A 452,349-nucleotide genomic window follows, 5' to 3' on the forward strand; every position below is an offset into this window, starting at 1 on the left:
CACCCTGGTGATGGCGGTGAAGGATAAAAGCAGTGACATAGCGGTGCTGCGCACGCTGGGCGCGAAAGATGGTCTGATTCGTGCTGTGTTTGTTTGGTATGGGCTGCTGGCAGGGCTGCTGGGTAGCGTGATTGGCGTGGTGATTGGCGTGGTTGCGGCACTGCAGCTGACGCCCATTATTACGCTGATTGAAAAGATGACCGGGCATCAGTTCCTGTCAGGGGATATCTACTTTATTGATTTCCTGCCGTCGGAATTGCATGTGCTGGACGTGGTGTATGTGCTGGTAACGGCACTGCTTCTCAGTCTGGTGGCGAGCTGGTACCCGGCGCGCCGTGCGAGCAATATCGATCCGGCGAGGGTGTTGAGCGGACAGTAAACAGGTTAACAAGGAGAGGCGATGTATTACGGATTTGATATCGGCGGCAGCAAAATCGCGCTGGGGGTGTTTGATGATACCCGACGTTTACAATGGGAAACGCGGGTCGCCACCCCTAAGGATAGCTACGAAACCTTTTTACAGACAATTGCGCAGATGGTTGCGCAGGCGGATGCCCGATGTGGTAGTCAGGGCAGCGTCGGCATTGGTATTCCCGGGATGCCTGAAACTGCCGATGGCACACTCTATGCCGCCAATGTCCCCGCTGCCAGCGGAAAACCACTGCGTCACGATCTGAGCGCGCTGCTCAACCGTGACGTGCGCCTCGACAATGACGCTAACTGCTTTGCGCTTTCTGAAGCCTGGGACGACGAGTTCCGGCAGTATCCGTTGGTGATGGGGCTGATTCTGGGCACCGGCGTGGGCGGGGGGCTGGTGGTTAACGGCAAATCGATCACCGGGCGCAGTTACATCACCGGGGAATTTGGTCATATTCGCCTGCCGGTGGATGCCCTGACGTTAATGGGTTTTGATTTCCCCTTGACGCGCTGCGGCTGCGGTAAGCTCGGCTGCATCGAAAATTACCTTTCCGGGCGAGGTTTCGCCTGGCTTTATCATCATCTGTACGGTGAATCGCTGACCGCCCCGGAAATTATTGTCCGTTGGACGCAACATGACGTGCGCGCAAGAAATCACGTCGACCGCTACGCTGATCTGCTGGCCGTCTGTCTGGGCAATATATTGACCATCGTGGATCCGGATTTAGTGGTCATCGGTGGCGGTTTGTCGAATTTCTCCGCATTGACTACCCTGTTAGCACAACGGCTACCGCAACATCTGCTGCCTGTTGCCCGTGTGCCACGCATTGAATGTGCCCGCCACGGTGATGCGGGTGGGATGCGCGGTGCGGCTTTCCTTCATCTTACTGATTAGTCCTGAGAGGATGTTATGCAGTCTCGTCGGTCACATCGTCTCAGCTGTTTTCGCCGTAATAAACGCCGCCTGCGTGAGCGCTTACGCCAGCGGATCTTTTTTCGAGACAGCGTGGTGCCCCAAGTGATGGATAAACCGAGAGTAGTGGTACTGACCGGGGCTGGCATTTCAGCCGAGTCCGGTATTAGAACATTTCGCGCGGCAGACGGCCTGTGGGAAGAACACCATGTGGAAGATGTGGCTACGCCAGAAGGTTTTGCCCGTAATCCTGCGCTGGTTCAGTCGTTTTACAATGCCCGTCGACGCCAGTTGCAACAACCGGAGATAACACCTAATGCCGCGCATCTGGCGCTGGCAGCACTGGAAGCAGCGCTGGGTGACCGCTTTTTGCTGATCACCCAAAACATTGACAATCTGCATGAGCGTGCGGGTAATAAGCAGATAATTCATATGCATGGCGAACTGCTTAAGGTGCGTTGTTCGCAAAGCGGTCAGGTGCTGGAGTGGACTCAGGACGTTACGCCGGAAGATAAGTGCCACTGCTGCCAGTTCCCCGCGCCGTTGCGCCCTCACGTGGTATGGTTTGGCGAAATGCCGCTCGGTATGGACGACATTTACCATGCCCTCTCTATGGCGGATGTCTTTATTGCTATTGGTACGTCAGGACATGTTTACCCTGCGGCAGGGTTTGTTCATGAGGCAAAACTGCAGGGTGCGCATACCGTCGAGTTAAACCTTGAACCAAGCCAGGTGGGCAGTGAGTTTGAAGAGAAGCACTATGGTCTGGCAAGCGCCGTGGTGCCGGCATTTGTCGATAAGCTCTTAAAAGGTCTTTAGCTGAGCGTAACGAAGCGCCATCAGGCGCTTCGTTTATGCGGGCTTAGCGGCCAGCCTTCAGCTTCTGGTAATACTCTTCATAAATTGCACTCGCATTACCCACATCGTTCTGCCATTCGCCTTTGCTGATGGTCTCAGCATCCGGGTAGAGCGATTTGTCGTTAGCCACCTCGGGACTGAGCAGTTTACGCGCAGCGAGGTTAGGCGTCGGATAACCGATAGTTTCCGCTACCTGTTTTGCCACATCCGGGCGCAGCAGAAAATTAATCAGCTTCAGTGCACCCTCTTTGTTTTTGGCGTTAGCCGGAATGGCCAGACTGTCCATCCAGAAAATCCCCCCTTCCTCGGGCCAGATAACCTCCAGCGGCGTGCCATTCTGCCGTGCAACCCAGGCCGAGCCGTTCCAGACCATGCCAAGGTTTACCTCGCCTTCCATATAGGGGTTAGCCGGATTATCGGAGTTAAAGGCTGCCACATTAGGCATCAGCTTTTTCAACTCGTTATAGGCCGCTTCTATCTCTTTTGGATCGGTCGTGTTACCGGACAGGCCAAGTTTACGCAGCGCCATCTGGAACACTTCACGGGCGTCATCGGTCAGCAGCAGGCTGCTCTTGTATTCCGGTTTCCATAAATCAGCCCAACGGGTCACCGACTTCGGATCCACTTCATCACCGTTGATCCCAATCGCCGTTGCTCCCCAGATATAAGGGATAGAGTAGTCGTTATTGGGATCAAACGGCTTGTTGAGCATCGCCGGATCGAGGTTATGGAAGTTGGTAAGCGTCGTTTTATCGATTTTCTGAATCATGCCTTCTTTGCGCATTTTATCGACAAAGTAGGTGGACGGAACAACAAGATCGTAAGCCCCGTCTTTGTAGGTTTTCAGCTTGGCATACATCGTTTCATTCGATTCGTAGGTCGAATAAATAACCTTGATGCCCGTCTCTTTGGTGAACTGTTCCAGCAGCCCAGGCGGCACATACTCTGTCCAGTTGTAGAAGTAGAGTGTTTTGCTATCGTCCGCATGCGCAGTACTCATTCCTAAAGCCAGAGCGCCCGCCGCGAGCAGGTGGCGTGACCATTTCATCATTTTACGTCCCCTGTGTTTACGCCTGGCGAGCCAGGCTTTTCGTTTTATCACGCGCTATCCACTGGCTGGCAACTACCAGCACCAGTGACAGCACCAACAGAATGGTCGCCAGCGCGTTCACCTCAGGTGAGACGCCGACCTTGACCATCGAATAAATTTTTAACGGCAGAATTTCATACCCCGGCCCTGTCACAAACGACGACACGACCACATCATCCATCGACAGGGTAAAGCTGAGCAGCCAGCCTGCGGCAACAGCGGGCATCGCCAGCGGAAGAATAATTTTGCGCAAAATGGTGATTTCACCGGCACCTAAATCTTTCGCCGCTTCCAGCATTCGGACATCAAAGCCTTTGAGCCGTGAATAGACGGTCACTACCACAAAAGGCAGACAGAAGGTGATGTGCGAGAACAAGAGCGACCAGAAGCCCAGTTGAATGCCTGCCAGCATAAAGAGAACCAGCAGGGAAATTGCCATCACAATGTCCGGCGACATCATCACCACAAACAGCATACCGCTGACAAACGGCTTCCCACGAAAACGATAACGGTATAGCGCCACCGCCGTCAGTGAACCAACAAGGGTTGCAAAGGTTGCGGAGAGGACGGCCATGGTCAGTGAATGCCTGGCTGCCTGGATAAGACTGTCATTGTTCAACAGCAGGCTGTACCAGTCGGTGGTGAAGCCTTGCCAGTTGATACCAAACCGCGAGCGATTAAAGGAGTTCACAATCAGAATGATGATTGGAATATAAAGGTAAGCATAAATAGCGGTCATAAAGCCACCGCGCAGCAGTCGGCCTGTCATTCCAGCTCCACCTTTTTATTCAGTAAACGCGATGCTCGCCAGTAAACCAGCAGCATGCCACCCATGATTACCGTCAGCGTAATGCTGGTGGCAGCACCGAAGGGCCAGTCGCGAATATTAAGAAACTGGCTCTTAATCACATTGCCAATCAGCAGGTTTTTCGCACCACCCATCAGATCCGACACGTAAAACAACCCCATAGCGGGCAGCAAAACCAGCAGGCAGCCGGCAATGATACCTGGCATGGTGAGGGGAATAATAATGCGCAGGAAGGTCTGTAATTTACTCGCACCCAGATCTTTTGCTGCTTCCAGTAGCGGCTTATCCAGCTTTTCAATGCTGGAATAGAGCGGCATGACCATAAAAGGCAGCAGGATATAGACCAGACCAATGATCACGGCAACGGGGGTGAACATCACGCGTATCGGTTCATCAATGACCCCCAGCCAGAGTAAAAAGGTATTGAGATACCCTTTGGTGCTGAGGAAAATTTTTAGTCCGTAAATACGTATCAGTGAATTGGTCCAGAAAGGAACAATCAACAGAAAAAGTAGAAGAGGGCGCACGCGAGCAGGCAGTTTTGCTAAAAACCAGGCAAACGGATAACCCAGCGCCAGGCAGGCGAGGGTTGCCAGCACCGCCATATTCAACGAGTGCAGCAGCACGTCAAAGTAGAGCGGATCCAGCAGGCGCGCGTAGTTGTCCAGTGAGAAAACCATCGCCACAAAGTGTGCATCGTCACGGGTTAAAAAGCTGGTGACAATAATCATCAGGTTGGGCAGAAAGACAAACAGCACAAGCCAACCGACGACAGTGGCAATCACCACATTCTGGAATTTACTTGTGCTCTTCATCAGCCAGTACGACCTCCCAACTTTCAACCCAGGTAATGGCCATTTTCTGATCCAGCGAGTGGTCAAAATCCGGATCATCTTCGTTGAAGAATTCGCTGACCAGTACCACCTTGCCGTTCTCCAGCTCGACCACTGACTCAAGGGTCATGCCTTTGTAATTTCGTTCGCGCACATATCCGATCAGCCCATCGACAGGGGCCGCATCATTTATCTCTTCGACGCGTAAATCTTCCGGGCGCAGCAAAACATGAAGGGATTGATCTTTTTCAACGGCAAAATTGACGTAAATAACACATTCCCGACCTTCGACATTCGCCCTGACGCGCCTGTCATCAAGCCGTTCAATCACGGTGGCGGAAAAATTATTAATCTCGCCGATAAAACTGGCGACAAAGAGGTTTTTAGGCTCTTCATAGATTTCGCGGGGCGTGCCGTCTTGCTCAATTTTGCCGTCACGCATGACCACTATACGGTCAGACATGGTCAACGCCTCTTCCTGATCGTGGGTGACGAAAACAAAGGTGATCCCAAGCTTACGCTGTAGCGCTTTAAGCTCATTCTGCATCTGCTTACGTAACTTGTAATCCAGCGCGGAGAGAGATTCATCAAGCAGCAGCAAACGGGGTTTATTCACCACCGCACGGGCGATGGCCACGCGCTGCTGCTGGCCGCCAGAAAGCTGGTGGGGTTTACGCTGCGCAAAGGTTTCAAGTTGCACCATCTTCAGCGCATCGGTAACGCGCGGCGCAATGTCGGCGGCTGGCGTTTTTTGCATCCGCAGACCAAATGCCACGTTTTCAAACACGGTCATATGAGGGAAGAGAGCATAGCTCTGAAAGACGGTATTAACGTGGCGGTGCTCGGCAGGCACATCGGTGATATCCCGGTCATCAAGACGAATATGGCCGACATCGACACTTTCCAGCCCGGCGATCAGGCGTAAAACCGTGGTTTTACCGCAACCGGAGGGACCCAGCAGCGTAATAAATTCGCCGTTATTAATGGTGAGGTTGAAATCAGAAATGACAGTTTTGCCGTCAAAGCCTTTGCCTATCCCGGCCAGTTGAACCAGCGGGGCGTGCGAACGCGAATGTGTAGTCAATTTTTTACGCTGTCCCATATAAACGCACCGGATGACGCTCCGGATGCGGGGTTTGTGATTAACCACCTTAGGGTCTGACACATTGATAGAGGCCTGGCATTCTACGGCAAACCATTGAAATCGCCAATTGTTGATGCATTTTTGCAGCGCAAAAGCTGAGGTATTCGCTACCCTTACAAAGCAGGACAAAATGAAAATATTCTCGTTAACGGGATAAAAGTGACCTGACGCAATATTTGTCTTTTCGGGCTTACTGATAATGTTGTCACATTAAGTGAGGGTGGCTACATGGAAAAATTATTAGAGCGTTTTTTACAGTACGTCGCGCTGGACACGCAATCGAAGCCCGGTGTCCGCCAGGTTCCCAGTACCGACGGTCAATGGAAGCTCCTGAACTTGCTCCGGCAACAGCTTGAAGAGATGGGACTCGTGAGCGTCACCTTGAGTGAGAAAGGCACGGTCATGGCCAGGCTCCCGTCTAATGTGGATAAGCCGGTTCCGGCGATTGGATTTATTTCCCATGTTGATACTTCCCCTGACTGCAGCGGGAAAAACGTCAATCCACAGATTCTGGAAAACTACCGCGGTGGTGATATCGCGCTCGGCGTGGGCGATGAAATACTCTCGCCGGTGATGTTTCCGGTGCTGCATCAGCTGCTTGGTCAGACGCTGATTACTACCGACGGCAAAACGCTGCTGGGGGCGGACGACAAAGCTGGCGTGGCGGAGATCATGACGGCTCTCGCCGTACTGATTAAGAACAACGTCCCTCATGGCGATATCTGCGTGGCGTTTACCCCTGATGAAGAAGTGGGCAAGGGGGCGAAATTCTTCGATGTGGCGGCCTTTGGCGCACAGTGGGCCTATACCGTCGACGGCGGCGGCGTGGGCGAACTGGAGTTAGAAAACTTCAACGCGGCTTCATTAACCATCAAAATAGTCGGTAACAATGTGCACCCTGGCACCGCCAAAGGCGTAATGGTCAACGCCCTGACGCTGGCAAGCCGCATTCATGCCCTGGTACCAGAGGAGGAGAGCCCGGAGCAAACGGAAGGGTACGAAGGGTTCTATCACCTCACCAGTATTAAGGGCACCGTTGAGCGTGCTGAGATGCACTACATTATTCGCGATTTTGACCGTAAAGCCTTTGAAGGTCGCAAACGTAAGATGATGGAGATTGCAAAAAAAGTCGGCAAAGGACTTCATCCGGACTGCTATATCGAGCTCATTATGGAAGACAGCTATTACAATATGCGCGAGAAGATTGTTGAACATCCGCATATTATCGAGATAGCGCACCAGGCGATGCGGGATTGCGATATTGAACCGCAAATGAAGGCTATCCGCGGCGGCACCGATGGCGCGCAGCTCTCCTTTATGGGATTACCCTGCCCCAATATCTTCACCGGCGGCTATAACTACCACGGCAAGCATGAATTTGTCACCCTGGAAGGCATGGAGAAAGCCGTGCAGGTAATTGTGCGAATTGCAGAGTTAACGGCGAAATAATTGCCAGAAACCCCGGAGGTTGACTCCTCCGGGGTGGGTATATTAATCCTCGAAGAACCAGTAGCCGCAGTTCACCAGAGCGGCGAGCATCGCCAGAAACGAAGGGTCTTCCAGGGCATCGCCCAGGCTTTCGTCGCTGAGGACGATATGATTTGCCAGCGCGTCCAGGGCTGGCTGATGGGGAGAGTTAACACGCTCGCCATTAACAAACACTTCACCCCCAACACGCAACACCCGCAGACCACCCAGACGCACCAGTTTATCTCCCTGGCGGAGCGCATCATAAATTTCATCAGGCTGATAGGGCGGTTCGGGCGGCGTGATATCCAGTTCATGGCGCGACTGGGTGAGGAACTCGCCGATCCATTCGTTGAAATGCTCTGGCTGATTAACCAGATCCAGCATCATCTGGCGCAGGCCGTCCAGCTCCTCTGGTAGGACATCCGCCGGATGTTCACGGGAAGGCATTTGCGGGTCTGAGTAACGCTGGCTGCCGAGTTCGCGTTGCAGGATATAATCAGCGAAACCACTGATAAGCTCCCGGCCGCTTGGTGCACGATAACCTACCGAATAGTTCATCGAATTTTCCAGCGAGTAGCCTTCGTGAGGGAATCCGGGCGGAATATAGAGAATGTCGCCAGGTTCCATCTCTTCGTCGATGATGGCATCAAACGGGTCAACCTGCAGAAGATCCGGGTGAGGGCAGTGCTGCTTCATTGGCGTTTTCTCGCCCACCCGCCAGCGACGGCGTCCGGTACCCTGAATAATAAAGACATCGTACTGGTCAAGATGGGGACCTACGCCACCGCCGGGCACCGAAAAGGAGATCATCAGATCGTCCGTACGCCAGTCAGGCAGCGTGCGGAAGGGGCGCATCAACGCCGCGGTGGGTTCGTGCCAGTGGTTAACCGCCTGCACCAGCAGCGACCAGTTGTTTTCACCCAGATGATCGTAACTTTCGAACGGTCCGTGGCTGACCTGCCATTTGCCATAGAGATGGCTGACCAGGCGGCTGTCGACTTCATCTTCCATAGCCAGCCCGGCCAGTTCGTCAGGGGAAATAGGATCGATAAATTGCGTAAAACCGCGTTTTAACAGTACCGGGCGTTTTTGCCAGTAGCGTTCGATAAACTCCGGCCAGTTAAGATTGACGTTATAGTCCATGTTGGTTCCCCAAACGTTTGTTTGAGTCGCAGTATAACGGATGCATTACAGACTGCGTGCGCGATGTAACCTAATTTTAACTGAATGGCTTAATTATCGCCGTTAAACGGCTGCTGACGGCCAAATACGGCTTCCATCTTCGCCCCGCCGAGCAAGCTTTCCCGCGTAATGATTTGCCCGTCATACTGTTCGACAATTTCACGCGCCACGGTTAACCCTACGCCCTGGCCCGGTCGAAGCGTGTCGGCACGCTGACCCCTGTCAAAGACGGCTTCCCGCATCGCGTGCGGAATACCCGGCCCATCATCTTCAATGAGAATATGCAGCCTGTCATCCGTCTGCCGGACTGAAACTTCGACGAACTCAAGGCAATATTTACAGGCGTTGTCCAGCAGGTTTCCCACCACTTCCATAAAGTCATTTTTCTCACCAACAAAACTGATTTCAGGAGAGATATCGAGGCTGATATCGACCCCCTTGCGTTGGTAGACTTTGTTCAGTGCCGAGGCGAGGCTGTCCAAAAGCGGCGCTACGGGATGCAGTTCCCGACTGAGCAGGCCGCTGCTGCCACGCATGCTGGCGCGATGGAGATAGTAGCCCATCTGCTGAGAAATGCGGCTGATCTGTTCTAGCATGACCGGTTCGGCCTCACTCACGCTCAGCTTCTCGCTGCGTAAAGAACGCAGCGTACTTTGCAACACGGCGAGGGGGGTTTTCAGGCTATGGGTCAGGTCGGTCAGTGTGGTGCGGTATTTGTCATAGCGCTCACGTTCGCTGCGTAACAGGCGATTGAGATTGCGCACCAGACTGGTCAGTTCGCGGGTAGTGGCCGGATTAAGGTTCTCGCGGTGATGTTCTTCCAGCTCACGAACCTCTTTTGCCAGCGCTTCGATAGGGCGCAGACTCCAGCGTGCTGCCAGCCACAGCAGGGGGATAACCAGTAACAGATTGGCGGCCAGTACATACACAAACCAGCTCCATACCATCCACGAGCGCTTAAGTTCAATAGGGATGGTGTCGATGACCACAATAGTAAGCTGCGGCATTTGCGCTGTCGCAGGATAGAGGTTAACGGCCACCGAGTGTGTCATCTCGGAGTTGTCGTCATCCTCGCGGATGGCATTGAACTGCTCTTTTACGGATTCATCGTTATGCACCAGTGTGCTTGAATCGTCGACATCTGCTTCTATCTCCTGAAAACCATCAGCTTTCAGCCAGGAGGGATCGACACGCTTGACCAGCCAGGGAACGTCACGCTGAGCCCAGAGCAGGTTGCCCTGTTTGTCATATATCAGCGCGATGGTGGGGCTTTGCAGATTAAGGTTTTCTGGCAGGTCCACGCTTAAGCGGTTGTTCTCCCACTTTGCCAGGGTATAGAACAGATTGCTTTCACCACGCAGCAGCCGGAAGGTGGTTTTGTCAAAACTGACGCTGTAGCCCACCAGTGCCACCATACCGTAGGCCAGTGATAACACCAGCACCACGGCGGCGGTGGCCAGCAGAAAACGAACGCGCAGTGAAAGGGGAAAAAAATGGCGCAGCAGCCGCTTCATTTTTCTCATTTTGGCAATTCGAAGAGATAGCCCTGACCACGCACCGTGGTTATCACGTCGCCTGGGTACTGCGCCTGAATTTTTTTGCGCAGGCGGCCCATCAGAACATCAATGGTGTGGCTTTCACGTAACTCGGCATCCGGGTACAGCTGGAGCATCAGCGAATCTTTACTGACCACTTTGCCGTTATTACGGATAAGCGTCTCCATGATGGTGTATTCAAAGGCCGTCAGTTTGACCGCTTCGTCGTTAATCGTCATTTCACGACGGGAGAGATCAACCTGGAAAGGGGGCATGGAGATAACCTGCGATGCCAGTCCACTGTTTCGACGCATCAGCGCCTGCATCCTGGCTACCACTTCTTCAATATGAAAAGGTTTGGTGACATAGTCGTCAGCACCGGCACTGAGCACTTCCACTTTATCCTGCCAGCCTTCACGGGCGGTCAGGACCAGTACCGGCAGGGACACATCATGCGAACGCCAGCGGCGAATCAGCGAAAGGCCATCTTCATCCGGCAGACCAAGATCCACCAGAGCAATATCGGGCAGATGTTCATTAAGAAAATAATCGGCTTCTTTAGCATCCTCTGCGGCATCCACCTGATGACCTGAATCCTGAAGCTGAACTTTTAAATGGTGACGTAAAAGAGCATTGTCCTCCACAACGAGTACGCGCATCGTATGCCTTCTCCTGACTTTTTTAATACATTGAGTGTAACGCTGATTGTCTTCGGTCAGGGATAAACATTTATTAAACCGCGGGAAGGAAGCCCTCTTTTCGGCACAAAAGAGGGCAGATGCTGAAGGGATTATTTCAGTTCATCAACCATTGTCACCGCGCGGCCCAGATAATTGGCCGGGGTCATTGCTTTCAGACGCACTTTTTCATCTTCCGGCAGGGCCAGGCTATCGATAAAGTCTTTCATACCCTGTGCATCAACACGCTTGCCGCGGGTCAGCTCTTTAAGCTTTTCATAGGGCTTTTCGATGCCATAACGACGCATGACGGTCTGAATAGGTTCAGCCAGCACTTCCCAGTTATGATCCAGCTCGTCCAGCAGGCGTTCGCGGTTCACCTCCAGTTTGCTCACCCCTTTGAGGGTTGACTGGTAGGCAATCAGCGCATAGCCCACGCCGACGCCCAGGTTGCGCAGCACGGTAGAGTCGGTCAAATCACGCTGCCAGCGGGATACCGGCAGTTTGCTCGCCAGGTGTTGCAACACGGCATTGGAGAGTCCCAGGTTACCCTCTGAGTTTTCAAAATCAATGGGGTTAACTTTATGCGGCATGGTGGAGGAGCCGATTTCGCCCGCAATGGTTTTCTGCTTGAAGTGGTTAAGCGCCACGTAGCCCCAGATATCGCGATCGAAATCGATGAGGATGGTGTTAAAGCGCGCCATGCAGTCAAAGAGCTCGGCGATATAATCATGCGGTTCAATCTGCGTGGTATAGGGGTTCCACTGGATGCCCAGCGACGTCACGAACGTTTCGCTGAACGCATGCCAGTCGACTTCCGGGTAGGCAGCGATGTGGGCATTGTAGTTACCAACCGCACCGTTGATTTTGCCGAGAATTTCAACCTGGTTCAGCTGACGGAACTGGCGCTCCATACGGTAAGCGACGTTGGCCATCTCTTTACCCATAGTCGATGGCGTGGCCGGCTGACCATGAGTGCGTGAAAGCAGAGGAATGTCACGATACTGGACAGCAAGATCTTTCACCGCATCAATCAGTTGGCGCCAGTAAGGCAGAATCACTTCATCACGGGCTGTTTTCAGCATCAGCGCATGAGAAAGGTTATTGATGTCTTCCGAAGTACAGGCGAAATGGATAAATTCGGACACCGCGTGCAGCTCAGGCACATCAGCGACTTTTTCTTTCAGAAAATACTCCACCGCTTTTACGTCATGGTTGGTGGTGCGCTCGATCGTTTTAATACGCGCAGCGTCTTCTTCGTTGAAATCGGTAACAATTTTATCAAGGAAACCGTTTGCGTGATCGGCAAAAGCTGGAACTTCCTTTACAGCTGTGTGCGAGGCCAGTTTCTGTAACCAGCGTACTTCGACTTGTACACGAAATTTCAGCAAACCAAATTCGCTGAAAATGCCGCGCAGCGCGCTGACTTTATCGCCGTAGCGTCCATCGACAGGGGAAACGGCGGTCAGTGAGGATAATTCCATAGTTCAGAACTCCGGGAGGTTAACAATGAGCAAGAATTTGTTTAGCCTGAGTCGTCAGGCGATTACGGGAAAACATAAGTTGCAGGCGACCACCGCCTACCTGGTGCCACAACACGGCAGCACGAATGCCGGCGAGCAGTGAGGCACGCACTTTAGCCTGCACCTGCGAGCTTTGCAGTACCGCAGGGGAGCCGGTAACCTGAATACGCGGCCCCAGGGGGCTAATCACATCCACATAGATAGCGGCCATTGCGCTCAGCAGTGTTTCGGACTGCAGGTCAAAGTGTTCAAGCTGGCGTTGCAGACCCGAGATGCGATCTCCCAGCGTATCCATCGCCCCTTTTTGGGCGGCGAGTTTGCGCTCCAGTACCATCAGGCTGAGCGTGTAGCGGGTCAGTTCGGCATTCAGACCCTGGCGGCTACTGGCATTCAGTACGCCAAGCAGCGTCTCCAGCCCAGGGCGCAGGTTAGCTTCACTGCCGCCGAAGACGCTGAGTGTCGAGTCGGGGTTTAAATCAATCACACTGTTCAGTGAGACATGGAGCGCATCGGCATCACAGTGTCCCTGATGCGCCAGTTGCTGAACCAGACGGGCCGACTGGCAGATACCGGCCAGCGCCAGGGTGATATCATAGTAGTTCTTCGCCACACTCGCTCCTTGATTTGCTTTCTGCTTGTCGGTTAAACCGGCAAGGGTAAACGCTGTTCGATGATGCCGCCACCGAGGCAGATTTCACCGCTGTAGAAGACAGCGGACTGTCCTGGGGTAACGGCAGCCACAGGCTCATCAAAACGGACTTCAATACGATCTGCATCCAGAGCGGTCACGGTACAGGGAATGTCCGTCTGACGATAGCGGGTTTTCACCGTGCAACGCAGCGTGCCAACCACTGGCGCGCGGTCAACCCAGTGCAACTGCTGTGCAATCAGCCCGACAGACATCAGTCGCGGGTGCTCATGCCCCTGGGCAACAATCAAAATGTTATTTTCAACGTCTTTATCAACGACGTACCACGGATCTTCAGAACCCTCTTTGGTGCCACCAATACCCAGCCCTTTACGCTGGCCGAGAGTGTGGTACATCAGGCCCTGATGCTGACCAATCTCTTCACCGTCCACGGTAAGGATTTTCCCCGGCTGAGCCGGCAGGTAGCGGCCTAAAAATTCGCGGAATTTACGCTCGCCAATAAAACAGATACCGGTCGAGTCTTTTTTCTTCGCGGTGATGAGATCAAGTTCTTCAGCAATTTTACGCACCTGCGGCTTTTCCAGTTCACCTACCGGGAAAAGGCTCTGGGCGATTTGCTCCGAACTTAACGTGTAAAGGAAGTAGCTCTGGTCTTTGTTGCCATCCAGCCCGCGCAGTAACTGGCTTTTGCCATCGACATCCGCGCGACGCACGTAGTGACCGGTCGCGATGTAGTCAGCGCCCAGATCTTCAGCAGCAAATTCGAGGAAGGCTTTAAATTTGATCTCTTTGTTGCACAGAATGTCCGGGTTGGGCGTGCGTCCGGCTTTGTACTCTTCCAGGAACAGTTCAAACACGTTGTCCCAGTATTCTGCGGCAAAGTTAACGGTGTGCAGGGTGATGCCGAGCTTATCGCAGACGGCCTGCGCGTCAGCAAGATCAGCCGCAGCGGTGCAGTATTCCTCGCCATCGTCTTCTTCCCAGTTCTTCATGAACAGGCCTTCGACCTGATAACCCTGTTGCAGTAACAGCCAGGCAGAAACGGAAGAATCGACACCGCCGGACATGCCAACGATCACTTTTTTTGGGCTAGCAGACATAGAATACTCACGACATTGAACTTCAAGGCGGCGTATTCTATCACGCACTCGCCGCGCAGGCACCCCCCGTGCGATACCCTGTTAAAAAGCGGGAGCCTGCCTTGCAGACTCCCGCCCGTCCACCTTACGCCGCGCTTTCTTCGAGGCTGAATTGCTCCACGCTCTGGGCAAGCTGCTGCGCCTGCTCTTCAAGAGAGCTTGCTGCCGCCGCCATCTCCTGCACCAGCGAGGCGTTCTGCTGGGTCACCCCATCCATCTCGTTTACCGCGATGGTCACCTGACCGATGCCTTTTGCCTGCTCATCGGAGGCACTGACGATTTCATTAATGATAGTCTGTACCGAGTTGACGGCCTGGGTCATCTCCTGCATGGTTTTCCCGGCATCATTCACCAACTGGACACCGCTTTCAACGCGCTGACTGGACTCTTCGATCAGTGCGGCAATCTCTTTAACCGCATTGGCGCTGCGCTGAGCCAGGTTACGCACTTCTGATGCCACCACGGCGAACCCGCGACCCTGTTCCCCTGCGCGCGCCGCTTCTACCGCCGCGTTAAGGGCCAGGATGTTGGTCTGGAAGGCGATGCTGTTGATCATGGTGGTAATGTCGCTGATCTTCTTCGAGCTGTCATCAATCTGCGACATGGTTTTCACCACCTGACTGACCAACGCTTCACCGCGGCTGGCGATTTGCGTGGCGTTAGCGGTAAGCTCGGTAGCATGGTGCGCGTTGCTGGCGTTGTGTTTCACGGTCGCACTGAACTGCTCCATGCTGGCAGCGGTCTGTTCGAGAGCTGCTGCCTGCTGTTCGGTACGCGAAGAGAGGTTAATGTTGCCACTGACAATCTCTCCCGCGCCCTGACGTACCGAGTCGCTGGCGTCTTTAATCTGGCTGACAATGTGTCGCAGTTGCTCCTGCATGGTATGCAGAGCATAGAACAGGCTCTTGCGGTCACCGGCTTTCACGTCAATAACGTTATCGAGTTTTCCGTCTGCAACGGCCAGGGCGATGGTCGCAGCTTCCAGCGGTTCCCCGCCAATAGGTTTGAGCACTTTACGGCTAAAGACGATCCCCAGTAAGGCGCTCACCAACAGAATACTCACCACCATCAGTATGATGGCATTCATCAACTGGCGATTTGCTGCCGCCATGACCTGGCTTACCGGTGCGACAATACCGAGATACCACTTATCCGGGCTGTTACCGATGGTGACCGGTTGCCAGGTGACCAGCGCGTCTTCCCCCAGTACGGCGTCCGGTTGTTCCATTACGCTGGTACTGTAATTGTGGGTTTCGCCCGGGTACGCCTTGCTGGTCAAGTTTTTATCCGGGTAAGAGATAACCTTGCCCGCAGAGGAGATGAGCATCGCGTAGCCAACGCCTTCCCAGGGTTTAATCTGGTTCACCTTCGCCTGCAGGGAGGCGAGAGAAATATCGGAGGTCACAACGGCATGCAATTTTCCATCGCTAATAATAGGGGCCGCGACAGAGGTCAGCAGGGTAGGGACACCATTGTAGGCGTAGGTATAGGGTTCAATCAGCGTATCTTTCTGCGACTTTTGCGGCACCAGATAGTAATCTCCCTGACCTGGCGTAAGGAAGGAGAGCAGCGGATGAAGCTTGAAGTTACCGGACTGATCTTTATCAACAAAGAATGCATAGCGACCCTGCGGTGCCTGGTCAGGTTTGCCGACAAAGTCTGCGTCACGCCCGTCAAAGGCGTTTTCTTCGAAGGTCACAGAGACTGACAGATAATCGGGGTTATCCCGAACAGCATACTCCAGTAGTTTATCGGCCACGCGTCGATCGGTCACTCCCGCATTGGGTAATGCCACAAGACTGTGTCCAAGGTTATGTGCTACGTCACGGGCATAGTTTAGCTCTTGCTGAACCTTAAGTGCTTCCGTCTGGGCGATCTGCTGCAGGTAGTTTTCAGCCAGCGCTTTTTGTTCATTGCTGGACTGCCAGCTCAAAACACCAATGGTCACCACAAACCCGAGCGTGATAGTTAATGCACCCGTTAACAGCATTTGCGCACGGGTACTCATTTTTTTTTGAACGAATTGTCTGGCCATGCCGGCTCCTGTGGATTCAACCTAAAACGTCATTCGTCCCTGTGATTATTCCCTCCTTTCAGTGACGTTATCGGCGTATAGATTTTGAACTTTAATGTGTGTACCAGACGGGCAATGGGTGAAAAACAGGCAATTCTGCGTACCGGTAGAGGATAAGCGGCCTTAACCGGAAGGAGTCCAGATTTCCTGCTCACTTAAGCACGATAAACTGGTTTGTTAAGCTTAAGTTAAATCTTTTTAACTCAAGCTTAATATGTGAGGAATGTCGCTACGAATGATGAAAAGGAGGAATCAGATCACCGCCTGAGGCTGGCGGCGTCACATCTAAAAGGGCCAGTTGAATTCGCCGATGACGGACAGGGGGTAATGTTCCCCGCGTTGCCAACTGCGGATGCTCTCCGCAACCAGCGGTGAACGCAGATTCGACGCCGTCAGGATTGCCTCAGCGCTGACCCACAGGCAGCGGTCGATATCGCTATCGTGCGGTTCGGTAGCGCAGATCTCATCAAGCTCAATGCAGAACAAAAAACGCAGGAAGGGAGTTTTATCAGGGGCTATCCACTGATGCATCCGGATAAAGGTCTGGGGCTGGGCACGAATACCGGTCTCTTCCCACAACTCTCGTTGTGCCGCCTCAACCAGGGTTTCGTTGGCTTCAAGATGACCCGCAGGCTGATTCCAGAGCGCTTTCCCTCCAATGGTCTCTTCCACGACCAAAAACTTACCTTGCGCATGCACAATGCAGGCGACGGTGACATGGGGTTTAAACATGGTTGCTTGTCCTTAAATCAGAGAAGGTCACGCCATTCACCGCTGGCTAACGTTCCCAGGGTGTATTCACCCATAGCGTAGCGGATAAGACGCAGGGTCGGAAAGCCAACGTGGGCAGTCATACGCCTTACCTGGCGATTACGCCCTTCATACAGGGTGATTTTCAACCAGCTGGTGGGTATGGTCTTGCGTTCGCGAACCGGGGGAGTGCGCGCCCAGAGCCACTCTGGTTCAGGCACCCGCTCAACCCCGGCGGGTAGCGTCGGGCCATCATTAAGAACGACACCCTGACGAAGCGCCTGCAGGGCATCCTCACCGGGTTCACCCTCGACCTGCACGTAATAGATTTTACCGGTGCGTTTTCCGGGTTGCGTGAGCATTGCCTGCAATGCTCCGTCGTTGGTAAGCACCAGCAACCCCTCGCTGTCACGATCCAGACGCCCCGCTGCGTATACATTCTGTACAGTTATATAATCTTTCAGGGTGCGCCGACCCGCTTCATCGGTAAACTGGGGCAAGACATCATAGGGTTTATTAAACAAAATCACCCGTTTCGGCCCGCTTTTAGGGCGAGGCTTAGTCGCTTGTCGTGAGCTGAATCGCTTAAGGTGGTGATTTCTATCAGAAGTTTTCTTCATGGTATTTTCAGTAGTTATCATTTGCCGCATTATAACTGAATGATGATGGTCTTTCATGGCACCCAACTATCGGGTAGTATTGACGGGCTAATTACAATTCATTAACAAAAATCAGTAACAACCAGAAGCGCTCGAAGGAGAGGTGAATGGAAAGCAAAGTAGTTGTTCCGGCGGAAGGTAAAAAGATCACCCTGCAAAACGGCAAGCTGAACGTTCCGAATAACCCGATTATCCCGTTCATTGAAGGCGACGGAATCGGTATCGACGTGACCCCTGCGATGCTGAAAGTGGTTGATGCCGCTGTGGAGAAAGCCTATAAAGGCGAGCGTAAAATTTCCTGGATGGAAATTTACACCGGTGAGAAATCTACCCAGGTTTACGGCCAGGATGTCTGGCTGCCAGCTGAAACCCTCGATCTTATCCGTGAATACCGTGTTGCTATTAAAGGCCCACTGACGACGCCCGTTGGCGGCGGTATTCGTTCACTGAACGTGGCGCTGCGCCAGGAGCTGGACCTTTACGTCTGCCTGCGTCCGGTTCGTTATTACCAGGGCACGCCTAGCCCGGTAAAACACCCGGAACTGACCGATATGGTTATTTTCCGCGAAAACTCCGAAGACATTTATGCCGGTATCGAGTGGAAAGCGGACTCTGCTGAAGCAGAAAAAGTCATCAAATTCCTGCGCGAAGAGATGGGCGTGAAGAAGATTCGCTTCCCGGAACATTGCGGTATCGGTATCAAACCGTGCTCCGAAGAAGGGACCAAACGTCTGGTGCGTGCAGCGATTGAGTATGCCATCACCAACGACCGTGACTCCCTTACGCTTGTCCATAAAGGCAACATCATGAAGTTCACCGAAGGCGCGTTCAAAGACTGGGGTTACCAGTTAATTCGCGAAGAATTCGGCGGTGAACTGATCGACGGCGGCCCGTGGCAGAAGATCAAAAACCCGAACACCGGCAAAGAGATCATCATTAAGGATGTGATTGCTGATGCATTCCTCCAGCAGATCCTGCTGCGTCCGGCTGAGTATGACGTTATCGCCTGTATGAACCTGAACGGTGACTACATCTCCGACGCCCTGGCAGCCCAGGTTGGCGGTATTGGTATTGCCCCAGGTGCTAACATCGGTGATGAATGTGCCCTGTTCGAAGCCACCCACGGCACCGCACCGAAATACGCGGGTCAGGATAAAGTGAACCCAGGTTCTGTTATCCTCTCCGCTGAGATGATGCTGCGTCATTTGCAGTGGTTCGAAGCGGCTGACCTGATCGTGAAAGGCGTTGAAGGCGCAATCGCGGCTAAAACCGTGACCTACGATTTCGAACGTCTGATGGAAGGCGCTAAACTGCTGAAATGTTCAGAGTTTGGTGACGCGATCATCGCAAACATGTAATCCAGTTTTCCTGGTTTGCAACAACGGGAGCCTGCGGGTTCCCGTTTTTTTACCTTTCTGATAAACGATACTGAGACGCATCTCCAGGTTCGCAACGACGTGGCGTTTTACCCTGCTGACAGGTTTGCGCATATCTGAGGTAGCGATGAACTGGATTTTTTATCTTGGCCGCTGGTATCAAATCAGCCCTGTCATGCTAAGCGGTGACTACAAGCTCTCCATTCCGGGGGAAAGAGGCTATATAGTCTTAACCCGCCAGAAACTTGAGCGAGCCAGTCGCGCTTACTTTGGCCTGAAACCGCCTGAACATCTGCTTATTAGCCGTTAATACCGGTGCTGAAAAGTAAAATCCCGCTGAATCAGAAGATTGCAGCGGGAGGGAAGTGCTATTCCTGGTTAAAAAAGTAACATTAATAGTCGTTATCAATATCCTGAATCGAAGAACGGGAAACGAGAAACGCAACAGCGTTCACGGCAAAAATGCCAGCTACAGTCAGTGTAATCATAGACTTATCCCCGCTAGTAGGGCGTGTTATCACGCCTGTCTTGATTATCGACCTCGCCGCAATAAACTCCATAGCGCTTTACCGACTTGCCTTAAAAATAGTTAAAAATGCTCGCAACCTCTCAAAATGTAAATTTCCTGGAAGGTTCTTATTTGTATAAGTGCGCGAAACCTTAAGCAAAAAATAATGTCTATCTTTCAGAATGGCATTTACGGAGTAATCCGCAGGCTAAACTTCAGAACCTGGATAATGCTTATGTCACAGACTCTGGCTACATTTACCTGAGAGCTCTCAAATTTTAGCGTTTTCATACTGTAACGTTGATGATGGCAGGATAAATGATGAGTAAAATACCTAAAAAAATTCATCAGATTTACACCAAAGGGGCACAGGCGCTACCTGAAGAAATTCATGCATCCATTGCGGAGTTAAAAAAAAGAAACCCCGACTGGGAATATCATTTCTACGATAATGATTGCATTATTGATTATATTGCAAAGAATTATGATCACGAGATTCTTACTCTTTATTGCCAGATTAATCCTCGATATGGTGCCGCCCGTGCGGATTTTTTTCGTTATCTCGTGATGTATAAAGAAGGCGGCGTTTATCTTGATATCAAAAGCTCCTGCCAGCTTCCGCTAAATGAGATTATCTCACCTGAGTGTGAAATCATGGTGTGTAACTGGGATAACCGGCCCGGCGGGAGTGACAATGAGATGGGCAAACATGAAGCACTCAGCTTTCTGAAAAACGGTGAGTATCAGCAGTGGAACATTATCGCCGCACCGCATTCGCCCTATCTTAAAGCCGTGATTGACGAGGTTGTCTCGCGTTTAAAGAATTACAAGCCCTGGCGTTATGGCGTAGGGATGCAGGGCGTGCTCCACACCACGGGACCGGTGCCGTTTTCGCTGGGTATTGAGAAAGTCGATAAGTGCTGTGGTTTTCACCATCAGGAAAATCATCGTAATGTCGGATTAATATACAGAAATGTGAATTCCAGAGTAATGAAATTGATAAGCCGCGACCATTACAGCAGATTACGCGACTCACTTATGCTCCTGGAAGGCGCAGATAAAATTTATTATAAATTATGGCTCTATTTTGTCTTTCCCTTCTGGCGTTTGCGAAAAAACACGGTTAACGAAACCAGGAAAGTGGTGAAAAGGATGAAAGCCTGGACAGCTTAGGAAAGGGGAAATAAAGACGGGCAGTTTCGACACCAAAACTGCCCTGAATGTGGTACTTAATGTTAAATCGTATATCCATCACTTGATGTACTTTATAACGTTATTGTGAACTTAAGACAAATTGAACTTTAACCCGTAAGGATTGAAAAAATTGATGAGCAGGGTAGTAATCTTATCCGCCATTAATTCATGCGGCTGCCCCATAAATAAACAGCGCTGCCTGTCTCTGCCACAGTAGCGCTGTAATTTGTAATTGTTGAGAATGCGATGAGCTGGTGTGATGGCAGACTATAAACTCTGGTCGACGCTGATGCGTGATAACACGCGATAAGGTTTACACTCCGCCAGCCAGCCGGGAATATCGCCAGGGGGAAGCGGCTTTGAGAAATAGTAGCCCTGGGCTTCATCACAGCCATACTCATTGAGCATGTGTGCCGTCTCCTGGTCTTCCACCCCTTCCGCAAGCACGACATAGTGTAGCTCTTTGAGCATCATAATGACGTTGCGTGCAATGATGCGGCTACCCGTGTCGGTCGTAATCTGACTGATAAGCGAGCGATCCAGTTTGATAACATCAATGGGAATACGACGCAGATAGCTGATATTGCTGTAGCCTGCGCCAAAATCATCCAGCAAAATTTGAAAGCCCAGTAGTTTAAGCCTGTCGAGCTCCTCCAGCGCGAGCTCGCTCTCCAGCACTTTTTCTGTTTCAAGGCATTCGATTCGCACATCGGCCGGAGATAACCCGGCACGTAACACACTATTTTCCAGCTCGTCGGCAAAGCCTTTACGGGAAAAATCACTGACGGTTACGTTGATGGAGATGGGGAGCTTAATCCCTGCGGCGCGCCAGGTTTTCAGCTGCAAAATGACGGCCTTAATAACCCACTGGGTGATTTCAGGCATCAGGCTGGTTTTCTCGGCAAGGGCGACGATGGTGGTCGGCGGGATATTCCCAAGCTGTGGATGACGCCAGCGTAATAATGCCTCCACGCCTTCCGTTTTGCCTGAACGCAGGGACACCTTAGGCTGATACACGAGATAAAGCTGGCTTTTTGATTTGATGGCCTCACTCAGGTCATAGAGCAATTTAAAGTCTTTGTTTCTTTTATGATCAAGAATGGGGTTGAACTGCAGCACCGGAATATTCTGGCGAATTGACTCATGCAGGGCGCTGATGGCCTGACGGACGATTTCATGGGCATCATCGTCCTGTGGTGAGAATTTCACATAGCCGGTGTGAATGGTCAGGGTGATATCGATGTCCTGCGCCATTTGTGCCTGGGTGCCAGGCAGTGTCTCGGCACGCTTTACCAGCGCCAGGGCTTGTTCAATATCCACCAGTACGGCAAAGCGGGCCGGCGCGAAAGAGTAGAGCGGAACACTCTCTTTTAAGCGAAGCCGCAAGCGTAGCAGGGGAATAAAGCTACGCAGCATGTTATCGACGGCGGGAAGCCCAAGATAGCGGGTGAGTTCGTAGGCGCGCGGCATATCAATGCAGTCGAAAATCACCAGACCGTATGTATTGCGATCTTTATTGAGGGTTTTTTGCTCCATTTCACGAATCAGGAACTGGCGATTCGGCAGGCCGGTTAAGGTATCGACGCGGCCAATAGCGTACCGGGCCTCCAGGTAAATCGCAGAGAGTTCAGCAATACGGTTAAAACTCTCAATCTGCTGCGCGCTGGGGCTGAATATGGAGGCGCTGCTGACGCACAGCGTACCCAGCACCATTCCCTCTTTCGTCATCATCGGGGCTGAAGCATAAAACATAATATCGCCATTCTTTACCAGTGGCTGATGCGAGAAACGGTTATCAAGGCGAGTGTCAGGACAGACAATGGTTTGACCACTGTCGCGCGAGTACTGACACATGGTTTTTTCTATCGGGACTTTGAAATGTTCCAGCGGGACATTTTTCACATATTTGATGTATTGGTAATCATCATCAAATACGGTGATAAAACATCCTTCAACACCCATTACCTCACAGGCGAGGCAGGCATATTCGGTGAGGGCAGCGTCGCGGGTCTTATCTTCCTTACGCAATAATTCCAGCGCTGCGAGTCTTTTACTTTCGCTTTTTTTAAGTCCGGTGAACATTGCGAGCTCCTGCTCAAAAAAGAGGCTAATGGGATCTGCTACACCGACAACATCAATGGTCCGGATGAAAATCTGCTAAAAACGTTTTTTTAGCTCATCGATTACCACCAGCCGAGCTGCGTGCCAGCCACAGCAACTATTGCCACGATAAGCATTATGATGGTCGTTTTTTTCATGGAAATACTCCTCGGCAGGGAACCGTTTTAGGCGCCATGCTTACATAAATTAAATAGAAGAAGATGAGATAATTCTCAAGCCAAAAACTACGTTTTGATACGATTAATTGAGCCTGAGAAAGGGTTTTTTCTCTTTGCCATTTTTATCCTGATACATAGCCTGGTCCGCTATGCGCAGGGCGTTGTCTGCATCAACCTCCTCCGGATTTATTTCCACTACACCAATACTTGCGCCGGGATAAAATATCCTGACGTCGCTCAGTTGATATTCCCCGGTCAGACACTTCTGCAAATTTTGCTTAAGGGCAATTAATCGTTTAGTTTGCGTTTTACCCACCGGGGCGCCCGGACAGGCGATTAAAAATTCATCTCCACCGAGTCGTCCCACCACATCATCTTTGTCGCACGCGTCCATAAGCCGGTGCCCAATCTGAATTAGGAACTGATCGCCAGATTCATGTCCGAGTTCATCATTAATTTTCTTGAAATTATCAAGATCAATAAACCCAATGATTATCTGGGATTTCACATGGCGGGCAAAGGAAAAAAGGGTAATAAGATTATCAAAAATAGCGCGACGATTGGGTAAACCGGTCAGCGCATCCGTGTAGGAATGGCTTATCAGTGCGGCATTGGCTGCGCGCAGTTGATTAACCAGATGATCTTTTTCAATGGAGCGGGCTATCAGGCCAGCAAAAAGCGTCAGTACCTGTTCGCCGCGGATGCTCAGCGTATGTCGCTCTGAGCTGGCCGCGCAGAGCGTTCCATACAGTGACCCATCGGCCAAATGTACAGGCGTGCTTAAATAGGTGGTGATGCCCAGCGCTTTTGCCGCTTCACAATCCGCCCAGTGAGTCGCCACGTCATTGCTGAACGGACAGCCTTCGTCCAGCGCGCGTTTGCACAGACTGTCACCCCAGGGGAGTGAAAAACCCTCTGGAATATCAAGCTGTTTGCTGTTTCTGGCATAAAGAATATGTTGATAACGTCCGTCGTCATCGATTTTAGTGAGGTAGGTGGATTCCATTTCGGTGACCATCTCCAGCATTTCAAGGAGTTGTCGTACAAGGCTTTCAAGAGAGTGATCTTGTGAGAGAGTTTCGGAGACCCGGGCCAGGATGAAATCGGACATTACGCTTGTTTACCTCTGTCGACTGCGCGCGATACATGCACTTAATGCTGAAATTTTAGGCTCGACATATTAAAGCATGGCTTAAATGAATTTCATATATCGTCATCTTTTCACCGGCAGTGTTGAGAAGGCAAAAAAAGCCCCGTTGTTGAGACGGGGCAAAAAACTCATTGATTACGGAATGATGTTCTCTGGTCATGGGTGAGAACAGGAGTCAATATAGCGGGCGAAGGTGATGTAAAGATGGAGAAATCGTGGAGTTGTTGCCAGTAACACATTAAGCTAAATTTCTGGCTGATTATCTCAAAATGGACAATTTGATGAACAAGACGCTGTTAATGCTTATTTTTACCCTGACGGCCTGCGCGGCAGAAAAAGAGGCCCCCCCACCGCCACAGGTCGGCATGGCAAACCCTGCAGCAGAATACTGCCTGCAAAAAGGCGGAGAGCGGGTACCGGTACAAAGTCCACAGGGGGTGCGAACGGCGTGTAAATTATCCAACGGCACGGTTGTAGATGAATGGGAGCTGTGGCGACAGGATCATCCGCAATCCGGATCGTGACACCAGCATCAGCGTCAGGTTACACTAGCGATTAAGAATTATCCTGGTGTTCCTGTATTTTGCGCGAGATGACTATGTTTCAATTACGTCCGGGCGGCCTGGCAATGATAACAGGCGCTCAAACCCCCCTCGGAAGAGGCAATATCGGTAAGGCCGTCGAGCTTTTCGGCCTCTTCGAACCGGGTCAAACCTTCCTCAATCCAGTTAACGGGGTCATGACCCGTATGCCTTTGAACATGCCACAGGCGCTCTGGCTGGTAACCGGTGATGTCGTTGCCTTTGATGGTCAGCATGGCTTCGCCTTTGTTCGCGCCGGGCACTTAATGCCACTGCAACCGGACGCGCTGCCGCAAGAAGCTGTGACCCGCGAAATTATAAACGGTTAAGCCACTCAGCAAGAATAACGGCATGATTTTGCTGGCTGTCTTTCGCCGCATAGAGCAGCGTCAGCGGCTGTTTTTTTAACCGTGCCGTTAGTTTGCGCCCCTCCTCCTTGTGCGCGTCTAACTCCTGCAGATAGGCGTCACGAAAGGCGTTGAAATCAAGAATGTCAGCATGAAAGTCTTTGCGCAACGCCGTTGAAGGGGCGAGGTCTTTGCACCATTCATCCGGTTTAAGTTCGCTTTTTTTAATTCCTCGTGGCCACAGTCTGTCGACCAGAACCCGGTAGCCATCCCCGGCGGATGCCGCCTCGTAGACCCGTTTACAGTGAATTTTCATCATTATCTCTCGCGTTGACCCACTCGATGAGCTCTGCAATATCGTCATGTGAGAAAACCTTTATGCCGTGCGCCTCAAGTAGCGCGCTCGCCACCCCTTTGCCGCTGATTTGTGTACCGCTGAAGGTTCCATCGTAAATGTGCTGACTTCCACACGTCGGGCTGCCGTCGGTCAGTAACGCGGCACAACAGTTCTCCTTTTGTGCCGCTTCTAACGCCAGCCAGGCGGCCAGTTGATAATGCGCGGTCACATCCTGACCGGTGCGCTCCAGAATCCGCGCTTTACCCTGCATAACAGCGCTCCCGTCACCCGATATAATTTCCGCAGCTGGTCGTGGCGTGCGCAGACCTGCCGCCAGCTCCGGGCAATGCACAACCAGGCGTTTTTCCTTCTCCCAGCGTTCAAGGGTCTGTTGCAGCGCCGCTTTTGCGCTGGCGTTATAACGAACGTTAAAGCCCATCAGGCAGGCGCTTACCAGAATTTTGCTTTGCATAGGATTTCCAAAACGGTGGACGACCATTGTTATCCGAACGCGCCAGATGACGAACTACCAGCTTTAAGAGATTGTGATAAAGGCAAAAGTTCGTTAATGTGAGGTTCCTTATGTTGTCCGTTATCTGCCTGAACGTAAGGAACCCTTCATGACCCATATTCCCGTTAAAGATACGCTACGTATTGCCCTGGTCGGCGATTATAACCACGATGTTGTTGCCCATCAGGCTATCCCTCTGGCTATCGATGACGCAGCCGCTGTTCTCGACATCACCGCAGATTACGACTGGCTGGCGACCTCTGAGATTACCAGTAGCGACGATCTCGTCGGCTACGATGCAGTCTGGGTCGTACCGGCAAGCCCTTACAAAAACCCTGAGGGCGCTTTTATTGCTATTAAATATGCCCGCGAAAACGCCATTCCTTTCCTTGGCACCTGCGGTGGGTTCCAGCATGCCATTATTGAATACGCCCGCCACGTGCTGGGTTATGAAAATGCCGCGCATCAGGAGACGGACAGCGAAGGCAAAATGGTGATTGTACCGCTGGCCTGCTCGCTGGTGGATCAGCGCGCGGCTATCGAACTGCGCCCGAATACCCTGATTGCGAAAGCGTACGGTCAGGTTGAGATTGAAGAGGCATATCGTTGCAGCTACGGCATCGCGGATGATTTTGCCGCTGAGCTGGAAAAAGGCGATCTGCGGGTTACCGGCTGGGATGAAGAGGGCGAAATCCGCGCGGTTGAGCTGGTAAGCCATCCGTTCTTTGTGGCAACGCTTTTCCAGCATGAGCGCAATGCGCTGGCTGGGCATCCGGTTCCGCTGGTGCAGGCAATGCTGCGTGCAGCCTGCGATTAAAAACAGGCCCTGCGGGGCCTGCTTTTTTATCTGTTCTCGCTTTCTCTGTCCCGCCCGGCAAACGCGCCCGATACCGCCATCACCACTGACAGCGCCGCACAGGTCAGCAGCGGAATATGCCAGCTTCCGCTGACGTCATGAATTTTCCCCATCAGTGGCGGGCCGCAGGCCGCCAGCAGATATCCTACCGACTGTGCCATGCCCGATAACGCCGCGGCCTGATGTGCGCTAAGCGCGCGCAGGCCTATGAACGTCAGGCCAAGGATCATGGTGCCGCCAGAGCCAAAGCCGAATATCAGCGTCCAGGCTACTGCCTGTTCAGGCCAGATAACAAAACCGGCTGCACTGAGCGCACACAGCAGGGCGATGATGACCGCCACCCCACGATGATCGCGCAGGCGATGCAGTATCAGCGGCACGATAACCCCCGGCGAGGCCGTCGCCAGTTGCAACAGTCCGTGCAGTGAACCGGCACCCGCTTCGCTGTAGCCATAACTCAGCAGAATCGCAGGCAGCCAGCCAATGACCACGTAATAGATTAAAGAGTTGATACCAAGAAAGAGGGTCAGTTGCCAGGCGAGCGCCGAGCGCCAGATCCCCCGGTCCTGCGTGAGCGGCGCGGCAGACAGAGGTGTCGGTTGCTGTCGTTGAAGCTGGGGTAACCACAACAGCAGCGCCAGGAGCGGGAAAACCATCAGCGTCAGCAGCGCCCCACGCCATCCTGCCCCCATCATGGCGACAGGCACCACCACCGCAGAGCCCAGCGCTGCCGCGGCCCCCATTGTCAGAGAGTAGGCACCGGTCAGTTTAGCGACCTCACCGGGAAAATCGCGTCTGAGGATCCCCGGCAGCAGCACATTCCCTAATGCGATACCGCAGCCGACTATCGCCGTGCCAGTAAATAACAGGGCAGTCGAGGGCAGGGAGCGTACGGCAACGCCGGCGCAAATAAGGAGCATTGCAAGCAACAGGCTGCGTTCCATTCCCCTGCGCCGGGCGATACCCGCCGCCAGAGGCGAGACAAAAGCAAATGCCAGCAGAGGAAGGGTGGTCAGCATCCCGGCCACGGCAGTGGATAAACCATAATCGTCGCGAATGGTATCCAGCAGGGGAGCCGCACCGGTAAAGGTGACGCGCAGGGTGGTGGCGATCGTCAGAATGCCCGCAATCAGCAGCACACGTTGCCTGCCACAGGGATGGAGCGCTAGGGTCATTGTATTCTCAGGAAAAATATCAGACGCACACCTTACCTCGTTTTGTTGCTGTTTGAATCAAGCTAAAATGACACACTATCGCTAAAAACGGACATTCGTATGCAGCACGGTCTTGGACTTGAGGGGTTCAACCCTGACAGCCAGCAGGAAGCGGCGCTGGCTTTCGGTATTCAGGTTAACGCCGACGAACAGCAGATCCCGGAACACCGCCATCGCAAAGGGCAGTTGATTCTGGCGCTTACCGGTGCCATTACCAGCGAAGTGGAGCATGCACGCTGGATGGTGCCGCCTCATCATGCGGTCTGGCTTCCGGGCAGGGTTGCCCACAGCAATCGTGCGACGCCCGGGGCGCAGCTGTACTTTTTATTTATTGAACCAGGTCGGGTCACGATGCCGGACACCTGCTGCACGCTTAAAATCTCTACGCTGGTGCGTGAGCTGATTATGACGCTTGCCACCCGCAGTCACCTTGAGCGCCAGCAGCCCGCAACGCAGCGCCTGGTTCAGGTACTTTTCGATGAGCTTCCACGTCAACCACAGATGCAGTTTCAGTTGCCCGTCTCGCCGCACCCGAAAATTCGTCAGATGGTGGAGAGCATGGAAAGGGCGCCTGAGCAGCGGCAAACGCTCACCGAGTGGGCGCACATTTTTGCCATGAGCGAACGTAATCTCGCACGGCTGGTGGTGAGGGAGACGGGATTGAGCTTTCGCCGCTGGCGGCATCAGTTACAACTGATTCTGGCGGTAAGGTTACTGATTGGCGGAAATGGGGTGCAGCAGGTCGCGCAGGCGCTGGGCTATGACTCCACTACGGCCTTTATCACTATGTTTAAAAAAGGGCTGGGACAGACGCCGGGTCGCTACCTTGCTGCGTTAGGGGCAGGGTGATTATTTTATGCTGCAAAACCCTTTTTCTAATCATGGGCATAGCAACTTCTGGCTGCGTTTCACTTTCGAATAAGCGTTTCGTATGGTCGCCGGAGTTTCAATAACTTTTTTAGCTAATCTATGCACTTTTTGATATTTGTCTGATGTTAGCGGGTATGTGAATTTAGCCATGAATTCTGACTAAAAACAGGGCGTAAGAATTAGCATGGCAACCTCAGCACAATATAAAAAAATCGGTGCGCTGACCGCACTGGCACTTCTTTCTTTCTCTTTTGCCGCTCATGCGGACAAACTGGCGGATATCAAAGCCGCTGGCGTCGTAAAAGTCGCGACCTTTGATGCCAACCCGCCATTTGGTGCCATCGACCCACAAAGCCATGAAATTGTTGGCTATGATGTCGATTTTGCTAAAGCACTGGCCAAAAGCCTGGGCGTGAAGCTGGAGCTGGTGGCAACCAACCCGGCGAACCGTATTCCATTGCTGCAGTCGGGCAAAGTGGATCTGATTGTGGCAGACATCACTATTACCCCAGAGCGTGCGCAGGTCATTGATTTTTCAACACCCTATTTCGTGACCGGGCAGCAGTTCCTGGTATCGGCCACTGGTTCAGATAAGCTTGACAGCTACAGCAAAGCCCGCATCGGTGCAGTAAAAGGCACCACCGGCGAGCAGGCGCTGCACCAGCGTTTCCCGCAGGCCCGCGTGCTGGCGTATGACGACATCCCGCTGGCGCTGACGGCACTGCGTAACGGCAATGTGCAGGCAATCACCCAGGACAGCACTATCCTCGCAGGGCTGCTGGCGGAAGCGCCGGATAAGGCAAAATTCAAAATCCTGCCGGATCTGCTCTCAAAAGAGGAGATTGGGGTCGGGGTCACCAAAGGCGAAACGGCGCTGTTAAACGCGGTTAATGACGAACTCGTTAAGCTTGAGCAGAACGGCGAAGCCGCAAAAATCTACGACGCCTGGTTTGGACCGCAAACCAAAGCTCCGGCTCCGCGCAGCTTTAAAATAGAAGCGAAGTAATATGCTGGCAGGTCTCTTCTCCTCCTCCGTGGCCCAGGCCCCGGAGGTTTTTCCCGTGCAAAAAGGCACGGTGGAATTTCGTGGTGCCAGTAAAAGCTACGGCGACCATCGGGTGCTGAATAACATCAATTTACAGGTCGCGGCCGGCGAGGTGGTGGCAGTCTGTGGGCCGTCAGGTTCCGGTAAATCGACCCTGATTCGTCTGATTAACCAACTGGAAACGCTGACTGACGGCGAGATTCTGGTGGACGGAAAACCCACACGGCAGCTTAAAGGCCGGGAATTGCGCGCCCTGCGCCGCCACGTGGGGTTTGTCTTCCAGCAGTTTAACCTCTATGCGCATCTGACCGCGCTGGACAACATCACCCTGGCGCTAACCAAAATTCACGGTAAATCGGCGGCGCAGGCCAGAGCGATAGCGCTGGCGTTGCTTGAGCGCGTCGGGCTGAAAGAGAAAGCGGAGCACTATCCCTCACAACTGTCCGGTGGGCAGCAACAGCGCGTGGCGATTGCCCGCACGCTGGCAGCCGATCCGCATATCATTCTGTTTGATGAGCCTACTTCAGCGCTGGATCCTGAGATGATAGGCGAAGTACTGCAGGTGATGAAATCCCTTGCCCATAGTGGGATCACGCTGATTGTGGTGACCCATGAAATGCAGTTCGCCCGGGAGATTGCCGACCGCGTAGTGTTTATTGACGGTGGGGAGATCCTCGAAGAAGCGGCGCCTGACCTCTTTTTCACCGCACCCCGCCATCCACGGGCGCAACGCTTCCTGCAAAAAGTCCTTAACCCACTGCATGCCGACAGCAAGGAGTTGTAATGGGGATCCATCTCGACTGGGCAGGGGTCTTCACCGGCCAGCCAGCGCAATGGCTTATTTCCGGTTTTCTGACCACTGTCTGGGTCACGGTAGCGGGTGTGTTACTTGCCACGCTACTCACCGTACTTCTTCTCGCGCTCCGTCTGGCGGGGGGCAGACCCGGAAGGATTGTCGTTGCCTGCTGGGTCTCGCTGTTTCGTAACACCCCGTTGCTGGTGCAGATCCTCTTCTGGTACTTCGCCGCCTGGAATGTTCTGCCCGAAGGCTTTCGCCAGTATGTCAATGACGACCACGCCTTCAGCATTCTGCCGGGCGACGTCTGGTGGTTTACGCCGGAATTTCTTTCGTCCGCCTGGGCGCTGGGGCTGTTTACCGCAGCGTTCCTCGTAGAAGAGATTCAGGCAGGGCTAGGGGCCGTACCGGCCGGGCAAATTGAAGCCGCAAAAGCGCAAGGGTTCAGCGATCTGGCGCTGTTTCGTTGGATTTTGCTGCCGCAGGGGCTGGAAAATGCCTGGCAACCGGTGGTGGGGCAGTATCTCAATCTGATGAAACTTTCGTCGCTGGCGACCGGGATTGGGTTTGCAGAGCTGACCTACCAGACCCGGCAGATAGAGAGTTTCAATGCTCATGCGCTGGAAGCCTTCACCGTAGGGAGCGTGCTGTATCTGGCGCTGGGGTTGATGATGAGCCTGTTGTTCAATCTGCCGCGTGGCTGGCGCGGGTTAAGCCGCAAGGAGGCGTACCGTGATCGCTAATATCACTGTTATCACCGATAACCTCAGCTATCTGTTGTTGGGACGGGCGTTACAGGGCGAGCCGGGCGGAGTGCTGCTGTCGGTGCTGATGACGCTGGGGGCCGGAGTGCTGGCTTTTCCTGGCGGTATTCTGCTGGCCTGCCTGGCGTGGCGGTATCCTGGCTTGCCGCGAAAAGTGCTGTTTGCCTGGGCGGAGCTGATCCGCGGGATCCCGCTGATCTTTGTCATCTTCTGGATGTGGTTTTTGCTGCCCTGGATAACCGGTGCGGATCTGCCAGGGGCCGTTACGGTGACGCTGGCGCTGGCCTGGTTCACCTCGGCCTCGGTAATGTACTCCACGCTCGCCGCGCTGAATGCGTTACCCGCAGGGCAATATGAAGCGGCAGTAAGTAGCGGATTTGGTGCCTGGCACATTTTGCAACTGGTGCTGCTGCCTCAGGCGCTGCGCAATGCGATACCATCGTTTATTGGCCTGCTCATTGCTTTACTCAAAGACACGTCGCTGGCATTTATTGTCAACGTACCGGAGCTGACCACCGTAGCCGGGCAGGTTAATAACCGGGTACAGGTATATCCGGCCGCGTTGTTCATCTTTACCGGTCTGGTGTACTACCTGCTGTGCAGCCTGTTAGAACTGAGCGTGAAGCGCTGGCAGCGCCGGCATCTACTGCCGACCAATTAACAATGAGACCAGCCCTGCCGCAATCAGTGGCCCTACCGGTACGCCCCGGAACAGGGCCACACCCAGCACCGTACCCACCAGTAATCCTGCTACCAACGAAGGCTGTGAACTCATCAGCGTGACGCCGCGACCGCCCAGCCACGAGACGAACACGCCAACCGCAATTGCCACCAGCGACTTCCAGTTCAAAAAGGAACTCATCAGCGTGGAAGGTGGCAGGGTACCGCTGGCAATGGGCGCCATCACGCCAATGGTCAGGATGACAATCCCGATAGTCAGCCCCTGTTTTTCAATCCAGGGAAAATAGGCATTGAGTGGCGTAATCCGCACGATGATGAGGACCATGACGGCAACAGCAACGGTGGTGTTATGGCTGAAAAAGCTCAGCGCCACCAGTCCAAGAAGAATAAAGAGAGTGGTATCAAACATGGAGAGGGTTTCGTTCCTTGTCAGAATAAAAGAAGCCTGCTTACCGTACTTTACGCGTAAGCGCATTGATAAGCAGGCTTTTTATACCGAAAGGCGCATTTTCGGGCAATCGCATTAACCCGTGATTAACAAGGCTTCCAGCGGGCTACCCTCCCGGATAAACACGGGTATTGTCTCAAGCCCGGCGGCCACCTGAATGCGCTGCCGGCCCTGATAACGCTCGCCATTAAGCGCCACCCAGCCGTGGTCCCCCGGCAGCCAGACGTCACGTTCGCGTGCCCCCGCCTGTAACACCGGAGCCACCAGCAAATCATCACCAAACAGATACTGGTCTTCTACCTGCCAGCTCTCGGCGTCGTCGGGGTAGTGCCAGAACAGGGGACGCATCAGCGGATCACCGTGCTGGTGGGCCGTATCAAACAGCGCATCCACATAGGGACGTAGTTTCTCGCGCACCCCAAGCCAGTGTTGCATGATGGCGAAATTCTCCTCGCCATAGCTCCATAATTCATTAGGCGAACCGCTGTTACATTGCGGGATGCCGTTACGGTAACTTTCCGGTGGCTGGATCTGCGGTTCACGGTAGCCGTGCATGCGCAGCACCGGGCAGAAGACTGCCCACTGGAACCAGCGGATCAGCAGCTCGTGGAAGGCGGGATCGTTGACGTTGCCCCCCTGGAAACCGCCAATGTCGGTCGTCCACCAGGGTATACCTGCCATCCCCATGTTCAGCCCGGCAGCCAGTTGGTTTCTGAACGCATGAAAAGAGGAGTGCACATCGCCAGACCACGCCAGCACGCCAAAGCGCTGGCTGCCCGCCCAGGAGCAACGCACCAGATTAACAATCTCCTTCTCGCCACTCGCAACAAGCCCGTCATAAAAGCCCTGGGCAAAATCGCGCGGGTACTGGTTCCCTGTCTCCAGAACCGGCCCGGCGTGATAGCGGTAGTTATCGAAGTCATAGGCGCGATATTCCGGCTCGGCTTCGTCCAGCCAGAAAAGTTTGATACCGAGATCGTAGTAATTTTTCTTTACCGTCTCCCAGACAAATTCGCGCGCCTGCGGATGGGTGGCATCAAAAAAGGTGGTATTACCCATAAAGTCGAGATTGACCTGTACGCCCCGATCGCTGGTGACCAGGTAACCTTTGGCTTTCATCACCGGGAACAGAGGACTTCGGGCCTCTACCGTCGGCCAGACGGAGACCATCAGCTCGATGCCCAGCGCTTTCAGCTCATCCACCATCGCTTTGGGATCGGGCCAGTCCACTGGGTCAAAGCACCAGGTGCCCTGATTCGGCCAGTGGAAGAAGTCGATGACCATCACCGAAAGCGGCAAGTGACGACGGCGATACTCGCGTGCGACTTCCAGCACCTCCTGCTGGGTGCGGTAGCGTAGTTTGCACTGCCATAGTCCGCTGGTGAAGCCGGGAGCAGGGGGCGGCGTGCCGGTGGCTTTCGCGTATTGACGGGTAATGGTCTGAATGCTGTCGGCGGCGGTTATCCAGTAGTCCATCTCCTGGGTCACTTTTGCCTGCCACTGAGTCTGGTTTTTGGCAAAGCTGGCTTCGCCGATGGCCGGGTTGTTCCACAGCAGACCATAGCCAAGGCTGGACTGCATAAAAGGCACGCTGGCCTGGGAGTTACGCTGCGCCAGCTCCAGCACACAGCCTTTCAGATCCAGCCACGGCTGCTGGTACTGTCCCATACCGTAGATGCGCTCATCGGCACGGGATTCAAAACGCACGGTCAACTGGTACTTGCCGCCAGGCAGGGGTTTAAATTCGCGCCCGTCCAGTTTAAGGGCGCTGATGTATTTGTCCTGACTCTTTTCGCTGGCACCAATGCCGACGGTGGAGCGCTGTCGCCACATCTCTTCCAGCAGCAGTTCGCCGCGCTGGTTATAAAAGGCCAGTTGGCCTTTCAGGTTGAGGACGGCGGTAATGTTGCCGTTACGCAGGGTCAGTTGCTCTGGCTGGGCGCTGACCTTCGGCTGACTGGCCGCTGGCGCTAACAGCGCATGCAGGTTATCGCTGAATTGTGGGGCGCAGGTGGCCCGCACGCGCAGGCTGTTTACGCCCCAGGGCTCAATGCGCAGGATCTGACGCTCAAAACGCCATTCAATGCTGTCAGGGTGTTGGATCAGTTCGCTCATAATGAATACGTCCTTTTACGAAAGACTTTGACGGGCAAGGTTTATGGATTTCATGGTGCTGTCGTCGAGTTTGTACCAGCGCAGCGTGGCGAAGGCCGCCAGCGACAGCAGGCCGGGCACGACGGTAAACAGGGCAACGATGCAGTACATTGCCGTTGAAGTTTGTTCCGGCGCGTTAGCCACGTAACCACTCAGACTCAGCGTCCAGCCTACGATCGCACCGCTGATGGCCATACCCAGCTTCAGCACCGCAAGGAAAGTAGAGAAAATCACACCGTCCATGCGTTTCTTCTGCAACCATTCGCCGTAGTCTGCCACGTCCGCCATCATCACCCACATCAGGGTGGTGGTGGACTGATACAGCGTTGAAACGATAAACGTGAGAGGCACCAGCACAAAAATGGATTTCGGGGCAAAGAACAAGGCGATGCTGAGGACGCCAGCCAGTACCGAGCAGTAACCAAACATCTGGACTTTGCTGAAGTTACGGGTCAGGCGTTTTGCCAGTGCACTGCCTGCCGCTTTACCCAGAATATGCGCGCCGAGCATCCACATAAAATAGCTGGCACTGCCAAGATAATAGGTCACGAAATACATCATGGCACCGAGACGAATAACCCCAAAGCCAATATTGGTTATCACCAGCATGGCAACCACGCGCCATTGATCGTTACGTAACAAATCACGTAGTTCAGCAAGGTAATTATTATGTGTGGCCGGCGCTTTAATGCGTTCGCGAGTATTTGCAAAACAGATCCAGAACATAATCACCGCTGCGCTTGCCATTATGGCCATCGCCCAGCGGTAACCCAATAATTTGTCATCACCGCCAAGATATTGAGCCAGAGGCATCATAAAGAAGGTCGACATTGCGCCACCAAGGGTCGCTAAAAAGAAGCGATAGGATTGCAATGAAATACGATCCTCATTATTAGGCGTGATGACAGCACCCATTGAGCAGTAAGGAATATTAATCGCGGTATACATCAGCATCATCAGCGTATAACTGATGGTAGCGAAAATCATCTTACCGGAAAGGGTCAGCGATTCAGGCACGGCGTAGGTCAGCAGGCAGCTGGCCCCGAAGGGAAGTGCAAGCCAGAGCATCCAGGGACGGAATTTTCCCCAGCGGGTTTTGGTACGATCCGCAAGATAACCCATCGCCGGGTCGATAATAGCGTCAGCGGTACGCGCGAGTAAAAACATGGTGCCCACGAAGGCGGCGGGTAATCCTACAACGTCCGTATAATAAAAGGTCAGAAAGATAATGACGTTATCCAGCCCGACGTGGCTTGCCATGTCGCCCAGTCCATAACTGATTTTTTCTTTACGGGTGATCGTTAAATTCATTGTATTCACCAGACTCTGTAAGGTTATTTCAGGGGGGTACTGAATATATGGTGTGTCAATATTGGATGGTTAACAATTACGAGATCTGCCTTCGGAATTATGGAAACTGCTTTTCGTGATACCGGTAACAATTTATTTATGCATACTGCAAATAATAAATAACCCGCTTTTAAGGCGAAAAGAAAGAGATATTAGGGCAGGAATCGTTTCAGCCGCAATTGACATCAGGATAATCTGGTCCTGTCATTAAATCGTCACCTTAAGTGATTATTACTACCTTCATCTGGACAAAAAACAGGCATAAAAGATGAACGATCCGATGCAATATGAAGTGCTTCTCATCACGTTATCTTTTATTACCATGATGGTGGTGCTGGTTCTGGCGGTACTGATGCTGGAAAAAGCGGGCTGGCCATAACGCCACGCCCTGTTGCCTCACGGCAGGCGATGAAAACTGACCTGTTGCGGGCGCGCGATGCGCAGGTAATCCTCGGTGTTGAGAATAATAGACTTCTCCAGAAGTCCGGCGTTAAAAGCTATCTCCTCAACGCGTTCAAACAGGAGCGGGTCGGCGACCAGTTTCAGGTCCGGATGAAAACTAAAGGGAGGGATGGCACCAAATACACAGGCCGTTAAGCTTTCAACTTCCGCCGGGCTTGCCAGCGAGGCTTTAGTGCCGCCAAAAAAGGATGCCAGTTGCGATAAGTCTGCCTGCAGATCAGCGGCCAAAATCGCCAGGACATGTCGTTTTACCCCGTTGCCTTTAATTTTACAGACCAGCGCTTTGGCGCCCTGGGCCAGGGCCGTTTTACGTATTTCACTCACCGCTTCGCATTTACCAGAGGCTTCGTGTTCAACCACACGATAGCGTGCATGGTGCGCATCAAGGGTTTCTATAAGATGCTGATGGATATCAAGACTGGCAATGGTGGACATTATCGCTCCCGGATGAATAGCGTAAAACCCAAGAGTAATGCAGCGCGACGGGGATGAAAATAAAAAAGCCGCCTGAGAAGAAGGCGGCTTAAAAAGCACTCATTTCAACAACGCTGTTATGTGTACTATTTTCAAAGGCCAGACGCTAATGGCGCGAATGGAAAATCGAGTTTGTCCGGAAGTAATATGCCATATCGACGGCGGGGCAAGAGGGGAAATAGCTGCATTTTTGTACCGCAATTTGCCCCTTAGGGTATTGTGCGCGAAAAACAGCCAGCGGGGGATCGCTGGCTGCCGGTTCGATTAACTGCCGGAGGTGGCAGCCTGTTTATGAAAAAGCTCGCGGAACACAGGATAAATATCTTCCTGGTCGCGGATGTGCTGGATAGCGAAGTTGTCGAACATCGTTTGCAGATGCTCGTACTCCCGCCAGAGCGTCTGATGCGCACGACGGGTGATTTCAATGTAACTGTAGTAACGCACCACCGGGAGGATCTTTTTCGCCAGAATCTCGTGACACAACGGCGAGTCGTCTGCCCAGTTATCACCATCCGAGGCCTGCGCGGCGTAAATATTCCATTGGGTAGGATCGTAACGTGCCTTCACCACTTCATCCATTAGCTTCAGCGCACTCGACACGATGGTGCCGCCTGTCTCCTGCGAGTAAAAGAACTCATGCTCGTCCACCTCTTTTGCCTGGGTATGGTGGCGAATATAGACGACCTCGACGTTTTTATAGGTCCGACTCAGGAAGAGATAGAGCAGGATGTAAAAGCGCTTGGCCATATCCTTGGTGGCTTGATCCATTGAGCCTGATACGTCCATCAGGCAGAACATTACGGCCTGGCTCGATGGCTCCGGGCGCTTTTCATAATTTTTGTAGCGTAAATCAAAGGTGTCGATAAAAGGTACGCGTTCAATCTTCGCACGCAGCTCCGCAATCTCTTTACGCAGACGCTCCTCTTCCAGTAGCTGGGCAGGTTCACTTCTGGCTACGTTGTCCAGATCCTCTTCAAGTGCGCGTAGTTCGCGTCGCTTACCGGCAGTCATCGCCGTGCGTCGCGCCAGCGAGTTCTGCAGAGAGCGCACGACGCTGATGTTGGCAGGCACGCCGTTTGCCGTATATCCCGCCCGGTGGGTTTTATACTCATTGAGCTGTCGGTGCTGATTTTTCTTCAGATTAGGCAGCGCCAGATCTTCGAAAAGCAGGTCCAGATATTCGTCTTTCGAAATCTGGAAGACAAATTCATCCTGACCTTCGCCGTCGGCGCTGGCTTCTCCCTGACCACTCCCACCGCCGCCACCGCCACCCTGAGGGCGCTCGATACGGTCATTCTGTACAAAGTGATCGTTACCAGGGTGGACACGATGGCGTAAGCCGCCGCGTCCCTGATGGAACATCGGTTCGCTGATGTCATCAATGGGAATTGAGACGGACTCACCGGTCTCAACGTCGGTGACGGAGCGTTTGTTAATCGCTTCGGAAATCGACTGCTTTATTTGCGCTTTATAACGGCGTAAAAATCGCTGGCGGTTAACCGTGCTCTTATTTTTACCGTTAAGTCTTCGGTCAATGAACCAGGTCATAGGCCCTCCGGTACTGCATTTGCCAACTTCTTATGGCGTTGTAATGCCGGACGGCATACCGCCCGTCCGGCCTACAGTTCTCATTGTTCTGGCCCGATACCGCGTACCGGGCAGGCATGACGTTAAGACGATTTGCGCACGCGCAGATACCATTCGCAAAGCAGACGAACCTGTTTGCGGGTGTACCCTTTTTCCATCATGCGGTCGACAAAATCGTCGTGCTTTTTCTGCTCATCGGTAGAGGTTTTGGCGTTGAACGAGATAACCGGCAGTAGCTCCTCGGTATTGGAGAACATTTTCTTCTCAATAACCGTGCGCAGTTTTTCGTAACTGGTCCAGTTCGGGTTGCGGCCACTGTTATTTGCCCGGGCGCGCAGCACGAAATTTACTATCTCATTGCGGAAATCTTTCGGATTGCTGATCCCCGCCGGTTTTTCGATTTTTTCCAGTTCTGCATTCAACGACTCACGGTCAAACAGCTGGCCGGTATCCGGGTCGCGGTACTCCTGATCCTGGATCCAGAAATCGGCATAGGTGACATAGCGGTCAAAAATGTTTTGCCCGTACTCGGAATAGGATTCCAGATAGGCCGTCTGGATCTCTTTGCCAATAAACTCAGCGTATTTCGGGATCAGATAACCTTTGAGGAATTCAAGATAACGTTCGGCCTGTTCCTGCGGAAACTGCTCGCGTTCAATTTGCTGTTCGAGCACATAGAAAAGGTGCACCGGGTTTGCCGCCACTTCGACATGATCAAAGTTAAACACGCGGGAGAGGATTTTAAAGGCGAAACGGGTCGACAGGCCGTTCATCCCCTCATCCACACCGGCATAATCACGGTACTCCTGATAGGACTTGGCTTTCGGGTCGGTATCTTTCAGGCTTTCACCGTCATACACGCGCATTTTCGAGTACACGCTGGAGTTTTCTGGCTCTTTCAGGCGCGACAGAATAGAGAATCGCGCGAGGGTTTCCAGCGTACCGGGCGCGCAGGGCGCATGGGTCAACTCACTGTGGTTAAGCAGTTTTTCGTAAATCTTGATCTCTTCGGAGATACGCAGGCAATAAGGCACCTTGACGATATAAACGCGGTCAAGGAAGGCCTCATTGTTTTTATTGTTACGGAAACTCACCCATTCTGATTCGTTAGAGTGCGCAAGAATAATACCGTTAAAAGGCAGCGCGGAGATGCCTTCCGTACCGTTGTAGTTCCCCTCCTGCGTAGCGGTTAACAGAGGGTGCAGCACCTTAATGGGTGCCTTGAACATCTCCACGAACTCCATAATGCCCTGGTTGGCCCGGCACAGCGCGCCTGAGTAACCATAGGCATCCGGATCGTTTTGAGCATGGTTTTCCAGTTTACGGATATCAACTTTACCCACCAGCGCCGAGATGTCCTGGTTGTTCTCATCACCAGGCTCAGTTTTGGCAATCGCAATCTGCTCAAGGATGGAGGGCCAGACTTTGACGACGCGGAATTTAGAGATGTCGCCGCCAAAATCATGCAGACGTTTTGCCGCCCACGGAGACATGATAGTGCCAAGGTAACGACGGGGTACGCCGTACTCTTTTTCCAGAATCTGCGCATCTTCCTGCGGGTTAAACAGGCACAACGGGTGATCGTTGACCGGGCTGCGTTCGCCGTTGGCGCTCAGTACGTAAATAGGGACACGCTGCATTAAGGCTTTCAGCCGCTCTGCCAGCGAAGATTTACCGCCACCGACCGGGCCGAGCAGATACAGGATCTGTTTCTTCTCTTCCAGCCCCTGGGCGGCGTGTTTGAGATAGGAGACAATCTGCTCAATAGCCTCTTCCATACCATAAAACTCTTCGAACGCCGGGTAGCGTCCGATAACCCTATTCGAAAAGAGACGGGAAAGCCGTGGCTCTAGCGCAGTGTCCACCATTACTGGCTCCCCAATAGCCATCAATAGTCTTTCAGCTGCGTTAGCATAGGCACTGCGATCCTGCTTACAAATAGCAAGAAACTCCTGCAGTGTGAACTCTTCGTCCTTGGCAGCTTCATAGCGCTGGCGGTAGTGATCGAATATATTCATGGCATGCCGTCCTATTGTAATCGATGGGAACATTTTAAAAGTACGGGCAATTTTTACTTTTAGCGTCGTAAACCAACAGGATAAAAAATGACTTATCGTCCTATTTGTTATGAGCGTGTATCGAGTTTTGATCAAGTCGTAAGCGGAGCGGGTCTGGATGATCGGCGTTCAATTATTGAACAATCTTTAGATGATAATTCTGAAAAATTTAGTGATGATAGGATTTATATAATAGATGAGGGCGTTTCTGCGTTTAAAAATGCCAACATTTCACCCGGCTCGAATTTAGGTAAATTTTTACAGTATGTGCGTAATCGCAAGTCTGGGACTGCCGATGCATTAATAGTCACATCATAAGATCGCTTGAGTCGTCGTTCGTCGTAGGCGGAAAATACTATTCAATTCATCGTTGTTAGTGGCATTGTCGTACATCATATCAGTACGGGTTTAGTGTTAAAAAACGATGACAGTTTCTCAAAAATACTCATGGAAATTATCCTACAGTGTTCGCATAACGAATCGCTGATGAAGTCAGTACGTGCGAAGGTGGTATGGCAGAACAAGGTGCAAAGAGCGGCAGCTAATGGTGAGGTAGTATCCAACCGTATGCCATTCTGGTTAGAAAACATTGATAACAAGTACTCGATCATTCAGGAACAGGCTGTACTCATTGTGCAGTGTTTTGAATGGTACAGGCAGGGGTTTAGTACTGGTGAAATTGTTAAACGGCTTGATAATCCTAAGTGGCAGATGGTTAGGGTATCGAGGCTCATTCGTGACCGCAGATTGTTAGGGAACATAAGCGGCACAACGATGAGGTGATCTCGAATGTGTACCCAAAAATCATTGATGATGCACTATTCCTAACTGCTAACCGTATGATGGATACGGTTATGACTGATAAGAAAAAGCCTGCTGGGGATCTTCTTCTTGAGCCATCTGTAGTTAAACAAATATTCTCATTGTCAGAAAGTGGGCTTGGATCTGGAGCCATAGTAAAGCGATTACCAAAAGGCTGGAGTACGGTAAACGTATTAAGAGTACTTAGAGATAAAAAAGTTGTTGAAATGATAATTATCGACAACCTTACATTTGAACGAGTAAATACAAAACTCACTGCAAATGGTGTTGCAAACTGTATAAGAAAAGATGTAACCCTTGCACAAGATGATTACATTACAAACCTTTTCTCAAGAATTCTAAAGTGTGGTTGTTGTGGTGGCAATATTGCAATCCATTACAACCATGTAAGAACGAAGTATGTAATTTGTAGAACGAGGGAAGAGAAGAAAAGATGTGCTGCTAAATCTATTCAACTGTAATAGCAGGTTTATCACCCATCAGTCCTTTATATAATTGCTTAAGTCTGGTATGAACTTTAGTTTGTTTGCTATCGAGTTTTGCTAATTTATTAATGACATCATCGATGGTTTTCGATAATTTCCATTTTGGAATGGCATTGGTCTTTTTTACACGCTCCGAAAAATAACATGTAAAAATCTCACTTGCTATCTTGTATTTTTGAGATGATATGAAAAAGTACAGAGTGTGTAATTTAAATATTTCTTCTATTATGGTTTTTTTTGTTTTCTTTTAGAGAATAACCATACCACATTAGCTCTGATTTTTCTGAGTCAAACTTCAACTTATAGCCAGAGTTATACGGATCTTTTATGTCTTTGAGTTCAGAGAAGTGAGTTTTCAATTTATTATATCTAGGAAGTACTTCTTCTCGATGACTCTTAACAACGATTTCAAGAACCTTTACCAACTCAATGAAACTCCCATCAATTGAGTCACTCACAACTCAACTCAGCATTGTTTTTACATTGTTTTTAAGGAATTTAATTGCATCAGGTAAACCATTTTGATTTAGTTTTGGTTTAAGCCACTTCTTTGTTTGTAATACTGCGTAAACTGCAGCACTTGCAATAGCAATGATACATAAAGCACTTACCCAATCCGTTACAGAACCCCACTCGAAACCTTTCGAACCAGCGAAAAGTACTTTTATAAAAAACAGAATTTCTAAGGAAGCAATAATCCCTATCATAATAAAGAAAGGTGTAGAATATTTTTTAATGTCCATATCAAGCCTTAATCAAAATCAGTTGCAACACATCACCACCACTGAAACTTATATAAATATTTTTTAAGATAAATCCCAATATTATGTTACTACTTTAACGACAAAGACCGTCTTATTATTGCTGTCGTTCAGACAATGCCAGAGGCTGATGATGGATACAGTAGAGCAGTTGAACGGAACGTACTTCTATGCTGGTAAATCTAATTTAAGTGCTGCTGAATTGTTCTTCATGGTGTTTTGTGAGAAGACTGTAGAACAGTTTGGATGAGGTGTTGCCGATTTCGCGGCAGTTATTGCAATAGTTTCAGGCCGAAACGATCTACCTACTCGCACCAAACCTGGTGGGTCTATTACTGGTACGTCGTATGCGTCGAAAGCATCCCGAGCGGTATTTAAAAAGGCAAAGTTCCCATTCGGTTTGTCGCTTCCAACTTGGTTAGGTGGGTACACTCCCTGGACCGCAAGAAAACAAATGGTACGTAACATCGCTCCATTCGTTGGACGTACTATACCGCTAATCGGTGTATTGATACTTGCGAATGACGTATCTCAAATTGTCTATCGTACCATCAGCGAGTACAACGCTATTGCAAGGGGAAATGACAAGCTATGGTAGATAACATTGAGGAACGAGTTTATGAAATCGTTCGCCCATATGCAGGGACATATGTATTGTCTGATAAACCAGTTCTATTGACTCCAGTGACAGATCTCGATAGTGATCTGTCTATCGATGAACTGGAGGCTGAGGATCTGATGGAGCGGTACTTCAACGAACTACATGTAGACAGAGGGGATTTTAATATCAAAACATATTTTCCCGACACTCCGGTTTCATGGAATCCATTTAAAAAAACAGAGCCAGTACCAGTACCCGATTTTACTATAAGTATGTTAATCGAGTCAGCTAAAGCCGGACGATGGTTATATGACTAATTTATCTATAAAAATATTGATACGTCTGAAATTTTGAATCGCCACGGATAATCTAGACACTCCTGAGCCGTCGATAATATTGATTTTCATATTCCGTCGGCGGCATCTGATCACTCGAACCATGCCGACGCTTACTGTTATAAAGCATTTCGATGTAATCAAAAATATCGCTGCGGGCTTCTTCCCGCGTTCCATAGATCTTTTTCTTTATCCGTTTACGCTTCAGCAACTGGAAAAGCTTTCTGCAACCGCATTATCGTGGCAGTTACCGCGACGGCTCATGCTGCCTTCCAGACCGTGTGATTTCAGGAACGACTGCCACTCATGGCTTGCGTACTGACTGCCCTGATCAGAGTGAACCAGCACCTGTTTTTGGGGATTACGCCGCCATACAGCCATCAGCAGTGCGTTCAGGACATTGTCCTTTGTCATCCGGGATTGCATTGACCAGCCGATAATTTTGCGTGAGAACAGATCAACCACCACGGCAAGATACAGCCAGCCTTCGTGGGTCCTGATATAAGTGATGTCCGTTACTCAACGCTCATGCGGAGCATCCGGATTGACCTGTCGCTGGGGCCTGTTGGGTGTCACGATGCAGGCCTCGCCTTTACGTGCCCGCGGGCTCCGGTATCCGACCTGAGCTTTTATTCCGGCACGCTTCATCAGCCGCCAGACACGGTTCACTCCGCACTGCTGTCCGGTATCACGCAGATCGAGATGGATCTTGCGATAACCATAAACGCATCCCGACTCCAGCCAGAACTGTTTGATCTGTCCTGTCAGTCTCAGGACTGTCTGATGGCGTTGTGAATGCGGCTGCTGAAGCCAGGCGTAAAAGCCACTGGGATGAACATCCAGCACCCTGCAGAGCAGACGAACAGGCCAGCAACGGGAATTGTCACGAATAAAGGCGTACCTCAGTCGGACAGCTTTGCGAAGTACGCCGCGGCTTTTTTAATATGTCCCGTTCGTCGGTAACCCGCTTCAGCTCTTTCTGAAGACGGCGTATCCCGACCTGAGCATCTGCCTTTTCTTTATTAGTGTTAGGATACGGACCGTACTTCGTTATCCAGGCGTAAAGGCTGTGGGTGGTGATATCGAGACGTGTTGCAACACTGGAAACAGAATGACCATGATAAAAAACCTGTTTGACTGCTTCAATTTTAAACTCTTCGGGATAACGTTTACCGCTCATGGGCACCTCTCTTTAAGTCATCTTAAATGACTCCGAGGTGTCTGTTAAACCCGTGGCGATTCATATCAGTACGACATGCTACTGCGTTGCCTTTTGTAATGCATAAGTAAAATAATTTGGGATGAATGAGGAGGGCGGTTACACTTCTTACGCCGATTATTGACAACAGGAAAGAAAGGACTGTGACCAAATTCAAACTCCTGGCACTGGGTGTGCTAATCGCGACTTCAACCTTTGCTGCCAGTGCCGAAAACAACTTTTCGCTCGGTGCGGGCGTGGGCGTGGTGGAGTCTCCTTATAAACAGTACGACAACAAAGCCTATCCGGTGCCGGTTATCACCTACGAGAGCGATGACTTCTGGTTCCGTGGATTAGGTGGCGGGTACTACCTGTGGAACGATCAGGCAGACCAGCTCTCGGTCTTTGCAGCCTACTCCCCCTGGAGCTTCAAGCCTGGTGACAGCGACAATAATCAGTTGCGTCAGTTGAATAAGCGTAAATCAACCGCGGTGGCGGGCCTCTCTTACATTCATAATACCGAGTACGGTTTCCTGCGTACTGCGATTGCAGGGGATATACTGGATAACAGCAATGGTGTGACCTGGGACCTGGCGTGGCTTTATCGCTACACCAACGGTGGTCTGACCCTGACGCCAGGGATTGGGGTTGAGTGGAGCAGCGACAACCAGAATGAATACTACTACGGCGTGTCCCGTTCTGAATCCCGCCGTAGTGGCCTCGACAGCTACGATCCGGACAACGGCTGGAGCCCGTATCTCGAACTGACCGCCAGCTATCGTCTGACTGATAACTGGAGCGTTTACGGCACCGGTCGTTATACGCACTTGTCTGACGATATCAAAGACAGTCCGATGGTTGATAAATCCTGGGCCGGGCTGCTATCGGCAGGTGTGACCTATCGCTTCTGATTGTGCTTTTTGATAGTGCAATTTGTGCACGCAAACAGGGCCTTTGGCCCTGTTTTACTTTACGGTGGTGCATTATTAAAAGGAGGACGAAATGACAGAGAAACATGTTCTGTTTGCCGGCACCCATACGCTGCCTGCTATCGGCCAGGGGACCTGGTACATGGGTGAAAATGAACGACAGCGGTCGCAGGAAGTTGATGCACTGCGTGCGGGCATTGACCTTGGACTCGGAGTGATCGACACCGCAGAAATGTACGCCGATGGGGGAGCGGAAGAGGTCGTGGGCGAGGCACTGCGCGGAGGCTTGCGCGATAAAGTCTACCTCGTTTCTAAAGTCTACCCGTGGAATGCCGGGGGTAAGAAAGCCATCGCCGCCTGTGAAGCCAGCCTGCGTCGCCTGAACACTGATTATCTGGATTTATACCTGCTGCACTGGCGCGGTAACTTCTCCCTTGCCGAAACCGTAGAGGTGATGGAAACCCTCATTGAGCAGGGCAAAATTCGCCGCTGGGGCGTATCCAACCTTGATTACAGCGACATGCAGGCATTGTGGCAGGTCCAGGGCGGCAACGCCTGTGTGACCGACCAGGTGCTTTACCATCTCGGTTCACGGGGTATCGAATATGATCTGCTGCCCTGGTGCCAGCAGCAACAGATGCCAGTCATGGCCTACTGTCCATTAGCCCAGGCGGGACGTTTGCGTGACGGCTTAATGCACAACCGCGTCGTGGAGGAGGTTGCGGCGGCGCATCAGGCTACTGCAGCGCAAATTTTGCTCGCCTGGGTTATCAGCCATCAGGGTGTGATGGCGATTCCCAAAGCGGCAAGCGTGGCGCATGTGGAAGAGAATGCAGCAGCGCTAAGGATTACGCTGAGTGAAGAGGAGTTATCCCGGCTGGATAAAGCGTTTCCTGCACCGGGAAGGAAAACGCCGCTCGATGTCGTATAGCGGTGAGATAACGCCCTTCCCTGGCGGGAAGGGCGTGAAAGGATTAACGTTTCACAACCTTGATTGTCTGCGCGAGGCGTGACGGGTTTTCTTCAGTTGTCTTCTGCGCTTTCGTAGCACAGGCAGACTCCACGCACACGAAGTTTTTATAGCCGTCATCGGGCATATCGGCCATGCTCTTAGCCAGTGCCGGGCCAGGGTTCCAGCCGACCACATTATAGTGATGGTGATGGACCACTTCGATAGCGCGATTGAGAGCGCCGTCATGAATGATGCTACAGGCTTCCGGGTTCAGGTAGACGCGGTCGGTACGATCCGGGAAGGTTTGCACGCCATCGGTTAAGGCGTCTTCTTTTGCATCATTGACCTTATCAATAAAACGGTCGCCCAGGCCGCTGACTTTCACGGCATGGATATCCCCTACGTTGAAGTAGGTGTGCAGCGCAGAGTGGGTTTCAAACTCGCCGTGCGCTTCCAGTTCGATTTCACAGGTTTTGCCGAGCTTAAAGCGCGCAAGCAGAGTGAAGTCGTGTTCCCAGTACTGACGGGACGCGTCGCTGCTTTGAAGTTCAAAGGTCAGCACCACGCCGTTATCGTCTTCATTATGGGCTTTCAGTGTCCACGGCAGATTACGGGCAAAACCGTGAGCCGGCAGTCCCTGCTTCGCTGCCGGACCGAACCACGGCCAGCAGATAGGCACGCCGCCACGCAGGGCGACGCCAGGTTTAAAAGGCGTGTTGTCGCTTAACCACAGAACCTCATCTTCACCCTGCGGCTTCCAGGAGAGAAGATGTGCGCCGTTGAGTGCGACGGATGCTTTCACCATCGGATGATCGACAACAATAATATCAAGTTCGTCATTTAAGCGGCGGGAGAGGGTAGGGGTAATTTGTTCGACAACCGGGAGAGCAAAAATTGTGTTTATCATGGTGCAATCCTTCGTTAGCGTGACACTAAAACAAAAAAAGGCGACCGAGGTCGCCTTTATAGATCAGAATCTCATCTCACTTATTTGGAGATGTGAGCGATCAGGTCCAGAACTTTGTTGGAGTAACCGGTTTCGTTGTCGTACCAGGAAACCAGTTTCACGAAGTTGTCGTTCAGCGCGATACCCGCTTTAGCATCGAACACGGAAGTGCAAACTTCACCGTTGAAATCGGTAGAAACCACGTCATCTTCGGTGTAACCCAGAACGCCTTTCATTGCGCCTTCAGAAGCCGCTTTGATCGCTTTCTTGATTTCTTCGTAAGACGCTGCTTTTTCCAGACGAACGGTCAGGTCAACAACAGAAACGTTCGGAGTAGGAACGCGGAACGCCATACCAGTCAGTTTGCCGTTCAGTTCTGGCAGAACTTTACCAACAGCTTTCGCTGCACCGGTAGAAGACGGGATGATGTTCTGGGATGCGCCACGACCGCCACGCCAGTCTTTATGAGACGGGCCATCAACGGTTTTCTGGGTTGCAGTGGTCGCGTGAACTGTAGTCATCAGACCTTCGATGATGCCGAAGTTGTCGTTGATAACTTTAGCCAGCGGTGCCAGGCAGTTGGTGGTGCAGGATGCGTTAGAAACGATGTCCTGGCCTTCGTATTTGTCAAAGTTAGCGCCTTTAACAAACATCGGGGTGTTGTCTTTAGAAGGACCAGTCAGAACCACTTTTTTCGCGCCAGCAGTGATGTGCTTACGAGCAGTTTCGTCGGTCAGGAAGATACCGGTAGCTTCAGCAACAACGTCAACGCCGATTTCGTTCCACTTCAGGTTAGCCGGATCTTTTTCAGCAGTTACACGGATGGTTTTGCCGTTAACAACCAGGTGGCCGTCTTTCACTTCTACGGTGCCGTTGAAGCGGCCGTGAGTGGAGTCATATTTCAGCATGTACGCCATGTACTCTGCGTCTAACAGATCGTTGATACCAACGATTTCGATGTCAGAACGTTCCTGAGCAGCACGGAAAACAATGCGACCGATACGGCCAAAACCGTTGATACCTACTTTGATAGTCATATATTCCACCAGCTATTTGTTAGTGAATAAAAGGTTGGCTGTAAAATTACAAAAACCTTACGCAGCGTCAAGCGGAATCGTGTCAATCATTGCGACAAATCATATTCCGCCTAACCTTTGTTCGACTGATTCGTCCCACTCTTCCCATGAGCATTCTCCCCTAATGGGGACGCCGCCCCGAATTTTAAAGGTCACGCAGGATAAAAATGTGAGCAACATCACAATTACCCCTCCGGGTGCCAGGCGCGCTTAAGTTTAGAACAAAAGTTAGTTCTTCATTGTTAATGTTTTGTTAGAATCTACAGAGTGTAATATGCGTTCTTATTGCGAGATGTGAGCCTATGACGACGAATTCTTCTCAGGACGAACTGAAAAAAAATCTTACAGAAATGCAGTTCTACGTGACGCAAAATCACGGCACCGAACCCCCTTTCACCGGGCGGTTACTGCATAACAAGCGGGAAGGGGTTTACCACTGTTTAGTCTGTGACGCCGCACTGTTTCAGTCCCAAAGCAAATTTGATTCTGGCTGCGGCTGGCCCAGCTTTTACGAGCCGGTTGCCGACGGTGCTATCCGTTACATTAACGATTACTCTCACGGTATGCAGCGCATCGAAATTCGCTGTGGAAAATGCGATGCCCACCTGGGGCATGTTTTCCCCGATGGCCCGCAACCTACCGGGGAACGTTACTGCGTTAACTCCGCTTCCCTGAGCTTTTCTGACGATGAGAATGGCGAACAGATCAAAGGTTAACGAATCGATTCAGCAATTATTCCACTGGAGCTAATTAATTATGGATCTTGATCACGTCATTAACAGCATGACGCCGGAAATTTATCAGCGTCTCGTTACGGCAGTGGAGTTGGGAAAATGGCCCGATGGCGTCGCGCTGACGCCTGAGCAAAAAGAGAACAGCCTGCAGCTGGTGATGCTCTGGCAGGCAAAAAACAACACACAGGCACAACACATGACCATCGACACGCAGGGTCAGATGGTGATGAAAACCAAACAGCAGCTCAAGGAAGAGTTTGGGATTGGTTCGAAGCCCATCGCCACTCTCAAGATCCAATAACGCGTGTGAAAACGGTCCGGCCAGAAGGCCGGACGCGAAGATTACGCCTGGGTTTCCAGCCAGTCCGCCAGTGTGTATAAGGTCGCGCCTTCGGCGGCCATATCCATAAAGGCCTGTGCGCTGTCGCGTGCGTTCAGATTCACACCACGGCAGCCATCGGTTATCACATTGACCTGGTAACCCAGTTTTAGCGCATCCAGCACCGTGTATTTCACGCAGTAGTCGGTGGCCAGACCGAGCACGGTGAGCACACTGATAGCATGCGCACGCAACCAGTCATCCAGTGCCGTTTTTTGCCGATGCCCGTTATCGAAAAACGCGCTGTAGCTGTCGATAGCCGGGTTCTCACCCTTATGAATGATTTCACTGATGTCTGCACGGTTGAGCAGGGGGTGCAATTGCGCCCCTTCGCTATGCTGGACGCAATGATCCGGCCAGAAGGTTTGTGGCAAACCCTCTAGCTGCCCCTGCGTAAAAGGCTCAACGCCATGCTGACTGGCGAAGCTGCCGTGGTTTGCCGGGTGCCAGTCCTGGGTTGCAATAACCGGCTCATGTCGGGCGTGGCTCCAGTCAATCAATTGGTTTGCCACATCCACCGTGCTGTCGCCTTCCGCTACGGCCAGCGCCCCTCCGGCGCAGAAATCATTTTGCAAATCCACAAGCAGTAACGCACGTTGTTTCATGTCGCCTTCCTTACTCATCAGGGGTCAGTTCGCCCCGCAGATTCTGACTCATGGCTTTACGGATAGCCGCTGCATCCAGATTCTGACTCAGCAGATAATGCAGTTTCGTCAGGGTCGCCTCGACGGTCATATCGGCACCACCAATCACACCGGCATGCGCCAGTGCGTTGCCAGTGGCGTAGCCGCCCATGTTGACCTTACCGGACATACACTGGGTGAGGTTTACCACCACGATGCCGCGATCGCTGGCTTCCTGCAACTCCTTGAGGAACTCACGGTTCTGTGGAGCATTTCCAACGCCGTATGAGCGCAGGATCAGGGCCTTGACCGGCTGGCGTAAAAAGTTGCGCACCACATCGGCAGAGATACCTGGATAGAGGGTCACCACGCCAATCGGCTGGGGTGTTATCGGATGCACACTCAGCGCCCCCTCGCCATGAGGAGCGGGCGGAGTATTAAGACGACGAATGTGGATGCCGGCTTCAAGCAGGGGCGCAAGATTAGGTGAAGCAAAGGCATCAAAACCGTCTGCGTGGGCTTTGGTGGTGCGATTGCCGCGATACAAACGATTATTGAAAAATAACGTCACTTCGCTGATCGGGAAGTTAGCCGCCACGTACAGTGCATTCAGCAGATTAATCTGCCCATCGGAACGTAGCTCGGCCAGCGGGATTTGCGAACCGGTGACGATAACAGGCTTGCTGAGGTTTTCCAGCATAAATGAGAGCGCCGAGGCGGTGTAGGCCATGGTGTCGGTGCCATGCAGGATCACGAAGCCATCGTAGTCGTCGTAGTGGGCCTTGATATCGTCCGCAATATGCAGCCAGTCTTCGGGGGTCATATCCGAAGAGTCCATCAGCGGATCATATTCGTGAATAGTGAAATCCGGCATTTCCGGACGATGGAATTCAGGCATCAGGGCCAGCTGGCGCTGTAAATGGCCGGAAACCGGAACATAGCCGTGTTCAGAACGTTGCATACCGATAGTCCCGCCGGTATACGCCACATAAATTGATTTTTTCTGCATGGTAGAGGATGTATTAGCACAACGTGGGGGGAGTATATACACAGTGAATGATTGATGCAGCGAAAGCCAACAGAAAAGGCGGAGGCTTTCGCCACCGCCCTGGGAGGAATTAGACCGTAAGCGTTATTTGATATTGGCGCAGGTCAGGCAGAACGCATAACGGTTCTGTGGATCGTTAAACGCGGCCAGTTTGTCAGTTTCGGCTTTCACCTGTACGGCTGCGCTGGCCAGCGGTGCAGGAAGATAGGCCTGCAATGCCTGCGGTAACATGGCGCGAACGGAGCCAGACATGCTGTCCATCATCCGGTCAAAGAACGAAGGTTCGTCCTCATACCACTCCACATGCCACTGTTTAAGCTTCGCCAGTTCAGCCGCTTTATTCAGCGCATCATCAAAATCACCTAATCCATCAACCAGTCCGTTTGCTTTCGCGTCCTGGCCGGTCCATACATGGCCCTGGGCGATTTTATCGATCTGCTCCGGGGTGCTGTTACGTGACTTCGCCACCAGACCGATAAAACGTTTATAGCCATTCTCAATACTGATTTGCATCATCTGTGAGACTTCTGGCGTCAGCGCTTTGGTGACACTCATGTCGGCCAGCGGCGAGGTGGCGACGCCGTCAGTGTGCACGCCAATAGCGTCAAGGCTGTTTTCCAGCGTGTTGATTACGCCGAATATGCCAATAGATCCCGTCAGCGTGCTGGCGTTGGCCACAATGTAGTTAGCAGGGGTTGAGATCCAGTAACCCCCGGACGCAGCCATACCGCCCATGGAAACCACCACCGGTTTACCTGCCGCTTTCGCTGCGGCCAGCTCGGCGCGAATCACTTCCGAAGCGCTTACGCTGCCGCCTGGACTGTTAACACGCAGCACAATGGCTTTCACTTTCGGATCCAGACGAGCATCGCGGATTTGTGAGGCGGTGGTATCTCCGCCCACATTGCCAGCCGTTTCCTGCCCGTCCATGATAGCCCCATTAGCAAAGATGACGGCCACCGAATCACCCACATCGCTTCGTGCTTTAAGGGGGTAATCGTAGTAGCTGATGGCACGGAAATGTTTATCTTTGTCATCCCAGCCGAACTGTTTGGTCAACGCTTTTTCAGCGTCAGCACTGGAGCCCAGCTCATCCACTAACTTGTTATTCAGCGCATATTTTGCCGTATCACCATCAACCTTGCGCAACCCATCCAGAATCGCCTGCGCGCCAGGGAAGATCTGTTGCGCAGTGACCTTACGGTTAGCGGCGACTGTATTGAGATAATTTTGCCAGAGTTCGCCAATCCAGCGACTGTCAGCCTCACGCGCCGGCGCAGACATATCGTCACGAATAAACGGCTCAACCGCCGATTTATAGGTGCCAACACGGAAGACATGGGTGGTCACTTTCAGTTTATCGAGCAGCGATTTGTAGTAGAGCCCATTGGTTGCGAAGCCATGCAGATCCACTACCCCTTGCGGAGAGAGCCAAATCTTACTGGCGAAGCTGGCAAGGTAATACTGGCCCTGGCTGTAGTTATCACTCACCGCGTAGACAGGTTTGCCGCTGTCGCGGAATTCACGTAACGCCTTGCCGATGTACTGCATGGAGGGTTGGTCTGCGCCGGCGAAATTTTTCAGGTCTAACACAATACCGGTGATATTGCGGTCGGCCTGCGCCTGGCGAATCGTATCGACGACATCGAACAGTGAGTTTTCCTGTAAAGGATCTGAACCGGCCCCGAAGAACTGACGACCCAGCGTCCCCAGGCGGTTACTGGCGGTCGGTTTGTCCACCACCACGCCGGTAATGTCCATCAGCAACGCGCCACGGCTACTATGCTCCGATTTGCTGTCACTGAACTGCATCCAGACACCCGCCACGACCAGCACCAGCAGAATGAAAATTACGTTGAGTACCAGATTGCGGATAAAATTCAGCAATCGCCAGGTCCACTTGAAAAAACCGGCAATAATGCGCCAAAGGGTTCGCATGCTTTCTCCCTGATAAGTAAGGTCACCCGCTGCCCTGAGCGGGAAGTGTCGTTATCCTAATTACCCTGCAGCGTAATGTCAGCAGGAATCGCCGTCGGTGCTGTAACAAATTCTATGCACGTGTTAATTTTAGGAACAAAATTCACAACAGGAGCTTAACTAATGGATGCACTTGAACTGCTCGTCAACCGCCGCAGTGCTTCCCGCCTGGCCGAGCCTGCGCCGGTGGGTGAACAACTGCAGAACATCCTTCGTGCAGGCATGCGCGCGCCGGACCACGGTACGCTGCAACCCTGGCAGTTTTTCCTGATTGAAGGTGAAGGCCGTGAGCGCTTTAGCCAGACGCTGGAAAAAGCGGCGGTGGATGCGGGGCTGGATGAGAAAGCGCAGGAGAAATCCCGCACCTCACCGTTCCGCGCGCCCCTCATTATAGCCGTCGTCGCGAAATGCGTAGAGCACCATAAAGTGCCCGAATGGGAGCAGTTACTCTCTGCCGGATGTGCAGTCATGGCGATGCAGATGGCTGCGCTCGCCCAGGGGTTTAATGGAATCTGGCGTACCGGCCCGCTTACCGACAGCCCCATTGTGCGCGACGCCTTCGACTGTCGGGCGCAGGATCAAATCGTCGGTTTTCTTTATCTCGGTACCCCGCAGTTGAAAGCCGCTACCACGGTCAGCGTGCCCGATACCACCCCGTTCGTGCGTCATTTCTGAACCCACGTTGTAAATCTGTCTGGATTGTGAGCGAACTGCCGCAATTCAGACAGTCTCGCTTACCACAATGTACTTTGAGCGTTACCATAGCCGGATTGTCCTGACAGGAGATGTCCATGAACGAAAACGGTATTCGTCTGACCCAGTACAGCCACGGAGCAGGTTGTGGCTGTAAAATTTCCCCCAGGGTGCTTGATACCATTCTGCACAGTGAACAGGCGAAGTTTCTCGACCCGAATCTGCTTGTGGGTAACGAAACCCGCGATGACGCCGCCGTCTACGATTTAGGTAATGGCACCTGTGTTATCAGCACCACCGACTTTTTTATGCCAATCGTTGATAACCCCTTTGATTTTGGTCGCATTGCGGCGACCAACGCCATCAGCGATATTTTCGCCATGGGCGGAAAACCGGTTATGGCGATTGCCATTCTGGGCTGGCCTGTTAACACGCTGGCCCCGGAAATTGCCCGTCAGGTGATTGAAGGTGGGCGTCATGCCTGTCAGCTGGCCGGTATTGCGCTGGCGGGCGGTCACTCTATCGACGCACCAGAACCTATTTTTGGCCTGGCGGTGACCGGCGTTGTACCCACCGAGCGGGTGAAGAAAAACAGTACCGCGCAGGCAGGTTGCCAGCTTTTCCTGACCAAACCATTAGGCATTGGCGTGCTCACTACGGCGGAGAAAAAGTCGTTGCTCAAGCCTGAACATCAGGGACTTGCTACCGAGGTCATGTGCCAGATGAACCTCGCGGGCGCAGCGTTCGCGGGTATTGAAGGGGTCAAAGCCATGACCGACGTGACGGGCTTTGGGCTGTTGGGCCATCTCAGTGAGATGTGTCAGGGCGCGGGCGTCCAGGCGCAGGTGTGGTATCAGGAGGTACCTAAGCTGCCGGGCGTGGAAGAGTACATCGCGCTTGGGGCGGTGCCGGGAGGCACGCAACGTAACTTCGCCAGTTACGGTCATTTGATGGGAGAGATGCCGACTGCGGTCCGGGATCTGTTATGCGATCCCCAGACGTCCGGTGGTCTGCTACTGGCCGTGACCCCGGATGCGGTAAATGAGGTTCTCGCCACTGGCGCAGAATGTGGCGTTACCCTCACGCAGGTAGGTGAGCTGGTCAGCGCCCGTGCCGGTCGTCCGATGATTGAGATCCGTTAAACCGATGCGGTTGTTTATTGCAGAAAAACCGAGTCTTGGCCGTGCCATTGCCGATGTGCTGCCTAAGCCCCATCGCAAAGGCGACGGCTATATTGAGTGCGGAAATGGGCAGGTCGTGACCTGGTGCATTGGCCACCTGCTCGAACAGGCGCAGCCGGATGTCTATGACAGCCGCTACGCCCGCTGGAATCTCGCGGATTTGCCCATCGTGCCGGAAAAATGGCGTCTTCAGCCCCGACCTTCGGTGACGAAGCAGATTAACGTCATTAAGCGTCTGCTGGCTGAGGCCACGGAAGTGGTTCACGCAGGCGATCCGGACAGGGAAGGGCAACTGCTGGTGGACGAGGTAATTGATTATCTTGATCTTCCGCCCGCAAAACGTCAGCAGGTGCAGCGCTGCCTGATAAACGATCTTAACCCGCAGGCCGTTGAGCGCGCGATATCTCGCTTACGTTCCAACAGTGAGTTCGTGCCGCTATGCGTTTCTGCCCTGGCCCGCGCCCGCGCGGACTGGTTGTATGGCATTAATATGACCCGCGCTTACACGCTCCTGGGACGTAATGCCGGTTATCAGGGGGTGTTATCCGTGGGGCGCGTCCAGACGCCATTGCTTGGCCTTGTGGTACGGCGCGACGAAGAGATAGAAAACTTCGTGGCGAAGGATTTCTTTGAGGTCAAAGCCCATATCGTTACGCCTGCCGGAGAGCGCTTTACCGCGCTCTGGCAGCCCAGTGAAGCCTGCGAGCCGTATCAGGATGAAGAGGGCCGTCTGCTTCATCGCCCACTTGCCGATCATGTGGTTAATCGCATTGCCGGGCAGCCTGCCCGGGTCACCGGATATAATGATAAACGGGAATCAGAACCGGCACCGCTGCCGTTTTCACTCTCGGCATTACAGATTGAAGCTGCCAAACGCTATGGGCTCAGTGCGCAAAACGTCCTGGATATCTGTCAGAAACTGTATGAAACCCACAAGCTGATTACCTACCCGCGATCGGACTGCCGCTACTTGCCAGAAGAACACTATGCCGGGCGCCATGCGGTGATGAATGCGATAAGCGTACATGCCCAGGGCTTACTGCCGCAGCCTGTCGTTAACCCGGATTTGCGCAACCGAAGCTGGGACGACAAAAAGGTCGATGCCCACCATGCGATTATCCCGACCGCACGGGCATCAAAGGTCAATCTGACCCACAGCGAAGCCGATGTTTATAACCTCATCGCTCGCCAGTATCTCTTGCAGTTCTGCCCTGATGCCGTCTTCCGCAAATGCCAGATTGATCTGGATATCGCTAACGGTAAGTTCATTGCTAAGGCGCGTTTTCTGGCAGAGGCGGGCTGGCGTGCTTTGCTGGGCGGCAAAGAGCGTGATGAAGAGAACGACGGGACGCCGCTGCCGGTGGTCGCCAAAGGCGATGAACTGCTATGTGAGAAGGGGGAGGTGGTTGAGCGTCAAACCCAGCCGCCGCGCCATTTCACAGATGCCACTTTGCTCTCGGCAATGACCGGGATTGCGCGTTTCGTGCAGGATAAAGAGCTGAAGAAAATCCTGCGCGCCACGGACGGTCTCGGAACGGAAGCAACCCGTGCCGGCATCATTGAGTTGTTGTTTAAGCGTGGTTTTCTTAATAAGAAAGGGCGTTACATCCTCTCAACCGATGCGGGAAGAGCGCTAATACACTCGCTACCTGAGATGGCGGCCAGGCCCGACATGACCGCACACTGGGAGTCGGTACTCACGCAAATCAGTGAAAAGCAGTGCCGGTATCAGGATTTTATGCAGCCGCTGGTTGGCACATTGCACGAGCTTATTCAGCAGGCGCGTAACACCCCAGCGCAACGTTTCAAGGGGATAGTGGCCCCAGGCGGCGGGAAGAAAAGGGCCGCCGGCAAGCGTACCGGGCGAAAATCTCGTGGAGATGACACCCCGGCGCCATCGCCTGCTGGGTGATGCGGATGTGGCGTTCACTTCCGTGGAATTGCCCAAAAATGGCGTAAAATTGCCCAATTTGCAGGAAGACGTGATCCTTGCGTCTTCCTGTCACTAAAAAACAGGATTATGATGCGCGCGAACACAGACCATTTAGTAGCAGGACTGGAAAATGAGCGAGCAAAAACCCGTAGAAAATAGCGTAGTAAAAATCCCCACCACGTTGCGCAACGCACGAGCCGAAAGTCACGACAGGCTCTTTAACGAACTCACCGCCGATGAGCAAATCGCCATCATTCTTAAACGCCATCGGGAAATCGTCTCCTCGCTGGTTGCGCGAGCGTGAAATAAAAAGGCCCGGTGCGCAATGCACACCAGGCCTGATATTGTCTGGCCGGGAAGCGTCGAGCCACCCGGCTTAAATAGTTAAATCAGCCCCTGACCAATCATCGCATCGGCCACTTTCACGAAGCCGGCCACGTTTGCGCCCTGAACGTAGTTCGTCTGTTTCGCTTCGCCACCGTACTCCACGCAGGAATGATGAATATCCAGCATGATGTGGTGCAGACGCGCATCCACTTTTTCCGCTTTCCAGCCAAAACGGGCGGCATTTTGCGCCATTTCGAGGCCGGATGTGGCGACACCACCAGCGTTCGCTGCCTTACCCGGTGCGAAGAGAACACCGGCCTCCAGGAACAGATCGGTCGCGGCGATGGTGGTTGGCATGTTCGCCCCTTCGGCAACCGCTTTTACGCCGTTGGCGATAAGCTGACGGGCCGCCTCCTCATCGAGCTCATTTTGCGTTGCGCACGGCAGCGCAACGTCAACCGGAACGGACCACGGCTGCTGGCCTTCAAGATAGTGCAGGCCAAATTCCCGGGCGTAATCTGCTACGCGACCGTGCTGCTGTTCTTTAATCTCAATCAGGCGTGCCAGCTTCTCTTTAGTAAAGCCGGCTTCATCGACCACTGTACCGTTGGAGTCGGAGGCGGTAATCACGCGTGCCCCCAGTTCCAGCGCTTTTTCAATAGCATATTGTGCCACGTTACCGGAACCGGAAACCGCAACACGCAGGCCTTCAAAACTCAGACCGTGGCGTTTTAACATCGCTTCGGTGAAGTAGACCAGGCCATAGCCGGTGGCTTCCGGGCGAATCAGGCTGCCGCCGAAAGAGAGCCCCTTACCGGTGAAGACACAGGCTGTGTTGTTAGACAGCTTTTTCATCATGCCGGCCATAAAGCCAACTTCACGCGCACCAACGCCCATGTCACCTGCGGGCACGTCAGTATCCGCGCCAAGATGGCGGTAGAGTTCCGTCATCAGAGACTGACAGAAGCGCATCACCTCAGCATCACTTTTCCCTTTTGGATCGAAATCACTTCCGCCTTTACCACCGCCCATTGGCAGGGTGGTCAGGGCATTTTTAAAGGTTTGTTCGAAGCCGAGGAATTTAAGAATAGAAAGGTTAACGGAGGGATGGAAGCGCATGCCACCTTTGTAAGGGCCAATGGCGGAGCTGAACTGGACACGCCATGCACGGTTAACCTGCACCTGATTTTTATCATCTACCCACACTACGCGAAACTGGATCACACGCTCAGGCTCTACCAGTCTCTCCAGCAGGGAGAGCTGTCGGTAACGCGGGTTTTGATCAAGGAAAGGCCACAGAGTGGTCATGACTTCACGAACGGCTTGAGCGAATTCGGTCTGGTGCGGATCGCGCTTTTGAACGTGGGAAAGGAACGATTCAAGAGTGCATGTCTGTTCCATAGATATAAGAGCCTCTTATGTCAGATGTCGGATGTTATGTTTTTTATAGCTGCCAAAATTTCAGCGTTTTTCGACTATAACATCTGCAATATGACGTTAAGCAAGCAAAAATCCGCCTATGTGACGAAATTAATGAAAGGTCGAGGGTCATAATTAAAAGCGATGACAGAAGAAATAGCTGCTTTGAAATAGAGATCCGTTATAGTTATTAAAGAATCAATTCAGGAAGAAAATATCATGAAGCCAATGCAGTGGGTGATAAGTGGTTTATTAATAATCGCATCCTTTGGCGTGCAGGCTGAACGACGTCTCTCACCGGATGTGGAAGTCAACGTTCCGCCCCAGGTGTTCAGCTCGGGCGGTCAACAGAATGCTCAGCCCTGTAATCAGTGCTGTATTTATGAGGGGCAAACCTATTCTGAAGGTGCGGTCATCAAAACCGAAGGCATATTGCTGCAATGCCAGCGTGATGAACGCACTATCTCAACTAATCCTTTGGTCTGGCGGCGTGTAAAACCTTAAATGCCTCAAGCAGGGGGATATCTGCCGGAGCCAGGGGCCAGTTGCGCGCCTCATCCGGTGAGCACCAGACCAGCGCGGCGTGATGATGACGGGTGAGGGTGCCGGTAAAGACCGGCACGTGCCAGGCATGCAGAGTAATGATGCGCCCGGAAACCTCACGCTGGTGGCTTGCAATATAATCACCAACGGTGGCCTCAATACCCAGCTCTTCACCTAGCTCGCGAACCAGCGCCTGCGGCTGCGTTTCACCGGGCTCTACTTTACCGCCGGCAAATTCCCATAAGCCTGGCTGATCGCCCTGTTCAGGGCGCTGTGCCAGCAGAATGCTGCCGTCACGCTCAATGATTGCGGCGACGACGTCGATTGTCTTTAGCATGTTGCTCCGTTTTTATTCTTTTGACTCCACTCGTACCAGCCGCCGTCATATACGGCGATACGCGACCAGCCCATCGCGCGGGCACATAAAAACGCCAGCGAGGCCCGCCAGCCAGTGCCACAATAAAAGGCGACGTGCTGATCGGAGGTGATGTGATAAGCCGCCCACATGGCGGTTATTTCCTCTGCGCTTCGCAATGTGCCATCCGGGTTTAAAAAATCGCCCATGCCATCTTTGCCCTCTCCCGCGTGTCCCCAGCGGGCGCCGGGAATGTCCCCTTTTTCTGCGATGTAATCATAGCCGCTGATCTGCCCGGTATGCTCCTGCCAGCTTCTGACGCTCACCAGCGAGGCATCCTGACGATGTAAGAGCGCTCGCGCCTGCGCCATTGTCACCATCAGTTGCGGACACCGCGGCACGCCCAGAGCAGCGTCAAGGTTATGGCTGGTAGTCATGGGGGGTACGGTTGCCCGAGGAAACGCCTGCGCAAATGCGTCTCCTTCAAGCAATCGCACGTCGGCCACGCCAGCATACAGCAGGATCTGCGCCGCGCGCGCCGCCGCCAGCAGATGGCGGCTATAGAGTATCACGGTAGTATCACCGCCAATGCCGTGACGGGTGAGCACCCTGGAAAGTTGGTTCGCTGGCACGACGTTCCAGAAAGGCCCGCCTTCAAGTTTGCCAATATCAAGACAGGCAGCCCCGGGAATGTGAGCATGACGTGGTAACGGCGTTCCATCCGAGATTATCTCCAGCACCCGCCACGCGCCAGCGGGTCTCTCTGCTACAGGTTTGCCCTGCAAAAGCTGGTGGAGCCACTGGGGGCAGGGGCGTTGCGCAAAGCCTGGCAATCGGCGAAGGCGGGCCGGATCGGTGAGGGCGTCAGCGAGCGTTGACACGGCCTGAAATCCGATTCTGCGAAGACGATAACTGAGCGCGTGATGCTCACCACCATAGAGCGCCAGTGGCATCGCAGGAGTGAGCGCATGCCTGCTGAGCCAGCCACTTAAAACCTCATCATCCATTATATCAAGCCAGCGCGTGGCAAGGTTAAGGGCGCCGGGTTCATGACCTGAGGTACCGTGTACCTCATCAGGCCAGCCGTTAAAAATGGCGGCCGGGCGAGTGTCGATAATGGCCCCGTGCTGCTGCTGAATCTGTAAACAGGTAAGGAAGTGCTGCATGGCGGCATCTCGTAAGAAGCGGCAATCCTCTGACTGCCGCTATAGAGAGGGGGATTACTCGACCTTGAATGTCGCCCACACCGGCGCATGGTCAGAGGGTTTTTCCATACCACGGATGTCGTAGTCAATACCGGTTTCAATGCAACGTTCTGCCAGCGGCCCACTGGCCAGTAGTACGTCTATACGCAGGCCGCGGTTATCGTCAAAGCCTCTGGAGCGGTAGTCGAACCATGAGAAGCGTTCGTTATTGTCCGGGTTAGCCGCGCGCCAGGTGTCCACCAGACCCCAATTGAGCAGTCGGTCCATCCATTCACGCTCCTCCGGCAGGAAGGAGCATTTGCCGGTACGCAGCCAGCGTTTGCGGCTCTCTTCGCCGATGCCGATATCCAAATCAGTGGGGCTGATATTAACGTCACCCATGATCAGCACCGGATTCTCTTTTTTCAGCTCTGTTTCCAGATAGTGTTGCAGGTTCTGGTAAAACTTCTCTTTAGCCGGAAATTTCACCGGATGGTCGCGACTTTCCCCCTGGGGGAAGTAACCATTAATGACAGTAATATTTCCCAGCGGGGAGGGGATCTCCGCCATGATGATTCGACGCTGGGCTCCTTCGTCATCCTCCGGAAACCCACGACGCACGGAAACCGGCGTGGCCTTGGTCAACAATGCCACTCCATAATGCCCTTTTTGCCCGTGATAGAAGACGTTATAGCCGAGCCTGGCTACCTCTTCGAGCGGGAACATATCGTCGTGGACTTTCGTCTCCTGCAGGCCAATGACATCAGGTTGATGCTGCTCGACTATCGCTTCAAGTTGATGAGGACGGGCTCGCAGGCCGTTGATATTAAAAGAGACAAATTTCATGGTCGCCGCCAGAATGCAGAAAGAATGTGGCGGGGATGTTAGCAGAAAAGGAAAAAAAATGCCTGTGTGTTGTCCGTGCCGGTGGTATCACCACGGGTTAGTAGATGGTTGGCGTTAAAAATTAATTTACTGAATATGTCGAATACGAATATCGCTCCCGCCTGTTCACGCACATCGCCTCAGGGCAAACGAACCTGCAAGTCATTTATTACGCATAATGCTGTCCGGTCTTTGGTTTTTATGACCATTTAACTGAGCAGGCACGTACCCTTGCCATCTGAACCTTTGATGCCCGGCTAACCGCAAACCGCACCCAAAATGGGCAGCCTGCTCCAGATCGATGCAGGGCCGCAATATTAATTTCGCTGATGATCACACTTCCACAATTAATTTTTCTGATGCATAAATTTGCTCTTTTCCGCGGCTGTTAATCACTCCCGACTTCAATTATGCAATTTTTATGCATTTTAAATGCATAAAATGAGATCGTAACCTGTTGATATTTAGCTATTACGCTCCTTTTATGCATTTTAACCGCTAGCTGGCATGTCCTGTGCAATATACATTTACAGCGTGAATGCTCATATTTATTAACAAATCCACAACCAACCATTTACCGGAAGAAGAGGTCGCTATGTCTCACTCAATTACGCGTGAAAATTTTGATGAATGGATGATGCCTGTTTACGCGCCAGCGCCTTTTATTCCCGTACGTGGTGAAGGCTCGCGTTTGTGGGATCAGCAGGGCACGGAGTATATCGATTTTGCCGGGGGGATTGCCGTGAATGCCCTGGGGCATGCGCATCCGGCATTGTGTCAGGCACTCAGCGATCAGGCCGCCCGGTTCTGGCATACCGGCAACGGCTACACCAACGAACCCGCGCTGCGGCTGGCAAAGCAGTTAATCGATGCGACCTTTGCTGAGCGCGTGTTTTTCTGCAACTCGGGAGCGGAGGCCAATGAAGCTGCGCTCAAACTGGCCCGTAAATATGCTCACGATAAGTTTGGTAGCCATAAAAGCGGTATTGTGGCCTTTAAAAATGCATTTCATGGTCGCACCCTTTTTACCGTCAGCACGGGAGGCCAACCGGCCTATTCGCAGGATTTTGCCCCCCTGCCGCCGGATATACAGCACGCCATCTACAACGACCTGGAGTCGGCCCGCTCGCTTATCAGCGACAGCACCTGTGCTGTGATTGTGGAGCCGATGCAGGGGGAAGGGGGCGTCGTCCCTGCGACTAAGGCGTTTTTGCAGGGATTACGTGACCTGTGCGACCAGCATCATGCGCTGCTGATTTTTGATGAGGTGCAAACCGGCGTCGGGCGCACGGGTGAACTCTACGCCTATATGCATTATGGTGTGACGCCGGATGTCCTGAGCACGGCGAAAGCGCTCGGTGGCGGCTTCCCGGTAGCGGCCATGCTGGCCACGGAAAACTGCGCCAGCGTAATGACTGTCGGCACCCACGGCACCACCTGGGGCGGTAACCCGTTAGGCGCTGCGGTGGCAGGCACGGTGCTGGGCATCGTCAACACCCGCGAGACGCTGGACGGCGTAAAACAGCGTAACCAGTGGTTTAACGAGCAGTTGCAGGCGATGAACAACCAACTGAAGTTGTTTCGCGACATTCGCGGAATGGGCCTTCTTATCGGCTGTGAACTGCACCCTGACTATGCTGGTAAAGCGAAAGCTATTTCTCAACTTGCTGCCGCCGAAGGGGTGATGGTGCTGATTGCGGGTGGCAACGTTGTGCGTTTCGCGCCAGCACTGAATATTACCCAGGATGAAATCTCCCGTGGTCTTGACCGCTTCGCCACGGCCTGTGACACCTTCCTTAAGGGGTGCACATCATGATGGTCATCCGTCCTGTTGAACGCAGCGATTTGCCTGCACTGATGGCGCTCGCAGGCAAGACCGGTGGAGGGTTAACCTCTTTGCCGGTTGATGAGGCAACCCTTTCTGACCGTATTGAGCGGGCATTAAAGACCTGGCGCGGTGAATTACCAAAAGCCGATCAGGGGTACGTGTTTGTGCTCACGTCTACCGACACCGGGGAGGTGGCAGGAATATGCGCCATCGAAGTGGCTGTAGGACTTAACGAACCCTGGTACAACTACCGGGTCGGCACACTTGTCCACGCCTCGAAGGAGCTGAATGTTTACAACGCGTTACCCACGCTCTTTTTAAGTAACGATCACACTGGCAGCAGTGAGTTATGTACGCTTTTTCTGGATCCGGCGTGGCGCAAAGAGGGCAACGGCTATCTGCTTTCAAAATCCCGCTTTCTCTTCATGGCTGCATTTCGCGATCGCTTTAATGAAAAGGTAGTCGCAGAAATGCGCGGCGTTATCGATGAAACCGGTTTTTCACCTTTCTGGGACAGCCTCGGTAAACGTTTTTTCTCGATGGAATTCAGCCGTGCAGATTACCTTTGCGGGACCGGACAAAAGGCCTTTATCGCCGAGTTGATGCCTAAACATCCTATTTATACCGATTTTCTCTCTGCCGATGCGCAGGCGGTGATTGGTCAGGTCCATCCACAAACCGCTCCCGCCCGAGCCGTCCTCGAAAAAGAGGGGTTCCGCTATTGTAACTATGTTGACATCTTTGACGGTGGCCCAACGCTTGAATGCGATATCGACAGCGTCAGGGCGGTTCGTAAAAGTCGCCTTGTCGAAGTGGTCGAAGGAGATTGTGCTGCCGGTGAATGGCCTGCCTGCCTCGTATCCAACGAGCAGTACCACCAGTTCAGGGCCATGCTTATTCATGTGGATCCCCATACCGAGCGGCTGGTACTGAACGCCGCGCAATGTGACGCCCTGCAATGCAGAGCTGGCGACTTCGTACGTCTGGTGCGCCTGTGCGCCGAGGAGAAAAAATCATGAACCAATGGATCAATGGCGAATGGGTTGCCGGCCAGGGCGGGCAGCGGGTCAAAACTAACCCCGTAACTCAAGAGGTGTTGTGGCATGGGTGCGATGCCGACGCTGACCAGGTTGCGGCCGCGTATCAGGCGGCCCGTGCGGCATTCCCGACATGGGCAAAAGGCGAGTTTACCCAGCGCCAACGTATTGTTGAGAAATTTGCAGCGTTACTGGAAACCAACAAAGCCGCTCTTGGCGAAGTGATTGCGCGCGAAACCGGCAAACCTCGTTGGGAGGCGGCCACCGAAGTGGCGGCGATGATCAACAAAGCGGCCATCTCGGTGAAGGCATATCATGCCCGCACCGGGGCGCATCACACCGAGATGCCGGACGGAGCGGCTACCCTGCGCCACCGTCCTCATGGCGTACTCGCCGTGTTTGGCCCCTACAATTTTCCAGGCCATCTGCCCAATGGACACATTATCCCCGCACTGCTTGCCGGTAACACGCTCATCTTCAAGCCGAGCGAGTTAACCCCCTGGACCGGCGAAAGCGTGATGAAATTATGGGAGCAAGCGGGTCTGCCCGCAGGCGTCATCAACCTGGTACAGGGCGGGCGGGAGACCGGTCAGGCACTGAGCACTCTGCCGGGTCTGGATGGTTTACTGTTCACCGGCAGTGCCGCAACGGGATACCAGCTGCATCGCCAGCTGGCGGGGCAGCCGGAAAAAATTCTCGCGCTGGAGATGGGGGGGAATAATCCCCTGATCGTGGATGATCCTGCTGACATCGACGCGGCGGTACACCTGACTATACAGTCCGCCTTTATCACAGCCGGGCAGCGGTGTACCTGCGCACGTCGGTTACTGGTCAAACGGGGGGAGGCCGGAGATGCCTTTCTTGCCCGCCTGACGGCATTATCAGCCAGACTGACCCCCGGAAACTGGAATGCCGACCCCCAGCCGTTTTTGGGAGGCTTAATTTCCGAGCAGGCAGCCCTGCACGTCCATGAAGCCTGGCAGGCGCATGTGAACCGAGGCGGGAAAACCTTACTGGAGCCGCGTTTAGTAGAGGCCGGCACCTCACTGCTAACGCCTGGCATTATTGATACGACCGGGGTCAGCGATGTACCTGATGAAGAGGTGTTCGGACCTTTACTTTGCGTCTGGCGGTATGACGATTTTGATGACGCAATAGCACGCGCAAACGAGACGCGCTATGGGCTTGCCTGCGGGCTGATCTCCCCGGACCGGGCACGTTTTGAACAACTGCTGCTTGAAGCACGGGCGGGAATTGTAAACTGGAATAAACCGCTAACCGGTGCCGCCAGCACCGCACCCTTTGGCGGAACAGGGGCCTCCGGCAACCATCGCCCCAGTGCCTGGTATGCGGCAGACTATTGCGCATGGCCGATGGCAAGCCTGGAGACGCCAGATCTGGTGCTACCGACAACGCTCAGCCCAGGGCTTGATTTTACGTCGGAGAACGAACGATGAAAGCGCGGGAGGTCAATTTTGACGGTCTGGTGGGACCGACGCATCACTATGCCGGGCTGTCGTTTGGTAATGAGGCATCGACGAAACACCGGGATCGACTTTCTAATCCACGACTGGCGGCCAGACAGGGCCTGCTGAAAATGAAAGCGCTCTCCGACGCCGGTTTTGCGCAGGCGGTGATCCCGCCCCAGGAGCGCCCGCATCTGCCTGTTTTACGCCAGTTAGGCTTCAGCGGAAGCGATGAGCAGATAATCGGGCGAGTGGCAACGCAGGCCCCGCGTCTACTTTCCGCCGTCAGCTCCGCTTCCGCAATGTGGGTCGCCAACGCGGCAACCGTCTGCCCTTCCGCGGATTCGCTGGACGGGAAAGTGCATCTGACCGTGGCTAACCTGAACAACAAGTTTCATCGTGCGATTGAAGCGCCCACGACCGAAGCAGTACTGCGGGCGATATTTCGTGATGAAAATACCTTTGCCGTACATGCCGCGTTGCCGCAGGTGGCGATGCTGGGGGATGAAGGGGCGGCAAACCATAACCGGTTTGGCGGTCAGTACGGTGAACCGGGTGTTCAGATGTTTGTCTATGGCCGGGAAGAGGGGGGAAGCACGGCACCGGCGCGCTATCCCGCACGTCAGACGCTGGAAGCCAGCCAGGCCGTCGCGCGGCTAAATCAGGTTAATCCCCGTCAGGCCGTCTTTGCCATGCAAAACCCGGCGGTCATCGATCAGGGCGTATTTCACAATGACGTCATTGCTGTCTCTAACCATCAGTTGCTCTTTTGCCATCAACATGCTTTTGTGCAGCAATCCGGCTTACTGGCAAATTTGCGTGCGCGGGTGCCCGGATTTATGGCCCTTGAAGTGCCGAATGCAGAGGTTTCGGTCGCCGATGCGGTACAAACCTACCTCTTCAATAGCCAGCTACTCAGCCGGGATGATGGCAGCATGATACTGGTGCTGCCTCAGGAGTCCCATGACCACCCTGGCGTGTGGCGTTACCTGTGTAAACTGCTGGAGCAGGAGAATCCTGTTAGCGAGCTCAAGGTGTTTGATTTAAGGGAGAGCATGGCTAACGGGGGCGGCCCGGCGTGTTTACGTCTGAGAGTGGTGCTCACTGAGGCGGAACTGCAGGCGGTAAACCCGGCGGTTATCCTGAATGAAGATCTCTTCCATGCACTGAATAACTGGATTGACCGCTACTATCGGGACCAGTTGCGGCAGTCGGATCTGGCGGATCCTTTGCTGTTACGCGAAGGGCGGGAAGCACTGGATGCCCTGACCCGGATCTTGCGGCTGGGTTCCGTGTATCCCTTCCAGTTATAACCGGAGGTCTTATGGATAATTTTCTTGCAATGACACTGTCGGGTGATATGCCGCGTAAAACCGCAGGCGAAGCGGCAGGATTCCATTGGTTATGGCACGAGCAGGGGATACTGGAACTCATTCCCGCCGAGCCAGCACAACGCGCTCTGGTTCTCTCATGTGCTGTTCACGGTAACGAGACCGCTCCTGTTGAAATGGTGGATGCCCTGCTGGAGAGGCTGCTGAACGGGACCCTAAAGCTGCGCTGGCGGTTACTGGTGATTATCGGTAATCCGCAGGCGCTGGCACGCAATAAGCGTTATCAGCATAGCGATCTTAATCGCATGTTTGGCGGGCGCTGGCAGCAGTTTGCCGCCAGTGATGAAACGATACGTGCCGCACAACTGGAACGTGCCGTGACCCATTTTTTTAGTGAAAGCGATGAGGAGCGCTGGCATCTGGATATGCATACGGCCATCCGGGAATCATTACATGTGCGATTCGGAGTCTTACCAGCACGCCCGGAACCCTGGGATGAACGGTTTCTTCAGTGGCTGGAGGATGCCGGTCTGGAAGCGCTGGTCTTTCATCAGACACCTGCCGGCACTTTCACCCATTACACCTGTGAACAGTTCGGCGGGCAGGCCTGTACCCTTGAGCTGGGCAAAGCACTGCCGTTTGGGGCCAACGATCTGAGCCAGTTTTCGCGTACGGCCGAGGCGCTGGCGGCACTGATTGGCGGCGATACACTACCAGAGCGTGAGTCACCTGCGCTTCGTTACCGCGTGGTACAGCAACTTACACGGCATACTGAGGCGTTTGTCCTGCATCTCTCGCCCGAGACGCCAAACTTCACGGCGATTGGGCAGGGCACGCTGTTGGCCGAAGACAGTGGCGAGCGTTATGTTGTGCAGCGGGAACAGGAATACATTCTTTTTCCAAATCCAAATGTAGCGCGAGGGATGAGAGCGGGTCTCTTGCTGGAACGTATCAATTAAGGTAATGCCCCGGATGACCGGGGCTAAATTATTTCTTCGGCAAGTGCAGATTAATCCTGGTAAATTGATTTATTTATAATCGATATTGATTTAGAATCTCCATCATTCCTTTTAAAATCATCGATTTGTGTATTTTATTTTCCACTCTCCATGATTTATTCATATTTCCTCCACAATCGGCGAAAAAATGTTTTTTACACTTTCATTGTTTTACTGATGCTCTAATTTATTGACGCTGAAGGGGCTAAAGTGAATATCGTTAATCCGGCACTCGCCGCATAAATAAACATGAATATAAGGAATCACATTATGCGTAAACTGACCGCTCTGTTTGTTGCTTCTACCCTGGCGTTTGGCGCAGCGAATATCGCTCATGCTGCAGATACGGCTGCCACGGCCACAGACAGCAAGCCAATGATGCACCATAAAGGCCCACGAGGTCCTCACCATGACATGATGTTCCAGGGGCTGAACCTGACTGATGCGCAAAAAGAGCAAATCCGCGAAATCAGAAAAACGGAGCGCGAGAAGATGCAACAGGATCGCCGCAGCATGCACGAACTGATTGCCAGCGATACCTTCGACAAAGCAAAAGCTGAAGCGCAGATTGCCAAAATGGATGAGCAGCGTAAGGCCCATATGCTGGCGCATCTGGAAACACAGAACAAGATTTACAATGTGTTAACGCCGGAACAGAAAAAGCAGTTTAATGCCAATTTTGAGAAGCGTCTGACAGAACGCGCGGCCCCGGAAGGTAAAATGCCTGAATCTGCCGAGTAACTCCGCAGCCCTTATCAAGACCGCCGGACCTGTCCACAGCACGCCTTAGCGTTGTGGCCAGACCCGGCGGTTTTTTCTTTCGCTCCCCTCTTGTCAGCCGCCCCCAGCGCGGTATTCTCCTTAAGCCAGTCTTCAACGTATTTTCTAGCTATTTAAACGTTAATATTTTTTTACATGTCGACTCGCGACATGATTAAGGAAATGCCTTTTCCCTGCCGATAACGCGTTTACAGCAGGGTGGGTGATAGCAAACAGCAATGCACGCTGCCTGCAGAAGCAGCGGCGCAGAAGGTTTCTGCGCCTTTCAGGAGTGACAATGGAATTCTTTGATATCCGCAAAATGCCGGTCAATCTCTGGCGTAATGGTGCGGGCGAAACCCGTGAAATTTGTTGTTTCCCCGAGGCGACACGGGATTTTAGCTGGCGCGCCAGCATTGCTTCGCTGGCCAGCAATGGCGATTTTCCTCAATTCCCGGGTGTGGACCGGGTGATGACCTTAATCGAAGGCGGAGAAATTACACTGGATGCAGGCACCGCCTTTTGCCATACGCTAAAACGCTTTCAGCCGTTCAGCTTTGCTGGTGAACAGCATGTGCGCGCCCAGTTGCATGATGGTCAGATGTCGATGGATTTTAATATCATGACACGTCGCGATCGCTGTCAGGCACATGTTCGTATCGCCGATCGCACCTTTACCACTTTTGGCTCCCGGGGCGGGGTGATTTTTGTGCTGAGCGGTGCCTGGCAAATGGGTGACAAGTTGCTTACGCCCGACCAGGGGGCATGCTGGGATGAGGGGCGTCATACGGTGCGTTTGCTGAAATCAGAAGGCCAGTTGCTGTTCAGCGAGATCAACTGGCTTCCGGGTCACTAATTTAGCTCGATGATGTCATACACGCCTGACATCATCGGCTTACATAAAATCTTGTAACCATCCTGATCGAAACCGCCTGGGGTGCGGATAAGCGCTGCCGCCTCCTCCAGCGTGTCGACCGCCCCTAACCAGAGCCAGTTGTGAATGATATGGTATTGGGTCATTGCACCGCCGGTTTCGCGTAATCCTACCGCGCCTTTCCACGGCCAGCATACCAGCTGCATGCGTTCCATTGCGGCAAGAAAACGGGCGTCATGCGCTTCAGGCGACTCTTTACCACAACAGGCTCCCGCGCAGCGTTTCAGAGCTGAGCGAAAACACCCCCGGCCACGGGTCAGAGACTCAAGTCCTAACAGGCCGTAGCAAAGTTTTTCTTCGTCGGCGATGGACTGGAGGGTTTGTAAGGCGGCGCGGCGATTGGCAAACAGACCAAACAGCCCCGGTTCGCAAGAGAAATCCACTTCACGCGCGTAAACCACCTGCGGTTTACCGCCTCGTAGCAACAGCGAACATAACTGGCGATTGCGACGCAGCCGTTTATTGAACAGCGGTTGCTGCTCTTTGATAAGACGGGCTTCCAGCAACAAGGCGCCCAGCTCACCGGCAGTGCAAATCCAGGTAATCCGCCTCGACTGGCGCAACATGGCGGCTTCATCCGGCGTTCGCAGGTGCGACAACACGCGGCTGCGAATATTGACGCTTTTGCCGATGTACAACGGCATAGCATCGCTGTCGCCATGAAAGAAGTAGACGCCCGGCTGTTTGGGTAATGCCTCAAGCCACGGGCGAAGATGTTCGGGGTATTCGTAGATGGCCGCCGCTTCGAATTCCAGACGCGGGGCAGATTGACGCCTGCTCACTGTCACTCCTGATACTGGTTACCTGTACAGTGTAGCAGACTCTTTTTGCACAAAAAAGAGGCTGTTTTTACTGCCTGCCTGCGGTCAGGGTGAGGTGATGAGCGTCGCCTTATCCTCTGGCGTGTAAAGACAGGCTGCCAGTAAACCGTTGCCAGGCTCGCAGGCTGGTGTAAATATCTGCGCGTTACGCCCGTCTGCGGTTAACATGGCACGGAGACATTCAACGTCTGGTTTATCTAAAGGAGGCCTGCATGCTAAAAATATTACGCACCCCTGAGGGGAAAAAATTTCTTATTGCGGTCGCGGTTGTGTTCACGATAGCCGTGTCTGTTATATCCAGCGTTACCTTTCAGGGGGTAGAGGATCAGTACAATCTGCCTATGGAGCAGTGGAGCGTTTCGCTGTTTATTATTCAGGGGGCGTGGGCTGCCATCTACAGCATCATGTTTACTGTTATCGGTTCGCTCCCCTTTGGATTCTACTTCCTGGGGCCAAAAGACGATCGGGGATAAACTGCACGCGGGTGAGACCAACGGCACTCACGCGACCTGATAAAAAAGGCGGCAAATGCCGCCTGAATATTTACTGTTTTTTCCAGAAATCATCAAAAACCGTAATGGGTGGCCGACGTTTGTGTTCCGTTTTCACATACCAGCCTTCAATGATGTGCGCCGTTCCGGCATCCAGCGTTTTGCCTTCCAGATAATCATCAATGTTGTCGTAGGTGACCCCCAGCGCGGCTTCGTCCGGCAGGGAGGGGCGATCGTCTTCAAGATCGGCAGTTGGCGCTTTGTTGTACAGATGCTCCGGACAGTCCAGAAATGCGAGGCACTGTCTACCCTGGCGCTTGTTCAGTCGGAACAGAGGGTTAATATCAGTGCCACCATCACCATATTTGGTAAAGAAGCCGGTAACCGCCTCTGCGGCATGATCGGTGCCGATAACTACGCCTTTGGTCATACCGGCGATGCTGTACTGCGCTTTCATGCGCTCGCGCGCTTTTTCGTTGCCGCGAACAAAATCGCTAAGCTCAATGCCTGCGTCACGTAATGCCTGTTCACTGGCGAGCACGGCGGCTTTGATATTAACGGTCAGAACCCGGTCGGGCTGAATATAGGCGATTGCGTCCTGGCAATCTTGTTCGTCAGCCTGCACCCCATGCGGTAAACGAACAGCGATAAACTGGTAGCTATTATCGCCGGTCTCCTCGCGCAGTTCAGTGATGGCCAACTGGCTGATTTTGCCTGCCAGCGTAGAGTCCTGACCGCCGCTAATCCCCAACACCAGCGTTTTTATAAAGGGGTAGGTTTGCAGATAGGTTTTCAGAAAATCGATACTACGGCGTACTTCTTCTTCTGGCTGGATGGTCGGTTTGACACCCAGTGCCTGAATAATCTCTTGTTGCAGAGTCATTGAACCCCTCCGTAAGTAAACCTGTTAACAGTGACAATAGTATTGATAAGGTCAACTTAAACCCTAAGCCCTAAAACGACAAGGTGCGCGCTTTCGAGTGGCGCAATTTACGACGTTTTAGCAGCATATCTCAATTTTATTAGAATTTTCCGAAAGTTATGCCGAACCTGAACCAGAGTTGAAAAATGTAATTTTATATTCCAGGCTTAGATAACGCGCTGATACAGAAGCGGATAACAAGAGGAAGGAATATGAAAAAGAATATTGCAGGAATGTTAGGTGCAGCGGCGGTTCTGACGATGTTGGCGGGCTGTACGGCTTACGATCGTACCAAAGATCAGTTCACTACGCCGGTGGTGAAGGACATCAAGAAAGGCATGACGCGTCAGCAGGTAAACCAGATTGCTGGTCGTCCGTCGTCAGAAGTATCAATGATTCATGCACGCGGGACTTGCCAGACCTATATCCTGGGCCAGCGTGATGGTAAGACCGAAACCTACTTCGTTGCGCTGGATGAAACTGGTCACGTAATGAATTCGGGTTATCAGACTTGTGCGGAATACGATACCGATCCGCAGGCTGCGAAGAAATAATTTCGACTTCTTGCCTGAGTTAACGAAAACCGCCTGCGGGCGGTTTTTTTGTGCCCCTCACTTTTTTATCGACGCGAATTATTTAGCTGGAATGTGAAGGGAATCATCATGCCTGGTCAAGGAGAGACAATCGAGGTTTGTGGCGAATTATCCCGTCATATACCGACGACGTATACTGAAACCCTCGTAACGATATCAACCAATCGATATCACATTTCATGCCAGTCGCCGTTTTTTTACCGCTGGCGAAGGTCACACACAAGAGGTTTCTCATGGATAAAAAGCGCATCTACTTATTCTGCTCAGCAGGGATGTCGACGTCGCTGCTGGTGACAAAAATGCGAGCTCAGGCTGAAAAATACGATGTCCCGGTGATTATCGATGCTTTCCCGGAGACGCTGGCCGCAGAAAAGGGCCCTCATGCCGACGTGGTGCTTCTGGGGCCACAAATTGCTTACCTGCTTCCGGAAATTCAACGCCTTCTTCCCACTAAACCCGTGGAAGTTATAGATTCGGTGCTCTACGGCAAGAACGATGGTCTGGCCGTACTTAAAAGTGCTGTTGCTGCCATTAAAAAAGCGGCCATTTAGTAGTTATTTTCCCGTCAAAGAGTTATTTCACACATGACTGCCGCAATCATTATTGCGGCCTTCTGGGGCATATTTATATGAATAGTGTTATTGGTTCTCTTGAAAAAGTACTTCTGCCATTTGCAGTAAAAATAGGAAAACAACCCCATGTAAATGCAATTAAAAATGGCTTTATTAAATTAATGCCATTAACGCTCGCAGGGGCCATGTTTGTTCTGATAAATAATGTTTTTCTGAGTTTCGGTGAAGGTTCGTTTTTTTATTCCCTTGGTATCCGCCTGGATGCCTCTACTATATCTACTCTTAACGGCCTAAAAGCCATTGGTGGCAATGTCTATAACGGTACACTAGGCATTATGTCGCTGGTGGCTCCTTTTTTTATTGGGATGGCTTTAGCGGAAGAGCGGAAAGTTGATTCACTGGCAGCAGGGTTATTATCAATTGCGGCATTTATGACGCTCACCCCTTTTAGCGTTGGGGAGGCTTATGCCGTTGATGCAAACTGGCTTGGCGGATCAAATATTATTTCCGGGATGCTTATTGGTTTAATTGTGGCAGAAATGTTCACGTTTATTGTCAGACGTAATTGGGTCATCAAACTACCCGACAGCGTTCCGGCTTCGGTTTCGCGCTCATTTTCAGCCTTAATTCCAGGATTTTTAATTCTGTCGGTAATGGGTATCGTGGCCTGGGGACTGGCAGGTGCCGGGACTACCTTCCATCAAATCATTATGGACTCCATCTCCCGACCGCTTGCGGCGATGGGAAGCGTGGTGGGCTGGGCTTACGTTATCTTTACCTCACTGCTATGGTTTTTTGGCGTACACGGTTCGCTGGCCCTGGCAGCCCTCGACAGTGGCATCATGACGCCGTGGGCGCTGGAAAACGTAGCGCTTTATACCGAATATGGTTCGGTTGATGCTGCCCTGGCGGCAGGGAAGACGTTCCATGTCTGGGCTAAGCCTATGCTGGATTCCTATATTTTCCTCGGCGGTACCGGCGCGACGTTAGGATTGATTATCGCCATTTTTATCGCCTCACGCCGTGCCGATCATCGTCAGGTTGCTAAGCTGGCGCTGCCGTCGGGCATTTTCCAGATTAACGAGCCTATCCTCTTTGGCCTGCCCATCATCATGAACCCGGTGATGTTCATTCCTTTTATCCTGGTGCAACCGGTGCTGGCCGCTATCACGCTGGCGGCGTACTACACGGGCATCATTCCACCTATTACTAACATCGCGCCCTGGACAATGCCGACCGGCCTTGGTGCATTCTTTAATACCAACGGTAGCATCGCCGCACTGCTGTTAGCGCTGTTCAACCTGGGGGTAGCAACCATTATCTACCTGCCTTTCGTGGTCATCTCGAATAAGGCGCAAAGCACCATTGAGGAAGAAGAGAGTGAAGAGGCGATCGCCGACGCCCTGAAATTTTAACCTATTACACGGGCGGTGAGTTCTGCACCGCCCTGCCATGAAAGGAGGATTACATGCTGGATTTAGAGACTATTGATGAGACAGACGCCCCTGCCGATGCGCTTGAAGAGATTGTCATGGGATTGATTATTAACGCCGGTCAGGCGCGTAGCCTGGCCTGGACCGCGCTCAAACATGCCAAGGCCGGGGATGTGGAAACCGCCAGAACCCTGATGGCGGAGTCTCATGCCGCGCTTAACAGCGCCCATCGGGTACAGACGCAATTGATTGAAAGCGATGCCGGTGAAGGTAAGATGAAAGTCAGCCTGGTGCTGGTACATGCTCAGGATCACCTGATGACGGCGATGCTGGCGCGTGAGCTTATCGCTGAACTGATTGAACTGTACGAAAAAGAGTGAAAAACAGGGGAGGCCCGATATGTTGCCAGCGGTAAACAACACGGAAGTCAGACTGGTTAAAGAGCAGCAGCTGTTTAATGGCAGATCCTTTCATGTGTTTATTTACAATAAAGTGGAGAGCATAAGCGGGCTTCACCAGCATGATTACTACGAATTTACCCTGGTGCTGACCGGGCGTTATTATCAGGTTATTAATGGCAAACGCGTATTGCTCGAAAGAGGGGATTTTGTTTTTATCCCGGTGGGATCTTCCCATCAAAGTTTTTACGAGTTTGGCGCAACACGCATTCTCAATGTGGGCATCAGCAAGCCATTTTTTGATGAACATTACCTGTCACTGGTGCCTTTTTGTTATGTTGCCTCGCAGGTGCATACGGTTCAGTCGGCTTTCCTTACCTATATTGAATCCATTATTGCATCGCTTAATTTCCGTGACAGCGAATTTGACGAATTTATTGAGCATGTTAGTTTTTATGTCATCAACCGATTACGCCATTTTCGTGAGCAACAGACTGAAAATGTTATACCGCAATGGTTAAAATTCACCATTGAGAGGATGCATGATAAAAGTCAGTTCTCTGAAAACGCCCTGGAAAACATGGTCAAGCTCTCCGGTAAGTCGCAAGAGTATTTAACCCGGGCGACCCAGCGTTATTATCAAAAAACGCCAGTGCAAATTATTAATGAGATCCGCATTAACTTTGCCTGTAAGCAGCTGGAAATCACGAATTTCTCCATTACCGACATTGCATGGGAATCGGGTTACAGCAGCGCCAGTTTATTTATTAAAACGTTCAAGAAATTAACGTCTTTTACACCGGGTAATTATCGAAAGCAGTTAACCAGTATTTCCTGAATGACGGGGCGTCCCCGTTAAATGTCTGGATTATTCTATACTTATCGCATATTGCGATAGCGGTATGGCTTGTCCTAAAAAGCCTGAAGGGAGCAGATATGAGCCATAAGTTAAAAGTTGTCACTATCGGTGGCGGCAGTAGCTATACCCCTGAATTACTTGAAGGATTTCTTCTTCGTTATCAAGAACTGCCGGTCACTGAATTGTGGCTGGTGGATGTGGAAGAAGGGAAACACAAGCTCGATATTATCTATGATCTGTGCTGTCGGATGGTAAAAAAAGCGGGTGTGCCGCTTAAGGTGATGAAAACCCTGGACCGTCGGGAAGCACTTACTGATGCCGATTTCGTAACTACCCAGTTCCGTATCGGTCAGTTAAAAGCGCGTGAGCAGGACGAGCGTATCCCGCTGAGTCATGGCTATCTTGGCCAGGAAACCAATGGTGCTGGCGGTCTTTTTAAAGGGCTTCGCACTATTCCTGTTATTTTCGACATCATTAAGGATGTGGAAGAACTCTGCCCTGAGGCGTGGATTATTAACTTTACTAACCCGGCAGGTATGGTCACCGAGGCCGTTTACCGTCACACCGGTTTTCGCCGTTTTATTGGTGTGTGCAATGTCCCCGTCGGTATGAAAATGTTCGTCCGTGATGTTTTGCAGCTAGCCCCTGCGGATGATCTCTCCTTAGATCTGTTCGGCCTTAATCATCTGGTGTTTATTAGTGATGTGCTGGTCAATGGTAAATCACGGTTTGCCGAATTGATGGACGGGGTGGCATCAGGGCGATTCGCGAAATCTTCGGTGAAAAATATTTTTGATTTGCCCTTTTCCGAAGGCCTGTTGCGTTCGTTGAATTTATTGCCGTGTTCGTATTTGCAGTATTACTTCAAATCCAAAGAGATGCTCGGTATTGAGCTGGGGGAATATTATAAGGGCGGTACGCGAGCGCAGGTAGTACAGGGCGTCGAGAAGAACCTTTTTGATATGTACAAAAACCCCGGTCTGGATGTGAAACCCAAAGAGCTGGAGTTGCGCGGTGGGGCGTACTATTCCGATGCCGCCTGCGAAGTAATCAATGCGATTTACAACGACAAGCAGGCCGAGCATTACGTCAACGTGCCGCATATCGGTAGCGTGGATAATATTCCCGCTGACTGGGCGGTGGAGATGACCTGTCTGCTGGGTAAAAATGGCGCAATACCCCATCCTCGTATCACCCATTTCAATGAGAATGTGCTTGGGCTGATTTATACCATCAAAGGCTTTGAAATCGCGGCCAGCAACGCAGCGTTAAGCGGCAGGCTCAATGACGTTCTTCTGGCGCTGAACCTTAATCCGCTTATTCATTCGGATAAAGATGCAGAAAAACTGGCCTGCGAAATGATTCTTGCGAATCAGCAATGGCTGCCACGCTTTGCCGAAACGGTCGCTGACATCAAGCAGTGAGGACGTATGAGCAACCTGTTGATTGTCAACGCAGACGACTTCGGCCTGAGTCGTGGCCAGAACTATGGCATTATCGAAGCCTGCCGTCACGGAGTGGTGCTGTCGACCACGGCGCTGGTTAACGGTGCGGCGATTGAGCACGCAGTTGAACTGCGTCGCCTGGTGCCCGAGCTGGGGGTAGGGTTGCATTTTAACCTGACGCTCGGCAAGCCACTTGGTGTACTTCCGTCGCTGACCCGCGACGGGGTGCTCGGTAAATGGCTTTGGGAGCAGGCGGAGAGAGGTGCACTGGCATTAGATGAAATTGCGGAGGAGCTGGAACGCCAGTATGGCCGTTTTCTCGCACTCTTTGGCGGCCCGCCCAGCCATATAGACAGTCATCATCACGTGCACATGATGTCCGACCTTTTTCCCCTGGTGGCGGATTTTGCGAAGGCGAAAGATGTGCCGATCCGGATTGACCGTGAAGTGGTGCAACGTCATGCGCTGCGGGTTGATGGTCTGCGCAGTACTGACGGGTACTCCAGTGGTTTTTATGGAGAATCCATCACCGCATCCTTATTCACTGCGCTTCTTGATGAATCTTTGCTACGCAAAGACAACTCATTTGAGATGATGTGCCATCCGGCCTTTGTGGATAAAGGCGTACTGGCAAGCCATTACTGCTACCCCAGGCTCGATGAGCTGGAACTCCTGACGCAACCCGCGCTGAAAAGGGCAATTGCCGGGCGTGGTTTCCGGCCGGGAAATTTCCGCTCGCTGTAAAAACGACACCGCAGCAGTAGCCTGCTGCGGTGCGGTCGTTATGCCGGGATCGTTTCGATTTTGCCGATGCGCGACCATACGCGGTGCGCTGCCAGCAAGGTTAAAAAGGTATTCATCGAGCTGTCTGACGCCTTCTCTGCCAGCACCACGCCCTCTTCTCCCTCCGGGGCGACCTGCAAATCCGTCACCAACTGACGAGCATCACCCATCAGCGCAATGACTTTAAGGTGTTTATACGCCTCCATCAGGTAGTAGCGTGCATCCCCATTTTTAAGCAGGCTGCTAAGATTGCCATCCGGCACAATCACCCCGTCAACGGTAAGAGAAGGGGCGCCTGCAAAGGTTCCCGCTATCGTTAGCGTTGTGCCGTCGTCAGCCGTTATCTCGCCCATACGCGAATAGAGTAATTTGGCGTGTACGCCCTGGGCTTTAAGCGTCTGTAAAATCGTTAACAGACTGCCAGCACAGGTGCTGTCATTCAGCAATATGGCTACCACGCGGCCTTTAATGGTCCCGTCAGGTTGCGCATAAAGACTGAGGGTGGGGTCTTTGTCCAGACCGTTAACCGGTGCCGGCGGCGTCAGCTGTCGCTGCTCCTCTGTCAGCGTGATGCCAAGGTTTTTTGCCACAGCATCGGCCAGTTGCAGATCAATGTGTGCCAGCTGGTCAACCACGCGTTCACGAATATACGGACGGACCACTTTGCCCAGTTCAAAACTGTAAGCATCAATAATATGACGTTGTTCAAATGGGGTCTGGCTCAGCCAGAACAGGCGAGGTTGGGAGTAATACTCGCCAAATGAAGGGCTGCGCTCGCGCACCTTATGACCATCGACGCGCTCCTGGTAAGAGGTAAAGCCGCCACGTTTCGGCGCCGGAGGCGTTTCACGTGGCCAGTTGTCGTTGATTGAATTGGGCTCATAGTTAGCCGGGTTGGTATCAATATCCATGCGATGCATCCCGTCCCGCTGGAAATTATGGTAGGGGCATGTCGGGCGATTAATAGGGATTTCATGGAAATTCGGCCCACCGAGGCGGCTGATTTGCGTATCCGTGTAGGAGAACAAGCGGCCCTGCAACAGCGGGTCGTTGGTGAAGTCCAGACCGGGGACGATATGGCCTGGATGAAACGCCACTTGTTCATTTTCGGTAAAGAAATTATCCGGATTTCGGTTCAACACCATTCTGCCCACACGTTTAACTGGCACCAGCGCTTCAGGGATCAGTTTGGTGGGGTCGAGAAGATCAAAATCAAATTTGAATTCATCTTCTTCGGGGATCAGTTGCAGCCCCAGCTCATATTCCGGGTAATCACCTGCTTCAATGGCTTCCCATAATTCACGGCGGTGAAAGTCCGGATCGCGTCCGGTGAGTTTTTGCGATTCGTCCCAGACCAGAGAGGCTTTGCCTGCGACAGGTTTCCAGTGAAACCGGACGAAAGTCGATTTTCCTTCGGCGTTTATCAAACGGAAGGTATGGATACCAAACCCTTCCATGGTGCGGTAGCTGCGCGGGATCCCGCGATCGGACATCGCCCACATCACATTGTGCAGGGTTTCAGGTTGCAGTGAGACGTAATCCCAGAAGGTGTCGTGGGCACTCTGTCCCTGCGGAATGGCCCAGTGGGGTTCCGGCTTCACCGCATGTACAAAATCGGGGAACTTATGCGCTTCCTGAATAAAAAATACCGGCGTGTTATTGCCAACTAAATCAAAAATGCCTTCATCTGTGTAAAATTTGACGGCGAATCCACGGATGTCACGCACGGTGTCGGCAGATCCGGCACCACCCTGAACGGTAGAGAAGCGGACGAATACCGGCGTGATTTTATCAGGGTCGGAGAGAAAATCGGCTTTGGTTATATCGCTTAAGTTTTCATAAGGCTGGAAATAGCCGTGTGCGGCCGAGCCACGCGCATGGACGATACGTTCAGGGATACGTTCATGGTCAAAATGGGTGATTTTCTCCCGCAGGATAAAATCTTCCAGCAGGGTGGGGCCACGTGCGCCTGCGCGTAACGAATTCTGATCGTCGGCGATGCGTACACCCTGGTTAGTCGTCAGCGGCACCGCTTCACTCTCTTTACGGAACGCCCCAAGGGCGGTGAGTTTTTCGTTTGCAGTATCCGGGGATTTCAAACTCCCCGGCGCGGTGGGCTGTTCGCCGGGAGGCGTTGGCTGGGGTGTCGGGCGATGGGAGTTGTCGTCGGGAGCCAGCGAGTCGAGCCCTGGTCTGGATTCGCTTGCGTCATGTACGGGGGACTGATGGGGGTGTGGGTTTTTTTCGTTTTGCGACATTGAACTCAGCTCCTGTTTTCATTACTGAAAAATGGTCGTTGTCATGGAAAAACCCTTCTAACTATAGAACAACTCCCCGCAGCCTCTGGCGCAGTGGAGTAAAGTGGGGAGGAATTTTCTACTACGCTGAACTGAAACGCAGTCGGAACGCGACGGACATGGGCACTTTCAGCTATCATAGAAATTTCGTGTTAGTAGAATTCGTCCTGGTAACCTCTTCGCCTATGAAACCTATGCGTCAGCAAAACCGCCGTATTATCAGCTATGTTCCCCGAATCGAACCCGCTCCGCCTGAACATGCCATGAAAGTGGATGGCTTTCGCGACGTCTGGTTGTTACGGGGTAAATACGTGGCTTTTGTGCTGATGGGCGAGCGTTTTCAGCGCTCTCCGGTCTTTAACGTTCCTGAAGCGGCCCAGCGCTGGGCAACACAGATTCGTCAGGAGGGGGAAATTGAAGAGTAACAGACATAAAAAAACCGCCTGAGGTGACAGGCGGTTATACGAGATGCCGCTTAGCGGTGCGCCAGTTCGGCGTCGTCTTTGCTATCCATAATGGTTTTATCAGTCTGCCTGAGCCACTGGCTGGCAAGCGTACCGGCAGTCATGGAACCATTAACGTTCAGGGCAGTACGTCCCATATCGATCAAGGGTTCGACGGAAATCAGCAGCGCCACCAGCGTCACCGGAAGTCCCATCGCTGGCAGTACAATCAGCGCGGCAAAGGTTGCCCCGCCACCCACACCAGCCACACCGGCTGAACTCACGGTAACAATACCCACCAGGGTGGCAATCCATACCGGATCCAGCGGATTAATCCCCACGGTAGGGGCGACCATAACGGCCAGCATTGCCGGGTAAAGCCCCGCACAACCATTCTGACCAATCGTTGCGCCGAAGGAGGCCGAAAAACTGGCGATGGATTCGGGTACGCCCAGGCGACGGGTCTGCGCTTCAACGTTCAGCGGTATTGAGGCTGCACTGGAGCGGCTGGTAAAGGCAAACGTCAGTACAGGCCAAACCTTACGGAAGAATTTCAGCGGACTGACACCGCTCACGCCGAGCAGAATAGCGTGTACCACAAACATGATGGCAAGCCCCAGATAAGAGGCGATAACAAAGCTCCCCAGTTTGATAATGTCCTGAATGTTTGAGCCAGCGACCACTTTGGTCATCAGTGCCAGTACGCCATAGGGCGTCAGTTGCATTACCAGACGCACCAGCTTCATTACCCAGCTTTGCAGGGTATCAATTGCAGTGATGACGCGTTCACCTTTTGGGGCGTCGTCTTTAAGGAGCTTGAGTGCCGCCACGCCAAGGAACGCGGCAAAAATCACCACGCTGATGATCGATGTCGGACTGGCACCCGTCAGATCGGCAAACGGATTTTTAGGAACAAAAGAGAGCAGCAGTTGCGGGACGCTGAGGTCAGCAACTTTTCCGACATAGTTGGTCTGAATGGCAGTAAGGCGCGCCGTCTCTGCGGTTCCCTGGACCAGCCCTTCTGCAGTTAAACCGAATAAAGTGGTGACCAGTACCCCCACTAATGCTGAAATCAGGGTGGTAAAGAGCAGTGTTCCGATGGTTAAAACGCTGATCTTCCCAAGCTGCGAGGCGTTATGCAGGCGTGCTACGGCGCTCAGTATGGAAGCAAAAACCAATGGCATAACAATCATTTGCAGCAATTGTACATAGCCGTTACCGACCACGTTAAACCACTGAATAGACGCTTTTAGTACCGGGCTCTCCGCACCATAGATAGCCTGCAGCGCAAGACCAAAGAGTACGCCCAGAGCCAGACCTGCCAGCACTTTTTTCGCCAGGCTCCACTGTTTATGGCGGCTTTGCGCCAGCAGCAGTAAGAGGGCGACGAAAACCACGACGTTCGCGATTAAAGGAAAGTTCATTCCCGTTCTCCTGATGTAATTATGTGATCGGCGTAACGATACCAATCGTTGGCGGAAGGGTAGCAGAACTGGGGTGCAGGGCTTATATCCAAATGGAATGATTTATGACGTAATCATCATTTTCGCGCGATTACTGACCAATCTGTTGATGAATGAAGCGATTGAACTGGCTTTGCAGGGTGTTGATTATCTGTGACGACCAGCGAACTGCACTGTTATCGGGCACCGACTGCGGCATCCATAAGGCCCAGGTGAACAGCGCCATGCACAGCGCGCGCTCCAGCTGGTTCCCTTTTTGTGCTGCCAGCAGCGGGAGACGGAAGCGCCAGCGGCATGGCCAGAGCAGAGGAACCCCCGCAGGTGTAAGCATATCGGCCAGAATATGGCTCAAATAGCCCAGCACCATCCCCTGAAGTGCATCAGTAGGGATAATCCAGCTTTCCGGTACTTTCAGATAAAAAAGGGTAAGGGCGATAAAAACCGCCAGCAGACTATGCGTAAACCCGCGGTGCCCGAACATACGGGCCACAGGCTTAGAGATCCACTTTAATCGCTGCCCCAGGAGAGATTTCGGATGGTCAATATCCGGCAGCAGGCAGGTCAGAATGGCAGACGGCACAATATGCCACCAGTCCCCTTGTGCCAGCACAGGGGTTAATTCGGCATTCTTGGCAAACACCGCACAGGCAATTGAAAAAAGCAGGTGTCCTTCCGCCGTCATGATAAAACTCACCAAACTGTCGATGTATACAGTATAGGGTTTTTATACAGTAGGCGGAAGAGGTGACGGTGTAACTCTTTGTCACAAAGATGACATTAACGCGCCAGCCAGCCTCCGTCTACGGCAAGTGTAAACCCGTTGATATAATCGGAAGCGGCAGAAGCCAGAAATATCGCAGGACCCTGCAGGTCGTCCGGCGTTCCCCAGCGCTGGGCAGGGATCCTCTCGAGGATCTGTTTATTACGTTCTTCATCGTCCCGCAGCGCCTGAGTGTTATTGGTGGCCATGTAACCGGGAGCAATAGCATTCACATTAATATTATAAGCAGCCCATTCGTTTGCCAGGGCGCGTGTCAGGCCCATGATGCCGCTTTTCGAGGCGGTGTAGGAAGGTACGCGGATGCCACCCTGAAAAGAGAGCATGGAGGCAATATTAATAATTTTGCCGCCGCCACCCTGGGCAATAAACTGCCTGGCTACGGCCTGCGAGAGAAAAAAGGCTGTTTTCAGATTCAGACTCATTACCTCATCCCAGTCTTTTTCACTGAAATCAAGGGCATCACAGCGGCGAATAGTTCCGGCATTATTGAGCAGAATATCTATCCGCCCCATCTGCGACACGCTTTCAGTCACAATATCGTCAATGCCATCCTGCTTACTGAGATCGGCCTGAAGCGCTATAAAACGGCGACCAAGTTGCGTGACCCGTGCTGCCGTGTCGTGCGGCGTTTTTCTGCCTACCCCCACAATGTCGCACCCGGCTTCAGCCAGGCCGAGCGCCATACCTTGCCCCAGCCCGGTATCACAGCCGGTGACGATGGCGACTTTATTTGCCAGATGAAAAGCGTCAAGAATCATTGTTCCCCCGTTGAGGTTCTTGCATGGTCTGAGAAAAGCTTAGAGGGGGAAAAGGAGAATGACAAATTAAATGAAACGAGGTTTCAAAAAATGAGGGGCACTTTACCCCTCATGGATTCTATTACCCAAGTAAATGGGTGAGAGTCAGCGCTTCAAGCGAATTAAGCTTAACGTCAGCTAAGGCATAACGCGGGTCGTGGCGGTTTTCTTCAGCGGGAACCACGATGGAACGCATACGTGCCGCTTTACTGGCAATCATGCCATTGGTCGAATCCTCCAGCGCAACGCAGGTGAGAGGATCCACCCCCAGCTTCGCGGCACAATCCAGGTAGACCTGCGGGTGCGGTTTACTGTAGGGAAGTTTCTCTGCCGAAGCCAGGGCATCAAAGCTTTCCCGCAGACCGAACAGGGTAAGCACTTTTTCAAGCATATGCAGCGGGGAGGCTGAGGCGAGTCCCACCTTCAACCCGTTTGCTTTGCACAAAGCGACAGCTTCACGGGCGCCAGGTAGTAACGGGCGGGCCTCTTCAACCAGAGAAATAGCGCGACTGATGATGCGGGCGGTGACCTCTTCACAGCCCGGACCATTCCAGGGCTGCTGCGCATACCAGAGACCGACCACCACATCAATGCGCAGGCCCAGCAGATCCGGCAGTTCATCGCGTCGGGTAATATCCACACCCAAACTTGCCATGACGTCCAGTTCAGCCCGGTCCCAGAGTGGCTCTGAGTCCATTATCAATCCATCCATATCGAAAATAGCAGCAAGAATTTGTCGTGGGGCAGACATAGTACCTCTCTTTGACGTTGAATCGGGGGGTAAATGTTCACAATGGTTAAGATGCCATCATACCGTCTTTAAAGAACAGGCGAAAATGAATCTGAGCAGGTAGACTTAGGCGCAAACAGAACGTCTGAAAAGGGGAATCCATGACGTATCAGCAAGCTGGACGCATAGCAGTGCTCAAACGCGTTCTGGGGTGGGTTATTTTTATCCCATCGGTCATATCGACCATCATTTCCGTACTGAAATTTATGTACGAACATAGCGAGAAGCAGGCGGGTATTAATGCCGTCATGCTGGATTTTGCTCATGTAATCATTGAAATGGTGCGTTTTAATACGCCCTTTCTTAATCTTTTCTGGTTCAACTCGCCAACACCCGATTTTCACCAGCAAATGAATATTACGTTCTGGGTCATCTTTGCGCTGATTTTCGTTGGCCTTGCATTGCAGGCCTCGGGCGCCAGAATGAGTCGTCAGACGCGTTTTCTGCGTGAAAATGTCGAAGATCAGATGATCCTGGAGAAAGCGAAGGGCGAGCAGGGGTTGTCTCGTGCCCGGATAGAGGAGCGCATTGTGGTGCCACACCACACGATTTTCCTGCAAATTTTCCCGCTCTATGTGCTGCCAGTCATTATTATCGTGGCCGGCTATTTCTTCTTTTCGTTACTCGGATTTTTGTAAAAAGAAGGCCACCGTTCAGGTGGCCTTTTTGCTCAGGATGCCAGCACGCGTTCCAGCGCCTGCTGCGCCGTAACGAGGTGTTGCCCGCCAAACAAAATTGCCCGGTTGAACAGTGTGTAGAGCTGGTAAATGGGCTGGCGGTCAGGAAAATCACCCGGTAAAGGACTGACGGACTGGTAACCATCATACAGCTGTGGAGGCTGATCGCTGTGTAACGGCAGCATGGCCAGGTCGCACTCCCTGTCACCCCAGTAGCAGGCGGGATCGTAAATATAAGGACCGTCCGGGCCAAGGGCGCAATTTGATGACCATAAATCCCCATGCAGAAGAGAGGGCTGAGGCTGGTGTGCCGAGAGCCGCTGCTGCACATGTTCAACAATGGCATCGATGTTACCAAACGCCAGCCCTTTTTCGGCCGCCAGCTCCAGCTGCCAGCCTATACGCTGTTCAGCAAAAAAGGTTGACCAGCGGCGTTGCCAGGTATTGGGCTGGGGCGTGGTAGAGAGGTCGTTATCAAAATCGAGTCCGAACTGAGGCTGATCGCTCCATGCGTGCAGACGCGCAAGCTGCTGCCCGAGCAAGAACGCATTGTGGGCATCAAGGGGGCGAGGAGGAAGATACTCCATAACTAAAAAACTGTAGTCGCGATCGGCACCAACGGCCCAGACTTCAGGCACCCGCACGGTATGGCTACGGGACAGCAGTTCCAGCTGATCGGCTTCTGCGGTGAAAATCGGCAACAGCTCACGGTCATCGCATTTGACGAAGAGTTCTCGCCCGGCATAACGCAAATGCCATGCAGCGTGGATCTCTCCACCTGGCAACTCGTCACGCTGTTCGATGACGCCTTCACCGAGTTGTTCGCTTAACAAACGACTAATTGCTTGCCACATGATTTGTCTCCCATGTTATCAGCCAGATCATTAGGTTAGCGCACTACAGCGATAAAAAAATTCGAACTCACGCACACCTGTGCAGGAGAGGTGTGATCGGGCACTTATTATTGAAGCTCTTTGTGCCAGGATTCCCAGGTGGTGACATGTATCTCAGGCGTTTCATTAACGGCGCTGTCTGCCAGCCCGCTCGCCAGTTCCTGCACCTCCTGCTCGCTCAGCGGGCTGATAAGGCCAAAGGTGTTGGTTCCGAGATCGTGCACCTTTCCCTCGTCATCGGTTAATGTCAGTAGAAAACCTGCCCGGGTAAACTGGTTATTCAGCTCGTTAATTTCCGTCAGACTCTGTTCATGAAAAGAAACTGTGACGACATAGCGCGAAATATCACCGCTGCTCATAATTCACCTCGTTGTTATCGTGAGTGTTTTCAGCATAGTCGGCGAGGGGGATTTGTCGACTTTCGCGCCAGGAGACAGACCCCTTCGCCCGGCAGGCGAAGGGTAAAGATTAACTACGTGAGAGGTAATCGTAAATTTTTTGGGTGTCATCATGAGCACAAAGGCGGGTACCTTTGTTGATGGTTGCTGCGCTCCCGGCTGCAACGCCATAGCGGACCATCTCCTGTAGACTGGCACCCTGGGCCAGTTTTAAGGTCATGGCTCCCACCATGCTGTCACCTGCGCCCACGGTACTTTGGCTTTTCATCGGCGGAGGCACGACCTGCACGCAGTGATCGGCGTCAACACCAAGCGCACCCTGAGGCCCCAGAGAAACCACAACCCGCATCGCTTTGCCGCTACGGACAATCTCCTGCGCAGCTTGACGTACATCGTCCGGTTGCGTCAGCTCACGACCCACAAGGGCACTCAGCTCTTTCTGGTTAGGCTTCACCAGCTCAATGCCTCCTATCTCGAGGGCCGCCGTCAGGGCATCGCCGGAACTGTCAACGACGCATCGGATGCCTGCGTCCTGCGCGGCAGTGATGAGTTGCGTCAATTTTCCAACCTCCACACCCGGGGGAAGACTGCCACTAATCACCAGTAACGCTCCCTTTTCGATAGCCAGAATGTGCGCTTCAAGCTGGCGGAACTCATCGTCGCTTAACGCAGCACCAGGCATCACAAACCTGTACTGCTCGCCGCTGGCTTCGACATGAACATGCAGGTTTTGCCGGGTCCAGTCACGGGTTGCTATGCAATGGGTGGGGACGTTTTCATCTGCCAGCAGGGACTGAAGATGCTCTCCTGTTGCACCACCGGCCGGAAAAATAGCCGTGGCTTTTCCGCCGAGATGAGCAATGGCGCGGGCAACATTTATGCCGCCTCCACCAGGTTCAAAGACGGGGGCCGTGCAGCGTAACTTACCCTCCGGGTAAATCTGCGGGGTCAGGGTGGCGCTGTCGAGTGACGGGGCAAGCGTCAGAGTGTAAACATTGACCATTTTTATCTCCTTATGCAGTAGGTTTCTTAAGTCTGGCACTCTGTGGGCAGAAGGCAAAATGCGCAAAATCATGAACATTCCGACTTCATTCTCAAAGGAGGACCGACAGCCGTGTACAGGGGAAATAAAGCACCGGGAGGCGGTTAAATTTCATCGTTTTTATCGCAGGATAGTATTAACATTGGCGCGCGCGAAACAGCGCCTAACCTTGTATATGTATTTTTAGAGACACCTAATGAAGCTTTTAAAGACAGTACCCGCGCTGGTTCTTCTCGCGGGGGGCGTGCTTGCGTCAATGAATGCTGCCGCTGATGACACCGTATTTACTGTCATGGATGACCCATCTACCGCTAAAAAACCGTTTGAAGGCATTTTGAACGGGGGCTATATGGCCCAGTCCGGAAACACCACGAGTTCTTCTTTAACAGCCGACTCTACGTTGACCTGGTACGGCTCCTCGACCGCGTGGTCATTGTGGGGGACGGCGAGTAATACTTCCGCCAATGATGAGCGTTCGTCAGAGAAATACTCTGCGGGTGGCCGTAGCCGTTATAACCTGACGGATTATGACTATATTTTCGGTCAGGCAAGCTGGTTGACAGACAGATACAACGGCTACCATCAGCGTGATATTTTCACGGCCGGTTATGGTCGTCAGTTCCTTAACGGGCCGGTGCACAGTTTCCGTTTTGAATTCGGTCCGGGTGTTCGTTACGACGAATACACGGATGGTGATACGGATACGCAGGGACTGGGTTATGCGTCAGGAACTTACATGTGGCAAATGACCGATACCACCAAATTCACCCAGGGTGTGTCTGTGTTTGGTTCTGATGACACCACCGTGAACTCCGAGACGGCACTTAACGTGGCCATCAATGATCATTTCGGGCTTAAGGTTGCTTATAACCTGACCTGGAACTCTGAGCCGCCTGCTTCCGCGCCAGAGCACACCGATCGCAGAACAACGGTTACGCTTGGCTATAAAATGTAATCGCACAGGGCCGGTTTGCCGGCCCTTAATTGTGCCGGACCCTTACGATGACCCCGTTCGGGCGAGCGCAACAGCATTTTGAATCGCCGCCTTTGCCTGCGGACTGTTTTTCCAGCATGTTGAACCTACCAGCGCCGCGCCCTGAGTCAGAATCTCCTCCACCCCTGCCTGCCCTAACTGATCCAGTGAGCTAAACCCCATTTGTTCGAGTCTTTCGATGACTTTTGGCCCTACGCCTTTGCATTCAAGTAGCGCCTCGCGTTCTTTTTGTGTAAATGGCATGGTGATGTCCTTATAGTAATTAGCGGTGCTTTCGCTCATTTTCATTATGAACGCGGCGTGAGAAGCCAACAATCCCCCTGAATTAGCGATGGTCCTACAGGAAGAGATGAATGGGTAAATCCAAAGACGCCGAGTTATATGAAGAAATGTGCCGGGTGGTGGGCAAAATTGTGCTTGAGATGCGTGATTTAGGTCAGGAGCCCAAACACATCGTGATCGCCGGAATGGTAAGAACGATGCTGGCCAACCAGAAGGTTCAGCGTACCGCGCTCACGCGTCAGGCCATGTCGGAGGTCATTAAAGCGCTGGGTTATGATGCATGAGCGCAAATCCGCCGGTTTATGAAATCCGAAATGAATCAATCTTGCGCTGAGTGGTGCACTCCCGCTTTTAATAGTGTTACCATCCCCGAACCAAATGTAAAAATCGCTCTCGGGGCAGACATTTGCGTAAACCATTACGCGCCAATTTAACAATTGTTGGTTAGATGGCGGCGTAATTGAATGTAAACACCTAAATATTTACTTCGTATGTGATCTTACGTGCGGGTCACCACTGCGAAATAAGGATATGAAATGCCAGTAATTACTCTTCCTGATGGCAGTCAACGCCATTTCGATCATGCTGTTAGCCCAATGGATGTTGCGCTCGACATTGGTCCGGGGCTTGCTAAAGCCACAATCGCGGGTCGCGTTAACGGCGAACTGGTTGATGCCTCTGATCTGATTGAACAGGACGCGACCTTGTCGCTCATCACCGCCAAAGACGAAGATGGTCTTGAAATCATTCGTCACTCCTGTGCGCACCTGTTAGGGCATGCAATTAAACAGCTATGGCCCAATACCAAAATGGCGATCGGGCCGGTCATCGACAATGGCTTCTACTATGACGTTGACCTTGACCATACCCTGACCCAGGAAGATATCGACGCGCTCGAAAAACGTATGCATGAGCTCGCCGAGAAAAATTATGATGTCATCAAGAAGAAAGTAAGCTGGCACGAGGCGCGTGAAGCCTTTGCTAAGCGTGGTGAGAGCTACAAGGTTTCCATTCTTGATGAAAATATTGCTCATGATGACAAGCCCGGCTTGTATCATCATGAAGAATATATCGATATGTGCCGTGGCCCGCACGTGCCGAATATGCGTTTCTGTCACCACTTCAAACTGATGAAAATAGCCGGTGCTTACTGGCGTGGCGACAGCAATAATAAAATGCTGCAGCGTATATACGGTACTGCATGGGCTGACAAAAAAGCACTTAATGCCTATCTGCTGCGCCTTGAAGAGGCGGCGAAACGCGACCACCGTAAAATTGGCAAACAACTCGACCTGTATCATATGCAGGAAGAGGCGCCGGGAATGGTGTTCTGGCACAACGATGGCTGGACTATCTTCCGTGAACTGGAAACGTTCGTACGGTCTAAACTGAAAGAGTATCAGTATCAGGAAGTGAAAGGCCCCTTTATGATGGACCGTGTGCTGTGGGAAAAAACCGGCCACTGGGACAATTATAAAGATGCGATGTTTACTACATCGTCTGAAAATCGCGAATACTGCATTAAGCCGATGAACTGCCCGGGACACGTACAGATCTTCAACCAGGGGCTGAAATCTTACCGTGATCTGCCGCTGCGCATGGCGGAATTTGGCAGTTGCCACCGTAATGAGCCGTCAGGTGCGCTGCACGGTCTGATGCGCGTTCGCGGCTTTACCCAGGATGATGCACACATCTTCTGTACCGAAGAACAGGTACGTGATGAAGTGAACGCTTGTATCCGACTGGTCTATGATATGTATAGCACCTTTGGCTTCGAGAAGATCGTCGTCAAATTATCCACTCGTCCTGAAAAACGTATTGGCAGTGACGAAATGTGGGATCGTGCTGAGGCGGATCTGGCAGTTGCGCTGGAAGAAAACAATATCCCGTTTGAGTATCAACTGGGTGAAGGCGCATTCTACGGTCCGAAAATTGAATTTACGTTATATGACTGTCTCGATAGAGCTTGGCAGTGCGGAACGGTACAGCTGGACTTCTCTTTACCACAGCGCTTGAATGCCTCCTACGTAGGTGAAAGTAACGAGCGCCAGGTACCGGTGATGATCCACCGAGCAATTCTGGGGTCGCTGGAGCGCTTTATTGGCATCCTGACTGAAGAATTTGCTGGCTTCTTCCCAACCTGGCTTGCACCAGTTCAGGTTGTAGTGATGAATATCACTGATTCTCAAGCCGAATATGTCAACGAATTGACACGAAAATTGCAAAATGCAGGTATTCGTGTAAAAGCGGACTTGAGAAACGAGAAGATTGGCTTTAAAATCCGCGAGCACACTTTACGTCGTGTCCCTTATATGTTGGTCTGTGGTGATAAAGAGGTGGAAGCAGGCAAAGTGGCCGTTCGCACCCGCCGCGGTAAAGACCTGGGCAGCCTGGACGTAAGTGAAGTGATTGAGAAGCTGCAACAAGAGATTCGCAGCCGCAGTCTTCAACAACTGGAGGAATAAGGTATTAAAGGCGGAAAACGAGTTCAAACGGCACGTCCGAATCGTATCAATGGCGAGATTCGCGCCCAGGAAGTTCGCTTAACGGGTCTGGAAGGCGAGCAGCTGGGTATTGTGAGTCTGAGAGAAGCTATCGAAAAGGCTGAAGAAGCCGGAGTAGATTTAGTTGAGATCAGCCCTAACGCCGAACCGCCAGTTTGTCGTATCATGGACTACGGCAAGTTCCTTTATGAAAAGAGTAAGTCTTCTAAGGAACAGAAGAAAAAACAAAAAGTTATTCAGGTCAAGGAAATCAAATTCCGACCTGGCACCGACGATGGCGACTACCAGGTAAAACTCCGCAGCCTGGTACGCTTTCTGGAAGAGGGTGATAAAGCTAAGATCACGCTGCGTTTCCGCGGTCGTGAGATGGCTCACCAGCAGATCGGTATGGAAGTGCTTAATCGCGTCCGTGACGATCTGAGTGAACTGGCAGTGGTCGAATCCTTCCCATCGAAGATCGAAGGCCGCCAGATGATCATGGTGCTCGCTCCTAAGAAGAAACAGTAAGGCCTTCAAGTAGCGATTCCTGTGAAGCGATAGCTTCGCAGGATTTGCTCGCCTTTGTTTCGTTTATTAACAATGCGAAGTGGAAGTTATTAAAATGCCAAAAATTAAGACCGTACGCGGTGCTGCTAAGCGCTTCAAAAAAACCGGTAAAGGTGGTTTTAAGCACAAGCACGCTAACCTGCGTCACATTCTGACCAAAAAAGCTACCAAGCGTAAACGTCACCTGCGTCCGAAAGCCATGGTTTCCAAAGGCGATCTGGGCCTGGTAATCGCGTGCCTGCCGTACGCATAAGTCGTTTAACCTTTTAACTTTTTAATTAGAATAGATACAGGAGAGCACATATGGCTCGCGTAAAACGTGGTGTAGTTGCCCGTGCACGTCACAAGAAAATTTTGAAACAAGCTAAAGGCTACTACGGTGCGCGTTCTCGCGTATACCGCGTTGCCTTCCAGGCTGTTATCAAAGCAGGTCAGTACGCTTACCGTGACCGTCGTCAACGTAAACGTCAGTTCCGTCAACTGTGGATTGCGCGTATCAACGCAGCAGCACGTCAGAACGGTATTTCTTACAGCAAATTCATCAACGGCCTGAAAAAAGCCTCTGTTGAAATCGACCGTAAGATTCTGGCTGACATCGCCGTATTCGACAAAGTAGCGTTCACCGCTCTGGTCGAAAAAGCGAAAGCAGCACTGGCATAAGCCAGTTAAAAGAGGGAGCTTGTCTCCCTCTTTTTCGTTCCACACTATCATTACATTGACATTTATTCGGTGTGCCTTTTCAATAAGGTTTCCCGGTCTTTATCAGACAAGGTAACGCAAGCATGAATGCTGCTATTTTCCGCTTCTTTTTTTACTTTAGCACCTGAATCCAGGAGGCGAGAGCGTGAGAGAAGAAACGGAAAATTAACGCCAAAAGCCTCCAACAGGAGGCTTTTTTTGTGTCCGAATTTTAAGTAAAAAGTCCAATAACAAGGACATAACGAGGAAAATTATGTCACATCTCGCAGAGCTGGTTGCCAGTGCACGGGCAGCCATTAATGATGCCTCAGATGTCGCCACGTTAGATAACGTACGCGTTGAATATCTGGGTAAGAAAGGGCATTTGACCCTTCAGATGACCACCCTGCGTGAGCTGCCGCCAGAAGAGCGCCCGGCTGCCGGAGCGGTGATTAATGACGCGAAAGAGCAGGTTCAACAGGCATTAAATGCGCGCAAATACGATTTAGAAAACGCCGCGCTGAATGCCCGTCTGGCTGCAGAAACTATTGACGTTTCCCTGCCGGGCCGTCGTATTGAAAATGGCGGTTTACACCCGGTAACCCGCACTATTGACCGTATTGAACACTTCTTTGGTGAGCTTGGCTTTACCGTGGCGACAGGCCCGGAAATCGAAGATGACTACCATAACTTCGATGCGCTGAATATTCCCGGTCACCATCCTGCGCGTGCCGATCATGACACTTTCTGGTTTGATGCGACCCGCCTGCTGCGTACGCAGACGTCCGGTGTGCAAATCCGTACCATGAAAGACAAACAGCCGCCGATTCGCATTATCGCGCCGGGTCGCGTTTATCGTAACGATTACGATCAGACGCACACGCCGATGTTCCACCAGATGGAAGGCCTGATTGTTGATACCAACATCAGCTTTACCAACCTGAAGGGCACGCTGCACGATTTTTTGAGCAACTTCTTTGAAGAAGATCTGCAGATTCGCTTCCGTCCCTCCTACTTCCCGTTCACGGAACCTTCTGCTGAAGTCGACGTAATGGGCAAAAACGGCAAATGGCTTGAAGTCCTGGGCTGCGGTATGGTGCACCCCAACGTGTTGCGCAACGTCGGCATCGATCCAGAAGTTTACTCCGGTTTTGCGTTCGGCATGGGGATGGAACGCCTGACCATGTTGCGTTACGGCGTAACCGATTTACGCGCCTTCTTCGAAAACGATTTGCGTTTCCTCAAACAGTTTAAATAAGGGCAGGACAGAATAATGAAATTTAGTGAACTGTGGTTACGCGAGTGGGTAAACCCGGCTGTCGATAGCGAAGCGCTTTCGGATCAGATCACCATGGCTGGCCTCGAAGTCGATGGCGTTGAACCTGTTGCTGGTGCCTTTAATGGCGTGGTCGTGGGGGAAGTGGTTGAATGTGGTCAGCACCCTAATGCTGACAAACTGCGCGTGACGAAAGTCAATGTGGGCGGAGAACGTCTGCTGGATATCGTGTGTGGCGCGCCAAACTGCCGTCAGGGTCTGAAAGTGGCCGTCGCGACCATCGGTGCCGTGCTGCCGGGTGATTTCAAAATCAAAGCGGCGAAACTGCGTGGCGAGCCCTCAGAAGGGATGCTTTGTTCGTTCTCGGAGCTGGGTATTTCCGACGATCACAGCGGGATTATTGAACTGCCTGCTGATGCGCCCATTGGCACCGATATTCGTGAATACCTGAAGCTTGACGACAACACGATTGAAATCAGTGTGACGCCAAACCGCGCAGATTGCCTGGGTATTATCGGGATTGCCCGGGATGTGGCCGCCCTGAACAAGTTGCCGCTGGTTGCGCCTGAAATCACCCCGGTACCCGCAACGCTCACGGAGACTTTCCCGATCCGCGTTGAGGCCACTGAAGCCTGCCCGCGCTATTTAGGCCGCGTGGTAAAAGGTATCAATGTCAAAGCACCGACCCCGCTGTGGATGAAAGAGAAGCTGCGTCGTTGCGGCATCCGTTCCATCGATGCCGTGGTTGACGTGACCAATTTCGTGTTGCTTGAACTGGGTCAGCCGATGCATGCCTTCGATAAAGATCGCATTGAAGGCGGCATTGTCGTTCGTATGGCGCAGGAGGGCGAAACGCTGGTGCTGCTGGACGGCACACAAGCGAAACTGAAATCCGATACGCTGGTGATTGCCGATCATAACAAAGCGCTGGCAATGGGCGGTATTTTCGGTGGCGAGCATTCAGGCGTCAACGATGAAACCGAGAACGTGCTGCTTGAGTGCGCATTCTTCAGCCCGCTCTCCATTACTGGCCGTGCGCGTCGCCACGGCCTTCACACGGACGCCTCTCATCGTTACGAGCGTGGTGTGGATCCGCAGCTGCAGTATAAAGCAATGGAGCGCGCAACCCGTCTGCTGATGGATATCTGTGGCGGTGAGCCGGGTCCGATTATCGATGTCACCAACGAAGCTACGCTGCCAGAACGTGCGACCATTCGCCTGCGCCGCAGCAAACTGGATCGTCTGATTGGCCATCATATTGCCGATGACCTGGTGAGCGACATTCTCACGCGTCTGGGCTGCGAGGTTACCGAAGGCCAGGATGAGTGGCTGGCTGTCGCCCCTGGCTGGCGTTTTGATATGGAAATCGAAGAAGACCTGGTGGAAGAAGTTGCCCGTCTGTACGGCTACAACAACATTCCGGATGCGCCGGTTCAGGCGGGTCTGGTAATGGGCTCTCACCGTGAAGCGGACCTGTCGCTCAAGCGCGTTAAAACGCTGCTCAACGATAAGGGTTACCAGGAAGTGATCACCTACAGCTTCGTGGATCCGAAAGTTCAGCAGTGGATCCACCCGGGTGAAGAAGCACTGATCCTGCCAAGCCCGATTTCCAGTGAAATGTCTGCAATGCGTCTCTCTTTATTGACCGGACTGCTGGGCACTGTTGTCTACAACCAGAATCGTCAACAGAGCCGGGTACGCATTTTTGAAACCGGTCTGCGCTTCGTACCGGACACCCAGGCTCCGCTGGGTATTCGTCAGGACGTGATGCTGGCTGGCGCGATTTGCGGCAACCGCTACGAAGAACACTGGGATCTGGCGAAAGGTAGCGTTGATTTCTTTGATCTGAAAGGTGACCTGGAGTCCTTACTCGATCTGACCGGTAAGCTCTCAGCCATTGAATTCCGCAAAGCCGGGAACCCTGCGCTTCATCCTGGCCAATCCGCCGAGATTTATCTGAAAGATGAATACGTTGGTTTCATCGGCGTGGTGCATCCGGAGCTTGAACGTAAACTGGATCTCAATGGTCGCACGCTAGTGTTTGAACTGTTATGGAACAAGGTCGCAGACCGCGTGATTCCTCAGGCTCAGGACATTTCACGCTTCCCGGCTAACCGCCGTGATATTGCCGTTGTAGTGGCTGAAAATGTTCCTGCGGCGGATATTTTGAATGAATGTAAGAAAGTTGGCGTAAATCAGGTAGTTGGCGTAAACTTATTTGACGTGTACCGCGGTAAGGGTGTTGCGGAAGGGTATAAGAGCCTTGCCATCAGCCTGATCCTTCAGGATACCAGCCGTACACTCGAAGAAGAGGAGATTGCCGCTACCGTTGCCAGATGTGTAGAGGCATTAAAAGAGCGATTCCAGGCATCATTGAGGGATTGAACCTATGGCGCTTACAAAAGCTGAAATGTCAGAATATCTGTTTGATAAGCTAGGGCTTAGCAAGCGGGATGCCAAAGAACTGGTAGAGCTGTTTTTCGAAGAGATCCGTCGCGCTCTTGAAAACGGTGAGCAGGTAAAACTCTCCGGTTTTGGTAACTTCGATCTGCGTGATAAGAATCAACGCCCGGGTCGTAACCCGAAAACGGGCGAGGATATTCCCATTACAGCGCGGCGTGTGGTGACCTTCAGACCCGGCCAGAAGTTAAAAAGCCGTGTCGAAAACGCTTCGCCTAAAGAAGAGTAATCTGATCTAACTAAAAAGGCCGCTATGCGGCCTTTTTTCTTTCCTGCTTATTCTATTATCTTTAAAATCAATGACCTTCACGATTGGCTGACGACAAACCATGCAGAACTACGCTCAACGCCAGCGACAGCGCAATGGACGATGGCTGGCAGCCCTTGCGCTGCTACTGCTGCTGACCATGATGATAAGTCTGTGCGCCGGCGACCAGTGGATAGCGCCCGGAGAGTGGCTCAACGCCAATGGTCGCCTGTTTGTCGGACAAATACGCTTACCACGAACGCTCGCCGTCATGCTGGTGGGCGCGGCGCTGGCACTCTCAGGTGCCATCATGCAGGCTTTATTCGATAACCCCCTCGCCGAGCCGGGGCTACTCGGTGTCTCTAATGGCGCTGGCGTAGGGTTAATCGCCGCAGTGTTACTCGGAAACGGAATACTTCCGGACTGGTCGTTGGGAATGTGCGCCATCGCCGGTGCGCTGATTGTGACCCTCATTTTGCTCCGGTTTGCCAGGCGTCAGCTCTCTACCAGTCGCTTGCTACTGGCGGGAGTGGCGTTAGGCATCATCTGCAGTGCACTAATGACCTGGGCTATTTACTTTTCAACATCCTTTGATCTGCGCCAGTTGATGTACTGGATGATGGGAGGATTTGGCGGCGTTGACTGGCGACAAAGCTGGTTGATGCTGGCTTTGCTGCCCGTCATGATGTGGGTCTGTTTTCAGTCCCGACCATTAAATATGCTGGCACTGGGTGAAACATCGGCCCGACAGCTGGGTTTGCCAGTATGGCTGTGGCGTAATTTACTGGTTGTGGCGACCGGCTGGCTGGTCGGCGTGAGCGTTGCGCTTGCTGGTTCCATCGGTTTTATTGGTTTGGTGATTCCCCATATTCTGCGACTCTGTGGCCTGACGGATCACCGGGTGCTGTTGCCTGCGGGCGCACTGGCGGGGGGGATAGCCCTGCTCTTTGCGGATATTGTGGCCCGCCTGGCGCTCAGCGCCGCAGAATTACCCGTTGGCGTCGTGACGGCAACGCTGGGCGCACCTGTTTTTATCTGGCTATTATTAATGTCCAGGGTCGGGCGATAAGATCCGAAACCTGTCTTTTAACTGAGAGGATGCTATGCACCAGGATATTCTGAACACAGAGATCACAACGATTGATGGCGAAAACATTTCGCTGGAACAGTATCGCGGTAAAGTGCTGCTTATCGTCAATGTCGCCTCAAAATGCGGGCTGACACCGCAATATGAGCAACTGGAAAATATCCACAAGGCGTGGGAAAAAGATGGCTTTAGCGTGCTGGGCTTCCCGTGCAATCAGTTCCTTGGCCAGGAACCTGGCAGCGAAGAGGAGATTAAAACCTTCTGCAGCACGACTTATGGCGTGACCTTCCCCTTGTCGGCCAAAATTGATGTTAACGGTGAAAACCGTCACCCGCTCTACAGCAAACTGATTGCCGCGGCACCGAAAGCCGTCGCACCTGAAGAGAGCGGATTTTATGAACGTATGGCGAGCAAAGGCCGTGCGCCGCTCTATCCGGATGATATTTTGTGGAATTTCGAAAAATTCCTCATCGGGCGTGATGGTCAGGTGGTGCAGCGTTTCTCACCGGATATGACGCCGGAAGATCCTATTCTGATGGAAGCAATCAAACTGGCACTGGCTAAATAATGGCAATACTGCAACTTCACAACGTTGAGGATGCAGGCAGGCTGGGGCCGGTAACGGCCTCGGTCTCTACAGGGGAAATGTTGCACCTTGTCGGCCCTAACGGCGCAGGAAAGAGCACCTTGCTGGCACGGATGGCCGGGATCACCGTGGGTAAGGGGGAGATCTTTTTTAACGGCACAGATATCAAAACCTTTGATGCCCCCCAGCTTGCACGTCAGCGCGCCTATCTGGCGCAACAGCAGATACCGCCGTTCGCCATGCCTGTCTGGCACTATCTTTCTTTGCACCAGCACGGCAATGCCCAGGGCGAACTGAGCACCCGCATTGCCTGTAGGCTGGGTCTTGAGGACAAACTCGGACGGACGGTAAATCAACTTTCCGGCGGGGAGTGGCAGCGGGTTCGTCTGGCTGCGGTCATACTGCAAATCCACCCGGCCGCCAATCCTGACGGTCAACTACTGCTGCTGGATGAGCCAATGAACAGTCTTGACGTTGCGCAACAGGCGGCACTGGATCATCTCTTACGTGAGCTGACTCACGACGGGATAACGGTCATTATGAGCAGCCATGATCTTAACCACACGTTGCGACAGGCTCACCAGACCTGGCTTCTCTGCGCGGGAACCTTACTAGCGGCAGGGGAGAGGGACAGCGTAATGACACCGCAAAATCTGTCCCGCGCATATGGCATTCCGTTTCGTCGGCTCGACATGGCGGGGCACAGAATGCTCATCCCGGAGGTATAAGCTCATCCGGACTTGCAGGATCGTTGATTCACGCGCTAAATTATTCCCGCATAACAATAAAAGAGGTTTCCCAGAATGCGCATCTGGTTTGTTCTGGTGGCGACGTTAATTCTTGCTGGCTGTAGCAGCCATCGCGCCCCGCCACCTAACGCACGGCTTTCAGACGCTATTACGGTTATCGCAGGGTTAAACGATCAGCTTCGTGACTGGCGCGGAACGCCTTACCGTTATGGGGGGATGAGTCGTAACGGGGTGGACTGTTCCGGGTTCGTGATGATGACTTTCCGTGATAAATTCGATCTGGTATTGCCACGGGATACTCGTTCGCAGGCGGATGTGGGGACGCGTATAGATAAAGACGACTTATTACCCGGGGATTTAGTGTTCTTCAAAACGGGCTCGGGCGAAAACGGCCTGCATGTGGGCATCTACGATACCGATAATGCCTTTATTCACGCCTCAACAAGCCAGGGCGTAATACGGTCATCGCTGAACAACGTTTACTGGCGTAAAAATTTCTGGCAGGCACGTCGCATATAACTCCTTCCTGGCAGGGTTGCTAAGGCGGGTGCCTCGCCCGCCTTAGCAACCCTGACTAAACGCAAATTCAGGTTGCCGTTGCGTGTAAAATCCATCATTCCTCCATGATTTCTTATTTAACTATCGGTTAGCGAAAAGTGGCTCGTTCTCAGACGAATGGCGATGGCAGGAACAATATAGTCAGGATAAGCTGACGAAAGTCGTAGGGAAGTGTGAAGAGAATGATGGAAAATCATGAAGCCTGGCTTATTGAAATTAACTACGTTGAGTGTATTCGCATTAGGTTTTCAATGCCGGATATCACTCACAATGCAGGGCTGGCGCAATGATCGTATCGTTAGATGACACATATTGCTCAGAACTCTCCTTTCTGCCTGCCCGTAGCGGCTTTGGCATGCTGGTGGGGCTTGAGATAATTGTCAATTTTGTTGGGGTGTCGAGCAACGTCCGGGCACCTGCAGAACTCATTTTACCGCGTCTGAGTGCCGCGGATGCACTGACATTATTCAAAGAGCAGCTGGCGCTGGCTGAATCCTGCAAACTGTTCTTTATCCAGCATCAATTAACCGCATGGATAACCCTCTCGCCTGAAATCGTGACCGCGCTTATCAGTGATGAAGACCTCGCCGCAACCATTGCAAGGCTTCCTTTTCTTGAACTGTGCATCAATGAAAGTTTTCCCGGTTTAAACCACGGGCGTGACAATCCGGAACTTGCACAGCTCTGTGAACGTTATCCGGTGGTGCTGACGAATTATGGTGCGGGGAATATCACCTCAAAAGCCATTTTTGATGGTCTTTTTAAGCGGGTCATGCTGGATAAAAATTTTGTTCATCAACGGCTCACCTCCCGTTCTTTTGAGCCGTTTATGCGCGCTATTGTCTCGCAAATTGCGCCGTACTGCCGCACCGTCATGATTGCAGGTATTGATGATGAGAAAACCCTGAAGCGGGTCGCACCCTATCAGTTTGGTGCGATGCAGGGGAATCTGTGGCCTGCGGTATCCGTGCCGATGATTACTACGCTGGTGCATGTGTAAAAAAGTAACCGCTGTTTAACATTCATTAAACATACTACAATAAAAGACAGGAGGAACCATGACCCTGTCTTTTATTTCCCGCTGGCACGATGAACTGCCAGAATTTTATACCGCGCTTTCACCCACGCCACTGCACAATGCCCGGTTAATCTGGCATAACGCCCCCCTGGCGCAAGCAATGGGCCTCGCGCCGTCGCTGTTTGAACCCACCCGCGGAGCGGGCGTCTGGGGTGGAGAGGTGCTACTGCCCGGGATGTCCCCCCTTGCTCAGGTCTATAGCGGACACCAGTTTGGCGTCTGGGCCGGTCAGTTGGGTGACGGGCGCGGCATTCTGCTGGGTGAGCAACAGCTTGCGGACGGCACAACCCTGGACTGGCATCTGAAGGGAGCCGGGCTTACGCCCTATTCGCGCATGGGCGATGGCCGCGCCGTTCTGCGTTCGACGCTGCGTGAAAGTCTGGCCTCTGAAGCGATGCATGCGCTGGGGATCCCGACCACCAGAGCGTTGTCTGTGGTAACCAGTGACACCCCGGTACAGCGAGAGCGTACCGAGGCTGGCGCGATGATGATGCGTATTGCCCCAAGCCACGTTCGCTTCGGTCATTTCGAGCATTTCTATTATCGGCGTGAACCGCAACAGGTCCGTAAGCTTGCGGATTTTGTTATCCGTCATCACTGGTCACATTTACAGGACGAGGCTGACCGGTATGTGCTCTGGTTTAACGACGTCATCAAACGTACCGCACAGCTTATTGCCCACTGGCAGGCCGTCGGTTTTGCCCACGGGGTAATGAATACCGACAACATGTCGATTCTCGGTCTGACAATGGATTATGGCCCCTTTGGCTTCCTTGATGACTATAAGCCTGACTTTATTTGTAACCATTCCGATTATCAGGGGCGCTATAGCTTTGAAAATCAACCGACGATAGCCCTCTGGAACTTGCAGCGTCTCGCGCAGACGCTTTCGCCTTTTATCAGTGTCGATGCGCTTAATACGGCGCTGGATGGCTACCAGCAGGTGCTGTTAACCGAATACGGAAGGTTAATGCGCGAGAAACTCGGTTTCTTTACCCGGCAGAAAGCTGACAATGACCTGTTAAGCGAACTCTTTGCGCTGATGGCCCGCGAAGGAAGCGATTACACGCGTACCTTCCGTCTGTTAAGCCACGTTAACCAGCAGGAGCTCCGTTCGCCGCTGCGGGATGAGTTTATCGATCGCGAGGCTTTTGACAACTGGTATGGCCGCTATCGTCTGCGTTTGCAGGAAGAACAGATTGATGATGCGCAACGTCAACAGGCGATGCAAAGCGTTAACCCGGCGGTCGTGTTACGCAACTGGCTGGCGCAGCGCGCTATTGAGCAGGCCGAACAGGGTGATACCGACGAGCTGCATCGCCTGCATGCGATATTACGTGAACCTTACCGCGAGCGGGACGATGATTACAGCAAACGTCCCCCTGACTGGGGCAAGCGACTTGAGGTGAGTTGTTCAAGTTGAACATCATTTCGTAAGGATCAGTTTACCTGCCTGCGTCTGGCGCAGCAGGTACTCCTGACCCTGATGAATGATAACGATGCGTGCCTCCTCGCCGAGCAACGCCTGGCTTGTGATGCGACGATCCTCTGGCAAAATGCTGGCGGGGTTTGTTCCGACAGAAGGTTGCTCAGCCTGAGCAGCATTTTTTTCCCTGTTCACCATAATCATTGCAATGAGAGTCAAGTTGAATTGATAATCATTATCAGAAATTCGCTGCGTATCAGCAAGTATTATTCAAAGAAATGATGAGGTTAGTCGACAGGTACGAAACGCCTGCCAGGCGGCTGGCAGGCGGAAAGGGGACTAACGGGTAGCGACAGCTGCGGCCAGCCGTGCTAACAGCGTTTCGCTGTCTTCCCAGTTCAGGCAAGGGTCAGTGATAGACTGACCGTAAGTCAGAGGCTGACCGGGGAGAATTTTTTGTGTCCCTTCCTGGAGAAAACTCTCCACCATCACGCCCGCGATAGCCGTGGAGCCCGCGCGGATCTGCTGACAGATGTCATCACACACCTCCATCTGGCGACGATGCTGTTTCTGGCAGTTGCCATGACTAAAGTCGATGACCAGTTGCTCAGGGAGCATGAACTCTCGCAACGTTTCACACGCGCTGGCAATATCTTCAGCATAATAATTGGGACGTTTACCCCCGCGCATAATGATGTGGCCGTACGGGTTGCCACTGGTCTGGTAGATGGTCATCTGTCCTGATTTATCAGGCGATAAAAACATATGGCTGGCACGGGAGGCGCGAATGGCGTCGACTGCGATGCGGGTATTGCCGTCCGTTCCGTTCTTAAAGCCTACCGGGCAGGAGAGGGCGGAGGCCATCTCACGGTGAATCTGGCTTTCCGTGGTGCGCGCGCCAATGGCGCCCCAGCTTATCAAATCGGCAATAAATTGCCCGGTGACCATATCCAGGAATTCCGTTGCCGTCGGCACACCCAACTCATTCACGTCCAGCAAAAGTCGGCGCGCGAGTTCAATACCATGATTCACGCGATAACTGCCGTTGAGATCCGGATCGGAAATCAGCCCCTTCCAGCCCACAACCGTGCGCGGTTTTTCAAAATAGGTACGCATGACGATTTCAAGATGCTCGCCATAGTTTTCACGCGCGGTTTGGAGCCGGCGTGCGTAATCCATGGCGGCATCAGGATCGTGGATGGAGCAGGGGCCTATTACCACCAGTAAACGTTTGTCTTCACCATTAAGGATTTTTTCAATACGGCGTCGTGACTGCGTGACATGCTCCGCTACCTCCAGGGTAACGGGGTGACGTTGCGCCAGTTCCGCCGGGGTCACCAGGCTTTCCATGCGCGCCGTGCGGAGTTCATCGGTTCTGTTCATCGAAATTCTCAAAATTTTTTGCTCATACGGCCAAATGCCGGAGGCGATGCCACACCTTAAACCAATCCCTGCTGAATTCAATAGCAGGTTGTGAGGGGCATCACATTCAGGTAGCGCATGATAACAAAAACATTACTCATGTACTAGCCTGTTAGTACATGCGGCGACTGAGACCCATAATGTCGAGAATTTTGGTGGCCATCTCCTCTACGGAGTAATTGGTACTGTTCAGACAGGGGATCTGATTTTTTCGATAAAGCGCTTCTACCTCGGTCACCTCCATGCGGCACTGGCGAAGAGAGGCATAACGGCTGTTCTCACGTCGCTCTTCGCGGATAGCGGCTAAACGTTCGGGATTAATGGTCAGACCAAATAATTTATGCTGAAGCGGTTTCAGGGAAGGGGGTAACACCAAATTATCCATGTCATCGGCAATAAAGGGATAATTCGCTGCCCGAATACCAAATTGCATCGCCAGATAAAGGCTGGTGGGTGTTTTACCACAGCGCGAAACACCTAACAAAATCACCTGGGCCTGATCGAGGTTGCGCAACGAAATACCGTCGTCATGCGCAAGGGTATAATCAATGGCGGCAATACGCGCATCGTATTTAATGAGGTTCCCTGGATTTAACCCATGCGTCCGGTGCGCAATTGGGGTCGGGTCGAGTTTTAATTCTTGTTGCAAAGGCGCAACCAGTGCCTGAACGATATCCTGACAAAAACCCTCGCTCTGTAAAATAATGGTGCGGATCTCGGGAAGAACAATCGAATAAAAGACCAGTGGACGGATACCGGATTGCTGATAGATGGCATCTATCTGTTCCTTGACAGCTCTGGCGCGGCTTTCATTCTCCACGAACGGGAGTGTGATGCTGTTTATAGCAACCGGGAATTGCGACATGACGGCATGGCCTAATACTTCGGCGGTGATAGCGGTTCCATCAGAAATATAAAACACGTGCCTGTCTACCGTACTGTCCATTTTTACCCTACCTGGTTGTCATGAGGATGAGCTAAAAGCATAAATTAAAGTCCGGTATCTGCGTAGAGACTTTTTTCTATTTTTAAAATGAAACGCTATTTTTATTTTTAATGAAAAGGATAGTTCATTTTTATTAAGGGCTTAACAAGAGAATGGTTTTATCGCCGCGATGACAATCAGTAGCCTGAGAATCGGCGTTAAACTGTCCGAAAAGATAAAAAATAAATTTGCTTGAACGATTCACCGTTTTTTTCAACCGCGCAATTATGTCAGGATGCCTTCGTACTCCGAGCGTTAATTATCCATTCAATATCACAAAAGGATTGTTTCGATGTCCAATAATGGCTCGTCTCCACTGGTGCTTTGGTATGACCAACTCGGCATGAATGATGTTGACAGAGTGGGGGGCAAAAATGCCTCTCTTGGTGAAATGATCACCCATCTTTCAGGTATGGGCGTTTCCGTACCTAATGGCTTTGCTACTACTGCCGATGCTTTTAATCAGTTTCTTGAGCAAAGTGGTCTGAATCAGCGCATCTATGACCTGCTGGATAAAACGGACATCGACGATGTGACCGCACTGGCGCAAGCCGGTACGCAGATCCGTCAGTGGATTGTTGATACCCCGTTCCAGCCAGAATTTGAAGAGGCTATTCACAAGGCTTATGCCACATTATCCGCTGATGATGAAATGGCCTCCTTCGCGGTGCGCTCCTCCGCCACCGCTGAAGATATGCCGGATGCCTCTTTTGCAGGTCAGCAGGAAACTTTCCTGAACGTGCAGGGTTATGACGCCGTTCTGGTAGCGGTAAAACATGTTTTTGCCTCGCTGTTTAACGACAGGGCCATCTCGTACCGGGTACATCAGGGGTACGATCATCGTGGTGTGGCTCTCTCAGCCGGCGTTCAGCGTATGGTCCGCTCAGACATCGGCGCGGCGGGAGTGATGTTCTCTATTGATACCGAGTCCGGCTTTGACCAGGTGGTCTTTATCACCTCAGCCTTTGGTTTAGGTGAAATGGTCGTGCAGGGGGCCGTTAACCCGGATGAGTTTTATGTTCACAAGCCGACGCTTGCGGCCAACCGCCCGGCCATTGTGCGCCGCACCATGGGGTCTAAAAAAATCCGTATGGTCTATGCGCCAACCCAGGAGCACGGTAAACAGGTTCGCATTGAGGATGTGGAGCAGGCCGATCGTGACCGCTTCTCTTTGACCGACAGCGAAGTCCAGGAGCTGGCGAAGCAGGCGGTCGAAATTGAGAAACATTACCAGCGTCCGATGGATATCGAATGGGCGAAGGATGGTCATACCGGCAAGCTGTTTATTGTCCAGGCTCGTCCGGAAACGGTTCGCTCTCGCGGCAAGGTCATGGAACGTTATACGTTACACGCCCAGGGCAAGATTATTGCCGAAGGGCGTGCTATCGGCCATCGCATTGGCGCGGGGCCGGTAAAGGTTATCCATGACATCAGTGAAATGAACCGGATTGAACCCGGCGATGTACTGGTGACGGACATGACTGACCCTGACTGGGAACCGATCATGAAAAAGGCCTCGGCGATTGTGACTAACCGGGGCGGTCGAACCTGCCATGCGGCGATTATTGCCCGTGAACTGGGGATCCCGGCGGTGGTGGGCTGTGGCGATGCAACGGATCGCATCAAAGAGGGTGAAAACGTCACCGTCTCTTGCGCTGAAGGCGATACCGGTTACGTCTATGCCGATATGCTGGATTTCAGCGTAAAAAGTTCAAGTATTGATGAAATGCCACCGCTACCGCTGAAGATCATGATGAACGTCGGCAACCCGGACAGGGCATTTGATTTTGCCTGCCTGCCAAACGAAGGAGTGGGCCTGGCTCGCCTGGAGTTCATTATCAACAGGATGATCGGCGTCCACCCACGTGCGCTGCTGGAGTTCGATGCTCAGGACGCGAAACTGCAGAATGAAATCCGGGAGCTGATGAAAGGCTACGATTCGCCGAAGGAGTTTTATGTCGGCAGACTGACTGAGGGCATTTCAACCCTGGGGGCGGCGTTTTACCCGAAACGGGTAATTGTGCGGTTGTCTGACTTTAAGTCCAACGAATACGCCAACCTGGTAGGTGGCGAGCGCTATGAGCCTGAGGAAGAGAACCCGATGCTGGGCTTCCGCGGGGCAGGCCGTTACGTGGCCGAAAGCTTCCGAGACTGCTTTGCGCTGGAGTGTGAGGCGGTGAAACGCGTGCGCAACGAGATGGGCCTGACTAACGTCGAGATTATGGTGCCCTTTGTGCGTACCGTAGAGCAGGCAAAAGCGGTGGTGGAGGAGCTGGCGCGTCAGGGACTTAAGCGAGGCGAGAATGGCCTGAAGATAATCATGATGTGCGAAATCCCCTCGAACGCCCTGCTGGCCGACCAGTTCCTCGAATATTTCGACGGCTTCTCTATCGGTTCGAATGATATGACGCAGCTTGCGCTTGGTCTGGATCGTGACTCTGGTGTTGTGTCTGAATTGTTCGACGAACGTAACGATGCGGTGAAAGCGCTGCTCTCAATGGCAATTCGTGCCGCCAAAAAACAGGGTAAATATGTAGGTATCTGCGGGCAGGGTCCTTCTGACCATGAGGACTTTGCGGCATGGCTGATGGAAGAGGGGATAGACAGCCTCTCCCTGAACCCGGATACCGTCGTGCAAACCTGGTTAAGTCTTGCTGAACTGAAGAAATAATTCAGCTCAGGCAAACCCCGTCACCTCTGGTGATGGGGTTTTTTTATGGGCGAAATCCATTCGGGGATGAAACAAAATGTTTTTCAGCACGTGTTACTTAAAATATTGCACGTGAGCAGATTAGAATTCGCGAACTTTATTGAGATTCTTCTTAATTAAAGCAGGCGCGATATTCTTGCCACATTTGTTAATGAAGTGTGGAATTCACTGTTAATTAAAAGAGTACGAATTATGAAACGGCAATTGTTGTTGCTCGTCCTGGTGGGCTGCCTTGGACTTAATGGGTGTGCATCGTATAACGAGCATATTAAAGCCTGCCACGGGCAGGAGACCTCCACGGCGCATCTGGTTCTGGATTACCTGCCCATTGGTGCCATTGTGGACAACGGCTATTGTGCCGCGAAAGCGAGTTCCAGTTAAAATAACTGTCGGAACGCAGGATCTGAAATTGCAGGGAGCAAATAATGTATTTTTATCAGAGAGATACTCTTCACGCCCTTATTGCGCGGCTGGCGGAAGTGGGCGCGTCAGATTCGCGCTATGCCGCTGAAATCGAAAAACTATGTAAATCCGGTGAGCATGTTTTTCTTCAGCCTTCGCAAGCGGCGTATAACCGTTTCATGGATGAGTGCGAAATAACCCTCAATAAGTTACATATTACGATTTAAATTCCGCTGACTGAATGAGTGATGCAAAACAGTATTATTTTTATCCCCTGAGCCTGGCGCTGAAATCCTATGCCGGGGTAAAAATGAAATCCATGTCCGAAACGGCAGTGAGGACGGTTACGTATACAGAATTCATAATGATAATTGAGGCAAATATCATACCCGAAGCGCAGTGCTGCACACCCGAAAAATTCGGGCAGGATAATGCCTGGTTTGCTGGAAGTCTTATGCAGTATTTCGCGCAGGCGTGATAACAGGGCGAATATGCTTGAGATATGACCCGCGAAAGTTAACGTGCCGCGTGACGTTGAGAAAGCATAAGGATGGGAACGGGCACAGGGTGGGCGAAGATGACGATGTGGGGTGAAATGAGGTGCTTAATGGAAAAACGCATTGTTTTTGAATATATTTTTGGCAGCGAAATTCTTTTTTTGTATGAAGTTCGCACAGCGCACGTACCCGACACGCACTTCTGGTCAGGCTTATGATTCCAGTTCGCTAATTTTACATAAAAAAAAGCCCATCGTGGGAGATGGGCAAAGACTACACACAGCAATTCGTTGTTTCACTCAGGGGATTTCCATGCTTATAAATCAATGCGTTGATTTATAACCGTGAGCTAATAGTAGGCATCTCGATTTTTTGCGTCGATCAGATTCGTCTCATTAGTTTAACGTCCGTAACGAATTTGCGGCGAAGAAAGCGAATTAAGGCACACAGGCGGCATGAATCGGCATAACGGTTAAAATAATTGATTAGCAGTGCTTAATAGTAAAACCAAAAAGGCGGGTTTCCCCGCCGGATATTACTGAGGGAGTTTATTATTTTCGACAGGGGCGCTGAGCACTTCACTGCTGACAGGACCCGGAGCCGGCACTTCATTGACCCAGGCCGAAAACAGGCGCCAGCTTACCGCAAGTAATACCGGGCCAATAAACAGGCCAATCATACCGAAGGCGACCAGCCCGCCAATGACCCCCGAAAGAATCAGGATTAACGGAAGATCGGCACCCATACGAATCAGTAGCGGCCGTATAAAATTGTCAAGGGTGCCGACCACGCAGCTCCAGACCAGCAGTACTGTCCCCCATGTTGAATCCCCGCTCCAGTAAAGCCAGATAACCGCCGGAACCAGCACAATGAGCGGCCCGAGCTGGATAAGACAGGTCATCAACATAATTACCGTAAAGAGGGTGGCATAGGGGATGCCGCTGACCGCAAGGCCGATCCCGCCAAGCACCGCCTGCACCAGCGCCGTGACCACCACGCCGAGTGCAACCGCGCGGATGGCCTGACCGGCGAGCAGGACAGCCGCATCGCCGCGGTGGGCGGCAAGGCGGAAAGCAAAGTGACGAATACCTTCTGCCACGCGCTCACCACGCCAGTAGAGCAGGGCGCTGAAGACTAACATCAGACCACAATGGAGCAAAAAACGCCCAATATGCGCGGCCTGACCAACGAACCATGTGGTGGTCGTTCCTACATAAGGCCGGACTTTGGCAAGGATTGCGCTGCCACCCATATCCAGAAGGCTGTGCCAGCCGTTGTATAACTTATCGCCAAAAAGAGGAATGCTGTTTAACCAGTCGAGGTCAGGCGGGGTGAGTTCTCCTGAGGTCACAGCACCGATAACCGGGCCGCTGGAGTCCACCAGACTGTTTACCAGAAGCGCCACCGGAATGATAAACAGCAGCGTTAAGATGAGTGTCATGGCAATGACCGCCAGCGAGCGGCGTCCAAAAAGGATCCGTTGCAGGCGGATAAGTACGGGCCAGGTTGCAATGACCACTGTTCCGGCCCAGGCGAAGCCCAGCACAAAAGGACGAACTACCCACAAACAGGCGACGATCATAAGGGCCAGGAACAGTACCGACAGCATGACCTGCGGTACATCCCTGGATTGCGTTTGAAAGGCCATAAGACGTATTTACCTTTGAAGGGTGATGAAAAAGCGCGAAAGACTATGATTGATGATTTCAGCGCGTTTGGACAGAGCGATTCTGCCCGTAATTCTGGTGGGCGCATAAGAAAAAAATGTGATACAACGTGGGATGCTGCAAGCAAACGATTAACTATTCACAACTCTAACAGTCAGGCAGGGTCAAGAGTAATGATCCCACAGATTTCTCAGGCACCAGGCGTCGTTCAATTGGTGCTGAATTTTTTACAGGCACTGGAGCAACAAGGTTTTACAGGCGATACCGCGACAAGTTATGCCGACAGGCTGACGATGGCGACGGACAACAGTATTTACCAGTTGTTACCCGATGCGGTCGTTTTTCCCCGTTCCACTTCTGATGTCGCTTTGATAGCCCGTCTGGCAACAGATGCGCGCTTTCAGTCTCTGGTTTTTACCCCTCGTGGCGGCGGGACCGGCACCAATGGTCAGGCATTAAACCAGGGCATCATCGTTGATATGTCGCGCTATATGAACCGCATTATTGAGATAAACCCGGAAGAAGGGTGGGTGCGGGTCGAAGCGGGCGTGATTAAAGATCAGCTCAACCAATACCTTAAACCCTATGGTTTCTTTTTTGCCCCGGAGTTATCCACCAGTAACCGCGCCACTCTCGGTGGCATGATTAACACCGATGCTTCTGGACAGGGGTCGCTGGTATATGGCAAAACCTCAGACCATGTTCTTGGCGTGCGTGCAGTGCTGCTGGGGGGGGATATTCTTGATACCCAGGCGATGCCGGTTGAGCTGGCGAAAACCCTTGGCCGTGCGAATACCACGGTGGGAAGAATTTATCGGACGGTGTTTGAGCGCTGTCTCGAAAATCGTGAACTGATTATTGAAAAATTCCCTAAGCTAAACCGCTTTCTGACAGGTTATGACCTGCGTCACGTCTTCAATGATGAGATGACCGAATTCGATTTGACCCGTGTGCTTACCGGCTCTGAAGGGACGCTCGCGTTGATCACCGAGGCCCGTCTGGATATTACGCCTCTGCCGAAAGTTCGCCGTCTGGTTAACGTCAAATATGACTCTTTTGATTCTGCGCTGCGCAATGCGCCTTTTATGGTGGATGCCCGTGCGTTGTCGGTTGAAACCGTCGATTCAAAAGTGCTCAATCTTGCCCGCGAAGATATCGTCTGGCATTCGGTGAAGGATCTTATTACTGATGTACCGGATAAGACGTTGCTGGGCCTCAACATCGTGGAATTCGCCGGCGATGATGAAGCGCTTATTGAAAACCAGGTAACTTCGCTTTGTCAGCGGCTTAATGCGTTGATGGAAGAGGGTGAAGGGGGCGTGATTGGCTGGCAGCGCTGCGACGACCTGGCGGGTATCGAGCGAATTTATGCTATGCGTAAGAAAGCGGTGGGTCTGCTGGGGAATGCGAAAGGGGCCGCCAAACCTATTCCCTTTGCGGAAGACACCTGCGTGCCCCCGGAGCAACTGGCCGATTATATCGTTGAGTTTCGCGCACTGCTGGATAGCCACGGCCTCAGCTATGGCATGTTCGGCCATGTGGATGCGGGCGTATTACATGTGCGTCCGGCACTGGATATGTGCGATCCGCAACAGGAGATACTCATGAAGTCTATCTCCGACGATGTTGTGGCTCTGACCGCCAGATATGGCGGTTTGTTGTGGGGTGAGCACGGTAAAGGTTTTCGCGCAGAGTACAGCCCGGCGTTTTTTGGCGAGCAACTCTATGCCGAGCTGCGAAAAGTAAAAGCAGCATTCGATCCGCATAACCGCCTTAACCCGGGTAAAATATGTCCCCCTGAAGGGGTTGATGCGCCGATGAAGCAGGTGGACGACGTGAAACGTGGCCACTTTGATCGGCAAATCCCTATCTCGGTGCGGACCACCTGGCGCGGCGCGATGGAGTGTAACGGTAACGGGTTGTGCTTTAACTTTGATGCAAAAAGCCCGATGTGTCCGTCAATGAAAATTACGGGCAACCGCATCCACTCGCCAAAAGGGCGTGCCACCCTGGTGCGCGAATGGCTCCGTTTGCTCGCCGATCGCGGTGTCGATCCTGTTAAACTCGAAAAAGAGATACCGGAAAAACGTGCCAGCCTGCGACTGCTGATTGAACGTACCCGTAACAGCTGGCATGCCCGTAAAGGGGAATACGATTTTTCTCACGAAGTGAAAGAGGCGATGTCCGGATGTCTCGCCTGTAAGGCCTGTTCAACGCAGTGCCCTATCAAAATCGACGTTCCCGATTTCCGCTCCCGTTTTTTGCAGCTTTATCACACGCGTTACCTGCGTCCGGTGCGCGATCATCTGGTGGCTACGGTTGAAAGCTATGCACCCTTGATGGCGAGAGCCCCGAAGACGTTCAACTTCTTCCTGAGCCAGCCGTGGGTGCGTTCACTGTCGAAAAAACATATCGGGATGGTGGACCTGCCGCTGTTATCTGCCCCTTCCTTACAACGCCAGATGGTGGGTCATGCTTCCGCTAATCTGACGCTTGAAGATCTGGAGCGGCTCAGTGATGAACAGAAGATGAAAACCGTGCTGGTGGTGCAGGATCCTTTCACCAGCTATTACGATGCGCAGGTGGTGGCCGATTTTGTCCGCCTGATTGAAAAACTGGGTCTGCAACCTGTTGTACTGCCTTTCTCGCCCAATGGAAAGGCGCAGCACATCAAAGGCTTCCTGCATCGTTTTGCCAGAACCGCGCAAAAAACCTCAGATTTTCTCAATCGGGTCGCGCAGTTGGGTATGCCAATGGTCGGCGTCGATCCGGCGCTGGTGCTCTGTTACCGCGATGAGTATAAACAGGTGTTAGGTGATAAACGGGGTGATTTCCACGTAATGCTGGTACACGAATGGTTGCCCCAGGTGCTGGACAAAAACACGCCTCGTGCGGTGAGCGGGGAGTCCTGGTACTTATTTGGCCACTGTACCGAGGTGACAGCATTGCCGGCGTCTACGGGGCAGTGGGCAGCTATTTTCGCCCGGTTAGGGGCAAAACTGGAAAACGTCAGCGTCGGGTGTTGTGGCATGGCGGGTACCTACGGGCATGAAGTGAAAAACCATGCTAATTCGCTCGGAATTTATGAGCTTTCATGGCATCAGGCAATGCAGCGTCTTCCCCGCAGCCGTTGTCTCGCGACGGGATACTCCTGCCGTAGCCAGGTTAAGCGGGTGGAAGGCAGCGGGGTACGTCACCCTCTGCAGGCCTTACTGGAGATAATAGGATGATCTGGAAACGTGCGGTCACGCTTGAAGCTCTCAACGGCATGCGGGAGGGCAACATGGTTGGCCTGCTGGATATCCGCTTCGAGCGCATCACTGATGATACCCTGGAAGCAACGATGCCCGTGGATAATCGTACCCGTCAGCCCTTTGGCCTGTTGCATGGCGGCGCATCCGTGGTGCTGGCGGAAACCCTGGGATCGGTGGCAGGCTATCTTTGTACCGAAGGCGATAAAAACGTGGTGGGCCTTGAGGTCAACGCCAACCACGTTCGTGCCGTGAAAAGTGGACGTGTACGTGGCGTGTGCCGCGCGCTTCATACCGGAGGGCGGCATCAGGTCTGGCAGATTGATGTTTACGATGATCAAGGCAAGCTGTGCTGCTCATCGCGCCTGACGACGGCGGTGATCGAGTAATTGCGGGACAGCGAGGAGTGCGCAGAGTATATCCAGCCTGTTGTCATGGCTTGATGACAGGGCGCCATGCGAGCAACCCAGGCGAAGGCCTGGGTTTTTTTCGCAAAGTACAATCCAGCGTAAAACAGGTATATCCGTTTTATTAATATTAATAAAAGTATTATCACCAAAATCTATAATATTATTGCCAGCGTCATTTACTGTATAATCTTCCTCCTGGAATTAAAAAAGAGAGGATTTTATTATCAGCGTCGGTACTGAGGTGATAATATAAAAATACTATTTTTATTTGGGTGGGGATTACGACCCGTCATGAAGAGAATAGTAAATCTCATAAACTTTAAAACATGCTCAGTTATCAACAGGTATCAGCATTTATTTGCGCGGACAACGTTATTCGTCATTTAACAATGAAGGGTAAACCTTTACGCTTGATGTGTAACCCCGTTCAATGATGTGGCGCAGGTGCAATAAAAGTAGTCGTTGCAAACTGCACCACCCCGGCGGTGGGGATGGCTGAATGCTGTCCGGCCTGTTATTCCGGTGGCGTCAAACAATGTAGCCGGGTGCGAGATAAAAAAGGGAGGTGAGAATTCACATATATTCATTTTGATAAACGTGTGTTAATAATTTTTTAAATGAATCTATTACATTACTGCGTTACAGGTATTCCTGATTTGACGTAAATGTTCATATTTTATTCATCATTCTTTACATCTTTTCCTCGACCCTCATGGTATAGTGTGTGCGGTTTAACTCACCATCTCGGTGTCAGAAAAAGCCAAATGCTGTAACGCATAAAGACTGGATGAAGTGATTCATTTTTTTTCCTTAAGCGCTACATCCTCATGTATTAAGGTAAATATTATGCGTAGTTCATTCAAACTGGCGTTCTTGCACCCGCGTCATTGGGTAACCTGGGCCGGGTTAGGTCTGCTCTGGTTGCTCGTGCAACTGCCTTATCCGGTTTTATCCCGTCTGGGAGAAACCATCGGTAAATTTTCCCGCCGCTTTCTGAAACGCCGTGAGCGTATTGCCCGCCGTAACCTCGAGTTATGTTTCCCGGATATGACACCGGAAATACGGGAAGCGATGATTGAAAAAAACTTCATGTCGCTGGGCATGGGGTTATTTGAAACGGGTATGGCCTGGTTCTGGCCCGACAGCCGTGTGCGTCGCTGGTTTGATGTTGAGGGCTATCAGAATCTGGTGCAGGCGCAGGCGAGCCATAAAGGGGTCATGGTCGTTGGCGTGCACTTCATGTCTCTTGAGCTGGGCGGACGGGTGATGGGGCTCTGCCAGCCTATGATGGCGACCTACCGACCACACAACAATCCTCTGATGGAGTGGGTTCAGACCCGGGGGCGTATGCGCTCGAACAAGTCGATGATTGACCGCCGTAATCTTAAGGGCCTGGTGAATGAACTGAAAAAAGGGGAAGCCGTCTGGTTTGCGCCGGATCAGGACTATGGTCGTAAGGGCAGTACATTTGCACCGTTCTTTTCCGTACCTGACGCCGCCACCACTAACGGTACCTATGTCCTGTCGCGCCTCTCAGGTGCGAGCATGTTGACCGTGACGATGATTCGTAAGGCCGATCGCTCCGGCTACCAGTTGCATATCGGCAGAGCCCTGACCGACTATCCCGCACGGGATGAGCACGAAGCCGCCCGGTACATAAATAAGATCATTGAACGAGAAATTCTGCGAGCCCCTGAACAGTACCTCTGGATCCATCGCCGCTTCAAAACCCGTCCCCTGGGTGAAGTGTCTTTGTACCTCTGAATGACGCCATCCAGTCCGCAGAGGCGGACTGGACAGGCCAGGAAACCACTTCATCGCTCCACTGCGTAATGCGCTGCCAGCAGCGCCGGTCAGGTTTCCCTCAGACCTGGCAGCGCATTATCGCTAACCTGCGTACAACCGCCAGTCTGAATACATCGGCCCCTGGCCGCTGCTACTAGTCGAGCGCGGGGATCGCCAGCCCTTTACGCCGGATAACGAAATGGTTGTCGTGGCGGGTGATTTTCGCACCCTGCTCGCAATATTCAGCGGAAAGCTGAAAAAAGGTATCCGCATCAACATCAAATGCCAGTTCTACTTCTCTTTGCTTACCAGAATTTAGCAGTTGATACGCCTGATTTAAGCTATGGGCTTTTGCAATAGACATGTAATAGGCCTCTTGGGAATGGCTGCGTTGGTTAAAACATGACCATCTGGTTATAGCATGAATCACTTCTCTTGCCAGTCAGACATCACTCATATAAATGCCTTGTAACAAGATATTGATCATTGAAATGTTATAATATAACATTCTGCTCTCATTTCTCGGGAAGAGGGTTTTATCTTGGTACGTCATTTCGGAAAATTAGCCATCGCATTGAGTGCACTTCTGGTAAGTGGTCAGGCACTTTCTCACGGACATCATTCGCATGGTGTGCCGCTAACTGAGAAAGAGCTGAAAGCCTCAGAAGGGGAGTTTGATAATGCGGATGTGAAGGATCGCAAACTGTCCGACTGGGACGGTGTATGGCAGTCCGTCTATCCGTATCTGGTAAGCGGCGACCTCGATCCGGTCTTTAAAAAGAAAGCGGAGAAAGACAAAAGTAAATCCTTTGATGCAATCAAAGCCTACTATCGCAAAGGGTATGCCACTGAGGTGGATACCATTGGCATTGAGAATGGGATAATGGAATTCCATGTTGGCGAGAACGTCAGCAGCTGTAAGTACGATTATGCCGGTTATAAAATTTTGACCTATACCTCCGGTAAGAAGGGGGTTCGTTACCTGTTCGAATGTAAGGATGCAAACAGTAAAGCACCAAAATTCGTGCAGTTCAGCGATCACACCATCGCGCCACGTAAATCGGCCCACTACCATATTTTCATGGGTAGCACCTCTCAGGCTGCACTGCTTGAAGAGATGGACAACTGGCCAACGTACTACCCTTACCAGTTAAAAAAAGAGGATGTCGTAGACGAGATGCTCCATCACTAATCTCCCGATGGTCATTGTCCATAAAGCTCGCTGCGGCGGGCTTTTTTATTGCTCTGGCTTTATGTAGCATAGGCGCGCCGTTAAAACCCTGAAGGTTGTTCAAGGAGGAAAAGTGTTTGCCGAATATGGTGTGATTAGCTTCTGGTCCTATTTCATTGGCGCCATCTTTATTATTCTGGTGCCCGGCCCTAATACCTTTTTTGTGCTTAAAACCAGCATCGCGGGTGGGCTTAAACATGGCTATGTTGCGGCGACAGGGGTTTTTCTTGGCGACGCTATTTTGATGTTTCTCGCTTATGCCGGAGTCGCTACGCTGATTAAGACAACGCCGGTACTGTTTAATATTGTCCGCTATCTTGGCGCTATCTATCTGCTCTGGCTCGGGCTGAAAATGCTCTACAGTACGCTGTTTCGTCGGGCCGCAGCCGGCGAGGAGCACGAGATCCAGAAGGGAGACATCTTCAGACGCTCTCTGATTCTGAGTCTCACAAACCCGAAAGCCATCCTGTTTTACGTCTCTTTTTTTGTACAGTTCATTGATATTCATTACGTAAACCCCGGGATGTCCTTTTTTATTCTCGGCGTAACGCTTGAGATGATTAGCATCTGTTATTTCAGCTTTTTGATCGTATCAGGCTCCTACGTTACCCAACTGGTGAAGACGAAAAAGCGTCTGGCAAAACTGGGCAATTCGCTCATTGGTTTATTGTTTGTCGGCTTCGCTGCCCGTCTGGCAACGCTGCAATCCTGACCACGGGGGAGAGGAGAAAATTCTCTGGCGCAACTCAGCGTTGGGGCAGGTCGGATTTCGCTTCTCGCATGGGAATAAATCTGCTATTTCTTTTGCTGCCCCTTCTCATACCAACCTTGAGGTGCAGACGATGCTCGAATTAAGACCGGGATGTGAATGCTGCGATACCGATTTACCGGGCGACTGTGAAGATGCCGTCATCTGCTCATTTGAATGCACATTTTGCCGCGAATGTGCCTCAGGACTCGGGATGCAGTGCCCAAATTGTGGCGGTGAGTTAGTCAGTCGTCCGCGACGTGCTATTGAAAAGTTAGTGCATAACCCCGCCTCAACGACGCGAATTTTTAAGCCGCTTGGCTGCAAGAAATCCCACTAAATACGCTGCGTTACGCTTATCCCCTTCGTCCAGAAGGGGTTCCGGCGCGCTCCACACACTCTCAGAGTGTGATCCAGTTCTCCTTTATCTGCGCTGACGCTCTTCCCACCCGCTATTTTTATCTGCCTATTCTAAAAATAGGTATTGCCTATACATCTTCACTTGTTTTTGCTTTTTGCCCGCCCCATTAATGATTAGCTATTAATTATCAGTCTGTTAAACAATTCTTCACATGTCTGTTAAGCCTCACCGGAGGGTCTATGCTTAATACAGAGGTTTAAATTACGGGCAAAGCATGAATAACCCTTCGGAATAGAGGTTGAAGTGAGAATCATTATCACTAACATAGTGTTATGCCTTTCAGGCTTTATGACATGAGGTAGTCCCATGGTAACGCAATCAGAAACTTTTAATCCGGCCGACTTTAGCTGGCGTGGCCTCACCATGACGCCAGCGGCGGCTGAACATATTCGCGCACTGATGCAAAAGCAGCCCGAACTGCTTGGCGTAAGACTGGGTATCAAGCAAACCGGTTGTGCAGGCTTTGGTTACGTGCTGGATACGGTCAGTGAACCTGCAAAAGATGATCTGCTCTTTGAAAATGAGGGCGCCCGGCTCTATGTGCCGCTTCAGGCTATGCCGTTTATCGACGGCACCGAAGTGGATTACGTGCGGGAAGGGTTAAACCAGCTGTTCAAATTCAATAACCCTAAAGCGCAGAACGAATGTGGCTGCGGCGAAAGCTTTGGGGTATAGGCGGTACTATGTCTCGTAATACTGAAGCAACTGACGATGTCAAAACCTGGACCGGGAACCTCAACTATAAAGAGGGTTTTTTCACCCGGCTGAACACTGATGAACTGGCGAAAGGCATTAACGAAGAGGTTGTGCGCGCCATATCAGCTAAACGTAATGAACCTGAATGGATGCTGGAGTTCCGCCTTAACGCCTTCCGCGCCTGGCTTGAAATGGACGAACCGCACTGGCTTAAAGCCCACTACGACAAGCTGGACTATCAGGATTACAGTTACTACTCCGCACCCTCCTGCGGCAGTTGCGATGATTCCTGCGCCTCGCAGCCTGGCGCTGTGCAGCAAACCAATGCCAATGCCTGGCTTACAGAAGAGGTGGAAGAGGCCTTTAATCAGCTCGGCGTGCCGGTACGTGAAGGGAGAGAAGTGGCGGTTGACGCTATTTTTGACTCGGTTTCTGTGGCGACAACATACCGGGAAAAACTGTCTGAGCAGGGGATTATTTTCTGCTCGTTCGGCGAAGCCATCCACGATCATCCGGAACTGGTGAAGAAATATCTGGGTACGGTTGTTCCCTCAAACGACAACTTCTTCGCCGCCCTGAACGCTGCCGTGGCGTCTGATGGCACATTTATTTACATACCCAAGGGAGTACGGTGCCCGATGGAACTGTCCACCTATTTTCGCATCAATGCGGAAAAAACCGGGCAGTTTGAGCGCACCATACTGGTGGCCGATGAAGGCAGCTACGTAAGCTATATCGAAGGCTGTTCTGCGCCCGTACGAGACAGTTATCAGCTCCATGCGGCGGTGGTGGAAGTGATCATCCATCGCGACGCGGAGGTGAAATATTCAACCGTGCAAAACTGGTTCCCGGGTGATAACAACACCGGCGGCATTCTGAACTTCGTTACCAAGCGTGCGCTTTGCGAAGGTGAAAACAGCAAAATGTCGTGGACTCAGTCGGAAACCGGCTCGGCTATCACGTGGAAGTACCCCAGCTGTATCCTTCGGGGCGATAACTCCATCGGTGAATTTTTCTCGGTTGCGCTGACCAGTGGTCACCAGCAGGCGGATACCGGGACCAAAATGATCCACATTGGTAAAAATACCAAATCGACCATCATCTCCAAGGGGATCTCTGCCGGTAAGAGCCAGAACAGCTACCGTGGCCTGGTGAAAATCATGCCTGGTGCCACCAATGCCCGTAACTTTACCCAGTGTGACTCAATGCTGATAGGCCCGGATTGTGGCGCACATACCTTCCCCTACGTTGAGTGTCGGAACAATACGGCCCAACTGGAGCACGAAGCAACCACATCACGTATTGGGGAAGACCAGCTGTTCTACTGCCTGCAGCGTGGCATCAGTGAGGACGACGCCATTTCGATGATCGTCAATGGCTTCTGTAAGGACGTATTCTCCGAGCTGCCACTGGAGTTTGCCGTTGAAGCGCAAAAACTGCTGGCTATCAGCCTTGAACACAGCGTCGGTTAAGGATTAAGGAACAAACATGTTAAGTATTAAAGACCTGCAGGTTAGCGTTGAAGATAAAGAGATTCTGCGGGGCCTGAGCCTGGAGGTTCGCCCGGGGGAAGTGCACGCCATCATGGGGCCAAATGGCTCTGGTAAAAGTACGCTGTCGGCCACGCTTGCCGGTCGTGAAGATTACGAAGTCACCGGCGGAAGCGTGGAGTACCACGGTAAAGATTTACTGGCGCTCTCCCCTGAAGAGAGAGCCGGTGAAGGGGTATTCATGGCCTTCCAGTACCCGGTGGAGATCCCTGGTGTCAGTAATCAGTTTTTCCTGCAAACCGCGCTTAATGCCGTGCGCAAATACCGTAATCAGGATGAACTGGATCGGTTCGACTTCCAGGATTTGATGGAAGAGAAAATCAAGCTGCTTAAAATGCCGGAAGATTTGCTGACCCGCTCGGTCAACGTGGGTTTTTCGGGCGGCGAGAAAAAGCGTAACGACATCCTGCAGATGGCGGTGCTGGAGCCGAATCTGTGCATCCTTGATGAAACTGACTCGGGTCTGGACATTGATGCGTTGAAAATCGTGGCTGATGGGGTGAACTCGCTTCGCGATGCGCAGCGCTCATTTATCATTGTCACCCACTATCAGCGTATTCTGGACTACATCAAGCCAGACTTCGTGCACGTGTTGTATCAGGGCCGTATCGTCAAATCCGGTGATTTCACGCTGGTTAAGCAACTGGAGGAGCAGGGGTATGGCTGGCTTACCGAACAGCAGTAACGCACTGCAACAGTGGCACCACCTCTTTGAAGCGCAGGGTGGCGCGCGGTCTGAAGAGGCTTCGCAGCATTTTCAACAGCTCTTGCGCCTGGGCTTGCCGACCCGCAAGCATGAAAACTGGAAATATACCCCACTCGACGGGCTACTCAATCACGCCTTTGTGAGCCGCAGCGGATCGCTGACGGAGGCTGAATGCTCCGCGCTGGCTCTGCCAGTGGAGGCGTTGCGGCTGGTCTTTGTTGATGGTTATTTCAATGCTGAGCTGAGCGATGACACTTCTGGCTCAGGCTTTGAGATAGCCATTAACGAGGACCGTCAGCCGCTTGCTGCACCCGTTCAGCCGGATGTTTTCCTGCACCTGACAGAGAGTCTGGCGCAGACGGTGACCCATATCCGGGTAGCGCGCAACCAGCGTCCGGCTAAAACCTTATTGCTGATGCATATAACGCAAGGGGTGGATGGCGAAGAGATGAACACTGCGCACTACCGTCACCACATTTCGCTGGCGGAAGGGGCAGAGGCGACCGTGTACGAACATTACGTCAGTCTTAACCCTCAGCGCCACTTTACCGGAGCCCGCTTTACGATGGACGTGGCGGCGAACGCGCAGTTGCACCATTTTAAAATGGCGTTTGAGAACCCGCAAAGCTACCACTTTGCCCATAACGACATTCGTCTGGCAGAGGATGCATCAGCGGACAGCCACAGTTTTCTGCTGGGCAGTGCGGTGCTGCGTCACAACACCAGCACTCAGCTCAATGGCGAAAAACACCACGCTGCGCATGAACAGTCTGGCAATGCCCGTCAAATCCGAAGTATGCGATACCCGCACCTGGCTTGAGCATAACAAGGGGTATTGCAACAGTCGCCAGCTTCACAAAACTATCGTGAATGATAAGGGCCGTGCGGTCTTTAATGGTCTCATTAACGTAGCGCAGCATGCGCTGAAAACTGACGGGCAGATGACCAACAACAATCTGCTGCTGGGCCGTCTTTCAGAAGTCGATACCAAGCCGCAGCTTGAAATTTATGCGGATGATGTGAAATGCAGTCACGGGGCGACCATCGGCCGCATTGATGATGAGCAGATGTTCTATCTGCGCTCACGCGGTATTGATGCGCAGGCCGCTCAACAGATGATTATTTACGCCTTTGCCGCTGAGCTTACCGAAGCCGTCAGCGATGAGGTGCTCAGGCAGCAGGTGCTGGCCCGTATCGGGCAACGCCTTGCGGGAGGCATAGCATGAGTATTTCCGTTGACAGCGTACGCGCCGACTTTCCAGTTCTGACGCGTGAGGTTAATGGCGTGCCGCTGGCGTACCTTGACAGCGCCGCAAGTGCGCAAAAACCTGCGCAGGTCATTGATGCCGAAGCGGAGTTTTACCGCCAGGGCTATGCTGCTGTTCACCGGGGCATCCATACGCTCAGCGCTGAAGCCACCCAGCGTATGGAAAAGGTGCGTGAACAGATTGCGGCCTTCGTCAATGCGCGGTTGCCGGAAGAGCTGGTGTTTGTCCGTGGTACTACCGAAGGGATAAACCTGGTAGCCAATAGCTGGGGTGAGAGCCAGGTCGGGGCCGGCGATAACATCATCATCAGCGCCATGGAGCATCACGCGAATATTGTGCCGTGGCAGATGTTGTGTGAGCGCGTGGGCGCACAACTGCGCGTCATCCCCCTTAACCAGGACGGCACGCTGCAACTGGATACTCTGCGAGGTCTCTTTGATGAGCGTACCCGGCTGCTGGCAATCACGCAGGTTTCAAACGTGCTTGGCACGGAGAACCCGGTTGCTGAAATGACTGCCCTTGCCCATGAGTATGGCGCGAAAGTGCTGGTGGATGGCGCCCAGGCGGTAATGCATCACCAGATTGATGTTCAGGCCCTGGATTGCGACTTTTACGTCTTCTCCGGGCATAAACTGTACGGGCCTACCGGCATTGGCGTTTTGTATGTTAAGGACGCTATCCTGCAGGCTATGCCACCGTGGGAAGGTGGCGGGGCGATGATCGCAACCGTCAGCCTTACCAAAGGGACGACCTACGCTAAAGCGCCGTGGCGTTTTGAAGCCGGAACCCCCAATACCGCCGGGATTATTGGACTGGGTGCCGCTATTGAGTATGTCAGCGCACTGGGTCTGGAGAATATCGCCCGTTACGAGCAATCGCTGATGGATTATGCGTTAAAGGCACTCCAGGAGGTACCAGACCTTAAGGTGTACGGTCCCGCGCACCGGCTGGGGGTAATTGCGTTCAATCTTGGCAAACACCACGCTTATGATGTCGGGAGTTTCCTGGATAATTATGGTGTTGCCGTGCGTACAGGACACCATTGTGCGATGCCGTTGATGGACTTTTACAACGTACCGGCGATGTGCCGCGCATCGCTTGTGATGTACAACACGGAAGAAGAGGTGGATCGTCTGGTGGCTGGCCTGAAACGTATTCATCAGTTGCTGGGCTAAGAGAGGCGAAAATGGCTGTATTACCGGACAGAGAAAAGCTCCTGCGAAATTTTGGGCGTTGCGCCAACTGGGAAGAGAAGTATCTTTATATTATTGAACTGGGCCAACGATTAGCCCCCCTGGAAGAAAGCGCACATAACCCGGAAAACATTATTCAGGGTTGTCAAAGCCAGGTGTGGATTGTGATGCACCGTAATGAGAATGGTGTCATTGAACTGGCCGGAGACAGCGACGCGGCCATTGTAAAAGGGCTGATAGCGGTCGTGTTCATTCTTTATCAACAGATGACGCCGCAGGATATTCAGGCCTTTGATGTGCGTCCCTGGTTTGAACAAATGTCCCTGACTCAACACCTCACGCCTTCGCGTTCGCAAGGGCTTGAAGCAATGATTCGCGCGATACGCAACAAAGCGGCCAACATTAGCTAAACTTCAAAGACAGCTTTCATCCTGTGACGCGAGGTGGTTTAACTGCCTCGCTGGTTTTTCAGCATTCGGCCTCTGCCGTGAATACAGGAGTATTAGCATGAAACGCGCGTCTCTACTCATAATAAGTCTTATCGGCGCGTACAGCGCCATTCAGAACGCCTGGGCCGTAGATTATCCCCTTCCTCCTGAAGGCAGTCGACTCATCGGGCAAAACCAGACCTACACCGTGCAGGCAGGAGATAAAAATCTTCAGGCTATCGCTCGTCGCTTTGATACCGGGGCGATGCTGATACTGGCCGCCAATAACACTATTGCGCCGGTTCCGGGGCCGGGTACGGTGGTGACTATACCTTCGCAGATGCTCCTGCCGGATACACCGCGGGACGGGATAGTCGTAAACCTTGCTGAACTGCGGCTCTATTACTATCCACCGGGTAAGAACATTGTACAGGTCTTCCCGTTGGGCATCGGGCAGCAGGGGCTTGAAACCCCCGTCAGCATCACGCGTGTGAGCCAGAAGATCCCGAATCCTACCTGGACCCCAACGGCCGGAATCCGGGCGCGTTCACTGGCCAACGGCATCACGCTGCCACCGGTTGTGCCAGCCGGGCCAAACAACCCGCTGGGACGCTTTGCGTTGCGCCTGGGTATCGGAAATGGTGAGTACCTGATTCATGGCACCAATGCGCCGGACAGCATTGGGCTGCGCGCAAGCTCGGGTTGTATGCGAATGAATGCGGCAGACATCGAAACCCTGTTTTCGCAGGTTTCAACGGGCACGCGTGTCGCTATCGTCAATGAGCCGGTGAAATATGCCGTGGAGCCGGACGGTCGTCACTACATTGAAGTTCACCGGCCACTGTCGCAGACGCTGGAAGAGGATCCGCAGACGCTGCCTATCGCGTTCTCTGCCACGCTTAGTGGGGCTATTGAACAGGGAGGGGCAGACAGAGCATCAATTGAGAAGGCGCTTAATCGCCGTGCGGGTTACCCGGTCGCTATTCCGGTTACTAAAAATGAACAGGTTGTTAGCCAGGGTGTTGTCTCTGTACAGAACAGCGCGACAAAAGCGGTCAGTGATGAAGATGAGGGTGCAATGGCTACGCAATGAGTTGAAAAGGCAGAAGAGAGATAAAAAAAATGGCGCACAAAGTGCGCCATTTCAACACAGGTACTATTACTTACGGTATTTAGTAGCCTGGTTGTCCAAACGCTGGTTAGCGCGTGCTGCGTCGTCTTTAGCAGCCTGAACGTCGGAACGGATTGCGTTCACGTCGTTGCTCAGCTGGTCAACTTTAGCGTTCAGAGTCTGAACGTCAGAAGACAGCTGATCGATTTTTGCATTGCTGGAGCAACCAGCCAGCAGAGTAGAAGCCAGGATTACCGCGCCCAGTACCAGTTTAGTACGATTCATTATAAATACCCTCTAGATTGAGTTAATCTCCATGTAGCGTTACAAGTATTACACAAAGTTTTTTATGTTGAGAATATTTTTTTGATGGGAATCCACTTAATTTTGATCGTTCGCTCAAAGAACCACCTACTTTGAATAAAACGTTAAAAAAAGTGTGATAAAACAGCAAGCTTCCATCGGATTCATCTTAGATAATACCTGGTTTAAATAGTGAAATCCGATTTGCAATTTATTCATACCCGAGGCACGAAAATAAAAAAAGCGCCCTCAGGCGCTTTTTTAATCACGGAAAATCGTCCAGGAATTATTACAGAACGTGGACGGATGCGGTATTGGTGGTGCCGCTGGAAACCAGTGCGCCGGAAACCATCACCACCACGTCTCCTTTCTGCGCCAGACCGCTCTGTACGGCCAGCTCTTTGCCCAGACGATAGAAGTCATCCGTAGAGGCGATTTCTTCCACCAGCTGCGCTACCACGCCTTTGCTTAGCACAAGCTGGCGAGCGGTGGTCTCGTTAGTGGTCAGGGCCAGAATGGTAGCATCCGGGAAGTATTTACGTACCGCACGGGCTGATTTACCACCCTGGGTCGCAACAACGATCAGCGGAGCATCCAGTTTTTCAGCGGTTTCAACTGCGCCACGGCACACGGCTTCAGTGATGCGAAGTTTGCGGCTGTCATTGTTGAAGTCCAGACGGCTGGTCATCACGCGGTCAGTACGTTCGCAGATGGTTGCCATAATGGAGACGGCTTCCAGCGGATATTTACCTTTCGCGGATTCCCCGGAGAGCATAACGGCATCGGTGCCGTCCAGGATGGCGTTGGCAACGTCACCGGCTTCTGCGCGGGTAGGGCGCGGGTTTTTGATCATTGAGTCAAGCATCTGCGTGGCGGTGATAACCACTTTGCGCGCGCGGATGCATTTTTCGATCATCATTTTCTGCGCGAAAATGACTTCCTCAACCGGGATTTCAACGCCCAGGTCACCACGCGCAACCATGATGCCATCAGACGCTTCGAGGATATCGTCAAAGTTGTTGAGGCCTTCCTGGTTTTCAATTTTGGAGATGATCTGAATGTTTTCACCGCCATGCGCTTTAAGATGCTGACGAATTTCTTCTACGTCAGAACGTTTACGGATGAAGGATGCTGCAACGAAATCCACGCCTTGCTCGCAACCGAAGATAAGGTCTTGCTTATCTTTTTCAGCCAGCGCCGGCAGCGCAATAGAAACGCCTGGCAGGTTAACACCTTTGTTTTCGCCCAGATCGCCGTTGTTCAGGACCTTACAGATAACCTTGTTACCTTCGATGGCGGTCACTTCCATGCCGATCAGACCATCGTCGACCAGAACCGTGTTGCCAACCTGCAGATCTTCAGTGAAGCCTGCATAAGTCACGGCTACGGTTTCGTTGTTACCCACAACGGTTTTATCGGTGGTGAAGGTGAAGGTCTGGCCTGCTTTCAGCGCGACGTCATTACCGCCTTCCAGCTTGATGGTGCGGATTTCCGGACCTTTAGTGTCCAGCAGAATCGCCGCTTTTTTACCGGTTTTGCTCATCACGTTGCGCAGGTTCTGGATGCGCTGACCGTGTTCAGCATAGTCGCCGTGAGAGAAGTTCAGACGCATTACGTTCATGCCAGCGTCCAGCATTTTGGTCAACATCTCTTCGGATTCGGTTTTCGGACCGATGGTGCAAACAATTTTGGTCTTTTTCATGACAGTTTTAATCTTTAAGTTGAGAGAGGGATTTAGAAATTATGTTCCGGTGAGCGTTACGCGCCGGAGTAAAGCCTGTAGTGCGAAAATTGCGATGCCACTGGTTAAGAATAGGTGACATCAAAAAAGCGTGCAGAGTAATAAAGTGTGCGTCTGTTTCAGCCCAACCGGATAGACAGCGATGTGATGAGAGATATTTACAGTTCAATGAGCTGAAACCATTCAAGAGTGAATAGGGCCCCATTATACGACGAAAAAGAGGTAAAAGGAAAATGAAAACGCTGTTTCAAAACGCTTCTGTGCAGTTTCACAACGATGTGTTATCAACGTGTTAAGTTAGCACAAATTTAAATTCAGGGGATTGACGGGATTCCCTGGCTTCTGCCTGTGAAACAGGGCCTTCATCGACATAAGCCTGGTATAAATAACGGTTTTAACCGATTGTGCTGGCAAAACCGTCCTCAGGGCTTACAAAAAAAACCTAATGCGCTTAACCGATTTAGCTGTTGAGGATGCGCAGAGCTTCCTCATGCAGACGGGGGCAACCAGAGGCAAGAATAGTTCCACCCAGCTCAGGACGGCCACCGCTTAATGTGGTGACGATGCCGCCTGCCTGCTCGATAACGGGGATCAACGCCACAATATCGTAAGGTTGCAGGGAGTACTCCAGACACAGGTCTATCTGCCCTGCAGCCAGCATGGCCATGGCGTAACATTCGCCACCATAGCGCGTCATCAGGGCTCGCTCGTCGAGTTCAGCAAAGTTGACGTCGGGCGTTTTACTGATGGGTTCCGGGGAAGTCGTGTGTAAAATGGCCTGATGAAGCGGGATCTCCTTTCGGGAATGCAGTTGCGCAAGTCCCTGCGGTCCGTTGCGCCATGACGTTTTACCATCTGCCCAGAACCGCTCACCGGTAAAAGGTTGCCCCATCATACCGAGCGTGCCGTGTCCCTCAACGGTCAGACCAATCAAGGTTCCCCAGACCGGCAGCCCACAGAGAAATGGCCGCGTGCCGTCCACTGGATCGAGCACCCATTGCAGCGGGCCGGTGCCCGTTGTACCGAACTCTTCTCCCATAATGGAATGTTCCGGGTAGCATCGGGTAATGATGTCGCGCATTGCCCGTTCGGCTTCACGATCGGCATCGGTTACCGGGTCGAAACGGTAACCTTCCTTCGGTTTGCTGCCGACGTGCAGATTCATTTGCGAGCGAAAACGTGGCAGGGTTTGTTTGTCAGCGGCATCAGCAAGTTCATGCAGAAAGCTCACTGTAGGCAGAGGCAGGGTCATAAACATATCCTTATTGAATGTACCGGTGAGCGTGAATGTGCTCGATCATGCTCGATATTGCATTTTTCCCTGCACGTGTTCAACCCCGGCGCGTTTCATTCGCCGACAAACAGAGTGGGCGGTGCGCAAAAGGGCGCGCTGGTGCACACGTTCGATAACATGGTTGGGTGTACTTAAGCGGCTGAGCGTAAACGGGCAGTAGAGGGGAGTAGCGGCCTGGATAAGGAATACGGGCATCAAGCGTGTAAGGCTTTCTGATTAATAAAAGAAGAGGGTGGGCATTCGCCGGAATTTTCAGAAAATAACTAAGAGTACTACATGAAATGGTGCGTCCGAGTGGACTCGAACCACCGACCCCCACCATGTCAAGGTGGTGCTCTAACCAACTGAGCTACGGACGCACTGAGGAATGGTGCGTTCAATTGGACTCGAACCAACGACCCCCACCATGTCAAGGTGGTGCTCTAACCAACTGAGCTATGAACGCATTGTTGTGCCTGACAACGGGGACGAATATTAGCGGCAGGGCGCAGATGTGGCAAGCAGAAAATGGCAATTTTCTTCCTGATTTCACGCGATTGCGGAACAACTGCGCAAAGTGGAGAGAAAGTAGCCGCCACCGGGCGGCCACAAAGGGTTTAGCGTGCAGCGCGTTGTAATATCGTCGCCGATGGCTGACGTTGCAGGAAGCGCATTCGAAGCATCATCATAATGGCCGCAGAGGTCAGCCCAATGATGAAGCCCATCCAGAAACCCGCAGGTCCCATGCGGTGGACGACCAGATCAGTTAACGCCAGTACGTAGCCAGAGGGTAATCCCAACACCCAATAGGCGATAAACGTAATAAAAAAGATGGAACGGGTATCTTTATAGCCACGTAAAATGCCGCTACCTATCACCTGAATAGAATCAGAGATCTGATAAATGGCCGCCAGCATCATCAGTTGCGAGGCAAGCGTAATCACCGCAGGGTTATCGTTATAGAGCAGGGCGATATGTTCTCGCAGCGACACGGTAAAGATGGCTGTGATGACCGCAAGACAAACCCCGACACCAAGGCCAGTTCGGGCCGCTGTTTGCGCATCAAGCGTTGAACCCTGGCCAAGGCGATACCCCACCCGGATAGTCACCGAGGCGGCAAGTGATAACGGCAGAACAAACATCAAGGAACTGAAATTAAGGGCAATCTGATGCCCTGCCACGTCAACGATGCCAAGCGGGGATACCAGAAGTGCCACCACCGCAAACAAGGTGACTTCAAAAAACAGTGCCAGTGCAATAGGCAGCCCCAGTTGCACCAGGCGGGTTAATACAGTGAGGTCAGGCTTGCCGAAAGACGCTTCATTACGAATGTCCCGCATTGATCCGGCGCGCTTAACATACGAGAGCATACAAGCGAACATCACCCAGTACACTGCTGCCGTTGCCACACCGCACCCGACGCCCCCCAGTTCAGGCATGCCGAAGTGCCCATAGATAAATACATAATTAACAGGAATGTTAACCAGCAGGCCGAGAAAACCAATCACCATACCCGGTTTGGTTTTTGCGAGCCCTTCACACTGGTTACGGGCAACCTGGAAAAAGAGATAGCCTGGTGTACCCCAGAGCAACGCGCGAAGATAACCAACCGCTTTCTCCGCAAGCAGAGGATCGATGTTATGCATGGCGTGAATGATATGCCCGGCGTTCCATAGCACTATCATGATCAGCACCGACACCAGTCCGGCGAGCCAGAAACCCTGTCGCACCTGATGAGCGATACGCTCGCGTCGTCCGGAGCCGTTCAGTTGCGCAATCACCGGAGTGAGCGCCAGTAAAAGGCCATGACCAAAGAGAATTGCCGGAAGCCAGATGGAGGTCCCGATAGCGACGGCGGCCATATCGGTGGCGCTGTAGCCACCAGCCATTACGGTATCGACGAATCCCATCGCGGTTTGGGCGATTTGCGCAATCATCACCGGGATAGCCAGTGCTAATAACTGGCGCGCTTCTGTGAAGTACTTCTGCACTGCGAACACCTATATATTGTTGTTATTGGAGAGATAAAAAACGCCGCCTTAACTGGCAGCAAGAGGAGGAGCAGGGGAATTAGCCAGACTATTGTAGCGGGGATTGGCTAATTATCTAGTGAAAAAACAGTTGGCGAGGTGCCGGGACTGGCAACATGAATTTTCACCTGTTATTGTGCATCGAGCAACGGCTAAGGCCGTGAATATGAAATACAGGAGTGGTGGCATGTTTACTGGTATTGTACAGGGCACGGCAAAACTGGTGTCTGTCGATGATAAACCGAATTTTCGCACGCACGTTGTCGAATTACCTGAGCATATGCTGGAAGGAATTGAGACGGGGGCGTCAATTGCTAACAATGGCTGTTGCCTGACCGTGACGGATATTAATGGTAGCCATATTAGTTTCGATTTAATGAAAGAGACGCTACGTATTACTAACCTGGGCGAACTGGCGGTGGGTGACGTAGTGAATGTAGAGCGCGCCGCGAAATTCAGTGATGAAATCGGTGGACACCTGATGTCGGGTCATATTATGACGACCGCTGAAATCTCCAAAATTCTCACCTCAGAAAATAATCGTCAGATCTGGTTCAAAGTCCAGGATCCTACCTTGATGAAGTACATCCTTTATAAAGGGTTTATCGGTATTGACGGTATCAGCCTGACGGTGGGAGAGGTGACCGCAACACGGTTTTGTGTCTACCTGATCCCCGAGACGCTGCAACGCACTACCCTGGGGGCCAAGAAGTTAGGGCATCGGGTAAATATTGAGATCGACCCGCAGACGCAAGCGGTGGTGGATACGGTTGAACGTGTATTGGCTGCTAAAGAAGCGGCGGCGGTTCGGGCCATGACTACCGAAGAGTGAAAAAATAATAAACCCCGAAAATTCGGGGTTTATTTTTAATTACCGTGCTACGCGTAAGCCATTGGCGATGCCCCGACTAAAGACAACCTGCCAGAGCTGAATATCCCGCGCGCGAAATGCACCGGCGCAGGCATTAAGATAGTAACTAAACATACGTTTAAAGCGTTCAGAGTAGTTATCTGCTATTTCAGGCCAGCTATTCAGGAAGCGCTCATACCACGCCATCAGGGTCTTATCGTAATCCGCGCCAAAATTGTGCCAGTCTTCCATAATAAAATGTGACTCACTGGCCGTGGCAATTTGACGTACTGACGGCAGGCAGCCGTTGGGAAAAATATACCGGTCTATCCAGGGGTCAACACTAAGGTCGGTTTTTTTCGAGCCGATGGTATGCAGAAGAAATAAACCATCGGGCTTAAGATTACTGTCCACCACGGCAAAAAAGGTGGCGTAGTTTTTAGGGCCAACATGTTCAAACATGCCCACGGAGACGATGCGATCAAACTGTTCATTAAGATCACGATAATCCTGAAGGCGGATATCCACATCAAGTCCTGCACAGCGCGCCTGCGCCATTTTCTGCTGTTCTGCTGAAATGGTTACGCCCACCACGCTTACGCCGTACCGCTGTGCCATAAATTGCGCCAGTCCACCCCAGCCACAACCGATATCCAGTACACGCATGCCGGGCGCAAGCGCGAGTTTTTCACAAATCAGGGTCAGTTTGGCGATTTGCGCCTCCTCAAGAGAGGTGGCATCTTTCCAGTAGGCGCAAGAGTATTGCATCTGCGGGTCCAGCATGCGGGTAAAAAGATCGTTACCCAGATCGTAATGCTCTTTACCTACAATCCATGCCCGTTTTTTGGTTTGCAGATTAAATAATCTTGCCCCGGCAATACGTAACGTATCTTTCAGATGGTGCGGTAGTTGATTTTCAAGCCCGGCACGCAGTACTTTGGTGAAAAAAGTGTCCAGCCGGTCACACTCCCACCAGCCGTCCATATAACTTTCCCCAAGCCCAAGCGACCCCTCCTGTAACACACGTTTAAAAAAATCCGGATGCTTGACCTGGATATCTGATGCCGCTGAGCCGTTAACCTGAACACCAGCACGACTCAATAGCTCGCTTGCTATACGGAACCAGTTATCATCCCGTACGCCAATTTCTTCTATACACGATGAACTCATAACTTCTCCATCACCTGCAAGTGAATTCCGCCAGAAGCGTTGCCGCTTATGGGGTATGAGAAATATCACGGTTAAACCGTGAGGCTGAAATCCGACGTAGAACAGAGGAAGGGAGATAACCCTTGCCAGAAAGGCCATCCATGGTGAAACGGGAGCAATCCGGCTCCCGTTAACGCTTGCATAATTTTATTTTAGTACAGCCGAAAATGAGTATAGGCCTCAACATCGGCTGATTCAACCAAAAATCCTTAGCAAACTAATCACATAGTTTTCACATAGTCGCGGCAGTTATCAGGCCTGCGTTGAGGTTTTCAGACCGTCAGTATGATGACGTTGCGCCCCAGCCTGACGTTGCATGACAAACCCCAGCGCCGCCAGTAAAACCGTGGCTAACATCACGCTGGTGGTCGCCAGAAGCGGAAACGCAATAAGTGCCGACACCACCAGACTTGCAACAAAACACAATCCCAGCTGGAGCGTATTTTGCAGCGCGGCGGCGCGCCCCGTGGCGTGCGGGAAAGGGCGCAACGCCTGTGCCACAACGATGGGGTAAATCGCTCCGTTCGCGACGGCCATCAGACAGAAGGGGACCAACAACGCAGTAAGTGACGCTTCAGGGAACAAGCCAACAGCCCAGGTCGCCGTCACACTGAAGGCAAAGACCCAGAGCAACCACGGCAGCAGACGCGCGCCCGACCATTTTTGCAGCGCCCAGCGGCAACTGTATCCGCCAACCAGAAAGGCGATGGTTTGCGGGACATAGCTCAGGCCAATAATGGCAGGACCGTAACCCATTTCGTGAAGGATAAAAGGTGAACCTGTCAGCCATGCAAAAAAGCTGGCGGAGCAGGCCGCATAAATAAGCACATTGCCACGGTATGCTTTGTCACGCAGCAGTGTGACGAAGGTGACGGGACTGGCATCCACGGCTACCTTCTGCGTAACGGAACGCAGACGCAGCGCAGGCAGCATCAGCAAAACAGTAATGGCGAAGAGGGTAGCAAAAATTGCCTGCCAGGAAAAATGTGCAAGGATCCAGCTTCCTACCAGGGGGGCCAGGGCGGGAGATAACCCAACCAGGGGCATAATGGTCGCAAAAATGCGGTTAGTGCGCTGCGCCGGATAGTGGTCGGTCACCAGCGCTTGCCAGGTCACTGCAGCAGCACAGACGCCGATGGCCTGTATGAAACGCAGTGCCAGCAGCCAGCGGGCATCCTCAACCCAGATCATGCCCAGACAGCCAAAGGCAAAAATGGTAAGGCCACTGAGCAGAATGGGTTTGCGCCCGTAGCGATCGGATAACGGCCCCCAGACAAGCTGAGCCACGGCAAAGCCTGCAAGGAACAGGCTCAGCGTCGCGCTGACCACTGCTGCCGACGTGTTTAAATCTTGCTGAATATCAGCGAAAGCAGGGAGGTACATGTCTGTAGCAAGAAAGCCCAGTACGCTTAATCCCGCCAGCCAGACTAAAAATCCTTTTCCTGGTTGCATGGCACTATCTCTTTTTATGCAGGTAAACAGGGAAACAGAGTCTAGGGAGTGAAAGTCAGCTTGTGAAACGCTAATATTTGCGCACTGGTTTCAAATTTTTTGCAGGCAGACTATGTGGTCAGAATATTCACTTGAAGTCGTTGATGCGGTGGCACGTAATGGCAGTTTTAGTGGTGCAGCGCAGGAACTGCATCGGGTACCGTCGGCGGTGAGCTATACCGTACGTCAGCTGGAGGAATGGCTCGCCGTTGAGCTGTTTCAGCGTCGTCATCGGGATGTCGAATTAACCCCCGCTGGCGCGTTATTTCTCAAAGAAGGGCGTTCTGTTATCAAAAAAATGCAGATCACCCGACAACAGTGTCAGCAAATTGCCAACGGCTGGCGCGGGCAGCTGGCTATTGCGGTGGATAATATCGTTAAGCCGGAGCGGACCCGCCAGATGATAGTCGACTTCTACCGCCATTTTTGCGATGTTGAGCTGATCGTCTTTCAGGAGGTCTTTAATGGGGTCTGGGATGCCCTGGCAGACGGGAGGGTGGAACTGGCGATCGGCGCGACCCAGGCGATCCCGGTCGGAGGGCGTTACGCGTTTCGTGATATGGGCATGCTGAGCTGGAAGTGTGTGGTGGCAAGCCACCATCCCCTGGTGCAGATGGCCGCACCGCTGAGTGACGAGACATTGCGCAACTGGCCTTCCCTGGTGCGTGAAGACACGTCCCGTTCCCTGCCCAAGCGCATAACCTGGCTTCTGGACAACCAGAAACGGGTGGTGGCGCCGGACTGGGAGTCTTCTGCGGCGTGTCTTTCCGCCGGTCTGTGTGTTGGCATGGTGCCAGCGCATTTTGCGCGCCCGTGGCTCGATAAAGGAGAGTGGGTGGCGCTTACGCTCGAAAATCCATTCCCCGATGCTGCCTGCTGCCTGACCTGGCAGCAAAACGATGCCTCGCCGGCACTGGACTGGCTGCTGAATTACCTGGGAGACAGTGAAACGCTAAACCGGGAATGGCTGTGGGAGCAGGATTAACCGGCCCCCACGGAGGGGATTAACGGCGGTAGTCGCGGAACGGACCGTCAGCGACCGAACGACGTTCTATCAGACGCGGGTGAACTTCAATGGACTGAGAAACTTCGCGTTTATTCACAATACGATCGAGCAGCATATTGAATGCGGTCTCTCCGAGCGAATCCTTCGGCTGATGGATAGTGGTGAGCGAGGGGGTAAAATACCGTGAGTTACGCACATTATCATAACCGATCACCGAAATATCCTGCGGCACCCGCAGCCCCATTTCATCCGCCGCGCAGAGTGCCCCCATCGCCATAATGTCACCGCCGCAGAATACCGCCGTAGGGCGTGAAGACTGGGTGAGGATTTGCTGCATGGCGCGATAGCCCGATTCCGGTTCAAAATCACCCTGGACAATCCAGTGTTCCGGTACGCTGATGTGCGCTTCTTCCATTGCCTTCATGAAACCCGCCAGGCGGCCCGCGCCCGTATTGCGCTCAAGTGGCCCTGGGATGACGCCAATATCACGATGACCACGTTCAACCAGATAACGACCGGCCATGTAGCCGCCTTCGAACGCGTTATCGATAACGGTATCCGTGAAGTCGGCTTTTGCTTCACCCCAGTCCATCACCACCATTGGGATGTGACGATATTCGCCGAGCATCGTAAGCAGGGATTCCGGGTATTCAGAACACATGACCAGCAAACCGTCGACACGCTTTTGCGCCATCATCGACAGGTAAGCCCCTTGCTTTTCAAAGTTATTCCACGCATTGCCGAGGATAAGGGTATACCCTTTCTGGAAGCAATTTTTCTCAACGGCTTCAATAATCTCGGCAAAATAGGCCGCTTCACTGCTGGTCGCCAGCAGACCAATGGATTTGGTGTGATTCACTTTCAGGCTACGGGCGACGGCACTCGGCGAGTAGTGAAGCTCTTTAATTGCAGCCCACACGGCATTTCGTGTCTCTTCAGCCACGAAACGCGTCTTGTTAATTACATGTGATACGGTTGTGGTGGAAACGTTTGCTCGCTTCGCTACGTCTTTAATCGTTGCCATCAGATGTCACTCCATGCCATATCATAAGCTCCTGAAAATACATAAGGTAAACGTTTGCCTGCCTTCACCCTTTCGCCGCGCGAGGGGAAACTTACGCCGGGAAAAAGACACTGAACGTCAGGAGGGGAGTCAATGGCCGGTACGCTAATAAATTTAGCGTCGAATTTTGTCTTATCTTGAACAAAAGGGGAAGAGGTAAAACGTATATCAATCTAATTCCTGCAAGATTTTTACGTTTATTTATGCAAAAATGCGCTATCTCACTTTTTGTGGGGATTTAAAAAAGGAGAAAAATTGATGAGTACCGACCTGAAGTTTTCTTTAATGACTACCGTTGTTGTCCTTGCTCTGATTGTTGCAGGCGCAATGACTGCCGCTCTGAACTGATTTACCCCGAGGGAGCGCGAGCTCCCTCGCTGTTTCCCCTTCGATTATTCCCTCCCCAGCAATTCTCTTTTCGCGATTCATTGACTGCTGTTTTTTGTGATTAATGTCATACTTTTGCCTTCTGTGACGGTGTCGCCCGACGACACGGCATTTCCGGAGCGTATAAAACATGAAAATTAATTATCCACTGCTTGCCCTGGCGATTGGCGCTTTCGGCATCGGTACGACGGAATTCTCCCCGATGGGACTTCTGCCCGTCATTGCCCGTGGTGTCGATGTGTCGATTCCAGCGGCAGGGATGCTGATAAGCGCCTATGCAATAGGGGTAATGGTGGGGGCGCCGCTAATGACGCTGCTGCTTTCGCATCGCGCGCGTCGTAATGCGTTAATCTTTCTGATGGCAATCTTCACGCTGGGCAATGTGTTATCCGCCATTGCGCCCGATTACACCACGTTGATGCTCTCGCGAATTATTACCAGCCTCAACCACGGCGCCTTTTTCGGGCTTGGGTCGGTGGTGGCGGCGAGCGTGGTGGCAAAGGAGAAGCAGGCCAGCGCGGTTGCCACCATGTTTATGGGACTGACCATTGCCAATATTGGCGGTGTCCCTGCGGCCACCTGGCTTGGTGAAACCATTGGCTGGCGTATGTCATTCCTCGCCACGGCGGGACTTGGCATTGTTGCCATGGTCAGTTTGTATTTCTCTTTGCCAAAAGGCACTGCCGGTGAGCGACCTGACGTGCGCAAAGAGCTGGCGGTTCTGATGCGCCCGCAGGTGGTATCGGCACTGCTTACGACCGTGCTTGGTGCGGGAGCAATGTTCACCCTCTATACCTACATCTCCCCGGTGCTTCACAGTATTGCTGGCGCCGGGCCCGCCTTCATTACCGCGATGCTGGTGCTGATTGGTATTGGCTTTTCGCTGGGCAACTATCTCGGCGGCAGGCTGGCTGACCGGTCGGTAACCGGTACGCTGAAAGGCTTCCTGATGCTGCTTATCGCCATTATGGTTGCCATTCCGTGGCTGGCACGCAGCGAAGTTGGTGCCGCTATCAGTATGGTCGTGTGGGGAGCGGCGACCTTTGCGATTGTGCCGCCGCTGCAAATGCGGGTGATGCGTGTCGCCCATGAGGCGCCGGGCCTTTCATCCTCGGTGAATATTGGTGCCTTCAATTTAGGTAACGCACTCGGTGCGGCCGCTGGCGGTGGGGTTATTTCAGCGGGCGCAGGTTATGCGTTTGTACCAGTGGCCGGCGCGGTGATTGCGGGTCTGGCCTTATTACTGGTGTGGTTATCAGGCAGGAATTCGCCGCGTCGCACCTGCGTTGCTGTGGAGTAATAAAAAAGCAGGCGGAGTGTCCGCCTGCTTTTTTTGTCATGGATGGAAAGACCTTTACCGCGCAGATGATGCGCTAGCGAATAGTCTTGGGTGTGACAACGCGGCGTGCGCCAACGTAATGGCGTTGCCAGTAATCCTCGCTGAGCGAGGTTATCTGGATGTCCTGACCGCTGCGTGGAGACTGGATGAACTTGCCGTTACCTACGTAAACACCAACATGATCGGCCGTACCACGGCCCTGGGTGCGGAAAAATACGAGGTCGCCACTTTCGAGTTCTGCAACGTTAACCGGTGAAGCATCGCGCAGGTGATACATTTCATTGGCAGTGCGAGGGATGCGGAACTTAACCAGATCTTTATAGGCGTAATAAACCAACCCGCTGCAATCAAATCCGGTCATCGGGGAGGTGCCGCCCCAGTGATAAGGCTTGCCAATCTGATTCATCAGTTTTGACATTGCTGTTTTCTGAACTTTCTGGACACGGACTTTATGTGCTTCTGAAAGGGTGAGAGGTTTACTGCCTTTGACTTTTACGCACTGCGCTTTGTGTCCTTTACGCTTCGTGCATTTTTCCGTCATAGCGACAACGGTGGCTGGAGCCTTGCTGGATTTACTATGGCGGGAAGTATTCTTGCTGGTCTTAGTGCTGACGTTCTTTTTGCCGGACGACGGTGTTTTCCTGGCTGTTGCTGATTTTTTGTTTTCGGCTTTTGCCGTTACCCTGGAAGTCGTGCCACTGCTTTTCTTTGTCGTCTTTTCTTTCGGGCTATTTTTCTTACGTTCGGATGCTTTCACCACGTGTGTTTTGTGTACAGCCGAGCCTCGGGTCTGCTCGGAAGCAGTGGCAAGCGGTGTAAACGTGAGCGTGGCGAACAACAAAGCACAGAGCGTGATTGAAGCTGTGTTAATTCGCGCCACTGAGCAATCCCCTGAAAAGTGCAGGCATGCAATCATGCTTGCGTGTGATTTAGAACCGCGTCGATTCTAATCTATAAAAAGCACAAAAGTTAATAGGGTTTTTGCATCTAAACTCTGTTTCGTTAGCAAGCGCAAAAAAAATCACCAGTTATGCTGCTATGTCGCTCAATTGTTAAACTGATGCAGCGCTAAAACAGGCGATAAATGCTCTTAACCCTGCATCTTTTACCATCAGACGATAAAATAATGACTGGTGAACAAAATGTTATTTTCTGTTGCTTGTCCGAACCGTTACAATGACAGTTATCTGCCGAGAAGTTGAAGGAAGCAAGACAATGAGCACTACCCTTGAAAAAATCCAGACCCAAATTGGTGAGAATCCCATTCTGTTGTACATGAAAGGTTCTCCGAAGCTGCCTAGCTGCGGTTTCTCCGCACAGGCTGTTCAGGCGCTTTCCGCCTGTGGTGAACGCTTTGCTTACGTGGATATCCTGCAGAATCCGGATATTCGTGCTGAACTGCCGAAATACGCTAACTGGCCGACATTCCCTCAGCTGTGGGTTGACGGTGAGCTGGTTGGTGGTTGCGACATCATCATCGAAATGTATCAACGCGGCGAGCTGCAGCAGTTGATCAAAGAAACGGCTGCGAAGTACAAATCTGAAGAGCCGGGCGCAGAGTAATTTCCGCGCACAAAAAAAAAGCGACCCGAGGGTCGCTTTTTTTATGCCGGTACGTCGACGGACGGAAGTGGCCAGCCGCCGAGTCGCTTCCAGCGATTCACTATTTCGCAAAAAAGCAGCGCGGTCTGTTCAGTGTCGTAGCGTGCCGAGTGGGCCTGAGCCGTATCAAAATCAAGACCGGCAGCACCACATGCCTTAGACAGTACGGTCTGTCCCAGTGCCAGCCCGCTGAGAGAGGCGGTATCAAAAGTCACAAAGGGGTGAAACGGGTTACGTTTAAGCGAGGCGCGCTCAGCGGCAGCCATCATAAAGCTATGATCAAAGGTAGCATTGTGCGCCACCATAATGGCACGGTTGCAGTGAGTCTCTTTTATCCCCTTACGCACCATTTTGAAAATGGCATGCAGCGCGTCGTACTCGCTTATCGCACCCCGCAATGGGTTGGCCGGGTCAATACCGTTAAAGGCCAGCGCTTCAGGCTGCAGATTGGCCCCTTCAAAAGGCTCAACGTGAAAGTGCAGGGTCTCGTCAGGCAGTAACCAACCTTCTGCATCCATTTTCAGGGTAATCGCCGCGACTTCCAGCAACGCATCCGTTCTGGCGTTAAACCCGGCGGTTTCAACATCGATAACTACAGGGTAAAAACCGCGAAAACGGTCGCACAGACCGGTGAGTTGAGCATTGTCGGACATCTGAGTCTCTTGGTGTGGAAAAATGGCAGCGCATTATGGCAAATTTTAGGAAGGGATGTAAAACAACGGGCGCCGTTGCGCCCGTTAAGATCAATGACCCAGACCGCGTCCGGTATCTTTGGCTTCGATCAGCTCTACCTTGTAGCCATCAGGATCTTCGATAAAGGCGATAACCGTGGTGCCACCTTTTACCGGTCCGGCTTCGCGGGTCACATTGCCGCCATTCTGACGAATACGCTCGCAGGCCTCGGCCGCATTATCGACCTCCAGCGCGATGTGACCATAGGCGGTACCCAGCTCATAGCTGTCGACGCCCCAGTTATAAGTCAGTTCCAGCACTGCGGTTTCCGATTCCGGGCCGTAACCCACAAAGGCCAGCGAGTATTTGTATTCCGGATTTTCACTGGTGCGCAGCAGGGACATGCCCATCACTTTGGTATAAAAATCAATGGAACGCTGCAGGTCGCTGACGCGAAGCATGGTATGGAGAAAGCGCATAATATCCTCTTTTGTGTAGGTGAATTCTCATTCGAAACAGAGTTTTAGTATAGCGGCGGATCCTCGCCGCTATCAATCGAGGGATTATAAAGAGGGGTAATCGGTATAACCTTCCGCGCCACCGCCATAAAAGGTTTCCGGGCGCTGCGGGTTAAGTTCAGCTTTATGTTTCAGTCGTTCAACCAGATCGGGGTTAGCGATATAGTCGCGTCCGAATGCCACGGCATCGATCAATCCTTTGCTAATCAGGTCCTCGGCTTTTTCCAGCGTATAGGCACCGGCACCGATAATGGGGCCCTTAAAACGCGCACGAACTTTCTCGCGGAAGGCGTCGCTGTAAGGCTGACCGCCAGCCCAGTCTGGCTCGGACATATGCAGATAGGCAATGCCGCGCTTACCTAACTCTTCAATCAGATAGAGCGCATCGGCTTCTTCATCAGGACCATTGTCCGTGTTCTGGAAGGTACCAATCGGCGAGACACGAATCCCGATACGATCGGCACTCCACGCTTTACTCACCGCATCCACTACTTCCAGCACCAGACGGGCACGATTTTCAACGCTGCCGCCATACTGATCGGTACGCTGGTTGGCCGACGGGGAGAGGAACTGGTGAAGCAGGTAGCCATGAGCAGAGTGCAGTTCGACGAGGTCGAAACCGGCTTCACGTGCATTAACGACGGCCTGACGGAAATCATCAACAATGCCTGGGATCTCGCGGGTCTCCAGCGCGCGTGGTACTGACGTCTCTTCGCGGGTCGGGTTGCCATTAGCATCGCGCAGAGAGGTACGAGTCCCTGCCGCGATGGCAGAAGGCGCAACGGGTGCCTGGCCACCAGGCTGAAGCGTGTGGTGGGAAATACGGCCAGTGTGCCAGAGCTGCACCGCGATACGGCCATTCTCAGCATGGACGCCGGCGGTGATTTTTTTCCATGCGGCGATCTGCTCCGGACTATGCAGACCAGGCGCACCCGCATACCCTTTCGCCTGGGCTGAAATCTGGGTCGCTTCGCTGATGATTAAGCCGGAGCTGGCGCGTTGACGATAGTATTCCGCCATGAGAGGAGTAGGAATATCGCCCGGCTCAATGCTGCGCAAGCGCGTCAGGGGCGCCATAAACACGCGGTTTGGCGTGGTAATAGCGCCAACTTTTAACGGGGTAAACACGTTACTGGACATATGTTCTCCTGAATAGACCGGTCGACTAGTAAAAGTTTAAATAAAAACGCCTGTCACACAGGCGCTGCAATAATGGTCTGCGCATGGTCCAGCGCGCTTTCCAGCGGCACTGCACTGCGCGAAATCTTGGCCTGTAAATTTGCGCCAAGCCACAGCGAATAGAGCACCTGCCCCTGGGTTTGCGCGTCGCCTGAAAACGCCAGGCATTTTTCCTCGCGCCCTTTCTCCAGTGCGCTTGCCAGCAGAGCGATAATCTGGCTTGCCCCTTTATCCATCGCCGAGCGCATGGTTTCGGAGAGATCGCACACCTCGGCGGACAGTTTTACAGTCAGGCAACCGCTGATAATGCCCTGCGAGCAGAACTGCACCAGCGTGTGACGATAATAGGCCAGAAGACGATCGCGATAATTCCCCTCACCGTGGGCAAAATGGTCTGCCAGTCGTTGATGGTAAGCCGCATAGTGACGTTCAAGCAACGCCACGCCAAACGCCTCTTTTGAGCGAAAATAGTGGTAGAAAGAGCCCTTAGGCACCTCCGCCGTTTTCAGTAATTCGCTCAACCCCATCCCGGTAAATCCCCGGTGCATACAAAGTTGCTCGCCGGTGGCAAGGAGGTGTTCGCGGGTATCATGTTCGCTGTTTCTGCTCATAGGAAGGCACTCTACTAGACCGATCGGTCTGGTGCAAGTAGCAATAGTTGCCCTTATGGCCTTGCAGGTTAGCAGCAGGGGGTCTTCAATAAGGGTAAGCGAGCAAAATGAGAGGTGAGTGGTGGCAGAGCAACTGGAGTTTTTCCCCGTTCAAAGCCCGTGCCGGGGAATATGCCAGTCGGACGAACGGGGATTTTGCCGTGGCTGTATGCGCAGCCGCGATGAGCGCTTTAACTGGCAAAGCATGAGTGACGCCCAAAAGCAGGAGGTTCTGCGGCTGTGTCGCCAACGTCTGCTGCGCAAATTGCGTGCGAACAAAACCCCACCTCCTGAAGATCCTGAGCAGCCTTCACTGTTTTAACCTCAGAAATGCGTATACTCAGCTGAAATTATTGTTGAGGAAGTGGTTATGGTTCAGCGAATTACCCTTGCACCCCAAGGTCCTACCTTCTCCCGTTTCGTGATGGGCTACTGGCGGTTGATGGACTGGAATATGTCAGCACGCCAGCTGGTGAGTTTTATTGAAGCGCATCTGGACACAGGCGTCACGACCGTCGATCATGCCGACATTTATGGCGGCTATCAGTGCGAAGCGGCCTTTGGCGAGGCGCTGAAACTCGCGCCACACCTGCGCAGCCGCATGGAGATTGTCACCAAATGCGGCATAGCAACGACCGCCCGTAAAGAAAATACCATCGGTCATTACATCACCGATCGTGACCACATTATTGCCAGCGCCGAGCAGTCCCTCACGCATCTGGCAACCGATAATCTGGATTTACTGCTTATTCATCGCCCGGATCCCCTGATGGATGCTGACGAGGTGGCGGAAGCGTTCCTTCATCTCCATCAGAGCGGCAAAGTGAGTCACTTCGGGGTATCAAACTTTACCCCGGCTCAGTTCGCGCTGTTGCAGTCACGGCTGCCGTTTACCCTGACCACTAATCAGGTAGAGATCTCGCCGGTGCATCAGCCACTGTTACTGGACGGCACCCTCGACCAGCTTCAACAATTACGTATTCGCCCTATGGCCTGGTCCTGCCTTGGCGGGGGCCGTTTGTTCAATGATGCACAATTCCAGCCGCTTCGGGATGAGCTGGCGCAGGTGGCGCAGGAGCTCAATGCAGGAAGCATTGAGCAGGTGGTGTACGCCTGGGTGATGCGCCTGCCGTCACAACCGCTGCCCATTATCGGCTCCGGCAAAATTGAACGTGTGCACGCCGCGCTGGTGGCAGAGAGCCTCAACATGACACGTCAGCAGTGGTTCCGCATTCGCAAAGCCGCGCTGGGTTATGATGTGCCTTAACTGCCGAACAGGCTAACGCTCCGGTGAATATTTTCTCTTGCGTTAAACTTACAGGGGAAAAGTGAAAACCGGAGGTTTTATGAAGCGTTTTAGTCTGGCAATGCTCACGCTGGTCGTTTGCGCAGGGGCGCAGGCGGCCAGTGAAAAAGTTGACATGCACCTTGTGACCGATAAGGGAACCGGCCAGTCCATCGGGACCGTCTCCATCGCTGAAACAGACAAAGGGCTGGAGTTCACGCCCGATCTTAACGGGCTTCCGCCTGGGGAACATGGCTTTCATGTTCATGCAAAGGGAAGCTGCGAGCCGGCCCTGAAGAATGGAAAGCCCTCTGCAGCTGAGGCGGCAGGCGGTCATCTGGATCCGGACGCTACCGGCAAACATGAGGGCCCGGAAGGTATGGGGCATCTCGGCGACCTGCCGGTACTCGTGGTGAATAACGACGGTAAAGCGACCGACGCCGTTGTTGCTCCGCGACTGAAAACACTCACCGAAGTGAAAGATAAAGCGCTGATGATCCACGTTGGCGGCGATAACATGTCCGACTCGCCAGAACCGCTGGGGGGAGGCGGTGAGCGTTACGCCTGCGGCGTCATCAGGTAGCCATACTCTCGATAGAACCCGCTGCCGGTGCCAGCTCCAGTTGTGAGAGAGAGCAGTGCAGTCGCCAGACGATGGCAGCGAGTTCATGGGCGGCAGGCTGAGGGTGCCGGGCAAGCGTATCGCATATCCGCTGCAGTTCAGCCAGCATAACGGTGAGTGGACGTTGCCGAACGCCTCGTTCACTCATCACATCGCGCAGCAGCCCCAGACAGCGATCGCGCACCTGGCGCAATGGATCCGATCGGGTCTCCCATTCCCTCAATTGCCAGACCACATGAGAGCAGTTAAGTAGCACCACGCCCCAGCGCAGCAGCCAGCGTCGGGCCTGAGCATCCTGGCTGTTACTCAGCAGACTGATATGGTGGTACACCACCGATTCGAACTCATGTTCATTACGCGATGGCATACGGCCAAGCTGATCGACAAACTCCCGACGCAGGGCACGGATTTGCCGACGGCTTTTACGTGCGTCTGACCCCGGTCGCAGTACGGCAAATGCCAGCCAGGACAGGGCCACGCCGAGAATTTTCGCCAGGTCATCATTAAGGAAATCTGCAAGATCATAGACCGGCGGGTTGGTCACCGAGATAAAAGATCCCATGAACACGATCAGTTGTCCCCACAGGCCGGCCTGACCGGGCATCTGCAATTTTAAAAGTTGCATGGTTGCCAGCAGAGGAAACAGGAAAAGCAGAAAGACCGCCAGTTCACTGATTTGCACCATCAGACCAAACTTCACTATAAAGCTGAACAGCGTCAGTAACATCAGCGTTCGCAATAACAGCGTTAACGAGCGGAAGGGGGCCGGTGAGACAGAATAGAGTACGCAGCTGATGGCGGCTAAGGTTAGTGCAGCCGACCCGGACTCCCACTGGCTGGTAATGGTCCACGCCCCCACCAGGCTCAGGGCACAGAAGCTTCGTAGTCCGCTCCACAGCGCTTCGATGTCGTCGGTATAACGGGTGAGACTGGCGCGGTGAGGTAAAACGTATTCCGTCACCGGCGTGGCATTCTCCACGCGCGCCAGCCAGCGGCTACTGTTAAGGTAAAGGCGACAGAAATAGCGTAATCGCTGCCAGAATGCCTGGTGTCGGTAGTCGTTATCGTCCGTCGGGGCAAGCGGGGCAATAAGGCGTGCTACGGTATAGTAATCCGTGCGGGGCTTTGCCAGTTCGGCAACCAGCGACGCGATAACCGCACTGGTGTTTGACGGGGCATCAGGCCAGTTGACCCGCAGCCTTCGCAGGCTGGAGATGACGCTGGTCAGGCGTAACTGCTGATGGAGTAAATAGTTGAGTAAGGCATTCTGACGACGAAAACGGTAGTGGCTCCAGAAAGCCTGAATGCGCAGGAGGTTCATTGTCAGGATCTGACCAATAACGCTTTCATGTGCGCTCCGAATGGCATCCGAGGCGTCCGGTTGCCATAGCAAACTCGCATGTTCCAGCAGGCGCACATGCATTTTCTTCAACGCAGACAGCAGCGTGGTGCCATCGGACGTGCTGGGCAGGATCATCATCATCATGCCACCACATAAAATCCCCAGCATGACTTCACAGACGCGCGCCTGGGCGATATCCCAGAGTTCCGTTGGATCGATAATGTTGATGACCGGGAAAGCGATAATTGCGGCCGTGTAACCAGCAAGCTGAAAAGCATAGGCCACATTGTTACTGAACTGCGCACATGCCCAGGTACACAGACCAGTCCATCCGGCCATCGCAAAAAGGAACAGCCAGGGGTCGTTGAGCGTGTGCCCGGCAATGAGCAGCGCCGCACAGGCCCCCAGCAGGCTGCCCGCAACGCGTCCGAGACTTTTACTGATGACGCCGCCGACGGTTGGAAAACTTACCACTGCCGCAGAGGTCATTGCCCAGTAGGGTTCATCAAGGTTGAGGTAGTAAGCAATCGCCAGTGCAAGGCACATAGCCACACTGTTGCGTATGGCATACCGCCACTGACCAGCGCTGGCGGTGGCCCAGGGGAAGGGGACAGGCCCTTTCACAATTAATGGCCCACTGACACGGTGCAGGTGGTGCCGGATATTAACGTGACCCCCGACGGAACAGCATCAAAATGAATGCGCACCGGGACACGTTGTGCGAGGCGAACCCACGGTACATTAGGTTTGATATCCGGCAGCAGGCCACTGTCGGTCTCAACGCTCTGATCGTAGATGGCTCGGCCAATACTGGAAACGTGACCCTGTAACGTAACGTTGCCGCTGTATAATACAATGCTTGCCGCATCTCCTTCATGAATATGCCGAAGCTTCGTCTCTTCAAAATAGCCCACCACGTAAAAAGAATGGCTGTCCACCAGGGCAAATACGGGCTGGCCGGCAGTGGCATAATTACCAGTGCGGGTCGAGAGGTTGGCAACCCAGCCATCAACGGGGGCTTTCACCGTGGTTTGCTCCCGTTGCCACTGGGCCTGCTCCAGCTGCGCCTGGGCTACCGCAACGCTTGCCTGCATCGCTTTGACATTGATATTGGCGGTATCCAGATCTTCAGCAGAAATATAGCCTTGTGAGAGATGACGGCGGCGATTGGCTTCGTTACTGGCTTTAGAAAGGTCCGCCTGTGCGCGTGCAAGCTGAGCCCGTGCATTTAATATTGCAATGTCGTAAGGCGTCTCATCGATGCGGAATAAGACCTCACCCGCGCTGACAAACTGATTATCTTTGACATACAGCGCCTTGATACTCCCTGACACCTGGGGCGTGATACTGACCTGTTCAGCACGCACTTTTCCATCCCGCGTCCAGGGCGACTGCATATAAAAAGTCCATAACCACCACCCGGCAATAACAGCAACCGCCAGGACCAGCAACGTTGAGAAATACTTAAAAGATTTCAGATGCATAATCAAAACGCCATTAACAGAGCAAGCGACAGGCCGATGGCAATCACAAACAGGGAAAGGTCCATGAGAATGGGGTGCCAGATATCCCCTGCATACATCCAGTCACGCAGGAGTCGGTGAACGACCAGCCAGAGTAAAAAACCCAGCGCGACGGCTTTGAAGAGGGGAGGGAAGTAAAGCGATGCCCCAAAGATCACGTCTTGTAAAGGAAGCGCAGGGGTATGAAGGGGTAACGTCACGAGTTTCATCCTTATAACGCGCCGCAGAGTCGTTTTCAAAGCATAGATTCATTGCGCGAATGAGAAAAGGGAGCGGTACCGGTGCGGACGGCGCAATGCATTTGTTTTAGAAATATAAATGCTGCACACTAGTCTAAAATCAGTATAATAACTTAGCAAGCTAATTATAAGGAGATGAAATTGGAATCGCCATTAGGTTCTGATCTGGCACGCTTAGTGCGCATCTGGCGTGCATTAATTGACCATCGCCTGAAACCTCTGGAATTGACGCAAACGCATTGGGTAACGCTGCATAACATTCATCAGCTGCCTCCCGATCAGTCGCAAATTCAACTGGCAAAAGCGATCGGCATTGAGCAGCCTTCGCTGGTGCGCACTTTGGACCAACTGGAAGAGAAAGGTCTCATCTCTCGCCAGACGTGTGCCAACGATCGCCGTGCAAAACGGATCAAATTGACAGCAAAAGCCGATCCCATCATTGAAGAGATGGAAACGGTCATCAAGCAAACCCGTGGGGAGATTCTGTCAGGGATCTCTGCGCAGGAGCTGGAACTGTTGATTGCTCTGATTTCGCGGCTGGAACAAAATATCATTGAACTGCAGTCGAAAGACTAAATAACAAAAAGCCTTGTGGATACAAGGCTTTTTTTATGCATGAGGCAGTGTCCGTTAATGGTCGAAACGCGCCTGTTAACGCGGAGAGACGGTAACCTGACGGCCATTGGTTGCCAGTGCAACGCGCTGGCCAGCGGCGAAGCGAGAATTGCCCTGTTTCTGCACGACCATGATGCTGCTGCCATCATCTTTACGAATTTCGAGTTCTACACCCTGGGATTTATTCATCGCTCCCTGCACACCCTGACCAGCCACACCGCCTGCGACAGCGCCTGCTGCTGTGGCGAGTGAACGCCCGGTACCGCCACCCACGGTGTTACCCAGGAAACCACCCAGTACAGCACCACCCAACGCACCAATCACATTGCTATCATCGCCGCCCTGAATCTGTACCGGACGAACATTGACAATGGTACCGTAAGTGACATTTTGCACCTGTTTGGCTTCTGAGGCGGTGTAAACGTCACCGGAAAGGGAGTTGTCGTTAACACAGCCAGCCAGAGTAAAACCAACCAGCGTAACTGCCAGTGCACGTAACATCATTTATGAATCTCCTGTTCACCAAAACGCGCTCGGATGAGCATCCGTCATGAGTAAATTATATGGCATCTCGTCATTCATGGTCATGTCTTCTGCCAAAACATGGCAAAAATATTACCTGTAGCGGATTTAACCATCTTTAAACGAGCCGATTATAGGTCAGAGTGAGCCATTTGCATCGGGACAACCCCTAAGTCGATTGTTAAAAAGTATTTGTAATCGATAGTCATGCGCATCGTTTTATGTTGGAGTGATATCCCTCAGTTTCGCAACGAAGGAAAGCGTATGAAATCGGGTCGCTACATTGGCGTGATGTCGGGGACGAGTCTGGATGGCGTAGACGTCGTGTTAGCCGCCATTGATGACAGAATGGTTGCGCAGCAGGCCAGCTTAACGTGGCCAATGCCTGTTTCGCTAAAGGAGGCGATTCTGAGCGTATGTCAGGGGCAACCTGTCACGCTGTCGCAGCTTGGTCGTCTGGACAGCCAACTGGGCAAACTTTTTGCCGACGCGGTGCAGGCGTTACTCTCGCAGGAACGCCTCCTGGCCAAAGATATCGTGGCGATAGGCTGTCATGGGCAGACGGTCTGGCATGAACCTGTTGGCGACGAACCGCATACGCTGCAAATCGGTGACAATAACCAGATAGCTGCCCGCACCGGCATTACCGTCGTCGGGGATTTTCGCCGTCGGGACATCGCGCTCGGTGGGCAGGGCGCCCCCCTGGTTCCCGCGTTTCACCATGCGCTGCTCGCGCACCCAACCGAGCGCCGGATGGTGTTAAATATTGGCGGTATTGCCAATGTCTCGGTCCTTTTTCCCGACTCGCCGGTAAAAGGGCATGACACCGGGCCTGGCAATATGTTGATGGATGCCTGGATCTGGCGGCAGCTTGGTAAACCCTATGATAAAGACGGGCAGTGGGCGAGCGGGGGCAAAGTGATTCTTCCCCTCCTGCAGCGCATGCTGAGCGATCCCTATTTTGCTGCGGCCGCGCCGAAAAGCACGGGTCGGGAGTATTTCAACTACAGCTGGCTTGAGCGGCAGCTTGCGGGCTTCCCGGCGCAGGCACCACAGGATGTGGAAAGAACGCTGGTTGAGCTGACAGCGGTGACGATCTCCGAACAGGTGCTGCTCGCTGGTGGCTGCGATCGATTGTTGGTTTGCGGCGGCGGCAGTCGTAATCCGTTGGTCATGGCGCGGTTATCATCGCTCCTCCCAGGCACTGAAGTGACCACCACCGATGAGGCGGGGATCAGTGGGGATGATATGGAAGCACTGGCCTTTGCATGGCTTGCCTGGCGTACGCTGGCAGGTTTGCCGGGAAATCTTCCCTCCGTTACCGGTGCCGCTTACCCTACGGTTCTTGGGGCCATTTATCCGGCTAATCCACGCCAGAATCAGAGTTAACTGACTTTCTCGCCGCCAGCGTACCGTTAGACTCCGGGTTTTGGGAGCGTGCAGTCAGCACTCTCCAGGACCCGGACCGTCGTGGAAGCACTCATGAAAAAAATCCTCATCGTCTGCTTACCCGCCCTTCTGGCGGGATGTAGCTATTACAACCAGTTCGTTGAAAAGATGAATACCGATACGCTGGAGTACCAGTGCGAAGAGAAACCCCTTAGCGTAAAGTTAAATAAAACCCGTCAGGAGGCGCGTTTCGTCTATGACGACAAACACCTTAGCCTGGCACAGGGGCTGTCTGCCTCGGGTGCACGTTACACCGATGGCGTCTACGTCTTCTGGTCTAAAGGAGACACCGCAACTGTCTACAAGCGTGACCGCATCGTACTGAACAACTGCCAGCTACAGCATCCGCAGCGTTGAGATTTTTGCAGGGGGGGCGCACAATAGCCCCACCTAATGACTCATTTCGCTAACGCCATGTCTGATAACGATCAATTGCAGCAAATCGCGCATCTGCGCCGTGAATATACCAGGGGCGGGCTACGCCGCAACGACCTGCCCGCCGAACCTTTACCGCTGTTTGAACGCTGGTTGGGCCAGGCCTGCGATGCCAGGCTTGCCGATCCTACAGCGATGGTGGTCGCGACTGTAGATGAAAGCGGCCAGCCTTATCAGCGAATCGTGCTGCTTAAGCACTATGACGAGCGCGGACTGGTGTTTTACACCAACCTCGGCAGCCGCAAAGCGCAGCAAATTGAAAAGAACCCGGCCATTAGTTTGCTCTTTCCCTGGCACATGCTTGAACGTCAGGTCATGGTCATCGGTAAGGCGGAGCGCCTCTCTACACTGGATGTGGTGAAGTATTTTCATAGTCGGCCGCGCGACAGCCAGATTGGCGCCTGGGTTTCTCAGCAATCCAGCCGAATCTCCGCCCGCGGCATTCTGGAAAGTAAGTTCCTCGAACTCAAGCAAAAATTCCAGCAGGGCGAGGTACCCTTACCCAGTTTCTGGGGCGGATTCCGCGTCAGTATTGAGCAAATGGAATTCTGGCAGGGCGGTGCCAACCGTCTGCACGATCGTTTTTTGTATCAACGCGAAAACGACGCCTGGAAAATTGACCGCCTCGCACCCTAATCCCTAAAAAATGTTGTGCTAAGCGCTGGTGCTACTGCATCCGGCGCTTTATTCTATGTAGCTTTCGTAACTGGCGAAAAGTCGTGTACCGACAGAGGTGCAGTCGTTTTAAATGGAGAATTTGATGGCAAGCAGTAACTTGATTAAACAATTGCAAGAGCGCGGGCTGGTAGCCCAGGTGACGGACGAGGAAGCGTTAGCAGAGCGACTGGCGCAAGGCCCGATCGCGCTCTATTGCGGCTTCGATCCCACCGCCGACAGCTTGCATTTGGGGCATCTTGTTCCTTTGTTATGCCTGAAACGCTTCCAGCAGGCAGGTCATAAACCTGTTGCCCTGGTCGGCGGCGCAACGGGTCTGATTGGTGACCCGAGTTTTAAAGCCGCAGAGCGTAAACTTAACACCGAAGACACCGTGCAGGAGTGGGTAGACAAAATCCGTAAACAGGTGGCTCCGTTCCTCGACTTTGATTGTGGTGAAAACTCAGCGATTGCGGCCAATAACTATGACTGGTTTGGCGGCATGAATGTGCTTACCTTCCTGCGTGACATCGGTAAGCACTTCTCGGTTAACCAGATGATAAATAAAGAAGCGGTGAAACAGCGTCTGAACCGTGACGATCAAGGGATCTCGTTTACCGAGTTTTCCTACAACCTGCTGCAGGGCTATGACTTCGCCTGTCTGAATAATCTGCACGGCGTTTCACTGCAAATTGGTGGTTCCGATCAGTGGGGTAACATCACATCCGGTATCGATCTGACCCGTCGCCTGCATCAGAATCAGGTCTTCGGTCTGACCGTTCCGCTGATTACGAAAGCCGATGGCACCAAATTTGGTAAAACTGAGGGTGGCGCGGTCTGGCTGGATCCGAAGAAAACCAGTCCATACAAGTTCTACCAGTTCTGGATCAACACGGCCGATGCTGACGTTTACCGCTTCCTGAAATTCTTCACCTTTATGGACATTGAAGAGATCAATGCGCTGGAAGAAGAGGATAAAAACAGCGGTAAAGCGCCGCGTGCTCAGTACGTTCTGGCCGAGCTGGTAACGAAACTGGTGCATGGTGAAGAGGGGCTGGCGGCGGCAAAACGCATCACGGAAAGTCTCTTTAACGGTACCTTAAGCGATTTGAGCGAAGCGGATTTTGCACAGCTTGCCCAGGATGGCGTGCCGATGATCGAAATGGAGAAAGGGGCGGACCTGATGCAGGCGCTGGTGGATTCCGATCTGCAGCCCTCACGCGGTCAGGCACGTAAAACCATCGCCTCTAACGCTGTTACCATTAACGGCGCGAAACAGGCCGATCCGGAATACTTTTTCGCGGACAGCGACCGCCTGTTTGGCCGCTACACGCTGCTGCGTCGTGGTAAAAAGAACTACTGCCTGATCTGCTGGAAATAAGCGGGCGGGAGTGAAATAAAAGGGAGTGAGCTATCACTCCCTTTTTTTATGTGGTGGTTAAATCCCTTCTGCCGCCATCGCCGCGGCTACTGCCGGTCGTGCTGCCACGCGCTGCATGTAAGCCGCGATATTTCCCGCTGCTGGCATGGCAAGTTTCACCGCGACGGCCCAGCGCAGCACCGTGAACAGATAGCCATCGGCAATGGAGAAGTGCTGCCCATTGATCCACTCACGATCGGCCAGGGTGTCATCAACATACTGCAGTTTCTTCTCAAGCAGAGCACGGGCTGTAGGTTTGAAATCCTCCGGGGTATCCGGGCGGAAAAGGGGGGTAAAACCTTTATGCAGTTCAGTGGCGATGAAATTCAGCCATTCCAGCGTCTTATAACGCTCCAGGTCGCCGACGGGGGCCAGTAAATGATTTTGCGGAGCTGTATCAGCAACGTATTGCATGATGGCCACACCCTCAGTTAACAGGGTACCGGCATCTGTCTGAAGTGCGGGAACCTGTCCTTTCGGGTTAATAGCAAAAAAATCATCCCCATTTTCCAGGCGTTTTTTCATTAAATCCACACCTGCCAGTTCAACCTCTTTTCCCGCTTCACGCAGGGCGATATGGGAAGCCAGTGAGCAGGCACCTGGTTTGTAAAACAGTTTCATTCGTCACTCCTTTTAGCTGAATTCCGACTTAGATTATTCCCCTCAGGCATAAAAAAAAAGCCGTTAACGTAAAGTTAACGGCTCTGTTCACACTCGGTTACGCAAAAGTCATACTTTCGCCGTTTCCGCTTTCGCTATATCGTCGGCGTCATTGAGCGTCATACGATTGAGTTTCGGCGCGGCAATCACCATCAGGGCGGCGATCACTGCGGTTACAATACCGATTTGCAGGAAGACGTGACCGTAGACATTCAGCGACATCAGCGGGTCAGTTACGTTCTCAGGAATAGCCATCTGATTAGCAACATAACCGGCAATGATGTTTGCCCCAGCGGTGGTCAGGAACCAGCTGCCCATAATGAAGCCCATCAGGCGCTGAGGTACAAGCTGTGCGACCATCGCCAGACCCAGACCGGAGATCATCAGTTCACCGATGCTCTGCAGGCCATAGCTTGCAACCAGCCAGCTCACGGAGACGATACCGGCTTCAGAGGCAAATTTAGTGCCGAGCGGCAGCACCAGGAACGCGCCGGAGCACAGCACCATACCAATGGCGAATTTGTGCGGCATCGGCAGGGTATCGCCCATCTTATTGTAGATAGCGGCCAGGATCGGGCTGCCAACAATAATCCAGAACGGGTTCAATGCCTGGAACTGTTCCGGCTCGAAGGTCAGGCCCAGCAGGGTATGCTCTACGTTACGGATAGCAAAGAAGTTCAGGGAGGTCGGCATCTGGCTGTAGAGTACGAAGAAAACGATAGCCTGCAGCATCAGAATAAAGGCAACAATCATCTTACGACGTGCAGCACCCTGCAGAGCAAAGGTCTCTTTAGCAAAGATGCAAATGATACACAGCGCAACTACGCCCAGCACCATGCGCGCAATACCCTGATTGTGTAGCAGCCAGGTGGCAACAGTCACCAGTACCACAACCCCGACAATAGTCGCCAGCAGGTAGCCGACACGCAATGGCTCAAAGTCAGGACGGGAGCCATAGTCTTTGACCCAACGTTTGCAGAAAGCAAAGTTAACAATGGTGATCACCAGACCGACAACGCTCAGTGCGAAGGCAACGCTCCAGCCAAATTGCGCAGCCAGCCACGGCGTGGCGAGCATCGAGAAGAAGGAGCCAACGTTAACGGCCATGTAGTACATGGTAAATGCGCCGTCCAGACGAGGATCGTCCTTTGCATAGCAGGTAGACAGCAACGAAGAGGGGTTAGCCTTGAAGAGCCCGTTACCTACGGCAATGGCTGCCATTCCCATGTAGACGATACCGGCATCGTGACCCGACCACGCGACTAACGCGTAGCCAATCGCCAGCACAATAGCGCCAAGCATAATAACGCGTTTGGTTCCCAGGACTTTATCGCCCAGCCAGCCACCGATGGCGACTAACCCATACACCAGGGCGCTAAAAGAAGAGAACAGGGTGATTGAATCGGCTTCTGACATACCCAGCTGCTTAACCAGGTAGACTGCCATAATACCCTGCAGGCCATAAAAGCCGAACCGCTCCCATAACTCGATTGAGAAGATGAGATAAAACGCTTTCGGTTGATTGAAAGCGTTAAGACTTACGCTTTCGGTTGATTTGTTGTTTGCTGTTGACACAAAGACCTCTTTTTTTACATCCCATATTAACGGGGCGACTCGGCACACGATGCCCAGTTTTCATCGTGTTTATAATAATTGCGGGAAGGAAAACGGCGGGTAATGTTCCTTATCCTGGCACGAGAGGCAAGAGCTTTGTAATGAACTGTTACATTTAACCTGAGCGATATTATAAACCGCAGAGATAAATGTTATTTAGCGTTAAATTTTGCCGCCAGAATAATGGCAGTTTTTTCCACTACCAGAGAGGGGTGATAACCCGCGTGCGGGTATATCTTCTGCTATTTAGCGCGCCATGCAGTTAATCGGGCTGGAAGTGCGCATTTTACTGGTCTTATATGTTGATTATTGATTTTTTCGCAGGTTGTGCATAGCAAACGTTATCGTCAAAACGATCCAGGAATTAACCATCTCGTAGCAAAGTTGCAATAATCACCTCAGGGTAGAATTTTTTTGGCATAAAAAAACTTTTCATCAACAGAAAAGCTAATAAGCAATATATAAAAGGATGAAAATGGCTTGTTGCAGAACAATTGACGCAAAGCTAACAAGTTTGAACAGGGCACGCTGTTTACGACCGGTTCATCACAACCCTTGAAAACTCTCGCGTGGTGATATGGATATAGGCGCAGATCAATGTTTTCAGGTTTTTTTCAGGGAATTACGCCCCAGGGAATGACAGGGCGCTGACACACTGTCAGACTTAGCCCTTCGCATATAATTCGGAGTTTACCCCATGAATTTTCACCCATGGCTTAATGCTGTGCACATCATTGCGGCCATCATCTGGCTTGGCGGCATGCTGGTAATGGCGGTTGTGGTTGGCTGGTCAGGTTATCAGATAAGACAACAAGGGGCTGTGCCTGCCTCGCTGCTGGAATTCGTACGGACCTGGAGTCGTAAAATCACCTCGCCTGCGATGATATTGTTGTGGGTAGTGGGAATAGCGATGATTGTGCTGCACGGCAGGATGCCGCACCTTTGGTTAGTACTTAAGATAGTCATCATCATTGGGCTCTCCGGCATTCACGGCGTGCTCACCGGCACTTTACGCCGCCTGGCCGCAGGTAGCGCTACCCGTGTCCCTGGCATCGTTTTTCAGGCCACGCCGATTATCCTTGTGGCCGTTGCGCTGGTTATTCTGCTTGCCGTGTTCAGGCCGTTTTAACGCAAGCGGTTTCAGCTATCGGTTTTGTTCTCGAACTCACACAGGTCTTCGATGATACAAGAGCCGCAGCGGGGTTTACGGGCGATACAGGTATAGCGTCCATGCAGGATAAACCAGTGGTGGCAATCAACTTTAAATTCCGTCGGTACGACGCTTAGTAGTTTCTCTTCAACCTGTTCGACGTTCTTGCCCGGTGCGAAGTGGGTGCGATTGCAGACCCGGAATATATGGGTGTCCACCGCGATGGTAGGCCAGCCAAACGCGGTATTAAGCACCACATTCGCTGTTTTTCGGCCCACGCCGGGAAGCGCTTCCAGCGCGGCCCGGTCTTCCGGAACTTCCCCTGCATGACGTTCCAGCAGAATGCGACAGGTCTTAATCACGTTCTCAGCTTTGGTATTAAAGAGCCCGATGGTTTTAATATAGCTTTTCAGCCCTTCGACGCCGAGCTCGAGTATCGCCTGCGGGGTATTCGCAACAGGGTAGAGCAGGGCGGTGGCTTTGTTGACACTGACATCGGTAGCCTGTGCGGAGAGCAGAACGGCGATAAGCAGCTCAAAAGGAGAGGTAAAGTTCAGCTCCGTGGTCGGATGCGGATTGTTGTCGCGCAGGCGGGTGAGAATTTCCCGCCTTTTCAGTTTATTCATTACGCCTTCCCGGGCACTGAATGAGAGGGTTCACTCGCCGGCACAGCGGCACGACGCTTTTTCGAACGCTCATCGATGAGATATTTAATGGCCAGCAGCATTCCCAGGCCAATAAAGGCACCGGGCGGCAGCATAGCCAGCAGAAAAGAGGAGTCGGTATGGAACACCTCGATCCGCAGTACTTTCGCCCAACTGCCTAACAGACTGTCTGCACCGTCAAACAGCGTACCGTTACCGAGTATCTCGCGAAGAGAACCCAGCGTAAACATGGTACAGGTTGCCCCCATGCCAATGGAGAAGCCATCGAGAGCTGACAACCCGGGCCCCTTTTTAGCGGCGAAGGCCTCAGCACGGCCAACCACGATACAGTTAGTCACGATAAGCGGGATAAAAATCCCCAGCGACTGATACAGCCCGTAAGCATAGGCATTGATCAGCATCTGCACGATGCTCACCACGGAGGCGATAATCATCACGTAAATCGGAATGCGGATTTCGGATGGCGTCCAGCGGCGCACCAGCGAGATAGTAAAGTTTGTCAGGGTCAGCACCAGCGTCGTCGCCAGCCCAAGGCCGAGGGCATTGGTTGCAGTCGACGTGACGGCCAGAAGCGGACACATCCCCAACAGCTGCACTAATGCCGAGTTATTTTTCCACAATCCCTGGACAATAATTTCTTTAATTTCACTCATGATTACTCTCCACAGGTCTGTAAGCCAGAAAGTTGGCCGGGCAGCGTCTGCGCATAGAGTCCAGCCCGCCTGACGGCATTCACGACGGCACGCGGGGTGATGGTCGCACCGGTAAACTGATCAAAATCGCCGCCGTCTTTCTTCACGGCCCAGTGTGTGTCGTTCGCACCTTCGATTTTCTTACCGGCAAAACCGGTGATCCAGTCTGAAATACGCAGCTCTATTTTGTCGCCAAGGCCCGGCGTTTCATGATGTTCAGTGACGCGTGTGCCAAGCACGGTGCCGTTGAAATCCGTGCCCACAAGCAGTTGAATGGCGCCGGAATAGCCGTCAGGCGCGGTCGCTTCAATCACCGCCCCGACCGGAGTATTATCCTGGCGTGCGATATATACCTTATGTCTGCCTTTTCCAAGCTCAGGCGCATCCACCAGATAACAGCTGGACTGCAGCGCATTATTATAGCTGTCAGAGGGTAAAACCTGACTGAACAACGCTTTTTGCTGCATCACGGCCTGATCGGCAATGGTGGATTTTGTCAGTTGGTTAATCGCTGCGGTCATGCCGGTTGAAGCCGCCGCGAACAGCGTCAACGTCATGCCGTACTTACGCATGGTATCTAGCATGGCGACTCCTTAACGATGGCCGTAAACGCGCGGACGCGTGAAATAATCAATCAGCGGCACGGTGATGTTAGCCAGTAACACCGCAAAGGCCACCCCGTCCGGATAGCCACCAAAGCTTCGGATAAGCCAAACCAGCAACCCTGCCAGAGCACCAAAAATCAGGCGGCCCTTGTTGGTGGTTGAGGCAGTAACCGGATCGGTCAGAATGAAAAAGGCCCCAAGCATGGTGGCGCCGGATAACAGATGCACCTGCGGCGAGGCCAGACTTTGCGGTGAAAAAAGCCAGCCCAGCGTCGAACAGACCGTAAGAGAGAGCAGGAAACTAACGGGAATATGCCAACGGATGGTCTTTTTCCCTAACAGGAAAAGGCCGCCTGCCAGATAACCCGCGTTCACCCACTGCCAGCCGGCGCCCGCCAGCATGCCGCTAAAGAGAGGATAATTGAGAATTTCAGTGACGCTATGACCGGCGTGCAACGACGTTTTGAAGGTATCAAGGGGTGTTGCCTGACTGATACCATCTACGCCCATACGCAAACTCTCCATGCTGTGCCCGGTCGCGGCATGGCCGGTAAAGATAATCTGTAGCGCGTCCGTGAAGCCCGGGACGGTTTTCGCCATCTCATACGGGGGCAGCCAGCTGGTCATCTGCACCGGAAAAGAGATGAGCAGCACCACGTAACCAATCATCGCCGGATTAAAAGGATTGTGACCTAAGCCGCCGTAGAGCTGCTTGGCGATAATCACCGCGAAGAGAGTGCCTAAGACCACCATCCACCAGGGGGCAAAAGGGGGAATACTGATTGCCAGCAGCAGCCCGGTGAGCAGGGCCGCGTTATCGGCCAGTATCCCTTTCACATTTTGCTTACGCAACTGGAGAACCAGCGCCTCCGCAGCAAGGGCGGTCGCGACGGCAATAACGATTTGGATGAGGGTACCCCAGCCAAAGAACCACCATTGTGCCGCGATGCCTGGCAGCGTCGCGAGCACAACCAGCATCATAATGCGAGATGTCTGGCGCTGATTATGGGTATAAGGGGAACTTGCAATTCGGAATACCATTTAATCCTCGTTTACAGCATGCTGTGCGGCTTTTTTTGCCTGAACCCGGGCGATAGCAGCGGCAACGGCGGCTTTTCGGGGATCGTCATTGGCTGCCTCGGTCGTGGCCGTTTGTTGTTGTAATTTTTTCGCTTTGGCGCGTGCGATGGCGGCTTCCACCGCCGCTTTGCGCGGGTCAACCGGTTCGCTGACCGGCGCAGGCGGTTGCGCGCCAGCAGGTTCAGCAGCCTGTTTGCGGGCTTTGGCGCGCGCGATGGCGGCTTCGACCGCCGCTTTGCGCGGGTCAACCGGTTCGCTGACCGGCGCAGGCGGTTGCGCGCCAGCAGGTTCTGCGGCCTGTTTACGGGCTTTGGCGCGCGCGATGGCGGCTTCGACCGCCGCTTTGCGCGGGTCAACCGGTTCGCTGACCGGCGCAGGCGGTTGCGCGCCAGCAGGTTCAGCAGCCTGTTTGCGGGCTTTGGCGCGCGCGATGGCGGCTTCGACCGCCGCTTTGCGCGGGTCAACCGGTTCGCTGACCGGCGCAGGCGGTTGCGCGCCAGCAGGTTCTGCGGCCTGTTTACGGGCTTTGGCGCGCGCGATGGCGGCTTCGACCGCCGCTTTGCGCGGATCTGTCTCTGCGTCTGGCGCTGGTGGAGATGCGTCGCGATGCAATGCTTTCTTAGCCTGACGCGCGCGCGCCTGCGCTTTTCTGGCCTCACGCGCGGCAATCACTTCGCTGTTATCCGGTGTGCTGCCCGCCTGAACAACAACAGGTTCGATGGCAGCGCTCTGTTTCTCACGAACCCTGGCCAGCGCGGCGTCAATAGCCTGCTGATCGTTAGCAGTCGGTTGCACGGCGGCCTGTTTATGACGCTGTGCACGCGCGGCTTTTTCACGCTCAAGGCGTGCCTGTCGAGCTTCAAAGCGCGCTTTAGCTTCGGCGTTGCGTTTTTCTTCCTGAGCGATGGCGTAAATTTCCGCTTTTTCCTGACGGAAATACTGCACCAGTGGGATGCTGCTTGGGCAGACCCAGGCACAGGCGCCACACTCAATGCAGTCCGAGAGATGATGGGCGGTGGCTTTATCGTGCTGCTGACCTTTACTGAACCAGTACAGCTGTTGGGGGAGTAAATCTGCCGGGCAGGCATCGGCGCAGGCGCTGCAGCGAATGCAACCTTGCTCTTCCGGCTGCTCACCCATTTCACTGGCGGAAGGGGCAAGCAGGCAGTTGGTAATTTTTACCACCGGTACGTCAAGCCAGGGCAGCGTGAAGCCCATCAGCGGCCCGCCCATGATAACCATCTGGTCACTGGAAGGGCAGAATCCGGCATGTTCAAGCAGATGGCGAACCGGGGTGCCCAGCCGCGCCCAGACGTTACCTGGTCGGGTGACGCTCTCGCCTGTCAGCGTTACCACGCGCTCGGTCAGGGGTTCGCCATCAACGATGGCGCGTTTCACCGCATACGCCGTCCCCACGTTTTGCATCAGAACGCCAATGTCAGAAGAGCGGCCGCCATGCGGAACCTGTTTACCTGTCAGGATCTGAGTGAGCTGTTTTGCGCCACCGGAGGGGTATTTGGTCGGCACGACACGCAACTGGATATCATGCGAACCGGCCAGTACCGCACGCAGCATCGAAATTGCCTGAGGTTTATTATCCTCAATGCCGATGAGAACCTTACGCGGCTGCAGGATGTGCATCAGAATGCGCACGCCTTCAATGATCTGTGCGGCGCAATCCTGCATCAGACGATCGTCGGCGGTGATGTAAGGTTCGCATTCGGCGGCATTGATAATCAGCGTATCAATAAGATCGCCGCCGCCCTTGAGTTTGGCTCCGGTCGGGAAACCTGCACCACCTAACCCTGCGACCCCAAACTGATGGATTCGCTCGATCAATGCTGCCCGCTCATGGGCGCGGTAGTCACTCCAGCCGTCACGCTCAATCCATTTGTCTTCGCCATCGGCATCAATAATGACGCTCAGTTCCGGCAGGGCGGAAGGGTGTGCAGTGGAGTGAGGCGCGATGGCGGTAATGGTGCCCGACGTTGGCGCATGTACCGGCAGCATTCGCCCGCGCCCACGGGTGAGTGGCTGACCGCGCAGAACATGATCGCCCACGCTGACACAGAGCTCACCTTCTGCGCCAATGTGCTGTTTCAGAGGCATCACAAACCGTGTCGCCAGCGGTAGCTGACGCAGAGGTGTGCCGGATGACTGGGTTTTCATTTCCGGTGGATGGATGCCACCGTGAAAATCCCAGAGTTTATCTTTACGAAAAGCAGAGAATAACTTAAGCATGTTGTTCCACGGGAATTGTACGCACGGGGATAGTGTGCAGGTCCCATTTCCAGCTGGCGGGGGTCGTTTCAACCGGACGCAGTTCAATACATTTCGTCGGGCACGGATCCACGCAGAGATTACAACCCGTACACAGATCGCTCATGACCGTGTGCATCGCGCGGGTTGCGCCAACAATGGCATCGACGGGACAAGCCTGAATACATTTGGTGCAGCCGATGCAGTTAGCCTCATCAATGATGGCAAGCATGCGCACGGGCTCAGACGGTATCTCATCACCGTCAATCGGCTGCGGCTCCACGTTCAACGTTTCGGCAATTTTTAACATTACCGCTTCGCCACCCGGCGCACAGCGGTTGATTTTTTCACCCTGCAGGCCCACCGCCTCGGCATAAGGTCGGCAACCAGGGTAACCGCACTGACCGCACTGGCTTTGTGGCAGCAGGTCATCAATTTTTTCGACGACCGGATCGTCCTCAACGGCGAAACGGCGCGAGGCATAGCCAAGAATGACGCCAAACAGCAGCCCGAGTACGCTCAGAACGACAATGGCAATCCAGATTGCATTCATTACAGCTTCACCAGACCACTAAAGCCCATAAAGGCCAGAGACATCAGACCCGCGGTAATAAGAGCAATAGCGTTACCGCGAAACGGTGCAGGCACATCAGCGACGACCAGGCGTTCGCGAATGGCGGCAAAGAGCACCATAACCAGAGAGAATCCGACGGCGGCTGAAAAGCCATATAACGCGGATTGCAGGAAATTGTGCCCAAGGTTGATATTAAGCAACGGCACGCCGAGCACGGCACAGTTGGTGGTGATAAGCGGCAGAAAAATCCCCAGTAAACGATAGAGCGCCGGGCTGGTCTTACGCACTACCATTTCGGTGAACTGCACCACCACGGCGATAACAAGGATAAACGCCAGCGTGCGCAGGTAGACCAAATCCAGCGGGATCAGTAACCAGGTGTCAATTATCCATGCGCAAATGGAAGCCAGCGTGATAACAAAGGTGGTGGCAAGCCCCATCCCCATAGCGGCTTCAAGCTTTTTGGACACACCCATAAACGGGCATAAGCCAAGAAACTTCACGAGCACGAAATTATTGACCAGAACGGTTCCGATAAAAAGCAGCAGATAGTCTGTCATTAGATGGCCTAGAATAAAAAAAGCCGCCTATTATCCGTCAAACGACAGCAGGCGACAACTGAATAACTGTAAGGTTATTACGGATTCACGAAAGTGTTTTTCACACGTTCAGCGCGCTTGAGATAAGGCACAATGAGTGCAGTGGCGGCCAGCGCAAAGAGCAGATCCCGTACGGCTATCTCATCGGATACGGGTAAAAAAGCAAAAGACTTCAGGGCCAATAGCAGGGTGATCAGCAGCCAGATAATCATCTGCTTTGGTACGCTGCGGCGGCGTTTAAAGAAAGCAATCACCAGCCACAACGTGTAAAACCAGATGCCAGAGGCAAAGGCGAATGAGAGAGACCAGATGACCAGATTCACCGCTGGCACATTTCCAACAGCAGCAATAACCTGAGGAAATTGCAATCGGATGGTATACGCCAGACTGAGTGTCTGGCCAGATATTGAGACCAGCAACCAGGCCAGAGGCGCGAGAAGCCAGCCGCCGATTCGCTCTGCATGTTGTGTTGTCATACTCTTTCCTCGTAGGCCATTCTCATTACCGGCCAGGAGTATAAAGCATTATTCACTGAATTCCACAAAGGCTACTGAACATAATGCCAGACAGACTTTGGCACGCGGCCAATGTCAAACAGCCGACCGCCAGAGACCAGTTCAGCACGGCGATGATCGGCGGCACGGTACATGTTAATGATTTCTTCGTTGTCGGTCAGGGTGTAGTTGAGGTGATCAAAAAGTTTTTCCAGACTTTCAAGAGAACTGATTTTGCGAAATTTTAATAAATAGTCCTGAACGGTCATGACAAGCGTTATCCCTATTTTAGAAAGACAATAAAACATTCGCGGATAATTCGGCCGAATAATAAACGGGCTTCTCAGGACGTCATTGTCACCGAGTGCACAGCCCGCACTAATTTAGACTTTTCTTTAAAGGTTAAAGCAGACACCAGAACAGTGTCTGGTGGTGAAGATTAGCGCTCTTCGTCACGCCTGGCAATATGCAACTGTATATCAGTATTAGGGGGACGTTTACGTTGTGCGTTATTTTTTCTGCGCGACAGCGCTCGGCTCAGGTGGCTGGTAATTATCAATATGACTGGCAAAAACTAAAAGTATGGTTGATACGCCAAGCACAACCCAGCCCATTAATTCAATGATGCGGTTAAACATTGAAAACATCTTTTACTGCTCCCTGATGCCACTCCCTGATTCGATTTTTCGGATGTTACCGGGGTGTAGCAACAACAACAAGACAGGGTCGATATTTTTAAGGAAATTCTGTATTTAAACCCCTTTTCTTACAGGGGTAATAGACGACGCAGGTACTGAAGATCGCAGTGGCGGTGGTGACACAAAGCCAGATAGTATGAAACAGCGATTCCAACGAAAAGAGGCCGCTATATGAATGAGAATATCCGTGTCGGACTAATAGGCTATGGTTATGCCAGCAAAACCTTCCATGCGCCGCTTATCGCGGGCACGCCAGGGCTTGAACTGGCGGCCATTTCCAGTAGTAATGCTGCAAAAGTCAAAGCTGACTGGCCTAACGTGCCGGTAGTGTCCGAACCGAAACACCTCTTTAACGATCCCAAAATTGACCTGATAGTGATTCCTACCCCGAATGATACCCACTTCCCTCTGGCGCGAGCGGCGCTGGAAGCGGGAAAACATGTGGTGGTGGATAAACCTTTCACCGTTACTCTGTCGCAGGCGAGGGAACTGGAGGCGCTGGCAAAAAATCTCGGTCGCGTGTTGTCGGTCTTCCATAACCGGCGCTGGGACAGTGATTTCTTAACCCTGAAAGGTATCCTGGCAGACGGCGCACTGGGCGAAGTGACTTACTTTGAGTCACATTTTGATCGTTATCGCCCTGAGATCCGCAATCGCTGGCGTGAACAGGCAGGCCCAGGCAGCGGTATCTGGTACGATCTGGCTCCGCACCTTCTCGATCAGGCGGTGAATCTTTTTGGCTTACCGGTTTCTATGACGGTGGATCTCGCGCAGCTGCGTCCGGGCTCCCAGGCCACCGATTATTTCCACGCGGTCCTCTCCTATCCGCAGCGCAGAGTGGTTTTACATGGCACGATGCTGGCAGCAGCAGAATCCGCACGTTATATCGTGCACGGCACGCGCGGAAGCTTTGTGAAATTCGGTCTCGACCCGCAGGAGGAGCGGCTGAAAAGTGGTGCGCGACTTCCGCAGGAGGACTGGGGCTACGACATGCGCGATGGCGTACTGACGCGGGTGGAAGGGGAAGAGCGCGTGGAGGAAACCTGGCTGACCGTACCGGGTAACTATCCGGCGTATTACGCGGGCATTCGTGATGCACTTAATGGTGTCGGTGAAAACCCGGTCCCCGCCAGTCAGGCCATTAAAATTATGGAACTGATTGAGCTTGGCATTGAGTCGGCAAAACACCGCGCCACCCTCAGTCTGACCTGATAAGACGCCGCTCACGTGAGCGGCGTGCTGCTTTCGCTATCAGACGCGCTGCTGCACTTTCATTCTGAGCGCCTGCTTTTCACTGTCACTGAGGAAAGCCATTTCCAGGCCGTTAATTTGAGCCTGGCGGATCTGGTCGCGGGTCAGTCCGGCCGCCGGTGCGGCAGTCTCATATTCATGTCCGATATCGATGCCCTGAACGGCAGGATCATCCGTGTTAATAGAAGCCAGCACGCCTGCTTCGAGGAAGGTTTTCAAAGGGTGGCGTGCCAGCGCGGCGACGGTACTGGTCTGAATGTTCGAGGTCAGGCAGGATTCAATGCCAATCCGCTGTCCGGCAAGGAACGCCATCAGCGCCGGATCCTCTATGGCTTTCACCCCATGTCCAATACGCTCTGCCCCCAGCTCGCGAATCGCCTGCCAGATGCTTTCCGGGCCTGCAGCCTCGCCTGCGTGGACGGTAATATGCCAGCCGGCATCACGGGCGCGGTTGAAGTGAGGCAGGAAAAGACTACCGGGGAAGCCCAGCTCATCCCCTGCAAGATCGAGGGCGGTAATGCTTTCACGATAAGCCAACAGTGCTTCCAGCTCCTGAAGGCAGGCAGACTCGCCGAAGGTGCGACTCATAATACCAATCAGACGTACTTCCACGCCAAAATCTCTGCTGCCTTCGCGTACACCGGCAATCACGGCTTCGACAACACCTGCTACCGGCAGGTTATGCGTCATCGCCATATAACCTGGGGAGAAGCGCAGCTCAACGTAATGCAGGCCGTTTCGGGCCGCATCTTCCATGTTCTCAAAGGCTACACGGCGGCAGGCATCGAGCGAGGCCAGCACTTTTACTCCCCAATCCAGTTTCGACAGAAAGCTGACCAGATCCGGTTCATTGGTCGAGACCTGAACGTGGGGAAGGAGAGTATCGAGCGTGTCTGCGGGAAGGGGCAGGTTAAACTCCCGGCCAAGATCGAGAATGGTTTGTGCCCGAATATTGCCGTCCAGGTGGCGATGAACATCGGTTAAAGGCAGGTTAGTATCAATCATGGTCGCACTCTTAATTCAGGTAAAGTGCGATCCATTATAAAAAGAATCAACGCAAAAAAGCCATGTTGCGCAAAAACAATGTTATTTGCGCAATATGAATCAACGTAGCGCGCGAAGCCCGGCGATGAGTTTAGCCACCCCTTGTTCAAGTTTTGCGCGAGGGCAACCCGCGTTCAGGCGAACAAAGTGTTGATAATCGGCACCGTAAGTTGACCCCGGCATGATAGCCACCTTCTGCCGGGTGATGAGTTCCTGTTGTAAGGCGATATCGCTGATGCCCAACGCTGAGAGATCGATCCAGGCAAGGTAAGTCGCTTCCGGGACCTGCCAGGTGAGCTGGGGAAAGGCGCGCCGGAGCTCGTCAGCAATAAAGTGCAGATTGGCTTGCAAATAACCCCGTAGCGCATCAAGCCAGGGTGCTCCTTCTGTGTAAGCTGCAATATGGGCAACCAGGGCGAGTACCGCCGGAGAAGAGAGACCGTCCCTGTTTTTGAGCGCAGAAAGCCAGGCCGTACGTGCAGATTCATCAGCAATAAAACCGTAAGCACCCGTCAGCGCAGGAATATTGAAACTCTTGGAGGCGGAGGTAAAAAGTGCCCAGTTGCCGCGAGCCACCTGATACCAGGGCGTGTGCCGGGTATCGCCCCAGACCATATCCATATGAATTTCGTCGCTAATGACGCAGACGTTATGGCGTTCGCTTAGCTCAGCCATCATGCGCAGCTCATGAAGTGACCAGACTTTCCCGGTGGGATTGTGGGGACTGCACAGCAGCAAAATTTTATTTTCCGGCCTCGAAAGCGCAGCCTCAAGACGCTGCATATCGCAGTGCCACTTGCCTTCGTCATGCTCCAGTGCAACGGGAACCAGCTTGCGCTGATTGGCAGCGATGGTTTTATAGAAGGCGTCATAAGCCGGCGTATGCACCACCACGCCATCGCCCGGCTGCGACCACTGACGAATCATCTCCGCAATCATATAGATGACCGAGGGGCCATACACCAGCGTACCCGGGTCGGTTACCGTATTGAAACGATGGGTAAACCAGTGCTGTATGGCCTGAGTAAACGCCTCGTTTTGCCAGCGACTGTAACCCAGCACGCCGTGCGCAAGCCGTTGCTGTAGCGCAGAAAGCACGCAGGGGGCGGTAGCGAAGTCCATATCGGAAATGGTGAAGGGGAGCAGATCCGCTTCGCCAAAACGGTCGGCAACATAATCCCACTGGGTACACCAGGTACCGTGCCGATCGATCGTCTTTGAAAAATCAAACATATAACGTCCTTCTTGCCTGATGCCCTCACCGGGGTGAGGGCGGCTGGGTTAGGCGTGCACGGAATTCATCAAGGCAGTCATTTCATCTTTTACCGACTGCACCTGCGGTCCGATAACTACCTGCAGGTTATGCTGATTGAGCTGGATTACGCCGATTGCCCGGTTAGCTTTGAGGGCCTCGCTGTTGACAAGGGACATGTCTTTGACGGAAAGACGCAGGCGGGTAATACAATTATCCAGCGTGCTGATGTTGTCACTGCCACCCAGCGCGGCGAGGATAGCGGGTACGTTATAGCCGGATTTGCCGGTCGCGCCACTGACCCCTTTCTCGGTGTAACTGGCTGTTTCTGACTCACGCCCCGGCGTTTTAATGTTGAATCGCAGGATGGCAAAACGGAAGAGAAGGTAGTAGGTCATAAACCAGACTGCCGCAACAACAGGAACCATATACCATTTGGTTGCCAGCCCGTGCAGAATGCCGAACACCACAAAGTCAATTACGTTGCCGTCAGTATTGCCGATAGTGACCCCCAGTACGGCCATCACGGTAAAGCCCAGTCCGGTTAACAGGGCATGAATGGCATAGAGCGCTGGCGCAACAAAAAGGAAGAGGAACTCCAGCGGTTCGGTTGTACCACCCACTACGCAGGCGATGACCCCTGAAATCAACAGCCCCTTAATTTTGTGGCGGTTTTCCGGTCTGGCGCAATGGTACATCGCCAGTGCAGCGCCGGGTAAACCCCCGAGGAAGGCAGGCATTTTCCCCTGAGACAGGAAGCGGGTAGCACTCTCGGAAAAGCCCTGCGTAGAAGGGCAGCTCAACTGGGCCTGGAAAATGGTCAGCGCACCGCTGACGCTATGACCACACACCTCCATCGTTCCGCCTGCTTCCGTAAAGCGAATGATTGCCACCAGAATATGTTGCAGACCAAAGGGGAGCAGGAGACGTTCGCCGGTGCCAAAAATCATCGGACCAAAATTTCCGGCGCCATTGATCATTTGACCGAGACCTGCGATGCCCATTGCGAAATAGGGCCATACCAGCGGGATAACCAGCCCGACAAGCCCCATCACCATACTGGTTACGATCGGTACAAAGCGGGTGCCGCCAAAAAAGGCCAGCGCATCGGGAAGCCGGATGGTGTTAAAGCGCTCATGCAAATTCCAGATGATAATCCCCGCGATCACCGCCCCCAGAATGCCGGTATCAATGGACTGGATCCCCAGTACGTTCTGGATATTGCTAGCTTTAAGCACCGCCGCATCGCTGGTGGGGAGTATGCCTTTCGCCGTAAGCCAGAAATTCACCGCCAGGTTCATCACGGCATAACCGACAAAACCGGCAAACGCCGCCACGCCTTTATTTTCCCGCGCCAGTCCGAGCGGGATGGCAATACAAAACATGACGGGCAGGAAACTAAAGGCAAAAGAGCCGACTTTCCCCATCCAGATAAAAACGGCCTGCAGTACCGGATGACCCAGGGCCGGGAGTAACGTGATGACGCTCTGGCTACTCAGTGAACTGCCGATCCCCAGCATGATCCCGCAGAACGAGAGCAGGGCGACCGGCAACATAAAGGTTTTACCTAATTGCTGAAAAAACTCCCAAAGCGAAACTTTCTGTCTTTTTCTGCCAGACATACGTGCTCCTGATATGAAGGGTGAGGGTAGCTGCAGCAAAAAGATAAAACGTTTTACCTAATTTTAGTGCGAAAGAAATCACATAATCTGCTCATCCTATAGTTTATAACTGTCATCATTGATAAATCGTTTTATCTCATCGACGTTATATGCAATGTCTATCGTAAAAAAAATCACTATTCATGATGTGGCGCTGGCAGCAGGTGTGTCAGTTACGACGGTGTCGCTGGTGCTCAGTGGCAAAGGACGGATATCCGCCCGAACCGGGCAGCGCGTACATGACGCCATTGAGGAGTTAGGGTTTGTACGTAACCGCCAGGCTTCTGCCCTCCGGGGAGGTCAAACGGGTGTGATTGGCCTGATCGTCTGCGATCTGGCCCTGACGTTTTATGCCGAGGCCACGTCAGGTCTGAGCGAAGCGCTTGAAAGTGAAGGCCGTATGGTTTTCCTGCTGCACGGCGGACGTGACGGCGAGCATCTCCTGGCCCGACTGAATACCCTGCTTACCCAGGGGGTCGACGGGGTCATTGTGGCAGGGATTCCCGGCGAGCAGGGCGCTGCGATGCGCGCATGCGCTCAGGAGGCGGGGGTGCCGCTCATCTTCGCCTCACGTTCTAACTACCCTGATGATGCCGATACCGTTCGTCCCGATAATACGCTCGCCGCGCAACGGGTTACCGAGCACCTTATCCAGCAAGGGCATCAGCGTATCGCCTGGCTGGGTGGAGAAAGCGCATCCCTGATCCGGGCTGAGCGTGTGGGGGGATATTGCGCGACGCTGCTGAAATATGGTTTGCCGTTTAACAGCGACTGGGTGGTAGAGTGCGACGCCAGCCAGAAACAGGCGGCGGAAGCCGTACAGCAATTACTGAGCCGTAACCCCACTCTGGATGCCATCGTCTGTTACAACGGCCCAACGGCAATGGGCGCCTGGTTTGGTCTGCTGCGTGCAGGCTGGCAGGCGGGTTCGGGGCTTGACCGATATTTTGAGCAACAGGTCTCGCTGGCGGCATTTGCTGACGCGTGGGAGCAGGGGCAGTATGACATCCCGGTCGCCTGGGCGACGCTTTCTGGAAGAGAGATGGGTTACCTGCTGGCAGAGCGGATACTGCAACGCATTGACGAGCCTGAGCGCACCTTACACCAGGCGGTGCTCACTCCCGGGCTCGTGGTGAACAGATAAAACCCCCTCCGCAGAGGGGGAGTGCAGTTACTTCTGCGGCACAACCGGAAGTGCCGGGGTGGCCGGTGCCGGTGACTGCGGTGCGCCCAGACCCGGTTGCCCCAGCGCAGGCATACCAAACATGCCAACAAACTCATCGAGAGACATTTTCTCACCGTTCAGCGTGACCTGACCATTGGCATACTGGAGGCTGGCACCGATAGTGTTGTTCTCAAGCGTGGTAATACGGAACATCTGCCCCATAGCAGCCAGCCCTTTCACCTGTTGGTTAGCCAGTTTTTCGGCTTCTGCCTGCTGATATCCCTCAAGTTTCGCTATCTGAGTCATAAACTCCACTGCCATATCCATAGGAATGGTCAGTTTGCTCTCCAGCGACTTAACGTTGCGATCGACCTCTTCCGTCAGCGTCCGGGCAGGTGTCGTGGCTTTTGAAGGATCTTTCAGGAAAAGGGAGAGATTAAACGCCGTTTCGCCTTTGGCGTTTTTCCAGCTCAGAGGCGCGATGGTAATGACGGGTTCGCCTTTAAGCAAAAGCGGTACGGCGTTGAGGAACGCTTCGGTGGCTTTTTGCTGATACAGCACAGGATCCTTCATCACCTCAGGCTGCGCCATCAGTGCCTGCGACTGGGCATTGTATTGCTGACTGAACTGATGCCAGGATTCGCCGTCAATCTGACCCACTTTCAGCGTCAGCTTGCCGCTGCCCATATCCTGACCCTGAATTTTCAGGCTACCAATGGTGTACTCGACCTGACTGTCGATATTTTTTTTGTCGGTAGACACGTCGGATTTAGCATTCAGGTTCATGCCTTCCAGCACGGCCATCTCTTTATTTTCAACGGCGATAGCCAGCTTATCGAGGGTAAGTTTTTGATTACCGATACGTTCATTAAAGCTGGACAGCTGGGTCGTGCCTTCCGTTTTCAGGTTATTAAAGGAGAGCTGAACGCGCTGGTTATACTCATTTACTGCATCAACCAGTGCGCTTTGTGCCTGACCGCTTAAGGCAACAACATTGCCGTCTTTGTCGGCACTGAGACGGAATTCCCCGCCGCTAAAGGCGACTTTTTCACCCTCTTTTTCGGAACTAAGCGGACGCAAAGAGATGTCGCTGCGCGAGTCGCCGCCATAACCAATACGGGTTTCGACCACAAAGGGTGATTCGCCTTTGGCGATATCGAACAGGGGTTTAGTCACCTCATTATTCACAAGCGTTGAGTGAACGGAGGCCATTGAGGGGATCAGATTAAACGATTTCAGCTGGGCCAGCGGGAATGGTCCATGATCCACATTCTCATGCAGCACAATGCTTTGACCCGGTTTGAGCCACGGATTCTCTTTACCCTCAACCGGTTGTACCACCAGCTCCAGCTGACTGCTGAACAGACCACGCTGATAATGTTGCGTGGAGAGCACCACGCTGGCTTCAGGGGCAACACGGGCAATCTGACTATTCGCTTCAGTGACCATCTGCGCAAGACGGCCTTCAAGTTGTTTTCCTGTGTACCAGGCTCCCCCGGTCCAGACTACGCCAAGAGCAATAATAACGCCTGCAGCAACCAGCGATTTTTTCATTTGGTTTATCCCTAAAAATGAAATCAGGCGGAACAGGCCGCCTGGATAGATGAAAAGGCTGAGTAAATCTTAGCAACGCTTGCTAAAAAGTTCAGTAACTTAGTTCAGCTTATTATAAACCCGCGCCACACGACCAACGCCGCTTACGCTGACCGGGGAGTCACTGGCGCTGATAAAGGCGGACTCGCCCGGTTTGAGTACCAGCCGTTCGTCATCTTTGCTTAATACGGCTTCACCTTCTACGCAGAACACAATGGCTGCGCTCTGCTGCGCCAGCGTATCGGGGCGAACGCCGATGTCATGCAGTGAAAAAGCGAAGTCATCAACAGGGATGGGGAATTCGAGCGTTGCCCCGCGCTGCTCAGGCAGGGTTAGCAAGGTATCCGCCGGTTTTGGGGTGAAGGCGACGTTCGCCACCAGCTCAGGAATATCAATGTATTTAGGCGTTAACCCCGCGCGTAGCACGTTGTCAGAGTTCGCCATCACCTCAAGAGCAACCCCTTTAAGGTAGGCATGCGGGGTCTCCGCGAACAGGAACATCGCTTCGCCTGGCTCCAGTTTCACGACATTGAGCATCAGGGGGGAGAATAGACCACTGTCGTCCGGGTAAAACTCAGCGATGAAGCGGATGGTCTCCCAGGGTTCGCCCTGCTGGCTGTTAAGCGCCGCTTTCAATACCGCCAGAGCGCGGGATTTTTCCTCGCCCTGCATATTGAGCAGGGCGGCAAAGAGTTGACTGAGCCGTTCACCGTCAGGCGCCTCAAGAAAATGGGCGATGGCCGTGTGCGCTCCCGCGACGGGTTGAAGCAGCGAGACGATTTCCATAAAAGGACGAAATGCATTCATTGCCAGAAAGGGGGTCAGCGCAAAAACCAGCTCAGGTTTGTGGTTAGGGTCTTTGTAATTGCGCTCGGCGGCATCGAGAGGAATACCCGCCGCATTCTCTTTCGCAAAGCCAGCCTCAGAATTCTGTTTGTTCGGATGGACCTGAATGGACAACGGCTGGTCGGCGCAGAGAACCTTAAACAGGAAGGGCAGCTCACCAAAACGGTCGGCAACCGCTGTGCCCAGTAGCGTGGATTTGTCCTGTTCAATCACCTGACGCAAGGAGTGCGGATGACCCGCTGCATCCTGCACTTTTGAGCTGCTTTTCGGGTGCGCGCCCATCCACAATTCTGCCATCGGTTTACCGTCAGGATTGTCGATGCCATAGAGTTCCGTTAACGCAGTTTTGCTTCCCCAGGCATAGTTTTGCACTGAGTTGATGAGTTTTTGCATGCTCCTGCCCTTAATGATGTTCAACATAAGTGCGGGTATTAAAGCAATAAACCCGCCTGAAGTAATCAGCACATGTAAAAAGTCGTACTAGTCTCAGTTTTTGTTAAATAATTGTGTAGGATAGGCGGACTCGCTTTTTTGTGGCAGATGGATGTCCTGCCGAATAATAACCAGATCGTGCAGTAAGTGAGAGAACAATGTCGACAAAACCCTTTACTTATCAAGATCCTTTTCCGTTGAAAAAGGACGATACCGAATATTATCTGCTCAGCAGCGACTATGTTTCCGTGGCGGAGTTTGAAGGCCAGGAGATCCTCAAGGTTGACCCTAAAGCCCTGACGCTTCTCGCCCAGCATGCGTTTCATGATGCCTCCTTCCTTCTGCGCCCCGCGCATCAGCAGCAGGTGGCGGATATTCTGAGCGACCCTGAAGCCAGCGAAAATGACAAATATGTCGCGCTGCAGTTTCTGCGAAATTCCGACATCGCCGCCAAAGGCATTCTGCCTACCTGCCAGGATACCGGCACGGCGATCATTATGGGCAAAAAAGGCCAACGCGTCTGGACCGGTGGCGGCGATGCAGCCGCACTGTCGCAGGGCGTCTATAACACTTACATCGAAGATAATCTGCGTTACTCCCAAAACGCTGCATTAGATATGTACAACGAGGTGAATACCGGCACCAATTTGCCAGCGCAGATTGATTTGTACAGCGTGGACGGGGATGAGTATAAATTTCTGTGCATTGCCAAGGGCGGTGGTTCAGCAAATAAAACCTATCTCTACCAGGAGACTAAAGCTCTGCTCAGTCCCGGTAAGCTGAAAAGTTATCTGGTCGATAAAATGCGCACTCTGGGTACGGCGGCCTGTCCGCCGTACCATATCGCTTTCGTAATAGGTGGAACCAGTGCGGAAGCGACGTTGAAAACCGTGAAGCTTGCCTCGACTAAATACTACGATGGTCTGCCAACAGAGGGGAATGAGCACGGTCAGGCCTTCCGCGATGTACAACTTGAGAACGAATTGCTAATTGAAGCCCAGCAGCTTGGCCTCGGTGCGCAGTTTGGTGGCAAATATTTCGCCCACGATATTCGCGTCGTGCGTTTACCGCGTCATGGCGCATCCTGCCCGGTTGGGATGGGCGTCTCCTGCTCTGCGGACCGCAACATCAAAGGGAAAATTAACCGTGAAGGCATCTGGCTGGAAAAGCTGGAGCAGAATCCGGGTAAATATATTCCTGAAACTTTGCGTGCAGCGGGCGAGGGGGAAGCCATTAAGGTTGATCTTAATCGTTCGATGGAAGAGATCCTCGGTCAGCTTAAGCAGTATCCGGTGTCCACGCGGCTCTCACTGACCGGCACGATTATCGTGGCGCGCGACATAGCCCATGCCAAACTGAAAGAGTTAATGGACGAAGGCAAACCGCTGCCTCAGTACGTGAAAGATCACCCCATCTATTATGCTGGCCCGGCAAAGACTCCGGAAGGTTATGCCTCCGGTTCGCTGGGGCCGACCACCGCAGGACGCATGGATTCCTATGTCGATCAGCTCCAGTCGCAGGGGGGGAGCATGGTCATGCTGGCTAAAGGGAACCGCAGTCAACAGGTGACGGATGCCTGCCATAAGCATGGTGGTTTTTATCTGGGCAGCATTGGCGGTCCGGCGGCGATACTTGCGCAAAACAGTATTAAAAGCCTTGAATGCGTGGCCTACCCGGAGCTGGGCATGGAGGCTATCTGGAAAATTGAGGTTGAAGATTTCCCCGCCTTTATTCTTGTAGATGATAAAGGAAATGACTTCTTCCAGCAGATTCAGGCGGGCCAGTGCGGACGCTGCGTGAAATAAGACCTGCCGCCCTTCGGGGCGGTTTTTTTACGCCTGAAAGCGCACGAAGCAATAAACATTCTTATAACTAGCATCAATACTTAAGCTTTGTTTGCAGGTGAGCAATGTCGGTACCCAACATCACTTTGTAACAGGGAGAAAGTAATGACTATGCATCGTAGTGAAAAAGACTCGATGGGCGCAATTGACGTCCCGGCAGACAAACTGTGGGGCGCACAGACCCAGCGATCCCTCGAACATTTCCGCATTTCGACAGAGAAAATGCCGGTCTCGCTTATTAACGCGCTGGCGCTGACCAAACGGGCGGCGGCGAAAGTTAACCATGATCTGGGGCTACTGGCGCAAGAAAAGGCGAACGCCATTATTGATGCCGCCGATGAAGTGCTTGCCGGTAAGCACGCTGATGAGTTTCCACTGGCAATCTGGCAAACCGGATCGGGTACCCAGAGCAACATGAACATGAATGAAGTGCTGGCGAACCGCGCCAGTGAGCTTCTGGGTGGCGAACGCGGGATGGCGCGCAAGGTCCATCCCAACGATGACGTCAATAAAAGCCAGAGTTCTAATGACGTTTTCCCGACGGCCATGCACGTCGCGGCCATCATCGCCCTGCGCGAACATTTGATCCCTGAGCTGCACGTCCTCAAAAAAACGCTCAATGAGAAAGCCATTGCTTTTGCGCATATTGTCAAAATCGGACGTACCCATTTGCAGGATGCGACCCCGCTTACGCTGGGCCAGGAGATCTCCGGTTGGGTGGCCATGCTTGAACATAATCTCAGGCATATTGAGCTGAGTCTGCCGCATCTGAGTGAACTGGCGCTCGGTGGAACGGCGGTGGGCACCGGGCTTAATACCCATCCTGAATATGCCAGACGGGTTGCTGACGAACTGGCATCCTTTACTCAGCAGCCATTTATTACCGCACCCAATAAGTTCGAGGCGCTGGCCACTTGCGATGCGCTGGTGCATGCGCACGGTGCGCTAAAAGGGCTGGCTGCCTCGCTGATGAAGATTGCTAACGATGTGCGCTGGCTTGCTTCTGGGCCGCGCTGCGGCATTGGCGAAATTTCGCTTCCGGAAAACGAACCAGGCAGCTCTATCATGCCGGGTAAAGTTAACCCGACGCAGTGTGAAGCGATGACCATGCTCTGCTGTCAGGTGCTCGGCAATGACGTGGCGGTCAACATGGGCGGCGCTTCGGGTAACTTTGAGCTGAATGTTTTTCGTCCGATGGTAATTCATAACTTCCTGCAGTCGGTGCGTCTGCTGGCGGATGGCATGGAAAGCTTTAACGAACACTGTGCTACTGGAATTGAACCGAACCGTGAGCGTATCGACCAGCTTCTTAATGAGTCCCTGATGCTGGTTACTGCCCTTAATACGCATATTGGCTATGACAAAGCCGCGGAGATTGCCAAAAAGGCGCATAAAGAAGGCCTGACCCTGAAAGCCTCTGCGCTGGCACTCGGCTACCTGACGGAGGCCGAGTTTGACAGCTGGGTGCGTCCAGAGTCGATGGTGGGCAGTATGAAGCCCGTTTAACCCGCAACATAGAGGTGCAGCCGGGGAATGATGAGCGTCAACGGCTGCGCTTGTGGCTTGTAACGATGCTGAACGCTGTCTGCCTGATAATTTAGCAAGCCGCCTATATCCGGTACTTTTCCACCGTGTTCTTCTGAAACCAGCGCAATCAAGGGGGTCGGGCAGGCATACTGCACCTGTTTTTGCGATCCCGAATACCAGACCCGTGCAATCGGCTGCACTTTTACCGGTCGTTTAATTTTGAGGCGCGCCTTCTGAGGCAGGGCGGCAATATCCTGATACTCCTGCTCCAGTCGCGCCTGCCACTGTTCCCGGGTCCAGGGCGCAACGGCGCGAGGGGATTTCCGGCTCTTATCGAGCATTGCGAGCACCTCGTCGCGGGTGAAATTCTTGATGATGTGCTTGTTTGCCCAACCAAAGCGCAGGGTGGCAGGGTCATGAATCAGGGTGAGGGTGCGGTAGGCGTTTAGCGTAATTAAGCCAGGCAGGTGGCGATGCACCCATTCAAAACGGGCGGTCGAGGGGAGGCCCGATTCCACGGTGACGATCCGCTCGAAGGTCATTTTCAGCGAATTTATGCTGTTGACCGCAGCGTCAAGTCGGTGCCGTTTGACGGCATCTGCCTGATAACAAATAACGCCCGGCAAACGCACGGCGGCTTTGCTGCTGCGCTTTTCCGATTGTTGCTGAATAAAAAGATGCCTGTAGTGTGTAAGGGCACGTTCGGCTGCGTCTTTACCCACATGCTGCTGCACCTCAATCGCTGGCAGGGGATCGTGCTCCGCCCCTTTTTCGATATCTGGCAGTGAAAATACCCGGCCCGCCAGCAGCCGGCACGCTTCCAGTTCGGTGTTAAACGCTGCCAGTTCCTGTTCAAGCTGGCGAAAGGTGCTGTTCAACCGTTCAATAAGATCGTAGCTTGCCATCCTGCCACTCCTTTAGTTACAACATGCTTTTTTATAGCACGCGGGTAGCCGCCTGACCAGCATGGCCAGCGGCTTTTCAGGGCAATTCAATCAAATGATAAACAGGCCAGCGAAAACTGAACTGCGCACCGCCGGACGATCCCTCGCCGCAGGTCACTTCACCGCCCATCGCCTGTGCGATGGAATGTACGATGGCAAGGCCCAGACCGCAGCCACCGGTTGCGCGATCCCGGCTGGGGTCAAGGCGAACAAAAGGTTCAAATACCCGCTCACGATCGTCGGTAGCAATGCCCGGCCCATCATCTTCGACGCTCAATATTGCATCGGTCCCGTCGCGGGTCAGATTTATGGTTACGGTACTTTCACAGTAGCGCAGGGCGTTATTTACCAGGTTATCGAGCACCCGCTCCATTAAACGCATATCCAGGGCGCCATAATCCGCCGCATCGTGGTGGAGCAGCAGCTGATGACCCGGATTCACTATCCGCAGGTCATCCATGTAGTTTGTCATCCACGCGGTAAAGTCCGGTGTGGTCAGTTTGAGCTCATTTTGCGGTCGATCAAGGCGGGCGTAGGTGAGCAGCTCTTCTATCAGGGATTCCAGTTGACCAATATCGCGATTCAGGGCGGCGCGTTCACCGTCGCTAAGATTATCGCTCATTTCAAGGCGGTAACGGAGCCTGACCAGAGGGGTACGTAACTCATGAGCGATGCCATCAATCAGCTGTTTTTTACTCGCGATCAGGGCATTAATGTTATCCGCCATTTGGTTAAAGGCGATCCCGAGGCGCTCAAAGCTTGAAGTGCTATCAAAATGGATACGTTCTTCAAGATGGCCTTCGCCAAAACGCAGAGCCGCTGACTCCAGCCTTAGCATCTCCTGCCAGTGGGGACGCATCCATATAAAAACCGGAAAAGCGAGTGAGATGGCGATAAACACCATCAGTGTGATATCCAGAATGCGCATTTCGTGCATATAGAATAAATAGGGCACGGGGCCTACGGCCAGGACATAGTGGCTACGCGGAATGCGCTGGATAAAGGTATATTCTGAATCCAGGGCCACAATGTCCCCCTCGCGCATCCGCTGTGCGGATGGGGGATCCAGGGTGTACTTACTCATCGGCTCAATACGCAGATTGAACGACAGATTTAAATCCAGATCTTTTAGCGTTTTGTTCCACTGATGAGGCGGTATCTCACGCAGTTCACTGCGCATGAGATACAACGAGCTTTTCATTAAATCATCCAGCGACTGTCGGCCTGCACGCTCGGCGGTAAATTTATAAACTAACCCTACCAGCATGGTCATAACCAGAAAGCAGACAAACAGCAGCAGATAAAACTGTACAAAAAGCTTTTTCATAAAGGCACCTGCGAATGAAACCGGACTCAGCTTTCCCAGGCGTGTGGGGCAAAAAGGTAGCCTTTATTGCGCACGGTTTTAATGCGATAGGGCTCGGTGGCGCTATCGAGTAGCTTTTTACGCAAGCGAGAGATGGCGACATCCACACTACGGTCCATTCCATCGTAGGTGACACCCCGCAGATTTTTAAGTAGCGCATCGCGATCCATTATCTGACCCGCGTGGGTCGCAAGCTCCCACAACAGATCGAAATCTGCTGTCGACAGTACAACCTGTTCGCCGCTGAGGGTGACCTGACGGTTGACGGGATCAATGGATAAGCTGCCAAAGCACAGTGCCTTATGCTGCCTGAGAGCAGGAGCAGGCTCCTGTTGGTTCACCTCCGCACGCTGGCGCAAATGCAGGCGCAGACGGGCAAGAAGCACGGCAGGGGGAGTGGTTTTAAGAATGTAATCGTTCGCCCCCATCTCAAGGGACAGAATATGGTTCATGTCGCTATCGAGCGAGGTGAGAAGGACGATAGGTCCACTCCACTGCTTACGCAAATCACGGCACAAGGTCATGCCATCCTTTCCGGGCAGCATGATATCAAGCAGTACCAGCTCAGGCTTCTCGCGCGTAATAACGTCTTCAGCACGGTCGCCACGCGGTTCAACAATGACATCCATATCGTGTTTTCCCAGATAAGCGGCAATCAACGCGCCCACTTCCGGGTCATCTTCCACAAAAACGATCTTATTCATATGTCATCGTGATGAGTCGAAAAGGCAAACATACACTGCCTCGTCTGAACCTTCCATTAATCTTTTCTAAACGAAGGGGGTTCCGTTATGCTGTAGGTTGTTGTTGTTAATGAAGTACAGGAAAAATATGGGATTAGTAATTAAAGCGGCGCTGGGTGCGCTGGTGGTACTGCTGATTGGCGTGCTGGCAAAAACAAAAAATTATTATATCGCTGGCTTAATACCCCTGTTTCCGACCTTTGCCCTCATTGCTCACTATATAGTGGCTAGCGAACGGGGAGTTGAAGCGCTGCGAACAACCATCGTGTTTGGCATGTGGTCGATTATTCCGTACTTTCTCTATCTTCTCTCACTCTGGTATTTCACCGGCTTTATGCGGGTGGGTCCTGCGCTGGGCGGTGCGGTGCTCTGCTGGTGCCTCAGCGCCTGGTTTCTCATTTTTTGCTGGAGCCGCATGCATTAACGAAGCGGCCGACCACCATCAACAGCAAAGCTGCGCCCCGTGACATAACAACTTGTCAGCAGATAATCTACAAGATCGATTATCTCTTTCTCGCCTGGCGCGATTTTCATGAGCGATTTACTTAGCGCCTGCTGGCGGTAAAGGGCATCATCGTTTTCGTTAAACAAAATTAATGACGGCGCAATAGCGTTGACCTTGACCTCAGGGGACAGCTTTTTCGCAAAAGAACGGGTCATATTATCCAGCGCGGCTTTACTCGCTGCGTAGGCAATGTGTTTATCACTTCCTCGTTCAACGACATAGTCAGTGAAATGAATGATATCGCTGGCTGCATGACCATAACCTCGCAAAGCGCCTTCCAGCAGGTGGTTCAGCAGGTAGGGGGCGTGGACATGGACCTGCAGCATACTCCTGAGGACATCACTAAGCGAGGTGTCACGCGTTTCCGCTTTCCAGTCGCTTGCGTTGTGAATCATTGCCCGCAATCCTGAGGTGTTCTCATTGACTGTCCGGGCAAAGGCCTGAATGCCTTCATCGGTACTGAAGTCAGCCTGAATGCACAGCGCGCCCTGGCTTTCCAGTTGATCGATAGCCGCATAACGCGTGCGATAGCTGACGATGACGGCATGACTCTGGTTAAGAAAATGGTGGGCAAGGGCGAGGCCAATGCGCCGGCCTCCTCCTGTAATTAAAATCGGTCGCTCATCTGGTCTTCCCATCAGCTCTCTCCTGTAATGACGGGGAAGACGCGCTTACCCCAATAACTTCCACGTGGCCGGAATGGCTGCCATCAGCAGTAAACCAATCAGCACTTTTTCCCGGCCTTTAAGGGGGCTACTGATTTCATGTGTGCGTCGGGCATACATAAATACCAGTAATCCTGGCGCATAAAGTACTACCGATAACAGTAAATGCAGGGGGCCAGAAGCATAAAGCAGCCACAGTCCGTAGAGACAAGCCCCCACAGAGACGGCCCTGTGCAGTGGACGACGTGCAATCCTGAACAGAAAGGCACCTACCAGAAAATAAGGAACCAGAATCATCTCTGAGGCAATAGTCAGCAGCGTGTTGTAATCAGAACCTGTGAGCCAGATCAGCACTAAACAGATCTGGACGCTGATATTAGTGAGCCAGAGCGACGCCGCCGGAGCGCTATTTTTATTTTGCCTGGTAAAGATACGAGGAAACGCTTGATGAGTGGCAGCCAGTAACGGCACCTCTGCGGCCATGATAGTCCAGCTCAAATAGGCGCCACATACGGAAATAATCAGCCCGGCGGCAATGACCACATCGCCCCAGGAGCCCATTAATTTGACCATCAGACCCGCCATTGACGGATTGCGCATTTCAGCCAGTTCCGGTCTGGAAATCACGCCTACAGAGAGCAGGGTGACCAGCAAATAGACCGAAAGGGCAGCCAGAACCGCCATTAACGTCGCTCGGCCAACGTCTTGCTTATTACGGGCTCGGGCTGAGACAACAACTGCCCCTTCAACGCCAATGAAGACCCAGAGCGTGATGAGCATCGTATTTTTCACCTGCTCCCAAACGGGAACCCCCAGCGCGACACCGGAAAAATCCAGGCGGAAGGTGTCCGCGTGGAAGGCAATGGCGGCCAGAACGATAAACAGGCCCAGCGGCACCAGTTTTGCCAGGGTCGCGGCAAGATTGATGCTGGCAGCCGTCTGCACGCCGCGCAAAATAAGCGCATGCACGACCCAAAGCAACACGGAGGCGCCCACAATGGATTGCCACGTATTGCCGTCACCAAACAGACGCCATTGCGGGGTATCAGTAAAGAAACTTAACGCTGAAAAAACGATAACCAGGTAAGAAACGTTGGCTATCACGGCGCATAACCAGTATCCCCAGGCAGAGCAAAAACCGATAAGCTCACCGAACCCCTCGCGGGCATAGGTAAAAATGCCACCATCCAGATCGGGGCGGATGCGGGTTAAAATCAGCATTGCAAACGCCAGCAACAGGATCCCGACTCCGGTAATACCCCAACCGATAAGCAACGCGGCGGGACTGGCAACATCCGCCATATTTTGTGGCAGGCTGAATACACCTGCGCCAAGCATTGAGCTAAGAACCAGCGCAGTTAAAGCGCTCAGGCCAAGTTTCTTTTCCATGGGTATCCTGTCAAGAATGGACTCAATCCAGAATAATTATTTTGCATGAGCGCATAAAAATGGTGGATCTCACTAAGGCGCGGGATTTTACGGAGTGTCGGAAAGGCATGCAATGCGAGTCTGCATAAATTTGCAGAAAAAATGAAAAAAGGCGACGTCGGCCGCCTTTAAGAAAGGATTATTTATAGAGGTCTGCGCTGATAGTGATGTTGCTACCGCTCTCCTGCCACTGGCGGGTGATATGGTAGTATTTGGCCCCTTTCTTCGCCGCACGTTTCGCAACCTGATAAGAAATTTCAGTCATATTGCCGTAGTTGCCGGTGAACTGAATGCTGTCGAAAGGAATCATCTGCGCGGCGGTAATTTTATTCACTTCTTCAATTTTGGTGCCATCCGGCAGATTAACCGTATAACGACCCGCTTTTGACGTCTGCGTTTCAAAGAAACGACCCACTTCGTAGCTTGGTGTGGCACTGGTGGCTACGCCTGGAATTTCTACCTTTTTAGCTTCTTCGCCGCCTTTAGCAAGGGCAGCACGACCCGCTTCAGAGTCACGAGGAATGGCATCCGGGCTTTGCAGAACACGTTTCTTAGCGTCCGCTTTATAGAGATACGCTGTAATAAGCTGGTTTCCACCCTGGTTAGCATCAACCTGACGCACAATATAGAAGGAAGCTGCACCTTTCTCTTTCGCCGCCTTAGTCACCGCATCGTTAACATCGGGCTGAGTACGGTAAAAACCCTGTACCGTGACGGTATCAAATGGTTCCAGCTCAATGGCTTTATCTTTAGGCAGTTCGGTAACGCCGTTAATAACACGGTATTTAATCGCATCGGCTTTTGGGGCATCTGCTTTGTAAAGGTCAGCGCTGACACGCTGGTTCCCGCTGTTACCAAAGTCGGACATATCCACAACGTAGAAAGAGGCTGCACCTTCTTTATCCGCACGGCTGGAAACAGCGTTCACGGCATCGCCAATGGAGTTATAACGACCATTTATCACAATGCGATCGTAGGGTTTTAACGCTGCTGCTTGCTCCGGGGTTAACTCTGTCGCGGCCTGGGCAGACAGGGTCGTTACAGACAGAAATGCTGACGCCAGGAGGGTAAACTTATGCTTCATAAAAATAATCCTTCGCCTTGCGCAAACCAGATACTGGTGTAGTTGTAGTCAAAAAACGTGGGTGATTATGGCATTTATTCGGCACGACTGTCTGCGTCATTTTTCACTGAGTGTGCTACCCGCCAGGCCATTGATAATAAGGATTAATGATATGTTGAAAAAACACGCGCTTGACCGGTAAAACAAATAAAGCCTACCCCTTTTCCAGGTTAATGTATTGTTAAAATCATGTTTCCTGCTGGAGATAAATTGTGTTTTGCCCGGCCTCATGAGCGGAATATCAGCCCTTTCTGACGATATAAAGGGAGATTCCCCTGTTTGCGCCGTTAACCGCCTCGTTTTCACAGATTAAAAAAGAATTTCTGGATCCCTGCGCTAGATCACAAGCGTAATTTTCAGTAGGTTATAGAAAGTTTGTTACGTTTTTAATTAGCGGGGCGCCGTTTGTCGCTATAAAAGGTGAGGGTGCTCCCCGGACATCACTGACAAACCATCATCTCAACTCGATGGAAGGGAAAACTATGCGTATTGGTGTACCAAAAGAACGGTTGGCCAATGAGACTCGTGTAGCGGCAACACCGAAAACGGTCGAGCAACTGCTTAAACTGGGTTTCACCGTCGCGATTGAAAGCGGCGCTGGTAAGCTGGCAAGTTTCGATGATCATGCGTTTACCCATGCAGGGGCAAGCGTTGTTGACAGCAATGAGGTCTGGCATTCAGATATCATTCTTAAGGTGAATGCGCCTGACGAGGATGAAATCGCGCTGCTTAATCCTGGTACGACATTAGTCAGTTTTATCTGGCCTGCACAAAATGCTGAACTGATGGAAAAACTGGCCGCGCGTAACGTAACCGTAATGGCAATGGATTCGGTGCCGCGTATTTCCCGCGCTCAGTCCCTGGACGCCCTGAGCTCCATGGCGAATATCGCGGGTTATCGTGCCATCGTTGAAGCAGCACATGAATTTGGCCGTTTCTTTACCGGACAAATTACCGCTGCCGGTAAAGTGCCGCCAGCTAAAGTGATGGTGATAGGTGCGGGCGTGGCAGGACTTGCCGCCATCGGGGCTGCAAACAGTCTCGGTGCGATTGTCCGCGCGTTTGATACGCGTCCGGAAGTGAAGGAACAGGTCCAGAGTATGGGCGCTGAATTTCTTGAACTGGACTTCAAAGAAGAAGCCGGTAGCGGCGACGGTTATGCGAAGGTCATGTCTGAGGCTTTCATTAAAGCTGAAATGGCGCTATTTGCCGCTCAGGCAAAAGATGTCGATATCATCGTTACTACCGCGCTTATCCCAGGTAAACCTGCGCCAACGTTAATCACCCGCGAAATGGTTGATTCCATGAAACCCGGAAGCGTAGTGGTTGATCTGGCTGCGCAAAACGGCGGTAACTGTGAATACACGGTGGCGAATGAGGTGGTAACCACCGCAAACGGCGTAAAAATCATTGGTTATACCGACCTGCCGGGCCGTCTGGCCGCTCAGTCTTCCCAGTTGTACGGTACCAACCTCGTGAACCTGCTGAAACTTCTCTGTAAAGAGAAGGACGGCAATGTGGTTATTGATTTTGACGATGTTGTAGTGCGTGGCGTCACGGTAATTCGTGATGGTGAAGTCACCTGGCCGGCGCCCCCCATTCAGGTTTCAGCACAGCCAAAAGCGGCGGCAAAAGCAGCTCCGGCTGAAAAGCCTGAGGCCCAACCCACCTCTCCCTGGTTTAAATATGGTGTGATGGCGCTGGTCATTGTGCTGTTTGGCTGGCTTGCTGATGTTGCGCCAAAAGAGTTCCTCGGTCACTTTACCGTCTTCGCGTTAGCCTGCGTCGTGGGTTACTACGTAGTATGGAACGTTTCCCATGCACTGCACACGCCGTTGATGTCAGTCACCAATGCTATCTCTGGCATTATTGTGGTCGGCGCACTCTTGCAGATTGGTCATGGTGGATGGGTCAGCTTCCTGAGCTTCATCGCTGTCCTCATCGCCAGCATTAATATTTTCGGTGGTTTCACCGTCACTCAGCGCATGCTGAAAATGTTCCGGAAGAACTAAGGGGTAGCACATGTCTGGAGGATTAGTTACTGCTGCATACATTGTTGCCGCGATCCTGTTTATTTTCAGTCTGGCCGGGCTTTCGAAACATGAGACCTCCCAGCAAGGGAACCGTTTCGGTGTGGCAGGGATGGCGATTGCGCTCATTGCCACCATTTTTGGCCCTGACACCGGAAACGTGGCATGGATCCTGGTGGCGATGATCATTGGTGGTGCGATTGGTATTCGTCTTGCCCGTAAAGTTGAAATGACCGAAATGCCTGAGCTGGTTGCCATCCTGCACAGCTTTGTCGGTCTTGCGGCTGTACTGGTGGGCTTTAACAGCTACCTGTATCACGAGCCAGGTCTGGAACCGATTCTGGTGAACATTCACCTGACCGAAGTTTTCCTCGGTATTTTTATTGGTGCCGTTACCTTTACCGGGTCGGTGGTTGCGTTTGGAAAATTGTGCGGCAAAATTTCATCGAAGCCTCTGATGTTGCCTCATCGACACAAGCTGAATCTGGCCGCGCTGGTGGTCTCTTTCCTGTTGCTGATGGCTTTTGTGCGCACCGAGAGCGTGGCGGTTCAGGTTCTGGCGCTGCTACTGATGACCGCGATTGCACTGGTCTTCGGCTGGCATCTGGTGGCTTCAATTGGTGGTGCGGATATGCCGGTTGTCGTCTCAATGCTCAACTCCTATTCCGGTTGGGCCGCGGCCGCTGCCGGCTTTATGTTGAGCAATGACCTGCTGATCGTTACCGGCGCGCTGGTGGGTTCCTCCGGGGCCATTCTCTCCTACATCATGTGCAAAGCCATGAACCGATCGTTCATCAGCGTTATTGCAGGTGGTTTTGGAACCGATGGTTCGTCTACCGGGGCATCTGAAGAAGTTGGCGAACACCGTGAGATCAACGCGGAAGAGACAGCAGAAATGCTGAAAAACTCTCACTCCGTTATCATCACTCCGGGCTATGGTATGGCCGTAGCACAGGCGCAGTACCCGGTAGCCGAGATCACGGAGAAACTGCGTGCCCGCGGGATTAAGGTTCGCTTTGGTATTCATCCGGTTGCAGGTCGCCTGCCCGGGCACATGAACGTACTTCTTGCCGAAGCCAAAGTGCCTTACGATATCGTGCTGGAAATGGATGAGATTAACGATGATTTCGCCGATACCGATACCGTACTGGTAATCGGTGCCAACGACACCGTTAACCCTGCGGCGCAGGATGATCCTGGCAGTCCTATTGCAGGCATGCCGGTACTTGAAGTCTGGAAAGCGCAGAATGTCATTGTGTTTAAGCGCTCAATGAACACCGGGTACGCTGGTGTGCAGAACCCGCTTTTCTTCAAAGAGAATACCCAAATGCTGTTTGGCGATGCGAAAGCCACGGTTGATGCCATTCTGAAAGCGTTGTAGTGCCCTGAACGATGACAGCCGCCCGTGTTTCGCGGGCGGCTTTTTTATGCCCACAATCCGGCATTGCAGCGCATCGCTTTTACTTAAACCCCGCCGACATTTAACAAAGTGTGGGGGGATTGATGCGTGTTTATTGATGTTGGGGGATTACTTAAGAGAGACAGCGCTGGGGGAAGGATGACTCATCGCATAGCGACTCGCCCTTCGGGTCGCTGCCTGCGGCAACGCTTTCTCGCGTCGCTCGAATTGAACCTTAATCAAAGCTTCTCATCCTTCCCCGCACGGGCAGAATATGAGGTAGAGAAATTTGATTTTTGCTGAGGTGCTGCAGGGAAGTGATGGTGGTGGGGGAAGGATGACTCGTCGCATAGCGACTCGCCCTTCGGGTCGTTGCCTGCGGCAACGCTTTCTCGCGTCGCTCGAATCGAACCTTAATCAAAGCTTCTCATCCTTCCCCGCCCGGGCAGAATATGAGGTAGAGAAAATTTATTTTTGCTGAGGTGCTGCAGGAAAGTGATGGTGGTGGGGGAAGGATGACTCGTCGCATAGCGACTCGCCCTTCGGGTCGTTGCCTGCGGCAACGCTTTCTCGCGTCGCTCGAATCGAACCTTAATCAAAGCTTCTCATCCTTCCCCGCCCGGGCAGAATATGAGGTAGAGAAATTTGATTTTTGCTGAGGTGCTGCAGGAAAGTGATGGTGGTGGGGGAAGGATTCGAACCTTCGAAGTCGATGACGGCAGATTTACAGTCTGCTCCCTTTGGCCGCTCGGGAACCCCACCAGGGGTAATTGATATTGCATGAAGTGAGATGGTGGTGGGGGAAGGATTCGAACCTTCGAAGTCGATGACGGCAGATTTACAGTCTGCTCCCTTTGGCCGCTCGGGAACCCCACCACGGGGTAATGCATAATACTACTGGCCTGCTTCCTTATCGGGAAGCGGGGCGCATCATATCAAATGACGCGCCGCTGTAAAGCTTTCCTTTGGCGGAAATGAACCGTTTGCGTACTTTTCATCCGTAACGCAGTAAACCTAATCAATTCATTTCATTAGCATCAAAGAATGATCGTTCTGTTGCCGTATACGAAAACACGCTGGGCGAGAACCTGGTAGAGGGCGCGGCTAAGCACGTTTTTCTCGACGTCGCGTCCTGCACGCATCATATCTTCCGCAGTGTAGGTGTGATCAACATGGATGACGTCCTGCATAATAATCGGACCCTCATCAAGATTATCATTAACATAATGCGCGGTAGCGCCAATAATCTTCACGCCACGCTCATAAGCCTGATGGTACGGTCGGGCACCGATAAAGGCCGGAAGGAAGGAGTGGTGAATATTAATAATTTTGTTCGGGAAGCGAGAGACGAAACCAGGCGTCAGAACGCGCATATATTTTGCCAGAACAACATAGTCGGGCTGATGCGCTTCGATGGCTTCCGCCATTTTGTTGTCATGCTCTTCGCGGGTCAGACCCTCGTGGCTCACCAGTTCAAAGGGAATATCGAAACGTTCGACCAGCGTGCGCAGCGTTTCATGATTACCAATCACCGCAGCGATATCAATATCCAGCCCACCGTAGTTGGCTTTCATTAACAGATCGCCCAGGCAATGCGCCTCTTTTGTCACCAGAATTACAACGCGACGCTGACCTGCCGGGTTTAATTCCCTCACGGATCCTTCGGGCAACGCGCTATCGAGATCGGCCAGCAGCGTGGCATCATTAAAGATGCCTTCAAGTTCGGTACGCATAAAGAAGCGCCCGGTTCGGTGATCGACAAACTCATTGTTTTGCACAATGTTCAGTTCGTGTTTGTAGCAGATGTTAGTAATTCGCGCGATAAGGCCTTTCTGGTCAGGGCAGATAGTGCGCAGTATTTTACGTTGTAGTGAATGCATTGCCGGGTAAATCCTGTTGATGATGTTTGCTATGGGGGTGACGCTGAGCTTATTGCCCGCAGCACTTCTTGAATTTCTTCTGTGAACCACAAGGACAAGGGTCATTGCGGCCTATGAGCGGTCGCTTGCCATCGATATAGTACCATCGACCGTTCTCTTTTAAGAATCGGGAGCGTTCAATTATGGCGCCAGGTCTATCATCCTCAATATAGCGAGCAACGAAGCTGACATAACCTTCGTTCTCATTTGTGCCGGGCGCAGTCTCAAATATCGTCAGCCCCAGCCATTGCGTACGGGCAAAACCTGATTCAATATCCTCGCGCAAAGCAGCGGCCTGACAAACCGGATGCCAGGTATTGATAAGATAATCCGCTTGCCTGAGCACAAATGCGGTATAGCGGGAGCGCATAAGTTGTGATGGATTCGGCGCAACCTGCGTACCAGACAGATAACGCTGGCAACATAGGCTATACTCCACTGCGCTACCGCAGGGACAACGTTGAGACACAATGAACTTCCTGAACAGATAGAATGGCATTGTAAGCCAGGGTAGTGGATATGTTAACTGAGCTGTGGCGTTGTGGCTATGCCAGTCGTTCCGGGGGAAAGACATCCAGGTAATGAGAAGCGTAAAAATTGGGCTGGCGTTGGGCTCTGGTTCTGCCAGAGGATGGTCGCATATTGGTGTGATCAATGCATTACAGCGAGCAGGAATACACATTGATGTTGTGGCAGGGTGCTCCATCGGTTCGCTGGTAGGTGCAGCCTTCGCGTGTGGTAAATTGCCTGAACTTGAAACCTGGGTGCGTGCCTTCAGCTACTGGGATGTCCTGAAGTTAATGGATGTCTCCTGGCGGCGTGGTGGATTCTTAAGGGGAGAGCGTGTATTCAAGCATTACCGGCAGATCCTTCCACAAACCTCTTTTGCTGAGAGCCAGCTAAAATTTGGCACGGTAGCAACCAACCTGAGTACAGGTCGTGAAATATGGTTTACAGAGGGCGACCTCCATCAGGCAGTGCGGGCCTCTTGCAGTATACCTGGCTTAATGGCACCCGTGTCCCACAATGGCTACTGGCTGGTGGATGGCGCGGTGGTCAATCCGGTGCCGGTCTCGCTAACGCGTGCATTAGGTGCGGATATCGTGATCGCGGTTGATTTGCAACATGATGCACATCTCATGCAACAGGATCTGTTTTCCGTTAATCTTGCAGCCCCTGAAGAGGCAGAGGGGGAGGGCGTCGCTGTTGCAACCCCGCGTTGGCATGAACGTTTGCGTGAGCGTTTAGGCACTATGACGGCGCGTCGAACGGTAATTGCGCCTACTGCAATGGAAATCATGACGACGTCCATTCAGGTCCTTGAGAACCGGCTTAAGCGCAATCGTATGGCCGGCGATCCTCCGGATATACTTATCCAGCCGTTGTGTCCTCAAATTTCAACGCTTGATTTCCATCGCGCTGAGGCAGCTATTCATGCTGGTCAGTTGGCGGTGGAAAAAAAGATAGATGAACTATTACCACTGGCGAGGACATCGTTATGAACCTCGTTTTTTTATGTGACTTAATCAAAATCTGACAGGCGATTGCTGATAAACATGCCACTATTTATTTATCGTAGGTCAGGGGAGAAATGATGACGCAGCCGTTAGCAGGAAAACAGATAATGATCGTTGAAGACGAGCCCGTCTTCCGCTCTCTGCTGGATTCCTGGCTCTCGTCTCTGGGCGCGGAAACCTTGCTGGCAGAAGATGGTCTCGTTGCGCTTGAGATTCTGGAAAGCGTGTCGCCAGATCTGATGATTTGTGATATTGCGATGCCACGAATGAACGGCCTGAAGCTGGTCGAGCAACTTCGTAATCAAGGGCAACAACTGCCCATCCTTGTCATTTCAGCAACGGATAACATGGCAGATATTGCTAAAGCGCTGAGGCTGGGTGTGCAGGATGTTCTGCTCAAACCGGTTAAAGACTTTAATCGCCTCAAGGAAACCGTTTTTGCCTGTATATACCCGAACATGTTTAATTCGCGGGTAGAAGAAGAAGAGCAATTGTTCCAGGACTGGGATGCCCTGGTGGAGAATCCGCAGGCGGCGGCAAAACTGTTGCAGGAGTTACAGCCGCCGGTTCAACAACAGATGTCAGGCTGTAGGGTCAATTACCGACAGCTTGTTTCAGCCGATAAACCTGGGCTCGTTCTGGATATTGCCCCCATTTCATCAAACGACATTGCATTTTATTGCCTGGACGTAACCCGTGCAGGAAATAACGGGGTACTGGCCGCGTTATTACTACGTGCACTGTTCAATGGGCTACTCCAGGAGCAGTTGTCGCACCAGCATCAACGGCTACCAGAAATGGGCAGTTTACTAAAACAGGTGAACCAACTGCTTCGGCAGGCAAATTTGCCGGGGCAATTTCCACTGTTGGTTGGTTATTACCATAGCGACTTAAAAAATCTTATTTTAGTTTCGGCAGGTCTTAATGCCACACTCAATACAGGTCAACACCAGGTTCAGATCAGTAGTGGAGTACCATTAGGTACATTAGGTAATACTTATCTGAACCAATTTAGTCAGCGTTGTGATGCATGGGAGTGCCAGGTCTGGGGCGCAGGCGGCCGTTTACGTTTAATGCTGTCTGCGGAATGAGCAATCGCAACGCAAATTGCAGATTGCTTTACCTGCGCGTTTCAACGAGTGCTACTATCGCCACAGTTTTGCGTATTAGTCCTAATTAAACGTTACCGCGCCCTTTTCAGACCAGTGTGATCCGGTGGTACTGATATACTCAGTCGCGTGTAATTACATGAACATGCTCAACGCGTGAACAGATCAGGAGATTTTAATGGCTGCCATAAATTCAAAAGTAACAAAAGCAGTTATCCCCGTCGCGGGATTGGGAACCAGGATGCTTCCAGCAACAAAGGCGATTCCTAAAGAGATGTTGCCGCTGGTGGATAAGCCATTAATTCAGTACGTCGTAAATGAGTGTATTGCTGCGGGTATTACTGAAATTGTTCTGGTTACGCATTCATCTAAAAACTCAATCGAAAACCACTTCGATACCAGTTTTGAACTTGAAGCCATGCTGGAAAAGCGCGTAAAACGCCAGCTGCTCGAAGAAGTTCAGTCTATTTGCCCACCGCACGTCACTATTATGCAGGTACGTCAGGGACTGGCTAAAGGCCTTGGTCACGCCGTGCTTTGTGCTCACCCTGTTGTAGGGAATGAACCTGTTGCCGTTATTCTGCCAGACGTCATTCTGGATGAGTTTGAGTCGGACCTCTCGCAGGATAACCTCGCAGAAATGATTAAACGCTTTGATGAGACCGGTGCCAGTCAAATCATGGTTGAACCGGTCGCAGATGTCACTGCTTATGGCGTTGTCGATTGCAAAGGCGCGGCCCTCAACCCAGGTGATAGCGTCCCGATGGTGGGTGTCGTTGAAAAGCCTAAGGCTGACGTTGCCCCTTCAAATCTGGCTGTAGTAGGTCGCTATGTCCTGAGCGAGCATATCTGGCCGTTGCTGGCGAAGACCCCTCCAGGCGCAGGTGATGAAATTCAGCTGACCGATGCCATCGATATGCTCATTGAGAAAGAAACCGTTGAAGCCTACCACATGAAAGGCAAAAGCCATGACTGCGGTAATAAACTGGGCTATATGCAGGCCTTCGTTGAATACGGGATTCGTCACAATACATTAGGTGAAGAATTTAAAGCATGGCTGGAAAGCCAATTAGGCGTCACCAAAGCCTGATCTGCGCTGTTTTAGCCTGAAAGCCGGGAATGCCTCCCGGCTTTTTTATTGCCTGTACGCATGACCAGAATAGCCTCTCATACATACAGGCATGATTAAAAAGCGCCATGCATGCACAGGAATCTTCAGCAGGTTTATATTTTGAACAATTATGGGCAAAAAAAATCCCGCCATTAGCGGGATTTTCGAAAAGGGGGTTATTACTCTTTAATCAGGAAGTCGTCCAGTTGCTTGCCTTGTTCATCCATGGCTTTTTTGATTACCGCTGGTGTACGGCCCTGGCCGGTCCAGGTTTTGGTTTCGCCATTTTCATCAACATAGCTATATTTAGCAGGGCGCGCAGCACGTTTAGCTTTAGTACCGGTTTTCGCAGTAACCATGCTATTCAGCAGTTCATTAGGATCAATACCGTCCGCAATCAGCATTTCGCGATACTGTTGCAGTTTACGAGTACGCTCTTCGATCTCAGCTGCTGCAGCGCTTTCTTCTTCACGACGTTCATTAACGACAACTTCTAATTTTTCCAGCATTTCTTCCAGGGTTTCGAGGGTGCATTCTCTTGCCTGTGCACGAAGAGTACGGATGTTGTTCAGAATTTTAAGTGCTTCGCTCATCTTTGTAATCTCAAACTTATATTGGGGTGGTTTGTTGGGCTAATAATAGAGCGTTAATTTCTCAGGTGCAATAGGTGAGAATGTAAGGAATTCAAATTTCCTCTTTATTTAGTTCATTTCTTAAATCCGTTAACTTAAATTTTTAGCGGTTAAAAGCACGAAAGGTGCATATAGAAAGAAAGATAAGCAGCAGGGCAACACTCATTTTTATCCGGGATAATCACGGTTTATCTCATGCACTGCAGGGGGTGTTATGGATAAATATCAACCTTTTTAATTGTTGTTGATAACGGGACCGTCTGCGATAAAACATTAATAGTTTCCGAAGCCTGGCGTTAATTTCCGGGCCTTAGAATAGGCCGTAAGCATGCGCCCGATTTATTGTATGTTTCTTTGGCAGCAACAGGGTTGTGAGCAAATAAGTAAAGCCTTAACCGTTATCGAAGGCTAATTCAGATGCTTTCCGCCGGGTAGGGGAGGCGAGGCATAACGTTAAAATATGATACAATCCTGCGCCGGGATATCACATTTTCACTGAGGTTTTGCGGGCAATGGCGCAACTTTATTTCTATTACTCTGCGATGAATGCCGGAAAGTCTACGGCCTTACTGCAGTCTTCCTATAACTATCAGGAGCGTGGTATGCGCACGCTCGTTTATACCGCAGAAATCGATGACAGATTTGGCGCAGGTAAAGTGAGTTCACGTATCGGGTTATCGTCCCCGGCCAGACTGTTTAATCAAACCAGCCAGCTCAGACAGGAAATCGGCGCTGAACATACCCGTGAGCCAATCCACTGTGTGCTTATTGATGAAAGCCAGTTCTTAACGCGTCAGCAAGTGTATGAGCTTTCTGATGTGGTCGACGATCTGGATATACCGGTACTCTGCTATGGGCTGAGAACCGATTTCAGAGGCGAGCTTTTCACTGGTAGCCAGTATTTACTTGCCTTGTCAGATAAGCTCGTGGAGCTTAAAACCATCTGTTTCTGTGGTCGTAAAGCAAGCATGGTCCTGAGACTTGACCATCAGGGTCGCCCTTATAACGAGGGTGAACAGGTGGTTATTGGTGGTAACGAGCGATATGTATCTGTTTGCCGTAAACACTATAAAGAGGCGCTTGCAGAGGGTTCTCTGCCTGCCATTCAGGCGAGGGTGAGAGGATAAGAATTCCTCTTCACATGAAGGTATAAAAAAACCCGCCATCAGGCGGGTTTTTATTTACAACGCTAAGTTAAGCAGTTTTTTTCGCTTTTTTGTCAGCTTTGTCTGTTTTAACCAGATCCGCTTTCACGTCAGCAACTTCACCTTCTTTGAATTCACGTCCGTAGAACGTATCCAGAAGGATCTGTTTCAGTTCAGAGATCAGCGGATAGCGTGGGTTAGCACCGGTACACTGATCGTCAAAGGCATCTTCGGAAAGCTTATCTACATGGGCCAGGAAGTCTGCTTCCTGAACGCCAGCTTCACGAATCGATTTCGGAATGCCAAGTTCAGCTTTGATGCTGTCCAGCCATGCCAGCAGTTTCTCGATTTTCGCTGCGGTACGGTCACCCGGGGAGGTTAAGCCAAGATGGTCAGCAATCTCAGCGTAGCGACGACGAGCCTGCGGACGGTCGTACTGGCTGAAGGCAGTCTGTTTGGTCGGGTTATCATTCGCGTTGTAGCGGATAACGTTACCAATCAGCAGGGCGTTAGCCAGACCGTGCGGAATGTGGAACTGAGAACCCAGTTTGTGCGCCATGGAGTGACACACACCGAGGAAGGCGTTAGCAAACGCGATACCAGCGATGGTGGCTGCACTATGTACACGCTCACGGGCAACCGGATTCCGGGACCCTTCATGGTAAGACGCTGGCAGGTTCTCTTTGAGCAATTTCAGAGCCTGCAGAGCCTGACCGTCAGAGAACTCAGAGGCCAGAACAGACACGTAGGCTTCGAGTGCGTGGGTAACCGCATCCAGCCCGCCAAAGGCGCACAGGGATTTCGGCATATCCATGACCAGGTTGGCATCAACAACGGCCATATCCGGGGTCAACGCGTAGTCAGCCAGCGGGTATTTCTGACCCGTTGCATCGTCAGTTACCACGGCGAACGGTGTCACTTCTGAACCCGTACCTGAGGTCGTGGTAACAGCCACCATTTTCGCTTTCACACCCATTTTCGGGAACTTATAGATACGTTTACGGATATCCATAAAGCGCAGCGCCAGTTCTTCGAAGTGGGTTTCCGGGTGTTCGTACATCACCCACATAATTTTCGCGGCGTCCATCGGGGAACCACCGCCCAGGGCGATAATGACGTCTGGTTTAAAGGAGTTAGCGAGCTCAGCGCCTTTACGCACAACGGTCAGGGTCGGATCGGCTTCAACTTCAAAGAAGACTTCTGTTTCCACACCCGCTGCTTTCAGAACAGAGGTGATCTGGTCAGCATAGCCATTGTTAAACAGGAAGCGGTCAGTCACGATCAGCGCGCGTTTGTGACCATCAGTAATCACTTCATCCAGCGCGATGGGCAGAGAGCCACGGCGGAAGTAGATAGATTTCGGAAGTTTATGCCACAACATGTTTTCAGCTCGCTTAGCAACGGTTTTTTTGTTGATCAGGTGTTTCGGACCAACGTTTTCAGAGATGGAGTTACCACCCCAGGAACCACAACCCAGTGTCAGGGAAGGTGCGAGTTTGAAGTTATAAAGGTCACCGATACCACCCTGAGAGGCAGGGGTGTTAATCAGGATACGTGCGGTTTTCATTTCCGCGCCGAATTTCTGTACACGTGCTGGCTGGTTATCCTGGTCGGTGTAAAGGCAGGATGTGTGACCGATACCGCCCATTGCAACCAGTTTTTCTGCTTTAACAACCGCGTCATCAAAATCTTTTGCACGGTACATAGCAAGCGTTGGCGACAGTTTTTCATGAGCAAAAGGCTCGCTCTCATCAACAACGGTGACTTCGCCAATTAAAATCTTGGTGGATGCTGGAACCGTAAAGCCTGCCAGTTCAGCAATTTTGTAGGCCGGTTGACCCACGATGGCGGCGTTCAGCGCACCATTTTTCAGGATAATGTCCTGAACTGCTTTCAACTCTTTACCCTGAAGCAGATAGCCACCGTGGCTGGCGAAACGTTCGCGAACTGCATCATACACCGCGTCAACAACCACGACAGACTGTTCAGACGCACAGATTACGCCGTTATCGAAAGTTTTTGACATCAGAACAGAGGCAACAGCGCGTTTGATATCTGCCGTTTCATCAATGACGACAGGGGTGTTACCAGCGCCTACACCGATAGCAGGCTTACCGGAACTGTATGCTGCCTTAACCATACCTGGACCACCGGTCGCAAGGATCAGGTTGATGTCAGGGTGATGCATCAATGCATTTGACAGCTCAACAGAGGGTTGGTCAATCCAGCCAATGAGATCTTTAGGCGCACCGGCCGCAATAGCAGCCTGCAGCACGATATCTGCTGCTTTGTTGGTCGCATCTTTAGCACGCGGATGCGGGGAGAAGATAATAGCGTTACGCGTCTTCAGGCTAATCAACGATTTGAAGATAGCGGTAGAGGTTGGGTTGGTGGTGGGAACAATACCGCAAATGATACCAATAGGTTCAGCGATGGTGATGGTACCAAAGGTGTCATCTTCGTCGAGGACGCCGCAGGTCTTCTCATCTTTATAGGCGTTATAGATATATTCTGAAGCGAAGTGGTTTTTAATCACTTTATCTTCAACGATACCCATGCCGGATTCGGCAACGGCCATTTTAGCGAGGGGGATGCGGGCATCAGCTGCTGCCAGAGCGGCGGCGCGGAAGATTTTGTCAACTTGTTCTTGAGTAAAGTTGGCATATTCACGCTGGGCTTTTTTTACGCGCTCTACGAGTGCGTTAAGTTCAGCGACATTAGTAACAGCCATAATGCTCTCCTGATAATGTTAAACTCTTCTAGTAAACCAGCTGGTGAATACGACAGTATAGTCAGGCTGGTTGCAGGTTGCGTAAATTACAGAAAAACAATAAGTTAACGCCTTCCTGCCCTACTGATTTACTGGGAGAGTTTTTCACGAAGCATCATTCTTAATGATGAGTCGTGTATCCCGATGACGTAACCCAAGGGTACTCACTTCTGAGTAGCGATTACGTGATCTAAATCAAGTTACAGCAAAGCTGACACCTTTCAGCAGGCTGTTTTTGGGCATATGTCTTAAATGTTAATCATAAAAGACCAGCGTTGAGTAAGATTATCATAATTAATACAAATGCATAACATGCCCATATGTCAGGATAAAGGCAGTATTTTTGATGAGCAAAGCGCTGAAAAGGCGTATATTCAGCGCGGTTTTATTGGCCGATTTTGACTTTTACCGTTGCGACATTACGGGAGCGCCCTGTGATTCAATCCGTTTTTGATTTTCCTACCTGGACGAAATTTTTTATCGGTCTGTTTGCGCTGGTTAACCCGATTGGCATTATTCCAGTTTTTATCAGCATGACCAGTTATCAGACGGCAGCGGCGAGAAATAAAACCAATCTCACGGCCAACCTCTCAGTTGCCATTATTCTGTGGACATCTCTGTTCCTGGGTGACGCTATCCTGCAATTGTTTGGTATCTCTATTGATTCCTTCCGTATCGCTGGCGGTATTCTGGTGGTCACCATCGCGATGTCGATGATCAGCGGCAAGCTGGGGGAGGATAAACAAAATAAACAAGAAAAATCAGAGTCAGCGATCAGAGAGAGCATAGGTGTCGTACCGCTGGCGTTGCCGCTGATGGCAGGGCCTGGTGCCATCAGCTCCACTATTGTCTGGGGAACTCGTTTTCATACCGTCGAATATTTGTTGGGTTTTTCTGTCGCCATCGCACTCTTCGCCACTTGCTCATGGGGTCTTTTTCGCATTGCGCCCTGGTTAGTCCGACTTCTGGGCCAGACAGGTATCAACGTGATTACACGTATCATGGGGTTGCTATTGATGGCATTGGGGATTGAATTCATTGTGGCGGGTGTAAAAGGGATTTTCCCGGGACTGCTAAATTGAGCCAACCGTAGCGGCTACCCTTTTCTCCCGCTACGTTTCAATTCCCGCATTATTAGTAAAACGTATAAATATTGCCGGAAAAAAACGTAAATATAATAAAACAGCCTGCTTTGAATTAATTATGCTATTTCAATGGATTACATTTTGTTGCAGTGTTTCTTGCTGCGAAATGCGCCCCTTAAGCTTGTTATTTTCTTCACATGATACTCTGGGGGTTGCTGTCAGATAATTGAAATGATATTAGTAATTTCCCCTTCAAGTCAGACAAATGTGCTAGATAATATTCAATTGTTGATTTTTTGTGTAGAAAATAACCAGTTTGATGCTAAGCGACATGTTTTGCGCTGAAAATTGCCTAACACATTGATTTTGTTTTGAATGAAGTAAAAATTGCAACGAGCGTTTCGGGTCAGCGTTAGTAACAGGTGCAAATAAAAGAGAATTGGTTAACAAATTTGCAAAATGTATTGGCGGCAAATAATTGCATTTGATACTTTCCGGCCCTAACTTTCGCCAAAAATAAACGCGGATGAGAATTATTTTCAATTAAGATTTCTCTTTCGTCTTGCAGAATCAACGGTAGGTCACGACAGGGTAATGTGCTCGATATCGACGAAAAGGTGCCGCACGAGCGCCTCGTAATAAAGAGAAGTCGGTGATAGCAAGAAGTAATGATGCCTGGCAGTAGCTAAAGCTCCTGCGCTGACCAGGTGCCCCGTAAGGGAACGAAACAGCTGGTATTCGTGCCAGTAATTATAATGAGTGGAGTATCAACACAATGTCCATCATCACAAAAAAAAGTCTGGTAGCGGCAGGGATTTTTACTGCGCTAATGGCAGGTAACGTGGCTATGGCAGCCGACGTTCCGGCAGATGTTAAACTGGCTGACACGCAAACGCTGGTCCGCAATAATGGCTCTGAAGTTCAGTCTCTTGACCCGCACAAAATTGAAGGGGTACCAGAGTCCAACGTGAGCCGCGATCTTTTTGAAGGATTGCTCATTTCTGACGTTCAGGGCCATCCGAGCGCGGGTGTGGCAGAAAAATGGGAAAACAAAGATTTTAAAGTCTGGACCTTCCATTTACGTAAAGATGCTAAATGGTCCGACGGTAGCCCGGTTACCGCACAAGATTTTGTTTATAGCTGGCAGCGTCTGGCAGATCCGAAAACCGCCTCTCCCTATGCAAGCTATCTGCAGTATGGTCATATCGCAAATATCGACCAAATTATCGAAGGCAAGAAACCCGTTACCGATCTCGGCGTAAAAGCTGTCGATGAAAATACCTTCGAAGTTACCCTGAGTGAACCCGTCCCTTATTTCTATAAACTGCTGGTACACCCGTCTGTTTCTCCAGTGCCTAAAGCCGTTGTCGAAAAATTCGGCGACAAATGGACCCAACCGGCGAACATCGTCTCCAACGGTGCTTACAAGCTAAAAAACTGGGTTGTCAACGAGCGTATCGTGCTTGAGCGTAATACGAATTACTGGGACAACGCTAAAACCGTCATCAATCAGGTTACCTACCTGCCGATTTCCTCAGAAGTCACAGACGTCAACCGCTACCGCAGCGGTGAAATCGACATGACCTATAACAACATGCCGATTGAACTGTTCCAGAAACTGAAAAAAGAGATCCCGGCTGAAGTTCACGTCGACCCGTACCTCTGCACCTATTACTACGAAATTAACAACCAGAAAGCCCCCTTCACCGATGTGCGCGTACGTACCGCTCTGAAACTGGCGCTTGATCGCGACATCATTGTTAACAAGGTGAAAAATCAGGGCGATCTACCTGCATATAGCTACACTCCGCCATATACCGATGGTGCAAAACTGGTTGAGCCAGAGTGGTTTAAGCTGTCTCAGGAAAAACGCAATGAAGAGGCGAAAAAATTGTTGGCAGAAGCAGGGTACAGCGCTGATAAACCGCTGACTTTCAGTCTGCTTTACAACACCTCAGATCTGCATAAAAAACTGGCTATCGCCGTCGCGTCCATCTGGAAGAAAAATCTGGGTGTAAATGTGAAGCTGGAAAACCAGGAGTGGAAAACCTTCCTCGACAGCCGTCATCAGGGTACGTTTGATGTGGCACGTGCTGGCTGGTGTGCGGACTACAATGAACCCACTTCGTTCCTGAATACCATGCTGTCTGACAGTTCAAACAACACGGCACACTATAAGAGTGCCGAGTTCGACAAGCTGGTTGGCGATACCTTGCAAGCGACCAGTGACGAACAGCGTGCGGAGCTCTACAGCAAAGCAGAACAACAGCTCGATAAAGATTCTGCCATTGTTCCGGTCTATTACTACGTGAATGCCCGTCTGGTGAAACCCTGGGTTGGTGGTTATACCGGTAAAGACCCGATGGATAATATTTACGTTAAAAACCTTTATATTATCAAGCATTAATGGCAATGAGTGGGGCAGGGTGAGCCTGCCCCACGGTGTCTTATTTCATCGCACTACAAAGGCACAGGCCAGAAGGTACGGGCAATGTTGAAATTTATCCTACGTCGCTGCTTAGAAGCGATTCCAACACTTTTTATTCTTATTACGATCTCCTTCTTTATGATGCGCCTCGCACCCGGCAGCCCTTTTACCGGTGAACGTACGCTGCCGCCTGAAGTTATGGCTAATATCGAAGCGAAATATCATCTGAACGATCCTATCCTGACGCAATACACCAGCTATCTGAAGCAGCTGGCGCATGGCGACTTTGGACCCTCGTTTAAATACAAAGACTACACGGTTAACGATCTGGTTGCTGCCAGCTTTCCCGTCTCTGCGAAACTCGGTGCGGCTGCTTTTTTAATGGCAGTGATTTTTGGCGTCGGGGCAGGGGTTATTGCCGCACTCAACCAGAACACGAAGTGGGATTACTCCGTGATGGGACTTGCAATGACGGGGGTGGTGATACCCAGTTTTGTCGTCGCCCCGTTACTGGTCATGATCTTCGCCATCACGCTTAAGTGGCTTCCTGCGGGTGGCTGGAACGGAGGCGCGCCGAAATTCATCATTCTGCCGATGGTGGCGCTCTCTTTGGCTTATATCGCCAGCATTGCGCGTATCACCCGCGGCTCGATGATTGAAATTCTGCATTCGAATTTTATTCGTACCGCTCGCGCGAAAGGGTTGCCGATGACGCGGATTATTTTCCGCCACGCGCTCAAGCCTGCTTTATTACCGGTACTCTCCTATATGGGCCCCGCCTTCGTCGGTATTATCACCGGCTCAATGGTCATTGAAACCATATATGGTCTGCCGGGTATTGGTCAGTTGTTCGTTAACGGCGCACTCAACCGTGACTACTCTCTGGTATTAAGTTTGACCATTCTGGTAGGCGCACTGACTATTTTATTTAACGCGATTGTAGATGTGCTTTATGCCGTTATCGATCCGAAGATTCGTTATTAACACTGGAGTACGCCATGATGTTAAGTAAGAAAAACAACGAGGCGCTGGAAAACTTCAGTGAAAAACTGGAAGTAGAAGGTCGTAGCCTCTGGCAGGATGCGCGACGTCGCTTTATGCACAACCGCGCCGCTGTCGCCAGCCTGTTCGTGTTGTTGCTAATTGCCCTGTTCGTAACCTTAGCCCCCATGCTCTCTCAGTTTGCCTATTTCGATACGGACTGGGGGATGATGTCCAGCGCGCCCGATACCGAATCCGGTCACTATTTTGGCACGGACTCTTCGGGTCGCGATTTATTAGTGCGCGTGGCGATTGGTGGACGAATTTCATTAATGGTTGGGATCGCGGCCGCGCTTGTCGCGGTGATTCTCGGTACGCTGTACGGATCGCTTTCAGGTTATCTCGGCGGCAAGATTGATTCAGTCATGATGCGTATCCTGGAAATCCTGAACTCCTTCCCGTTTATGTTCTTCGTTATCCTGCTGGTGACCTTCTTTGGGCAAAATATCCTGCTCATTTTTGTCGCCATCGGCATGGTCTCCTGGCTTGATATGGCACGTATCGTGCGTGGGCAGACTCTGAGCCTTAAGCGCAAAGAGTTTATTGAAGCAGCACAGGTAGGCGGCGTCTCCACGGGTAACATAGTGATTCGCCACATCGTCCCTAACGTATTGGGTGTGGTTGTGGTCTATGCTTCGCTATTGGTGCCCAGCATGATTTTGTTTGAATCCTTCCTGAGTTTCCTTGGCCTTGGTACGCAGGAGCCACTGAGCAGCTGGGGCGCACTCTTGAGTGACGGAGCAAACTCAATGGAAGTTTCTCCCTGGCTTCTGATGTTCCCGGCGGCCTTCCTCGTCGTGACGCTGTTCTGTTTCAACTTTATCGGCGATGGCCTGCGTGATGCCCTCGATCCGAAAGATCGTTAAGGAGTGCTGTAATGAGCATGCATGAAACCTCATCGGCGCCGCAGGCGCTACAGCAATCGGACATCCTGCTGGATGTAAACGATCTGCGTGTCACTTTTACCACCCCGGACGGTGACGTCACGGCGGTGAACGACCTGAATTTCAGCCTGCGTGCGGGCGAAACTCTGGGTATCGTTGGAGAGTCCGGTTCCGGTAAGTCCCAGACTGCGTTTGCGTTAATGGGGCTGCTGGCCTCAAATGGTATCATCGGTGGGTCGGCAAAATTCAACGGCAAGGAGATCCTGAATCTGCCGGAAAAGGCGCTCAATAAACTCCGTGCTGAACAGATTTCAATGATTTTCCAGGACCCCATGACCTCTCTGAACCCCTATATGCGGGTCGGAGAGCAGTTAATGGAAGTTCTGATGCTGCATAAAAGCATGACCAAAGCTGAAGCTTTTGAAGAGTCAGTGAAAATGCTCGATGCCGTCAAAATGCCGGAAGCCCGTAAGCGTATGCGTATGTACCCGCATGAATTTTCCGGCGGGATGCGTCAGCGTGTGATGATAGCGATGGCGCTGTTGTGCAGACCTAAGCTACTGATTGCTGATGAACCGACCACTGCGCTTGACGTAACCGTGCAGGCACAAATCATGACGCTCCTCAACGAACTGAAGAGCGAGTTCAACACGGCAATCATCATGATTACCCATGACCTGGGCGTCGTGGCGGGTATCTGTGACAAAGTCTTGGTGATGTACGCCGGGCGCACGATGGAGTACGGTAAAGCACGCGATGTGTTCTACCAGCCAGCGCACCCTTACTCCATCGGGCTGCTGAATGCGGTTCCGCGCCTTGATGCGGAAGGGGATTCACTCCTGACCATTCCGGGTAACCCACCAAATCTGCTGCGGCTACCGAAAGGGTGCCCGTTCCAGCCGCGTTGCCCCCACGCCATGGATATCTGTTCCAGTGCTCCCCCGTTAACGGAGTTCGCCCCAGGCCGCCTGCGTGCCTGCTTTAAGCCGGTGGAGGAGTTGGTATGAGTAACGTCGCCGAAGAGAGAAAAGTTCTGCTCGAAATTGCCGATTTAAAAGTGCATTTCGACATTAAAGACGGTAAACAGTGGTTCTGGCAGCCGTCGAAAACGCTCAAAGCCGTGGATGGCGTGACCCTGAGATTATACGAAGGCGAAACGCTTGGCGTGGTGGGCGAATCGGGCTGCGGGAAGTCGACATTTGCCCGTGCCATTATTGGTCTGGTGAAAGCAACTGACGGCAAAGTGGCCTGGCTGGGTAACGATCTGTTGGGCATGAAGCCGGATGAGTGGCGTCAGGTACGCAGTGATATCCAGATGATTTTCCAGGATCCGCTGGCCTCCCTGAACCCGCGTATGACCATCGGTGAAATCATTGCCGAGCCGCTGAGAACCTATCATCCTAAGATGTCTCGTCAGGATGTCCGCGATCGCGTTAAAGCAATGATGCTCAAGGTGGGGTTACTTCCCAATCTGATTAACCGTTATCCACATGAATTCTCGGGTGGACAGTGTCAGCGTATTGGGATTGCCCGTGCGTTGATCCTTGAACCCAAACTTATCATTTGTGATGAACCCGTCTCCGCGCTTGATGTGTCGATTCAGGCGCAGGTGGTCAATCTGCTGCAAAAACTGCAGCGCGAAATGGGACTCTCGCTGATCTTCATTGCCCACGATCTGGCGGTCGTGAAACACATCTCGGACAGGGTGCTGGTGATGTATCTGGGGCATGCGGTTGAACTGGGCACTTATGATGAGGTGTACCATAATCCTCAGCATCCTTATACCAAAGCCCTGATGTCAGCGGTGCCGATTCCCGATCCGGATCTGGAGAAGAACAAAACCATTCAGTTGCTGGAAGGGGAGCTGCCTTCGCCGATCAATCCACCCTCCGGCTGCGTGTTCCGCACTCGTTGCCCGATTGCCGGACCAGAATGTGCGAAAACGCGCCCGGTACTTGAGGGTAGTTTCCGCCATGCGGTCTCCTGCCTGAAGGTTGATCCGCTTTAAAGGGCATGCATAAAAAAGGCTGACGAGAGTCAGCCTTTTTTCTTACTCGCGCCAGAGAATATGGCAGAGTTTGTGGTCTTTTTCCCGGCACAGCAGCACGCGCGCGAAGATATCATTAATCTCGCCGCCGTCCGTATCCGCCAGTCCAATCACCACCTCAGCAAAGAAGTCCGGGTTCAGATCGAAATCGACATGCTCCTGCCAGTCTTCGCTGGGATCGAACAACTCTGCGCCACCACGCTCTTCGAACTGGAGGTTAAAGAGGATTACGTCTGCCGGGTCAAGATTATCGACCGCCAGTTCGAGAAAAATGTCGTAAGCCTGTTCCAGCGTTTCATCTTCGGTCAGGCGATTGTTCAGATCCATTTCCATAATAACTACCTGTTTAACGTCAGTTGGGCACGTTTTACAGCAACGGGCTGAAGAAGTAAAACAGTCGTTCAGCGATTCGGTGCCAGAACGGGCGTTTCACCCACAAGCGGGCGTCAAGCAATCTGGAGCGCGAGATATAATCATCCTGAACGGAGGCCAGATCGCCGCCAAACCCGGCGTCATCAATGACCAGCGTAATTTCGAAATTAAGCCACAGGCTGCGCATGTCGAGGTTCACAGTTCCGACAAGGCTGAGCTCCCCGTCAACAAGGACGCTTTTGGTATGCAGCAGTCCACCTTCGAACTGGTAAATTTTTACCCCCGCAGCCAGCAGTTCGGTGAAGAACGCCCGACTGGCCCAGCCGACCAGAACGGAATCGTTGTGTCGTGGTAAAATAATACTGACATCCACCCCGCGCTGAGCCGCCGTGCAGATCGCATGAAGCAGATCATCGCTCGGTACAAAGTAGGGAGTCGTCATGATGAGGTACTCCCGCGACGCGTACACCGCAGTAAGCAAGGCCTGATGGATCAAATCTTCAGGAAAACCCGGGCCGGAAGCAATGGTATGAATGGTATGACCGCTTGCCTGCTCGAAGGGCATAATGTTGGCATCCGGTGGCGGCGGTAAAATGCGCTTACCGGTTTCAATTTCCCAGTCACAGGAATAAACCACACCCATCGCCGTCGAAACCGGGCCTTCCATTCTCGCCATCAGATCGACCCATTGACCGACGCCCGCGTCCTGCTTGAAGTACCTGGGATCAACCATATTCATGCTGCCGGTGTAGGCAATATAATTGTCAATCAACACCATTTTCCGGTGCTGGCGTAGATCCATCCGGCGTAAAAAGACACGCATCAGATTGACCTTCAGCGCCTCCACCACCTCGATGCCGGCGTTACGCATCATATCGGCCCAGGGGCTGCGGAAAAAGGTCACACTGCCCGCTGAATCGAGGAGTAACCGGCAATGCACGCCGCGACGTGCTGCGGCCATTAAGGACTCCGCGACCTGATCGGCCATGCCCCCGGGGTGCCAGATATAAAACACCATCTCGATATTGTGCCGAGCCAGCTGAATATCGCGGATTAGCGCCTGCATGACATCATCTGATGCTGTCAGCAGCTGAAGCTGATTGCCTTTCACCCCGGCAATGCCCTGGCGATGCTCGCAAAGTTTGAACAACGATGACGCAACGCTACTGTTTTCCGTCGCAAAAATATGATGATGCGTTTTGAGATCTTTCAGCCATTTTGCTGTAGAAGGCCACATTGCTCTGGCCCGCTCGGCACGCCGTTTTCCAAGATGGAGTTCACCGAAGGAGAGATAGGCAATGATACCGACTAACGGAAGAATATAGATGATGAGAAGCCAGGCCATTGCGGAAGGAACGGCGCGGCGCTTCATGAGTATACGTAATGTCACCCCCGCGATAAGAAGCCAGTATCCCAGAATGACCAGCCAACTCACGACGGTGTAGAAGGTTGTCATAAAAAATCCTTTTTAACAGTGCTTAAGAGGAGTTTACGCATAAGGATTCATCTGGCAAATAAAAACGGTTCGCAAAAGGGCTGGTGCGGCGGCGGGCAGGGTCTATAATGGCGCGTCAGCACTAAAAAGAGTCGTAATAATGAAGCGTAGTAGAACGGAAGTGGGACGCTGGCGCATGGCGCGACAAACCAGCCGCCGCAAGGCACGTTGGCTGGAGGGTCAGTCACGACGCAATATGCGTATCCACTCAATAAGAAAGTGTATTCTTAACCGGCATCGTAATGCGTTAGTTTTTGATTTTTACGTGTTTTAATCAGGGGCACCTCAGGGTGCCCATTGTTTTATCTCTTTAAAATCCAGCGTTTCATTTTTATGCCACGTTTCTTCTTCAGCTTACACCCTGTATCTTAAGCAGCGCTTTAACCTTCGCACTGGAATCCCATGAATAAAGAAGCTTTAATCTTTCTGGCAGTGGCCATCATCGCCGAAGTGATCGCCACTACCGCCCTGAAATCCTCTGACAGTTTTTCGCGACTTTTCCCCTCGCTTATCAGCATAGCGGGCTATTGCATCGCTTTCTGGTGTTTGACCATTCCTATGCGCACCATACCCACCGGCATCATTTATGCTATCTGGTCCGGTGCTGGCATTGTGTTGATTGGTACTGTGGGATGGCTGGTGCATGGTCAGAAACTGGATATCCCGGCGATGGTGGGGATGGGGCTGATAATCGCCGGTGTCATTACCATTAATGTATTCTCAAAAAGCGTCACGCATTAATACAGTGCGTAAGGGCCAGCTATAAACACTCCTCCGGCCCCTGGGCGTTAAAATCAGAATACTTTTTTGAAAGGCTTAACCGTAACCCGATGATAAACGCCAGCGGCGACGTAAGGATCGGCCTGCGCCCATGCTTTCGCCTCTTCCAGTGAGTCGAACTCAGCGATGACGGTTGAGCCGGTAAATCCTGCGGCGCCCGGATCGTTACTGTCTACGGCAGGCATAGGGCCTGCGGTCAGCAGACGACCTTCATCCCGCAGCAACTGGAGGCGCGCCAGATGAGCCGGGCGGACGGATAAGCGTTTTTCCAGAGAGTCAGCGGTATCTTCAGCAAAAATAACGTAAAGCACAGGCATTGCTCCTTTCATCATAAAACCACTACGTTATGTGAATCATCCGGGCGTCGCAATGTAAAGATTGCACACCCTGGACCTCGCTCACCTGTCGCCTTGTTTTGTTCCTTGAGGATCGAAATCAAGGTTAGGTGAGATGCGTAGTTGAATATGATTGCTATTTGCATTTAAAATCATGGTTTGTTTTTTCAACTGAAATGATTATGACTGCGATGACCCTTGATTTACCTCGCCGCATCCCCTGGGCAACGATGCTCTCTGTCGGCATTCACGGCGCTGTGGTTGCGGGTTTGCTGTATATGTCGGTACATCAGGTTGTTGAGCTGCCTGCGCCCGCACAACCCATTTCTGTGACGATGGTATCTCCGGCTGAACTGGAGCCGCCTCAGACAGCTCAGCCGCAGCCTGAACCGGTGGTTGAACCTGAGCCAGTGCCTGAACCCGAGCCAGTCGTTGAACCTGAGCCGGTCCCGGAACCGCCTCAGGAGGCACCCGTGGTTATCCCAAAACCGGAACCCAAGCCGAAGCCGAAACCAAAGCCTAAACCGAAGCCGAAGCCAGAGAAAAAGGTGGAGCAGCCAAAACGGGAAGTTAAACCGGTTGAACCCCGCCGCACTGCACCAGTGGAAAACAGTGCGCCGACACGTCCGTTTACCACCAGTCAGCCCTCTGCTGCCAGCAAGCAGACACCGTCCGTCCCGGTCGGTCCGCGTGCTCTCAGCCGTGCTGAACCTCAATATCCGACACGTGCGAGGGCGCTGCGCATTGAAGGGCGTGTGCGGGTGAAATTTGATGTAATGCCAGATGGCCGTTTAGATAATATTCAAATCTTATCCGCTCAACCGTCCAATATGTTTGAACGTGAAGTGAAATCCGCGATGCGTAAATGGCGATATGAAGCGGGCAAACCCGGGACCGGTATTACCGTCAACATTGTGTTTAATATGAAAGGCACCTCTACGGTGCAATAATACTGAAAGCCTCCACAGCGGAGGCTTTTTTTATGGCTGTAAGGGGAGAGGGCGGGGCTTTCCCTCGCCGTCTACGGCGACATATATAAACAGGGCTTCGGTGGCTTTATAGCGCTGCCCGATAGGCTCGGACGCGACTTTTTTGATCCAGACTTCGACGTTGATAGTGACTGACGTATTTCCACGTTTTACGCAACGCGCGTAGCAACAGACCACGTCGCCAACTGCGACCGGTCGCAGAAAGGTCATACCGTCTACGCGAACCGTTACCACGCGCCCGTGGCCTATCTCTTTAGCGAGGATGGCCCCGCCCATATCCATCTGCGACATCAACCAGCCGCCAAAAATGTCGCCATTCGCATTGGTGTCAGCGGGCATGGCCAGGGTGCGTAGCACCAGTTCGCCCTGAGGTGTCTCCTGGGTGTTCGTCATTCTTATCTCAGTCATACAGTGGGAATATGGCGGGATGCTACTATGAATTTATTGCAGGTCACAACGAGATAACGCAGCGGCAGGAAAAAAAGCCAGGCGGACCTGGCTTGTTAACATCAGGACTGACCATCCTGCGGAATGTGACGATAAATATAGACGCCGCTGAGCACCGTAAAAAGAAGCGTCAGCGCAGTCAGGCCAAAAACTTTGAAATTGACCCAGATATTCTGCGGAAGCCAGAAAGCGATGTAGATATTCGCGAGCCCACACAGAATAAAAAAGAGGGCCCAGGCAAGATTAAGGCGTGACCAGACCGATTCTGGCAGCGTCAGCTCTTTGCCGAGCATCCGCTGAATCAACGGCTTTTTCATTACCCACTGACTGAAGAGTAACGCACCGGCAAACAGACCGTAAATCACCGTCACCTTCCATTTAATAAACTCATCATTATGGAAGAAAATGGTTAACCCACCGAAGACTGCTACCAGAATAAAGGTGATAAGCGCCATCTTTTCAACTTTACGATAGCGAACCCAGCTGTAAATAAGCACAACGGCGGTGGCAACAATCAGCGCAGTGGTGGCGGCATAAATGTCATAGAGTTTGTAAAACGCGAAAAAGACGACCAGCGGGAGAAAATCAAGAAACTGCTTCATTCTACGATTCCGTTACAGATTATCGCCTGCGGGAAGACCGCGCAGGCGGAAAAGTTACTGACGAATCAGCATGTACAGGCGGGACAGATAAATGAGCAAAGCTACAGATATCATGTTACTCACCATATTCGCGATGATCGTGCCCACTTCAGGCGTCAGGAACGCCAGCAGATGGGCATACCGCATCAGCAACACCTTGGCGAGGATCCAGCCAACCACTGCGGGTGCAACCACACGCATATTTGCCCGGCTTAAACGAAAGCTGGCACGCATCGCGCCAAATACGCCGAGACGATCCTGTACCAGCATGACAGGCGCGAAAGCATAAAAGATAGCTGCAAGAATACCCGGCACGACAAGCAGCAGGATCCCAAACTGAGTCATAAACATCATCAGCAACAGCAGAATAAACAGACCCGGCAGCACGGGCGCGCTGGCACCAATAGCCCGAAGCGCACTCACCCGATGACCTGCTGAAATCAACTGAATAAGCGCCAGCGTGCCGCCAGCCAGCAACGCACTGCCGATCAGGGAAGCAACGGTTGCCGCTGCGGAAGTATGCAACAGCACCTGCTGCTGCTCGGGCGTCATTTTCTGTACCATTTCAAATAAGCCCGTTTTGCCTGTCAGGTTAAGACCCTCTGCCATCATTGCGAGCTCGTCGTCACCCGGCATCAAAACACGACCAACAAGTACGCTAACCAAAGCGCACAATAATGTAATCAGCAAAATAGTAACAAACTGATTACGAAAAAAATTCCCCGTGTCACGGTAAACGGATTTCGCCGTGATAGACATGCACTCTCCTTGAGTTTTGCAATGTTAAATTCCGCGCAATTGTACCCTGGATGGCCCGTCGGTGGCAGCATCAGCACGCGTATGGAAAAGCATATCTTTGTAAAGAGGAGGTAATCCGTAGCTTGCCCGGGCGCGGTTACAGGCGTCATTGGGTTTTCCGTCCTCCCAGGCCCGAACGAATTCACGACACGTCGAGGGACGTTGTGGGTAAATGCTGCATGAGGTTGAGACCCCCGGCGTCCCCTTAAGGGCACCGCACCGGCAGGGTTTCTGCTGCGTACCTGTCATACAGCGCAGCAAAGGCGAAACGACTTCAGTCAGATGCGTGGGGACAAGACCACCAGCATCATCTGCTTCAGCCCAGTAAAAGGAGACACGAAAATAGGCACAACAGGCTCCGCACGACATGCACGGATTGCTTTCGTTCATGGCACACCTGCATTCATCACGTATCAAAATAAAGAATGAGTTGGTTAAATTATCCCCAGAGCAGAAGAAGAACAAGCAGGGGAATGTGATTTATTTTTTGCGGTTTTTCAGAAGGAAATTGAGGTAATTACAGAATTTCTTTTTTCATTTTGGCGACCAAAATTAATGTAGATCAATAAAGGTTAAATTCGCTGACGGAATGTGATCTATGTGGGATCACTTTATACCTAATAGTAGTTATATTCACGGCGCCTATAAAACCACATACATGGAGTGGACATGAAAAAAGTAGCCGTGGCAGCATTGATCCTGAGCAGCATTTCTACAGGGGTGATGGCACATGACGCCGGAGAGTTCTTCATTCGAGCGGGTTCAGCGACCGTCAGACCCAATGAAGGATCGGATAACGTGTTAGGAAGTCTGGGCGGATTTAACGTCAGTAACAACACGCAGCTCGGCCTGACCATGACGTACATGGCAACGGAAAATATCGGTATCGAACTTCTGGCGGCCTCACCGTTTCGCCATAAAGTAGGTACGGGCCCAACAGGCACCATTGCTACCGTTCATCATCTTCCCCCTTCGCTCGTCGCCCAGTGGTATTTTGGCGATGCAGAGAGCCGGTTTCGTCCCTATATCGGTGCCGGGATAAACTACACCATGTTCTTTGACGAAAAATTTAATGACACCGGCAAAGCGGCGGGGCTCTCCGATTTAAGCCTGAAAAACTCATGGGGCGCAGCAGGTGTGGCTGGCATGGATTATCTGATTAACCGCGACTGGCTCATCAACGCCTCGGTCTGGTATATGGATATCGATACTGACGTTCGGTTTAAAGCCGGCGGTGTACAGCAGAGCGTGAGCACCCGACTGGATCCCTGGGTATTTATGTTTTCGGCAGGGTATCGCTTCTGACGACGCCTCGCTGTCTGGCTGCAGCGCGTCGCGTCGTTTCACGGTTGCCGCCGGATAGCGCCTCCGGCGGCAACGCACGACATTACCGGCGGGTTGCCGCTTTCATTGCCCGCACAAAGAGGGCGAGTTCCTCAAGCATCAGGTCGGGTTTATCGAGGTTGTTCTCAATAATTTTCACAGTGGCGGAACCAGAGATAGCCCCCGCCGCGCCAGCACCAATCGCAGCCGTCACCTGATCAGGCGAAGAGATCCCGAATCCTTGTAACGCCGGCGCCGCATGGTACTCGGTCAATTTTTCCACCAGATGGAGCAACGGCAGCGCCGCACGATGTTCCGTACCCGTCACCCCCGCACGTGAAAGCAGATAGGTGTAACCGCGCCCGTAAGAGGCTATCTGGCGCAGGAGTTCATCATCCGCATTGGGTGGGCAGATAAATATTGGCGCAACGTTATGACGCAAAGCCGCCTGACGGAAGGGCGCGGACTCTTCAACCGGGACGTCGGCAATCAGCACCGAATCGACGCCGGCGCTGGCGCACTGCGCGTAAAACTCATCGATCCCACGAGAAAAGACCAGGTTGGCGTACATCAGCAACCCAATCGGTATGGTGGGATGCTTCTGACGGATTGTCGCCAGCATTTCAAAACACTGCGTCGGAGTGACACCCGCAGCAAACGCGCGCAGTGCCGCATTCTGAATGGTTGGGCCATCTGCCAGAGGATCTGAGAAGGGAATGCCGAGCTCCAGCGCATCCGCCCCTGCTTCAATCAGGGTATCAATGATTTTTAACGACTGTGCCGGAGAGGGGTCGCCCAGGGTGACAAAGGGAACAAAGGCGCCTTCCTTGCGTTCATGTAACTGTTTAAAAAGTTCTTCGTAGCGTTGCATCAGATTTCCCCTCGCGCTTTCAGAATGTCATGTACGGTGAAGATGTCTTTGTCTCCGCGGCCAGAAAGATTAACCACCAGCAGCTGCTCTTTCTCAGGGTTCTCTCTGACCATTTTCAACGCATGGGCGAGGGCGTGTGAGGACTCCAGCGCGGGGATAATGCCTTCGCTGCGACACAGGGCTTTAAAAGCCTCCAGCGCTTCATCATCGGTTATCGATACATAATCCGCACGACCAGTACTGTTGAGGTAGGCATGCTGAGGGCCAACGGACGGGAAATCCAGACCCGCTGAAATGGAGTAGGATTCTTCAATCTGTCCTTCATCGGTCTGCATCATCGGCGATTTCATGCCGAAGTAGATACCAACGCGCCCGTGTTTAAGCGGTGCGCCATGTTCACCGGTTTCAATGCCGTGACCGGCCGGCTCAACCCCGATAAGGCGCACGGAGGCCTCTTCAATAAAGTCAGCAAACATGCCGATGGCATTAGAACCGCCGCCCACGCAGGCAATCACGGCATCCGGCAGACGTCCTTCTTTTTCGAGGATTTGTGCTTTAGTCTCTTCGCCAATCATGCGCTGGAATTCACGCACGATGGTCGGGAACGGGTGCGGGCCAGCCGCTGTACCCAGCATATAGTGCGCCGTATCGTAGCTGCCTGACCAGTCGCGCAGCGCTTCGTTACAGGCATCCTTCAGAGTCGAGGAGCCGCTATGCACAGGGATCACCTCTGCGCCCATCAGACGCATACGAAAGACGTTGGGTGACTGGCGCTCAACGTCTTTAGCCCCCATGTAGATGCGGCATTTCAGGCCGAGCAGGGCGCTGGCGAGTGCGGAGGCAACCCCATGCTGGCCGGCACCGGTTTCGGCGATGATTTCGGTTTTGCCCATCCGTTTTGCCAGTAAAGCCTGGCCTAATACCTGGTTCGTCTTATGGGCACCGCCGTGTAGCAGATCTTCACGCTTCAGATAGAGTGTCGTTCTGGTGCCTTCTGTCAGATTCTGGCATTTGGTAAGTGCCGTTGGGCGGCCCGCATAGTTTTTCAATAAATCGGCAAACTGGGCCTGAAATTCCGGATCCTTCTGGGCGCTGACAAAGGCTTCTTCAAGCTGGCGAAGGGCGGGCATCAGAATTTGTGGAACGTACATGCCGCCAAATTCACCAAAAAAGGGATTTAATAACGTCGTCATTGTTGTTTCCTTAATAGGCTCGCAGCGTACGGAAGACCGAGGCCAGCTTCGAGGCATCTTTAATGCCTGGCTCCGACTCTACGCCTGAATTGAAATCAAGTCCGGAACACCCGGTTTTAGCCGCATCGACGCAGTTGTCCGCGCCAAGACCGCCGGCCAGCAGAACGTTATCCAGCGTCTGGCCTGCCAGTAGTGACCAGTCAAAACGTTGACCGGTTCCACCCTGACCGTTATCGAATACGTACTTGTCGACATGGTGTAAATCGCGTGCGGGGAGCGCGTCTTTTACGCTCAGCGCTTTCCAGATTTGAATTCCGGCTGGCAACACGCGGCGTAACCTGTCGATGTAACTCTGGTCTTCACTGCCATGAAGCTGAACGGCTATCAGTCCAAGTCGCGTCACAATGTCGACAACATTCTCAATATCGTTATCACGGAAAACGCCCACGTATTGCAGCGGTGCGGCGGCCATCACGGTTTTGGCCTGTTCAGTATTCACGGCACGGGGTGAGGAGGGCACAAAAATCAGTCCGCCAAAAATCGCCCCGGCTTCGTGCGCGGCCCGTGCATCCTGCGGGCGGGTCAGTCCACAGACTTTGTTCTCGCCAAGCAGTACCCGTTTTACCGCTGCATCAAGGTCGCCGTGAGACATCAGGGCTGACCCGATTAAAAAGCCATTGGCGAAATGACTCAGTTCACGCACCTGCGCGTAGGTATTGATCCCTGACTCACTGATAACCCTGACCCCCGCACCAAGACGAGGGGCCAACTGGCGAGTACGATTAAGATCGATAGAGAGATCGCGCAGATCACGGTTGTTGATGCCCACCACTCTGGCATTAAGGGCAATCGCGCGCTCCAGCTCTTCTTCATTACTGACTTCTGTCAGCACACCCATACTGAGACTATGCGCGACGGCAGAGAGCTGGCGATACTGTTCGTCATCCAGCACCGAGAGCATAAGCAGGCAGGCATCCGCCTGATAATAACGGGCGAGATAAATCTGGTAAGGGTCGATAATGAAGTCCTTACACAGAATCGGCTGGTGAGCGATACCGCTCACAATGGGCAGAAAATCGAAGCTGCCCTGGAAGTACTTCTCGTCGGTGAGTACCGAAATTGCCGAGGCATGATGCTTATAGACCTCAGCAATGCGCGCCGGGTCGAAATCATCGCGTATCACCCCTTTGGATGGAGACGCTTTTTTGCATTCAAGAATAAATGCCGTATGCGTTCCCTGCAGAGCATCATAGAAACGTCTCGTGCTCGGCACCACGTCGTTCTGAAAACTGGCCAGCGGTTGTTGTTCCTTACGGGCCGCCACCCAAATCGCCTTATCTGCGACGATTTTCGCTAAAACGGTCTGCATTAGTTATCCTCTTGCCGCCAGTTGGGCGACTTTGTCATACGCGGTACCGCTGTGGAGCACATCCAGTACCTTTTGCGCGTTAGCCTGCAAATCTTCTTCACCGTGTAAACGCATCAGCATGGCAACATTAGCGGCGACGGCGGCCTCATGGGCGGCTTCACCTTTACCTTGTAATAAGCGGGTCAGAATGTCACGGTTTTCTTCCGGCGTTCCCCCGGCCAGCGCCTCCTGATGATAAGGCGTCAGGCCAAAGTCCGCTGCGGTCAGCTGGTAACTCTTGATTTCGCCTTCGTGAAGTTCTGCCACCACGGTCGGCGCATGCAGGGAGACTTCATCCATGCCACCGCTATGCACCACGGCTGCACGCTGATACCCCAACACACGCAGCGTCTCGGCAATCGGCAGCACCAGTTCCGGGCTGTAAACACCAATCAGTGCGAGCGGCGGGTGCGCCGGATTGATGAGCGGACCGAGCACGTTAAACAGCGTGCGGGTTTTCAACTGCTGGCGTACCGGCATTGCATGGCGAAACCCGGTGTGATACTTCGGGGCAAACAGAAAGCAGACGCCCAGTTCATCAAGCGCCGTGCGTGACTTGTCGGCATTCATGTCCAGATTGATGCCAAATGCCGCCAGCAGGTCAGACGAGCCGGAGCGGCTGGAGACACTGCGGTTGCCGTGTTTGGCGACCTTCATTCCACAGGCGGCGGCAACAAATGCGCTGGCGGTGGAAATATTGATGCTGTTGCTACCGTCACCGCCGGTGCCCACAATATCCGCAAACGCATAATCAGGGCGTGGGAAGGGGGCTGCATTTTCCAGCAGGGCGGTTGCCGCGCCGGCGATCTCCTGAGGGTGTTCACCACGCACTTTCATGCTGACCAGCGCCGCGGCCAGCTGCTCAGGTTTCAGTTCGCCCCGTACAACCGCCGAGAAGAGCTGGTGGCTCTCCTGCTGGGTGAGGGTCTGCGCCTGGTAGAGTTTCTCCAGAATAGGTTGCAGGGTGTTGGTCTGCTCAAGTTTCTGTAACGCCCAGGCCAGAGTCTGCTCCAGCAAACGCGCCCCCTGTGCAGTCAGAATGGATTCCGGATGGAACTGGAAACCACATACCCGATCAGCGTCATGACGGACCGCCATCACCATGCCATCAAAATGGGCATTAATGGTTAATCCTGCTGGAATGTTGCTCCCCACAAGAGAGTGATAACGTGCCACCGGCAAAGGATTCGCCAGTCCGGCAAACATCGCCTGGTTGTCATGTTCAATGCTGGAAGCCTTGCCATGCAGAATTTCACCCGCCTGGCCTACGTAGCCGCCATAGGCCTCGACAATCGCCTGGTGACCGAGGCAAATACCGATAATCGGTAATTTGCCGCGCATACGGGTCAATAGCTCTGGCATACAGCCCGCTTCAGAGGGGGTTCCGGGGCCGGGAGACAACATCAGCACAGGATTTTGCATGGTGCCCAGGCGTTCAATTAATGTTTGAGCAGGGACATGATTACGATAAATCACCACGTTATGTCCACTTGCCCGCAGCTGGTCGGCAAGGTTGTAGGTAAAGGAATCGATATTATCGAGCAATAAAATGTCGGCCATCAGAACGTCTCCTCGGCGTTATGCGCTTTCGCAATGGCGCGCAATACCGCGCGGGCTTTATTACGGGTTTCATCCGCTTCAGACTGCGGAACGGAGTCCAGCACAACGCCCGCACCGGCTTGAACGGTGGCAATGCCATCCTCGACCCAGGCGGAACGAATCACGATGCAGGTATCCAGATCGCCGTGGGCGGTAAAATAGCCGACTGCGCCGCCATAACTGCCGCGACGCGTACCTTCGGCGTCCGCAATTAACTGCATGGCACGTACTTTTGGCGCCCCGCTGAGGGTTCCCATATTCATGCAGGCGCGATAAGCGTGCAGCACGTCCAGATCCCGGCGAAGTTCGCCTACCACGCGAGAAACCAGATGCATCACGAAGGAGTAACGATCCACCTTGGTAAGATCGGCAACGTAGCGGCTACCCGGGGTACAAATCCGCGCCAGATCGTTACGGGCCAAATCCACCAGCATCAAATGCTCGGACAGCTCTTTATGATCGGTACGCATTTCAAGCTCAATGCGGCTGTCAAGGTCACGATCCAGGGTGCCATCCGCATGGCGACCACGTGGACGCGTTCCGGCAATCGGGTAGATTTCTATCTGACGCGACGTCGCATCGTACTTGAGCGAGCTTTCAGGCGAGGCACCGAAGAGGGCAAAATCCTCGTCCTGCATGAAGAACATATAGGGGCTGGGGTTGCTCTTTTTCAGCACGTCATAGGCGGCGAGCGGCGAAGGGCACGGCAGCATAAAACGACGGGAGGGGACAACCTGGAAAATTTCGCCAGCGCGGATGGCTTTTTGCATCTGGCGCACAACGGCACCGTACTCGTCATCACTCTGGTTGCACTCCACGCGCATCCTCGGGACCGTCTCGACCGGCAACGGAACCGGTGGTTCATTGAGTTGCTGGCGCAGGCTTTCAACACGACGGGCGAGGCGGGATTTTTCAGCTGCATCTTCGCTAAAAACGCTGACCTGAATGCGCGTCTGCTGTAATTGATGATCGATGACCAGAAGACTTTCTGCCAGGTAGAAACAGTAGTCCGGGCAGCGTCGATCGTTTTCGAGCGCCGGTAAATCCTCAAACCCCGCGACCAGGTCATAGGCGAAGAGGCCGCCAAAGAACATGGCCTCACGTTCACCTTCCGGCACGTTCACCACCCCCTGTAGCAGGCGGAACGCGTCAAACACGCTGAGTGAACAAAGACGGGCATCTTCATCAAGCAGCGCACTTACCGGCGGAAAGCGCAGCTCACGACCTTCGGGCATGATGGTATTTTCAATACCAGCGGGAAGGGCCGCATCCAGCAACGTCAGCAGGGAAGCGCCATTGGCGGTTAACGCCTGAATAGTGACAGTGTCACCGTAGGCCGTAATGCGCAGCGCACTATCGACAAGGAGCAGACTTTTTAAATCGTTTTTACTGTCGATATCGGCTGATTCGAGCAGCAGCGTGGCAGGCCGGTTGCCACAAAGCTGATGAAATAACGCGGTCGGGTTCTCACGATAAAGGGCATTGCTGGTCAGCAGTTCGAGTGTCGGTTTTTGCGTTTGCATCGTCGCTCTCATCCATTATGTTCCATAAAAAAGCCCGCTCTGTGGGCGGGCCGGGTATCGGTGTGCTGAATACGCACGGAGACACTGCCCGTTTCAGGGAGTGCGCCACCAGCGGTTGTTAAGAGAATAGTGCGTATTCATGATGATACCTCATTGCGTGAACTTGTGTACTAGTTAACTAGTTCGATGGGCGAATGTCAACCCTGATTTCAGAAAATTGGCATGTAACGTTATGATAGCCCGCAAACTCTGTTTCATTCCGTCCTGGAGCCGCTTTTGAGCGACACGAATTACGCGATTATTTACGATCTTCACAGTCACACGCTTGCTTCTGATGGCCTGTTAAGCCCGGAAGAACTGGTGCACCGCGCCGTTGCAATGCGTATCGGCACTCTGGCCATTACTGATCATGACACCACCGAGGGTATTCCTGCCGCCCAGGCTGAAATTACCCGTGCGGGTTTACCGTTACGCCTTATCCCTGGCGTTGAAATTTCTACCGTCTGGGAAAATCATGAAATTCACATCGTGGGACTGAACGTTGATATTAACCATCCGGTTCTGTGCGAGTTTCTCCGCCAGCAGCATGAGCGCCGTCAGTTGCGCGCGCAACTCATTGCGGAACGCCTTGAGAAAGCCCACATTCCTGGGGCATGGGAGGGGGCGCAACGGCTGGCGAAAGGGGCGGCCATTACCCGTGGCCATTACGCCCGCTATTTAGTTGAGCAGGGGAAAGCGAATTCGGTAGCGAATGTGTTCAAAAAGTATCTTGCACGCGGGAAAACCGGCTACGTTCCTCCGCAGTGGTGTACAATAGAACACGCTATTGACGTGATTCACCAGTCTGGCGGAACAGCGGTCCTGGCCCATCCAGGACGCTACGATTTATCTGCTAAATGGTTGAAAAGACTGCTGGCGCATTTTGCACAACGCGGCGGTGAGGCAATGGAAGTTGCCCAATGCCAGCAGGCTCCTGACGAACGTAAGCAGCTTGGCGAGTACGCCCGCCTGTTTGGTTTGCTGGGCTCGCAAGGGTCTGACTTTCATCAGCCCTGCCCCTGGATTGAGCTGGGGCGCAAGCTCTGGTTGCCAGCGGATGTCGATGGCGTCTGGCTTAAATGGGAGCAGCCGCAACACAGTACAGAGAGGGAAGTATGAGTCAGTTTTTTTATATTCATCCGGAAAATCCGCAGCCACGTTTAATTAATCAGGCGGTGGAAATCGTTCGTAAAGGCGGGGTCATTGTGTACCCTACTGATTCCGGTTATGCACTGGGCTGTAAAATTGAAGATAAAGGGGCCATGGAGCGTATCTGCCGCATCCGTCAGCTCCCGGACGGTCATAATTTCACCCTGATGTGTCGGGATTTATCGGAACTGTCGACCTACGCCTTTGTGGATAACGTGGCGTTTCGCCTGATCAAAAATAACACCCCCGGCAATTACACCTTTATCCTTAAAGGCACTAAAGAGGTTCCGCGCCGTTTACTGCAGGAAAAGCGAAAAACCATTGGCCTTCGTGTGCCGTCGAATCCCATTGCCGTCGATTTGCTCGAAACCCTCGGTGAGCCGATGCTCTCAACATCGTTAATGCTCCCGGGAAGTGAATTTACCGAATCCGATCCGGACGAAATCAAAGATCGCCTTGAAAAAGTCGTAGAGCTGATTGTCCATGGTGGCTATCTGGGCCAGCAGCCGACGACGGTGGTCGATCTCACCGACGACGCGCCGGTGGTTATCCGTGAAGGCGTCGGCGACGTTAAGCCTTTCTTATAGGCATACAAGTCGGTATACTACGCGGCCATTTCACAGGCGCCACGGCGACCTGATGACCTTATTCGACGCCTGTGAAGGCGACACCCGAGGAAAGCTCTATGAGCGAGAAGTTACAGAAAGTGCTGGCGCGAGCCGGCCACGGTTCCCGCCGTGAAATCGAAACCATTATTGAAGCGGGCCGCGTGAGTGTTGATGGCAAAATTGCCACGCTCGGTGACCGCGTTGACGTGACCCCGGCCCTGAAAATTCGTATCGACGGACACCTCATTTCCATTAAAGAATCCGCTGAACAGATCTGTCGCGTCCTGGCGTACTACAAACCGGAAGGTGAATTGTGCACCCGTAACGATCCGGAAGGGCGTCCGACCGTATTTGACCGTCTGCCAAAACTGCGCGGCGCGCGCTGGATTGCCGTAGGCCGTCTGGACGTTAACACCTGCGGTCTGCTGCTCTTTACCACCGATGGTGAGCTCGCTAATCGCCTGATGCACCCAAGCCGTGAAGTCGAGCGCGAATACGCCGTGCGTGTTTTTGGGCAGATTGATGAAGCTAAACTGCGCGATCTTGGTCGGGGTGTGCAGCTTGAAGATGGCCCGGCTGCCTTTAAAACCATCAAATTCAGCGGTGGTGAAGGGATAAACCAGTGGTACAACGTCACCCTGACTGAAGGGCGTAACCGTGAGGTTCGTCGTCTGTGGGAAGCGGTAGGGGTGCAGGTAAGTCGCCTGATTCGCGTCCGTTATGGCGATATTCCGCTGCCGAAAGGGCTGCCCCGTGGCGGCTATACCGAGCTGGATCTGGCGCAAACCAACTACCTGCGCGAGCTGGTCGGGCTGACGCCGGAAACCACCTCGAAAGTGGCGGTTGAAAAAGATCGCCGTCGCATGAAGGCCAACCAGATTCGCCGCGCGGTGAAACGTCATACTCAGGTGACCAACAGCCGACAGGCGACGGGTGGACGCCGGTCGAGCAGTCGCAATAACAACGGTCAGTAAAAAAAGGGCGCAAGCCCTTTTTTATTGCGGTTGAGTAGTGAGCTGTCAGTAATCAATGCCGATTTGCGCTTTGATCCCTGCCTCAAAGGCATGTTTCACCGGGCGCAATTCACTGACCGTGTCGGCCAGTTCCAGTATATCCCGGTGGCAACCGCGGCCCGTAATGATTACCGTCTGGCTGGCGGGCCGACTTTTCAGCGCATCCAGCACCGACGCCAGTGGCAGATAGTCATAGGCCACCATGTAGGTCAGCTCATCGAGAAGCACCATATCGAGGGAGGGATCGGCCAGCATACGCTGCGCGTGTTCCCAGACGGCGAGACAGGCCGCCGTATCGCTCTCTTTATTCTGCGTGTCCCAGGTAAAACCGGTAGCCATAACCTGGAATTCCACCCCCAGGGGCTCAAGCAGATTTCGCTCGCCGTTAGGCCATGTCCCTTTAATAAACTGGATGACGCCAACCTTTTTATTATGTCCGACAGCGCGAGTGGCGGTACCAAAAGCGGCGGTGGTTTTACCTTTACCATTACCGGTAAAAACAATAATGATGCCGCGCTCATCCTGCGCGGCTGCCACGCGGGCGTCCACGCGTTCTTTTACACGTTGCTGGCGCTGCTGATAACGTTCTTCATTCATTGTGATATCCCCGGTTTTCGTCCTGGTTGCGCGTCAAAGGTCATGCCTGTTTTGCGGCGACTGTCATCACCCATCAACCACAGATAGAGTGGCATAATATCCGCTGGCGTCTTCAGTTTTTGCGGATCTTCCGACGGAAATGCGCTTGCCCGCATGCTGGTACGGGTACCGCCAGGGTTGATGCAATTTACCCGCAGCCGGTTCTGGTACTCCTCTGCCAGCACCTGCATCATTCCCTCTGTTGCAAACTTCGAAGCCGCGTAAGCCCCCCAGTTTGCCCGTCCCTGGCGGCCTACGCTTGAAGAGGTAAACACCAGCGAACCGTTTTCCGCCTTGAGTAATAAAGGAAGAAGCGCCTGGGTCAGATAAAAGGTGGCATTAACATTGACCTGCATTACCGCATTCCAGACGTCAGGTTTCTGTTCATCCATCGGGCAAACGTCGCCCAGTAAACCGGCATTGTGCAGCACGCCATCCAGTCGCGGGTAGCGGGTGGCAAGCTGATGGGCAAGGGCGTGGCAATCCTCAGGGGTGCAGGTGGCGAGGTTGAGCAGATAAATACTGGCGGCCTGCCCCCCGCGTTGCGAGATGCTGTCGGCAACGCGGCGAAGTTTCTCTTCGTTACGACCCAGCAAAATGACGCGGGCACCGTAAGCGGCGTAAGTGAGCGCGGCCTCTTTACCGATCCCATCGCTGGCACCGGTGACCAGGATGATATGGTTGCGTAGCAGGTCGCGTTGTGGCTGGTAATGCACACTGACTCCTTGGTCTGCGCAGGGTGAACTGATGTTGGCTTTATGCCTGAAATGACCGGCTATTTCAATCAGTCTGGGGGAGAGTCGTCGGTCAGCCGGTACAAAGGCGCTGGAAAAAGGGGGCATACCCGCCAGGAGGAGAGCGATGCAGTGCAGACGCGCACCAGCACCTCATGTACACTGGCTGTGAACGTTAAGTGGCTGAACCAAGGTGGAATACGTGGAATTACTGTCTGAATATGGTTTGTTTTTGGCCAAAGTTGCGACTCTGGTTGTCGCGATAGCCGTTGTAGCTATCCTCATCGTTAACCTGAGGCAGCGCAAGCGTCAGCGGGGGGAGCTTCGCATCACCCGCCTGAGTGAACATTATAAAGAGATGCAGGAGGAGATGGCGGTGGCGTTGCTTGACGAGCAGCAGCAAAAACTCTGGCATAAAGCGCAAAAGAAAAAAGCAAAGCTTGAGGCAAAGGAAGCCAAAGCCAAAGCAAAACGAGGCGAGACAGCCACAAGCTTAAGTCCGCGCATTTTTGTCCTGGATTTTAAAGGAAGTATGGACGCGCACGAAGTTGAATCATTACGTGAAGAGATAACGGCCGTTTTAACCCTGGCCCAACCCGAGGATCGGGTTGTCGTTCGACTGGAAAGTCCGGGCGGTGTGGTGCATGGCTACGGTCTGGCAGCCTCTCAGTTGCAACGTCTTCGTGATAAAAACATTCCACTGACGATAGCAGTGGACAAAGTCGCCGCCAGCGGCGGTTATATGATGGCCTGCGTGGCTGATACTATCGTTGCCGCGCCGTTCGCCATTATCGGTTCGATTGGTGTTGTCGCACAGATCCCCAACTTTAACCGTTTCCTGAAAGGCAAAGAGATCGACATCGAGCTGCACACCGCCGGGCAGTATAAACGTACGCTCACGCTCCTCGGAGAGAACACCGAAGAAGGTCGACAGAAATTCCGTGAAAGTCTTAATGAGACGCACGATCTGTTTAAAGAATTTGTTCATCAGATGCGCCCGCAACTGGATATCGATAGCGTGGCGACAGGCGAACACTGGTACGGCACCCAGGCGCTGGAAAAAGGTCTGGTCGATGCCGTAGGCACCAGCGATGAACTTTTGCTGGGCCTTTATGACAAACACGACGTCATTGGCGTGCGTTATCAGCAGCGTAAAAAATTGATGGAAAGGTTTACTGGCAGTGCGACTGAAAGCGTTGATAAGCTATTAATGCGCTGGTGGCAGCGAGGGCAGAAACCGATGATGTAAACGAAACGCGAGGTGTGAGCCTCGCGTTTTTCGTTAATCAATGAGCGTGTACTTTTCCGATAGCTCATGAGCCAGATATTTAAACATGTTAAAAACGGCCGTACTTTTCCCGGTTGGCAGCCCCTGGCTGTCGAGAAAATACTCACCGGTAAACACCAGAATGCCGTTACGTTGGCTCACGCCGGTCGCTTCGATACCTGACAGGGTATCTTCATGATCGCGGATCATTTGATTAGCCAGTTTCAGTAATGACTGGCGGTCAATAGGTTGCGCTGAATCGCTCATCTCGCTCCTCCTGAAAAATTTTACAAGTTTACGCCCCACACCGCGTGTGGGCAAATTTTCCCTGTCCAGGCAAGGGGTTTGCGTCCACGGTGAGGCTGGCGTGAATCTAAAATGCATGCTAATAAAGTTGCTTAACAAATTTTATCAGGTACAGTGTGACGCTTTCGTCAATCTGGCAACAGAATTGCTTGACATTCGACCGCAACATTGTCGTGCTGTATCGCGGGCAGGATAAACCCCCTGTTCATTCACTCACCTGATAGCGATATGTTTTGCTTATGGTTGTATAAACGGTTGATATCCATTGTCGCCGCCACTATATCGTTGGCTCGTCGCCTGTGGAAGGTGAAGCAACGTGCGACGAATTCCTGGAAGAATTTTATTAGGTAAAGGTGAATATGGGTAAAGCTCTCGTCATCGTTGAGTCCCCGGCAAAAGCCAAAACGATCAATAAGTATCTGGGTAACGACTTCGTGGTGAAATCCAGCGTAGGTCATATCCGCGATTTGCCGACAAGTGGCTCAGCACCTAAAAAGAGCGCGGAGTCTACGTCCGCCAAACCGGCTAAAAAGCCCAAAAAAGATGAGCGCGGTGCGCTTGTCAATCGCATGGGTATTGACCCGTGGCACGGCTGGGATGCCCATTACGAAGTGCTCCCCGGCAAAGAGAAAGTGGTTTCTGAGCTCAAATCTCTGGCTGAAAAAGCTGACCATATCTATCTCGCAACCGACCTTGACCGCGAAGGGGAGGCCATTGCATGGCACCTGCGGGAAGTGATCGGCGGTGATGACTCTCGCTACAGCCGCGTGGTCTTCAACGAAATTACTAAAAATGCGATTCGTCAGGCTTTTGAGAAGCCGGGCGAACTGAATATTGACCGGGTCAATGCTCAACAGGCGCGTCGCTTTATGGACCGCGTGGTGGGATATATGGTCTCGCCACTGCTGTGGAAGAAAATTGCCCGCGGTCTCTCCGCAGGCCGCGTGCAGTCCGTGGCGGTACGCCTGGTGGTAGAACGTGAACGCGAAATTAAAGCGTTTGTGCCGGAAGAGTACTGGGAAATTGACGCCAGCGCCGCTACGCCTGGTGGTGATTCGCTGCCGCTTGCCGTCACCCATGAAGGGGATAAACCTTTCCGTCCGGTTAACCGCGAGCAAACTATGGCGGCGGTCAGCCTGCTGGAGAAAGCTCGCTTTACGGTGGTTGATCGCGAAGATAAGCCGACCAGCAGCAAGCCCGGTGCACCTTTTATTACCTCAACGCTGCAACAGGCGGCGAGTACCCGTCTGGGCTTCGGCGTGAAGAAAACCATGATGATGGCGCAGCGTCTTTACGAAGCGGGCTACATTACCTACATGCGTACCGACTCGACCAATCTCAGTCAGGACGCGGTCAGCATGGTGCGTGGGTACATTGGCGAGACTTTCGGTAAGAAATACCTGCCGGAAAATGCTAATCAGTACGCCAGCAAAGAGAATTCCCAGGAAGCGCATGAGGCGATCCGCCCTTCCGATGTTGCCGTAGAAGCGGACGCGCTCAAAGATATGGAAACTGACGCGCAAAAACTGTATCAGCTGATCTGGCGTCAGTTTGTGGCCTGCCAGATGACGCCCGCACAGTATGATTCCACCACCATTACCGTGGGCGCGGCTGATTATCGTCTGAAAGCGCGCGGTCGCATTCTGCGCTTCGATGGCTGGACGAAGGTGATGCCAGCCCTGCGTAAAGGTGACGAAGACCGGACCCTGCCTGCGGTAAACACCGGCGATGTACTGTCCCTGACTGAACTGACGCCGGCGCAGCACTTCACCAAACCGCCGGCGCGTTTCAGTGAAGCTTCACTGGTTAAAGAGCTGGAAAAACGCGGTATTGGACGTCCGTCTACCTATGCGTCCATTATTTCGACGATTCAGGATCGCGGCTATGTACGTGTAGAAAACCGTCGCTTTTATGCCGAAAAGATGGGTGAAATCGTCACCGACAGACTGGAAGATAACTTCCGCGAGTTGATGAATTACGATTTTACCGCCCAGATGGAAGACCGTCTTGACCAAGTGGCTAACCACGAAGCCGAGTGGAAAAAGGTTCTGGACAGTTTCTTCGGTGATTTTTCTCGCCAGCTCGATCAGGCAGAGAAAGATCCGGAAGAAGGGGGGATGCGCCCGAATCAGATGGTGCTGACCAGCATCGACTGCCCGACCTGTGGCCGTAAGATGGGCATACGTACGGCAAGTACCGGGGTTTTCCTCGGTTGCTCAGGCTATGCGCTGCCGCCGAAAGAGCGCTGCAAGACCACCATTAATCTGGTGCCGGAAAACGAAGTGCTCAACGTCCTTGAAGGTGATGACGCTGAAACTAACGCCCTGCGTGCAAAACGTCGTTGCGGCAAATGCGGTACCGCTATGGACAGCTACCTCATTGATCCTAAGCGTAAACTGCACGTCTGTGGCAACAACCCCACCTGCGACGGCTACGAGATTGAAGAGGGTGAGTTCCGCATCAAAGGCTATGATGGCCCGATCGTTGAGTGTGAAAAATGTGGTTCTGAAATGCACCTGAAGATGGGGCGTTTTGGCAAGTACATGGCCTGTACTAACGATGAATGCAAAAACACGCGTAAGATCCTGCGCAATGGCGAAGTGGCTCCGCCTAAAGAAGATCCGGTGCCATTGCCGGAGCTGCCGTGTGAAAAGTCAGATGCCTATTTTGTCCTGCGTGACGGTGCTGCCGGGGTCTTCCTTGCCGCCAACACGTTCCCTAAATCGCGTGAAACGCGCGCGCCGCAGGTCGAAGAGTTATACCGCTTCCGCGATCGCCTGCCAGAAAAGCTCCGCTATCTGGCCGATGCGCCGCAGCAGGATCCCGAGGGGAACAAGACCATCGTGCGCTTTAGTCGCAAGACGAAACAGCAGTATGTAGCCTCTGAGAAAGAGGGTAAAGCCACGGGGTGGTCCGCCTTCTTTATTGAGGGTAAATGGACTGAAACAAAAAAATAAGCATTAGGTTTTAATAGCTTAAACAAAGGGTCGGATTTCCGACCCTTTTTTATTCATCACTTATTATTTTTGGTTCAAATCTATACATAGAAGATATAAATGATATAGTGGTTATAGTTAACCCACTTTTTATTATGAAATCGTCTTAAGCGATAGGCTGATTGCGCGAATTCGGATGGTCTTTCATGAAACTACAGCAGCTTCGTTATATCGTTGAGGTGGTCAATCACAATCTCAATGTCTCCTCTACCGCCGAAGGCCTTTATACCTCACAACCGGGCATCAGTAAGCAGGTTCGCATGCTGGAAGATGAACTTGGGATCCAGATTTTTGCCCGCAGCGGCAAGCATTTAACCCAGGTGACACCAGCAGGCCAAGAAATTATTCGCATAGCCCGGGAAGTCTTATCAAAAGTTGAAGCCATCAAGTCGGTGGCGGGTGAGCACACCTGGCCGGACAAAGGTTCGCTTTATGTCGCGACGACCCACACGCAGGCGCGTTATGCGCTGCCGAACGTCATCAAAGGATTTATTGAACGCTATCCGCGCGTCTCACTACATATGCATCAGGGTTCCCCGACACAGATCGCTGAAGCTGTCTCCAAAGGCAACGCCGATTTTGCCATTGCAACCGAAGCGCTGCACCTTTATGACGATCTGGTCATGCTCCCGTGCTACCACTGGAATCGTTCAATCGTTGTAACCCCCGATCATCCTCTTGCCTCAAAACAATCGGTCTCCATTGAAGAGCTCGCCCAGTACCCCTTAGTAACCTATACCTTCGGGTTTACAGGGCGCTCAGAACTGGATACCGCCTTTAACCGGGCAGGGCTCTCGCCACGCATTGTCTTCACCGCAACAGACGCCGATGTCATTAAGACCTATGTAAGACTGGGGCTGGGAGTGGGCGTAATTGCCAGCATGGCGGTTGATCCTGTCTCGGATCCAGACCTGGTGAAACTTGACGCGCAGGGCGTGTTCAGTCACAGCACGACGAAAATTGGTTTTCGTCGCAGCACCTTTTTGCGCAGTTATATGTATGATTTTATTCAGCGCTTTGCTCCGCATTTGACCCGCGACGTTGTTGATGCCGCTGTTGCCTTACGGTCTAATGAGGATATTGAAGCCATGTTTAAAGACATTAAGCTTCCCGAGAAATAATCGGCAATAGGGTATCCCTTGCACAGAGGGGGATACCTTTAACGCTTCCCTAAGTGCAATTTTCATTATCCCTCTCTTATTCTCTTTCTTATGTTCCCGCCATGACCGCCCATAAACTGCATAATCCGCACGCTTTTTGCGACAAACATAGAAACTAAATTGTCGCTTCGCAAATTTCCTGGTTCAATAATTTATTTCACGTCAAAAGATTAAATATTTCGTTAAAAACAGTACGTAAATTCACTAGCTTTTCGACTAAAGTTTCTTTAGGATTTGTCTCATCTCATGATTAATCGTACCTATTATTGGTGCCTAAAATGATAAGTGATGTCGATTGTACGAGGTTAGCAATGCCATCAGGAAGTGAAGAGCCACAAAGGGATCCGTCAGTGAAACGCAAAGCCTGGCTGGCGGTGTTTCTGGGCTCAGCCCTGTTCTGGGTGGTGGTGGCTTTCGTTATCTGGAAATTTTGGGGTTAAAATGGCGGTAACCGGTCAGGTAGCACCCGTTAAGCAACTGTGTCAGCGACATGACAAACCGCAACACACCAAACCGCAGAGTGATTCGCCGGTTCCGACGTCGTGGAAACTGACGCCGCAACAAAAAGCTTTTATTGATAGCTTCGCAGAAGACGACGCATCTAAACAATAATTATTCGCGGGAACAGGCAGGCTATTACCCTGTTATTCACGCTTGTACTTATGTACTGTTAAATAAATACACCTCAGCAAATAATGTCCCGCGTTATTACGCGGTGTTGATGAAATACCTTTTCTGGTGTGAACAAATGAATAACCGCTGCTCCCTCAAATACTGGTCGTGGATGAGTGTCTTTTCTGTCTCAGCCTTACTTTGGGGCGAAATTATCTGGATTCTGGCCCGCTAATTAATTGAAAAACCTCGCACATGCGGGGTTTTTTATTTCCCTCCTGCCGGGCGTGATGCGCCTGATGCCCATTGCCTGCTTTGTCGATTTGGGTTGTTATCAAAACGTTACGACATGTTTGTGTTATCTTTAATACAGACCCTAAAAACGATCAGGGTTTCGCTATCCCTGTGAATAAGGAGGAGCATATGTCGTTTACCCTACGCGAAGCCAGTAAGGACACATTGCAGGCTGAGAATAAAACCTATCACTATTACAGCCTGCCGCTGGCCGCTAAGGAACTTGGGGATATTTCACGGCTACCCAAGTCACTGAAAGTTTTACTGGAGAATCTCCTGCGCTGGCAGGACGACGAGTCCGTCACCGAGGAAGATATTCGTGCGCTGGCAGGCTGGATAACCTCAGCCCATGCCGACCGCGAAATTGCTTATCGTCCGGCCCGCGTATTGATGCAGGATTTTACCGGTGTGCCTGCGGTTGTTGACCTTGCCGCAATGCGAGAAGCGGTAAAACGCCTGGGTGGCGACACTGCCAAAGTCAATCCTCTCTCTCCGGTAGACCTGGTTATTGACCACTCCGTGACTGTCGATCATTTCGGTGATGATGACGCTTTCGAAGAGAACGTTCGCCTCGAAATGGAGCGTAATCATGAGCGCTATGTTTTCCTGCGCTGGGGGCAGCAAGCGTTCAGCCGCTTTAGCGTCGTGCCGCCAGGTACCGGGATCTGTCATCAGGTCAATCTGGAGTATCTGGGTAAAGCCGTCTGGAGCGAATTACAGGATAAAGAGTGGGTAGCCTACCCGGACACCCTGGTCGGTACGGACTCTCACACCACCATGATTAACGGCCTGGGTGTGCTGGGCTGGGGCGTGGGCGGTATAGAAGCAGAAGCCGCCATGCTTGGGCAACCCGTATCGATGCTTATTCCGGATGTAGTAGGGTTCAAGCTGACGGGCAAATTGCAGGAAGGGATCACGGCAACCGACCTGGTCCTGACCGTGACGCAAATGCTGCGTAAACACGGCGTGGTGGGTAAATTTGTTGAGTTTTACGGCGACGGGCTGGATTCGCTCCCGCTTGCCGACAGGGCTACGATCGCTAACATGGCGCCAGAGTATGGCGCAACCTGCGGCTTCTTCCCTATTGATGGCGTAACGCTGGAATATATGCGCCTTAGTGGACGCAGCGAAGAGCAGGTTGCCCTCGTGGAAGCCTATGCCAAAGCGCAGGGTATGTGGCGAAACGCGGGGGATGAGCCCGTCTTTACCAGTACGCTCGAACTGAATATGAATGATGTTGAGGCGAGCCTTGCCGGGCCCAAACGTCCCCAGGACCGTGTCGCACTCAGCGATGTGCCACAAGCCTTTGCAGCCAGTTCAGAGCTTGAACTTAACACGGCGCAAAAAGATCGCCAGCCTGTTGAATATGTCCTGAAAGGGCAGAAATACCAGTTGCCTGATGGTGCCGTCGTCATCTCTGCTATCACCTCCTGCACGAATACCTCTAACCCCAGCGTATTAATGGCCGCCGGGCTGTTGGCGAAAAATGCGGTCAAAGCAGGGTTAAAACGGCAGCCCTGGGTGAAAGCGTCCCTCGCGCCGGGATCGAAAGTAGTTTCTGATTATCTGGCACAGGCCAGGTTAACCCCTTATCTGGATGAGCTGGGCTTTAACCTGGTGGGCTATGGCTGTACTACCTGTATTGGTAACTCGGGTCCGCTGCCTGAACCTATCGAACAGGCTATTAAGCAGGGCGATCTCACCGTAGGCGCCGTGCTCTCCGGGAACCGAAACTTTGAAGGTCGAATCCACCCACTGGTAAAAACCAACTGGCTGGCCTCACCGCCGCTGGTGGTGGCTTACGCCCTGGCGGGTAACATGAACATCAATCTGGCGACCGATCCACTGGGTCACGATCGCAAAGGGGATCCTGTTTATCTGAAAGATATCTGGCCCTCCAGCCGGGAGATCGCCCGTGCGGTGGAGCAGGTCTCGACCGATATGTTCCGTAAAGAGTATGCCGAAGTGTTTGAGGGCACCGAGGAGTGGAAATCCATTCAGGTGGATCGTTCAGATACCTACGGCTGGCAAAACGACTCGACCTATATCCGGTTGTCACCTTTCTTTGATGAAATGGAAAAAACACCGGAACCGGTCAAGGATATTCATGGCGCGCGTATTCTGGCGATGCTCGGTGATTCGGTCACAACGGACCATATCTCTCCTGCGGGGAGCATTAAAGCCGACAGCCCGGCGGGCCGCTACCTGCAAAGTCATGGTGTTGAACGGGGCGACTTTAACTCCTACGGCTCGCGCCGCGGGAACCATGAAGTAATGATGCGTGGGACTTTTGCTAACATCCGCATCCGTAACGAAATGGTGCCGGGCGTGGAGGGCGGAATGACGCGTCATCTGCCGGGTGACGAAGTCATCTCCATTTATGACGCTGCGATGCGCTACCAGCAGCAGGGCGTGCCGCTTGCTGTTATTGCCGGTAAAGAATATGGCTCGGGCTCCAGCCGGGACTGGGCTGCGAAAGGGCCGCGTTTGCTGGGCGTGCGGGTAGTCCTTGCTGAATCCTTCGAACGCATCCACCGCTCAAATCTGATTGGTATGGGCATTTTGCCGCTGGAGTTTCCACAGGGGACGACGCGTAAAACCCTGGGGCTGAGCGGTGAAGAGAAACTGGATATTGCCGATCTGAACCAGCTTAAGCCGGGTGCCACTATTCCGGTGACCTTAACGCGCACCGACGGTACGCAAGAGGTACTGGAGTGCCGGTGTCGTATCGATACCTCAACCGAGCTGACCTACTATCAGAATGACGGCATTCTGCACTACGTGATCCGTAATATGTTGCATTAATACGGAGCTGGCCGTGGGAGCACCTCCCACGGCCAGCACGCGCTTACTCGCTCAGTAAATGCCCCATTTTGGCAGCTTTAGTGTCGAGGTAATGGGCGTTTTTGGGGTTGCGTCCGACAATCAAAGGAACCCGCTCCACAATATTTATTCCTGCTTCGGTCAGGATCTCAACCTTACGCGGGTTGTTGGTCAACAGACGAACTTCATCGACACCCAACAGCTTGAACATGTCAGCGCACAGGGTGAAGTCGCGTTCATCGGCGGCGAAGCCAAGCTGATGATTGGCCTCGACGGTATCGTAGCCCTGATCCTGTAGCGCATAGGCGCGTATTTTATTCAGCAGACCGATATTGCGGCCCTCCTGACGATGATAAAGCAGTACACCGCGCCCTTCCTCTGCAATATGCGTGAGGGCCGCTTCGAGCTGAAATCCACAATCGCAACGCAGACTAAAGAGTGCATCACCCGTCAGGCATTCAGAATGGACGCGCGCCAGTACCGGCGTCTGCCCGGAAATATCCCCAAAGACCAGCGCAACGTGATCCTGCCCGGTCGCCAGTTCTTCAAAACCCACCATCAGGAAATCGCCCCACGGGGTCGGCAGTTTGGCTTCTGCCACGCGTTTAAGCTGCATGTGATTCTCCAGATTATATTGGCCATTGTTAGTCGGGCCTTATGTATTCCGCTATTTTGCCACAATGCGCTTTACATCACTAATGACCAGCAGATACATCACGGAATAAACGCACAAACATGGCAGTTACACCGAAAATGTTATTTTTCGGTTATGATTGTGATAGATACGAAAGGAGAAACAATGCGGGCTATAGCGAAGCGCACCATGGTCGGTGCGGGAATATTGATGGTGATGCCAGCGCTGGTCTGGATGGTGGGCTGGAACTGGCAACCCGGTTCGAATGTTACCTTTCTCAGAGCATCGTACTGGATAACCGAGACGGTGACCCAACCCTGGGGCATTATTACCCACGTCATTCTGTGTGGCTGGTTTCTCTGGTGCTTACGTTTTCGACTCAAAGCCGCGCTGGTGCTTTTTGTCATCCTCGGGAGCGCCATTCTGGCCGGGCAGGGGGTAAAATCCTGGGTGAAAGATCGTGTGCAGGAGCCGCGTCCCTTCGTCGTCTGGCTGGAGAGCGCCCATAATATTAAGGCGACTGAATTTTACAGTCTGAAACGCAAGGAGCGTGGCCACCTGGTGAAAGCGCAACTGGCCGATGAGCAGCAGGTTCCGGTTTTTTTGCGTAAGCACTGGCAAAAAGAAACCGGTTTTGCTTTCCCCTCCGGTCACACTATGTTTGCTGCCAGTTGGGCGCTGCTGGGGGTAGGACTCCTCTGGCCCCGTCGCCGAACCTGGACGATTGCGCTATTACTCGTCTGGGCGACGGCCGTGATGGGTAGCCGTCTGGTGCTGGGCATGCACTGGCCGCGCGATCTTATCGTCGCTACGCTTATCTCGGGGTTACTGGTGACGATTGCCACCTGGCTTGCACAAAAACTATGTGGTCCGCTCGCGCCGCCAGTGGAAGAACGACAGGAAATAGCTGAAAGGGAGCAGGAGAGTTGAAAACTGGTAAAAAGCCCCTAAATCACCCTGAGGCATCACGCATTTCCGTTTCGCACCAGGCGCTAAAATGGTAATTTATAAGGCTGGATGCAGCCGGTTGAACAGAATTTACTCGCTCACAACCACATAACGGGAAGTAATGTGAAATATTTACTCATTTTCTTACTGGTCCTGGCGATCTTCGTCGTCTCTGTCACGCTGGGTGCCCAAAACGATCAGCTGGTGACCTTCAATTATCTGCTCGCTCAGGGTGAATATCGGATCTCCACCTTGCTGGCCGTGCTTTTCGCTGCGGGCTTTGCCATAGGCTGGCTGATATGTGGTCTGTTCTGGTTGCGCGTGCGTGTCTCTCTGGCGCGTGCTGAACGCAAAATTAAACGACTGGAGCAAAAAATTGCCCCGGTGGCTGATGTCCCGGCGCATTCCGGTACCGCCGTGGTGAAGGAATAACCGTCTATGTTGGAGTTGTTATTTCTGCTGCTACCGGTTGCCGCGGCGTATGGCTGGTATATGGGGCGCAGAAATGCTCAACAAACAAAGCAGGATGAGGCTAACCGGCTTTCACGTGATTACGTGGCCGGGGTTAACCTGCTGCTGAGTAACCAACAGGATAAAGCCGTCGACCTGTTCCTCGATATGCTTAAAGAGGACACCGGCACAGTTGAAGCCCACCTGACCCTGGGTAATCTTTTTCGCTCCCGTGGGGAAGTTGACCGAGCCATTCGTATCCACCAGACCCTGATGGAGAGCGCCTCGCTCACCTACGATCAGCGTCTTCTTGCCGTACAACAGCTGGGTCGCGATTACATGGCCGCCGGTATGTATGACCGCGCAGAAGACATGTTTAACCAGTTGACCGACGAGACCGATTTTCGCATCGGCGCTTTGCAACAGCTGTTGCAAATCTATCAGGCGACCAGCGAATGGCAGAAAGCGATTGATGTCGCTGAAAGACTGGTCAAACTGGGCAAAGACAAACAGCGTGGCGAAATCGCCCACTTCTACTGCGAGCTGGCGCTGCAGCAGATAGGTAATGAAGAACTTGATCGTGCCATGGCATTACTGAAAAAGGGGGCGGCAGCAGACCGTGACAGCCCTCGCGTCTCGATCATGATGGGGCGTGTGCATATGGCAAAGGGTGAGTACGCGAAAGCCGTCGAGTCCTTGCTTCGCGTCATTGATCAGGATAAAGAGCTCGTCAGCGAAACTCTGGAAATGCTGCAGGTCTGCTACCAGCAACTTGGTAAGCATGATGAGTGGGCTGCGTTTCTTCAGCGTTGCGTCGAGGAGAACACCGGCGCAACGGCAGATTTAATGCTGGCGGAAATTATGGAGCAACGTGAAGGCCCGGATTCGGCCCAGGGATACGTGACGCGCCAGCTTCAGCGTCATCCGACGATGCGGGTCTTCCATAAGTTAATGGACTACCACCTCAACGAGGCAGAAGAAGGGCGCGCAAAAGAGAGCCTGATGGTGCTGCGTGAGATGGTCGGTGAACAAATCCGCAGTAAGCCGCGCTACCGGTGTCATAAATGTGGTTTTACCGCCTATACCATGTACTGGCATTGCCCCTCCTGCCGTGCGTGGTCCACCGTTAAACCTATCCGCGGCTTAGATGGTCAGTAAGCAAAAAAACGCCTGATTAGTTACAACATACTTTTCACTCTGATGACTTAAAGGCCGCTCCTCTGCGCAGAAGGTCTGGCAGGGCGTAATGCACTGTCAATTACGCCCTCCCGCAGGTAGAATGCTCGCCGTTTATTCATTGCGCCTGAGCGGGTGCCCTTATCTCAGAAGGTCTCTCCATGACGACTACAGCTTCATCTGTTTCCCGCGCTAAAACGACCTCACCGGTTGTGGTTGCCCTTGATTACGATAACCGTAATAACGCCCTGGCTTTTGTTGACCGCATCGATCCTCGTGACTGTCGGCTTAAAGTCGGTAAAGAGATGTTCACCCTCTTCGGGCCGGATATGGTGCGCGAGTTGCAGCAGCGCGGCTTCGATGTCTTTCTTGATCTCAAGTTCCACGATATTCCTAATACCACGGCCCATGCGGTGAAAGCTGCTGCTGACCTTGGTGTGTGGATGGTCAACGTCCATGCTTCCGGCGGTGCCCGGATGATGACAGCGGCAAAAGAAGCGCTCGTCTCCTTTGGAAACGATGCGCCATTACTGATTGCCGTGACGGTCCTGACCAGCATGGAAGCGGTAGATCTGGAAGGTTTAGGCATTAAAACCACACCGGCTGAACATGCTGAACGTCTTGCCGGGCTCACTCAGCAGTGTGGTCTTGACGGGGTAGTCTGTTCTGCGCAAGAAGCAGTGCGCTTTAAAGAGGCCTTTGGTCAGCCATTTAAGCTGGTGACGCCGGGTATCCGACCTGCAGGAAGTGCGGCAGGCGATCAGCGTCGTATCATGACGCCTGAACAGGCGCAGGCGGCTGGCGTTGACTTTATGGTCATTGGTCGCCCGGTGACGCAGTCCGCCGACCCTGCGCAGACATTACGCGACATCAACGCCTCGCTGCTAAGGAATGCATGATGAACGACAACAACAGTCGTCTGGTCTATTCAACAGAATCCGGGCGAATTGCGGAAGAAAAAAAACCGGCCGAACGCCCAAAAGGTGATGGCGTTGTCCGTCTGCAGCGCCAGACCAGCGGTCGAAAAGGCAAAGGGGTTTGTCTGATAACCGGCATTGATGCCGATGACGCTGCCCTGAATGCGCTGGCCGCTGAGCTCAAGAAAAAGTGCGGCTGCGGCGGGGCTGTTAAAGACGGTGTGATTGAGATCCAGGGCGACAAGCGCGACTTACTGAAAACGTTGCTCGAAGCAAAAGGCATGAAGGTTAAGCTTGCGGGGGGATAACACCAACCCGGCGGTATAAAAAAAGGGTGACGCATTAGCGTTACCCTTTTTCAGTCAGTGCTCAGGTCTTGAAACAAAGTTCATAAAAAGAGGGAAATCCTTCAAAAGGATTATTTACCCACCTGGTGACCAACGATACCACCTACTGCTGCACCGCCCAGGGTGCCCAGCGTACTACCGTCAGTTAAAACAGCACCACCCAGCGCACCAGCACCAGCGCCGATGGCGGTGTTGCGATCACGCTTAGACCAGTGCCCGCACGCACTCAGAGACATTGCCAGGGTAATGGCCAGCATAGCTGTCGCGACTTTTTTACTTGATAACATCATCATACTTTCTCCTGAATGAGTGATTCACGGAAAAGTGTTCTCTTAAAGTATAGCCATTATGGGCAGACAGTAAGACTTTCCGTAAAACCTTGTTGCGCAGGTGTTACTAAAATCACGGGTGTGACAGTCACTTCCTGTTATCTCGCTACATACAATTTTACGTTTGAACCCGCGAAGCGGCAGGGTAAAAAGTCTTAATTGAAACGTCGGAATAATCTCAGATATGAAGGGGATAGCCCGCTATAGCGGGCCTTCTCACTTAAGCAGAAATGGGGCACTCAACGAGACTGACGATCAGTCCTGATTGTTGCAATTGTGTATGCGCTTCGGCAGGAAGTCGCTCATCCGTGATGACGCGGTTAAATGCTTTGCCTGCACCGAGTGTGTACGGGTGCACCACGCCAAATTTAGAACTGTCGGTCAGCACAATGGCTTCACAGCCTTTCTCCAGCACGGCATTCACAACATCGGTGCGCATCATATCGCGACCCGTGAAACCCGTATCCGCCTGCCAGCCATCAATCCCGATGAACGCCTTACTGAAGTGCACCTGCTGGACAAACTGACGCGTCAACGGGCCGACCATACTTTCACTTTTCTTTTGATAGATTCCGCCAAGCAGGATTACGTCGCACTGGGAGTCTTTTAAAAGATGGGCGATGTAGCTGCTTACCGTAATGATGGTGACATCACGTTGCTCACCCAGGCGGCGGGCAAGTAAGGCATTACAACTGCCATTTTCAATAAATACGGTTTCGCCTTCGCTCACCAGTGAGGCGGCAAAATCAGCCAGCTGGCGCTTCACCGTGTAGTTATTCATCATTCGCGTTTCGACGTCATCGCTGTCCAGAGGAACGGCATAGCCATGCGTACGTCGCAAATAACTCTCTTTTTCAAGTGCATTCAGATCCTGGCGAATGGTGACTTCGGACACACCGGTCATTTTTGCCAACTCTGTTACGCTCATTCGCCCTTTATCAATGACCGTCTGAAGAATACGTTGTTGTCGGGAATTCATAGGCACTACTTATAGTTTTTGTAGAATCAGGATGGAAGAAGATCGTATCGCTTTGCAGCTTTACACAGGCGTTAACGACAAAGAAATGGCTACACCTCCCAGGGGGTTCCGCGCAACCTGCTGGCGTTTTCCTGACCGGCGTTTTCACACTGCTGCAATTCCGCTTTCAGGATCTCCAGGTTACGAATGGCGGATTGATGATCCCCGGCAACAAGAATATCCAGCACGATATCAATCCGACTGGTCAGTTGCTTTACGTCGATGTCAGCCATAACTTCACCTTTATATTTGAAAAGTAACAAAATGAATGATGCAGAAAAGAGTGTAAAAAGAGAAGCGGAAAAACGAAATCTCAAAATATTATAAGTACAGATTATATATTCATTAACTTACATTCTGCCCTGATTGCCCCTGGATTAGTCTTGCTCTGCGCACAACGCGCTTTTTATTTCCGGAGGATCAAGTCTATGACAGTAATCAACCAGGCTACGTGCAAACTTTTTACCGATACCGATCGTTTTACGCAACTTTCCTGCTATTACGAAGAAGAGCGCCGCACCGTATGGATGATGTTGCGAGCACAGCCCCGACCCTGTTTTAACCATGTGTTAATTGAAGAGATCATGAATGCGTCCTGGCTCGTTCGCCAGGCGGGTTTCATGGTTGATTTTTGGGTGACGGGGTCTCTGGTCCCCGGAATGTATAATGCCGGTGGTGATTTGGGTTTTTTTGTGGAGTGTATCCGTAATGGACGGCGCGAAGCATTGCGGGCCTATGCGCGCGCCTGCGTGGATTGTGTTCATGCGGCTTCAAGAGGCTTTGATACGGGTGCCATCTCACTGGCTATGGTTGAGGGGAGTGCACTCGGTGGCGGGTTTGAGGCCGCCCTGGCGCACCATTTTCTGCTGGCGCAGCGCGATGCCCGGCTCGGTTTCCCGGAGATAGCCTTCAATTTATTTCCGGGTATGGGCGGTTATTCACTGGTAGCGCGCCGTTCGGGAATGAAACTGGCCGAAGCGCTTATCTACAAAGGCGAGTCGCATACGGCGGAGTGGTTTGAACAGCAGGGGCTGGTGGACCAGCTGTTTGAACCCGGCCAGGGTTACCTGTCTGTCAGGACCTTCATTGATACGCTGCAACCCAGACTCAACGGGATACGCGCCATGTTGCGCGCCCGTCAGCGAGTGATACAGCTCCCACGAAGCGAACTGATGGACATTACTGAAGACTGGGTGGATGCCGCGTTCTGCCTTGAACCAAAGGACATCGCCTACATGGAACGCCTGGTTCTATTACAAAACCGACATGCCGCCGCCAGTCTGAGTAAAGCCAGCTGAGCTATTTACGCGACAGATAACGTTTATACCATCGCTCGAAAACGGCAGCGGGCATGGGTTTAGCAAATAAAAAACCCTGTCGTTCATTGACGCCGTTCTTAGTCAGAAAGGCGTCTTCTTTTGCACTTTCCACCCCTTCCGCAATCACCTGTAAATTAAGCGCCTGAGCCACCGCAACGATAGCCCGCACCAGCGACTGGGAGACAGATTGTTTATGTATATCCTTAACAAAAGATTGATCCAGTTTAATGGCGTCAATCGGGAAGCGGGCCAGTTGCGACAGGGAGGAGTAGCCGGTGCCAAAATCATCGAGATGCACCTGTGAGCCGAGCTCACTGAATTGCTGAATCAGTGACAGTGCAAGTTCTTCATTTTCAATCAGGCAGCTTTCCGTGAGTTCTACATCTATCGGACAATATTCAAAATTCAAATCGCTTAAGGCCTGTTTCAGATCGCTGAAGATAGTCTGGTCGGCTAACTGGCGGGCAGAAACGTTAACCGCTACGCGCAGGTTGATGCCTTTATCACGCCACTTTGCGACCTGCCGCACTACATCCAGCATCACCCAGCGGCCGAGCGGGACGATAAGCCCGGACTCTTCGGCATAGGCGATAAAATCCAGAGGAGGGATCAGACCGCGCTCCGGTGACTGCCAGCGAACCAGCGCCTCCAGGCTGCGAACTTCGCCGCGCCAGGTCACCTTGGGCTGATAATGGATCACTAACTGATCCTTATCGAGGGCTTTGCGCAGGTTGGTGTCCAGCCAGAGGTATTCAAAGACGCGCTGATTCATCTCCGGGGTGAATACGCAAAATTTTCCCTTTCCATTCTCTTTTGCAATGTACATCGCCGTGTCAGCATTACGAATGATGCTTTCCCGATCGTTGCCATGCTGAGGAACCAGGGCAATCCCCAGCGAGCATCCCGTGTAAACCTCAATCAGCCCGATACGGAACGCCTGACGTAAACGGGTAATGATGCGCGACGCCATGGCCTCGAGCGCGCTCTGCGACGAGTCTGTCGCCATCACGATAAACTCGTCGCCGCCGAGTCTCGCCAGGACCTGACCCTCGTCGAGACAGCTTAAAATAGCGAGCGCGACGGCCTGTAAAAGCTGATCGCCAAACATATGACCGTAGGCATCGTTCACCTTTTTAAAATTATCCAGGTCCAGATAGACGATACCAATTTGCGTTTCACCGCGATTATCAATGGCGCTGCTGATTAATTCATGAATAGCATTGCGATTAGGCAGGCCGGTAATGGTATCGGTATTAGCTAAAACGCGCAGGCGCTCCTGAGCGCGGCGTTCTTCAGTAATATCCGTACCCGAACAGATGAGAAAAATTTCATTTTTTCCGCTACCGCTATGAACAAATTTATTGCGAAACAAAAACAGACGTTGTCCTTTGCGGGTTTTAATCCAGCGTTCAACTTCGTATGAGGAACCATTGCGGAAAAATTCACTAATATTTTGCCGTGATGCCGCCGCCTCCTGTTGGTTCATAAAAAGCTTAAATACATTCTGGCCAATCACCTCGTGCTCTTTTAAACCCGTATATTCTTCACTCAGACGATTAAAGCGTTGAATACTGCCATGCCGGTCAACAATGACGATGACCGAGTTAGCTTCTGAAACAACCTGCTCGGCAAAAGAGAGGCCCTGCACCAGATCGCGTGCTACGGAAGAGGTATCATGCCAGGCAGAGGCTGTGCCGGCCCACTCCTGCTGATTAATTTTACGGCCAACGAGATGTACAGGGAGATCATCACCAAAGAGCGACAGATACATCGTCTGACTGGAGGTAATGACCGTCATCTGGCGAAGCTGGGCTGCCTGTTCATCGCTCAGGGTGACGACCTGGCTCACCTCCGCATCCTCATCAGGGGCAAAGTGCAGCGCATTGCTGTCAGCGCTCAGTCGCCAGAAAGGGCTGGTTGAGCCCAGATAACGAAACAGCAAGTTCTGTTCCTGCAAATCTTTCATGCTATCTCCCAACCCACCAAAAAGCGCAACGGATACTCATTCGAGGACGGATAAACCAACAGTACAAAAGGGGGAACCAGGGGAAAAACGTATTGTTTTTACTTACAAACTAATAATAAAACGAGTTCTGTTTAAAAATATAGCGGGTGCGTAAAATTTGCATAGCAAATCACTGGACGTGCGCAGTTATTTTATTGTGGCGGGTTTATACCCGTTGTGGGGGAAATAAAGAAAAAATGCTTGTGAGATCGCATCCATTCATTTCGCCCCCAGACATCAGGGGGCGAATGAGAGCAGGGGATTCAGACCGCCGGACGGGCAATAATGCTGCGTGTTTCCATTCGCACTTCAGCGATAGTCACATCAATAACCTCTGTCACTTTATAAACGGCTTCACCTTTAATTTGTACGGTGCCTGTTTCCTGGCTGCACACCAGTTCGTCACGAACGGCATGAATAAAGGGGGCCGGAATAAAAGCGACCGCGCCATTATCAACGAGGCGCACACGCATACCACCGCGGCTGACATCGATAATTTCAGCGGCAAAGCGCGCATCGGTGCCTGCTTTATCCTGCAAGTAGCGGGCATAGAGCCAGTCGCCCACGTCACGCTCAGCCATACGGTTAAGGCGGCGGCGTTCAGCCATTTGTACCGTCGTGTCAGCCTGCGGACGCGCAACAGATTCCCCTTTGATGATGGCCTTCAACAAACGATGGTTGATCATGTCGCCATATTTACGAATCGGGGATGTCCAGGTCGCGTAGGCTTCGAGACCCAGACCGAAGTGCGGACCCGGCTCGATGCTGATTTCAGCGAATGACTGGAAGCGGCGGATGCGGCTGTCGAGAAAACCAGAAGGCTGCGCATCCAGCTCACGACGAAGCTTACAAAACCCGTTCAGTGTCAGCACTTCTTCGGGGTCAACGTCCATGCCGTGCGTTTTTAACAAGGCGGCGAGTTGCTCGCTACTGGCCGGGTCGAAGCCCATGTGAACGTTGTAAACACCGAATCCAAGCTTGTCGCGCAAAACCCGGGCAGCGCAGATATTGGCAGCGATCATTGCCTCTTCAACGATACGGTTGGCAATGCGGCGTGGCTCCGCGACGATATCAAGTACTTCGCCTTTTTCACCCAGAATGAAGCGGTAGTCCGGGCGATCTTTAAAGACCAGCGCGTGGGTTTGACGCCACTGCGCGCGCGCAAGGCATACCCGGTGCAGCAACTGAATCTGTTGCGCGATGGCATCGCTCTGCGGCTGCCATGATCCGCGTTTTTCCAGCCAGTCAGAGACCTCGTCATATACCAGCTTGGCTTTAGAGGTGATAGTCGCTGCGAAGAAGGTGATCTCCTCTTCAATACTGCCTTCGCTGTCGATGGTCATCCGACAGGCCAGTACCGGGCGGACTTCATCGGCGCGCAGGGAGCACAGATCATCTGACAATTCGCGCGGCAGCATCGGGATATTGAAGCCCGGCAGGTAATTGGTGAAGGCACGAATTTTCGCGTTTTTGTCGATTGCGCTACCTTCTGCAACCCAGGCAGTAGGATCTGCGATGGCGACAGTCAGCTGAAGTTTCCCTTCAGCGGTCTCTTCGACATAAAGCGCATCATCCATATCTTCTGTGCTGGCGCTGTCAATGGTAACAAACGTCTGCGCCGTAAGATCAACACGCTCAAGGCCCTCATCCAGCATGGTGGTGGCCGCGCCGTTCGGTGCCTCTTTTTCAAGATTGTGGCGTGCCAGTGTCACCCACCAGGGGACGAAATGATCGTCACCGAAGGTGATGTATTGCGTCAGTTCGGCATAAAAGGTGCGATCGCCTTTCAGCGGATGGCGGCGCATTTCCGCAACGGCCCAGTCACCCTCTTTAAAATCATGGGTAACCTGGCGATCGGCACGGCAGGGGATGACGTCTTTAATCAGGGGATGATCGGGAACAATCGAGAGACGATCGTCTTTACGCTGAACTCTGCCGACAAAACGGGAGAGGAAGGGTTCAACCAGCTCTTCCGGCTCAGCGGATTCACGGTCTTTTTCAGTGTGGATCACGGCGATAATGCGATCGCCATGCATCACTTTTTTCATCTGCGGCGGTGGAATAAAATAGCTTTTTTGCGCATCGACTTCGAGGAAACCAAAGCCTTTTTCCGTGGCTTTCACGACACCTTCCGCACGCGGTGTCTGTGAATGAAGTTGCTGTTTTAGCTGCGCGAGCAGCGGGTTATCCTGAAACATAGTTTTCTATTTTCGTGGCTGAAAGAGCGGCTGACAGTTTTACGCGAATCCGGGGGTTGCAGCAAGCGCTCTTTGGGCAAAATTCCCTGCTCAGGCTGAGCACTTAACCCGGCGTGGCGCTAAAACATTATGCCGCATCGCCCAGCGCAATGTTGAGGCGATTAAGCCAGCCGCATAAGGCGCACCAGACCAGCAGAGAGAGGGCGGATGTCTCGCAAAATCCCTGAGCCTGTAGTGTGCGAAAATGGGCGGCACTAAACCGGTCCGGGGCGCAGGTGAGGATCTGAACCGCTGACGCGACAGCTATCTCACGCGCGCGGGTTTGCCCGAGTCGTTTTAGCACCCGTTCACCCTGTCTTATCGCCTCCGCCAGATCGTCAGCACCACGCCAGTGCTGCCAGACTTCAGTGAAGCAGTGCAGGCTGCCATTTATGCGAGCGCAATAAAGGGCAATCAGTGCCGCTGTCTCCTCGTCGATAAGCCCACCGTGTACATCGCTGTAAATCTCACCGAGCGCGTCGAGCGACGGGTATTCATGAGCCAGAATGGGTGCTAACAGACGAAAGGCTGGTAGCGGTTGCCAGGCAGCAAGCGATTCCAGCTGGCGGGCGCTGGCGATGCGCATTTCGACGCCCTTTATGCCCGCTGTCCATTGAGTACGCAGTTCAGTAAATGCCGCAGGGGCAGCCTCCTGCTGCATTTCCATGCCAGGGATGAGTCGCACGGGGAGGCCGGTCAGCGCCTGCACGCCCGCCACGATGCGTGCCTGAAATCCGATATACCCAATGATTTGCGCCATCAGAACGGTGTCATACCCGGTGAGTCCCACCTCTTCCAGCTGCTGACGGGCGCGGGCGTCGATGACCTCCGGGGAAGCTGCGAGCTGACGGGCATATTGGGTGATCTGCGCAAGCCGACGGTTGCTTTCACGTGAAGGATCCGGCCCCGGAAGAGGCGCAAGCCGGGCTGCATAGTGATTACACAGACGCTGAACGCCATACACCTGCGCGACCGTCAGGGCCGTGCTCAACCTGTCGTAAATGCTTAACGTGCGCAGGCGACTAACCGCAACACGCGGCGGGAAAAGAAAGCCATAGAGTTGTCGGGCTGGCGTCAGCCAGCGACTACACGCCCCGGTCAATGGGGTGGGTAATGAAAGGTCGAGCAGAAAATGGTCTTCCACCCGTGCAGCTTCCGGCACGAGGGGCAACGACTGATGCTGACGTGCGCTCGACTGCGTTTCATGATACCAGTGGCTTTTGCCGGAAAAACGGCGTTGTTCCATGGTCGTTCCTTGTCAGAAGTGGCGATCCGGACACGTCGTGGCAAAGAAACGCCGGATCGTTTTCGCTGCTTTATCCTGGCGTAAGCGGGGAGAGGGATGAAAGATTGTTAGGTGATAATAAATATCAGAAAGGTATATACCCGTTATATTTCAAGTTGCCTCATTGTTGGCTGCGCTTATTTACCCCGGTCACATAGTTGTCTATGTTCCCGGGGATGCATGCGCTTGCCGCCGCGATGCAACCTGAACTATTTAGGGTATAAAGATGCCCCCCGGAACCGGGGGGCAAAAGGGATTATTTCAGTTCCAGCTCGTTCATTGCTGCAATGCTGAAACCGCCGTCAACGTGAACGACTTCACCGGAGATACCCGCGGAGAGGTCGGAACACAGGAAGGCTGCGGAGTTACCCACATCTTCGATGGTGACGGTGCGGCGAATCGGAGTAACCGCTTCGCAGTGGGCCAGCATTTTACGGAAATCTTTAATGCCGGAGGCAGCCAGAGTACGGATAGGGCCTGCAGAGATGCCGTTAACGCGAATGCCTTCCGGGCCCATTGCGTTAGCCATATAGCGCACGTTGGCTTCCAGCGACGCTTTCGCCAGACCCATCACGTTGTAGTTTGGGATAGCGCGCTCAGCACCCAGGTAAGAGAGGGTCAGCAGTGCAGAGCCCGGGTTAAGCATGGCACGGCAGGATTTTGCCAGTGCGACGAAGCTGTAGGAGCTGATGTCGTGCGCAATTTTGAAGCCGTCACGAGTAACTGCATTCACATAATCGCCGTCCAGCTGGTCACCCGGGGCGAAACCGATGGAATGAACGAAACCGTCAAATTTCGGCCATACTTTAACCAGTTCGCTGAACAGGTTTTCGATGCTGTCATCTTCCGCAACGTCACATGGCAGCACGATGCTGGAACCCAGTTGAGCGGCAAACTCTTCTACACGGCCTTTCAGTTTGTCGTTCTGATAGGTGAACGCCAGCTCAGCGCCTTCGCGGTGCATAGCTTGCGCGATACCGTAGGCGATGGAAAGTTTGCTGGCAACGCCCGTTACCAGAATGCGCTTACCGGTAAGAAAACCCATAGCTTTTAATCCTTATAGTTACTGTTATGCGATCAACGTTCACACGTGGATCGTTATTAAAACGCGGCGATTCTAACATGAGTCGCCGAATGAGTTAATCCGACCACTGAAAGGCCGTGCGGCCTCAGCGATCCTGTCGCCAGGCATCTGCGGTCAATGCTTCGCCAAAATGGCCGGCAATTAAGCGCTTAGTGAGCTCATGCAGCGGTGATGCCAGCACGCTGGCGGTGCTGCCACGCTCGACAACTTCGCCCTGATGCATCACCAGAACCTGATCGCTGATGTGTTTCATCATGCCGATGTGCTGGGTCACATAAATATAAGCGATACCCTGTTTTTCCTGTAATTCCAGCATCAGATTTATTAACTGCGAGCGCATCGACATATCCAGCGAGGCCAGCGCCTCATCGGCAATAATGACCTTCGGGCGCAGGATAAGCGCACGCGCCAGTCCCAGACGCTGCTTCTGACCGGGGGCAAACATATAAGGGTAATAGCTGGCATGATCGGGTAATAACCCCACCATGCGCAGCGTTTCATAAATGCGTTTCTGTCGCGCCTCTGGCTCAAGGTCGGTGTTAAGCCTGAGCGGAAAGTCGAGTATCTGCGAAATACGCTGGCGCGGATTAAGCGATGTCGACGGGTCCTGAAAAATCATTCTGATACGCTGGCTACGAAATGAGTAATCACCATAGCGCAGAGGATGGTCGTCAATCAGGAGTTCCCCCGTACTGGGTGCTGTCATCCCGGCCAGCATTTTTGCCAGCGTCGACTTACCTGAGCCATTCTCACCAATAATCGCCAGCGTCTGCTTTTCCCGTAGCGTAAAGCTCAGAGGCTTCACCGCCTCCACGGTCTGCTGGCGAAACCAGCCGGTGCGATAGCGAAAGGTCTTACTCAGGTTACGTACTTCGAGCAGGGTTTCCACCATCTCACTCTCTCTCCATATTCAGCGGGAAATGGCAGGCGTACAGATGGTTTTTGGCACCTGACAGTAGCGGCCTTTCAATACATTTGCGTTGCGCATAGGGGCAGCGGGGCCCCAGGCGACAACCAATTGGCAGATGCTCCAACAGCGGAATGGCGCCTGGAAGCGTGTTGAGTCGACTTTTGTGTGGCATCGCACTGCCAAAATCAGGGATAGCGCGGATCAATGCCTGCGTATAAGGATGGTGCGGCGTTGAGATGAGTTCTTCACTCGGTGCGGTTTCTACCGTCTGACCGCAGTACATCACATTGATACGGTCAGCCCAGTTGCTCAACATCTGCAGATCATGGCTGATGAGCAGAATCGTGGTGTTATTGTTCTGATTAAGCCGCGTCAGCAGACGGAAAATCTGCGCTTGCGTGGTGGGCTCCATCGCATTGGTCGGTTCGTCGGCAATCAGTAGTCGCGGCTGGTTAGCGAGCGCAATGGCTATCATCACTTTCTGACACTCGCCATCGGTCAGCTCGTAAGGGAAGCTGCGCATCGCATCTTTGTGATCTTTAATACCCACGCGGTGTAGGAGCTCAATCGCGCGACGCTTGCGCCAGCCAAAGCGACGGAAAAAGCCCCCTTTCCAGGTCCAGCCAGGGATGTTTTGCATCAGCTGTTTGCCGATCCGCTCGGAGGGATCGAGACAGGACTGCGGCTCCTGAAAAATCATCGACACGTTATGGCCGAGCAATTTTCGCCGTTCGCGAGGCGACAGCCGCATCAGGTCGATATCATCGAAACGCATACGGTCGGCGGTGACGCGCCAGTTCTCTTTAGTGACGCCACAAATGGCCTTTGCAATCAGGCTTTTACCGGAGCCAGACTCACCCACAAGACCGCGGATTTCCCCTTCGGCCAGGGTCAGATTGACTCTGTCGACAGCTTTAACCCACTGTTCACCGGTTTTCACTTCGATGGTGAGATTACGTATATCGAGCAGCGGCATTATTCCACCCCCGCATTAATGGCGCGGCGAATGCCATCGCCAAGCAGATTGACAAGCAATACGCTGAGCATGATGGCCGCACCCGGGAGCATGACCGTCCAGGGGGCGACATAAATAAGTTCAAGGGCGTCCCCCAGCATGGCGCCCCATTCCGGCGAGGGGAGCTGTGCGCCAAGATCAAGGAAGCCAAGTGCGGCAATGTCCAGAATGGCAATGGAAAGCGAACGGGTCGTTTCAGTGACCAGTCCGGACGTCATATTGGGCAGCACAGCAAACCATAAAATATTTAAGGTGGAAGCACCGTCGAGACGAGCCGCAATGACGTACTCCTTCTCCAGTTCGTCATGCACCATGCTGTAAACCGAGCGCACCATTCGCGGCAGGATAGCCAGCCACACGGCGAACATGGCATGAGAAAGATGGGGACCGGCAAAAGCGACCACAATGATGGCCAGTAAGAGCGACGGAATCGACAGCAGGGTATCGAGAATATGGTTGAGCACAGCAGAACGCAGACCGTGCGTCGCACCCGCAATGACGCCCAGGAGAAGTCCGCACAGGGTCGCAGCGAGCGTGACGAGGAAAGCGCCGCCCACCGTTGGCGCCGCACCGCTGAGCAGGCGACTGAGAACATCACGGCCTAAATCATCCGTACCCAGGAAGAAAGAGACCTCACCGTAACGAGACCATGACGGCGGAAGCAACTGATAGCCCAGAAACTGCTGATCGATGCCGTAAGGGGCAAACCACTTGCCGAACAGGCACAGCAGGATTAGCCCGGCGCAGCCATACAGCCCAACCATAGCGGGGGTGTCGCTATAAAATTTACGCCAGACCATACGCAAGGCGCCCGGCGGGCGTTTTTCGCTATAAACATTATCGTAGGGCATATGAACCCGCTTTATCTTTATTAATCATGATTTACTTCTATTCATTTTTCTCTGGTGTACCGCAACTCAGCTGCCTATTGATGCTTTAAATTCGTTTAATCTGGATCATCGTGAAGGTTTTCAATTTACCCGCTTTGTGTACACTAATGTGTATATATTCCTGCGGGGTGTACACATTGCTCACCGACACAAAACTTAGAAAAGTTCTTGGCAAAAAAAGAGACAAAATTGAAGTCATTTCAGATGCTCACGGCCTTAATGCCCGGTTGTCTGTCACCGGCAGTATAACATTCTTTTACCGCTACAGATGGGAAGGGAAAGCAGCTCAACTGACGATTGGCGATTATCCAACCGTATCGCTATCTCACGCAAGGGAGCGCCGTCAGCAGTTCAGGGCGTGGCTGACTGAAGGATTTGATCCACGGCGCCAGGCAGTGCTTGAGAAGCAGAAAAAAATTGATGCGCTTTCAGTTAAAGAAGCATTCGATTACTGGGAGAAGTTTTACTGTATCCCCGAGGGGTTGGTGAAGATCAAGGTTAACCGCCGGGACTTCAACAATCATATCGCGCCGGTGCTCGGGAATATGATTGTTGACCAGACCACTAAGGCACACTGGCTTAGTCTATTTGACGACATGGGTAGGCGAGTGGTTACAGGGCAAATGCTTGGATTGATGCAGCGTGCATTCCGTTTCTGCTCTAACAGGGGGGTCATTAACCTAAATCCTTTAGAAAGCCTTCGTCGTTCAGATGTAGGTCTCTCTGCAGCAGTTAAGGATCGCAGGCTGAGCGATGAAGAAATTAAAACTGTTTGGAGCGTACTTCCGGAGATGAAGGGGCGGCAGCAATTAATCATGAAGTATCTTATCTTGACTGGTTGCAGGAGCACTGAGATAAGGACAGCTAAATGGGAATGGTTCGACTTCGTCGAAAAAACATGGACTATACCAGGGAGCGATTACAAAACGGGTAAATCGGTTAGGAGAGCCCTTCCGGAGGCCATAGTTAAAATGATGGCATCTATAAAGGAAACATCCGTATCGAAACACATTGTTACAGTGTCACGATACAACGGCCCGGAGGATGACAGGCCGCCAATGCAACCGAATGTCGCTTTATTCTCAGCCCAGATTATAGCCAAAACAGGGATGGCCCCGTGGTCACTTCACGACCTGAGGAGAACAGTGGCGACGCGTCTGTCTGAATTAGGCGCGCCTCCACATGTAGTTGAGAAATTGCTCGGTCATCATATGGCAGGGGTTATGGCGCGGTACAACCTGCATGATTACTTGGACGATCAGAGGCACTGGCTTGCAGTGTGGCAGAGCCATCTTGAAACGCTGATCGGTCAGCCTCTGGTTTGATACCTACTTTCTCCTCCCATTCCAGTAGATCAGACAGCCTCCAGCGCTTCGGGCTGCCATTTATTCTCGGCTGCGGGAATGGCTGAGAGAATGAGGCCGGCATCCGCGATGGCGTGCTCCAGAAATACAGCGTGCTACGTGAGATTTTGTACCTTGAAAGGACGTCACTGGTTATTAAAATCTCAACAGTGGAGTTCGTTACGTTGTTCATATCAAGCCTCTCAGTTGCATTGCCCTGGAAGATTCCTCAATCTACGAGCGTGAGTCATTGCTGTAGCCACATAGCTACATCTGCGGTTCACCACCTCCACCCAAACCTTCACGCCTTCAACCCTCACCGTATACGTCTCTTTCATCTTGCTGCGTCCATAGTCGCCGTATCTTTGATGGTGGGCGGCCAGTGCGATGTCGCATGCCTGGCGCGCCAGCGGAGATTGTTGATTGCCACGGTTAATCAGCCGCACGGTCATCTCCTTCAATGCGCTTAAACTCAATAACCCATACCCACGGGTTGGCCTGCCAGCTTTCTTCGCCATAGATGTGCTGCCATGTCTGGCCGAACCATGACCGGGAAAAATCGGGGTAACCAAACTGCTGGGATACCGCGTCGATAGACGGATGACTCGGCGGCGCGCCCTCTGCAATTGCATCCCTCTGGCTGATATCGTTCAGTCGTTCCACGCGCACGTCGGTAATCTCCAGCAGAATACGGCTGGCCCAGCGCGGCATATGGATTGATGGAGTCCAGCGCACATCCTCAGCTGGCGGCGCGTTCTCGTAGTGCGGTGGCACATGTGCAGGGTAGTTCGCACGATAAAGCTGTAATTCCGGCGCGCCAGCGCCAGCTTGCGCCCACGTCTCGCGCACCCAAAGTCGGTCCCCTGGCTGGCCGAACGTGCAAAGCATTGCCGCGAGGCGGCAACCCTCATAGCTGGCCTCGCCGTTTTTACCGCGCACTACCGGGTTTTTCATACCATGCTCATGGGAAAGTTTGATGATCCGGCGCGTCTGCGTTTTGCGCCCATCAAGAATGGCCCGCACCATTTCTGAGTTAAAAATCATTCCGCGCTCTTTCATGCTGTACGCTCCGGGTCGTATTTATCCCAGCAGTTAGCTTCGATATTTCGCAGCAGACGGCGTTCGGCCACCTCATCCACGCTGCGCCCGGTCAGTTCGGCAACCACTTTGTTGTTGTTCCGCGCCAGGATCTCAAGTTCTTCAATACTCCAGCCCATAGTTCCTCCTAGGCATGGGAGGGTTTCCCCTCCCGTGTCCCTTAGCCCACGTATTCAGGTTTCAGATCCAGCAGATTGACGCTGTATTTTTCGTACAGCTCATCGCCGAGGTGACGTTTGGCTGATGCCAGAATTTTCTCGGCTTCGGCAAATTGCTCGGTGGCGCCCGGTTCGCCAGGGTTCGGCAGGGAGTTGATAGCCGCTTCAACATTATTGCGAGCATCCACCAGGTAATAACGTTTAACTGCCTTGTTCTTCAGCTCAGTAAACAGCGCGGTACCGAGTACGACCTTCTGCGATTCGATATCAGCACGCACCGCCTTGGCGTTGTCGACATCCTGAGCAGCATCAATACGGTCGCGGAAGTCGTCTGCCATCACATCGATGTTTACTGCGGACTCCTGTCCTTTGGCAGCTGATTCCACTTCTGAGGTGATCTCCTTAACCGACATGCGCTGGCTTAATTCAGGGTTAATCTCACGTTCAGTACGTGCCTCAACCTCATCCGGGCTGTAAACACCCAGAATGACTTCAGGACAGTACAGGCGGCCCCAGTATTTGACGCCGAGATAGGCGATCTGCTGTTTAGGATTCGAGACCCATAACGGAGAATTACGCGTGACCACGCCAGACAGGTAAATGGGTTCACCCCAGGTGATTTCGCTTTCACCGCGCAAGATGGCCCCGACCTCAACATAGAGCCCAATTTCATCTTCGTCAGTCCAGTCGCGAACGCGCTCAGTTACCTGGTATTTACCGTTTTTGCCATTTTTTTCTTTGGTGACTTCGCGGGTCCGTGTGCAGCGCTCCCATTCACCGCCATAGCGATAATGGAAGCGTCCACGGATGGCACTGGAGCTGGCAATAACTGCGTTTATCAGCTGGGCTTCATAGCCAAGAACGCCGTTTACCAGGTGGGTTTTCTGCGCGACCGCATAGGGATTCATGCCCCACTGCAGGGCCTGCATTACGATAGCCATGCAATCAGCGGGTTTACCTGCAAGGTGTGCAGGGACAGTGACCTGAGAATCAGCCATAAGGTTGGCGAATGCTGTTAACTGGCCCAGCGCCTGGACGTTGAAAATGGCATTGCTGGCAGAGATAGTGTTTGGTGCCTGCTGTTCGGTGGTGATGATGTTCGTGTTTTCCATGGTTGATCCCCTTATGCATTTGCCAGAGTGCGCAGAAATTCAAGGCGGCGCAGGTCGTAATCAGTAAGCTCATCGGCGTAATCGTCAGTCACCGGAGCTGGCCATTCGCCAGTATCAAAAGCGTTTGCGATTGAACGCATGGTGGTCTGGTATTCCAGCGCGCCCAGCTCAATCAGTTCCGGGCTGGCCTCGACGATGGCTATCCAGTGATAACCCTCGTCTTTGTTGACGAAAATCCAGAAGAACTGGTCAAGCGCCGCGGTGTTCATGTACATGGATGCGCTCAGGTGGTAATCGCGGTCGATAATCTCGCGGTGCAGCTTCGCCCGCAGGCCAGACTGCTTGACGTTCCACATGCTGATGGTTTTGAGGTCAACGCCGATTCGTACACCGCTCATGTCAATTTCAAGGTCAGGGCGAACACGGATTTCGAGACCGGTTTCATCATCGATGCCGAAATAGCTCGTCTCAACAACGCGGTTAGGATGAGTTAAGAACTTACCGGCAGTCGGGTGTGACAGCAGGGCATCCTGAATGGCCTGGGCCGTCGCCAGCTGCGCGCGGGTCACCAGAATCTTGTCATCCGGGTTGTCGCGCCACGCATCCAGCAGTTCGTCAGCGATTACCGCATCCGGTTTCACGGACTTCACTGCCTGAATCAGGTCCGCTTTAGTACCGGACACTTTCAGCGGCGCGGGCTTCTGAGCTTCCTGTGCAACCAGGTCAGGGTTGATAATCGCCAGTTGCTCAAGGAGAGCATCACGGCTACCGCTGGTTTTCACCGGCGCGGGCAGGGTGGCGTTGTACTCTTTGATGCAGGCTTTCATCGCTGCAGCTGTCTGTTTCTGGTCTGCCTCAATGCGCTGGAATTCGGCTGGCAGAGACATGTAGCTCTGTCCAGTCTCTTCAACAGATGACCCCATTGGCACCGGAGCGGGCAGCGTGGCGTTATGCTCTTCCAGCAGGGCTTTGATGTCGTCACCGCTTAACTGCGGCGCCAGGCTGGCATTGTGTTCATCAATGAACTCGCGCAGCGTCGCCGTGGTGGTAAACGCACCCTCAGGGATAACCGGTTCAACGCTGAATTCAGCATCCAGATTTTCCGGTTGCAGTGCCAACGCATGCACCAGGTTGCCCATATCCAGCACTTTGGACTGCTCGCGGGCGATGGTTTTGGCGACGTGGCGCGCGTTGAAATACATCAGGCTGACACGGGCGTCTTTTACCTGTGTGCTGCTGATACCATTGGCTGCGTGGTAGACGTTATTCGGCAGGCCTTCATAACGGCCCGGTTCGAAATAGGCCGGGTATTCAGGTTCAGGTTCGGTAGTGGCATCCTGCAACTCTTCGGACTGATCGAATTTCGCCATCGCAGATGCCAGCATTTCGCCGACCGGAGCCAGAATCTCTTTGGCTGTCAGGGTAGCTGTTTCTGTACCAGACTCATCAACGCTCTGGCCTGCTGATACCGCGCTACCAGCTTCGCTTTCGACCTGGACAGTCGTTTCCATCTGCACATTGTCGGTAGCCTCTTCTGATTTAGTGGTGGTGCTGGTGGTGGATTGCTGGCCCATCAGGTTGTCGATGGAGAAAATGCCGGCGCCAAGGTTGGCGACGTCTGATTTTGTTGTGGTCACCGCCTCAGGTTTACTGGCAGCCTCTACCGCCATTTTCCCAACTACAGCAAATCCAGTGTCCAGCTTATCGAGGCTCTCAACCGGTTCGGTACCCTGAATAACTCCTGCAACCACTGCTGCACTATCAATCTGGCGGGCGGCCGCGAGGGTTTCGGCGGTTGGCTTGGTGTGATCAGTTTCGGTAAGGTTGGCGTTTATGTAACCGCTCAAACGACCTGAGGATTTGTAATGCTCAGGATGAGCGCTTCTGATAACGGCGAAAATTGCTGCGCGGGAATAATCTAGAATGCCGGGCGTTTTGCGCAGCACCGCAGACCATTCTTTGAACGGGCTTTCTTTGGTGGATACGATTTCTTTTGCCCGACGATAGATCCCGCCAGGAATGTTGTAGATGTCGAAGTCCATAGGCATAGTTGCCGCAGCAATTTCGACATCCAGCGTGTCCAGCGTGTGGACGTAATCGGAATTACGATCAGTCGTGATTCCACCGCCAGAAGTTGTGCCAGCATCGGTGCGTTGAATAGCGGAGACCCGCTTACCGGCAGCCCACTCCTTAACGAGCAACCCGCGGTCTACATGGTGTGTACCCAGCCAGGCTTTTGTGAAGGCGACCACCGCCCCCAGCTCATGGCGTTTATCCTGAGGGAAGACCGCTTTGATTGCCTGGGTGTATTTCCAGACATCGTTGGTGGACAGTTTTTTCATACCGTCAGCGTTTTCAGACGCCAGCAGCATGTTCTGGATATAACTGTTGTCCATGTCCAGTTCCAGCGCGGAGATTTCTTTGCGCTGTTCTGCAGTGACGTGGTGAGTAAACTCATCGACGATGAACTGGGACAGAAGTAAATTGCGAAACGACAATTGGGCAACCGGCCACAGCATAGCCTCTTCAACGTCGCTGCTAAAATCTTCCGAAGTACCGTCCTCAGACTTTGCACTTAGCCAGTCTTTAACCATCTGATTACGCGCCTCTGGTTCAGCAGCGATCCAGTCAGTTACAAACTCGACCAGCATCGTCTGGTCATGCTCTTCATCCTGAGGAAATACTGATTTAACTGCCTGAACAAGTTTCCATTCGACGTGCAGAGACAGGTCGGCAAACTCAGCAACATCGCTGATGGCCTGGAATAAGTTCCGCATGTACAAATTGCCTTCATCCATCGACAATTCGCTGGCGGCAATCTGCTGATCTTTTGTTACGTGGGTCAGGTATTTGTCATTCAGCATGTAGATGGCAAGACGAACGGCCAGCCCGCGCTTCTCAACCGGTACAGTTGCGACAGCGTCAGGTGCTGCATTTTCTTCGGCAGTTTCCAGCGCGTCTGGCAGTTCGGCACCAGTATCAACAACTGCTGCGCTCGGTGCGGGGTGGAACTCATCTGCCGGCGCCTTGCCGGCTTTCAGTTGCCATGTACGGCCATCGTCAGCCAGTTCATAGCGTTCGCACCAGGTGTAATCCACTGCGCCTTCTTCAGGCAGGTCGTTAACTACCGGAAAATCGGTGCGGATCGGTTTTGCGTAATCTTTACCACGACCGGTTTCGATTTCGGCGTCTTCCAGCGCAACATCCAGCTGCAGGTTTGCGCGCGCTGCACTTTTCGCAGTGAACCAAATCACCGCATCTTTCTTGCCAGACTTCTGACTGGCTTTAAGCAGATGGAAAGATTCCATGTCAGATCCTCATTTTTGGATGTAAGATCCCCGAGCCATTGATAGCGCCCATTGGGTATTCATTGGTTTTGGTAATTTCCGGTGTACTTTGATCGGTGGCACCGGACGTACAGGCCCGCTTCGGCGGGTTTTTACGTTATGGCTCGTTTGCCATCTGGTGATGCTCTGCGCACTGCTTAGAGCAATAATCGTGTTCTTTGCGCGCCAGCTGTGCGCCCTGGATAAAGAGCAATTCGTTTTTAACTTCTTTCCCTTGCTCAATCGGTTTGCGGCAGTACGCGCATTTGATTTCCACGAATCACTCCTTTCACAAATTCGCGTTGTAACCAGCCGGTTGCTCACCTCCGCGCACAATGCCTTCAATCTCAAAGCATTCGCCCGATACCTGCTGCTCAACGGCAGCTGCTTCACATGCCTGCTGGCTTTCGTACACGCCCAGCACCACATCCTGAAAATCACCGTTGGTCATGCCGACGGTCAGAACTAAAGCGAAAAGGGTGTTCATCGCGTAGCCCCTGCTGCGTAGTGGAATTCCTGCACTGCCTGGTGCCACATGTGGGCATCTTCGAGAAATAGGGCAATGACGATTTTGTTTTGCGCTGCGCGGACCCGGTTCAGGTCAACGGTGCGAACAGTGATTGCTTCAGACAGACCAGCGATAACCATTTGCTCTCGATTCAGAACGACAGAATCGCGGGGGCTATCTACTAAGCTCAGGCGCCAGAGTGAGCCATTAGCTACAGGTTTGACCTTGTACTGCTGATTGTTGTGAGTGACTACCATCTAATCCCCCGGTCTTTCCCGGCGTCAGAACGTTAAAGAAACCTGTGCGCATAGTTGTGTTGCGATGGGATTATGATAGCTATACGTATTATTGATAGCAATACTTATTGATATTAAATAATAGCAATTTGCATTAATACTTTGATAACAAAAGGAATTTAATTTTGTAAAAACTGCGTGCTATGCTCAGAAAAGCGTCGAAATGGAGCTTCGTATGGATATGATTGACGACAAAGCGGGACTAATTCTGAACGCGATCGGCCTGGCGGTGGTTGAGTTGATAGGCGAGCGCGTACCGATCACCAGAGATAACCTGGTAGATAAGCTGGAGCACAACCGGCGTGAGACAGGGAACGTGATAGGGAAGGGCGTGAACAGGGATGCGGCGGAACTTGTGAGGTGAGGAATATGAGACCACCAGTTACAGATGAAGAAATTGAGTTACTCAAAGCGGATTTGGACAGGCTGGAGAAAAGTCAGCTAGTGGGGATTGAGGCTTATGAGGCATTGCAAATCTTGGAGATGCGCAGGCAGACCGCGAAGCTTGAATTCATCAAAAGGTTGCTGGTTAAAGACGGTAAGTAGAGCAATAAAAAACCCGGCGCGGTGGCCGGGTTTTTAAACATATATCAATTAATGAAGCATCGAGGAAGCTTCAAGCATTTTTTCGAAATAATGACTCATATCATCTTTACTAAAAGCATTAATTAAATTATCTGTATGTTTTTCTAATAAGTTGAGTTGCTGTTTCGCGCTTTTTTCCTGAGCGGTTGTTTCAGCGGCATAGATAACAAAAGAGTCAATATTGTGGCTGAAAACTTCACACGCTTTACTTATGGTTAATGCACTTATAGCTGCCTCACCCATTTGTTTTTTAACATTCTCAGAGCGAAAATCTATTGTTTCAGTTAAATGATACTTACCATTTTTAAGTAAAAAATCTGCCATAAGTCCTTCATCCGAGCTGATGGGATAATTGGCAACAACCTTGTGGTTGTAAAGGTCTTCATTATACTTGCTAAAAACCCCGTTCCGAATAAATGTATCTTTTATATCGAAAAATATTTTTCTGCTAACGCGCTTATGAGATGCTCTCTGCGGGTTAACGAGTCTTGCCATCAGCTCGTTAATTTTTGTTTCATAAAGAGCCATATCACCTACAGTGAAGACTCCAAAATCAGAGAGAGAAAGAGAGCCTTTGAATAATCGAGGAAGAAGATAAATATCTTTCATTACCTTTGATACATCAAAAAAAGAAGAGGTTAAATCTTCCAGATATTCAAGGTTTAACCCTTTATCAATAGCGCGAAGTTTTGAAACGGAATTAATCATTCTAACGTCAATTTCATTGTCACGGTAAACAATCATTCCAACGTTAATCGTCTCACCCTTTTCAAGATTAGGTGTTACTCTGATTAAGCTGTATTTGAATGTTGTCATGACATTATCTCCTGTCTTATTGCTTCTAGGCGCATCGCCTTATCTTCACTATCCCACCATCGCAAAATGTATTCTTTGTGCATAGGCGGTAGCCATTCTTCAGGCATAGAAGACAATATATCAGAAATCACTGACACGCCAATTTTATCGATTTTGTCAAGGATATTCAAAGCTACAGCGCGAAGTTCGGGAGTATCCCCAACCATTTGCTTGGCGTGGTTCCAGTTAACAACTGTTGTCGAATCAGTAGGAAGCGTAAGCGCGGTGCTTCTTGGCCAGCCAATAACGAATGAGCTTAAACTAAAATCGAATGTTTTAACGATTACTTGGTCTCTACTATTATGCATATAGAGATAATTATTCAGATGGCGATCAATGTTATGCACAAACTGGTCAAAGGCGTAAATTGCCCATAACTGCCTTTTAAGCGAATCACTAGCATTAGTTAGTATTCCTAGCCATTGCGGAGCGCTTAGGCCTAACTTCCAAGCAGCATGTTCTATTCTTGAACCAAATACATAGTTTCCATCAGCTATACAGCGAAGGACCTTACATACTGGGGTTGCAATGCCACACTTTTCAGCAAGGCATGTACAGAACCATTCTGCTGCAGGTACCTGAGTCGGGTTTTGTACTGGAAAAGGAGTGCTACCATTTGTTCCTTTTACTGCATATTCCATCTCATCGCTTGCGACCGCGAATCCAGAAAGATGAACAGTACCAAGTCCAGATGGAGTGTAATCGTTGAACTCTAACTCAAAAAGATTACCTTGCTCCGGTAATTCGCTGTTTTCTGGTTCATTTTCTTGAGCCACTTTGGTATTCCTCCAGCCTGACATTGGAACCTCTGCTAACGTTAAGTTGATTTATTTCCACGGAATTATCGGTACAGATTAGTTTCAATCAGCCTGGGCTTTGATTGAATAGTGTCCAAAAATCTGATTTTTTATCAAAAAAATCTATGATTAACGAGATGAATTCCCTTAACAATCCGCTCCGTTAAGCACTTCTTGTGAAGCCTTTCCAGCCAAGCGCCAACCAAGTGATCTAATTCCTACATCTCATTGCGTTGAGACCTGCCTAGCCATGCTTCCTGTACGTCTGCGGCATGCCTAACTGTTATCCAAACCGCTTGTAAGCAATTGTCTGCTTGATGAGCACCTTAGCCATGATGTGAAAGCGATCCAGATCTCCATCCTCGATGTACCACTCTTTGTACCGGGCGTTATCAGATATCACCAACAATTTGTCCTTGTGCATCTGCAGCCGCTTAACATGCAGTGTATTGCCAAACACAAAAACGTACACACCATCGCCGTCGAAATGCCGCACACCGATGTTTACGAATATTTCATCGCCTGGGTCAATCGTGCCTTCCATGCTGTCACCGCGAACGGTGATCACTTTAACCTGAGAAGACGGTACCGGGCCAAATAGGGCATGACCTTTTTCCGGTGTGTACTCAATCGCTCTGATGGTTTCGATAAAGTCGGTCGACAGCATAGAACCCGGCCCCGCGCTTGCATGAACATCCAGCACATCGACTCTGTAGATATCAGTGCGAGGCTGAGCGACAACTTCCGCAGGCTTCTGGCCATCAGCCCGCATGCTTCCTTCGCCAGTAGAAAGCCATTCCGTTCTAACGCCAAGTGCATTGGCAATCTCAACGATTTTTGTCGAGCCGCGAGCATTGCCACTGGTGAGGCGCCAAATGGTGGGCTGAGCGACACCTGACGCTTTCGCGAGAGCGCCCTGAGACATGCCGGACAATTCCATTGCCTGGTTAAGGCGGTCTGCAAGAGTTTCTTTTTTCATAGTTTTCAATTTATACGCTTGCGTATTGGTGGTCAAAACACGTTTAGCTATTGCCAACATTAATACGCATTGCTATTATCCATATCGACCAATACTTAAAGGAATTGGATATGACCAACAAAGTTATCCAGCGAGCAATTGACATCGCTGGCAGCCAAAAAAAACTAGCCGATCGCTGTGGTGTTGCTCAACCAACCGTGTGGCGCTGGCTTCATGGCGGCGGGATTGATGCACGTTACGTGATGAAAATCGTGTTTGCCACTGAAGGGAAAATCAAAGCGGCAGATATCAGGCCCGATCTCGCGCAACTTCTCAGCGCAAATAATACTGCCGCCTAACCGGCGGTACTAACCACGAAAGGGAAAGCAATGCACACGCAATCACTTACGTATCAACAGAGTACAGGATTAGGCCATCCCGTTCTGATTTATGAAAATCATCGAAAGCCCGCTGCGGCCGGTATAAACCACGACGACATTCGGTCTGCCGTTCGTGCCTGGGCAGCTGATTGCCGTAGCCGTGAATTTGTTGCCGCGCTGATCGCAGAAGAGTGGCGCCGCGCTGGTGGTGAAGGGCTGGATATACCGACTGACTCGCATCGCCAGATGCAGAAGATTTTCCGCTGGCTGGACGGTGAGACAGAGTACGCAGCTGAAAACGTTCGCCTACTGACGCCGGCGATCCTAGCTGTTCTGCCACTGGAATTTCGTTCCCGCCTGGCGCCGCAGGAAGACACAATGGCGCGCATTGCGGCAGCGATGAAGGAGTGTGCTGAAGCCAAGCAGGCCGTGCTGCTGGGTGCCCCAGAACATCAAAAGCTGAAGGAGGTAAGCGAGGGGATAGCAAGCCTGTTTCGGCTGATGCCGGATCAGGTTGGCCCACTGATGACAATCGTAACGTCGATGCTGGGGGCAGTATGACAGGTTCAAAAATGGCGAAAGCCGCGGTGCTCGAACACCAACGGCTTTCAGGCGCAATAACTTTGGGCAATTGCGGAGAGCAGTATGTCAAACACCGCTGAAATATACAAATTCCCTATTCAAACCGAGCAAACAGGAGGTCTTATGGCCGACCTGTCCAACGGGTACACCAGGATCGCAAACGAGATTCAGAAGCTGAAGCCGCGCCTGCGCATGTCGGGACGTGAATGGCAATGCCTGGAAGCGGTTATCTGGCTGACCTACGGATGGAACAAAAAACAGGACCGGGTTACGAATACTGTCATTTCCGGGCTTACCGGGCTTGCCGATTCGCATGTTTCTGATGCGATAAGCGCCCTGGCTGAGCGTGGAATTATTTTCAGTCACAAGCAGGGCGTGATGAAAATAGTCGGTATAAATACTGACCTATCTGCCTGGATTTTGGACAAACCGAAAACGGGAAAAGTCTTCCCGAAAACGGGAAAATCTTTCCCGAAATCGGGAAAAACCTTCCCGGAAACGGTAGACACCCAAGACTATAACAAGAACAGTATTAAAAGATCTTCGTCTGAGAATTCTGACGAATCCTCCGACGACCCTACCGAGAAGTTTCTTTCTCGTCACCCTCAAGCAGTCGGCGGTATTTACACACCGTCCGGTAAATCATGGGGAACCGCCGAAGACCTTCGTGCCGCAGAGTGGATTTACGCTCAGTTGCTGGTGGTTAACGCGAGTCTGTCCGAGCCGCGCTGGGTCGAATGGGCAAACACCATCCGACTGATGCGCGTGCAAGACTTCCGTTCTCATCATGAGATTTGTTCATTGCTCAAATGGGCCAGCCAGAACGATTTCTGGAAAGACAATATCCTCAGCCCTTCAAGCCTTCGCAAACAGTGGGACAAGCTCACCACGAAGCGCCAGAGCCTGAGTAGCGGTGTTACTCGTGGCGGTACCGCTATCGACTTCAACAACACCGACTGGATCAACGAGGTGCTGAAATGAAAAATCTCTCTGAGCAACTTCACAACTTCGACCGTGAAAACTTTCGACGTGCCGCCAACGGAATGCCAGAGGTGCAGGATGCAAGCGGCCCGGTGCGTCAGGCAGAGCAGGTAGCGGAGATTTTTAACTCGCTGTTCGCACGTTTGCGTGCTGCATTCCCGGCTGCCGTATCTGCCATTCGCACCCAGGGCGAGTACGACGAGATTCGCCGTCAGTGGCTTCTGGCTCTTGGGGAAGCTGGGATCACCAGCATGGAACAGGTCGATGCTGGTATGCGCGTTGCACGTCGTCAGGAGAAACCATTCCTGCCGTCGCCCGGCCAGTTCGTCGCCTGGTGCCGTGCTGAGGAAAGCGCCGCTGTAGGTCTGCCTGACCAGAACGAACTGGTTGCCCTGGTGTACCAGTACTGCCGCATTCGCGGTAGCTACCCTGACGCCGAGTCTTATCCGTGGCCCGGTAAAACCGCAGACAAACAGCACACCACCAAATCCAAAGCCTGTTACTGGATGGTCACCACCCTGAGCCAGCAGATGCGTCTGCAGGGGTTCACCGACGGTGAGCTGAACCGCAAGGCCGGAGATGAGCTGGCGAAGATGGTGAAACGCGTCCGTAGCGGCGAGGTGTTACCTGAGCCTGTAGTGCGACTGCCGGTGATGGGGAAAAAACCATTAAGCCGTGAAGAGAGCCTGTCCAAGGTTCAGGAAATCCGGGCGAAGTTTGGATTCAAGGGCGGGAGGGCATGAGCATGGCACATAAATACGCAACCAAAGAACTCCGCGAGCAGCTGATTCGCGACATCATCGCCCTGGTCAAATCACGAGGGCGCCTGACAACCTCTGAGGCCGCTGCGCATTTTGGCGTTGAGCAGGAAACTATGCGCCGCCGATTCCTTGACGCCGGGGCCACTGGCGAAGTAATCCGCTTTGAAAAATTCGGCCTTTTCCGCAACGAAAAAGCGATAGCGGAATACAACATCGCTCGCGCACGCCGCCCGTATGGCCAGCGACGTTTGAAGATTGAAGCGATGCAGCGAAACGGTAATGGCATTTTCGATGAGTGCCGCCAGAACTGGCAGGGCTACCGCATCCACAAAATTTTCGGGAGTGCACAGGCATGAAACCATACGCATATGACCGCCGTGACGAACATGGCTCAATCCAACTACACAAAGGTGTCTCAACACCTCGTGTTCGTGCTGATGAAAAACTGATCCCGCTGTATTCGGCTGAACAGCTTGCAGAACTACTCGATCAGGTCCGCCTGCTGACTGAGCAGCGCGACGCGTTGGTGGCGGAAAGTGTGGCGCTGAAATCAAATTTGATGTTCTGGGATGCAGAAGACCCTGAAGCGCCGTATGAACACCCAGATGAAATCGCGAGTGAATGTGAGATGGACGTTGATGACATCTTTGATGTTCAGGTTGCCGCCCGCATGCCGAACCGAAAATATCGCGTCGTAACTATGACTGATGACGAATGCCGGACCGAGCAGGTTGGTAGTAATGAAATCCAAACCCCCGCCACCGACGCCGCAATCGCAGCCCTGCGAGCAGAAGGGGTGGAGATGTTTGCAGCCGAAATGTCTGCCCAGCATCAAAAATTACAGTCTGGAGGGTATTTCGACAGGCAGGTTGTTATCTACGCCAAGTTTTATGAACTTGCGTCTTCATTCGCCCGCCAGCTTCGCGAGAGCAAAGGAGCGCAGGGATGATTACCGGCACCAGTAATTTCGACGAAGTACCAGAGGTTCAATGCAACATATGCGGTGGTTATTACAAGGCTGACGAACCCGAGCAGCATGAGTGCGAATTACCAGAAATCGAGTGTGACATTTGCGGGTTTAAAAGTACGTCGCCTGACGGCGCGCACTATTGCTGCGAGGACAATAGCAATGATTAGCAACGAACAGATTCAGGCACTCCAGGCGCAGATGAAGCGCAAACACCGTAACTGGACTGCGAGCGTAATGCGCACCTGCGATTATTGCGGGCATCATAAAGATACCGTAACGGAAGACGATGGCAGCGCCATCTGCGCATCCTGCTGCGACGCTGAGTATGCAACCATTCTGGCAAATGTTGCTGAAACCCTGCTGGCAGAGCGTGACGCTGATAAGGCGCTGATTGCTGATCAGGCGAAGCGCATCGACCAATTACAAGGCGAGAATGAATACATCCGCAAGCGCTTCAAAGAAACCGACCTGATGTTTGGCAAAAACCTCCTGGTCATGCAGGCGGCAATTATCGAATGGCAAGGAACTGGCGACGCTAAAAATGGTTTAGCCTGGATTTATAACACACTGTTTGGACCTGGCGAGCTACCTGACGAAGCGGAGAAAGATGCTCAGGCCTACTTTGACCGTAAATATGCGCCGCTTGACGAAGAGCTTATGGCGCTTCACCAGTGGTTTTGGGAGCAAAGCGAAGCAGAACGCGCAGCCGCTGGCATCACCCTGACCGTGGGAGGGGAAGAAAAGTGAAGCGCGAAATTTGTGATGTTTTAGCTCCGGGCCACTGTTGCCCGGGTCACGATAAATACCCTGCGGATAAGTACAACAATCGCCGTTCAGTTCATGCCAGAGCGGAAGGAATCAAACGAGAGCATCGCCATGCCCGCCGCGTAAAAAGGCAGGAACTTGATGCCGAAGTTAAATTGGTCGTGGGAGGGGAGTGAAGTTGGAGCAGAGAATTTTAGACATGTGCTGCGGCTCCCGCATGTTCTGGTTCGACAAACAGGACTCACGCGCCGTGTTCTCCGATATCCGAACCGAAGAGCACAAGCTTTGTGACGGGCGCAGCCTGGTCATCAATCCTGATGTTGTCGCCGACTTTCGCGATTTGCCGTTTGCCGATGCCTCTTTCCCGGTTGTGGTATTCGATCCGCCACATCTTGAGCGTGTTGGTGAAAACGCCTGGATGGGCAAGAAATATGGTCGACTGAACAAAGACACCTGGCGTGATGACCTTCGCGCTGGGTTCGCAGAAGCATTCAGGGTGTTGCGGCCACACGGCGTTCTCATCTTCAAATGGAACGAAACCCAAATACCAGTGAGCCAGATTCTGGCATTGACAGATGCAAAACCAGTGATTGGCCAGCGCACCGGAAAAGGCGACAAAACCCACTGGATTATCTTCGTGAAGGAGTCCGTATGACACACGAACTGAGCAAAGAGCTTCTGCAAAAAATTATCGAAGCGGCTGATGAAATCATAACGGTGCGTGATGGTACGAATGAAGATATCAGCCAGAACGATACTGAAACGATTATCGGCCTTTACGACCATTTCAATGACAATCTGGCACCGCCTGCCGTGGTCAAGGAGCTGGCCCGCTTCGCACTGGTGGCATACGAGCAAGAGCCGGTGGCTGATGTTGTTGCATGGTCTCATCCTAACGAGGAGAGAAAATGCGATGTACAGTTGCGTAGTTTTGATATCCCACCTGGTCCGCTCTACACCCACCCCGCGCCATCAATCCCGGCAGCGGTGGCTGATGAGGTGATTAGCATCATAGAGAGTCATGCCGAAAGGATGGATGCAGCCGCAATATCAGCGGAATGCTTCGAAGAAGACCGGCGCAAGCGTTACGCAGCCATGATATTACGTGGTGTTGCGAAAGAATGCCGCGCCGCCATGCTCCAGACTGAAACACAAAACACACCTCAAAATATTCCGGCAGGTTTAGTCGAGGCTGTTCATCGGCTGTTTGATAGCGATGGGAGCCGTGGGTGCTTTAGCGCGATACAGTGCTATGACGCCCACGAAGAAATCGAACGCTTACTAGCCTCAGCGCCGAAAGGGGTGTGATAAATCAAGAGCGGGGATATACTCCAGTCTGGAGGTACCCCCAATGAAAAAATCAGAAATGTTTGCAGCAATAAAACACGCGGTCGATACAGCAGCGAAAGGCGACCGCACTGTTACTATTCAGATGCAGATTATTAAATTTCATAGCGAGTTAATTACCGTTTCTGCAAAGGAATTTGTCGAAGAAATTGGGCTTAAGCCGTCGCTTGTGACGTTGTTTACCGATTCTATGAAGTTGGCGGCAAGACTAAGGGCATCTTCATGAGCGACTGGAATTTAGCAGCAAAACCGCAGGAAGAAATGGACAAGGTAAACGTCGATTTGGCAGTTGCTGGGGTAGCGTACAAAGAGCGCATGAACATGCCGGTTATCGCCGAACAGGTGGCACGTGAACAGCCTGAACACCTTCGCGAATACTTCATGGAGCGCGTGCGCTTCTATCGTGAGAAGAGCCTACAACTTCCGCGCGCAAGCGACCCGCGCTATATTGATATGGCCGGGGCCATTAAAAAATAAGGAGATAAAAATGGAAGATAAGGATTTTGAAAGCTTGTTGCGTGCGATGTATCCGCACCCTGATGACAATGATAATCAGTCGGATATTGATGAGTTGTGCCGGTTGCGCTTGGGAGTAGGGTTCGAGGATTTCGTCAGAGTAGCGAATGCGTTACTTCCGCTGACCGTGCCTACCCAATCGCCTAAAACCCAGTCGTATTTCCATTCGTTCTGGGTGGATGGGACTTGTTATGTTTACCGGGAATCAGATATCTAAAATATTGGTTTGTTGGTTTGATTTTCAGAAATCACCTGTTCATAATACCAGTATCAGCCTGAACAACTGACAACCTGTGCGCCACGGAGAAAACCATGGCGCAATTACAACTTCTCAAGCACTCCTCAGGAATCCTGATCCCCGCTACACCGGAGAGCAGCGATTTTCTGCATTCTAAATGTAAGCTCGGCGCGGTACTGGAAGGCGAATTCCGCCAGGTACGCAATGCCGCTTTACACCGCAAATATTTCTCTCTCCTGAATCTGGGCTTCGAATACTGGGAGCCGAACGGCGGTGCGATAACGCCTGCTGAAAAATCCATAGTAAATCGCTATGTGGGTTATCTGTCCCTCCGGGTGGGTAGCGGTGACGTCCTTACGTCTTATGCAGAAGAGTTCTTTGCTGACGTAGCAGAGCGCCGTTCATCAAATATCACTGCCAGTAAATCGTTCGACGCTTATCGGGAATGGGTCATAGTAAGCGCCGGGTATTATGACATCGTTAACCTGCCGGATGGCACCCAGCGCAAGCGAGCAAAAAGCATTTCATTTGCAAACATGGACGACACCACGTTTGCCCCTCTCTACAACGAATCTCTCAACGTGTTATGGCGTTTCATCCTCTCCCGCGCATTTACCAGCAAAGCGGAAGCAGAGAACGCTGCGGCGCAGTTGATGAGTTATGCGGGGTGATCATGGCTAAAAAGGAGAAATGCCTTTTCTGCGGTGAGCCCGCAACGCTCTATTGCGATGGGATCATCGGCTGGGATGCAGACGAGGATGAAAATCCTCACCTATGTAACGCTCGGGGAATGTTCACATGTGATGCGCCCATGTGCTCGACGTGTGGGACCTGGCACGGAAACATCTTCTTTTCAGGTAAAGCCGGCAGCATGGAAACAAGGGATTATTGCCCCCTTTGTCAGGCCCTTTATCAGAAAGGTGAGGTGATTCGGGAAGACCATCACCGAAAAGGGAAGACAATTCGTGAGCCGGTCCTGGCTGAAGAACAGGCATCAATAATTCGGCAGGCACACTGGAACAGCTATCTGAATGAGCACCGGCGGGAACTGAACAGCATTCAGGGAGGTGGACAACAATGCCTGCCATTCTGAAAAAGAAACCACGCCGTAAATGCACCGTGTGCCGTGAGTGGTTTCATCCGACCCGTGACGGCCAGTTTGTATGCTCGTTTGAATGCGCTAACGCCCATGGCAAAGTTGCGAACGACGCCGCAAAAGCAGAAAAGCAGAGGAAAGATAAAGCCAGGCTGGTGGCGGAAAAAAAAGCTGATCGCCAGCGCCAGGCCGAACGTCGAATGGCGGTGAAGCCGCTCAGCTACTTCATCAAGCAGGCGCAGAAGGCCTTCAACGATTTCATCCGGTACCGGGACCGGAATCTACCGTGCATAAGCTGCGACCGTCATCATGATGGCCAGTACCACGCAGGGCACTACCGCACGACTGGAGCCAACCCGGAGCTGCGATTTGATGAGGATAACTGCCACAAGCAGTGCTCGGTTTGCAATAACCACCTCTCCGGAAACCTCACCGCATACCGACCAGCGCTGATGGCCAAGATCGGCCAGGAGCGCTTTGACACGTTGATGGGGCCACACGCGCTGACGAAATTGACTCGCGATGACTATATCCGGATCCGGGACGAATACCGCTCGAAACTGAAAGCGCTCAAACAGCAGGAGGCCGCATGACCGTCTTCTACTTCAACCGGTACCAGGCCGAAAGCGTTGCGCGTGCATGTCTCAAGGCGATTGCGCGCCACACCAAAGAACCAGTTAAACAACCATCGCAGCAAACTACAGGGGCCGCCGCATGAACGAACAATATCTGCAATATGTCCGCGAAGAAATCGCGCTGGCCACTGCCGACTTTAGCGGCCGCACAAAGGGACAGCTTATTGCACTGGTGGAACAGCTCCAGTTCACGCACGAACGGTACCCGCGAAAGCGCCAGTATGTTTTAGATGAGGTATCTGGCAAGAAAATCATGCTTAGAAACCCACCAGTGCCCGGTAAGCAGTCACATGCCAAAGGAACTTCTATCCCTCAGGTCATCCCGGTAGAGTTTTCAACGGCAAGCTGGCGCCGCGCCATCGCGAAACTGGAAGATACCGAAAGCGCCTGGGTGAAGTGGAATTACCTTCATGATATTGATTTTCGCCTTCAGGCTGCGATTGTGCAATATGGCTGGCAGTTGTTCAGCGAAACGATAAAAGAGCGACGCATAGCGGGGAAGACCAAAGAAAAGCTGAAGGCCCTCATCTGGCTGGCTGCCCAGGACGTTAAAGAGCAACTGGCCCGGCGTGAGAGTTATCAGTTTGCTGAACTTGCATCTTTGATGGGGGTGGCTGATTCAACATGGACGGAGACGTATAAACCTCATTGGCTGGCTATGGCTAGAATATTCTTCGCGTTGGATAAGCAATCGCTAATTTCAGTTTGCCGATCACGTTCACATCAAAAGGCATCAAATTTACATGTAAGTATTGCAAAACCGAACTAAACAAGCCATATTTGAGTCTACTTTGATATGCTGCCTGAATTGTAATCGGCGGCAGGAAGATAAGATTCACGATTAAAAGGCCTCGCATATTGCGGGGCTTTGTCGTTTCTGGAGGGTGTGATTATGTGCAAATAATACGGATTGACCGCAGCCGAAAGGCAATGCAGTAGTCATGATGCTGCCCTGAGTAGCCACTGGGCGAGCCTGTGTAGTGACGGGTTAAGGTTCTGATATCAAAACAAGCTCCGGTAAAGCAGCGCGACGGCCAGCCGCGCACCGGTTATCAGCGGCGATGATGCGACAGCACCTCAAGGGCATGAGCGTGGCCACTACGGTTAGTGGCGAAGAATTCAGATCCCTGGCTATATGCCGGGGTTTTTATTTGCCTGTAGCTCAGCGGACAGAGCAGCCGCCTTCTAAGTGGTTGGTCGCTGGTTCAAATCCAGCCAGGCAGACCATACCCAGCCAGGGTATTTTCGGCAACCCCATGGCCGACATTGCAGTGCTCACATCTTCCCGCCATGAGCGGGTTTTTATTTCAGGCCTCGGGAAACTTCAATCAGAGTTTTGTCGTTAATGCAGCTCGAGGCCTTTTTCTTCTACACACGGAATGCTTATGTCTGAGCCACTCACTGTTGTCAGCGGCATTACATCGGCTGCGGTCGGTGTAACGTTCGCCACGCTATTCCCGGAAGCCACGCCTGCGGTGATGCTCGGGTCGCTTGCCGGTACAGCATTATACGTGCTGACCTCAGACCCTCATCAACTCTGGAAGCAGGCGATATTTGCGCTGATTTCATTTATCAGCGGCGTGTTCTTCTCGGTGCCGATGGCAAAAATCATGGCAGGGATTATCAACACCCCTCTCAGCCTGATGACGCCCCCGGCATCTATCGAAGTCTCTCCTGCCGTAGGGGCAATCGTTACTGCTTCCATATCCGTGGCAGTCCTGCTGCGCATTCTCCGCAAATCAAAAACGGGGAACATGCCAGGGCTGGGGGAGGAAGACAAATGACATGGCAACTGTTCCTGATGGACGCAAACGCCATCGTGTGCCTGCTCATCATGTTCAGGCTGATGTTTTTTCGCAAAGAAGGTAAACGCCACCGCCTGCTGGTGGCCGTTCTGGCATATCTGGTCATCCTGGCCGCCGGCTTTAATGCCTTCAGTATTCTTCTCGGCCACTACGTACAGGTTAATCTCGGTGATCTGCTACTTAACTCCGTCATCTGCATGGCGGTGTGGCTGGCGCGCGGGAACCTGGCAAAGGTCGTTATAACGGAGTAGTCCATGCAAACCAGCGAGAAAGGTATTGCCCTGATCAAGCAATTCGAAGGCTGCAAGCTTACTGCTTACCAGGATAGCGTCGGAGTGTGGACGATCGGCTATGGCTGGACTCAGCCTGTCGACGGAAACCCGATTCGTGCCGGGATGAGGATTAATCAGGAAGCGGCGGAGCGCCTATTGAAGGCTGGGCTGATCAGTTACGAAAACGACGTGTCACGCCTGGTTAAAGTCAGTGTGACTCAGGGGCAGTTCGATGCTTTGGTGTCGTTCACGTATAACCTCGGCACCCGGTCGCTGTCTACATCAACCCTGCTGCGTAAACTCAACGCCCGTGATTATGCTGGTACCGCTGATGAGTTCCTGCGCTGGAATAAAGCTGGCGGAAAAGTCCTGAATGGGCTTACACGTCGGCGCGAGGCAGAGCGTGCTCTGTTCCTGTCGTGATTGCCGCGCTTGTTAAGCGTTACTGGTTGCAACTGGCGGTATTGGCGCTAATCGGCTTGCTGGTGTTCTTTGTGAATCACTACCGTGATAACGCCATTGCCTATAAAGAGCAGCGCGATAAAGCGAAGGGCGACCTGCTGCTGGCGTACGACACCATTAACGATATGAAGGTGCGCCAGCGTGACGTTGCCGCACTGGATGAGAAATACACGAAGGATTTAGGAGATGCCAAAAAGCAGCTTGATGATCTGCAGCGTTGCGTTAGCTCTGGCAAGTGTGGGCTGCGAGTCAACGCAAAATGTCCCACGAACGGAACGGCCAGCACCACCAGCGTGGATGATGGCAACACCGCCCGACTTACTGACGCCGCTGAACGGGATTATTTCACCCTCAGAGAGCGAATCGAAACGGTCACCAAACAACTGACAGGTCTGCAAGCGTATGTGCGTGAGCAGTGTCTGAAATAAAAAAAAGCCCTCTCGTGGGAGGGCAATATTGCAGACAACTTCTAATGGGATACAAGCGTTCCGCCAGAGCAGAGTTGAGGAGTGAATTCTCATCCCTGAGATCAGCCCTGGTGAGGCGCTCTTTCCTTATGACTCGCACTGAGTCTGGCTGAAAAAGAGTATTTAACAAGCGTAAGCGTGGAAGAAAGCCATATGCAAGAGCGGGATTTAGTATGCAGTTAAAAGGCTTCTTTAAGAAATATCCGGGATGGTGATTCCTGCGCCTTATGAAAAAATAACCTATGATTTTTATAAGCTTGGGTATGAACAAGGAGTATGTATGAAACAAGAAGAGCTGGAGCGTAAAGTTGAGGAAGAAATTTCTGCTTTTATTAGTAAAAAAATTGCAGAGATCCGCAAAAAAACTGGCAAAGAGGTTTCTGAGATTGAGTTTATACCGAATGAAACCATGTCTGGTCTTGAAGGATATGCAGTAAAAATAAAGCTTATATAAAGTGAAAAGAGCTGCTTAGGCACATTTTTTCTTGGCATTACAGCAGGCATTCACTGAGTGCCTGCGATAATGAGTAATGTTTTGCTGCTCTCATTTAAGAATCGTATAATTTTTCCCCCGTACGGAAAAATTACTAAGGATGCAAAAATGAAAGATGGCATTTACAAGGTGGTTTTTGACAGCAATGTTAATCCCAACGGACAATGTGACGGGATAGTTTCAATTCGTGATAATCATATAAATGGTGGTGATTACGTATGCTTTTACCGCGGATTAATCAAGTCTAGTGGCGTAACTCTTCAAGTGGTGCGCCACAATCCTAACGACACCACTGTTTTTAATGGTGTCGACAGTGTAGATCTTGCGCTTCAGTTTGAGGAAGTAGGTGAAGGCGCTGTTTTCAACGGTAGTGTCTTGAGCAGACCCGATTTAACTATCAGTGGCAGCTTAAAATTTCTTAGTGATCTTATTTAATTGTTGAATTACCTCCCTGTAGTTCTTCATTGTCATCACAAAGGCCACTTTCAAGTGGCCTTTTTAATGGCTTAACCATAGGAAGATAACCATGGGGAATGAAGCCGAACGCCGACCACTGCCAACAACTACATTCGTTGAAGAGTTCGCCCCCCACACCCGCCTGATACCCGCTGAAGGTGTTTACGAATGGGTGCAGGAGCAAATCATTGCCGATGCTGGGCATCTGCATAATCCTGACCACTTCCACCTCGCAGACGCTGATATAGCGTTTATGTGGGCATCAGGCTCATTCGCGAAGAAAGGGCGCTACGTTCTCGGTCAGGCCGAACAGGTAATGCTGCGCGCTGGTGGATGGCAAAAGGCCCGAATGGAACAGCAGATGTATGAATGGTTCGGGCGCATCCCGAAGTTCATCATCACGCTTGCTGCCGATTACTGCTCCCAATGTAGCGACCTCGAATTTTGCGCGCTGGTGGAGCACGAGCTTTACCACGTTGCCCAGGCCACCGATGATTTTGGCGCACCTAAGTTCAACAAAGAGACCGGGCATCCAGTGCTTACTTTGCGAGGTCACGATGTCGAAGAGTTCGTAGGTGTCGTAAGGCGTTACGGTGCCAGTGTGGAAGTGCAGGAGTTGGTTGATGCGGCAAATGCTCCAGCGGAAGTCTCTCACCTCAATATCGCCAGGGCATGCGGAACGTGCATGCTGAAACTGGCGTGAATTTTATGACTGATTATGACAGGCAGGTGATTTATGGCGGCACTGAAAGGTGAGGTCAAAGCCTTCATCGTTCAGTCTCTTGCCTGCTTCGATACCCCCTCTCAGGTGGTTGAGTCGGTCAAAAAAGAATTTGGCCTGAGCATCACACGCCAGCAGGTCGAATCTCATGACCCGACGAAAGCAAACGGCAAGGGGCTTGCGCAGAAATGGGTTGCGCTATTCAACGGAACCCGTAAGCGATTCCAGACCGAATTAAGCGACATTCCGATCGCCAACAAGGCTTATCGTCTCCGTGCGCTTGACCGGATGATGACCAGAGCTGAGGGAATGAAAAACATGGCGCTGGCCGCTTCTCTGATGGAGCAGGCCGCAAAAGAGGTCGGGGACGCATACACGAACAAACAAAAGGTTGAGCACTCTGGTGGGGTAGCAGTTAGCTCAGTGGCTTCGGTCATGGATGAGATAGGAGATGAAGACCTGTAAGGAGTCACTGTGTTAACAGAAAAGCAGAGAACGCTCCTGAAAAACAGGTTCTGGCGCCTCAACAACCTCTACAAAATTAAAGACAAGAACGGCAAATGCGTAACATTCAAAATGACTCCCGAACAACTGGAGTATTTCGATGGGATGCATGACCGCAACGTCATTTTGAAGGCTCGCCAGCTTGGCTTCACAACTGAGGTCTGCATCATTCAGCTGGATCTGGCTATCTTCCACAAAAAAGAATGCGCACTGATCGCCCACTCGCTTCCTGACGCTGAAAGGTTGTTCCGCAACAAGACTCAATTCGCCTATCAGCGAATGACCGATGACATAAAACTGGCAAACCCCCTGGTCAAAGAGACCACGAGTGAATACGTGTTCTCAAAAGGGGGGAGCGTAACGGTTTCAACGTCATTTCGTGGCGGGACGCTATACAGCCTTCATGTGTCAGAGTTCGGGAAGATATGCGCAAAGTACCCGGAGAAGGCGAAGGAGATTGTTACCGGCGCTTTTGAAGCCGTTCCACTCGGCGGCGTTATTACTCTGGAAAGTACGGCTGAAGGCCGCGCGGGATATTTCTACGACTACTGCCAGGACGCTGAGAAAGCGCTGTTGCAGGGGAAAGAATTATCCAATCTGGACTGGAAGTTTTTCTTCTTCTCCTGGTGGAAGAATCCGCAGTACGCCATCGACCCGGTAGAGCCTCTGCCGCAGCGCCTGGTTGATTACTTCGCCGAAATGGAGGCTAAGCACGGCGTTGTCGTCAACGAGCGCCAGCGCGCCTGGTATTACGCCAAAGAGAAAACGCTCGGCGACGATATGAAGCGGGAATACCCGACCATACCAGCTGAGGCATTCCAGCAGTCGGTTGAGGGCGCGTATTACGCCAAACAATTCCGCTGGCTCTACACCAACAAGCGCATCGGCACTCTGCCTGATAACTCCCACCTCCCGGTTCATACCTTCTGGGATATCGGCGTGGGCGACTCCACGGCGATCTGGTTTGTTCGTGAGGTTGGTACCGAATTCCACGTTATCGACTACTACGAAAATTCAGGAGAGGGCCTGCGGCACTACATGAAGGTGCTGAAAGACCGCGGCTATGAGTACGGCGAGCACTGGGGCCCACACGATATAGAAAACCGCGAATTCGGCGCAGACGCGAAGTCACGCAAAGAGCTGGCGCAAGAAGGCTATGAGATTGACGGCCAGATGTACTCAATGACGTTTAATGTCGTGCCAAAAACAGGCGTTGATACTGGCATTGAATCGGTACGTGAAATCCTCCCGGCCTGCGTATTCGATGAAGAGAAGTGTGCTGAGGGCATTTCCCACCTTGAGGGGTATCGCAAAGAATGGGATGACAAGCGAGGCTGCTGGAAAGATAAACCTCTCCACGATTTTACCTCTCACGGTGCAGACGGCTTCCGCTACTTCGCTGTTGCGAAGAACAACCGCAAGCAGGTCGGCGCAGTATTCTTCTAAGGAGCTCATCAGTGAGTGAATTAAGCACCGGGGAAAAATTCCTCGTTAATGCCCTTGCTGATGCTATAGGGCGCCAGCGCATGCTTTATGCAGGGCGTAATGGCAATGTGAAGCGCACTAAGCTTTGGGACGAGTTTGGTTACCCCGATAAGCTTACTTTCGATAATTTCTATCGCCAGTATCGTCGCGGCTCTACGGGGTTTTCGGCGGTACACAAGCTGCTCGACGCTTGTTGGGTTGATCTGCCCACCATCATTGATGGCGACGAGGACAGGGAGTCAACAGCCACGACGGCGTGGGAAAAAGCCGTTACTAAGCTGATGAAAAAGCATTGGGCGAAAATCAAGGATGCCGATCGCCGCAATATGGTGGGCCGTTATTCTGCGTTATTGATTCAGGTGCGTGACAGCCGGGACTGGAGCGAGCCAATTGATGTCGATGTAGTGAAAAAACTCGGCAGCAAAGCACTGGTGAAACTCATACCAGCGTGGGAGCCTCAGATCCTGCCAGGCAACCTGGATATCGATACCTGGTCTGAAACTTACGGGCAGCCTGTAAGCTATCAGTTTAATGAGCAACCTGTCGGTGATGAGGGAACCTACAAGAGCCCGCGCTCGGTGCAGGTACACCCTGATCGCATCATTCTGCTTTGTGAAGGTTCTGAGGATGACAACATCCTCTCCGGAATTCCGCTACTGGAGGCTGGCTATAACGACCTCCTGGACATCGAGAAAACGAAGGGCGGCAGCGCCGAGGGCTTCCTGAAAAACGCGAGCCGTACGGTTGTGACTGAGTTTGATGAAAAGGTAAGTATTGATTCACTGATCAAGCAGGCGAAAGAAGCCGGTTATGACAAACTCAGTGACGCAATGAATGACAAGGTGTCGAAACTCAATAGCGGTACCGATGCAGCACTGGTTACCCAAGGAGGAAAAACCTCGGTACTCTCTGTCGCCGCCGCCGACCCAACGCCGAGCTGGACAGTTTCGGCAAACTCGTTCTCCTCAACAATTCAATGTCCGTTCAACATTATGTTTGGCAAACAGACAGGCAATCTCGCCTCTGAAGAGGATAAAACGGCCTGGGCGAATCGTTGTAACGGTCGCCGCTGGGGCTTCCAGTCAGACGTTATTACCCGCGTAATTGAGCGATTCTGGATGGTCGGCATTATTGAACCTCCCGCGTCCGGTGAGGTGTCATTGGTCTGGTCAGATTTACTGGCCCCGAGCGAGAAAGAAAAGCTGGCCAACATGGCGGTGATGGCTGACGTGGCGACGAAGACCCAGCAAGCCTTTGGCACTCCGGCTGTCGATGAGAACGAGGTGCGCGCCGTCGGAGAACTGGAGCCACGGAAGGAGCCAGAAACGCCAGACCCTAACGCAAAACCACCCGGTAAGGATCCGCTGACAGATGATGATGACAGTGCAGACCCGAATCGGGACGCCAATCGTACCGCGCAATAAAGCGGACCCCACGCAGTCAGCGCGGCAGGTAGGGCGAATGTTTCGTGACATCGATGAGCGCTATCTGACGATAAAGCGTCGTCTGAAAGCGCTGTTTGACCAGCGCCTGTCCGGGCAGTTTCGCGAAACTAACGGCGAGCAGTCCTGGCTGATGTGCAACAACGAGGGTGCAGAGCCTTCGCTGTATCAGATTAACGCTGGCCGCTATATCTACGACATGTCGGCTGCGCAACTTGCTGACCTGCTCCAGATTGTCCAGACCATCCTGGATGACGCTTTACTCGACGGTGGCAGTCAGAACCTCTGGGCGCTGGATTATGTTTCAGCAGAATATGAGCGAGGTACGCGCAACGCTTTCACCAACCTGTCAGTGCAGTCTCAGGCCTACGCCAGCCAGACCACATTGCAGCAACTGCTATCCAGCCCGGCCTACCAGAACCAGATAGCCAGCGCCTACATCAGTACATACAGCGACTGGAAGGGTGTCAGCGATGCAGCGCGTGTGGATCTGGCGAACGTCATCGCAGACTCAATAGGTCGTGGCGTTAACCCTCGTGAGACGGCCAGCGTCATCAGCAAGCGTCTCGATGTGTCGATGTCGAAAGCAAAGAACATCGCTCAGACTGAGCAGGTCGGCGCGCTGCGCCAGGCGCAGTGGAATGAAACAGACTGGGCCGCTGACCGTCTCGGGCTGAATACCGGGCTGATGTGGCTGTCTGCACTTAAGCCTACGACGCGGAGCTGGCACGCCAGTCGGCACGGCAGGGTCTACATCACGGAAGAGGTGCGTGATTTCTACGCCGAAAACGGCAACCGGTATAACTGCTACTGCAGCCAGATTCCGGTACTGCTCAATGACGACGGCAGCATATTCAACGAAGGGTTGGCGGATAAGCTTGCAAAAGAAAGAAAAAAGTGGCTCGCTTAATTAACTACGCACATCAATAGTTAAGGCGAGAAAATGGAAATTAAAAGTATTAAGTTTGAATGGAATAAAGAGCTTGAAAATCCGCTGTATAAAACCTATCGGGTTGTTTGCACTATCGTAACAAAAGCAGATGTTACGGTATCAGGTTCTACGGACGGTAGAATAGAGAGTACAGATTTATCATCTGATATTTTTCGAGCCTTAAGGCTGGATCGTCATGAAGAAGCTGAACATAGAGCTTTCCTGCAAGCAAATGAAATGCTCTTCTATGCAACGGGAGAGCGCTGCTATGAAAGACCGAGACGTCACAGAGAAGATTGAACCATAAACCCGCTTCTGCGGGTTTTTTATTGCCTGAAATTCACCATGAGGACCCAGCATGAAACGCAACCGCGTTAACGTGCTGACCGTCGTCAACTCCGCTTCAAACATCACCACTGAAACCGTCAACGGCAAGCCACATATCGTGGTTCGCGGCATCACGCCTGTCGTGGACGATATCGTGATGAATCGGAAGTTGTACCCGGCAGCAGAAATCGAAAAGGCCTACAACACGCTCGAACGTAACCCGATGCCTCTGGGGCACCCGAAGGTGGATGGCAAGCATGTTTCAGCGCGCGATGTTCAGGCGGTGAACGAGTACCACGTCGGGGCCTGGCTGCAGAACGTCAGCCACAAAGACGGGAAGGTGACGGGCGACATGTACGTTAATCGCCAGTACGCCGAATCCAGCGATAAGGGCCAGCGCCTCATCAACCGCCTGGATGAGATGGCAGTCGGTACCAACTCCGACCCGATACACATCTCAACCGGTCTGCTGTATTCCCGCATAGCCGCCAATGGCGAATCGAAGGGAAAGAAATACAACGAAATCGCCACCAACATGATGTTTGACCATGTCGCGGTGCTGCTTGATGAGCCCGGCGCCGGTACGCCGGAGGAGGGCGTGGGCATCTTCGTTAATGCCGAAGGTGATGAGACTGAAATTGAGGTCTGCAACCTTCAGGACGCGATTGTTAGCGACAACCGTAAAGACGGATGGCTGAACAAAATAAAGTTCTTTGTCGCTAATGACGGCGGGATGTCCTTCGACGAGATCGCCGCATCGCTGCGTGAAGCAATTCGCGCAAACACTCCTGATTCTTGGCGCTGTGTCGTCAGCATTTACCCGGACTATCTGATTTTCGAAGAAGAGAAGAAGACCACATCTGGCCGGAATCTATTCAAACAGAAGTACCTCATCTCTGACGGGGCAGTATCGCTCGTCGGCGAACCTGTAGAAGTCGTGCGCAAACCAACTGAGTACGAGATTAAAACCAACGGAGAGAACGATCCGATGAAACAACTGATTATCAATGCGCTGCAAGCCGCTGGTAAGCCGACCGAAGGCAAGTCCGACGCCGAGCTGATGGACGCTTACAACCAGATGAAGGCCGACGAAGCCGCCGCCAAGAAAAACGGCGACGAAGAAATCGACCCGGCAACCGGCAAGCCGAAGAAAAAAGAGCAAACCACCAACAGCGAAGAGATGCCAGTCTGGGCGAAAACTCTCTCCGATCAGGTGGCAGCGCTCAACAGCCAGTTCAGCGCAGGCGCAGAGACTGAGAAGGCAAGCATGCGCACCGCGGTGAAAGCCAAGTTCGGCATGACCGATTTGGCAGTCAATGCCCTCGACGGCGAACCGCTGAAAGAGTTGTTCGCGCAATGCCAGACCTCAACCGGCCTGAATGGTGCATTCCGCCACCAGGCAACTAACACCCAATCAGTCAGCGAAATGCCGGAGTAAAAAATGGCTAAAGACGGAAAACACGTAATCCACGCCGGTGGCGTATTCCCTAACCCGCTGCTTAACCGTGAAGGTGCGGCGGCAGCGGCCACCAAGCCGGGCACCGTTGGCTTCTTCTCAGCAGGAAAATTCACTGCCTCCGTGGATGGTAACGAAGAAGCGATCCTGTATGTCGCTGATTTCGATTATCTGCGCTGCCAGACGGTTGATGATTCAATCCCCATCAACGAGCTGGTAGTCGCCATCCACCCGATGCAGGGCATGTTTCTGAACGTGCGAGCCGCTGCCGGCACGTACAAAAAAGGCCAGCCGTTATCCATCGCAAACGGCCAGGTGAAAGCCCACGCTTCTGGCGAGTCCATCCGCGCATATGTCGAAGAAGACACGGCGTACACCGTTGCTGCAGGCGATCTGCTGCGCGTCGTTATCAAGTAAGGAGCATCTGAATGCTTGTATTTTCTCGCTCTATCGGTGAACGCACCGGTAACCTCGAAGTCAACCAGGCGCAGTTCCGCGAGCTGGAGATGGCGCGCAACATGAGCTCGCAGTCTGTCGCTGACTTCATTGCCCGTGCTCGCTTCGGTGAAAACGGACATCTGGACGCGGTGAACGCTGTCGACGATATCCGCCGCATGTACCGCGCGTACGACCAGACAGTTCTGGCACAGTTCGAACCGAACACCGAGTTCACCCTCTTCAACGACCTGATGCCACTGTCACGCTCTGTCCGCCTGGAAGAGTCCGTGTATGAATATGCGCGTACCGGCGGTCGTGGCTGGGCGCACACTTCCATGTCCGGCCAGATTGGCGCGGCGCTGGATGCCCGCGCTTACAGCTTTGACGGCACCATGGTTCCGGTGCACGACAGCGGATTTAAGTTCCACTGGCGTGATCCGATCTTCAACAAAGGCTCTGCTCTGGCATCCCTGGCTGATGCGCAGCGCGGTTCTGTTGATGATGTGCGCCGTAAAATCGTGGAATACATGTTCAACGGTTTCCGCGACTCAGAAGGAAACTTTGTTACTTTCGACGGCAAAACATGGAAAGGCCTGAAGAACGATGAGCGCGTCGGTCAGGTTGATTTGGGCGCAGCTGGCCTGAACATCGACTTCTCCAGCCGCACTACAACCGCAGAACAGAACCGAAACGGTGCGATCGCCCTGCGTGACACCATGAAGATCACCAATAATCAGTACGCTCCGCAGACCTGGTACGTATCCAGCGAGATCATGTCCAACTGGGAGCGCTATTTCAGCGACAATTACCAGTCCGGCACCATCCTGCAGGAAATCCTGAAGCTGTCCGGCATTGCCGCAGTGAAAGAAGACGCCGAACTCACCGGCAACCAGATTTTGGTGGTTCCGCTGACTGCCGGTGTTATCGCTCCGATAACTGGTCAGGCCGTGGGAACTGTTGCTGACCCACGTCAGTTCTACAACAGCGACTACATCTGGCGCACCTGGGGCGCTATGGGCCTGATGGTCAAGCAGGATATCAACCTCAAACATGGCGTGCTCTTCGCGAACAGCTAAGGAGAAAAGAATGGCACTGGTAGAAATCACAGCAGGTAACGTCTTCGCCGGTGCCAACCTCCGCAAACTGGAGGTTGGTGCGGTCGTGGAAGTGGACGATGCAACAGCAGCGCGCTGGAAAGCGTCTGGCAAAGCAAAGGACACTGACAAGAAGAAGGGCGAAAAGTTGGTGTTTGAGATGGCAACGCCGTCAGCACCGTCAGGTGATTTGTCTGGCCTGCAAAAGCAACTCGCCGACGCGCTGGAGCAGAACCAAAAGCTAATCGCCGACGGTGAAGCAAAAGACAAGGCACACGCCGACGCGCTGGCAGCAGAAAAGAAACGCGCGGATGATGCCGAAGCCGCGCTGGAAGAACTGAAGAAGAAGGTGAAATAACAATGGCGACCCCAGTTACGGCTGACGACGTGAAAGGCTTCCTCTCCGAATTGGGGTATGCCATCCCTGACGCTTTGCTTACTCCGATCCTCTGCGTGGTGAACAAGATTATCCCTTGCCTTGAAGGTGCAGGATATGACGACTGCACCGCGCAGCTCATTCTGATTTACGCAGCGGCTCTGATGGCAACATCATCCGGTGCGCGCCGTATAAAATCGCAAAGTTCGCCATCTGGTGCTTCGCGGTCGTTTGAATACGGAGATGATGGCGTAACGTGGCTTCGAAATACGTTGTCCAGACTCGATATCAGCGGATGCACTGGTGAGTTGCCAATCAGTGCCGGAAACAGCGTGGGCTTCTTTGATGTGGTTGGTGGCTGCTGATGGAATGGAAATCCGTTAAACAGGCAATGCCGCGCTCATTCGCTAGGGTATGGGTGATGACCGACACCGGGCGGCAAACTACCGGCTATGTCAAATCGGACGGCGAGTGGTTCATCAACTGCCCGCGCATCCGGGCGACTGGCGCGAAGTTACTGCGCTGGAGGGAGGGCTGATGTCATCGGCAGCGAACTGGAGTTACACGGCGAAGGCCACTATCTGGCGCAAGCTGGCAGGTAAAGATGAATACGGCGATCCAATGGGCTACGCAGCGCCGCAAGTCATCATGTGCGATTACCACGGGGGGTTGTCGAAACGCCTTGCCAGCCTGGGCGCTGAAATCGTCGTGAAGAATACCGTCTGGACTGAGTACGCACTGGCCGACGCCGGTGACTACCTCCTGATTGGTGAATCTACCGACGCCGATCCGGTTGCTGCTGGCGCTGATGAGGTGCGGCAGGTTATCCGCTACGCCGACACATTTGAGCGAGTGGCGGACGATTTCGCGATACTGACGGGGGTTTAACCATGGGCATCAAAGTGAAGGGCATTGCCCAGGCGAAAAAACACCTGAACGACATCATCAACGACGTTCAGGGCCGGAAGGCTGTCCGCGCCATCCAGTCGGCGATGATGCTTATCGGCACCCGGGCGGCCTATTACACCCCGATCGATACCTCTACGCTGGTTAACAGCCAGTTCAGGGAAATCGATGCAGGAGGCGTGGTTATTACCGGGCGCGTCGGCTATTCGGCAAACTACGCGGCGTATGTCCATGAGGCATCCGGCAAGCTGAAAGGCCAGCCACGTGCGCACTTCGGCGTGACCAGTAACCGGTCTGAATTCGGCCCGCAGAAACCGAAAGAGTTCGGCGGTGGGACCGGAACGGGCAACTACTGGGATCCTCATGGAGAGCCGCAATTCCTGACCAAAGGCGCTAATGAAGAGCGCGATGCCATAGATGCAGTGATGCGCAAGGAGCTTTCGCTATGACACCCCTGATGCACGAACGGGTGCGTAACATGTTCGGCGAAGCCGGGCTAACCACCGGTTTCACGGTGCAGCAGCTGATGTACGACGACCCGGGCGACCTGTCGAAGGCGATCATGGTATTCAGGCCAAACGGCGGGTCAAACATCCGTACCGATCTCGGGTCGGAATACCACGTCTTGGTTGACGTCGTCGGCGCGAAGGACAAGCGCAAAGACGCGCTGAATGCCGTGCAGCGTATCGTCGATTACGTCCAGATTAACCCAATGGCTGACGAGTGTGTCGGTTACATTCAGAACATGGGCGCCATTCCCGCGCCGGTGCTTACTGAAGAAGGGCGAATAGTCTTTCGACTCCAGTTCGCCTGCACTTACGGCGAATAGCCATACCAACCAAATAACCCGCTCCGGCGGGTTTTCTTTTTTATACGTCAAAGAGGAGTTTCAAATGGCTAACTGCCCTAACTCGAACGAGCGCCTTTTCGGCGGTGCGGTCGTGCTGGAAGTCGCTGATGGCTGCCCGGATGTCAAACCGCTTGAATCTGAGTGGAAGGCGCTGGCGGCTGGTACGTCGAAGGGCTTCGACTTCAATCCGAACTCGGTCACTTCTGATGCGGATGACGGCGGCGGCTATGTCGAAACCATCATCACCAATAGTGACTTCACCCTTAGCTTTGAAGGCGAAGTGCGCAAGAAAGATAAGCTCGATCAGTACGGTGTTGGCAAGTTCATCAAGTATTTCGCTGACGAACTGAAAGCTAAGCGCCAGCCTGGCATCTGGGTGCGCATGGACTACGGCCCGGTTGAATTCATCGGCTACATGAACATCAACGCGCTGAGTTCTGACGGCGGCACCAACGACATCGTCACGTTCTCCACCGAGTTCAAAGTCGGCGATGCCAGTACCATCGAAGTTAACGAAGTGACGGCAGTGGCTGTGACTGGAGTAACGGTGACCCCAGCTACCAGCACAGGCGCGGCAGGCGGCACCAGCACCTTCACGGTGAATATCGCTCCAACCGGCGCGACGAACAAAGATTTCACCGTCGCATCAACCGATCCAACTAAAGCCACTGCCAGCGCCTCCGGTACCACCGTCACGGTGAACCGCGTCGCCACCGGCAGCGCGCAGATCATCATCAACACCGAAGACGGCAACTTTGTGGCCGTGCATACGGTTACCGTTACCTAATGGACATTCCAAAGGGTGGCTTCGGCTGCCCTTGATAATGCTCGTTACCCGGGAAAGAAAATGAATGCACTAATAGATATCGGTGAGTTCTCTGTGAGTGATGGCCGTGACGGAGGAAAAGACTACCTGCTGCGGCCTTCCTTGATGGCTATGACGCGGATCGGCAATCCTGCGGAGATTGTTCAGGCTTATGCCACCGTGCACGGTAGCGATGTCGCCGCCGGCATCAAGCTCTGTACTGACACTCTTGGCCGTTTCCCAGATTGGCTATCGCCTTCGATGAATCGCATCGCCGAACGGCTGCTGTCGCTGAGTATGCATATCATGCAGGCCTGCTGTGATGATGATCTCACCCCGATGATAGGTGAGTGGAAGGGTTGGAGACGGTACGTTGTTTACCGGCCCGGGCAGATGCCGAGAAACGACATTATAGTACTGGCACAGCACCTGATGCAGCATGGCATCGTAGGTAAGGCCAGTGTTCGCCGCCTGCAGCGCCATGAGTCAGGCGAAACGACGAACGAGTTTAAGGCCTTCGACTACATCAGCGCGGCGCGGAGCCACTTCGGCATGAATCGGGATGAGGCGGCGGCGCTGACAATGACAGAGTTTCAGATGATGCTGGCTGCCAAATACCCTGACCAAAAAGGCTTCACTCGGGAAGAGTACGACGCGGTGGCCGATGACTATTTGGCGCGGAAAGCTAGGCGAATGTCAAAAGAGCAAAAAGCCCACTGAGGTGGGCTTTTTGGTGTCGAAAAAGTCTATATGCGATCCCAATCTCAAAGAGCACAAAATGAAGATAGATTTAATACCGCCTAAAACGAACTCAGAAGCTCTACAAAAGGCGTTCATTTAAGGTGCATCCTGGTACACGCCTGTTTTAGGTGTTTTAGGGCGCTTTTTAGTGACTTTATGGTGGCTCTGAATTCAACCAAGAGTTGAAGGATTACCCTTAAGGTAATACACTTTTGAACATAAAAACTAGAACGAATCACTTGCAAAGCCAATGGCTTTGCTTTTTTGTCACCAAAAACAGTTAGTAAGGGAATAATGAAGGTTCTGCAACCAAAATCCGGTGAGCTCATTGACTTGCTTAGTGAGTCTTTAATCCAAGGTAAGAACTTGCTCAGCGAATTTGAAGTCCATCGAATCATCAAAGAGGCCCGTAAGTTGCCTGAGCGTTATCAGGGGCTTTCGATCGAGGGGCTTGCAATGATTGTGTGCGATGAACTTGAGCAAGGTTACGAACTTCTGGACAGAGCTTTGGCACTAGCCCCTTTGGATGTTGTTTCGTGGGGGAATTTTTCTCGCGCCTTAGGCAACAAAGCAATTTATAGCAAGCAAATCGAGGTGCTAAAGCGAGCTATAGATGTATGTGAACCTGATATAACTAAAGAGGCTTTGGTTGTTGGTGCTTTTTGGGCGGACCTTGACTTACTTAGCAAGGCGGTTCATATGGCTAAATCTATGAATTTGAAACTAACTGATTCTGCTGCAAATGCGATCTCAGTTTATGAAAACCTCCTTGGCTATGGTGATGAGGCGAGGGACGTTATCAATGTTGCACGTGCAGCAATGTATGTTGCTGAAAAGCACAAGATCCCTTCTGATGTGAGCCGTATAGATTCCACTGATGATGGAATTATCTCATTTAGTATTACTCTGCAAACCAGTGATCCCGCTTATCTTATAACACTCAATAATGAGTTGATCGATAAGATGGTCGAAGAAGGGTTAGAAATCAGTAATTGCGTTGGTTTTTTCGAACCGGGCGGTGAGTAATGGCAGTTGATTTCTCCTGTTTTATAGAAATCGCAAAATCCTCTACTGACAAAGATGGTGAGCTGTGGACAAGGAATGCTGTCAGCAGGGCTTATTATTCCATGTATCATTCGGCCCTTCGTGTTGTTCATGGCGATGTCCCAAGCCATAACAAGGATGGTGAAAAAATCTCTGGTGGCGTTCATGCAAGGCTTTTTTCCTATTTGTGTGATGGAGAGGCTGCGGAAAAATATCAACTGGATCCGATAACCCTTAAAAAATTGGGTCTAAAATTAAAAACATATCATTTCCATAGAGTTGCTGCAGATTACAAACTAGATCAAAAAATGCAAAGGATCACTGCTATTATGAGTATATCGGAAGCAGAGGAAGTAAACCGCTTGGTTTCCGAGTTAATGGAACAGAATAAATAGGCCCGCCATTTGGCGGGTTTTCTGCTTATTGAGTCCAACAAATCATCGCCGCCGTTGCGCTTGTGCTATTCCTTAATAGGATGTGATCACTTTTACCGATGGGGATAGGGATATGAAGAGCGTTTTTGCATTCGGGCTTTTAATGGTCTCTGGGTTGGCCGTGGCTAGTGAAAAGTTATCATGCGAGTATTCGGTTGGTGATTTGTCTGCATCTCCAAAACTTTTCATTAAAGGCAATGCAAATGTGTTATTTGACGGAAAGATCTTTACCGCATACAGACCAGATGGTTCTTATGTCATATCACCTCCATTAAACGAAAAGAAAAATGGAATGATTTTACTTGATGATAAGACAAAGGTTTTTGCTGCCAGTATAGATAGGTCTAACTTTGCCATATCTGACAGAATAAAAAAAACTACAGAGCAATGGGCAAGATGCTTATTAGATAACGATAAAATAGAAAACGATATAACGAAATCAGACGTCAAAAAACAGATGAATAGAATTGCATCCATCCCATGGGGAGGAAAAGAGGCAAATAAATTTTTCCTCAAAGAGACTCACCTTTTCATGCTGCTTGAATGCGGATGGGCTGGTAGCGTAGGGTTTTCAACAGGCTCTAAGCCGCTTGTTATGCTTGGGGATTCATACTATCAAGGTGATAAATCATCATTTAAAAACGGTGAATATTTTATTACTTTCAATGGTGGATCAATGCGAGTTGCATATAACCCACAGAAGGTTAGCGGGTATATATCAGATGCACATAGTTTTACTCCGTGTGCGGCAGTGCGCTTAGGAGAAGACTAATTAAACTGTGAATTGAATCAACTAGCCCCGCTCCGGCGGGGTTTTTTATTGCCTGGAGAAAAGTAAATGGCCGCAGAACAGGATGCAGGAAGTATCGTTTACACCGTGAGTGCTGATGTCGAGCCGCTGCTTATTGGACAGAAGCAGGTCAATGAACGCCTGGATCAGATGGAAAAAAAGTTTGATGCATCCACGAGCGCAATTGGCAGGACAGAGAAGTCTATGTCTGGTTTGTCGCGCGTCGCAGTTTCTCTTACCGCGGCATTGTCCGTACAGCAGGTGGCTGCATATGCTGACGCATGGGCTACTGTAAGCAACAAACTCTCCAACTCCCTTCGCCCTAGCGAGCAATTGGTTGATGTAACCGAACGCGTTTTTAATATTACTCAGCAAACCAGAAGCAGCCTTGATGCGACGGCATCACTTTATGCAAGACTCGAAAGAGCAACGCGCCAATATGGGACCAGCGCGGATGACTTATCCAAACTCACAACAATAATTAACCAGGGGTTTGTTGTCTCAGGAGCCACTGCGCAAGAAGCTGAGAATGCCATCATTCAGTTGTCTCAAGGGTTGGCATCTGGTGCTCTACGTGGTGAAGAATTCAACTCTGTAAACGAACAGGGTAACCGCCTTATCGTTGCTCTGGCTGATTCGATGGGCGTCAGCATCGGGCAAATGCGTAATATGGCTGCGCAGGGTAAGTTGACAACCGATGTTGTTGTGAAAGGACTACTTTCGCAAGGTGCCACCATTGGTAATGAATTTGCCAATACCACGACGACTATCAGCCATGCTTTACAGGTTGCAGGAAATAACATCACCAAATTCTTTGGTGAAAACTCTACCGTTAAAGCCGGTGTGGCGGTATTTAACGACTCCGTTATTAGCGTGAGTGAAAATATTTCCTCATTAAGTTTGGTTTTGACTGCCGCCGCTGCTGTTATGGGGAGTCGCTACGTTGGTGCATTGACGATCGCCACTGCGGAGAAGGTTAAAGCAGCCGCAGCAGCAAGAAACCAGGCTGCGGCCGAAATGGCGGCCGCACAGGCTACAGCGAATAAAGCGGCCGCTGATCTTCGGGCCGCTGCGGTCACTAAAGAGCGTGCGCTGGATGAGATTCGCCTTGCTGAAATGATGAAGTTAACGGCCATTAGTGCGACAAATTCTGCCGCTTCCGAACAACGCCTGTCAGCCGCTAGAATTGCAGCTACTGCTGCCGTAGCCAATTACAACAGGGCGCTAGTGGCAAGCAATGCCGCCCAGATTGCAGCATCTGCTGGTTCCAGTCTTGCAAGCAGAGCGTTGCGGTTAGTTGGTGGTGCTGGTGGCGCAGCTATGCTTGCGGCTACCGCTATCTTCTACTTTTCCCAGCGCGCAAAAGAAGCAAGAGATGATGCTAATAATCTCGCTGACGGCGTGAACGAGTTGAGCACTAAATTCCAGACGATGTCTCACATAGAGTTGTCAGCATCAATCGCTAAAATGAGCCAAAGTCTCCCTGAATTAAGTGACGCCGTTGCGGACGCGAAAAAAGAATTTAATGACGCAACTTATGCCGTCCAGTTTCAGCAAAAAGAAATTAATAATTGGGGTACAAATACTACGCGCGGAAAGCAAGCTGCCGAGGCCTTGGGTGGAGTGCAAGATAAACTTGCTATTGCAACATTGAATCTGGAAAGAGCGCAGAACCGGCTTAGCCAGACCCAAAACGCTATTAACATTGGACGCGCTACGCTAAACGGAACTATGAAGCAAGGCATTGATTTGCTTCGTCGCGATGGTGAACAGGCTGGCGTCGCTGCTGGGATGATGAGCAAGTTGGGGGATATGATTAATTTTGCTACCAAAGCAAAAGACAAATTTAACTCCAGCAGCCTCATGGTCGACCGCCCGAAAGATATTCAGGATTATTTAGACAAGCAGCAAGATCAAATAACCCTTCAAGGTGAATTCAACGAGAGAAAACGAGCTCAGTTAAAAGCTGAGCAAGACATCAGGAAACTTGCAGCAAAAGACAACGCATCGCCAGAGGATACCGAAAATTATGTCAGGTTAGCACGTGAGCGTGCTGGTGCTGATTTTGATCAGATAAAGGCTGAGGAGGCGCGGAGAAAGGCGGCAGCAGAGGCAGAATCGCAGGGTAAAAAGTCAGCAAATCAGGCCGAGTCTATCGCGCAGAAACTGGCGAACCTCAAACAGCAGTCAGAATTGGCGGCTGATTCTACACAAGAGCTAAGTCGTGAGCAGGCCATTCTGACCGCCCAGCAATCTTTAGGGAAAGGTGCCACGCAGGAGCAGATTTCTCTTGCCGGGAAATATGCCGCTGAGAAATGGGACACTGCTAATGCCATTAAGGCACAGGCAGCCGCAGAGAAGCTTCTGCCGGAAGCGCGGGAAAACGCCACCTATAAGCAGGATGTGCAGGATCTGAATACAGCCCTGACTGCGAAGAAAATCAGTCAGGAACAGTACAATGAGACCGCAGAACGCCTGGAGGCTACGCACCAGGATAATCTTGCCAAAATACGCGCTCAGATAGCGGTAACGTCGCAGCAGGAAGCGGCTGGCACCGTTGACCCGGTGCAGCAACTGGCAAACGAGAACGCTCGCAAACTGGCTCTGATTCAGCAGTATGAGCAGCAGGGCGTATTAACCCATCAGAACGCGCTGGCGCTAAGAGCGGCCGCTGATACTGAATACGAACAGGCTCGCATCGCCGCGCAGTGGGAGATTTACCGCAATCAGAGCGCGGGCAATGAATTGCTGGCGTCTTCACTTGAGGGGCTTCAGGGGGGAGCAACCAATGCACTAACTGGTCTGATTAATGGAACCCAGAGCCTGCAGGAGGCAATGGCTAACGTCGGCTCAACCATTATCAATAGCGTTATTGGCAGCCTCGTAGAGATGGGGATGCAGTGGGTTAAGAATCAGGTAATGGGCCAGGCAACAGCAGCTGCATCTCTGGCGGCTACTATGGCACAGGCAACTGCCGCTGCGTCTGCGTGGGCCCCTGCAGCTATCAGCGCATCTATTGCAACATATGGCAGTGCAGCAGCAGTAGGTCAGTCGGCCTACACATCCTCACTTCTTGCCGCTAAGGGTTTGGCTATTGCTGGCGCTCGCGAGCACGGCGGCCCGGTATCCGCTAACGCAATGTACCGCGTGGGTGAAGGCGGTAAGCCTGAAATCTTCAAAGCATCGAATGGCAGCCAGTACATGATCCCAGGCGATAACGGCAAGGTCATCAGCAACCGGGATATGCAGGGCGGCGGAGGGACCGCTTATCACTACAGCCCGACAATCCAGATCAACGGTAATCCTGATGACAAAACCATTGCGCTGGTGGAGGCAGCTGTTGCCCGTGGTGGCAAGCAGGTCTACCAGCAAATCAGCGGCGACCTGGCTGCAGGCAAAGGCAATGTGTCTAAAGGTCTGCAAAGTGGCTGGACTACCAAACGGAGAACCGGTTAATGGGTAAGCAAACCGACATCAACTACCCGCACGAATACCTCCCTTTAGCCCAGCGAACCGGCCTCGGTTACCAGCCTGTCAGTCCATTATTGAGAGCTGAGTTAACCTCGGGCCGCGCCAGGCAGCGACGAAAGTACACGTCGACGCCGACGCAGGCCGGAGTGACCTGGATTTTTAATGAGGTGCAGTCGCAGCTGTTTGAGGCGTGGTTCAGGGATACCCTGACCGACGGCGTAGCCTGGTTCAACATGCGCATTCGTGCGCCGATTGGGCTTGATGATTACGCGTGCCGGTTCGTTGATATCTACCAGGGGCCGACGCTGATCGGTTTAGGGTACTGGCAATACAGCGCCACGCTTGAATTATGGGAGCGTCCGATCCTGCCGCCAGGCTGGGGTGACTTCCCGGACTTCATCATCAACCAGAGCATCATTGATTTGGCGCTGAACCGGGAGTGGCCTGAAGCATGACTGCAATTAACAGGCTCTACGCGTCCTCGGGCAAAGAGGTGATCATCCCTACGCTTGAGATAGTGGTTGGTGACGATACGTTCTGGCTAACGCATGGGTATGAGGACATTACCGGGACGCTGGAGGATGGGCGCACGGCAACCTTCATTGCCTGCGGCATCGACCTTGCATTGCCTGCAAGGAATGCCGACGGCACGCAGGACTTACAGTTTGCCATCAGCAATATCGAGGGCCTTGTGTCGACGACCATCAGGAAAGCCCTGCCCGTCATTAAAGGGTCTGTCCTGACATATCGCTGCTACACGTCTGATGACCTTACTGCGCCAGCAGAGGTGCCTTTTTCGCTCAACATCAAATCGGGATACTGGACCGCTTCCGAGGTGCAGATTACCGCCGGCTACATGAACGTGCTGGACACGGCCTGGCCTCGTTACCGGTACCTGCTCAACACCTTCCCGGGCCTTCGCCACATCGCTGCTTAAGGAACACCATGTTCAACATCGATAAATACCTGACCGTCAAATGGCGGATGGGGGGCCGAACTTATCCGGTTCTCGACTGCTACGGCATCGTTCATGAGGTGCGTAAAGACCTTGGGCTTCCCGCCTGGCCGGTGCTCGAGGGCGTGATTAAGGACGATTCGATGGATGCGACGGCGCGCGGAGTGCTCAGGGAGGCAACCCGGTGCGGGCCTGAGCATGGCGCGGTGGCGGCCTGTTACAAAGGCGGGCTGATATCTCATGTCGGCATCGTGGTGTTGCTCGACGGGCAGTTGCAGGTTATCGAGAGCAACCCACGCAATAACGTGACCATCCTGCCGCTGGCGCGCTTTGAGCGCCGCTATGTGAAAGTGGAGTATTACCAGTGACCATCAGATTCTATCCTTCACGACTCCCGGGCGAGCCGCTGGAAACTCACGCACACAAGAGCATGACGATTGACCGCTGGCTGGCGGAAAACGTCACTGACTACAAACTGGATATGCAGCACCCCATCACGGTGGATGTCGACGGGCGGGCGGTGCCGGCAGAGCAATGGGCCGATGTCGTTATCGAACCAGACAGCGACGTGCGCATTTATCCGGTACCGGGAGAAGCAGTCTCCGCGTTTATGGCGGCATACGGCGCTTATGTTGCCCTGGCCGTTGCCGTAGCCAGCGTCGCTTTCTCTCTGTACATGATGAGCCAGCTGGACAGCGCAAACCAGAATGCGCAGAACGGCGACCAGCTCGACCTGAATCCAGCCAAAGCGAACTCCGTGAAGCTGGGCGACCCCATCCGGGAGGTGTTCGGCAAATACCGGGTTTACCCGGACTACATCCTGCAGCCCATCAGTCGGTTTGATTCTGCTGATCCTGAGGTATTCCGAACCAGCATGATGCTCTGCATCGGCGTGGGAAATTTCAGCATCCCCCAGTCAGGTATTCGTATCGGCAGCACGCCGGTGGCGAGTTTCGGTACTGACGTCGCTTACACCATCTACCCGCCCGGCGCGAACGTGGGCGCTGACACCCGGTCAGAAAACTGGTGGTCATCCACGGAGGTAGGGGGAACGTCGAGCGGGTCGGGGCTGGATACTAACTCCACGGCGCCGGACTCAATCTACGTCAGTTCGGACGCGGTGCTTTTCGACGGCAACACCATCACGCTGATTGGCGTCAGCAATGAAAACGGCGATGACGACGACAGTTCAGACGACATTAGCGTGCCGAGTTCTTGGGTGGTGGGCACTGTCATTACTGTTGTTGCGCCGGACAGCTATGTCATCAGCGCTGATGGTGGCTACAGCGTTATTTACGGTGACTTCACCGAACTGGTGCCGGTTGTGGGCATGCCGATCACGCTGACCTTCAACGATAACAGTTATGACCTGTTTGTAGCGTCCTACACTGCCGAGGTACCGCCGGTGCCGGGTGTCGGTGGCACTGCGGCGAGTATTACGGCCAGCGCCGCGCCGTCCACCTACGACTTTACCGCCACGCCATACACGTTCACCATTACCTGGCAGGGATTCACCTATACAGTCAGCCTGGTAACCAATTACGTGAACATGAGCGGCCTGGTAAACGTAATTACAGATGCCCTGACCGGTTCGGGGCTGGTGGCTATCGACAGCTCGGGCAAGGTGGTTATTCACGAACTGTCGAGCCCTTTCACTGGCGGTACGATTGTCAACTCAACGCTGCCTGCCGCCGTATTCGGTACCAGCCCGGTGAATGTGCATGGCGTGGCATCGAGTGGTGGCGCTGCGGGCGTACCAGCGCATATTACGCTGGCGTACACGTCAGCGACGGGCAAAGCGTTCACCGGCATTCCTGCGGGCACCCAGCGACTTTCGGTAATGTATGGCACCGGGGCGTTCATCATTACGACGGTCGATGATGCGACCATTACCGTGGCGCGCCTGCTGGTGACTTCTGATGGCTCAACTGTGGTGGATGCTTCATGGCCCGGATTCACCAGTCGCACCGTGCTAGATTCGATTGTGTCTGGTGATAACGATGCGGAAAACTGGCTGGGGCCGTTCCTTGCCTGCCCGGACGGCGAGACGACGACAGTTATCGAAAGCAACTTCATCTTCCCGAACGGTCATATTCAGTACAAAAACGACGGGTCCTCAAAATCACATAGTGTCCGCGTGCTGGTTCAGTATCGTAATGCTGCGCTGGGCGGCAGTTGGTCGCAGGCTGCCTATGACTTTAAGAACAAAACAGCGAACGGACATGGATACACACGGCGTATCAGCGGGCTGGCTGCCGCGCAGTACGAAGTCAGGGTGCGGCGTACTACCAAAATAGGGGGCGCGAAGACGGTCAATGCAGTCTACTGGCAGGCGTTGCGCTCCCGGCTATCGAAGCGGCCATCCTCCTACGCTGGCGTAACCACCATGGCCCTGACCATCCGCACTGGTAATCGCCTGGCCAGTCAGTCGGATCGGCGAGTGAACGTTGAGGCTACCAGGCTGTATGACGGCTACACTTCGCGCTCTATCAGTGGCGCGCTGATGCATGTTCTGACCTGCCTGGGCATGAGCAATATCGACACGGCCACCATCAACTCACTGGAAAACATCTACTGGACGCCTCGTGGTGAGACCTTCGACTTTGAGGCCGCTGACAGCAGTGCGTCAGCGCTGGATGTTCTGAAAATGATTGCGAATGCCGGAATGGGGTACTTCCTTCTTTCGGACGGGCTGGCGTCCGTAGGACGTGAGGGGGTTAAAAACTGGGTGGGCGCCATCACCCCGCAGGAGACAACAGAGGCGCTACAGACGGCGTTTTCTGTCCCGTCGCAGGACGATTACGACGGCGTGGATGTCACGTATATCAACGGTACCACCTGGACTGAGGAAACGGTGCAGTGCCGTACCTCAGACAATCCGACCCCGGTGAAAATCGAGAGTTACAAACTGGACGGTGTCGTCAGTCAGGACAGGGCTTACCGCATAGGCATGCGACGCCTGATGAAGTATCTGAACCAGCGAATGACATTCACCACCACTACGGAGATGGATGCGCTTTGCTACAACTACGGCGACCGCCTGGTGCTGACCGACGATATACCGGGCAGTAACACGCTCAGTTGTCTGGTGGTTAACGCTTCACTGTCTGGTTCGCTGCTGACGCTGGAAGTCAGTGAGCCGCTCGACTGGTCATTCACCAGTCCGCGCGTGATGTTGCGCCTGCAGGATGGTTCAGCTACGCCCTTATTGACGCCTGCACGGGTCGACGATTACACCCTCACACTGGCATTAACCAGCTCGCTCAACTTTAATGAGTGGATCCTGGATGACCCGGCAGTAGAAATGCCGCGTCTTATTTTTTATTCATCTTCCGAGACAGGCTACGACGCAATCGTCACTGAGATAGCTCCGCAATCAGACGGAACCTGCCAGGTGACGGCGTCTGAATATCAGGATTCTTTTTACGCTTTTGACGACGCCACATACCCCGGCGATGTCATTTAATCACAACACAATAAAATAACCCGCTTCGGCGGGTTTTTTTATGCCCGGAGCGAGCATGACCAAATACGCCACCCTGAATCCGCTGGGGTCTACCAGCCCGTATGATTTATTCGACAACGCGCAGAATTTTGACTTTGCAATTAACGATATTACCAATGCTTTCTGGCAGGATCGCTTCGGGCGTAGTCGCCAGACCTGGTACGGGCTTGAGCAACTGGCTAAGGCGGCTATTGCTGCTTTCGGCTATATCACTTTGGATTCGTTCCAGGCTGGCGCCACGCTAACCCTGCCTAACCAGGTTCTCCGCGATACCAGCACTGGAGAGTATTACCGCTGGGATGGCGCATTCCCGAAAACTGTTCCGACAGGTTCAACGCCTGCCAGTTCAGGCGGAGTGAGCCTGGGGGCCTGGTTAGGAGTAGGCGACGCCGTTCTGCGCAGCCAGATTACAAATCCGGCAGGTGCGACGCTGTATCCCGAATTACAACTGGCGCGCTGGCGCGATACTGGAGATGTGCGCGGATGGGGCGCGGTCTCGGGTGGGGTGACACTTTGTGACTCATTCTTTCAGGCAGCAGAAGCGGCTAACAAACCTATCTACGTACCTGTCGGGATGTGGCGTATTTCAACGCCGATGGCACTCGGGCAAAAGGCACAATATTACGGCCCAGGTGTGCTCGTCTTTGATAACGCTGAATGGTGGCGACGCGGTGGGTCTTCAGGTTCTGTGAGCGTAAATGAGCGCTATACGCTGCTCTATGACTACCCGGATAAATCGGCTGTTTCACTCACCTTCGATGGTGTTAGCGTGGCGTTCACCTGGGTTGACGACCGCACCATTGAGGCTGCTGGAACAGCAACAACAGTCAATGTAAAAATCAACATTGCCAAAGGTTATCTGCGATTAGGTTCATCTGCAGAAATGACCCGCTCCTATAATCTTTTTGGTAACAGTGGTGGTGGCTCAAAAGTAGACCCACAACTTACCGATCCGATTACTCAGCCTACCGGGTATAACAACACGGCGTATGGTGCAAGGTCGATGTTAGATGTTGAATCCGGCGTCAATAATTCCGCCTTCGGTTCACGCGCTCTGATGACTAATAAGGTAGGAAACAATAACACCGTATCGGGTTTTCAGGCTGGTTACCGACTGAATGCCGATGGCAATACTATTATGGGTTCAATCGCCGGTGAATGGTTGATGAACGGGCGATACAACTCCCTTTTCGGTGCCGTGGCTGGTGGCAAACTGACTGACGGTAGCTTCAACTGCTTTTACGGTGCATCCGCAGGCGGGGAAGGGGGTTCTGACCAATACGTTGTCGCGATGGGGTATCGTGCTCACGGAAATGCGGGTGACTATTCGCAGTCAAACAGCATTTACATCGGTTCTTTTTGCGGTGATTTCAACATTGGCTCGAATAACACTTTTGTTGGTTATCGCGCAGGTCAGTGCACAGGCGCTGCAACGTCCCCAGGGGCTGGAACGGGGCATGACAATACGGGCATTGGCATGTACGCGATGGCCGCAAACCTGGCCGGTAAGCAAAGTGTAGTCGTGGGTGCCGGGGCGGCGACCGCTGCCAGTCTGGTGGAGCGCTCTGTCGTTATTGGGTTTGAGGCCTGTACTGCCTCGGTATCACTGGGGCTTTTCACTGTCGCTATAGGGCATTCTGCACTCAAGTCAGTAACGGGAGATAACAACCTTGCTGTAGGCACAAACTCTCAGCTGGCAACGAAAACGGGTACGGGAAATGTCAGTGTAGGGAACGGATCACTTATCACGAATGAGACCGGAAGTAACAACACCGCGCTGGGTTTCAATGCGGGACGCCTGACTTTATCTGGTGGTAGCACCATTAACTTCAATAACACGATGGCTCTTGGAGCAGATGCAAGAGTATCAGGGGACAATCAAAACCAGGTGGGTAATTCAGCAAGTACCACCTACGTGTACGGCACTGTACAGAATCGTTCAGACCTGCGTGATAAATCCGATATAAGAAACACCGAACTGGGGATCGAGTTTATCCTTGGTTTACGCGCAGTTGATGGTCGCTGGGACCTGCGTGATGACTATGTTGAAGTGATTGAAAAGACTCGCACGGTACAGGTTCCGGTTGAAAAGGAAGTGGATGGCGGGTTGATCATGGTAATGGAAGACCGTGAAGAAACGTACATCGAGCAGACGATTCAGCATACACCCGATGGAACGCATAAGCGGCAGCGTTTCCACCACTGGTTCATTGCACAGGAAGTGCAGTCACTTTGCGAATCATTGGGAGTGGAGTTCGGCGGCCTGCAACATCACTCAGTTAATGGTGGCGAGGATGTGTATTCGCTTGGTTATGACGAATTTATTCCACCTGTGGTTAACGCTGTTCAGGCGTGCTGGAAGCGTATGGATGAGCTTGAAGCTCGTCTGGCGAAGCTTGAGTCTCAGTAATTATCATCAATGTCCTGCAGATGTGACCTGACGATCAGCGCGACCAGAAGGACGAACACGGCAAGGATGCCTATAAGCCACATACATTCACCCTGCAAATAAAATGGACATTTACCATCCGCTGATTGTCTAAAAAATGCTCATTGTTACCATCGAACAAATTCATGACATCGCTCGGTTGCTGCGATCAATCACCAGTGCGTATACTGTATAAAAATACAGTGAAAATGGATGTGCATTATGTTTGCATTATGCGATGTGAACTCATTTTACGCGTCGTGTGAGACGGTGTTCAGGCCAGACCTGCGCGGGCGGCCAGTAGTCGTTTTGTCGAATAACGACGGCTGCGTCATCGCCAGGAGCGCTGAGGCTAAGCCACTAGTGACTATGGGCGAGCCGTATTTCAAACAAAAAGAGATCTTCAGGCGACATGGCATAATCCCGTTTTCCAGCAACTACGAGTTGTACGCCGATATGAGCCATCGGGTGATGACAACCCTGGAGGAAATGTCCCCTCGTGTCGAAATATATTCAATTGATGAGGCATTTTGTGACCTGACTGGCGTAAGAAATTGCCGGGTGCTGGAGGATTTCGGAAGGGAGCTACGCGCAACAGTTTTGCAAAACACACATTTGACGATTGGCGTCGGGATAGCGCCGACCAAGACGCTGGCTAAGCTGGCGAATCATGCCGCAAAAAAATGGCAACGGCAAACTGGTGGCGTGGTTGATCTGTCGAACGTTGACCGCCAGCGCAGGTTAATGGCTCTAGTCCGGGTGGAGGACGTCTGGGGAGTAGGGCGGCGCATCAGCAAAAAACTGAATGCGATGGGGGTAAACACCGCGCTGGATTTATCCGAGCAGAGCACCTGGGTGATCCGCAAGCATTTCAACGTTGTGCTTGAAAGAACCATCCGGGAATTGCGCGGCGAACCATGTCTTGAGCTGGAAGAATTTGCGCCAGCCAAGCAGGAAATAGTCTGTAGTCGGAGCTTTGGAGGGTGTATCACCGATTATGAAGAAATGCGTCAGGCCATCTGTAGCTACGCTGCGCGCGCCGCTGAAAAACTCCGCAGGGAACATCAGTATTGCCGTTTTATCTCAGCGTTTGTCAAGACAAGCCCTTTTGCACTGAACGAGCCGTACTACGGCAACAGCGTTTCGATAAAACTTCTCACACCTACGCAAGACAGTAGAGATATCATCTGCGCAGCGATCCGCTGTCTGGAGGCGATCTGGCGTGACGGACATCGCTATCAGAAAGCCGGGGTCATGTTGGGCGATTTTTTCAGCCAGGGTGTCGCGCAGTTGAATCTGTTTGACGACAACGCACCGCGTTCTAATAGCGATGCTCTAATGACGATGATTGACCAACTAAACGCCAAAGGTGGCAAAGGTACGCTATATTTCGCCGGACAGGGTATCCAGCAGCAATGGCAGATGAAGCGGGAGATGCTGAGTCCCCGTTATACAACCAGATTTTCCGATTTGTTGGTTGTTCGTTAAACAGCCATGTTTCATTGCCTCGGAAGAGCCAAAGCGTAAGGGTAAGGTTGTTAACTCTGGCAGCCACAAAAGCGTGGCGCCAGAGTTAACGAAAAAAACAATGTGTACATTATTGCGTATAAAAAAATATTTTATTTAGTTTTTAATAGATGTAAGAAACTGAATAATATAAGTAAAATCCTTATAGATGTAACCGCTATCGTAGGGCATACCATTCCTTATGCTTCAAAGGATTCGCCAGTGCGCCCAGAATATCGGAAAGCACGTTTACGATAATGACCAGGGAGCCGATCACCATTACGCCTGCGGAAATAGCGGCATAGTCTTGTTGACGAATAGCATTAATCATCCAGCGTCCCAGTCCCGGCCAGCTAAAGACCATTTCGGTTATCATCGCCAGCGTCAGCATTGTGGAAAATTGCAAGCCCAGACGGGGAATCACGGGCGGCAGAGCATTATGCAGAACATGCCTGCGTAATATCGTCAGCCGTGACATGCCCCGCGTAGCTGCGGCTTTAATGTAATTATGGTCAAACACGTCAATAGTGCTGATACGCATCAGACGAATCACTTCCGTCGTCGGGGCGACGGCAAGGGTCAGCACCGGCAGGACCATGTGGCGCACCGCGCTCACAATCATCTCTTCCCGCCAGGGAGAGTCGGACAGCCAGGCATCGATAATGGCAAAACCCGTCACACTTTTTACTTCGTATAAAAGATCAAAACGCCCGGAAACCGGCAGCCAGCCTAATGTTAAAGAGAACAGAAGCGTCAGGAGCAGAGCCAGCCAAAAGACAGGAATTGAGAAGCCCAAAAGCGCAAGGGCGCTGATGAATTTATCCTGCCATTTATTGCGCATAATTCCGGCCAGCATCCCAACCGGGATGCCGATAAGTAAGGCGAAGCCAAACGCCAGAATGCACAGCTCCATTGTCGCCGGAAAAACTTCTTTAAGCTGTTCAGAAATGAGCTGTCCATTAATGCTCGACACGCCAAAATCCCAGTGCAGTAGGCCGGTAAACCAAAAGACCCAGGCATTCCACAACGATGCGCCCTGAAGCGGCGCGTGCGGGGTGAAATAGCTTAAGCTAAAACCGACAAAAGTAAGCAGGAACAGCGTCATGATAAGCAAAAGAAGACGGCGCAACGTAAAGATAATCATGGCTTTTTCACCTCTTCATTTTCACGCGTGACACCGGCAAAGGAGGCGCTGCCGAAGGGACTGAGCACCAGCCCTTTTATATCATAACGGTAGGCCTGCAGGCGCAAAGAGGAGGCCAGAGGTAAGACCGGTAACTGTTCGGCCAGAATGTTTTGTGCTTCGTCGTAAGCGTCAATGCGCGCGGCTAGCTGCTGTGAAGTCAGGGCCTTCCTCAGCACACTGTCGAACTCGCGGTTGCACCAGTGTGCGAAGTTGGTCTGAGAATCAATGGCCGCACAGCTTAACAGGGGGCGGAAGAAACTATCAGGATCGTTGCTGTCGGTTGCCCAACCGGATAGCGTCAGGTCATGGTTCATATCCATTAAGCGGGCTTCCTGAAAACGTCCTTCAACCGGAACAATAATCACATTCACGCCAACCTGGGCCATATCCGCCTGAATCAGCTCCGCGGTTTTTAACGGGCTCGGGTTCCAGGCCTGAGAGGTGGTGGGCACCCAAAGCTGAAGGGTGAGATTTTCCACCCCCAGCGCTTTGAGGCGCGCGCGCGCCTCAGCAGGATCATAGGCCGTTACTTTGGCATCACCGTCGTAGGCCCAGGAGGCGCGCGGTAAAATAGAAGCGGCCGTTTCCGCAGTGCCGTAGTAGATTGACTGCATCAGTCGCTGGTTATTAATGGCAAGCGCCAGCGCATGCCGGACTTCGGGCTTATTGAGCGGCGGCTTGTCGGTATTAAAGGCCAGGTAGGCGATATTCATCCCCGGACGAAGCGTGAGGCGTAAACGCGGATCGTCGCGCAAAATAGTCAGCTGACTGGCCGCAGGCCAGGCCAGCACGTCACACTCGCCGGTCAACAGTTTAGACAGACGTCCGGTTCCTCCGGAACCCAAATCCACGACCACCTGAGGCATTAAGGGTGTGCCGCGCCAGAACTGAGCGTGACGTTGTAACCTTACGTACTGTCCGGCACGGTATTCTGCCAGCTGAAAAGGCCCCGTACCGACCGGCTGACGGTCAAGCAGTTCCTGGCGATCGTTCTTAGCAAGTGCGGCGGCATACTCTGCAGACATCACCGACGCATAATGGGTCGCTAAGTGCCATAAGAAGGAGGCATCTGGCTGGCGCAGGCGAAATTCCACGGTTCGGCTGTCGAGTTTACGCACGCTCTGAACGGAGTCGGCAAACTGGAGACTGTCGAAATAGGGGAAGGCGCTGCCATTAATGTTATGCCAGGGGTTTGCTCTGTCGAAAATGCGCTGGAAGGTAAATACCACATCGTCCGCGTTGAGCGTGCGATGAGGCGTAAACCAGGGGGTATGCTGGAAATTCACCCCTTCGCGCAGGCGAAACCGATAGGTCGCACCGTTATCCAGCACTTCCCAGCTTTCTGCTAACTCCGGGACCAGCCGATAGGTATAAGGATCGACATCCAGCAAGCGGTTATAGAGTTGCGCTGCGAGCGTATCCACAATCAGTCCGCTGCCCGCTTTTTGTGGGTTAAAGGTGCTGACCTGCCCGTTTACGCAGTAAACGAAACCGCTGTCGCGGATATCGGCGCTGGCGGAAAGCGGCGACGCCGCCCAGGCCATGCCGGAAAGCAGCGTCGTTGTTAGTAGCAGGAATGGAAAAACCAGACGCATGATTTATTCAACGATTTTAGATTCATGTGCAAAGTGTATCGCACTTGCCAGGGCTACGTACAAAAGTCTGAAAACGACTGCTGCTATTGTCGACGATTTCAGCTGATCTGGTGTTTTTTCAGCAGGGCACGAAACTGATGATAGGTAAGTCCTAACAGTTCAGCGGCCCGCTTCTGGTTAAATTTTGCCTGTTGCAGACTCTCAGTAAGCAGCGACTTTTCCTGATGAAGCTGAAAGGACCGCAAATCAAGCGGAAACGCCGGGAGGGATGAACGCTGTTTTTCTGATTCCTGTCGCTCGCGGGCAGGCTGGCGGTTAAATGGGTCAATGATGATGTCGTCCAGCGGGTGCTCGCTGGTGCCATGACGATAAACAGAACGTTCAACCACGTTTTTTAGCTCCCGGATATTGCCCGGCCAGCGGTGCTGCAGGAGGGTCTGTTGAGCGCGGTCAGTGAAGCCCGGAAAGAGCGGCAATTTCAACTCACGGCACATCTGAATGGCGAAATGATCCGCCAACAGCATGATGTCGCTTTGCCGCTGACGCAACGGGGGAAGCTGAACCACATCGAACGCCAGTCTGTCGAGAAGGTCGGCGCGAAACGTGCCTTTATAGACCATTTCAGGCAAATCGGCATTGGTGGCGCACACCAGCCGCACGTTAACCTGCAACGGCTGGCTTCCGCCCACACGTTCAAGTTCGCCGTATTCAATGACACGCAGAAGTTTTTCCTGTACCAGCATGGGTGCGGTCGCCAGCTCATCGAGAAACAGCGTGCCGCCATCGGCACGTTCGAAGCGACCCGGATGGCGTTTCTGCGCGCCAGTGAAGGCACCTGCTTCATGACCGAAAAGCTCGGTATCAAGCAGATTCTCATTGAGTGCAGCACAATTGAGCGAAATAAACGGCCCTTGCCAGCGGGAAGAGAGGTAGTGCAGGCGATTCGCTATCAACTCTTTTCCGGTGCCCCGCTCGCCGATGACCAGCACGGGTTTGTCGAGAGGTGCCAGACGGGAGACCTGTTCAAGGACTTCAAGAAAACTGTTGGCTTCGCCGAGGAGATTATCTTTCTGTTCAGGCATGATGAATTTCACCACTAGTTAGCGTTATTCACCACTGTAGCTTATAAAGCCGCAACGGTAAAATATTGCTTATCTAATAAAATCAAACAATTAAAAAGTTGGCACGAAGGTTGTATTAACCAGATAGCAGGGCATCGCCCAATGACAGAAATCAAGAGGAATCAATTATGGGTATTTTTTCTCGTTTTGCCGACATCGTGAACGCCAACATCAACTCACTGCTGGAGAAAGCGGAAGATCCGCAGAAGCTGGTGCGTTTAATGATCCAGGAAATGGAAGACACGCTGGTGGAAGTACGTTCTACCTCAGCCCGCGCGCTGGCGGAGAAAAAGCAGCTTACCCGCCGCATTGAGCAGGCGAATGCGCAACAGGCCGAGTGGCAGGAGAAAGCCGAACTGGCGCTGCGTAAAGATAAAGACGATCTGGCCCGCGCCGCGCTTATCGAGAAACAAAAAGTGGTCGCTATCATCGACACGCTCGAACAGGAAGTGACGCTGGTAGATGAAACCCTGACGCGCATGAAAAAAGAGATTGGTGAGCTGGAAAATAAACTCAGCGAAACCCGTGCACGCCAGCAGGCACTGACGCTCCGTCATCAGGCGGCAAACTCTTCTCGCGACGTTCGCCGTCAGCTTGACAGCGGCAAAATTGATGAAGCGATGGCACGCTTTGAATCTTTCGAACGCCGTATCGATCAGATGGAAGCTGAAGCGGAAAGTCACGGTTTTGGTAAACAAAAATCGCTGGATCAACAGTTTTCTGAACTGAAGGCTGACGATGAAATCAGTGAACAACTGGCACAGCTCAAAGCAAGAATGAAACAGGATAACCAGTAATATTTTTTGTGCGGCATCGGGAGATGCCGCCCCATCATTCCCTGTAAGGAGTACACATGAGCGCGCTTTTTCTGGCCATTCCCCTGACGCTTTTCGTCCTGTTTGTTCTACCGGTCTGGCTATGGCTGCATTACAACAATCGCTCAGCTCAGGGCCAGCTGTCTCAAGGTGAGCAGCAGCGCCTGGTTCAACTGACCGATGACGCAAGGCGCATGCGCGAACGCATTCAGGCGCTGGAAGACATTCTCGATGCGGAGCACCCCAACTGGAGAGATCGCTGATGGCAGGATTACCATTAAATAAAAAACTTTGGCGCATTCCACAGCAGGGCATGGTCAAAGGCGTTTGTGCTGGTGTCGCCCATTACCTGGACGTGCCGGTTAAACTGATTCGCCTGATAACCGTGCTGGCGATGCTGTTTGGGCTCTTTTTCCCGGTGCTGGTGGTTTATATCATCATGACCTTTGTACTCGATCCTATGCCGGCGCATTTTACCGAAGAAGAAAATGCTCCCACCAGCGGCGAGCTATTAGAAAGGGTCGATAATGAATTAAAGAGCGGTGAGCAGCGGCTTCGGGAGATGGAACGTTATGTCACTTCCGATACGTTTTCACTGAGAAGTCGCTTTCGACAGCTTTAACCAAGAGGTATCGCATCATGGCGAAATGGCAACAGACAGCGCAAAAGATGAAACCGGGCGTGAAACTCGTCGGCAAAATGGCCCTCCTGGCGGCGCTGCGTTTCGGCCCGGCAGGGGTGGCGGGTTGGGCGGTGAAATCCGTTGCCCGCCGCCCGGTTAAGTTACTGCTGGCGTTCGCTCTGGAACCGTTACTGAACCGGGCTGCGGGCAAAATTTCCCGACGTTTTAACAAATAAAGACGCGCCAGCAGATTTGCGCCAGCCGAGACAAAAATGGCGGCGTGAAAGGCGTATAGTTCTCCAGGGAGTTAATCAAACTAAGGAAAGAAAAATGTTAAAACAGATGCTAATTGCCATTACCTTTGCCAGCAGCACGCAGGCCTTTGCCGCTGAACAGTGGGTCGATGTTCGGGTGCCGGAACAGTTTCAACAGGAGCACATTCAGGGCGCGGTTAATATCCCCTTAAAGGATATTCAGGCCGGACAGGTTCACTCCCTGTCCCGCGATGACACCCTTTATCTTTACTGCAATTCTGGTCGTCAGGCGACGCTGGCGCAGGAAAAATTGCAGCAGTTAGGTTATCAGCATGTCATTAACAAAGGCGGCATGAACCAGCTAAATATGCCCACCATTAAATCTCAATAATACTTTACGGCGTGGTACCTGGCCCCCGGGCACCACGCTGAATAACCGCACAACACGCCCTGCCTGAATGATTTAGCCTGAAATAATCGGTGGTAAAAGGTATCCCTCATCGCCGGGAAGATAACAATTTCATCACATTTCTATTTATTTTGCAGCAGCTCACAAATACGCATTTTTCCAGCTAGAAACCTTATTTTCTCAGCGGGTAACCCCTGTTGGCTGATTGACAGTGTATTTTACGAAGAGTAATCTCGCTGCGCATGGGACCGCTACCACGGAAAGGCGAAATGAATCCAAAAATAAAAGGATGTTTAAATCAGGTCTATGGCGAAGCATTTACTTCCGCGCATTTCGATGCGCTTAACAGCCGATTAAATGCATCACGTAAAAATATTTCTAAAAGACGAAAAGGGCATTGGGATGAGAGTGATGTCGTTCTTATCACCTATGCCGATCAATTCCATGAACAGGATCAGAAACCGCTTGCGACATTCAACCAGTTTTATCGTCAGTGGCTGCAGGCTATTTTTTCGCATGTGCATCTGCTGCCTTTTTATCCGTGGTCGTCAGACGACGGTTTCTCAGTTATAGATTATCATCAGGTCGCTTTGGAAACCGGCGGGTGGGATGATATTGAGGAACTGAATAAATCCAGTAAGCTGATGTTTGATTTCGTCTGTAATCATATGTCGGCTAAAAGTGAATGGTTCAAAAAATACTTAAACCAGGAGACTGAATTTGAAAATTTTTTTATCACTCACGACCCAACAATTGATCTCAGCGGCGTAACGCGCCCCCGCACTTTACCTCTTCTGACGCCTTTTACTTTTAAAGACAAATCCACGCGCTACGTGTGGACAACCTTCAGCGATGATCAGATAGACCTGAATTACGCAAACCCCAATGTCCTGCTGGCAATGGTGGATGTGCTGTTAAGCTACCTTGAAAAAGGGGCTGATTATGTGCGTCTCGATGCCGTAGGGTTCATGTGGAAAGCGCCGGGAACATCCTGTATCCACCTTGAACAGACCCATCAACTGATAAAGTTATTCCGCGCCATTGCTGACGATGTCGCACCGGGTACGGTTATCATTACGGAAACGAACGTCCCGCATAAAGATAATATTTCGTACTTTGGTAATGGCCGGGATGAAGCACAGATGGTTTACCAGTTTTCCCTTCCACCTTTAGTGCTTCATGCGGTACAGCGGCAGAATGTCTCCTCATTATGCCAGTGGGCGCAGACGCTCAAACTGCCTTCAACCGACACCACCTGGTTTAACTTTCTGGCATCACACGATGGAATTGGACTTAATCCACTGCGTGGCCTCTTACCGGAAGAGGAAATAGTCAAACTGGTTGCCGAGTTACAACAGCAGGGGGCATTGGTTAACTGGAAAAACAATCCGGACGGTAGCCGAAGCCCCTATGAAATTAATGTGACCTATATGGACGCGTTAAGCCCGCGGGATGCCAGTGATGACGAACGATTCGCGCGATTTTATCTTGCTCATGCACTGTTACTCAGCTTTCCTGGCGTACCAGCAGTTTATATTCAAAGTATGTTGGGTTCACGCAACGATTATAATGGTGTGGAGCAACTGGGTTATAACCGGGCAATTAACCGCAAAAAATATCAAAGCGATGCGATTGAAGCAGAATTAATGGATTTGGATACGCTGCGCTCTCGGGTTTATAATGCGCTGGCACGCCTGATTGTTATCCGGCGTGATAATAAAGCCTTTCACCCTGACAGCCATTTTGAAATTAATGATATCGCGCCTGCCGTCTTGCAAATTATACGCACTGCGGAAACAGGCGAGAAGCTTATCGCCTTATTTAATGTGAGCAGTCAACGTCAGATATGTCGTGTTGATATTGGTGCCGGGTTTGATTTGTTGAGCGAAACGACGCTTTCTGATGAAGAATTAACGCTGCACCCCTGGCAGGTTATGTGGATTAAATAATAAAAAGGAAATTCTCATGCTTAAAACTCACGTTGTGCTGATCTCAGCACTGGTTTCCTGCGCTCTGTTATCTGGATGCAAGGAAGATAAAAAATCTCATGTCTCAATTGAATTTATGCACTCTTCTGTAGAACAGGAGCGCCAGGCCGTCATTTCTCAATTAATTGCCCGCTTCGAAAAAGAGAATCCTGAAATTAGCGTCAAACAGGTGCCGGTTGAAGAGGATGCCTATAACACTAAAGTCATCACGCTTGCGCGCAGTGGATCCTTACCCGAAGTCATTGAAACCAGCCATGACTACGCAAAGGTGATGGATAAAGAGGCACTTATCGACAGAGAGGCGGTGGGAAGAGTGATTGGTACGGTAGGGGAGAATGCCTTCTATGACGGCGTGCTGCGTATTGTCCGAACTGAAGATGGTACTGCCTGGACCGGCGTCCCGGTCAGCGCCTGGATTGGGGGCATCTGGTATCGCAAAGATGTTCTGGAAAAAGCCGGTCTGGAGAAGCCGAATAACTGGCAGCAGTTACTGGAGGCCGCGCAGAAGCTTAACGACCCGGCCCATAAAAAATACGGCATTGCCCTGCCGACGGCAGAGAGCGTACTGACCGAACAGTCCTTCTCGCAGTTTGCGTTATCGAACCATGCCAACGTCTTTGATGCGCAGGGTAAAATCACCCTAAATACCCAGGAGATGACCGAGGCGCTGGATTATTACCGATCACTGGCGGCCTATACGATGCCGGGGTCTAACGACATCATGGAAGTGAAAGACGCTTTCATGAACGGCACCGCACCCATGGCCATCTATTCCACCTACATCCTGCCTGCCGTGATTAAAGAAGGCGATCCGCAAAACGTCGGATTTATGGTTCCCACCGAAAAGAGCTCCGCCGTTTACGGCATGCTGACCTCACTCACCATCACCGCGGGCCAGAAACAGGATGAGACGGATGCCGCAGAGAAATTTGTCGCCTTTATGGAGCAGGCAGACAACATCGCCGACTGGGTGATGATGTCGCCGGGCGCAGCGCTGCCGGTCAATAAAGCGGTGGTCGATACCGTGACCTGGAAAGATAACGACGTCATCAAAGCCCTGGGTGATCTGCCAAACCAGTTGATTGCTGAGCTGCCTAACATCCAGGTGTTTGGCGCCGTCGGCGATAAAAACTTTACCCGCATGGGCGATGTGACCGGATCGGGTGTCGTGAGCACCCTGGTGCATAACGTCACGGTAGGCAAAGCCGATCTTTCAACGACTCTCAAGGCAAGCCAGAAAAAACTGGATGACCTCGTTGAACAGCGCTAATGGGAAAGTGGGAAACCGTGATGAACAGGTTCTTTTCTGGTCGATCTGATATGCCATTCGCCATGCTGCTGCTGGCGCCCAGCTTGCTGTTGCTTGGCGGGCTGGTGGTCTGGCCAATGATATCCAATATCGAAATCAGTTTTTTACGTCTGCCGCTGAATCCGCGCATCGAATCGACGTTTGTGGGATTGAGCAACTATATCCGCATCCTCTCCGACCCGGGATTCTGGCACTCGTTGTGGATGACGCTCTGGTATACCGCGCTTGTCGTGGCAGGGAGTACCGTACTGGGATTAGGCGTGGCGATGTTTTTTAACCGCGAGTTCCGTATGCGAAAAACGGCGCGCTCGCTGGTAATCCTCTCGTACGTAACGCCTTCTATTTCACTGGTGTTTGCCTGGAAGTACATGTTTAACAACGGCTACGGTATTGTGAACTATCTCGGCGTCGACCTGCTTCATCTCTACGATCAGGCGCCGCTATGGTTTGATAATCCCGGCAGCAGTTTTGTGCTGGTAGTGCTGTTTGCCATCTGGCGCTATTTCCCGTACGCCTTTATCTCCTTTCTGGCTATTTTGCAGACGATTGATAAATCCCTGTATGAAGCCGCTGAGATGGATGGTGCCAACGCATGGCAGCGTTTTCGTATCGTGACTTTGCCCGCCATTATGCCGGTGCTGGCTACGGTGGTAACGCTTCGTACCATCTGGATGTTCTATATGTTCGCCGATGTTTATCTGCTTACCACCAAAGTCGATATTCTCGGGGTCTATCTCTATAAAACGGCGTTTGCATTTAATGACTTAGGTAAGGCCGCGGCGATTTCAGTTGTGCTCTTCGTCATTATTTTCGCTGTTATCCTGCTGACCAGAAAACGGGTGAACCTCTATGGCAACAAATAAACGCGCGCTCAGACGCACTGGCTTCTATTGCGGTCTCTTCGTCTTTCTGTTCATCACGCTGTTTCCCTTCTTTGTGATGCTGATGACGTCGTTTAAGAGCGCGAAAGAGGCGATTTCACTGCATCCCACGCTGCTGCCACAGCAGTGGACGCTGGAGCACTATATCGACATTTTCAATCCGTTGATTTTTCCGTTTGTCGATTATTTCCGTAACAGCATGGTCGTCTCCGTGGTGTCGTCATTTGTCGCGGTATTTCTCGGCGTGCTGGGGGCATATGCCTTATCCCGCCTGCGTTTTAAAGGGCGGATGACTATTAATGCCAGCTTTTACACGGTGTATATGTTCTCCGGCATCCTGTTGGTAGTGCCGTTGTTCAAAATCATCACCGCGCTGGGAATTTATGATACCGAAATGGCGCTGATCGTCACCATGATCACCCAAACGCTACCCACTGCCGTTTTTATGCTGAAAAGCTACTTCGACACCATTCCGGAAGAGATAGAGGAGGCGGCAATGATGGATGGATTAAGCCGCTTGCAGATCATCTTTCGCATCACCGTTCCACTGGCAATGTCCGGTCTGGTTTCGGTTTTTGTTTACTGCTTTATGGTGGCCTGGAATGACTATCTGTTTGCGTCGATTTTCCTTTCCAGCGCCAGCAATTTCACCCTGCCGGTCGGCCTGAACGCGCTGTTCAGCACGCCGGACTATATCTGGGGACGCATGATGGCGGCGTCGCTGGTGACGGCCCTGCCGGTCGTCATTATGTATGCGCTTTCCGAACGTTTTATTAAGAGTGGCTTGACCGCAGGCGGCGTGAAGGGCTGAAGCGGCCAGTTTAATCAAGGAGTGATAAATGAAAAAGTTAGTTGCCGTAGAACCGCGTGTTGCTGCGCTGGTGGAGTATGAAGATCGCGCGCTTTCAGCCAACGAAGTGAGGATCCGTGTGCGCTTCGGTGCGCCGAAGCACGGCACCGAGGTGGTCGATTTTCGCGCTGCCAGCCCATTTATTAATGAGGATTTCAACGCCGAGTGGCAGATGTTTATGCCTCGTCCTGAAGGCGCGCCGCGCGGGATTGAGTTTGGTCAATTCCAGCTTGGCAACATGGTGGTGGGAGACATTATCGAATGCGGCAGTGACGTCACGGATTATGTCGTGGGCGATTCTGTTTGCGGTTACGGCCCGCTCTCTGAAACCGTCATTATTAATGCCGTCAACAACTACAAGCTGCGCAAGATGCCAGCGGGCAGCAGCTGGAAAAATGCTGTTTGCTACGATCCGGCGCAGTTTGCCATGAGCGGCGTGCGTGATGCCAACGTCCGCGTTGGCGATTTCGTGGTTATTGTGGGGCTGGGGGCCATCGGCCAGATTGCGGTACAGCTGGCGAAAAAAGCTGGCGCCTCTGTTGTGATTGGCGTCGATCCGATTAGCCATCGTTGTGATATTGCCTGCCGTCATGGCGCCGACGTCTGTCTCAATCCGATCGGCACCGACGTGGGTATGGAAATCAAGAAGCTGACCCAGCGGCAGGGTGCCGATGTAATCATCGAAACCAGTGGTCACACGGATGCGCTGCAGTCGGCGCTGCGCGGCCTGGCCTACGGCGGCACCATCTCCTACGTTGCCTTTGCCAAACCCTTCACGGAAGGCTTCAACCTGGGTCGTGAAGCGCACTTCAATAACGCCAGAATCGTCTTCTCGCGTGCGTGCAGCGAACCTAACCCGGACTATCCACGCTGGAGCCGCAAGCGCATTGAAGAGGCCTGTTGGGAGCTATTGATGAACGGCTACCTCGATTGCGACGAGATAATCGATCCCGTCGTTCCTTTCGCCAATAGCCCGGAAAGCTACATGCAGTATGTCGACCAGCACCCGGAGCTGAGCATCAAAATGGGCGTCACGTTTTAACCAAAGGAATGCAGAAGATGAAAATTGGAACACAGAACCAGGCCTTTTTTCCGGAAAATATTCTGGAGAAGTTTCGTTATATCAAGGCAATGGGATTTGATGGCTTTGAAATTGATGGCAAGCTCCTGGTCAATCACCTGGAAGAGGTGAAAGCGGCAATAGCCCAAACCGGCCTGCCGGTGACCACCGCCTGTGGCGGCTATGACGGCTGGATTGGCGATTTTATTGAAGAGCGTCGTCTTAACGGTTTACAGCAAATAACCCGCATCCTTGAAGCACTGGCGGAAGCAGGCGGTAAAGGCATCGTCGTACCCGCCGCCTGGGGCATGTTTACTTTCCGCCTGCCGCCAATGACGTCACCCCGGAGTCTGGCAGGCGATCGTAAAGCGATCAGCGACTCGCTGATCTACCTGGATAAGGTCGCAGAACGCACCGGAACGGTGGTCTATCTGGAACCGCTCAACCGCTACCAGGACCATATGATCAACACCCTCGCTGACGCGCGCCGCTATATCGTGGAAAACCAGCTGCAACACGTGCAGATCATCGGTGATTTCTACCATATGAACATTGAAGAGGACGATATAGCGCAGGCGCTGCATGAAAACCGCGATCTGCTCGGCCATGTGCACATTGCGGATAACCATCGTTATCAGCCGGGTAGCGGCTCGCTGAATTTCAGCGCACTCTTTGACCAGTTGCGTCAGGATAACTATCAGGGGTACGTGGTCTACGAAGGTCGCGTAAGAGCGGATAACCCCGCCGAAGCGTATCGTCAGTCGCTGGCCTGGCTGCGTACCTGCTAAGAGGGATCCCGTGAAAAGTGCAACGATAACTTCGCCGCTGCGCGTCGCCATTATCGGCGCCGGGCAGGTGGCGGATAAGGTTCATGCTTCTTACTACAGCACACGTGCGGATCTGCAACTGGTGGCTGTCTGTGACAGCCGTCTGGAGCAGGCCCAGGCTTTCGCGCACAAATACGGAATACCACTGATCCGGGACGATGTTCAGGCGATGCTACTTGAGGCGAAGCCGGACATCGTCAGCGTCTGTTCCCCTAATCGTTTTCACTATGAACACGTCATGCAGGCCTTAAAAGCTGGTTGCCACGTCATGTGCGAGAAGCCACCGGCTATGTCACCCGACGAAGCGCTGGAGATGCGTAATACCGCGCGACGGATGAATAAGGTTCTCGCTTATGACTTCCATCACCGTTTTGCGCTGGATACGCGAATACTGCGTGAAAAGGTAATGGATGGTGCACTGGGTGAAATCTACGTGACGAACGCCCGTGCCTTGCGTCGATGTGGCGTACCTGGCTGGGGCGTGTTTACCAGTAAAGCGTTACAGGGGGGAGGCCCGCTCATTGATATTGGTATTCATATGCTGGATGCCGCCCTGTATGTGCTGGGATTCCCGGCGGTAAAAGGCGTTTACGCCCACAGTTTTCAAAAAATAGGCACACGCAAGAAAAGCGGGCAGTTTGGTGAGTGGGACCCCGCCGCTTACTCCGTGGAAGATGCCTTATTCGGCACTATTGAATTTCGCAATGGCGGCATTCTGCGCCTTGAAACCTCATTCGCGCTCAATATTCCTGAGCAGTCCATCATGAACGTGAACTTTTGTGGTGAAAAAGCGGGCGCAACGTTATTTCCCCTTCAAATCTATACCGACAACGACGGGCAACTGGACGTGCAGTTTCAGCGCGAGGCGGCGGACGATAATCGCCATTTTCAAAGTATGAAAGCCTTTGTCGATCACCTTTACGGCGAACCCATTGCGCTGGCTGATGCGGAGCAAGGCTTCCTTATCCAGCAGTTGGTAGCCGCGCTTTATCAGTCCGCTGAAACAGGAAGATATGTGGAATTATGAATAAGCCAGTAAAGCTGACTGAGCCGGCCTTTTGCCTCCACAGTCTTAATAAATATGCCTCGTTGATGACCACGGGTAATGGCTATATGGGCATCCGTGCTACTCATGAAGAAGCCTACACTCAGCAGACACGCGGAATGTATCTGGCTGGTCTTTACCACCGGGCAGGTCAGGATGAAAGCACCGAACTGGTCAATCTCCCGGACGTGGTGGGGATGGAACTTACCCTTAATGGCGAGGTTTTTTCCCTGCAACGCGGTGTTATTGAAAGCTGGCGGCGAGAGTTAGATGTCGCCACCGGGGAACTGTCACGCGCGGTAATCTGGCAATCGCCAGACGGGGCAAGGTTTGCGCTGGAAAGTCGGCGCTTTGCCTCGGTTGAGAAGCTGCCCTTACTGGCACTGGAGGTGTCCATAACCCCTCTGGATGCGGATGCCAGCATATCAATCACCACCGGAATCGATGCCACCATGACCAATCATGGTCGCCAGCATCTTGATGAAGTGCAGGTGCGGGTCTTTGGTCAACATCTTTTACAGGGCATTTACCGCACCCAGGACGGACGAAACGATGTCGCCATCTCCTCTTATTGCCATCTCGATGGCGACGTCCAGCGTAGTTTTACCGCAAAGGAGCGCCGTCTGCTGCAGCACAACAGCGTGCATGCACGGGCCGGGCAGCGTATCACCCTGCAGAAGATCAACTGGATTACGTGGACAGAGGAGCGTCTGGTCTCAGTTGAGACCTGGGGTAAACAGTCGCTGGCAAAACTTGAAGCCAGTGTGCAGCAGGGTTACGACGCGTTGCTGGAGGAATCTGCTAACAACTGGGGTGAGTGGTGGAAACGCAGTCGCGTAGAGGTGACCAGCGTCGCCGCCACCCGGGATCAGCAGGCGCTGGATTTTGCGCTTTACCAGCTTCGGGCCATGACCCCAGCTCACGATGAACGCAGCAGCATAGGGGCTAAGGGGCTGACGGGGGAAGGGTACAAAGGTCATGTTTTCTGGGATACCGAGGTGTTTCTGCTGCCGTTTCACCTGTTTACCCGCCCGGATATCGCCCGACGCCTGCTGCGCTACCGCTGGCATAATTTGTCTCAGGCCCGGGAAAAAGCCCGTCGCAATGGCTGGCAGGGGGCACTGTTTCCGTGGGAGAGTGCGCGTAGTGGTGAAGAAGAGACGCCTGAGTTCGCCGCCATTAACATCCGCACCGGGCTGCGGCAGAAAGTGGCCTCAGCGCAGGCGGAACACCATCTCGTGGCCGACATCGCGTGGGCCGTGGTGAGTTACTGGCATGCCACCGGCGATATGGGCTTTATGGCTCATGAGGGAATGGCGCTACTGCTGGAGACGGCGATGTTCTGGATCAGTCGTGCCGTAATGGTGAAGGGGCGGCTGGAGATCCACGATGTTATTGGCCCGGATGAATACACTGAGCATGTGAACAATAATGCGTTTACCAACTACATGGCTTACTACAACGTCGAGCAGGCACTCTGGTTCGCGCGCTTTCTGAAGTGCAGTGACGAAGCCTTTATCCACCGCGCCGGGCACTTTTTACAGCACCTGTGGCGACCCGAGCCAGGGGAGGATGGGATCCTGCCTCAGGATGACGCCTTCCTCAGCAAGCCCACCATTGACCTGGCGAAATATAAAGCGAACGCCGGCAAGCAGACCATTTTACTGGATTATTCACGGTCTGAAGTCAATGAGATGCAGATCCTGAAGCAGGCGGATGTGGTCATGCTGGCCTACATGTTGCCCGAGCAGTTTAGCCGACAGGCGTGCCTTGCGAATCTGCGTTTTTATGAACCGCGAACTATTCATGACTCGTCGCTGAGCAAAGCGATTCACGGCATTGTGGCCGCACGCTGTCAGGAGCGTGAGATGAGCTACAGATTCTGGCAGGAGGGGGCACTTATCGATCTTGGTGTCGATCCGCACAGTTGTGATGACGGTATTCATGCTGCTGCAACCGGCGCTATCTGGCTGGGGGCAATCCAGGGATTTGCCGGAGTGAGCGTACGCCACGGTGAGCTGCATGTGGATCCGGTTTTACCGGTGCACTGGCAGAGTCTGAGGTTCCCTCTTTGCTGGCAGAACAGCGATCTGCTCATCACCATAAATGAAACGGAGATACGGATTAACGCCGGGGCGGTAGTGCATCTTTGGGTCGAGGGAAAAAAACGCATCCTCCAAAGGGGGGATACTGTCATTCAACGCGCATTTTTTTCGCTTGATAATGGGACCGCTACCACATGGAGGGGAGACGAATGAAAAAGCAACCACAGGCCATTATTTTTGATCTGGACGGTGTCATTACCGATACCGCACACCTGCATTTTTCTGCATGGCGGCAAATTGCCGGCGATATCGGCATTGAGATAGATGAAGCATTTAACGACACCCTAAAAGGGATCAGTCGCAGCGAATCACTCAGACGCATCCTGCAGTACGGCGCTAAGGAGAGTGCATTTAGCGAGGAGGCAAGGGCCGCTCTTGCTGCCCGCAAAAACAGCCTCTATGTCGGGTCGCTCAGGCAATTAACGGCGCAGTCGGTACTGCCCGGTATTCGTGAACTGCTCTCCACCTTAAAAGCGTTAACGATCCCGACTGCTCTGGCGTCGGTATCGCTCAATGCGCCTGCGATTGTGCAGGCCCTGGAACTCGACACTTATTTCGATTTTTGCGCCGATGCAGCTCAAATCAGCCATTCGAAACCGGATCCAGAAATTTTTCTCGCCGCCTGCAAAGGCCTTGGGGTGGATCCACGTGACTGTATCGGGGTAGAGGATGCGCAGGCAGGGATCGACGCTATTAATGCCTGTGGCATGCGTTCCGTGGGGATTGGCCGGGGGCTCATTCATGCAGATTTACTGCTTTCAGGGACCGAATTACTGACGTGGCCGCGCTTATCGGCTTTCTGGCAAAACGACAAGTAAGGGATTCAATATGGCACAGCTTTCTTTGCAACATATTCAAAAAATATACGATAACCAGGTACAGGTCGTGAAAGACTTCAATCTGGAAATTGAAGACAAAGAATTTATTGTTTTTGTCGGGCCGTCAGGCTGCGGAAAATCAACCACATTGCGCATGATTGCCGGGCTCGAAGAGATCAGCGGCGGCGATTTACTGATAGATGGTAAGCGAATGAATGATGTACCGGCCAAATCACGCAATATTGCGATGGTGTTTCAGAATTATGCGTTATATCCGCATATGTCCGTCTACGACAACATGGCTTTTGGCCTGAAGATGCAGAAAATCAGCCAGCAAGTCATTGACGAGCGGGTTAACTGGGCAGCGCAAATCCTGGGGCTACGTGACTACCTGAAGCGTAAGCCCGGTGCGCTCTCCGGTGGTCAACGTCAGCGTGTGGCGCTGGGGCGGGCGATTGTCCGTGAAGCGGGGGTATTCCTGATGGATGAACCTCTGTCCAACCTCGATGCCAAACTGCGAGTGCAGATGCGGGCGGAAATCAGCAAGCTTCATCAGAAGCTTAACACCACCATGATTTATGTTACCCATGATCAAACCGAAGCCATGACCATGGCGACGCGCATTGTCATCATGAAGGCCTGTATTATTCAGCAGGTTGGTGCACCTAAAGACGTTTATAATCACCCGGCAAATATTTTTGTCGCAGGTTTTATTGGCTCACCCGCAATGAACTTTATTCGCGGCACGATTGATGCAGACCAGTTTGTTACGGAAACCCTTAAATTAACAATTCCGTCATCCATGCTGAGTGCATTAAAGACGCGCGGATATGAACATAAAGCCGTAATCATGGGTATTCGTCCCGAGGATATTCATCCTCGGCAAGATAATGTTCAAGGTGTGATAGCAAAAATAAGTGTTGCCGAATTAACGGGTGCAGAATTTATGCTTTATACCACTGTTGGGGGGCACGAACTGGTTGTTCGTGCCGGTGCAATGAATGATTTTCATGCGGGGGATACTATTCAGATTCATTTTGATATGGAAAAAAGCCATTTCTTTGATGCTGAGTCCGAGATTGCAATTCAATAATTTCACACTCCACAAACGCCTGTTTTCGGAGTGAGGTGCATTTTTTAGTGATTTAACAAGGAATAAAAATGAAAAAATTATTGTCCTCTACTGCGCTGGTCATGTGCGCGGGAATGGCCTGCGTACAGGCTGCAGAAAACAATGACTGGCATTTTAATATCGGTGCCATGTATGAAATAGAAAACGTCGAGGGTTACGCCGAAGACATGGATGGTCTGTATGAGCCCTCCATCTGGTTTAATGCGTCCACCGGCCCCTGGAAAATCGCGCTGGCTTATTATCAGGAGGGGCCTGTTGATTACAGCAGTGGTACACGAGGCAGCTGGTTTGATCGACCGGAACTGGAAGTTCGGTATCAGTTTACCGAAAGCGAGGATTTTGCTTTCGGTTTAACGGGCGGCGTGCGTAACTACGGTTATCATTTCAAAGATGAGCACGGCGCTGATGCAGGAACAGCAAATATGCAACGCTGGAAAATTCAGCCTGACTGGGATGCAAAAATTAATGATGAGTGGCGTTTTAGTGGCTGGCTTTCCATGTACCGTTTTGCCAATGATTTAGATAAAACCGGTTATGCCGATAGTCGCCTGGAAGGCGAGATGGGTTTTTCATATAAAATAAATGAAACCGTCTCGGTCACCACAAATTATTATTTTGAACGTGGTTTTAACATGGATGACTCAAAAAATAATGGTGAATTCTCAACCCAGGAGATCCGCGCCTATGTTCCAGTCTCATTAGGCAACTCAACAATAACGCCCTATGGACGCATTGGGCTTGACCGTTGGTCTAACTGGGACTGGCGGGATGATATAGAGCGTGAAGGCCATGATTTTAACAGGGTCGGACTGCTCTACGCGTACGACTTTCAGAACGGCTTTTCTGCCTCACTTGAATACGCCTTCGAATGGCAGCACCATGATGAAGGGGATAGCGATAAGTTCCATTATGCGGGAGTGGGAATTAACTACGCATTCTGATAAACCGTGGCGCCCTCTGGGCGCCTTTGCGCTTAAATTGATTGCGATAGAAAAATGTGGGTGTCAATAATCGTGTTTTTCTGGGTGAGCTTGCCGGCAATAAGCTGGAATAAGGTTTCGCAACTTTTTACGCCGAGCGCTTGCGTGGGGATTTCAATTCCCCCAGGTGGAGGATTCAGGATGAAGGAGAGCATCTCATTACCATAACCGACAACGGCAAGTTGTTTAGGTATGTTGATTTTTTTATCCGCCGCCACTTTGTATAAACTCACCAGTTTTAATCCATCAGTAGCGAATACCGCATCGGGTAGCTCAGGAAGACTAAGCAATTTATTTGCCGCGACCATAGCGCTTTCGTGGGTATAACCGCCATCCATTATCCAGTCATCATTTATTGAAAGAACATGGGCTTTGAGGCTTGCTTTATAACCATTTACCCGATCCACCGAAACATGATAATTCAAAGGCGCATGCAGACAGGCAATTTTTCGATGGCCGCTCTCAATCAGGGTGTTTGTCAGAATAATACTGTCCTGATAATTGTCAGTATCGACTGAATATACGTGCTGGTACTCGCCTTCAACTTTGCCGATGACAACAACAGGAACTTCATATTTATCAAGTCTGGCAAAAAAAGATTCATCAGCCGGTGAGCTAAGCAGAATAATGCCTTTAATCATTTTTTGCTTAATTTTACTCTCGCATTTCTGCAGATCATCTTCGGTACTTCGGGAGGTTTGTAATATGACGTCAAAGCCCTTCTCCTCAGCTTTAGCCATAATAGCGTGCAGCACTTCAGAGAAAAAAGGATTGCCTGCGGTGGTTTTTGCCGAGCGGGTGGAGATGACCATTATGGCATCGAAGCCTGAAGATGTCAGGGCGCGGGCTAATTTATTGGGCTGATATTGTAGTTCGTCTATTGCGCGCAGCACTTTTTCACGGGCTTCTGGTGAAATATTGGTTTGCTTATTGAGAACCCGCGATACCGTCGATTTTGATACGCCTGCAATACGTGCAATATCATAAATGGTTGGTGACATAATCCTTGAACCCCGCAGAAGCTAATGCCGCATATCTTAAGAAGTTAGATTGGGGATGACAACACAAGTTAATTGATTATCAGCAACCTGACCCAATATCTTACCCTGTAGGTTATAATTTTTGCGAACTTCAGGCATAACGGGATGGCAATGAAGCGATTTAAAAATGAACTGAGTGCGCTCGTCAACCGGGGCATGGACCGTCATTTGCGGCTGGCAGTCACCGGTCTTAGCCGAAGCGGGAAAACGGCCTTTATTACGGCGATGGTTAATCAGTTATTAACCCTTCACGCCGGGGCGAGGTTGCCTTTACTTAGCGCCGTTCGCGAAGAGCGACTGCTGGGTGTGAAGCGCGTGCCGCAGCGGGATTTTGGTATTCCACGTTTTACTTACGACGAAGGCCTGGCGCAGCTCTACGGTACGCCGCCCGCATGGCCGACCCCCACGCGCGGTGTGAGCGAAATTCGCCTCGCACTGCGTTTTCGCCAGCAGGATTCGCTGCTTCGCCACTTCAAAGATACTTCCACGTTATATCTCGAAATTGTGGATTACCCTGGCGAATGGCTGCTGGATCTGCCGATGCTGGCTCAGGACTATTTAAGCTGGTCAAGGCAGATGACCGGCCTGCTGCAGGGGCCGCGTAGCGACTGGTCAGCAGCGTGGCGGGAACTGGCTAACGGCTTAGATCCGCTGGCCCCAGCTGATGAAAACCGACTCGCTGAGATTGCTGCCGCCTGGACTGATTATCTGCACCAGTGCAAACGGGAAGGGCTTCATTTCATTCAGCCCGGCCGTTTTGTGCTGCCGGGGGAGATGGCCGGCGCGCCCGCTCTGCAGTTTTTCCCGTGGCCGGACGTGGAGGGCAGTGGGGAAGCCAGGCTGGCGCAGGCAGGAAAACAGACCAACGTCGGCATGTTGCGTGAACGTTTCAATTACTACTGCGAACACGTGGTGAAAGATTTTTATAAAAACCACTTCTTACGGTTTGACCGTCAGATTGTGCTGGTGGACTGCCTGCAGCCGCTGAACAGTGGCCCCCAGGCCTTTAATGATATGCGTCTGGCGCTTACGCAGCTGATGCAAAGCTTCCATTACGGTCAGCGTACCCTCTTCAGGCGACTGTTTTCTCCCGTGATAGACAGGCTGCTGTTTGCAGCGACCAAAGCCGATCACGTGACGGTGGATCAGCATGGCAACATGGTGTCACTGCTGCAGCAACTGATTCAGGATGCCTGGCAAAACGCGGCCTTTGAAGGTATTCGCATGGAGTGTGTGGGGCTGGCCTCGGTGCAGGCCACCCAAAGCGGTCTGATTGATGTGAACGGTGAAAAGATCCCGGCGCTTCGCGGTCACCGCCTCAGCGATGGCGAACCGCTAACGGTTTATCCCGGCGAAGTACCCGCCAGACTACCGGGTCAGGCGTTCTGGGATAAACAGGGTTTTCAGTTTGAATCCTTCCGTCCTCAGGCGCTGGACGTGGATAAACCGTTGCCGCATATCCGGCTGGATGCCGCGCTGGAGTTTTTACTGGGAGATAAATTGCGATGACCGAACCACTAAAACCGCGTATTGATTTTGCCGGACCGCTGGAAGAAGAAAGCCATGTCCAGTTTAAGGCCGCACAGACTTTTGGGGCGGAGCAGGCTGAACATTTTTCTCCCGTTCGCGCTGAAGAGAGATCGGAAGAGGGGCCGGCTGAGGCCATCGTTGCCTCTGCGCTTCGCCCCAAACGCAGCCTGTGGCGCAAAATGGTCTTTGCCGGTGTGGCATTGCTGGGGGCAAGCGTCGTCGGGCAGGGGGTGCAGTGGGCAATAAATGCCTGGCAGACGCAGGACTGGGTGGCGATGGGAGGATGTGCCGCCGGGGCATTGATCATCGGCGCCGGGGCGGGTTCCATTGCAACGGAGTGGCGACGCCTGTGGCGTTTACGCCAGCGGGCGCATGCGCGGGATGACGCCCGCGAACTGCTTCATAGTCATGGGAGCGGAAAAGGACGTGCTTTTTGTGAACATCTGGCGCGCCAGGCGGGTATCGATCATGCTCACCCGGCACTGCAACGCTGGTATGCCGCTATCCATGAAACCCAGAACGATCGTGAAGTCGTCTCGCTTTATGCCCATCTTGTTCAGCCGGTGCTCGACAGTCAGGCACGGCGGGAAATCAGTCGTTCGGCCGCTGAGTCAACCATGATGATTGCCGTCAGCCCGCTGGCGCTGGTCGACATGGCATTTATTGCCTGGCGTAATTTACGCCTCATCAACCGTATTGCTGCGCTTTACGGCATTGAACTTGGCTACTACAGCCGACTGCGATTGTTCCGCCTGGTACTGCTGAACATTGCTTTTGCGGGTGCCAGTGAGATGGTGCGTGAGGTGGGACTGGACTGGATGTCGCAGGATCTGGCTGCACGATTATCTGCCCGTGCTGCGCAGGGGATCGGTGCCGGATTACTCACCGCACGGCTGGGTATTAAAGCCATGGAGCTCTGCCGACCGCTTCCCTGGATGGACGATGATAAACCGCGTCTGGGCGATTTCCGGCGCGAGCTTATCGTGCAGGTCAAAGAGACGTTACAGAAGAGTAAGAGTACATAAGCCGCGGCGCTGCCCATTTCACTTTACGGCGCAGCGCCCGTTTTTCCAGCAAACTGTCAATATTTGTTGACAGACATCTTCCTGCCAGCCTGTAACTGACATATCATCGCGGCATCAGTGGTTAATGTAGGGTGAAATTTCCATGCGTCTTGAAGTATTTTGTGAAGACCGGCTGGGTCTGACTCGCGAACTCCTTGATTTACTGGTGTTACGCGGTATCGACTTACGTGGCATTGAGATCGATCCTATCGGGCGAATCTACCTTAATTTCGCGGCGCTGGCCTTTGATGCATTCAGCAGTTTAATGGCTGAAATCCGGCGCATCCCTGGCGTCACTGATGTGCGCACAGTCCTCTGGATGCCCTCCGAACGTGAGCACCGCGCCATGAGTGCGGTACTTGAAGCCTTACCGGAGCCGGTACTGTCGCTGGACATGAAAAGTAAAATCGAACTGGCTAACCCCGCCAGCAGCCAGTTGTTTGGTCAGGATCAGGATAAGCTGCGCAACTTTAACGCCACACAGCTTATCTCGGGTTTTAACTTTACCCGTTGGCTTGAAAGCAATCCTCACCTCTCCCAGAGCGAGCATGTCGCGATTAATGGGCAGAACTTCCTGATGGAGATAACCCCGGTGCACCTGGAAGGGGAAACCGGTGAATCCGTACTTACAGGTGCGGTGGTGATGCTGCGTTCTACCGCCAGGATGGGTCGCCAGTTGCAGAACCTTTCTCAGCAGGATCTGAGCGCTTTCAGCCAGATTGTGGCGGTCAGCCCAAGGATGCGTCAGGTACTTGAGCAGGCCCGTAAGCTGGCCAATCTTACTGCGCCTTTGCTCATTGTAGGCGATACCGGTACCGGAAAAGATCTGCTTGCCCATGCCTGCCACCTCGCCAGCCCGCGCGCGGCAAAACCCTATCTCGCCCTGAACTGCGCCTCAATTCCGGAAGATGCTGTTGAAAGCGAGCTTTTTGGTCATGCGCCGGAAGGCAAAAAGGGATTCTTTGAGCAGGCAAACGGTGGTTCCGTGCTGCTTGATGAGATCGGTGAAATGTCACCGCGGATGCAGGTTAAACTACTGCGTTTCCTGAATGACGGGACCTTCCGCCGGGTAGGTGAAGATCATGAAGTCCACGTTGATGTGCGCGTGATTTGCGCGACCCAGCGTAATCTGGTGGATCTCGTGCAAAAAGGGGTGTTCCGCGAAGATCTCTATTACCGTCTGAATGTCCTGACCCTCAATTTACCGCCTCTGCGTGACCGTCCGCAGGACATCATGCCGCTGACGGAGCTGTTTGTGGCCCGTTTTGCTGATGAGCAGGGCGTACCGCGTCCGAAACTTGCGCATGAACTGAATCAGGTCCTGAGCCGTTATAACTGGCCGGGTAACGTTCGTCAGCTGAAGAACGCTGTCTACCGTGCGCTGACCCAGCTCGAAGGCTATGAACTGCGACCCCAGGACATCCTGTTACCGGATTACGATGCCGCGACCCTGGCCGTCGGCGAGGAGGCGATGGAAGGCACGCTGGATGAGATAACCAGTCGCTTTGAGCGCTCGGTCCTTATTCAGCTTTACAGTAATTTCCCAAGCACGCGTAAACTGGCAAAACGTCTGGGCGTGTCGCATACGGCGATTGCCAATAAGCTGCGGGAATATGGCTTAAGTCAGAAGAAGGGCGAGGAGTAAAACTGTGCCCGGTAATGGCTTACCGGGCAACGGGTGAGATTACGCCTTCAGCACGTTCAGTGCAGAGGCGTAGTCTGGTTCATTAGTGATTTCATTAACCAGTTGGCTGAAGATCACATTGTCATTCTCATCAATTACCACCACGGCGCGCGCGGCAAGGCCTTTAAGTGCGCCTTCGGCGATGCCAACGCCATAGTCTTCGAGAAACTCCGGGTTGCGCAGGGTAGAGAGAGTAATGACATTGCTCAGGCCTTCAGCGCCGCAGAAGCGGGACTGGGCGAACGGCAGGTCTGCAGAAATGCACAGCACTACGGTGTCATTAATTTCGGTCGCCAGTTCGTTGAACTTGCGAACGGAGGCGGCGCAGACGCCGGTATCGATGCTTGGGAAAATATTCAGCACTTTACGTTTACCGGCAAACTGACTTAATGCAACGTCTGACAGATCTTTTGCGACCAGTGAAAACGCGGCAGCTTTGCTACCGGTTGCCGGGATCTGGCCTGCGACGGAAACTGGATTACCCTGGAAATGAACAAGCTGTGACATATATCTTCCTGTTTACATATAGTTAACTTCGGCGCTAGTTTATGCTGAAAGCAAGGAACACGGCAATGCCATTTTCGCCACTATACTCGTAAGGACAACGCCACAGGAGTAAGGGATGAGAAGTGTGAAGGTGTACGAAGAAACCTGGCCGTTACATTCGCCATTTGTTATCTCGCGCGGCAGCCGTAACGAAGCGCGGGTAGTGGTTGTGGAGCTGGAAGAAGATGGCGTAAAGGCAGTGGGTGAGTGTACACCCTATCCCCGATATGGTGAAAGCGAGGCCTCGGTTATCGCGCAAATCATGACCCATATTGCTCGTCTGGAAAACAACCTCAGTCGTGATGAATTGCAGACGTTATTGCCGCCGGGTGCCGCGCGCAATGCCGTTGACTGCGCGCTCTGGGATCTGGAGGCCCGCCGTCTCAATCAGTCTCTGGTTGCCCGTACAGGGGTGGTATTACCCCCGGTGGTGACGACGGCGCAAACCGTAGTCATTGGCACGCCGGATCAAATGGCGGCAAGTGCTGCAGCGCTGGTGGAAACCGGTGCCAGGCTGCTTAAAGTCAAACTTGACGATCACCTTATCAGCGAAAGAATGGTGGCTATCCGCGCCGCTGCCCCCGATGCGACAATAATCGTTGATGCGAATGAAGCCTGGCATAGCGAGGGGCTGGCCGCGCGCTGCCAGCTGCTGGCGGATCTGGGGGTGGCGATGCTGGAGCAGCCACTGCCGGTGGCTGAAGATGACGCGCTGGCGAATTTCATCCATCCGCTTCCCATTTGCGCTGATGAGAGTTGCCATACACGCGCAGACTTACCGCGACTGGTGGGCCGTTATGACATGGTCAACATCAAACTCGACAAAACCGGCGGGCTTACGGAAGCACTGGCGCTTGCCGACGACGCTCGCGCCCGCGGGTTCGGTTTAATGCTCGGCTGCATGATCTGCACTTCACGCGCCATCAGCGCTGCGCTTCCGCTTGCTGCTGATGTTCGTTTTGCCGATCTTGACGGACCGACCTGGCTTGCGGTGGACGTCGAGCCCGCGCTGCGCTTCACGCCTGGTCAGCTTCATCTGTCGGCGTTGTGATGTAAGAGGGCGATCATCGCACCGAGATATTTCTCGCTGGCTTCATCAGCCGAAACCGGCGGGAACTCAAGGGTAATACAGTGCAGTTGCATATCGGCACACCAGCTGCCGAAGGAGCCTGGGGTTTCGTAGCCAACGCTGGTCACCAGTGGCAGGGCAAACTGTGTTGACAGCCACTGGCCGAGTGCACTGCGGCGGGGATCTTCCACACATCCCAGCGGATCGTGAAAAGAGACCACCCAGGCCGGGCGGATGCGATGGATAAGCCGGCAAAGGGCCTGCGTTTCAGGCTCTGAACCGGGATGTTCACCCGTTGATAACACGACATCCCGTTCGGTTGCCGCACTGTTCCAGCGGTAGACGGTCTCACCCGCTTTCCAGTTTGCCGCCGGGAAGTTTCGGTTCAGGTCAACACCGCTGGCACTGGCTCTTAGTCCTAACTGGCAGCCATCGGGATTAACGGCCAGTACCACATGATGGCGTCGAAGTTCTGGTTTGAGTGTCCGCAGGGCGCAGGAGAGGGTGACCACAGACGAATTTTCGTCACCGTGAGTACCCGCAATAATCAGCCCACTGGCATGCGACGCCTCTGCAGCCGGGAACCAGATAAGGGGGGCCCCTAACAATGAGTGGCCATAGATATCGCTCCCCGAAGGGAAAGCACCGCGTTCCTGACGTGGTCGTGAGACGGGCATAGGTTTCCTTGAGTTAAGTGCAGTCATAGTAAGTGTTAAGCATTTTGTTCAACCCGGCAACGTGCAGGGCGGGTATAAACAGGATTACTGTCAACATTCCGTTGACTTGAATTTGCATTCCTTCTTTTTAAAACAAATAATTACCGCATCTTTCGCTTTGCTACAAAACTAAAAGGGGATCACATGAAGCATCCTGTGACGCGGATCGGTTGTGCGCTTTATTTGTGCGGTTTCACTTCACTGGCCTGGGCTGCCGACGTGCCAAAAGGTACTGAACTTGCGCAGAAGCAGGAGCTGGTTCGCCACATCAAAGATGAGCCCGCAACCCTTGATCCGGCAAAAGCCGTGGGATTGCCTGAGATTCAGGTGATACGCGATCTGTATGAAGGGCTGGTGAACCAGGATGAGAAAGGTGAGATTGTGCCTGGTGTCGCCACGAAGTGGCAGAGCAGTGATAACCGTAGCTGGACATTCACCCTGCGCAGTGATGCCAGATGGTCAGACGGTACGCCGGTTACGGCGCAGGATTTTGTCTATAGCTGGCAGCGTCTGGTAGATCCCAAAACCACCTCTCCCTTTGCCTCTTTTGCCTCGCTGGCGGGCATCGCGCAGGCACAGGCGATCATTGATGGCAAAGTATCGCCCGAAAAACTTGGGGTGACCGCGGTAGATGATCACACGTTGCGGGTTCAGTTAGATAAACCGCTACCCTGGTTTGCCAATATGGCGGCAAGCTTCGCCTTTTACCCGGTTAAAAAGGCAAATGTTGAGAGCGGGCAGGACTGGACGCGTCCCGGTAATCTGGTCGGTAATGGCGCCTATGTGCTGGCCAACCGTGTTGTGAATGAGAAGCTGGAGTTCACGCCGAATACGCATTACTGGGATAACGCTAAAACCGTTATTCAGAAAGTGACCTTCGTGCCGATTAACCAGGAGACGGCGGCCACCAATCGTTACCTGGCAGGGGATATCGATATTACCGAATCCTTCCCGAAAAGCCTGTACCAGAAACTTTTGAAAGATATTCCCGGTCAGGTTTATACCCCGCCGCAGCTGGGAACCTACTATTACGCGCTGAATACACAAAAAGGGCCTACGGCTGACCCGCGCGTGCGCCTCGCGCTGAGCATGACCGTCGACCGTCGCATCATGGCCGAAAAAGTGCTGGGGACCGGCGAGAAACCGGCCTGGCGCTTTACCCCGGATGTCACGGCAGGATTCAAACCTCAGCCTTCAATACTGGAACGTCAGAGCCAGGCAGAGCTCAATGCTCAGGCTAAAACCTTGCTTCAGGCGGCAGGTTATGGGCCCCAGCGTCCTCTGAAACTGACGCTGCTCTATAACACCTCTGAAACGCACCAGAAAATTGCCATTGCGGTGGCATCCATGTGGAAAAAGAACCTGGGCATTGATGTGAAGCTGCAAAATCAGGAGTGGAAAACCTATATCGACAGCCGCAACACCGGCAATTTCGATGTAATCCGGGCCTCCTGGGTTGGCGATTACAACGAACCTTCCACCTTTTTGTCCCTGCTGACTTCGGGTCATAGCGGTAATATCACCCGCTTTAACGACCCGGCATATGACAAGGTGATGAGTCAGGCATCAGTGGAAACCCAGGCCAGCGCCAGAAATGCGGATTACAATGAAGCTGAAAAAATCATTGCCGAGAAGGCCCCTCTTATTCCTATTTATCAGTACACCAATGGCCGCCTGATTAAACCCTGGCTTAAAGGCTACCCCATTAACAACCCGGAAGATGTGGCCTACACCCGCACCATGTATGTGATTAAGCATTAAGACGCAAGGGCGCATGCCGTGCATGGTTTCGGTTAGTCTTTTTTGCAGTTCATAAAGAGGAAGGAAGAATGTTAGAAGAATATTTTGGTACCGCTGCGACGGATGAAGAAAAGAAGCGACTTCTTGCTGTACAGGCGGCCTTAGAAATTTCCAAAGCGGCGGTTTCTTCATCCACCTCGAACACAGGTATCCGTAGTCAGATGGACCTGCGTAATGTTTCACAGGAAGTGTCGGCGCTGGCGGATGCCATCCAGGATGCGCTGGAAGACTATGCCTGACCCGCTGAAAAAAAGCCCGCTTCAGTGAAGCGGGCAAGTCATACTGGAAGCAATGTGAGCAATGTCGTACTGAATACCAGACTATTTAAGTCAACTATTCAGTAATGAGAAAGATAATCTTTATCATCCCTTCGATCAACCCCTTTTTATCTGCGCCAACCGACCCGGTTGCGGGTAACAAAAAATCCTCTGTGTATTCCCGTGGTTGGAAATGCATTTTTAACTTATTGAAGGTAAAGCTTTGTTGTGTGAATCCACTCCTGAACAGGCGTAACGGTGACCCTGCGGGAAACTGGCTAAGGTCAAAAATTGTGCAGCATTATGTGTTATAGTGGTTATTCCTTAACCACAAAAGAGGATGTTATGCAGAGTGAATTAGACCCCACCCAACTGGCCATCGAATACTTACGCCGTGACAAAAGCGCCATGACCCCCGCGCAATATCTGAAGAGATTAAAACAGCTGAGCCTGGAATTTGCCGACCTGCTCACCCTGTCGCACAATGAACTGAAAGAAGAAATCGATTTTGCCGGGCGGTTGGGCATCCACTGATCCCTCAAAGGCAAAAGACGCGCCCCTGCAGGGCGCTTTTTTTTACCTCTCTTCAGGGCAGAACCACCCTGTAAGCGCTTCGTCAATACGCTTATCCCTACCCTTGTGGGGCAGGCGCAGAGCATAATAAGTACGCCCGTTGCTTTCGGGCTGTGTATATTGGCCGAATATCCCCGTTGCCGCTCAGTTGTTCAGAAGGTCAGCAGGCAGCGTGAGCGCGCATTCGCCTATACTGAGTGCGCGCATTATCGCAGCGGATTTAATAACCAAAAATAATGGCTTCCCTCATACATAAAACAGAGTGCTGACACGTTAAAGATGCAGCGAACAACATCCTTACGTTTTAACTATCAGGCGGAATTAAAAAATGCCGGTTAAATATAATTCTTTTCTGGCGATTATTTATAATTACGCATAATGGTTATCGACCATTATGGGATGAACTTTAAAAAAATCTCGATTTAAGCTGCGCTTAACTATAATTTAGGACCTGTCATTTAATGATGCAGCCGTTTATTAAGGGGCGTTTTTATTATTTTGTTGTTTAGGTTTTTTATAAAAAACATAGTTTTTTATGCTAAAATATTTGGTAAGTGATTATTTTAATCTACATTATTTACACTTAAGCTAAACTTGCAGTGTCATCGCCTAAAGATGCTCGGCCGTTATTTTGGTAGTGAAAAAGTGTATTCCGAATGCTATAAGAATATTACCTCTCTGAGTTGTAATTCTGGTGTCGCTATGTTTAGAAATATGAGTGTAAGAACATTTTTATTAGTGTTCCTGCTGTCTTTTTTTGTAATTATCGATATTTTAGTGACAGTCGTCGCAAAAAATATGGCGCTCACTGTGGCGGTCACAGCTCTCTTATTGGCTACGCTAGGATTTCTTTGGTTATATTTAACCTGGTATCTGGTGACGCCTATCAACACGGTTAAAAAAAGTATTGAAGAGGTGACCTCCGGTAATCTCTCAATAACTATTCCGTTATTTGGTAACAACTGTGCTGGCAGATTAATACCTGGCATCAATAGCCTGTCGGAAAGTATTGCTATTCTGGTGAAAGAGATCCGTTTGTCGTCGCAAAACGCGCTTGATCTCTCTGACGAGCTGGCTTCCCGCAGCGGGGAGCTTTCGGTAAAAACGGAAGAGCAATCAGCAGCCCTGGTTCAGACGGCAGCCAGCATGGAACAGATGGCCAGCAGCACGAAAAATAATGCCGAAAACACGCGTCTTGCCAGCTCGCGTGCGAGCGATGCCAGTATCAGCGCCCGTAAGGGCGGCGATCTGATGGGGCAGGTAGCCCATAACATGCAGTCGATTACAGACTGCGCTAACCAGATGACGGACATTATTGCCATCATCGATGGTATTGCCTTCCAGACGAATATTCTGGCACTGAATGCCGCAGTGGAAGCTGCCAGGGCCGGAGATCATGGTAAAGGTTTTTCTGTGGTTGCCGGAGAAGTGCGTAGCCTGGCCCACCGAAGCGCAGAAGCCGCCAAAAATATTAAATCCCTGATCGCTGTCACCACCAATAACGTGACTCAGGGGGCGACGGTCGTGTCTGAAGCCGAACGAAATATGCAGGAAATTGTCTCCGGTGCGAGCGTAGTGAGTAAGTTAATGGATGAAATTGCGGTGTCGACGCTTGAACAGGAAAAGGGCATTTCGCAAATTACTCTTGCGCTTTCGGAGCTGGAAAAAGTCACCCAAAGTAACGTCAGTATGGTAGATGAGCTGGCGGGTTCGTCAGACATTCTTAAAAATCGGGTCCTTGAGCTGCAGCAACGCACCGCTAAATACCGTCTTGCTACAGAAACGCCCACCGCGCAGGTAAATCCGGAGCCTCGTGGCCTGCAGCACAAGGGCTCATCCCGCCCGGCAAGACCCGTTTTGCCAAACCAGGAAAATTACTGGCACTCGTTCTGAACCGGTTCTTCGCTTTTCTTTTCTTATCGGCCCGTTTAGCGGGCCTTTTTTACATTTATTAATGAATTCAGCATGATGGTTGATTAACCCGTGCGGAGAGCTAGACTGACACCATGCCTGAGTGGAGTGTGGAGTCTTTGTGGAAGCGATTAAAGGGTCAGACATTAATATCCCGGATGCCGTGTATGCGTGGCAACTGGATGGTAAAGGCGGCGTTAAGCCGCTTGAGGATGAGGATATTATTGATGCGCAGCATCCCTGCTGGCTGCACCTTAATTACACAAGTCCGGAGAGCGCAGAATGGCTGGAAACCACGCCTCTTTTGCCCAATACCGTCCGCAATGCGCTGGCAGGCGAGAGTCTGCGTCCCCGCGTGTCGCGTATGGGGGAAGGCACCCTCATAACTCTCCGGTGCATCAATGGCAGCACCGATGAACGCCCGGATCAACTGGTCGCCGTTCGTCTGTATATGGATGAGCGCATGATTATCTCAACGCGTCAGCGCAAAGTGCTCGCGCTGGATGATGTGGTCTCTGATTTAGAGGAAGGAACCGGCCCTACCGACTGCGGTGGCTGGCTGGTGGATGTGTGCGACGCCCTGACCGATCACGCCAGTGAATTCATCGAAGTGCTGCACGATAAAATTATCGATCTGGAAGATAATCTGCTGGATCAGGAGATCCCGCCGCGCGGCTTTTTAGCCCTGCTGCGAAAGCAGTTAATCGTGATGCGTCGCTACATGGCTCCTCAGCGTGATGTGTTTGCACGCCTTGCCAGTGAGCGGCTGCCCTGGATGAATGACGATATGCGGCGCCGGATGCAGGACATTGCCGACCGTCTCGGACGGGGACTGGATGAAATCGACTCCTGTATTGCCCGTACCGGCGTAATGACGGATGAAATTACTCAGGTGATGCAGGAGTCCTTATCGCGCAGAACCTATACCATGTCGCTGATGGCCATGGTTTTTCTTCCGAGTACCTTCCTGACAGGGTTATTTGGCGTGAATCTGGGCGGCATTCCGGGAGGGGAGTACCGATTCGGCTTTTCACTCTTCTGCATTATGTTGGTTGTTCTGATAGGTGGTGTTGCCTGGTGGTTACATCGCAGTAAATGGCTGTAAAATTTCACTTTTTTAACAAAAAATGAACATAATTTCGCGGTGTAAATTGAGCAATATCAATATAAGCAGCCTCAGGAAAAGGCAATATTCATCTCGCAGGTGAATGCAACGTCAAGCGATGGGCGTTGCGCTCCATATTGTCTTACTTCCTTTTTTGAATTACTGCATAGCACAATTGATTCGTACGACGCCGACTTAGAATAGTCGGCTTTTTTTTGCCTCCTGTTCAGCACGGACTACCCTTAAAGAACAGTAACCCTTTACTGGAGGCTAATATGTCGAATGCTAACACTCTGCGAGTGAGTGACCCGATTCCTTCCGATCCCGTTCCGGTTCCTGACCCGATCCCGCAGCCCCAACCGTTACCCGATCCGCCGGACCCGGACCCGCATCCTGTTATCGATCCCCCACAGCATCGCTAAAAAAATCCCTCGTATTACGAGGGATTTCGGTTATTTGATTTCCAGAATGTCCAGTCGACTGGCGGTAAAATCGCCGTCGTCTTCATCCGGTAGCCATCCGGCAGGCTGCAACGGGAGGGTTTCGCGGTCAAACGCCAGATCCCCGCCATCCACCACGGCCGAACCATGCTGAATGCCTTTAAAGTCAAACAGCGTGGTGTCGCTGAGGTGAGAAGGCACTACATTCTGCATGGCGCTGAACATGGTTTCGATGCGTCCGGGGTAGCGTTTATCCCAGTCGCGCAACATGTCGCCGATGACCTGACGTTGCAGGTTGGGTTGAGAGCCGCAGAGGTTACACGGAATAATCGGGTATCCCTTGGCCTCGGCAAAGCGCGCAATGTCTTTTTCACGACAGTAGGCCAGCGGACGAATGACGATGTGCTTTCCGTCGTCACTCATCAACTTCGGTGGCATGCCTTTCATTTTGCCGCCGTAGAACATGTTCAGGAACAGGGTTTGCAGAATATCGTCGCGGTGGTGCCCCAGGGCGATTTTGGTAGCACCCAGCTCCGTTGCCGTGCGATACAAAATGCCGCGACGCAGGCGTGAGCAGAGCGAACAGGTGGTTTTCCCTTCCGGAATTTTCTCTTTTACAATGCCGTAGGTGTTTTCTTCGACAATCCTGTACTCAACGCCAATGGATTCCAGATAGGCGGGCAGAATGTGTTCCGGGAACCCCGGTTGTTTCTGATCCAGGTTGACCGCGACCAGTGTAAAGTTGATCGGTGCGCTCTGTTGCAGGTTGCGCAAAATATCCAGCATGGTAAAGCTGTCTTTACCGCCGGAGAGGCAGACCATGATGCGGTCGCCTTCTTCAATCATATTAAAATCGGCAATCGCCTCGCCCACATTGCGGCGCAGACGCTTCTGAAGCTTATTCAGGTTGTACTGATCTTTCTTTGTAGTTTCTTGATTTTGCGACATTTATTATTTACTCAATGTTCAAACGGGGCACGGATGAGGTGGCGGCACCTTAATGCGCCTGTCCGGTGGACAACACAACCTCATGTTCACCCTTAATCACTTCAACCCGGTAGCATAAGTTCTCTACACCCTCTGCGCATCCTTGTGCCCCTCTGGTAAGCAACAAAAGAGAGGTTGGCGCCAGTGACATAAAGCCCTATGCGAAAGTGTGCCGTGTATGGTACGGATTGCGGCGACGAATGCCAACGTTTTACATCAGATACCCGTGATGCACTGTCCTGCTCAGGCGCTGGGACAGCGTTCAACCGGTGTTGACCGCTAAAAGAGTGTGGATTCTGCCCTGAATCACCCCACCGCGCCTGTCAGCCCGGTGTGGCATAGCCTCCAACCACAAACCAGGTCAGAAACGCCACGGCAACGATAAAAACTATAATCGGGAAGGCAATACCAATTCTCATAACAGCTGAATTCCTGACGGCATAAGAGGTAGGGTCTCTCCTTTTATCCGATACCGGCAAAAATCACCAGCAACTTCTCAGGATGCCATAAAAATGGCGAGCGATATAAGATGACTGGTTAAAAACGCGGCATTGATGGCAGGTCAGTGCAGGTCATGCCCTGCGGTTGGTTAATACCAGGCTGAATTTTTTCCATTCCTGATTATCACGCTTACGTTGCAGGCTCCAGTGGATCTGCATTGTGCGACGGTTTCTGCTTTGCTTCATAGGATCATCTCAATGGTTCGGGAAAAGCGTTAACGAAACGCATGACCTCAGTTTTACGCAGAACCTTTACAGTTTTATAACAGTGAGATGGCAGAACGACTTTCTGCAAGATGGGTGAGGTGACACTCAGGCCACTTTCTTTTCCGGGTATTTGCCTTTTACTACACCATCGTAATACCGGCCTTTAGACACCACCGTCAGAAAGACGGTAAAAATGCGTGGCGGCACATTGCGATACTGAAAGGTGCTTTTATCGTGAAAACAAATTTCCAGCGTGCGGGTACTTTCCTCATAGGCAACAGATAAAATGCGTGATGATTTAACAGGATGGTGTAGCATGATGAATGTCCTTTACAGCCCGGCGCGAGGAAAGAGCATCATCCACCAGGACGGCGGGTGATGGCAAGCCGCACAGAGATAAAAAAGCCTGCAGGATTGCAGGCTTTTTGGCATCGTATCTTATTATTCAGACGGACTTTTTTCCGCTTTGCCTGCCATCCGCGCCAGGAAGTCATAGCGTTTTTGCAACTCGGCCGCCGCATCCTTCCACAGCTGGTCTGCCACTTCCGGTTGCTGGGCATTCAGCCGACGGAAGCGCTGTTCGTTCAGCAGGGTATCGGCCAGCGCATCGGAGGGTGGGCGGGAGTCCAGCGCCAGCGGCACTTTCCCTTCCGCTTCGCGGCGCGGATCGTAGCGGTACAGTGGCCAGAAACCAGTAGCGGTAAGCTGGCGCATCTGGTCATGACTGAGCGCGAGATCGTAGCCATGCTCTTCACAGGGACTGTAGGCTATGATCAGTGAGGGGCCGGGGTAGGCTTCCGCCTCCTGAATCGCCTTCACAGTCTGGTTAAGCTGGGCACCGAGCGAAATCTGCGCCACATACACATGGCCATACATCATCATGCTGACACCGAGATCCTTACGGGCCTTGCGTTTGCCATGCTCACCAAACTTAGTGACCGCACCCAGAGGTGTGGCTTTTGACGCCTGACCGCCGGTGTTGGAGTAGCACTGCGTGTCGAGCACCAGAATATTGACGTTCTCGGTCAGACTCAGGACGTGGTCAAGACCGCCAAAACCAATATCATAGGCCCAGCCGTCCCCCCCAATCAGCCAGATGGATTTTTCCACCAGCGCATCGGCATCGGTTAACAGTGCTTTCGCCTCTTCATTCCCTGCCAGATGCTGGCGCAGCGCCGCAACCTGTTGACGGCGTACCTCCGGTGTGGCGTCTGTATGCAGCGCCTCGTTGAGTTCAGGCGGGATCTTATCAGCAAACTGCGACAACATTCGCATCACCCGTTTACGGTGCTGATCCACCGTCAGACGGAAGCCCAGGCCAAATTCGGCATTATCTTCAAACAGTGAATTGGCCCACGCCGGCCCGCGCCCGTAGGCATCCGTGGTGTAGGGCGTGGAGGGAAGATTACCGCCATAAATTGATGAACAACCGGTAGCGTTAGCGATCAGCATTCGGTCGCCGTACAACTGCGTCAGCAGCTTGATATAGGGGGTTTCACCACATCCGGAGCAGGCACCGGAGTATTCAAACAACGGACTTATCAGTTGAGAGGTGCGGATATCAATACGCTCCAGCGAGCTGCGATCGATCTCCGGTAAATTGAGGAAGAAGTCATAATTCACTTTTTCCTCTTCCACATGCTCAAGGCGGGACATCATATTAATGGCTTTGATGTCAGGATCCTGGCGATCTTTTGCCGGGCAGACCTCCACACACAAATTACAGCCGGTGCAATCTTCCGGCGCAACCTGCAGTACATATTTCTGACCGCGCATATCGCGGGATTTCACATCAAGTGAATGCAGACTGGCCGGGGCGGTTTCCAGGGCTTGCGGCTGAACCACTTTCGCGCGGATGGCTGAGTGTGGGCAGGCTGCCACGCAGTGGTTGCACTGGGTGCACAGCTCCTCTTTCCAGATAGGGATCGCTTCAGCAATGTTGCGTTTTTCCCAGCGCGTGGTGCCCACAGGCCAGGTCCCGTCCGGCGGCAGGGCAGAGACGGGAAGGGCATCGCCCAGCCCGGCAAGCATCGCCGCGGTTACGGTTTTAACGAAATCGGGTGCCGCGTCTGACACCACCGGAGGACGCGGTGCGCTACTCGCGTTAACCGGTTGCAGGGGAACCTCAAACAGCGATTCACGTGCCATTGCCAGCGCCTGCCAGTTACGCTCCACCAGCTCCTGACCTTTACTGCTGTAACTTTTGGCAATCGCACCCTGCAGGGCGGTCAGGGCGCTGTCACCAGGCAGAATGTGCGTCAAATGGAAAAAGGCCATCTGCATAACGGTATTAATACGCGCGCCAAGTCCGCATTCACGGGCAATTTTCGCCGCGTTAATCACATAGAACCGGGCTTTTTTATGATTCAGTGCGGCCTGGACATCCTGCGGCAGACGATCCCAGACTTCATCAGCACTATAAGGGGTATTGAGCAGGAAGATGCCGCCAGGTTTTAGCCGCTCTGCCATCTCATACTTATCAATAAACTGCAGTTGGTGACAGCCTACAAAGTCCGCCTGAGAGACCAGATAAGCGGAGTTAATGGGCTGCTCACTCACCCTCAGATGCGAAACGGTCAGGCCACCCGCTTTTTTTGAATCGTAGACAAAGTAACCCTGTGCATACCACGGCGTGGCGTTACCAATAATCTTGATGTTGTTCTTGGTAGCCGACACGCTACCGTCACTGCCAAGGCCATAAAAGAGTGCCTCAAGTTTAGCGCGTGAGGGCAGGGTATTTTCCGGTAACGGCAACGACAGCGACGTGACGTCATCATAAATACCAACGGTAAAGCGCGGCCTGGGTTTTGTCGCGTTCAGCTCGTTAAACACTGCCAGTACGCAATCGGGACCAAACTCCTTAGAGGAGAGGCCATATCGCCCGCCGATGACGCGCGGCAGGATCTCACGCTCGCCCTGACTGAACGCTTCCGCGAGAGCAGTCATGACATCAAGGTAGAGCGGCTCAGCGAGCGCACCCGGCTCTTTGGTACGGTCAAGGACGGCGATATTTTTGACGGTTTCTGGCAGAACGGACAGTAAATGTTGCGCACTAAATGGACGGAACAGCCGTACCTTCAGCACGCCTACTTTCTCGGCACGCGTCAGCAGCTCATCGACCACCTCTTCACAGGTCCCTATTGCCGATCCCATTAACACAATCACCCGCTCCGCCTGCGGATGGCCATAGTATTCAAAGGGCTTGTACTGACGTCCCGTGGCGGCGGCAAAATCATCCATCGCCTGCTCAACGTGGTCATACACCGCGTTGTACCAGGGATTTGTCGCTTCACGTGACTGGAAGTAGGTGTCCGGGTTAGCGGAGGTGCCGCGAATAACCGGATGCTCAGGATTGAGCGCGCGAGCGCGGTGGGCATCGATCTCAGCCTGTGGGAGCAGGCTGCGGATCGTATCGTCCGACAGCGGCACAATTTTGTTTATCTCGTGAGAGGTGCGAAAACCATCGAAGAAATGAATAAAAGGCACCCGACTTTTCAGGGTGGCAATGTGTGAGATGAGGGCAAAATCCTGCGCTTCTTGTACGCTCCCGGCAGACAACATAGCGCAACCGGTCTGACGAATCGCCATCACATCGGAGTGGTCGCCAAAAATTGAGAGCGCATGGGTGGCAACGGTGCGCGCCGCCACGTGCAGGACGAACGGCGTTAACTGACCGGCCAGTTTATAGAGCGTTGGGATCATCAGCAGCAGACCCTGCGATGAGGTGAAGGAGGTGGAGAGTGCGCCGGTTTGTAGCGCCCCATGCACCGTCGCAATCGCACCCGCTTCGGACTGCATCTCAACGACACGCGGTGTGTCACCCCAGACGTTAAGTAATCCGTTTCCGGCCCAGGCATCAGCCTGTTCCGCCATCGTGGAACTTGGGGTAATGGGGTAAATGGCGATAACTTCACTGACACGGAACGCTACCGAAGCGACCGCGCCATTACCGTCAGTAGTAATCATATTGTACTCTCATTGCTCAACGATAAGTGGGATAGCGCCGTTGTTTGCCAGAGGGTTGCAGCAAGCCGGTTCGGGCTTGTTCACTTTTTGTTCTGGTCCGGCAAACCGGCCATGTATTGACTCACGCTGCACTCTGAGCCTGGTGCAGTTTGTATGTGCCCGGACGGCTTCAGCCCGCCCGCTTAAGGCCTCTTATGACAAAGATAACCTTCAGTATAGACATCCCCTGGCCGGGGGATTTTGATCTCATGGCGCGTGTCGGCATTTATCGGTTTCGTAAATACTTATCGGGGATAAATAGCCACCGGCAACAGCGCTGTAAGAAAAATACAACAGATGGCGATGGCGCATTTTCCCGTTAGTAGCACTCCCGTCGTGTCTGGCGCAACGACTTGCCCCTACTGTATCCGGAGTGGGTGTCAGCGCGCAGGTTTAGGTAATCGTCTGAAAAAACAAGTGCATCTGCCGCTAACGTTGCTGAATTGACTTATCTTAAGTGCAATTACTAAAAAAATTTAAATCCAGTCAGCCGTGGAAAGGGACAATGCCAATCAAAACCTATCAGGCGTATGCCGAACATCTGAAGAGAGTGGTGGAAGACGAGCGCGAAGCCTGCGTCGTGGACAAAAAACTGGTTTTAACTGCGGCGGCGGCGATCGAGGAGCTGGTTAACGTCGTCATTGAACAAGAGCATGCGTTAACCGAAGACAAAGCGATTATTGAAGAACTCCAGCAAGGAATAGCAGAACATAAACTCGCGTAAGCGGCAGCAAAACGCCGCGTGGGCGTGCCTGGTCGATCTATCCCCTTCCGATTCCTTTACATACCTTCCGGCGCTGACAGCGTGCAAAAAAATCGCATCAAAATGTTGCGAAAGCGCATAAAGGTGCGTTGCGACTCTCGACGTGCCGTCCTGCACTGCCTATGATGCTTAGGTTTTGCAAATTCACAGGGGGATGAGAAATGCGTTCAGCGTTTTGGGTGGGATGTGCTGCACTGTTACTGTCTGCATGCAGCAATGAGCCGGTTCAACAGGCAACGGCGGCGCACGTCTCGCCGGGTCTGAAAGCGGCTATGTCCAGCGGGGGAGAAGCCAACTGCGCGATGATTGGCGGGGCGTTATCTGTCGCACGTCAGCTTGATGGCACTGCGGTGGGAATGTGTGCGCTACCTAACGGCAAACGTTGCAGCGAACAGTCGCTTGCCGCAGGAACGTGCGGGAGTTACTGAGCCGGTTCCGTCTGCTTATAGATGAGTGTCTGATCGGCGGTGGTCAGCGTCAGCTGACTGTCAGTTAAATCGACCTGCGCGCCGGTATTGAGCATCGTGGCGAGGACGTTATCCAGCGCGTTGCGCTGTGCGTCTGTACACATCATGCGCGTCATCGCCATGTTCTTCACCGTCAGCTTTCCTTCTGAGAGTTTGCCCTGTCCGGTAAAGCGGTTACACATGCCGCCAGAGATTTTCATTTCTCCATCGAAATGAATGTCTGCCGGCTGCTCACCGGGTTCAACCGCCTGCCCGTTTGCCGTTTCCAGCACAAAGCGGTGATTGACCAACTGTTCGGCCTTTACCGACACATCATTGGCGCCGCTGCGCACACATCCGGTCAGCAACACGCTCAATGCCACCAGGGTAATCAATTTATTCATTTATTCCTCAAAGGCTTTCCTGATATATCGGCGGGATTTTAACAGGCGAGGCGCGGTTGTCATCGGAGATTTTCTTAAAAGCATTCCCCTCCAAAGAGGGGAATTAGGCGATTAAAAGAGGGCGTTGGGGCAGGCTTCACCGCGCTCCAGCTGGCGCAGATTCTCAAGTGTTGTCGCGGAAATGCTAATCAACGCCTCCGCCGTGAGGAAGGCCTGATGACCGGTAAAGAGCACGTTGTGACAAGCTGACAAACGGCGGAAGATATCGTCCTGGATGACATCGTTGGATTTATCTTCAAAGAAGAGATCGCGCTCGTTCTCGTAAACGTCCATCCCCAGCGCGCCAATTTTCTGGTGTTTCAGTGCTTCAATGGCCGCCTGAGAATCAACAAGCCCACCACGACTGGTATTGATGATCATGACGCCATCTTTCATCTGATCAAATGCCGTCTGGTTCAGTAAATGATAGTTTTCAGTCGTTAGCGGGCAGTGCAGGGAAATAACGTCTGACTCAGAAAACAGGGTTTTCAGGTCAACATATTCCACACCCAGTTCAAGTGCCGCTGCGGCTGGATAAGGATCGAACGCCAGCAGGCGCATGCCAAAGCCCTTCAGGATGCGCAGAGCCGCTACGCCAATTTTGCCCGTGCCAATCACGCCCGCCGTTTTGCCGTACATCGTAAAACCGGTGAGCCCCTCCAGAGAGAAGTTAGCATCACGGGTACGCTGATAGGCGCGATGAATACGACGGTTCAATGCCATCATCATACCTACGGCATGTTCTGCAACGGCCTCAGGGGAGTATGCTGGAACTCGCACCACCTGCAGGCCCAGCTCTTTTGCCGCGTCCAGGTCAACGTTATTAAAACCCGCACAGCGCAACGCGATGAATTTCACGCCATGTTTTTTCAACTCTTCGAGCACGGGTCGGCTGCCGTCATCATTGACGAAGATGCAGACCCCGTCACAACCAATAGCGGTTTTGGCTGTTTTCTCAGTGAGCAGAAAGTCGAAAAATTCAAGATCATAGCCAAACTTATCATTCACGTGCTGCAAATACTTTTTATCGTATTGCTTTGTGCTGTATACCGCGAGTTTCATAAGACTTTCTCCATCAGGGTTTATATCCACATTAGCATGAATCAAATATTGAAGTAAATTCTAAAAAATATTTTATAAACAGAGACATATAGTTCATTTTAAACCATCTACGCTTAAAGCGGGCGGCAACTTTTTTTGTCAGACCAAACATGCAACAATAATGACCAGGAACGGCTGAATCACATGCAAAATCAGGATATTAACTGCCCATGAAGGGTAAATACAAAGCCGCACTCGCGCTGATACTGCTCTTTATACTGCTGCCCCTGACGCTGCTGCTCACGCTCGCATACTGGGTGCCTACGCTTGCGGGCATCTGGCTGCCGTCCGGGACGCGTATCTCGATGGAGGAGAGCCCGCGTTTCACACGCCATGCGCTCCATATTCCCGATCTGAGTTATCTCATCGACGATTGTCCCCTGGCGTTGATAAAAGGGGCAGCGCTGACGCACCCGAGCAGGTGGCAACTGGATATTGCTTCGCTGGATCTCAATACCACCTGCCTGAATAAGCTTCCCGAAACGGCATCGTCACCTGCGGCACCCAGGACGCTCGCCCAGTGGCAATCTATGCTGCCCAAATCCTGGGTGAATATTCATCGAATGACGATTTCGCCCTGGCAGGAGTGGGAGGGAGGTGTGTCGCTGGCCCTGTCTGAAGCGCATCAGGCCATTCACTACCGGGGCAAACGGATTACGGTTAGCGCTAACCTGCGCGGTCAGGTACTGACGATTGATCAAATGCAATTGAGCCTGCTGGATAACCAACCGCCCGTTACCCTGGGCGGGCAGTTTACCTTACCCCTGGTGCCGCAAGGGGTTCCGGTTAACGGACATGCACAAACGACCCTGACGCTGCCCACCGCGCCGGGGCTGGTAGATGCTGACATTGAATGGCGTGATAACGAAGGACAACTGGTTGTGATGGCACGGGACAACCCGGACCCGATCCTTGACCTGCCCTGGCAGGCCACCGCAGGGCGGTTAACCATCAGCGACGGGCGCTGGAACTGGCCTTATCAGGGATTTCCGCTCAGTGGGCGCGTCGGCTTACGCATCGACGACTGGCAAAAAGGGCTGCAGAATGCGCTGGTAAGCGGCCGTTTAAACGTGCTTACCCAGGGCGATGCGGGTAAAGGTAACGCGGTACTGACCTTCGGGCCGGGGCGTCCTGGCAGGCTGAATAGTGAAATGCCCCTACAGCTGACCGGCGAGGCCAAACAGGGCGAGATGATCTTTTACGCCGTACTGCCCGCCACCCTTACCGGCGGCATAAGCGAACCACAACTGGCATTTACCCCCGGCGCACTGCTACGCTCCCGCGGCCGCGTCATCGATAATCTGAACATTGACGAAATCCGCTGGCCGCTGGCGGGGGTAAAAGTTACCCGACGCGGCGTCGACGGCAGACTGCAGGCGATTTTACGCGCTCATGAAAACAGCATGGGGGATTTTACCCTGCATCTTGATGGCCGCGCTCAGGACTTTTTACCCGATGCCGGCCTGTGGCAGTGGCGCTATTGGGGAGACGGGCACTTTACGCCGATGGACGCGCGCTGGGATGTTGCCGGGCGCGGGGAGTGGCGTGATAAAACCATCGAACTTCGCGAGCTCTCTACCGGTTTCGATCAACTGCACTACGGCACCATGCGTATCACCACCCCCCGACTCAAGCTCCATGAGCCGGTACGCTGGCTTCGTGATGATGAGCATCCCTTCTTTGGTGGCGCACTGACGCTCGATGCAGGGCCGACGACCTTCAGCGGCGGTAGCGTATTACCCCCATCAACCCTGACGTTTAGCGTCACGGGCAGCGAGCCGACGCTGTTCCAGTTTAAAGGCGATCTGCATGCCGACAGTATTGGTCCGGTTCGGGTAAACGGGCGCTGGGATGGGGTACGTTTACGTGGGCAGGCATGGTGGCCTCGCCAGTCTCTGACCGTCTTCCAGCCGCTGGTGCCTCCTGAGATGAAAATGAATCTGCTGGACGGCGAGCTTTATGCGCAGGTGGCTTTTTCCGCCGCAGCGGGGCAAGGCTTTGACGCGGGTGGTCATGGCGTATTGCGCGGCGGCAGCGTATGGATGCCGGATAATCAGATTTCCGGCGTCGATTTTGTCCTGCCGTTCCGCTATCACGAAGGGACATGGCAGCTCGGTACCCGAGGACCGGTTTCTCTGCGAATTGGCGAAGTGGTCAATCAGGTCATCGCGAAGAACATTCGTGCAGACTTACAGGGTAGCTACCCCTGGGATGATGCACATCCACTGCAACTGAGCGATGTCAGCCTGGAGGTACTGGGAGGGAAAATGACAATGCGTCAGCTGCGTCTGCCCCAGCACGATCCGGCCCTACTGCGGCTACAGAATATGTCGTCAAGCGAGCTCATCAGCGCCATCAATCCAAAACAGTTCACCATGTCCGGTCGCTTTGACGGCGCACTGCCATTATGGCTGGACAATAATCATGCGTGGATCATTAAAGATGGCTGGTTAAACAACCCCGGACCAATGACGCTGCGTGTGGATAAAGATACCGTTGATGCGCTACAGAGAGATAACGTAGCCGCGGGCTCCGTCATCAACTGGCTGCGTTATATGGAAATATCGCGGTCGTGGACAAAGCTCGACCTGGACAGTCAGGGTTTGATGAAGATGCAGGCGGCCATCAGCGGCACCAGCGTCGTCGATGGCAAGCGTAATAGGGTGAATCTGAACTATAACCATGAAGAGAATGTCTTTGCCTTGTGGCGCAGTTTACGGTTTGGTGACAACCTGCAGTCACTGCTAAAGCAGAACACGACATTGCCAGGGGTCTCCTGTGCGAACGGAAAAGTGTGTGAGGAAAACCAATGAAAACGCTGCCAGTGATACTGATGGCCATGACGCTGGCGGCCTGCACGCCGCGCATTGAGGTCGCGGCCTCAAAAGAGCCTATCACCATTAATATGAATGTGAAAATTGAGCACGATATCCATATCAAAGCAGACAAAGAGGTGGAAGCGCTGCTGGAAAAACAGAATCGCTGATGGGGAAAAGGTGGGTTAACGTTGCGGTTGGCACCCTCCCCAACAGGAGGAGGTAAAAGCGGAACACCCTTCCGCCGAAACGGAAGGGGAAAATCTTACGCAGCCACCAGGCTGTCGATGGCGGCTTTGGCGTCTGAGTGAGCCTTAGTCGCTACTTCCGGGCCATATGCAATGCCTTCTGCGAACACGAAGTTCACGTCAGTAATGCCAATGAAGCCGAGGAAGAGTTTCAGGTAAGGTGCAACCAGGTCGCTTGGGGTATCTTTATGAATGCCACCACGGCTGGAGACGATAACGACACGCTTGCCGGTCACCAGACCTTCAGGTCCTTTCTCGGTATAGCGGAAGGTCACGCCAGCGCGTGCTACCAGATCGAAGTAGTTTTTCAACTGCGTCGGGATGTTGAAGTTGTACATCGGGGCGTTGATGACAATAACGTCATGGGCATTCAGCTCGGCAATCAGTTCATCGGAGAGCGCCAGCGCTTCCTGCTGACGTGGCGTCAACGGCGCATCGGAAGGACGCAGTGCCCCTACCAGTTCGCCATCCAGCACCGGAACCGGATTAGCGGCAAGATCACGAACGGTGATCGCATCTTCGGGGTGTGCTGCTTTCCACTGATCAACAAAATAGTCAGCCAACTGACCAGACTGCGAGTACCCTGCCAGAATACTGGATTTAAGAACTAATACTTTGCTCATGGGTGTATCCTTATTATTAGAGAAGGGGCAATGCCCCGTTTTTCAGGTGACACTCTATTCACAAAACTGCGGGATGAATAGCGCAATATATCGAATCCTCTGTTCGAATTTCTTGAACAAGAAATGCAACAATGCGTTGTGCTATTCTACGCCCAATCCAATTAAGAGAAGTTTTCCGGCAGTGCTCTGCCCGATAAGATTATGACAGAACAACAGAAACTGGCCCTCACCGATCTTCATCGTCAGCTTGAACTGCTGATGCTGCGTGACAGGCAGCGCTTCGCCCGCCGTCTGCACGGGGTGAAGAAGGTTAAAAATCCTGAATCACAACAGGCTGTTTTCCAGACGATGATGCGCGAGATGGGCGAAGCGGCGCAAAAGGTGCAGCTACGCGAAGCGTCGCGTCCTGCGATTACCTACCCCGAAAACCTGCCGGTAAGTCAGAAAAAACAGGCGATTCTTGAGGCGGTTCGCGATAATCAGGTCGTGATCGTTGCGGGTGAAACCGGCTCCGGTAAGACCACCCAGTTGCCAAAAATCTGTATGGAGCTCGGGCGCGGGGTCAGAGGGCTGATTGGTCATACTCAGCCGCGTCGTCTGGCGGCGCGCACTGTGGCTAACCGTATTGCGGAAGAGCTGCAAACGGAGCCGGGCGGCTGTATTGGTTATAAAGTGCGCTTTAGCGATCACGTCGGTGACAACACGCTGGTCAAGCTGATGACCGACGGTATTCTGCTGGCAGAAATTCAGCAGGACAGGCTGCTGATGCAGTACGACACCATCATTATTGATGAAGCGCACGAGCGTAGCCTGAACATTGATTTCCTGCTCGGCTACCTGAAAGAACTCCTGCCGCGCCGCCCGGACCTGAAAATCATTATTACCTCAGCGACCATCGACCCGGAACGTTTCTCAACGCATTTTAATAACGCCCCGATTATTGAAGTCTCTGGCCGGACGTATCCGGTAGAGGTGCGGTATCGCCCGATTGTTGAAGAGGCAGAGGATACCGAGCGCGACCAGCTGCAGGCCATTTTTGATGCGGTCGACGAACTCGGCCGCGAAGCGCCGGGTGACATCCTGATTTTCATGAGCGGCGAGCGTGAAATTCGCGATACCGCAGATGCGCTGAACAAACTAAATTTGCGCCACACCGAAGTGCTGCCACTGTATGCGCGTCTCTCGAACAGCGAGCAGAACCGCGTGTTCCAGTCCCACAGCGGGCGGCGCATTGTGCTGGCGACCAACGTCGCCGAAACCTCCCTGACGGTGCCGGGCATTAAATATGTCATTGATCCCGGGACCGCGCGTATCAGTCGCTACAGCTACCGCACTAAAGTGCAGCGACTGCCGATTGAGCCGGTTTCTCAGGCCTCGGCCAACCAGCGTAAAGGGCGCTGTGGTCGTGTTTCTGAAGGGATCTGTATTCGTCTCTACTCCGAAGATGATTTCCTCTCGCGCCCGGAATTTACCGACCCGGAAATTCTGCGTACCAACCTGGCCTCGGTTATCCTGCAGATGACCGCACTGGATTTGGGCGATATTGGCGCCTTTCCCTTCGTCGAGGCGCCGGATAAACGCAACATTCAGGATGGGGTGCGTCTGCTCGAAGAGTTGGGCGCAATCACCACCGATGAACAGCACACGGCATATAAACTGACGACTCAGGGCCGTCAGCTGAGCCAGCTGCCGGTCGATCCGCGTCTGGCGCGGATGGTACTGGAAGCGCAGAAACACGGCTGCGTGCGTGAAGCGATGATCATCACTTCCGCGCTCTCGATTCAGGACCCGCGTGAACGACCGATGGATAAACAGCAGGCGTCCGATGAGAAGCACCGCCGCTTCCATGATAAAGAGTCGGACTTCCTGGCCTTTGTTAACCTGTGGAATTATCTCGGCGAACAGCAAAAAGCGCTCTCCTCAAATGCGTTCCGTCGCCAGTGTCGCGTGGACTATCTGAACTATCTGCGGGTGCGCGAATGGCAGGATATTTACACCCAGTTACGCCAGGTCGTAAAAGAGTTGGGTATCCCGGTGAACAGCGAACCTGCGCAGTACCGTGAAATTCATATCTCTCTGCTGACCGGACTGCTGTCGCATATCGGGATGAAAGACACTGACAAGCAGGAGTTTACCGGCGCACGCAACGCCCGATTCTCCATTTTTCCAGGGTCCGGGTTGTTCAAAAAGCCGCCAAAATGGGCAATTGTTGCGGAACTGGTGGAAACCAGCCGTCTGTGGGGGCGCATCGCCGCCCGTATCGACCCGGAATGGGTCGAGCCGGTGGCGCAACACCTGATCAAACGCTCCTACAGTGAACCCCACTGGGAACGCTCGCAGGGGGCGGTGATGGCGACGGAAAAAGTCACGGTGTATGGTCTGCCGATAGTGGCTGCCCGCAGCGTGAACTACAGCCAGATCGATCCGGCGCTGTGCCGCGAGTTGTTTATCCGCCATGCGCTGGTGGAGGGTGACTGGCAGACGCGTCACGCCTTCTTCCGTGACAACCTCAAGCTGCGGGCGGAAGTGGAAGAGCTGGAGCATAAATCCCGCCGTCGCGACATTCTGGTTGACGATGAGACGCTGTTTGAGTTTTACGACCAGCGCATCAGTCACGACGTTATTTCTGCCCGGCATTTCGACAGCTGGTGGAAAACCGTCAGTCGCGAGACGCCCGATCTGCTCAACTTTGAAAAGAGCATGCTCATCAAAGAGGGCGCAGAGAAGATAAGCAAACTGGACTACCCGAACTTCTGGCATCAGGGCAATCTCAAGCTGCGCCTGAGCTACCAGTTTGAGCCGGGTACTGACGCAGACGGCGTGACGGTCCATATTCCGTTGCCGCTGCTCAACCAGGTGGAAGACACCGGGTTTGAGTGGCAAATTCCTGGGCTGCGCCGTGAGCTGGTTATCGCGTTAATCAAATCGCTGCCTAAACCGGTGCGGCGAAACTTTGTTCCTGCGCCAAACTATGCCGAAGCCTTTTTAGGACGCGTGACACCCCTTGAACTGCCGCTGCTCGATTCACTCGAACGCGAACTGCGGCGCATGACCGGCAATACCATTGACCGTGAAGAGTGGCACTGGGATCAGGTGCCCGATCACCTGAAAATGTCGTTTCGCGTGGTGGATGACAAGAACAGGAAACTTCAGGAAGGTCGCGATCTGACCGCACTGAAAGAGGCGCTGAAAGGCAAAGTTCAGGAAACGCTCTCGGCGGTAGCCGATGATGGCATTGAACAGAGCGGGCTGCATATCTGGAGCTTTGGCACCCTGGCAGAGAGTTACGAACAGAAGCGGGGCAATTATAAGGTTAAGGCCTGGCCTGCGCTGGTGGATGAGCGCGACAGTGTCGCCATTAAATTATTTGATAATCCGCTTGAGCAGCAGCAGGCGATGTGGCGGGGGTTACGCCGTTTACTGCTGCTCAATATTCCTTCGCCGGTGAAATATCTGCATGAGAAGCTGCCCAACAAAGCCAAGCTGGGACTCTACTTTAACCCCTATGGCAAGGTGCTGGATCTTATCGATGACTGTATCTCCTGCGGTGTCGATAAGCTCATCAGTGACGCAGGCGGTCCGGTATGGACGGAAGAAGCTTTTACCGCGCTGCATGAAAAAGTGCGTGCCGAACTGAACGAAACCGTGGTTGAGATTGCAAAACAGGTCGAGCAGATCCTGACGGCGGTGTTCAACATTAATAAACGGCTGAAAGGGCGCGTGGACATGACGATGGCACTGGGGCTGTCAGACATTAAAGCGCAAATGGCAGGGCTGGTTTACTGTGGCTTCGTCACCGGCAACGGTTTCCGTCGTCTCGATGACACGCTGCGCTATTTACAGGCCATTGAAAAACGTCTGGAAAAAATGGCGGTCGACCCCCATCGCGACAGAGCACAGATGTTGAGGGTGGAGCAGGTGCAGCAGGCCTGGCAGCAGTGGTTACATAAACTGCCACCGGCGCGACGTGACGATGACGATGTGAAAGCGGTTCGCTGGATGATTGAAGAGCTGCGCGTCAGCCTTTTTGCCCAGCAGCTGGGCACGCCCTTCCCGGTATCCGATAAGCGCGTCATGCAGGCGATGGAGCAGATCACTGCCTGAGACGTTCTGCCGGGCGGAGCAGCGTGAGCCGCCCGGCAGAGTATTCTATTTGCAGCAGTGGTTAATGGACGTCCTCTTTGCGGGTAAGTTTTCCCCTCAGGGGGTTATCAGCATCTTCCTTGTCTCTCGTTCTCTGGCCGGACGCTGACCAGCCGCCTCCCAGCGCTTTATACAAATCGATTTGCGCCAGTAACAGATTGCGCTTCACTTCCACCACGCTCAGTTGTGCCGAGAAGAGCGTGCGGCGGGCATCCAGTTCATCAATATAGGAGGAGTAACCATTACGGTAGCGCTTTTGTGCGATGCGCAACGTCTCCTGAGCCACCCCGACCTGCGCCTGCAGTTCATCGAGTTGCTCCTGCAAACGGATGATAGCGTCCAGACTGTCATTCACCTCTTTGAAGGCGTTTCTGACCGTTTTCTCATAAGAATAGAGCGCCTGGTTACGTTGTGACGTTGTCACGTCAACCTGCGCGTTCAGCGCCTGACGATTAAGCAACGGCGCAAGTATGCTGCCGCCAATGCTCCATAGCTGCAGGGGGTTGTCGAGCAAACCCGGCAGGGTGCGATCCTGGATATTGCCCGTTGCGGTGAGATTGAGCGACGGTAACAGACTGGCGCGGGCAGAGGAGAGTGTCGCGTCGGCGGCGATCAGTTGCTGTTCTGCCTGGGTAATATCGGGGCGGCGATTAAGCAGTGAGGAGGGCAGCGAAGCCGGCAGCGTAAGCGGTGTGAGCGTATCCAGCCCTCCCGTGCGGGTAATCGCACCCGGATTGGCCCCCAGCAGCAGACTCAGCGCATTTTCCTGTTGGCTAATCTGATGACGTAACCCTGGGATCTGGGCGCGGGTGGCACGCACTTCGGAATCCGATTGCATCAGTTCAAGGCGGGAACTGTATCCCGTCTCAAACTGCCGCCGCGCCAGTTTGAGAGCCTCTTCCCGTGCCTGGAGCGTTGATTGCGTCACTTTTAACCGATCGTCCAGCGACAACAGCGTGATGTATCCTGAGGCAACGGATGAGGCCACGGTGAGATCAGCGGCAGCGGCAGCCGCTTTTTGCGCAGCTAACGAGGCCCGCGCGGCGTCGGCGCTGCTGCGGTTTACCCCCCAGATATCCACGTCATAGCTGGCCGTCAGGCTGCCCTTATAGAGTGAACTGTACACCGGAAGACCCGTGGCAGCAGAGGACGAGCGGGCGCGCGTTGCGTTTAGCCCGGCATCCAGCGACGGGAGCAGGCTGCCTTCTGCGCCGTAGACCCGGGCCTGATACTCATTGACACGCTCACGGGCGATGAGAACATCGCTGTTGGCACTTAGCGCCTGATCCACCCGGGCATTCAGCGCGGGGTCATTAAAACGGTGCCACCAGGCTTTATCCACACTGCCGGTCGGCCCGGAGGCCGAGCGCCAGGCGGCTGGGATCTGTAATGAGGGTGTGGCAGGTTTAACGTTAACCGACTGACAACCCGACAGCGCCAGACACAGGGCGATGAGAGTGGGGCGAAAGATCATGGCCGGGTCTCCCGGGTGTCAATATTAACCTGCACTGACATCCCCGGCCGCAGACGGGCAATGTCCTCCGCTTTCCCCTCCACCTCAATACGCACCGGAATGCGCTGGGCGATTTTAACGAAGTTGCCGGTCGCGTTGTCCGGTGTGATGGCACTGAACTCCACACCGGTTGCTGGCGAAATGCTTTGTACGCGTCCCTGGAATGCTTTGCCATCGAGCGCATCGACGGTAAAGCGCACCGGCTGACCAATGCGCAGATTCGCCAACTGCGTCTCTTTAATATTCGCGATGACCCAATGTTGCGCGGGCACCAGTGAGGTCAGGTGAGTCCCGGCGGAAACATACGCCCCAAGCCGGACGCTAATCTGCCCCAACTGGCCGTCACGCGGGGCGAGGATGCGCGTATTTTGTAAGTCTATCTCCGCCAGTTCCAGCGCCGCCTTCGCGCTTTGCACATCGGCCTGTAACGACGCACGGTTCACAATAACGGTTTGCAAATCCTGTTTTGACATCTCCAGGGTCGCCTGCGCCTGGGCGATGCTGGCGCTCCCCTGCGCGGCGGTCGCCAGCGCGGCATCTCGTTCACGCACCGAGAGAGAGCCGTCAGACGCCAGCGCTTTCACTCGTTTTAAATCTGCCTGCGACTGCTGACTCAGCGCTCTGGCGCTCGCCAGAGCCGCCTCATTACGCTTAATTACGGCCTCTGCGCTTTTGCGCTGCTGAATATTGTTATTGAGCGCCGCGACTTTCATCGCCAGCTGTGCCTGCGCCTGGTGCACTTTCTGACGATAGATCCGGTCATCAATCTGCATGATCAGATCGCCTTTCTTTACCTGGGCAAAATCCTGCACCGGCACCTCAGTGATATAGCCGTTGACCTGAGGACTGATAAAGGTCGTCAGCCCGCGCACATAGGCGTTATCGGTAAACTGGGTGTGACGGGTAAAGGGCGGCAACTGCCAGGCGAAAAGAATGACCAGAACCCCGACGATACCGATCGCGGCCGCGGCAAAAATCGACACAATGCGCAGGTTACTGCGGGTAGTGGCCCGCTCTTTAGCGGCGTCCTGCTGACTCATATTTGCTCCAGTAAAAATGTCACGCGTGTTACTTCGTTCCTGTTGCCCGACGCAGAGCGATGCGTGCGGTAATGCGTAAACGCAGCAATCGCCAGAGGATCCATACCAGGGTGGCGGCGGCCACCGAGGCGGTTAAAAGGTAAGTATCGTTGTAAGCCAGAATATTCGCTTCCAGTGTGCTGACACTTTGCAACTGAAGGACCGCCTGGGTAGCGAGCAGCGCCGTGTCGCCAGTCATGTGCTGGTAGAGCTGGGTATAGGCCTGCAATCGTTCAGTGACAGCGGGATCCAGTGTGGTCAGCTGTTCGGCCAGCAGTGCCGAGTGGTATTTCTCCCGCCAGGTCTGGAAGGTTCCGAGAATGGCCGAACCTAACAGGCCGCCAATATTCTGGCTCATCCCAAATAGCACCGAAAAACTCACCAGGTTGCGGGGATCGGCAACCACGCCGCCAATGCCTGCCAGCATCGCTGGCGCAAGGAAGAAGGCGCTGCCAAAGCCCAGCAGGAACTGGCTTATCATTAGCTGATCGGGGCGGGTGAGACTGGTGGAGTGGCTGTCCATCAGGGAAGCCACGATCATCAGCATCAGGGCGGTGACAATGGGCCAGGCCAGCCGCTGGGGTTTAATCGTCAGACAGCTGGCGATGATTCCTGAGACGATGCCCGCCAGGATAGACCAGGCCAGATGGCTCATCTGTTCATTCTGCAAACCAACGTACTGTAGCCAGCCGTACACGCCAGTGTTTTGCTCCGCAAGCACAATGCGGATAAGCAGCATGATAAGCCCCAGGCGCAAAATGCTGCCGCTGGACAACCAGCGGGTGTTCAGCAAAGGGTTACTCCGGTTGTGCTCAAACACCATTGCGCTCACGATAAGCACGACAGCCAGTGCCAGCGACCAGCCAATCCACAGGGCTTCAAACCACCAGTAAAGCCGACCGAATGAGAGCACCGCACACAGAAGCGCCATGCCGGGGGCCAGTAAAAAGAAGGTAATAAAGTCTTTTTTCTCAAACACTTTTTTACGATCCCCTGGCGGTAATTTCAGTAACACCACGCAGGCGAGGGAGATGAGGGCCAGCCCAAGTTCAAAGAAGTAAAGGCCGCGCCACTCGTCCATCTGCAATAACTCGGTGGAGAAGAGGCGGGCGATGGGGATAGCCAGCGATGACCCCGTTATCCCGATGGTCAGCGCTTTGAGGCGATGTCGTGCCGGCCACGCCTGAATCTGATAATAAATCCCCAGCGAACTGAGCGCGGCGGCCACCATGCCATGCGCCGCGCGAACCAGTATGGCCGAGCTCAGATCGTTCACAAACAGGTGGAAAAAGGTCACCAGCACATAAAGCACCAGAAATCCTTCGGTAAACGCCCGCAGGCCAAACTGCTGGCGGAATTTAACCAACAATAAATTAATGGAAACGTTGGTCATCACATAAACCGCCGGTAGCCAGGCAATTTCCGTAGACCAGGCGGCGAAGGTGCCCTGCAGATTTTGCAGGTTCGCGGTGACCATCGCGTTTCCGAGCGCGCCGGTCATACAGACCAGCAGGCCAACGATGCCGTACGCGATACGGCGGGGGGTACTGTGAAAAGGCGTAGAGGGGGACCCCAGCAGCATCGGTTTCTCATGGGGTGCCCATTCACGCGGCGCGTAGGGATCGCTTTTCGGCAGGCGCATTACTTCTTCTCGACCTCGCGCAGAAGCTTTTCAAGAACCCGACGTGTGTCTGCCTGCTCCTGGGGGGTAATGACGGAGAGTATTTCTTCCCGCAGCGTGTCCGCAACGGTTTTGACCTGATGGTACAACGCCATGCCTTGCCCGGTTGCCACCAGCAGACGTTTACGTTTGTCCTGCGCGGTCAGTACGCGCTCAACAAGCTGTTGTTCGACCAGACGATTAAGCAATGGCACCAGAGTGGCATTTTCGACGCCAAGCTCACAGGCCAGCTCGCTCTGCGATAGCGGCGTGTCGTGACGGGCAATGGCCGACACCGCGACCCAGCTGGCCTGACTCATTCCCAACCCTTTCAGGCGACGGTCGACCGCCAGCCGCCAGTGGTGCGCGGTTAAATAGAGCAGATGAGAAAAGGTGAGTTCACGATTATCCATTCATTATTCTGATAATTAGTTAGAGCTCTAACGAGTTTAGCGTCAGGCTGCGGAATAATACAAGTCGGGAAGAAGGCGCGTCGTTTGGCAGAACAGGCATGTCAGATAAGCGTTTTGAGGAGGAGTCCTCGGCATAAGCCGGTCAGCAGGGCATTTTCTGCCACTTTACGATGTAGTAGGGCTTAACTATGCTGTGAGCTTGCTTAAAACAAGGAGACCGCTGCCTATGATGAACTTCCTTGCGTTATCCGAAAAGACGCTTAACGCCGCCAACACCCTGGGTCAGTGGCTTGCGCAGAATGCATTTGAGGGCAAGCCAGAACCGGTGCATGCAGAGGCGGTGATCCTCGCTGGCAATGCGGTGATCCCGGTCATTGATGCCGCCTGTGATATCGCCTCACGCCATAATATCCCGCTGATTATCAGCGGAGGCATCGGTCACTCCACCACTTTTCTTTACCATGCCGTGGCAAGCCATCCCAGGTACAACACAATCCAGACCACGGGGAAAGCCGAAGCGACGATTCTGGCCGAGATTGCCCGTCAGTACTGGTCTGTCCCCGCCCGCAACATTCTCATCGAAGACAGGTCATCGCACTGCGGGGAAAACGCACGTTTCAGCATCGATCTTATCTGCTCGCACGGTTTGAACCTCGCCAGCGTCTTGGTCATGCAGGATCCGACCATGCAGCGCCGGACTATGGCGACCTTTGCCCGTGCGAGTCAGGGTGTCGCCAGCGCCCCTCACTGGCTGAGTTATCCAGGGTTTACGCCCCAGCTGACGCAATCCGATAAGGGATTAACATTTACTCCTTTCACAAGTGGGTTATGGCCGACAGAACGCTATCTCTCCTTACTCCTTGGCGAAGTGCCACGCCTGCGTGATGACGCACAGGGCTACGGCCCGAACGGGCAGGATTTCATTGTGCATGTTGATGTACCTGACCACATCGAAGCCGCCTGGCAACTGATGCGCGACGATGAGGTTTTGCAGTCAGTTATCACTCCCCGCGCGCTGCGTTAAGGCCATGCCCGTTTGCGCTATGACAAACGCAAACGGGCAGGTGGCTGGCAGGCAATGTTATCTTTCTGTTGCCAGAATGCCTTTCTTTTATGATTTGACTCACAAATTCCTGCTGTCACCCTGGGAAATACCCTGAACGCTTGTAAATTTTTAACAACGAATTTACTTGTTAAAAACAATGTTATTACAGGAGCAGTTCATGACAGCACCCGTACAGCACCCGATGTATATCGATGGTCAATTTGTTACCTGGCAGGGCGACGCCTGGATTGACGTTACCAATCCGTCGACAGAAGCATTGCTGTCGCGCATTCCTGACGGCACGGCAGAAGATGCCCGTCGCGCGATTGACGCCGCTGATAAAGCGCAGCCTGCGTGGGAGGCGTTGCCGGCTATCGAACGTGCTGGCTGGTTGCGCAAGATAGCTGCGGGTATTCGCGCCAGAGCAGGCGAAATCAGCGCCCTGATTGTGGCTGAAGGCGGCAAAATTCAGCAGCTGGCAGAGGTTGAAGTGAACTTCACCGCCGACTACATCGACTATATGTCCGAGTGGGCTCGCCGTTATGAGGGTGAGATTCTGCAAAGCGACCGCCCTGGCGAAAATATCTTTGTATTTAAACGACCGCTCGGGGTAACGACCGGGATCTTGCCGTGGAACTTCCCGTTCTTTCTGATTGCCCGCAAGCTCGCGCCAGCGCTACTTACGGGTAACACCATTGTGATTAAACCCAGTGAATTCACTCCCAATAACGCCATTGCCTTCGCCCAGATAGTGCATGAAATCGGGCTGCCGAAAGGGGTGTTCAATCTGGTGCTGGGGCGTGGTGAAACCGTTGGGCAGGAGCTTGCCGGCAACCCGAAAGTGGCGATGGTGAGCATGACGGGTAGCGTGGTTGCCGGTGAGAAAATCATGGCTGCTGCGGCAAAAAACATTACCAAAGTCTGTCTGGAGCTGGGCGGCAAAGCGCCTGCTATCGTCCTTGATGACGCCGATCTGGAACTGGCAGTGAAAGCAATTGTCGATTCGCGGGTGATCAATACCGGGCAGGTCTGTAACTGTGCTGAGCGCGTCTATGTGCAAAAAGGGATCTACGACCGCTTTGTTAACCGTCTCGGCGAAGCCATGAAGGCCGTACAGTTTGGCGACCCGGCAGAGCGCAATGATATTGCTATGGGGCCGCTGATTAACGCGGCGGCCCTTGAGCGTGTGGAAGCCAAAGTGGCGCGTGCGGTAGAGGAAGGTGCACGCGTGGCGCTTGGCGGCAAGGCGGTGGAAGGCAAAGGTTATTTCTACCCGCCCACACTCCTGTTAGATGTACGCCAGGAGATGTCCATCATGCACGAAGAGACCTTCGGTCCGGTTTTGCCGGTGGTCGCGTTTGACACGCTTGAAGAGGCGCTGGCAATGGCGAATGACAGCGACTACGGGCTCACCTCCTCTGTCTACACGCAAAACCTGAACACCGCCATGAAGGCCATTAAAGGGCTTAAATTCGGTGAAACCTACATCAACCGTGAGAACTTTGAAGCCATGCAGGGCTTCCATGCGGGCTGGCGTAAGTCAGGTATAGGCGGGGCCGACGGTAAACATGGCCTGGAAGAGTATCTGCAAACCCAGATGGTCTATCTGCAGGTATAATTTTCTTCCGCCGCCATCCTGTCAGGGTGGCGGCACTCCCCTTATACCTTCGTCGCAATCCAGTTCATCATCAGTGTCGGCCAGAGGGCGGCGGGCAACCCCTGGGCATCACGGATACCAAAACCGTGCGCACCCTGCTCAAAAAGATGCATCTCAACGGGTATGCCACGCTTGCGCAGGGCGGTGAACATCACCACGCTGTTTTCCACTTTCACCGCCGGGTCATCAACCGCATGGAGTAAAAAGGTCGGCGGCGTCTCTTCATCCACCCGCTCTTCGAGTGAATAGTGCATAATCTGCTGCTCCGTTGGTGTATCACCAATCAGTTCATGGCGCGAGCCGGGATGATCGATAGCGTTATGCATGGTGATCACCGGGTAGACCAGCGCCATGAAGGCGGGGCGGGCGCAGAGGGCGTCAGTGTCATCTTTCGCAGGGTAAACGGACTCGTTAAACCGCGTGCCGAGACTGGCTGCGGCATGGCCTCCGGCTGAGAATCCCATCACGCCTATGCGCGCTGGATCGAGGTGCCACTCCGGGGCCCGCGCCTTTAACGTGCGGATTGCCCGTTGCAGATCGGCCAAAGGCGCATTGGCACCCTCAGCATGTCCGTCCCCCGGCAGGCGATAGGTCATGACAAACAGCGTATATCCCCTGGCATTAAAAAACGGAGCCAGCGCGCTACCTTCTTTGTCCAGCACCACCCGGCGATAAGAGCCGCCCGGAGTCACCAGGATACCGACGCCATTAGGCTCTTTTGGTGCGTAAACGGTGATATGGGGGGCGCGAACGCCGGTGACAGAGCGGTCAAAATCTGACGGGCCGGTATGATTTTCCTCCAGCCGAAAGGAGACGAGGCTGGTGGCGGCGCCCGGTGCCTCTCCATCGGGCCAGACGGAAAAGGAGAGCGAATTCGCCACGGCGGCCTCCATCATAGTGATGAGTTCCGGCTCACTTATTGATTTCACTGCAAATCTCCACAAAATTGAAACAGTGGTTTATAGCATAGGCGCTGGCGGGAAAGTGTGGAGAAAGTAGTAATAACGGGCAGGCAGGCTACCCGTCAAGGGTCACTCGTAGCTGGCAAGAATTTCAACTTTGCCGTTCGCTTTACCTGCCAGTAGCGGCGTTGCGGGAAGGCGAACATAGCGTGCTGACAGCCTGATGGTGCTATCCGCGCCAACGGGCAGGGCACGGTTACCCGGCAGTCTGCCGGTGTAGTCAGCCTGGTAAAAGTTGCTGTTAAGCTCACTTGCTTTCACGCGTGCGCTGAAATTGACGGGCTTTAACGGCGGTTCGCTCTGGCTGGTGCTCTCTCCCCACGCCAGTTGAATGCCATACCCTGACGCGCTGCCGGGGATTGCATCAAGTTCCATCGTGCCGGGTACCGTCGCGATGGGGGGATTTAATGGGTTAATCTGCAGAGTGACAGGTTTGTTTCTCAGCCCGGCAAAGGATTGATAGCCGCCGGAGAGATCGTACGGGCCTGTGGCGCCACTGTGCATCGCACCGTATCCATAACCAGGAGGGCAACTGAGTTTAAAACTGGCATCTTTCCAGGGCGAGTGTTGTCCGGCTGAGCCATCATGTGAGCCGAGATAGACAATTTTGTTTTGTTGGTCGAGATCGCAGGTGCCGAGCCTGAGCCTGGCAGAAATAACCACCTGGCGCTTAAAAATCACGCAGGTTTTGTCATTATCTCCGGGCATTCTTTCACTACCGGCAGGGCAGTCGCTGATGGTATCGCCGCCGCCAGCAGGGGTAATAAAGGCAACAAACGTAGGGCCGGTATAGGTTACCGGTCCCCCAGGATGAATAAAGTCAGGCGTCGACCACAAACGCATATGTACGAGTATCGGGAAGGTAGAGAGGTAACCAGGCGTAGCGGCGAGTATCGTCTGCATATAGTGTGAGGAGGGCCAGGCCTGAAAGCGCATTTTGCCGCCCGTTGTCGCTTCGTTAAATGACATTCCCATTCCGTCAGAAGAGGTAGGGTATATATCATTGATTTGGCCTGAGTAGTTGTAACCGGTAATAAGCGCTGCGCCTGCATCCAGTAATGAATAACGCAGTTGGATGGCTTTATTACAACCGGCTTTGACGCCGTTACCGATCTTTGACCCGTCAACATTAAACACTAACGTATATCCGCTTGCTGGCGCCCGGGGCATCGTGATGTCTATATTTGGGATCATATAGGTTCCCCCTACGCTAACGGTAGCTCCTGCTAAATTACAGTCTATGGCTACGGCAAAAGTTTGACTCATCCATAGCGTAAAACATACAGGGACAGATAAAAACGAGTGCTGCATGATCGCATCCTTTCCTCCAGAGTGTGTTGAGTAAAATAGCGAGGAAACCTGTCGGTCAGGAGGATATTAGATCTTCCGGAATGGATACCCGCAGCGTGAAGTACAACCTGGCTGCTACGAAGTAAAGACACTATTTATCAACAGTTAATATTATGCAAGGTCAGACGGGGTGCGAAAGGGAAGTTACTTCACTGTGGCGGCTTTTATTGTCAGGTAATGACCCGGTGAGGCGATGTTTGCCGTTTTTATTTATTCCGCAAGGCTATGCCAGTCTCTTATTATGACAATCTCGCGAGCGCAGGCTGAAATAGCGGGTGGACAAGCCACCCGCAGAGAATTACAGCGTGCGGTATTTCTCAAGTACGCGAACCAGTTGGGTCACAAAACCATATTCGTTATCGTACCAGGAGACAGTTTTCACCAGTTGCAGATCGCCCACCTCAGTGATTTCCGTTTGCGTGGCGTCGAAGAGAGAGCCGAAATGGCTGCCAATGACATCGGAAGAGACAATTTCCTCATCGGTATAACCAAAAGATTCATTGTGCTCCGTGGCTTTTTTTAGCGCCTGGTTCACCTCATCGACGGTGACTTTTTTATTCAGAATGGAAACCAGTTCGGTCACGGAGCCGGTTTTGACCGGCACGCGTTGCGCATGGCCTTTTAATTTGCCGCTCAGTTGCGGAATAACCAGCCCAATGGCTTTTGCTGCACCGGTAGTGTGAGGAATGATGTTTTCTGCCGCCGCCCGTGACGCGCGCAAATCCTTACCGCGCGGGCCATCCACCAGCGCCTGTGTACCGGTATAGGCATGGATGGTGGTCATGGTGCCCACGTTAATACCGAAACTGTCATGCAGGGCTTTGGCCATAGGCGCAAGGCAGTTAGTGGTACAGGATGCCACCGAGATGATGGTGTCCTGCGCGTCGATGGTGTCGTCATTGACGTTGAAAACCACGGTTTTCATGTCGCCGGCCGGGGCCGAAATCAGCACTTTTTTAGCGCCGGCATCCAGGTGGCCCTGCGATTTCTCAGCAGAGGTATAAAACCCGGTGCATTCAACAATGATTTCGGCGCCTGCGGTCCCCCAGGGGATGTGCTTCGCCTCTTTTTCGGCATAAACCCTGATGCTTTTGCCGTCGACAATCAGGGCGTCTTCGGTGAAATCCACACTCCATTTAAAAGGGCCATAGTTCGAATCATACTTCAGCAGGTAGGCCAGCACTTTTGGGGAGGTCAGGTCGTTGATTGCCACGACATCGGCATCACTGCCGGTTTCCAGTAAGCGACGTAACACCAGACGGCCGATACGCCCAAATCCGTTAATGCCAATTTTACTCATTATGCTACTCCTGTCAGGAACGGTTTTTTGCACTTCACCAGGCATAGCCTGGGTTGAACACATCAGCAAATGAATGCATTTCACCACCGGCTAAGCGCTTGAAAATGGATAAAGAAAAGTTAATGAATTTTTAAGGAAAGCCAGGTATGTTGAGGTTTTCGCAGACATTTCAGGATTATCTAATGCGCAGTAAATATTCCGGGCTTCAAATAGCCATACACTGGCTGGTTTTTCTGCTGGTCATTGTGACCTATTGCGCTATGGAGTTTCGCGGGTACGCTCCGCGCAGTTACCGCCCGTATTTCAATATTGTCCACGTCTCCTGTGGCATCACGATTCTGGTCCTGATGGTGGCACGGTTGCTGGTGCGCCTGAAATCCACCACGCCGCCTGTTATACCGAAACCGTCACCCATGATGACCGGCATGGCGCATCTCGGGCACCTGGTGATTTATCTGCTCTTTATCGCGTTGCCGCTAATCGGCATGGTGATGATGTATAACCGGGGGGGAAACTGGATTGCCTTTGGCATCCCGATGCCGCATGCCGCAGAAGCTGATTTTGATCTGGTGGATACGCTCAAAACGTACCACGTTACGCTGGCGATGCTTGGGTATTACGTTATTGGCCTGCACGCGCTGGCCGCCCTCGCGCACCATTACTATTTTAAAGACAATACGCTATTACGCATGATGCCTAAAAAGCATCACTGAATGAATCAGCCTCGCCGCACGCGAGGCTTTTTTTACTCCGTCGCACGGGTTAATTTGCGCTGAACAAGGCGTTCACGCAGCAGGTCATAACACCAGTTAAAAAGCATCGTATAGGGCAGGAAGAAAAGGAAAAATCCAATTTCCAGTAAGAACGCCGCCACAACACCGATGCCGAGTACCAGCGAGACGAGCGTCACCCCAATCAGGATAAATCCACCCTCAAACCCCAGTGCATGCCAGACGCGCACACGTGCTGTACGGGCAACCCGATGCACAGGCCAGATGCGGTCAACGATGGCGTTGTAAATGACGTTCCAGATCATGGCGGCGGTGGCCAGTATCAGCGTGAGCCCACCCATTTCCAGCACCGGACGCTGCATTATCCAGGCGCTTGCCGGGGCACAAATGGCGGTGGCGATGACTTCAAAACTTACCGCATGGAAAACTCGCTCGGGTAAACCGCGACGCTGTAAGGCATGCTCTTGCATGGTTAACTCCTCTTTTTACTCATTGCAATTTGCTAAAGCGGGAAAAAGGCGATTTTCATCGCTTAATGAGATAAATTAAAGTTATTACCCATCGATAAAAGCGATACTTTCATGCGTTACTCCCCCGAAGCCCTCACCGCCTTTGTGGAAACCGTTGCCTCGGGCTCCTTCTCTGCAGCTGCCCGTAAGCTGCGTAAAAGCCAGTCGACTATCAGCACGGCGATTGCCTCTCTGGAGGCAGATCTTGGGGTAACACTGTTTGATCGCTCATCGCGTCATCCCACGCTGACAGCGGAAGGCGAAAGGGCGCTCAGCTATGTTCAGGCGATTCTGGCCGCCAGCGACAGGCTGGACGAACTGGCCGTCTGGCTGGCGGGTGATATGGAAACCCGGCTGACCTTTGTCCTGTCCGACACGCTTCATCCCGATATTCTTGCGGACCTGCTCGGGGCATTTGATAAACGCTACCCGCATACCGAGTTTGAGTGTTTGATCGGTGAAAATGAGGACGTCATCGACCTGCTGCAAAAAGGGCGCGCGCAGCTGGGGCTGACGGAGGCACAGGCCGACTATCCCACCGACATCGGTTCCATGCGCCTGCCGATGCAAAGTGAGATGGACATTTACGTGGCGCATAACCACCCGCTGGTGCACGAAGGCATGCTGCTCGAAGAGCAGCTACGCAGCTGGCGCGAGCTACGACTTAATACCTACCTTGAACACAACAACATGATAGCCAGAGGCCCGGTCTGGTCCGCACCTAACTATCTGATGTTGCTCAGTATGGCAGAGCAGGGTTTTGGCTGGTGTGCACTGCCCTGTGCCCTGGTGGAGGAGTTTTCAGGGGCAAAAAAACTGACGCGGCTTAATGTGCCAGGCTGGCCGCGAAGCATACTGATAGATCTTCTCTGGAACAAACGCACACCCCCCGGCGTCGCGGGTAGCTGGCTGCGTCACTATCTGCAACAGTGGGGAGAGAACTCCGCGCATCGCGGAGAACAAAACGCCCGCAGCAGCGGGCGTCGATAGCGAGGAGGCCTGGCGGTCAGTCGTCCTCGTCGTCATCCAGTGCGACAGGGGACTGGTAATCGTCGGGTTTGATGACCAGCAGGTCACAGCGCAAATGGTCGATAACCTGTTCTGCGGTATTACCAAGAAATGCCGCGGAAATGCCGGTGCGTCCAATGGTGCCGAGCACCACAATACCGGCCTGTAAGTGTTCGGAAAGATCCGGGATCACCTCTTCAGGCAGCCCTTTCTCTACGTGAGTCATTTTTTCATCGATGCCGAATTTCTGACGCAGTGCTTTCATGGCAATCAGGTGTTGGCCTCGGATGGCATCGTTGTAAACGCTGGGGTCAAATTCCGGCAGTTCAATGGCAATATTGATAGGTGTAACCGGATAGGCGCCCACCAGATGCACCTCGGTGTGGTTGACCTGTTCTGCCAGCTGCAGCGTCTCCTTCACCAGTTTTTCATTCAGGGAGTTGTGGTAAAGCTCCTCGCTTGCCAGATTGACGGCTACCACTGCTTTACCGGCCTCGGGCCACGGCTGATCTTTAACCATCCAGACCGGACATGGACATTTGCGCAAAAGGTGCCAGTCGGTAGGGGTAAAGATGACGGACTCAAGTTTCTCGTGCTGGTGTGTCATCTTCAGAAGTAAATCATGCCCACCGGCAAGCACTTCCTGGATAATGGCCTCGAACGGGCGATTGTGCCACACCACTTTAATATCAATAGGAATACCGCTGTCCAGATAATATCTGGCCTGCTCGCGGATCCAGGCCGTACGCTGGCTAATCACACCTTGTCGCATGGCAGTACGTTCGTCAGGGGACAGAAGGGTGGTCATTTCATAAGAGAAGTCATAGATGGGCAAAAAGGCTTTTATGCGCCCACCAATCCGTTGATGCAAATACACGGCACGTCGCAGTGCGGGCTGATCGTCCTGATTAGGATCGATGGCGACCAACATATTTTGATATCTGGCCATACAGGGTCTCCTTACATCTGTCACCACAGTCTGTAATTACAAGATAACCCATAAGCAATGAATGAAACAGAGGAAACCTTTTGCCAGATCAATAAATCAGAAAAATTTAGCGACCGGGCAAAAGGGATAAAAAGGGAGGTAAATCAGGCTACGTTGCGGGAGTGCCCTGCAAGCTGCGACAGAATATCGCTGTTTTCGATGGTGATGTATTTGCCTTTGACGGCCAGCATTCCGCTTTTCTGGAAACGGCCCAGCAGGCGGCTGATGGTTTCCACCGTGAGGCCAAGATAGTTACCGATATCACCACGGGTCATTGTCAGACGAAACTCTCGCGGCGAAAATCCACGCTGCGCAAAGCGACGTGACAGGTTGTAAATGAAGGCCGCCAGACGCTCTTCCGCATTCTTTTTCGACAACAGCAGAATCATGTCCTGGTCGCCTTTGATCTCGCCACTCATCAGGCGCATCATCTGTTGACGCAGGTTGGGCATTTTGCCGGATAAGTCGTCCAGGGTTTCAAAGGGGATTTCACAAACCATAGAGGTTTCGAGCGCCTGCGCAAAGCTCGGGTGATGGCCGGTGCCAATGGCATCAAAACCCACCAGATCGCCTGCAAGGTGGAAGCCGGTAATCTGTTCATCACCCTGTTCTGTAATAGTGTAACTCTTGATCGTGCCGGAACGGATAGCGTACAGCGATTTCAGTTCATCACCCGCTTTGAACAGCGTCTGGCCTTTTTGGATCGGTTTCTTACGCTCAATGATGTTGTCAAGCTGATCCAGCTCGTGCTCATTGAGTGTGAAAGGGATACAAAGCTGGCTGATACTGCAATCCTGGCAATGGATAGCACATCCGCCTGACTGAATGCGTCGTATAATTCGCTTTTCCGGGATCATAGGTCTACTCAAGCCTTAATTGATTTTGGTCAATTTTAACACCTTTTTATGGTGTACGTAAGCCTGGCGAAACCTCAATTCAGTAGAATTAAAACGGTTATTGGAAACATGAAAGGTGCGCCGTTCAGCATCCTCTTGATATTCCAGAGTTTTAGTGGGGATTTAGATAGCGAACGGCACGATTAAACGCACTAAATGGCGCCTGTTCCTACAATAGCAAATAGCCTTCATGACGCAAAAGCCACTCTTTACGCTGCACGCCGCCGGCATAGCCGGTCAGGGTGCCGTTGCGCCCGATAACCCGATGACAAGGAACCACGATACTGACCGGATTGGAACCATTGGCTGCCCCTACTGCACGGGCGGCACCGCTTCGGCCTAACATTTCCGCCAGGTGCCCGTAATGCAAAACCTGCCCGCAGGGGATGCTGCGCAGCGCTTTCCATACCTCTCGCTGAAACGGGGTACCGGCGGTGGCAGTAGGTAACGTGTCAATTACCGCGACATCGCCATCGAAGTAATCCTGCAGTTTCTGGCTAAGGCCGCCGGGATTGCGGCTGGTTACGCGCTGGTAGCCTTCACGGCGATAGTGGATATTCAGCAGTTGATCCATACGGTCGCTGTGCTCTTCCCACTCCACAGCGCGCAGGTGAAAGGTTTCGTCGCAGATAATCCACAACGGGCCAAGCGGCGTATCGATTTTATCTTCGAGGAGGGTCAGCATCTCGCATCCTTTTAAGCGCTATCCGGGAACACACCCGCGGGAAATCTAGCATGATTAGCGGGCACGCACTATACCTCAAAAGGGAGTTATTTGATATATTTATTACGAATTATCAGCGCGCTAATCTAATTTCTTTAATATTGGTTTATAAAAATTAAAAGGAGTTCTTTTTAAGAAATAAAATATAAAAAAATAGAGCCCGCCGACATCGTCAGGCTCTATAGTGCACACAGCAGCGCATCCGTTCGATTATTTTTGTGAGTTACATCCTTACCTTGATAATATAGTTATAGCGCACCCATAAACTATTTCCAGTCGAATTAGTGATAGGTTTCACGATTGTTAACCTTTATATCAGTATATTAATGACAGTTAACCCGAAGTTAAGTGAGATTAAATAACACGAAAGGGGTAGGGGCTATTACGCGTCGCCGTCGGAACCGTAGCTGCATTATTATCTTCAGCATACGGAACGCTTGCGTTGTGAGTCCTTGACGCGCCCGCTATAGTATCTGCTCAGAGGTAGCGAGAGGACTGACCATGAAACCTGACGACAAATCGTTGTTCCTTGACGCCATGGAGGATGTCCAGCCACTGAAAAGCTGTGCGGATGTCCACTGGCAACCGGGACGTAAAACCCGCACACCGACGAAAATCGATACGCTGCAACTTGATAATTTTTTGACGACCGGTTTTCTCGACGTTCTCCCCTTAGCGACCCCGCTGGAATTCAAACGCGAGGGGGTTCAGCAGGGGGTGGTTGATAAGCTGCGCTCGGGAAAATATATGCAGCAGGCCACATTGAGCCTGCTTCGCCAGCCCGTAGAGCAGTGCCGTCAGCGACTCTTTAGCTTTATGCATCAGGCAAGTCAGGATGGGCTTCGAAACGTGCTGATTATTCATGGAAAAGGGCGCGAGGAGCGCTCCCATGCCAACATCATTCGCAGTTATCTTGCGCGCTGGTTACCAGAATTTGATGAGGTGCAGGCATTTTGCGTGGCCCAGGCGCATCAGGGCGGAAGTGGTGCCTGCTATGTTGCGCTGCGTAAATCTGAGCAGGCAAAACAGGAAAACTGGGAACGACATGCTAAACGTAGCCGCTGAATGCGGCTATTTTTTTAGCTTTTCCACTGCCTCATCGCCTGTTCTCAGAGCACCCTGGCCGTCAGTGCCTGAGGCCGTCACCTGGCCTCTACCTGATTTCGCGCCAGCGAGACAAAGTGACAGGGTTATCCACAGAAACGGGGGATAACCATGTGGATACCGACGGTGAAGGGGTGAATGAATGCGCCCGTTGCTTTGCTGTCCACCCTTATGATGTTTTTGTGACCTTCGCGGCATCAGGTTTACACGGTCAATGCAGGACAACGTATTGACCTACCAATCCTGGTAGGTCAAATCGTTGCGCCTGACCAACAGCGATCAGCGTTTTCAAATGAGGTATTAAAGGGTAAATGCGGTTCAAAAAAGCATTAGCAGAGCTTCTTATACAGGCAAATAAACTCATTTCATTGCTTAACTAAAATATATCCCTTGTAAATAACAGGCCTATTCTGAAGGAATAAAAATGCTGTAACATTTCTGTTTCTGTTTCTGTTTCTGTTTCTGTTTCTGTTTCTGTTTCTGTTTCTGTTTCAAAAGGTTTTTTGATAAAAGGTGTGGCAGTGTCGTATCCCTATAAATAGCAGAGAACAACGCTTCCCGGTTAACGCCGGACTGACACCTTACTCACCACGATATATCTCGACGAAGGAAAAATATTGTTATGGCGTGCCTGATTACATTCTGCCCGTAATAAAGCCGCATCTGGGCATAATGATGCTGTGCTAAACAATCATTCAGATTTCGCTGAAACGTTGGCCTGGTCATTAAAGCCACTTCTGTTATTTTACGGTGCAGTGGCCGCAACGGTCGTAGCAATCGTCGTTGCAGATGATGGTGGTAATGGATATCCACCGCGCGCCGAATCAACCGTTACGTGGCGTGGTGGTGGTTGACGGTAAAGCGGCATCACGGTTTACGCGTCTCTGGCGACGCATTGCTGTATTGAGAATTCGGGAAAGCGGATTTTAAGGTAAAGGTGGGCTTAGCAAGCCCCTCTGCCGTTTGTGAGCTACGGTTTGTTCCTGCAAAGTTATCGTAAAGTTAATGGCCGCCGTGACGATACATATTGAGCAATTTCTACTCTCCCACGGACTAAGGTTATGCTCAAAAATATACGGGTTATTACCGGCATCATTATCGCGCTGTCGGTCTTTTGTCTTCTGCAACTGGTTACCGGGGGACTCTTTTACTCTGCGGTGAACAATGACAGAGTAAATTTTCAGAACACCGGCGTGCTCAGTGCGCAGCAGGAAAATCTGGGCGACAGCGTTAATACGCTCATCAAAACGCGTGTGACCGTTACCCGCGTGGCCATCCGCTTTCTGAAAAACCAACGCGATCCGGCCTCCCTGGCGAGTATCGAAAAACTGCTGACCGCTGCCTCGGAATCACTGGTCAGTGCGGAAGGCTACTTCAACAATTATAAAAGTACGCCGCGCGTAGCGGGCCAGGATGCTGCGCTGTCGGACGATGTCGCGCAGAAAATTACCAAAATGCATGATGTGCTCCAGCAATCTATCACTTTCCTGCGTGCCAACAACTATGAGGCCTACGGTAACTTAGATGCGCAGCAGGCCCAGGATGAGATGGATGCCAGCTACACAAAATGGCGTACGGAGAACAATACCTTCCTGCAGGCCGCCGCGCAGGAAAACCAGAGCAGTTTCACCAGCATGCAGTGGACGCTGGGGGTGATACTGCTGGTGGTGATTGCGGTCATGACCGTCATCTGGCTGGGTCTGCAACATCTGTTGCTTAAACCGCTGCACAGCGTAATGGGGCATATCCGGGCTATCGCTGGCGGCGATTTAACGCAGACCATCTCCGCGGAAGGACGCAACGAGATGAGCCAACTGGCTGCCGGCCTTCACGACATGCAGCACTCTCTGGTCAATACGGTGAGCGCGGTACGCAACAGCTCCGATTCCATTTACACCGGTGCGAGCGAAATTTCCACCGGTAACAATGACCTCTCTTCCCGCACCGAGCAGCAAGCAGCTTCGCTTGAAGAGACCGCTGCCAGCATGGAACAGCTGACCGCCACGGTAAAACAGAACACCGACAACGCCCGTCAGGCTTCACATCTTGCCAAAAATGCTTCCGATACGGCTGCCCGCGGCGGTGAAGTAGTGAGTGATGTGGTGCGTACCATGAGTGAAATCTCCAGCAGCTCCCAGCAGATTGCGCAGATCACAAGCGTTATCGACGGTATTGCGTTTCAGACCAATATCCTGGCGCTGAACGCCGCCGTTGAAGCGGCGCGTGCCGGTGAGCAGGGACGTGGGTTTGCCGTGGTGGCAGGCGAAGTTCGTTCCCTCGCCAGTCGCAGTGCGCAGGCTGCAAAAGAGATCAAAACCCTGATTGAGAACTCAGTTAACCGCGTCAACTCCGGTACAACGCTTGTGGCGGAAGCGGGCGATACCATGAAAGAGATTGTGAACGCCGTTACCCGCGTGACCGATATCATGGGTGAAATTGCTTCGGCGTCCGACGAACAGAGCAAAGGGATTGAGCAGGTGAGTCTTGCGGTTTCACAGATGGACAGCGTTACGCAACAGAACGCCTCGCTGGTACAGGAGTCCGCAGCAGCTTCTGCCGCCCTGGAAGAGCAGGCTGAACAACTGCGCCAGGCGGTGGCGGTGTTTCGTGTAAACAATGGCGCAGGCGTACTGCAAACCAAACCCGGTAAACCGGTTCAGGCACCGCGTGTGGCACTCGCCACCCCAGCGCCTGCGGCAAGCGACAGTAACTGGGAAACCTTCTGAGTCATCACTGCCGGCAGGGAGTATGCCTGCCGGCGTCGTTATCCATTGAGGAAAGCCTGGAAGGGCGCAGGAGCGCGGTTGCGTTGCGTCTGGTCAACCCGCGTCTTATACCTCTGGCGGTGATTTTTTGCGGATCACTTTATTCGCCACTGCGGTTAACACGCCGATTAACGGCATCGCGATAGCACCGGCCATAAAATTGTGATGATCCGTTTGCTTATCCCGGCGTATATCGGAAAAACGCGCCAGCGCGCGTTCGCTGTTAACAGCATCGATTTCTTCAAACTGCTTTTCATACCCTTGCTGCGTCAGTCCTGATGCAGCAGCTGCGTCTGAACCTTTAACAGCGACGACATGTTTCCCTTTTTTATAAAAATGGTAATCGGGCATGAGAGGATCCTTAAAGTAAGGCGAGAAGCTTTACTATATAAGGCTTTAGCTTCAGCTGTATAGCGGCACCGTTAATACTTATCTTAAACCTTTCTGTGCCGTTACGATTCATACTGCACCACCCCTGTCATCCCTGCCGGGGTGCTGATGATGACAGCGTTCCTCCCGGCTTTTTTGGCCTCATAAAGGGCCAGGTCGGCCCGGCGCAATGCCAGAGTAAGATCGTTATCACAATCACTGAGTGCAGCCACCCCGGCGCAGAGGGTGACGTGCCCGGCAGGGGGGAATGTCGCACTTTCAACCGAGTCGCGGATCTGCTCTGCGACAGAAGCGGCGACCTCCCGGCTGGTTTCTGGCAAAAAAATAATAAATTCTTCTCCCCCGGCGCGGCATACAATATCGGCGTCGCGGGAACAGTGACGCAATTTTTTTCCGAGCGCGATAAGCACCGCATCGCCGCCATCGTGACCATAGCGGTCATTGATTTTCTTGAAATAGTCGATATCGATAGCAATCACGCAATGCTGCCTGGCATCGCGATGCTCACTGACCCGTAAACGAAACCCCTTGCGATTGAAGAGCCCGGTAAGAGGATCCTTCATGGCTTCATCGCTGAGCTTGTTTACCCGTCTGGTCATGCGCTGGAGATGATGACTGACCGCCTCACGAAGCCGTTCTGCCTCATCGTACCCTGGCCGAAGCCGGTTGAGCTGCCTCAGTGCGCTCTCGCTGTCGTTGGTTCGGGTAAATTTCGCCAGCTTTTCGAGAGGAGCGGACAGACGCGCGGCAAAATAGGTCACAATCGCCACGGTCAGGGCGATGATAGCGAGAATGAACCATCCCGCGTTGATGGCGCTGCGCAGCAGAATTGTCGACACACTTTCGGAGGTCCCGGCAATCAGAACGTGCCAGTCGGCCTGATTAAGGCTGGCAAATCCTATCAGATCAGCCGCCACGTTATTTCTGTCAATGACCCCCCCACTGCGGGCATGAACGACGCTCTCCATGAGCGCCGGTTCCGCAGAAAGCGTCGTACCCACAAGTGTGGGATCATGACTGAAGATAATACGCCCCTCGCCGGTGACGACGCTTATTTGGGTTTGGTTGTCATAAAAGTGCTGGCCCAGGATCTCACTGAGCATGCTCTGTTTCTTGAGATGAAGGGTGCCGCCCAGATAGCCGATATACTTTCCTTCCACTGAAAAGAGCGGCTGCGAGAGAAAGACGAGATAGTTTCCGGCTGCCGAGACAAAGGGGGCGGAAATAAAAGGCTGCTTTTTATTTAACGCTTGCTGGTTTGGCACCGAGGTGAGCCGCCGTCCGGTCAGCGACGGACTTTCAGGCGAGGTCGCAACAATCATGGCACCCGCCGATACCACGGCCACGGAGTTAAAGAAGCCGGACTGTAAACGCAGTCGGTCAGTTTCATACTTAAGCCGTTTTGTGTCTTCAACGCTTTTAATAAGGCTGGCACTGTAGGCCAGTTCCCGTTTTGCGGTGGCCAGGTAATGGTCGGTGGTATCGGCAAGTTTTCGGGCGTAGGCGATGTTACTCTCAAGCAGACTCTCTTCGATGTTGCCTGTCTGAAAGAGGGTGAGTGCACCCAGAAGTAACATTGACGTCAGCAGGATCCCTCCAACGGAGAGGGCCAGCATAAGAGTCCGAAGACGGTATGTCCTGTTAAACATGTGCTCAGGGCCGAGGATAAAGGTGGCGGCATTTTACCAGTATGTTGCGCAGAATATATCCATAAGCCGCATTGAGGGCAAAGAAAGGCTTAACCTCAGGATGAAGCCCTGAAAAGAGGATGATCTTTATCTTATTAAAACGGCATTCACCGGGAAATGCCGCCATTTATAGTGTTATCTGCGCCGGGAAATCCGACTCACTCCCCGTGAACCGTCAGTCCCACCAGACGCATAACCAGTGGACGTATAATGAGGATACAAACAAAGGCCGCGGGCATGGCTACCCGGTAGGCATTCATCACATTTTCCATGTAATCGGGCCCAACGCCAAATTCCGCCATCGTAATCACCAGGCTCATGAGAAAAGCCATGATAGTCGCCATGTAAAGCGCAAAGATCCAGGGTGAGGCATGTTTCGGAAAGCGCAGGCGCGGCGTGGGTCGGGCAATAGCTTTGGTCATCGTGTTTCCGTATTAACAAAATTGATTTCGGGAGCCGCTACCCTACCAGGCGAAACGGGACAGGTGTAGTGCGGGTATGCTTTAATCATTGTTAAGAAAAAGTGAAGAATTATGCACAGAGGCAGAAATGGATGTATTGGGGCTGATAAGTAATTTTATACGGGTGGTGGAAAACGGGAGTATTGCAGCGGCAGCGCGGGCCAAAGGTACCAGTCCGGCGGCGGTAAGCCAGGGCCTGTCGCGGCTGGAAACCCAGCTGGGTGTGCGCCTGCTGTCACGCACCACGCGCAGCATGACCCTGACTGAAAACGGGAAACGTTATTTCGAGAAAGTCAGGCATATTCCGCAGGACATTGAGCTTGCTGCTCAGGCTGCCGCGATGGAGACCACGCCGCAGGGCCCGCTGCGAATTGCCACCACGGCGGCGTTTGGTCGGTACGTCCTTGCCCCTCTGATGCCCGCGTTTAATGCCGATTTTCCCTGTATCGACATTGAGATCATGGCGACAGACCGAAACGTAGACCACCGTCTGGAAGGAGTGGATGTCAGTATCCGCATCGAGGCGCAACTCAACGATCAGCTGATCGCCAGAAAAATAGCATCGCTCCCTTTTATCTTTTGTGCCGCGCCGGCCTACCTTGAACGTGCGGGCACGCCAGTGAGCCCCGATGAACTCAGTCAGCATGCCTGCCTGGTGTTTCGCTATCCTACTGACGGTCGTTTTCTTCCCTGGACCTTTCGGGTAAAGGGGGAGGCAGTCAGCGCGAAGCTCAATCCTAAATTTATCAGTGATGACATTGATATCATTGCCAAAATAGCCGTTAACGGCGGAGGAATTGCCCGGCTTGCGGATTTTGTCGCCCGGCCATTGATTGCGCGCGGGCTACTAACTCCTCTGTTTTGCCACGGCCAGGGCGATGATAATGATCCACAGTCGTTACCCATGACTATCTATGCCTGCGTCAGCGAACGTTCAGCGCTGAATGCCAGGGTCAGAGCGTTTATAGCGTTTTTAGAAACGGCGGTAAAAGACGGAAAGGCAACGCGTGCCTGATCCCTGCCGGAAACCAGCCCGCCAGGCGGCGGGCTGCTCCTTTCAGGCGGCGCTGTTATAGCCGCTCGCCGGAAGCAGGGTTTTACTCCCTTTCAGGGTAAACAAGGAGAGCACTGTAAAGCTCAGCGTAATACAGCCCAGGACCAGATAAGCCTGATGGAAGCCAACGGTATCGTACATTCGTCCTACCCATGCTGAGAGCACCACCCCCGAAAGCTGTTTTGACAAATTAAAGCCAATCAAAAACAGCGTGGCCGACAATTTCGGGTTAAAAGCAGAGGAGATATATTTAAAGGTGCCGACCAGCAGGAACGGCAGTTCAAACATATGCAGCATTTTTAAGATAATCACTTCCACCGCAGAGGAGGCAAAAGAGGAACCCAGAATACGGGCAGACATAATCACGCCGGCGGCCAGCAGAGCGTTTTTCGCCCCGATGCGGTTAACAATAGCCGGAGCAAAGAACATGATGGTGGCGTTGAGTAATTCGCCCCCCGTGGTCACGAAGCCAAACACCTCGGTCCCGCGCTGCGGACTGGAAAAGAACCCTTTAAAGAAGTTAGCAAACTGCTGATCAAAGACGTCATAAACGCTGGCGACCCCCACCACATAGACAATAAACCCCCAGAAGCGGGGCATACGCAGTAGCTCGGCGGCAGTTCGCATAGAAAAGGCCTGACGATTGGCACCCAGCGCATCGATAACCTCTGCGCTGCTGCTGCCTTCCGGTTTTGAAACCCACAACAATACGCCAAGGACCAGCGCGAAACCGGAAGCTATCCAGAAAGTTATATTGGGGTCGATGCCAAATAAAATCCCGGTGATGGAAGCGCATAACGCCCAGCCCACACAGCCTGATACGCGGACTTTGCCATATTCAAACCGGTTGGCACGGCTCACGCGCTCTATATAAGCTTCTACTGCGCCGGAACCGCTGGAGAAGACAATGCCAAGGTAGATGCCACCTGCCAGTGCGCCGATGAAAATATTCATCTGTAACAGCGGCGACAATACAAAAATAAAGAAGGGCGCAAACAAAATCAGTAATACCGTAATGGTCCACAGCAGATGTTTGCGCAGGCCGAGTTTATCGGAAATGAGCCTGGCGGTGTCGGTGACCGGTTATGATGACACCGCAGACAGCCTCTATTTTCAGCCACCGCTCACCACAGTGGCGCAGGATTTCAACAAGCTCGGTAAACGCGCCGTGGAGTTGCTCATCCAGCAGATTGCCGCGCCGCAGATGCGAGTCCGTGAGCTTCTTCCCACCCGGTTAATCCTGCGCCAGTCAACCTGGCCGCTGCAAAACGATGCTGGCGATGAAAAAGTGCAGCTAATCAGCACGCTGAAAACGCTGGTGGAGAAGTTGTGAATACAACTTGCGCAACGCAGACAACATGCCCCCGCGCAGGCGTATCTGCAATCGGCAGCAGGGGAACGCATCCCTCCCGCGACCGGCAGTGATGACGTTTTCAGAAAAACGTCATCTCGTCGTAGGGTTTTTCCCGGCAGGCGCGAAGGCGACTCGTTAAATCACCGTCATGAATCTCCAGTTTGTGCCCGTCGGGGTCGAGAAAATAGAGCGATTTCCCCTCGCTCCGGTTCGTTTTCCATTCTATTACGCCTGCCGATTTCAAATGCTGCACAACCCTCTCGAAGTCATCCGACTCCACGTTGAACGCGACATGCGTGTAATCCTCACCAGGCACTACGCTGTCCGCAGACAGGCATAACCACAGGTTATCCAGTGTGAGGTAGGCGCCCCGTGCCCATCTGGCTTTTGGTGAAAAGCCCAGCGTGTTGACATAAAAATCAAAACTTCTCGATACATCATTAACGGCAAGTGTGATGTGGTTCAGTCCGGTAAGCATAAGCGCCTCTTCAGGATTGTGGGCAGGGCGGATAATTTCCCCGTTATTTCTCTCTTTTGTTGTCCTACCTTTTAAAACGTTTTTTGACCCTTTTTTGCAGGTCCCCACGGGGTATTATCACATCCCTGTCACTGGGTATTGGTTACGTGTTGTACGCATAGCCCGCGAGAAGCTGGCGACCCGGTACTGACTCATCTTCGCCCATACTTTTCCAGGAAAGACACCCATGAATCGCCCAAACTGGTTTCACGTCTCTACCGAGGGAGCAAAATCTCTTGGTGCACTTCATCATTACGCCACGACCGCAACAGCCTTACCTGAAACGTTAATCCATCTGGTGTTTTTAAGAGTTTCGCAGATCAATGGCTGTGCGCACTGTATTGATATTCACACCCGCGATCTGCTCAGGCACGGTATGTCTGTTGAAAAGATGGTCCTGATCCCGGTCTGGGAAGAGGCACGCTATCTTTTCACTGAGCAGGAACAGGCTGCGCTGGCCTGGTCGGAAGAGGTCACCCGTGTCAGCGAAACGCATGCCAGCGACGAAGCCTACTCTGCCGCGCTTGCCGTTTTTGGCGAGAAAGCGCTCGTCGAACTGACCATTGTCATTGCTACTATGAACGCCCTTAACCGAATGGGGATAAGCTTCAGGATGAAGCCGCTCGCCAAAGCGTGAAGTAACCTCTGGCGTGTGCCAGTGAGGGAGAGCGTAGTTCCTTGCTGGCGGGAATGTTGTCTTTTGCTTCACTCTCTCTGCCTGATTGAAACTAAAGCATACTACCCGTCTTATTAAGCCAGGCAGGAAGGTGCTCTCTGTACCAGCTGAGGTAACGGGAGAGGTCGCTTTTCTGCCGCTCCTCAAGCAGAGTGACGACCTCACTTACGATCCAGGCTTTGGCAATCGCGATTTCTCTGGCGAGATGCTTCTCCTTATCAGAGGAAAACCGCTGATAACGTGCGGCCAGCGCTTCAAACTCCTGTTGCCTGCCCATACCTTTTATCAGGGGAGCCAGATCAATCGCCGGACTGCCCTGGCCAAAGCGCTCCCAGTCGAAAAGCACATACCCGCCGTTCGCTCTCTTTCCCCAGTTGCCCGCGTTAGTGTCCCCTGAAATCAGGCGCTTCGGGAAGAACAACACCTCGCTACAGCGTTGAAAACGCCGTAGCTGTTGCGCGGACTGTTGAGATAGCGACAGTAGCGCCAGGGTTTTCTCCAGGGCCGATTCTGACCACTGATGTTGATGAAACACCCACTCAGCGCGGGCAGGAAAGCGGTGCAGCTGACCCAGCATGAGCAGTATGTCATCTGCTGTCACATCGGCCTGGCTCACCGGGTGCGGAATATACTCCAGTATCAGCGCGCGACGGGCAGCATCGGCGGATATCAGCGCTGGGGTGGCAATGCCCGCCTGGTTAAGCTCACCGGCGACGTGCTGATAAAAGCAGTATTCCACCTCGCTGACCGGGGCTTTCTCTATCCTCAGTCGCCCGGTTTTATCCCGGACACGCACCACGCGGGAGGCCCCCATCCGGGAGAGATCGTCAGTTGCCATACGCAACCAGCAGTGTGAGAAGCGCCGCCAGTGCTGGCAGTGCCTGCACATAAAGTATCTTCCGGCTTGCCGTCACCGCGCCAAAAATACCGGCAATCACGACGCACACCAGGAAAAAGAGACACACTGCAGTGCCGTGTTCACCCAACCATAATCCCCAGAGCAACCCCGCCGCCAGAAACCCGTTATACAACCCCTGGTTCGCCGCCAGCACACGTGTCTGCCGGGCAAACTCTGCGGTCAGGTTAAAGGCTTTGCGGCCTCTCTTCGTGTTCCACAAAAACATTTCGAGGATAAGTATGTAGATGTGGATGAGAGCAACGAGGGTGATGAGGATAGTGGCGAGCACAATCTGGCCTCTGGCGTAGGGGACGTTGAGAAGCAGTATAGATAAGTACCCTCTGCCAGGCATAGATGGCGAGTAAAGTCAGGGGTAAAAGAGAGGGGCGGGGCAGGTGCGCCCTGAGCTAAAAGCGGATATTTAAAATCTGGTAGGTTGTACCCCTGCGCGACCTTAACCTAAGCTGTCGTGACAGGAGAGGATATTCAGGGATTCTATTATGCCATTAAACCGGATGTTGCTGAGCGGGTCGGCGGTAACGATTTTCGCGTTATTGCTGAGTGGTTGTATTCCGTATCCAAAGGAGCGACCAGGGTATATCGATCTGTGTGAGAGCGAGCATACCTTCACGATTAATGGCCCGGATGGAAAGCAAGAGATCATTCTTGAAACCTATCTCTACGATCATGCGATTCCCGGTAGATATGTTCCTTCTAAACGCGCTTCATTCACTCTCCCTCATGTACAAGGGCCTGATGCACGGCCGGAATTTTATGTTCAGCTGATAGCCTATAACAAAGGTCGACAACGACCATCGCGTCCGGGAAGTAAGGGAGCGCCGCCTGTACCGATCATGCTGGATAGCCGTCAGGCATACATTGACTTCGGTGATGGGCAACGCCTTGCCGCACGGCCTGAAATTTTTTCCGGCACCACATTTTTTCCCTATGATTTTCCTGAAGATGATTTGAAACATGCCTGGCCGTCGCCTTATGACATCAACAGTGATGAGGTGCATCGTAACGTGCCGCGTATCACCAATAATGATGACTACGGTTCTGCTTACGTAGTCTTCAAGGTGTATAACCAGCTGGCGAACACCAAATGGACCATTCACCTCGGTGAGCTTGAGGCTGGCGGGCAGAAGATAAGTGTTCCTCCGCTGAAGCTGTGTTATCAGCCGACACTAAAATGGATCGGTATCGAACCTCTTATGCGCCCCTGATAAGGTATCGGGTGGCGAAGAGTGTTCCCTGGCAACGCAACAGGAAGGCGTGGTCTCTGGAGTGCTTTTCTCATCCCCCAGCGCCAGCCGAAGATGATGGGCGATAAACGCTTCCTTAAGCGCGCTGTAACCCTGACTGTCACCCTCGGCTGCCAGCACAGCCGCCCTTTTTAGCTGCGCATAGGCGGCGGCCACATCACGGTTCTTTCTGAGATAATCGCGAAAAGCGAGGTGCTTTCTGATTTGCGGATCGCCGGTGACGAAGGCATGGAGCTGATGGCTACGCGCGTTATCGCCCCTGGTGAAATACCTGCGACCCGCTATGCCATTCTCTCCACGTGCCCTGTAACCGGCCTCTGCCATTGCCGGGTTCAGGCCGTCCAGCGCAGTAAGGTCATTCACCTCCAGCAAGATATCAATCACCGGTTTGGCCGCGAGCCCCGGTACGGAGGTGCTGCCGATGTGGTGGATACGCACCATCACCTTGCCCAATACACGCTGCAGCAAGGCACTTTCGGCAGCGAAGCGGGCGGGCCACTGCGCGTCATACTCCGCTACGGTTATCTTTCGCATGCCGGGTATTCCATGTTTTCACTGGCGAGAGTATCCAGCTTTTCCCCGTACAGGCGGTGGTAATTAACACTCCTGATGATGTCTGCACCCAGAGCGTGATAAAACTGTTGGGCAAGCGGGTCGGCCGCTACCGACAGCCAGTCCAGTTGCAGGCAGCCCCGGGCCTGCGCGCGCCCGGCGATAAAACTCATCAGTTTTCTGCCGATGCCTCTGCGTCTGAAGGGCGCAGAAACAAAAAGCTCTTTGATAAACATCTGCCCGCTGTATCGTGGGGAGGGGTACATCACCGACACGCAGGCAAAGGCTGCAATAACACCATCACAGACAACTTTGTGCACTTCCGTCCCGCTATCAGCCGCGAAGACGCTCTCCCTGAGATAGGCTGCCATATCGTGAGGCTGCAAGCAGAGATCGCTTTTGTACCAGGTCTCCATTTCGATAAAAATGTCTACCAGATCTTCATACTCCTGCGGTTCACAGACAGTAATATTCATACCTCTCCCGTTATGCTTTCTATTTTTCAGTGCGTGGTTAGTCTGAAACAAATGCGCATAGTTTTTCAGCCCCCAGATCTGGTGTTCAGATTTCGCCCGGATTAGATTGATTTTCTGAGATAGCTTGTGGAAGACAAAATGAAAGTATTGACTGTTATTGGCGCGGCCCTGTTAGCGACATCGTTCCAGACCGCTGCCTTCGTGTCTCAACCCTCTGTTCACGCCGCCCTGGCGCTGAGTGCAGGCAATGATCTGGCTAACGGGCAGGCACCTTCCGGCAAAGTGAATTACGGCGAGGTGGCAAAACTTATTCCTGTCGTGGGGTGTAACTGTGTGTTCTGCTGCGCTTTGCGTAGCGCCAGTTCATAAGCCCTTTGCATCAGCAGGCCCGGTTGATCGCAACGCTACCGGGTCTGATTTTTTGTCGGTCTAATACATCTTCTCAATACGTTAGCCCGGTTTGGGCGATAGCCTTAAGTTTCTGAGCAGCGGTGTTGATATCGGTCTCTTTGCGTACGTCCGGCATGGTGTTTAGCTGTGTCTGGCTGTACGGGGGGCAGTCAGCCCGCAACCGTAACAGTAAAATAAAAGCAGAAAAATGGGGGAGAGGTAATGGCCTCCAGTCTGCCTGAAAGCTTCCCTCGCACTTTTGAGTAGAGGACCGGCTGTGGACGCCCCGGCCTGCTCAATAGGTTCCCTCTCCCAGCCGGGGAGAGGGTCAGGGTGAGGGGAACACCCGGCGCATAAACGCACCACTCTCACCACTTCAACGCAATCTTACTTACCGAGGATATTGTTTACAGCAGCGATATGACCCGGCTTATCTTTCTGGTTAGAAATGACCTGGATAATGGTGAATTTTTTGTTGGCGACCGCAATCAGCGTGGCCTGATAAACATCAGTACCATCCATATTGCTGGTGGCTTCAATGTGGTAGACCTTCAGGCCCTTCGCGTTCTCGGTTTTTTCACTGACAACGTTATAAGCAGGGGAGGATTGCTTCTGCTGGTCTTTAATAGATTTCAGGCCATTGAGGAAATCATCTTCACTGGCAGCGCGGGCAGCCAACGGAATATCTTCTTCGCCAATAATAAGCACGCGTTTAGCCTGTTTATTGACATACATTTTTCCAGGCGCGCCGCCAGGAACAGGCTGGGCTTCATAGCCCTGCAAGGTAAATACCTGTTTCCCACCCAGAAGAGAGAGCGTTTCGCTGCTGGACGCTGCTTGTTCTGTCTTTTGAGTTTCGGCAGCGGTAGCGACATTCAGCGTGCAGCCCAGCGCCGCGGTAAAGCAAATGGCAGCGGACAGATTAACTAACTTCTTTAATTTCATAGACAACTCCTCATGTTGTTATTTCCTTAACTAACGAACCGGCGGTAAAAGATCAGAGCCCAGAGTGAATATTCAACGCTACTGATTAACCAGCCTGCAAGCTGGCATTACCGCCTGTTTCCTGGTTTTATCGTGCAGTCAAATGCGGCACCAATAATGACAGAATGAATAAAGGTAGCTCTTTTTTCGTATGCAGGATGAAAAAATTCATCGTACAAAAAATAAGGGGAAATTCCGGTTTGCAAGAGCCTGAGGCTGGAGCAAAAAAAGGTAAAATCATCCTTTAATTTAATCTCTGACATTCGCCTGGTCAGCTTTTCCCTTGATTTTATTAGGATTTGTTTGGAAAACTAACACATTTCTCTCTGTGTTGCGAATGATTTCCGTCCTGAATTCATTCTCTTTCGATGATTGACAAAGATATTTTTTCTCAATGCGATAATTCTTAAATATGGATTAAAGCAAGGGCGGAGATGGGCATTTGTTATTACGTGCCATTTTATCGCGACACGATTCCCTGTGGCGCACGATGATTTGTAAAGCGTAATAATGGTGTGGATATTTCATCCGTTGCCTCCAGGCGTGGGGCAGGGATATGCCAGTGGATGCAATATATCCTGATAAATTAACCGCGAGATTTGATTTCATATTTCCATAACTAACAAAGGTAGGTTTACAATCAACGTAGACTGTTTGTAAAGTAGTTTAAATGTGGCGGCAGGGTGCGGTCTTCTGACTTGCAGAGTGATGCCTTGTGGCCATTCCCACGAACGCAGTTTCTCCCATTAAAACATCGGATGAGTTAATCACGTTGAAAAGCATAACGGAATTGAAAATGGGTTATACAAAGGTAGTCTTCTGGCTTCTGTTAACCCTGTTTCTCGTACCAGCTATCACATTAGGCTTTGCTGAATACGGGAATAAATCACTTAACGAAGAATATACGCAGTTCTTTATTGAGGATGCCCAGAGACAGCATCAGGATGCCGGAAAGCTTACTGAATTCTTGCAACAGAATCCCCCCTCAAGCGTCTGTGGCCCGGTGGCCGACAATCTGATTGAGTATAAAAATGCAGTCTGTGCGCCGAATTCAGAACTCTGGCAGTTCTATATGATGGACAAAGCCGCCATCTGGACGCTGATTGCCGGCGGTGTTGTACTGCTGATTATCGTGCTACTCAGTGCGCTCGCCTTTAAAGATCGCCCCAGCCAGCTGTTAAGCCTGCGGCTTGCGCGCCCGTTCCTGATGATTGCCGGCTCACTGGAAGTAATAGTGCAGGGGGCGATGCTGGTATGGCTCTCTTTCTGGGGAACCGCCTTCTTCACGCAAACTTACTATCCGAAGCTGGTTATTCTGGTGGGGTTGATGGTACTGGCGGGTATCTACTACATCATTAAGGGCATCTTCAAAAAACTGCCGCCTGAAGAGAATATCGAAGGGGAGGTGGTGAGCCGCGATGCAGCCCCTCAACTGTGGTCACGCATTGATGCGCTGGCCGCAAAAGTAGGCACGACGCCGCCGGATCACATTATTGCCGGTATCGACACCAATTTTTACGTGACAGAAGCACCGCTTCGCGTCAATGACCAGCTTTTAAAAGGGCGCAAGCTCTACGTGAGTATCCCTCTGTTGCGTCAACTCACCCTCGCTCAGGCGGATGGTGTCATGGTGCACGAGCTGACTCACCTGCATGAAGGCGATACGGCGTCGGGCGCTTTACTGGGGCCGAAGCTGCACCGTTTCGATCTGTATACTGCCCTGATGAGCGAGAATGTGGCCACGCTGATTGTCTACTATCCGCTGTATCTGTACCGCATGCTCTTTGAACTGGCGTGGCAGCGTAACAGTCGTGAACGTGAGTTCGTAGCCGATCGCAATGCCTCTGCACTCATCTCGCCCGCCGCGATTATCGAGTCGCTGATCAAAATTTCTGCTTATGCCAGTTACCGCTATCAGATTGAGCGGAATCTGTTTGAAAACAACGCGCTGCATGAAAATGAGCTGGGTATCCGTCACGCTATCGCGGCTGGTCTGCCGACGCATGTGGGTTCCCCCGATTTTATCAGCCTGATGCGTGAACAGAATGTGCCGCATCCTTTTGATTCACACCCCCCGCTGACTGAGAGAATGCGCAACGTGGGCTTTAGCGTCGAAGAGACCGCCTATGCCGCGATGGCTGCAGAATTGCCGACGGAGAGCTGGGTCGATCTCATCCCGGTGGCCGACAACATTGAGCAGCAGCTGTGGCAGAAGTACGAAGGCGATTTCTCCTCTAACCATGAAGAGAGCCTGGCATGGCGCTACCAGCCCACGGGCGAAGCCGAGACTGCGCTGGTGTTGAAGTATTTCCCCAACGTTCCCTTCACGCTGAAAGACGGTTCGCAAATCGAAATCACCTGGCAGGGCATTGTGGCGCCGAAAACGGGCGAGCTGCTGGAGTGGGATAACGTTAAAAACATCAATGTGTTAAGAAACTTCGGCCGGGATACCTTGCATCTGCAACATGTGCAGCCAAACGCCCAGGGCAAAAAACGCAGCCAAATCCCACTGCCGGGCATGAAGAAAGAGATCGAACGGTTCAAGGAAGTGTTGGCCTGGTACTGGCATCGCCATCAGACAGTGCGCGCGCTTCCCCAGCAGCCTGAGACGGTGACGCAACCACAAGCATAACCGGTGACTCAACCCTGCGCCTTTAGTGCCAGGGTTGAGCCACAACCGTTTTACTTATTGACCTCCACAAGGAATAACAGTGTTTAAAAAAGCGACCAGAAATGTAATACCTGCAATGGTGGCAGCCGTACTGTGTTTGCCGCTGGCCGCCTGCGATAACAACGACGCCCCTAAAGAAAAACCGGCTGCGGCGCCAGACGCGAAACCTGCTGCGGCGCCGGGTGCCAAACCTGCTGCTACGGCGAGTGCAACACCGGCTGTAGAAGACCCAACCGAGCAGCTCACCGCCAAGGTGAACCACTACATCGAATGCTTTAACACCGCGGATGGTAGCGTGCACGACAGTGCAGAGCGTTATGTCAGCTGGATTGATAACGTGGAAACGGGGCCAACGGGTAAAGAGCGTAAGGTGTACACCCTGGGGCACATCCCGGCCTATCAAGTGGAAAGCTGTACTAAAGCCATCAACCAGGCCGTGAAGGCGAAGCCTGCCTTGCCCGCTTTGGATGACGCGGCGACAAAATATCTTACTGAGTTGACAACGCTTGCGCCTTTAGTCTCGCAAGCGCATCAGTATTACAGTCAGGAAGATTATAAGGATGATGGTTTTGCAAAGGGCAAGGAGATGCATCAACCGCTGATGAAGGCATTTAAAGCCTTTATGAACGCCAGCGACGTCTATGGTGCGGAACTGGAGAAGGAGTCGAGCGCTCTTAATGCCGCGCAGCTTGCCGAGATCGAGAAAACCGAAGGCAAGCATCTCGCTTACTATCGACTGGCACTGGTCAGCCAGGGAAAAGACCTGACCATGCTGTTTGATGCAGAATCACCGGATGTTAATAACGTCATCAAAGCGATTGAGGCCTATGGCGCGCTGTTAGAGGAAGCCAGACAGTCTACGGCCAACGACCAGGATAAGCCGATCGGCTGGTCGGTTTTCCTGAGTCGTGCAGAAACCTTCCTGAAAGACAGTAAGGATATGATGCGCCGGTTACGTGACAAAACGCCCTACAGCCAGGGCGATAAGATGATGATGGAAGGTGGCAGTGGCTGGATGGTTTCCGGTTCACCGATGCGGGTTTTGAAATCCTATAACGAAATGGTTCAGGCCAGTAACAGTCTGTAACTCCTAAGACTCCCCTGGTGCTGGCGCAGGTCAGTGGCGGGGGAGCACGATGGAATAAACGGGGCAGGAGAAGACGCCGGTCTCGTTGTTATTTCAGCAGAAGGGCGAGTTAGCTCATTAGTAAGTAAAACAATCATGGCTTTAACGTTGAGGAATAGTGAGACGTCGCTACAGGAATGAAGAAGGAAAAGTTTACGGCTCTAAAAGTCAAACGATATTAAAGAAGAATGTGAAAGGGAAACATTTCTGTTTACAACTAAAAGCTTACAAAGGAATCCATATGAATTCCTTTTGATAAATTAATTGTGAAAGAGATTTGATTTTATTTTAGTATGACAACTTCATTGTCGTTCTTATCTTCACATTTGCCAGCTTTTTCAATCGATGTGTTAATTTTGTCACCTTGATTTATATATTTATAGGTAACAGAGGGGTCGATTGTATTATTAAACATATTGCACGTTTCTTTGTTAAGTTTTGTGATTACATAAGCAAACGAATGTGCTGATGCAGATGTTCCTTTGAGCGGGGTGGATTCCTTGATGTATAAATTTTCGGGTATCTTTTTATCGCGGTAGTATCTGGTTAACCAGTCTCCCCCTTGCTCCTTATAGCTGAGAAAGGCATTCTCCAGCTGTGTATATCCATTGCTAGTTGGTTGCACGATCAAACTAGTCAGTGTGGTGCCGTCATAAATAGCATCAACTTTCTCTAGACCGCCACGTGCATGATCAATATTAGCTATAGTATCAGCCACTTCGATAAAAATCAGAGGTGAACTTAACGCTGGCACCGCTACCATCGACATGGCTAAAGGAAAAAGTAATGGCAGACAGTAAGTTTTAAGATCTCTGGGCTTCCATAATGATAATTTTTTCATGATACTTTCCTCAACGTGTGACATTTTATTTTTTCCTTAATATCATTAACTTTAGGAATTCACAACAAAAAATATTACTCTTGCTTTTAATTTATACGATAAAAATCTCTAAGTAAGCGATTCAGGTCAACTTTATTAATGCCCCGCGCAACTGGTGAATGTTTTAAGCGTGTCGGGAGAGCGTATTGTTTTCAATGCTAGCAGTTGACCCGGTTCTATATTACTTCTAAACGGGTTGATGAGTCACACTGGTACTTAGTGAGTGATCATTAAAAATACTTTCTATGACTCATTTGCAAGTACACCTTTTTTACGGCATAGAGACAGATGAACTATTTTTAGCTTTTACTAAATTATTCATAGGCAGCTTTGCTGCAAGCAAAATGTCATCTTTCATTATTGGTAACGTCATGATAAACATACCCGCCACCTCTCAACGAGAAAGCCAAACTGTAGCGCATTTTCCACCTCACTCTCCGCCTTTCACTTCCAGCCATGCGCGTTCAACCTCTTGTCACTCTATCCCAGCTTAAAACAGCACATCCTCAAACACTCTTTTCGCATCAATGAACTATGGGTTGAAGAAACAATCATACTGGCAACCTTGCGTATGAGTTAATGTTGCCGATAAGGTTCTTCAGGTTCCAGTTTCGACGCCTGCTTTTACAGGCGCGGCGCAAAGTTGCAGTAATATAAATGGCGTGACAAGCCGCATTCCCCGAAGCAGGCTCGCAATTCTGGATATTCAATTACATTTTTACTGCCCATTTACCCAAATGAGTGCCACCTTATGCCTGGTGATGTATTCCGTTATCGATGAATACCCGTGCAGTTATAAATTTAGTATAAATTTGTCACCTGTCTGGCGCACTGCTAAAATTCGCAGGGCCATAACGTCGTGACGGCAGCGCGGTGCGGGGCTTATCTATCCACCTTAACGTAAGCTCACTGATGCCCGGTACGGGTAAATGAAAGAGGAATTAAGTATGACTAACACCATGTCACAGAAACTGGCCCGTGAAGGCCTTGGCAATCCGGAACTTTTTGAAGGCGGCGTCTACGTGACGAAAAATGGTACAGCGGAATTGTTTGTGCAGACAGCCAGCGAACGTGAAGCTGAACTTCGCGAAAGAGAAATGGAAAAACAATCCAATGCACTGTTGCGACTCATATTGTCCGCAAAACGTGAAATCAAAAACGGCGAGGGAATGTCGCCAGAAGAAGCGCTCCTGGCGTTGCGCGACGCCAGAACTTAACACGAGACACTGAGTGAAAACTTCTTACACAATCAAAATCTCCCCAACGGCACTTTGGTCTCTCAGGGATGCGGAATCCTGGAAATCTTTCCATAACGATCCGGTGAGTGCCGCACAGTGGGTTGATGAACTCTTACAGACATCGCTAGCTGCTGTTGTTCAGGATCCAAAACGCTACCATCACAATGTGATGATGGCAGATAAAGGTCTTCTCATACGCGAACGCCTGTCCGTCGAGCACGGGGCGCGATGTTTATATGATGTCGACGAAGAAACGAATACCGTAGAAATTTTGCTTTTTGTCAGCATGAAGCAGGATTTGCTGTCGATGTTCTACCGCTATGTGGTGTTGAACTAAATCAGGTTTTGATGAGATGAATATCATTCATTGTGACACTGACAATATCGCTTTCCTGATATTAATCAAAAACCAATTCCCTTAATCTCGCTATTAATGCAACATATTCCACCACACACCTTTCTATTTCTAATTCTCAACTTAGCTTAGTCAAAAGCGCTTACTATATTTATTACCAAATAGTATTTTTAATCGCCGCATATTTATTACTAGAGTGGTTTTCCGGACAATGTTAAAAGAAAATCACCATGACCGCATCAGGCAACCTTGCTCGTTTCACTACTGATTTACTGGATATTCACCCCGTCGCGGGTAACATCGGCGCAGAGGTGCGCAATATTTCGCTCTCGGCGGAACTCGATGATGAGCATATTCAGCAAATAGAAAATGCACTCGTAAAATATAAGGTTTTATTCTTCCGCAAACAGAGCCATTTAACGGATGAGGCCCATCAGGCCTTTGGTGCGCGTCTGGGTAAAATCGTGGCGCACCCCACGGTTCCCGCGCCTGCGGGCACCAAACTGTTCGAACTGGATGCCTCTAAAGGCGGCGGCAGGGCGGACTCCTGGCACACCGACGTCACCTTTGTGGATGCCTTCCCGAAAATATCCATTCTGCGCGGCGTCACTATCCCGGATTATGGCGGCGACACCGTCTGGGCCAATACCGTTTTAGCCTACGAACAACTGCCGGAATCCTTAAAACAGTTCGTCGGCACACTGCGCGCGGTTCACAGTAATAACTACGACTACGGGGCCGAACGAATTGTCACCGAAGAACATCGCCTCAATCACCATCAAAAAGTCTTCGTCTCATCCGTATGGGAAGCCGAACACCCGGTGGTGCATGTTCACCCGGTCACCGGCGAGCGGGCGTTATTACTCGGCCACTTTGTGAAAAAAATTGTCGGCTTCAGCAGCCGCGAATCGGCGCAGCTTTTTGAATTACTGCAAAACCGCATTATCCGCCTCGAAAATACCGTGCGCTGGAACTGGCAGCAGGACGACGTAGTGATTTGGGATAACCGCAGCACCCAGCATTACGCCGTCAATGACTACGGCGCCCAGCCGCGCCTCGTGCGCCGCGTCACCATCGAAGGCGAGCAGGCCGTGGCCATTGACGGCAGCCGCAGCCGCACCGTGGCCCGCCCGCAGGATGCCGCCAACGGCTCCGGCACTGTAAACCAGGACAGGGAAGTAAACTATGCAGCGTCGTGATTTACTCAAAGCCATGGCAGCGTTCGGGGTCTACAGCATGATCCCGGCCATCGCCCGTGGCGCAAACGTGGCGCGCAGGTACGACGGCGTCACGCTTAACGTCTCCACCTTCAGCACCGCCTGGCCGCAGTTAATTCGCCAGTGGCTGCCGGAGTTTGAAGCCCTGACCGGGGCAAAAGTGCAGCTCGATACCCCCGCATTCCCGGTCTACAACCAGCGCGCCGACCTCGAACTGTCGACGCGCGGGTCGGCCTATGACGTGGTCAACGTCACCTTTATCTACACCAGCCGCTGGATTAACGCAGGCTGGCTGACGCCGCTCGATGAGTACATCGCCAACCCGAACCTGACCCCGGCAGACTGGGGTTTGCAGGACTTTTTGCCCGCAACCCTGGCGGCAGAAACCGGGCGCGACGGCAAGCTGTACGGCATTCCCTATGTGGTGGAAGGCATGCTGGCGGGGGCGTCGCGCTATGATCTCATCCAGCAGGCCGGGCTTGAATTCCCTAAAACCACCGACGAGCTGGTGAAGGTGTTGCAGGCGGTGAACAAGAAAGAGCGCGTGGCCGGGTATGTCACCGACAACCACTACGGCTGGACCTTTATTCCCTATCTGCAGGCTTTTGGCGGCAATGTTTTTCGCACGCCGCCGGACGATCTCTTCCCGACGCTGGATACGCCGGAAGCGGTGCAGGCGGCGGACTATTTTGCTCGTTTAATTCGCGATTTTGGCCCGAACGGCGGCCTCACCTATACCGCCGACCAGTCGTTGCAGGCGCTCAGGCAGGGCAAGGTGAACTTCTCCGACGCCAGCCAGACCTACCTGGCGCAGCTTGGCAATGCGCAGACCTCGCGCACCCTGAAAACGGCGCACTTCGGGCCGATGGTCAGCGGCCCGAAAGGCGCGTTCCCCGGCATGGCAACCCATGCGTTGGGTATTCCGGCCGGATCGAAGAACAAAGAGGCGGCGTGGGCCTTTATTCAGTGGTCGCTCTCGAAACAGATGACAGCCCGTGCGCTGGCCGCCGGATACGGTTCACCGACAAGGCGCACTGATATCGATTCGCAGGTGTTTCGCAGCAAACAGGTCATCAACGGTGTCGATCTGGCGCAGTTGTCCATCGATGCCATCGACCAGGCGGGCAAGGGCGGTTACATGAAGTACCGCACCGTAGAGTTCTATCCCCAGGTGGATCAGCAACTGAACAAGGCTATAGCCCTGATTGCCTCCGGGCAGCGTTCGGCGAAAGAGGCGATGGCCCAGGAGCAGGCCGGGACGATTGCCGATCTTAAGCGTGCTGGCGCAAAAATCTAAGGTGGACGTGATGGCACAACCCAAAAGCTGGCGACATCGCCAGCGTCTTGCCTGGCTGCTGGGGTTATCGCCGTCGCTTGCCGTGCTGACGCTATTAACCCTGGTCCCGGCGGCGGCATTGCTGATAACCAGCCTGACGCCGTTCAGCCTTACCAACCCGGAGGCGACCTTCACCTTCAGCAACCCGCTGGTGAACTACCAGCAGTTACTGCATGACGATCGCTTCCTCAACTCGCTGGTCACCCAGCTGAAGCTGTCGGTAGTGAGCGTGGTCTTCCAGGTGCTGATTGGCCTGCTGCTGGCGCTGCTACTGAATGGCCCGTCGCGGCTGCTCAACGGGGTGCGCACGCTGCTGTTGATCCCGATGGTGCTGCCGCCGATCATCGTCGCGCTTATCTGGAAAATCATCTACACGCCGGACATCAGCCCGCTGCATCAGGTGCTGGACCGCTTTGACATGCCGCTGGACTCACTCATCGCCAACCCGGATACGGCGCTGTGGGCGATAGTGGTGGCGGACGTCTGGCAGTGGTTTCCTTTCACCATGCTGATGGTGCTGGCGGCGCTGCAAATGGTACCCAACGAACCGCGGGAAGCGGCGAGTCTCGACGGCGCGTCGTCGTTCAATATTTTCCGCTACATCGTCTTTCCGCACCTCAAACCGGTGCTGGCGGTGTGTATTCTCTTTCGCCTGATCGACAGCTTCAAAGCCTTTCCGCTGATCTACATCCTCACGGACGGCGGGCCGGGATCGGTCACCGAAGTCACCAATTATTACGGCTTCATCCAGGCGTTTAACTTCTCATGGTGGGGATACGGCAGCGCGATTGCGGTCGTGATTCTGGTCGGGGTATTCCTTTTAAGCTGGCTGATTGGCCGTGCGGGGTGGAACGATGACAGTGCAACAAACTGACGAACCTCGGGTGGCGGCCTGGGCCCCCGTACGGCGTAAAACCTGGCGCTTTAAAGGCAAGCGCACGCTGGCGGCGTTACTGCTGCTGGTGTTGTTCCTCGCACCGTTCTTATGGATGGTTATCATGTCCCTGCGCCCGTCGCTGGACGCGTTCGAACTGACGCTGTTCTTTACGCCGACGCTGGAGGCTTACCGCCAGCTGATCGCCGGGAATTTTTTACAGCCTTTTGGTAATAGCCTGATGGTCAGCGTGCTCTCGACGGTCTTCTCGCTGCTGCTGGGCGTGCCTGCCGCCTGGGTGCTGACCCGCTGGCGCTTTCGCGCTCGCCGCTACGTGGCGCTGTGGATCCTGGTCACGCGCATGGCACCGCCCATCGCCTTTACCATTCCGTTCTTCCTCGCCTGGCGCTGGCTCGGTTTACAGGACACGATAATCGGCCTGGCGATTGTGTACCTCACCTTTAACCTGGCGATAGTCATCTGGCTGATGCAGACCTTCTTCTCCGCCGTACCGGTGGCGCTGGAGGAGGCGGCGTGGATGGACGGTTGCTCGCTGTGGGGAAGCTTCTGGCGCGTGTCGTTGCCGCTGGTGAAACCCGGCCTCGCGGCGACTGCCATTCTCTGTTTTATTTTTTCGTGGAACGACTTTTTCTATGCGCTCATCCTCACCCGCACCAGTGCCGTTACGGCGCCGGTCGCCATTGTGAACTTCCTGCAATACGAAGGGTGGGAGTGGAGCAAAATCGCCGCCAGCGGCACCCTGGTGATGCTCCCGGTGGTGGCCTTTACGCTGCTGGTGCGCCGCTATTTAGTACACGGCCTCACCGCCGGTGGGCTTAAGGATTAATCATGGCAACCCTGACTCTAAACAACATCGCAAAGACCTTTAACGGGCAGACCCTTATTCCCGGTCTTGATTTGACCATTCACCACGGCGAGTTTATTGCGCTGGTGGGGCCATCCGGCTGCGGAAAATCCACCCTGTTGCGAATGATTGCCGGGCTGGAGAGCATTGACGGCGGCGAACTTGTGCTCGACGGCGAGGTGATTAACGACCGCTCGCCGCAGGAGCGCAACATGGCGATGGTCTTTCAGAACTACGCCCTCTACCCGCATATGACGGTGGCCGAGAATCTCGGTTTCTCGCTTAAAATGCAGCGGCTAGAGAAAGCGAAAATCGACAAACAGGTGCAACAGGCGGCAGAAACCTTAGGGCTGACGCCGCTGCTGGCGCGCAAACCGTCGCAGCTTTCCGGCGGGCAGCGCCAGCGCGTGGCGATGGGCAGGGCGATATTGCGCCATCCGCGCCTGTTTCTGTTCGACGAACCGCTGTCTAACCTCGATGCCAAACTGCGCGTTGAACTGCGCACCGAAATTAAAGCCCTGCACCAGCGGCTCAACACCACCATGATCTACGTCACCCACGACCAGATTGAAGCCATGACCATGGCCGATCGCATTGTGGTGCTGCGCGACGGCCATATTGAGCAGGTGGGTACGCCGCTGGAGCTGTACGACCGCCCGGCTAACGCCTTTGTCGCCAGCTTTATTGGCTCGCCATCCATGAATCTGTTCAGTGGACGAGTAGACAGGCAGGGCGTGGTGCTTACCGAGGATGGCATCGCGCTGCCGGTGACACAAAACACCAGGCTGGATGTCGGCTCTCGGGTGCTCTATGGCGTGCGCCCGCAACACTTTTTGCTGACGCCGGAGGCGACTATCGCTGCGCAGGTCAACGTGGTGGAACCCACCGGGTCGGAAACACAGATTCTGCTCAACATCGGGCACAAGAAAGTGACCACGCTGTTCCACCAGCGCGTCAAAACAGAGCCGGGCGAAACCCTGAAAATAGCCCCTGATGCCCGCCATGCACACCTGTTTGATGCCGACAGCGGGGTGCGGCTAAATTAATCCCCGACGGCGCTATAATGCAGGCAGTGCTTACGCCAGATGAGAAGAAAAGATGACTGAACATCGTTATACCCGGTACGGGAGTTTAGAAAACAAGGCGGTGCTGATTACCGGCGGGGCGAGCGGCATTGGCGCGGATCTGGTGCGCGCCTTCAGCCAGCAGGCGAGCCGGGTGCATTTTCTCGACATCGATGCGCAAGCCGCAGCGGCGGTTGTCGTGCAAACCGGTGCGCATTTTCACAAGGTGGATGTGCGCGACATCACCGCACTGCGCCGGGTTATTGACGAGATAGCGGGGCAGGAAGGGGGCATTGACATACTTATTAACAATGCCGCCCGTGACGACCGCACCGATACGTTAACCATCGAACCGGACGGCTGGCGGGAGAGCCTGGCGGTGAATCTCGATCACCAGTTTTTCGCAAGCCAGGCTGTAGCCGCATTAATGAAAGCGCGTAGCGGCGGCGCTATCATTCTCACCAGTTCCACCAGTTTTATGAAGGGGAGGCCCGGTATGGCAGGCTATACCACCTCTAAAGCAGCAATAGTGGGGCTGAGCCTGACCCTGGCGCGGGAGCTCGGGCCGCTTGGTATTCGGGTAAACTGCATTGTGCCAGGGGCGATTTCAACGTCGCGCCAGCAGGCGCTGTGGCGCACGCCGGAGTCGGAAAAAGAGATCAGGGCCATGCAGTCGCTGGATATCACGCTGGAAGGGCGGGATGTGGCGGCGATGGCGCTGTTTGTCGCCTCCGATGATGCCCGTGGGTGCACGGGGGCCCAGTTTTTTGTCGATGCAGGAATAAGGTTGGTTTAGGTCAGGTGCGCCCGGTTCCCCTCACCCTGGCCCTTATGTCTTGATCTTCTCCGCTCAGCCGGAGAAGATCCCCGACTGATCATCGGGAGGTGACCGGTGAGCATCCCCTGGCCCTGGTGCCTCTGAGCCCGTGGGAGAGATTATGCCCCGGTCACCTGTTTCCCTGTCGCCTCAAGACCGAACGGTATCCTGTGCCCTGAGCACCCACATATAAGGATGGTCCGGCGATATTGTCATAAGGTTACGGAGTGCCATCATGAATCTTGTTCCTGTCGGCGTGGATATCGCCAAACTCAAATTTGATGTTGCCGTTCTGCTTCCTAATCAGAAATACAAAACTAAAAAATTCGCGAATACCTCTTCCGGGGCGCGCGAGTTCCTGGCCTGGCTGAAGCGCTTTGGCGACTGCCATGTCTGCATGGAAGCCACCGGTTGCTACAGCACTGAACTTGCCACTCTGCTGGCTGATAACGGTTGCAGGGTAAGCCTCGAAAATCCGGCGCGCATCAGCGCTTTTGGCAAGGCTGAACTGACCCGCAATAAGACGGATAAAGGTGATGCTGCGCTGATAGCGCGTTACTGCGCCCTGCATAAGCCATCGGCCTGGTTCCCGGCGCCGTTGTACGAGCGGCAACTGACTGCGCTGGTCCGCCATCTGAAAAATCTGGAAGAGATGCGCCAGATGGAGGAAAACCGGCTGGAAGGGGCTGAAGAGGTCATCCTTGCGTCCCTGACTGAACATATCGCCCAGTTGGATGCGCTGATAGAAGAGACGAAGAAGAAAATCAATCAGCACATCGACGACAACCCGGATCTGAAGCGTGATAAAGCCCTGCTGAAGAGCATTCCGGGCGTGGGAGATATGCTGAGTGCCAGCCTGCTGGCATATGCGGGAAACCTGCGCCGGTTCAGTAGCAGCAAGGCGCTGGTGGCGTATGCAGGACTGAATCCACGGCGCTGTGAATCGGGGTTGTGGAAAGGGAAAAGCCGGATATCGAAGGTGGGGCAGGGAGAGTTACGTAGCGCGTTGTACATGCCTGCCATCGTCGCGGGCAGATATAACGAAGTGGTGAAGAGCCTGATGGGGCGGCTGGCTGAACGAGGAAAATCAGGGAAAGAGCAGGTCTGCGCGGGAATGAGAAAGCTGTTGCAACTGGCTTATGGCGTAGTGAAATCGGGTCGCATATTCGACGCTGAGATACCGCTTGCGGCCTGAACCGCAAGACGGTATCTCTCCCCAAAGGGGCGAGGGGACCGATAGTGCTCGCAATTTTTTTTGGGGATCTCTGAGGCAGAGGGAAAGGGAGAAAAACGCGCCAGGCGCGAACGGCTCTGAGTGTTGAGTGATCCCTACATTAAATTACGGGCACGGATGGCTCCCTCTCCCTGAGGGAGAGGGTTGGGGTGAGGGGGGAAGCACACTCGGAGTAACAATGTAGTACCCCATTTAATCCCTCAATCATTGCCAGCACCACGATCATGCTTTTTACAATCAATAAGATAGGAACTACACTTAACAACAGTTTAACCAATGGATGGCGAAGATGACGACGTTGAAAGTGAATAATTTCTTTTTTATTGTGCTGTTACTGCTGGTAAGCGTGGCGTTTTTTACGCTGATCAAGCCTTATTATTCTGCCATTATCTGGGCCGTGATTCTGGCGCTAATTTTTTACCCGCTACGTATTAAACTCAGTGCTCTGTTGCGTGGACGAGACGGCATTGCTTCATTACTCACCGTACTGCTGATATGCGTTCTTGTTTTTATTCCTCTGATGATTGTGATTTCATCGCTGATTGTTGAACTTAATGCCCTCTATCAGCGTCTGCAAAGCAACACCACCGATTTGCCGCAATTACTGAGCGATGGCATCAGTTATTTACCGGGATGGGCAAAAGGTTACCTGCAGGATAATGATTTTGACTCGGTAAGCGCGATTCGGGAAAAAATCTCCGGTGCGGCACTCGGGGCCGGACGTTACCTGGCAGGGAGCGCGGTTATTATTGGTAAGAATACCCTCGGACTGACCATCGGTTTTTGTATGATGGTTTACCTGCTGTTCTTTTTACTTAAAGACGGCGCAAAACTGGTACGTAAAATATTTGATGCCATTCCACTGAGGGACAAAATTAAACGTCGTCTGTTTCATAAATTTGCCGGTGTCTCACGGGCAACGGTGAAGGGCACGCTGGTGGTGGCGATTGTTCAGGGCGGGCTCGGTGGGTTAGCCTTCTGGTTTGCGGGCTTTAACGGCAGCCTGTTGTGGGCGGCGCTGATGGCCTTTATGTCCCTGATACCGGCGGTCGGGACGGCAATCATCTGGATCCCGGCAGTGATTTTTCTTTTCTCAACCGGTGAAACGGGAACCGCTATTGCGATGACGCTCTATTTTGTGATTGTTGTCGGGCTTGCTGACAATATTCTGCGTCCCCTGCTGGTGGGTAAAGACACACGAATGCCGGATTATTTAATATTACTCACTACGCTTGGCGGGTTAGAGTTCTTTGGTATTAACGGTTTTGTACTTGGACCTATGATTGCGGGCCTGTTTATCTCGTCCTGGAATCTACTGGCCGAGGATAAAACGCTCGAAGAAAAAAACGGGCAATGATCTGATATAATTTTCAACGCGTCCTTCAGATGCTGAGGGACGCTGAAAAATACCCCCAACCGCCACAGTGCTACACGTAAAGAATTGAAAATCACTTGTGAGTCATTTCGCTTTCATGTTAAATGTATGGCGTGTTTGACTACTGAGGACAATCGTTCCGCCACGATGAGAAGCAATGCGCGGAAAGTGTAATTTTATGGATAATCTGTTCAGGGTGTTTATTTCTGCTCGTTCCCTTCCTCTTTTTCTTATCTGCCCACTGTGCGGTGAACAACACTGGCGCAGCGCGCTGTAGTTCTCTTCTCTCTGCCTGATTTTTTATTTAGTTCTGACTTCCCGTGCGGGTAAGTCTTGCTGTTTTATTCTCAAGCAGGAGAAGCGTCATGTTTTACTGGATATTATTAGCTCTGGCCATTTTGGCTGAAATTACTGGCACATTGTCTATGAAATGGGCAACAGAGTCTGGCGGCAACGCCGGTTTTATTTTGATGCTGATAATGATCGCCGTTTCCTATATTTTACTTTCCTTTGCAGTAAAGAAAATCGCGCTGGGGGTAGCCTATGCCCTGTGGGAAGGTATCGGTATTTTACTGATTACCCTATGCAGTGTGGTGATTTTTGGTGAAACCCTCACCACACTGAAAGTCGCCGGGCTTGCAACGCTGGTGTGCGGTATTGTCCTGATAAAATCAGGAACCCGCAGTGGTAAATCCCTTAACCGGGAGCATCATGATGCAAGAGTTTGAATGGATTCACGCCGCCTGGCTGGCACTGGCTATCATCCTTGAGATTGTCGGCAATATATTTCTGAAATTATCCGCCGGTTTTCGCCATAAGTTGTTCGGTATTGGCTCCCTTGCAGCGGTACTGGCCGCCTTCAGCGCGTTATCGCAAGCTGTCAAAGGCATCGATCTGTCGGTCGCCTATGCGCTCTGGGGCGGTTTTGGTATTGCCGCCACCCTGGCAGCAGGCTGGATCCTGTTTGGCCAGCGTCTGAATAAAAGAGGCTGGGCGGGCGTTATTCTCTTAATTTTGGGGATGATTTTGATTAAACTTGCCTGATACTCTCGCTGCCCGAAGTAGGGCAGCGAATTTCCTGCACTGTATTACGCTTAAGCTTACCTACAACAATAATGAATGTTTCTTCGCCCAGGAGATGAGGTGTGAATGTTTAACCCGTTTAGCTGGCGTAATATTCCTCAGGCAAAAACCCTGTTTGTCATGGTCTTTCTGGCAGGAATTGGACTGATAATATCTATCGTCGCCTTGTTGTATCTCTCCCTTCACCTCATCAGCACCAAAGCCAATGAAATTGACGAACACCGCACGGCGCTCTCCGTGCAGGGAGCAATTCAGACATCGGTAAACCGGATGAAATCACTGGTGATTGATAATGCGGTCTGGGATGACGCCGTTCACGAAACCTACCGACCGCAACTCGATACCGGCTGGCTCTACAATACCTGGGGCACAGGGCTCAAAATCAATTCGCTTTATGACGGCGCCTTTGTGCTTGATGAAAATTTCAACGTACTGTGGGGATCGTTTCGTCGCACGCGTTTTAATGAAACGTCCCTGGATTTTTTTGGCAGTGGCATGCAGGCCCTGATTCGCAATAATTTCGCCAGCCCTCACGTTCAGAATGACATTTATGCTGGTATTACACGTACGCGCGCGGGGGTGGCCTTTGTAGGTATCAGCTTAATTCGACCTGTAAACGGGCACTTAGAGAATGTGGGTTCAGCGCGCCGTTATCTGGTCATTACCCGCCATCTCAATAGCGAAATTCTGCACGAATTGGGAGACACCTTCCAGATAGCGGATTTAACGCTCAGTAAACAGAAGGGGGAGCTCTCCAGCGTTCCGCTTGAAAGTGCAGCGGGGGAAGTGCTGGGCTGGCTGAACTGGGATCCACGACTGCCGGGAGCCGAAGCGGCAAAAGCTGCTGCGGACAACATCCGTCAGATAGCCATGCTTGCTTCAGGGTTGATTCTGCTGTTTATCGTTCTGAGCAGCGCCGGGTTGTACAAACTGGCGAAAGGGGAAAAAATCGCCCGCCGTATTGCGCTTACCGACTGGCTCAGCCGACTGCCTAACCGCCGCGCATTAATTGAAAAACTGGATCACCTCAGCATGATGGGCGACACCAATCGCATCAGCGTGGTGTTTATCGATCTGGATGGCTTTAAGGACGTCAATGACATTTATGGCCATGATGTGGGCGATCGGTTAATTATCACCATCGCGCAGATCCTGCAGGAAAAAGTCCCGACCGACGGGACGCTGGTGCGCATGGGCGGAGATGAGTTCGCCATGACCATCAGCGGCCCCTGGGCAGAAGAGAAAGCGAATGAGTTTGCAGCAAACGCACTGAATGCGTTGAATGCCCCGATAAAGGTCAGCAAACGGACCATTCATATAGGCGCGAGCATTGGTATCGCCAGCGGCACTCTGATGACCAGCTCCAGTTCCGAGCTTTTCCGCCGCGCGGATATCGCCATGTACCATTCTAAAAATACCGGTAAAGGGCGCGTCACCCATTATGACGCCGAGCTTAACAGCGCGCGGGAGCGGCAACTGCTGATTGAGAACGATATTCGTAGTGGCCTGGAACGGGACGAATTTGACGTCTGGTATCAACCGATTGTCGATGCCCGCACCCTGGTGATGACGGGCGTGGAGGCGCTGGTCCGTTGGCCGCGCCGTCCGGCAGGTGAACTCAGACCGGATGACTTTATCTCTATTGCCGAAACCAGCGGCTTAATTTATGCCCTCGGGCAGTTTGTTCTGCGTCGCGCCTGCAGCGATCTGCAACCCTTCGGCGACCTGAAACTGTCCGTAAATATCTCCCCGGCGCAGTTTCGCGACCCGGACTTTGAAGACAAAGTGGCGAGCGCCCTGCAAACCACCGGTTTCCCGGCCGGCCGACTTCAGCTGGAAGTGACCGAAACCTATGTGCTGGAGAACCCGGAACGTGCGCATTCGGCAATCACCAATCTAAAAGCACTGGGTACTGCGGTCGCGCTGGATGATTTTGGCACCGGCTATTCCAGCATCGGTTATTTACGCCGCTTTCATTTCGAAACCATCAAAATTGATAAATCTCTGGCAGGGCTGGTGGATGATGATGAACAGGCCTCCGCGCTGGTCAGTGGCACTATTCGCATCGCCAGTGCGCTGGGGATGCTGGTGGTGGCCGAAGGGGTTGAGAACGAAAAACAGATGAAACTGCTACGGCTTGCCGGTTGCGACCAGCTGCAGGGCTACTATTTTAGTGAACCCCTGCCGCTGGCGCATATGTTAACTCTGCGCCAGCAGCAAAAGCAGGGACAGGGCTAGTGGGCCAGGGCGTCGAGTTTGTCACGAAAACCGGTCACTGCAATGGCGCGATTGTCTGCCCGCCAGCGATCTTTTGCCGCCGGTGCCGAGCTCTGAACTGCGATAAGCTGCCAGCCTTCCGGCGTATTAAGCATGAGCGGTGAGCCGCTGTCGCCGGGCAGCGTGTCGCACTGGTGCGATAACACACTGTTTTGCGCCCATCCGGTCACCACGCAGTCATGGTGGGTGTAGAGCCTGTCCAGGTGATCGACCGGATAGCCTGACTGGGTGACTTTACGCCCGGCCACTTTGAGTGCTTCCGTCAGCGCCGCTTTGTCGCCGACAAAAATCGGTAATGGCGTAATGCCCGAGGGCGGATTACGTAAAATAATCAAGCCAAAATCCCAGGGGGCGGCTGAGGAGGGAACAATCCAGCCATCTCCGTCCGCCTTCAGTCGTTTACCGAGTGACGCATCCACGCGCCCTTCAATGCCGTGGATCTCATAACGCCAGCTCCCTTTTTGCGACACGAAACGCAGGGCAATGGCTTTGTCCGTTTTACCGCCTGGTGGCGTTAACAGGCAATGACCCGCAGTGAGCGCCAGATGGGGAGAGATGAGGGTGGCCGTGCACAGATTGCCGCTCGCCGTTTCAAGTTGGCCGATAGCATCCCAGGGCGCGCGCGTCGGGGACGCGACGGGAACCCTGTCATCCTGCCCGAAAAAGAGGGTTTTCACATCGCGGGCACTGATGAGGTCTTCATCAGCATGACCGGAGGCAGAGAAAAGAAAAATCGATCCCAGTAATAGCACAGCGGTTTTTCGCATATCTCACTCTGAAAGGGGTAATTATGATTTTTTAAGTAAACCCTGGTAATTAACTATAGACGGGACGGATGAAAAGCGGGAATAAAATCAGCGTGCTACATCAGGAAAGATAAAACCGGAAGGCGATGAGCGCGCAGAGGATCAGCATCAGCAGAATCACTTCAAAACGGTAACGTCGCAGCATAGACCCCTCGGAAAAAAACGGCGCTTCACCCACAGGTTCAGCGCCGGTGCCAGACTCTGCCTTTACGGCAGGCCGGAATCACATTGCAACTTATGCCGCTGGCTGAGCCGCCGGTTGAGTTGCCGTGTGTTTCACGTGTTTTTTATGGTGTTTAGTGGTTTTAGCGGCCTGTGCTTGTTGCTCAACGGCCGGTTTTGCCACGTGTTTCACGTGTTTTTTATGGTGTTTAGTGGTTTTGGCTGCCTGGGCTTGTTGCTCAACGGCCGGTTTTGCCACGTGTTTTACGTGTTTTTTATGATGCTTAGTGGTTTTGGCAGCCTGGGCTTTCTGCACAGCGGCTTTCTTGTGTTTGTGAACTTTTTTCACTGGCGCTTTAGCAGCCGGTGCTGCGGTGGTAGTGGTCGCAGCAGGTGCCGCTGTTGTGGTGGCAGCATCAGCAGCGAAAGCAACAGAAGAGAGACCCATTGCAGCAGCAACAACCAGGGCTAATACTTTTTTCATGCTGATATCCTCAAATTTGGTTTTCATTTAACCCCACGCGGGGCCGTTGAAAACACTATATCCCTGTAATTGCGAGGCTTCCGTGAGTCATTGGTATCGGCGTGTAACCTTATGTACAAAGGCGAGGCCAGAGGAAGGCAGGGGTAGCAGAGAGGGGAACGCAGCAGGTTTCTCCGCCTCCAGCCCCCTTCATGCCGAGGAATCCCCACAAAATAATACGAGCACGGAAAGTTCCCTCGCCTCTTTGGGGAGAGGACCAGGGTGAGGGGAAACCTGCGGCGCTTGTGGTCATCCCGTTCACCTTATGTTCCTTGCTTTTCTGTCACGCCAGAATCCGGGAACGTGCCAGGGTGGTTCACCGCCGTCACCCTGGCGACCCGGGCTCCCGGTCAGGAAAATCGCCCCTTCGCGGTCCATGATGCTTATGTCGTCTGACTATCGGGTCGGGGACCCGCCTGGATCCTTGTAGGCTATCCCCTCCGCCCGCTTCCCTGCGGGCGGCCCCGGTCAGCCGTCAATGCCTCATCGATTTCCAGCCGGACCCAGTCATCGCGGTGACGGTTTTATTCTCATTTCGCCGTGATATCGCTGCAAAACGTCATAGTACTGGGGATTCCTCAGCCCTTCCCGGGAAGAGTGCAGGAGGCGCCCGCTTAGCCCAGATAGCGCGCGGTTAAATGATCGCGGAAATAATGGCTGTTCAGGGCTTCCCCGGTGGCCTGCTCAATCAGCTGTGTTGTGGAGAAGCGGCTGCCGTGCTGCCAGATATTCTGGCGCAGCCAGTCGAAAAGGGCGGAAAAATCGCCGCTGGCGATGGCATTATCCAGCCCCGGTAGTGCGGTTCTGGCGGCGCTGAACAGTTGCGCGGCATACATGGCGCCCAGAGTGTAAGAGGGAAAATAGCCAAAGCCGCCGTCGGTCCAGTGAATATCCTGCATACAACCGTTACGGTAGTTGCCTTCCGTGGACAGGCCCAGCCAGGCCTGCATTTTTTCATTCCACAAACCCGGAATGTCGTCCACTTCGATGTCGCCATCTATCAGCGCACGTTCAATTTCATAGCGCAGGATCACATGCGCCGGGTAACTGACTTCGTCGGCGTCCACCCTGATAAAGCCGGGTTTCACGCGCTGGTTCCACGCGATGAAGTTACCCTCCTCAAAGGCAGGCTGTGCGCCGAAACGCTGGACGATAGCGGGAAGCAGCCGCTTCAGGAATGGCTCACTGCGGCCCAGCTGCATTTCAAAAAAGAGGCTCTGGGATTCGTGGATTGCCGTTGAACGGGCAAGCGATACCGGCTGACCCCGCCACTGTTGCGGCAGGTTTTGCTCGTAACGGGCGTGCCCGGTTTCGTGAACCACCCCAAACAGGGCGCTGAGGAGTTCGTTTTCATCATAGCGGGTGGTAATGCGCACATCTTCCGGCACGCCGCCACAGAACGGATGGGCGCTGACGTCCAGTCGCCCGGCGTTAAAGTCAAAGCCCAGAAGGTTCATGGCTTCCAGCCCCAGTTCGCGCTGAGTGGCGGTCGGGAACGGGCCCTGCGGCGCGATCAGGTTTTCACGAGACTGCTTATCAACGACCTTTGCCAGCAGATCCGGCAGCCAGGATTTCAGGTCGGCAAAGAGCACGTCCAGACGGGCGCTGGTCATATCCGGCTCGTAGATGTCCAGAAGGGCATCGTAAGGCGAACAGCCTTTGGCTTGCGCCCGCAGGTGCGCTTCCTGGCGGCTCAGTTTCACCACCTCTTTCAGGTTGGCGCTAAAACCCACCCAGTCGTTTGCCGGTCGCTGGCTACGCCATGCATGTTCACACTGGCTGCCCGCCAGTGATTTGGCCTCGACAAGGCTTTCCGGCAGCAGTGCCGCCTGCTCATAATGACGGGTCATCTCGCGCAGGTTGGCTTGTTCCACGTCATTTAGATCTTCTGACAGGGCATTATGCAGCCACCCGGCGACGCGTTTGTCAGTGAGGATCTGGTGTTGTAACACGCCAAGTTCCGCAAGCGCCTCACCGCGCGCGGTGCTACCGCCGGGTGGCATCATGGTGAACATGTCCCATCCGGCGATGGCGGAGAGGTGGGAGAATTTGCTTAAACGACTGAATGTGCGGGTAAGGGAGAGATAGTTTTCATTGTTTTTCATGCGTACCAGCTTAGGTTTGAAAAGTGGAGTAAAGCGCGAGGCAAAAGAATAGCAAAAAAGTGCTGGCAGTTAACGCCGCTTCAGCCACCGACAAACCTGTCCGGAAAAGTGACCCGTTGCGCCAGCCTACTGCACAGCAGCTCGGTAGTGCGCAAATAAGCGCACCACCGAAAACGAATAAAAAGGTAGAGGCGGAGTCAGGGCTTTATCAGGCGGGCGATAAACGGCAGATTGCGATATTTTCCCTCCCAGGGCAAACCATAACCAATCAGCAAATCATCGTTTTCCATCTCCCGCGCATAATACTGTTTCACCGGAATAGCTACCCGCCCTGGTTTAACAAACAGCACGGCAACGGATAGCGAAGCCGGGGCGAAGTGTTCAGAGAGGTATTCCACCAGACGCTTCATGGTGCCGCCAGATTCAATAGCATCATCAATAATAATGACGTGCTTACCTTGTAGCGGAATGTTCTGGTGATAAACGATGTCAGACTGATTATCTCTGTCGCCGGGCGTGTGCGGGCAGGAGAGATAATCCATCTCTATATCGAATGTCAGTTGACGGGTCAGGTCGGCGGTGAACAGTGTTCCGCCAGGTACAACGGTAATCACCACGGCTTCGGTAAAATGTTGATTGAGGGCGGCGGCGACATCGCTCACACCGCGGGCGATGGCCTCTTGCGTCAGAATAATATCGCCGACCGGATTTGTGTTCATGCTCATTCCTGATAACGAGTGCGCTGAGAGGTTCAAAACTATCACAACCGAGCATCAAGGCAAGCTATTCCGGCGCAAATAAAGCATAAATGTGCATGATTAAACATTACTGAGCATCGCCTTTTGCTGAGGTGGCTTGCAGCCAGAGCGCGTCACGCGCCAGGTTTTTCATTTTGACTTCACACATGATGTCAAAATCTGTGAATGAGAGCGCCCAGTCATTGAGGGTCGGATTAAAGTAAAAATCAGAGTGGGCGCGCAGTTTTGTCTTTGGCACGCCGAGCGCTTGCTGATCGGGAAAACCGTGTTCAGGAATCAATCCTTCCTGTGAAATCGAGTAGTGCAGAACCGGACGCACGCCGCGCCAGGAGGCCATAATGCGGGCGATACGCGGATCGTCAGGCTGAATAAAGGCGTTCTCTTTCACCCAGTGATGGTGAATATCGAGCACGATCGGGCATAAATCCTGCGCCTGTAACACGTCATCCAGCGAGCAGGAGATCTCATCATTTTCAACCGTCAGCATACGCCTTGCTTCAGGGCTGAGGCTGCCAAAGGCGGTTTTAAATCCACTGAATCCCGCTTTGCCATTCATGTGAATATTGATTTTAAAATCCCCAAACGTCCTGCCATACCCCATCAGCGACGCACACAGTGCGTGGTATTCCACATCCTCCCGGGCACGTTCAACCACTAACGGATTCTCTGATGCCAGCACGGAATACTGACCAGGATGGAAGGAGAGACGGATCCCATTGGCCCGTGCACACTCGCCGCAGCGGCTGAAAAGCGGCAGCAGATCGGGCAACAGTTCCTGATAGAGTAAGGTGGCTTCCGGCACGGTATAAAGTGGCAGCAGGTCGCTTCCGATACGCATCATCCGAAGCGCCGGAGGCTGGCTGGCGAGCTGTTCGAAAGTCAGTAACAGGTGGCGGAGATTGGTGGTTGACAGCGTATGCAGTAGCCTGGCCCTGGTCTCACTGTCTGAACCCAAAAATCGCGTTCGGGTGGTTGATTTAAAAGGAAAAGGCTGTTTGAACTCCGCATCCAGAAACTTACACGCAAACCCTAATTTCATGTATCCCCCGTTTGATATACGCCACTGAGTGTAGCAGTTGCGCAGCAAAGGCTGGCTCAAACCGGGGGAGAGAGGCGGTTAGAGAGGCGGGGAAACCCCTGCCGCGGGTAACCTGCCATGAGGCGCCTTGCGCAAACGGCGGTGAAGGTGCCTGCCGACCAACAGTGCCACTACCAGCATCAACGCGATAAAGCCGCCGACGCCGTGCCAGCCGTAGTGATGCCAGAACACCCCGCCGAGCGTACCGGCGATACTTGAACCAAGGTAGTAGCTGAAAAGATAAAGGGAGGACGCCTGGCCTTTGGCACGTCGCGCGCGCGGGCCAATCCAGCTACTGGCGACCGAGTGTGAGGCGAAGAAACCCGCCGTAAACAGCAGCATACCGGCGAAAATGACCGCCAGCGACGAGGCCAGCGTTAACAGAACCCCGCTCAACATTATGGCTATTGAGCCTATCATCACCGGGCCGCGTCCATACTTTGCCGTCATTGCCCCGGCTTTCGGCGAGCTCCAGGTTCCGGTCAGATAGGCCAGCGATAACAGGCCGACAATCGCCTGACTGAGCATCCACGGCGCCGCCATCAGCCGGTAACCAATGTAGTTGAACAGGGTCACAAAGGATCCCATCAGCAGGAAACCTTCGAGGAATAAGAGAGGTAAACCACGATCACGCCAGTGGAGACGGAAATTGATCAACATCGTGCGTGGGCGCAGCGGAGTCGGGCGAAAGTGCCGAGATTCCGGGAGAATACGCCAGAACATCAGCGCCGAGGCGAGGGCGAAGCAGCCTATCGCCGCCAGCGCGACTCGCCAGTTAAAGAAATCGGTGAGGACGCCGCTCAGCAGACGGCCGCTCATCCCGCCTATCGAGTTGCCGCTGATATAAAGCCCCATTGAGAAGGCCACAAAACTCGGGTGGATCTCTTCACTCAGGTAGGTCATGCCGACGGCCGCCACGCCGCTCAGCGATAGCCCCAGCAGGGCGCGCATCAACAGAATACCGTGCCAGCTCGTCATCACGGTCGAGAGCAACGTACAGCAGGAGGCCAATAGCAGCGCCGTCACCATGACTTTTTTGCGTCCGATGGCGTCAGAAAGCGGGCCAGTGAAGAGCAGGCCGGTGGCCAGCATCGCCGTGGAAACCGACAATGATATGCTGCTGCTGGCAGGCGAAACGCCAAACTCTACCGAGAGCACCGGGAGAACGGGCTGCACGCAGTAGAGCAGGGCAAAGGTTGCAAGGCCGGCTGAAAAGAGGGCCAGGGTGACGCGCATAAACTGCGGCGTGCCACGTTTAATAAAAGGAGGCGGTGAAACGGGTAGGGTGTCGTCGACGGTTTGTGCAGGAAGCGCATCGACGGTAGATATACGGCTCACTTTTTGTCCTTACAGGTATCCCGACAAGACGGGGATAACGGTAAGGATATGAAAGAAGAAATATTCTGTCTAATATATTAATAATCTCAAATGATATGTTTAAAGTATGAATATCGAACTGCGTCATTTACGTTATTTCGTGGCGGTCGCCGAAGAGCTTCATTTTGGTCATGCAGCGGCACGCTTAAACATCTCGCAACCGCCGCTTAGCCAGCAGATTCAGATCCTGGAACAGCAGATTGGCGCACGACTTCTGGCCCGCACGAATCGCAGCGTGACCCTCACCCCGGCGGGACGTCAGTTTCTGGCTGACTGTCGGCAAATTCTGGGTCAGGTGGATGAGGCAGCGGCCCGGGCTGCACGTCTGCATCATGGGGAGACCGGCGAGTTACGCATAGGGTTTACCTCCTCTGCGCCCTTTATCAAAGCGGTCTCAGATACCCTCTCTACCTTTCGCCAGCGCTACCCGGATGTGCATATCCAGACGCGAGAAATTAACACCCGTGCGCAGTTTACCCCCCTGAACGAAGGTGAGCTGGATCTGGGTCTGATGCGCAATACGCAGCTGCCGGAGACGCTGGCCTGGGAGGTTATTCTGCGGGAACCCCTTCTGGCGATGATTCACCGGGATCATCCCCTGGCGATGAGGCCCGGCGTGTCACTGGTGGAGCTGGCACGAGAACCTTTTGTTTTTTTCGACCCTCACGTGGGGACCGGGCTTTATGACGATATTCTCGGGTTGTTGCGCCGCTACCAACTCACCCCAACCATCACGCAGGAGGTTGGAGAAGCGATGACCATTGTCGGACTGGTCGCCGCGGGTCTTGGGGTGTCGATTCTGCCTGCCTCATTTCGTCGGATTCAGCTCAATGAGATTCGCTGGGTTCCTATCCTGGAAGAGGATGCAATTTCTGAAATGTGGCTGGTATGGGCAAAACACCGTGAACAAGGAAATGCGGCACAGCGTTTCAAAGAAAAACTCATTTCTGCGGTGAATGGGTAAAAAACACACAGCAAGACCCTGTAAAATGTGCTGTAAATCACAAGGCTACGTAAATATTTGACGGCGACTCATGAAGTGTTTCACCATATCAAAAAGTTTATTTCGAGCTCAAAAATAAAGGGAGTCAGAGGTGGTTGCTGATAGTCAGCCTGGTCATATTGATCAAATTAAGCAAACCAACGCGGGGGCGGTATATCGCCTTATTGATCAGCTTGGCCCGGTGTCGCGCATCGATCTTTCACGTCTGGCTCAGTTAGCGCCGGCCAGTATTACCAAGATTGTGCGCGAAATGCTGGAAGCACATCTGGTTCAGGAGACTGAAATTCAGGAGCCGGGAAGCCGTGGTCGCCCGGCCGTCGGGTTGATGGTCGAAACTGAAGCCTGGCACTACCTTTCATTGCGCATCAGTCGCGGTGAAATTTTTCTCTCCCTGCGCGATCTCAGCAGTAAGCTGGTGGTTGAAGAACAGCTTGCGCTTGCTCCGGACGATGACACCCCTTTACTGCACCGTATTATCAATCACATTGATACGTTCTTCACCCGCCATACGCAAAGACTGGAAAGACTGACCGCTATCGCCATTACGCTGCCCGGTATTATTGATACCGAAAATGGCATCGTGCACCGGATGCCGTTTTACGAGGACGTGAAAGATATGCCTCTTGGGGAGGCGCTGGAAAAGCACACCGGCGTGCCAGTGTATGTGCAGCACGATATCAGTGCCTGGACGATGGCAGAGGCGCTGTTTGGCGCGTCACGCGGCGCGCGTGATGTGATTCAGGTGGTTATCGACCATAACGTGGGGGCGGGGGTCATCACCGATGGCCGTCTGCTGCATGCTGGTAGCAGCAGCCTGGTCGAGATTGGTCATACGCAGGTGGATCCCTATGGCAAGCGGTGTTACTGCGGTAACCACGGCTGCCTTGAAACTATCGCCAGCGTGGAAAGCGTACTTGAACTGGCACAGCTTCGCATGAGTCAGTCGATGAGTTCGATGCTGCATCAGCAGCCGCTGACGGTTGAGTCGCTGTGTGATGCCGCCCGTCAGGGTGATCTGTTGGCTAAAGATATCATTACCGGTGTTGGTGCTAACGTGGGGCGCATTCTCGCCATCATGGTGAATTTATTCAATCCGCAAAAAATCCTTATTGGTTCGCCGCTGAGCAAAGCCGCTGACATCCTTTTCCCCGCGATTGCTGACTGCATCCGGCAGCAGTCGCTTCCGGCATACAGCAAACACATTGCCGTTGAAAGCACGCAGTTCACTAACCAGGGCACAATGGCCGGGGCCGCGCTGGTAAAAGATGCGATGTATAACGGTTCACTCCTTATCCGTTTGTTACAGGGTTAACATTTTTTAACTGTCGTGACAAAGATTGCGCTATCTCAAGCCGGGCTACAGATGCCTGGCGTAGACTTCCGCCACTGAATCATTTTCCTGATGTATATTTTCGTAGCAAAACGGTGGAGTTAGCGATGCTTAAGCGTTTCTTTGTAACGGGTACTGATACCTCTGTCGGGAAGACAGTAGTGTCCCGCGCACTGCTTCAGGCGCTGGCGGCGAGTGGCAGAACCGTCGCGGGTTACAAGCCCGTCGCTAAAGGGAGTAAAGAGACACCGGAAGGCCTGCGTAATAAAGACGCTATGGTGCTGCAAAGCGTCTCCTCCATTGCGCTGCCTTACTCGGCGGTCAATCCCATTGCCCTGAGTGAGGATGAAAGCAGTGTGGCGCATAGTTTACCTATCAATTACAGCCTTCTCTCCAGTGGGCTTTCTCATCTGTGTGATAGCGTGGACCACGTGGTCGTTGAGGGCACCGGCGGCTGGCGTAGTCTGATGAACGATCTGCGGCCCCTTTCGGAATGGGTTGTGCAGGAACAGATGGCGGTGGTGATGGTGGTTGGCATCCAGGAAGGGTGTATTAACCATGCTTTATTAACCGCGCAGGCGATTGCCGGCGACGGACTGCCATTGATCGGCTGGGTGGCAAACCGCATTAATCCGGGTCTGGCGCACTATGCGGAAATCATTAATGTACTGAGCCGCAAGTTACCTGCGCCTCTGGTAGGTGAGTTACCCTATTTACCCCGCGCGGAACAACGAGATCTGGCGCACTATATTAATCTGCCGATGGCAAAAGGGATGCTGGTGGCGGAGCGCATTCTGGCGTAACCCACCGGGTTTGCCCTCCAGACAGTCCCTCTCCCTGCAACGAGGGACTGTCGGAAGCAGATTACACCTCGGTATGAATATTGAGCTCGCGGCGCGTGCGGCCTGAGCTTAAGTATTCTGCAATGTAATCCTGGGAAATTTCACCGTTATAACGCCCCCCTTCGTCGACAATCGGCATCCAGCTGGTGTTGCTCTCATATAAACGTGAAAGCACGATGCGCAGATTGTCTTCCGCCTTGCCGGTAATGCGGAACGGGTGGAGCAGATCAGCGCAAAAATTTTGCGCCCCACGAGCTTCACGACGCTTCACAAAACCTAAGGGTTTACCCTCACCATCCACCACCGTAATGGCGCGGACATCATTGTCATCCATCAGCGCGAAGGCTTCAGCGGCTGGGGTGGTTTCCCGTACGGTGAGCGTCGGTTGTTTATCCGTTACGTCACCTGCGCTGACCAACAGCAGCCGTTTGAGGGTGCGGTCCTGACCGACAAATGAGCCCACAAATTCATTCGCTGGCTTAGCTAACAGCTCATCGGGGCTTGCGCACTGGACAATCCGTCCCTGGCGGAACACCGCGATGCGATCGCCAAGCTTAAGCGCTTCGTCAATATCATGACTGACCAGCATCACGGTTTTCTTCAGGGCGCGTTGCATCTCCAGAAACTGGTTCTGAATCACTTCACGGTTGATCGGGTCGACGGCACCGAAAGGCTCATCCATCAGCAGAACCGGCGGATCCGCTGCCAGGGCGCGAATAACGCCGATGCGCTGCTGCTGACCGCCGGACATTTCACGTGGATAACGATGCAGGAACTTTTTCGAATCCAGCGCCACCATCTCCATCAACTCCTGCGCACGGCTTTTGCAACGGGCTTTGTCCCACCCCAGCATTCGCGGCACAACGGTAATGTTCTCCTCAATGGTCATATTGGGAAACAGACCTATCTGCTGAATCACATAACCAATGTTGCGACGCAGGGTGACAATATCCATCTCGCTGGTGTCTTTGTCGTTAATCAGAATCTTGCCGCTGCTTGGCATGATCAAGCGGTTGATCATCTTAAGCGTAGTGGTTTTACCGCAGCCGGACGGCCCCAGCAGAACACACATTTCGCCTTCCGGCACGTTAAGGTTGACGTTGTCGACCGCTTTCATTGTCTGGCCGTTTTTTTTGCTGAAATTGCTTGGTCAGATTTTCCAGTTTTATCATTATCGAATCCCCTTCGGTGTCAGAACCACCTGTAAACGGTGCAGGAGCCAGTCAAGTACGATGGCCAGCAAACAGATCATCAGCGCACCGGCAATTAACATACGAATATCACTGCCGCCGATGCCATTGAGTAACAGCAGCCCAAGGCCGCCCGCGCCAATAACCGCGGCGATCGCCATCACGCCGATATTCATTACTACCGCGGTACGAATGCCGCCAAAAATTACCGGTAGCGCCATTGGAATTTCCACCCAGCGCAGGCGTTGCCAGAAGGTCATGCCGATCCCGCGTCCGGCTTCCCTGAGGCCTGGCGGCAGGCTGTCGAGGGCGGTATGGGTATTACGCACAATCGGCAGCAACGAGTAGAGGAACACAGCGGTGATGGCGGGCAGGGCACCAATCCCCTGGCCGACCAGAGAAAAGAGCGGGATCATCAGGCCAAACAGCGCGATAGAGGGAATGGTCAGCACCAGCGTGGCCAGTCCAAGCACCGGCGTGGCCAGCCATTTATGGCGCACAATCAAAATCCCCAATGGCACGCCCGTTACAATTGCCAGTCCTACGGCCAGCAGTACCAGCCACAGGTGCTGGAAGGTCAGGCTCGCCAGATAGCTCCAGTTGTCCATCATGTAGTGGATCGTATCCATGAATTCTCCTTACAGCAGTTTCTTATCGCGCAGAAAATCTCGCGCCACCTGCTGCGGCGTTTGATGGTCGATGTCGACTTTTGCGTTGAGGTTAATAATGACGTCGTTGTTGAGCTGGCTGGAGAGCGTATTGAGCGCCTCTTCAAGACCCGGGTTGGCCTCAAGCGTATCCTTACGCACTACCGGCGTAACGGCGTAGCTGGGGAAGAAACCTTTATCGTCTTCCAGCACTTTCAGGTCGAAACCTTTAATGCGTCCGTCGGTGGTATAGATAAGCCCGGCATCAACAAAACCATCCCGCACGGCGTTATACACAAGGCCGGGGTCCATCTGACGAATTTGCGGCCGGTCCAGCTCCAGGTTGTAAGCCTGCTGTAACGGCTTCATGCCGTCACTGCGCCCGGAGAACTCCAGATCCAGCCCCAGCATCCAGTTCTTTTTCGGGTCGGTCTGGCGAATGTGTTCAATTTTCGCCACCAGCTCGGACATGGTGTTGATGTGCTCTTCTTCTGCACGTTTGCGCTGCATGGCGAAAGCGTAGGTGTTGTTCATGTCTGCCGGTTTAAGCCACACCAGACCATGTTTGGCGTCAAGACGTTTAACCGTTTCATAGGACTGCTCAGGAGTCATGCGCTCTTTGATGTGGTTGAAAATAATCAGGGAGGTGCCGGTGTATTCCCATGTCATATCAACCTGTTTGTTGATCATGGCATTCCGTGAGATGACCGTGGCGATATTGGTTTGCGGCTGCACCTGGAAGCCCTTTTTTTGCAGATATTGCACCGTCATGGCCGACAATATGTGCTGCTCGGTAAAACTTTTTGTCGCCAGAATCAGCGGGGCTGCCTGCGCGCTCGCGCTAACGACGAGGGCGGCCGTCATCAGACCCACCAGGCGGGAAAATAGGACCATGATTGTCTCCTTATTATTGTTATCAGGCCGTGTGCGGGCTCAGGAAGCGGCCCAGCGCCGCCAGTAGCGTGTCGAGAATAAGCGCAAATAGCGCGGTGGCTGCGGCACCGAGGATTAATGTCGGGAAATCATTGAGGTAAATACCAGGGAAAATCAGTTCGCCGTAGCTGCTGGCACCGATCAGAAACGCCAGCGGCGCGGTGCCCACGTTGATAGCCGTGGCGATGCGTACACCGGAGAGGATAACCGGCAGCGCGTTTGGCAGTTCCACCTGGCGCAGACGCTGCCATTTGGTCATGCCAATGCCATTGGCCGCCTCAAGCAGCGATGCGGGAACAGAGCACAGCCCGGCATAGGTGTTACGAACAATGGGCAATAAGGAGGCGAGGAAGAGGGCAATGATAGCCGGTGTATCTCCAATACCAATGACCACCATCGCCAGAGCCAGGACTGCCAGCGGGGGAAGGGTATTGCCTACGTTAAAAATTTGCATTACGTATTCAGCCACGCCGCGCGCAGCAGGGCGACTTAACCCAATACCACTGGGAATACCTATGAGTAGGGCAAAGAACATTGAGCTGAACACCAGAATCAGGTGCTGTTGCCCGAGATAGAGTAAATCAACCTGGCGGGCTTTGACTGTCTCCAGCCCTATACCCCATACCAGAAGTGCCAGTACGACGGCGATCCCCACGATGAAAAGCAGAGCGCGCGTGAGTGCGGATGTGTGCATTGCAGTGTGTCTCCCTGAGTGCATGCGTTATTGCAACGACCCGTTGCCTGTTGTTATGCCATGTGCGGCAGGGTCTCTTTGCTATAGCAAGCGGTTGGGAAGGATTCCAGTTTTGGTGATGCCTTTTAAGATCCGGATTTTGCTGATGATTTCGTGAATGCCAGTAAGCGTAACGGCTGGCGCGGAGGGCGAGAATTGTCTTAAAAAAAAGGGCTGAAAGTGACACTGTCACGCACAGCCCTTTTATGCCTCTTAAATAGTCTCAGCGGTAAAGGGTTTTATGAGCAACCGGCTCACTAAGCTTTGATTGCCAGTCGGCCAGCGTTTTTTGAGCCAGTATCCCCAGTGATTGCCAGAAGGGATGGTGCGCTTCCTGCACAAAAACCTCCAGAAAGCGCTCCGACCAGGGCAGAATATGCCAGGCGAGGAGTTCATTACAGGCGTGCTCATTCTGGTTTTCTGCAAGCCAGGCGGCCAGCATCAGCAGTGTGCCAAAATGATCCTCCGGTACGTTCTCCTGCGTCTCCCATACGATATGGTTGTCCCGCATCCACTGGCGTAAAGCCAGTGTGGAGTCGCCGAACAGCACGCTCTCTTTATCCAGCCAGACAGATCCCCACGGTGGGGCGGGCAACGCCCAGGGGCCAATAAACAACCGCTGCCAGGCCGCTTCAACTGGCTCATCGGTCTGTCGCATAAAGGCCTGGGCAAGCGGCGTCAGGCTTTCCTCTGCCAGCGGCCACTGCGACTGCCAGTCACCACTAAGAAAGGCATCAACCACCGGCTTAATCTGCGGATTATCGGGCGGTAGCGTAAACAGTGCGCCAAGAATTCTGGCGCTGAATGCGAAATCATCGCCATACAACGTCTCTGACATGCACACTCCTGAAAATCATTAACCGGCAACGGCCATGCCGACTGTCATATGCAGGCCATAAAACAGCCCGCGGCCTATCAGTTCACCCGCCACCACCAGCGCAACCCCGGCGACCAGAGCCGGCGCGCGTGGCTGCCTGCGCATCACCAGCGGGCACAGCCAGCATCCCAGACCCGCGACCAGCAGCACCATCCGCCATACCTGCAGGCTGCCATACGATGGTACCAGTGCATTCGCCTGCACTACCGAACTGTGCACGGCGGCAAGGCTCATGCCCTGCAGCATCACCAGCGCCAGGCTTGCCAGCAGGGCTGCGACGCTCAGGGAGGCGAAGGTTCCACCGTTAAAGGGTGTGCCTGCCAGGCGCAGCAGCAACGCCGCCAGCAGCGGACCACCGAGCAACATCGTCAGGAAAAAACCGGCGGTGGTATAGGCAGTGTGCCAGGTGGGCACGGTCTCAATCTGGTAAACGCGAGTCATCGCCCAGACGAACACGACTCCCAGGATCATGCTGACACTCAGCCAGATCTTACCGAGGGTGGCAGGCATTTTGCCCGTCATTGCCACCAGCCACCAGAAACCGCCGATCGCAAAAAAGAGCGACCCCGCCGCAATCTCATTGCTCAGCGCCGACGCGCCAATGCGGTTAAGGGAGTTGAAGGCGCGCAGCGGTGAACCCAGGTGCATCATCGAGGCGATAAACCCGATGCCCATCAGCAGCCAGAGAAAAAACATACTGCGGGTAATGCGCTGCTGACTGACGGCGTCATCTCTGGCGGCCATCCAGGCGAGGCCCATCACAATTAACCCACCCGCCACGCACTGCCCCAGCACGGTAAATAACACCAACGGCCATTCATGCCATCCATTTCCCATCTCACACCTCCCGCGGGTTTGCCAGATAGCCGGTAGTGTCCCCGGTCGGGCGGCTGCTGGCGTTAGGTTTAATCACTATGCACGGTTTTGTGAAACGTGCAGCAGGCAGTGGCGCAACGGCCGACAGCTCCCCATGTTTTTTACGCAGCTCGTCGATGGGGCCAAAATCCAGGGCACGCAGCGGGCAGGATTCGACGCAGATCGGCTTGTGCCCGTCAGCCACGCGGCTGTAGCAACCATCGCATTTGGTCATGTGACCGCGTGCAGCGTTGTACTGGGGGGCTCCGTAGGGGCATGCCATGTGGCAGTAACGACAGCCAATGCAGATGGTTTCGTCCACCACCACAAAGCCATCCTCACGCTTGTGCATTGCGCCACTGGGGCAGACTTTGGTGCAGGCCGGATCTTCGCAGTGGTTGCAGGCAATTGAGAGATAGTAGGCAAAAACGTTCTGATGCCAGGCACCGTTATCTTCCTGCCATTCGCCACCTGCGTATTCATAAATACGGCGGAAGCTGACCTCCGGGGGCAGGTCTTTGTAATCCTTACACGCCAGCTCGCAGGTTTTGCAGCCGGTGCAGCGGGCGGAATCAATAAAAAATCCGTATTGGGTTGTCATCGGCTACTCCTTAAACCTTCTCAATTTCAACCAGATTGGTGTGCTGCGGGTTGCCTTTTGCCAGCGGTGACGGGCGTTGCGTGGTCAGGGTGTTCATACAGCCACCGTGGTCAATGCGATCTCCGGTCATATTGGCATCGTGCCAGGCGCCCTGGCCCATGGCGCTCACGCCGGGCATGATGCGTGGCGTGACCTTCGCGGCCAGACGTACTTCACCGCGTCCGTTAAACACTCGCACCTTGTCGCCATCGGCGATCCCACGCTTTTGCGCATCAATCGGATTGAGCCACACTTCCTGGCGACAAGCCGCTTCGAGCACGTCGATGTTGCCGTAACTGGAGTGGGTACGTGATTTATAGTGAAAACCATACATCTGCAGGGGGTAAGTGCTGCGCGCCGGGTCATCCCAGCCTTCGAAGGTGGAGGCATAAACCGGGAGGGCGCTTATCACTTCATCCTTTTGCAGCTCCCACGTACTGGCTATTTTCGCCAGACGGCTGGAGTAAATTTCGATTTTACCGGAGGGCGTTTTCAGCGGGTTGGCCACAGGATCATCGCGAAATTTTTTATAGGCCACAAAGTGCCCGTTGGGGTCTTTGCGCTTGTAGATGCCCATTTTTTTAAGTTCGTCGTAAGAGGGCAACTGCGGATCTTTTTCCTTCATCCTGGCGTACAGATACTGTAACCACTGCTCCTGGGTGCGGCCTTCGGTGAATTTCTGGTAAATATCCGGCCCGAGGCGGCGGGCAATTTCGCTGGTTATCCAGTAAATCGGTTTGCGCTCAAATTTTGGCGTGGTGACGGGTTGCAGGAAAATCAGGTAGCCCATGTTGCCGGCATAATCGTTAGGAATGATATCTTCCTGCTCAACGGTCATCAGGTCCGGCAGCAGGATATCGGCGTATTTTGCCGAGGAGGTCATAAAGTTCTCAATGACCACAATCATTTCGCATTGGGTGTCGTCCTGCAAAATGTCATGGGTGCGGTTGATATCCCCGTGCTGATTGGTAATGGTGTTGCCCGCGTAGTTCCAGATGAACTTCACCGGCACGTCGAGTTTATCTTTCCCCTGTACGCCATCGCGCAGGGCGGTCATTTCCGGGCCGCGGGCAATGGCATCGGTCCAGGTGAAGCAGGAAATTTTGGTTTTGACCGGATTTTCCGGCATCGGCATGCGTTCGATGGTAATGGTGTAAGTTGACTCGCGCGCGCCGCTGTTGCCGCCGTTAATGCCTACGTTGCCCGTCAGGATTGGCAGCATAGCAATAGCTCGGGCGGTCTGTTCACCGTTCGCCTGGCGTTGCGGTCCCCAGCCCTGGCAGATGTAGGCCGGTCTGGCGGTGCCAATTTCACGCGCCAGTTTAACAATGCGATCGGCCGGAATGCCGGTTATCGCCGAGGCCCACTGCGGCGTTTTGGCGATGCCATCAGCGCCCTGGCCCAGAATATAGGCTTTATAGTGGCCGTTAGCCGGTGCATCAGCGGGCAGGGTTTTCTCGTCATAACCTACGCAGTAGTTGTCGAGGAAGGGCTGATCGACCAGATTTTCACTAATCAACACCCAGGCGAGCCCGGCCACCAGGGCTGCATCGGTGCCGGGGCGAATGGGGATCCACTCATCTTCACGTCCGGCGGCGGTGTCGGTATAACGCGGGTCAATAACGATCATGCGCGCGTTGGAACGTTCACGTGCCTGTTCGAGGAAATAGGTAATACCGCCGCCGCTCATACGGGTTTCTGCGGGGTTGTTGCCAAACATCACGACCAGTTTACTGTTTTCGATATCAGAGGTGCTGTTGCCTTCGTTTGAACCATAGGTGTAGGGCATGGCGTAGGCAATCTGGGCGGTACTGTAAGTGCCGTACTGGCCGAGGAAACCACCGTAAAGGCTCATCAGGCGCGCAATGATCGAGGCGGAAGGGGAAGAACGGGTAATATTGCCCCCGACGATACCGGAGGAGTAATTAATGTAGACCGCCTCATTGCCGTATTTCGCCACCGTGTTTTTGAGGCTGGTGGCTATAGTGTCAAGGGCTTCATCCCACGTGATGCGCTCGAATTTCCCCTCGCCGCGTTTGCCTACCCGTTTCATTGGGTAATTGAGGCGATCCGGGTGATTGATACGGCGGCGAATAGATCGACCGCGCAGGCAGGCACGGACCTGGTGATCTCCGTAGATATCCTCTCCGGTATTGTCCGTTTCCACCCAGGTGACGCTGTCATCACTCACGTGAAAGCGGAGTGCACAGCGGCTACCGCAGTTAACCTAACAGGCTCCCCAGACCACAGTATCGTCGGCTGTATGCATCGCTTGTTGTACTGCCGCTGCCGCTGAACGCATGCCAAAGGGGAGGGAAAAACTGCTCGCGGCCAGCGCAAGCGAACCCAGCGCGGTACTCTTGACGAGCGTTCGCCGACTGATGCCAGCGTGGTGTTCATCGTGGGACATAGCTCACTCCACTATAAGTAATATCAAAAAGTAATAACTCACCGGAACTACTATTTGGCTAATTATGGCTTTATGCTACTTATTCGGGAGTAGTCAAATATTAATGGGGATCAATAAGAAGCAGATTCCCCATTATTTTTTGAAATTAATTCAATTATTGTGACGCTGGTTGGGCGGTGTCAGATTGTGATATTTCGCCGCTTTGGGTTTGATTATTTCCGCTACGCGTATAGAGGATCTTCCAGCCATCATTCGCACAGTGCCCGACTACCTGCGCATCGGAAGCGCTGCTCTGATCGTTAGGTTCTACGGTCAGCGTGAACCCGGATTCAGGAACGCCATTGTTGATAATCTTTTGTTGTATATCATTTTTTACCCGCTCGCAGGAGTCCGGCGCTGCGAAGGCCGAAGCGGACAGCGTGAACATAACGGCACCTAACCAGAGAGAATGTTTCATATCAAACTCCTTATTTTGTCTGCCAGCCACAAGCGTAGCAGGTGTTAAGTAAGGTTAAGGTAAAACTCAGACGAATAGCGATCGCAGGCGTTGCTGCTTTAATTCGCTATAGATCATTCTATATAACGAGGGGCGTTCTGACATAAAAACCGGGCGAGTTTGTCGATATTATTTTGCCGCTTCGAATCCGCCGGCCAGACCAGATAATAGCCATCACCCGTTTTGATCTTTTCGGGAAAAGGAATGACCAGCAAGTGCTGCTCCCGCACGGTCTGGCTTAACAACAGATCGCCAATCGCCACACCGTGGCCCCCCATTGCCGCCATCATGCCCTGCTCAAGCGTGTCAAATACCTTGCCGCCGGTCAGGTTCAGGCCGGGGAATAACCCCGTTCCGGCCAGCCAGCGTCGCCAGTCGCGTCGATCGCGTGAAGGGTGAATCAATTCGCAACCGGCAAGGTTTTCCCGGGCCTTTTCCAGCAAGGCGGGCGCGCAGATAGGCACCAGCCATTCATCAAACAAATGCAGACTGCGGGTGCCTGGCCCAAACTGACCACTGCCTAACAGAATGGCGCAATCAAAGGCCTCTTTGGTGAAGTCAACGTTGTCGACGTCCATCCATACGCTGGAGATATTAATTTCAGGGGTGGTGTATTGCTCATTAAACCGCGCCATTACGTCAAGAAGCCAGCGCATGGTCAGGGTTGAGGGCGCTTTTAAGCGAAGCTGCTGATGGTGGCTTCGCATGTGATGGCAAGCCGCTTCGAGTAGCGAAAAGCCCTGCTGTAAATCACTTGCCAGCATATTACCGGCGTCGGTAAGACTGACTTTCGGGCCGTTTCGCGTAAACAACTGACAGTCAAACCAGGCTTCAAGCGTACGAACATGACGGCTAACCGCCCCCGCTGTTACATTGAGTAATTCTGCAGCCTGGCTGAACGAGCCGTATTGCGCGGCAACGGAAAAGGCCCGCAGTGCGTAAAGGTGAGGAAGGTTTTTTATCATTATAAAAATCCAATATTGAGTTTTAATCACAATTGAAATCAGTTTAACTCGTTTTTCTGGCCGCCGGGGTTTTTTCATACTTACCGTACGAGAACTTCACTGGAACCCCTTATGCACACCCTGAATGTTGCGCTCCTCGGCGCCTATGTTTTGTCGATACTGACCCTTTTACTCACTCCTGGCCCGGTGGTATTGCTGGTGACGGGCACGGCAGCCGTGTCAGGGTATGGACGGGCTTTTCTGACATCGCTTGGAACAAACCTCGCCTCGCTGGTGCTGATTGCCGCCGCCATGCTGATGTTAAGCGGTGTTGTCACGCTACATGCTGGTTTTCTTAGTGTGTTAGGGATGGCAGGCTCGCTGTTTATCGGCTGGAGCGCCATCCGCACGCTCAGGCATCCAGACACCGGCGGTGGGGAAGCGCCTTCTGCCGATGCCGTATCGGGCGGATTTCTAAGGGGGTTTGTCACCGGTGTCGCGAACCCAAAAGACATTCTGTTTTTTGTGTCGTTTTTTCCCCAGTTTATGGGGATCAGTCGCGATTTTACCACCAGCATTATTACCCTCTCGCTGGTCTGGATCCTGTTTGATTTCGTGGTGTTAACCGGTTATATCCTCGCCGTAAAACGCTTTCTCACCAGCGGGCAGGGCAGACGCTATTCCGCAGGCTCCGCCCTGGTTTTACTGCTGATTGCCGCAGGAGGGGTAGTCTGGAATCTGGGCGGGCTACGCGACATTCTTTTCATGTGAAGGAAATTGTCATTGCCAGAGACGTTAGAGGTTTTGCTAATATAAGCGCAACGTATCGCAAATTCTGGTGAACCTATTGAAGAACAAAATGATACTCATCGCGCTTATCGCTCTGACGGCGGGGTGTGATGACAAGAAGGGACCTGTATCCTATACGCCGGAGATGGCGAGTTTTTCGAACGAATTCGATTTCGATCCGCTGCGCGGGCCAGTGAAAGACTTCAGTCAGACGCTGCTTAATGAAAAGGGAGAAGTGTCCAAACGCGTCAGCGGCACGCTCTCTAAAGAGGGATGTTTCGATACCCTCGAACTGCATGATGTGGAAAACAACACGGGCGTTGAACTGGTGCTGAACGCCAACTATTACATTGATGCTGAAACGCAGGAAAAGCGTCTGCGTTTGCAGGGAAAATGCCAGCTGGCTGAGTATCCCAGCGCCGGGCTGACCTGGGACACGGACGATCGCGGTTTCATTTCGGTCGCACGAGGCAAGGACGTTGAGGTGACCTATCGTTATGACAGCGAGGGCTACCCGCTTGGCAAATCCACGCTCTCGAAAGAGGCACACCTCTCCGTGGCATCCACACCTTCACGGGATGCGCGTAAAAAACTGGATTACACGGCAGTCAGCGTGCTCAACGACAAACCGCTAAGCAATGTGAAGCAAACCTGTGACTATGACAGCCACGATAACCCGGTCGCCTGCCAGCTGGTTATTATTGATGAAAGCGTTACCCCTGCCGTAGAACACAAGTACAGCATTAAAAATACTATCAAATACTATTAACCTGACATCCCACCGCCTTACTGGGCGGTGGGCTTGAGTAAGGTGGTGCCCGTCGGCTTGTGGTCGGCCAGATACTGATGCTGGAAAATACACATCCGAATGGTGTTACGGTATTCACCATTAATAAAGAACTCATGAATTAACTCTCCCTCCACCATAAAACCCAGTTTGCGGTAGATATGGACAGCCTTTTCATTTTCCTTGTCGACAATCAGATAGAGCTTGTAGAGGTTAAGCACCATAAAGCCGTAGTCCATCGCAAGTTTCGCTGCTCTGGACGCCAGCCCTTTACCCTGAAAGTCCGGCGAAATGATAATCTGAAATTCCGCACGGCGATGGACATGGTTTATTTCAACCAGTTCAACCAGGCCGGCTTTTTCATCATCACACTCAATAACAAAGCGGCGTTCACTCTGGTCATGAATATGTTTGTCATAGAGGTCAGAAAGCTCCACAAAGGCTTCGTAAGGCTCTTCAAACCAGTAACGCATGACGCTCGCATTATTATCAAGCTGGTGGACAAAGCGGAGATCTTCGCGCTCAAGCGGACGAAGTTTGACCTGTCTGGTGTCGGTCATGAGGAAATCCTTTTGCTGAAACGGGAGGAAGGGCGCCGCAAAGCGCCCTGAAATGCAGAAATTACGGGGTTATCTGGCGACCGGTGCGACGATCAAGGCAGCGCAGGGTATTGGGTTCCCAGTAGGCGTTAACGTTGGCGCTTTTATGGCAGTTATCCTGCGCATCGAAGGCGACATCGGTTTTGTCCCACTCTTTTTCAACGCGTTTGTTCACCTTATGGCGCAACGAACGGGTATCATCCCATTGCTCTTTTTCCATTGCCGCTTGCTGGCGGGACTGCGCGCTGTCGCCGGATTCAATGATCAGTTTGTCCGTCTTCGCGGTGGCACTGGCCGTGTACAAAATTGCACCCAGCGTCAGCATCGCCGTCAGGCAAAGGCGTTTGCTCAGTGTGATGTTCATGATGGTTTCCTTCATTAAGAGTGACGCAACATCCCTACATCAAGTGTACTTGATTCGCCCGATCGAGGGTAGCCGCCGGGAAGTCCCATTATTAGTGGCTTTTCCGTTAAGATAGTTCAGTCAAGGCTTATTGAAAAATACTGGAAATGCTAAAAACGACGCTGCTTTTTTTCCTGACCGCATTGTGCGAAATCCTGGGCTGTTTCCTTCCCTGGCTGTGGCTTAAACGCGGAGCCACACCGCTCCTGCTACTACCTGCCGCCGTCGCGCTGGTGCTTTTTGTCTGGCTGTTAACCCTTCATCCTGCCGCCAGCGGGCGGGTGTATGCGGCCTACGGCGGCGTCTATGTCTGCACCGCGCTGCTCTGGTTGCGGGTGGTGGACGGAGTAAAACTCAGTCTGTATGACTGGCTGGGTGCCGCTGTCGCGTTGTGCGGCATGTTAATTATTGTCGCGGGCTGGGGACGCGCTGACTGAGTCGACAAAATATGTGAGCTGAGGCGCTCTTTTTAGATGTTATACTTGTATGGTAGTTATCCTGATGCGTAAAGTCACCGCAACAGGAGCCGTCATGCAACCACTGATATGACGCGTAAACAACAGGTTATTGTTGATATACGCGTCACCATCACGCCTGCGGAGTGATTCTTCCTTTTGACATGCCCTGTGGGAAACTGACACCGCTCTTCTTGTATGGTAGTTGACCTGAATCAAAGATGTCATACCAATTTGGTGGGATGGTAGACACGATAACTGCCTCAGACGTAACAAAACTCATAAAACACGAACAGAGTGACTCCATGGAAAACAGACTGTTAACAGCAAATGCCACGTTACCCTCATACGATCGTAGCAAACTCGTTCCCCGCATCGTGCATCTGGGCTTCGGCGCGTTTCACCGCGCGCATCAGTCCGTTTATGCCGATATTCTGGCCTCAGAACATGGCAGCGACTGGGGCTATTGCGAAGTCAACCTGATAGGGGGTGAGCAGCAAATCGCTGACCTGAAAATGCAGGATAACCTCTATACCGTAGCGGAGATGTCCGCTGACGCATGGACGGCACGTGTCGTTGGCGTGGCAACGCGTGCGCTTCATGCGAAGGTTGATGGTCTGGAAAGCGTGCTGGCGGCGATGTGCGAACCTCAGGTTGCTATTGTTTCTCTGACCATCACTGAAAAAGGCTACGGTCACTCACCGGCAACCGGTAAGCTGGTGCCTGAAACGCCTTTTATCGCGGCTGATTTGCAAAACCCTCATCAGCCTGAATCCGCGCCAGGGGTCATCGTCGAAGCGCTGGCACGGCGCAAAGCCGCCGGGCTTGCACCTTTCACCGTCATGTCATGCGACAATATGCCGGAAAACGGCCATGTCACCCGCAACGTCATCTGCGCGTTTGCCCGTGCCGTGAATGGTGAGCTGGCTGACTGGATCGAGGCGAACGTGACCTTCCCGTCAACCATGGTGGATCGTATCGTGCCTGCCGTGACGGCCGATACGCTCGATAAAATTGAACAGCTAACCGGCGTGCGTGACCCGGCAGGGGTTGCCTGCGAGCCATTCCGCCAGTGGGTGATTGAGGACAACTTTGTTGCTGGTCGCCCGGCGTGGGAAAAAGCCGGTGCGGAGCTGGTCGCGGACGTGGTGCCATTCGAAGAGATGAAACTGCGGATGCTTAACGGCAGCCACTCTTTCCTCGCCTATCTGGGCTATCTTGCTGGCTATCAACATATCAACGAGTGCATGGAAGATGATAACTATCGCCGTGCAGCGCATACGCTGATGCTGGCGGAGCAGGCGCCCACGTTGAAAGTGAAGGGCGTGGATCTGGCACACTATGCCGACCTGCTGATCGCCCGTTACAGTAACACCGCGCTGCGTCACCGCACCTGGCAGATTGCTATGGACGGTAGCCAGAAATTGCCGCAGCGTATGCTTGACTCCGTGCGCTGGCATCTGGTCCATCAGCATGAGTTCCGTCTGCTGGCGCTGGGTATTGCAGGCTGGATGCGCTACGTAGGCGGTGTGGATGAGCAGGGGCAAGCCATTGACGTAAGCGACCCGCTGCTCGCGGTTATTCAGCAAGCGGTTAAGGGCAGTGCTGACGGTGAAGCGCGAGTGAAGGCGTTATTAGGCATTGAGGCGATTTTTGGTAATGAGTTACCGCGGGAGGCAACCTTTGTCGACGCGATACTGACGGCCTATCAGGGGCTACTGGCTAAAGGGGCGAAAGCCACGGTTGCGGAGTATATTGCCAGCTACTGAGGCATAAATGCCGCCATCCGGCGGCATTTTCACTTTTAGTGCAGGCCGAGGCGAATCAGCTCTACGGGTTCGAACTGGCCTTCACATCCTTCGACTTCTACCGTTTTGCTGCGGCGTACCTGGCTCGCATCCAGACCCTCTGCATGGATAGCAATAATTTTCCCGGTGCGGCCCGTGCCATTAATCATCACGCGGCTGCCGGTGGTTATAGCATTACGGTTACGATCATAAGTCATCATGGTAGTTTCTCCTGTTAACATCCGCCAGACATACCGGGGCAGACGTCGTCCCCGGAACGGACGCTCTAAAAATACGCTTTTGAGAGAAGAATTTTTTGCTTTTGATCAACGTCACACTTTTTTACGAATGCAAACCGCATGACGTTGAAGAAGGAGAGCGCAGGGGGGCGAATTACTCTTCGCTGAACCAGTCGCGATTTTCCTGACTGATCAGTTTCACCGAGGCGCTGATTTCCTGTAAATGGTGGGTCATTGCGCTTTCTACGGCATCGGCATCGCGGTTTTCCAGCGCCACGAAAATATCATTATGCTGACGCAGCAGCATTTCGGGCGGGGAAACATGATCAAGGCTCATGTAACGCACACGGTCAATGGTGGCTTTAATATTTTCGATGGTGTCCCAGGCAAGCTGGCAATCGGCGATGAGCGCCAGTTTCTGATGAAACTCATCATCGAGCAGGAAGAAGTCATCAAGCTGTTTGCGCTCAATAGCAATACGCTGTTGGTTGAGATTCTGCTCAAGTTGGTAGCAGTGGCTGTCGGTTATCATGCCGGCGGCGCGTCGGGCGACAGCACACTCAATTGCCTGACGAACAAAGCATCCGTTTCTGACCTGAGTCAGTGAAATTTTATTGACGTAGCTGCCACGCTGGGGGCGAATCTGAATCAGGCCGTTTTCAGCGAGTTTGATAAAGGCTTCGCGGACCGGCTGACGTGACACGTCAAAACGCACCGACACCTCTTTTTCCGATAATGGCGTTCCCGGTGGGATCAGGCAATGAACAATATCCTGACGCAGAATGCGGTAGATTTGCTGGTTTACGGGTTGTGTCGGATTGAGTTGGGTTTCAACGGTCATTCGTGCTTACTTTTTATAAGGTTAACCTGTGTACCATACCACTTATTTATCGCCGTTCCCATACCCGGCCCGCAGGCCGGGACGAGATAATCAGGCGTCGCGATGTACGCTCAGACCGGCATAGGTCTGGCTCACCGGCATCATCTCAAGCGTATTGATGTTGACATGTTTCGGCAGCGTCGCCACCCACCACACAGCGTCAGTGATATCTTCCGGGGAGAGGGCGTTAGTGTTCTCATAGGTTTTTCCGGCTTTATCATCATCGCCTTTGAAACGCACGTTAGAAAACTCGGTGCCACCCACAAGGCCAGGCTCAAGATTGGTTACGCGAACCGCCGTTCCGTTCAGGTCGGTACGCAGATTGAGGCTGAACTGGCGCACAAACGCTTTTGTAGCACCATAGACGTTACCGCCCGCATATGGCCAACTGCCTGCCGTAGAACCAATATTAATGATGTGACCACGGTTGCGCTCAACCATGCCCGGCAGTACCGCGCGGGTCATGTACACCAGGCCTTTATTATTGGTATCGATCATCGTTTCCCAGTCTTCAATGCTGGCTTTGTGCGCCGGTTCCAGACCGAGCGCCAGGCCTGCATTGTTAACCAGCACGTCAATGTTCTGCCATTCAGCAGGAAGGTTCGCCATCATCTCCTCAATGGCCGCGCGGTTACGCACATCCACCTGCGCGGTATAAAGGTTGTCGCCCAGTTCGTCTTTCAGCTCCTGCAGACGCTCCTGGCGGCGACCCGTAGCAATGACTCGGTGCCCGTTTTTCAGGAAACGACGCGCTATGCTCTCGCCAAAACCCGCTGTGGCTCCGGTAACTAACATAATCATCTCACTGTTCCTCAACGCTTTTTGTGTAGTATTACCATAGCATGCGCGACAACACAGGGTTAGCCCTGATATGTTGCAGTTGAAGATTTTCCTTATGATGTGAGATGGCCTGCCGACAGAACTGGCCCACTTTTCCGACAACCTGGTGAAATCGTTGCGATACAGTTTTCGGCTGGCCAGGCTGAATGAATTAAACCTCTTCAGGAGTGAAATATGTCAGTAACAACGCCCTTTTCAGGCATCAGCACGCTGCCGTATCAGGCTCCGCCGTTTGATCTGATTCGTCAGGAGCATTACCGCCCGGCTTTTGACCAGGGGGTAGCACAAAAACGTGCCGACATTGATGCTATCGTGAGTAACCCGGCGCCTGCGAATTTTGAGAACACCATTGTGGCGCTTGAACGTAGCGGTGAAATCCTGACGCGTGTCACTCAGGTTTTCTTCGCCATGACCTCTGCCCACACCAATGATTTTTTACAGCAGCTCGATGAGGCGTTCTCCACCGAGCTTGCAGAGCTTGCAAACGATATCTATCTGAACGACAGGCTTTTCCGGCGAATAGATGCCGTATGGCAGGCACGCGACTCTGCCAGACTGGACGCAGAATCCCTGCGCCTGGTTGATATCGTCTGGCAGAAATTTACGCTGGCAGGCGCCACGCTTAGTACCGATGAAAAACAGGCCCTTAAAGCGCTCAACACCGAAGCCGCAGCTTTAACCAGTCAGTTTAACCAGCGGCTGCTGGCTGCCGACAAAGCCGGAGGCGTGGTGGTGGAATATCGCCATCAACTCCAGGGGCTAAGCGAAGAGGCCATTACCGCCGCGGCATTGGCGGCGAAGGACAAAGGGCTCAATGACAGGTGGCTTCTGACGCTGCTTAACACCACCCAGCAGCCCCTTCTTGCCGCGCTGCGCGATCGCCAGACGCGTGAAAATTTATTCCGCGCCAGCACGCAGCGTGCCTCGAAAGGCGATGCCTGTGATACCCGGGATATTGTATTGCGGCTTGCAGATCTGCGCGCAAAACAGGCGCACTTGCTTGGCTTCCCGGATTATGCCAGCTGGAAGATTGCCGATCAGATGGCCGGGACGCCGCAGGCGGCATTTGATTTTATGCGCGGGATCGCTCCGGCTGCACGCTCGAGAGCGGAGCGCGAACTGGCTGATATTCAGAACGTTATTGACGATCAGCAGGGCGGTTTTACCGCCGAAGCCTGGGACTGGGGATGGTACGCCGAGCAGGTGCGTCTGGCAAAATATGAGGTAGACGACGCGCAAATCGCCCCCTATTTTGCGCTGGAAAACACGCTGATTGACGGGGTCTTTTATACCGCAACCTGCTTGTTCGGCATTCGCTTTGAAGAGCGTTTCGACATCCCGGTCTATCACCCGGATGTGCGGGTATGGGAAATTTTCGACCACAGCGGCGAAGGGATGGGACTCTTCTATGGCGATTTCTTTGCCCGTGATTCCAAAAGCGGCGGAGCCTGGATGGGTAACTTCGTTGAGCAGTCTCAATTGGCACAAACGCTGCCGGTAATTTACAACGTCTGTAACTACCAGAAACCCGCTGCAGGCCAGCCCGCACTGCTCTCCTGGGATGACGTGGTCACACTGTTTCATGAGTTCGGCCATACGCTACACGGACTGTTCGCCCGTCAGCGTTATGCCACGCTTTCTGGCACCAATACTCCGCGGGATTTTGTCGAGTTTCCGTCGCAAATCAATGAGCACTGGGCCAGCCATCCGGCGGTATTCACCCGCTACGCGCGGCATTATCAAAGTGGTGAGCCGATGCCGGAGGCCCTACGCGAGAAGATGCTTCGCAGTACGCAGTTCAATAAAGGTTATGACATGACCGAACTGCTCAGCGCCGCGCTGCTGGATATGAACTGGCACAGCCTGCGCCCGGATGCAGGCGTCGCGGACGTTGATGCGTTTGAGTCAGAAGCCATTCGCCGTGAATCCCTCGACCTTGACGCGGTTCCTCCGCGCTACCGCAGCAGTTACTTTGCCCATATTTTCGGCGGTGGTTACGCGGCGGGCTATTACGCCTACCTGTGGACGCAGATGCTGGCCGATGATGGCTACCAGTGGTTTGTGGAGCAGGGCGGGCTTAACCGGGAAAATGGACAGCGATTCCGGGATGCTATTTTGTCCCGTGGTAACAGTGCCGATCTGGCTGAACTTTATCGCCAGTGGCGCGGGCACGATCCCCTGCCAGAGCCGATGCTGGTCAATCGCGGCTTGAGCGCATAATCGATTTTCTGCAGCACCAGACCGGGCTAAGGCCCGGTTTTTTGCTGGCAGGATCTGAAAATAGGATATATTTTTACAATGTGGATACTTTCATCACAAATTTTAAACGGCGATATGCTACAAACTCTCTCGCGCCCCAGATAAAGGTATTTTTGATGAACAGCGAGCAACAGATTTACGACGCAATCAAAAAAGCGCTCAGCGAAGCCCCACCGCGCACCAAACTGGCTGAAATGCATTTGCAGCTTATTAAATATGCCGATCAGCTTAAGCACCTTCCCCGGGAAAAAATCTGCGATGGCATTGGCGTTAACCAGTCATTCCGTACTGTTGTCGCGAAAATGTTCAAAATTGTTGACAGGCTTAAGGCTGCAGGACTGGACACCCATCGACTGTAGTCGGGCGCGCATTATGGATTCTGCCCGGAACTCACGTCGTTTCGGCCTGCAAGAGTGCGACATAATAAAACGCTTTAAAGCGACAACGTTTTAAACATTTTGCCACTTTTTATTAACAGAGATGGCGGGGAATATATTTTCAGGTCCTCCTTAATATTGGTGGGTTTTAATGCCTGAGGTCGTTAATTAAGGCTTTTATGCATGTTTGTCCTTCTCCAAAAATTTACCGCTACTACACTCTTCCTGACGAAAAAATAAATGAAAAGAGAAGAGGGTGGATAAAGTGATGAGAAGGATCCTTTATAAAAATAAATGGTATCGTCTGACAACGCTTATTCCCGGTCGCGAATACCGGCTGGCAATTCCGGAGGAGCGTGCTGCCGTTACAGTCGACAGATACGAACTGCGGCGCGTCGTCCGTGCGCATTATGGTTTAAACCGACAGCGCATGGCGTAATAACGGGTCATAAGCGCGTGTTTATTTATATGAGATGCTGATAAAGACAAGGCGAATTATATGACGCACCGTCAGGCACTCAGATTTCCGGCGTCGTGAGGCTGCAGTGATGATGGCTCCAGGACGGTCACGTCGTAAAGGGTTACACTTTTCCTTTTAAAAAATGCGGGTTTTTATCCTGCAGGCTGGACGTTGCAGGACGCTGTGCTAAATTTTTGTCGGGTGACAGACGAGGAGAAGAGTGCGTATGAAATTCAATGACGAGCGCACGGGACTCATTGGATTAGCCATTGGCGCGGCGGTAATCGGGCTGGTCTCTTCCGGCCAAATCATCAACCGGGACAACATCATTAAAGAAATTGAGCGTCAGGGTAGAAACCGGGGCGACGGTATTGAAGATGAAATTTTTATGGAAGCCGCGCTGCTGGTAATGAAAGGGAGATAGCAGTGTGGGCCTGCCACACTGAAGCGGGCGCGTCATGAAGTGATGCCAGTCACATCTCAGTGTGCTGCCCCTGTGCAGCAGCAGTTAACCTTTCGTTGTTGAGGATTCATTGAACATGCGATGGGTAGAGTGGTCCCGATCCGCGAATCTCCTCACCAGAGTGGGATGGCGATAAGACCAAAACATAAATCTATCCATGCAAGCATTTGACCGCCAGTCTACTGGCGGTTTTTTTTCGGCTGAAAAAAGTAGTACCAAAGAAAAAGGCCCCTTATGCAATTACGTAAGGGGCCTTCCCGGCAGGGGAATATCGCCGTTCATCAGTCGTCCCATTTATGGCTAAAATAAGCCGCCAGAAAACCAGAAAATAAGATAATTCCCAGTACTGCTAAAAATACGTGCATATTTCCTGACATATTTCTCTCCCGTTATTGACTACTCGCCTCATTTTCCAGGTGGTTATTGCGATGGAAGAGATATTACTCAGGTGAATCTAAACAAACGCTGAATTAGGTGAATTACTTATCGGGGAGCGTAAATTTTTGTCGATATTGCCCTGGCGTCAGGGCAAAGCATTGCTGAAAATGGTGCCGCATCGAGGCCGTATTATTAAACCCGGCATGGCCCGCAATTGCATCGATGCGCATTGTTGACTGGGTTAATAACGTTTTTGCGCGTTTCAAACGCTCCTGTAATATCCACCGCGCCGGTGTGGTGCCAGTGGACTCCTGAAAGCGGCGTAAAAAAGTCCGTGGGCTCATACCGGCGCGTGCGGCCAGAGACGCAACGGTATGGTCGCCGGCCAGATTCTGATGGAGATAATCAAATAACTGCCCAAGAGACTGGCTCTCCCGTGTGCGGGCTACCGGCTCTACCAACTGCTGGGTCTGTGTTCCGTCACGATGGGGCTGTACCACTAACCGTCTCGCCACATTATTGGCAATCTCACGCCCAAAATCTTCGCGCACCACATGCAGACATAAATCGATACCAGCCGCGCTACCCGCGGAGGTCATCACGCGTCCCTCATCGTAATAGAGCGCATCTTCCAGCACCTCAATCAGCGGATAATGCTGTCGCAACTGGCCGGTATAACGCCAGTGGGTGGTGGCTTTCCGTCCGTTGAGTAGCCCGGTGGCGGCAAGGACAAACACACCTGAACAGATGGAGATAAGGCGACAGCCGCGCTGGTGCGCCTGCCGGAGCGCCTCACACAGGGCCTCTGGTACGGGCACCTGCGCCCCGCGCCAACCAGGCACCACAATGGTGTTGGCCTGATCCAGTAGTTCAAGTCCGCCCTCCGTCATGATGCGGATCCCGCCCGTGGCCTGAAGGGGCCCTTCATCTACCGCTGCCACCGAAAAGCGATACCAGTTCTCCCCCAGTTCCGGTCTGGGTAAGCCGAAAATTTCCACTGCCACGCCAAACTCGAAGGTACACAGACCGTCATAGGCAAGCACAACCACATGATGGGGAGCGCGAAGGGATCCTGAAATTGTCATTATTTTGCGGTTTTCTGTCATGACGCCACGCAGTCAGAAAGTGGGGTATTCGTTACAGTAGTGTTAACACTAACACGGAGAAACCATGATGAGTACAGTAACTGATTTTCCAGCCGCGTCCCCCGAAGAAGCCGTCGCCCACTTTTTGCGCCGACTGAGCGTCGAGACGGATTGTGCCGATGTCCATGAGGCGCTGAGTAATGAAGAGCAGGATTTTGTGTTATTGCATGTGGTGGGCAGCCCGGAGACCTTTGCCCGTCGCCATCTGCCCCACGCTCTGCATCTGCCGCATCGGTATATGACGCCGGAACGCATGGCGCAGTGGCCGAGGGAGACGCTTTTTGTCGTCTATTGCGCTGGCCCGCACTGCAATGGGGCCGATCGCGCTGCGCTTAAGCTCGCCCGCATGGGGCTGGCGGTGAAAATCATGCTCGGGGGGATGACCGGATGGGAAGATGAAGGCTTTGCCTTTGCCCAATCGTGAAAAAAATTCATGTGGCGTGAAAATTTCTCGTTTGTTCAACGGACAGGGACATGCCATTGTATTTGGACATTTAGCCATCCAGATGGCTATAAATTCAAATAGTGAACAATCACGCCGGGAAACTACTCCGCCCGGCGCCTAAGGAGAAGAGCATGCAACGCCACCCGTCCCCCTATCGCGCAGAGATCGTCGGCAGTTTTTTACGCCCGGACAGCATCAAACTGGCACGCCAGCAGTGTGCGCAGGGCGCTATCAGCGCCGCGCAACTGCGTGCTGTAGAAGACGAAGCCATCAGGGAGGTGGTACAGGCGCAGTGTGAATGCGGCTTGCACGTGGTCACCGACGGTGAATTTCGCCGCGCGTGGTGGCATTTCGATTTCTTCGAGGGCTTACAGGGGGTCGAACGTTATGAATCAGAGCAGGGGATACAGTTCAATGGCGTCCAGACCAAAGCTCATAGCGTTCGCGTGACGGGCAAACTGGGATTTGGCGACCATCCGATGCTTGAAGACTTCCGTTATCTGAAAAGCATCAGCGGGAATGCGCAGCCGAAGATGACCATTCCCAGTCCGGCGGTGCTCCATTTTCGCGGTGGCCGCAAAGGGATTGACGAGACCGTTTACCCGGATCTGGATCGCTATTTTGACGATCTGGCCACGACCTGGCGCGATGCTATCCACGCCTTTTACGATGCCGGGTGCCGTTACCTGCAGCTCGACGATACCGTCTGGGCTTATCTCTGTTCAGACGAACAGCGCCGCCAGATTGCTGAACGCGGCGAGGATGCCGATGAGCTGGCACGCATTTATGCCCGCGTCCTGAATAAGGCGCTGGAGGGTAAACCTGAAGATCTCACCATCGGCCTGCACGTCTGTCGGGGTAACTTCCGTTCGACCTGGATCGCCGAAGGCGGCTATGAGCCGGTGGCAGAAGTGCTGTTTGGCACGGTTAACGTCGATGCGTTTTTCCTCGAGTATGACAACGATCGCTCCGGCGATTTTGCCCCCTTGCGTTTTGTGCGTCCGGGTAAACAGCGGGTTGTGCTGGGGTTGATCACCACCAAACATGGGGAGCTTGAAAATCCGGAAGGTATCAAAGCCCGTCTGCAGGAGGCCGCGCAGTATGTCGATCTCAGCCAGATTTCCCTGAGCCCGCAGTGTGGCTTCGCCTCCACAGAAGAGGGCAATTCCCTGACACCTGCGCAGCAATGGGATAAAGTACGCCTCGTGACCCAAATTGCAGAGCAGGTCTGGTAAACCAGGCACACTGCGCGAATTCCATGATGAACGGACAGGCGGGGGAAACCCCGCGTGTCCGTTTTGCGTTCCCTGGTCACGGCGGACACCTCAGCAGAATAAGGACCTATTGATTGAAAATGTCTCAACCGACGACCGGGAGGGCGCAGTGAGTTCCCGGCGTGCACTTCACTCAGCCTCTTTTCGCAACCTGTTTTCGGCTCGTCTGCTGACCGTTCTCGGCAACGGCATCGCCCCCATTGCACTCGCATTTGCCGTGCTGGATATCGGTGGGTCTGCCGCAGACCTGGGCATGGTGGTCGCCGCGCGCTCACTGTTTAACGTCGCATTTTTACTGCTTGGCGGCGTGCTGGCGGACAGGTATTCACGAAGCCGCGTGATGGTCTCCTCCTCACTGGCCGCTGCGCTGTCACAGGGCGTGGTGGCATGGGTGGTGCTGGATGGCCTCGCCACCATTCCTTTGCTGGCGGTGCTGGGTGCGCTGAACGGAGCCGCCGCCGGGATCGCGTTGCCTGCCTCTTCCGCCCTGGTGCCGCAAACGGTGCCGGTGCGAAACCTGCGGGAAGCCAATGCGCTGATTCAACTGGGTGTTTATGGTGGAACGGTTATCGGCGCATCAATGGGGGGCTTACTGACCAGCGCCATCGGGCCGGGGTGGGGACTGGCAATTGATGCCTTAGGCTTCGCCGCTGCCGCCCCGCTTTATCATCGTATACGGGTGACGGCGACACAAAGCGCGGCCCCGACGTCCAACATCCTGCAGGATCTGCGCGAGGGGTGGAGGGAGTTTATTGCCCGCAGTTGGGTCTGGGCGATAGTCGTGCAGTTCACTATCATCAATGCGGCATTCAGCGGCGTGGTGATGGTGCTCGGGCCGATTGTGGCGGATAGCTCGTTCGGGCGGACGGGATGGGGCTTTATCGTCGCCGCTCAAAGCGTTGGGCTTATCGTTGGTTCGCTGGCCGCACTACGCTGGCGCCCCCGGCGTGACCTTTTTGTCGGTGTTATTCTGGTGGCGCTCTGTGCGGTCCCGATGGTGATTCTGGGGTTGTTCCCCTCCACACCCCTGCTGATGGCGGCGTTCTTCATGGCCGGTCTCGGCTTTGGTCAGTTTGGCGTGGTCTGGGCTCAGTCGCTGCAAACCCATATTCCCGCGCACACGCTGGCACGGGTCTATGCCTGGGATGCGATGGGGTCGTTTGTGGCGATCCCGGTAGGTGAGATTGCCGCCGGGCCGTTAGCACTGCAGTTTGGTAGTCCAGTGGTGCTTCTGGCCTGCGCACTTGCTGTCGTGCTGGCGACCCTGCTGACCTCTCTGACCCCCTCGATCCGCCTGATGGATAACCAGCCTCAGCTGCGGGATCAGGGTTAAACCGGCTCGCTTTTGCTCATCGTCAACTGTCCCAGTGGCTTTGCCTGGATGCCGCGAATCATGGCGAGCCAGGCAAAGAACACCACCAGAATGAGGATCGAAAACAGTGACCAGCCGGGCATCGATGAGAGAATGATACCGGTCATCATCGGGTTCATTGCCGCCCCTAACCACCCCAGCGCCTGCGCGGAAAAATAGCTCGCCTTCATGCCCGGTGGCGCGATGTTATCAATCAGCATGTATTCGCCCGGCGCATAGATTATCTCCCCGAAGGTGAAGACCGCCGCCGATAATCCCCAGTACCACAGATTGCCGCCTGACAGCATAAAACCTACCAACCCCAGAATAAAGCAGACCGTACCGGCGCTCATCAGTGGACGCAGGTTAGAGGCCGTTAACCGACGGCCCACCGCATATTGTAAGGTGACCACCACGGCGGCATTTACCGGTAAGACCACGGCAACGACCTTCTCCGCGAAAGCATTATCCGCCACCGACATCAGGTACTGCGAAATACAGGAGGCAAAAGAGCCTGCAACAAAGGAGGCCAGAAAGCCGGAAAAGGTAAACCAGCGCAGCGCTCTGTCCTTCAATAACACCGAGGGCGACCAGGCAACGCGGTTCTCCTCACTGACAGCGTGGCTAATACGCTGTACAAAGAGTTGTATGATAACCACCGGTACCGCCGAGCAGGTGGCGGCCAGCAGAAAAGGAAGGTTCAGGTTATACATCACCAGTAATGTGCCCAGCGGCGGACCTACGGTCCAGCCAATGTTAATGACGCTGTAGTTGAGGGAGAAAATTTTCGTTTTCGCCGTCGCCCCCAGGGTATCGGAAAAATAGGCCTTCAGAACGGTTGAAAAGACGGAATAGGCGCAGTTAATGATGGCAAAAAAGAGCACCACCAGTCCCGCATGATCCACCACCGGTATCGCGCCGAACCCCATTAAAAAAGCGGAAACCGCCAGCAGCATATAGCGTTTTTTATCGAACTTGTCGGCCAGGATGCCAAATCCCAGACTGAACACCACGCCGATGGTAAGCGCCACCGTCAGCGCATAGCCAACCTGCTCTACGCTCATATCGTACTGGCGATTAAGATAGATGGTCATAAAAGGCAGTGTGGCACCACGACCAATGGTTAAAAGAAGAGACGACGCCAGTAATGTGGCGATGGACCGCTGTTGTGATGAGATCATTTTTCCTGCCCGAGACTGGCCCGTTGTTATATTTTTTTGTGATGTCTTACAGCAATAACATGCATAAAGTGTGATGCACAACGATTGTTTTGTTGAGAAGTGCCCAATCTGACCTGCCAATATTAATGATCTGTCTCTGGACTGTTTTTTGCGTTAACGTAAATTCTTTACAAAAATTGAACAAATTTAGAGGCGGCGAATGACGCGTAAAGATGGATTGCTGGCACTGCTGGTGGTGGTGGTATGGGGCCTGAATTTTGTGGTCATTAAAGTCGGGTTGCACAATATGCCGCCACTGTTGCTGGCAGGGCTACGCTTCGTGCTGGTGGCGTTTCCGGCGCTGCTGTTTGTTTCGCGTCCTAAAGTCCCCTTAAGTTTACTGCTGGGCTACGGCCTGACCATCAGTTTCGGGCAGTTCGCTTTTCTCTTTACCGCTATTAAGTTTGGTATGCCGGCAGGCCTGGCATCGCTGGTTTTACAGGCACAGGCCTTTTTTACCATCATTCTTGGTGTCGGGGTATTCCACGAACGGTTACAGGCTAAGCAGGTCGCCGGCATTACGCTTGCGGTTATTGGCGTGTTGGTACTGATTGAATCCAGCCTTAACGGTCAGCACGTTCCGCTGCTGGGCTTTATCCTGACGCTGTCGGGAGCCTTTTGCTGGGCCTGCGGCAATATCTTCAATAAAAAGATCATGCAGCACTCATCCCGCCCGGCAGTGATGTCTCTGGTGGTATGGAGTGCGTTAATCCCGATTGTGCCCTTTATGGTGGGCTCACTGCTGTTTGATGGACCGGCGCTGATACTACAGAGCCTTATAGCCATTGATCTTACGACGATTCTGTCGCTGCTCTACCTGTCGCTGGGAGCCACCCTTGTGGGGTACGGCATCTGGGGAGCGCTGATGGGGCGCTATGAAACCTGGCGCGTGGCGCCGTTATCGTTGCTGGTGCCTGTCGTAGGGCTGGCGAGCGCGGCGCTGCTGCTGAATGAATCGATGACGCTGTTGCAACTGGCCGGTGCGCTGCTGGTTATGGCGGGGTTGTACATCAATGTGTTTGGTTTTCGCTTACGTCGTCAGGTTGCCGTCAAACCCTGAAAAAAAGCCCCGCACTGGCGGGGCAACTATTATCAGGTGCGCGAATTGTAATAGGGCACACCTAACTCGTCGGATTTGTCACTGCCTGCACCCATGTGATTAAAGTCGAATGGCGACTGGTCGTGGGCAGTGGGCATCACCATCACACCGGGATTTTTACCCTGCGTGGGGTGCGCGAATTGCTCCGCATAACTCTGGCCAGAAAACAGCACCATAAGGGTGATGGCGGCACAGGTAATACGTTTCATGATTTCCTCGATACGTCTTAAAACAGGCGAATTAGTAACTACAGTTATTAATGGGGAACAAATACCGGTTCTCTCCGGGAATGTTAGTCACACGATACTTATGCGGCGGCACGTCAAAGTAGTTTTTAAACGTACGGGTCAGGGTCTGCTGCGATTCAAACCCATAGCGCTCCGCAAGATAGAGGATCGGTTCATTACTTTCTTTCAATTTTTGCGCGATTTCAGTCAGCTTACGGCTGCGGATGTATTGACCGAGCGAATGGCCGGTTTCTTTTTTAAACATCCGTTGCAGGTGCCATTTCGAATAACCTGAACGCTCAGAGACACGCTCAAGCGACATAGGAGATTCCAGGTTCTCTTCAATCCAGCCTAAAATGCTATGAATAGTGATGGCGTCAGTATTGCGTCTGGACATCGTCATACCTCTTTGTTTTACGGCAGGACTTTCTTGAGTAAATATTCAAGCGTTGCCACTTCGTCTGCCGTTAAGTTTTTTGTTAATTCCTGATGCAGGTCTTGCCCTACTAATTGGTGACATTGCTCAATCAGCGCCTTGCCCTCGGTGGTGAGTTGCACCAGAACGCCGCGCTTGTCATGCGGGTTCGGGTGACGTTCGATCCAGCCTTTACACACGAGCCTGTCCAGCATGCGCGTTAATGCGCCCAGATCGACCGACAGCACTTTTTTTAATTCGACCGGCGTGATGCAGACCTGACAGCGGATAGAGCAAAGCACCTTAAATTGCGTTGCCGTAATATCAAACGGAGACAGGTAGTCATTCAGCAGGCGGTCTTTTTTCTGGTTAACCATATGGATCAAGCGACCAAGTGGGATGATTTCGTTAAACAGATCACTTGTGCTTTTCACAATGGTTGCCCCGGCAAGTAGATTAATCACGGCAGATATTATTGCTCAGGCAAGTATAAGTCAACTGAATGAATAATCGGATGCCACGAAATGCTAAAGCCGAATCAGAGGGAGGATAAGGAGAGGATAGGTGCATGAAATTGCTTGCAAAAAGTAACGAATCGTAAAGCGATATGCCCGCGCCATCCCGTTGCAGATATACTTCCCGGTACGACGAAATCGGCAGGAGTGATCAAGGATATGATGGATTTACTAAAAGCAATAGGGCTGGGGCTGGTGGTGTTACTGCCACTGGCAAACCCATTAACGACGGTTGCGCTCTTTCTGGGTCTGGCCGGGAACATGAACAGCGCCCAGCGCAATCAGCAGTCGAAAATGGCTTCTGTTTATGTTTTCGCCATCATGATGGTGGCCTGGTATGCCGGTCAGGTTGTGATGAATACCTTCGGCATCTCCATACCGGGTCTGCGTATAGCAGGGGGGCTGATTGTCGCGTTCATCGGTTTTCGGATGCTGTTTCCGGCGCCAAAAACCCATGACGTACCGGAGGTAAAAACCAAATCGGAAGAGCTTGAAGATGAACCTGGTGCCAGTATTGCTTTTGTCCCCCTGGCAATGCCCAGTACCGCCGGGCCGGGAACCATTGCGATGATCATCAGCTCCGCTGCCACGGTTCGCGACGGCTCCACCTTCCCCGAGTGGGTGGTGTGGGTCGCACCGCCGCTGATTTTTGCTGCCGTTGCGCTGATCCTGTGGGGGAGTTTGCGCTGTTCGGGGGCGATTATGCGGCTGGTGGGTAAGGGTGGGATTGAAGCGATTTCTCGTCTGATGGGCTTTTTACTGGTTTGCATGGGGGTGCAGTTCATCATTAATGGCGTGCTGGAGATAATCACGCAGTTCCCGGCGACGCATTAATGAGAGGTATCATTCTCATCCTGATGGCGTTAGTGGCAGGGTGCCAGCAGCAAAACCGCGAGCCGCCGCTCGGTCAGGACAGCTTTGCCCGCTATCAGCAACAAACCCGCGACTGGGTGGCCAGCCACCGTTTTTTTCAGACGCTGGATAAACCTGCGGAACTGCAATGGAATACGCCGCAGGAGTGGAAGCCTGCTGGCAAGGCGTCTCGCGGTATTCTGCTGATTCACGGGCTGGGGGATGCCCCAGGATCCTTTTCTGATATCGCCCCGGAACTGGTCAGGCAGGGCTTTCTGGTACGCACGGTCTTGTTACCAGGCCACGGTACGCGCCCCGCCGATATGCTTCACGTCAGCGTTGAGCAGTGGCGGCAGGTGGTGAGTGAACAGGCTGCCATTCTGGGGAGCGAGGTGGATGAGGCCTGGCTTGGCGGCTTTTCAACCGGCGGTAACCTGGCGCTGGAGTATGCCATGCAGCACCCGCAGGTGCAGGGATTGTTACTCTTTTCCCCGGCGATTAAATCCAGCACCAGATATGACTTTCTGGCACCGGTAGTGGCGATATTTCGCGACTGGCTTCGGCCTCCTGCTACGCTCGTACCGCAGCAAATTGCCACCCGCTATCTGCGAGTGCCGACCAACGGGTTCGCGCAGTTTTACCGTACCAGCGCCCGGGCCCGCCAACTGATAGCGCAACGGCCATATGATAAACCCGTGCTGATGGTTTTGACCGAACATGACTCGGTGCTGGATACGGCCTGGATCCTTGACCATTTCGACAATACTTTTACCCATCCTGCCAGCCGTGCTATCTGGTACGGTTCACCGCCAAAAGAAGCGGCGAACGTCTCCCGCGTGCGGATTAAACCTGATTTTCTGCCCGATGAGCGCATCAGTCAGTTCTCGCACATGTCCGTGCTTTTTTCGCCGCGTAACCCGCTTTACGGGCGCAAAGGCAAGGTTCGGTTGTGCGCTAACGGTCAGTCGGATGAAGCGACGCAGCGTTGTCTGAAGGGGGAAGCGGTCTGGTACTCCGACTGGGGGCGGGTGGAAAAAGATAAAGTGCACGCGCGACTGACGTGGAATCCCTGGTTCGACTGGCAGACACAGGTCATGAAAGCGGTAGTGTCAGGCCACCGGGGGGAATAAAAAGGCCGAAGCTTATGACTTCGGCCTGTAACCTCTTACATATGATGGGGCTGCTGACTGTCGTCCAGTGAAACCGGCCAGCGTCGGAAAATGATAACCGACCAGACCAGTGCGGCCAGAGCCGGGATAGCACCGGCATACCCAATCGCTGACATCGACCACTGCAGACTGATCTGATTACCCACCAGCGCACCAGCGCCAATACCGATATTAAAGATACCGGAGAACAGCGCCATCGCCACGTCGGTCGCGTCCGGGGCCAGCGTCAGCACTTTCACCTGCATGCCAAGGCCAATAATCATAATGGCCACGCCCCAGAACAGACTCAGGATCACTAGATGTTGTTCGCTGCCAGCCGCGGTACGCAGGAAGAGCAGGGAGAGCACCAGCAGGCCAATTGCGCCACTGATAAGCGCAGACGCGTGTTTGTTGCCAAGCCTGCCAAACATTATGCTACCGGCAATTCCCGCCCCGCCTAACACCAGCAGCAGCACCGTCGCGAAATTACCACTGAACCCCGCGACATCACGCACGAAAGGCTCAATATAGCTATACGCGGTGTAATGCGCGGTCACAACAACCACCGTCAGCAGATAGATGCTTAAAAGCGCCGGGCGACGGAACAGTTCGGGCAGACTGCGCAGCGAACCGGAATGTTCGCTGGGCAGTTTCGGCAGCAGCTTGATGAGACAGAGCAGCGTCACCAGCGCGCCAAAACCGATGGCAAAGAAAGTAGTACGCCAGCCAAAATATTGCCCGACGATGCGACCAATCGGAATGCCAAGAACCATGGCCAGTGCCGTACCGGTCGCAATCAGACTCAGCGCCTGCGCACGTTTACCTGCCGGTGCCAGACGAATCGCCAGCGACGCGGTAATCGACCAGAAAATGGCATGAGCGAAAGCAATCCCAATGCGGCTGACCACCAGAACCTGGAAATTCCATGCGAGGAAAGAGAGCACATGACTCCCAATAAAGAGCACGAAGAGGGCAATGAGCAGTTTACGGCGCTCTACTTTGCTGGTCAGCAGCATAAAGGGCAGTGACATCATGGCCACGACCCAGGCGTAGATGGTAAGCATGATGCCGACCTGCGGCGTTTCCATATTAAAGCTTTGTGCAATATCCGAGAGCAGACCTACAGGCACAAACTCAGTGGTATTAAAAATGAACGCAGCGACGGCCAGCGTCACCACGCGTAGCCACGCTACTCTTCGTGAAACCGTATGTGTTGTCATCATGTTGGCATTCGTAGCAGGAGAAGGTAAGGCGGTGATCTTAGATCTTTTTCTGCGCAAAACACAAACTTTTTGTGATGAATCTCTCACTTTTATTCGGGGTTAAAAAATACCGGTGAAGTGTGTTAGAAAGGAAGAGAAAACAAAAGCAAAACAAAAGGAAACGCTATGCACACAATCGACTTTTATATGGTAGATGCCTTTAGTGACCGCACCTTCGGTGGTAACGCGGCCGCCGTCTGCCCGCTGACAGAGTGGCTACCGGACGAACTGTTGCTGAAGATGGCGCAGCAGCATAACCAGTCAGAGACCGCGTTCTTTGTGCGTAATGACTCCGGTTACGAACTGCGGTGGTTCACCACGCAGTATGAAATTAATCTGTGCGGCCATGCGACACTGGCCGCCGCGCATGTCATTTTTGAATATCTCGACTTTCCTGATACCCAAATCCAGTTCGAGACACGCTTTGTCGGGCCGCTGACCGTAACCCGTAAAGGCGACTGGCTGACACTCGATTTCCCGGCGTGGCAAACCGAAGTGGTTGACGCGCCGCCAGAACAGCTTTTCAGGACGCTGGGTATCGACAGCGCCAGCGAAGTCCGTGTGGCACGTGATTACCTTGTTGTGCTGGAGAATCAGCAGCAGGTCGAGGCTATTACGCCGGATATCACCGGGATGCTCCCGCTGGGGAAAATGGTTTGTGTCACCGCCCCCGGCGATACCGATGATTTCGTCAGCCGTTTCTTCTGCCCTGGCGAGTCCGTGCCGGAAGACCCTGTCACCGGCTCCACACACAGCATGTTGATCCCTTACTGGGGCAACCGACTGGGCAAGACATTGATGCAGGCGCGTCAGGTCTCTGCGCGTGGGGGGGATTTACGTTGTGAGTGGCGGGGGGAGAGGGTGCTTATTGGCGGTCAGGCTACTACCTATTTGATTGGCAAGGTGTATCTGCGCGATTGATGTGAGCAGTTTAATGGTTCGCCGGATGGCGGTTTGCTTTTCGCCCTCGCCCTTTGATCATGTAAAGGGGCACGGTTTTCCCCCTCGCTTTTTGGGAGAGGGGCGGGGTGAGGGGAAAAGGGTGGCGCTGCGGTGTGTTACGTTCACCTCCAGTCCTGCTGAACCTGCCAGGGAGCACGCTTTTCTCCCTCGCTCTTTGGGAGAGGGTCGGGGTGAGGGGCAACGGGCGGCTCTGAGGTGTGTTACGTTCACCTCCAGACCTGCTGAACATGCCAGGGAGCACGGTTTTCCCCCTCGCCCCATTGGGGAGAGGGTCGGGGTGAGGGGAACAGGCGGCTCTGAGGTGTGTTACGTTCACTTCCAGACCTGCTGAACATGCCGAAACAGTCACCCGTGAACGTGCAAAGGGGGCCACCGCGGCCCCCTTTGCAATCCCCGCGGCCCCGCACCGAAACCGGTGCTGCGCACTGCGCTCACCTCCCGGCCCTCAGCCTGCGGCCGGTTTGACTCGCCGTCCTGGCTCGACAAACCTCTGTCCGCCCTCCCTGGCGGCCAGTCCTTGTCTTCCGGCCTCCGGTTCGCCGGTTTCAGCGGGGACTCAACCCCCTCGCTGTCCTTTCAGGAGAAAATGAAAAAGAGGAATTGCTGTAGCATTTCTTCCAGAAAGCAGCAAAACCGTTTTATCTTCCTGGCACTTTCTCGCAGCGAGGGTGTTGTGGTCCGGCTGAAAATCGATGCGGCGTTGACGGCTGACCGGGTCCGCCCGCAGGGACGCGGGCGGAGGGGATAGCCTGCAGGGACGCAGGCTGGTCCCCGACCCGACAGTCAGACGGCATAAGGCACATGGACCGCGAAGCGGCGATTTTCCTGGCCGGGAGCCTGGGTTGCAAGGGAGGCGGCGGCGAGCCTCCCTTGCACGTTCACGGGAGGAGTGGCAACAGAGAAACACGGTACGTAAGGTGAACGTAACACTCCGCCTGCGTTACATATTCCTGTTCACCACCATGCTAGATTTCTTACGGCGGCTCGCTTTTCTCCCTCGCCCCACCGGGGAGAGGGTCGGGGTGAGGGGAACAGGCGGCGCTGAGGTATGTTACGTTCCCTGCCAGTCCTGCTGAACCTGTAAAGGGGCTCGCTTTTCTCCCTCGCCCCACTGGGGAGAGGGTCGGGGTGAGGGGAAACGGGCGGCGCTGAGGTGTGTTACGTTCCCTGTCAGTCCTGCTGAACCTGAAAAGGGCTCGCTTTTCTCCCTCGCCCCATTGGGGAGAGGGTCGGGGTGAGGGGAACAGGCGGCTCTGAGGTGTGTTACGTTCACTTCCAGACCTGCTGAACATGCCGAAACAGTCACCCGTGAACGTGCAAAGGGGGCCACCGCGGCCCCCTTTGCAATCCCCGCGGCCCCGCACCGAAACCGGTGCTGCGCACTGCGCTCACCTCCCGGCCTTCAGCCTGCGGCCGGTTTGACTCGCCGTCCTGGCTCGACAAACCTCTGTCCGCCCTCCCTGGCGGCCAGTCCTTGTCTTCCGGCCTCCGGTTCGCCGGTTTCAGCGGGGACTCAACCCCCTCGCTGCAAGCCTGAAATCATATGAAGAAAATAATTGCTGCAGGATTTTACCGGGCAGACAGCGAAACCGTTCTATCTTTCGTGCACTTTCTCGCAGCGAGGGTGTTGTGGTCCGGCTGAAAACCGATGCGGCGTTGACGGCTGACCGGGTCCGCCCGCAGGGAAGCGGGCGGAGGGGATAGCCTGCAGGGACGCAGGCTGGTCCCCGACCCGACAGTCAGACGGCATAAGGCGACAAAATTGCCGGGAGCAATTTTGAATAGCGCCTGCGCCAGCCCCGAAGGGGTGAGCCCCAGGGATGGGGCGAATAATGCCGCGAAGCGGCGATTTTCCTTGCCGGGAGCCCGGGTTGCAAGGGAGGCGGCGGCGAGCCTCCCTTGCACGTTCACGGGAGGAGCGGCAACAGAGAAACACGGTACGTAAGGTGAACGGAACACTCCGCCTGCGTTACATATTCCTGTTCACCACCATGCTTTTAACGTGAGCAGAGGCAATCAGAGGCACACGACACGTAAGGTGAACGGAACACTCCGCCTGTGATACATAGTCCTGTTCACCACGATGCAAAATTTCGGACGGCGGCTCGCTTTTGCCCGTCGCCCTATGGGGGAGGGGAAACGGACGGCGGCTCGCCTTCCGTGGACGTTCGCATGTGAAGAGGGATCAGAAGCACACCACACGCAAGGTGAACGGAACCATCCACCCGCATTACCCGTGCCTGATGCAACAACGCCGGATGGCGATTATCGCCTTATCCGGCGTGCCGTGTTATTTCAGCGATGCCCCCCCACATATCACCAGTTCCTGACCGGTGATTGCCGCTGCATCCGCCGACAGCACAAACCCTACCAGCGCTGCCACTTCCCGTGGTTCAATCAACCGACCGATTGGCGGCACATTCGGTGGCGAACTCGACCGGCCAGGCGCATTCAGCATCGGGGTTTGGGTGGCACCCGGTGCCACCACATTCGCCGTAATACCACGCGGGGCGAGTTCCGCCGCCCAACTGCGTACCATGCCAACCAGAGCGGCTTTCGTCGCCACGTACTGTGAACGGCCCGCCGCACCTCGGGAGGTACGGCTACCGATAATCACTATGCGTCCACCATGTGACATCTGCGGCGCAAAATGATTGACCAGGGTTTCAGCGGCCAGCACATGCAATTGCCAGAGTCGCTGGCTGACGTGCGGGGTAATTTCGCCCAGCGGAGCGGCGGCCATCATCCCCGCCGCATGAATCACCGCGTCCGGCACCGGCAGAGTCGAAAGCGTATCGCTTAACGCCACGCCGTCGCTCAAATCCACGCAGACGCTGTCAAAAGCAGATGAGTCACGCACTACCTTTGATCGGCTCAGCCCCGTCACGCGCCAGCCGTGGTCAAGCAGCCAGCTGACAATGGCTTCGCCAATCCCCGAACTGGCCCCGGTTACCAACGCTTGCGGCATCTTTACTCCTCCAGCAGGGCGCGTGGCACTTTGAACACCGCCTTACGTACGGTTGATGGCGCGTTAACCGCACACAAAGCCTGATGCGGCTCGCCCGGCAGAAAAACAGCAAAGTCGCCACTCTGCAACCGCATGCTTACCGGCAGGTCAGCCGTCGTGGTGATAAACAGATCCGGCTTGCGTTCTTCATCAGATGCGACGGGAGTCAACTGCGGTCCGGCACAGATAATCTCTTCCCCATCCAGCAGCACCTGGATATCGGCCCACTGTCGATGGTACTCGGTATGTCGCTGCTCCCGCAGTTGGGTAGACGCCGGGCCAATGGTGCAGAACCAGGTCGCGCCCGGTGGTTGAAAACGTCCATCATCCCGCGCCTGCAGCGCCGCCAGAGTACACTCTGGCAGATCGAGGATGGCCCGAAATGCGCGAGGTAACCCTGCCAGCGGCAGGGCATTAAGGTTTCCTACAATCATCGACTACTCCTTTACCCACTCAGGCTGGATGCGAACGTACTTGATAGCCTGGCGGAAATAAGTGTAAGCAATGTGCAGCGCGCCGTCGGCGCTCTGCTTGATGCTCGGATAGGAGAACTCACGGTTGAGCTTTTCCTGCGAATTGTTCGTCATACAGTAGCCATCGCCCTCATCCAGGTGGCGCTGCCACGGCCAGCTTTTACCGCCATCAGGCGAAATCGCCACCGTCATTGGCGCGCGCGGCGCCCCCCAGAAGGCACTGCGACCACTGGTCACCTCCGGCTCTTTGCGCCCGTCACCATCGTCAATTTCATCGTACAAAGAGGCACGGCGCTCCAGCGCGCCTGCTGCACTCATAAAATTGAACACCAGCGCCAGACTACCATCCGCCAGGGTCGTCACCTGAATGGACGAGTTGTTATTCGGCAGGCTGGTTGGTTCAGGTACAGACCAGCTCTCACCGCCATCGGTCGACTGGCTGTAGTAGATATTGTCTGCCCAGCGGCTACGGAACAGTGCCACCAGGTTGCCATTTTGCAGCGCAGTAATATTCATGTGTACGCAGCCCAGGCTTTCCGGTACTTCCACATCACGCCAGGTTTTTCCCTGGTCAGAGGAGATTTTCACCGCGCTGATGTCATCATTGCCAACCCACTTCTCACCCGGTTGCGTGCGGCAGTAGAAGACCGGCAGCAGCCAGTTACCATTTTCCAGCACCGTCACCGGCTGGCGGATAAAGGTGCCGGGTTTGTCGAGCAGGGTGGCAATCTCTCCCCAGCTCTGCCCCAGATCCGAAGACTGACGGAAACGTACGATAGCGGTGTCCTGGTTGCCGGAGAGCTGGGCTGTCCACATCAGCCACAACACGTTATCAGGAGCGAGGAACAGTACCGGGTTTTGCTCAGAGCGGGTCGGGTCGTCAGACAGTTTAACCGCCTCACTCCAGCGATCGCTGCCCGGCATAAGGCGCGAGCCCCACACTGAAATATCCGCCACACCTTCCTGCGTGCCGCCAAACCAGACGCACATCAGCGAGCCATCCGGCAGCGGTAAAATGTTGGCAGCATGGTTTTGCGGGCAGGGTGACGGCAGCATTGCGCTCAGAACCTGCGCATCTTCCTGCTGACGAAGCACACCATCACGATTAACGGTAACGGACATATTAAACTCCACTATTTTGAACGGGTGTTGGCGCTTTATCCGCCGCTTTATTGGGGATCAGGCGGTCCAGGACCATGATCACCGCAGGCGTTATCAGCGCGATATACATATTGTTAATACCAAACGGGTCACCCAGCAGGTACCAGACAGAGGTCACCACACAGGCGCCAATCAGACCAGCATTCGCCCCACGGGTGCTCTTAAAGAAAGGTGCATAGAAGGCGATAACCGCCACCACGGTAATGGACAGACGAATCGCACGCGTAAAGAAGGAGAGCTTCAGCACTTCAGGCACCAGCAGCACGAAAATCAGCGGCAGGAAACCAATGAACAGTGACAACCAGCGTGTGGCTTTGAACTCCTGTTCCGGCGTTGGGTTACGGTAAGGCACATAGAAATCCTTCACCACCAGCGAGGCGATAGCCAGCGCAACGGTACTCACGCTCACGAAGATGGAAGCAACAAGTGACGTTGTCACAAGTCCGGCAATCCACGGGTTCATATCCTGCAGGAAGATGGGCATGGCGTACAGGCTGTTGATTTCCGGGTGCAGATACTTAGCCGCCACACCAATAATGGCGATAGCCAGTGAAATTGGCAGGCAGAACCAGAAGGCTATCCAGGTGGAACGCTTCGCTGTTTTTACATCTTTGGTAGAGCAGATAGCCTGAATCACAAACTGGGTGCAGAAAATCGAACCAATGGTACCAATCAGCCACGCAAAGATGGTGCTCGGGCCAAAGTTACCGTCCCAGGTCCAGTAGAAGTGCGGCATCTCTCTGACCATCGGCGTAAAGCCGCCGGTTTTGTACAGCGCAAAGCCCATGATGACCAGAATACCAAAATACTTCAGCGCACTATGTAGCAGGGTAACCCAGGCCACTCCTTTCATACCGCCGTAAGCAAAATAGAAGGTACTGACGATAGCGGTAATAAAGGCGGCTACCGGCAGGCTCACTTTCAGCACCGTGGCAATCGCCGCCGCGCCGCTGACGTAGTTACCCACGTTCACCAGCAGCAGGGCGTAAATCATGATGACAGAGATGATATTTTTAGTACTGGTGCCGTACTTCTCGGCTATCGCACCTGAAATGGTGATTTTTCCGGTGTTATAGATGCGCTTAACCAGCAGCAGGCCAAACAGCGGAAAGCCAATCGCCGCGCCGAGAACGGACCAGGAGGCGGCAATACCACCCTCGAAGGCCGCCTGCGCAGTACCGATGGTAGATTTTGCGCCAATGTATTCAGACATCAGCAGGATCCCGACGAGGAAGGCGGGCATAGCGCGGGAGCCTTCCATAAAATCGCCGGAGTTTTTACTGCGTAACCGGAACGTAAGCCAGGTAGTAAAGACGATATAGACAATCACTATACCGACGATAATCAGGGTATCTTGAGAAGTAAACGTGTTCATCTTAGCCTCTCTTCAGGGCGTGTGAATCCAGGGCACCTGAGGTGCCCAATATTGTTATGCTAAAAAAATGCGCCTTAGTGCAGGTACTGGTTCACTATCTGGCGGATCTGCTGTTGTTGTTCATCGCTAAACGTGACGGCGTAACGGCTGGCCCCGACATCGTAGCCCATGAGTTGTAGTGCTTTCTTCACCGCGGCCGGTGAGAAACCAATGCTGTAAAGATCGGTACGCAGGCCGGTTACATTCTCCTGGGCCTGTCGCGAACCTTCGATATCGCCAGCTTTAAAGCGTGCCCAGATGCTGTTGATCTCTTTCGGCGCAACGTTGGCAAGCCCCGAAATGCATGCAGAGCAGCCTTCCACAAAACCTTTGTGAATCAACGAGTCCGGGCCATTGAGTACGTCGAAGTTGTCAACATCCTTCACCGCATTCAGATAACCACTCAGACTCTCGTAGCTGCCTGCACTGTCTTTAATACCGGCAATGTTCGGGTGTGAGGCCAGGGTGCGCACGGTCTGAGGGTCGAGCGTGTTGCCGGTGCGCGCAGGGATGTTGTACAGAAATACCGGCACGCTGAGGGCATCAGCCACGGCGGTATAGTGGGTAATGAGTTCGTGTTGTTTTAAGGGGACAAACCAGGGGGTGATGACGGAGACGGCATCGACGCCCAGTTTCTCAATTTGCCTGCCCAGTCGTATGGTTTCGCGGGTTGAAATCTCGCCAATATGGGCCACGACACTGGCGCGCCCTTTAACCTGGTTCACGCAGGTTTCGGTTACCGCTAACTTTTCCTGCTCGTTAAGCACGAAAAATTCACCGTTGGTGCCACCGCAGAAGATGCCATTACCGGCGCTAAGCTGGCGTTCAACCTGCTGTTGTAGCGACGACAGGTGCAGCGCACCGTCCTCATCGAAAGGTGTGATGATTGCCGTCAACACGCCTTCTATTTTCTTGCTCATTACAGCCTCTACATGAATCATTATTTAAACAGTGTCTGATAAATCGCCTGCACGTCGTCGTGACTGACGGTGCAGGGTGCGTTGTTCATCAGGCGTTTCACGTTCAGCGCGGCGTCGGCGAGAGACGGGATATCAGCACGCGGCACGCCCAGGCTTTCCAGGTTGTCCGGGAGCTTCAGACGCCGGACGAGATCGGCAAAGAACTGCACCAGCGCGTGGGATTTCTCTTCATTATTCAGTGAGGTATCAGCGCCTGGCACCAAATCCCACACCTCGGCAAATTTCTCAACGGCGTGAGGACGAACCACTTTCATGCAGGGTGCCAGCAGGATGGCGTTCGCCACGCCGTGCGGCAGGTGATATTTGCCCCCAAGTGGGTAAGAGAGCGCGTGTACGAGATGCGTACCCGCATGGGTAATTGCCGCACCGCCGTAATAAGAGGCCCAGAGCATCTCCAGCCGCGCTACCAGGTTGTTCGGTTCGTTCACCGCAGTTTCGATGTTGTGCAGTAGTTTGCGCAGGCCGGTGAGGGCAACGTTATCGCTGACCGGATTGGCGATGGTGGCAGTAAAGCACTCAATCAGGTGGCACAGCGCGTCAATGCCGGTGGAAGAGGCGATATGTGCAGGCATGCTGGTGGTCAGTTCGGGCAGCAGCGCAACATAGTCCGGTAACAGTACTGGAGAGATGATACCAATTTTGGTGTCCTGTTCCGGGATCGCCAGTATGGCGTTCGGCGTCGCTTCCGAACCCGTGCCGGCAGTGGCCGGGATCAGCAAAGAGGCGATACGTTCAGTGGGTTTTACCCCCTCCAGCAACGCCTCCAGGCCAGGCGAACCTGGGTGATGCAGTACCGAGAGCAGCTTGGTGACATCAAGCACACTGCCGCCGCCAATGCCCACTACCAGATCAATGGCGCTTGCCGGGGCGCTGGCCATAATCGTCGCCACATCATGCTGGCTAGGCTCGGGTGGAACTGTATCGATTATCTGTACCTGACGACCTTCCGCTGTCAGCAGCGCAAGGATCTGCCGGGTGGCCTCCAGCTTAATGACATTGGCGTCACTCACCAGTAAGAGGTTTTTCTTACCCGCCAGCAACGGTGCCAGAGAGGGAATCGCTCCCGCACCGCTAATGAGGGTGCTGTTAATCGTAACCACAACATTCTCCTGTCTTTCCGGGTGGTGATTGAAGTTAATCATCAAAATTCAATCACCGTCACTGTATGGCCTGAATTTATAAATTATTCATAAATTAAATAAGTTGATCTTGCTCACATATAATCAATCATGATTGAATATAATCATAACCAGAAACGAAACGACCCGGAGTTGGGATGAACGAACAGATTGCAGAACACAGCGTGGTGATTCTGGCCGATGATTTTACCGGTGCGAACGATGCGGGGGTGAGCCTGGCTCAGGTCGGCATACAGGTAGAAGTCGTACTGGATGAAAGCGACGTCAGCAACGCTCAGGCGCGTATCTTTAATACTGACAGCCGAGCGCTACCGGCGAGCGTTGCTGCGAAACGGGTGGCCGTACTGACTGAAAAACTGCTACGCCCGGGCAAACCCGCCTGGCTTGTTAAGAAGATTGACTCAACGCTTCGGGGCAATCCGGGGGCGGAAGTGGCCGCAATGCAGCGCGCAGCGGGTGTGGCGGCGGTAATTATCGCGCCCGCCTTTCCCGCCGCCGGACGCGTGACCCGCAACGGGCACTGTTATGTAAACAATGTCCTGTTGACGGAGACCGAATTTGCCAGCGACCCGAAAACACCCATTACCAGTGCGGATGTAGGGGCGCTTTTTTCTGGCCCGCGCCTGTACGCACAGCCTGATGACCTGCCAGCGATTCTCGAGTCCGCGACCGCGGAGAAACCGGTAACCGTGATAGTGGACGCCCAAAGCGATGCGGATCTGGATGCCGTCGTGCTTCACGCTATGCGGGCATCGGTTCGCCCGTTATTGGTAGGTTCTGCAGGGATCTGTGATGCGCTCTCGCGTCGGTTGGCTCCGGCAACCCAGAAGAGGGTGCTGGCAATTGTCGGCTCTATGAGTGAAATCGCTCAACAACAGATTGCGGCCGTCGTTGCTCATCCGCGACTGGTGCACCTCTTTATTGATATCAACCCTCTGTTTTCAACCCCGACAGTCGATTACCGCGCAGCGATTGTCGCGGCGTTGAAGGCCGGGAAACACTGCCTGGTGCACACCTGCCCGGATGAACAGGCGCGCCACCAGGTGGCAGCCCTGTGCGAACGCTGGGGTGTTTCACGGGTTGAATGTGGTGAGCGAATTTGTGCGTTTCTGGGACAGCTCACGCGTGAAGTTCTGGCAGAAACCCAACCGGATGCGCTCTATCTGTCGGGCGGGGACGTTGCGATTGCGGTAGCGCGCAGGCTCGGCGCAAAAGGGTTTCGCATTCAGGGCCGCGTCGCAGGCTGTGTGCCCTGGGGATATTTTTCAGGTTGCGAATGGCAACGACCAGTGATGACCAAAGCAGGGGGCTTCGGCGATGAAGCCACACTGCATGAGGTATTGAATTTTATTGAGGAGAAATCGAGTGACTAATGTTATTGCCGTAACGATGGGCGACCCGGCAGGGATTGGCCCGGAGATTATTATTAAATCGCTGGTTGAGGGGGAACTGTCAGGCGCCCCGGTTGTGGTGGTTGGCTGTGCGCAAACCTTTAACCGTATTCTGGCATTAAACATCACCCCTCATGCGGAACTGCGCATTATCGATCAGGTGAGCCTGGCCCATTTTGCACCCGGAGTCATTAATGTTCTGGACGAGCCGCTGGAAAACCCGCAGGCATTAGAGGCGGGTAAAGTGCAGGCGCAGGCAGGGGATCTGGCTTACCGCTGCGTGCGTCGTGCCACAGAACTGGCGATGGCCGGTGAGGTAAAAGCCATTGCCACTGCGCCACTGAATAAAGAAGCGCTGCATCTTGGGGGGCACCATTATCCGGGGCACACCGAGCTGCTGGCGAAGCTGACCAATATCAACGATTATGCAATGGTGCTCTACACCGATAAGCTCAAAGTTATCCATGTCACCACCCACATTGCTCTGCGAAAATTCCTCGACACGCTGAATCAGGATCGCATCAAAACCGTGGTACGTGTGGCTGATGCTTTCCTGAAGCGGGTGGGTTTTGCTAATCCGCGTATCGCCGTCGCCGGGGTAAACCCACATGCGGGTGAAAATGGTTTATTTGGTGACGAAGAGATAACCACCGTCGGCCCGGCCGTGGAGGCGATGAAGGCTGAAGGAGTGAATGTCACCGGCCCATGCCCGCCCGATACCGTGTTTATGCAGTGTCATGAAGGGATGTATGACATGGTGGTGGCGATGTATCACGATCAGGGGCATATTCCGTTAAAATTGCTGGGCTTTTATGATGGGGTTAATATCACGGCGGGCCTGCCATTTATCCGTACCTCTGCGGATCACGGCACCGCATTTGATATCGCCTGGACCGGGAAAGCAAAACCGGAGAGCATGGCGGTATCCATCCAGTTAGCGATGCAAATAACGCGAGAATAATATGAAGGGATATAACCGGTTAGAGCAGATTATGGACTATCTCAAAAGCCATAATCTGGTGACGGTAGACCAGCTGGTGAGCGCCACCAGCGCGTCACCCGCGACCATACGTCGGGATCTTATTAAGCTCGACCAGGAAGGGGTTATCAGCCGTTCCCACGGTGGTGTGACCCTGAACCGGTTTATTCCCTCTCAGCCGACCACGCATGAGAAGATGCAGCGCAACCTGACCGAGAAACACGCCATTGCCACCGCAGCGGCGTCGCTGGTGAAAGCGGGGGATGCCATTGTACTGGATGCGGGCACCACCATGATTGAACTGGCGCGTCAGCTTACCCATCTTCCGCTACGGGTTATCACAAGCGATCTGCACATAGCACTGTTTCTGTCGGAGTTTAAGCAAATTGAGGTGACCATCATTGGCGGGCGTATCGATGATACCAGCCAGTCATGCGTGGGTGAGCATGGGCGCAAACTGTTGCAGGGGATCTGGCCGGATGTGGCTTTTGTCAGTTGTAACGGCTGGGACCTTGAAAAGGGCATTACCTCGCCAACGGAGGAAAAAGCGGCCCTGAAACGGGCGCTGATTGATAACGCAGGGCGTCGGGTGCTGCTTGCCGACAGCAGTAAATACGGGGCCTGGTCGCTGTTTAATGTTGCCCGCCTTGACTCACTGACGGATATCATCACCGATGCTCAACTGAGTGATGAGATCCGCCAGCAACTCACCGTGCTGCCGGGGCGGTTAACCATAGCCGGTTAACCCACTAACCCCGTCAGGGCAGGCGGGAGATATTCTCTTTTATCACCGAAACGGAGTGGTGGAATTTGGCCACTTCGTCCTCTTCGAGCTGTAACTCAATGATTTGTTGTACGCCGCTTTGCGCCAGTACTGCGGGTACGCCAATGGCGACATTGTTCACCCCATATTCACCGTCCAGCACGCAGGAGATGGCCAGCGCCCGGTGGCTACCGGTAAAAATATTGCGGCAAATCTCAGCAATAGTGCCGGCGATACCATATTCGGTGCAGCCTTTTTTGGCATAGATTGCAAAACCATGTTTGCGCACCTGCTCGGCGAGCGCATCGCAATCCAGCGCCTGCCCGGTTTTACGCAACCAGACGTCGGCAATCGGCGAACCATATACCGACGAGTGCGACCAGACCGGAAACTGCGTATCGCCGTGCTCACCGAGAATAAAGGCATCAATACTCTGGGCACCAATATCGAGGGTTTGCGCCAGCGCGCGGCGCAGACGGGTGGTGTCCAGCCAGACCCCGGTCCCAATCACCTGATGGCGTGGCAGACCGGAAAGTTTCCACACCTGCCAGGTAATGATGTCACAGGGGTTGGTGGCCACAAGAAAAATACCGTTAAACCCGTTTTCCATCATCGACGGCACAATGTTTTTGACGATTCGCGCCGTGCTCTGTAACTCATCCAGACGGGTTTGTCCCGCCCTGAGCGGGCCGCCGGACACGGTGATGACGGCAATATCCACATCCGCACACTCGGTAACGTCGCGACAGGAAATGGTCATCATTCCTGGCATATACGCGGCCGCATCCGCCAGATCCTGCACATGCCCTTCTACCCGGTCACGATTGACATCAACCAGGATCAGCTCCTCTGCAATATTTTGATTTAACAGCGCATAGGCGGCGGATGCGCCCACGTTTCCGGTTCCTATGATCATAACTTTACGGGCTTTGGTATTCATTTCGGTTCCGTTCTCAGGATGACGTATGAGCGTAAAGTACCGCTCAGGCCGCGCCTTACGCAATGCAGCGCGGGCGTTATAAGTTAATTGTATGAATCAAGGCGGGTGCCAGGGGGTTAATTTAACAGGACATTCACAGGAGAGCGCCATGTACACCGTTATACCCGCGACCGCCCGGCAACCTGTTATCCGCACGCTGATTGCTGCCCTGGATGCCTGGCAGAGCGAATGCTATCCGCAGGAGAGTAACCATCTGCTGGATCTGAGTGAATTACCTGCGTCAACACTGGCGCTGCTGGCTATCCGTCATGAGAGCGGAGAAACCGTCGGCTGCGGTGCTGTGGTGCTGAACGGGGATGGCACCGGGGAGATTAAACGGGTCTATATCGATGCACGCCATCGCGGGCAAAAGCTGGGTGAATTACTGATTACCGCGCTGGAAACTGCGGCTCTGGCGCGGGGATGCCATACCCTGCGGCTGGAAACCGGCATTAAGCAACCGGCGGCCATCACCCTTTATGGTCGCTGCGGCTACCAGCAGCGCAGCGCGTTTGCCCCTTACGCCGACGACCCGTTAAGCATTTTTATGGAGAAGGATCTGTCGGATCGTCATTCAGCAGGGCAATGAACGCCTCCAGATGGCGGGTTTTGGCCCCACGACGCCACACAAGCCAGGTGGTCAGCCATCGCCATTTTTCCGATAGCGGCCACGCCCCCACCTGATGATGACCGGGCATACTTTCCAGCATACTGCGCGGGATAAGTGCCACTCCTGCGCCAGCAATCACACAGGCCAGCATGCCGTGGTACGACTCCATCTCATGAATTTTACCGGGGGTAGCCTTGTCGGCGTGAAACCAGCTTTCAAAGTGGCGGCGGTACGAGCAGTTGGCACGAAAGGCGTAGATGCTGGAGCCGTTGACCTGAGACGCGCGTTCCACAGGCGCATGTCCATGAGGCGCCACAATCATCATCTCTTCACGGTAAACCGGAATGCCCTCAAGGCCCGGATGCACAATCGGCCCGTCAACGAAGGCCGCGCTGAGGGTTCCCTCCAGTACACCGTCAATCATTTTGCCGGACGGGCCGGTCGCCATATCAAACTGAATACGCGGGTAACGCTGGTTGTATTTCGCAAGCGTTGCCGGTATGCGCACGGCGGCGGTGCTCTCCAGCGAGCCGAGTGAGAAAAGCCCCTGGGGTTCATCCCCGGCCACTACCATCCGCGCTTCATCCACCAGCGCCAGAATCTGCTGGCTATAGCGCAGGAAACTGTGGCCTGCGGGGGAGAGGCGCAGACGCTGATTTTCACGAATAAAGAGCGCGACACCCAAATCCGCTTCAAGCTGGCGGATACGAGTCGTCAGGTTTGAGGGTACACGATGCACTTTCTGCGCGGCCTGGGTAATGCTACCGGTCTGTGCCACGGCGTTAAACATTTCAAGTTGGGTCAGATCCATTTCGTTCTCTCACCGTGAATGGTTTGCTTAATATTATTCACTTTTAAGAAAGAGTAAACCGGGCGAGGATAGCGCCGTTCCCACACGGAGAGAAAATTATGTCGATATCACCTGCTACTCACGCCATGTCTGTTAACCCGGCAACCGGCGAAACCCTCTCTGCCCGCCCGTGGGCCACGCCTGATGACGTGGACGCGGCACTGACACTCGCTGCAAACGGCTATCGTCAGTGGCGTAAGCAGCCTGTCTGCGAGCGCGCGGCGCTGCTGCGTAAGGTGGGCGCTGTTTTGCGCGAACATGGCGAAGAGATGGCGCAGCTCATCACCCTTGAGATGGGCAAACCCATTGCTCAGGCGCGTGGAGAGGTCAGTAAGTCAGCCAGCCTCTGTGACTGGTATGCCGACCAGGGTCCGGCGATGTTAAACAGTGAAGCCACAACCGTGGAAAATAACCGTGCGACCATTGAATACCGCCCGCTGGGGCCGATACTGGCGGTGATGCCCTGGAACTTCCCGTTATGGCAGGTGCTGCGCGGGGCGGTGCCCATTCTGCTCGCCGGAAATAGCTATCTGCTGAAACCTGCGCCAACTGTGTCGGGTTGCGCGGAACTTATCGGTAAACTCTTTACCAGGGCGGGGATCCCTGAAGGGGTAT

Annotated in this window: 459 protein-coding genes, 5 tRNA genes, 4 other RNA genes, 10 pseudogenes and 2 other annotated features (2 of these 480 running past the window's edge); of the genes and pseudogenes, 263 read left to right on the plus strand and 215 right to left on the minus strand. The window is 52.9% G+C overall.

Annotated features, from left to right (window positions below):
- The 3 genes in view from lolE to cobB are tightly spaced (at most 21 nt apart) and all read left to right on the plus strand, a layout consistent with a single transcriptional unit that may run on beyond the window.
- Positions 1-379: the end of a lipoprotein-releasing ABC transporter permease subunit LolE gene (lolE, locus tag M1D91_RS09240; RefSeq protein WP_437430307.1), read on the plus strand. Its footprint begins 863 nt before the window's first position; only the last 379 of its 1,242 coding nucleotides appear in the window; its start codon lies beyond the left edge, outside the window; the stop codon is at positions 377-379.
- 21 nt (positions 380-400) lie between these two features.
- A complete protein-coding gene (gene nagK, locus M1D91_RS09245; protein ID WP_437430308.1) occupies positions 401-1,312 on the plus strand; it encodes an N-acetylglucosamine kinase in 912 nt (303 codons plus the stop codon).
- A gap of 15 nt (positions 1,313-1,327) precedes the next feature.
- Positions 1,328-2,149: a Sir2 family NAD+-dependent deacetylase gene (gene cobB, locus M1D91_RS09250; RefSeq protein WP_437430309.1), complete on the plus strand. Its 822-nt coding sequence runs from the start codon at positions 1,328-1,330 to the stop codon at positions 2,147-2,149.
- 43 nt (positions 2,150-2,192) lie between these two features.
- Here cobB and potD read toward each other — a convergent pair whose 3' ends face one another.
- Genes potD through potA form a run of 4 tightly spaced genes read right to left on the minus strand, consistent with a single transcriptional unit; the run spans position 2,193 to position 6,021 of the window.
- Positions 2,193-3,239 carry a spermidine/putrescine ABC transporter substrate-binding protein PotD gene (gene potD, locus M1D91_RS09255; protein WP_437430310.1) on the minus strand — a complete coding sequence of 349 codons (1,047 nt, stop codon included), beginning with the start codon at positions 3,237-3,239 and terminating at the stop codon, positions 2,193-2,195.
- A 16-nt stretch (positions 3,240-3,255) separates the two neighbouring features.
- Complete coding sequence (gene potC / locus M1D91_RS09260) at positions 3,256-4,047, minus strand: spermidine/putrescine ABC transporter permease PotC (RefSeq protein WP_437430311.1); 792 nt, start codon at positions 4,045-4,047, stop codon at positions 3,256-3,258.
- Positions 4,044-4,901 (minus strand): spermidine/putrescine ABC transporter permease PotB, encoded by an 858-nt coding sequence (potB, locus tag M1D91_RS09265; protein WP_437430312.1) that lies wholly within the window; start codon positions 4,899-4,901, stop codon positions 4,044-4,046. The genes potC and potB overlap by 4 nt, the downstream gene beginning before the upstream one ends.
- Positions 4,885-6,021, minus strand: coding sequence for a spermidine/putrescine ABC transporter ATP-binding protein PotA (gene potA, locus M1D91_RS09270; RefSeq protein WP_437430313.1), 1,137 nt, complete (start codon positions 6,019-6,021; stop codon positions 4,885-4,887). Before potA ends, potB begins: the two co-directional genes overlap by 17 nt.
- Positions 6,022-6,291: 270 nt before the next feature.
- On the opposite strand from potA, the gene pepT reads away from it, so the two are divergent.
- Positions 6,292-7,512: a peptidase T gene (gene pepT / locus M1D91_RS09275; RefSeq protein ID WP_437430314.1), complete on the plus strand. Its 1,221-nt coding sequence runs from the start codon at positions 6,292-6,294 to the stop codon at positions 7,510-7,512.
- A gap of 42 nt (positions 7,513-7,554) precedes the next feature.
- Here pepT and M1D91_RS09280 read toward each other — a convergent pair whose 3' ends face one another.
- From M1D91_RS09280 to rluE, 9 genes are all read right to left on the minus strand, one after another.
- Positions 7,555-8,676, minus strand: a complete 1,122-nt coding sequence (locus M1D91_RS09280; protein ID WP_437430315.1) for a ribosomal protein uL16 3-hydroxylase — start codon at positions 8,674-8,676, stop codon at positions 7,555-7,557.
- Between the two features lie 89 nt (positions 8,677-8,765).
- The gene (gene phoQ / locus M1D91_RS09285) at positions 8,766-10,229 is read right to left on the minus strand and encodes a two-component system sensor histidine kinase PhoQ (RefSeq protein ID WP_437430316.1); all 1,464 of its coding nucleotides are present in this window, start codon (positions 10,227-10,229) and stop codon (positions 8,766-8,768) included.
- 5 nt (positions 10,230-10,234) lie between these two features.
- Positions 10,235-10,909 (minus strand): two-component system response regulator PhoP, encoded by a 675-nt coding sequence (phoP, locus tag M1D91_RS09290; RefSeq protein WP_437430317.1) that lies wholly within the window; start codon positions 10,907-10,909, stop codon positions 10,235-10,237.
- A gap of 131 nt (positions 10,910-11,040) precedes the next feature.
- Complete coding sequence (gene purB, locus M1D91_RS09295; protein WP_437430318.1) at positions 11,041-12,411, minus strand: adenylosuccinate lyase; 1,371 nt, start codon at positions 12,409-12,411, stop codon at positions 11,041-11,043.
- Between the two features lie 19 nt (positions 12,412-12,430).
- On the minus strand, positions 12,431-13,060 hold the full coding sequence (gene hflD, locus M1D91_RS09300) for a high frequency lysogenization protein HflD (protein ID WP_437430319.1): 630 nt from the start codon (positions 13,058-13,060) through the stop codon (positions 12,431-12,433).
- Between the two features lie 32 nt (positions 13,061-13,092).
- A complete protein-coding gene (mnmA, locus tag M1D91_RS09305) occupies positions 13,093-14,199 on the minus strand; it encodes a tRNA 2-thiouridine(34) synthase MnmA (RefSeq protein WP_457976204.1) in 1,107 nt (368 codons plus the stop codon).
- A 124-nt stretch (positions 14,200-14,323) separates the two neighbouring features.
- Positions 14,324-16,273, minus strand: a complete 1,950-nt coding sequence (locus tag M1D91_RS09310) for a methyl-accepting chemotaxis protein (RefSeq protein WP_437430320.1) — start codon at positions 16,271-16,273, stop codon at positions 14,324-14,326.
- A 324-nt stretch (positions 16,274-16,597) separates the two neighbouring features.
- Positions 16,598-17,044 (minus strand): NUDIX hydrolase, encoded by a 447-nt coding sequence (locus M1D91_RS09315; protein ID WP_437430321.1) that lies wholly within the window; start codon positions 17,042-17,044, stop codon positions 16,598-16,600.
- Positions 17,045-17,061: 17 nt separating this feature from the next.
- Positions 17,062-17,712 carry a 23S rRNA pseudouridine(2457) synthase RluE gene (gene rluE, locus M1D91_RS09320; protein WP_437430322.1) on the minus strand — a complete coding sequence of 217 codons (651 nt, stop codon included), beginning with the start codon at positions 17,710-17,712 and terminating at the stop codon, positions 17,062-17,064.
- Between the two features lie 116 nt (positions 17,713-17,828).
- Between rluE and icd the strand changes: the two genes are divergently transcribed.
- From icd to M1D91_RS09335, 3 genes are all read left to right on the plus strand, one after another.
- Entirely contained in the window at positions 17,829-19,079 is a 1,251-nt protein-coding gene (icd, locus tag M1D91_RS09325; RefSeq protein ID WP_437430323.1) for an NADP-dependent isocitrate dehydrogenase, read from the plus strand.
- A 145-nt stretch (positions 19,080-19,224) separates the two neighbouring features.
- Positions 19,225-19,407 (plus strand): hypothetical protein, encoded by a 183-nt coding sequence (locus M1D91_RS09330; RefSeq protein WP_437430324.1) that lies wholly within the window; start codon positions 19,225-19,227, stop codon positions 19,405-19,407.
- A gap of 516 nt (positions 19,408-19,923) precedes the next feature.
- Complete coding sequence (locus tag M1D91_RS09335; RefSeq protein WP_437430325.1) at positions 19,924-20,778, plus strand: glycosyltransferase family 32 protein; 855 nt, start codon at positions 19,924-19,926, stop codon at positions 20,776-20,778.
- Positions 20,779-21,066: 288 nt separating this feature from the next.
- Here the strand turns inward: M1D91_RS09335 and M1D91_RS09340 are convergent, their stop codons facing one another.
- The 3 genes from M1D91_RS09340 to M1D91_RS09350 all read right to left on the minus strand — a co-directional run bounded on the left by M1D91_RS09340 (position 21,067) and on the right by M1D91_RS09350 (position 24,189).
- Positions 21,067-22,881: a sensor domain-containing phosphodiesterase gene (locus tag M1D91_RS09340; RefSeq protein WP_437430326.1), complete on the minus strand. Its 1,815-nt coding sequence runs from the start codon at positions 22,879-22,881 to the stop codon at positions 21,067-21,069.
- A gap of 101 nt (positions 22,882-22,982) precedes the next feature.
- Entirely contained in the window at positions 22,983-23,057 is a 75-nt protein-coding gene (yoaJ, locus tag M1D91_RS09345; protein WP_103677854.1) for a protein YoaJ, read from the minus strand.
- Positions 23,058-23,160: 103 nt separating this feature from the next.
- On the minus strand, positions 23,161-24,189 hold the full coding sequence (locus M1D91_RS09350) for a sensor domain-containing diguanylate cyclase (RefSeq protein WP_437430327.1): 1,029 nt from the start codon (positions 24,187-24,189) through the stop codon (positions 23,161-23,163).
- A gap of 320 nt (positions 24,190-24,509) precedes the next feature.
- On the opposite strand from M1D91_RS09350, the gene M1D91_RS09355 reads away from it, so the two are divergent.
- Together M1D91_RS09355 and M1D91_RS09360 are read left to right on the plus strand one after the other, a co-directional pair.
- The gene (locus M1D91_RS09355; RefSeq protein ID WP_437430328.1) at positions 24,510-24,752 is read left to right on the plus strand and encodes a putative hemolysin; all 243 of its coding nucleotides are present in this window, start codon (positions 24,510-24,512) and stop codon (positions 24,750-24,752) included.
- A 74-nt stretch (positions 24,753-24,826) separates the two neighbouring features.
- Positions 24,827-25,138 carry a hypothetical protein gene (locus tag M1D91_RS09360; protein WP_437430329.1) on the plus strand — a complete coding sequence of 104 codons (312 nt, stop codon included), beginning with the start codon at positions 24,827-24,829 and terminating at the stop codon, positions 25,136-25,138.
- On the opposite strand, the gene M1D91_RS09365 is transcribed toward M1D91_RS09360, so the two are convergent.
- Both M1D91_RS09365 and M1D91_RS09370 read right to left on the minus strand, forming a co-directional pair.
- Entirely contained in the window at positions 25,125-25,472 is a 348-nt protein-coding gene (locus tag M1D91_RS09365; RefSeq protein ID WP_437430551.1) for a DUF488 domain-containing protein, read from the minus strand. The two genes, M1D91_RS09360 and M1D91_RS09365, sit on opposite strands and share 14 nt — an antisense overlap.
- Positions 25,456-25,965 carry a 2-thiouracil desulfurase family protein gene (locus tag M1D91_RS09370; protein WP_437430330.1) on the minus strand — a complete coding sequence of 170 codons (510 nt, stop codon included), beginning with the start codon at positions 25,963-25,965 and terminating at the stop codon, positions 25,456-25,458. The genes M1D91_RS09365 and M1D91_RS09370 overlap by 17 nt, the downstream gene beginning before the upstream one ends.
- Before the next feature lie 148 nt (positions 25,966-26,113).
- Here M1D91_RS09370 and M1D91_RS09375 point away from each other — a divergent pair, with 148 nt between their 5' ends.
- A complete protein-coding gene (locus tag M1D91_RS09375; protein WP_437430331.1) occupies positions 26,114-26,821 on the plus strand; it encodes a CTP synthase C-terminal region-related (seleno)protein in 708 nt (235 codons plus the stop codon).
- Between the two features lie 26 nt (positions 26,822-26,847).
- On the opposite strand, the gene M1D91_RS09380 is transcribed toward M1D91_RS09375, so the two are convergent.
- Positions 26,848-28,035, minus strand: coding sequence for a CynX/NimT family MFS transporter (locus M1D91_RS09380; protein WP_437430332.1), 1,188 nt, complete (start codon positions 28,033-28,035; stop codon positions 26,848-26,850).
- A gap of 99 nt (positions 28,036-28,134) precedes the next feature.
- On the opposite strand from M1D91_RS09380, the gene M1D91_RS09385 reads away from it, so the two are divergent.
- The 5 genes from M1D91_RS09385 to M1D91_RS09405 all read left to right on the plus strand — a co-directional run bounded on the left by M1D91_RS09385 (position 28,135) and on the right by M1D91_RS09405 (position 32,210).
- Positions 28,135-28,923: an AraC family transcriptional regulator gene (locus tag M1D91_RS09385; protein ID WP_437430333.1), complete on the plus strand. Its 789-nt coding sequence runs from the start codon at positions 28,135-28,137 to the stop codon at positions 28,921-28,923.
- Between the two features lie 205 nt (positions 28,924-29,128).
- The gene (locus M1D91_RS09390; protein ID WP_437430334.1) at positions 29,129-29,950 is read left to right on the plus strand and encodes an ABC transporter substrate-binding protein; all 822 of its coding nucleotides are present in this window, start codon (positions 29,129-29,131) and stop codon (positions 29,948-29,950) included.
- 1 nt (position 29,951) lies between these two features.
- On the plus strand, positions 29,952-30,773 hold the full coding sequence (locus tag M1D91_RS09395; protein ID WP_437430335.1) for an amino acid ABC transporter ATP-binding protein: 822 nt from the start codon (positions 29,952-29,954) through the stop codon (positions 30,771-30,773).
- On the plus strand, positions 30,773-31,528 hold the full coding sequence (locus M1D91_RS09400; protein ID WP_437430336.1) for an amino acid ABC transporter permease: 756 nt from the start codon (positions 30,773-30,775) through the stop codon (positions 31,526-31,528). The genes M1D91_RS09395 and M1D91_RS09400 overlap by 1 nt, the downstream gene beginning before the upstream one ends.
- A complete protein-coding gene (locus M1D91_RS09405) occupies positions 31,518-32,210 on the plus strand; it encodes an amino acid ABC transporter permease (RefSeq protein WP_437430337.1) in 693 nt (230 codons plus the stop codon). The genes M1D91_RS09400 and M1D91_RS09405 overlap by 11 nt, the downstream gene beginning before the upstream one ends.
- On the opposite strand, the gene M1D91_RS09410 is transcribed toward M1D91_RS09405, so the two are convergent.
- The 3 genes from M1D91_RS09410 to M1D91_RS09420 all read right to left on the minus strand — a co-directional run bounded on the left by M1D91_RS09410 (position 32,193) and on the right by M1D91_RS09420 (position 36,143).
- Positions 32,193-32,639 carry a DUF441 domain-containing protein gene (locus tag M1D91_RS09410; RefSeq protein ID WP_437430338.1) on the minus strand — a complete coding sequence of 149 codons (447 nt, stop codon included), beginning with the start codon at positions 32,637-32,639 and terminating at the stop codon, positions 32,193-32,195. The genes M1D91_RS09405 and M1D91_RS09410 overlap by 18 nt on opposite strands.
- A gap of 114 nt (positions 32,640-32,753) precedes the next feature.
- Entirely contained in the window at positions 32,754-34,793 is a 2,040-nt protein-coding gene (locus M1D91_RS09415) for a glycoside hydrolase family 31 protein (protein ID WP_437430339.1), read from the minus strand.
- Positions 34,794-34,808: 15 nt separating this feature from the next.
- On the minus strand, positions 34,809-36,143 hold the full coding sequence (locus tag M1D91_RS09420) for a glycoside-pentoside-hexuronide (GPH):cation symporter (RefSeq protein WP_437430340.1): 1,335 nt from the start codon (positions 36,141-36,143) through the stop codon (positions 34,809-34,811).
- A gap of 307 nt (positions 36,144-36,450) precedes the next feature.
- Here M1D91_RS09420 and M1D91_RS09425 point away from each other — a divergent pair, with 307 nt between their 5' ends.
- Complete coding sequence (locus M1D91_RS09425) at positions 36,451-36,561, plus strand: small membrane protein YoaI (RefSeq protein ID WP_437430341.1); 111 nt, start codon at positions 36,451-36,453, stop codon at positions 36,559-36,561.
- 17 nt (positions 36,562-36,578) lie between these two features.
- Here M1D91_RS09425 and M1D91_RS09430 read toward each other — a convergent pair whose 3' ends face one another.
- The 3 genes from M1D91_RS09430 to yeaG all read right to left on the minus strand — a co-directional run bounded on the left by M1D91_RS09430 (position 36,579) and on the right by yeaG (position 40,723).
- Entirely contained in the window at positions 36,579-37,079 is a 501-nt protein-coding gene (locus M1D91_RS09430) for a YbaK/prolyl-tRNA synthetase associated domain-containing protein (RefSeq protein WP_437430342.1), read from the minus strand.
- Between the two features lie 303 nt (positions 37,080-37,382).
- Positions 37,383-38,666, minus strand: coding sequence for a YeaH/YhbH family protein (locus M1D91_RS09435; protein ID WP_437430343.1), 1,284 nt, complete (start codon positions 38,664-38,666; stop codon positions 37,383-37,385).
- Positions 38,667-38,788: 122 nt separating this feature from the next.
- Positions 38,789-40,723 carry a protein kinase YeaG gene (yeaG, locus tag M1D91_RS09440; RefSeq protein ID WP_437430344.1) on the minus strand — a complete coding sequence of 645 codons (1,935 nt, stop codon included), beginning with the start codon at positions 40,721-40,723 and terminating at the stop codon, positions 38,789-38,791.
- Between the two features lie 87 nt (positions 40,724-40,810).
- On the opposite strand from yeaG, the gene M1D91_RS09445 reads away from it, so the two are divergent.
- Both M1D91_RS09445 and M1D91_RS09450 read left to right on the plus strand, forming a co-directional pair.
- Positions 40,811-41,080, plus strand: a complete 270-nt coding sequence (locus tag M1D91_RS09445; RefSeq protein WP_437430345.1) for a hypothetical protein — start codon at positions 40,811-40,813, stop codon at positions 41,078-41,080.
- 536 nt (positions 41,081-41,616) lie between these two features.
- Positions 41,617-42,045: a recombinase zinc ribbon domain-containing protein gene (locus tag M1D91_RS09450; protein WP_437430346.1), complete on the plus strand. Its 429-nt coding sequence runs from the start codon at positions 41,617-41,619 to the stop codon at positions 42,043-42,045.
- Positions 42,046-42,278: 233 nt separating this feature from the next.
- On the opposite strand, the gene M1D91_RS09455 is transcribed toward M1D91_RS09450, so the two are convergent.
- Together M1D91_RS09455 and M1D91_RS09460 are read right to left on the minus strand one after the other, a co-directional pair.
- Entirely contained in the window at positions 42,279-42,527 is a 249-nt protein-coding gene (locus tag M1D91_RS09455; RefSeq protein WP_437430347.1) for a hypothetical protein, read from the minus strand.
- Positions 42,528-42,530: 3 nt separating this feature from the next.
- Positions 42,531-42,812, minus strand: a complete 282-nt coding sequence (locus M1D91_RS09460) for a hypothetical protein (RefSeq protein ID WP_437430348.1) — start codon at positions 42,810-42,812, stop codon at positions 42,531-42,533.
- Between the two features lie 151 nt (positions 42,813-42,963).
- On the opposite strand from M1D91_RS09460, the pseudogene M1D91_RS09465 reads away from it, so the two are divergent.
- Positions 42,964-43,428: pseudogene (locus M1D91_RS09465) on the plus strand (STM2901 family protein).
- Positions 43,422-43,748 carry a DUF1493 family protein gene (locus M1D91_RS09470; RefSeq protein WP_437430349.1) on the plus strand — a complete coding sequence of 109 codons (327 nt, stop codon included), beginning with the start codon at positions 43,422-43,424 and terminating at the stop codon, positions 43,746-43,748. Before M1D91_RS09465 ends, M1D91_RS09470 begins: the two are co-directional and overlap by 7 nt.
- Before the next feature lie 52 nt (positions 43,749-43,800).
- On the opposite strand, the pseudogene M1D91_RS09475 reads toward M1D91_RS09470, so the two are convergent.
- Positions 43,801-44,946: pseudogene (locus M1D91_RS09475) on the minus strand (IS3 family transposase).
- A 182-nt stretch (positions 44,947-45,128) separates the two neighbouring features.
- Here M1D91_RS09475 and M1D91_RS09480 point away from each other — a divergent pair.
- Positions 45,129-45,875 carry a MipA/OmpV family protein gene (locus M1D91_RS09480; RefSeq protein ID WP_437430350.1) on the plus strand — a complete coding sequence of 249 codons (747 nt, stop codon included), beginning with the start codon at positions 45,129-45,131 and terminating at the stop codon, positions 45,873-45,875.
- Between the two features lie 91 nt (positions 45,876-45,966).
- Positions 45,967-46,824, plus strand: coding sequence for an aldo/keto reductase (locus M1D91_RS09485; RefSeq protein ID WP_437430351.1), 858 nt, complete (start codon positions 45,967-45,969; stop codon positions 46,822-46,824).
- A gap of 43 nt (positions 46,825-46,867) precedes the next feature.
- On the opposite strand, the gene M1D91_RS09490 is transcribed toward M1D91_RS09485, so the two are convergent.
- Both M1D91_RS09490 and gapA read right to left on the minus strand, forming a co-directional pair.
- Positions 46,868-47,752: a D-hexose-6-phosphate mutarotase gene (locus tag M1D91_RS09490; protein WP_437430352.1), complete on the minus strand. Its 885-nt coding sequence runs from the start codon at positions 47,750-47,752 to the stop codon at positions 46,868-46,870.
- Positions 47,753-47,832: 80 nt separating this feature from the next.
- Positions 47,833-48,828 carry a glyceraldehyde-3-phosphate dehydrogenase gene (gene gapA / locus M1D91_RS09495; protein WP_041851661.1) on the minus strand — a complete coding sequence of 332 codons (996 nt, stop codon included), beginning with the start codon at positions 48,826-48,828 and terminating at the stop codon, positions 47,833-47,835.
- Between the two features lie 341 nt (positions 48,829-49,169).
- Here gapA and msrB point away from each other — a divergent pair, with 341 nt between their 5' ends.
- Positions 49,170-49,583 (plus strand): peptide-methionine (R)-S-oxide reductase MsrB, encoded by a 414-nt coding sequence (msrB, locus tag M1D91_RS09500; protein WP_437430353.1) that lies wholly within the window; start codon positions 49,170-49,172, stop codon positions 49,581-49,583.
- Between the two features lie 40 nt (positions 49,584-49,623).
- Positions 49,624-49,902 (plus strand): YeaC family protein, encoded by a 279-nt coding sequence (locus M1D91_RS09505; protein WP_437430354.1) that lies wholly within the window; start codon positions 49,624-49,626, stop codon positions 49,900-49,902.
- 41 nt (positions 49,903-49,943) lie between these two features.
- On the opposite strand, the gene pncA is transcribed toward M1D91_RS09505, so the two are convergent.
- The 3 genes from pncA to sppA all read right to left on the minus strand — a co-directional run bounded on the left by pncA (position 49,944) and on the right by sppA (position 53,589).
- The gene (gene pncA, locus M1D91_RS09510) at positions 49,944-50,585 is read right to left on the minus strand and encodes a bifunctional nicotinamidase/pyrazinamidase (RefSeq protein ID WP_437430355.1); all 642 of its coding nucleotides are present in this window, start codon (positions 50,583-50,585) and stop codon (positions 49,944-49,946) included.
- Between the two features lie 10 nt (positions 50,586-50,595).
- Entirely contained in the window at positions 50,596-51,612 is a 1,017-nt protein-coding gene (gene ansA, locus M1D91_RS09515; protein ID WP_437430356.1) for an asparaginase, read from the minus strand.
- Between the two features lie 123 nt (positions 51,613-51,735).
- Entirely contained in the window at positions 51,736-53,589 is a 1,854-nt protein-coding gene (gene sppA, locus M1D91_RS09520) for a signal peptide peptidase SppA (RefSeq protein ID WP_437430357.1), read from the minus strand.
- 162 nt (positions 53,590-53,751) lie between these two features.
- Between sppA and M1D91_RS09525 the strand changes: the two genes are divergently transcribed.
- From M1D91_RS09525 to M1D91_RS09540, 4 genes are all read left to right on the plus strand, one after another.
- A complete protein-coding gene (locus M1D91_RS09525; protein WP_437430358.1) occupies positions 53,752-54,303 on the plus strand; it encodes an NAD(P)H nitroreductase in 552 nt (183 codons plus the stop codon).
- A 116-nt stretch (positions 54,304-54,419) separates the two neighbouring features.
- Positions 54,420-55,463, plus strand: coding sequence for a selenide, water dikinase SelD (gene selD / locus M1D91_RS09530; RefSeq protein WP_437430359.1), 1,044 nt, complete (start codon positions 54,420-54,422; stop codon positions 55,461-55,463).
- Positions 55,464-55,467: 4 nt separating this feature from the next.
- The gene (locus M1D91_RS09535) at positions 55,468-57,414 is read left to right on the plus strand and encodes a DNA topoisomerase III (protein ID WP_437430360.1); all 1,947 of its coding nucleotides are present in this window, start codon (positions 55,468-55,470) and stop codon (positions 57,412-57,414) included.
- Positions 57,415-57,565: 151 nt separating this feature from the next.
- On the plus strand, positions 57,566-57,739 hold the full coding sequence (locus tag M1D91_RS09540) for a hypothetical protein (protein ID WP_437430361.1): 174 nt from the start codon (positions 57,566-57,568) through the stop codon (positions 57,737-57,739).
- Between the two features lie 80 nt (positions 57,740-57,819).
- Here the strand turns inward: M1D91_RS09540 and gdhA are convergent, their stop codons facing one another.
- Positions 57,820-59,163, minus strand: a complete 1,344-nt coding sequence (gene gdhA, locus M1D91_RS09545; protein ID WP_437430362.1) for an NADP-specific glutamate dehydrogenase — start codon at positions 59,161-59,163, stop codon at positions 57,820-57,822.
- Between the two features lie 246 nt (positions 59,164-59,409).
- On the opposite strand from gdhA, the gene M1D91_RS09550 reads away from it, so the two are divergent.
- The gene (locus M1D91_RS09550; protein WP_437430552.1) at positions 59,410-59,685 is read left to right on the plus strand and encodes a DUF1496 domain-containing protein; all 276 of its coding nucleotides are present in this window, start codon (positions 59,410-59,412) and stop codon (positions 59,683-59,685) included.
- Here M1D91_RS09550 and M1D91_RS09555 read toward each other — a convergent pair.
- The 3 genes from M1D91_RS09555 to xthA are packed head-to-tail and all read right to left on the minus strand — an operon-like array spanning position 59,651 to position 62,109.
- Positions 59,651-60,061, minus strand: coding sequence for a pyrimidine (deoxy)nucleoside triphosphate diphosphatase (locus tag M1D91_RS09555; RefSeq protein ID WP_437430363.1), 411 nt, complete (start codon positions 60,059-60,061; stop codon positions 59,651-59,653). The genes M1D91_RS09550 and M1D91_RS09555 overlap by 35 nt on opposite strands.
- Entirely contained in the window at positions 60,055-61,245 is a 1,191-nt protein-coding gene (locus M1D91_RS09560; RefSeq protein WP_437430364.1) for a sulfurtransferase, read from the minus strand. Before M1D91_RS09560 ends, M1D91_RS09555 begins: the two co-directional genes overlap by 7 nt.
- A 54-nt stretch (positions 61,246-61,299) precedes the next feature.
- Positions 61,300-62,109 carry an exodeoxyribonuclease III gene (xthA, locus tag M1D91_RS09565; protein WP_437430365.1) on the minus strand — a complete coding sequence of 270 codons (810 nt, stop codon included), beginning with the start codon at positions 62,107-62,109 and terminating at the stop codon, positions 61,300-61,302.
- Positions 62,110-62,743: 634 nt separating this feature from the next.
- Here xthA and M1D91_RS09570 point away from each other — a divergent pair.
- The 7 genes from M1D91_RS09570 (at position 62,744) to ves (ending at position 70,423) form a co-directional block, all read left to right on the plus strand.
- Positions 62,744-63,964, plus strand: coding sequence for an aspartate aminotransferase family protein (locus tag M1D91_RS09570; protein ID WP_437430366.1), 1,221 nt, complete (start codon positions 62,744-62,746; stop codon positions 63,962-63,964).
- Positions 63,961-64,995, plus strand: coding sequence for an arginine N-succinyltransferase (gene astA / locus M1D91_RS09575; protein ID WP_437430367.1), 1,035 nt, complete (start codon positions 63,961-63,963; stop codon positions 64,993-64,995). The genes M1D91_RS09570 and astA overlap by 4 nt, the downstream gene beginning before the upstream one ends.
- Entirely contained in the window at positions 64,992-66,470 is a 1,479-nt protein-coding gene (gene astD / locus M1D91_RS09580; RefSeq protein ID WP_437430368.1) for a succinylglutamate-semialdehyde dehydrogenase, read from the plus strand. Before astA ends, astD begins: the two co-directional genes overlap by 4 nt.
- Positions 66,467-67,792 carry an N-succinylarginine dihydrolase gene (astB, locus tag M1D91_RS09585; RefSeq protein WP_437430369.1) on the plus strand — a complete coding sequence of 442 codons (1,326 nt, stop codon included), beginning with the start codon at positions 66,467-66,469 and terminating at the stop codon, positions 67,790-67,792. Before astD ends, astB begins: the two co-directional genes overlap by 4 nt.
- Positions 67,793-67,803: 11 nt before the next feature.
- Positions 67,804-68,769 carry a succinylglutamate desuccinylase gene (gene astE / locus M1D91_RS09590; protein WP_437430370.1) on the plus strand — a complete coding sequence of 322 codons (966 nt, stop codon included), beginning with the start codon at positions 67,804-67,806 and terminating at the stop codon, positions 68,767-68,769.
- Between the two features lie 309 nt (positions 68,770-69,078).
- A complete protein-coding gene (gene spy / locus M1D91_RS09595; protein WP_437430371.1) occupies positions 69,079-69,549 on the plus strand; it encodes an ATP-independent periplasmic protein-refolding chaperone Spy in 471 nt (156 codons plus the stop codon).
- 316 nt (positions 69,550-69,865) lie between these two features.
- On the plus strand, positions 69,866-70,423 hold the full coding sequence (ves, locus tag M1D91_RS09600) for an environmental stress-induced protein Ves (RefSeq protein ID WP_437430372.1): 558 nt from the start codon (positions 69,866-69,868) through the stop codon (positions 70,421-70,423).
- Here the strand turns inward: ves and cho are convergent.
- Positions 70,420-71,283, minus strand: a complete 864-nt coding sequence (cho, locus tag M1D91_RS09605) for an excinuclease Cho (protein WP_437430373.1) — start codon at positions 71,281-71,283, stop codon at positions 70,420-70,422. The genes ves and cho overlap by 4 nt on opposite strands.
- A gap of 251 nt (positions 71,284-71,534) precedes the next feature.
- On the opposite strand from cho, the gene M1D91_RS09610 reads away from it, so the two are divergent.
- Positions 71,535-71,795: a DUF2534 family protein gene (locus M1D91_RS09610; RefSeq protein WP_437430374.1), complete on the plus strand. Its 261-nt coding sequence runs from the start codon at positions 71,535-71,537 to the stop codon at positions 71,793-71,795.
- Between the two features lie 70 nt (positions 71,796-71,865).
- Here the strand turns inward: M1D91_RS09610 and nadE are convergent, their stop codons facing one another.
- Entirely contained in the window at positions 71,866-72,696 is an 831-nt protein-coding gene (nadE, locus tag M1D91_RS09615; protein WP_437430375.1) for an ammonia-dependent NAD(+) synthetase, read from the minus strand.
- Positions 72,697-72,947: 251 nt separating this feature from the next.
- Here nadE and osmE point away from each other — a divergent pair, with 251 nt between their 5' ends.
- From osmE to chbG, 7 genes are all read left to right on the plus strand, one after another.
- Positions 72,948-73,289, plus strand: a complete 342-nt coding sequence (gene osmE / locus M1D91_RS09620; RefSeq protein ID WP_437430376.1) for an osmotically-inducible lipoprotein OsmE — start codon at positions 72,948-72,950, stop codon at positions 73,287-73,289.
- Positions 73,290-73,561: 272 nt separating this feature from the next.
- Positions 73,562-73,879 carry a PTS sugar transporter subunit IIB gene (locus M1D91_RS09625; protein WP_437430377.1) on the plus strand — a complete coding sequence of 106 codons (318 nt, stop codon included), beginning with the start codon at positions 73,562-73,564 and terminating at the stop codon, positions 73,877-73,879.
- A gap of 77 nt (positions 73,880-73,956) precedes the next feature.
- Positions 73,957-75,315 carry a PTS N,N'-diacetylchitobiose transporter subunit IIC gene (gene chbC, locus M1D91_RS09630; protein ID WP_437430378.1) on the plus strand — a complete coding sequence of 453 codons (1,359 nt, stop codon included), beginning with the start codon at positions 73,957-73,959 and terminating at the stop codon, positions 75,313-75,315.
- Positions 75,316-75,368: 53 nt separating this feature from the next.
- Positions 75,369-75,713 carry a PTS N,N'-diacetylchitobiose transporter subunit IIA gene (gene chbA, locus M1D91_RS09635; protein ID WP_437430379.1) on the plus strand — a complete coding sequence of 115 codons (345 nt, stop codon included), beginning with the start codon at positions 75,369-75,371 and terminating at the stop codon, positions 75,711-75,713.
- Positions 75,714-75,732: 19 nt separating this feature from the next.
- Positions 75,733-76,569: a transcriptional regulator ChbR gene (gene chbR, locus M1D91_RS09640; protein ID WP_437430380.1), complete on the plus strand. Its 837-nt coding sequence runs from the start codon at positions 75,733-75,735 to the stop codon at positions 76,567-76,569.
- Between the two features lie 98 nt (positions 76,570-76,667).
- Positions 76,668-78,014 (plus strand): 6-phospho-beta-glucosidase, encoded by a 1,347-nt coding sequence (locus tag M1D91_RS09645; protein WP_437430381.1) that lies wholly within the window; start codon positions 76,668-76,670, stop codon positions 78,012-78,014.
- Positions 78,015-78,020: 6 nt separating this feature from the next.
- The gene (chbG, locus tag M1D91_RS09650; RefSeq protein ID WP_437430382.1) at positions 78,021-78,779 is read left to right on the plus strand and encodes a chitin disaccharide deacetylase; all 759 of its coding nucleotides are present in this window, start codon (positions 78,021-78,023) and stop codon (positions 78,777-78,779) included.
- 38 nt (positions 78,780-78,817) lie between these two features.
- Here chbG and katE read toward each other — a convergent pair whose 3' ends face one another.
- Positions 78,818-81,076: a catalase HPII gene (gene katE / locus M1D91_RS09655; RefSeq protein WP_437430383.1), complete on the minus strand. Its 2,259-nt coding sequence runs from the start codon at positions 81,074-81,076 to the stop codon at positions 78,818-78,820.
- A 224-nt stretch (positions 81,077-81,300) separates the two neighbouring features.
- Between katE and cedA the strand changes: the two genes are divergently transcribed.
- Positions 81,301-81,540 carry a cell division activator CedA gene (gene cedA / locus M1D91_RS09660; protein WP_457976223.1) on the plus strand — a complete coding sequence of 80 codons (240 nt, stop codon included), beginning with the start codon at positions 81,301-81,303 and terminating at the stop codon, positions 81,538-81,540.
- Between the two features lie 50 nt (positions 81,541-81,590).
- Here cedA and M1D91_RS09665 read toward each other — a convergent pair whose 3' ends face one another.
- The 4 genes from M1D91_RS09665 to hxpB form a co-directional block, all read right to left on the minus strand.
- Positions 81,591-82,982 (minus strand): L-cystine transporter, encoded by a 1,392-nt coding sequence (locus tag M1D91_RS09665; protein WP_437430385.1) that lies wholly within the window; start codon positions 82,980-82,982, stop codon positions 81,591-81,593.
- A 130-nt stretch (positions 82,983-83,112) separates the two neighbouring features.
- Positions 83,113-83,703, minus strand: coding sequence for a metal-dependent hydrolase (locus tag M1D91_RS09670; protein WP_437430386.1), 591 nt, complete (start codon positions 83,701-83,703; stop codon positions 83,113-83,115).
- Positions 83,704-83,798: 95 nt separating this feature from the next.
- Positions 83,799-84,560, minus strand: coding sequence for a 2-dehydro-3-deoxy-D-gluconate 5-dehydrogenase KduD (kduD, locus tag M1D91_RS09675; RefSeq protein WP_437430387.1), 762 nt, complete (start codon positions 84,558-84,560; stop codon positions 83,799-83,801).
- 121 nt (positions 84,561-84,681) lie between these two features.
- Positions 84,682-85,350, minus strand: coding sequence for a hexitol phosphatase HxpB (gene hxpB, locus M1D91_RS09680; RefSeq protein ID WP_437430388.1), 669 nt, complete (start codon positions 85,348-85,350; stop codon positions 84,682-84,684).
- Between the two features lie 140 nt (positions 85,351-85,490).
- Here hxpB and M1D91_RS09685 point away from each other — a divergent pair, with 140 nt between their 5' ends.
- Positions 85,491-86,027: a YniB family protein gene (locus M1D91_RS09685; protein ID WP_437430389.1), complete on the plus strand. Its 537-nt coding sequence runs from the start codon at positions 85,491-85,493 to the stop codon at positions 86,025-86,027.
- A gap of 32 nt (positions 86,028-86,059) precedes the next feature.
- On the opposite strand, the gene M1D91_RS09690 is transcribed toward M1D91_RS09685, so the two are convergent.
- The 3 genes from M1D91_RS09690 to pfkB all read right to left on the minus strand — a co-directional run bounded on the left by M1D91_RS09690 (position 86,060) and on the right by pfkB (position 88,360).
- On the minus strand, positions 86,060-86,920 hold the full coding sequence (locus M1D91_RS09690; protein WP_437430390.1) for a fructosamine kinase family protein: 861 nt from the start codon (positions 86,918-86,920) through the stop codon (positions 86,060-86,062).
- Between the two features lie 107 nt (positions 86,921-87,027).
- A complete protein-coding gene (ghoS, locus tag M1D91_RS09695; RefSeq protein WP_437430391.1) occupies positions 87,028-87,318 on the minus strand; it encodes a type V toxin-antitoxin system endoribonuclease antitoxin GhoS in 291 nt (96 codons plus the stop codon).
- 109 nt (positions 87,319-87,427) lie between these two features.
- Positions 87,428-88,360: a 6-phosphofructokinase II gene (pfkB, locus tag M1D91_RS09700; protein ID WP_437430392.1), complete on the minus strand. Its 933-nt coding sequence runs from the start codon at positions 88,358-88,360 to the stop codon at positions 87,428-87,430.
- Between the two features lie 235 nt (positions 88,361-88,595).
- Between pfkB and M1D91_RS09705 the strand changes: the two genes are divergently transcribed.
- A complete protein-coding gene (locus M1D91_RS09705) occupies positions 88,596-89,354 on the plus strand; it encodes a DUF481 domain-containing protein (RefSeq protein WP_437430393.1) in 759 nt (252 codons plus the stop codon).
- 42 nt (positions 89,355-89,396) lie between these two features.
- On the opposite strand, the gene M1D91_RS09710 is transcribed toward M1D91_RS09705, so the two are convergent.
- Positions 89,397-89,636, minus strand: a complete 240-nt coding sequence (locus tag M1D91_RS09710; protein ID WP_437430394.1) for a helix-hairpin-helix domain-containing protein — start codon at positions 89,634-89,636, stop codon at positions 89,397-89,399.
- Positions 89,637-89,746: 110 nt separating this feature from the next.
- Between M1D91_RS09710 and fumD the strand changes: the two genes are divergently transcribed.
- From fumD to selO, 15 genes are all read left to right on the plus strand, one after another.
- Positions 89,747-89,959, plus strand: a complete 213-nt coding sequence (fumD, locus tag M1D91_RS09715; protein WP_437430395.1) for a fumarate hydratase FumD — start codon at positions 89,747-89,749, stop codon at positions 89,957-89,959.
- 252 nt (positions 89,960-90,211) lie between these two features.
- Positions 90,212-92,140, plus strand: a complete 1,929-nt coding sequence (gene thrS / locus M1D91_RS09720) for a threonine--tRNA ligase (RefSeq protein WP_437430396.1) — start codon at positions 90,212-90,214, stop codon at positions 92,138-92,140.
- Positions 92,141-92,143: 3 nt separating this feature from the next.
- Entirely contained in the window at positions 92,144-92,686 is a 543-nt protein-coding gene (infC, locus tag M1D91_RS09725; RefSeq protein WP_437430553.1) for a translation initiation factor IF-3, read from the plus strand.
- 94 nt (positions 92,687-92,780) lie between these two features.
- The gene (gene rpmI / locus M1D91_RS09730; RefSeq protein WP_001124225.1) at positions 92,781-92,978 is read left to right on the plus strand and encodes a 50S ribosomal protein L35; all 198 of its coding nucleotides are present in this window, start codon (positions 92,781-92,783) and stop codon (positions 92,976-92,978) included.
- A 50-nt stretch (positions 92,979-93,028) separates the two neighbouring features.
- Positions 93,029-93,385, plus strand: coding sequence for a 50S ribosomal protein L20 (gene rplT, locus M1D91_RS09735; protein WP_032617738.1), 357 nt, complete (start codon positions 93,029-93,031; stop codon positions 93,383-93,385).
- A gap of 117 nt (positions 93,386-93,502) precedes the next feature.
- Positions 93,503-93,626: a sequence feature (Phe leader region), on the plus strand.
- Complete coding sequence (gene pheM, locus M1D91_RS09740) at positions 93,508-93,552, plus strand: pheST operon leader peptide PheM (RefSeq protein WP_001386830.1); 45 nt, start codon at positions 93,508-93,510, stop codon at positions 93,550-93,552. It overlaps the preceding feature by 45 nt.
- 51 nt (positions 93,627-93,677) lie before the next feature.
- A complete protein-coding gene (pheS, locus tag M1D91_RS09745) occupies positions 93,678-94,661 on the plus strand; it encodes a phenylalanine--tRNA ligase subunit alpha (protein ID WP_437430397.1) in 984 nt (327 codons plus the stop codon).
- A 15-nt stretch (positions 94,662-94,676) separates the two neighbouring features.
- Entirely contained in the window at positions 94,677-97,064 is a 2,388-nt protein-coding gene (gene pheT, locus M1D91_RS09750; protein WP_437430398.1) for a phenylalanine--tRNA ligase subunit beta, read from the plus strand.
- A 4-nt stretch (positions 97,065-97,068) separates the two neighbouring features.
- The gene (gene ihfA, locus M1D91_RS09755; RefSeq protein ID WP_001229266.1) at positions 97,069-97,368 is read left to right on the plus strand and encodes an integration host factor subunit alpha; all 300 of its coding nucleotides are present in this window, start codon (positions 97,069-97,071) and stop codon (positions 97,366-97,368) included.
- A 100-nt stretch (positions 97,369-97,468) separates the two neighbouring features.
- On the plus strand, positions 97,469-98,455 hold the full coding sequence (btuC, locus tag M1D91_RS09760) for a vitamin B12 ABC transporter permease BtuC (protein WP_437430399.1): 987 nt from the start codon (positions 97,469-97,471) through the stop codon (positions 98,453-98,455).
- Between the two features lie 34 nt (positions 98,456-98,489).
- Positions 98,490-99,041: a glutathione peroxidase gene (locus M1D91_RS09765; protein WP_437430400.1), complete on the plus strand. Its 552-nt coding sequence runs from the start codon at positions 98,490-98,492 to the stop codon at positions 99,039-99,041.
- On the plus strand, positions 99,038-99,787 hold the full coding sequence (gene btuD / locus M1D91_RS09770) for a vitamin B12 ABC transporter ATP-binding protein BtuD (RefSeq protein ID WP_437430554.1): 750 nt from the start codon (positions 99,038-99,040) through the stop codon (positions 99,785-99,787). The genes M1D91_RS09765 and btuD overlap by 4 nt, the downstream gene beginning before the upstream one ends.
- Before the next feature lie 75 nt (positions 99,788-99,862).
- Entirely contained in the window at positions 99,863-100,327 is a 465-nt protein-coding gene (locus M1D91_RS09775) for a C40 family peptidase (protein WP_437430401.1), read from the plus strand.
- Between the two features lie 325 nt (positions 100,328-100,652).
- Positions 100,653-101,366 carry an EAL domain-containing protein gene (locus tag M1D91_RS09780; protein WP_437430402.1) on the plus strand — a complete coding sequence of 238 codons (714 nt, stop codon included), beginning with the start codon at positions 100,653-100,655 and terminating at the stop codon, positions 101,364-101,366.
- A 58-nt stretch (positions 101,367-101,424) separates the two neighbouring features.
- Complete coding sequence (gene selO, locus M1D91_RS09785) at positions 101,425-102,867, plus strand: protein adenylyltransferase SelO (RefSeq protein WP_437430403.1); 1,443 nt, start codon at positions 101,425-101,427, stop codon at positions 102,865-102,867.
- 3 nt (positions 102,868-102,870) lie between these two features.
- Here selO and hemP read toward each other — a convergent pair whose 3' ends face one another.
- From hemP to ppsR, 3 genes are all read right to left on the minus strand, one after another.
- On the minus strand, positions 102,871-103,068 hold the full coding sequence (hemP, locus tag M1D91_RS09790; RefSeq protein WP_437430404.1) for a hemin uptake protein HemP: 198 nt from the start codon (positions 103,066-103,068) through the stop codon (positions 102,871-102,873).
- Between the two features lie 141 nt (positions 103,069-103,209).
- Positions 103,210-104,253 carry a 3-deoxy-7-phosphoheptulonate synthase AroH gene (aroH, locus tag M1D91_RS09795; protein ID WP_437430405.1) on the minus strand — a complete coding sequence of 348 codons (1,044 nt, stop codon included), beginning with the start codon at positions 104,251-104,253 and terminating at the stop codon, positions 103,210-103,212.
- A gap of 151 nt (positions 104,254-104,404) precedes the next feature.
- Positions 104,405-105,238 carry a posphoenolpyruvate synthetase regulatory kinase/phosphorylase PpsR gene (gene ppsR, locus M1D91_RS09800; RefSeq protein WP_437430406.1) on the minus strand — a complete coding sequence of 278 codons (834 nt, stop codon included), beginning with the start codon at positions 105,236-105,238 and terminating at the stop codon, positions 104,405-104,407.
- A gap of 331 nt (positions 105,239-105,569) precedes the next feature.
- On the opposite strand from ppsR, the gene ppsA reads away from it, so the two are divergent.
- The 4 genes from ppsA to M1D91_RS09820 all read left to right on the plus strand — a co-directional run bounded on the left by ppsA (position 105,570) and on the right by M1D91_RS09820 (position 108,867).
- Positions 105,570-107,948 (plus strand): phosphoenolpyruvate synthase, encoded by a 2,379-nt coding sequence (gene ppsA, locus M1D91_RS09805; RefSeq protein WP_437430407.1) that lies wholly within the window; start codon positions 105,570-105,572, stop codon positions 107,946-107,948.
- A gap of 231 nt (positions 107,949-108,179) precedes the next feature.
- The gene (locus M1D91_RS09810) at positions 108,180-108,368 is read left to right on the plus strand and encodes a hypothetical protein (RefSeq protein WP_437430408.1); all 189 of its coding nucleotides are present in this window, start codon (positions 108,180-108,182) and stop codon (positions 108,366-108,368) included.
- A 44-nt stretch (positions 108,369-108,412) separates the two neighbouring features.
- Positions 108,413-108,616 carry a hypothetical protein gene (locus tag M1D91_RS09815; RefSeq protein WP_437430409.1) on the plus strand — a complete coding sequence of 68 codons (204 nt, stop codon included), beginning with the start codon at positions 108,413-108,415 and terminating at the stop codon, positions 108,614-108,616.
- Positions 108,617-108,630: 14 nt separating this feature from the next.
- Positions 108,631-108,867, plus strand: a complete 237-nt coding sequence (locus M1D91_RS09820; RefSeq protein WP_437430410.1) for a hypothetical protein — start codon at positions 108,631-108,633, stop codon at positions 108,865-108,867.
- A gap of 257 nt (positions 108,868-109,124) precedes the next feature.
- On the opposite strand, the gene rprA is transcribed toward M1D91_RS09820, so the two are convergent.
- Positions 109,125-109,232: antisense sRNA RprA (rprA, locus tag M1D91_RS09825), an RNA gene on the minus strand.
- Positions 109,233-109,421: 189 nt separating this feature from the next.
- Positions 109,422-110,534, minus strand: a complete 1,113-nt coding sequence (gene ydiK, locus M1D91_RS09830) for an AI-2E family transporter YdiK (protein WP_437430411.1) — start codon at positions 110,532-110,534, stop codon at positions 109,422-109,424.
- A 192-nt stretch (positions 110,535-110,726) separates the two neighbouring features.
- Here ydiK and ydiJ point away from each other — a divergent pair, with 192 nt between their 5' ends.
- From ydiJ to lpxP, 3 genes are all read left to right on the plus strand, one after another.
- A complete protein-coding gene (ydiJ, locus tag M1D91_RS09835) occupies positions 110,727-113,783 on the plus strand; it encodes a D-2-hydroxyglutarate dehydrogenase YdiJ (RefSeq protein WP_437430412.1) in 3,057 nt (1,018 codons plus the stop codon).
- Positions 113,780-114,193, plus strand: coding sequence for a 1,4-dihydroxy-2-naphthoyl-CoA hydrolase (gene menI / locus M1D91_RS09840; RefSeq protein ID WP_437430413.1), 414 nt, complete (start codon positions 113,780-113,782; stop codon positions 114,191-114,193). Before ydiJ ends, menI begins: the two co-directional genes overlap by 4 nt.
- Positions 114,194-115,060: 867 nt before the next feature.
- Positions 115,061-115,978, plus strand: a complete 918-nt coding sequence (gene lpxP, locus M1D91_RS09845) for a kdo(2)-lipid IV(A) palmitoleoyltransferase (protein ID WP_437430414.1) — start codon at positions 115,061-115,063, stop codon at positions 115,976-115,978.
- A gap of 175 nt (positions 115,979-116,153) precedes the next feature.
- On the opposite strand, the gene M1D91_RS09850 is transcribed toward lpxP, so the two are convergent.
- On the minus strand, positions 116,154-116,363 hold the full coding sequence (locus M1D91_RS09850) for a hypothetical protein (RefSeq protein WP_437430415.1): 210 nt from the start codon (positions 116,361-116,363) through the stop codon (positions 116,154-116,156).
- 177 nt (positions 116,364-116,540) lie between these two features.
- Between M1D91_RS09850 and zinT the strand changes: the two genes are divergently transcribed.
- The 10 genes and pseudogenes from zinT (at position 116,541) to ldtE (ending at position 125,333) form a co-directional block, all read left to right on the plus strand.
- The gene (gene zinT / locus M1D91_RS09855) at positions 116,541-117,191 is read left to right on the plus strand and encodes a metal-binding protein ZinT (protein WP_437430416.1); all 651 of its coding nucleotides are present in this window, start codon (positions 116,541-116,543) and stop codon (positions 117,189-117,191) included.
- 112 nt (positions 117,192-117,303) lie between these two features.
- Positions 117,304-117,942 carry a leucine efflux protein LeuE gene (gene leuE / locus M1D91_RS09860; protein ID WP_437430417.1) on the plus strand — a complete coding sequence of 213 codons (639 nt, stop codon included), beginning with the start codon at positions 117,304-117,306 and terminating at the stop codon, positions 117,940-117,942.
- Positions 117,943-118,072: 130 nt separating this feature from the next.
- Positions 118,073-118,318, plus strand: a complete 246-nt coding sequence (locus M1D91_RS09865) for a DUF1272 domain-containing protein (protein ID WP_437430418.1) — start codon at positions 118,073-118,075, stop codon at positions 118,316-118,318.
- A 387-nt stretch (positions 118,319-118,705) separates the two neighbouring features.
- The gene (gene sufA, locus M1D91_RS09870) at positions 118,706-119,074 is read left to right on the plus strand and encodes a Fe-S cluster assembly scaffold SufA (protein WP_437430419.1); all 369 of its coding nucleotides are present in this window, start codon (positions 118,706-118,708) and stop codon (positions 119,072-119,074) included.
- Positions 119,075-119,082: 8 nt separating this feature from the next.
- Positions 119,083-120,567: a Fe-S cluster assembly protein SufB gene (gene sufB / locus M1D91_RS09875; RefSeq protein ID WP_437430420.1), complete on the plus strand. Its 1,485-nt coding sequence runs from the start codon at positions 119,083-119,085 to the stop codon at positions 120,565-120,567.
- Positions 120,568-120,583: 16 nt separating this feature from the next.
- Positions 120,584-121,330, plus strand: coding sequence for a Fe-S cluster assembly ATPase SufC (sufC, locus tag M1D91_RS09880; protein WP_437430421.1), 747 nt, complete (start codon positions 120,584-120,586; stop codon positions 121,328-121,330).
- A pseudogene (gene sufD / locus M1D91_RS09885) lies at positions 121,305-122,577 on the plus strand (Fe-S cluster assembly protein SufD). Before sufC ends, sufD begins: the two are co-directional and overlap by 26 nt.
- A complete protein-coding gene (gene sufS, locus M1D91_RS09890) occupies positions 122,574-123,794 on the plus strand; it encodes a cysteine desulfurase SufS (protein WP_437430423.1) in 1,221 nt (406 codons plus the stop codon). Before sufD ends, sufS begins: the two are co-directional and overlap by 4 nt.
- Positions 123,795-123,805: 11 nt before the next feature.
- Positions 123,806-124,222, plus strand: coding sequence for a cysteine desulfuration protein SufE (sufE, locus tag M1D91_RS09895; RefSeq protein ID WP_437430424.1), 417 nt, complete (start codon positions 123,806-123,808; stop codon positions 124,220-124,222).
- A gap of 97 nt (positions 124,223-124,319) precedes the next feature.
- Entirely contained in the window at positions 124,320-125,333 is a 1,014-nt protein-coding gene (gene ldtE, locus M1D91_RS09900; RefSeq protein ID WP_437430425.1) for a L,D-transpeptidase LdtE, read from the plus strand.
- Between the two features lie 66 nt (positions 125,334-125,399).
- On the opposite strand, the gene M1D91_RS09905 is transcribed toward ldtE, so the two are convergent.
- From M1D91_RS09905 to mdtK, 7 genes are all read right to left on the minus strand, one after another.
- The gene (locus M1D91_RS09905; RefSeq protein ID WP_437430426.1) at positions 125,400-125,636 is read right to left on the minus strand and encodes a major outer membrane lipoprotein; all 237 of its coding nucleotides are present in this window, start codon (positions 125,634-125,636) and stop codon (positions 125,400-125,402) included.
- A 307-nt stretch (positions 125,637-125,943) separates the two neighbouring features.
- On the minus strand, positions 125,944-127,356 hold the full coding sequence (gene pykF, locus M1D91_RS09910) for a pyruvate kinase PykF (protein ID WP_437430427.1): 1,413 nt from the start codon (positions 127,354-127,356) through the stop codon (positions 125,944-125,946).
- 7 nt (positions 127,357-127,363) lie between these two features.
- Complete coding sequence (ynhH, locus tag M1D91_RS09915) at positions 127,364-127,600, minus strand: protein YnhH (RefSeq protein WP_437430428.1); 237 nt, start codon at positions 127,598-127,600, stop codon at positions 127,364-127,366.
- A 255-nt stretch (positions 127,601-127,855) separates the two neighbouring features.
- Positions 127,856-128,647, minus strand: a complete 792-nt coding sequence (locus M1D91_RS09920) for an inositol monophosphatase family protein (RefSeq protein WP_437430429.1) — start codon at positions 128,645-128,647, stop codon at positions 127,856-127,858.
- Positions 128,648-128,971: 324 nt separating this feature from the next.
- Positions 128,972-129,048 (minus strand) — tRNA-Val (locus tag M1D91_RS09925).
- A gap of 9 nt (positions 129,049-129,057) precedes the next feature.
- A tRNA-Val gene (locus M1D91_RS09930) sits at positions 129,058-129,134 on the minus strand.
- 151 nt (positions 129,135-129,285) lie between these two features.
- The gene (gene mdtK, locus M1D91_RS09935; RefSeq protein ID WP_437430430.1) at positions 129,286-130,659 is read right to left on the minus strand and encodes an MdtK family multidrug efflux MATE transporter; all 1,374 of its coding nucleotides are present in this window, start codon (positions 130,657-130,659) and stop codon (positions 129,286-129,288) included.
- Between the two features lie 226 nt (positions 130,660-130,885).
- Here mdtK and M1D91_RS09940 point away from each other — a divergent pair, with 226 nt between their 5' ends.
- Positions 130,886-131,530 carry a riboflavin synthase subunit alpha gene (locus M1D91_RS09940; RefSeq protein WP_437430431.1) on the plus strand — a complete coding sequence of 215 codons (645 nt, stop codon included), beginning with the start codon at positions 130,886-130,888 and terminating at the stop codon, positions 131,528-131,530.
- 39 nt (positions 131,531-131,569) lie between these two features.
- On the opposite strand, the gene cfa is transcribed toward M1D91_RS09940, so the two are convergent.
- A complete protein-coding gene (gene cfa / locus M1D91_RS09945; RefSeq protein ID WP_437430432.1) occupies positions 131,570-132,718 on the minus strand; it encodes a cyclopropane fatty acyl phospholipid synthase in 1,149 nt (382 codons plus the stop codon).
- A 291-nt stretch (positions 132,719-133,009) separates the two neighbouring features.
- Entirely contained in the window at positions 133,010-134,209 is a 1,200-nt protein-coding gene (gene punC, locus M1D91_RS09950; protein ID WP_437430433.1) for a purine nucleoside transporter PunC, read from the minus strand.
- Positions 134,210-134,321: 112 nt separating this feature from the next.
- Between punC and punR the strand changes: the two genes are divergently transcribed.
- On the plus strand, positions 134,322-135,233 hold the full coding sequence (punR, locus tag M1D91_RS09955; RefSeq protein WP_437430434.1) for a DNA-binding transcriptional activator PunR: 912 nt from the start codon (positions 134,322-134,324) through the stop codon (positions 135,231-135,233).
- A gap of 19 nt (positions 135,234-135,252) precedes the next feature.
- On the opposite strand, the gene purR is transcribed toward punR, so the two are convergent.
- Entirely contained in the window at positions 135,253-136,278 is a 1,026-nt protein-coding gene (purR, locus tag M1D91_RS09960) for an HTH-type transcriptional repressor PurR (protein WP_437430435.1), read from the minus strand.
- A gap of 297 nt (positions 136,279-136,575) precedes the next feature.
- Here purR and cydH point away from each other — a divergent pair, with 297 nt between their 5' ends.
- Positions 136,576-136,665 carry a cytochrome bd-I oxidase subunit CydH gene (gene cydH / locus M1D91_RS09965; protein ID WP_437430436.1) on the plus strand — a complete coding sequence of 30 codons (90 nt, stop codon included), beginning with the start codon at positions 136,576-136,578 and terminating at the stop codon, positions 136,663-136,665.
- 169 nt (positions 136,666-136,834) lie between these two features.
- Positions 136,835-138,004: an MFS transporter gene (locus M1D91_RS09970; RefSeq protein ID WP_437430437.1), complete on the plus strand. Its 1,170-nt coding sequence runs from the start codon at positions 136,835-136,837 to the stop codon at positions 138,002-138,004.
- 73 nt (positions 138,005-138,077) lie between these two features.
- Here M1D91_RS09970 and M1D91_RS09975 read toward each other — a convergent pair whose 3' ends face one another.
- A complete protein-coding gene (locus M1D91_RS09975) occupies positions 138,078-138,923 on the minus strand; it encodes a C40 family peptidase (protein ID WP_437430438.1) in 846 nt (281 codons plus the stop codon).
- Between the two features lie 335 nt (positions 138,924-139,258).
- Here M1D91_RS09975 and grxD point away from each other — a divergent pair, with 335 nt between their 5' ends.
- The gene (gene grxD, locus M1D91_RS09980; protein WP_437430439.1) at positions 139,259-139,606 is read left to right on the plus strand and encodes a monothiol glutaredoxin 4; all 348 of its coding nucleotides are present in this window, start codon (positions 139,259-139,261) and stop codon (positions 139,604-139,606) included.
- A 41-nt stretch (positions 139,607-139,647) separates the two neighbouring features.
- Here grxD and rnt read toward each other — a convergent pair whose 3' ends face one another.
- The 4 genes from rnt to M1D91_RS10000 form a co-directional block, all read right to left on the minus strand.
- The gene (gene rnt / locus M1D91_RS09985) at positions 139,648-140,298 is read right to left on the minus strand and encodes a ribonuclease T (RefSeq protein ID WP_437430440.1); all 651 of its coding nucleotides are present in this window, start codon (positions 140,296-140,298) and stop codon (positions 139,648-139,650) included.
- A 90-nt stretch (positions 140,299-140,388) separates the two neighbouring features.
- Positions 140,389-140,796: a lactoylglutathione lyase gene (gloA, locus tag M1D91_RS09990; RefSeq protein ID WP_437430441.1), complete on the minus strand. Its 408-nt coding sequence runs from the start codon at positions 140,794-140,796 to the stop codon at positions 140,389-140,391.
- An 84-nt stretch (positions 140,797-140,880) separates the two neighbouring features.
- Positions 140,881-141,975 (minus strand): alkene reductase, encoded by a 1,095-nt coding sequence (locus M1D91_RS09995; protein WP_437430442.1) that lies wholly within the window; start codon positions 141,973-141,975, stop codon positions 140,881-140,883.
- A 53-nt stretch (positions 141,976-142,028) separates the two neighbouring features.
- Complete coding sequence (locus M1D91_RS10000) at positions 142,029-142,625, minus strand: TetR/AcrR family transcriptional regulator (RefSeq protein ID WP_437430443.1); 597 nt, start codon at positions 142,623-142,625, stop codon at positions 142,029-142,031.
- Positions 142,626-142,743: 118 nt separating this feature from the next.
- On the opposite strand from M1D91_RS10000, the gene M1D91_RS10005 reads away from it, so the two are divergent.
- The 3 genes from M1D91_RS10005 to sodC all read left to right on the plus strand — a co-directional run bounded on the left by M1D91_RS10005 (position 142,744) and on the right by sodC (position 144,532).
- Positions 142,744-142,986, plus strand: coding sequence for a DUF1289 domain-containing protein (locus M1D91_RS10005; RefSeq protein WP_437430444.1), 243 nt, complete (start codon positions 142,744-142,746; stop codon positions 142,984-142,986).
- 48 nt (positions 142,987-143,034) lie between these two features.
- Positions 143,035-143,931 carry an aldo/keto reductase gene (locus M1D91_RS10010; protein WP_437430445.1) on the plus strand — a complete coding sequence of 299 codons (897 nt, stop codon included), beginning with the start codon at positions 143,035-143,037 and terminating at the stop codon, positions 143,929-143,931.
- Between the two features lie 79 nt (positions 143,932-144,010).
- Positions 144,011-144,532 carry a superoxide dismutase [Cu-Zn] SodC gene (sodC, locus tag M1D91_RS10015; protein ID WP_437430446.1) on the plus strand — a complete coding sequence of 174 codons (522 nt, stop codon included), beginning with the start codon at positions 144,011-144,013 and terminating at the stop codon, positions 144,530-144,532.
- Here the strand turns inward: sodC and M1D91_RS10020 are convergent.
- Genes M1D91_RS10020 through M1D91_RS10030 form a run of 3 tightly spaced genes read right to left on the minus strand, consistent with a single transcriptional unit; the run spans position 144,525 to position 147,636 of the window.
- Positions 144,525-146,537, minus strand: a complete 2,013-nt coding sequence (locus M1D91_RS10020; RefSeq protein ID WP_437430447.1) for an FUSC family protein — start codon at positions 146,535-146,537, stop codon at positions 144,525-144,527. The genes sodC and M1D91_RS10020 overlap by 8 nt on opposite strands.
- Before the next feature lie 2 nt (positions 146,538-146,539).
- Positions 146,540-147,397, minus strand: a complete 858-nt coding sequence (locus tag M1D91_RS10025; RefSeq protein WP_437430448.1) for an efflux RND transporter periplasmic adaptor subunit — start codon at positions 147,395-147,397, stop codon at positions 146,540-146,542.
- Between the two features lie 2 nt (positions 147,398-147,399).
- Positions 147,400-147,636, minus strand: coding sequence for a DUF1656 domain-containing protein (locus M1D91_RS10030; RefSeq protein WP_437430449.1), 237 nt, complete (start codon positions 147,634-147,636; stop codon positions 147,400-147,402).
- 174 nt (positions 147,637-147,810) lie between these two features.
- Between M1D91_RS10030 and slyA the strand changes: the two genes are divergently transcribed.
- Positions 147,811-148,251, plus strand: coding sequence for a transcriptional regulator SlyA (gene slyA, locus M1D91_RS10035; RefSeq protein WP_437430450.1), 441 nt, complete (start codon positions 147,811-147,813; stop codon positions 148,249-148,251).
- Between the two features lie 75 nt (positions 148,252-148,326).
- Here slyA and slyB read toward each other — a convergent pair whose 3' ends face one another.
- On the minus strand, positions 148,327-148,794 hold the full coding sequence (gene slyB / locus M1D91_RS10040; protein ID WP_437430451.1) for an outer membrane lipoprotein SlyB: 468 nt from the start codon (positions 148,792-148,794) through the stop codon (positions 148,327-148,329).
- 282 nt (positions 148,795-149,076) lie between these two features.
- Here slyB and anmK point away from each other — a divergent pair, with 282 nt between their 5' ends.
- The 4 genes from anmK to tyrS all read left to right on the plus strand — a co-directional run bounded on the left by anmK (position 149,077) and on the right by tyrS (position 152,731).
- On the plus strand, positions 149,077-150,201 hold the full coding sequence (anmK, locus tag M1D91_RS10045) for an anhydro-N-acetylmuramic acid kinase (protein WP_437430452.1): 1,125 nt from the start codon (positions 149,077-149,079) through the stop codon (positions 150,199-150,201).
- Between the two features lie 93 nt (positions 150,202-150,294).
- Entirely contained in the window at positions 150,295-150,618 is a 324-nt protein-coding gene (gene mliC / locus M1D91_RS10050; protein ID WP_437430453.1) for a C-type lysozyme inhibitor, read from the plus strand.
- A 57-nt stretch (positions 150,619-150,675) separates the two neighbouring features.
- Complete coding sequence (pdxH, locus tag M1D91_RS10055) at positions 150,676-151,332, plus strand: pyridoxamine 5'-phosphate oxidase (protein WP_437430555.1); 657 nt, start codon at positions 150,676-150,678, stop codon at positions 151,330-151,332.
- A 124-nt stretch (positions 151,333-151,456) separates the two neighbouring features.
- The gene (gene tyrS / locus M1D91_RS10060; protein WP_437430454.1) at positions 151,457-152,731 is read left to right on the plus strand and encodes a tyrosine--tRNA ligase; all 1,275 of its coding nucleotides are present in this window, start codon (positions 151,457-151,459) and stop codon (positions 152,729-152,731) included.
- 57 nt (positions 152,732-152,788) lie between these two features.
- Here tyrS and gstA read toward each other — a convergent pair whose 3' ends face one another.
- Both gstA and dtpA read right to left on the minus strand, forming a co-directional pair.
- Positions 152,789-153,391, minus strand: coding sequence for a glutathione transferase GstA (gene gstA / locus M1D91_RS10065; protein ID WP_437430455.1), 603 nt, complete (start codon positions 153,389-153,391; stop codon positions 152,789-152,791).
- Positions 153,392-153,499: 108 nt separating this feature from the next.
- Entirely contained in the window at positions 153,500-155,005 is a 1,506-nt protein-coding gene (gene dtpA, locus M1D91_RS10070) for a dipeptide/tripeptide permease DtpA (protein WP_437430456.1), read from the minus strand.
- Between the two features lie 736 nt (positions 155,006-155,741).
- Here dtpA and M1D91_RS10075 point away from each other — a divergent pair.
- A complete protein-coding gene (locus M1D91_RS10075) occupies positions 155,742-156,173 on the plus strand; it encodes a CopD family protein (RefSeq protein ID WP_437430457.1) in 432 nt (143 codons plus the stop codon).
- 11 nt (positions 156,174-156,184) lie between these two features.
- Here M1D91_RS10075 and nth read toward each other — a convergent pair whose 3' ends face one another.
- The 10 genes from nth to blr form a co-directional block, all read right to left on the minus strand.
- Complete coding sequence (gene nth / locus M1D91_RS10080; RefSeq protein WP_437430458.1) at positions 156,185-156,820, minus strand: endonuclease III; 636 nt, start codon at positions 156,818-156,820, stop codon at positions 156,185-156,187.
- Complete coding sequence (locus M1D91_RS10085; RefSeq protein WP_437430459.1) at positions 156,820-157,512, minus strand: electron transport complex subunit E; 693 nt, start codon at positions 157,510-157,512, stop codon at positions 156,820-156,822. Before M1D91_RS10085 ends, nth begins: the two co-directional genes overlap by 1 nt.
- 2 nt (positions 157,513-157,514) lie before the next feature.
- Positions 157,515-158,135, minus strand: a complete 621-nt coding sequence (gene rsxG, locus M1D91_RS10090) for an electron transport complex subunit RsxG (protein WP_437430460.1) — start codon at positions 158,133-158,135, stop codon at positions 157,515-157,517.
- 9 nt (positions 158,136-158,144) lie between these two features.
- Positions 158,145-159,197, minus strand: coding sequence for an electron transport complex subunit RsxD (gene rsxD / locus M1D91_RS10095; protein ID WP_437430461.1), 1,053 nt, complete (start codon positions 159,195-159,197; stop codon positions 158,145-158,147).
- Positions 159,198-161,477 (minus strand): electron transport complex subunit RsxC, encoded by a 2,280-nt coding sequence (rsxC, locus tag M1D91_RS10100; protein WP_457976251.1) that lies wholly within the window; start codon positions 161,475-161,477, stop codon positions 159,198-159,200.
- Complete coding sequence (rsxB, locus tag M1D91_RS10105; protein WP_437430463.1) at positions 161,470-162,048, minus strand: electron transport complex subunit RsxB; 579 nt, start codon at positions 162,046-162,048, stop codon at positions 161,470-161,472. Before rsxB ends, rsxC begins: the two co-directional genes overlap by 8 nt.
- Positions 162,048-162,629 (minus strand): electron transport complex subunit RsxA, encoded by a 582-nt coding sequence (gene rsxA / locus M1D91_RS10110; protein WP_437430464.1) that lies wholly within the window; start codon positions 162,627-162,629, stop codon positions 162,048-162,050. Before rsxA ends, rsxB begins: the two co-directional genes overlap by 1 nt.
- Positions 162,630-162,706: 77 nt before the next feature.
- A complete protein-coding gene (locus M1D91_RS10115; protein ID WP_437430465.1) occupies positions 162,707-163,144 on the minus strand; it encodes a DUF2569 family protein in 438 nt (145 codons plus the stop codon).
- Positions 163,145-163,215: 71 nt separating this feature from the next.
- Entirely contained in the window at positions 163,216-163,431 is a 216-nt protein-coding gene (gene ydgT / locus M1D91_RS10120; protein WP_041851533.1) for a transcription modulator YdgT, read from the minus strand.
- Between the two features lie 240 nt (positions 163,432-163,671).
- The gene (gene blr / locus M1D91_RS10125; protein ID WP_437430466.1) at positions 163,672-163,809 is read right to left on the minus strand and encodes a division septum protein Blr; all 138 of its coding nucleotides are present in this window, start codon (positions 163,807-163,809) and stop codon (positions 163,672-163,674) included.
- Between the two features lie 222 nt (positions 163,810-164,031).
- On the opposite strand from blr, the gene M1D91_RS10130 reads away from it, so the two are divergent.
- Complete coding sequence (locus tag M1D91_RS10130; RefSeq protein ID WP_437430467.1) at positions 164,032-165,072, plus strand: oxidoreductase; 1,041 nt, start codon at positions 164,032-164,034, stop codon at positions 165,070-165,072.
- A 39-nt stretch (positions 165,073-165,111) separates the two neighbouring features.
- Here M1D91_RS10130 and add read toward each other — a convergent pair whose 3' ends face one another.
- The 3 genes from add to malX form a co-directional block, all read right to left on the minus strand.
- Positions 165,112-166,116 carry an adenosine deaminase gene (gene add / locus M1D91_RS10135; RefSeq protein ID WP_437430468.1) on the minus strand — a complete coding sequence of 335 codons (1,005 nt, stop codon included), beginning with the start codon at positions 166,114-166,116 and terminating at the stop codon, positions 165,112-165,114.
- Positions 166,117-166,215: 99 nt separating this feature from the next.
- Positions 166,216-167,388, minus strand: a complete 1,173-nt coding sequence (locus tag M1D91_RS10140; protein ID WP_437430469.1) for a MalY/PatB family protein — start codon at positions 167,386-167,388, stop codon at positions 166,216-166,218.
- Positions 167,389-167,436: 48 nt separating this feature from the next.
- The gene (gene malX / locus M1D91_RS10145; protein ID WP_437430470.1) at positions 167,437-169,029 is read right to left on the minus strand and encodes a maltose/glucose-specific PTS transporter subunit IIBC; all 1,593 of its coding nucleotides are present in this window, start codon (positions 169,027-169,029) and stop codon (positions 167,437-167,439) included.
- A 154-nt stretch (positions 169,030-169,183) separates the two neighbouring features.
- On the opposite strand from malX, the gene malI reads away from it, so the two are divergent.
- Positions 169,184-170,212: a Mal regulon transcriptional regulator MalI gene (gene malI / locus M1D91_RS10150; protein WP_437430471.1), complete on the plus strand. Its 1,029-nt coding sequence runs from the start codon at positions 169,184-169,186 to the stop codon at positions 170,210-170,212.
- Between the two features lie 27 nt (positions 170,213-170,239).
- On the opposite strand, the gene M1D91_RS10155 is transcribed toward malI, so the two are convergent.
- Entirely contained in the window at positions 170,240-171,787 is a 1,548-nt protein-coding gene (locus M1D91_RS10155) for a YdgA family protein (protein ID WP_437430472.1), read from the minus strand.
- 99 nt (positions 171,788-171,886) lie between these two features.
- Positions 171,887-173,065 carry a mannose-6-phosphate isomerase gene (gene manA, locus M1D91_RS10160; RefSeq protein ID WP_437430473.1) on the minus strand — a complete coding sequence of 393 codons (1,179 nt, stop codon included), beginning with the start codon at positions 173,063-173,065 and terminating at the stop codon, positions 171,887-171,889.
- Between the two features lie 197 nt (positions 173,066-173,262).
- On the opposite strand from manA, the gene fumA reads away from it, so the two are divergent.
- Together fumA and fumC are read left to right on the plus strand one after the other, a co-directional pair.
- Positions 173,263-174,909, plus strand: a complete 1,647-nt coding sequence (gene fumA, locus M1D91_RS10165) for a class I fumarate hydratase FumA (RefSeq protein WP_437430474.1) — start codon at positions 173,263-173,265, stop codon at positions 174,907-174,909.
- A gap of 144 nt (positions 174,910-175,053) precedes the next feature.
- Positions 175,054-176,454, plus strand: a complete 1,401-nt coding sequence (gene fumC, locus M1D91_RS10170) for a class II fumarate hydratase (protein WP_437430475.1) — start codon at positions 175,054-175,056, stop codon at positions 176,452-176,454.
- Here fumC and tus read toward each other — a convergent pair.
- The 3 genes from tus to rstA all read right to left on the minus strand — a co-directional run bounded on the left by tus (position 176,451) and on the right by rstA (position 179,489).
- A complete protein-coding gene (gene tus / locus M1D91_RS10175) occupies positions 176,451-177,380 on the minus strand; it encodes a DNA replication terminus site-binding protein (RefSeq protein WP_437430476.1) in 930 nt (309 codons plus the stop codon). The two genes, fumC and tus, sit on opposite strands and share 4 nt — an antisense overlap.
- A 76-nt stretch (positions 177,381-177,456) precedes the next feature.
- Positions 177,457-178,746 (minus strand): two-component system sensor histidine kinase RstB, encoded by a 1,290-nt coding sequence (gene rstB / locus M1D91_RS10180; protein ID WP_437430477.1) that lies wholly within the window; start codon positions 178,744-178,746, stop codon positions 177,457-177,459.
- Positions 178,747-178,772: 26 nt separating this feature from the next.
- The gene (gene rstA, locus M1D91_RS10185; RefSeq protein WP_437430478.1) at positions 178,773-179,489 is read right to left on the minus strand and encodes a two-component system response regulator RstA; all 717 of its coding nucleotides are present in this window, start codon (positions 179,487-179,489) and stop codon (positions 178,773-178,775) included.
- A gap of 127 nt (positions 179,490-179,616) precedes the next feature.
- On the opposite strand from rstA, the gene M1D91_RS10190 reads away from it, so the two are divergent.
- On the plus strand, positions 179,617-179,952 hold the full coding sequence (locus tag M1D91_RS10190) for a GlpM family protein (RefSeq protein ID WP_437430479.1): 336 nt from the start codon (positions 179,617-179,619) through the stop codon (positions 179,950-179,952).
- Here the strand turns inward: M1D91_RS10190 and folM are convergent.
- The 3 genes from folM to ydgH form a co-directional block, all read right to left on the minus strand.
- On the minus strand, positions 179,949-180,671 hold the full coding sequence (folM, locus tag M1D91_RS10195; RefSeq protein ID WP_437430480.1) for a dihydromonapterin reductase: 723 nt from the start codon (positions 180,669-180,671) through the stop codon (positions 179,949-179,951). The two genes, M1D91_RS10190 and folM, sit on opposite strands and share 4 nt — an antisense overlap.
- 33 nt (positions 180,672-180,704) lie before the next feature.
- Positions 180,705-182,087, minus strand: a complete 1,383-nt coding sequence (locus M1D91_RS10200) for an amino acid permease (RefSeq protein WP_437430481.1) — start codon at positions 182,085-182,087, stop codon at positions 180,705-180,707.
- A gap of 178 nt (positions 182,088-182,265) precedes the next feature.
- Complete coding sequence (gene ydgH, locus M1D91_RS10205) at positions 182,266-183,210, minus strand: DUF1471 family protein YdgH (RefSeq protein WP_437430482.1); 945 nt, start codon at positions 183,208-183,210, stop codon at positions 182,266-182,268.
- Between the two features lie 521 nt (positions 183,211-183,731).
- Between ydgH and pntA the strand changes: the two genes are divergently transcribed.
- A complete protein-coding gene (pntA, locus tag M1D91_RS10210; protein ID WP_437430483.1) occupies positions 183,732-185,261 on the plus strand; it encodes a Re/Si-specific NAD(P)(+) transhydrogenase subunit alpha in 1,530 nt (509 codons plus the stop codon).
- A 10-nt stretch (positions 185,262-185,271) separates the two neighbouring features.
- Positions 185,272-186,660, plus strand: coding sequence for a Re/Si-specific NAD(P)(+) transhydrogenase subunit beta (gene pntB / locus M1D91_RS10215; protein WP_437430484.1), 1,389 nt, complete (start codon positions 185,272-185,274; stop codon positions 186,658-186,660).
- A 161-nt stretch (positions 186,661-186,821) separates the two neighbouring features.
- On the opposite strand, the gene M1D91_RS10220 is transcribed toward pntB, so the two are convergent.
- The 7 genes from M1D91_RS10220 to M1D91_RS10250 all read right to left on the minus strand — a co-directional run bounded on the left by M1D91_RS10220 (position 186,822) and on the right by M1D91_RS10250 (position 189,066).
- Positions 186,822-186,952: non-coding RNA, RtT sRNA (locus M1D91_RS10220), on the minus strand.
- 47 nt (positions 186,953-186,999) lie between these two features.
- Positions 187,000-187,130: non-coding RNA, RtT sRNA (locus tag M1D91_RS10225), on the minus strand.
- Between the two features lie 47 nt (positions 187,131-187,177).
- A non-coding RNA gene (locus M1D91_RS10230) (RtT sRNA) lies at positions 187,178-187,308 on the minus strand.
- Positions 187,309-187,355: 47 nt separating this feature from the next.
- Positions 187,356-187,440: transfer RNA gene (locus M1D91_RS10235), tRNA-Tyr, on the minus strand.
- A 29-nt stretch (positions 187,441-187,469) separates the two neighbouring features.
- Positions 187,470-187,554 (minus strand) — tRNA-Tyr (locus M1D91_RS10240).
- A gap of 161 nt (positions 187,555-187,715) precedes the next feature.
- Positions 187,716-188,558: a formyltetrahydrofolate deformylase gene (gene purU, locus M1D91_RS10245; protein ID WP_437430485.1), complete on the minus strand. Its 843-nt coding sequence runs from the start codon at positions 188,556-188,558 to the stop codon at positions 187,716-187,718.
- A 49-nt stretch (positions 188,559-188,607) separates the two neighbouring features.
- Positions 188,608-189,066, minus strand: a complete 459-nt coding sequence (locus M1D91_RS10250) for a YchJ family protein (RefSeq protein ID WP_437430486.1) — start codon at positions 189,064-189,066, stop codon at positions 188,608-188,610.
- A 112-nt stretch (positions 189,067-189,178) separates the two neighbouring features.
- Between M1D91_RS10250 and rssA the strand changes: the two genes are divergently transcribed.
- The 3 genes from rssA (at position 189,179) to galU (ending at position 192,313) form a co-directional block, all read left to right on the plus strand.
- Positions 189,179-190,099, plus strand: coding sequence for a patatin-like phospholipase RssA (gene rssA, locus M1D91_RS10255; RefSeq protein WP_437430487.1), 921 nt, complete (start codon positions 189,179-189,181; stop codon positions 190,097-190,099).
- Between the two features lie 92 nt (positions 190,100-190,191).
- Positions 190,192-191,205, plus strand: coding sequence for a two-component system response regulator RssB (gene rssB, locus M1D91_RS10260; RefSeq protein ID WP_437430556.1), 1,014 nt, complete (start codon positions 190,192-190,194; stop codon positions 191,203-191,205).
- Between the two features lie 196 nt (positions 191,206-191,401).
- On the plus strand, positions 191,402-192,313 hold the full coding sequence (galU, locus tag M1D91_RS10265; RefSeq protein ID WP_437430488.1) for a UTP--glucose-1-phosphate uridylyltransferase GalU: 912 nt from the start codon (positions 191,402-191,404) through the stop codon (positions 192,311-192,313).
- A 200-nt stretch (positions 192,314-192,513) separates the two neighbouring features.
- Here the strand turns inward: galU and hns are convergent, their stop codons facing one another.
- Positions 192,514-192,927 (minus strand): histone-like nucleoid-structuring protein H-NS, encoded by a 414-nt coding sequence (gene hns, locus M1D91_RS10270; protein ID WP_437430489.1) that lies wholly within the window; start codon positions 192,925-192,927, stop codon positions 192,514-192,516.
- A gap of 551 nt (positions 192,928-193,478) precedes the next feature.
- On the opposite strand from hns, the gene tdk reads away from it, so the two are divergent.
- The gene (gene tdk / locus M1D91_RS10275; RefSeq protein ID WP_437430490.1) at positions 193,479-194,093 is read left to right on the plus strand and encodes a thymidine kinase; all 615 of its coding nucleotides are present in this window, start codon (positions 193,479-193,481) and stop codon (positions 194,091-194,093) included.
- A gap of 67 nt (positions 194,094-194,160) precedes the next feature.
- On the opposite strand, the gene adhE is transcribed toward tdk, so the two are convergent.
- The gene (gene adhE / locus M1D91_RS10280) at positions 194,161-196,842 is read right to left on the minus strand and encodes a bifunctional acetaldehyde-CoA/alcohol dehydrogenase (protein ID WP_437430491.1); all 2,682 of its coding nucleotides are present in this window, start codon (positions 196,840-196,842) and stop codon (positions 194,161-194,163) included.
- Positions 196,843-197,315: 473 nt separating this feature from the next.
- Here adhE and M1D91_RS10285 point away from each other — a divergent pair, with 473 nt between their 5' ends.
- The 6 genes from M1D91_RS10285 (at position 197,316) to oppF (ending at position 204,327) form a co-directional block, all read left to right on the plus strand.
- The gene (locus M1D91_RS10285) at positions 197,316-197,963 is read left to right on the plus strand and encodes a YchE family NAAT transporter (RefSeq protein WP_437430492.1); all 648 of its coding nucleotides are present in this window, start codon (positions 197,316-197,318) and stop codon (positions 197,961-197,963) included.
- 778 nt (positions 197,964-198,741) lie between these two features.
- The gene (gene oppA / locus M1D91_RS10290; protein WP_437430493.1) at positions 198,742-200,373 is read left to right on the plus strand and encodes an oligopeptide ABC transporter substrate-binding protein OppA; all 1,632 of its coding nucleotides are present in this window, start codon (positions 198,742-198,744) and stop codon (positions 200,371-200,373) included.
- A gap of 84 nt (positions 200,374-200,457) precedes the next feature.
- On the plus strand, positions 200,458-201,378 hold the full coding sequence (gene oppB / locus M1D91_RS10295) for an oligopeptide ABC transporter permease OppB (RefSeq protein WP_437430494.1): 921 nt from the start codon (positions 200,458-200,460) through the stop codon (positions 201,376-201,378).
- A gap of 14 nt (positions 201,379-201,392) precedes the next feature.
- Positions 201,393-202,301 carry an oligopeptide ABC transporter permease OppC gene (oppC, locus tag M1D91_RS10300; RefSeq protein WP_437430495.1) on the plus strand — a complete coding sequence of 303 codons (909 nt, stop codon included), beginning with the start codon at positions 201,393-201,395 and terminating at the stop codon, positions 202,299-202,301.
- A gap of 11 nt (positions 202,302-202,312) precedes the next feature.
- Positions 202,313-203,326 (plus strand): ABC transporter ATP-binding protein, encoded by a 1,014-nt coding sequence (locus M1D91_RS10305; protein ID WP_437430496.1) that lies wholly within the window; start codon positions 202,313-202,315, stop codon positions 203,324-203,326.
- A complete protein-coding gene (gene oppF, locus M1D91_RS10310) occupies positions 203,323-204,327 on the plus strand; it encodes a murein tripeptide/oligopeptide ABC transporter ATP-binding protein OppF (protein WP_437430497.1) in 1,005 nt (334 codons plus the stop codon). Before M1D91_RS10305 ends, oppF begins: the two co-directional genes overlap by 4 nt.
- Before the next feature lie 42 nt (positions 204,328-204,369).
- Here oppF and M1D91_RS10315 read toward each other — a convergent pair whose 3' ends face one another.
- Together M1D91_RS10315 and cls are read right to left on the minus strand one after the other, a co-directional pair.
- Positions 204,370-204,699 carry an HI1450 family dsDNA-mimic protein gene (locus M1D91_RS10315; RefSeq protein WP_437430498.1) on the minus strand — a complete coding sequence of 110 codons (330 nt, stop codon included), beginning with the start codon at positions 204,697-204,699 and terminating at the stop codon, positions 204,370-204,372.
- A gap of 34 nt (positions 204,700-204,733) precedes the next feature.
- Entirely contained in the window at positions 204,734-206,194 is a 1,461-nt protein-coding gene (cls, locus tag M1D91_RS10320) for a cardiolipin synthase (RefSeq protein WP_437430499.1), read from the minus strand.
- 139 nt (positions 206,195-206,333) lie between these two features.
- Here cls and M1D91_RS10325 point away from each other — a divergent pair, with 139 nt between their 5' ends.
- Together M1D91_RS10325 and M1D91_RS10330 are read left to right on the plus strand one after the other, a co-directional pair.
- Complete coding sequence (locus M1D91_RS10325) at positions 206,334-206,507, plus strand: YciY family protein (RefSeq protein WP_437430500.1); 174 nt, start codon at positions 206,334-206,336, stop codon at positions 206,505-206,507.
- A 128-nt stretch (positions 206,508-206,635) separates the two neighbouring features.
- Positions 206,636-206,974: an SMR family transporter gene (locus M1D91_RS10330; protein ID WP_437430501.1), complete on the plus strand. Its 339-nt coding sequence runs from the start codon at positions 206,636-206,638 to the stop codon at positions 206,972-206,974.
- Between the two features lie 53 nt (positions 206,975-207,027).
- Here M1D91_RS10330 and M1D91_RS10335 read toward each other — a convergent pair whose 3' ends face one another.
- A complete protein-coding gene (locus M1D91_RS10335; RefSeq protein WP_437430502.1) occupies positions 207,028-207,324 on the minus strand; it encodes a YciI family protein in 297 nt (98 codons plus the stop codon).
- Positions 207,325-207,539: 215 nt separating this feature from the next.
- Here M1D91_RS10335 and tonB point away from each other — a divergent pair, with 215 nt between their 5' ends.
- Positions 207,540-208,298 (plus strand): TonB system transport protein TonB, encoded by a 759-nt coding sequence (gene tonB, locus M1D91_RS10340; protein WP_437430557.1) that lies wholly within the window; start codon positions 207,540-207,542, stop codon positions 208,296-208,298.
- A 30-nt stretch (positions 208,299-208,328) separates the two neighbouring features.
- Here tonB and yciA read toward each other — a convergent pair whose 3' ends face one another.
- The 4 genes from yciA to M1D91_RS10360 form a co-directional block, all read right to left on the minus strand.
- A complete protein-coding gene (gene yciA, locus M1D91_RS10345; protein ID WP_437430503.1) occupies positions 208,329-208,730 on the minus strand; it encodes an acyl-CoA thioester hydrolase YciA in 402 nt (133 codons plus the stop codon).
- A gap of 116 nt (positions 208,731-208,846) precedes the next feature.
- The gene (locus M1D91_RS10350) at positions 208,847-209,386 is read right to left on the minus strand and encodes a septation protein A (RefSeq protein WP_437430504.1); all 540 of its coding nucleotides are present in this window, start codon (positions 209,384-209,386) and stop codon (positions 208,847-208,849) included.
- A gap of 54 nt (positions 209,387-209,440) precedes the next feature.
- Positions 209,441-210,184 carry a YciC family protein gene (locus M1D91_RS10355; RefSeq protein WP_437430505.1) on the minus strand — a complete coding sequence of 248 codons (744 nt, stop codon included), beginning with the start codon at positions 210,182-210,184 and terminating at the stop codon, positions 209,441-209,443.
- A gap of 24 nt (positions 210,185-210,208) precedes the next feature.
- Entirely contained in the window at positions 210,209-210,613 is a 405-nt protein-coding gene (locus tag M1D91_RS10360) for a YkgJ family cysteine cluster protein (RefSeq protein WP_437430506.1), read from the minus strand.
- Positions 210,614-210,892: 279 nt separating this feature from the next.
- Here M1D91_RS10360 and ompW point away from each other — a divergent pair, with 279 nt between their 5' ends.
- Entirely contained in the window at positions 210,893-211,528 is a 636-nt protein-coding gene (ompW, locus tag M1D91_RS10365) for an outer membrane protein OmpW (protein ID WP_437430507.1), read from the plus strand.
- A gap of 82 nt (positions 211,529-211,610) precedes the next feature.
- On the opposite strand, the gene trpA is transcribed toward ompW, so the two are convergent.
- From trpA to M1D91_RS10390, 5 genes are read right to left on the minus strand one after another with little or no spacing between them, the layout of a single operon-like run.
- Positions 211,611-212,417, minus strand: a complete 807-nt coding sequence (gene trpA, locus M1D91_RS10370; protein ID WP_437430508.1) for a tryptophan synthase subunit alpha — start codon at positions 212,415-212,417, stop codon at positions 211,611-211,613.
- On the minus strand, positions 212,417-213,610 hold the full coding sequence (gene trpB, locus M1D91_RS10375; RefSeq protein WP_437430509.1) for a tryptophan synthase subunit beta: 1,194 nt from the start codon (positions 213,608-213,610) through the stop codon (positions 212,417-212,419). Before trpB ends, trpA begins: the two co-directional genes overlap by 1 nt.
- Before the next feature lie 10 nt (positions 213,611-213,620).
- A complete protein-coding gene (gene trpCF / locus M1D91_RS10380) occupies positions 213,621-214,979 on the minus strand; it encodes a bifunctional indole-3-glycerol-phosphate synthase TrpC/phosphoribosylanthranilate isomerase TrpF (protein ID WP_437430510.1) in 1,359 nt (452 codons plus the stop codon).
- Positions 214,980-214,982: 3 nt separating this feature from the next.
- Positions 214,983-216,578, minus strand: coding sequence for a bifunctional anthranilate synthase glutamate amidotransferase component TrpG/anthranilate phosphoribosyltransferase TrpD (gene trpD, locus M1D91_RS10385; protein ID WP_437430511.1), 1,596 nt, complete (start codon positions 216,576-216,578; stop codon positions 214,983-214,985).
- Positions 216,578-218,140 carry an anthranilate synthase component 1 gene (locus tag M1D91_RS10390; RefSeq protein ID WP_437430512.1) on the minus strand — a complete coding sequence of 521 codons (1,563 nt, stop codon included), beginning with the start codon at positions 218,138-218,140 and terminating at the stop codon, positions 216,578-216,580. The genes trpD and M1D91_RS10390 overlap by 1 nt, the downstream gene beginning before the upstream one ends.
- A gap of 24 nt (positions 218,141-218,164) precedes the next feature.
- Positions 218,165-218,257: a sequence feature (Trp leader region), on the minus strand.
- A gap of 159 nt (positions 218,258-218,416) precedes the next feature.
- Here M1D91_RS10390 and rnm point away from each other — a divergent pair.
- The 3 genes from rnm to rluB all read left to right on the plus strand — a co-directional run bounded on the left by rnm (position 218,417) and on the right by rluB (position 220,910).
- Entirely contained in the window at positions 218,417-219,298 is an 882-nt protein-coding gene (gene rnm, locus M1D91_RS10395) for an RNase RNM (protein WP_437430513.1), read from the plus strand.
- Positions 219,295-219,915, plus strand: a complete 621-nt coding sequence (locus M1D91_RS10400; RefSeq protein WP_437430514.1) for an L-threonylcarbamoyladenylate synthase — start codon at positions 219,295-219,297, stop codon at positions 219,913-219,915. The genes rnm and M1D91_RS10400 overlap by 4 nt, the downstream gene beginning before the upstream one ends.
- A gap of 98 nt (positions 219,916-220,013) precedes the next feature.
- Entirely contained in the window at positions 220,014-220,910 is an 897-nt protein-coding gene (gene rluB / locus M1D91_RS10405; RefSeq protein WP_437430515.1) for a 23S rRNA pseudouridine(2605) synthase RluB, read from the plus strand.
- Between the two features lie 45 nt (positions 220,911-220,955).
- On the opposite strand, the gene cobO is transcribed toward rluB, so the two are convergent.
- Together cobO and M1D91_RS10415 are read right to left on the minus strand one after the other, a co-directional pair.
- Positions 220,956-221,546 (minus strand): cob(I)yrinic acid a,c-diamide adenosyltransferase, encoded by a 591-nt coding sequence (cobO, locus tag M1D91_RS10410; protein ID WP_437430516.1) that lies wholly within the window; start codon positions 221,544-221,546, stop codon positions 220,956-220,958.
- Positions 221,543-222,301 (minus strand): YciK family oxidoreductase, encoded by a 759-nt coding sequence (locus tag M1D91_RS10415; protein ID WP_437430517.1) that lies wholly within the window; start codon positions 222,299-222,301, stop codon positions 221,543-221,545. Before M1D91_RS10415 ends, cobO begins: the two co-directional genes overlap by 4 nt.
- Positions 222,302-222,521: 220 nt before the next feature.
- Here M1D91_RS10415 and sohB point away from each other — a divergent pair, with 220 nt between their 5' ends.
- Entirely contained in the window at positions 222,522-223,568 is a 1,047-nt protein-coding gene (gene sohB, locus M1D91_RS10420) for a protease SohB (RefSeq protein ID WP_437430518.1), read from the plus strand.
- A 33-nt stretch (positions 223,569-223,601) separates the two neighbouring features.
- On the opposite strand, the gene M1D91_RS10425 is transcribed toward sohB, so the two are convergent.
- Entirely contained in the window at positions 223,602-223,853 is a 252-nt protein-coding gene (locus tag M1D91_RS10425) for a YciN family protein (protein WP_437430519.1), read from the minus strand.
- A gap of 398 nt (positions 223,854-224,251) precedes the next feature.
- Here M1D91_RS10425 and topA point away from each other — a divergent pair, with 398 nt between their 5' ends.
- The 6 genes from topA (at position 224,252) to acnA (ending at position 231,759) form a co-directional block, all read left to right on the plus strand.
- Entirely contained in the window at positions 224,252-226,849 is a 2,598-nt protein-coding gene (topA, locus tag M1D91_RS10430) for a type I DNA topoisomerase (RefSeq protein WP_437430520.1), read from the plus strand.
- 185 nt (positions 226,850-227,034) lie between these two features.
- Positions 227,035-228,009, plus strand: coding sequence for an HTH-type transcriptional regulator CysB (cysB, locus tag M1D91_RS10435; RefSeq protein ID WP_437430521.1), 975 nt, complete (start codon positions 227,035-227,037; stop codon positions 228,007-228,009).
- A 317-nt stretch (positions 228,010-228,326) separates the two neighbouring features.
- On the plus strand, positions 228,327-228,488 hold the full coding sequence (locus M1D91_RS10440; RefSeq protein WP_437430522.1) for a YmiA family putative membrane protein: 162 nt from the start codon (positions 228,327-228,329) through the stop codon (positions 228,486-228,488).
- Position 228,489: 1 nt separating this feature from the next.
- Entirely contained in the window at positions 228,490-228,660 is a 171-nt protein-coding gene (locus tag M1D91_RS10445) for a hypothetical protein (RefSeq protein ID WP_437430523.1), read from the plus strand.
- 136 nt (positions 228,661-228,796) lie between these two features.
- Positions 228,797-228,895 carry a small membrane protein YmiC gene (gene ymiC, locus M1D91_RS10450; RefSeq protein ID WP_437430524.1) on the plus strand — a complete coding sequence of 33 codons (99 nt, stop codon included), beginning with the start codon at positions 228,797-228,799 and terminating at the stop codon, positions 228,893-228,895.
- Positions 228,896-229,083: 188 nt separating this feature from the next.
- Positions 229,084-231,759: an aconitate hydratase AcnA gene (gene acnA / locus M1D91_RS10455; RefSeq protein ID WP_437430525.1), complete on the plus strand. Its 2,676-nt coding sequence runs from the start codon at positions 229,084-229,086 to the stop codon at positions 231,757-231,759.
- A gap of 43 nt (positions 231,760-231,802) precedes the next feature.
- Here the strand turns inward: acnA and ribA are convergent, their stop codons facing one another.
- On the minus strand, positions 231,803-232,393 hold the full coding sequence (ribA, locus tag M1D91_RS10460) for a GTP cyclohydrolase II (protein WP_437430526.1): 591 nt from the start codon (positions 232,391-232,393) through the stop codon (positions 231,803-231,805).
- Between the two features lie 183 nt (positions 232,394-232,576).
- Between ribA and pgpB the strand changes: the two genes are divergently transcribed.
- The 5 genes from pgpB to yciH all read left to right on the plus strand — a co-directional run bounded on the left by pgpB (position 232,577) and on the right by yciH (position 236,210).
- Positions 232,577-233,341 carry a phosphatidylglycerophosphatase B gene (gene pgpB / locus M1D91_RS10465; protein ID WP_437430527.1) on the plus strand — a complete coding sequence of 255 codons (765 nt, stop codon included), beginning with the start codon at positions 232,577-232,579 and terminating at the stop codon, positions 233,339-233,341.
- 141 nt (positions 233,342-233,482) lie between these two features.
- Positions 233,483-233,791 carry a LapA family protein gene (locus tag M1D91_RS10470; protein WP_437430528.1) on the plus strand — a complete coding sequence of 103 codons (309 nt, stop codon included), beginning with the start codon at positions 233,483-233,485 and terminating at the stop codon, positions 233,789-233,791.
- A gap of 6 nt (positions 233,792-233,797) precedes the next feature.
- Entirely contained in the window at positions 233,798-234,967 is a 1,170-nt protein-coding gene (gene lapB, locus M1D91_RS10475; RefSeq protein WP_437430529.1) for a lipopolysaccharide assembly protein LapB, read from the plus strand.
- 179 nt (positions 234,968-235,146) lie between these two features.
- On the plus strand, positions 235,147-235,884 hold the full coding sequence (gene pyrF, locus M1D91_RS10480) for an orotidine-5'-phosphate decarboxylase (protein WP_437430530.1): 738 nt from the start codon (positions 235,147-235,149) through the stop codon (positions 235,882-235,884).
- A complete protein-coding gene (gene yciH, locus M1D91_RS10485) occupies positions 235,884-236,210 on the plus strand; it encodes a stress response translation initiation inhibitor YciH (protein ID WP_437430558.1) in 327 nt (108 codons plus the stop codon). Before pyrF ends, yciH begins: the two co-directional genes overlap by 1 nt.
- 110 nt (positions 236,211-236,320) lie before the next feature.
- On the opposite strand, the gene osmB is transcribed toward yciH, so the two are convergent.
- The 3 genes from osmB to yciZ all read right to left on the minus strand — a co-directional run bounded on the left by osmB (position 236,321) and on the right by yciZ (position 237,829).
- On the minus strand, positions 236,321-236,539 hold the full coding sequence (gene osmB / locus M1D91_RS10490) for an osmotically-inducible lipoprotein OsmB (RefSeq protein ID WP_437430559.1): 219 nt from the start codon (positions 236,537-236,539) through the stop codon (positions 236,321-236,323).
- 259 nt (positions 236,540-236,798) lie between these two features.
- Positions 236,799-237,557: a DNA-binding transcriptional regulator YciT gene (yciT, locus tag M1D91_RS10495; protein WP_437430531.1), complete on the minus strand. Its 759-nt coding sequence runs from the start codon at positions 237,555-237,557 to the stop codon at positions 236,799-236,801.
- An 89-nt stretch (positions 237,558-237,646) separates the two neighbouring features.
- Positions 237,647-237,829: a protein YciZ/DeoL gene (gene yciZ, locus M1D91_RS10500; RefSeq protein ID WP_437430532.1), complete on the minus strand. Its 183-nt coding sequence runs from the start codon at positions 237,827-237,829 to the stop codon at positions 237,647-237,649.
- A gap of 195 nt (positions 237,830-238,024) precedes the next feature.
- On the opposite strand from yciZ, the gene M1D91_RS10505 reads away from it, so the two are divergent.
- Positions 238,025-238,894, plus strand: a complete 870-nt coding sequence (locus tag M1D91_RS10505; RefSeq protein WP_437430533.1) for a crotonase/enoyl-CoA hydratase family protein — start codon at positions 238,025-238,027, stop codon at positions 238,892-238,894.
- Between the two features lies 1 nt (position 238,895).
- Here the strand turns inward: M1D91_RS10505 and pdeR are convergent, their stop codons facing one another.
- From pdeR to sapC, 7 genes are all read right to left on the minus strand, one after another.
- Positions 238,896-240,881 carry a cyclic di-GMP phosphodiesterase gene (gene pdeR / locus M1D91_RS10510; RefSeq protein ID WP_437430534.1) on the minus strand — a complete coding sequence of 662 codons (1,986 nt, stop codon included), beginning with the start codon at positions 240,879-240,881 and terminating at the stop codon, positions 238,896-238,898.
- 302 nt (positions 240,882-241,183) lie between these two features.
- Positions 241,184-243,118, minus strand: coding sequence for an exoribonuclease II (locus M1D91_RS10515; RefSeq protein WP_437430535.1), 1,935 nt, complete (start codon positions 243,116-243,118; stop codon positions 241,184-241,186).
- Between the two features lie 127 nt (positions 243,119-243,245).
- Positions 243,246-244,403 (minus strand): carboxymuconolactone decarboxylase family protein, encoded by a 1,158-nt coding sequence (locus M1D91_RS10520; RefSeq protein ID WP_437430536.1) that lies wholly within the window; start codon positions 244,401-244,403, stop codon positions 243,246-243,248.
- A gap of 295 nt (positions 244,404-244,698) precedes the next feature.
- Positions 244,699-245,487, minus strand: coding sequence for an enoyl-ACP reductase FabI (gene fabI, locus M1D91_RS10525; protein WP_437430537.1), 789 nt, complete (start codon positions 245,485-245,487; stop codon positions 244,699-244,701).
- A 124-nt stretch (positions 245,488-245,611) separates the two neighbouring features.
- Positions 245,612-246,418: a putrescine export ABC transporter ATP-binding protein SapF gene (gene sapF / locus M1D91_RS10530; protein ID WP_437430538.1), complete on the minus strand. Its 807-nt coding sequence runs from the start codon at positions 246,416-246,418 to the stop codon at positions 245,612-245,614.
- A gap of 1 nt (position 246,419) precedes the next feature.
- Complete coding sequence (gene sapD / locus M1D91_RS10535; RefSeq protein ID WP_437430539.1) at positions 246,420-247,412, minus strand: putrescine export ABC transporter ATP-binding protein SapD; 993 nt, start codon at positions 247,410-247,412, stop codon at positions 246,420-246,422.
- Entirely contained in the window at positions 247,412-248,302 is an 891-nt protein-coding gene (gene sapC, locus M1D91_RS10540; protein WP_437430540.1) for a putrescine export ABC transporter permease SapC, read from the minus strand. The genes sapD and sapC overlap by 1 nt, the downstream gene beginning before the upstream one ends.
- 146 nt (positions 248,303-248,448) lie before the next feature.
- Here sapC and M1D91_RS10545 point away from each other — a divergent pair, with 146 nt between their 5' ends.
- Positions 248,449-249,666, plus strand: coding sequence for a tyrosine-type recombinase/integrase (locus M1D91_RS10545; protein WP_437430560.1), 1,218 nt, complete (start codon positions 248,449-248,451; stop codon positions 249,664-249,666).
- A gap of 221 nt (positions 249,667-249,887) precedes the next feature.
- On the opposite strand, the gene M1D91_RS10550 is transcribed toward M1D91_RS10545, so the two are convergent.
- The 8 genes and pseudogenes from M1D91_RS10550 to kil form a co-directional block, all read right to left on the minus strand.
- Positions 249,888-250,130 carry a DUF4060 family protein gene (locus M1D91_RS10550; RefSeq protein WP_437430541.1) on the minus strand — a complete coding sequence of 81 codons (243 nt, stop codon included), beginning with the start codon at positions 250,128-250,130 and terminating at the stop codon, positions 249,888-249,890.
- Positions 250,117-250,743 carry a hypothetical protein gene (locus M1D91_RS10555; RefSeq protein WP_437430542.1) on the minus strand — a complete coding sequence of 209 codons (627 nt, stop codon included), beginning with the start codon at positions 250,741-250,743 and terminating at the stop codon, positions 250,117-250,119. The genes M1D91_RS10550 and M1D91_RS10555 overlap by 14 nt, the downstream gene beginning before the upstream one ends.
- Positions 250,740-250,901 carry a hypothetical protein gene (locus M1D91_RS10560; RefSeq protein WP_437434545.1) on the minus strand — a complete coding sequence of 54 codons (162 nt, stop codon included), beginning with the start codon at positions 250,899-250,901 and terminating at the stop codon, positions 250,740-250,742. The genes M1D91_RS10555 and M1D91_RS10560 overlap by 4 nt, the downstream gene beginning before the upstream one ends.
- 41 nt (positions 250,902-250,942) lie before the next feature.
- Positions 250,943-252,125 (minus strand): annotated as a pseudogene (locus tag M1D91_RS10565) (RecT family recombinase).
- Complete coding sequence (locus M1D91_RS10570) at positions 252,064-255,360, minus strand: RecE family exodeoxyribonuclease (RefSeq protein ID WP_457976265.1); 3,297 nt, start codon at positions 255,358-255,360, stop codon at positions 252,064-252,066. The pseudogene M1D91_RS10565 and the gene M1D91_RS10570 overlap by 62 nt, the downstream one beginning before the upstream one ends.
- 136 nt (positions 255,361-255,496) lie before the next feature.
- Complete coding sequence (locus M1D91_RS10575; protein WP_437431934.1) at positions 255,497-255,655, minus strand: YdaE family protein; 159 nt, start codon at positions 255,653-255,655, stop codon at positions 255,497-255,499.
- Between the two features lie 12 nt (positions 255,656-255,667).
- Positions 255,668-255,865: a DUF1482 family protein gene (locus M1D91_RS10580; protein WP_437431935.1), complete on the minus strand. Its 198-nt coding sequence runs from the start codon at positions 255,863-255,865 to the stop codon at positions 255,668-255,670.
- Entirely contained in the window at positions 255,862-256,143 is a 282-nt protein-coding gene (kil, locus tag M1D91_RS10585; RefSeq protein WP_437431936.1) for a host cell division inhibitory peptide Kil, read from the minus strand. The genes M1D91_RS10580 and kil overlap by 4 nt, the downstream gene beginning before the upstream one ends.
- Before the next feature lie 214 nt (positions 256,144-256,357).
- Here kil and M1D91_RS10590 point away from each other — a divergent pair, with 214 nt between their 5' ends.
- On the plus strand, positions 256,358-256,546 hold the full coding sequence (locus M1D91_RS10590) for a hypothetical protein (RefSeq protein ID WP_457976268.1): 189 nt from the start codon (positions 256,358-256,360) through the stop codon (positions 256,544-256,546).
- Positions 256,547-256,551: 5 nt separating this feature from the next.
- Positions 256,552-256,728, plus strand: a complete 177-nt coding sequence (locus tag M1D91_RS10595) for a hypothetical protein (protein WP_437431938.1) — start codon at positions 256,552-256,554, stop codon at positions 256,726-256,728.
- Between the two features lie 48 nt (positions 256,729-256,776).
- Here M1D91_RS10595 and M1D91_RS10600 read toward each other — a convergent pair whose 3' ends face one another.
- The 3 genes from M1D91_RS10600 to M1D91_RS10610 all read right to left on the minus strand — a co-directional run bounded on the left by M1D91_RS10600 (position 256,777) and on the right by M1D91_RS10610 (position 259,458).
- Positions 256,777-257,583 carry a DUF3037 domain-containing protein gene (locus M1D91_RS10600; protein ID WP_437431939.1) on the minus strand — a complete coding sequence of 269 codons (807 nt, stop codon included), beginning with the start codon at positions 257,581-257,583 and terminating at the stop codon, positions 256,777-256,779.
- Positions 257,580-258,398, minus strand: coding sequence for a hypothetical protein (locus M1D91_RS10605; protein ID WP_437431940.1), 819 nt, complete (start codon positions 258,396-258,398; stop codon positions 257,580-257,582). Before M1D91_RS10605 ends, M1D91_RS10600 begins: the two co-directional genes overlap by 4 nt.
- Before the next feature lie 304 nt (positions 258,399-258,702).
- Positions 258,703-259,458, minus strand: a complete 756-nt coding sequence (locus M1D91_RS10610; RefSeq protein ID WP_437431941.1) for an XRE family transcriptional regulator — start codon at positions 259,456-259,458, stop codon at positions 258,703-258,705.
- Between the two features lie 50 nt (positions 259,459-259,508).
- On the opposite strand from M1D91_RS10610, the gene M1D91_RS10615 reads away from it, so the two are divergent.
- From M1D91_RS10615 to M1D91_RS10855, 49 genes are all read left to right on the plus strand, one after another.
- The gene (locus M1D91_RS10615; RefSeq protein ID WP_437431942.1) at positions 259,509-259,736 is read left to right on the plus strand and encodes a helix-turn-helix domain-containing protein; all 228 of its coding nucleotides are present in this window, start codon (positions 259,509-259,511) and stop codon (positions 259,734-259,736) included.
- Between the two features lie 30 nt (positions 259,737-259,766).
- Complete coding sequence (locus M1D91_RS10620) at positions 259,767-260,318, plus strand: toxin YdaT domain-containing protein (protein ID WP_437431943.1); 552 nt, start codon at positions 259,767-259,769, stop codon at positions 260,316-260,318.
- 84 nt (positions 260,319-260,402) lie between these two features.
- Positions 260,403-261,320, plus strand: a complete 918-nt coding sequence (locus tag M1D91_RS10625) for a replication protein (RefSeq protein WP_437431944.1) — start codon at positions 260,403-260,405, stop codon at positions 261,318-261,320.
- On the plus strand, positions 261,317-262,063 hold the full coding sequence (locus tag M1D91_RS10630) for a replication protein P (protein ID WP_437431945.1): 747 nt from the start codon (positions 261,317-261,319) through the stop codon (positions 262,061-262,063). Before M1D91_RS10625 ends, M1D91_RS10630 begins: the two co-directional genes overlap by 4 nt.
- Before the next feature lie 2 nt (positions 262,064-262,065).
- On the plus strand, positions 262,066-262,437 hold the full coding sequence (locus tag M1D91_RS10635; RefSeq protein ID WP_437431946.1) for a DUF977 family protein: 372 nt from the start codon (positions 262,066-262,068) through the stop codon (positions 262,435-262,437).
- Entirely contained in the window at positions 262,434-263,030 is a 597-nt protein-coding gene (locus M1D91_RS10640) for a hypothetical protein (protein WP_437431947.1), read from the plus strand. Before M1D91_RS10635 ends, M1D91_RS10640 begins: the two co-directional genes overlap by 4 nt.
- Positions 263,031-263,144: 114 nt before the next feature.
- On the plus strand, positions 263,145-263,798 hold the full coding sequence (locus M1D91_RS10645) for a hypothetical protein (protein ID WP_437431948.1): 654 nt from the start codon (positions 263,145-263,147) through the stop codon (positions 263,796-263,798).
- 217 nt (positions 263,799-264,015) lie between these two features.
- Positions 264,016-264,471 (plus strand): class I SAM-dependent methyltransferase, encoded by a 456-nt coding sequence (locus tag M1D91_RS10650; RefSeq protein ID WP_437432068.1) that lies wholly within the window; start codon positions 264,016-264,018, stop codon positions 264,469-264,471.
- Positions 264,468-265,124, plus strand: coding sequence for a hypothetical protein (locus M1D91_RS10655; RefSeq protein WP_437431949.1), 657 nt, complete (start codon positions 264,468-264,470; stop codon positions 265,122-265,124). The genes M1D91_RS10650 and M1D91_RS10655 overlap by 4 nt, the downstream gene beginning before the upstream one ends.
- Positions 265,125-265,167: 43 nt before the next feature.
- Positions 265,168-265,389 (plus strand): HTH-like domain-containing protein, encoded by a 222-nt coding sequence (locus tag M1D91_RS10660; protein WP_437431950.1) that lies wholly within the window; start codon positions 265,168-265,170, stop codon positions 265,387-265,389.
- On the plus strand, positions 265,386-265,640 hold the full coding sequence (locus tag M1D91_RS10665) for a DNA polymerase III subunit theta (RefSeq protein WP_437431951.1): 255 nt from the start codon (positions 265,386-265,388) through the stop codon (positions 265,638-265,640). Before M1D91_RS10660 ends, M1D91_RS10665 begins: the two co-directional genes overlap by 4 nt.
- A 10-nt stretch (positions 265,641-265,650) precedes the next feature.
- Positions 265,651-265,896, plus strand: coding sequence for a hypothetical protein (locus M1D91_RS10670; RefSeq protein ID WP_437431952.1), 246 nt, complete (start codon positions 265,651-265,653; stop codon positions 265,894-265,896).
- A 95-nt stretch (positions 265,897-265,991) separates the two neighbouring features.
- Positions 265,992-266,588, plus strand: a complete 597-nt coding sequence (locus tag M1D91_RS10675) for a DUF1367 family protein (protein WP_437431953.1) — start codon at positions 265,992-265,994, stop codon at positions 266,586-266,588.
- Positions 266,589-266,590: 2 nt separating this feature from the next.
- Positions 266,591-267,010 carry a hypothetical protein gene (locus tag M1D91_RS10680; RefSeq protein WP_437431954.1) on the plus strand — a complete coding sequence of 140 codons (420 nt, stop codon included), beginning with the start codon at positions 266,591-266,593 and terminating at the stop codon, positions 267,008-267,010.
- Positions 267,007-267,606: a recombination protein NinG gene (locus M1D91_RS10685; RefSeq protein ID WP_437432069.1), complete on the plus strand. Its 600-nt coding sequence runs from the start codon at positions 267,007-267,009 to the stop codon at positions 267,604-267,606. The genes M1D91_RS10680 and M1D91_RS10685 overlap by 4 nt, the downstream gene beginning before the upstream one ends.
- A gap of 121 nt (positions 267,607-267,727) precedes the next feature.
- The gene (locus M1D91_RS10690) at positions 267,728-268,417 is read left to right on the plus strand and encodes a bacteriophage antitermination protein Q (RefSeq protein WP_437431955.1); all 690 of its coding nucleotides are present in this window, start codon (positions 267,728-267,730) and stop codon (positions 268,415-268,417) included.
- Between the two features lie 382 nt (positions 268,418-268,799).
- A tRNA-Arg gene (locus tag M1D91_RS10695) sits at positions 268,800-268,875 on the plus strand.
- Between the two features lie 158 nt (positions 268,876-269,033).
- Positions 269,034-269,432 (plus strand): putative holin, encoded by a 399-nt coding sequence (locus M1D91_RS10700; RefSeq protein ID WP_437431956.1) that lies wholly within the window; start codon positions 269,034-269,036, stop codon positions 269,430-269,432.
- Positions 269,429-269,704 (plus strand): phage holin family protein, encoded by a 276-nt coding sequence (locus M1D91_RS10705; RefSeq protein ID WP_437431957.1) that lies wholly within the window; start codon positions 269,429-269,431, stop codon positions 269,702-269,704. Before M1D91_RS10700 ends, M1D91_RS10705 begins: the two co-directional genes overlap by 4 nt.
- 3 nt (positions 269,705-269,707) lie before the next feature.
- Positions 269,708-270,148 (plus strand): lysozyme, encoded by a 441-nt coding sequence (locus M1D91_RS10710; protein ID WP_437431958.1) that lies wholly within the window; start codon positions 269,708-269,710, stop codon positions 270,146-270,148.
- Positions 270,145-270,615, plus strand: coding sequence for a lysis protein (locus tag M1D91_RS10715; RefSeq protein ID WP_437431959.1), 471 nt, complete (start codon positions 270,145-270,147; stop codon positions 270,613-270,615). The genes M1D91_RS10710 and M1D91_RS10715 overlap by 4 nt, the downstream gene beginning before the upstream one ends.
- A gap of 319 nt (positions 270,616-270,934) precedes the next feature.
- On the plus strand, positions 270,935-271,108 hold the full coding sequence (locus M1D91_RS10720) for a GnsA/GnsB family addiction module toxin (RefSeq protein ID WP_437431960.1): 174 nt from the start codon (positions 270,935-270,937) through the stop codon (positions 271,106-271,108).
- 147 nt (positions 271,109-271,255) lie between these two features.
- Positions 271,256-271,582: a hypothetical protein gene (locus tag M1D91_RS10725; protein ID WP_437431961.1), complete on the plus strand. Its 327-nt coding sequence runs from the start codon at positions 271,256-271,258 to the stop codon at positions 271,580-271,582.
- A gap of 91 nt (positions 271,583-271,673) precedes the next feature.
- On the plus strand, positions 271,674-272,306 hold the full coding sequence (locus tag M1D91_RS10730; protein ID WP_437431962.1) for a putative metallopeptidase: 633 nt from the start codon (positions 271,674-271,676) through the stop codon (positions 272,304-272,306).
- Positions 272,307-272,339: 33 nt separating this feature from the next.
- The gene (locus M1D91_RS10735) at positions 272,340-272,789 is read left to right on the plus strand and encodes a DUF2280 domain-containing protein (protein ID WP_437431963.1); all 450 of its coding nucleotides are present in this window, start codon (positions 272,340-272,342) and stop codon (positions 272,787-272,789) included.
- 9 nt (positions 272,790-272,798) lie between these two features.
- The gene (locus tag M1D91_RS10740; protein ID WP_437431964.1) at positions 272,799-274,274 is read left to right on the plus strand and encodes a terminase; all 1,476 of its coding nucleotides are present in this window, start codon (positions 272,799-272,801) and stop codon (positions 274,272-274,274) included.
- Between the two features lie 11 nt (positions 274,275-274,285).
- On the plus strand, positions 274,286-275,737 hold the full coding sequence (locus M1D91_RS10745; RefSeq protein ID WP_437431965.1) for a DUF1073 domain-containing protein: 1,452 nt from the start codon (positions 274,286-274,288) through the stop codon (positions 275,735-275,737).
- Positions 275,685-276,665 carry a phage minor head protein gene (locus M1D91_RS10750; protein ID WP_437431966.1) on the plus strand — a complete coding sequence of 327 codons (981 nt, stop codon included), beginning with the start codon at positions 275,685-275,687 and terminating at the stop codon, positions 276,663-276,665. The genes M1D91_RS10745 and M1D91_RS10750 overlap by 53 nt, the downstream gene beginning before the upstream one ends.
- A 33-nt stretch (positions 276,666-276,698) precedes the next feature.
- Complete coding sequence (locus M1D91_RS10755; protein WP_147320649.1) at positions 276,699-276,986, plus strand: hypothetical protein; 288 nt, start codon at positions 276,699-276,701, stop codon at positions 276,984-276,986.
- Positions 276,987-277,044: 58 nt separating this feature from the next.
- Positions 277,045-278,451, plus strand: coding sequence for a DUF2213 domain-containing protein (locus tag M1D91_RS10760; RefSeq protein ID WP_437431967.1), 1,407 nt, complete (start codon positions 277,045-277,047; stop codon positions 278,449-278,451).
- 3 nt (positions 278,452-278,454) lie between these two features.
- Entirely contained in the window at positions 278,455-278,886 is a 432-nt protein-coding gene (locus tag M1D91_RS10765) for a hypothetical protein (protein ID WP_117386162.1), read from the plus strand.
- A gap of 11 nt (positions 278,887-278,897) precedes the next feature.
- Positions 278,898-279,983 carry a major capsid protein gene (locus M1D91_RS10770; RefSeq protein ID WP_437431968.1) on the plus strand — a complete coding sequence of 362 codons (1,086 nt, stop codon included), beginning with the start codon at positions 278,898-278,900 and terminating at the stop codon, positions 279,981-279,983.
- Between the two features lie 10 nt (positions 279,984-279,993).
- The gene (locus M1D91_RS10775) at positions 279,994-280,359 is read left to right on the plus strand and encodes a hypothetical protein (RefSeq protein ID WP_437431969.1); all 366 of its coding nucleotides are present in this window, start codon (positions 279,994-279,996) and stop codon (positions 280,357-280,359) included.
- A 2-nt stretch (positions 280,360-280,361) separates the two neighbouring features.
- Positions 280,362-280,742, plus strand: coding sequence for a DUF7370 family protein (locus M1D91_RS10780; RefSeq protein WP_437431970.1), 381 nt, complete (start codon positions 280,362-280,364; stop codon positions 280,740-280,742).
- Positions 280,743-280,914: 172 nt separating this feature from the next.
- Positions 280,915-281,265: a hypothetical protein gene (locus M1D91_RS10785; protein WP_437431971.1), complete on the plus strand. Its 351-nt coding sequence runs from the start codon at positions 280,915-280,917 to the stop codon at positions 281,263-281,265.
- Between the two features lie 2 nt (positions 281,266-281,267).
- Entirely contained in the window at positions 281,268-281,732 is a 465-nt protein-coding gene (locus M1D91_RS10790) for an HK97 gp10 family phage protein (protein ID WP_437431972.1), read from the plus strand.
- On the plus strand, positions 281,729-282,112 hold the full coding sequence (locus M1D91_RS10795; RefSeq protein WP_437431973.1) for a phage tail termination protein: 384 nt from the start codon (positions 281,729-281,731) through the stop codon (positions 282,110-282,112). The genes M1D91_RS10790 and M1D91_RS10795 overlap by 4 nt, the downstream gene beginning before the upstream one ends.
- A 64-nt stretch (positions 282,113-282,176) precedes the next feature.
- Positions 282,177-282,920: an Ig-like domain-containing protein gene (locus M1D91_RS10800; RefSeq protein ID WP_437431974.1), complete on the plus strand. Its 744-nt coding sequence runs from the start codon at positions 282,177-282,179 to the stop codon at positions 282,918-282,920.
- A gap of 60 nt (positions 282,921-282,980) precedes the next feature.
- Positions 282,981-283,658 (plus strand): DUF6246 family protein, encoded by a 678-nt coding sequence (locus M1D91_RS10805; RefSeq protein ID WP_437431975.1) that lies wholly within the window; start codon positions 282,981-282,983, stop codon positions 283,656-283,658.
- A gap of 315 nt (positions 283,659-283,973) precedes the next feature.
- Positions 283,974-284,705 carry a hypothetical protein gene (locus tag M1D91_RS10810; protein WP_437431976.1) on the plus strand — a complete coding sequence of 244 codons (732 nt, stop codon included), beginning with the start codon at positions 283,974-283,976 and terminating at the stop codon, positions 284,703-284,705.
- Positions 284,705-285,118, plus strand: coding sequence for a hypothetical protein (locus M1D91_RS10815; protein ID WP_437431977.1), 414 nt, complete (start codon positions 284,705-284,707; stop codon positions 285,116-285,118). Before M1D91_RS10810 ends, M1D91_RS10815 begins: the two co-directional genes overlap by 1 nt.
- Before the next feature lie 112 nt (positions 285,119-285,230).
- Positions 285,231-285,929 (plus strand): hypothetical protein, encoded by a 699-nt coding sequence (locus tag M1D91_RS10820; RefSeq protein ID WP_437431978.1) that lies wholly within the window; start codon positions 285,231-285,233, stop codon positions 285,927-285,929.
- A gap of 66 nt (positions 285,930-285,995) precedes the next feature.
- A complete protein-coding gene (locus M1D91_RS10825; RefSeq protein ID WP_437431979.1) occupies positions 285,996-289,403 on the plus strand; it encodes a tape measure protein in 3,408 nt (1,135 codons plus the stop codon).
- Complete coding sequence (locus M1D91_RS10830; protein ID WP_437431980.1) at positions 289,403-289,873, plus strand: hypothetical protein; 471 nt, start codon at positions 289,403-289,405, stop codon at positions 289,871-289,873. The genes M1D91_RS10825 and M1D91_RS10830 overlap by 1 nt, the downstream gene beginning before the upstream one ends.
- Positions 289,870-290,355 (plus strand): DUF1833 family protein, encoded by a 486-nt coding sequence (locus M1D91_RS10835; RefSeq protein ID WP_437431981.1) that lies wholly within the window; start codon positions 289,870-289,872, stop codon positions 290,353-290,355. Before M1D91_RS10830 ends, M1D91_RS10835 begins: the two co-directional genes overlap by 4 nt.
- An 8-nt stretch (positions 290,356-290,363) precedes the next feature.
- Positions 290,364-290,741, plus strand: a complete 378-nt coding sequence (locus M1D91_RS10840) for a nitrite transporter (protein ID WP_437431982.1) — start codon at positions 290,364-290,366, stop codon at positions 290,739-290,741.
- Positions 290,738-293,839 carry a host specificity factor TipJ family phage tail protein gene (locus M1D91_RS10845; RefSeq protein ID WP_437431983.1) on the plus strand — a complete coding sequence of 1,034 codons (3,102 nt, stop codon included), beginning with the start codon at positions 290,738-290,740 and terminating at the stop codon, positions 293,837-293,839. Before M1D91_RS10840 ends, M1D91_RS10845 begins: the two co-directional genes overlap by 4 nt.
- Before the next feature lie 55 nt (positions 293,840-293,894).
- Positions 293,895-296,288: a tail fiber/spike domain-containing protein gene (locus M1D91_RS10850; RefSeq protein WP_437431984.1), complete on the plus strand. Its 2,394-nt coding sequence runs from the start codon at positions 293,895-293,897 to the stop codon at positions 296,286-296,288.
- Between the two features lie 240 nt (positions 296,289-296,528).
- Entirely contained in the window at positions 296,529-297,794 is a 1,266-nt protein-coding gene (locus tag M1D91_RS10855) for a Y-family DNA polymerase (protein WP_437431985.1), read from the plus strand.
- 196 nt (positions 297,795-297,990) lie between these two features.
- Here the strand turns inward: M1D91_RS10855 and sapB are convergent, their stop codons facing one another.
- The 3 genes from sapB to pspF all read right to left on the minus strand — a co-directional run bounded on the left by sapB (position 297,991) and on the right by pspF (position 301,675).
- Positions 297,991-298,956: a putrescine export ABC transporter permease SapB gene (sapB, locus tag M1D91_RS10860; protein ID WP_437431986.1), complete on the minus strand. Its 966-nt coding sequence runs from the start codon at positions 298,954-298,956 to the stop codon at positions 297,991-297,993.
- Complete coding sequence (gene sapA / locus M1D91_RS10865) at positions 298,953-300,593, minus strand: ABC transporter substrate-binding protein SapA (RefSeq protein WP_437431987.1); 1,641 nt, start codon at positions 300,591-300,593, stop codon at positions 298,953-298,955. The genes sapB and sapA overlap by 4 nt, the downstream gene beginning before the upstream one ends.
- 98 nt (positions 300,594-300,691) lie before the next feature.
- Complete coding sequence (pspF, locus tag M1D91_RS10870; protein WP_437431988.1) at positions 300,692-301,675, minus strand: phage shock protein operon transcriptional activator; 984 nt, start codon at positions 301,673-301,675, stop codon at positions 300,692-300,694.
- A gap of 167 nt (positions 301,676-301,842) precedes the next feature.
- Here pspF and pspA point away from each other — a divergent pair, with 167 nt between their 5' ends.
- The 16 genes from pspA to M1D91_RS10950 all read left to right on the plus strand — a co-directional run bounded on the left by pspA (position 301,843) and on the right by M1D91_RS10950 (position 316,770).
- Positions 301,843-302,511: a phage shock protein PspA gene (pspA, locus tag M1D91_RS10875; protein WP_437431989.1), complete on the plus strand. Its 669-nt coding sequence runs from the start codon at positions 301,843-301,845 to the stop codon at positions 302,509-302,511.
- A 56-nt stretch (positions 302,512-302,567) separates the two neighbouring features.
- Entirely contained in the window at positions 302,568-302,792 is a 225-nt protein-coding gene (gene pspB, locus M1D91_RS10880) for an envelope stress response membrane protein PspB (RefSeq protein WP_437431990.1), read from the plus strand.
- Entirely contained in the window at positions 302,792-303,151 is a 360-nt protein-coding gene (gene pspC / locus M1D91_RS10885) for an envelope stress response membrane protein PspC (RefSeq protein WP_437431991.1), read from the plus strand. The genes pspB and pspC overlap by 1 nt, the downstream gene beginning before the upstream one ends.
- Before the next feature lie 14 nt (positions 303,152-303,165).
- Entirely contained in the window at positions 303,166-303,387 is a 222-nt protein-coding gene (pspD, locus tag M1D91_RS10890) for a phage shock protein PspD (RefSeq protein ID WP_437432070.1), read from the plus strand.
- 94 nt (positions 303,388-303,481) lie between these two features.
- Positions 303,482-303,796, plus strand: coding sequence for a thiosulfate sulfurtransferase PspE (pspE, locus tag M1D91_RS10895; protein ID WP_437431992.1), 315 nt, complete (start codon positions 303,482-303,484; stop codon positions 303,794-303,796).
- A gap of 260 nt (positions 303,797-304,056) precedes the next feature.
- Positions 304,057-305,763 (plus strand): sugar phosphorylase, encoded by a 1,707-nt coding sequence (locus tag M1D91_RS10900; RefSeq protein ID WP_437431993.1) that lies wholly within the window; start codon positions 304,057-304,059, stop codon positions 305,761-305,763.
- A 16-nt stretch (positions 305,764-305,779) separates the two neighbouring features.
- Positions 305,780-307,072, plus strand: coding sequence for an ABC transporter substrate-binding protein (locus M1D91_RS10905; protein WP_437431994.1), 1,293 nt, complete (start codon positions 305,780-305,782; stop codon positions 307,070-307,072).
- Between the two features lie 20 nt (positions 307,073-307,092).
- A complete protein-coding gene (locus tag M1D91_RS10910) occupies positions 307,093-307,974 on the plus strand; it encodes a carbohydrate ABC transporter permease (RefSeq protein ID WP_437431995.1) in 882 nt (293 codons plus the stop codon).
- Positions 307,961-308,803, plus strand: a complete 843-nt coding sequence (locus M1D91_RS10915; protein ID WP_437431996.1) for a carbohydrate ABC transporter permease — start codon at positions 307,961-307,963, stop codon at positions 308,801-308,803. The genes M1D91_RS10910 and M1D91_RS10915 overlap by 14 nt, the downstream gene beginning before the upstream one ends.
- A gap of 28 nt (positions 308,804-308,831) precedes the next feature.
- Positions 308,832-309,884, plus strand: a complete 1,053-nt coding sequence (locus M1D91_RS10920) for a zinc-dependent alcohol dehydrogenase (RefSeq protein WP_437431997.1) — start codon at positions 308,832-308,834, stop codon at positions 309,882-309,884.
- A gap of 17 nt (positions 309,885-309,901) precedes the next feature.
- Complete coding sequence (locus M1D91_RS10925; RefSeq protein ID WP_437431998.1) at positions 309,902-310,690, plus strand: sugar phosphate isomerase/epimerase family protein; 789 nt, start codon at positions 309,902-309,904, stop codon at positions 310,688-310,690.
- 10 nt (positions 310,691-310,700) lie between these two features.
- Positions 310,701-311,756, plus strand: coding sequence for a Gfo/Idh/MocA family protein (locus tag M1D91_RS10930; protein ID WP_437431999.1), 1,056 nt, complete (start codon positions 310,701-310,703; stop codon positions 311,754-311,756).
- Positions 311,753-314,032: a glycoside hydrolase family 65 protein gene (locus M1D91_RS10935; RefSeq protein WP_437432000.1), complete on the plus strand. Its 2,280-nt coding sequence runs from the start codon at positions 311,753-311,755 to the stop codon at positions 314,030-314,032. The genes M1D91_RS10930 and M1D91_RS10935 overlap by 4 nt, the downstream gene beginning before the upstream one ends.
- Positions 314,029-314,697, plus strand: a complete 669-nt coding sequence (gene pgmB / locus M1D91_RS10940) for a beta-phosphoglucomutase (RefSeq protein WP_437432001.1) — start codon at positions 314,029-314,031, stop codon at positions 314,695-314,697. Before M1D91_RS10935 ends, pgmB begins: the two co-directional genes overlap by 4 nt.
- Before the next feature lie 10 nt (positions 314,698-314,707).
- Complete coding sequence (locus tag M1D91_RS10945) at positions 314,708-315,790, plus strand: ABC transporter ATP-binding protein (RefSeq protein WP_437432002.1); 1,083 nt, start codon at positions 314,708-314,710, stop codon at positions 315,788-315,790.
- A gap of 68 nt (positions 315,791-315,858) precedes the next feature.
- Positions 315,859-316,770, plus strand: a complete 912-nt coding sequence (locus M1D91_RS10950) for an OmpG family monomeric porin (protein ID WP_437432003.1) — start codon at positions 315,859-315,861, stop codon at positions 316,768-316,770.
- Positions 316,771-316,802: 32 nt separating this feature from the next.
- On the opposite strand, the gene M1D91_RS10955 is transcribed toward M1D91_RS10950, so the two are convergent.
- Positions 316,803-317,810: a LacI family DNA-binding transcriptional regulator gene (locus M1D91_RS10955; protein WP_437432004.1), complete on the minus strand. Its 1,008-nt coding sequence runs from the start codon at positions 317,808-317,810 to the stop codon at positions 316,803-316,805.
- 150 nt (positions 317,811-317,960) lie between these two features.
- On the opposite strand from M1D91_RS10955, the gene M1D91_RS10960 reads away from it, so the two are divergent.
- The 3 genes from M1D91_RS10960 to tyrR all read left to right on the plus strand — a co-directional run bounded on the left by M1D91_RS10960 (position 317,961) and on the right by tyrR (position 322,088).
- Entirely contained in the window at positions 317,961-319,358 is a 1,398-nt protein-coding gene (locus M1D91_RS10960) for a YcjX family GTP-binding protein (protein ID WP_437432005.1), read from the plus strand.
- Positions 319,355-320,404, plus strand: a complete 1,050-nt coding sequence (locus tag M1D91_RS10965) for a TIGR01620 family protein (protein WP_437432006.1) — start codon at positions 319,355-319,357, stop codon at positions 320,402-320,404. The genes M1D91_RS10960 and M1D91_RS10965 overlap by 4 nt, the downstream gene beginning before the upstream one ends.
- A 142-nt stretch (positions 320,405-320,546) precedes the next feature.
- Positions 320,547-322,088 carry a transcriptional regulator TyrR gene (gene tyrR, locus M1D91_RS10970; RefSeq protein ID WP_437432007.1) on the plus strand — a complete coding sequence of 514 codons (1,542 nt, stop codon included), beginning with the start codon at positions 320,547-320,549 and terminating at the stop codon, positions 322,086-322,088.
- 39 nt (positions 322,089-322,127) lie between these two features.
- On the opposite strand, the gene tpx is transcribed toward tyrR, so the two are convergent.
- Positions 322,128-322,634 carry a thiol peroxidase gene (gene tpx / locus M1D91_RS10975; RefSeq protein ID WP_437432008.1) on the minus strand — a complete coding sequence of 169 codons (507 nt, stop codon included), beginning with the start codon at positions 322,632-322,634 and terminating at the stop codon, positions 322,128-322,130.
- A gap of 115 nt (positions 322,635-322,749) precedes the next feature.
- Here tpx and ycjG point away from each other — a divergent pair, with 115 nt between their 5' ends.
- Positions 322,750-323,724 carry an L-Ala-D/L-Glu epimerase gene (ycjG, locus tag M1D91_RS10980; protein WP_437432009.1) on the plus strand — a complete coding sequence of 325 codons (975 nt, stop codon included), beginning with the start codon at positions 322,750-322,752 and terminating at the stop codon, positions 323,722-323,724.
- On the opposite strand, the gene mpaA is transcribed toward ycjG, so the two are convergent.
- On the minus strand, positions 323,706-324,419 hold the full coding sequence (gene mpaA, locus M1D91_RS10985; RefSeq protein WP_437432010.1) for a murein tripeptide amidase MpaA: 714 nt from the start codon (positions 324,417-324,419) through the stop codon (positions 323,706-323,708). The two genes, ycjG and mpaA, sit on opposite strands and share 19 nt — an antisense overlap.
- Positions 324,420-324,602: 183 nt before the next feature.
- Between mpaA and M1D91_RS10990 the strand changes: the two genes are divergently transcribed.
- The 6 genes from M1D91_RS10990 (at position 324,603) to M1D91_RS11015 (ending at position 330,526) form a co-directional block, all read left to right on the plus strand.
- On the plus strand, positions 324,603-326,219 hold the full coding sequence (locus tag M1D91_RS10990; protein WP_437432011.1) for a peptide ABC transporter substrate-binding protein: 1,617 nt from the start codon (positions 324,603-324,605) through the stop codon (positions 326,217-326,219).
- Between the two features lie 68 nt (positions 326,220-326,287).
- Complete coding sequence (locus tag M1D91_RS10995; protein WP_437432012.1) at positions 326,288-326,497, plus strand: hypothetical protein; 210 nt, start codon at positions 326,288-326,290, stop codon at positions 326,495-326,497.
- Between the two features lie 363 nt (positions 326,498-326,860).
- Complete coding sequence (locus M1D91_RS11000; protein WP_437432013.1) at positions 326,861-327,049, plus strand: YdiH family protein; 189 nt, start codon at positions 326,861-326,863, stop codon at positions 327,047-327,049.
- Between the two features lie 837 nt (positions 327,050-327,886).
- The gene (locus M1D91_RS11005; RefSeq protein WP_437432071.1) at positions 327,887-328,981 is read left to right on the plus strand and encodes a methyl-accepting chemotaxis protein; all 1,095 of its coding nucleotides are present in this window, start codon (positions 327,887-327,889) and stop codon (positions 328,979-328,981) included.
- A 139-nt stretch (positions 328,982-329,120) separates the two neighbouring features.
- Positions 329,121-330,104 carry a zinc transporter ZntB gene (zntB, locus tag M1D91_RS11010; RefSeq protein ID WP_437432014.1) on the plus strand — a complete coding sequence of 328 codons (984 nt, stop codon included), beginning with the start codon at positions 329,121-329,123 and terminating at the stop codon, positions 330,102-330,104.
- Between the two features lie 275 nt (positions 330,105-330,379).
- On the plus strand, positions 330,380-330,526 hold the full coding sequence (locus M1D91_RS11015) for a hypothetical protein (RefSeq protein ID WP_437432015.1): 147 nt from the start codon (positions 330,380-330,382) through the stop codon (positions 330,524-330,526).
- Between the two features lie 30 nt (positions 330,527-330,556).
- On the opposite strand, the gene ttcA is transcribed toward M1D91_RS11015, so the two are convergent.
- From ttcA to nifJ, 5 genes and pseudogenes are all read right to left on the minus strand, one after another.
- Positions 330,557-331,492 carry a tRNA 2-thiocytidine(32) synthetase TtcA gene (ttcA, locus tag M1D91_RS11020; protein ID WP_437432016.1) on the minus strand — a complete coding sequence of 312 codons (936 nt, stop codon included), beginning with the start codon at positions 331,490-331,492 and terminating at the stop codon, positions 330,557-330,559.
- 146 nt (positions 331,493-331,638) lie between these two features.
- A pseudogene (locus M1D91_RS11025) lies at positions 331,639-331,736 on the minus strand (site-specific integrase); the annotation flags it as partial.
- Between the two features lie 118 nt (positions 331,737-331,854).
- Positions 331,855-331,950 carry a YoaK family small membrane protein gene (locus tag M1D91_RS11030; protein WP_437432017.1) on the minus strand — a complete coding sequence of 32 codons (96 nt, stop codon included), beginning with the start codon at positions 331,948-331,950 and terminating at the stop codon, positions 331,855-331,857.
- Between the two features lie 393 nt (positions 331,951-332,343).
- On the minus strand, positions 332,344-332,556 hold the full coding sequence (locus M1D91_RS11035; protein ID WP_437432018.1) for a KTSC domain-containing protein: 213 nt from the start codon (positions 332,554-332,556) through the stop codon (positions 332,344-332,346).
- Positions 332,557-332,679: 123 nt separating this feature from the next.
- On the minus strand, positions 332,680-336,204 hold the full coding sequence (gene nifJ, locus M1D91_RS11040; protein WP_437432019.1) for a pyruvate:ferredoxin (flavodoxin) oxidoreductase: 3,525 nt from the start codon (positions 336,202-336,204) through the stop codon (positions 332,680-332,682).
- A 544-nt stretch (positions 336,205-336,748) separates the two neighbouring features.
- On the opposite strand from nifJ, the gene M1D91_RS11045 reads away from it, so the two are divergent.
- Both M1D91_RS11045 and M1D91_RS11050 read left to right on the plus strand, forming a co-directional pair.
- Positions 336,749-336,967: a hypothetical protein gene (locus M1D91_RS11045; protein WP_437432020.1), complete on the plus strand. Its 219-nt coding sequence runs from the start codon at positions 336,749-336,751 to the stop codon at positions 336,965-336,967.
- A 200-nt stretch (positions 336,968-337,167) separates the two neighbouring features.
- On the plus strand, positions 337,168-337,434 hold the full coding sequence (locus M1D91_RS11050) for a putative hemolysin (RefSeq protein WP_437432021.1): 267 nt from the start codon (positions 337,168-337,170) through the stop codon (positions 337,432-337,434).
- Here M1D91_RS11050 and hslJ read toward each other — a convergent pair.
- Both hslJ and M1D91_RS11060 read right to left on the minus strand, forming a co-directional pair.
- Positions 337,428-337,856, minus strand: a complete 429-nt coding sequence (gene hslJ, locus M1D91_RS11055; RefSeq protein WP_437432022.1) for a heat shock protein HslJ — start codon at positions 337,854-337,856, stop codon at positions 337,428-337,430. The genes M1D91_RS11050 and hslJ overlap by 7 nt on opposite strands.
- Before the next feature lie 111 nt (positions 337,857-337,967).
- Complete coding sequence (locus M1D91_RS11060) at positions 337,968-338,957, minus strand: 2-hydroxyacid dehydrogenase (protein WP_437432023.1); 990 nt, start codon at positions 338,955-338,957, stop codon at positions 337,968-337,970.
- Positions 338,958-339,166: 209 nt separating this feature from the next.
- On the opposite strand from M1D91_RS11060, the gene M1D91_RS11065 reads away from it, so the two are divergent.
- Together M1D91_RS11065 and M1D91_RS11070 are read left to right on the plus strand one after the other, a co-directional pair.
- Entirely contained in the window at positions 339,167-341,809 is a 2,643-nt protein-coding gene (locus tag M1D91_RS11065; RefSeq protein WP_437432024.1) for a YdbH family protein, read from the plus strand.
- Complete coding sequence (locus M1D91_RS11070) at positions 341,806-341,982, plus strand: YnbE family lipoprotein (protein ID WP_437432025.1); 177 nt, start codon at positions 341,806-341,808, stop codon at positions 341,980-341,982. The genes M1D91_RS11065 and M1D91_RS11070 overlap by 4 nt, the downstream gene beginning before the upstream one ends.
- A 95-nt stretch (positions 341,983-342,077) precedes the next feature.
- Here M1D91_RS11070 and azoR read toward each other — a convergent pair whose 3' ends face one another.
- The gene (gene azoR / locus M1D91_RS11075) at positions 342,078-342,683 is read right to left on the minus strand and encodes an FMN-dependent NADH-azoreductase (RefSeq protein ID WP_437432026.1); all 606 of its coding nucleotides are present in this window, start codon (positions 342,681-342,683) and stop codon (positions 342,078-342,080) included.
- A 201-nt stretch (positions 342,684-342,884) separates the two neighbouring features.
- Here azoR and hrpA point away from each other — a divergent pair, with 201 nt between their 5' ends.
- Positions 342,885-346,787 (plus strand): ATP-dependent RNA helicase HrpA, encoded by a 3,903-nt coding sequence (hrpA, locus tag M1D91_RS11080; RefSeq protein WP_437432027.1) that lies wholly within the window; start codon positions 342,885-342,887, stop codon positions 346,785-346,787.
- A gap of 61 nt (positions 346,788-346,848) precedes the next feature.
- Here the strand turns inward: hrpA and M1D91_RS11085 are convergent, their stop codons facing one another.
- From M1D91_RS11085 to M1D91_RS11100, 4 genes are read right to left on the minus strand one after another with little or no spacing between them, the layout of a single operon-like run.
- Entirely contained in the window at positions 346,849-348,300 is a 1,452-nt protein-coding gene (locus tag M1D91_RS11085) for an efflux transporter outer membrane subunit (protein ID WP_437432028.1), read from the minus strand.
- Complete coding sequence (locus tag M1D91_RS11090) at positions 348,297-349,379, minus strand: HlyD family secretion protein (RefSeq protein WP_437432029.1); 1,083 nt, start codon at positions 349,377-349,379, stop codon at positions 348,297-348,299. The genes M1D91_RS11085 and M1D91_RS11090 overlap by 4 nt, the downstream gene beginning before the upstream one ends.
- Positions 349,380-349,407: 28 nt before the next feature.
- The gene (locus tag M1D91_RS11095) at positions 349,408-351,060 is read right to left on the minus strand and encodes an MFS transporter (protein ID WP_437432030.1); all 1,653 of its coding nucleotides are present in this window, start codon (positions 351,058-351,060) and stop codon (positions 349,408-349,410) included.
- A complete protein-coding gene (locus M1D91_RS11100) occupies positions 351,060-351,491 on the minus strand; it encodes a MarR family winged helix-turn-helix transcriptional regulator (RefSeq protein WP_437432031.1) in 432 nt (143 codons plus the stop codon). The genes M1D91_RS11095 and M1D91_RS11100 overlap by 1 nt, the downstream gene beginning before the upstream one ends.
- A gap of 226 nt (positions 351,492-351,717) precedes the next feature.
- Between M1D91_RS11100 and M1D91_RS11105 the strand changes: the two genes are divergently transcribed.
- Complete coding sequence (locus tag M1D91_RS11105; RefSeq protein ID WP_437432032.1) at positions 351,718-352,515, plus strand: YdcF family protein; 798 nt, start codon at positions 351,718-351,720, stop codon at positions 352,513-352,515.
- A gap of 199 nt (positions 352,516-352,714) precedes the next feature.
- On the plus strand, positions 352,715-354,154 hold the full coding sequence (gene aldA / locus M1D91_RS11110) for an aldehyde dehydrogenase (RefSeq protein WP_437432033.1): 1,440 nt from the start codon (positions 352,715-352,717) through the stop codon (positions 354,152-354,154).
- Positions 354,155-354,195: 41 nt separating this feature from the next.
- Here aldA and M1D91_RS11115 read toward each other — a convergent pair whose 3' ends face one another.
- From M1D91_RS11115 to gap, 3 genes are all read right to left on the minus strand, one after another.
- Positions 354,196-355,089 (minus strand): alpha/beta hydrolase, encoded by an 894-nt coding sequence (locus tag M1D91_RS11115; protein WP_437432072.1) that lies wholly within the window; start codon positions 355,087-355,089, stop codon positions 354,196-354,198.
- 135 nt (positions 355,090-355,224) lie between these two features.
- The gene (locus tag M1D91_RS11120) at positions 355,225-356,349 is read right to left on the minus strand and encodes a hypothetical protein (protein ID WP_437432034.1); all 1,125 of its coding nucleotides are present in this window, start codon (positions 356,347-356,349) and stop codon (positions 355,225-355,227) included.
- A gap of 454 nt (positions 356,350-356,803) precedes the next feature.
- Positions 356,804-357,805: a type I glyceraldehyde-3-phosphate dehydrogenase gene (gene gap, locus M1D91_RS11125; RefSeq protein WP_437432035.1), complete on the minus strand. Its 1,002-nt coding sequence runs from the start codon at positions 357,803-357,805 to the stop codon at positions 356,804-356,806.
- A 182-nt stretch (positions 357,806-357,987) separates the two neighbouring features.
- Here gap and cybB point away from each other — a divergent pair, with 182 nt between their 5' ends.
- Positions 357,988-358,518, plus strand: coding sequence for a cytochrome b561 (cybB, locus tag M1D91_RS11130; RefSeq protein WP_437432036.1), 531 nt, complete (start codon positions 357,988-357,990; stop codon positions 358,516-358,518).
- A gap of 32 nt (positions 358,519-358,550) precedes the next feature.
- Here cybB and M1D91_RS11135 read toward each other — a convergent pair whose 3' ends face one another.
- On the minus strand, positions 358,551-359,006 hold the full coding sequence (locus M1D91_RS11135; protein ID WP_437432037.1) for a multidrug/biocide efflux PACE transporter: 456 nt from the start codon (positions 359,004-359,006) through the stop codon (positions 358,551-358,553).
- A 111-nt stretch (positions 359,007-359,117) separates the two neighbouring features.
- Here M1D91_RS11135 and M1D91_RS11140 point away from each other — a divergent pair, with 111 nt between their 5' ends.
- Positions 359,118-360,035: a LysR family transcriptional regulator gene (locus tag M1D91_RS11140; RefSeq protein WP_437432038.1), complete on the plus strand. Its 918-nt coding sequence runs from the start codon at positions 359,118-359,120 to the stop codon at positions 360,033-360,035.
- Positions 360,036-360,051: 16 nt separating this feature from the next.
- Here M1D91_RS11140 and uspE read toward each other — a convergent pair whose 3' ends face one another.
- The 3 genes from uspE to ogt all read right to left on the minus strand — a co-directional run bounded on the left by uspE (position 360,052) and on the right by ogt (position 362,622).
- A complete protein-coding gene (gene uspE, locus M1D91_RS11145) occupies positions 360,052-361,002 on the minus strand; it encodes a universal stress protein UspE (RefSeq protein WP_437432039.1) in 951 nt (316 codons plus the stop codon).
- Between the two features lie 143 nt (positions 361,003-361,145).
- Positions 361,146-361,898 carry a fumarate/nitrate reduction transcriptional regulator Fnr gene (fnr, locus tag M1D91_RS11150; RefSeq protein WP_437432040.1) on the minus strand — a complete coding sequence of 251 codons (753 nt, stop codon included), beginning with the start codon at positions 361,896-361,898 and terminating at the stop codon, positions 361,146-361,148.
- A gap of 208 nt (positions 361,899-362,106) precedes the next feature.
- A complete protein-coding gene (gene ogt / locus M1D91_RS11155) occupies positions 362,107-362,622 on the minus strand; it encodes a methylated-DNA--[protein]-cysteine S-methyltransferase (protein WP_437432041.1) in 516 nt (171 codons plus the stop codon).
- A gap of 540 nt (positions 362,623-363,162) precedes the next feature.
- Between ogt and smrA the strand changes: the two genes are divergently transcribed.
- The 3 genes from smrA (at position 363,163) to tcp (ending at position 366,491) form a co-directional block, all read left to right on the plus strand.
- A complete protein-coding gene (gene smrA, locus M1D91_RS11160) occupies positions 363,163-363,726 on the plus strand; it encodes a DNA endonuclease SmrA (RefSeq protein WP_437432042.1) in 564 nt (187 codons plus the stop codon).
- A gap of 840 nt (positions 363,727-364,566) precedes the next feature.
- Positions 364,567-364,695: a hypothetical protein gene (locus tag M1D91_RS11165; protein ID WP_437432043.1), complete on the plus strand. Its 129-nt coding sequence runs from the start codon at positions 364,567-364,569 to the stop codon at positions 364,693-364,695.
- Between the two features lie 131 nt (positions 364,696-364,826).
- Complete coding sequence (gene tcp, locus M1D91_RS11170; protein ID WP_437432044.1) at positions 364,827-366,491, plus strand: methyl-accepting chemotaxis citrate transducer; 1,665 nt, start codon at positions 364,827-364,829, stop codon at positions 366,489-366,491.
- 105 nt (positions 366,492-366,596) lie between these two features.
- Here the strand turns inward: tcp and M1D91_RS11175 are convergent, their stop codons facing one another.
- The 3 genes from M1D91_RS11175 to M1D91_RS11185 form a co-directional block, all read right to left on the minus strand.
- Positions 366,597-366,881, minus strand: a complete 285-nt coding sequence (locus M1D91_RS11175) for a hypothetical protein (RefSeq protein WP_437432045.1) — start codon at positions 366,879-366,881, stop codon at positions 366,597-366,599.
- A 101-nt stretch (positions 366,882-366,982) separates the two neighbouring features.
- Positions 366,983-368,569 (minus strand): sensor domain-containing diguanylate cyclase, encoded by a 1,587-nt coding sequence (locus tag M1D91_RS11180; RefSeq protein WP_437432046.1) that lies wholly within the window; start codon positions 368,567-368,569, stop codon positions 366,983-366,985.
- A 197-nt stretch (positions 368,570-368,766) separates the two neighbouring features.
- Entirely contained in the window at positions 368,767-369,030 is a 264-nt protein-coding gene (locus tag M1D91_RS11185) for a DUF2798 domain-containing protein (RefSeq protein WP_437432047.1), read from the minus strand.
- Positions 369,031-369,157: 127 nt separating this feature from the next.
- Between M1D91_RS11185 and M1D91_RS11190 the strand changes: the two genes are divergently transcribed.
- On the plus strand, positions 369,158-370,084 hold the full coding sequence (locus M1D91_RS11190; protein ID WP_437432048.1) for a LysR family transcriptional regulator: 927 nt from the start codon (positions 369,158-369,160) through the stop codon (positions 370,082-370,084).
- A 42-nt stretch (positions 370,085-370,126) separates the two neighbouring features.
- Here M1D91_RS11190 and M1D91_RS11195 read toward each other — a convergent pair.
- Positions 370,127-371,185 (minus strand): annotated as a pseudogene (locus M1D91_RS11195) (oligosaccharide MFS transporter); the annotation flags it as partial.
- On the opposite strand from M1D91_RS11195, the pseudogene M1D91_RS11200 reads away from it, so the two are divergent.
- Positions 371,184-371,456: pseudogene (locus M1D91_RS11200) on the plus strand (substrate-binding domain-containing protein); the annotation flags it as partial. The pseudogenes M1D91_RS11195 and M1D91_RS11200 sit on opposite strands and share 2 nt — an antisense overlap.
- 100 nt (positions 371,457-371,556) lie before the next feature.
- Here the strand turns inward: M1D91_RS11200 and fos are convergent.
- Positions 371,557-371,955 carry a fosfomycin resistance glutathione transferase gene (gene fos / locus M1D91_RS11205; RefSeq protein ID WP_437432049.1) on the minus strand — a complete coding sequence of 133 codons (399 nt, stop codon included), beginning with the start codon at positions 371,953-371,955 and terminating at the stop codon, positions 371,557-371,559.
- 226 nt (positions 371,956-372,181) lie between these two features.
- Between fos and M1D91_RS11210 the strand changes: the two genes are divergently transcribed.
- A complete protein-coding gene (locus M1D91_RS11210; RefSeq protein ID WP_437432050.1) occupies positions 372,182-372,631 on the plus strand; it encodes a carboxymuconolactone decarboxylase family protein in 450 nt (149 codons plus the stop codon).
- Between the two features lie 91 nt (positions 372,632-372,722).
- On the opposite strand, the gene M1D91_RS11215 is transcribed toward M1D91_RS11210, so the two are convergent.
- Both M1D91_RS11215 and M1D91_RS11220 read right to left on the minus strand, forming a co-directional pair.
- On the minus strand, positions 372,723-373,508 hold the full coding sequence (locus tag M1D91_RS11215; protein ID WP_437432051.1) for a phosphotransferase family protein: 786 nt from the start codon (positions 373,506-373,508) through the stop codon (positions 372,723-372,725).
- Positions 373,498-373,857, minus strand: coding sequence for a DUF1304 domain-containing protein (locus M1D91_RS11220; RefSeq protein WP_437432052.1), 360 nt, complete (start codon positions 373,855-373,857; stop codon positions 373,498-373,500). The genes M1D91_RS11215 and M1D91_RS11220 overlap by 11 nt, the downstream gene beginning before the upstream one ends.
- A gap of 211 nt (positions 373,858-374,068) precedes the next feature.
- On the opposite strand from M1D91_RS11220, the gene M1D91_RS11225 reads away from it, so the two are divergent.
- Complete coding sequence (locus M1D91_RS11225; protein WP_437432053.1) at positions 374,069-374,794, plus strand: hypothetical protein; 726 nt, start codon at positions 374,069-374,071, stop codon at positions 374,792-374,794.
- A 72-nt stretch (positions 374,795-374,866) separates the two neighbouring features.
- On the opposite strand, the pseudogene M1D91_RS11230 reads toward M1D91_RS11225, so the two are convergent.
- Positions 374,867-375,367: pseudogene (locus M1D91_RS11230) on the minus strand (GrpB family protein); the annotation flags it as partial.
- Positions 375,355-375,861, minus strand: a complete 507-nt coding sequence (locus M1D91_RS11235; RefSeq protein WP_437432054.1) for a GNAT family N-acetyltransferase — start codon at positions 375,859-375,861, stop codon at positions 375,355-375,357. The gene M1D91_RS11235 and the pseudogene M1D91_RS11230, both read right to left, overlap by 13 nt.
- Positions 375,862-375,999: 138 nt before the next feature.
- Here M1D91_RS11235 and M1D91_RS11240 point away from each other — a divergent pair, with 138 nt between their 5' ends.
- A complete protein-coding gene (locus tag M1D91_RS11240) occupies positions 376,000-376,230 on the plus strand; it encodes a hypothetical protein (protein WP_437432055.1) in 231 nt (76 codons plus the stop codon).
- A 408-nt stretch (positions 376,231-376,638) separates the two neighbouring features.
- Here M1D91_RS11240 and M1D91_RS11245 read toward each other — a convergent pair whose 3' ends face one another.
- Positions 376,639-377,196: a DcrB/PsbP domain-containing protein gene (locus tag M1D91_RS11245; protein ID WP_437432056.1), complete on the minus strand. Its 558-nt coding sequence runs from the start codon at positions 377,194-377,196 to the stop codon at positions 376,639-376,641.
- 835 nt (positions 377,197-378,031) lie between these two features.
- Here M1D91_RS11245 and M1D91_RS11250 point away from each other — a divergent pair.
- Positions 378,032-379,867: a M48 family metallopeptidase gene (locus M1D91_RS11250; RefSeq protein ID WP_437432057.1), complete on the plus strand. Its 1,836-nt coding sequence runs from the start codon at positions 378,032-378,034 to the stop codon at positions 379,865-379,867.
- A 79-nt stretch (positions 379,868-379,946) separates the two neighbouring features.
- On the plus strand, positions 379,947-380,993 hold the full coding sequence (locus tag M1D91_RS11255) for a YiiG family protein (protein WP_437432058.1): 1,047 nt from the start codon (positions 379,947-379,949) through the stop codon (positions 380,991-380,993).
- Positions 380,994-381,315: 322 nt separating this feature from the next.
- Here the strand turns inward: M1D91_RS11255 and M1D91_RS11260 are convergent, their stop codons facing one another.
- On the minus strand, positions 381,316-381,873 hold the full coding sequence (locus M1D91_RS11260) for a hypothetical protein (RefSeq protein ID WP_437432059.1): 558 nt from the start codon (positions 381,871-381,873) through the stop codon (positions 381,316-381,318).
- A gap of 986 nt (positions 381,874-382,859) precedes the next feature.
- On the opposite strand from M1D91_RS11260, the gene M1D91_RS11265 reads away from it, so the two are divergent.
- The 13 genes from M1D91_RS11265 to M1D91_RS11325 all read left to right on the plus strand — a co-directional run bounded on the left by M1D91_RS11265 (position 382,860) and on the right by M1D91_RS11325 (position 395,608).
- Positions 382,860-383,129, plus strand: coding sequence for a hypothetical protein (locus M1D91_RS11265; protein WP_437432060.1), 270 nt, complete (start codon positions 382,860-382,862; stop codon positions 383,127-383,129).
- 13 nt (positions 383,130-383,142) lie between these two features.
- On the plus strand, positions 383,143-383,487 hold the full coding sequence (locus M1D91_RS11270) for a type II toxin-antitoxin system RelE/ParE family toxin (protein ID WP_437432061.1): 345 nt from the start codon (positions 383,143-383,145) through the stop codon (positions 383,485-383,487).
- Positions 383,488-383,735: 248 nt separating this feature from the next.
- A complete protein-coding gene (locus tag M1D91_RS11275) occupies positions 383,736-384,704 on the plus strand; it encodes a TauD/TfdA dioxygenase family protein (RefSeq protein ID WP_437432062.1) in 969 nt (322 codons plus the stop codon).
- Positions 384,691-386,019 carry an ABC transporter substrate-binding protein gene (locus tag M1D91_RS11280; RefSeq protein WP_437432063.1) on the plus strand — a complete coding sequence of 443 codons (1,329 nt, stop codon included), beginning with the start codon at positions 384,691-384,693 and terminating at the stop codon, positions 386,017-386,019. Before M1D91_RS11275 ends, M1D91_RS11280 begins: the two co-directional genes overlap by 14 nt.
- Positions 386,020-386,029: 10 nt before the next feature.
- Entirely contained in the window at positions 386,030-386,932 is a 903-nt protein-coding gene (locus M1D91_RS11285; RefSeq protein ID WP_437432064.1) for a carbohydrate ABC transporter permease, read from the plus strand.
- Positions 386,913-387,779 (plus strand): carbohydrate ABC transporter permease, encoded by an 867-nt coding sequence (locus M1D91_RS11290; RefSeq protein ID WP_437432065.1) that lies wholly within the window; start codon positions 386,913-386,915, stop codon positions 387,777-387,779. Before M1D91_RS11285 ends, M1D91_RS11290 begins: the two co-directional genes overlap by 20 nt.
- Positions 387,780-387,781: 2 nt before the next feature.
- Positions 387,782-388,843 carry an ABC transporter ATP-binding protein gene (locus M1D91_RS11295; protein WP_437432066.1) on the plus strand — a complete coding sequence of 354 codons (1,062 nt, stop codon included), beginning with the start codon at positions 387,782-387,784 and terminating at the stop codon, positions 388,841-388,843.
- Positions 388,844-388,895: 52 nt separating this feature from the next.
- Positions 388,896-389,657: an SDR family NAD(P)-dependent oxidoreductase gene (locus M1D91_RS11300; protein WP_437432067.1), complete on the plus strand. Its 762-nt coding sequence runs from the start codon at positions 388,896-388,898 to the stop codon at positions 389,655-389,657.
- A gap of 256 nt (positions 389,658-389,913) precedes the next feature.
- Positions 389,914-390,873: an IS110 family RNA-guided transposase gene (locus M1D91_RS11305; RefSeq protein WP_457975816.1), complete on the plus strand. Its 960-nt coding sequence runs from the start codon at positions 389,914-389,916 to the stop codon at positions 390,871-390,873.
- A 328-nt stretch (positions 390,874-391,201) separates the two neighbouring features.
- The gene (locus M1D91_RS11310; RefSeq protein WP_437434070.1) at positions 391,202-392,269 is read left to right on the plus strand and encodes an AI-2E family transporter; all 1,068 of its coding nucleotides are present in this window, start codon (positions 391,202-391,204) and stop codon (positions 392,267-392,269) included.
- Between the two features lie 383 nt (positions 392,270-392,652).
- Positions 392,653-393,015: a multidrug/spermidine efflux SMR transporter subunit MdtJ gene (mdtJ, locus tag M1D91_RS11315; protein ID WP_437434069.1), complete on the plus strand. Its 363-nt coding sequence runs from the start codon at positions 392,653-392,655 to the stop codon at positions 393,013-393,015.
- Positions 393,002-393,331 (plus strand): multidrug/spermidine efflux SMR transporter subunit MdtI, encoded by a 330-nt coding sequence (gene mdtI, locus M1D91_RS11320; protein WP_437434075.1) that lies wholly within the window; start codon positions 393,002-393,004, stop codon positions 393,329-393,331. Before mdtJ ends, mdtI begins: the two co-directional genes overlap by 14 nt.
- 105 nt (positions 393,332-393,436) lie before the next feature.
- Positions 393,437-395,608: a bifunctional diguanylate cyclase/phosphodiesterase gene (locus M1D91_RS11325; RefSeq protein WP_437434068.1), complete on the plus strand. Its 2,172-nt coding sequence runs from the start codon at positions 393,437-393,439 to the stop codon at positions 395,606-395,608.
- On the opposite strand, the gene M1D91_RS11330 is transcribed toward M1D91_RS11325, so the two are convergent.
- The 7 genes from M1D91_RS11330 to M1D91_RS11360 all read right to left on the minus strand — a co-directional run bounded on the left by M1D91_RS11330 (position 395,605) and on the right by M1D91_RS11360 (position 402,417).
- Positions 395,605-396,414 (minus strand): trypsin-like serine peptidase, encoded by an 810-nt coding sequence (locus M1D91_RS11330; protein WP_437434067.1) that lies wholly within the window; start codon positions 396,412-396,414, stop codon positions 395,605-395,607. The genes M1D91_RS11325 and M1D91_RS11330 overlap by 4 nt on opposite strands.
- Before the next feature lie 100 nt (positions 396,415-396,514).
- Positions 396,515-396,598 (minus strand): small membrane protein YdgU, encoded by an 84-nt coding sequence (ydgU, locus tag M1D91_RS11335; protein ID WP_457976332.1) that lies wholly within the window; start codon positions 396,596-396,598, stop codon positions 396,515-396,517.
- Positions 396,599-396,688: 90 nt separating this feature from the next.
- Positions 396,689-397,099 carry an acid resistance repetitive basic protein Asr gene (gene asr / locus M1D91_RS11340; RefSeq protein WP_437434066.1) on the minus strand — a complete coding sequence of 137 codons (411 nt, stop codon included), beginning with the start codon at positions 397,097-397,099 and terminating at the stop codon, positions 396,689-396,691.
- 653 nt (positions 397,100-397,752) lie between these two features.
- Positions 397,753-399,243 carry a carboxypeptidase M32 gene (locus M1D91_RS11345; RefSeq protein WP_437434065.1) on the minus strand — a complete coding sequence of 497 codons (1,491 nt, stop codon included), beginning with the start codon at positions 399,241-399,243 and terminating at the stop codon, positions 397,753-397,755.
- Positions 399,244-399,440: 197 nt separating this feature from the next.
- Positions 399,441-399,962: a phosphoribosyltransferase gene (locus tag M1D91_RS11350; RefSeq protein WP_437434064.1), complete on the minus strand. Its 522-nt coding sequence runs from the start codon at positions 399,960-399,962 to the stop codon at positions 399,441-399,443.
- 106 nt (positions 399,963-400,068) lie between these two features.
- Positions 400,069-401,040 carry a UV damage endonuclease UvsE gene (locus M1D91_RS11355; RefSeq protein ID WP_437434063.1) on the minus strand — a complete coding sequence of 324 codons (972 nt, stop codon included), beginning with the start codon at positions 401,038-401,040 and terminating at the stop codon, positions 400,069-400,071.
- A 78-nt stretch (positions 401,041-401,118) separates the two neighbouring features.
- Entirely contained in the window at positions 401,119-402,417 is a 1,299-nt protein-coding gene (locus M1D91_RS11360; RefSeq protein ID WP_437434062.1) for an MFS transporter, read from the minus strand.
- 106 nt (positions 402,418-402,523) lie between these two features.
- On the opposite strand from M1D91_RS11360, the gene M1D91_RS11365 reads away from it, so the two are divergent.
- The 3 genes from M1D91_RS11365 to bioD all read left to right on the plus strand — a co-directional run bounded on the left by M1D91_RS11365 (position 402,524) and on the right by bioD (position 405,592).
- Positions 402,524-403,420 carry a LysR family transcriptional regulator gene (locus tag M1D91_RS11365; protein ID WP_437434061.1) on the plus strand — a complete coding sequence of 299 codons (897 nt, stop codon included), beginning with the start codon at positions 402,524-402,526 and terminating at the stop codon, positions 403,418-403,420.
- Positions 403,421-403,550: 130 nt separating this feature from the next.
- On the plus strand, positions 403,551-404,771 hold the full coding sequence (gene mlc / locus M1D91_RS11370; RefSeq protein WP_437434060.1) for a sugar metabolism global transcriptional regulator Mlc: 1,221 nt from the start codon (positions 403,551-403,553) through the stop codon (positions 404,769-404,771).
- A gap of 125 nt (positions 404,772-404,896) precedes the next feature.
- Positions 404,897-405,592, plus strand: a complete 696-nt coding sequence (gene bioD, locus M1D91_RS11375) for a dethiobiotin synthase (RefSeq protein WP_437434059.1) — start codon at positions 404,897-404,899, stop codon at positions 405,590-405,592.
- A 61-nt stretch (positions 405,593-405,653) separates the two neighbouring features.
- Here bioD and osmV read toward each other — a convergent pair.
- From osmV to M1D91_RS11425, 10 genes and pseudogenes are all read right to left on the minus strand, one after another.
- A pseudogene (gene osmV, locus M1D91_RS11380) lies at positions 405,654-406,803 on the minus strand (osmoprotectant ABC transporter ATP-binding protein OsmV).
- On the minus strand, positions 406,803-407,450 hold the full coding sequence (osmW, locus tag M1D91_RS11385; protein WP_437434057.1) for an osmoprotectant ABC transporter permease OsmW: 648 nt from the start codon (positions 407,448-407,450) through the stop codon (positions 406,803-406,805). The pseudogene osmV and the gene osmW overlap by 1 nt, the downstream one beginning before the upstream one ends.
- Before the next feature lie 9 nt (positions 407,451-407,459).
- Positions 407,460-408,362: an osmoprotectant ABC transporter substrate-binding protein OsmX gene (gene osmX / locus M1D91_RS11390; protein WP_437434056.1), complete on the minus strand. Its 903-nt coding sequence runs from the start codon at positions 408,360-408,362 to the stop codon at positions 407,460-407,462.
- Positions 408,363-408,384: 22 nt separating this feature from the next.
- Positions 408,385-409,095 carry an osmoprotectant ABC transporter permease OsmY gene (osmY, locus tag M1D91_RS11395; protein ID WP_437434055.1) on the minus strand — a complete coding sequence of 237 codons (711 nt, stop codon included), beginning with the start codon at positions 409,093-409,095 and terminating at the stop codon, positions 408,385-408,387.
- 262 nt (positions 409,096-409,357) lie between these two features.
- Entirely contained in the window at positions 409,358-409,972 is a 615-nt protein-coding gene (gene dmsD / locus M1D91_RS11400; protein WP_437434054.1) for a Tat proofreading chaperone DmsD, read from the minus strand.
- A gap of 18 nt (positions 409,973-409,990) precedes the next feature.
- Positions 409,991-410,848 (minus strand): dimethyl sulfoxide reductase anchor subunit family protein, encoded by an 858-nt coding sequence (locus M1D91_RS11405; protein ID WP_437434053.1) that lies wholly within the window; start codon positions 410,846-410,848, stop codon positions 409,991-409,993.
- A gap of 1 nt (position 410,849) precedes the next feature.
- Complete coding sequence (locus tag M1D91_RS11410; protein WP_437434052.1) at positions 410,850-411,467, minus strand: DMSO/selenate family reductase complex B subunit; 618 nt, start codon at positions 411,465-411,467, stop codon at positions 410,850-410,852.
- Positions 411,468-411,477: 10 nt separating this feature from the next.
- A pseudogene (gene ynfE / locus M1D91_RS11415) lies at positions 411,478-413,916 on the minus strand (selenate/tellurate reductase subunit YnfE).
- A gap of 154 nt (positions 413,917-414,070) precedes the next feature.
- On the minus strand, positions 414,071-414,373 hold the full coding sequence (locus M1D91_RS11420; RefSeq protein ID WP_437434051.1) for a DUF1161 domain-containing protein: 303 nt from the start codon (positions 414,371-414,373) through the stop codon (positions 414,071-414,073).
- 113 nt (positions 414,374-414,486) lie between these two features.
- A complete protein-coding gene (locus M1D91_RS11425; RefSeq protein ID WP_437434050.1) occupies positions 414,487-415,377 on the minus strand; it encodes a LysR substrate-binding domain-containing protein in 891 nt (296 codons plus the stop codon).
- Positions 415,378-415,497: 120 nt separating this feature from the next.
- Here M1D91_RS11425 and M1D91_RS11430 point away from each other — a divergent pair, with 120 nt between their 5' ends.
- Positions 415,498-416,127, plus strand: coding sequence for a LysE family translocator (locus M1D91_RS11430; RefSeq protein WP_437434074.1), 630 nt, complete (start codon positions 415,498-415,500; stop codon positions 416,125-416,127).
- Between the two features lie 88 nt (positions 416,128-416,215).
- On the plus strand, positions 416,216-416,914 hold the full coding sequence (locus M1D91_RS11435) for a YnfC family lipoprotein (protein ID WP_437434073.1): 699 nt from the start codon (positions 416,216-416,218) through the stop codon (positions 416,912-416,914).
- Positions 416,915-416,931: 17 nt separating this feature from the next.
- On the opposite strand, the gene speG is transcribed toward M1D91_RS11435, so the two are convergent.
- Both speG and M1D91_RS11445 read right to left on the minus strand, forming a co-directional pair.
- Complete coding sequence (gene speG / locus M1D91_RS11440; RefSeq protein ID WP_437434049.1) at positions 416,932-417,492, minus strand: spermidine N1-acetyltransferase; 561 nt, start codon at positions 417,490-417,492, stop codon at positions 416,932-416,934.
- Positions 417,493-417,553: 61 nt separating this feature from the next.
- Positions 417,554-417,895 carry a DUF1283 family protein gene (locus M1D91_RS11445; protein ID WP_437434048.1) on the minus strand — a complete coding sequence of 114 codons (342 nt, stop codon included), beginning with the start codon at positions 417,893-417,895 and terminating at the stop codon, positions 417,554-417,556.
- A gap of 146 nt (positions 417,896-418,041) precedes the next feature.
- Between M1D91_RS11445 and M1D91_RS11450 the strand changes: the two genes are divergently transcribed.
- Both M1D91_RS11450 and M1D91_RS11455 read left to right on the plus strand, forming a co-directional pair.
- The gene (locus tag M1D91_RS11450; RefSeq protein WP_437434047.1) at positions 418,042-418,371 is read left to right on the plus strand and encodes a YnfA family protein; all 330 of its coding nucleotides are present in this window, start codon (positions 418,042-418,044) and stop codon (positions 418,369-418,371) included.
- Between the two features lie 323 nt (positions 418,372-418,694).
- Positions 418,695-420,158 (plus strand): mannitol dehydrogenase family protein, encoded by a 1,464-nt coding sequence (locus M1D91_RS11455; protein WP_437434046.1) that lies wholly within the window; start codon positions 418,695-418,697, stop codon positions 420,156-420,158.
- A 35-nt stretch (positions 420,159-420,193) separates the two neighbouring features.
- Here the strand turns inward: M1D91_RS11455 and ydfZ are convergent, their stop codons facing one another.
- The 3 genes from ydfZ to ydfG all read right to left on the minus strand — a co-directional run bounded on the left by ydfZ (position 420,194) and on the right by ydfG (position 422,096).
- A complete protein-coding gene (gene ydfZ / locus M1D91_RS11460) occupies positions 420,194-420,397 on the minus strand; it encodes a putative selenium delivery protein YdfZ (protein ID WP_437434045.1) in 204 nt (67 codons plus the stop codon).
- A 172-nt stretch (positions 420,398-420,569) separates the two neighbouring features.
- Positions 420,570-421,256, minus strand: coding sequence for a GntR family transcriptional regulator (locus M1D91_RS11465; protein ID WP_437434044.1), 687 nt, complete (start codon positions 421,254-421,256; stop codon positions 420,570-420,572).
- A gap of 90 nt (positions 421,257-421,346) precedes the next feature.
- Positions 421,347-422,096, minus strand: coding sequence for a bifunctional NADP-dependent 3-hydroxy acid dehydrogenase/3-hydroxypropionate dehydrogenase YdfG (gene ydfG / locus M1D91_RS11470; protein WP_437434043.1), 750 nt, complete (start codon positions 422,094-422,096; stop codon positions 421,347-421,349).
- A 213-nt stretch (positions 422,097-422,309) separates the two neighbouring features.
- Between ydfG and dcp the strand changes: the two genes are divergently transcribed.
- The 4 genes from dcp (at position 422,310) to M1D91_RS11490 (ending at position 425,655) form a co-directional block, all read left to right on the plus strand.
- Positions 422,310-424,355: a peptidyl-dipeptidase Dcp gene (dcp, locus tag M1D91_RS11475; protein ID WP_437434042.1), complete on the plus strand. Its 2,046-nt coding sequence runs from the start codon at positions 422,310-422,312 to the stop codon at positions 424,353-424,355.
- A 155-nt stretch (positions 424,356-424,510) separates the two neighbouring features.
- Positions 424,511-424,753, plus strand: coding sequence for an HTH-like domain-containing protein (locus M1D91_RS11480; RefSeq protein ID WP_437434041.1), 243 nt, complete (start codon positions 424,511-424,513; stop codon positions 424,751-424,753).
- Between the two features lie 286 nt (positions 424,754-425,039).
- On the plus strand, positions 425,040-425,210 hold the full coding sequence (locus M1D91_RS11485; protein WP_437434040.1) for a hypothetical protein: 171 nt from the start codon (positions 425,040-425,042) through the stop codon (positions 425,208-425,210).
- Positions 425,211-425,457: 247 nt separating this feature from the next.
- Positions 425,458-425,655: a hypothetical protein gene (locus M1D91_RS11490; protein ID WP_437434039.1), complete on the plus strand. Its 198-nt coding sequence runs from the start codon at positions 425,458-425,460 to the stop codon at positions 425,653-425,655.
- A 320-nt stretch (positions 425,656-425,975) separates the two neighbouring features.
- On the opposite strand, the gene mgtS is transcribed toward M1D91_RS11490, so the two are convergent.
- Positions 425,976-426,071, minus strand: a complete 96-nt coding sequence (gene mgtS / locus M1D91_RS11495; protein ID WP_437434038.1) for a protein MgtS — start codon at positions 426,069-426,071, stop codon at positions 425,976-425,978.
- 102 nt (positions 426,072-426,173) lie between these two features.
- Complete coding sequence (ftrA, locus tag M1D91_RS11500; protein ID WP_437434037.1) at positions 426,174-427,178, minus strand: transcriptional regulator FtrA; 1,005 nt, start codon at positions 427,176-427,178, stop codon at positions 426,174-426,176.
- Positions 427,179-427,245: 67 nt separating this feature from the next.
- Here ftrA and M1D91_RS11505 point away from each other — a divergent pair, with 67 nt between their 5' ends.
- The 3 genes from M1D91_RS11505 (at position 427,246) to M1D91_RS11515 (ending at position 430,269) form a co-directional block, all read left to right on the plus strand.
- A complete protein-coding gene (locus M1D91_RS11505; protein WP_437434072.1) occupies positions 427,246-427,641 on the plus strand; it encodes a rhodanese-like domain-containing protein in 396 nt (131 codons plus the stop codon).
- A 152-nt stretch (positions 427,642-427,793) separates the two neighbouring features.
- Entirely contained in the window at positions 427,794-428,897 is a 1,104-nt protein-coding gene (locus M1D91_RS11510) for a cobalamin-independent methionine synthase II family protein (RefSeq protein ID WP_437434036.1), read from the plus strand.
- A gap of 148 nt (positions 428,898-429,045) precedes the next feature.
- Positions 429,046-430,269, plus strand: a complete 1,224-nt coding sequence (locus tag M1D91_RS11515; protein ID WP_437434035.1) for an MFS transporter — start codon at positions 429,046-429,048, stop codon at positions 430,267-430,269.
- Here the strand turns inward: M1D91_RS11515 and ydeE are convergent.
- Positions 430,266-431,468, minus strand: coding sequence for an efflux MFS transporter YdeE (gene ydeE, locus M1D91_RS11520; RefSeq protein ID WP_437434034.1), 1,203 nt, complete (start codon positions 431,466-431,468; stop codon positions 430,266-430,268). The genes M1D91_RS11515 and ydeE overlap by 4 nt on opposite strands.
- A gap of 199 nt (positions 431,469-431,667) precedes the next feature.
- Between ydeE and eamA the strand changes: the two genes are divergently transcribed.
- Entirely contained in the window at positions 431,668-432,567 is a 900-nt protein-coding gene (eamA, locus tag M1D91_RS11525) for an O-acetylserine/cysteine exporter (RefSeq protein WP_437434033.1), read from the plus strand.
- Between the two features lie 32 nt (positions 432,568-432,599).
- Here the strand turns inward: eamA and marB are convergent, their stop codons facing one another.
- From marB to marR, 3 genes are read right to left on the minus strand one after another with little or no spacing between them, the layout of a single operon-like run.
- The gene (gene marB, locus M1D91_RS11530) at positions 432,600-432,815 is read right to left on the minus strand and encodes a multiple antibiotic resistance protein MarB (RefSeq protein ID WP_437434032.1); all 216 of its coding nucleotides are present in this window, start codon (positions 432,813-432,815) and stop codon (positions 432,600-432,602) included.
- Positions 432,816-432,846: 31 nt separating this feature from the next.
- Positions 432,847-433,230 carry an MDR efflux pump AcrAB transcriptional activator MarA gene (gene marA, locus M1D91_RS11535; RefSeq protein WP_437434031.1) on the minus strand — a complete coding sequence of 128 codons (384 nt, stop codon included), beginning with the start codon at positions 433,228-433,230 and terminating at the stop codon, positions 432,847-432,849.
- A gap of 17 nt (positions 433,231-433,247) precedes the next feature.
- Positions 433,248-433,682, minus strand: coding sequence for a multiple antibiotic resistance transcriptional regulator MarR (marR, locus tag M1D91_RS11540; RefSeq protein WP_437434030.1), 435 nt, complete (start codon positions 433,680-433,682; stop codon positions 433,248-433,250).
- Positions 433,683-433,922: 240 nt separating this feature from the next.
- Here marR and M1D91_RS11545 point away from each other — a divergent pair, with 240 nt between their 5' ends.
- Together M1D91_RS11545 and M1D91_RS11550 are read left to right on the plus strand one after the other, a co-directional pair.
- Positions 433,923-434,597 (plus strand): MarC family NAAT transporter, encoded by a 675-nt coding sequence (locus M1D91_RS11545; protein ID WP_437434029.1) that lies wholly within the window; start codon positions 433,923-433,925, stop codon positions 434,595-434,597.
- Complete coding sequence (locus tag M1D91_RS11550) at positions 434,597-435,745, plus strand: alpha/beta hydrolase (protein ID WP_437434028.1); 1,149 nt, start codon at positions 434,597-434,599, stop codon at positions 435,743-435,745. Before M1D91_RS11545 ends, M1D91_RS11550 begins: the two co-directional genes overlap by 1 nt.
- Before the next feature lie 35 nt (positions 435,746-435,780).
- Here M1D91_RS11550 and M1D91_RS11555 read toward each other — a convergent pair whose 3' ends face one another.
- Positions 435,781-436,983 carry a sugar transporter gene (locus tag M1D91_RS11555; RefSeq protein ID WP_437434071.1) on the minus strand — a complete coding sequence of 401 codons (1,203 nt, stop codon included), beginning with the start codon at positions 436,981-436,983 and terminating at the stop codon, positions 435,781-435,783.
- Positions 436,984-437,151: 168 nt separating this feature from the next.
- Between M1D91_RS11555 and M1D91_RS11560 the strand changes: the two genes are divergently transcribed.
- Complete coding sequence (locus M1D91_RS11560) at positions 437,152-437,946, plus strand: PhzF family phenazine biosynthesis protein (protein WP_437434027.1); 795 nt, start codon at positions 437,152-437,154, stop codon at positions 437,944-437,946.
- Positions 437,947-440,278: 2,332 nt separating this feature from the next.
- Here the strand turns inward: M1D91_RS11560 and M1D91_RS11565 are convergent.
- From M1D91_RS11565 to M1D91_RS11590, 6 genes are all read right to left on the minus strand, one after another.
- A complete protein-coding gene (locus M1D91_RS11565; protein ID WP_437433833.1) occupies positions 440,279-440,956 on the minus strand; it encodes an SDR family NAD(P)-dependent oxidoreductase in 678 nt (225 codons plus the stop codon).
- Positions 440,957-440,958: 2 nt separating this feature from the next.
- Positions 440,959-441,429, minus strand: a complete 471-nt coding sequence (locus tag M1D91_RS11570; protein ID WP_437433834.1) for a YhcH/YjgK/YiaL family protein — start codon at positions 441,427-441,429, stop codon at positions 440,959-440,961.
- A gap of 3 nt (positions 441,430-441,432) precedes the next feature.
- Positions 441,433-442,590, minus strand: a complete 1,158-nt coding sequence (locus tag M1D91_RS11575) for a sialidase family protein (RefSeq protein ID WP_437433835.1) — start codon at positions 442,588-442,590, stop codon at positions 441,433-441,435.
- A 1-nt stretch (position 442,591) separates the two neighbouring features.
- Positions 442,592-444,004, minus strand: a complete 1,413-nt coding sequence (locus M1D91_RS11580; RefSeq protein WP_437433836.1) for a sodium:solute symporter family protein — start codon at positions 444,002-444,004, stop codon at positions 442,592-442,594.
- 74 nt (positions 444,005-444,078) lie between these two features.
- Positions 444,079-444,963, minus strand: a complete 885-nt coding sequence (locus M1D91_RS11585) for a dihydrodipicolinate synthase family protein (RefSeq protein ID WP_437433837.1) — start codon at positions 444,961-444,963, stop codon at positions 444,079-444,081.
- A gap of 20 nt (positions 444,964-444,983) precedes the next feature.
- The gene (locus M1D91_RS11590; RefSeq protein WP_437433838.1) at positions 444,984-446,123 is read right to left on the minus strand and encodes an iron-containing alcohol dehydrogenase; all 1,140 of its coding nucleotides are present in this window, start codon (positions 446,121-446,123) and stop codon (positions 444,984-444,986) included.
- 176 nt (positions 446,124-446,299) lie between these two features.
- Here M1D91_RS11590 and dtnK point away from each other — a divergent pair, with 176 nt between their 5' ends.
- Genes dtnK through M1D91_RS11605 form a run of 3 tightly spaced genes read left to right on the plus strand, consistent with a single transcriptional unit; the run spans position 446,300 to position 449,277 of the window.
- The gene (gene dtnK, locus M1D91_RS11595) at positions 446,300-447,535 is read left to right on the plus strand and encodes a D-threonate kinase (protein ID WP_437433839.1); all 1,236 of its coding nucleotides are present in this window, start codon (positions 446,300-446,302) and stop codon (positions 447,533-447,535) included.
- The gene (locus M1D91_RS11600; RefSeq protein ID WP_437433840.1) at positions 447,528-448,514 is read left to right on the plus strand and encodes a D-threonate 4-phosphate dehydrogenase; all 987 of its coding nucleotides are present in this window, start codon (positions 447,528-447,530) and stop codon (positions 448,512-448,514) included. The genes dtnK and M1D91_RS11600 overlap by 8 nt, the downstream gene beginning before the upstream one ends.
- 1 nt (position 448,515) lies before the next feature.
- Complete coding sequence (locus M1D91_RS11605; RefSeq protein ID WP_437433841.1) at positions 448,516-449,277, plus strand: DeoR/GlpR family DNA-binding transcription regulator; 762 nt, start codon at positions 448,516-448,518, stop codon at positions 449,275-449,277.
- Between the two features lie 13 nt (positions 449,278-449,290).
- Here the strand turns inward: M1D91_RS11605 and M1D91_RS11610 are convergent, their stop codons facing one another.
- Positions 449,291-450,235 (minus strand): L-lactate dehydrogenase, encoded by a 945-nt coding sequence (locus M1D91_RS11610; RefSeq protein WP_437433842.1) that lies wholly within the window; start codon positions 450,233-450,235, stop codon positions 449,291-449,293.
- 148 nt (positions 450,236-450,383) lie between these two features.
- On the opposite strand from M1D91_RS11610, the gene M1D91_RS11615 reads away from it, so the two are divergent.
- Positions 450,384-450,863 carry a GNAT family N-acetyltransferase gene (locus M1D91_RS11615; protein ID WP_437433843.1) on the plus strand — a complete coding sequence of 160 codons (480 nt, stop codon included), beginning with the start codon at positions 450,384-450,386 and terminating at the stop codon, positions 450,861-450,863.
- Here M1D91_RS11615 and ptrR read toward each other — a convergent pair.
- On the minus strand, positions 450,820-451,695 hold the full coding sequence (gene ptrR / locus M1D91_RS11620) for a putrescine utilization regulator PtrR (protein WP_437433844.1): 876 nt from the start codon (positions 451,693-451,695) through the stop codon (positions 450,820-450,822). The genes M1D91_RS11615 and ptrR overlap by 44 nt on opposite strands.
- A gap of 98 nt (positions 451,696-451,793) precedes the next feature.
- On the opposite strand from ptrR, the gene sad reads away from it, so the two are divergent.
- Positions 451,794-452,349: the 5' end (the start) of a succinate-semialdehyde dehydrogenase gene (gene sad / locus M1D91_RS11625; protein ID WP_437433845.1), read on the plus strand. It continues 833 nt past the right edge of the window; 556 of the gene's 1,389 nt are visible here — the first part of the coding sequence; it begins with the start codon at positions 451,794-451,796; the stop codon falls past the right edge of the window.

This window comes from Enterobacter sp. SA197, from assembly GCF_054131575.1.

What these genes read in the sequence shown, in the direction of transcription:
- nagK (WP_437430308.1), top strand. Translation starts at nt 401, where the DNA reads ATGTATTACGGATTTGATATCGGCGGCAGCAAAATCGCGCTGGGGGTG.
- cobB (WP_437430309.1), top strand. Translation starts at nt 1,328, where the DNA reads ATGCAGTCTCGTCGGTCACATCGTCTCAGCTGTTTTCGCCGTAATAAA.
- potD (WP_437430310.1), bottom strand. Translation starts at nt 3,239, where the DNA reads ATGATGAAATGGTCACGCCACCTGCTCGCGGCGGGCGCTCTGGCTTTA.
- potC (WP_437430311.1), bottom strand. Translation starts at nt 4,047, where the DNA reads ATGACAGGCCGACTGCTGCGCGGTGGCTTTATGACCGCTATTTATGCT.
- potB (WP_437430312.1), bottom strand. Translation starts at nt 4,901, where the DNA reads ATGAAGAGCACAAGTAAATTCCAGAATGTGGTGATTGCCACTGTCGTC.
- potA (WP_437430313.1), bottom strand. Translation starts at nt 6,021, where the DNA reads ATGGGACAGCGTAAAAAATTGACTACACATTCGCGTTCGCACGCCCCG.
- pepT (WP_437430314.1), top strand. Translation starts at nt 6,292, where the DNA reads ATGGAAAAATTATTAGAGCGTTTTTTACAGTACGTCGCGCTGGACACG.
- M1D91_RS09280 (WP_437430315.1), bottom strand. Translation starts at nt 8,676, where the DNA reads ATGGACTATAACGTCAATCTTAACTGGCCGGAGTTTATCGAACGCTAC.
- phoQ (WP_437430316.1), bottom strand. Translation starts at nt 10,229, where the DNA reads ATGAAGCGGCTGCTGCGCCATTTTTTTCCCCTTTCACTGCGCGTTCGT.
- phoP (WP_437430317.1), bottom strand. Translation starts at nt 10,909, where the DNA reads ATGCGCGTACTCGTTGTGGAGGACAATGCTCTTTTACGTCACCATTTA.
- purB (WP_437430318.1), bottom strand. Translation starts at nt 12,411, where the DNA reads ATGGAATTATCCTCACTGACCGCCGTTTCCCCTGTCGATGGACGCTAC.
- mnmA (WP_457976204.1), bottom strand. Translation starts at nt 14,199, where the DNA reads ATGTCTGCTAGCCCAAAAAAAGTGATCGTTGGCATGTCCGGCGGTGTC.
- M1D91_RS09310 (WP_437430320.1), bottom strand. Translation starts at nt 16,273, where the DNA reads ATGGCCAGACAATTCGTTCAAAAAAAAATGAGTACCCGTGCGCAAATG.
- M1D91_RS09315 (WP_437430321.1), bottom strand. Translation starts at nt 17,044, where the DNA reads ATGTTTAAACCCCATGTCACCGTCGCCTGCATTGTGCATGCGCAAGGT.
- rluE (WP_437430322.1), bottom strand. Translation starts at nt 17,712, where the DNA reads ATGCGGCAAATGATAACTACTGAAAATACCATGAAGAAAACTTCTGAT.
- icd (WP_437430323.1), top strand. Translation starts at nt 17,829, where the DNA reads ATGGAAAGCAAAGTAGTTGTTCCGGCGGAAGGTAAAAAGATCACCCTG.
- M1D91_RS09330 (WP_437430324.1), top strand. Translation starts at nt 19,225, where the DNA reads ATGAACTGGATTTTTTATCTTGGCCGCTGGTATCAAATCAGCCCTGTC.
- M1D91_RS09335 (WP_437430325.1), top strand. Translation starts at nt 19,924, where the DNA reads ATGATGAGTAAAATACCTAAAAAAATTCATCAGATTTACACCAAAGGG.
- M1D91_RS09340 (WP_437430326.1), bottom strand. Translation starts at nt 22,881, where the DNA reads ATGTTCACCGGACTTAAAAAAAGCGAAAGTAAAAGACTCGCAGCGCTG.
- M1D91_RS09350 (WP_437430327.1), bottom strand. Translation starts at nt 24,189, where the DNA reads ATGTCCGATTTCATCCTGGCCCGGGTCTCCGAAACTCTCTCACAAGAT.
- M1D91_RS09355 (WP_437430328.1), top strand. Translation starts at nt 24,510, where the DNA reads ATGAACAAGACGCTGTTAATGCTTATTTTTACCCTGACGGCCTGCGCG.
- M1D91_RS09360 (WP_437430329.1), top strand. Translation starts at nt 24,827, where the DNA reads ATGTTTCAATTACGTCCGGGCGGCCTGGCAATGATAACAGGCGCTCAA.
- M1D91_RS09365 (WP_437430551.1), bottom strand. Translation starts at nt 25,472, where the DNA reads ATGAAAATTCACTGTAAACGGGTCTACGAGGCGGCATCCGCCGGGGAT.
- M1D91_RS09370 (WP_437430330.1), bottom strand. Translation starts at nt 25,965, where the DNA reads ATGCAAAGCAAAATTCTGGTAAGCGCCTGCCTGATGGGCTTTAACGTT.
- M1D91_RS09375 (WP_437430331.1), top strand. Translation starts at nt 26,114, where the DNA reads ATGACCCATATTCCCGTTAAAGATACGCTACGTATTGCCCTGGTCGGC.
- M1D91_RS09380 (WP_437430332.1), bottom strand. Translation starts at nt 28,035, where the DNA reads ATGACCCTAGCGCTCCATCCCTGTGGCAGGCAACGTGTGCTGCTGATT.
- M1D91_RS09385 (WP_437430333.1), top strand. Translation starts at nt 28,135, where the DNA reads ATGCAGCACGGTCTTGGACTTGAGGGGTTCAACCCTGACAGCCAGCAG.
- M1D91_RS09390 (WP_437430334.1), top strand. Translation starts at nt 29,129, where the DNA reads ATGGCAACCTCAGCACAATATAAAAAAATCGGTGCGCTGACCGCACTG.
- M1D91_RS09395 (WP_437430335.1), top strand. Translation starts at nt 29,952, where the DNA reads ATGCTGGCAGGTCTCTTCTCCTCCTCCGTGGCCCAGGCCCCGGAGGTT.
- M1D91_RS09400 (WP_437430336.1), top strand. Translation starts at nt 30,773, where the DNA reads ATGGGGATCCATCTCGACTGGGCAGGGGTCTTCACCGGCCAGCCAGCG.
- M1D91_RS09410 (WP_437430338.1), bottom strand. Translation starts at nt 32,639, where the DNA reads ATGTTTGATACCACTCTCTTTATTCTTCTTGGACTGGTGGCGCTGAGC.
- M1D91_RS09415 (WP_437430339.1), bottom strand. Translation starts at nt 34,793, where the DNA reads ATGAGCGAACTGATCCAACACCCTGACAGCATTGAATGGCGTTTTGAG.
- M1D91_RS09420 (WP_437430340.1), bottom strand. Translation starts at nt 36,143, where the DNA reads ATGAATTTAACGATCACCCGTAAAGAAAAAATCAGTTATGGACTGGGC.
- M1D91_RS09425 (WP_437430341.1), top strand. Translation starts at nt 36,451, where the DNA reads ATGAACGATCCGATGCAATATGAAGTGCTTCTCATCACGTTATCTTTT.
- M1D91_RS09430 (WP_437430342.1), bottom strand. Translation starts at nt 37,079, where the DNA reads ATGTCCACCATTGCCAGTCTTGATATCCATCAGCATCTTATAGAAACC.
- M1D91_RS09435 (WP_437430343.1), bottom strand. Translation starts at nt 38,666, where the DNA reads ATGACCTGGTTCATTGACCGAAGACTTAACGGTAAAAATAAGAGCACG.
- yeaG (WP_437430344.1), bottom strand. Translation starts at nt 40,723, where the DNA reads ATGAATATATTCGATCACTACCGCCAGCGCTATGAAGCTGCCAAGGAC.
- M1D91_RS09445 (WP_437430345.1), top strand. Translation starts at nt 40,811, where the DNA reads ATGACTTATCGTCCTATTTGTTATGAGCGTGTATCGAGTTTTGATCAA.
- M1D91_RS09450 (WP_437430346.1), top strand. Translation starts at nt 41,617, where the DNA reads ATGACTGATAAGAAAAAGCCTGCTGGGGATCTTCTTCTTGAGCCATCT.
- M1D91_RS09460 (WP_437430348.1), bottom strand. Translation starts at nt 42,812, where the DNA reads ATGGACATTAAAAAATATTCTACACCTTTCTTTATTATGATAGGGATT.
- M1D91_RS09470 (WP_437430349.1), top strand. Translation starts at nt 43,422, where the DNA reads ATGGTAGATAACATTGAGGAACGAGTTTATGAAATCGTTCGCCCATAT.
- M1D91_RS09485 (WP_437430351.1), top strand. Translation starts at nt 45,967, where the DNA reads ATGACAGAGAAACATGTTCTGTTTGCCGGCACCCATACGCTGCCTGCT.
- M1D91_RS09490 (WP_437430352.1), bottom strand. Translation starts at nt 47,752, where the DNA reads ATGATAAACACAATTTTTGCTCTCCCGGTTGTCGAACAAATTACCCCT.
- gapA (WP_041851661.1), bottom strand. Translation starts at nt 48,828, where the DNA reads ATGACTATCAAAGTAGGTATCAACGGTTTTGGCCGTATCGGTCGCATT.
- msrB (WP_437430353.1), top strand. Translation starts at nt 49,170, where the DNA reads ATGACGACGAATTCTTCTCAGGACGAACTGAAAAAAAATCTTACAGAA.
- M1D91_RS09505 (WP_437430354.1), top strand. Translation starts at nt 49,624, where the DNA reads ATGGATCTTGATCACGTCATTAACAGCATGACGCCGGAAATTTATCAG.
- pncA (WP_437430355.1), bottom strand. Translation starts at nt 50,585, where the DNA reads ATGAAACAACGTGCGTTACTGCTTGTGGATTTGCAAAATGATTTCTGC.
- ansA (WP_437430356.1), bottom strand. Translation starts at nt 51,612, where the DNA reads ATGCAGAAAAAATCAATTTATGTGGCGTATACCGGCGGGACTATCGGT.
- sppA (WP_437430357.1), bottom strand. Translation starts at nt 53,589, where the DNA reads ATGCGAACCCTTTGGCGCATTATTGCCGGTTTTTTCAAGTGGACCTGG.
- M1D91_RS09525 (WP_437430358.1), top strand. Translation starts at nt 53,752, where the DNA reads ATGGATGCACTTGAACTGCTCGTCAACCGCCGCAGTGCTTCCCGCCTG.
- selD (WP_437430359.1), top strand. Translation starts at nt 54,420, where the DNA reads ATGAACGAAAACGGTATTCGTCTGACCCAGTACAGCCACGGAGCAGGT.
- M1D91_RS09535 (WP_437430360.1), top strand. Translation starts at nt 55,468, where the DNA reads ATGCGGTTGTTTATTGCAGAAAAACCGAGTCTTGGCCGTGCCATTGCC.
- M1D91_RS09540 (WP_437430361.1), top strand. Translation starts at nt 57,566, where the DNA reads ATGAGCGAGCAAAAACCCGTAGAAAATAGCGTAGTAAAAATCCCCACC.
- gdhA (WP_437430362.1), bottom strand. Translation starts at nt 59,163, where the DNA reads ATGGAACAGACATGCACTCTTGAATCGTTCCTTTCCCACGTTCAAAAG.
- M1D91_RS09550 (WP_437430552.1), top strand. Translation starts at nt 59,410, where the DNA reads ATGCAGTGGGTGATAAGTGGTTTATTAATAATCGCATCCTTTGGCGTG.
- M1D91_RS09555 (WP_437430363.1), bottom strand. Translation starts at nt 60,061, where the DNA reads ATGCTAAAGACAATCGACGTCGTCGCCGCAATCATTGAGCGTGACGGC.
- M1D91_RS09560 (WP_437430364.1), bottom strand. Translation starts at nt 61,245, where the DNA reads ATGCAGCACTTCCTTACCTGTTTACAGATTCAGCAGCAGCACGGGGCC.
- xthA (WP_437430365.1), bottom strand. Translation starts at nt 62,109, where the DNA reads ATGAAATTTGTCTCTTTTAATATCAACGGCCTGCGAGCCCGTCCTCAT.
- M1D91_RS09570 (WP_437430366.1), top strand. Translation starts at nt 62,744, where the DNA reads ATGTCTCACTCAATTACGCGTGAAAATTTTGATGAATGGATGATGCCT.
- astA (WP_437430367.1), top strand. Translation starts at nt 63,961, where the DNA reads ATGATGGTCATCCGTCCTGTTGAACGCAGCGATTTGCCTGCACTGATG.
- astD (WP_437430368.1), top strand. Translation starts at nt 64,992, where the DNA reads ATGAACCAATGGATCAATGGCGAATGGGTTGCCGGCCAGGGCGGGCAG.
- astB (WP_437430369.1), top strand. Translation starts at nt 66,467, where the DNA reads ATGAAAGCGCGGGAGGTCAATTTTGACGGTCTGGTGGGACCGACGCAT.
- astE (WP_437430370.1), top strand. Translation starts at nt 67,804, where the DNA reads ATGGATAATTTTCTTGCAATGACACTGTCGGGTGATATGCCGCGTAAA.
- spy (WP_437430371.1), top strand. Translation starts at nt 69,079, where the DNA reads ATGCGTAAACTGACCGCTCTGTTTGTTGCTTCTACCCTGGCGTTTGGC.
- ves (WP_437430372.1), top strand. Translation starts at nt 69,866, where the DNA reads ATGGAATTCTTTGATATCCGCAAAATGCCGGTCAATCTCTGGCGTAAT.
- M1D91_RS09610 (WP_437430374.1), top strand. Translation starts at nt 71,535, where the DNA reads ATGCTAAAAATATTACGCACCCCTGAGGGGAAAAAATTTCTTATTGCG.
- nadE (WP_437430375.1), bottom strand. Translation starts at nt 72,696, where the DNA reads ATGACTCTGCAACAAGAGATTATTCAGGCACTGGGTGTCAAACCGACC.
- osmE (WP_437430376.1), top strand. Translation starts at nt 72,948, where the DNA reads ATGAAAAAGAATATTGCAGGAATGTTAGGTGCAGCGGCGGTTCTGACG.
- M1D91_RS09625 (WP_437430377.1), top strand. Translation starts at nt 73,562, where the DNA reads ATGGATAAAAAGCGCATCTACTTATTCTGCTCAGCAGGGATGTCGACG.
- chbC (WP_437430378.1), top strand. Translation starts at nt 73,957, where the DNA reads ATGAATAGTGTTATTGGTTCTCTTGAAAAAGTACTTCTGCCATTTGCA.
- chbA (WP_437430379.1), top strand. Translation starts at nt 75,369, where the DNA reads ATGCTGGATTTAGAGACTATTGATGAGACAGACGCCCCTGCCGATGCG.
- chbR (WP_437430380.1), top strand. Translation starts at nt 75,733, where the DNA reads ATGTTGCCAGCGGTAAACAACACGGAAGTCAGACTGGTTAAAGAGCAG.
- M1D91_RS09645 (WP_437430381.1), top strand. Translation starts at nt 76,668, where the DNA reads ATGAGCCATAAGTTAAAAGTTGTCACTATCGGTGGCGGCAGTAGCTAT.
- chbG (WP_437430382.1), top strand. Translation starts at nt 78,021, where the DNA reads ATGAGCAACCTGTTGATTGTCAACGCAGACGACTTCGGCCTGAGTCGT.
- katE (WP_437430383.1), bottom strand. Translation starts at nt 81,076, where the DNA reads ATGTCGCAAAACGAAAAAAACCCACACCCCCATCAGTCCCCCGTACAT.
- cedA (WP_457976223.1), top strand. Translation starts at nt 81,301, where the DNA reads ATGAAACCTATGCGTCAGCAAAACCGCCGTATTATCAGCTATGTTCCC.
- M1D91_RS09665 (WP_437430385.1), bottom strand. Translation starts at nt 82,982, where the DNA reads ATGAACTTTCCTTTAATCGCGAACGTCGTGGTTTTCGTCGCCCTCTTA.
- M1D91_RS09670 (WP_437430386.1), bottom strand. Translation starts at nt 83,703, where the DNA reads ATGACGGCGGAAGGACACCTGCTTTTTTCAATTGCCTGTGCGGTGTTT.
- kduD (WP_437430387.1), bottom strand. Translation starts at nt 84,560, where the DNA reads ATGATTCTTGACGCTTTTCATCTGGCAAATAAAGTCGCCATCGTCACC.
- hxpB (WP_437430388.1), bottom strand. Translation starts at nt 85,350, where the DNA reads ATGTCTGCCCCACGACAAATTCTTGCTGCTATTTTCGATATGGATGGA.
- M1D91_RS09685 (WP_437430389.1), top strand. Translation starts at nt 85,491, where the DNA reads ATGACGTATCAGCAAGCTGGACGCATAGCAGTGCTCAAACGCGTTCTG.
- M1D91_RS09690 (WP_437430390.1), bottom strand. Translation starts at nt 86,920, where the DNA reads ATGTGGCAAGCAATTAGTCGTTTGTTAAGCGAACAACTCGGTGAAGGC.
- ghoS (WP_437430391.1), bottom strand. Translation starts at nt 87,318, where the DNA reads ATGAGCAGCGGTGATATTTCGCGCTATGTCGTCACAGTTTCTTTTCAT.
- pfkB (WP_437430392.1), bottom strand. Translation starts at nt 88,360, where the DNA reads ATGGTCAATGTTTACACTCTGACGCTTGCCCCGTCACTCGACAGCGCC.
- M1D91_RS09705 (WP_437430393.1), top strand. Translation starts at nt 88,596, where the DNA reads ATGAAGCTTTTAAAGACAGTACCCGCGCTGGTTCTTCTCGCGGGGGGC.
- M1D91_RS09710 (WP_437430394.1), bottom strand. Translation starts at nt 89,636, where the DNA reads ATGCCATTTACACAAAAAGAACGCGAGGCGCTACTTGAATGCAAAGGC.
- fumD (WP_437430395.1), top strand. Translation starts at nt 89,747, where the DNA reads ATGGGTAAATCCAAAGACGCCGAGTTATATGAAGAAATGTGCCGGGTG.
- thrS (WP_437430396.1), top strand. Translation starts at nt 90,212, where the DNA reads ATGCCAGTAATTACTCTTCCTGATGGCAGTCAACGCCATTTCGATCAT.
- rpmI (WP_001124225.1), top strand. Translation starts at nt 92,781, where the DNA reads ATGCCAAAAATTAAGACCGTACGCGGTGCTGCTAAGCGCTTCAAAAAA.
- rplT (WP_032617738.1), top strand. Translation starts at nt 93,029, where the DNA reads ATGGCTCGCGTAAAACGTGGTGTAGTTGCCCGTGCACGTCACAAGAAA.
- pheS (WP_437430397.1), top strand. Translation starts at nt 93,678, where the DNA reads ATGTCACATCTCGCAGAGCTGGTTGCCAGTGCACGGGCAGCCATTAAT.
- pheT (WP_437430398.1), top strand. Translation starts at nt 94,677, where the DNA reads ATGAAATTTAGTGAACTGTGGTTACGCGAGTGGGTAAACCCGGCTGTC.
- ihfA (WP_001229266.1), top strand. Translation starts at nt 97,069, where the DNA reads ATGGCGCTTACAAAAGCTGAAATGTCAGAATATCTGTTTGATAAGCTA.
- btuC (WP_437430399.1), top strand. Translation starts at nt 97,469, where the DNA reads ATGCAGAACTACGCTCAACGCCAGCGACAGCGCAATGGACGATGGCTG.
- M1D91_RS09765 (WP_437430400.1), top strand. Translation starts at nt 98,490, where the DNA reads ATGCACCAGGATATTCTGAACACAGAGATCACAACGATTGATGGCGAA.
- M1D91_RS09775 (WP_437430401.1), top strand. Translation starts at nt 99,863, where the DNA reads ATGCGCATCTGGTTTGTTCTGGTGGCGACGTTAATTCTTGCTGGCTGT.
- M1D91_RS09780 (WP_437430402.1), top strand. Translation starts at nt 100,653, where the DNA reads ATGATCGTATCGTTAGATGACACATATTGCTCAGAACTCTCCTTTCTG.
- selO (WP_437430403.1), top strand. Translation starts at nt 101,425, where the DNA reads ATGACCCTGTCTTTTATTTCCCGCTGGCACGATGAACTGCCAGAATTT.
- hemP (WP_437430404.1), bottom strand. Translation starts at nt 103,068, where the DNA reads ATGGTGAACAGGGAAAAAAATGCTGCTCAGGCTGAGCAACCTTCTGTC.
- aroH (WP_437430405.1), bottom strand. Translation starts at nt 104,253, where the DNA reads ATGAACAGAACCGATGAACTCCGCACGGCGCGCATGGAAAGCCTGGTG.
- ppsR (WP_437430406.1), bottom strand. Translation starts at nt 105,238, where the DNA reads ATGGACAGTACGGTAGACAGGCACGTGTTTTATATTTCTGATGGAACC.
- ppsA (WP_437430407.1), top strand. Translation starts at nt 105,570, where the DNA reads ATGTCCAATAATGGCTCGTCTCCACTGGTGCTTTGGTATGACCAACTC.
- M1D91_RS09810 (WP_437430408.1), top strand. Translation starts at nt 108,180, where the DNA reads ATGAAACGGCAATTGTTGTTGCTCGTCCTGGTGGGCTGCCTTGGACTT.
- M1D91_RS09815 (WP_437430409.1), top strand. Translation starts at nt 108,413, where the DNA reads ATGTATTTTTATCAGAGAGATACTCTTCACGCCCTTATTGCGCGGCTG.
- M1D91_RS09820 (WP_437430410.1), top strand. Translation starts at nt 108,631, where the DNA reads ATGAGTGATGCAAAACAGTATTATTTTTATCCCCTGAGCCTGGCGCTG.
- ydiK (WP_437430411.1), bottom strand. Translation starts at nt 110,534, where the DNA reads ATGGCCTTTCAAACGCAATCCAGGGATGTACCGCAGGTCATGCTGTCG.
- ydiJ (WP_437430412.1), top strand. Translation starts at nt 110,727, where the DNA reads ATGATCCCACAGATTTCTCAGGCACCAGGCGTCGTTCAATTGGTGCTG.
- menI (WP_437430413.1), top strand. Translation starts at nt 113,780, where the DNA reads ATGATCTGGAAACGTGCGGTCACGCTTGAAGCTCTCAACGGCATGCGG.
- lpxP (WP_437430414.1), top strand. Translation starts at nt 115,061, where the DNA reads ATGCGTAGTTCATTCAAACTGGCGTTCTTGCACCCGCGTCATTGGGTA.
- M1D91_RS09850 (WP_437430415.1), bottom strand. Translation starts at nt 116,363, where the DNA reads ATGTCTATTGCAAAAGCCCATAGCTTAAATCAGGCGTATCAACTGCTA.
- M1D91_RS09865 (WP_437430418.1), top strand. Translation starts at nt 118,073, where the DNA reads ATGCTCGAATTAAGACCGGGATGTGAATGCTGCGATACCGATTTACCG.
- sufA (WP_437430419.1), top strand. Translation starts at nt 118,706, where the DNA reads ATGGTAACGCAATCAGAAACTTTTAATCCGGCCGACTTTAGCTGGCGT.
- sufB (WP_437430420.1), top strand. Translation starts at nt 119,083, where the DNA reads ATGTCTCGTAATACTGAAGCAACTGACGATGTCAAAACCTGGACCGGG.
- sufC (WP_437430421.1), top strand. Translation starts at nt 120,584, where the DNA reads ATGTTAAGTATTAAAGACCTGCAGGTTAGCGTTGAAGATAAAGAGATT.
- sufS (WP_437430423.1), top strand. Translation starts at nt 122,574, where the DNA reads ATGAGTATTTCCGTTGACAGCGTACGCGCCGACTTTCCAGTTCTGACG.
- sufE (WP_437430424.1), top strand. Translation starts at nt 123,806, where the DNA reads ATGGCTGTATTACCGGACAGAGAAAAGCTCCTGCGAAATTTTGGGCGT.
- ldtE (WP_437430425.1), top strand. Translation starts at nt 124,320, where the DNA reads ATGAAACGCGCGTCTCTACTCATAATAAGTCTTATCGGCGCGTACAGC.
- M1D91_RS09905 (WP_437430426.1), bottom strand. Translation starts at nt 125,636, where the DNA reads ATGAATCGTACTAAACTGGTACTGGGCGCGGTAATCCTGGCTTCTACT.
- pykF (WP_437430427.1), bottom strand. Translation starts at nt 127,356, where the DNA reads ATGAAAAAGACCAAAATTGTTTGCACCATCGGTCCGAAAACCGAATCC.
- ynhH (WP_437430428.1), bottom strand. Translation starts at nt 127,600, where the DNA reads ATGGGGCCCTATTCACTCTTGAATGGTTTCAGCTCATTGAACTGTAAA.
- M1D91_RS09920 (WP_437430429.1), bottom strand. Translation starts at nt 128,647, where the DNA reads ATGACCCTGCCTCTGCCTACAGTGAGCTTTCTGCATGAACTTGCTGAT.
- M1D91_RS09940 (WP_437430431.1), top strand. Translation starts at nt 130,886, where the DNA reads ATGTTTACTGGTATTGTACAGGGCACGGCAAAACTGGTGTCTGTCGAT.
- cfa (WP_437430432.1), bottom strand. Translation starts at nt 132,718, where the DNA reads ATGAGTTCATCGTGTATAGAAGAAATTGGCGTACGGGATGATAACTGG.
- punC (WP_437430433.1), bottom strand. Translation starts at nt 134,209, where the DNA reads ATGCAACCAGGAAAAGGATTTTTAGTCTGGCTGGCGGGATTAAGCGTA.
- punR (WP_437430434.1), top strand. Translation starts at nt 134,322, where the DNA reads ATGTGGTCAGAATATTCACTTGAAGTCGTTGATGCGGTGGCACGTAAT.
- purR (WP_437430435.1), bottom strand. Translation starts at nt 136,278, where the DNA reads ATGGCAACGATTAAAGACGTAGCGAAGCGAGCAAACGTTTCCACCACA.
- cydH (WP_437430436.1), top strand. Translation starts at nt 136,576, where the DNA reads ATGAGTACCGACCTGAAGTTTTCTTTAATGACTACCGTTGTTGTCCTT.
- M1D91_RS09970 (WP_437430437.1), top strand. Translation starts at nt 136,835, where the DNA reads ATGAAAATTAATTATCCACTGCTTGCCCTGGCGATTGGCGCTTTCGGC.
- grxD (WP_437430439.1), top strand. Translation starts at nt 139,259, where the DNA reads ATGAGCACTACCCTTGAAAAAATCCAGACCCAAATTGGTGAGAATCCC.
- rnt (WP_437430440.1), bottom strand. Translation starts at nt 140,298, where the DNA reads ATGTCCGACAATGCTCAACTCACCGGTCTGTGCGACCGTTTTCGCGGT.
- gloA (WP_437430441.1), bottom strand. Translation starts at nt 140,796, where the DNA reads ATGCGCTTTCTCCATACCATGCTTCGCGTCAGCGACCTGCAGCGTTCC.
- M1D91_RS09995 (WP_437430442.1), bottom strand. Translation starts at nt 141,975, where the DNA reads ATGTCCAGTAACGTGTTTACCCCGTTAAAAGTTGGCGCTATTACCACG.
- M1D91_RS10000 (WP_437430443.1), bottom strand. Translation starts at nt 142,625, where the DNA reads ATGAGCAGAAACAGCGAACATGATACCCGCGAACACCTCCTTGCCACC.
- M1D91_RS10010 (WP_437430445.1), top strand. Translation starts at nt 143,035, where the DNA reads ATGGTTCAGCGAATTACCCTTGCACCCCAAGGTCCTACCTTCTCCCGT.
- sodC (WP_437430446.1), top strand. Translation starts at nt 144,011, where the DNA reads ATGAAGCGTTTTAGTCTGGCAATGCTCACGCTGGTCGTTTGCGCAGGG.
- M1D91_RS10025 (WP_437430448.1), bottom strand. Translation starts at nt 147,397, where the DNA reads ATGCATCTGAAATCTTTTAAGTATTTCTCAACGTTGCTGGTCCTGGCG.
- slyA (WP_437430450.1), top strand. Translation starts at nt 147,811, where the DNA reads ATGAAATTGGAATCGCCATTAGGTTCTGATCTGGCACGCTTAGTGCGC.
- slyB (WP_437430451.1), bottom strand. Translation starts at nt 148,794, where the DNA reads ATGATGTTACGTGCACTGGCAGTTACGCTGGTTGGTTTTACTCTGGCT.
- anmK (WP_437430452.1), top strand. Translation starts at nt 149,077, where the DNA reads ATGAAATCGGGTCGCTACATTGGCGTGATGTCGGGGACGAGTCTGGAT.
- mliC (WP_437430453.1), top strand. Translation starts at nt 150,295, where the DNA reads ATGAAAAAAATCCTCATCGTCTGCTTACCCGCCCTTCTGGCGGGATGT.
- pdxH (WP_437430555.1), top strand. Translation starts at nt 150,676, where the DNA reads ATGTCTGATAACGATCAATTGCAGCAAATCGCGCATCTGCGCCGTGAA.
- tyrS (WP_437430454.1), top strand. Translation starts at nt 151,457, where the DNA reads ATGGCAAGCAGTAACTTGATTAAACAATTGCAAGAGCGCGGGCTGGTA.
- gstA (WP_437430455.1), bottom strand. Translation starts at nt 153,391, where the DNA reads ATGAAACTGTTTTACAAACCAGGTGCCTGCTCACTGGCTTCCCATATC.
- M1D91_RS10075 (WP_437430457.1), top strand. Translation starts at nt 155,742, where the DNA reads ATGAATTTTCACCCATGGCTTAATGCTGTGCACATCATTGCGGCCATC.
- nth (WP_437430458.1), bottom strand. Translation starts at nt 156,820, where the DNA reads ATGAATAAACTGAAAAGGCGGGAAATTCTCACCCGCCTGCGCGACAAC.
- M1D91_RS10085 (WP_437430459.1), bottom strand. Translation starts at nt 157,512, where the DNA reads ATGAGTGAAATTAAAGAAATTATTGTCCAGGGATTGTGGAAAAATAAC.
- rsxG (WP_437430460.1), bottom strand. Translation starts at nt 158,135, where the DNA reads ATGCTAGATACCATGCGTAAGTACGGCATGACGTTGACGCTGTTCGCG.
- rsxD (WP_437430461.1), bottom strand. Translation starts at nt 159,197, where the DNA reads ATGGTATTCCGAATTGCAAGTTCCCCTTATACCCATAATCAGCGCCAG.
- rsxC (WP_457976251.1), bottom strand. Translation starts at nt 161,477, where the DNA reads ATGCTTAAGTTATTCTCTGCTTTTCGTAAAGATAAACTCTGGGATTTT.
- rsxB (WP_437430463.1), bottom strand. Translation starts at nt 162,048, where the DNA reads ATGAATGCAATCTGGATTGCCATTGTCGTTCTGAGCGTACTCGGGCTG.
- rsxA (WP_437430464.1), bottom strand. Translation starts at nt 162,629, where the DNA reads ATGACAGACTATCTGCTGCTTTTTATCGGAACCGTTCTGGTCAATAAT.
- M1D91_RS10115 (WP_437430465.1), bottom strand. Translation starts at nt 163,144, where the DNA reads ATGACAACACAACATGCAGAGCGAATCGGCGGCTGGCTTCTCGCGCCT.
- ydgT (WP_041851533.1), bottom strand. Translation starts at nt 163,431, where the DNA reads ATGACCGTTCAGGACTATTTATTAAAATTTCGCAAAATCAGTTCTCTT.
- blr (WP_437430466.1), bottom strand. Translation starts at nt 163,809, where the DNA reads ATGTTTTCAATGTTTAACCGCATCATTGAATTAATGGGCTGGGTTGTG.
- M1D91_RS10130 (WP_437430467.1), top strand. Translation starts at nt 164,032, where the DNA reads ATGAATGAGAATATCCGTGTCGGACTAATAGGCTATGGTTATGCCAGC.
- add (WP_437430468.1), bottom strand. Translation starts at nt 166,116, where the DNA reads ATGATTGATACTAACCTGCCTTTAACCGATGTTCATCGCCACCTGGAC.
- M1D91_RS10140 (WP_437430469.1), bottom strand. Translation starts at nt 167,388, where the DNA reads ATGTTTGATTTTTCAAAGACGATCGATCGGCACGGTACCTGGTGTACC.
- malX (WP_437430470.1), bottom strand. Translation starts at nt 169,029, where the DNA reads ATGTCTGGCAGAAAAAGACAGAAAGTTTCGCTTTGGGAGTTTTTTCAG.
- malI (WP_437430471.1), top strand. Translation starts at nt 169,184, where the DNA reads ATGTCTATCGTAAAAAAAATCACTATTCATGATGTGGCGCTGGCAGCA.
- M1D91_RS10155 (WP_437430472.1), bottom strand. Translation starts at nt 171,787, where the DNA reads ATGAAAAAATCGCTGGTTGCTGCAGGCGTTATTATTGCTCTTGGCGTA.
- manA (WP_437430473.1), bottom strand. Translation starts at nt 173,065, where the DNA reads ATGCAAAAACTCATCAACTCAGTGCAAAACTATGCCTGGGGAAGCAAA.
- fumA (WP_437430474.1), top strand. Translation starts at nt 173,263, where the DNA reads ATGTCGACAAAACCCTTTACTTATCAAGATCCTTTTCCGTTGAAAAAG.
- fumC (WP_437430475.1), top strand. Translation starts at nt 175,054, where the DNA reads ATGACTATGCATCGTAGTGAAAAAGACTCGATGGGCGCAATTGACGTC.
- tus (WP_437430476.1), bottom strand. Translation starts at nt 177,380, where the DNA reads ATGGCAAGCTACGATCTTATTGAACGGTTGAACAGCACCTTTCGCCAG.
- rstB (WP_437430477.1), bottom strand. Translation starts at nt 178,746, where the DNA reads ATGAAAAAGCTTTTTGTACAGTTTTATCTGCTGCTGTTTGTCTGCTTT.
- rstA (WP_437430478.1), bottom strand. Translation starts at nt 179,489, where the DNA reads ATGAATAAGATCGTTTTTGTGGAAGATGACCCGGAAGTGGGCGCGTTG.
- M1D91_RS10190 (WP_437430479.1), top strand. Translation starts at nt 179,617, where the DNA reads ATGGGATTAGTAATTAAAGCGGCGCTGGGTGCGCTGGTGGTACTGCTG.
- folM (WP_437430480.1), bottom strand. Translation starts at nt 180,671, where the DNA reads ATGGGAAGACCAGATGAGCGACCGATTTTAATTACAGGAGGAGGCCGG.
- M1D91_RS10200 (WP_437430481.1), bottom strand. Translation starts at nt 182,087, where the DNA reads ATGGAAAAGAAACTTGGCCTGAGCGCTTTAACTGCGCTGGTTCTTAGC.
- ydgH (WP_437430482.1), bottom strand. Translation starts at nt 183,210, where the DNA reads ATGAAGCATAAGTTTACCCTCCTGGCGTCAGCATTTCTGTCTGTAACG.
- pntA (WP_437430483.1), top strand. Translation starts at nt 183,732, where the DNA reads ATGCGTATTGGTGTACCAAAAGAACGGTTGGCCAATGAGACTCGTGTA.
- pntB (WP_437430484.1), top strand. Translation starts at nt 185,272, where the DNA reads ATGTCTGGAGGATTAGTTACTGCTGCATACATTGTTGCCGCGATCCTG.
- purU (WP_437430485.1), bottom strand. Translation starts at nt 188,558, where the DNA reads ATGCATTCACTACAACGTAAAATACTGCGCACTATCTGCCCTGACCAG.
- rssA (WP_437430487.1), top strand. Translation starts at nt 189,179, where the DNA reads ATGAGAAGCGTAAAAATTGGGCTGGCGTTGGGCTCTGGTTCTGCCAGA.
- rssB (WP_437430556.1), top strand. Translation starts at nt 190,192, where the DNA reads ATGACGCAGCCGTTAGCAGGAAAACAGATAATGATCGTTGAAGACGAG.
- galU (WP_437430488.1), top strand. Translation starts at nt 191,402, where the DNA reads ATGGCTGCCATAAATTCAAAAGTAACAAAAGCAGTTATCCCCGTCGCG.
- hns (WP_437430489.1), bottom strand. Translation starts at nt 192,927, where the DNA reads ATGAGCGAAGCACTTAAAATTCTGAACAACATCCGTACTCTTCGTGCA.
- tdk (WP_437430490.1), top strand. Translation starts at nt 193,479, where the DNA reads ATGGCGCAACTTTATTTCTATTACTCTGCGATGAATGCCGGAAAGTCT.
- adhE (WP_437430491.1), bottom strand. Translation starts at nt 196,842, where the DNA reads ATGGCTGTTACTAATGTCGCTGAACTTAACGCACTCGTAGAGCGCGTA.
- oppA (WP_437430493.1), top strand. Translation starts at nt 198,742, where the DNA reads ATGTCCATCATCACAAAAAAAAGTCTGGTAGCGGCAGGGATTTTTACT.
- oppB (WP_437430494.1), top strand. Translation starts at nt 200,458, where the DNA reads ATGTTGAAATTTATCCTACGTCGCTGCTTAGAAGCGATTCCAACACTT.
- oppC (WP_437430495.1), top strand. Translation starts at nt 201,393, where the DNA reads ATGATGTTAAGTAAGAAAAACAACGAGGCGCTGGAAAACTTCAGTGAA.
- M1D91_RS10305 (WP_437430496.1), top strand. Translation starts at nt 202,313, where the DNA reads ATGAGCATGCATGAAACCTCATCGGCGCCGCAGGCGCTACAGCAATCG.
- oppF (WP_437430497.1), top strand. Translation starts at nt 203,323, where the DNA reads ATGAGTAACGTCGCCGAAGAGAGAAAAGTTCTGCTCGAAATTGCCGAT.
- M1D91_RS10315 (WP_437430498.1), bottom strand. Translation starts at nt 204,699, where the DNA reads ATGGAAATGGATCTGAACAATCGCCTGACCGAAGATGAAACGCTGGAA.
- cls (WP_437430499.1), bottom strand. Translation starts at nt 206,194, where the DNA reads ATGACAACCTTCTACACCGTCGTGAGTTGGCTGGTCATTCTGGGATAC.
- M1D91_RS10325 (WP_437430500.1), top strand. Translation starts at nt 206,334, where the DNA reads ATGAAGCGTAGTAGAACGGAAGTGGGACGCTGGCGCATGGCGCGACAA.
- M1D91_RS10330 (WP_437430501.1), top strand. Translation starts at nt 206,636, where the DNA reads ATGAATAAAGAAGCTTTAATCTTTCTGGCAGTGGCCATCATCGCCGAA.
- tonB (WP_437430557.1), top strand. Translation starts at nt 207,540, where the DNA reads ATGACCCTTGATTTACCTCGCCGCATCCCCTGGGCAACGATGCTCTCT.
- yciA (WP_437430503.1), bottom strand. Translation starts at nt 208,730, where the DNA reads ATGACGAACACCCAGGAGACACCTCAGGGCGAACTGGTGCTACGCACC.
- M1D91_RS10350 (WP_437430504.1), bottom strand. Translation starts at nt 209,386, where the DNA reads ATGAAGCAGTTTCTTGATTTTCTCCCGCTGGTCGTCTTTTTCGCGTTT.
- M1D91_RS10355 (WP_437430505.1), bottom strand. Translation starts at nt 210,184, where the DNA reads ATGTCTATCACGGCGAAATCCGTTTACCGTGACACGGGGAATTTTTTT.
- M1D91_RS10360 (WP_437430506.1), bottom strand. Translation starts at nt 210,613, where the DNA reads ATGAACGAAAGCAATCCGTGCATGTCGTGCGGAGCCTGTTGTGCCTAT.
- ompW (WP_437430507.1), top strand. Translation starts at nt 210,893, where the DNA reads ATGAAAAAAGTAGCCGTGGCAGCATTGATCCTGAGCAGCATTTCTACA.
- trpA (WP_437430508.1), bottom strand. Translation starts at nt 212,417, where the DNA reads ATGCAACGCTACGAAGAACTTTTTAAACAGTTACATGAACGCAAGGAA.
- trpB (WP_437430509.1), bottom strand. Translation starts at nt 213,610, where the DNA reads ATGACGACGTTATTAAATCCCTTTTTTGGTGAATTTGGCGGCATGTAC.
- trpCF (WP_437430510.1), bottom strand. Translation starts at nt 214,979, where the DNA reads ATGCAGACCGTTTTAGCGAAAATCGTCGCAGATAAGGCGATTTGGGTG.
- trpD (WP_437430511.1), bottom strand. Translation starts at nt 216,578, where the DNA reads ATGGCCGACATTTTATTGCTCGATAATATCGATTCCTTTACCTACAAC.
- M1D91_RS10390 (WP_437430512.1), bottom strand. Translation starts at nt 218,140, where the DNA reads ATGCAAACGCAAAAACCGACACTCGAACTGCTGACCAGCAATGCCCTT.
- M1D91_RS10400 (WP_437430514.1), top strand. Translation starts at nt 219,295, where the DNA reads ATGAGTCAGTTTTTTTATATTCATCCGGAAAATCCGCAGCCACGTTTA.
- rluB (WP_437430515.1), top strand. Translation starts at nt 220,014, where the DNA reads ATGAGCGAGAAGTTACAGAAAGTGCTGGCGCGAGCCGGCCACGGTTCC.
- cobO (WP_437430516.1), bottom strand. Translation starts at nt 221,546, where the DNA reads ATGAATGAAGAACGTTATCAGCAGCGCCAGCAACGTGTAAAAGAACGC.
- M1D91_RS10425 (WP_437430519.1), bottom strand. Translation starts at nt 223,853, where the DNA reads ATGAGCGATTCAGCGCAACCTATTGACCGCCAGTCATTACTGAAACTG.
- topA (WP_437430520.1), top strand. Translation starts at nt 224,252, where the DNA reads ATGGGTAAAGCTCTCGTCATCGTTGAGTCCCCGGCAAAAGCCAAAACG.
- cysB (WP_437430521.1), top strand. Translation starts at nt 227,035, where the DNA reads ATGAAACTACAGCAGCTTCGTTATATCGTTGAGGTGGTCAATCACAAT.
- M1D91_RS10440 (WP_437430522.1), top strand. Translation starts at nt 228,327, where the DNA reads ATGATAAGTGATGTCGATTGTACGAGGTTAGCAATGCCATCAGGAAGT.
- M1D91_RS10445 (WP_437430523.1), top strand. Translation starts at nt 228,490, where the DNA reads ATGGCGGTAACCGGTCAGGTAGCACCCGTTAAGCAACTGTGTCAGCGA.
- ymiC (WP_437430524.1), top strand. Translation starts at nt 228,797, where the DNA reads ATGAATAACCGCTGCTCCCTCAAATACTGGTCGTGGATGAGTGTCTTT.
- acnA (WP_437430525.1), top strand. Translation starts at nt 229,084, where the DNA reads ATGTCGTTTACCCTACGCGAAGCCAGTAAGGACACATTGCAGGCTGAG.
- ribA (WP_437430526.1), bottom strand. Translation starts at nt 232,393, where the DNA reads ATGCAGCTTAAACGCGTGGCAGAAGCCAAACTGCCGACCCCGTGGGGC.
- pgpB (WP_437430527.1), top strand. Translation starts at nt 232,577, where the DNA reads ATGCGGGCTATAGCGAAGCGCACCATGGTCGGTGCGGGAATATTGATG.
- lapB (WP_437430529.1), top strand. Translation starts at nt 233,798, where the DNA reads ATGTTGGAGTTGTTATTTCTGCTGCTACCGGTTGCCGCGGCGTATGGC.
- pyrF (WP_437430530.1), top strand. Translation starts at nt 235,147, where the DNA reads ATGACGACTACAGCTTCATCTGTTTCCCGCGCTAAAACGACCTCACCG.
- yciH (WP_437430558.1), top strand. Translation starts at nt 235,884, where the DNA reads ATGAACGACAACAACAGTCGTCTGGTCTATTCAACAGAATCCGGGCGA.
- osmB (WP_437430559.1), bottom strand. Translation starts at nt 236,539, where the DNA reads ATGATGTTATCAAGTAAAAAAGTCGCGACAGCTATGCTGGCCATTACC.
- yciT (WP_437430531.1), bottom strand. Translation starts at nt 237,557, where the DNA reads ATGAATTCCCGACAACAACGTATTCTTCAGACGGTCATTGATAAAGGG.
- yciZ (WP_437430532.1), bottom strand. Translation starts at nt 237,829, where the DNA reads ATGGCTGACATCGACGTAAAGCAACTGACCAGTCGGATTGATATCGTG.
- M1D91_RS10505 (WP_437430533.1), top strand. Translation starts at nt 238,025, where the DNA reads ATGACAGTAATCAACCAGGCTACGTGCAAACTTTTTACCGATACCGAT.
- pdeR (WP_437430534.1), bottom strand. Translation starts at nt 240,881, where the DNA reads ATGAAAGATTTGCAGGAACAGAACTTGCTGTTTCGTTATCTGGGCTCA.
- M1D91_RS10515 (WP_437430535.1), bottom strand. Translation starts at nt 243,118, where the DNA reads ATGTTTCAGGATAACCCGCTGCTCGCGCAGCTAAAACAGCAACTTCAT.
- M1D91_RS10520 (WP_437430536.1), bottom strand. Translation starts at nt 244,403, where the DNA reads ATGGAACAACGCCGTTTTTCCGGCAAAAGCCACTGGTATCATGAAACG.
- fabI (WP_437430537.1), bottom strand. Translation starts at nt 245,487, where the DNA reads ATGGGTTTTCTTACCGGTAAGCGCATTCTGGTAACGGGCGTTGCCAGC.
- sapF (WP_437430538.1), bottom strand. Translation starts at nt 246,418, where the DNA reads ATGGTGGAAACCCTGCTCGAAGTACGTAACCTGAGTAAGACCTTTCGC.
- sapD (WP_437430539.1), bottom strand. Translation starts at nt 247,412, where the DNA reads ATGCCGCTGCTCGATATACGTAATCTCACCATCGAAGTGAAAACCGGT.
- sapC (WP_437430540.1), bottom strand. Translation starts at nt 248,302, where the DNA reads ATGCCCTACGATAATGTTTATAGCGAAAAACGCCCGCCGGGCGCCTTG.
- M1D91_RS10545 (WP_437430560.1), top strand. Translation starts at nt 248,449, where the DNA reads ATGTGTATATATTCCTGCGGGGTGTACACATTGCTCACCGACACAAAA.
- M1D91_RS10555 (WP_437430542.1), bottom strand. Translation starts at nt 250,743, where the DNA reads ATGAAAGAGCGCGGAATGATTTTTAACTCAGAAATGGTGCGGGCCATT.
- M1D91_RS10560 (WP_437434545.1), bottom strand. Translation starts at nt 250,901, where the DNA reads ATGGGCTGGAGTATTGAAGAACTTGAGATCCTGGCGCGGAACAACAAC.
- M1D91_RS10570 (WP_457976265.1), bottom strand. Translation starts at nt 255,360, where the DNA reads ATGGAATCTTTCCATCTGCTTAAAGCCAGTCAGAAGTCTGGCAAGAAA.
- M1D91_RS10580 (WP_437431935.1), bottom strand. Translation starts at nt 255,865, where the DNA reads ATGAACACCCTTTTCGCTTTAGTTCTGACCGTCGGCATGACCAACGGT.
- kil (WP_437431936.1), bottom strand. Translation starts at nt 256,143, where the DNA reads ATGGTAGTCACTCACAACAATCAGCAGTACAAGGTCAAACCTGTAGCT.
- M1D91_RS10590 (WP_457976268.1), top strand. Translation starts at nt 256,358, where the DNA reads ATGGATATGATTGACGACAAAGCGGGACTAATTCTGAACGCGATCGGC.
- M1D91_RS10595 (WP_437431938.1), top strand. Translation starts at nt 256,552, where the DNA reads ATGAGACCACCAGTTACAGATGAAGAAATTGAGTTACTCAAAGCGGAT.
- M1D91_RS10600 (WP_437431939.1), bottom strand. Translation starts at nt 257,583, where the DNA reads ATGACAACATTCAAATACAGCTTAATCAGAGTAACACCTAATCTTGAA.
- M1D91_RS10610 (WP_437431941.1), bottom strand. Translation starts at nt 259,458, where the DNA reads ATGTTGGCAATAGCTAAACGTGTTTTGACCACCAATACGCAAGCGTAT.
- M1D91_RS10615 (WP_437431942.1), top strand. Translation starts at nt 259,509, where the DNA reads ATGACCAACAAAGTTATCCAGCGAGCAATTGACATCGCTGGCAGCCAA.
- M1D91_RS10620 (WP_437431943.1), top strand. Translation starts at nt 259,767, where the DNA reads ATGCACACGCAATCACTTACGTATCAACAGAGTACAGGATTAGGCCAT.
- M1D91_RS10625 (WP_437431944.1), top strand. Translation starts at nt 260,403, where the DNA reads ATGTCAAACACCGCTGAAATATACAAATTCCCTATTCAAACCGAGCAA.
- M1D91_RS10630 (WP_437431945.1), top strand. Translation starts at nt 261,317, where the DNA reads ATGAAAAATCTCTCTGAGCAACTTCACAACTTCGACCGTGAAAACTTT.
- M1D91_RS10635 (WP_437431946.1), top strand. Translation starts at nt 262,066, where the DNA reads ATGGCACATAAATACGCAACCAAAGAACTCCGCGAGCAGCTGATTCGC.
- M1D91_RS10640 (WP_437431947.1), top strand. Translation starts at nt 262,434, where the DNA reads ATGAAACCATACGCATATGACCGCCGTGACGAACATGGCTCAATCCAA.
- M1D91_RS10650 (WP_437432068.1), top strand. Translation starts at nt 264,016, where the DNA reads ATGTGCTGCGGCTCCCGCATGTTCTGGTTCGACAAACAGGACTCACGC.
- M1D91_RS10655 (WP_437431949.1), top strand. Translation starts at nt 264,468, where the DNA reads ATGACACACGAACTGAGCAAAGAGCTTCTGCAAAAAATTATCGAAGCG.
- M1D91_RS10660 (WP_437431950.1), top strand. Translation starts at nt 265,168, where the DNA reads ATGAAAAAATCAGAAATGTTTGCAGCAATAAAACACGCGGTCGATACA.
- M1D91_RS10665 (WP_437431951.1), top strand. Translation starts at nt 265,386, where the DNA reads ATGAGCGACTGGAATTTAGCAGCAAAACCGCAGGAAGAAATGGACAAG.
- M1D91_RS10670 (WP_437431952.1), top strand. Translation starts at nt 265,651, where the DNA reads ATGGAAGATAAGGATTTTGAAAGCTTGTTGCGTGCGATGTATCCGCAC.
- M1D91_RS10675 (WP_437431953.1), top strand. Translation starts at nt 265,992, where the DNA reads ATGGCGCAATTACAACTTCTCAAGCACTCCTCAGGAATCCTGATCCCC.
- M1D91_RS10680 (WP_437431954.1), top strand. Translation starts at nt 266,591, where the DNA reads ATGGCTAAAAAGGAGAAATGCCTTTTCTGCGGTGAGCCCGCAACGCTC.
- M1D91_RS10690 (WP_437431955.1), top strand. Translation starts at nt 267,728, where the DNA reads ATGAACGAACAATATCTGCAATATGTCCGCGAAGAAATCGCGCTGGCC.
- M1D91_RS10700 (WP_437431956.1), top strand. Translation starts at nt 269,034, where the DNA reads ATGTCTGAGCCACTCACTGTTGTCAGCGGCATTACATCGGCTGCGGTC.
- M1D91_RS10705 (WP_437431957.1), top strand. Translation starts at nt 269,429, where the DNA reads ATGACATGGCAACTGTTCCTGATGGACGCAAACGCCATCGTGTGCCTG.
- M1D91_RS10710 (WP_437431958.1), top strand. Translation starts at nt 269,708, where the DNA reads ATGCAAACCAGCGAGAAAGGTATTGCCCTGATCAAGCAATTCGAAGGC.
- M1D91_RS10720 (WP_437431960.1), top strand. Translation starts at nt 270,935, where the DNA reads ATGAAACAAGAAGAGCTGGAGCGTAAAGTTGAGGAAGAAATTTCTGCT.
- M1D91_RS10725 (WP_437431961.1), top strand. Translation starts at nt 271,256, where the DNA reads ATGAAAGATGGCATTTACAAGGTGGTTTTTGACAGCAATGTTAATCCC.
- M1D91_RS10730 (WP_437431962.1), top strand. Translation starts at nt 271,674, where the DNA reads ATGGGGAATGAAGCCGAACGCCGACCACTGCCAACAACTACATTCGTT.
- M1D91_RS10735 (WP_437431963.1), top strand. Translation starts at nt 272,340, where the DNA reads ATGGCGGCACTGAAAGGTGAGGTCAAAGCCTTCATCGTTCAGTCTCTT.
- M1D91_RS10750 (WP_437431966.1), top strand. Translation starts at nt 275,685, where the DNA reads ATGATGATGACAGTGCAGACCCGAATCGGGACGCCAATCGTACCGCGC.
- M1D91_RS10755 (WP_147320649.1), top strand. Translation starts at nt 276,699, where the DNA reads ATGGAAATTAAAAGTATTAAGTTTGAATGGAATAAAGAGCTTGAAAAT.
- M1D91_RS10760 (WP_437431967.1), top strand. Translation starts at nt 277,045, where the DNA reads ATGAAACGCAACCGCGTTAACGTGCTGACCGTCGTCAACTCCGCTTCA.
- M1D91_RS10765 (WP_117386162.1), top strand. Translation starts at nt 278,455, where the DNA reads ATGGCTAAAGACGGAAAACACGTAATCCACGCCGGTGGCGTATTCCCT.
- M1D91_RS10770 (WP_437431968.1), top strand. Translation starts at nt 278,898, where the DNA reads ATGCTTGTATTTTCTCGCTCTATCGGTGAACGCACCGGTAACCTCGAA.
- M1D91_RS10775 (WP_437431969.1), top strand. Translation starts at nt 279,994, where the DNA reads ATGGCACTGGTAGAAATCACAGCAGGTAACGTCTTCGCCGGTGCCAAC.
- M1D91_RS10780 (WP_437431970.1), top strand. Translation starts at nt 280,362, where the DNA reads ATGGCGACCCCAGTTACGGCTGACGACGTGAAAGGCTTCCTCTCCGAA.
- M1D91_RS10785 (WP_437431971.1), top strand. Translation starts at nt 280,915, where the DNA reads ATGTCATCGGCAGCGAACTGGAGTTACACGGCGAAGGCCACTATCTGG.
- M1D91_RS10790 (WP_437431972.1), top strand. Translation starts at nt 281,268, where the DNA reads ATGGGCATCAAAGTGAAGGGCATTGCCCAGGCGAAAAAACACCTGAAC.
- M1D91_RS10795 (WP_437431973.1), top strand. Translation starts at nt 281,729, where the DNA reads ATGACACCCCTGATGCACGAACGGGTGCGTAACATGTTCGGCGAAGCC.
- M1D91_RS10800 (WP_437431974.1), top strand. Translation starts at nt 282,177, where the DNA reads ATGGCTAACTGCCCTAACTCGAACGAGCGCCTTTTCGGCGGTGCGGTC.
- M1D91_RS10805 (WP_437431975.1), top strand. Translation starts at nt 282,981, where the DNA reads ATGAATGCACTAATAGATATCGGTGAGTTCTCTGTGAGTGATGGCCGT.
- M1D91_RS10810 (WP_437431976.1), top strand. Translation starts at nt 283,974, where the DNA reads ATGAAGGTTCTGCAACCAAAATCCGGTGAGCTCATTGACTTGCTTAGT.
- M1D91_RS10815 (WP_437431977.1), top strand. Translation starts at nt 284,705, where the DNA reads ATGGCAGTTGATTTCTCCTGTTTTATAGAAATCGCAAAATCCTCTACT.
- M1D91_RS10820 (WP_437431978.1), top strand. Translation starts at nt 285,231, where the DNA reads ATGAAGAGCGTTTTTGCATTCGGGCTTTTAATGGTCTCTGGGTTGGCC.
- M1D91_RS10825 (WP_437431979.1), top strand. Translation starts at nt 285,996, where the DNA reads ATGGCCGCAGAACAGGATGCAGGAAGTATCGTTTACACCGTGAGTGCT.
- M1D91_RS10830 (WP_437431980.1), top strand. Translation starts at nt 289,403, where the DNA reads ATGGGTAAGCAAACCGACATCAACTACCCGCACGAATACCTCCCTTTA.
- M1D91_RS10835 (WP_437431981.1), top strand. Translation starts at nt 289,870, where the DNA reads ATGACTGCAATTAACAGGCTCTACGCGTCCTCGGGCAAAGAGGTGATC.
- M1D91_RS10840 (WP_437431982.1), top strand. Translation starts at nt 290,364, where the DNA reads ATGTTCAACATCGATAAATACCTGACCGTCAAATGGCGGATGGGGGGC.
- M1D91_RS10850 (WP_437431984.1), top strand. Translation starts at nt 293,895, where the DNA reads ATGACCAAATACGCCACCCTGAATCCGCTGGGGTCTACCAGCCCGTAT.
- M1D91_RS10855 (WP_437431985.1), top strand. Translation starts at nt 296,529, where the DNA reads ATGTTTGCATTATGCGATGTGAACTCATTTTACGCGTCGTGTGAGACG.
- sapB (WP_437431986.1), bottom strand. Translation starts at nt 298,956, where the DNA reads ATGATTATCTTTACGTTGCGCCGTCTTCTTTTGCTTATCATGACGCTG.
- sapA (WP_437431987.1), bottom strand. Translation starts at nt 300,593, where the DNA reads ATGCGTCTGGTTTTTCCATTCCTGCTACTAACAACGACGCTGCTTTCC.
- pspF (WP_437431988.1), bottom strand. Translation starts at nt 301,675, where the DNA reads ATGCCTGAACAGAAAGATAATCTCCTCGGCGAAGCCAACAGTTTTCTT.
- pspA (WP_437431989.1), top strand. Translation starts at nt 301,843, where the DNA reads ATGGGTATTTTTTCTCGTTTTGCCGACATCGTGAACGCCAACATCAAC.
- pspB (WP_437431990.1), top strand. Translation starts at nt 302,568, where the DNA reads ATGAGCGCGCTTTTTCTGGCCATTCCCCTGACGCTTTTCGTCCTGTTT.
- pspC (WP_437431991.1), top strand. Translation starts at nt 302,792, where the DNA reads ATGGCAGGATTACCATTAAATAAAAAACTTTGGCGCATTCCACAGCAG.
- pspE (WP_437431992.1), top strand. Translation starts at nt 303,482, where the DNA reads ATGTTAAAACAGATGCTAATTGCCATTACCTTTGCCAGCAGCACGCAG.
- M1D91_RS10900 (WP_437431993.1), top strand. Translation starts at nt 304,057, where the DNA reads ATGGGACCGCTACCACGGAAAGGCGAAATGAATCCAAAAATAAAAGGA.
- M1D91_RS10905 (WP_437431994.1), top strand. Translation starts at nt 305,780, where the DNA reads ATGCTTAAAACTCACGTTGTGCTGATCTCAGCACTGGTTTCCTGCGCT.
- M1D91_RS10910 (WP_437431995.1), top strand. Translation starts at nt 307,093, where the DNA reads ATGAACAGGTTCTTTTCTGGTCGATCTGATATGCCATTCGCCATGCTG.
- M1D91_RS10915 (WP_437431996.1), top strand. Translation starts at nt 307,961, where the DNA reads ATGGCAACAAATAAACGCGCGCTCAGACGCACTGGCTTCTATTGCGGT.
- M1D91_RS10920 (WP_437431997.1), top strand. Translation starts at nt 308,832, where the DNA reads ATGAAAAAGTTAGTTGCCGTAGAACCGCGTGTTGCTGCGCTGGTGGAG.
- M1D91_RS10925 (WP_437431998.1), top strand. Translation starts at nt 309,902, where the DNA reads ATGAAAATTGGAACACAGAACCAGGCCTTTTTTCCGGAAAATATTCTG.
- M1D91_RS10935 (WP_437432000.1), top strand. Translation starts at nt 311,753, where the DNA reads ATGAATAAGCCAGTAAAGCTGACTGAGCCGGCCTTTTGCCTCCACAGT.
- pgmB (WP_437432001.1), top strand. Translation starts at nt 314,029, where the DNA reads ATGAAAAAGCAACCACAGGCCATTATTTTTGATCTGGACGGTGTCATT.
- M1D91_RS10945 (WP_437432002.1), top strand. Translation starts at nt 314,708, where the DNA reads ATGGCACAGCTTTCTTTGCAACATATTCAAAAAATATACGATAACCAG.
- M1D91_RS10950 (WP_437432003.1), top strand. Translation starts at nt 315,859, where the DNA reads ATGAAAAAATTATTGTCCTCTACTGCGCTGGTCATGTGCGCGGGAATG.
- M1D91_RS10955 (WP_437432004.1), bottom strand. Translation starts at nt 317,810, where the DNA reads ATGTCACCAACCATTTATGATATTGCACGTATTGCAGGCGTATCAAAA.
- M1D91_RS10960 (WP_437432005.1), top strand. Translation starts at nt 317,961, where the DNA reads ATGAAGCGATTTAAAAATGAACTGAGTGCGCTCGTCAACCGGGGCATG.
- M1D91_RS10965 (WP_437432006.1), top strand. Translation starts at nt 319,355, where the DNA reads ATGACCGAACCACTAAAACCGCGTATTGATTTTGCCGGACCGCTGGAA.
- tyrR (WP_437432007.1), top strand. Translation starts at nt 320,547, where the DNA reads ATGCGTCTTGAAGTATTTTGTGAAGACCGGCTGGGTCTGACTCGCGAA.
- tpx (WP_437432008.1), bottom strand. Translation starts at nt 322,634, where the DNA reads ATGTCACAGCTTGTTCATTTCCAGGGTAATCCAGTTTCCGTCGCAGGC.
- ycjG (WP_437432009.1), top strand. Translation starts at nt 322,750, where the DNA reads ATGAGAAGTGTGAAGGTGTACGAAGAAACCTGGCCGTTACATTCGCCA.
- mpaA (WP_437432010.1), bottom strand. Translation starts at nt 324,419, where the DNA reads ATGCCCGTCTCACGACCACGTCAGGAACGCGGTGCTTTCCCTTCGGGG.
- M1D91_RS10990 (WP_437432011.1), top strand. Translation starts at nt 324,603, where the DNA reads ATGAAGCATCCTGTGACGCGGATCGGTTGTGCGCTTTATTTGTGCGGT.
- M1D91_RS10995 (WP_437432012.1), top strand. Translation starts at nt 326,288, where the DNA reads ATGTTAGAAGAATATTTTGGTACCGCTGCGACGGATGAAGAAAAGAAG.
- M1D91_RS11000 (WP_437432013.1), top strand. Translation starts at nt 326,861, where the DNA reads ATGCAGAGTGAATTAGACCCCACCCAACTGGCCATCGAATACTTACGC.
- M1D91_RS11005 (WP_437432071.1), top strand. Translation starts at nt 327,887, where the DNA reads ATGGCGCTCACTGTGGCGGTCACAGCTCTCTTATTGGCTACGCTAGGA.
- M1D91_RS11015 (WP_437432015.1), top strand. Translation starts at nt 330,380, where the DNA reads ATGTCGAATGCTAACACTCTGCGAGTGAGTGACCCGATTCCTTCCGAT.
- ttcA (WP_437432016.1), bottom strand. Translation starts at nt 331,492, where the DNA reads ATGTCGCAAAATCAAGAAACTACAAAGAAAGATCAGTACAACCTGAAT.
- M1D91_RS11030 (WP_437432017.1), bottom strand. Translation starts at nt 331,950, where the DNA reads ATGAGAATTGGTATTGCCTTCCCGATTATAGTTTTTATCGTTGCCGTG.
- M1D91_RS11035 (WP_437432018.1), bottom strand. Translation starts at nt 332,556, where the DNA reads ATGCTACACCATCCTGTTAAATCATCACGCATTTTATCTGTTGCCTAT.
- nifJ (WP_437432019.1), bottom strand. Translation starts at nt 336,204, where the DNA reads ATGATTACTACTGACGGTAATGGCGCGGTCGCTTCGGTAGCGTTCCGT.
- M1D91_RS11045 (WP_437432020.1), top strand. Translation starts at nt 336,749, where the DNA reads ATGCCAATCAAAACCTATCAGGCGTATGCCGAACATCTGAAGAGAGTG.
- M1D91_RS11050 (WP_437432021.1), top strand. Translation starts at nt 337,168, where the DNA reads ATGCGTTCAGCGTTTTGGGTGGGATGTGCTGCACTGTTACTGTCTGCA.
- hslJ (WP_437432022.1), bottom strand. Translation starts at nt 337,856, where the DNA reads ATGAATAAATTGATTACCCTGGTGGCATTGAGCGTGTTGCTGACCGGA.
- M1D91_RS11060 (WP_437432023.1), bottom strand. Translation starts at nt 338,957, where the DNA reads ATGAAACTCGCGGTATACAGCACAAAGCAATACGATAAAAAGTATTTG.
- M1D91_RS11065 (WP_437432024.1), top strand. Translation starts at nt 339,167, where the DNA reads ATGAAGGGTAAATACAAAGCCGCACTCGCGCTGATACTGCTCTTTATA.
- M1D91_RS11070 (WP_437432025.1), top strand. Translation starts at nt 341,806, where the DNA reads ATGAAAACGCTGCCAGTGATACTGATGGCCATGACGCTGGCGGCCTGC.
- azoR (WP_437432026.1), bottom strand. Translation starts at nt 342,683, where the DNA reads ATGAGCAAAGTATTAGTTCTTAAATCCAGTATTCTGGCAGGGTACTCG.
- hrpA (WP_437432027.1), top strand. Translation starts at nt 342,885, where the DNA reads ATGACAGAACAACAGAAACTGGCCCTCACCGATCTTCATCGTCAGCTT.
- M1D91_RS11085 (WP_437432028.1), bottom strand. Translation starts at nt 348,300, where the DNA reads ATGATCTTTCGCCCCACTCTCATCGCCCTGTGTCTGGCGCTGTCGGGT.
- M1D91_RS11090 (WP_437432029.1), bottom strand. Translation starts at nt 349,379, where the DNA reads ATGAGTCAGCAGGACGCCGCTAAAGAGCGGGCCACTACCCGCAGTAAC.
- M1D91_RS11095 (WP_437432030.1), bottom strand. Translation starts at nt 351,060, where the DNA reads ATGCGCCTGCCGAAAAGCGATCCCTACGCGCCGCGTGAATGGGCACCC.
- M1D91_RS11100 (WP_437432031.1), bottom strand. Translation starts at nt 351,491, where the DNA reads ATGGATAATCGTGAACTCACCTTTTCTCATCTGCTCTATTTAACCGCG.
- M1D91_RS11105 (WP_437432032.1), top strand. Translation starts at nt 351,718, where the DNA reads ATGATGAACTTCCTTGCGTTATCCGAAAAGACGCTTAACGCCGCCAAC.
- aldA (WP_437432033.1), top strand. Translation starts at nt 352,715, where the DNA reads ATGACAGCACCCGTACAGCACCCGATGTATATCGATGGTCAATTTGTT.
- M1D91_RS11115 (WP_437432072.1), bottom strand. Translation starts at nt 355,089, where the DNA reads ATGATGGAGGCCGCCGTGGCGAATTCGCTCTCCTTTTCCGTCTGGCCC.
- M1D91_RS11120 (WP_437432034.1), bottom strand. Translation starts at nt 356,349, where the DNA reads ATGATCCCAAATATAGACATCACGATGCCCCGGGCGCCAGCAAGCGGA.
- gap (WP_437432035.1), bottom strand. Translation starts at nt 357,805, where the DNA reads ATGAGTAAAATTGGCATTAACGGATTTGGGCGTATCGGCCGTCTGGTG.
- cybB (WP_437432036.1), top strand. Translation starts at nt 357,988, where the DNA reads ATGCGCAGTAAATATTCCGGGCTTCAAATAGCCATACACTGGCTGGTT.
- M1D91_RS11135 (WP_437432037.1), bottom strand. Translation starts at nt 359,006, where the DNA reads ATGCAAGAGCATGCCTTACAGCGTCGCGGTTTACCCGAGCGAGTTTTC.
- M1D91_RS11140 (WP_437432038.1), top strand. Translation starts at nt 359,118, where the DNA reads ATGCGTTACTCCCCCGAAGCCCTCACCGCCTTTGTGGAAACCGTTGCC.
- uspE (WP_437432039.1), bottom strand. Translation starts at nt 361,002, where the DNA reads ATGGCCAGATATCAAAATATGTTGGTCGCCATCGATCCTAATCAGGAC.
- fnr (WP_437432040.1), bottom strand. Translation starts at nt 361,898, where the DNA reads ATGATCCCGGAAAAGCGAATTATACGACGCATTCAGTCAGGCGGATGT.
- ogt (WP_437432041.1), bottom strand. Translation starts at nt 362,622, where the DNA reads ATGCTGACCCTCCTCGAAGATAAAATCGATACGCCGCTTGGCCCGTTG.
- smrA (WP_437432042.1), top strand. Translation starts at nt 363,163, where the DNA reads ATGAAACCTGACGACAAATCGTTGTTCCTTGACGCCATGGAGGATGTC.
- M1D91_RS11165 (WP_437432043.1), top strand. Translation starts at nt 364,567, where the DNA reads ATGGATATCCACCGCGCGCCGAATCAACCGTTACGTGGCGTGGTGGTG.
- tcp (WP_437432044.1), top strand. Translation starts at nt 364,827, where the DNA reads ATGCTCAAAAATATACGGGTTATTACCGGCATCATTATCGCGCTGTCG.
- M1D91_RS11175 (WP_437432045.1), bottom strand. Translation starts at nt 366,881, where the DNA reads ATGCCCGATTACCATTTTTATAAAAAAGGGAAACATGTCGTCGCTGTT.
- M1D91_RS11180 (WP_437432046.1), bottom strand. Translation starts at nt 368,569, where the DNA reads ATGTTTAACAGGACATACCGTCTTCGGACTCTTATGCTGGCCCTCTCC.
- M1D91_RS11185 (WP_437432047.1), bottom strand. Translation starts at nt 369,030, where the DNA reads ATGACCAAAGCTATTGCCCGACCCACGCCGCGCCTGCGCTTTCCGAAA.
- M1D91_RS11190 (WP_437432048.1), top strand. Translation starts at nt 369,158, where the DNA reads ATGGATGTATTGGGGCTGATAAGTAATTTTATACGGGTGGTGGAAAAC.
- fos (WP_437432049.1), bottom strand. Translation starts at nt 371,955, where the DNA reads ATGCTTACCGGACTGAACCACATCACACTTGCCGTTAATGATGTATCG.
- M1D91_RS11210 (WP_437432050.1), top strand. Translation starts at nt 372,182, where the DNA reads ATGAATCGCCCAAACTGGTTTCACGTCTCTACCGAGGGAGCAAAATCT.
- M1D91_RS11215 (WP_437432051.1), bottom strand. Translation starts at nt 373,508, where the DNA reads ATGGCAACTGACGATCTCTCCCGGATGGGGGCCTCCCGCGTGGTGCGT.
- M1D91_RS11225 (WP_437432053.1), top strand. Translation starts at nt 374,069, where the DNA reads ATGCCATTAAACCGGATGTTGCTGAGCGGGTCGGCGGTAACGATTTTC.
- M1D91_RS11235 (WP_437432054.1), bottom strand. Translation starts at nt 375,861, where the DNA reads ATGAATATTACTGTCTGTGAACCGCAGGAGTATGAAGATCTGGTAGAC.
- M1D91_RS11240 (WP_437432055.1), top strand. Translation starts at nt 376,000, where the DNA reads ATGAAAGTATTGACTGTTATTGGCGCGGCCCTGTTAGCGACATCGTTC.
- M1D91_RS11245 (WP_437432056.1), bottom strand. Translation starts at nt 377,196, where the DNA reads ATGAAATTAAAGAAGTTAGTTAATCTGTCCGCTGCCATTTGCTTTACC.
- M1D91_RS11250 (WP_437432057.1), top strand. Translation starts at nt 378,032, where the DNA reads ATGGGTTATACAAAGGTAGTCTTCTGGCTTCTGTTAACCCTGTTTCTC.
- M1D91_RS11260 (WP_437432059.1), bottom strand. Translation starts at nt 381,873, where the DNA reads ATGAAAAAATTATCATTATGGAAGCCCAGAGATCTTAAAACTTACTGT.
- M1D91_RS11265 (WP_437432060.1), top strand. Translation starts at nt 382,860, where the DNA reads ATGACTAACACCATGTCACAGAAACTGGCCCGTGAAGGCCTTGGCAAT.
- M1D91_RS11275 (WP_437432062.1), top strand. Translation starts at nt 383,736, where the DNA reads ATGACCGCATCAGGCAACCTTGCTCGTTTCACTACTGATTTACTGGAT.
- M1D91_RS11280 (WP_437432063.1), top strand. Translation starts at nt 384,691, where the DNA reads ATGCAGCGTCGTGATTTACTCAAAGCCATGGCAGCGTTCGGGGTCTAC.
- M1D91_RS11285 (WP_437432064.1), top strand. Translation starts at nt 386,030, where the DNA reads ATGGCACAACCCAAAAGCTGGCGACATCGCCAGCGTCTTGCCTGGCTG.
- M1D91_RS11290 (WP_437432065.1), top strand. Translation starts at nt 386,913, where the DNA reads ATGACAGTGCAACAAACTGACGAACCTCGGGTGGCGGCCTGGGCCCCC.
- M1D91_RS11295 (WP_437432066.1), top strand. Translation starts at nt 387,782, where the DNA reads ATGGCAACCCTGACTCTAAACAACATCGCAAAGACCTTTAACGGGCAG.
- M1D91_RS11300 (WP_437432067.1), top strand. Translation starts at nt 388,896, where the DNA reads ATGACTGAACATCGTTATACCCGGTACGGGAGTTTAGAAAACAAGGCG.
- M1D91_RS11305 (WP_457975816.1), top strand. Translation starts at nt 389,914, where the DNA reads ATGAATCTTGTTCCTGTCGGCGTGGATATCGCCAAACTCAAATTTGAT.
- M1D91_RS11310 (WP_437434070.1), top strand. Translation starts at nt 391,202, where the DNA reads ATGACGACGTTGAAAGTGAATAATTTCTTTTTTATTGTGCTGTTACTG.
- mdtJ (WP_437434069.1), top strand. Translation starts at nt 392,653, where the DNA reads ATGTTTTACTGGATATTATTAGCTCTGGCCATTTTGGCTGAAATTACT.
- mdtI (WP_437434075.1), top strand. Translation starts at nt 393,002, where the DNA reads ATGCAAGAGTTTGAATGGATTCACGCCGCCTGGCTGGCACTGGCTATC.
- M1D91_RS11325 (WP_437434068.1), top strand. Translation starts at nt 393,437, where the DNA reads ATGTTTAACCCGTTTAGCTGGCGTAATATTCCTCAGGCAAAAACCCTG.
- M1D91_RS11330 (WP_437434067.1), bottom strand. Translation starts at nt 396,414, where the DNA reads ATGCGAAAAACCGCTGTGCTATTACTGGGATCGATTTTTCTTTTCTCT.
- ydgU (WP_457976332.1), bottom strand. Translation starts at nt 396,598, where the DNA reads ATGCTGCGACGTTACCGTTTTGAAGTGATTCTGCTGATGCTGATCCTC.
- asr (WP_437434066.1), bottom strand. Translation starts at nt 397,099, where the DNA reads ATGAAAAAAGTATTAGCCCTGGTTGTTGCTGCTGCAATGGGTCTCTCT.
- M1D91_RS11345 (WP_437434065.1), bottom strand. Translation starts at nt 399,243, where the DNA reads ATGAAAAACAATGAAAACTATCTCTCCCTTACCCGCACATTCAGTCGT.
- M1D91_RS11350 (WP_437434064.1), bottom strand. Translation starts at nt 399,962, where the DNA reads ATGAACACAAATCCGGTCGGCGATATTATTCTGACGCAAGAGGCCATC.
- M1D91_RS11355 (WP_437434063.1), bottom strand. Translation starts at nt 401,040, where the DNA reads ATGAAATTAGGGTTTGCGTGTAAGTTTCTGGATGCGGAGTTCAAACAG.
- M1D91_RS11365 (WP_437434061.1), top strand. Translation starts at nt 402,524, where the DNA reads ATGAATATCGAACTGCGTCATTTACGTTATTTCGTGGCGGTCGCCGAA.
- bioD (WP_437434059.1), top strand. Translation starts at nt 404,897, where the DNA reads ATGCTTAAGCGTTTCTTTGTAACGGGTACTGATACCTCTGTCGGGAAG.
- osmW (WP_437434057.1), bottom strand. Translation starts at nt 407,450, where the DNA reads ATGGATACGATCCACTACATGATGGACAACTGGAGCTATCTGGCGAGC.
- osmX (WP_437434056.1), bottom strand. Translation starts at nt 408,362, where the DNA reads ATGGTCCTATTTTCCCGCCTGGTGGGTCTGATGACGGCCGCCCTCGTC.
- osmY (WP_437434055.1), bottom strand. Translation starts at nt 409,095, where the DNA reads ATGCACACATCCGCACTCACGCGCGCTCTGCTTTTCATCGTGGGGATC.
- dmsD (WP_437434054.1), bottom strand. Translation starts at nt 409,972, where the DNA reads ATGTCAGAGACGTTGTATGGCGATGATTTCGCATTCAGCGCCAGAATT.
- M1D91_RS11405 (WP_437434053.1), bottom strand. Translation starts at nt 410,848, where the DNA reads ATGGGAAATGGATGGCATGAATGGCCGTTGGTGTTATTTACCGTGCTG.
- M1D91_RS11410 (WP_437434052.1), bottom strand. Translation starts at nt 411,467, where the DNA reads ATGACAACCCAATACGGATTTTTTATTGATTCCGCCCGCTGCACCGGC.
- M1D91_RS11420 (WP_437434051.1), bottom strand. Translation starts at nt 414,373, where the DNA reads ATGAAACATTCTCTCTGGTTAGGTGCCGTTATGTTCACGCTGTCCGCT.
- M1D91_RS11425 (WP_437434050.1), bottom strand. Translation starts at nt 415,377, where the DNA reads ATGATAAAAAACCTTCCTCACCTTTACGCACTGCGGGCCTTTTCCGTT.
- M1D91_RS11435 (WP_437434073.1), top strand. Translation starts at nt 416,216, where the DNA reads ATGATACTCATCGCGCTTATCGCTCTGACGGCGGGGTGTGATGACAAG.
- speG (WP_437434049.1), bottom strand. Translation starts at nt 417,492, where the DNA reads ATGACCGACACCAGACAGGTCAAACTTCGTCCGCTTGAGCGCGAAGAT.
- M1D91_RS11445 (WP_437434048.1), bottom strand. Translation starts at nt 417,895, where the DNA reads ATGAACATCACACTGAGCAAACGCCTTTGCCTGACGGCGATGCTGACG.
- M1D91_RS11450 (WP_437434047.1), top strand. Translation starts at nt 418,042, where the DNA reads ATGCTAAAAACGACGCTGCTTTTTTTCCTGACCGCATTGTGCGAAATC.
- M1D91_RS11455 (WP_437434046.1), top strand. Translation starts at nt 418,695, where the DNA reads ATGGAAAACAGACTGTTAACAGCAAATGCCACGTTACCCTCATACGAT.
- ydfZ (WP_437434045.1), bottom strand. Translation starts at nt 420,397, where the DNA reads ATGATGACTTATGATCGTAACCGTAATGCTATAACCACCGGCAGCCGC.
- M1D91_RS11465 (WP_437434044.1), bottom strand. Translation starts at nt 421,256, where the DNA reads ATGACCGTTGAAACCCAACTCAATCCGACACAACCCGTAAACCAGCAA.
- ydfG (WP_437434043.1), bottom strand. Translation starts at nt 422,096, where the DNA reads ATGATTATGTTAGTTACCGGAGCCACAGCGGGTTTTGGCGAGAGCATA.
- dcp (WP_437434042.1), top strand. Translation starts at nt 422,310, where the DNA reads ATGTCAGTAACAACGCCCTTTTCAGGCATCAGCACGCTGCCGTATCAG.
- M1D91_RS11480 (WP_437434041.1), top strand. Translation starts at nt 424,511, where the DNA reads ATGAACAGCGAGCAACAGATTTACGACGCAATCAAAAAAGCGCTCAGC.
- M1D91_RS11485 (WP_437434040.1), top strand. Translation starts at nt 425,040, where the DNA reads ATGAGAAGGATCCTTTATAAAAATAAATGGTATCGTCTGACAACGCTT.
- M1D91_RS11490 (WP_437434039.1), top strand. Translation starts at nt 425,458, where the DNA reads ATGAAATTCAATGACGAGCGCACGGGACTCATTGGATTAGCCATTGGC.
- mgtS (WP_437434038.1), bottom strand. Translation starts at nt 426,071, where the DNA reads ATGTCAGGAAATATGCACGTATTTTTAGCAGTACTGGGAATTATCTTA.
- ftrA (WP_437434037.1), bottom strand. Translation starts at nt 427,178, where the DNA reads ATGACAGAAAACCGCAAAATAATGACAATTTCAGGATCCCTTCGCGCT.
- M1D91_RS11505 (WP_437434072.1), top strand. Translation starts at nt 427,246, where the DNA reads ATGAGTACAGTAACTGATTTTCCAGCCGCGTCCCCCGAAGAAGCCGTC.
- M1D91_RS11510 (WP_437434036.1), top strand. Translation starts at nt 427,794, where the DNA reads ATGCAACGCCACCCGTCCCCCTATCGCGCAGAGATCGTCGGCAGTTTT.
- ydeE (WP_437434034.1), bottom strand. Translation starts at nt 431,468, where the DNA reads ATGATCTCATCACAACAGCGGTCCATCGCCACATTACTGGCGTCGTCT.
- eamA (WP_437434033.1), top strand. Translation starts at nt 431,668, where the DNA reads ATGACGCGTAAAGATGGATTGCTGGCACTGCTGGTGGTGGTGGTATGG.
- marB (WP_437434032.1), bottom strand. Translation starts at nt 432,815, where the DNA reads ATGAAACGTATTACCTGTGCCGCCATCACCCTTATGGTGCTGTTTTCT.
- marA (WP_437434031.1), bottom strand. Translation starts at nt 433,230, where the DNA reads ATGTCCAGACGCAATACTGACGCCATCACTATTCATAGCATTTTAGGC.
- M1D91_RS11545 (WP_437434029.1), top strand. Translation starts at nt 433,923, where the DNA reads ATGATGGATTTACTAAAAGCAATAGGGCTGGGGCTGGTGGTGTTACTG.
- M1D91_RS11550 (WP_437434028.1), top strand. Translation starts at nt 434,597, where the DNA reads ATGAGAGGTATCATTCTCATCCTGATGGCGTTAGTGGCAGGGTGCCAG.
- M1D91_RS11555 (WP_437434071.1), bottom strand. Translation starts at nt 436,983, where the DNA reads ATGACAACACATACGGTTTCACGAAGAGTAGCGTGGCTACGCGTGGTG.
- M1D91_RS11560 (WP_437434027.1), top strand. Translation starts at nt 437,152, where the DNA reads ATGCACACAATCGACTTTTATATGGTAGATGCCTTTAGTGACCGCACC.
- M1D91_RS11565 (WP_437433833.1), bottom strand. Translation starts at nt 440,956, where the DNA reads ATGCCGCAAGCGTTGGTAACCGGGGCCAGTTCGGGGATTGGCGAAGCC.
- M1D91_RS11570 (WP_437433834.1), bottom strand. Translation starts at nt 441,429, where the DNA reads ATGATTGTAGGAAACCTTAATGCCCTGCCGCTGGCAGGGTTACCTCGC.
- M1D91_RS11575 (WP_437433835.1), bottom strand. Translation starts at nt 442,590, where the DNA reads ATGTCCGTTACCGTTAATCGTGATGGTGTGCTTCGTCAGCAGGAAGAT.
- M1D91_RS11580 (WP_437433836.1), bottom strand. Translation starts at nt 444,004, where the DNA reads ATGAACACGTTTACTTCTCAAGATACCCTGATTATCGTCGGTATAGTG.
- M1D91_RS11585 (WP_437433837.1), bottom strand. Translation starts at nt 444,963, where the DNA reads ATGAGCAAGAAAATAGAAGGCGTGTTGACGGCAATCATCACACCTTTC.
- dtnK (WP_437433839.1), top strand. Translation starts at nt 446,300, where the DNA reads ATGAACGAACAGATTGCAGAACACAGCGTGGTGATTCTGGCCGATGAT.
- M1D91_RS11605 (WP_437433841.1), top strand. Translation starts at nt 448,516, where the DNA reads ATGAAGGGATATAACCGGTTAGAGCAGATTATGGACTATCTCAAAAGC.
- M1D91_RS11610 (WP_437433842.1), bottom strand. Translation starts at nt 450,235, where the DNA reads ATGAATACCAAAGCCCGTAAAGTTATGATCATAGGAACCGGAAACGTG.
- M1D91_RS11615 (WP_437433843.1), top strand. Translation starts at nt 450,384, where the DNA reads ATGTACACCGTTATACCCGCGACCGCCCGGCAACCTGTTATCCGCACG.
- ptrR (WP_437433844.1), bottom strand. Translation starts at nt 451,695, where the DNA reads ATGGATCTGACCCAACTTGAAATGTTTAACGCCGTGGCACAGACCGGT.